456 protein-coding genes, 5 tRNA genes, 4 rRNA genes, 1 other RNA gene, 5 pseudogenes and 1 riboswitch (1 of these 472 cut by a window edge) are annotated in these 453,160 nt (G+C 54.9%); of the genes and pseudogenes, 291 read left to right on the forward strand and 180 right to left on the reverse strand.

The genetic code is table 11. The features are described 5' to 3' along the window. Positions 1-36: 36 nt before the first annotated feature. The 11 genes from EGY08_RS16890 to glgP all read left to right on the forward strand — a co-directional run bounded on the left by EGY08_RS16890 (position 37) and on the right by glgP (position 16,291). Positions 37-1,074: an oxidoreductase gene (locus EGY08_RS16890; protein WP_004126116.1), complete on the forward strand. Its 1,038-nt coding sequence runs from the start codon at positions 37-39 to the stop codon at positions 1,072-1,074. Positions 1,075-1,195: 121 nt separating this feature from the next. Continuing rightward, entirely contained in the window at positions 1,196-1,891 is a 696-nt protein-coding gene (locus EGY08_RS16895) for a pirin family protein (RefSeq protein WP_123828700.1), read from the forward strand. Between the two features lie 114 nt (positions 1,892-2,005). Further along, positions 2,006-3,001 carry a gluconate operon transcriptional repressor GntR gene (gene gntR / locus EGY08_RS16900; RefSeq protein ID WP_004106498.1) on the forward strand — a complete coding sequence of 332 codons (996 nt, stop codon included), beginning with the start codon at positions 2,006-2,008 and terminating at the stop codon, positions 2,999-3,001. Positions 3,002-3,182: 181 nt separating this feature from the next. Then, positions 3,183-3,713, forward strand: a complete 531-nt coding sequence (gntK, locus tag EGY08_RS16905) for a gluconokinase (RefSeq protein WP_004126110.1) — start codon at positions 3,183-3,185, stop codon at positions 3,711-3,713. Beyond that, the gene (gntU, locus tag EGY08_RS16910) at positions 3,713-5,053 is read left to right on the forward strand and encodes a gluconate transporter (protein WP_004126107.1); all 1,341 of its coding nucleotides are present in this window, start codon (positions 3,713-3,715) and stop codon (positions 5,051-5,053) included. The genes gntK and gntU overlap by 1 nt, the downstream gene beginning before the upstream one ends. 452 nt (positions 5,054-5,505) lie before the next feature. Continuing rightward, positions 5,506-6,612 (forward strand): aspartate-semialdehyde dehydrogenase, encoded by a 1,107-nt coding sequence (gene asd / locus EGY08_RS16920; protein ID WP_049115486.1) that lies wholly within the window; start codon positions 5,506-5,508, stop codon positions 6,610-6,612. A gap of 247 nt (positions 6,613-6,859) precedes the next feature. Next, positions 6,860-9,046, forward strand: coding sequence for a 1,4-alpha-glucan branching enzyme (gene glgB, locus EGY08_RS16925; protein WP_004126099.1), 2,187 nt, complete (start codon positions 6,860-6,862; stop codon positions 9,044-9,046). Continuing rightward, complete coding sequence (gene glgX, locus EGY08_RS16930) at positions 9,043-11,019, forward strand: glycogen debranching protein GlgX (protein WP_123828701.1); 1,977 nt, start codon at positions 9,043-9,045, stop codon at positions 11,017-11,019. The genes glgB and glgX overlap by 4 nt, the downstream gene beginning before the upstream one ends. A gap of 80 nt (positions 11,020-11,099) precedes the next feature. Beyond that, on the forward strand, positions 11,100-12,395 hold the full coding sequence (gene glgC / locus EGY08_RS16935) for a glucose-1-phosphate adenylyltransferase (RefSeq protein ID WP_004126094.1): 1,296 nt from the start codon (positions 11,100-11,102) through the stop codon (positions 12,393-12,395). Then, complete coding sequence (glgA, locus tag EGY08_RS16940; protein ID WP_004126091.1) at positions 12,395-13,828, forward strand: glycogen synthase GlgA; 1,434 nt, start codon at positions 12,395-12,397, stop codon at positions 13,826-13,828. The genes glgC and glgA overlap by 1 nt, the downstream gene beginning before the upstream one ends. A 15-nt stretch (positions 13,829-13,843) precedes the next feature. Beyond that, positions 13,844-16,291: a glycogen phosphorylase gene (glgP, locus tag EGY08_RS16945; RefSeq protein WP_004126089.1), complete on the forward strand. Its 2,448-nt coding sequence runs from the start codon at positions 13,844-13,846 to the stop codon at positions 16,289-16,291. A gap of 52 nt (positions 16,292-16,343) precedes the next feature. Here the strand turns inward: glgP and glpD are convergent, their stop codons facing one another. Then, the gene (gene glpD, locus EGY08_RS16950; RefSeq protein WP_004126088.1) at positions 16,344-17,852 is read right to left on the reverse strand and encodes a glycerol-3-phosphate dehydrogenase; all 1,509 of its coding nucleotides are present in this window, start codon (positions 17,850-17,852) and stop codon (positions 16,344-16,346) included. 211 nt (positions 17,853-18,063) lie between these two features. On the opposite strand from glpD, the gene glpE reads away from it, so the two are divergent. The 3 genes from glpE to EGY08_RS16965 are packed head-to-tail and all read left to right on the forward strand — an operon-like array spanning position 18,064 to position 20,061. Further along, complete coding sequence (gene glpE / locus EGY08_RS16955; protein WP_004126086.1) at positions 18,064-18,393, forward strand: thiosulfate sulfurtransferase GlpE; 330 nt, start codon at positions 18,064-18,066, stop codon at positions 18,391-18,393. Positions 18,394-18,452: 59 nt separating this feature from the next. Further along, positions 18,453-19,283: a rhomboid family intramembrane serine protease GlpG gene (gene glpG, locus EGY08_RS16960; protein ID WP_032741973.1), complete on the forward strand. Its 831-nt coding sequence runs from the start codon at positions 18,453-18,455 to the stop codon at positions 19,281-19,283. A 19-nt stretch (positions 19,284-19,302) separates the two neighbouring features. Then, positions 19,303-20,061: a DeoR/GlpR family transcriptional regulator gene (locus EGY08_RS16965; RefSeq protein ID WP_004126080.1), complete on the forward strand. Its 759-nt coding sequence runs from the start codon at positions 19,303-19,305 to the stop codon at positions 20,059-20,061. Between the two features lie 167 nt (positions 20,062-20,228). Here EGY08_RS16965 and malT read toward each other — a convergent pair whose 3' ends face one another. After that, the gene (malT, locus tag EGY08_RS16970; RefSeq protein ID WP_004126077.1) at positions 20,229-22,934 is read right to left on the reverse strand and encodes an HTH-type transcriptional regulator MalT; all 2,706 of its coding nucleotides are present in this window, start codon (positions 22,932-22,934) and stop codon (positions 20,229-20,231) included. 619 nt (positions 22,935-23,553) lie between these two features. Here malT and malP point away from each other — a divergent pair. Together malP and malQ are read left to right on the forward strand one after the other, a co-directional pair. Continuing rightward, entirely contained in the window at positions 23,554-25,944 is a 2,391-nt protein-coding gene (malP, locus tag EGY08_RS16980; RefSeq protein ID WP_123828702.1) for a maltodextrin phosphorylase, read from the forward strand. Between the two features lie 10 nt (positions 25,945-25,954). Further along, positions 25,955-28,048 carry a 4-alpha-glucanotransferase gene (malQ, locus tag EGY08_RS16985; RefSeq protein ID WP_004126069.1) on the forward strand — a complete coding sequence of 698 codons (2,094 nt, stop codon included), beginning with the start codon at positions 25,955-25,957 and terminating at the stop codon, positions 28,046-28,048. Positions 28,049-28,095: 47 nt separating this feature from the next. Here the strand turns inward: malQ and pckA are convergent, their stop codons facing one another. The 5 genes from pckA to EGY08_RS17010 all read right to left on the reverse strand — a co-directional run bounded on the left by pckA (position 28,096) and on the right by EGY08_RS17010 (position 34,243). After that, complete coding sequence (gene pckA, locus EGY08_RS16990; RefSeq protein WP_004126067.1) at positions 28,096-29,718, reverse strand: phosphoenolpyruvate carboxykinase (ATP); 1,623 nt, start codon at positions 29,716-29,718, stop codon at positions 28,096-28,098. Positions 29,719-30,066: 348 nt separating this feature from the next. Further along, positions 30,067-30,951 carry an Hsp33 family molecular chaperone HslO gene (gene hslO, locus EGY08_RS16995; protein ID WP_162626051.1) on the reverse strand — a complete coding sequence of 295 codons (885 nt, stop codon included), beginning with the start codon at positions 30,949-30,951 and terminating at the stop codon, positions 30,067-30,069. An 18-nt stretch (positions 30,952-30,969) separates the two neighbouring features. Continuing rightward, positions 30,970-31,371 (reverse strand): ribosome-associated heat shock protein Hsp15, encoded by a 402-nt coding sequence (gene hslR / locus EGY08_RS17000; RefSeq protein WP_004126060.1) that lies wholly within the window; start codon positions 31,369-31,371, stop codon positions 30,970-30,972. After that, positions 31,368-32,051 (reverse strand): GMP/IMP nucleotidase, encoded by a 684-nt coding sequence (gene yrfG / locus EGY08_RS17005; protein ID WP_004126058.1) that lies wholly within the window; start codon positions 32,049-32,051, stop codon positions 31,368-31,370. Before yrfG ends, hslR begins: the two co-directional genes overlap by 4 nt. Positions 32,052-32,113: 62 nt before the next feature. After that, positions 32,114-34,243, reverse strand: coding sequence for an intracellular growth attenuator family protein (locus EGY08_RS17010; protein WP_049115495.1), 2,130 nt, complete (start codon positions 34,241-34,243; stop codon positions 32,114-32,116). 332 nt (positions 34,244-34,575) lie between these two features. On the opposite strand from EGY08_RS17010, the gene nudE reads away from it, so the two are divergent. Further along, positions 34,576-35,136 (forward strand): ADP compounds hydrolase NudE, encoded by a 561-nt coding sequence (gene nudE, locus EGY08_RS17015; RefSeq protein WP_004126053.1) that lies wholly within the window; start codon positions 34,576-34,578, stop codon positions 35,134-35,136. 43 nt (positions 35,137-35,179) lie between these two features. On the opposite strand, the gene mrcA is transcribed toward nudE, so the two are convergent. Beyond that, on the reverse strand, positions 35,180-37,738 hold the full coding sequence (gene mrcA / locus EGY08_RS17020; protein ID WP_004126050.1) for a peptidoglycan glycosyltransferase/peptidoglycan DD-transpeptidase MrcA: 2,559 nt from the start codon (positions 37,736-37,738) through the stop codon (positions 35,180-35,182). Positions 37,739-37,855: 117 nt separating this feature from the next. Between mrcA and EGY08_RS17025 the strand changes: the two genes are divergently transcribed. The 20 genes from EGY08_RS17025 to EGY08_RS17125 all read left to right on the forward strand — a co-directional run bounded on the left by EGY08_RS17025 (position 37,856) and on the right by EGY08_RS17125 (position 55,393). Beyond that, positions 37,856-38,647 (forward strand): hypothetical protein, encoded by a 792-nt coding sequence (locus EGY08_RS17025; protein ID WP_049115499.1) that lies wholly within the window; start codon positions 37,856-37,858, stop codon positions 38,645-38,647. Continuing rightward, a complete protein-coding gene (locus EGY08_RS17030) occupies positions 38,644-39,177 on the forward strand; it encodes a PilN domain-containing protein (RefSeq protein WP_112165939.1) in 534 nt (177 codons plus the stop codon). Before EGY08_RS17025 ends, EGY08_RS17030 begins: the two co-directional genes overlap by 4 nt. Next, positions 39,167-39,607: a hypothetical protein gene (locus EGY08_RS17035; protein ID WP_112165937.1), complete on the forward strand. Its 441-nt coding sequence runs from the start codon at positions 39,167-39,169 to the stop codon at positions 39,605-39,607. Before EGY08_RS17030 ends, EGY08_RS17035 begins: the two co-directional genes overlap by 11 nt. After that, positions 39,597-40,004 (forward strand): HofP DNA utilization family protein, encoded by a 408-nt coding sequence (locus EGY08_RS17040; RefSeq protein ID WP_112165935.1) that lies wholly within the window; start codon positions 39,597-39,599, stop codon positions 40,002-40,004. The genes EGY08_RS17035 and EGY08_RS17040 overlap by 11 nt, the downstream gene beginning before the upstream one ends. Further along, complete coding sequence (gene hofQ, locus EGY08_RS17045) at positions 39,913-41,154, forward strand: DNA uptake porin HofQ (RefSeq protein WP_049123093.1); 1,242 nt, start codon at positions 39,913-39,915, stop codon at positions 41,152-41,154. The genes EGY08_RS17040 and hofQ overlap by 92 nt, the downstream gene beginning before the upstream one ends. A gap of 269 nt (positions 41,155-41,423) precedes the next feature. Continuing rightward, positions 41,424-41,945 (forward strand): shikimate kinase AroK, encoded by a 522-nt coding sequence (gene aroK / locus EGY08_RS17055; RefSeq protein WP_004106441.1) that lies wholly within the window; start codon positions 41,424-41,426, stop codon positions 41,943-41,945. Positions 41,946-41,999: 54 nt separating this feature from the next. Continuing rightward, the gene (gene aroB, locus EGY08_RS17060) at positions 42,000-43,094 is read left to right on the forward strand and encodes a 3-dehydroquinate synthase (protein ID WP_004126042.1); all 1,095 of its coding nucleotides are present in this window, start codon (positions 42,000-42,002) and stop codon (positions 43,092-43,094) included. 84 nt (positions 43,095-43,178) lie between these two features. After that, positions 43,179-44,474, forward strand: coding sequence for a cell division protein DamX (gene damX / locus EGY08_RS17065; RefSeq protein WP_123828703.1), 1,296 nt, complete (start codon positions 43,179-43,181; stop codon positions 44,472-44,474). A 78-nt stretch (positions 44,475-44,552) separates the two neighbouring features. After that, a complete protein-coding gene (dam, locus tag EGY08_RS17070) occupies positions 44,553-45,380 on the forward strand; it encodes an adenine-specific DNA-methyltransferase (RefSeq protein WP_004126040.1) in 828 nt (275 codons plus the stop codon). A 17-nt stretch (positions 45,381-45,397) separates the two neighbouring features. Continuing rightward, positions 45,398-46,075: a ribulose-phosphate 3-epimerase gene (gene rpe / locus EGY08_RS17075; protein ID WP_004126039.1), complete on the forward strand. Its 678-nt coding sequence runs from the start codon at positions 45,398-45,400 to the stop codon at positions 46,073-46,075. Further along, entirely contained in the window at positions 46,068-46,817 is a 750-nt protein-coding gene (gph, locus tag EGY08_RS17080; protein ID WP_123828704.1) for a phosphoglycolate phosphatase, read from the forward strand. The genes rpe and gph overlap by 8 nt, the downstream gene beginning before the upstream one ends. 3 nt (positions 46,818-46,820) lie before the next feature. Beyond that, positions 46,821-47,825, forward strand: a complete 1,005-nt coding sequence (gene trpS / locus EGY08_RS17085; protein ID WP_004126032.1) for a tryptophan--tRNA ligase — start codon at positions 46,821-46,823, stop codon at positions 47,823-47,825. A 150-nt stretch (positions 47,826-47,975) separates the two neighbouring features. Further along, positions 47,976-48,881, forward strand: coding sequence for a GntR family transcriptional regulator YhfZ (gene yhfZ / locus EGY08_RS17090; RefSeq protein ID WP_004126029.1), 906 nt, complete (start codon positions 47,976-47,978; stop codon positions 48,879-48,881). A 16-nt stretch (positions 48,882-48,897) separates the two neighbouring features. Continuing rightward, the gene (locus EGY08_RS17095) at positions 48,898-49,260 is read left to right on the forward strand and encodes a PRD domain-containing protein (RefSeq protein ID WP_004126026.1); all 363 of its coding nucleotides are present in this window, start codon (positions 48,898-48,900) and stop codon (positions 49,258-49,260) included. A gap of 83 nt (positions 49,261-49,343) precedes the next feature. Continuing rightward, positions 49,344-50,507, forward strand: coding sequence for a YhfX family PLP-dependent enzyme (locus EGY08_RS17100; RefSeq protein WP_049114525.1), 1,164 nt, complete (start codon positions 49,344-49,346; stop codon positions 50,505-50,507). Next, entirely contained in the window at positions 50,507-51,730 is a 1,224-nt protein-coding gene (locus EGY08_RS17105; protein WP_123828705.1) for a phosphopentomutase, read from the forward strand. Before EGY08_RS17100 ends, EGY08_RS17105 begins: the two co-directional genes overlap by 1 nt. Then, positions 51,730-52,608 (forward strand): phosphotriesterase-related protein, encoded by an 879-nt coding sequence (locus EGY08_RS17110; RefSeq protein ID WP_123828706.1) that lies wholly within the window; start codon positions 51,730-51,732, stop codon positions 52,606-52,608. Before EGY08_RS17105 ends, EGY08_RS17110 begins: the two co-directional genes overlap by 1 nt. 10 nt (positions 52,609-52,618) lie before the next feature. Beyond that, a complete protein-coding gene (locus EGY08_RS17115) occupies positions 52,619-52,972 on the forward strand; it encodes a DUF2620 domain-containing protein (RefSeq protein WP_123828707.1) in 354 nt (117 codons plus the stop codon). A 12-nt stretch (positions 52,973-52,984) separates the two neighbouring features. After that, the gene (locus EGY08_RS17120; RefSeq protein WP_123828708.1) at positions 52,985-54,289 is read left to right on the forward strand and encodes a YhfT family protein; all 1,305 of its coding nucleotides are present in this window, start codon (positions 52,985-52,987) and stop codon (positions 54,287-54,289) included. A gap of 15 nt (positions 54,290-54,304) precedes the next feature. Further along, the gene (locus tag EGY08_RS17125; protein ID WP_123828709.1) at positions 54,305-55,393 is read left to right on the forward strand and encodes an aminotransferase class I/II-fold pyridoxal phosphate-dependent enzyme; all 1,089 of its coding nucleotides are present in this window, start codon (positions 54,305-54,307) and stop codon (positions 55,391-55,393) included. Positions 55,394-55,437: 44 nt separating this feature from the next. Here the strand turns inward: EGY08_RS17125 and cysG are convergent, their stop codons facing one another. From cysG to nirB, 4 genes are all read right to left on the reverse strand, one after another. Next, positions 55,438-56,811 carry a siroheme synthase CysG gene (cysG, locus tag EGY08_RS17130; RefSeq protein ID WP_004126006.1) on the reverse strand — a complete coding sequence of 458 codons (1,374 nt, stop codon included), beginning with the start codon at positions 56,809-56,811 and terminating at the stop codon, positions 55,438-55,440. 220 nt (positions 56,812-57,031) lie between these two features. Continuing rightward, on the reverse strand, positions 57,032-57,838 hold the full coding sequence (nirC, locus tag EGY08_RS17135; protein ID WP_004126003.1) for a nitrite transporter NirC: 807 nt from the start codon (positions 57,836-57,838) through the stop codon (positions 57,032-57,034). A 136-nt stretch (positions 57,839-57,974) separates the two neighbouring features. After that, on the reverse strand, positions 57,975-58,301 hold the full coding sequence (nirD, locus tag EGY08_RS17140; protein WP_004126000.1) for a nitrite reductase small subunit NirD: 327 nt from the start codon (positions 58,299-58,301) through the stop codon (positions 57,975-57,977). Next, positions 58,298-60,841, reverse strand: a complete 2,544-nt coding sequence (nirB, locus tag EGY08_RS17145; protein ID WP_004125996.1) for an NADPH-nitrite reductase large subunit — start codon at positions 60,839-60,841, stop codon at positions 58,298-58,300. Before nirB ends, nirD begins: the two co-directional genes overlap by 4 nt. Positions 60,842-61,081: 240 nt before the next feature. Between nirB and EGY08_RS17155 the strand changes: the two genes are divergently transcribed. Continuing rightward, entirely contained in the window at positions 61,082-62,404 is a 1,323-nt protein-coding gene (locus EGY08_RS17155) for a cytosine deaminase (protein ID WP_004125993.1), read from the forward strand. Here the strand turns inward: EGY08_RS17155 and tsgA are convergent. After that, a complete protein-coding gene (gene tsgA / locus EGY08_RS17160) occupies positions 62,401-63,585 on the reverse strand; it encodes an MFS transporter TsgA (RefSeq protein ID WP_049114521.1) in 1,185 nt (394 codons plus the stop codon). The two genes, EGY08_RS17155 and tsgA, sit on opposite strands and share 4 nt — an antisense overlap. 277 nt (positions 63,586-63,862) lie before the next feature. On the opposite strand from tsgA, the gene ppiA reads away from it, so the two are divergent. The 5 genes from ppiA to argD all read left to right on the forward strand — a co-directional run bounded on the left by ppiA (position 63,863) and on the right by argD (position 67,204). Beyond that, entirely contained in the window at positions 63,863-64,432 is a 570-nt protein-coding gene (gene ppiA, locus EGY08_RS17165) for a peptidylprolyl isomerase A (protein ID WP_004125987.1), read from the forward strand. A 107-nt stretch (positions 64,433-64,539) separates the two neighbouring features. After that, the gene (locus EGY08_RS17170) at positions 64,540-64,707 is read left to right on the forward strand and encodes a YhfG family protein (protein ID WP_065366150.1); all 168 of its coding nucleotides are present in this window, start codon (positions 64,540-64,542) and stop codon (positions 64,705-64,707) included. Continuing rightward, positions 64,697-65,299, forward strand: coding sequence for a putative adenosine monophosphate-protein transferase Fic (locus EGY08_RS17175; RefSeq protein ID WP_049114520.1), 603 nt, complete (start codon positions 64,697-64,699; stop codon positions 65,297-65,299). The genes EGY08_RS17170 and EGY08_RS17175 overlap by 11 nt, the downstream gene beginning before the upstream one ends. Before the next feature lie 31 nt (positions 65,300-65,330). Next, the gene (gene pabA, locus EGY08_RS17180; RefSeq protein ID WP_004125978.1) at positions 65,331-65,894 is read left to right on the forward strand and encodes an aminodeoxychorismate synthase component 2; all 564 of its coding nucleotides are present in this window, start codon (positions 65,331-65,333) and stop codon (positions 65,892-65,894) included. A gap of 89 nt (positions 65,895-65,983) precedes the next feature. Continuing rightward, positions 65,984-67,204 carry a bifunctional acetylornithine/succinyldiaminopimelate transaminase gene (gene argD / locus EGY08_RS17185; protein ID WP_004138387.1) on the forward strand — a complete coding sequence of 407 codons (1,221 nt, stop codon included), beginning with the start codon at positions 65,984-65,986 and terminating at the stop codon, positions 67,202-67,204. Here argD and EGY08_RS17190 read toward each other — a convergent pair. Together EGY08_RS17190 and crp are read right to left on the reverse strand one after the other, a co-directional pair. After that, positions 67,194-69,272 carry a YccS/YhfK family putative transporter gene (locus EGY08_RS17190; RefSeq protein ID WP_087828651.1) on the reverse strand — a complete coding sequence of 693 codons (2,079 nt, stop codon included), beginning with the start codon at positions 69,270-69,272 and terminating at the stop codon, positions 67,194-67,196. The genes argD and EGY08_RS17190 overlap by 11 nt on opposite strands. Positions 69,273-69,323: 51 nt before the next feature. Next, complete coding sequence (gene crp / locus EGY08_RS17195) at positions 69,324-69,956, reverse strand: cAMP-activated global transcriptional regulator CRP (RefSeq protein ID WP_000242758.1); 633 nt, start codon at positions 69,954-69,956, stop codon at positions 69,324-69,326. 304 nt (positions 69,957-70,260) lie between these two features. Between crp and EGY08_RS17200 the strand changes: the two genes are divergently transcribed. Then, on the forward strand, positions 70,261-70,665 hold the full coding sequence (locus EGY08_RS17200; RefSeq protein ID WP_004106401.1) for an OsmC family protein: 405 nt from the start codon (positions 70,261-70,263) through the stop codon (positions 70,663-70,665). Positions 70,666-70,711: 46 nt separating this feature from the next. Here the strand turns inward: EGY08_RS17200 and EGY08_RS17205 are convergent, their stop codons facing one another. From EGY08_RS17205 to EGY08_RS17220, 4 genes are all read right to left on the reverse strand, one after another. Continuing rightward, complete coding sequence (locus EGY08_RS17205; protein ID WP_004138395.1) at positions 70,712-71,581, reverse strand: phosphoribulokinase; 870 nt, start codon at positions 71,579-71,581, stop codon at positions 70,712-70,714. A 35-nt stretch (positions 71,582-71,616) separates the two neighbouring features. Further along, positions 71,617-71,835, reverse strand: a complete 219-nt coding sequence (locus tag EGY08_RS17210) for a YheU family protein (protein WP_004125965.1) — start codon at positions 71,833-71,835, stop codon at positions 71,617-71,619. Beyond that, positions 71,832-72,791, reverse strand: a complete 960-nt coding sequence (locus tag EGY08_RS17215) for a hydrolase (RefSeq protein ID WP_229295910.1) — start codon at positions 72,789-72,791, stop codon at positions 71,832-71,834. Before EGY08_RS17215 ends, EGY08_RS17210 begins: the two co-directional genes overlap by 4 nt. A gap of 144 nt (positions 72,792-72,935) precedes the next feature. Continuing rightward, the gene (locus EGY08_RS17220) at positions 72,936-73,655 is read right to left on the reverse strand and encodes an NUDIX hydrolase (RefSeq protein ID WP_004125960.1); all 720 of its coding nucleotides are present in this window, start codon (positions 73,653-73,655) and stop codon (positions 72,936-72,938) included. 196 nt (positions 73,656-73,851) lie between these two features. Here EGY08_RS17220 and prs point away from each other — a divergent pair, with 196 nt between their 5' ends. Continuing rightward, positions 73,852-74,721: a ribose-phosphate diphosphokinase gene (gene prs, locus EGY08_RS17225; protein WP_123828710.1), complete on the forward strand. Its 870-nt coding sequence runs from the start codon at positions 73,852-73,854 to the stop codon at positions 74,719-74,721. Positions 74,722-74,725: 4 nt separating this feature from the next. Then, positions 74,726-76,216, forward strand: a complete 1,491-nt coding sequence (locus EGY08_RS17230; RefSeq protein WP_032742211.1) for a nicotinate phosphoribosyltransferase — start codon at positions 74,726-74,728, stop codon at positions 76,214-76,216. 61 nt (positions 76,217-76,277) lie between these two features. Here the strand turns inward: EGY08_RS17230 and EGY08_RS17235 are convergent, their stop codons facing one another. Further along, a complete protein-coding gene (locus EGY08_RS17235; protein ID WP_004125957.1) occupies positions 76,278-78,182 on the reverse strand; it encodes an ABC transporter ATP-binding protein in 1,905 nt (634 codons plus the stop codon). Between the two features lie 175 nt (positions 78,183-78,357). Between EGY08_RS17235 and kefG the strand changes: the two genes are divergently transcribed. The 4 genes from kefG (at position 78,358) to slyD (ending at position 81,598) form a co-directional block, all read left to right on the forward strand. After that, positions 78,358-78,918 carry a glutathione-regulated potassium-efflux system ancillary protein KefG gene (kefG, locus tag EGY08_RS17240; protein ID WP_004125956.1) on the forward strand — a complete coding sequence of 187 codons (561 nt, stop codon included), beginning with the start codon at positions 78,358-78,360 and terminating at the stop codon, positions 78,916-78,918. Beyond that, positions 78,905-80,710, forward strand: a complete 1,806-nt coding sequence (kefB, locus tag EGY08_RS17245) for a glutathione-regulated potassium-efflux system protein KefB (RefSeq protein WP_004125954.1) — start codon at positions 78,905-78,907, stop codon at positions 80,708-80,710. The genes kefG and kefB overlap by 14 nt, the downstream gene beginning before the upstream one ends. Positions 80,711-80,721: 11 nt before the next feature. Next, complete coding sequence (locus EGY08_RS17250; RefSeq protein WP_004106389.1) at positions 80,722-80,922, forward strand: YheV family putative zinc ribbon protein; 201 nt, start codon at positions 80,722-80,724, stop codon at positions 80,920-80,922. Positions 80,923-81,016: 94 nt separating this feature from the next. Next, on the forward strand, positions 81,017-81,598 hold the full coding sequence (slyD, locus tag EGY08_RS17255; RefSeq protein ID WP_049077757.1) for a peptidylprolyl isomerase: 582 nt from the start codon (positions 81,017-81,019) through the stop codon (positions 81,596-81,598). A gap of 59 nt (positions 81,599-81,657) precedes the next feature. Here the strand turns inward: slyD and EGY08_RS17260 are convergent, their stop codons facing one another. After that, a complete protein-coding gene (locus EGY08_RS17260; protein WP_004106384.1) occupies positions 81,658-81,876 on the reverse strand; it encodes a protein SlyX in 219 nt (72 codons plus the stop codon). Positions 81,877-82,098: 222 nt separating this feature from the next. Between EGY08_RS17260 and fkpA the strand changes: the two genes are divergently transcribed. The 11 genes from fkpA (at position 82,099) to bfr (ending at position 90,295) form a co-directional block, all read left to right on the forward strand. Further along, complete coding sequence (fkpA, locus tag EGY08_RS17265; RefSeq protein WP_004125943.1) at positions 82,099-82,917, forward strand: FKBP-type peptidyl-prolyl cis-trans isomerase; 819 nt, start codon at positions 82,099-82,101, stop codon at positions 82,915-82,917. A 166-nt stretch (positions 82,918-83,083) separates the two neighbouring features. Then, positions 83,084-83,806: a helix-turn-helix transcriptional regulator gene (locus EGY08_RS17270; RefSeq protein ID WP_004125940.1), complete on the forward strand. Its 723-nt coding sequence runs from the start codon at positions 83,084-83,086 to the stop codon at positions 83,804-83,806. Further along, a complete protein-coding gene (gene tusD / locus EGY08_RS17275) occupies positions 83,806-84,192 on the forward strand; it encodes a sulfurtransferase complex subunit TusD (RefSeq protein ID WP_087828653.1) in 387 nt (128 codons plus the stop codon). Before EGY08_RS17270 ends, tusD begins: the two co-directional genes overlap by 1 nt. Beyond that, positions 84,192-84,551 (forward strand): sulfurtransferase complex subunit TusC, encoded by a 360-nt coding sequence (gene tusC / locus EGY08_RS17280; protein ID WP_004125933.1) that lies wholly within the window; start codon positions 84,192-84,194, stop codon positions 84,549-84,551. Before tusD ends, tusC begins: the two co-directional genes overlap by 1 nt. A gap of 7 nt (positions 84,552-84,558) precedes the next feature. Further along, entirely contained in the window at positions 84,559-84,846 is a 288-nt protein-coding gene (tusB, locus tag EGY08_RS17285; RefSeq protein WP_004125931.1) for a sulfurtransferase complex subunit TusB, read from the forward strand. Positions 84,847-84,970: 124 nt separating this feature from the next. After that, entirely contained in the window at positions 84,971-85,345 is a 375-nt protein-coding gene (gene rpsL, locus EGY08_RS17290) for a 30S ribosomal protein S12 (protein WP_002920115.1), read from the forward strand. Positions 85,346-85,440: 95 nt separating this feature from the next. Continuing rightward, complete coding sequence (rpsG, locus tag EGY08_RS17295) at positions 85,441-85,911, forward strand: 30S ribosomal protein S7 (protein ID WP_004106370.1); 471 nt, start codon at positions 85,441-85,443, stop codon at positions 85,909-85,911. A gap of 95 nt (positions 85,912-86,006) precedes the next feature. Further along, a complete protein-coding gene (gene fusA / locus EGY08_RS17300) occupies positions 86,007-88,121 on the forward strand; it encodes an elongation factor G (protein ID WP_004115957.1) in 2,115 nt (704 codons plus the stop codon). 70 nt (positions 88,122-88,191) lie between these two features. After that, positions 88,192-89,376, forward strand: a complete 1,185-nt coding sequence (gene tuf, locus EGY08_RS17305; RefSeq protein WP_004097636.1) for an elongation factor Tu — start codon at positions 88,192-88,194, stop codon at positions 89,374-89,376. A gap of 173 nt (positions 89,377-89,549) precedes the next feature. After that, a complete protein-coding gene (bfd, locus tag EGY08_RS17310) occupies positions 89,550-89,744 on the forward strand; it encodes a bacterioferritin-associated ferredoxin (protein WP_004125913.1) in 195 nt (64 codons plus the stop codon). Between the two features lie 74 nt (positions 89,745-89,818). Continuing rightward, positions 89,819-90,295 carry a bacterioferritin gene (bfr, locus tag EGY08_RS17315; RefSeq protein WP_004125910.1) on the forward strand — a complete coding sequence of 159 codons (477 nt, stop codon included), beginning with the start codon at positions 89,819-89,821 and terminating at the stop codon, positions 90,293-90,295. Here the strand turns inward: bfr and EGY08_RS17320 are convergent. Beyond that, positions 90,279-90,755, reverse strand: coding sequence for a prepilin peptidase (locus EGY08_RS17320; protein ID WP_004125908.1), 477 nt, complete (start codon positions 90,753-90,755; stop codon positions 90,279-90,281). The genes bfr and EGY08_RS17320 overlap by 17 nt on opposite strands. A gap of 380 nt (positions 90,756-91,135) precedes the next feature. Here EGY08_RS17320 and rpsJ point away from each other — a divergent pair, with 380 nt between their 5' ends. The 31 genes from rpsJ (at position 91,136) to EGY08_RS17475 (ending at position 106,014) form a co-directional block, all read left to right on the forward strand. Then, complete coding sequence (rpsJ, locus tag EGY08_RS17325) at positions 91,136-91,447, forward strand: 30S ribosomal protein S10 (RefSeq protein WP_001181005.1); 312 nt, start codon at positions 91,136-91,138, stop codon at positions 91,445-91,447. Between the two features lie 32 nt (positions 91,448-91,479). After that, positions 91,480-92,109, forward strand: a complete 630-nt coding sequence (gene rplC / locus EGY08_RS17330) for a 50S ribosomal protein L3 (protein WP_004106354.1) — start codon at positions 91,480-91,482, stop codon at positions 92,107-92,109. A 10-nt stretch (positions 92,110-92,119) separates the two neighbouring features. Next, positions 92,120-92,725 (forward strand): 50S ribosomal protein L4, encoded by a 606-nt coding sequence (gene rplD, locus EGY08_RS17335; protein WP_003031119.1) that lies wholly within the window; start codon positions 92,120-92,122, stop codon positions 92,723-92,725. Then, positions 92,722-93,024 carry a 50S ribosomal protein L23 gene (rplW, locus tag EGY08_RS17340; protein WP_000617546.1) on the forward strand — a complete coding sequence of 101 codons (303 nt, stop codon included), beginning with the start codon at positions 92,722-92,724 and terminating at the stop codon, positions 93,022-93,024. Before rplD ends, rplW begins: the two co-directional genes overlap by 4 nt. A 17-nt stretch (positions 93,025-93,041) precedes the next feature. Beyond that, on the forward strand, positions 93,042-93,863 hold the full coding sequence (gene rplB / locus EGY08_RS17345; protein WP_000301869.1) for a 50S ribosomal protein L2: 822 nt from the start codon (positions 93,042-93,044) through the stop codon (positions 93,861-93,863). A 16-nt stretch (positions 93,864-93,879) separates the two neighbouring features. Next, the gene (rpsS, locus tag EGY08_RS17350; protein WP_001138115.1) at positions 93,880-94,158 is read left to right on the forward strand and encodes a 30S ribosomal protein S19; all 279 of its coding nucleotides are present in this window, start codon (positions 93,880-93,882) and stop codon (positions 94,156-94,158) included. A gap of 14 nt (positions 94,159-94,172) precedes the next feature. Then, positions 94,173-94,505, forward strand: coding sequence for a 50S ribosomal protein L22 (gene rplV / locus EGY08_RS17355; RefSeq protein ID WP_002919773.1), 333 nt, complete (start codon positions 94,173-94,175; stop codon positions 94,503-94,505). Positions 94,506-94,522: 17 nt separating this feature from the next. Further along, positions 94,523-95,221, forward strand: a complete 699-nt coding sequence (rpsC, locus tag EGY08_RS17360) for a 30S ribosomal protein S3 (RefSeq protein ID WP_004106350.1) — start codon at positions 94,523-94,525, stop codon at positions 95,219-95,221. Between the two features lie 12 nt (positions 95,222-95,233). After that, the gene (gene rplP / locus EGY08_RS17365; protein WP_002919759.1) at positions 95,234-95,644 is read left to right on the forward strand and encodes a 50S ribosomal protein L16; all 411 of its coding nucleotides are present in this window, start codon (positions 95,234-95,236) and stop codon (positions 95,642-95,644) included. Next, on the forward strand, positions 95,644-95,835 hold the full coding sequence (rpmC, locus tag EGY08_RS17370) for a 50S ribosomal protein L29 (protein ID WP_002919754.1): 192 nt from the start codon (positions 95,644-95,646) through the stop codon (positions 95,833-95,835). The genes rplP and rpmC overlap by 1 nt, the downstream gene beginning before the upstream one ends. Then, a complete protein-coding gene (gene rpsQ, locus EGY08_RS17375; protein ID WP_004106347.1) occupies positions 95,835-96,089 on the forward strand; it encodes a 30S ribosomal protein S17 in 255 nt (84 codons plus the stop codon). The genes rpmC and rpsQ overlap by 1 nt, the downstream gene beginning before the upstream one ends. Positions 96,090-96,254: 165 nt before the next feature. Next, positions 96,255-96,626 carry a 50S ribosomal protein L14 gene (gene rplN, locus EGY08_RS17380; protein WP_000613954.1) on the forward strand — a complete coding sequence of 124 codons (372 nt, stop codon included), beginning with the start codon at positions 96,255-96,257 and terminating at the stop codon, positions 96,624-96,626. Positions 96,627-96,636: 10 nt separating this feature from the next. Then, positions 96,637-96,951: a 50S ribosomal protein L24 gene (gene rplX, locus EGY08_RS17385; protein WP_004106345.1), complete on the forward strand. Its 315-nt coding sequence runs from the start codon at positions 96,637-96,639 to the stop codon at positions 96,949-96,951. Positions 96,952-96,965: 14 nt separating this feature from the next. Beyond that, entirely contained in the window at positions 96,966-97,505 is a 540-nt protein-coding gene (rplE, locus tag EGY08_RS17390) for a 50S ribosomal protein L5 (protein WP_001096202.1), read from the forward strand. 14 nt (positions 97,506-97,519) lie between these two features. Continuing rightward, positions 97,520-97,825 carry a 30S ribosomal protein S14 gene (gene rpsN, locus EGY08_RS17395; RefSeq protein ID WP_002919667.1) on the forward strand — a complete coding sequence of 102 codons (306 nt, stop codon included), beginning with the start codon at positions 97,520-97,522 and terminating at the stop codon, positions 97,823-97,825. A gap of 33 nt (positions 97,826-97,858) precedes the next feature. Continuing rightward, entirely contained in the window at positions 97,859-98,251 is a 393-nt protein-coding gene (rpsH, locus tag EGY08_RS17400) for a 30S ribosomal protein S8 (RefSeq protein WP_004106343.1), read from the forward strand. Positions 98,252-98,263: 12 nt separating this feature from the next. Next, a complete protein-coding gene (gene rplF / locus EGY08_RS17405) occupies positions 98,264-98,797 on the forward strand; it encodes a 50S ribosomal protein L6 (RefSeq protein ID WP_004106341.1) in 534 nt (177 codons plus the stop codon). A gap of 9 nt (positions 98,798-98,806) precedes the next feature. Next, positions 98,807-99,160 (forward strand): 50S ribosomal protein L18, encoded by a 354-nt coding sequence (gene rplR, locus EGY08_RS17410; RefSeq protein WP_000358960.1) that lies wholly within the window; start codon positions 98,807-98,809, stop codon positions 99,158-99,160. Between the two features lie 14 nt (positions 99,161-99,174). Further along, positions 99,175-99,678 carry a 30S ribosomal protein S5 gene (gene rpsE / locus EGY08_RS17415; RefSeq protein WP_004106339.1) on the forward strand — a complete coding sequence of 168 codons (504 nt, stop codon included), beginning with the start codon at positions 99,175-99,177 and terminating at the stop codon, positions 99,676-99,678. Between the two features lie 3 nt (positions 99,679-99,681). Further along, positions 99,682-99,861: a 50S ribosomal protein L30 gene (gene rpmD, locus EGY08_RS17420; RefSeq protein ID WP_001140434.1), complete on the forward strand. Its 180-nt coding sequence runs from the start codon at positions 99,682-99,684 to the stop codon at positions 99,859-99,861. Positions 99,862-99,864: 3 nt separating this feature from the next. Continuing rightward, a complete protein-coding gene (rplO, locus tag EGY08_RS17425; RefSeq protein WP_004106336.1) occupies positions 99,865-100,299 on the forward strand; it encodes a 50S ribosomal protein L15 in 435 nt (144 codons plus the stop codon). 7 nt (positions 100,300-100,306) lie between these two features. Continuing rightward, entirely contained in the window at positions 100,307-101,638 is a 1,332-nt protein-coding gene (secY, locus tag EGY08_RS17430; RefSeq protein WP_004106334.1) for a preprotein translocase subunit SecY, read from the forward strand. A gap of 31 nt (positions 101,639-101,669) precedes the next feature. Beyond that, complete coding sequence (gene rpmJ, locus EGY08_RS17435; RefSeq protein WP_000868187.1) at positions 101,670-101,786, forward strand: 50S ribosomal protein L36; 117 nt, start codon at positions 101,670-101,672, stop codon at positions 101,784-101,786. Positions 101,787-101,932: 146 nt separating this feature from the next. Then, positions 101,933-102,289 (forward strand): 30S ribosomal protein S13, encoded by a 357-nt coding sequence (rpsM, locus tag EGY08_RS17440; protein WP_004106333.1) that lies wholly within the window; start codon positions 101,933-101,935, stop codon positions 102,287-102,289. Positions 102,290-102,305: 16 nt separating this feature from the next. Beyond that, entirely contained in the window at positions 102,306-102,695 is a 390-nt protein-coding gene (gene rpsK, locus EGY08_RS17445; protein WP_004138423.1) for a 30S ribosomal protein S11, read from the forward strand. A gap of 33 nt (positions 102,696-102,728) precedes the next feature. Further along, positions 102,729-103,349, forward strand: a complete 621-nt coding sequence (gene rpsD / locus EGY08_RS17450; RefSeq protein ID WP_004125897.1) for a 30S ribosomal protein S4 — start codon at positions 102,729-102,731, stop codon at positions 103,347-103,349. A gap of 25 nt (positions 103,350-103,374) precedes the next feature. Next, positions 103,375-104,364: a DNA-directed RNA polymerase subunit alpha gene (locus tag EGY08_RS17455; RefSeq protein ID WP_002919219.1), complete on the forward strand. Its 990-nt coding sequence runs from the start codon at positions 103,375-103,377 to the stop codon at positions 104,362-104,364. A 40-nt stretch (positions 104,365-104,404) separates the two neighbouring features. Then, complete coding sequence (rplQ, locus tag EGY08_RS17460; protein WP_001216372.1) at positions 104,405-104,791, forward strand: 50S ribosomal protein L17; 387 nt, start codon at positions 104,405-104,407, stop codon at positions 104,789-104,791. Positions 104,792-104,898: 107 nt separating this feature from the next. After that, the gene (locus EGY08_RS17465) at positions 104,899-105,267 is read left to right on the forward strand and encodes a DUF1992 domain-containing protein (RefSeq protein ID WP_004125895.1); all 369 of its coding nucleotides are present in this window, start codon (positions 104,899-104,901) and stop codon (positions 105,265-105,267) included. A gap of 2 nt (positions 105,268-105,269) precedes the next feature. Further along, entirely contained in the window at positions 105,270-105,695 is a 426-nt protein-coding gene (zntR, locus tag EGY08_RS17470; protein ID WP_004125893.1) for a Zn(2+)-responsive transcriptional regulator, read from the forward strand. 58 nt (positions 105,696-105,753) lie between these two features. Then, positions 105,754-106,014, forward strand: coding sequence for an alternative ribosome-rescue factor A (locus tag EGY08_RS17475; protein WP_004125891.1), 261 nt, complete (start codon positions 105,754-105,756; stop codon positions 106,012-106,014). Here EGY08_RS17475 and mscL read toward each other — a convergent pair. From mscL to def, 5 genes are all read right to left on the reverse strand, one after another. Then, a complete protein-coding gene (gene mscL / locus EGY08_RS17480; RefSeq protein ID WP_004125889.1) occupies positions 105,968-106,381 on the reverse strand; it encodes a large-conductance mechanosensitive channel protein MscL in 414 nt (137 codons plus the stop codon). The genes EGY08_RS17475 and mscL overlap by 47 nt on opposite strands. A gap of 140 nt (positions 106,382-106,521) precedes the next feature. Then, positions 106,522-107,898 (reverse strand): Trk system potassium transporter TrkA, encoded by a 1,377-nt coding sequence (gene trkA / locus EGY08_RS17485; protein ID WP_004125888.1) that lies wholly within the window; start codon positions 107,896-107,898, stop codon positions 106,522-106,524. A 21-nt stretch (positions 107,899-107,919) separates the two neighbouring features. Then, the gene (rsmB, locus tag EGY08_RS17490) at positions 107,920-109,209 is read right to left on the reverse strand and encodes a 16S rRNA (cytosine(967)-C(5))-methyltransferase RsmB (RefSeq protein ID WP_123828711.1); all 1,290 of its coding nucleotides are present in this window, start codon (positions 109,207-109,209) and stop codon (positions 107,920-107,922) included. A 52-nt stretch (positions 109,210-109,261) separates the two neighbouring features. Beyond that, on the reverse strand, positions 109,262-110,209 hold the full coding sequence (gene fmt / locus EGY08_RS17495) for a methionyl-tRNA formyltransferase (RefSeq protein WP_004125877.1): 948 nt from the start codon (positions 110,207-110,209) through the stop codon (positions 109,262-109,264). Positions 110,210-110,223: 14 nt separating this feature from the next. Then, on the reverse strand, positions 110,224-110,733 hold the full coding sequence (gene def / locus EGY08_RS17500) for a peptide deformylase (protein WP_049113989.1): 510 nt from the start codon (positions 110,731-110,733) through the stop codon (positions 110,224-110,226). Positions 110,734-110,862: 129 nt separating this feature from the next. Here def and dprA point away from each other — a divergent pair, with 129 nt between their 5' ends. From dprA to EGY08_RS17530, 6 genes are read left to right on the forward strand one after another with little or no spacing between them, the layout of a single operon-like run. Next, complete coding sequence (gene dprA, locus EGY08_RS17505) at positions 110,863-111,987, forward strand: DNA-protecting protein DprA (protein WP_004125875.1); 1,125 nt, start codon at positions 110,863-110,865, stop codon at positions 111,985-111,987. Further along, positions 111,959-112,432: a DUF494 family protein Smg gene (smg, locus tag EGY08_RS17510; RefSeq protein ID WP_004125874.1), complete on the forward strand. Its 474-nt coding sequence runs from the start codon at positions 111,959-111,961 to the stop codon at positions 112,430-112,432. Before dprA ends, smg begins: the two co-directional genes overlap by 29 nt. 27 nt (positions 112,433-112,459) lie before the next feature. Beyond that, complete coding sequence (locus tag EGY08_RS17515; RefSeq protein WP_004125871.1) at positions 112,460-113,002, forward strand: type I DNA topoisomerase; 543 nt, start codon at positions 112,460-112,462, stop codon at positions 113,000-113,002. Between the two features lie 4 nt (positions 113,003-113,006). Then, entirely contained in the window at positions 113,007-113,579 is a 573-nt protein-coding gene (gene tsaC / locus EGY08_RS17520) for an L-threonylcarbamoyladenylate synthase type 1 TsaC (RefSeq protein ID WP_004125868.1), read from the forward strand. A gap of 3 nt (positions 113,580-113,582) precedes the next feature. Then, positions 113,583-114,401, forward strand: coding sequence for a shikimate dehydrogenase (gene aroE, locus EGY08_RS17525; RefSeq protein WP_123828712.1), 819 nt, complete (start codon positions 113,583-113,585; stop codon positions 114,399-114,401). After that, positions 114,398-114,655, forward strand: coding sequence for a DUF1488 domain-containing protein (locus tag EGY08_RS17530; RefSeq protein WP_004125863.1), 258 nt, complete (start codon positions 114,398-114,400; stop codon positions 114,653-114,655). Before aroE ends, EGY08_RS17530 begins: the two co-directional genes overlap by 4 nt. Here EGY08_RS17530 and EGY08_RS17535 read toward each other — a convergent pair. After that, positions 114,631-115,185, reverse strand: a complete 555-nt coding sequence (locus EGY08_RS17535) for a gamma carbonic anhydrase family protein (protein WP_004125862.1) — start codon at positions 115,183-115,185, stop codon at positions 114,631-114,633. The genes EGY08_RS17530 and EGY08_RS17535 overlap by 25 nt on opposite strands. A 472-nt stretch (positions 115,186-115,657) precedes the next feature. On the opposite strand from EGY08_RS17535, the gene EGY08_RS17540 reads away from it, so the two are divergent. The 6 genes from EGY08_RS17540 to rrf (EGY08_RS17565) all read left to right on the forward strand — a co-directional run bounded on the left by EGY08_RS17540 (position 115,658) and on the right by rrf (EGY08_RS17565) (position 121,015). Further along, positions 115,658-117,197, forward strand: a 16S ribosomal RNA gene (locus EGY08_RS17540). An 85-nt stretch (positions 117,198-117,282) separates the two neighbouring features. Continuing rightward, positions 117,283-117,358 (forward strand) — tRNA-Glu (locus EGY08_RS17545). 190 nt (positions 117,359-117,548) lie between these two features. Next, positions 117,549-120,455: ribosomal RNA gene (locus EGY08_RS17550) — 23S ribosomal RNA — on the forward strand. A 200-nt stretch (positions 120,456-120,655) separates the two neighbouring features. Next, a 5S ribosomal RNA gene (gene rrf / locus EGY08_RS17555) occupies positions 120,656-120,771 on the forward strand. A 14-nt stretch (positions 120,772-120,785) separates the two neighbouring features. Beyond that, a tRNA-Thr gene (locus tag EGY08_RS17560) sits at positions 120,786-120,861 on the forward strand. Between the two features lie 38 nt (positions 120,862-120,899). After that, positions 120,900-121,015: ribosomal RNA gene (rrf, locus tag EGY08_RS17565) — 5S ribosomal RNA — on the forward strand. The 16S, 23S and 5S rRNA genes sit together here with 2 tRNA genes alongside, the layout of an rRNA operon. A gap of 226 nt (positions 121,016-121,241) precedes the next feature. Here the strand turns inward: rrf (EGY08_RS17565) and EGY08_RS17570 are convergent. From EGY08_RS17570 to EGY08_RS17580, 3 genes are all read right to left on the reverse strand, one after another. Next, positions 121,242-121,463, reverse strand: a complete 222-nt coding sequence (locus tag EGY08_RS17570) for a membrane protein (RefSeq protein WP_004125860.1) — start codon at positions 121,461-121,463, stop codon at positions 121,242-121,244. Positions 121,464-121,745: 282 nt separating this feature from the next. Then, the gene (locus tag EGY08_RS17575) at positions 121,746-124,856 is read right to left on the reverse strand and encodes an efflux RND transporter permease subunit (RefSeq protein WP_123828713.1); all 3,111 of its coding nucleotides are present in this window, start codon (positions 124,854-124,856) and stop codon (positions 121,746-121,748) included. Between the two features lie 13 nt (positions 124,857-124,869). Beyond that, positions 124,870-126,009 (reverse strand): efflux RND transporter periplasmic adaptor subunit, encoded by a 1,140-nt coding sequence (locus EGY08_RS17580; RefSeq protein WP_087829066.1) that lies wholly within the window; start codon positions 126,007-126,009, stop codon positions 124,870-124,872. A 378-nt stretch (positions 126,010-126,387) separates the two neighbouring features. Between EGY08_RS17580 and envR the strand changes: the two genes are divergently transcribed. Next, the gene (envR, locus tag EGY08_RS17585; protein WP_004125855.1) at positions 126,388-127,038 is read left to right on the forward strand and encodes an acrEF/envCD operon transcriptional regulator; all 651 of its coding nucleotides are present in this window, start codon (positions 126,388-126,390) and stop codon (positions 127,036-127,038) included. Positions 127,039-127,102: 64 nt separating this feature from the next. On the opposite strand, the gene fis is transcribed toward envR, so the two are convergent. The 11 genes and pseudogenes from fis to EGY08_RS17645 all read right to left on the reverse strand — a co-directional run bounded on the left by fis (position 127,103) and on the right by EGY08_RS17645 (position 137,163). Continuing rightward, entirely contained in the window at positions 127,103-127,399 is a 297-nt protein-coding gene (fis, locus tag EGY08_RS17590) for a DNA-binding transcriptional regulator Fis (RefSeq protein WP_123828714.1), read from the reverse strand. Between the two features lie 24 nt (positions 127,400-127,423). Then, positions 127,424-128,389 carry a tRNA dihydrouridine synthase DusB gene (gene dusB / locus EGY08_RS17595; protein ID WP_024360647.1) on the reverse strand — a complete coding sequence of 322 codons (966 nt, stop codon included), beginning with the start codon at positions 128,387-128,389 and terminating at the stop codon, positions 127,424-127,426. A 328-nt stretch (positions 128,390-128,717) separates the two neighbouring features. Next, positions 128,718-129,458, reverse strand: a pseudogene (locus tag EGY08_RS17600) (carbonic anhydrase). Between the two features lie 138 nt (positions 129,459-129,596). Further along, complete coding sequence (gene prmA, locus EGY08_RS17605; RefSeq protein ID WP_123828715.1) at positions 129,597-130,478, reverse strand: 50S ribosomal protein L11 methyltransferase; 882 nt, start codon at positions 130,476-130,478, stop codon at positions 129,597-129,599. An 11-nt stretch (positions 130,479-130,489) separates the two neighbouring features. Next, on the reverse strand, positions 130,490-131,941 hold the full coding sequence (panF, locus tag EGY08_RS17610; protein WP_123828716.1) for a sodium/pantothenate symporter: 1,452 nt from the start codon (positions 131,939-131,941) through the stop codon (positions 130,490-130,492). Then, the gene (locus EGY08_RS17615; RefSeq protein WP_004125848.1) at positions 131,931-132,173 is read right to left on the reverse strand and encodes a YhdT family protein; all 243 of its coding nucleotides are present in this window, start codon (positions 132,171-132,173) and stop codon (positions 131,931-131,933) included. The genes panF and EGY08_RS17615 overlap by 11 nt, the downstream gene beginning before the upstream one ends. A 110-nt stretch (positions 132,174-132,283) precedes the next feature. Continuing rightward, positions 132,284-133,633 carry an acetyl-CoA carboxylase biotin carboxylase subunit gene (gene accC / locus EGY08_RS17620; protein ID WP_004125846.1) on the reverse strand — a complete coding sequence of 450 codons (1,350 nt, stop codon included), beginning with the start codon at positions 133,631-133,633 and terminating at the stop codon, positions 132,284-132,286. 10 nt (positions 133,634-133,643) lie between these two features. Beyond that, positions 133,644-134,117 carry an acetyl-CoA carboxylase biotin carboxyl carrier protein gene (gene accB / locus EGY08_RS17625; protein WP_004125844.1) on the reverse strand — a complete coding sequence of 158 codons (474 nt, stop codon included), beginning with the start codon at positions 134,115-134,117 and terminating at the stop codon, positions 133,644-133,646. 393 nt (positions 134,118-134,510) lie between these two features. Continuing rightward, positions 134,511-135,110 carry a protein-methionine-sulfoxide reductase heme-binding subunit MsrQ gene (gene msrQ, locus EGY08_RS17635; RefSeq protein WP_123828717.1) on the reverse strand — a complete coding sequence of 200 codons (600 nt, stop codon included), beginning with the start codon at positions 135,108-135,110 and terminating at the stop codon, positions 134,511-134,513. Next, a complete protein-coding gene (msrP, locus tag EGY08_RS17640) occupies positions 135,110-136,111 on the reverse strand; it encodes a protein-methionine-sulfoxide reductase catalytic subunit MsrP (protein WP_004125841.1) in 1,002 nt (333 codons plus the stop codon). Before msrP ends, msrQ begins: the two co-directional genes overlap by 1 nt. A gap of 77 nt (positions 136,112-136,188) precedes the next feature. Next, positions 136,189-137,163 (reverse strand): MDR family oxidoreductase, encoded by a 975-nt coding sequence (locus EGY08_RS17645; RefSeq protein ID WP_004125839.1) that lies wholly within the window; start codon positions 137,161-137,163, stop codon positions 136,189-136,191. Between the two features lie 219 nt (positions 137,164-137,382). Here EGY08_RS17645 and csrD point away from each other — a divergent pair, with 219 nt between their 5' ends. The 9 genes from csrD to fucR all read left to right on the forward strand — a co-directional run bounded on the left by csrD (position 137,383) and on the right by fucR (position 150,493). Then, on the forward strand, positions 137,383-139,323 hold the full coding sequence (gene csrD, locus EGY08_RS17650) for an RNase E specificity factor CsrD (protein WP_123828718.1): 1,941 nt from the start codon (positions 137,383-137,385) through the stop codon (positions 139,321-139,323). A 305-nt stretch (positions 139,324-139,628) separates the two neighbouring features. Continuing rightward, positions 139,629-140,672: a rod shape-determining protein MreB gene (gene mreB / locus EGY08_RS17655; RefSeq protein WP_002918653.1), complete on the forward strand. Its 1,044-nt coding sequence runs from the start codon at positions 139,629-139,631 to the stop codon at positions 140,670-140,672. A 70-nt stretch (positions 140,673-140,742) separates the two neighbouring features. Then, entirely contained in the window at positions 140,743-141,729 is a 987-nt protein-coding gene (gene mreC / locus EGY08_RS17660; protein WP_004125831.1) for a rod shape-determining protein MreC, read from the forward strand. Then, positions 141,729-142,217 carry a rod shape-determining protein MreD gene (mreD, locus tag EGY08_RS17665; RefSeq protein ID WP_004125830.1) on the forward strand — a complete coding sequence of 163 codons (489 nt, stop codon included), beginning with the start codon at positions 141,729-141,731 and terminating at the stop codon, positions 142,215-142,217. The genes mreC and mreD overlap by 1 nt, the downstream gene beginning before the upstream one ends. 7 nt (positions 142,218-142,224) lie before the next feature. Beyond that, a complete protein-coding gene (locus EGY08_RS17670) occupies positions 142,225-142,806 on the forward strand; it encodes a Maf family protein (RefSeq protein WP_004125828.1) in 582 nt (193 codons plus the stop codon). 2 nt (positions 142,807-142,808) lie between these two features. Then, positions 142,809-144,278, forward strand: coding sequence for a ribonuclease G (gene rng, locus EGY08_RS17675; RefSeq protein ID WP_004125826.1), 1,470 nt, complete (start codon positions 142,809-142,811; stop codon positions 144,276-144,278). 78 nt (positions 144,279-144,356) lie between these two features. Beyond that, a complete protein-coding gene (yhdP, locus tag EGY08_RS17680; protein ID WP_123828719.1) occupies positions 144,357-148,154 on the forward strand; it encodes an AsmA2 domain-containing protein YhdP in 3,798 nt (1,265 codons plus the stop codon). An 88-nt stretch (positions 148,155-148,242) separates the two neighbouring features. Further along, the gene (gene tldD / locus EGY08_RS17685) at positions 148,243-149,688 is read left to right on the forward strand and encodes a metalloprotease TldD (protein ID WP_004125820.1); all 1,446 of its coding nucleotides are present in this window, start codon (positions 148,243-148,245) and stop codon (positions 149,686-149,688) included. 58 nt (positions 149,689-149,746) lie between these two features. Beyond that, a complete protein-coding gene (gene fucR, locus EGY08_RS17690; RefSeq protein ID WP_004125812.1) occupies positions 149,747-150,493 on the forward strand; it encodes an L-fucose operon activator in 747 nt (248 codons plus the stop codon). Here the strand turns inward: fucR and aaeR are convergent. Beyond that, positions 150,490-151,419 carry an HTH-type transcriptional activator AaeR gene (gene aaeR / locus EGY08_RS17695; protein WP_004125810.1) on the reverse strand — a complete coding sequence of 310 codons (930 nt, stop codon included), beginning with the start codon at positions 151,417-151,419 and terminating at the stop codon, positions 150,490-150,492. The two genes, fucR and aaeR, sit on opposite strands and share 4 nt — an antisense overlap. Positions 151,420-151,550: 131 nt before the next feature. On the opposite strand from aaeR, the gene aaeX reads away from it, so the two are divergent. The 4 genes from aaeX to EGY08_RS17715 all read left to right on the forward strand — a co-directional run bounded on the left by aaeX (position 151,551) and on the right by EGY08_RS17715 (position 155,083). Further along, positions 151,551-151,754, forward strand: coding sequence for a p-hydroxybenzoic acid efflux pump operon protein AaeX (aaeX, locus tag EGY08_RS17700; protein ID WP_002918640.1), 204 nt, complete (start codon positions 151,551-151,553; stop codon positions 151,752-151,754). Between the two features lie 7 nt (positions 151,755-151,761). Next, on the forward strand, positions 151,762-152,694 hold the full coding sequence (gene aaeA / locus EGY08_RS17705) for a p-hydroxybenzoic acid efflux pump subunit AaeA (RefSeq protein ID WP_087829071.1): 933 nt from the start codon (positions 151,762-151,764) through the stop codon (positions 152,692-152,694). A gap of 5 nt (positions 152,695-152,699) precedes the next feature. Continuing rightward, positions 152,700-154,667 (forward strand): p-hydroxybenzoic acid efflux pump subunit AaeB, encoded by a 1,968-nt coding sequence (gene aaeB / locus EGY08_RS17710; RefSeq protein ID WP_049114907.1) that lies wholly within the window; start codon positions 152,700-152,702, stop codon positions 154,665-154,667. Positions 154,668-154,807: 140 nt separating this feature from the next. After that, positions 154,808-155,083 (forward strand): barstar family protein, encoded by a 276-nt coding sequence (locus EGY08_RS17715; protein ID WP_004125798.1) that lies wholly within the window; start codon positions 154,808-154,810, stop codon positions 155,081-155,083. A 50-nt stretch (positions 155,084-155,133) separates the two neighbouring features. Here EGY08_RS17715 and yhcN-B read toward each other — a convergent pair whose 3' ends face one another. From yhcN-B to argR, 3 genes are all read right to left on the reverse strand, one after another. Continuing rightward, positions 155,134-155,400: a DUF1471 family stress response protein YhcN-B gene (gene yhcN-B, locus EGY08_RS17720; RefSeq protein WP_004125795.1), complete on the reverse strand. Its 267-nt coding sequence runs from the start codon at positions 155,398-155,400 to the stop codon at positions 155,134-155,136. 102 nt (positions 155,401-155,502) lie between these two features. Further along, complete coding sequence (gene yhcN / locus EGY08_RS17725) at positions 155,503-155,766, reverse strand: peroxide/acid stress response protein YhcN (RefSeq protein ID WP_004106226.1); 264 nt, start codon at positions 155,764-155,766, stop codon at positions 155,503-155,505. Positions 155,767-156,120: 354 nt separating this feature from the next. After that, complete coding sequence (gene argR / locus EGY08_RS17730) at positions 156,121-156,591, reverse strand: transcriptional regulator ArgR (RefSeq protein ID WP_004106225.1); 471 nt, start codon at positions 156,589-156,591, stop codon at positions 156,121-156,123. A 413-nt stretch (positions 156,592-157,004) separates the two neighbouring features. On the opposite strand from argR, the gene mdh reads away from it, so the two are divergent. From mdh to EGY08_RS17780, 10 genes and pseudogenes are all read left to right on the forward strand, one after another. Then, positions 157,005-157,943, forward strand: a complete 939-nt coding sequence (gene mdh / locus EGY08_RS17735; protein ID WP_004125793.1) for a malate dehydrogenase — start codon at positions 157,005-157,007, stop codon at positions 157,941-157,943. 131 nt (positions 157,944-158,074) lie between these two features. Next, a complete protein-coding gene (locus EGY08_RS17740; RefSeq protein ID WP_004125791.1) occupies positions 158,075-158,719 on the forward strand; it encodes a GntR family transcriptional regulator in 645 nt (214 codons plus the stop codon). Beyond that, positions 158,691-159,356 carry a GntR family transcriptional regulator gene (locus EGY08_RS17745; protein WP_004125788.1) on the forward strand — a complete coding sequence of 222 codons (666 nt, stop codon included), beginning with the start codon at positions 158,691-158,693 and terminating at the stop codon, positions 159,354-159,356. Before EGY08_RS17740 ends, EGY08_RS17745 begins: the two co-directional genes overlap by 29 nt. 210 nt (positions 159,357-159,566) lie before the next feature. After that, positions 159,567-160,835, forward strand: a complete 1,269-nt coding sequence (locus EGY08_RS17750; RefSeq protein WP_004125778.1) for an SLC13 family permease — start codon at positions 159,567-159,569, stop codon at positions 160,833-160,835. 32 nt (positions 160,836-160,867) lie between these two features. Continuing rightward, a complete protein-coding gene (gene ttdA, locus EGY08_RS17755) occupies positions 160,868-161,767 on the forward strand; it encodes a L(+)-tartrate dehydratase subunit alpha (RefSeq protein ID WP_004125775.1) in 900 nt (299 codons plus the stop codon). Then, a complete protein-coding gene (ttdB, locus tag EGY08_RS17760) occupies positions 161,767-162,384 on the forward strand; it encodes a L(+)-tartrate dehydratase subunit beta (protein WP_049114911.1) in 618 nt (205 codons plus the stop codon). Before ttdA ends, ttdB begins: the two co-directional genes overlap by 1 nt. A 276-nt stretch (positions 162,385-162,660) precedes the next feature. Beyond that, the gene (locus tag EGY08_RS17765; protein WP_123828720.1) at positions 162,661-162,909 is read left to right on the forward strand and encodes an oxaloacetate decarboxylase subunit gamma; all 249 of its coding nucleotides are present in this window, start codon (positions 162,661-162,663) and stop codon (positions 162,907-162,909) included. 15 nt (positions 162,910-162,924) lie between these two features. Next, positions 162,925-164,700, forward strand: coding sequence for a sodium-extruding oxaloacetate decarboxylase subunit alpha (oadA, locus tag EGY08_RS17770; protein ID WP_004125768.1), 1,776 nt, complete (start codon positions 162,925-162,927; stop codon positions 164,698-164,700). A gap of 15 nt (positions 164,701-164,715) precedes the next feature. Further along, positions 164,716-166,016, forward strand: a pseudogene (locus EGY08_RS17775) (oxalacetate decarboxylase subunit beta). 125 nt (positions 166,017-166,141) lie between these two features. Beyond that, complete coding sequence (locus tag EGY08_RS17780; RefSeq protein ID WP_123828721.1) at positions 166,142-166,846, forward strand: triphosphoribosyl-dephospho-CoA synthase; 705 nt, start codon at positions 166,142-166,144, stop codon at positions 166,844-166,846. A 26-nt stretch (positions 166,847-166,872) separates the two neighbouring features. On the opposite strand, the gene degS is transcribed toward EGY08_RS17780, so the two are convergent. The 3 genes from degS to zapG all read right to left on the reverse strand — a co-directional run bounded on the left by degS (position 166,873) and on the right by zapG (position 169,959). Further along, on the reverse strand, positions 166,873-167,934 hold the full coding sequence (gene degS, locus EGY08_RS17785) for an outer membrane-stress sensor serine endopeptidase DegS (RefSeq protein ID WP_004125755.1): 1,062 nt from the start codon (positions 167,932-167,934) through the stop codon (positions 166,873-166,875). A gap of 86 nt (positions 167,935-168,020) precedes the next feature. Further along, entirely contained in the window at positions 168,021-169,388 is a 1,368-nt protein-coding gene (gene degQ / locus EGY08_RS17790) for a serine endoprotease DegQ (protein ID WP_004125752.1), read from the reverse strand. Between the two features lie 172 nt (positions 169,389-169,560). Next, positions 169,561-169,959, reverse strand: a complete 399-nt coding sequence (gene zapG / locus EGY08_RS17795) for a Z-ring associated protein ZapG (RefSeq protein WP_004125749.1) — start codon at positions 169,957-169,959, stop codon at positions 169,561-169,563. A gap of 190 nt (positions 169,960-170,149) precedes the next feature. Between zapG and zapE the strand changes: the two genes are divergently transcribed. The 9 genes from zapE (at position 170,150) to EGY08_RS17845 (ending at position 179,028) form a co-directional block, all read left to right on the forward strand. Further along, a complete protein-coding gene (zapE, locus tag EGY08_RS17800) occupies positions 170,150-171,283 on the forward strand; it encodes a cell division protein ZapE (protein WP_004125745.1) in 1,134 nt (377 codons plus the stop codon). Between the two features lie 219 nt (positions 171,284-171,502). Continuing rightward, a complete protein-coding gene (gene rplM, locus EGY08_RS17805) occupies positions 171,503-171,931 on the forward strand; it encodes a 50S ribosomal protein L13 (protein WP_004106200.1) in 429 nt (142 codons plus the stop codon). Between the two features lie 15 nt (positions 171,932-171,946). Beyond that, entirely contained in the window at positions 171,947-172,339 is a 393-nt protein-coding gene (gene rpsI / locus EGY08_RS17810) for a 30S ribosomal protein S9 (protein ID WP_000829815.1), read from the forward strand. A gap of 311 nt (positions 172,340-172,650) precedes the next feature. Continuing rightward, a complete protein-coding gene (gene sspA / locus EGY08_RS17820; RefSeq protein ID WP_004106197.1) occupies positions 172,651-173,289 on the forward strand; it encodes a stringent starvation protein SspA in 639 nt (212 codons plus the stop codon). Positions 173,290-173,292: 3 nt separating this feature from the next. After that, the gene (gene sspB, locus EGY08_RS17825; protein WP_014226996.1) at positions 173,293-173,781 is read left to right on the forward strand and encodes a ClpXP protease specificity-enhancing factor; all 489 of its coding nucleotides are present in this window, start codon (positions 173,293-173,295) and stop codon (positions 173,779-173,781) included. Positions 173,782-174,555: 774 nt separating this feature from the next. Further along, entirely contained in the window at positions 174,556-175,236 is a 681-nt protein-coding gene (locus EGY08_RS17830; protein WP_049115732.1) for a DUF1120 domain-containing protein, read from the forward strand. Between the two features lie 136 nt (positions 175,237-175,372). After that, a complete protein-coding gene (locus tag EGY08_RS17835; RefSeq protein WP_032742208.1) occupies positions 175,373-176,053 on the forward strand; it encodes a fimbria/pilus chaperone family protein in 681 nt (226 codons plus the stop codon). Between the two features lie 9 nt (positions 176,054-176,062). Then, positions 176,063-178,477 (forward strand): fimbrial biogenesis usher protein, encoded by a 2,415-nt coding sequence (locus EGY08_RS17840; RefSeq protein ID WP_123828722.1) that lies wholly within the window; start codon positions 176,063-176,065, stop codon positions 178,475-178,477. After that, positions 178,468-179,028, forward strand: a complete 561-nt coding sequence (locus EGY08_RS17845; RefSeq protein ID WP_004125733.1) for a membrane protein — start codon at positions 178,468-178,470, stop codon at positions 179,026-179,028. The genes EGY08_RS17840 and EGY08_RS17845 overlap by 10 nt, the downstream gene beginning before the upstream one ends. Positions 179,029-179,082: 54 nt before the next feature. Here the strand turns inward: EGY08_RS17845 and gltD are convergent, their stop codons facing one another. Next, the gene (gltD, locus tag EGY08_RS17850) at positions 179,083-180,501 is read right to left on the reverse strand and encodes a glutamate synthase subunit GltD (RefSeq protein WP_004125731.1); all 1,419 of its coding nucleotides are present in this window, start codon (positions 180,499-180,501) and stop codon (positions 179,083-179,085) included. Positions 180,502-180,510: 9 nt separating this feature from the next. Further along, positions 180,511-184,971, reverse strand: coding sequence for a glutamate synthase large subunit (gene gltB, locus EGY08_RS17855; RefSeq protein ID WP_004125728.1), 4,461 nt, complete (start codon positions 184,969-184,971; stop codon positions 180,511-180,513). 673 nt (positions 184,972-185,644) lie between these two features. Between gltB and EGY08_RS17860 the strand changes: the two genes are divergently transcribed. The 4 genes from EGY08_RS17860 (at position 185,645) to mtgA (ending at position 190,672) form a co-directional block, all read left to right on the forward strand. After that, a complete protein-coding gene (locus tag EGY08_RS17860; RefSeq protein WP_032741965.1) occupies positions 185,645-186,580 on the forward strand; it encodes a TIGR01212 family radical SAM protein in 936 nt (311 codons plus the stop codon). Between the two features lie 142 nt (positions 186,581-186,722). Further along, positions 186,723-189,062: an aerobic respiration two-component sensor histidine kinase ArcB gene (arcB, locus tag EGY08_RS17865; RefSeq protein WP_123828723.1), complete on the forward strand. Its 2,340-nt coding sequence runs from the start codon at positions 186,723-186,725 to the stop codon at positions 189,060-189,062. Between the two features lie 234 nt (positions 189,063-189,296). After that, entirely contained in the window at positions 189,297-189,950 is a 654-nt protein-coding gene (elbB, locus tag EGY08_RS17870; protein ID WP_004125720.1) for an isoprenoid biosynthesis glyoxalase ElbB, read from the forward strand. Beyond that, a complete protein-coding gene (gene mtgA / locus EGY08_RS17875) occupies positions 189,947-190,672 on the forward strand; it encodes a monofunctional biosynthetic peptidoglycan transglycosylase (RefSeq protein WP_123828724.1) in 726 nt (241 codons plus the stop codon). The genes elbB and mtgA overlap by 4 nt, the downstream gene beginning before the upstream one ends. Before the next feature lie 53 nt (positions 190,673-190,725). On the opposite strand, the gene npr is transcribed toward mtgA, so the two are convergent. The 11 genes from npr to EGY08_RS17930 form a co-directional block, all read right to left on the reverse strand. After that, the gene (gene npr, locus EGY08_RS17880; RefSeq protein ID WP_004106170.1) at positions 190,726-190,998 is read right to left on the reverse strand and encodes a PTS phosphocarrier protein NPr; all 273 of its coding nucleotides are present in this window, start codon (positions 190,996-190,998) and stop codon (positions 190,726-190,728) included. After that, positions 190,995-191,849 (reverse strand): RNase adapter RapZ, encoded by an 855-nt coding sequence (gene rapZ, locus EGY08_RS17885; protein ID WP_004106169.1) that lies wholly within the window; start codon positions 191,847-191,849, stop codon positions 190,995-190,997. The genes npr and rapZ overlap by 4 nt, the downstream gene beginning before the upstream one ends. Positions 191,850-191,894: 45 nt before the next feature. After that, a complete protein-coding gene (gene ptsN, locus EGY08_RS17890; protein WP_004125714.1) occupies positions 191,895-192,383 on the reverse strand; it encodes a PTS IIA-like nitrogen regulatory protein PtsN in 489 nt (162 codons plus the stop codon). Between the two features lie 65 nt (positions 192,384-192,448). Further along, positions 192,449-192,736: a ribosome hibernation promoting factor gene (gene hpf, locus EGY08_RS17895; RefSeq protein ID WP_004125711.1), complete on the reverse strand. Its 288-nt coding sequence runs from the start codon at positions 192,734-192,736 to the stop codon at positions 192,449-192,451. Positions 192,737-192,758: 22 nt separating this feature from the next. Then, complete coding sequence (rpoN, locus tag EGY08_RS17900) at positions 192,759-194,192, reverse strand: RNA polymerase factor sigma-54 (protein WP_004125708.1); 1,434 nt, start codon at positions 194,190-194,192, stop codon at positions 192,759-192,761. 47 nt (positions 194,193-194,239) lie between these two features. Continuing rightward, positions 194,240-194,965: an LPS export ABC transporter ATP-binding protein gene (lptB, locus tag EGY08_RS17905; protein ID WP_004125705.1), complete on the reverse strand. Its 726-nt coding sequence runs from the start codon at positions 194,963-194,965 to the stop codon at positions 194,240-194,242. Positions 194,966-194,971: 6 nt separating this feature from the next. Next, entirely contained in the window at positions 194,972-195,517 is a 546-nt protein-coding gene (lptA, locus tag EGY08_RS17910) for a lipopolysaccharide ABC transporter substrate-binding protein LptA (protein WP_004125703.1), read from the reverse strand. Further along, entirely contained in the window at positions 195,486-196,061 is a 576-nt protein-coding gene (gene lptC, locus EGY08_RS17915) for an LPS export ABC transporter periplasmic protein LptC (RefSeq protein WP_004125700.1), read from the reverse strand. Before lptC ends, lptA begins: the two co-directional genes overlap by 32 nt. Then, on the reverse strand, positions 196,058-196,624 hold the full coding sequence (gene kdsC / locus EGY08_RS17920) for a 3-deoxy-manno-octulosonate-8-phosphatase KdsC (protein ID WP_004125698.1): 567 nt from the start codon (positions 196,622-196,624) through the stop codon (positions 196,058-196,060). The genes lptC and kdsC overlap by 4 nt, the downstream gene beginning before the upstream one ends. A gap of 14 nt (positions 196,625-196,638) precedes the next feature. After that, positions 196,639-197,643 carry an arabinose-5-phosphate isomerase KdsD gene (gene kdsD, locus EGY08_RS17925; protein ID WP_004125696.1) on the reverse strand — a complete coding sequence of 335 codons (1,005 nt, stop codon included), beginning with the start codon at positions 197,641-197,643 and terminating at the stop codon, positions 196,639-196,641. Further along, a complete protein-coding gene (locus EGY08_RS17930; RefSeq protein WP_049115716.1) occupies positions 197,640-198,617 on the reverse strand; it encodes a calcium/sodium antiporter in 978 nt (325 codons plus the stop codon). Before EGY08_RS17930 ends, kdsD begins: the two co-directional genes overlap by 4 nt. Before the next feature lie 209 nt (positions 198,618-198,826). Between EGY08_RS17930 and mlaF the strand changes: the two genes are divergently transcribed. The 7 genes from mlaF to murA all read left to right on the forward strand — a co-directional run bounded on the left by mlaF (position 198,827) and on the right by murA (position 203,633). Continuing rightward, the gene (gene mlaF / locus EGY08_RS17935) at positions 198,827-199,639 is read left to right on the forward strand and encodes a phospholipid ABC transporter ATP-binding protein MlaF (RefSeq protein WP_004125691.1); all 813 of its coding nucleotides are present in this window, start codon (positions 198,827-198,829) and stop codon (positions 199,637-199,639) included. A gap of 7 nt (positions 199,640-199,646) precedes the next feature. Further along, a complete protein-coding gene (gene mlaE, locus EGY08_RS17940) occupies positions 199,647-200,429 on the forward strand; it encodes a lipid asymmetry maintenance ABC transporter permease subunit MlaE (protein ID WP_004125690.1) in 783 nt (260 codons plus the stop codon). Between the two features lie 4 nt (positions 200,430-200,433). Beyond that, positions 200,434-200,985: an outer membrane lipid asymmetry maintenance protein MlaD gene (mlaD, locus tag EGY08_RS17945; RefSeq protein WP_004125689.1), complete on the forward strand. Its 552-nt coding sequence runs from the start codon at positions 200,434-200,436 to the stop codon at positions 200,983-200,985. 18 nt (positions 200,986-201,003) lie between these two features. Continuing rightward, positions 201,004-201,639: a phospholipid-binding protein MlaC gene (mlaC, locus tag EGY08_RS17950; protein ID WP_004125682.1), complete on the forward strand. Its 636-nt coding sequence runs from the start codon at positions 201,004-201,006 to the stop codon at positions 201,637-201,639. Continuing rightward, a complete protein-coding gene (gene mlaB, locus EGY08_RS17955) occupies positions 201,639-201,929 on the forward strand; it encodes a lipid asymmetry maintenance protein MlaB (RefSeq protein ID WP_004125681.1) in 291 nt (96 codons plus the stop codon). The genes mlaC and mlaB overlap by 1 nt, the downstream gene beginning before the upstream one ends. A 135-nt stretch (positions 201,930-202,064) precedes the next feature. Beyond that, a complete protein-coding gene (gene ibaG / locus EGY08_RS17960; protein ID WP_087828333.1) occupies positions 202,065-202,319 on the forward strand; it encodes a BolA family iron metabolism protein IbaG in 255 nt (84 codons plus the stop codon). Between the two features lie 54 nt (positions 202,320-202,373). Then, entirely contained in the window at positions 202,374-203,633 is a 1,260-nt protein-coding gene (murA, locus tag EGY08_RS17965) for a UDP-N-acetylglucosamine 1-carboxyvinyltransferase (RefSeq protein WP_004125680.1), read from the forward strand. Between the two features lie 56 nt (positions 203,634-203,689). On the opposite strand, the gene sfsB is transcribed toward murA, so the two are convergent. Then, the gene (sfsB, locus tag EGY08_RS17970) at positions 203,690-203,962 is read right to left on the reverse strand and encodes a DNA-binding transcriptional regulator SfsB (protein ID WP_004125679.1); all 273 of its coding nucleotides are present in this window, start codon (positions 203,960-203,962) and stop codon (positions 203,690-203,692) included. Positions 203,963-204,161: 199 nt separating this feature from the next. Continuing rightward, positions 204,162-205,133, reverse strand: coding sequence for an octaprenyl diphosphate synthase (gene ispB, locus EGY08_RS17975; RefSeq protein ID WP_004125678.1), 972 nt, complete (start codon positions 205,131-205,133; stop codon positions 204,162-204,164). Positions 205,134-205,392: 259 nt separating this feature from the next. Here ispB and rplU point away from each other — a divergent pair, with 259 nt between their 5' ends. From rplU to cgtA, 4 genes are all read left to right on the forward strand, one after another. Further along, positions 205,393-205,704 carry a 50S ribosomal protein L21 gene (gene rplU / locus EGY08_RS17980; RefSeq protein WP_004106123.1) on the forward strand — a complete coding sequence of 104 codons (312 nt, stop codon included), beginning with the start codon at positions 205,393-205,395 and terminating at the stop codon, positions 205,702-205,704. A 19-nt stretch (positions 205,705-205,723) separates the two neighbouring features. Then, positions 205,724-205,981 carry a 50S ribosomal protein L27 gene (gene rpmA, locus EGY08_RS17985; RefSeq protein ID WP_003861831.1) on the forward strand — a complete coding sequence of 86 codons (258 nt, stop codon included), beginning with the start codon at positions 205,724-205,726 and terminating at the stop codon, positions 205,979-205,981. A 95-nt stretch (positions 205,982-206,076) separates the two neighbouring features. Next, a complete protein-coding gene (locus tag EGY08_RS17990) occupies positions 206,077-207,042 on the forward strand; it encodes a DMT family transporter (RefSeq protein ID WP_004125677.1) in 966 nt (321 codons plus the stop codon). 15 nt (positions 207,043-207,057) lie between these two features. Further along, positions 207,058-208,230 carry an Obg family GTPase CgtA gene (cgtA, locus tag EGY08_RS17995; protein WP_004125676.1) on the forward strand — a complete coding sequence of 391 codons (1,173 nt, stop codon included), beginning with the start codon at positions 207,058-207,060 and terminating at the stop codon, positions 208,228-208,230. Between the two features lie 44 nt (positions 208,231-208,274). Here cgtA and dacB read toward each other — a convergent pair whose 3' ends face one another. After that, a complete protein-coding gene (gene dacB, locus EGY08_RS18000; RefSeq protein ID WP_049114420.1) occupies positions 208,275-209,708 on the reverse strand; it encodes a serine-type D-Ala-D-Ala carboxypeptidase in 1,434 nt (477 codons plus the stop codon). 234 nt (positions 209,709-209,942) lie between these two features. Between dacB and greA the strand changes: the two genes are divergently transcribed. Continuing rightward, positions 209,943-210,419 carry a transcription elongation factor GreA gene (gene greA, locus EGY08_RS18005; RefSeq protein ID WP_004125674.1) on the forward strand — a complete coding sequence of 159 codons (477 nt, stop codon included), beginning with the start codon at positions 209,943-209,945 and terminating at the stop codon, positions 210,417-210,419. 152 nt (positions 210,420-210,571) lie between these two features. Here the strand turns inward: greA and yhbY are convergent, their stop codons facing one another. Further along, on the reverse strand, positions 210,572-210,865 hold the full coding sequence (yhbY, locus tag EGY08_RS18010) for a ribosome assembly RNA-binding protein YhbY (RefSeq protein ID WP_004139797.1): 294 nt from the start codon (positions 210,863-210,865) through the stop codon (positions 210,572-210,574). 124 nt (positions 210,866-210,989) lie between these two features. Here yhbY and rlmE point away from each other — a divergent pair, with 124 nt between their 5' ends. The 7 genes from rlmE to EGY08_RS18045 all read left to right on the forward strand — a co-directional run bounded on the left by rlmE (position 210,990) and on the right by EGY08_RS18045 (position 217,130). Further along, the gene (rlmE, locus tag EGY08_RS18015; protein WP_004106110.1) at positions 210,990-211,619 is read left to right on the forward strand and encodes a 23S rRNA (uridine(2552)-2'-O)-methyltransferase RlmE; all 630 of its coding nucleotides are present in this window, start codon (positions 210,990-210,992) and stop codon (positions 211,617-211,619) included. A 99-nt stretch (positions 211,620-211,718) separates the two neighbouring features. Further along, positions 211,719-213,653, forward strand: a complete 1,935-nt coding sequence (ftsH, locus tag EGY08_RS18020; RefSeq protein ID WP_004854549.1) for an ATP-dependent zinc metalloprotease FtsH — start codon at positions 211,719-211,721, stop codon at positions 213,651-213,653. 97 nt (positions 213,654-213,750) lie between these two features. Then, positions 213,751-214,599: a dihydropteroate synthase gene (gene folP, locus EGY08_RS18025; protein WP_004125673.1), complete on the forward strand. Its 849-nt coding sequence runs from the start codon at positions 213,751-213,753 to the stop codon at positions 214,597-214,599. Then, positions 214,592-215,929: a phosphoglucosamine mutase gene (gene glmM, locus EGY08_RS18030; RefSeq protein WP_004125671.1), complete on the forward strand. Its 1,338-nt coding sequence runs from the start codon at positions 214,592-214,594 to the stop codon at positions 215,927-215,929. The genes folP and glmM overlap by 8 nt, the downstream gene beginning before the upstream one ends. Positions 215,930-216,156: 227 nt before the next feature. Then, positions 216,157-216,486: a preprotein translocase subunit SecG gene (gene secG, locus EGY08_RS18035; RefSeq protein WP_004125669.1), complete on the forward strand. Its 330-nt coding sequence runs from the start codon at positions 216,157-216,159 to the stop codon at positions 216,484-216,486. Between the two features lie 14 nt (positions 216,487-216,500). After that, positions 216,501-216,587, forward strand: a tRNA-Leu gene (locus EGY08_RS18040). Between the two features lie 147 nt (positions 216,588-216,734). After that, complete coding sequence (locus EGY08_RS18045) at positions 216,735-217,130, forward strand: hypothetical protein (RefSeq protein ID WP_004125667.1); 396 nt, start codon at positions 216,735-216,737, stop codon at positions 217,128-217,130. A gap of 37 nt (positions 217,131-217,167) precedes the next feature. Here EGY08_RS18045 and EGY08_RS18050 read toward each other — a convergent pair whose 3' ends face one another. The 3 genes from EGY08_RS18050 to argG all read right to left on the reverse strand — a co-directional run bounded on the left by EGY08_RS18050 (position 217,168) and on the right by argG (position 220,142). Then, complete coding sequence (locus EGY08_RS18050) at positions 217,168-217,719, reverse strand: YfaZ family outer membrane protein (protein WP_004125665.1); 552 nt, start codon at positions 217,717-217,719, stop codon at positions 217,168-217,170. A 284-nt stretch (positions 217,720-218,003) separates the two neighbouring features. Next, a complete protein-coding gene (locus EGY08_RS18055) occupies positions 218,004-218,633 on the reverse strand; it encodes a winged helix-turn-helix transcriptional regulator (protein WP_123829436.1) in 630 nt (209 codons plus the stop codon). Between the two features lie 165 nt (positions 218,634-218,798). Continuing rightward, positions 218,799-220,142: an argininosuccinate synthase gene (argG, locus tag EGY08_RS18060; protein ID WP_004125661.1), complete on the reverse strand. Its 1,344-nt coding sequence runs from the start codon at positions 220,140-220,142 to the stop codon at positions 218,799-218,801. 307 nt (positions 220,143-220,449) lie between these two features. Between argG and EGY08_RS18065 the strand changes: the two genes are divergently transcribed. The 13 genes from EGY08_RS18065 (at position 220,450) to EGY08_RS18130 (ending at position 235,204) form a co-directional block, all read left to right on the forward strand. After that, positions 220,450-220,526, forward strand: a tRNA-Met gene (locus tag EGY08_RS18065). 206 nt (positions 220,527-220,732) lie between these two features. Further along, positions 220,733-221,185, forward strand: a complete 453-nt coding sequence (rimP, locus tag EGY08_RS18070; protein WP_004125659.1) for a ribosome maturation factor RimP — start codon at positions 220,733-220,735, stop codon at positions 221,183-221,185. Between the two features lie 27 nt (positions 221,186-221,212). After that, the gene (nusA, locus tag EGY08_RS18075) at positions 221,213-222,700 is read left to right on the forward strand and encodes a transcription termination factor NusA (RefSeq protein ID WP_004125657.1); all 1,488 of its coding nucleotides are present in this window, start codon (positions 221,213-221,215) and stop codon (positions 222,698-222,700) included. A 24-nt stretch (positions 222,701-222,724) separates the two neighbouring features. Continuing rightward, positions 222,725-225,415 carry a translation initiation factor IF-2 gene (gene infB / locus EGY08_RS18080; RefSeq protein WP_004125655.1) on the forward strand — a complete coding sequence of 897 codons (2,691 nt, stop codon included), beginning with the start codon at positions 222,725-222,727 and terminating at the stop codon, positions 225,413-225,415. Between the two features lie 91 nt (positions 225,416-225,506). Continuing rightward, positions 225,507-225,908, forward strand: coding sequence for a 30S ribosome-binding factor RbfA (gene rbfA, locus EGY08_RS18085; RefSeq protein WP_004106092.1), 402 nt, complete (start codon positions 225,507-225,509; stop codon positions 225,906-225,908). Then, positions 225,908-226,852, forward strand: coding sequence for a tRNA pseudouridine(55) synthase TruB (truB, locus tag EGY08_RS18090; RefSeq protein ID WP_123828725.1), 945 nt, complete (start codon positions 225,908-225,910; stop codon positions 226,850-226,852). The genes rbfA and truB overlap by 1 nt, the downstream gene beginning before the upstream one ends. A gap of 147 nt (positions 226,853-226,999) precedes the next feature. Beyond that, positions 227,000-227,269, forward strand: a complete 270-nt coding sequence (rpsO, locus tag EGY08_RS18095; protein WP_002918244.1) for a 30S ribosomal protein S15 — start codon at positions 227,000-227,002, stop codon at positions 227,267-227,269. A gap of 241 nt (positions 227,270-227,510) precedes the next feature. Further along, positions 227,511-229,649, forward strand: coding sequence for a polyribonucleotide nucleotidyltransferase (gene pnp / locus EGY08_RS18105; protein WP_004125649.1), 2,139 nt, complete (start codon positions 227,511-227,513; stop codon positions 229,647-229,649). Between the two features lie 107 nt (positions 229,650-229,756). Continuing rightward, entirely contained in the window at positions 229,757-230,641 is an 885-nt protein-coding gene (gene nlpI / locus EGY08_RS18110; protein WP_004125647.1) for a lipoprotein NlpI, read from the forward strand. Between the two features lie 100 nt (positions 230,642-230,741). Next, positions 230,742-230,822 (forward strand): protein YrbN, encoded by an 81-nt coding sequence (gene yrbN / locus EGY08_RS18115; protein WP_085903200.1) that lies wholly within the window; start codon positions 230,742-230,744, stop codon positions 230,820-230,822. Further along, positions 230,815-232,776 (forward strand): DEAD/DEAH family ATP-dependent RNA helicase, encoded by a 1,962-nt coding sequence (locus tag EGY08_RS18120; RefSeq protein WP_004125646.1) that lies wholly within the window; start codon positions 230,815-230,817, stop codon positions 232,774-232,776. Before yrbN ends, EGY08_RS18120 begins: the two co-directional genes overlap by 8 nt. Before the next feature lie 143 nt (positions 232,777-232,919). Continuing rightward, positions 232,920-234,164, forward strand: a complete 1,245-nt coding sequence (gene mtr / locus EGY08_RS18125) for a tryptophan permease (protein WP_004125645.1) — start codon at positions 232,920-232,922, stop codon at positions 234,162-234,164. 98 nt (positions 234,165-234,262) lie between these two features. After that, positions 234,263-235,204: a LysR family transcriptional regulator gene (locus EGY08_RS18130; RefSeq protein ID WP_004125642.1), complete on the forward strand. Its 942-nt coding sequence runs from the start codon at positions 234,263-234,265 to the stop codon at positions 235,202-235,204. On the opposite strand, the gene EGY08_RS18135 is transcribed toward EGY08_RS18130, so the two are convergent. From EGY08_RS18135 to ubiU, 15 genes are all read right to left on the reverse strand, one after another. Next, on the reverse strand, positions 235,167-235,598 hold the full coding sequence (locus tag EGY08_RS18135; RefSeq protein WP_004125640.1) for a HutP family protein: 432 nt from the start codon (positions 235,596-235,598) through the stop codon (positions 235,167-235,169). The two genes, EGY08_RS18130 and EGY08_RS18135, sit on opposite strands and share 38 nt — an antisense overlap. 43 nt (positions 235,599-235,641) lie before the next feature. Beyond that, the gene (gene madM / locus EGY08_RS18140; RefSeq protein WP_112167209.1) at positions 235,642-236,412 is read right to left on the reverse strand and encodes a malonate transporter subunit MadM; all 771 of its coding nucleotides are present in this window, start codon (positions 236,410-236,412) and stop codon (positions 235,642-235,644) included. Beyond that, positions 236,412-236,807: a malonate transporter subunit MadL gene (madL, locus tag EGY08_RS18145; RefSeq protein WP_004125636.1), complete on the reverse strand. Its 396-nt coding sequence runs from the start codon at positions 236,805-236,807 to the stop codon at positions 236,412-236,414. Before madL ends, madM begins: the two co-directional genes overlap by 1 nt. 267 nt (positions 236,808-237,074) lie before the next feature. Then, entirely contained in the window at positions 237,075-237,293 is a 219-nt protein-coding gene (locus EGY08_RS18150) for an acetyl-CoA carboxylase biotin carboxyl carrier protein subunit (protein WP_004125634.1), read from the reverse strand. A 31-nt stretch (positions 237,294-237,324) separates the two neighbouring features. Then, a complete protein-coding gene (gene mdcG / locus EGY08_RS18155; protein ID WP_087828338.1) occupies positions 237,325-238,002 on the reverse strand; it encodes a malonate decarboxylase holo-[acyl-carrier-protein] synthase in 678 nt (225 codons plus the stop codon). Continuing rightward, positions 237,999-239,102, reverse strand: a complete 1,104-nt coding sequence (locus EGY08_RS18160; protein ID WP_049112246.1) for a hypothetical protein — start codon at positions 239,100-239,102, stop codon at positions 237,999-238,001. Before EGY08_RS18160 ends, mdcG begins: the two co-directional genes overlap by 4 nt. 18 nt (positions 239,103-239,120) lie before the next feature. Beyond that, on the reverse strand, positions 239,121-240,002 hold the full coding sequence (gene mdcE / locus EGY08_RS18165; protein WP_004125628.1) for a biotin-independent malonate decarboxylase subunit gamma: 882 nt from the start codon (positions 240,000-240,002) through the stop codon (positions 239,121-239,123). Continuing rightward, positions 240,002-240,931: a biotin-independent malonate decarboxylase subunit beta gene (locus tag EGY08_RS18170; RefSeq protein ID WP_049112248.1), complete on the reverse strand. Its 930-nt coding sequence runs from the start codon at positions 240,929-240,931 to the stop codon at positions 240,002-240,004. The genes mdcE and EGY08_RS18170 overlap by 1 nt, the downstream gene beginning before the upstream one ends. Continuing rightward, positions 240,924-241,256 (reverse strand): malonate decarboxylase acyl carrier protein, encoded by a 333-nt coding sequence (mdcC, locus tag EGY08_RS18175; RefSeq protein WP_004125618.1) that lies wholly within the window; start codon positions 241,254-241,256, stop codon positions 240,924-240,926. The genes EGY08_RS18170 and mdcC overlap by 8 nt, the downstream gene beginning before the upstream one ends. An 11-nt stretch (positions 241,257-241,267) precedes the next feature. Next, entirely contained in the window at positions 241,268-242,935 is a 1,668-nt protein-coding gene (gene mdcA, locus EGY08_RS18180) for a malonate decarboxylase subunit alpha (RefSeq protein WP_049112250.1), read from the reverse strand. A gap of 12 nt (positions 242,936-242,947) precedes the next feature. Continuing rightward, on the reverse strand, positions 242,948-244,156 hold the full coding sequence (madB, locus tag EGY08_RS18185; RefSeq protein WP_004125613.1) for a Na+-transporting malonate decarboxylase, carboxybiotin decarboxylase subunit: 1,209 nt from the start codon (positions 244,154-244,156) through the stop codon (positions 242,948-242,950). A 155-nt stretch (positions 244,157-244,311) separates the two neighbouring features. Next, a complete protein-coding gene (locus EGY08_RS18190; protein ID WP_004125607.1) occupies positions 244,312-245,202 on the reverse strand; it encodes a triphosphoribosyl-dephospho-CoA synthase in 891 nt (296 codons plus the stop codon). A 202-nt stretch (positions 245,203-245,404) separates the two neighbouring features. Continuing rightward, a complete protein-coding gene (locus EGY08_RS18195) occupies positions 245,405-246,412 on the reverse strand; it encodes a luciferase-like monooxygenase (protein ID WP_004125603.1) in 1,008 nt (335 codons plus the stop codon). Between the two features lie 143 nt (positions 246,413-246,555). Next, entirely contained in the window at positions 246,556-247,434 is an 879-nt protein-coding gene (locus EGY08_RS18200; protein ID WP_004125600.1) for a U32 family peptidase, read from the reverse strand. A gap of 8 nt (positions 247,435-247,442) precedes the next feature. Next, positions 247,443-248,438 carry a ubiquinone anaerobic biosynthesis protein UbiU gene (gene ubiU / locus EGY08_RS18205; RefSeq protein ID WP_004125598.1) on the reverse strand — a complete coding sequence of 332 codons (996 nt, stop codon included), beginning with the start codon at positions 248,436-248,438 and terminating at the stop codon, positions 247,443-247,445. Positions 248,439-248,659: 221 nt separating this feature from the next. Here ubiU and ubiT point away from each other — a divergent pair, with 221 nt between their 5' ends. Further along, positions 248,660-249,184 carry a ubiquinone anaerobic biosynthesis accessory factor UbiT gene (gene ubiT, locus EGY08_RS18210; RefSeq protein ID WP_004125595.1) on the forward strand — a complete coding sequence of 175 codons (525 nt, stop codon included), beginning with the start codon at positions 248,660-248,662 and terminating at the stop codon, positions 249,182-249,184. Continuing rightward, on the forward strand, positions 249,178-249,681 hold the full coding sequence (locus EGY08_RS18215) for a GNAT family N-acetyltransferase (RefSeq protein ID WP_004125592.1): 504 nt from the start codon (positions 249,178-249,180) through the stop codon (positions 249,679-249,681). Before ubiT ends, EGY08_RS18215 begins: the two co-directional genes overlap by 7 nt. Here EGY08_RS18215 and EGY08_RS18220 read toward each other — a convergent pair. Further along, positions 249,668-249,952, reverse strand: coding sequence for a GIY-YIG nuclease family protein (locus EGY08_RS18220; RefSeq protein ID WP_004125589.1), 285 nt, complete (start codon positions 249,950-249,952; stop codon positions 249,668-249,670). The genes EGY08_RS18215 and EGY08_RS18220 overlap by 14 nt on opposite strands. Positions 249,953-250,007: 55 nt before the next feature. On the opposite strand from EGY08_RS18220, the gene EGY08_RS18225 reads away from it, so the two are divergent. Continuing rightward, a complete protein-coding gene (locus EGY08_RS18225; RefSeq protein ID WP_049114897.1) occupies positions 250,008-250,451 on the forward strand; it encodes a YhbP family protein in 444 nt (147 codons plus the stop codon). Here EGY08_RS18225 and EGY08_RS18230 read toward each other — a convergent pair. Next, positions 250,431-250,949: a type 1 glutamine amidotransferase domain-containing protein gene (locus EGY08_RS18230; RefSeq protein ID WP_004125585.1), complete on the reverse strand. Its 519-nt coding sequence runs from the start codon at positions 250,947-250,949 to the stop codon at positions 250,431-250,433. The two genes, EGY08_RS18225 and EGY08_RS18230, sit on opposite strands and share 21 nt — an antisense overlap. A gap of 128 nt (positions 250,950-251,077) precedes the next feature. Between EGY08_RS18230 and EGY08_RS18235 the strand changes: the two genes are divergently transcribed. Continuing rightward, on the forward strand, positions 251,078-251,725 hold the full coding sequence (locus tag EGY08_RS18235; RefSeq protein WP_004125583.1) for an NAD(P)H-binding protein: 648 nt from the start codon (positions 251,078-251,080) through the stop codon (positions 251,723-251,725). A gap of 72 nt (positions 251,726-251,797) precedes the next feature. Then, positions 251,798-252,838 carry a permease gene (locus tag EGY08_RS18240; RefSeq protein WP_004125581.1) on the forward strand — a complete coding sequence of 347 codons (1,041 nt, stop codon included), beginning with the start codon at positions 251,798-251,800 and terminating at the stop codon, positions 252,836-252,838. 106 nt (positions 252,839-252,944) lie between these two features. On the opposite strand, the gene dolP is transcribed toward EGY08_RS18240, so the two are convergent. From dolP to EGY08_RS18260, 4 genes are read right to left on the reverse strand one after another with little or no spacing between them, the layout of a single operon-like run. Beyond that, on the reverse strand, positions 252,945-253,520 hold the full coding sequence (gene dolP / locus EGY08_RS18245; protein WP_004125578.1) for a division/outer membrane stress-associated lipid-binding lipoprotein: 576 nt from the start codon (positions 253,518-253,520) through the stop codon (positions 252,945-252,947). Between the two features lie 9 nt (positions 253,521-253,529). After that, entirely contained in the window at positions 253,530-254,120 is a 591-nt protein-coding gene (gene diaA, locus EGY08_RS18250; protein ID WP_002918211.1) for a DnaA initiator-associating protein DiaA, read from the reverse strand. 22 nt (positions 254,121-254,142) lie between these two features. Next, complete coding sequence (locus EGY08_RS18255) at positions 254,143-254,529, reverse strand: YraN family protein (RefSeq protein WP_123828726.1); 387 nt, start codon at positions 254,527-254,529, stop codon at positions 254,143-254,145. Continuing rightward, a complete protein-coding gene (locus EGY08_RS18260) occupies positions 254,487-256,568 on the reverse strand; it encodes a penicillin-binding protein activator (protein WP_004125572.1) in 2,082 nt (693 codons plus the stop codon). Before EGY08_RS18260 ends, EGY08_RS18255 begins: the two co-directional genes overlap by 43 nt. A gap of 63 nt (positions 256,569-256,631) precedes the next feature. On the opposite strand from EGY08_RS18260, the gene rsmI reads away from it, so the two are divergent. Further along, on the forward strand, positions 256,632-257,492 hold the full coding sequence (rsmI, locus tag EGY08_RS18265) for a 16S rRNA (cytidine(1402)-2'-O)-methyltransferase (RefSeq protein WP_123828727.1): 861 nt from the start codon (positions 256,632-256,634) through the stop codon (positions 257,490-257,492). A gap of 34 nt (positions 257,493-257,526) precedes the next feature. Here rsmI and EGY08_RS18270 read toward each other — a convergent pair whose 3' ends face one another. The 9 genes from EGY08_RS18270 to kbaZ all read right to left on the reverse strand — a co-directional run bounded on the left by EGY08_RS18270 (position 257,527) and on the right by kbaZ (position 266,868). Continuing rightward, positions 257,527-259,416 carry an enterotoxin gene (locus EGY08_RS18270; RefSeq protein ID WP_123828728.1) on the reverse strand — a complete coding sequence of 630 codons (1,890 nt, stop codon included), beginning with the start codon at positions 259,414-259,416 and terminating at the stop codon, positions 257,527-257,529. Between the two features lie 99 nt (positions 259,417-259,515). Beyond that, positions 259,516-260,388, reverse strand: a complete 873-nt coding sequence (gene kbaY / locus EGY08_RS18275) for a tagatose-bisphosphate aldolase subunit KbaY (protein ID WP_004125566.1) — start codon at positions 260,386-260,388, stop codon at positions 259,516-259,518. 12 nt (positions 260,389-260,400) lie between these two features. Next, entirely contained in the window at positions 260,401-261,555 is a 1,155-nt protein-coding gene (locus tag EGY08_RS18280; protein ID WP_004125564.1) for an AgaS family sugar isomerase, read from the reverse strand. A 304-nt stretch (positions 261,556-261,859) separates the two neighbouring features. After that, positions 261,860-262,993: an N-acetylglucosamine-6-phosphate deacetylase gene (gene nagA / locus EGY08_RS18285; RefSeq protein WP_004125560.1), complete on the reverse strand. Its 1,134-nt coding sequence runs from the start codon at positions 262,991-262,993 to the stop codon at positions 261,860-261,862. Further along, complete coding sequence (agaF, locus tag EGY08_RS18290; protein ID WP_004125557.1) at positions 262,990-263,424, reverse strand: PTS galactosamine/N-acetylgalactosamine transporter subunit IIA; 435 nt, start codon at positions 263,422-263,424, stop codon at positions 262,990-262,992. Before agaF ends, nagA begins: the two co-directional genes overlap by 4 nt. A 17-nt stretch (positions 263,425-263,441) precedes the next feature. After that, positions 263,442-264,320, reverse strand: coding sequence for a PTS N-acetylgalactosamine transporter subunit IID (gene agaE / locus EGY08_RS18295; protein ID WP_004125554.1), 879 nt, complete (start codon positions 264,318-264,320; stop codon positions 263,442-263,444). Continuing rightward, positions 264,310-265,089: a PTS N-acetylgalactosamine transporter subunit IIC gene (gene agaW / locus EGY08_RS18300; RefSeq protein WP_123828729.1), complete on the reverse strand. Its 780-nt coding sequence runs from the start codon at positions 265,087-265,089 to the stop codon at positions 264,310-264,312. The genes agaE and agaW overlap by 11 nt, the downstream gene beginning before the upstream one ends. Positions 265,090-265,099: 10 nt before the next feature. Further along, positions 265,100-265,573 (reverse strand): PTS N-acetylgalactosamine transporter subunit IIB, encoded by a 474-nt coding sequence (gene agaV, locus EGY08_RS18305; RefSeq protein ID WP_004125548.1) that lies wholly within the window; start codon positions 265,571-265,573, stop codon positions 265,100-265,102. Between the two features lie 26 nt (positions 265,574-265,599). Then, positions 265,600-266,868: a tagatose-bisphosphate aldolase subunit KbaZ gene (gene kbaZ / locus EGY08_RS18310; RefSeq protein WP_235891271.1), complete on the reverse strand. Its 1,269-nt coding sequence runs from the start codon at positions 266,866-266,868 to the stop codon at positions 265,600-265,602. Between the two features lie 268 nt (positions 266,869-267,136). On the opposite strand from kbaZ, the gene EGY08_RS18315 reads away from it, so the two are divergent. Continuing rightward, positions 267,137-267,946, forward strand: coding sequence for a DeoR family transcriptional regulator (locus EGY08_RS18315; RefSeq protein ID WP_004125543.1), 810 nt, complete (start codon positions 267,137-267,139; stop codon positions 267,944-267,946). Between the two features lie 59 nt (positions 267,947-268,005). Here the strand turns inward: EGY08_RS18315 and garD are convergent, their stop codons facing one another. Next, positions 268,006-269,577 (reverse strand): galactarate dehydratase, encoded by a 1,572-nt coding sequence (garD, locus tag EGY08_RS18320; protein ID WP_049113443.1) that lies wholly within the window; start codon positions 269,575-269,577, stop codon positions 268,006-268,008. Between the two features lie 518 nt (positions 269,578-270,095). Between garD and garP the strand changes: the two genes are divergently transcribed. The 6 genes from garP (at position 270,096) to EGY08_RS18350 (ending at position 276,592) form a co-directional block, all read left to right on the forward strand. After that, entirely contained in the window at positions 270,096-271,430 is a 1,335-nt protein-coding gene (gene garP / locus EGY08_RS18325) for a galactarate/glucarate/glycerate transporter GarP (RefSeq protein WP_123828730.1), read from the forward strand. Positions 271,431-271,458: 28 nt separating this feature from the next. Further along, positions 271,459-272,229, forward strand: coding sequence for a 2-dehydro-3-deoxyglucarate aldolase (gene garL, locus EGY08_RS18330; protein ID WP_004125534.1), 771 nt, complete (start codon positions 271,459-271,461; stop codon positions 272,227-272,229). A gap of 28 nt (positions 272,230-272,257) precedes the next feature. After that, the gene (gene garR / locus EGY08_RS18335) at positions 272,258-273,148 is read left to right on the forward strand and encodes a 2-hydroxy-3-oxopropionate reductase (protein ID WP_004105999.1); all 891 of its coding nucleotides are present in this window, start codon (positions 272,258-272,260) and stop codon (positions 273,146-273,148) included. 65 nt (positions 273,149-273,213) lie between these two features. Next, positions 273,214-274,359, forward strand: coding sequence for a glycerate 2-kinase (gene garK, locus EGY08_RS18340; protein WP_112167199.1), 1,146 nt, complete (start codon positions 273,214-273,216; stop codon positions 274,357-274,359). 32 nt (positions 274,360-274,391) lie between these two features. Beyond that, positions 274,392-274,770: RNase P RNA component class A (gene rnpB, locus EGY08_RS18345), an RNA gene on the forward strand. Positions 274,771-276,181: 1,411 nt separating this feature from the next. Further along, positions 276,182-276,592 (forward strand): Spy/CpxP family protein refolding chaperone, encoded by a 411-nt coding sequence (locus EGY08_RS18350; RefSeq protein ID WP_123828731.1) that lies wholly within the window; start codon positions 276,182-276,184, stop codon positions 276,590-276,592. 33 nt (positions 276,593-276,625) lie between these two features. Here EGY08_RS18350 and EGY08_RS30780 read toward each other — a convergent pair whose 3' ends face one another. Both EGY08_RS30780 and EGY08_RS18355 read right to left on the reverse strand, forming a co-directional pair. Further along, positions 276,626-276,787, reverse strand: coding sequence for a hypothetical protein (locus tag EGY08_RS30780; protein ID WP_004125524.1), 162 nt, complete (start codon positions 276,785-276,787; stop codon positions 276,626-276,628). 24 nt (positions 276,788-276,811) lie between these two features. Then, entirely contained in the window at positions 276,812-277,513 is a 702-nt protein-coding gene (locus EGY08_RS18355) for a pirin family protein (protein ID WP_004125522.1), read from the reverse strand. Between the two features lie 104 nt (positions 277,514-277,617). On the opposite strand from EGY08_RS18355, the gene EGY08_RS18360 reads away from it, so the two are divergent. Beyond that, entirely contained in the window at positions 277,618-278,514 is an 897-nt protein-coding gene (locus EGY08_RS18360; RefSeq protein ID WP_049113438.1) for a LysR family transcriptional regulator, read from the forward strand. A 37-nt stretch (positions 278,515-278,551) separates the two neighbouring features. On the opposite strand, the gene EGY08_RS18365 is transcribed toward EGY08_RS18360, so the two are convergent. From EGY08_RS18365 to EGY08_RS18415, 11 genes are all read right to left on the reverse strand, one after another. Continuing rightward, positions 278,552-278,920 carry a DUF805 domain-containing protein gene (locus EGY08_RS18365; protein ID WP_004105984.1) on the reverse strand — a complete coding sequence of 123 codons (369 nt, stop codon included), beginning with the start codon at positions 278,918-278,920 and terminating at the stop codon, positions 278,552-278,554. 126 nt (positions 278,921-279,046) lie between these two features. Continuing rightward, positions 279,047-280,033, reverse strand: coding sequence for a glutathione S-transferase family protein (locus EGY08_RS18370; protein WP_049113435.1), 987 nt, complete (start codon positions 280,031-280,033; stop codon positions 279,047-279,049). Between the two features lie 262 nt (positions 280,034-280,295). After that, positions 280,296-280,688 carry a DoxX family protein gene (locus EGY08_RS18375; RefSeq protein ID WP_004125512.1) on the reverse strand — a complete coding sequence of 131 codons (393 nt, stop codon included), beginning with the start codon at positions 280,686-280,688 and terminating at the stop codon, positions 280,296-280,298. Positions 280,689-281,012: 324 nt separating this feature from the next. Continuing rightward, entirely contained in the window at positions 281,013-281,312 is a 300-nt protein-coding gene (locus tag EGY08_RS18380) for a YqjK-like family protein (protein WP_004125510.1), read from the reverse strand. Beyond that, positions 281,309-281,707 (reverse strand): phage holin family protein, encoded by a 399-nt coding sequence (locus tag EGY08_RS18385; RefSeq protein ID WP_004125508.1) that lies wholly within the window; start codon positions 281,705-281,707, stop codon positions 281,309-281,311. The genes EGY08_RS18380 and EGY08_RS18385 overlap by 4 nt, the downstream gene beginning before the upstream one ends. Before the next feature lie 2 nt (positions 281,708-281,709). Beyond that, complete coding sequence (locus EGY08_RS18390) at positions 281,710-282,015, reverse strand: DUF883 family protein (RefSeq protein WP_004125506.1); 306 nt, start codon at positions 282,013-282,015, stop codon at positions 281,710-281,712. A gap of 46 nt (positions 282,016-282,061) precedes the next feature. Next, positions 282,062-282,430: a DUF1090 domain-containing protein gene (locus EGY08_RS18395; protein WP_004125504.1), complete on the reverse strand. Its 369-nt coding sequence runs from the start codon at positions 282,428-282,430 to the stop codon at positions 282,062-282,064. Between the two features lie 150 nt (positions 282,431-282,580). After that, positions 282,581-282,958 (reverse strand): EnvZ/OmpR regulon moderator MzrA, encoded by a 378-nt coding sequence (gene mzrA, locus EGY08_RS18400; protein ID WP_162626098.1) that lies wholly within the window; start codon positions 282,956-282,958, stop codon positions 282,581-282,583. An 8-nt stretch (positions 282,959-282,966) separates the two neighbouring features. Next, positions 282,967-283,629 (reverse strand): DedA family general envelope maintenance protein YqjA, encoded by a 663-nt coding sequence (gene yqjA / locus EGY08_RS18405; protein ID WP_004125499.1) that lies wholly within the window; start codon positions 283,627-283,629, stop codon positions 282,967-282,969. Between the two features lie 338 nt (positions 283,630-283,967). Then, positions 283,968-284,744 (reverse strand): transcriptional regulator ExuR, encoded by a 777-nt coding sequence (gene exuR, locus EGY08_RS18410; protein ID WP_123828732.1) that lies wholly within the window; start codon positions 284,742-284,744, stop codon positions 283,968-283,970. A gap of 127 nt (positions 284,745-284,871) precedes the next feature. Then, positions 284,872-286,173, reverse strand: coding sequence for an MFS transporter (locus EGY08_RS18415; RefSeq protein ID WP_004125495.1), 1,302 nt, complete (start codon positions 286,171-286,173; stop codon positions 284,872-284,874). A 482-nt stretch (positions 286,174-286,655) separates the two neighbouring features. Here EGY08_RS18415 and uxaC point away from each other — a divergent pair, with 482 nt between their 5' ends. The 3 genes from uxaC (at position 286,656) to EGY08_RS18430 (ending at position 290,323) form a co-directional block, all read left to right on the forward strand. Then, positions 286,656-288,068, forward strand: coding sequence for a glucuronate isomerase (uxaC, locus tag EGY08_RS18420; protein WP_123828733.1), 1,413 nt, complete (start codon positions 286,656-286,658; stop codon positions 288,066-288,068). Between the two features lie 18 nt (positions 288,069-288,086). Next, positions 288,087-289,574, forward strand: coding sequence for a UxaA family hydrolase (locus EGY08_RS18425; RefSeq protein ID WP_004125490.1), 1,488 nt, complete (start codon positions 288,087-288,089; stop codon positions 289,572-289,574). A gap of 194 nt (positions 289,575-289,768) precedes the next feature. After that, the gene (locus tag EGY08_RS18430; protein ID WP_123828734.1) at positions 289,769-290,323 is read left to right on the forward strand and encodes a YgjV family protein; all 555 of its coding nucleotides are present in this window, start codon (positions 289,769-289,771) and stop codon (positions 290,321-290,323) included. Between the two features lie 13 nt (positions 290,324-290,336). On the opposite strand, the gene sstT is transcribed toward EGY08_RS18430, so the two are convergent. The 6 genes from sstT to EGY08_RS18460 form a co-directional block, all read right to left on the reverse strand. Further along, positions 290,337-291,584, reverse strand: coding sequence for a serine/threonine transporter SstT (gene sstT, locus EGY08_RS18435; protein WP_004125486.1), 1,248 nt, complete (start codon positions 291,582-291,584; stop codon positions 290,337-290,339). A 254-nt stretch (positions 291,585-291,838) separates the two neighbouring features. Further along, positions 291,839-292,807 (reverse strand): TerC family protein, encoded by a 969-nt coding sequence (locus EGY08_RS18440; RefSeq protein WP_123828735.1) that lies wholly within the window; start codon positions 292,805-292,807, stop codon positions 291,839-291,841. 250 nt (positions 292,808-293,057) lie between these two features. Beyond that, positions 293,058-294,047, reverse strand: coding sequence for a Gfo/Idh/MocA family protein (locus EGY08_RS18445; protein ID WP_123828736.1), 990 nt, complete (start codon positions 294,045-294,047; stop codon positions 293,058-293,060). Between the two features lie 69 nt (positions 294,048-294,116). Next, on the reverse strand, positions 294,117-294,620 hold the full coding sequence (locus tag EGY08_RS18450; RefSeq protein WP_009651851.1) for a M48 family metallopeptidase: 504 nt from the start codon (positions 294,618-294,620) through the stop codon (positions 294,117-294,119). Between the two features lie 78 nt (positions 294,621-294,698). Then, on the reverse strand, positions 294,699-296,342 hold the full coding sequence (locus tag EGY08_RS18455; RefSeq protein WP_123828737.1) for a glycoside hydrolase family 43 protein: 1,644 nt from the start codon (positions 296,340-296,342) through the stop codon (positions 294,699-294,701). A 128-nt stretch (positions 296,343-296,470) separates the two neighbouring features. Next, positions 296,471-297,337 carry an AraC family transcriptional regulator gene (locus EGY08_RS18460; RefSeq protein ID WP_087828347.1) on the reverse strand — a complete coding sequence of 289 codons (867 nt, stop codon included), beginning with the start codon at positions 297,335-297,337 and terminating at the stop codon, positions 296,471-296,473. Positions 297,338-297,444: 107 nt separating this feature from the next. On the opposite strand from EGY08_RS18460, the gene EGY08_RS18465 reads away from it, so the two are divergent. Together EGY08_RS18465 and rlmG are read left to right on the forward strand one after the other, a co-directional pair. Beyond that, a complete protein-coding gene (locus tag EGY08_RS18465; RefSeq protein WP_004125469.1) occupies positions 297,445-298,788 on the forward strand; it encodes a glycoside-pentoside-hexuronide (GPH):cation symporter in 1,344 nt (447 codons plus the stop codon). 104 nt (positions 298,789-298,892) lie between these two features. Further along, on the forward strand, positions 298,893-300,023 hold the full coding sequence (gene rlmG, locus EGY08_RS18470) for a 23S rRNA (guanine(1835)-N(2))-methyltransferase RlmG (RefSeq protein WP_112166996.1): 1,131 nt from the start codon (positions 298,893-298,895) through the stop codon (positions 300,021-300,023). Positions 300,024-300,097: 74 nt separating this feature from the next. Here the strand turns inward: rlmG and EGY08_RS18475 are convergent, their stop codons facing one another. The 3 genes from EGY08_RS18475 to lsrR all read right to left on the reverse strand — a co-directional run bounded on the left by EGY08_RS18475 (position 300,098) and on the right by lsrR (position 304,872). Then, on the reverse strand, positions 300,098-302,119 hold the full coding sequence (locus tag EGY08_RS18475; RefSeq protein ID WP_004125462.1) for an NADPH-dependent 2,4-dienoyl-CoA reductase: 2,022 nt from the start codon (positions 302,117-302,119) through the stop codon (positions 300,098-300,100). A 157-nt stretch (positions 302,120-302,276) separates the two neighbouring features. Next, positions 302,277-303,863: an autoinducer-2 kinase gene (gene lsrK, locus EGY08_RS18480; protein WP_049123015.1), complete on the reverse strand. Its 1,587-nt coding sequence runs from the start codon at positions 303,861-303,863 to the stop codon at positions 302,277-302,279. A gap of 37 nt (positions 303,864-303,900) precedes the next feature. Beyond that, complete coding sequence (gene lsrR, locus EGY08_RS18485) at positions 303,901-304,872, reverse strand: transcriptional regulator LsrR (RefSeq protein WP_004125457.1); 972 nt, start codon at positions 304,870-304,872, stop codon at positions 303,901-303,903. A 219-nt stretch (positions 304,873-305,091) separates the two neighbouring features. Here lsrR and lsrA point away from each other — a divergent pair, with 219 nt between their 5' ends. Genes lsrA through lsrG form a run of 6 tightly spaced genes read left to right on the forward strand, consistent with a single transcriptional unit; the run spans position 305,092 to position 310,799 of the window. Further along, positions 305,092-306,579 carry an autoinducer 2 ABC transporter ATP-binding protein LsrA gene (gene lsrA, locus EGY08_RS18490; RefSeq protein WP_049113939.1) on the forward strand — a complete coding sequence of 496 codons (1,488 nt, stop codon included), beginning with the start codon at positions 305,092-305,094 and terminating at the stop codon, positions 306,577-306,579. Beyond that, positions 306,576-307,610: an autoinducer 2 ABC transporter permease LsrC gene (gene lsrC, locus EGY08_RS18495; protein WP_049113937.1), complete on the forward strand. Its 1,035-nt coding sequence runs from the start codon at positions 306,576-306,578 to the stop codon at positions 307,608-307,610. The genes lsrA and lsrC overlap by 4 nt, the downstream gene beginning before the upstream one ends. Further along, a complete protein-coding gene (gene lsrD, locus EGY08_RS18500; RefSeq protein ID WP_049113935.1) occupies positions 307,611-308,603 on the forward strand; it encodes an autoinducer 2 ABC transporter permease LsrD in 993 nt (330 codons plus the stop codon). It abuts the gene before it with no gap. A gap of 2 nt (positions 308,604-308,605) precedes the next feature. Beyond that, on the forward strand, positions 308,606-309,607 hold the full coding sequence (gene lsrB, locus EGY08_RS18505) for an autoinducer 2 ABC transporter substrate-binding protein LsrB (RefSeq protein WP_004125447.1): 1,002 nt from the start codon (positions 308,606-308,608) through the stop codon (positions 309,605-309,607). Between the two features lie 11 nt (positions 309,608-309,618). Beyond that, positions 309,619-310,506: a 3-hydroxy-5-phosphonooxypentane-2,4-dione thiolase gene (gene lsrF, locus EGY08_RS18510; RefSeq protein ID WP_004125444.1), complete on the forward strand. Its 888-nt coding sequence runs from the start codon at positions 309,619-309,621 to the stop codon at positions 310,504-310,506. Further along, on the forward strand, positions 310,503-310,799 hold the full coding sequence (lsrG, locus tag EGY08_RS18515) for a (4S)-4-hydroxy-5-phosphonooxypentane-2,3-dione isomerase (RefSeq protein WP_049113930.1): 297 nt from the start codon (positions 310,503-310,505) through the stop codon (positions 310,797-310,799). Before lsrF ends, lsrG begins: the two co-directional genes overlap by 4 nt. Before the next feature lie 108 nt (positions 310,800-310,907). Here lsrG and ygjK read toward each other — a convergent pair whose 3' ends face one another. The 7 genes from ygjK to ebgR all read right to left on the reverse strand — a co-directional run bounded on the left by ygjK (position 310,908) and on the right by ebgR (position 322,395). Further along, entirely contained in the window at positions 310,908-313,259 is a 2,352-nt protein-coding gene (ygjK, locus tag EGY08_RS18520) for an alpha-glucosidase (RefSeq protein WP_123828738.1), read from the reverse strand. Between the two features lie 17 nt (positions 313,260-313,276). Next, positions 313,277-314,335, reverse strand: a complete 1,059-nt coding sequence (gene ygjJ / locus EGY08_RS18525) for a protein YgjJ (protein ID WP_049114633.1) — start codon at positions 314,333-314,335, stop codon at positions 313,277-313,279. Between the two features lie 46 nt (positions 314,336-314,381). Then, positions 314,382-315,815, reverse strand: a complete 1,434-nt coding sequence (locus EGY08_RS18530) for an amino acid permease (protein WP_087828354.1) — start codon at positions 315,813-315,815, stop codon at positions 314,382-314,384. 227 nt (positions 315,816-316,042) lie between these two features. Further along, entirely contained in the window at positions 316,043-317,476 is a 1,434-nt protein-coding gene (locus tag EGY08_RS18535) for an amino acid permease (protein WP_123828739.1), read from the reverse strand. Between the two features lie 93 nt (positions 317,477-317,569). After that, positions 317,570-318,019, reverse strand: a complete 450-nt coding sequence (locus EGY08_RS18540; RefSeq protein ID WP_004125430.1) for a beta-galactosidase subunit beta — start codon at positions 318,017-318,019, stop codon at positions 317,570-317,572. Next, entirely contained in the window at positions 318,016-321,108 is a 3,093-nt protein-coding gene (gene ebgA / locus EGY08_RS18545) for a beta-galactosidase subunit alpha (RefSeq protein ID WP_123828740.1), read from the reverse strand. Before ebgA ends, EGY08_RS18540 begins: the two co-directional genes overlap by 4 nt. Positions 321,109-321,411: 303 nt before the next feature. Further along, positions 321,412-322,395 carry a transcriptional regulator EbgR gene (gene ebgR, locus EGY08_RS18550; protein ID WP_004125422.1) on the reverse strand — a complete coding sequence of 328 codons (984 nt, stop codon included), beginning with the start codon at positions 322,393-322,395 and terminating at the stop codon, positions 321,412-321,414. A gap of 219 nt (positions 322,396-322,614) precedes the next feature. On the opposite strand from ebgR, the gene EGY08_RS18555 reads away from it, so the two are divergent. After that, on the forward strand, positions 322,615-322,947 hold the full coding sequence (locus EGY08_RS18555; protein WP_004125420.1) for a tRNA-binding protein: 333 nt from the start codon (positions 322,615-322,617) through the stop codon (positions 322,945-322,947). Positions 322,948-322,984: 37 nt separating this feature from the next. On the opposite strand, the gene ygjG is transcribed toward EGY08_RS18555, so the two are convergent. Beyond that, positions 322,985-324,364: a putrescine aminotransferase gene (gene ygjG / locus EGY08_RS18560; RefSeq protein WP_004125417.1), complete on the reverse strand. Its 1,380-nt coding sequence runs from the start codon at positions 324,362-324,364 to the stop codon at positions 322,985-322,987. Between the two features lie 240 nt (positions 324,365-324,604). Further along, positions 324,605-325,159: a PadR family transcriptional regulator gene (locus EGY08_RS18565; RefSeq protein WP_049114550.1), complete on the reverse strand. Its 555-nt coding sequence runs from the start codon at positions 325,157-325,159 to the stop codon at positions 324,605-324,607. A 237-nt stretch (positions 325,160-325,396) separates the two neighbouring features. Between EGY08_RS18565 and EGY08_RS18570 the strand changes: the two genes are divergently transcribed. Beyond that, entirely contained in the window at positions 325,397-326,170 is a 774-nt protein-coding gene (locus tag EGY08_RS18570) for a siderophore-interacting protein (protein ID WP_112166983.1), read from the forward strand. Between the two features lie 332 nt (positions 326,171-326,502). Here EGY08_RS18570 and EGY08_RS18580 read toward each other — a convergent pair whose 3' ends face one another. From EGY08_RS18580 to dhaK, 4 genes are all read right to left on the reverse strand, one after another. Beyond that, positions 326,503-328,152, reverse strand: coding sequence for a glycerone kinase (locus tag EGY08_RS18580; protein WP_049114274.1), 1,650 nt, complete (start codon positions 328,150-328,152; stop codon positions 326,503-326,505). Positions 328,153-328,219: 67 nt separating this feature from the next. Next, a complete protein-coding gene (gene dhaM / locus EGY08_RS18585) occupies positions 328,220-329,641 on the reverse strand; it encodes a dihydroxyacetone kinase phosphoryl donor subunit DhaM (RefSeq protein ID WP_123828741.1) in 1,422 nt (473 codons plus the stop codon). 10 nt (positions 329,642-329,651) lie between these two features. Further along, complete coding sequence (gene dhaL, locus EGY08_RS18590) at positions 329,652-330,284, reverse strand: dihydroxyacetone kinase subunit DhaL (RefSeq protein WP_004125405.1); 633 nt, start codon at positions 330,282-330,284, stop codon at positions 329,652-329,654. 10 nt (positions 330,285-330,294) lie between these two features. Next, on the reverse strand, positions 330,295-331,365 hold the full coding sequence (gene dhaK, locus EGY08_RS18595; protein ID WP_087828359.1) for a dihydroxyacetone kinase subunit DhaK: 1,071 nt from the start codon (positions 331,363-331,365) through the stop codon (positions 330,295-330,297). 596 nt (positions 331,366-331,961) lie between these two features. On the opposite strand from dhaK, the gene EGY08_RS18605 reads away from it, so the two are divergent. The 3 genes from EGY08_RS18605 (at position 331,962) to EGY08_RS18615 (ending at position 335,539) form a co-directional block, all read left to right on the forward strand. Then, a complete protein-coding gene (locus EGY08_RS18605; protein WP_123828742.1) occupies positions 331,962-333,059 on the forward strand; it encodes a glycerol dehydrogenase in 1,098 nt (365 codons plus the stop codon). Positions 333,060-333,162: 103 nt separating this feature from the next. Continuing rightward, positions 333,163-335,076, forward strand: coding sequence for a dihydroxyacetone kinase operon transcriptional regulator DhaR (dhaR, locus tag EGY08_RS18610; protein WP_049114288.1), 1,914 nt, complete (start codon positions 333,163-333,165; stop codon positions 335,074-335,076). Positions 335,077-335,215: 139 nt separating this feature from the next. Further along, positions 335,216-335,539 carry a DUF1889 family protein gene (locus EGY08_RS18615; protein WP_071988240.1) on the forward strand — a complete coding sequence of 108 codons (324 nt, stop codon included), beginning with the start codon at positions 335,216-335,218 and terminating at the stop codon, positions 335,537-335,539. A gap of 172 nt (positions 335,540-335,711) precedes the next feature. Here EGY08_RS18615 and EGY08_RS18620 read toward each other — a convergent pair whose 3' ends face one another. The 3 genes from EGY08_RS18620 to EGY08_RS18630 are packed head-to-tail and all read right to left on the reverse strand — an operon-like array spanning position 335,712 to position 337,665. After that, entirely contained in the window at positions 335,712-336,797 is a 1,086-nt protein-coding gene (locus EGY08_RS18620) for a tyrosine-type recombinase/integrase (protein WP_004174266.1), read from the reverse strand. Beyond that, positions 336,797-337,048 carry a hypothetical protein gene (locus tag EGY08_RS18625; RefSeq protein ID WP_004174268.1) on the reverse strand — a complete coding sequence of 84 codons (252 nt, stop codon included), beginning with the start codon at positions 337,046-337,048 and terminating at the stop codon, positions 336,797-336,799. The genes EGY08_RS18620 and EGY08_RS18625 overlap by 1 nt, the downstream gene beginning before the upstream one ends. Before the next feature lie 2 nt (positions 337,049-337,050). Beyond that, positions 337,051-337,665 carry a phage repressor protein CI gene (locus tag EGY08_RS18630; RefSeq protein ID WP_004174270.1) on the reverse strand — a complete coding sequence of 205 codons (615 nt, stop codon included), beginning with the start codon at positions 337,663-337,665 and terminating at the stop codon, positions 337,051-337,053. A gap of 100 nt (positions 337,666-337,765) precedes the next feature. Here EGY08_RS18630 and EGY08_RS18635 point away from each other — a divergent pair, with 100 nt between their 5' ends. The 13 genes from EGY08_RS18635 (at position 337,766) to EGY08_RS18695 (ending at position 345,791) form a co-directional block, all read left to right on the forward strand. After that, positions 337,766-338,002: a hypothetical protein gene (locus tag EGY08_RS18635; protein ID WP_004174272.1), complete on the forward strand. Its 237-nt coding sequence runs from the start codon at positions 337,766-337,768 to the stop codon at positions 338,000-338,002. A 34-nt stretch (positions 338,003-338,036) separates the two neighbouring features. Beyond that, positions 338,037-338,546, forward strand: coding sequence for a phage regulatory CII family protein (locus EGY08_RS18640; protein ID WP_123828743.1), 510 nt, complete (start codon positions 338,037-338,039; stop codon positions 338,544-338,546). 7 nt (positions 338,547-338,553) lie between these two features. Then, entirely contained in the window at positions 338,554-338,754 is a 201-nt protein-coding gene (locus EGY08_RS18645) for a phage filamentation protein Fil family protein (RefSeq protein WP_004174277.1), read from the forward strand. Then, entirely contained in the window at positions 338,718-339,059 is a 342-nt protein-coding gene (locus EGY08_RS18650; RefSeq protein WP_004174279.1) for a DUF5347 domain-containing protein, read from the forward strand. Before EGY08_RS18645 ends, EGY08_RS18650 begins: the two co-directional genes overlap by 37 nt. A gap of 67 nt (positions 339,060-339,126) precedes the next feature. Further along, a complete protein-coding gene (locus EGY08_RS18655; RefSeq protein WP_004174281.1) occupies positions 339,127-339,360 on the forward strand; it encodes a DUF2732 family protein in 234 nt (77 codons plus the stop codon). After that, positions 339,360-339,587 carry a TraR/DksA family transcriptional regulator gene (locus EGY08_RS18660; RefSeq protein ID WP_004174285.1) on the forward strand — a complete coding sequence of 76 codons (228 nt, stop codon included), beginning with the start codon at positions 339,360-339,362 and terminating at the stop codon, positions 339,585-339,587. The genes EGY08_RS18655 and EGY08_RS18660 overlap by 1 nt, the downstream gene beginning before the upstream one ends. Further along, positions 339,584-340,471 (forward strand): DNA adenine methylase, encoded by an 888-nt coding sequence (locus tag EGY08_RS18665; RefSeq protein WP_004174287.1) that lies wholly within the window; start codon positions 339,584-339,586, stop codon positions 340,469-340,471. Before EGY08_RS18660 ends, EGY08_RS18665 begins: the two co-directional genes overlap by 4 nt. Next, positions 340,452-342,857 (forward strand): replication endonuclease, encoded by a 2,406-nt coding sequence (locus EGY08_RS18670; RefSeq protein ID WP_123828744.1) that lies wholly within the window; start codon positions 340,452-340,454, stop codon positions 342,855-342,857. The genes EGY08_RS18665 and EGY08_RS18670 overlap by 20 nt, the downstream gene beginning before the upstream one ends. Positions 342,858-343,043: 186 nt before the next feature. Continuing rightward, complete coding sequence (locus tag EGY08_RS18675; protein WP_004144689.1) at positions 343,044-343,232, forward strand: hypothetical protein; 189 nt, start codon at positions 343,044-343,046, stop codon at positions 343,230-343,232. 13 nt (positions 343,233-343,245) lie between these two features. Continuing rightward, on the forward strand, positions 343,246-343,479 hold the full coding sequence (locus EGY08_RS18680; protein ID WP_123828745.1) for a DinI-like family protein: 234 nt from the start codon (positions 343,246-343,248) through the stop codon (positions 343,477-343,479). 65 nt (positions 343,480-343,544) lie between these two features. Further along, positions 343,545-343,748 carry a ribbon-helix-helix protein, CopG family gene (locus EGY08_RS18685; protein WP_117096109.1) on the forward strand — a complete coding sequence of 68 codons (204 nt, stop codon included), beginning with the start codon at positions 343,545-343,547 and terminating at the stop codon, positions 343,746-343,748. Continuing rightward, entirely contained in the window at positions 343,748-344,914 is a 1,167-nt protein-coding gene (locus EGY08_RS18690; RefSeq protein WP_123828746.1) for a DNA cytosine methyltransferase, read from the forward strand. The genes EGY08_RS18685 and EGY08_RS18690 overlap by 1 nt, the downstream gene beginning before the upstream one ends. A gap of 19 nt (positions 344,915-344,933) precedes the next feature. Then, the gene (locus tag EGY08_RS18695; RefSeq protein WP_123828747.1) at positions 344,934-345,791 is read left to right on the forward strand and encodes a hypothetical protein; all 858 of its coding nucleotides are present in this window, start codon (positions 344,934-344,936) and stop codon (positions 345,789-345,791) included. 291 nt (positions 345,792-346,082) lie between these two features. On the opposite strand, the pseudogene EGY08_RS18700 reads toward EGY08_RS18695, so the two are convergent. Further along, positions 346,083-346,247 (reverse strand): annotated as a pseudogene (locus tag EGY08_RS18700) (capsid portal protein); the annotation flags it as partial. 97 nt (positions 346,248-346,344) lie between these two features. Here EGY08_RS18700 and EGY08_RS18705 point away from each other — a divergent pair. Further along, positions 346,345-347,016 carry a hypothetical protein gene (locus EGY08_RS18705; protein ID WP_065808458.1) on the forward strand — a complete coding sequence of 224 codons (672 nt, stop codon included), beginning with the start codon at positions 346,345-346,347 and terminating at the stop codon, positions 347,014-347,016. Positions 347,017-347,084: 68 nt separating this feature from the next. Here the strand turns inward: EGY08_RS18705 and EGY08_RS18710 are convergent, their stop codons facing one another. Further along, the gene (locus EGY08_RS18710; RefSeq protein ID WP_223272905.1) at positions 347,085-348,095 is read right to left on the reverse strand and encodes a phage portal protein; all 1,011 of its coding nucleotides are present in this window, start codon (positions 348,093-348,095) and stop codon (positions 347,085-347,087) included. Between the two features lie 26 nt (positions 348,096-348,121). After that, positions 348,122-349,885, reverse strand: a complete 1,764-nt coding sequence (locus tag EGY08_RS18715) for a terminase ATPase subunit family protein (RefSeq protein ID WP_123828748.1) — start codon at positions 349,883-349,885, stop codon at positions 348,122-348,124. 140 nt (positions 349,886-350,025) lie between these two features. Between EGY08_RS18715 and EGY08_RS18720 the strand changes: the two genes are divergently transcribed. The 27 genes from EGY08_RS18720 to EGY08_RS18845 all read left to right on the forward strand — a co-directional run bounded on the left by EGY08_RS18720 (position 350,026) and on the right by EGY08_RS18845 (position 369,143). Further along, positions 350,026-350,859, forward strand: coding sequence for a GPO family capsid scaffolding protein (locus EGY08_RS18720; protein WP_123828749.1), 834 nt, complete (start codon positions 350,026-350,028; stop codon positions 350,857-350,859). Positions 350,860-350,875: 16 nt separating this feature from the next. Beyond that, entirely contained in the window at positions 350,876-351,928 is a 1,053-nt protein-coding gene (locus EGY08_RS18725; protein ID WP_038421820.1) for a phage major capsid protein, P2 family, read from the forward strand. A gap of 3 nt (positions 351,929-351,931) precedes the next feature. After that, positions 351,932-352,582, forward strand: a complete 651-nt coding sequence (locus tag EGY08_RS18730) for a terminase endonuclease subunit (RefSeq protein ID WP_123828750.1) — start codon at positions 351,932-351,934, stop codon at positions 352,580-352,582. Positions 352,583-352,678: 96 nt separating this feature from the next. After that, positions 352,679-353,143: a head completion/stabilization protein gene (locus tag EGY08_RS18735; protein WP_019704961.1), complete on the forward strand. Its 465-nt coding sequence runs from the start codon at positions 352,679-352,681 to the stop codon at positions 353,141-353,143. After that, positions 353,143-353,346 carry a tail protein X gene (locus tag EGY08_RS18740; RefSeq protein WP_002896155.1) on the forward strand — a complete coding sequence of 68 codons (204 nt, stop codon included), beginning with the start codon at positions 353,143-353,145 and terminating at the stop codon, positions 353,344-353,346. The genes EGY08_RS18735 and EGY08_RS18740 overlap by 1 nt, the downstream gene beginning before the upstream one ends. A 3-nt stretch (positions 353,347-353,349) precedes the next feature. Continuing rightward, positions 353,350-353,565 (forward strand): HP1 family phage holin, encoded by a 216-nt coding sequence (locus tag EGY08_RS18745; RefSeq protein ID WP_004144702.1) that lies wholly within the window; start codon positions 353,350-353,352, stop codon positions 353,563-353,565. Further along, the gene (locus EGY08_RS18750) at positions 353,546-354,055 is read left to right on the forward strand and encodes a lysozyme (protein WP_123828751.1); all 510 of its coding nucleotides are present in this window, start codon (positions 353,546-353,548) and stop codon (positions 354,053-354,055) included. Before EGY08_RS18745 ends, EGY08_RS18750 begins: the two co-directional genes overlap by 20 nt. A 4-nt stretch (positions 354,056-354,059) precedes the next feature. Next, a complete protein-coding gene (locus tag EGY08_RS18755) occupies positions 354,060-354,443 on the forward strand; it encodes a DNZ54_00345 family protein (RefSeq protein ID WP_123828752.1) in 384 nt (127 codons plus the stop codon). Next, the gene (gene lysB, locus EGY08_RS18760) at positions 354,440-354,868 is read left to right on the forward strand and encodes an Rz-like lysis system protein LysB (RefSeq protein WP_064146896.1); all 429 of its coding nucleotides are present in this window, start codon (positions 354,440-354,442) and stop codon (positions 354,866-354,868) included. Before EGY08_RS18755 ends, lysB begins: the two co-directional genes overlap by 4 nt. After that, on the forward strand, positions 354,756-355,001 hold the full coding sequence (lysC, locus tag EGY08_RS31090) for an Rz1-like lysis system protein LysC (RefSeq protein WP_225986739.1): 246 nt from the start codon (positions 354,756-354,758) through the stop codon (positions 354,999-355,001). The genes lysB and lysC overlap by 113 nt, the downstream gene beginning before the upstream one ends. Beyond that, complete coding sequence (locus tag EGY08_RS18765) at positions 354,964-355,395, forward strand: phage tail protein (RefSeq protein ID WP_123828753.1); 432 nt, start codon at positions 354,964-354,966, stop codon at positions 355,393-355,395. The genes lysC and EGY08_RS18765 overlap by 38 nt, the downstream gene beginning before the upstream one ends. Then, positions 355,388-355,834 carry a phage virion morphogenesis protein gene (locus tag EGY08_RS18770; protein ID WP_123828754.1) on the forward strand — a complete coding sequence of 149 codons (447 nt, stop codon included), beginning with the start codon at positions 355,388-355,390 and terminating at the stop codon, positions 355,832-355,834. The genes EGY08_RS18765 and EGY08_RS18770 overlap by 8 nt, the downstream gene beginning before the upstream one ends. 68 nt (positions 355,835-355,902) lie before the next feature. Beyond that, complete coding sequence (locus EGY08_RS18775; protein WP_004174323.1) at positions 355,903-356,475, forward strand: phage baseplate assembly protein V; 573 nt, start codon at positions 355,903-355,905, stop codon at positions 356,473-356,475. Beyond that, positions 356,472-356,834, forward strand: a complete 363-nt coding sequence (locus EGY08_RS18780) for a GPW/gp25 family protein (RefSeq protein ID WP_004174325.1) — start codon at positions 356,472-356,474, stop codon at positions 356,832-356,834. Before EGY08_RS18775 ends, EGY08_RS18780 begins: the two co-directional genes overlap by 4 nt. After that, the gene (locus EGY08_RS18785; protein WP_123828755.1) at positions 356,821-357,729 is read left to right on the forward strand and encodes a baseplate assembly protein; all 909 of its coding nucleotides are present in this window, start codon (positions 356,821-356,823) and stop codon (positions 357,727-357,729) included. Before EGY08_RS18780 ends, EGY08_RS18785 begins: the two co-directional genes overlap by 14 nt. Then, on the forward strand, positions 357,722-358,324 hold the full coding sequence (locus EGY08_RS18790; protein WP_004174329.1) for a phage tail protein I: 603 nt from the start codon (positions 357,722-357,724) through the stop codon (positions 358,322-358,324). The genes EGY08_RS18785 and EGY08_RS18790 overlap by 8 nt, the downstream gene beginning before the upstream one ends. A gap of 1 nt (position 358,325) precedes the next feature. Beyond that, positions 358,326-360,440 carry an SGNH/GDSL hydrolase family protein gene (locus tag EGY08_RS18795; RefSeq protein ID WP_123828756.1) on the forward strand — a complete coding sequence of 705 codons (2,115 nt, stop codon included), beginning with the start codon at positions 358,326-358,328 and terminating at the stop codon, positions 360,438-360,440. Positions 360,441-360,443: 3 nt separating this feature from the next. Beyond that, a complete protein-coding gene (locus EGY08_RS18800) occupies positions 360,444-361,247 on the forward strand; it encodes a hypothetical protein (protein ID WP_117075592.1) in 804 nt (267 codons plus the stop codon). Positions 361,248-361,256: 9 nt separating this feature from the next. Further along, the gene (locus EGY08_RS18805) at positions 361,257-362,336 is read left to right on the forward strand and encodes a phage tail protein (RefSeq protein ID WP_004174333.1); all 1,080 of its coding nucleotides are present in this window, start codon (positions 361,257-361,259) and stop codon (positions 362,334-362,336) included. Between the two features lie 138 nt (positions 362,337-362,474). Continuing rightward, the gene (locus EGY08_RS18810) at positions 362,475-363,647 is read left to right on the forward strand and encodes a phage tail sheath protein (RefSeq protein WP_004185685.1); all 1,173 of its coding nucleotides are present in this window, start codon (positions 362,475-362,477) and stop codon (positions 363,645-363,647) included. Between the two features lie 9 nt (positions 363,648-363,656). Further along, positions 363,657-364,172 carry a phage major tail tube protein gene (locus EGY08_RS18815; RefSeq protein ID WP_002896201.1) on the forward strand — a complete coding sequence of 172 codons (516 nt, stop codon included), beginning with the start codon at positions 363,657-363,659 and terminating at the stop codon, positions 364,170-364,172. A gap of 52 nt (positions 364,173-364,224) precedes the next feature. Further along, entirely contained in the window at positions 364,225-364,524 is a 300-nt protein-coding gene (locus EGY08_RS18820; protein WP_004144716.1) for a phage tail assembly protein, read from the forward strand. 14 nt (positions 364,525-364,538) lie between these two features. Continuing rightward, positions 364,539-364,658: a GpE family phage tail protein gene (locus EGY08_RS18825; RefSeq protein ID WP_002896220.1), complete on the forward strand. Its 120-nt coding sequence runs from the start codon at positions 364,539-364,541 to the stop codon at positions 364,656-364,658. Beyond that, positions 364,651-367,278: a phage tail tape measure protein gene (locus tag EGY08_RS18830; protein WP_004174335.1), complete on the forward strand. Its 2,628-nt coding sequence runs from the start codon at positions 364,651-364,653 to the stop codon at positions 367,276-367,278. The genes EGY08_RS18825 and EGY08_RS18830 overlap by 8 nt, the downstream gene beginning before the upstream one ends. Beyond that, positions 367,275-367,760 carry a phage tail protein gene (locus EGY08_RS18835; RefSeq protein WP_004185683.1) on the forward strand — a complete coding sequence of 162 codons (486 nt, stop codon included), beginning with the start codon at positions 367,275-367,277 and terminating at the stop codon, positions 367,758-367,760. Before EGY08_RS18830 ends, EGY08_RS18835 begins: the two co-directional genes overlap by 4 nt. A gap of 5 nt (positions 367,761-367,765) precedes the next feature. Next, the gene (locus EGY08_RS18840; protein ID WP_228293614.1) at positions 367,766-368,854 is read left to right on the forward strand and encodes a phage late control D family protein; all 1,089 of its coding nucleotides are present in this window, start codon (positions 367,766-367,768) and stop codon (positions 368,852-368,854) included. Between the two features lie 70 nt (positions 368,855-368,924). Further along, on the forward strand, positions 368,925-369,143 hold the full coding sequence (locus EGY08_RS18845; RefSeq protein WP_004174338.1) for an ogr/Delta-like zinc finger family protein: 219 nt from the start codon (positions 368,925-368,927) through the stop codon (positions 369,141-369,143). A 136-nt stretch (positions 369,144-369,279) separates the two neighbouring features. On the opposite strand, the gene EGY08_RS18850 is transcribed toward EGY08_RS18845, so the two are convergent. Beyond that, a tRNA-Ile gene (locus EGY08_RS18850) sits at positions 369,280-369,355 on the reverse strand. Between the two features lie 124 nt (positions 369,356-369,479). On the opposite strand from EGY08_RS18850, the gene mug reads away from it, so the two are divergent. Beyond that, positions 369,480-369,986 (forward strand): G/U mismatch-specific DNA glycosylase, encoded by a 507-nt coding sequence (gene mug / locus EGY08_RS18855; protein WP_004125394.1) that lies wholly within the window; start codon positions 369,480-369,482, stop codon positions 369,984-369,986. A 63-nt stretch (positions 369,987-370,049) separates the two neighbouring features. Here the strand turns inward: mug and EGY08_RS18860 are convergent, their stop codons facing one another. The 4 genes from EGY08_RS18860 to rpsU form a co-directional block, all read right to left on the reverse strand. After that, positions 370,050-370,712 carry a TetR/AcrR family transcriptional regulator gene (locus EGY08_RS18860; RefSeq protein ID WP_123828757.1) on the reverse strand — a complete coding sequence of 221 codons (663 nt, stop codon included), beginning with the start codon at positions 370,710-370,712 and terminating at the stop codon, positions 370,050-370,052. 241 nt (positions 370,713-370,953) lie between these two features. Beyond that, entirely contained in the window at positions 370,954-372,798 is a 1,845-nt protein-coding gene (gene rpoD / locus EGY08_RS18865) for an RNA polymerase sigma factor RpoD (RefSeq protein ID WP_004125383.1), read from the reverse strand. Positions 372,799-373,071: 273 nt separating this feature from the next. Next, entirely contained in the window at positions 373,072-374,817 is a 1,746-nt protein-coding gene (dnaG, locus tag EGY08_RS18870; RefSeq protein ID WP_049114290.1) for a DNA primase, read from the reverse strand. A gap of 233 nt (positions 374,818-375,050) precedes the next feature. Beyond that, entirely contained in the window at positions 375,051-375,266 is a 216-nt protein-coding gene (rpsU, locus tag EGY08_RS18875) for a 30S ribosomal protein S21 (RefSeq protein ID WP_001144069.1), read from the reverse strand. Between the two features lie 441 nt (positions 375,267-375,707). On the opposite strand from rpsU, the gene tsaD reads away from it, so the two are divergent. Continuing rightward, a complete protein-coding gene (tsaD, locus tag EGY08_RS18885; protein ID WP_004125376.1) occupies positions 375,708-376,721 on the forward strand; it encodes a tRNA (adenosine(37)-N6)-threonylcarbamoyltransferase complex transferase subunit TsaD in 1,014 nt (337 codons plus the stop codon). Positions 376,722-376,767: 46 nt separating this feature from the next. Here tsaD and EGY08_RS18890 read toward each other — a convergent pair whose 3' ends face one another. The 8 genes from EGY08_RS18890 to EGY08_RS18925 form a co-directional block, all read right to left on the reverse strand. After that, the gene (locus EGY08_RS18890) at positions 376,768-378,375 is read right to left on the reverse strand and encodes a purine-cytosine permease family protein (RefSeq protein ID WP_123828758.1); all 1,608 of its coding nucleotides are present in this window, start codon (positions 378,373-378,375) and stop codon (positions 376,768-376,770) included. Positions 378,376-378,526: 151 nt separating this feature from the next. Next, the gene (ureG, locus tag EGY08_RS18895; RefSeq protein WP_004105899.1) at positions 378,527-379,144 is read right to left on the reverse strand and encodes an urease accessory protein UreG; all 618 of its coding nucleotides are present in this window, start codon (positions 379,142-379,144) and stop codon (positions 378,527-378,529) included. Between the two features lie 8 nt (positions 379,145-379,152). Beyond that, positions 379,153-379,827, reverse strand: a complete 675-nt coding sequence (locus tag EGY08_RS18900; protein WP_004125365.1) for an urease accessory protein UreF — start codon at positions 379,825-379,827, stop codon at positions 379,153-379,155. Continuing rightward, a complete protein-coding gene (gene ureE, locus EGY08_RS18905) occupies positions 379,828-380,298 on the reverse strand; it encodes an urease accessory protein UreE (RefSeq protein WP_123828759.1) in 471 nt (156 codons plus the stop codon). Positions 380,299-380,307: 9 nt separating this feature from the next. Beyond that, on the reverse strand, positions 380,308-382,011 hold the full coding sequence (gene ureC / locus EGY08_RS18910) for an urease subunit alpha (protein WP_004125360.1): 1,704 nt from the start codon (positions 382,009-382,011) through the stop codon (positions 380,308-380,310). After that, complete coding sequence (locus tag EGY08_RS18915; RefSeq protein WP_049112561.1) at positions 382,004-382,324, reverse strand: urease subunit beta; 321 nt, start codon at positions 382,322-382,324, stop codon at positions 382,004-382,006. Before EGY08_RS18915 ends, ureC begins: the two co-directional genes overlap by 8 nt. Positions 382,325-382,333: 9 nt before the next feature. Continuing rightward, on the reverse strand, positions 382,334-382,636 hold the full coding sequence (locus EGY08_RS18920; protein ID WP_004125356.1) for an urease subunit gamma: 303 nt from the start codon (positions 382,634-382,636) through the stop codon (positions 382,334-382,336). A gap of 9 nt (positions 382,637-382,645) precedes the next feature. Next, positions 382,646-383,470 carry an urease accessory protein UreD gene (locus EGY08_RS18925; protein ID WP_123828760.1) on the reverse strand — a complete coding sequence of 275 codons (825 nt, stop codon included), beginning with the start codon at positions 383,468-383,470 and terminating at the stop codon, positions 382,646-382,648. On the opposite strand from EGY08_RS18925, the pseudogene EGY08_RS31100 reads away from it, so the two are divergent. Next, positions 383,460-383,543, forward strand: a pseudogene (locus tag EGY08_RS31100) (short-chain dehydrogenase); the annotation flags it as partial. The gene EGY08_RS18925 and the pseudogene EGY08_RS31100 sit on opposite strands and share 11 nt — an antisense overlap. A 210-nt stretch (positions 383,544-383,753) precedes the next feature. Here EGY08_RS31100 and plsY read toward each other — a convergent pair. After that, positions 383,754-384,374: a glycerol-3-phosphate 1-O-acyltransferase PlsY gene (gene plsY, locus EGY08_RS18930; protein WP_004125351.1), complete on the reverse strand. Its 621-nt coding sequence runs from the start codon at positions 384,372-384,374 to the stop codon at positions 383,754-383,756. A gap of 212 nt (positions 384,375-384,586) precedes the next feature. On the opposite strand from plsY, the gene folB reads away from it, so the two are divergent. Further along, positions 384,587-384,970 carry a bifunctional dihydroneopterin aldolase/7,8-dihydroneopterin epimerase gene (folB, locus tag EGY08_RS18935; RefSeq protein ID WP_004125349.1) on the forward strand — a complete coding sequence of 128 codons (384 nt, stop codon included), beginning with the start codon at positions 384,587-384,589 and terminating at the stop codon, positions 384,968-384,970. Positions 384,971-385,173: 203 nt separating this feature from the next. After that, entirely contained in the window at positions 385,174-385,995 is an 822-nt protein-coding gene (gene bacA, locus EGY08_RS18940; RefSeq protein WP_004125333.1) for an undecaprenyl-diphosphate phosphatase, read from the forward strand. Positions 385,996-386,005: 10 nt separating this feature from the next. Here bacA and EGY08_RS18945 read toward each other — a convergent pair whose 3' ends face one another. Next, positions 386,006-387,247, reverse strand: a complete 1,242-nt coding sequence (locus EGY08_RS18945) for a multifunctional CCA addition/repair protein (RefSeq protein ID WP_004125331.1) — start codon at positions 387,245-387,247, stop codon at positions 386,006-386,008. Positions 387,248-387,307: 60 nt separating this feature from the next. Further along, a complete protein-coding gene (locus EGY08_RS18950) occupies positions 387,308-387,928 on the reverse strand; it encodes a TIGR04211 family SH3 domain-containing protein (protein WP_004125329.1) in 621 nt (206 codons plus the stop codon). 214 nt (positions 387,929-388,142) lie between these two features. On the opposite strand from EGY08_RS18950, the gene EGY08_RS18955 reads away from it, so the two are divergent. The 3 genes from EGY08_RS18955 to hldE are packed head-to-tail and all read left to right on the forward strand — an operon-like array spanning position 388,143 to position 393,791. After that, positions 388,143-389,441, forward strand: coding sequence for an inorganic triphosphatase (locus EGY08_RS18955; RefSeq protein ID WP_032741958.1), 1,299 nt, complete (start codon positions 388,143-388,145; stop codon positions 389,439-389,441). A 23-nt stretch (positions 389,442-389,464) separates the two neighbouring features. Next, entirely contained in the window at positions 389,465-392,299 is a 2,835-nt protein-coding gene (glnE, locus tag EGY08_RS18960) for a bifunctional [glutamate--ammonia ligase]-adenylyl-L-tyrosine phosphorylase/[glutamate--ammonia-ligase] adenylyltransferase (RefSeq protein WP_004125325.1), read from the forward strand. 58 nt (positions 392,300-392,357) lie between these two features. Further along, complete coding sequence (gene hldE, locus EGY08_RS18965) at positions 392,358-393,791, forward strand: bifunctional D-glycero-beta-D-manno-heptose-7-phosphate kinase/D-glycero-beta-D-manno-heptose 1-phosphate adenylyltransferase HldE (RefSeq protein ID WP_004125323.1); 1,434 nt, start codon at positions 392,358-392,360, stop codon at positions 393,789-393,791. 153 nt (positions 393,792-393,944) lie between these two features. On the opposite strand, the gene EGY08_RS31330 is transcribed toward hldE, so the two are convergent. Then, positions 393,945-394,073 (reverse strand): hypothetical protein, encoded by a 129-nt coding sequence (locus EGY08_RS31330; protein WP_305955102.1) that lies wholly within the window; start codon positions 394,071-394,073, stop codon positions 393,945-393,947. On the opposite strand from EGY08_RS31330, the gene glgS reads away from it, so the two are divergent. Then, positions 394,065-394,274: a cell surface composition regulator GlgS gene (gene glgS / locus EGY08_RS18970; protein WP_004125321.1), complete on the forward strand. Its 210-nt coding sequence runs from the start codon at positions 394,065-394,067 to the stop codon at positions 394,272-394,274. The genes EGY08_RS31330 and glgS overlap by 9 nt on opposite strands. Positions 394,275-394,328: 54 nt before the next feature. Here the strand turns inward: glgS and ubiK are convergent, their stop codons facing one another. Continuing rightward, entirely contained in the window at positions 394,329-394,610 is a 282-nt protein-coding gene (gene ubiK, locus EGY08_RS18975) for a ubiquinone biosynthesis accessory factor UbiK (protein ID WP_049089054.1), read from the reverse strand. Between the two features lie 120 nt (positions 394,611-394,730). Continuing rightward, positions 394,731-394,882, forward strand: a riboswitch (FMN riboswitch). Positions 394,883-394,988: 106 nt separating this feature from the next. On the opposite strand from ubiK, the gene ribB reads away from it, so the two are divergent. After that, on the forward strand, positions 394,989-395,642 hold the full coding sequence (gene ribB / locus EGY08_RS18980) for a 3,4-dihydroxy-2-butanone-4-phosphate synthase (protein ID WP_004125315.1): 654 nt from the start codon (positions 394,989-394,991) through the stop codon (positions 395,640-395,642). A 57-nt stretch (positions 395,643-395,699) separates the two neighbouring features. Here ribB and zupT read toward each other — a convergent pair whose 3' ends face one another. Then, complete coding sequence (gene zupT, locus EGY08_RS18985; protein WP_049112688.1) at positions 395,700-396,470, reverse strand: zinc transporter ZupT; 771 nt, start codon at positions 396,468-396,470, stop codon at positions 395,700-395,702. A gap of 193 nt (positions 396,471-396,663) precedes the next feature. Between zupT and ygiD the strand changes: the two genes are divergently transcribed. After that, entirely contained in the window at positions 396,664-397,455 is a 792-nt protein-coding gene (gene ygiD, locus EGY08_RS18990) for a 4,5-DOPA dioxygenase extradiol (RefSeq protein ID WP_123828761.1), read from the forward strand. Between the two features lie 46 nt (positions 397,456-397,501). On the opposite strand, the gene EGY08_RS18995 is transcribed toward ygiD, so the two are convergent. From EGY08_RS18995 to tolC, 3 genes are all read right to left on the reverse strand, one after another. Beyond that, positions 397,502-398,662 carry a glutathionylspermidine synthase family protein gene (locus tag EGY08_RS18995; RefSeq protein ID WP_004125306.1) on the reverse strand — a complete coding sequence of 387 codons (1,161 nt, stop codon included), beginning with the start codon at positions 398,660-398,662 and terminating at the stop codon, positions 397,502-397,504. 5 nt (positions 398,663-398,667) lie between these two features. Next, the gene (locus EGY08_RS19000; RefSeq protein ID WP_004125303.1) at positions 398,668-399,336 is read right to left on the reverse strand and encodes a DUF1190 family protein; all 669 of its coding nucleotides are present in this window, start codon (positions 399,334-399,336) and stop codon (positions 398,668-398,670) included. Between the two features lie 169 nt (positions 399,337-399,505). Further along, positions 399,506-400,954: an outer membrane channel protein TolC gene (tolC, locus tag EGY08_RS19005; RefSeq protein WP_004125302.1), complete on the reverse strand. Its 1,449-nt coding sequence runs from the start codon at positions 400,952-400,954 to the stop codon at positions 399,506-399,508. Positions 400,955-401,149: 195 nt separating this feature from the next. On the opposite strand from tolC, the gene nudF reads away from it, so the two are divergent. Genes nudF through parE form a run of 5 tightly spaced genes read left to right on the forward strand, consistent with a single transcriptional unit; the run spans position 401,150 to position 405,554 of the window. Continuing rightward, positions 401,150-401,782: an ADP-ribose diphosphatase gene (gene nudF, locus EGY08_RS19010; RefSeq protein WP_004125299.1), complete on the forward strand. Its 633-nt coding sequence runs from the start codon at positions 401,150-401,152 to the stop codon at positions 401,780-401,782. Further along, positions 401,779-402,201 carry a DUF1249 family protein gene (locus EGY08_RS19015; RefSeq protein ID WP_004125296.1) on the forward strand — a complete coding sequence of 141 codons (423 nt, stop codon included), beginning with the start codon at positions 401,779-401,781 and terminating at the stop codon, positions 402,199-402,201. The genes nudF and EGY08_RS19015 overlap by 4 nt, the downstream gene beginning before the upstream one ends. A gap of 24 nt (positions 402,202-402,225) precedes the next feature. After that, positions 402,226-403,053 (forward strand): 3',5'-cyclic-AMP phosphodiesterase, encoded by an 828-nt coding sequence (cpdA, locus tag EGY08_RS19020; RefSeq protein ID WP_004125292.1) that lies wholly within the window; start codon positions 402,226-402,228, stop codon positions 403,051-403,053. Continuing rightward, on the forward strand, positions 403,053-403,628 hold the full coding sequence (yqiA, locus tag EGY08_RS19025) for an esterase YqiA (protein WP_004125289.1): 576 nt from the start codon (positions 403,053-403,055) through the stop codon (positions 403,626-403,628). Before cpdA ends, yqiA begins: the two co-directional genes overlap by 1 nt. A 30-nt stretch (positions 403,629-403,658) precedes the next feature. Next, on the forward strand, positions 403,659-405,554 hold the full coding sequence (gene parE / locus EGY08_RS19030) for a DNA topoisomerase IV subunit B (RefSeq protein WP_004125286.1): 1,896 nt from the start codon (positions 403,659-403,661) through the stop codon (positions 405,552-405,554). A 40-nt stretch (positions 405,555-405,594) separates the two neighbouring features. Here parE and EGY08_RS19035 read toward each other — a convergent pair whose 3' ends face one another. From EGY08_RS19035 to qseB, 4 genes are all read right to left on the reverse strand, one after another. Beyond that, on the reverse strand, positions 405,595-405,909 hold the full coding sequence (locus EGY08_RS19035; RefSeq protein WP_004125281.1) for a putative quinol monooxygenase: 315 nt from the start codon (positions 405,907-405,909) through the stop codon (positions 405,595-405,597). Positions 405,910-406,000: 91 nt separating this feature from the next. Continuing rightward, entirely contained in the window at positions 406,001-406,582 is a 582-nt protein-coding gene (locus EGY08_RS19040) for an NAD(P)H-dependent oxidoreductase (RefSeq protein ID WP_049113401.1), read from the reverse strand. A gap of 106 nt (positions 406,583-406,688) precedes the next feature. Next, positions 406,689-408,038 (reverse strand): quorum sensing histidine kinase QseC, encoded by a 1,350-nt coding sequence (qseC, locus tag EGY08_RS19045; protein WP_004125275.1) that lies wholly within the window; start codon positions 408,036-408,038, stop codon positions 406,689-406,691. Further along, a complete protein-coding gene (gene qseB, locus EGY08_RS19050) occupies positions 408,035-408,694 on the reverse strand; it encodes a quorum sensing response regulator transcription factor QseB (protein ID WP_004125272.1) in 660 nt (219 codons plus the stop codon). Before qseB ends, qseC begins: the two co-directional genes overlap by 4 nt. Before the next feature lie 150 nt (positions 408,695-408,844). Here qseB and EGY08_RS19055 point away from each other — a divergent pair, with 150 nt between their 5' ends. The 6 genes and pseudogenes from EGY08_RS19055 to EGY08_RS19080 all read left to right on the forward strand — a co-directional run. Then, complete coding sequence (locus tag EGY08_RS19055; RefSeq protein WP_004125269.1) at positions 408,845-409,252, forward strand: YgiW/YdeI family stress tolerance OB fold protein; 408 nt, start codon at positions 408,845-408,847, stop codon at positions 409,250-409,252. 77 nt (positions 409,253-409,329) lie between these two features. Continuing rightward, entirely contained in the window at positions 409,330-410,199 is an 870-nt protein-coding gene (locus EGY08_RS19060) for an AraC family transcriptional regulator (protein WP_112166964.1), read from the forward strand. Between the two features lie 122 nt (positions 410,200-410,321). Beyond that, positions 410,322-412,580 carry a DNA topoisomerase IV subunit A gene (gene parC, locus EGY08_RS19065; protein ID WP_004125256.1) on the forward strand — a complete coding sequence of 753 codons (2,259 nt, stop codon included), beginning with the start codon at positions 410,322-410,324 and terminating at the stop codon, positions 412,578-412,580. A gap of 192 nt (positions 412,581-412,772) precedes the next feature. Further along, a complete protein-coding gene (gene plsC / locus EGY08_RS19070) occupies positions 412,773-413,510 on the forward strand; it encodes a 1-acylglycerol-3-phosphate O-acyltransferase (RefSeq protein ID WP_004125254.1) in 738 nt (245 codons plus the stop codon). 84 nt (positions 413,511-413,594) lie between these two features. Beyond that, complete coding sequence (gene ftsP, locus EGY08_RS19075; RefSeq protein WP_004125252.1) at positions 413,595-415,007, forward strand: cell division protein FtsP; 1,413 nt, start codon at positions 413,595-413,597, stop codon at positions 415,005-415,007. Positions 415,008-415,037: 30 nt separating this feature from the next. Further along, positions 415,038-417,263: pseudogene (locus EGY08_RS19080) on the forward strand (YgiQ family radical SAM protein); the annotation flags it as partial. A gap of 95 nt (positions 417,264-417,358) precedes the next feature. Here the strand turns inward: EGY08_RS19080 and EGY08_RS19085 are convergent. From EGY08_RS19085 to yqhD, 3 genes are all read right to left on the reverse strand, one after another. After that, on the reverse strand, positions 417,359-417,814 hold the full coding sequence (locus tag EGY08_RS19085; protein WP_004125248.1) for an HIT family protein: 456 nt from the start codon (positions 417,812-417,814) through the stop codon (positions 417,359-417,361). 98 nt (positions 417,815-417,912) lie between these two features. Beyond that, complete coding sequence (dkgA, locus tag EGY08_RS19090; RefSeq protein WP_049113394.1) at positions 417,913-418,740, reverse strand: 2,5-didehydrogluconate reductase DkgA; 828 nt, start codon at positions 418,738-418,740, stop codon at positions 417,913-417,915. A 132-nt stretch (positions 418,741-418,872) separates the two neighbouring features. Beyond that, positions 418,873-420,036 (reverse strand): alcohol dehydrogenase, encoded by a 1,164-nt coding sequence (gene yqhD, locus EGY08_RS19095; protein WP_123828762.1) that lies wholly within the window; start codon positions 420,034-420,036, stop codon positions 418,873-418,875. A gap of 196 nt (positions 420,037-420,232) precedes the next feature. Between yqhD and EGY08_RS19100 the strand changes: the two genes are divergently transcribed. Next, positions 420,233-421,132: an AraC family transcriptional regulator gene (locus EGY08_RS19100; protein WP_004125243.1), complete on the forward strand. Its 900-nt coding sequence runs from the start codon at positions 420,233-420,235 to the stop codon at positions 421,130-421,132. Positions 421,133-421,176: 44 nt separating this feature from the next. Here the strand turns inward: EGY08_RS19100 and yghB are convergent, their stop codons facing one another. Beyond that, on the reverse strand, positions 421,177-421,836 hold the full coding sequence (gene yghB / locus EGY08_RS19105; protein ID WP_004125241.1) for a DedA family general envelope maintenance protein YghB: 660 nt from the start codon (positions 421,834-421,836) through the stop codon (positions 421,177-421,179). A gap of 132 nt (positions 421,837-421,968) precedes the next feature. After that, on the reverse strand, positions 421,969-423,156 hold the full coding sequence (gene metC / locus EGY08_RS19110) for a cystathionine beta-lyase (RefSeq protein ID WP_004125240.1): 1,188 nt from the start codon (positions 423,154-423,156) through the stop codon (positions 421,969-421,971). Between the two features lie 251 nt (positions 423,157-423,407). On the opposite strand from metC, the gene exbB reads away from it, so the two are divergent. The 4 genes from exbB (at position 423,408) to yghX (ending at position 426,257) form a co-directional block, all read left to right on the forward strand. Next, complete coding sequence (gene exbB, locus EGY08_RS19115) at positions 423,408-424,139, forward strand: tol-pal system-associated acyl-CoA thioesterase (protein ID WP_004125237.1); 732 nt, start codon at positions 423,408-423,410, stop codon at positions 424,137-424,139. A 6-nt stretch (positions 424,140-424,145) separates the two neighbouring features. Next, complete coding sequence (gene exbD, locus EGY08_RS19120) at positions 424,146-424,571, forward strand: TonB system transport protein ExbD (RefSeq protein WP_004125236.1); 426 nt, start codon at positions 424,146-424,148, stop codon at positions 424,569-424,571. A gap of 142 nt (positions 424,572-424,713) precedes the next feature. Further along, the gene (locus EGY08_RS19125) at positions 424,714-425,208 is read left to right on the forward strand and encodes a TIGR00645 family protein (RefSeq protein WP_004105804.1); all 495 of its coding nucleotides are present in this window, start codon (positions 424,714-424,716) and stop codon (positions 425,206-425,208) included. Between the two features lie 161 nt (positions 425,209-425,369). Then, a complete protein-coding gene (yghX, locus tag EGY08_RS19130) occupies positions 425,370-426,257 on the forward strand; it encodes a YghX family hydrolase (protein WP_049113392.1) in 888 nt (295 codons plus the stop codon). A gap of 35 nt (positions 426,258-426,292) precedes the next feature. On the opposite strand, the gene yghU is transcribed toward yghX, so the two are convergent. Further along, the gene (gene yghU, locus EGY08_RS19135) at positions 426,293-427,159 is read right to left on the reverse strand and encodes a glutathione-dependent disulfide-bond oxidoreductase (protein ID WP_123828763.1); all 867 of its coding nucleotides are present in this window, start codon (positions 427,157-427,159) and stop codon (positions 426,293-426,295) included. Positions 427,160-427,219: 60 nt separating this feature from the next. Next, positions 427,220-427,780: a DsbA family protein gene (locus tag EGY08_RS19140; protein ID WP_049113389.1), complete on the reverse strand. Its 561-nt coding sequence runs from the start codon at positions 427,778-427,780 to the stop codon at positions 427,220-427,222. Between EGY08_RS19140 and EGY08_RS31335 the strand changes: the two genes are divergently transcribed. The 3 genes from EGY08_RS31335 to EGY08_RS19150 all read left to right on the forward strand — a co-directional run bounded on the left by EGY08_RS31335 (position 427,780) and on the right by EGY08_RS19150 (position 431,301). Beyond that, entirely contained in the window at positions 427,780-427,908 is a 129-nt protein-coding gene (locus EGY08_RS31335) for a hypothetical protein (protein WP_305955025.1), read from the forward strand. The genes EGY08_RS19140 and EGY08_RS31335 overlap by 1 nt on opposite strands. Before the next feature lie 76 nt (positions 427,909-427,984). Further along, positions 427,985-429,856 (forward strand): bifunctional glutathionylspermidine amidase/synthase, encoded by a 1,872-nt coding sequence (gene gss / locus EGY08_RS19145; RefSeq protein ID WP_004125230.1) that lies wholly within the window; start codon positions 427,985-427,987, stop codon positions 429,854-429,856. 263 nt (positions 429,857-430,119) lie between these two features. After that, a complete protein-coding gene (locus EGY08_RS19150) occupies positions 430,120-431,301 on the forward strand; it encodes a PLP-dependent aminotransferase family protein (RefSeq protein WP_004125228.1) in 1,182 nt (393 codons plus the stop codon). Between the two features lie 333 nt (positions 431,302-431,634). On the opposite strand, the gene EGY08_RS19155 is transcribed toward EGY08_RS19150, so the two are convergent. The 4 genes from EGY08_RS19155 to EGY08_RS19170 form a co-directional block, all read right to left on the reverse strand. Further along, positions 431,635-431,823 (reverse strand): hypothetical protein, encoded by a 189-nt coding sequence (locus tag EGY08_RS19155; protein ID WP_071988238.1) that lies wholly within the window; start codon positions 431,821-431,823, stop codon positions 431,635-431,637. A 273-nt stretch (positions 431,824-432,096) separates the two neighbouring features. Then, on the reverse strand, positions 432,097-434,019 hold the full coding sequence (locus tag EGY08_RS19160) for a tyrosine-protein phosphatase (protein ID WP_227635287.1): 1,923 nt from the start codon (positions 434,017-434,019) through the stop codon (positions 432,097-432,099). A gap of 272 nt (positions 434,020-434,291) precedes the next feature. Further along, the gene (locus tag EGY08_RS19165; RefSeq protein ID WP_004125215.1) at positions 434,292-434,618 is read right to left on the reverse strand and encodes a hypothetical protein; all 327 of its coding nucleotides are present in this window, start codon (positions 434,616-434,618) and stop codon (positions 434,292-434,294) included. Between the two features lie 106 nt (positions 434,619-434,724). Continuing rightward, positions 434,725-435,327 (reverse strand): short chain dehydrogenase, encoded by a 603-nt coding sequence (locus tag EGY08_RS19170; protein ID WP_123828764.1) that lies wholly within the window; start codon positions 435,325-435,327, stop codon positions 434,725-434,727. Between the two features lie 98 nt (positions 435,328-435,425). Here EGY08_RS19170 and EGY08_RS19175 point away from each other — a divergent pair, with 98 nt between their 5' ends. Beyond that, complete coding sequence (locus EGY08_RS19175) at positions 435,426-436,325, forward strand: LysR family transcriptional regulator (protein WP_004125213.1); 900 nt, start codon at positions 435,426-435,428, stop codon at positions 436,323-436,325. A gap of 79 nt (positions 436,326-436,404) precedes the next feature. Here EGY08_RS19175 and EGY08_RS19180 read toward each other — a convergent pair whose 3' ends face one another. Together EGY08_RS19180 and EGY08_RS19185 are read right to left on the reverse strand one after the other, a co-directional pair. Beyond that, complete coding sequence (locus EGY08_RS19180; protein WP_004125212.1) at positions 436,405-437,550, reverse strand: trans-sulfuration enzyme family protein; 1,146 nt, start codon at positions 437,548-437,550, stop codon at positions 436,405-436,407. Between the two features lie 10 nt (positions 437,551-437,560). Next, the gene (locus EGY08_RS19185; RefSeq protein ID WP_064397229.1) at positions 437,561-438,931 is read right to left on the reverse strand and encodes a pyridoxal-phosphate dependent enzyme; all 1,371 of its coding nucleotides are present in this window, start codon (positions 438,929-438,931) and stop codon (positions 437,561-437,563) included. A 33-nt stretch (positions 438,932-438,964) separates the two neighbouring features. Between EGY08_RS19185 and EGY08_RS19190 the strand changes: the two genes are divergently transcribed. The 16 genes from EGY08_RS19190 to EGY08_RS19265 all read left to right on the forward strand — a co-directional run. Continuing rightward, on the forward strand, positions 438,965-439,207 hold the full coding sequence (locus EGY08_RS19190) for a hypothetical protein (protein WP_123828765.1): 243 nt from the start codon (positions 438,965-438,967) through the stop codon (positions 439,205-439,207). A gap of 269 nt (positions 439,208-439,476) precedes the next feature. After that, a complete protein-coding gene (locus EGY08_RS19195) occupies positions 439,477-440,865 on the forward strand; it encodes an SLC13 family permease (RefSeq protein ID WP_123828766.1) in 1,389 nt (462 codons plus the stop codon). A 574-nt stretch (positions 440,866-441,439) separates the two neighbouring features. Beyond that, positions 441,440-442,312 carry a ParA family protein gene (locus tag EGY08_RS19200; protein WP_123828767.1) on the forward strand — a complete coding sequence of 291 codons (873 nt, stop codon included), beginning with the start codon at positions 441,440-441,442 and terminating at the stop codon, positions 442,310-442,312. Continuing rightward, positions 442,309-442,665, forward strand: coding sequence for a hypothetical protein (locus EGY08_RS19205; protein ID WP_123828768.1), 357 nt, complete (start codon positions 442,309-442,311; stop codon positions 442,663-442,665). Before EGY08_RS19200 ends, EGY08_RS19205 begins: the two co-directional genes overlap by 4 nt. Further along, complete coding sequence (locus EGY08_RS19210) at positions 442,662-442,904, forward strand: hypothetical protein (RefSeq protein ID WP_218571464.1); 243 nt, start codon at positions 442,662-442,664, stop codon at positions 442,902-442,904. The genes EGY08_RS19205 and EGY08_RS19210 overlap by 4 nt, the downstream gene beginning before the upstream one ends. 9 nt (positions 442,905-442,913) lie before the next feature. Next, the gene (dnaB-PI, locus tag EGY08_RS19215; protein WP_123828769.1) at positions 442,914-444,284 is read left to right on the forward strand and encodes an SPI-7-type island replicative DNA helicase; all 1,371 of its coding nucleotides are present in this window, start codon (positions 442,914-442,916) and stop codon (positions 444,282-444,284) included. After that, complete coding sequence (locus tag EGY08_RS19220) at positions 444,281-445,960, forward strand: ParB family protein (protein ID WP_123828770.1); 1,680 nt, start codon at positions 444,281-444,283, stop codon at positions 445,958-445,960. The genes dnaB-PI and EGY08_RS19220 overlap by 4 nt, the downstream gene beginning before the upstream one ends. Then, positions 445,953-446,675 (forward strand): DUF2786 domain-containing protein, encoded by a 723-nt coding sequence (locus EGY08_RS19225; RefSeq protein WP_123829438.1) that lies wholly within the window; start codon positions 445,953-445,955, stop codon positions 446,673-446,675. The genes EGY08_RS19220 and EGY08_RS19225 overlap by 8 nt, the downstream gene beginning before the upstream one ends. Then, positions 446,672-447,097, forward strand: coding sequence for a hypothetical protein (locus EGY08_RS19230; protein WP_123828771.1), 426 nt, complete (start codon positions 446,672-446,674; stop codon positions 447,095-447,097). The genes EGY08_RS19225 and EGY08_RS19230 overlap by 4 nt, the downstream gene beginning before the upstream one ends. Before the next feature lie 41 nt (positions 447,098-447,138). Further along, positions 447,139-447,702: a DUF2857 domain-containing protein gene (locus EGY08_RS19235; protein WP_222841561.1), complete on the forward strand. Its 564-nt coding sequence runs from the start codon at positions 447,139-447,141 to the stop codon at positions 447,700-447,702. Next, on the forward strand, positions 447,699-447,947 hold the full coding sequence (locus EGY08_RS31105) for a hypothetical protein (RefSeq protein ID WP_033567089.1): 249 nt from the start codon (positions 447,699-447,701) through the stop codon (positions 447,945-447,947). The genes EGY08_RS19235 and EGY08_RS31105 overlap by 4 nt, the downstream gene beginning before the upstream one ends. A 90-nt stretch (positions 447,948-448,037) precedes the next feature. After that, positions 448,038-449,276, forward strand: coding sequence for an STY4528 family pathogenicity island replication protein (locus tag EGY08_RS19245; protein WP_123828772.1), 1,239 nt, complete (start codon positions 448,038-448,040; stop codon positions 449,274-449,276). Beyond that, entirely contained in the window at positions 449,273-449,491 is a 219-nt protein-coding gene (locus EGY08_RS19250; protein ID WP_123828773.1) for a hypothetical protein, read from the forward strand. The genes EGY08_RS19245 and EGY08_RS19250 overlap by 4 nt, the downstream gene beginning before the upstream one ends. Before the next feature lie 105 nt (positions 449,492-449,596). Then, positions 449,597-450,352, forward strand: coding sequence for a PFL_4669 family integrating conjugative element protein (locus EGY08_RS19255; protein ID WP_123828774.1), 756 nt, complete (start codon positions 449,597-449,599; stop codon positions 450,350-450,352). Positions 450,353-450,365: 13 nt separating this feature from the next. Continuing rightward, positions 450,366-452,411: a DNA topoisomerase III gene (locus EGY08_RS19260; RefSeq protein WP_123828775.1), complete on the forward strand. Its 2,046-nt coding sequence runs from the start codon at positions 450,366-450,368 to the stop codon at positions 452,409-452,411. Between the two features lie 649 nt (positions 452,412-453,060). Continuing rightward, positions 453,061-453,160, forward strand: partial view of an STY4534 family ICE replication protein gene (locus EGY08_RS19265; protein ID WP_123828776.1) — the 5' portion only. The gene runs 365 nt beyond the window's last position; the window shows 100 of its 465 coding nt (coding positions 1-100); the start codon lies at positions 453,061-453,063; its stop codon lies beyond the right edge, outside the window.

Genomic DNA, 453,160 nt, shown 5'->3' on the forward strand with positions numbered 1-453,160 from the left:
TGGTTAACAGCAGAGACCTTAAATAAGGATAGCGTTATGACTTTGCACTGCGCATTTATTGGATTCGGCAAAAGCACCACCCGCTACCATCTTCCCTATGTCCTGCACCGAAAAGAACGCTGGCATGTGGCGCATATCTACCGCCGCAGCGCAAAGCCGGAGGAACAGGCTCCGCAGTATTCGCACATCCACTTCACCAGCGACCTCGAGGAAGTGCTTAACGACCCGCAGGTCAAACTGGTGATTGTCTGCACCCACGCGGACAGCCATTTTTCCTATGCGAAACGGGCGCTGGAGGCGGGCAAAAATGTACTGGTCGAAAAGCCCTTTACCCCGACGCTTGAGGAGGCAAAAACGCTATTCGCCCTGGCGAAAAGCAAGGGACTGACGGTTACGCCGTACCAGAATCGTCGCTTCGACTCCTGCTTCCTGACCACGAAGAAGGTGATTGAGAGCGGAAAACTTGGTGAGATCGTCGAGATTGAAAACCATTTCGACAACTATCGTCCGGTAGATGGAGGAAAACCCGGGCTGCCTCAGGACGGCACATTCTACGGCCTGGGCGTCCATACCCTGGACCAAATTATCTCCCTGTTCGGTCGCCCGGACCATGTCTCTTATGACATCCGTAGCCTGCGCAATAAGGCCAACCCGGACGATACCTTTGAGGCCCAGCTGTTCTACGGCAACCTGAAGGCGATCGTCAAAACCAGCCATCTGGTGAAGCTGCCCTACCCAAAATTCATCGTCCATGGTCATAAAGGTTCGTTTATTAAATACGGTATCGACCAGCAGGAGACCAGCCTGAAGGCCAATGTTATGCCGGGCGAGCCGGGATTCGGCGCGGATGAGACGGTTGGTCTGCTGGAGTACGTCAATGAGGCGGGGGAAACCGTACGGGAAGAGATCCCGCTTGAAACCGGCGACTATGGGCGGGTCTATGATTCGCTGTATGAAACCCTCATTAACGGTCAGCCAAATTTCGTCAAGGAATCTGAAGTTCTCACAAACCTGGAGATCCTCGAACGCGGCTTTGAACAGCCATCACCTGCCACGATTACCCTTACCCGATAAGCCATCATGGCTCCTCTGTACTCGTTCATATTTTTTGAACAGAGGAGTCAATTTTCACCCTCTATGATCGTTTGGCGATTGGGTCCACACTGAGTCCATCGAAAACATACGGGGGTGCAACATGATCTACTTACGTAAAGCTAACGATCGCGGCCACGCTAACCACGGCTGGCTGGATTCCTGGCATACTTTCTCTTTCGCTAACTATTACGACCCTAACTTTATGGGCTTCTCGGCGCTGCGGGTGATCAATGACGACGTGATTGATGCCGGCCAGGGCTTCGGTACCCATCCGCACAAGGACATGGAAATCCTGACCTACGTGCTGGAAGGGGCCGTTGAGCACCAGGACAGCATGGGGAATAAAGAGCAGGTTCCGGCGGGCGAGTTCCAGATCATGAGCGCGGGTACCGGAGTTCGTCACTCTGAGTACAACCCAAGCGCCACGGAAAAACTGCATCTGTACCAGATCTGGATTATGCCGGAAAAAAATGGCATCACGCCGCGCTACGAACAGCGCCGCTTTGACGCCGCGCAGGGCAAACAGCTGGTACTGTCGCCGGATGCTCGTGAAGGTTCGCTGAAGGTGTACCAGGATATGGAGCTGTACCGCTGGGCGCTGTTGAAAGATGAGCAGTCGGTGCACCAGATTGCCGCTGAACGTCGGGTGTGGATCCAGGTGGTGAAAGGTGAAGTCACCATCAACGGAACGAAAGCTACCACCAGCGATGGCCTGGCGATTTGGGACGAGCAGGCGATTTCCGTACACGCCGACAGCGATAGCGAAATTCTGCTGTTCGATCTGCCGCCCGTCTGATCGTTCTCCGATCGGGTCTAAATAAATTGCGCAACCTTCCCGGATGTTAGGGAAGGTTGCGCTTTGTCCGTGATAAACTGGGGAAATGTTTCCCCGTTGATCGCAGTCAGGACGATGAAAAAGAAAAGACCCGTACTTCAGGATGTAGCCGATCTTGTCGGCGTGACCAAAATGACGGTCAGTCGCTATTTACGTAACCCGGAACAGGTTTCCGAAGCGCTGCGTGGCAAGATAGCCGTTGCTCTCGATGAACTGGGTTATATTCCTAATCGCGCCCCTGACATCCTCTCTAATGCCACCAGCCGCGCCATTGGCGTGCTGTTGCCCTCGTTAACCAACCAGGTTTTCTCAGAAGTGCTGCGCGGTATTGAAAGCGTGACCGACTCTTTCGGTTACCAGACGATGCTGGCGCACTACGGCTATAAGCCGGAAATGGAAGAAAAACGTCTGGAATCCATGCTTTCCTGGAACATTGACGGTCTAATCCTCACCGAACGAACCCACACGCCGCGCACCCTGAAGATGATCGAAGTCGCGGGGATCCCGGTCGTGGAGCTGATGGACAGCCAGTCGCCGTGTCTCGATATCGCCGTCGGCTTTGATAACTTTGAAGCGGCCCGGCAGATGACCGCGGCGATTATCAATCATGGCCACCGTCACGTTGCCTATCTTGGCGCACGTCTTGATGAACGTACTATCATCAAACAGAAGGGGTACGAGCAGGCGATGCTTGATGCCGGGATGACGCCCTACAGCGTGATGGTTGAGCAGTCTTCCTCTTATTCTTCGGGGATTGAGCTGATGCGCCAGGCGCGTCGTGAATATCCGCAGCTTGACGGCATATTCTGTACCAACGATGACCTTGCGGTCGGCGCGGCGTTTGAGTGCCAGCGTCTGGGGCTGAAAATCCCTGACGATATGGCGATTGCCGGTTTCCACGGCCACGATATCGGCCAGGTGATGGAGCCGCGTCTGGCCAGCGTGCTGACGCCGCGTGAGCGGATGGGGCGGATTGGCGCAGAGCGTTTGCTGGCGCGTATTCGCGGTGAAGCGGTGACGCCTAAGATGTTAGATTTAGGTTTCACATTGTCACCGGGCGGATCTATTTAAACTGACAAATTTGAAGTAGATCACACATATTCACATCTGGCACGAATGGTTATTGCTTCTCCACAACTCCGGCATGACAATGTTACCGATAACAGTTACCCGTAACAATTAACCTGTACGCCAGTGTTCCACGCCGTTAAACGCTGCCAGGCTGCGCGTATGTGTCCAGTGGGAGGAAGCTTTGAGCACGACTAACCATGATCACCACATCTATGTCCTGATGGGCGTTTCCGGCAGCGGCAAATCCGCTGTCGCCAGCGAAGTGGCGCATCAACTGCACGCCGCGTTTCTCGACGGTGACTTTCTGCATCCGCGCAGCAACATCAACAAGATGGCTTCCGGCGAACCGTTAAATGACGATGACCGCACCCCATGGCTGCAGGCGCTGAACGATGCCGCGTTTGCCATGCAGCGTACCAATAAAGTGTCGCTGATTGTCTGCTCCGCGCTGAAAAAGAGCTATCGCGACATCCTGCGTAAAGGCAACCCGAACCTCTCTTTTATCTATCTTAAAGGCGATTTCGAAGTTATCGAACAACGTTTGAAGGCGCGTAAAGGCCATTTCTTTAAAACCCAGATGTTGGTTACGCAGTTTGAAACGCTGCAAGAGCCGGGCACGGATGAAAACGATGTTTTAATCGTCGATATCGACCAGTCATTGGAAGGCGTGGTCGCCAGCACCATTGAGGTGATCAACAAAGGCAGTAAATAGTGAGTACATTAACGCTTGTTTTAACAGCAGTCGGCTCCGTTTTGCTGCTGCTGTTTTTAGTGATGAAGGCGCGTATGCATGCCTTTGTGGCTTTGATGGTGGTTTCTATTGGAGCAGGGCTTTTTTCCGGCATGCCGTTGGACAAGATCGCGGCGACAATGGAAAAAGGCATGGGCGGCACGCTGGGCTTTCTGGCTATCGTCGTCGCGCTAGGGGCAATGTTCGGGAAGATCCTGCATGAAACCGGCGCGGTCGACCAGATTGCCGTCAAAATGTTGAAATCTTTCGGCCATAGTCGCGCCCACTATGCGATAGGCCTGGCCGGCCTTATCTGCGCGCTGCCGCTGTTTTTCGAAGTGGCGATCGTGCTGCTGATCAGCGTGGCGTTCTCGATGGCGCGTCATACCGGTACCAACCTTGTGAAGCTGGTGATCCCGCTGTTTGCCGGGGTGGCCGCCGCCGCGGCGTTCCTGCTGCCGGGGCCTGCGCCGATGCTGCTGGCATCACAGATGCACGCCGACTTTGGCTGGATGATCCTGATTGGCCTGTGCGCCGCGATCCCGGGGATGATTATTGCCGGGCCGCTGTGGGGTAACTTTATCAGCCGCTACGTTGAGCTGCATACGCCTGACGATATCAGCGAGCCGCACCTCGGCGAAGGCAAAATGCCGTCCTTCGGCTTCAGTCTGGCCTTAATTCTGCTGCCGCTGGTGCTGGTTGGCCTGAAAACCATCGCTGCGCGTTTTGTGCCGGAAGGCTCTACCGCCTACGAATGGTTTGAGTTTATCGGCCATCCGTTTACCGCAATTCTGGTTGCCTGCCTGGTGGCGATCTATGGCCTGGCGGTACGTCAGGGGATGGCCAAAGATCGGGTGATGGAGATTTGCGGTCATGCGCTTCAGCCAGCGGGCATTATTCTGCTGGTGATCGGTGCGGGCGGCGTGTTCAAACAGGTGCTGGTCGACTCCGGCGTGGGGCCGGCGCTCGGCGAAGCGCTGACCGGGATGGGCCTGCCAATTGCGATCACTTGCTTTGTGCTGGCGGCGGCGGTACGTATTATTCAGGGCTCCGCGACCGTGGCCTGCCTGACGGCCGTCGGTCTGGTCATGCCGGTTATTGAACAGCTGCACTACAGCGGCGCGCAGATGGCGGCGCTCTCCATCTGCATCGCCGGCGGCTCTATCGTCGTCAGCCACGTTAACGACGCGGGCTTCTGGCTGTTCGGTAAGTTTACCGGCGCGACCGAAGCGCAAACGCTGAAGACCTGGACGATGATGGAAACTATCCTCGGCACCGTCGGGGCGATAGTCGGTATGATTGCGTTTACGCTGTTGAGTTAACCGACAAAGTGAAACACCCGGCGGAGCGAGGCGATGCCGGGTTAATTTCCCCGCTCTACTTATATCGAAAACCCTTAGCTTTACCCCTCTTCCGATCTGCCACTACCAGAAATACGACAAACATCATATGGCTCATAAACCCATGCCACGCCTGGATTTAACCAGTTTGGTCAGCGAGAATAAAACAACCGAATTTCTGCTGTAATCCATAACCCGGATCAATAAAATAGCGGCGGAAAATATTCCCTTCACAATGTAAATTCCCTGATAATTATTCGGGTATTCCGGGGTGCCAGTGACGGCGGCCATCAGGCAAAATTAGCTGCGTTACTGATTGCCTCGCAATCATTGATTAATTTCACTTGCGACTTTAGCTGCATTTTGTAATGTGAAGGACTCACCAGTAGGAAACTGGCCTGGAACAAACAGCACACACCTCGCAGGAATACGTTATGAAAAATGTTGGTTTTATCGGCTGGCGCGGAATGGTCGGCTCTGTCCTCATGCAACGCATGGTTGAAGAGCGCGATTTTGACGCCATTCGCCCTGTTTTTTTCTCCACCTCTCAGCTGGGGCAGCCTGCTCCATCTTTTGGTGGCAGTACCGGTGGCACGCTTCAGGATGCGTTTGATCTGGAAGCGCTGAAGGCGCTGGACATTATTGTCACGTGTCAGGGCGGCGATTACACCAACGATATTTACCCGAAGCTGCGTGAAAGCGGCTGGCAGGGCTACTGGATTGACGCGGCCTCTTCGCTGCGCATGAAGGACGACGCCATTATCATTCTTGACCCGGTGAACCAGGACGTCATTACCGCAGGTCTGAACAACGGCGTGAAAACCTTTGTTGGCGGCAACTGTACCGTTAGCTTGATGCTGATGTCTCTCGGCGGCCTGTTTGCTCAGGATCTGGTCGAGTGGGTGAGCGTGGCGACTTATCAGGCGGCTTCCGGCGGCGGCGCGCGTCATATGCGCGAGCTGCTGACCCAGATGGGCCAACTGCACAGCCACGTTGCGGCTGAGCTGGCGGATCCGGCCTCCGCGATCCTTGAGATTGAACGCAAGGTCACCTCTTTGACCCGCAGCGGCGAACTGGCGGTGGACAACTTTGGCGTTCCTCTGGCGGGCAGCCTGATCCCATGGATCGACAAGCAGCTGGATAACGGCCAGAGCCGTGAAGAGTGGAAAGGCCAGGCGGAGACCAACAAAATTCTCGCGACCGCCTCACCGATTCCGGTAGACGGCTTGTGCGTTCGCGTTGGCGCGCTGCGCTGCCATAGCCAGGCGTTCACTATCAAGCTGAAAAAAGATGTTTCTATTCCGACCGTTGAGGAACTGCTGGCCGCGCACAACCCGTGGGCCAAAGTGGTGCCGAACGATCGTGATATTACTATGCGTGAGCTGACCCCGGCTGCCGTCACCGGCACCCTGACCACCCCGGTGGGCCGCCTGCGTAAACTGAACATGGGGCCGGAGTATCTGTCGGCTTTCACCGTGGGCGACCAGCTGCTGTGGGGGGCCGCCGAGCCGCTCCGCCGCATGCTAAAACAGCTGGCGTAGTCGTCACAAGATGGGAAAAGGGGTGTTGAAACACCCCTTTTTTTTGCGTAATACAAGGAGTAAACGCGAATGTTAGATTTTTCCCAACGGAGGTAACTCAGCCTTGGCTATGCTTTAAGTAAGGAGTCACGCTGTCTCCTTACCTGAAGGTGGGACGGAGCAGGGGGACGCATAACGTGCTGCGCCGTTCAGGTCAAAAAAAGTCGCCGGATACAGGAAAGGGCGACACCTACAACAGGATGAAACCATGTCTAATCGTATTGATAAGGACGTGATTAATGCGCTTATCGCCGGCCATTTTGCGGATCCTTTTTCCGTGCTTGGCATGCATTACGCCGACGCCGGGCTGGAAGTTCGTGCATTATTACCCGATGCCACCGATGTGTGGGTCATTGAACCAAAAACCGGACGCAAAGTCGGCAAGCTAGAATGCCTCGACTCGCGCGGTTTCTTCTGCGGCGTTCTGCCGCGCCGCAAAAATCCTTTTCGCTATCAGCTGGCCGTCACCTGGCACGGGCAGCAGAACCTGATTGATGACCCGTATCGTTTTGGTCCGCTGTTGCAGGATCTCGATGTCTGGCTACTGTCGGAAGGCACGCATCTGCGTCCTTATGAAACGCTGGGCGCGCATGCCGACACCATGGACGGGGTGGTCGGCACGCGCTTCTCGGTCTGGGCGCCTAACGCCCGCCGGGTATCGGTTGTCGGCCAGTTTAACTACTGGGACGGCCGCCGTCATCCGATGCGCCTGCGCAAAGAGTCCGGCATCTGGGAGCTATTTGTTCCCGGCGCGCTGAACGGTCAGCTGTATAAATTCGAGCTTATCGATGCCCATGGCAATCTGCGGGTGAAATCTGACCCTTACGCTTTTGAAGCGCAAATGCGCCCGGAGAGCGCCTCGCTTATCTGCGGGCTGCCGGAAAAGGTCGAGCAGCCGCCGGAGCGCAAACAGGCGAATCAGTTTGATGCGCCGATATCGATTTATGAAGTACACCTCGGCTCCTGGCGCCGCCACACCGATAATAACTTCTGGTTAAGCTACCGCGAGCTTGCCGACCAGCTGGTCCCGTATGCCAAATGGATGGGCTTTACCCACCTCGAACTGTTGCCGGTTAACGAGCATCCGTTTGACGGCAGCTGGGGCTATCAGCCGACCGGGCTGTACGCGCCCACCCGTCGCTTCGGCACCCGGGAGGATTTCCGCTACTTTATCAACGCCGCGCACGCCGCGGGGCTTAACGTTATTCTGGACTGGGTGCCCGGTCATTTCCCGGCGGATGATTTTGCTCTCGCTTCGTTTGACGGCACCTCGCTGTATGAACACAGCGACCCGCGCGAAGGCTATCACCAGGACTGGAATACCCTGATCTACAACTATGGCCGCCGCGAGGTCAGCAACTACCTGGTTGGTAATGCGCTGTACTGGATCGAGCGCTTTGGCATTGACGCGCTGCGGGTCGATGCGGTGGCGTCGATGATTTATCGCGACTACAGCCGCAAACAGGGCGAGTGGGTACCGAACGAGTTCGGCGGTCGGGAAAACCTGGAGGCGATTGAGTTTCTGCGTAATACCAACCGCGTGCTGGGCGAACAGACGCCGGGCGCGGTGACGATGGCGGAAGAGTCGACTGATTTTCCCGGCGTTTCTCGTCCTTCCTCAACCGGCGGGCTGGGTTTCTGGTTTAAATGGAACCTCGGCTGGATGCACGACACCCTCGACTATATGAAGCTGGACCCGGTGCATCGTCGACATCATCACGACAAGATGACCTTCGGCATGCTCTACAACTACACCGAAAACTTTGTCCTGCCGCTCTCTCATGATGAAGTGGTACACGGCAAAAAATCGATTCTCGACCGCATGCCGGGCGACGCATGGCAGAAGTTCGCCAACCTGCGCGCCTACTACGGCTGGCTGTTTGCCTTCCCGGGTAAAAAGCTGCTGTTTATGGGCAATGAGTTTGCTCAGGGGCGTGAGTGGAACCACGATGCGAGCCTCGACTGGCATCTGCTGGAGGGCGGCGACAACTGGCACCACGGCGTCCAGCGGCTAGTCCGCGACCTCAATCATACCTATCGTCACCACAAAGCGCTGCATGAGCTGGATTTCGACCCTTATGGCTTTGAATGGCTGGTGGTGGACGATCATGAGCGCTCAGTGTTTATCTTTGTTCGTCGCGACAAGGCGGGCAATGAAATCATCGTCGCCAGCAACTTCACTCCGGTGCCGCGTCATGAGTACCGATTTGGCATCAACCAGCCCGGCCGCTGGCGTGAAGAGCTGAACACCGACTCCATGCACTACCACGGCAGCAATACCGGCAACGGCGGGGTCGTTGAAAGCGAAGCGATCGCCAGCCACGGTCGTGAACACTCCCTCTCCATTACCCTGCCGCCGCTGGCGACGGTGTGGCTGGTGCGGGAGGCGCAATGATCGCACTCACTGCAGGAAAGCCCGCGCCTTTAGGGGCCAGCTACGACGGTAAAGGCGTGAATTTCGCACTCTTTTCCGCCCATGCGGAGCGGGTGGAACTCTGCGTGTTTGACGACCAGGGCAATGAGCGGCGCGTCGACATGCCCGCGCGCAGCGGCGATATCTTGCACGGCTGGCTCGCCGATGCCGGGCCTGGCTTACGCTACGGCTATCGCGTCCACGGGCCCTGGGACCCGGCGCAGGGACACCGCTTCAATCCGGCCAAACTGCTGCTCGACCCCTGCTGTCATCACGTGGAGGGCGGGCTGCCTGACGATGAGCGTCTGCACGGCGGCGACTTCGCTCCCGACAACCGCGACAGCGCAGCGATAGCGCCGAAGTCGCGTGTGATCGACCTGCATTACGACTGGCGCGGCGATAAGCCGCCGCGCACGCCGTGGGGCCAGACGGTGATTTATGAAGCCCACGTCAAGGGGCTGACGTATCTGCACCCCGATCTGCCGGAGAGTATCCGCGGCACCTATAAAGCGCTCGGTCACCCGGTGATGATCGATTACTTCCGCACGCTTGGCATTACTGCACTAGAGTTAATGCCGGTGGCGCAGTTCGCCAGCGAACCGCGCCTTCAGCGGATGGGGTTAAGCAACTACTGGGGCTACAACCCGCTGGCGATTTTCGCCCTCGATACCCGCTACGCCAGCGTGACGGAACAGGCGTTAAATGAGTTTCGCGATGCGGTTAAAGCGCTGCATGCAGCGGGCATTGAAGTGATCCTTGACGTGGTGCTCAACCATAGCGCGGAGATAGACCTGGAAGGGCCGACCTTCTCGCTGCGCGGAATCGATAACCGTAGCTATTATTGGATCAGGGAAGACGGTGATTACCACAACTGGACCGGCTGCGGGAACACCATCAACCTCAGCCACCCCGGCGTGGTGGAGTATGCCCGCCAGTGCCTGCGCTTTTGGGTCGATGAGTGTCACGTCGACGGCTTTCGTTTCGACCTGGCTTCGGTGATGGGGCGGACGCCGGCGTTTCGTCAGGATGCGCCGCTGTTTGAGGCCATCCGTAACGATCCGCATCTTGCGGAGGTGAAGCTGATCGCGGAACCCTGGGATATCGGTCCCGGCGGCTACCAGGTGGGGAACTTTCCGCCGCTGTTCGCCGAGTGGAACGACCATTTTCGCGATACCGCGCGTCGTTTTTGGCTGCAGCAGAACGTCTCGCTGGGCGACTTCGCTCAGCGCTTTGCCGCTTCCAGCGACGTCTTTCAGCGTCATGGACGAGCGCCTGCGGCGGCGGTGAATCTGGTCACCGCCCATGACGGTTTTACCCTGCGCGACTGCGTTTGTTTCAATCAGAAACATAATGAAGCGAACGGGGAGGAGAATCGCGATGGGACTAACAATAACTACAGCAACAATCATGGTATAGAAGGATTAGAAGGGAGTCTTGCCGTGATTGAACGGCGTCGTGCCAGCGTTCACGCTCTCCTTGCGACGCTGCTGCTGGCGCAGGGAACGCCGATGCTGCTGGCGGGTGACGAACACGGTCACAGCCAGCATGGCAACAATAATGCTTACTGTCAGGACAATGCGTTTACCTGGCTGGACTGGAACCATACTAACCGCGGGCTGACCGCGTTCACCGCCGCGCTAATTCATCTGCGCCAGCGTATTCCGGCTTTAACCGAGAATCGCTGGTGGCAGGAGGGAGACGGCCGCGTTCGCTGGTTAAACCAACATGCGCAGCCGCTGTCCGCCGATGAATGGCAGCACGGTGCGCCGCGTATGCAGATCATATTGTCCGATCGCTGGCTGATGGCGCTCAACGCCACCGCCGAGGTGGCGGAGATGGTTTTACCTGCGGGGGAATGGCGCGCCATTCCACCTTTCGCCGGAGAGGATAATCCGGTCACTATGGCTGTCTGGCATGGGCCCGCGCACGGAGTGTGCGTATTTCAAAGGTCGTAACCTCGGGGCTTCCGGTTGGTCTCGAAGCGGCGGCGCGGCGAGAAGGGCAGGCAAGCTGGGGAGTAAAAAAGGAGTTAATTATGGTTGGGGTAGAAAAGAACGATCCGTTGATGCTGGCGCGTCAGTTGCCGATCAAATCCGTTGCGCTGATCCTTGCTGGGGGACGTGGTACCCGTCTGAAGGATCTGACCAATAAACGCGCGAAACCTGCTGTCCATTTCGGCGGCAAGTTCCGCATTATCGATTTTGCGTTATCTAACTGTATTAACTCAGGCATTCGCCGTATCGGCGTCATCACCCAGTATCAATCGCATACTCTGGTGCAGCATATCCAGCGCGGCTGGTCGTTCTTCAATGAAGAGATGAACGAGTTTGTTGACCTGCTGCCCGCTCAGCAAAGGATGCAGGGGGAAAACTGGTATCGCGGCACGGCGGACGCGGTGACGCAGAACCTCGACATCATTCGTCGCTACAAGGCGGAGTACGTCGTTATCCTCGCGGGCGACCATATTTACAAACAAGACTACTCGCGGATGCTTATCGATCACGTCGAAAAAGGCGCGCGTTGCACCGTCGCCTGTATGCCGGTGCCTATTGAAGAAGCACGGGCGTTCGGGGTGATGGCGGTGGACGAGAGCGATAAGATTATCGATTTCGTCGAAAAGCCGGCTAACCCTCCGGCGATGCCGGGCGATGCCAGCAAATCGTTGGCGAGTATGGGTATCTATGTCTTTGATGCGGATTACCTTTATGAGCTGCTGGAAGACGACGATAACGACGAAAGCTCCAGCCACGATTTTGGTAAAGACATCATCCCGAAAATCACCAAAGCTGGCATGGCTTATGCACATCCTTTCCCACTCTCCTGCGTGCAGTCCGATCCGCAGTCTGAACCCTACTGGCGCGATGTGGGGACCCTGGAAGCTTACTGGAAAGCCAACCTCGATCTGGCTTCGGTGACTCCAGAGCTGGATATGTACGATCAGAACTGGCCGATTCGCACCCATATGGAGCCTTTGCCACCGGCAAAATTCGTTCAGGACCGCTCGGGTAGCCACGGGATGACCCTGAACTCGCTTGTCTCCGGGGGCTGTATTATCTCTGGTTCGGTGGTCGTGCAGTCGGTGCTGTTCCCGCGCGTGCGGGTGAATTCATTCTGTAACATTGATTCGGCAGTTTTGTTGCCAGAGGTTTGGGTTGGCCGTTCGTGCCGCCTGCGTCGCTGCATTATTGACCGCGCTTGCGTGATCCCGGAAGGTATGGTTGTTGGGGAGAACGCGGAAGAAGATGCACGCCGTTTCTACCGCTCGGAGGAAGGTATCGTGCTGGTCACCCGCGACATGCTGCGGAAATTGGGGTACCCACAGGAGCGCTAATGCAGGTATTACATGTATGTTCAGAGATGTTCCCGCTGTTAAAAACCGGTGGACTGGCGGATGTGATCGGCGCGCTGCCTGCAGCGCAAATCGCAGGAGGCGTCGACACTCGCGTGCTGCTGCCGGCGTTTCCCGATCTCCGTCGCGGCGTAACGGATGCGCAGGTGGTGACGCGCCGGGAGACCTTTGCCGGGCGCATCACCCTGCTGTTCGGGCACTTTAACGGCGTGGGCATCTATTTGATTGATGCCCCGCATCTCTACGATCGGCCAGGGAGCCCTTACCACGATACCAATCAGCACGCTTACACCGACAACGTGCTGCGCTTTGCGCTACTGGGATGGGTAGGCAGCGAGATGGCCTGCGGCCTGGATCCTTTCTGGCGCCCTGATGTTGTTCACGCCCACGACTGGCATGCGGGCCTGACGCCGGCCTATCTGGCGGCGCGCGGTCACCCAGCTAAGTCGGTCTTTACGGTGCATAACCTGGCCTACCAGGGGATGTTCTACTCGTGGCATATGAACGACATTGAACTGCCGTGGTCGTTTTACAACGTTCATGGACTGGAATTTAACGGCCAGATCTCCTTTCTGAAGGCCGGCCTCTATTACGCCGACCACATTACGGCGGTCAGTCCAACCTATGCCCGTGAAATCACCGAGCCGCAGTTCGCTTATGGGATGGAAGGGCTGCTGCGTCAGCGTCAGCACGAGGGCCGCCTCTCCGGGATCCTCAACGGGGTGGATGACCATATCTGGAATCCGGAAAGCGACCTGCTGCTGGCCGCGCGCTATGACCGCGATAGGCTGGAAGAAAAAGCGGAGAATAAACGCCAGTTGCAAATCGCCATGGGTCTGAAGGTGGATGACAAAGCGCCGCTGTTTGCCGTTGTCAGCCGTCTGACCAGCCAGAAAGGGCTGGACCTGGTGCTTGAAGCGCTGCCGGGCCTGCTTGAACAGGGCGGCCAGCTGGCGCTGCTGGGGGCGGGCGATCCGGTGCTGCAGGAGGGATTCCTTGCCGCCGCGGCCGAACATCCGGGTAAAGTCGGCGTACAGATTGGTTACCATGAAGCCTTCTCGCACCGCATTATGGGCGGCGCCGATGTGATTCTGGTGCCGAGCCGTTTTGAACCGTGCGGCTTAACCCAGCTGTACGGACTGAAGTATGGCACGCTACCGCTGGTGCGGCGTACCGGCGGCCTGGCGGATACCGTTTCCGACTGCTCGCTGGAGAACCTCGCCGATGGTCTGGCTACCGGCTTTGTTTTTGAAGACAGCAACGCCTTGTCGCTGCTGCGGGCGATTCGACGCACGTTTGTTCTGTGGTCGCGCCCATCGCTCTGGCGCTACGTCCAGCGTCAGGCGATGAATATGGATTTTAGCTGGCAGGTTGCCGCGAATTCTTACCGCGAACTTTATCAACGCTTGCTGTAACCAGGAGCCAAAGCTATGAATGTACCTTTTAGCTACTCATCACCCACCCTGAGCGTTGAGGCGTTAAAGCACTCTATTGCTTATAAGCTGATGTTTATCATCGGCAAAGATCCGGCTATCGCTAACAAGCATGAATGGCTCAACGCCACGCTGTTCGCCGTTCGCGATCGCATGGTTGAGCGCTGGCTGCGCTCAAACCGTGCGCAGCTTTCTCAGGAAGTTCGCCAGGTTTACTACCTGTCGATGGAATTTTTGATTGGCCGTACGTTGTCCAACGCGCTGTTATCGCTCGGCATTTATGAAGATGTGAACAGCGCGCTGGAAGAGATGGGGCTGAACCTTGAAGAATTAATTGATGAAGAAAACGACCCGGGCTTAGGTAACGGCGGTCTTGGTCGTCTGGCGGCCTGCTTCCTCGATTCGCTTGCGGCGCTGGGGTTACCGGGCCGCGGCTACGGTATCCGCTACGACTACGGGATGTTTAAGCAGAATATCGTCGATGGGCGGCAGAAAGAATCCCCGGATTACTGGCTGGAGTACGGCAACCCGTGGGAGTTCGAGCGCCATAATACGCGTTACAAAGTGCGCTTCGGCGGCCGTATTCAGCAGGAAGGTAAATACTCCCGCTGGGTGGAGACCGAAGAGATTATTGCAGAAGCCTATGACCAGATTATCCCTGGCTTCGACACCGACGCTACCAACACGCTGCGCCTGTGGAGCGCCCAGGCCAGCAGCGAGATCAACCTCGGTAAATTCAACCAGGGCGACTACTTCGCGGCGGTGGAAGATAAAAACCATTCCGAGAACGTGTCGCGGGTGCTCTATCCGGATGACTCGACCTATTCAGGACGCGAGCTGCGCCTGCGGCAGGAGTACTTCCTCGTATCGGCGACGGTGCAGGACATCCTCAGCCGCCACTACCAGCTGCATAAAACCTACGCCAACCTGGCAGACAAAATCGCGATTCATCTCAACGACACGCATCCAGTGCTGTCGATTCCGGAGCTGATGCGCCTGCTGATTGACGAGCATAAGTTCAGCTGGGATGAGGCGTTCGAGGTGACCTGCCAGGTCTTCTCCTATACCAACCATACCCTGATGAGCGAAGCGCTGGAGACCTGGCCTGTCGAGATGCTGGGTAAAATCCTGCCGCGTCATTTGCAGATTATCTTCGAGATCAACGACTATTTCCTGAAGACCCTGCAGGAGCAGTACCCCAACGATACGGCGATGCTGGGCCGGACGTCGATTATCGACGAGTCCAACGGTCGTCGCGTACGTATGGCGTGGCTGGCGGTGGTGGTGAGCCATAAGGTCAACGGCGTGTCGGAGCTGCACTCCCGGCTGATGGTCGAGTCGCTGTTTGCCGAATTTGCCAAAATCTTCCCGATGCGCTTTACCAACGTCACGAACGGCGTGACGCCGCGCCGCTGGCTGGCGCTGGCGAATCCGCCGCTATCAAAAGTACTGGATGAAAATATCGGCCATAACTGGCGCACGGATTTGAGCCAGTTGAAGGAGCTGGAGCAGCATATTGACTATCCGAAAGTCAACCAGGCGGTGCGCCAGGCTAAGCTGGAAAACAAGCAGCGGCTGGCGAACTACATTGGTCAGCAGCTTAATGTGGTAGTGAATCCGAAGGCGCTGTTTGATGTGCAGATCAAGCGTATTCACGAGTACAAACGTCAGCTGATGAACGTGCTGCACGTGATTACTCGCTACAATCGCATTAAGGCCAACCCCGACGCCGAGTGGGTGCCGCGGGTGAATATCTTCGCCGGAAAGGCGGCTTCGGCTTACTACATGGCCAAACATATTATTCATTTAATTAACGACGTCGCGGCGGTGGTGAATAACGATCCGCAGATTGGCGATAAGCTGAAAGTGGTGTTTATCCCTAACTACAGCGTCAGCCTCGCGCAACTGATCATTCCGGCGGCGGATCTCTCCGAGCAGATTTCGCTGGCGGGAACGGAGGCCTCCGGGACCAGTAATATGAAGTTCGCGCTTAACGGCGCGTTAACCATCGGTACTCTGGACGGCGCTAACGTTGAGATGCAGGAGCACGTAGGGGCGGATAATTTCTTTATCTTCGGTAATACGGCGGAAGAGGTGGAGGCCCTGCGTGCCGACGGCTACAAACCGCGTGATTACTATGAGCAGGATGAAGAGCTGCACCAGGCGCTGACGCAGATCGGCACCGGCCTGTTCAGCCCATCGGAGCCGGGCCGCTATCGCGATCTGCTGGATTCGCTGATTAACTTTGGCGACCACTACCAGGTGCTGGCGGATTTTCGTAGCTACGTGGATTGTCAGGATAAGGTGGATGAGCTGTATCTTCACCCGGAAGAGTGGGCCAACAAAGCGATGCTCAATATCGCCAATATGGGCTACTTCTCTTCTGACCGCACGATCAAGGAGTATGCCGACCATATCTGGCATATCGATCCAGTACGTCTGTAGCGGGTTAGCCATAACAAAACGGGGCCACCAGGCCCCGTTGCTATTTACAGTTTTACGACGCTAACGACAGTTCAGACTTTCCCGCGTGCTGCGCCAGCCACTCGCTGATGCGCGCCTGCTGCTCGGCATTCAGCCACATACCTTGTTTGGTCCGGCGCCAGATAGCGTCATCCAGACGGCGTACCCACTCGTGTTCTACCAGATAGCGCAGCTCGGCTTCATAAAACTCGTGGCCGAAATCTTCGCCCAGATCGGCAAGCGAAGTCGCTTCGCCGAGGATCCATTCGCTATTGCTGCCGTAAGTCCGCGCATAGTGGCGGGCCATCGATTCGCTGATAAACGAAAAGCGGCGGCGCAGCTTTGCCGCGTAGTCGTCACGGTCGCCGCCGATATCGCCGCCGGGCAGTACCGCGGTTTTGGTCCATGCCGGGCCGATGCCTTTATAGTAAGGCGTCAGTTTCTCCAGCGCATGCTCGGCAAGCTTACGATAGGTCGTGAGCTTGCCGCCAAAGACCGACAGCAGCGGAGCCTGTCCGTTTTCATCGTGAATATCGAGGGTGTAATCGCGGGTGATCGCCTGCGGTGAGTCGGATTCATCGTCGCACAGCGGGCGTACGCCGGAGTAGGTCCAGACAATATCGTCCCGCGTGAGCGTCTTTTTAAAGTGGGCGTTATAGACGTTCAGCAGGTAATTAATCTCTTTACCGTCGATCGCCACGGCTTTTGGGTCGCCTTTATATTCAACGTCGGTGGTGCCAATGATGGAGAATTCATCCATCCACGGGATCACAAAAACAATACGTTTATCTTCATTTTGCAGGATGTAGGCCTGCTTCTGCGCATGCACGCGCGGCACGACGATATGGCTGCCCTTAATCAAACGGATGCCGTACGGTGAGCGCAGGTGCATCCCTTCATCGAAGAACTGTTTAACCCACGGGCCAGTGGCGTTAACCAGACCGCGCGCCTGCCAGGTAAACTTCTCGCCGCTATCAATATCTTCTGCCTCAACAATCCACAAACCGTTTTCACGTTTTGCCGAGATGGCGCGGGTACGGGTGCGCACTTCCCCGCCTTTACGCACAACCATCTGGGCGTTGGCCAGCACCATGCGCGCATCGTCGACCCAGCAGTCGGAATATTCGAAACCGCGCACGATTTCAGGTTTAAGTACCGATTCTGTGCCAAAACGCAACCCGGTTGAGCTGGGTAAACTGGTGCGCTTGCCCAGATGATCGTACATAAACAGCCCAATGCGGATCATCCACGCCGGGCGCAGGTGCGGACGATGCGGTAAACGAAAGCGCATCGGGAAGGCGATGTGCGGGGCCATTTTTAATAACACTTCACGCTCGGCCAGCGCTTCGCTCACCAGGCGGAACTCATAGTGTTCAAGGTAGCGCAGCCCGCCGTGAATCAGCTTTGAGCTGGCGCTGGATGTGGCGCAGGCCAGATCGTTCGCCTCCAGCATCAGCACGGATAAACCACGCCCTGCGGCGTCTGCCGCGATACCGGCACCGTTGATGCCTCCCCCTATCACAATCAGATCTTTGGTTTCCACGCTCGCCACCTCTTACACTTTCGTTTAAGCTCATAAATGTTCGATATCGCTCAATATAGCAAACAATCGAGCTATTGGTAACATCAAAAAAACATTTCAGAGTGATGCGTGTAACATATTGGCGTTTATTTAGCGCCAGGCTGTACACTAGACGCTAAAATCCAGGGCGTTCGCCGCCTGCCTGTATATCCGTATATAAAGAAGAGAGCTTATGGATCGCTTTGAATGTATTAACGTAGAAGAAGCCCACCAGAAAATGCACCAGCAGACGGCGGTGCTGGTCGATATTCGCGACCCGCAAAGCTATGCAATGGGCCACACGCCGGGCGCTTTTCATCTGACTAACGATACGCTGGGCGCGTTTATGCGCGACAACGATTTTGATACGGCGGTCATGGTGATGTGTTATCACGGCAACAGCAGCAAAGGCGCCGCACAGTATCTGCTACAGCAGGGTTACGACAAGGTTTATAGCGTGGACGGCGGGTTTGATGCCTGGCATCGGCATTTCCCGGCGGAAGTTGCGCATGGCGCACTTTAGGCGTTAGCGTCGGTTGTGGCTATAATATCTCCCTTTGTGTGGAATAAGCGATCCGCTGCATGTTAATGATTACCTCTTTTGCCAACCCGCGCGTGGCCCAGGCGTTTGTCGACTATATGGCGACGCAGGGGATTATTCTGACTATTCAGCAGCATACGCAGAGCGATATCTGGCTGGCCGATGAGTCCCAGGCTGGACGCGTGCAGGCCGAGCTGGCCCGTTTTCTGGAAAATCCCGCCGATCCGCGTTACCTTGCCGCCAGCTGGCAGTCGGGGCACACCAACAGCGGGCTGCACTACCAGCGCTTCCCCTTTTTAGCGACGCTTCGCCATAACGCCGGGCCGGTGACCTGGGGCGTGCTCTTCGCCTGCATCGTCGTCTTTGTCCTGCAAACGGTCATTGGCGATCAACCGGTCATGCTGCTGTTGGCCTGGCCCTACGATCCTTCGCTGAAATTTGAAGTCTGGCGCTACTTTAGCCATGCGCTCATGCACTTCTCGCTGATGCATATTTTGTTCAACCTGCTATGGTGGTGGTACCTCGGCGGAGCGGTAGAAAAGCGCATTGGCAGCGGCAAACTGGTGGTGATTACCGTAATCAGCGCCTTGCTGAGCGGCTTTGTTCAGCATCAGTTTAGCGGCCCGTGGTTTGGCGGACTGTCCGGCGTGGTCTATGCGCTAATGGGCTATGTCTGGCTGCGAGGCGAGCGCGATCCGCAAAGTGGCGTTTATTTACAGCGCGGCTTGATACTCTTTTCTTTAGTGTGGTTAATTGCTGGCTGGTTTGATGTTTTCGGCATGTCGATTGCGAACGGCGCGCACGTGGCCGGTCTGGTGACCGGGCTGGCGATGGCGTTTGTTGATACGCAGAATGTGCGAAAACGAACGTAGAGATTCCCAGGGATATTTCATGAAACAAACACAACGTCATGACGCGATTATCGAGCTGGTAAAAAAACAGGGATACGTCAGTACCGAAGAGCTTGTCGAGCAGTTTGCCGTCAGCCCGCAGACCATTCGCCGCGATCTGAATGATTTAGCCGATCAGAAAATGATCCTCCGTCATCACGGCGGCGCCGCGCTACCTTCCAGCTCGGTGAATACTTCATGGCACGACAGGAAATCGACCCAGACTCAGGAAAAAGAGCGCATTGCCCGCAAGGTGGCGAGCGAAATCCCCGACGGTGCGACGCTGTTTATCGATATCGGTACCACGCCGGAAGCGGTAGCCCATGCGCTGCTTAACCATAACGATCTGCGTATCGTCACCAATAACCTCAACGTCGCCAATACGCTGATGGTGAAAGAGGATTTCCGCATTATTCTGGCCGGCGGCGAGCTGCGTAGCAGGGACGGCGGTATCATCGGTGAAGCCACCCTGGATTTTATCTCCCAGTTTCGTCTTGATTTCGGCATTCTCGGCATCAGCGGTATCGACACCGATGGCTCACTGCTGGAGTTCGACTACCATGAAGTGCGCACCAAGCGGGCGATTATTGAAAACTCTCGTCACGTGATGCTGGTCGTTGACCATTCTAAGTTTGGCCGTAACGCGATGGTTAATATGGGCAGCATCAGTATGGTTGATGCGGTCTACACCGATGTTATGCCGCCGGCCGGCGTGCTGAAGGTGATTACCGACAATAATCTTCAGCTGGAGCTGTGCTGATTCATTAACTTTTCCGGGGCAGGCCAACGCGCGCCGCATGGCGTGATGCCGCGGGTGATATGTCACGCGCTTATCTCCGGTGATGGAGAGGGAGAACGCCAGGCGGAGGGAAATTTTTCCGCCGGCAATTATCAGGGTGGCGATGTATAAGGCCAGCCGATAGCGGCTTATACGCCGTATCCCATCATTTTCAACAGCTGCTGGGCATGCTGAACGGCATCCTGGCGGTGCGCCACGCCCAACTTCTGATACAAATTACGGATATGTGTTTTAATCGTCGTGGCGGCCACGTCCAGCTCACCGGCGATCTGCTCGTTGCTGTAACCGGAATAGATGAGCCCCAGCACCTGCCATTCGCGCTGGGTCAGCGGGCTGGTACGGATAAGTTCCGGCACTTCCGGATGGTTCAGCAGCCGCTCGACGAAGCTCTCGTCAAAGTGGGCGAACTTATGGCGATGATGCTGGTTGATATCGCGCAGAATACGCTGGGCGCGGTGCTGCTCCAGCTCCGGTAGCGTATTGAGCTGAATCAGCTGGCGCAGCTGCTGCGCCATCGCTTCGCCTTCAATGACAAAATGATTAATAAACCCGGTGCGGTTCGCGAGGGTGAGCGCTTCCAGCAGCGCTTTTTGCGCCTCGCTCTTACGCCCTGCCTGCCAGTAGAGCTGGTTGAGCAGCAGCAGGTTGCGGTTCAGATCGCTCATCAAACGCAGCGAGCGGGCGTTATCGTTTAACTCATCCAGTACCATTTCGGCGGAATCAAAATCGCCGAGCAGAATTTGCGCGCGGGCGATATTGCGCCACTGGCTCTGCAGGAAGTGGTTATTGGCGAACTCCGGTTTTGGCGTCTGGCGCAGCCAGTTTGCCGCGGCGGCTTTGTCGCCGATCATCTGCCAGTAGATAACCCGGACTTTATCGGCATTGGATACCCAGTCGCTATGGTAATGACCGTTGCCCAGCAGGTTTTCCAGGCGATTCAAATGGCTGCGGGCGTTATCCAGATCGCCGCGCGCCAGCGAGCACTGCACCATCAGCGTCAGGCACTGCAGCTGCTGCTGCGGTTGATAGGACGAGAGCACGTTCATGCCGCTGCGCGCGGAGGTTTCCGCTTCATCCAGCCGTGCCCAGGCCCACAGGAGCTGGGAACGAATACGCAGCAGGAACTCATGCATCGGCAGCTGTTCCAGATGCTGTTCACGAATGAGCTGGAAAGCTTTTTCCTGAATTTCCCAGGCGGCCTGCAGGAAGCCCTGTGCGAAGAGAATTTCGCTTTGCTGGATCATGCTCCATAACGCGTAGTGCCAGACGTCATGACGGCGGGCCATCTGTTCCGTCTGCTGCATGACCGCCAGCGATTTGCTCAACTGGCCTTTGCAGTGCAGAACTTCGCCGTGTACGGATGTGGCAACGATGCGGCTGTAGTAGCTGGCCAGCGGTAGTTCATCAAGGGCCACCATCGCCAGGCGCTCGGCTTCGTCCTGATCGCCGGCGTTGATCGCCACCTGGGCACGCAGGGCGTTGAAATCGCCGTGCATGGCGGTGTCCATTTCCGAATCCATTTCCTGCTCGGCGCGCGCCAGCAGGGTATTGACTTCACTATAGCGGTGCTGGCTCTGCATCAGCCAGGCCTGCAAAAGAATCAAACGCGGGTTTTCCAGCAGGTTTGACCAAGGCAGCGCGGCGAGGGACTGTTCCAGCAAACTCAGCTCGCTGTGGTTAAACATGCCCCACGCGTGGTTGAGCAGAATATCGCGCAGCATTTTGGCGTCACCCGCGGCCAGGGCGTGATGAATAGCTTCGCTCGGGAAGCCTTGCGCCATCCAGCTCTCAGCGGCCGCACGGTGAATTTCCGGCAGTTCGACCGCCAGCTCCCACTGGCAGCGCTGGCGCAGGAAGTTGCCGAACAGCGGATGGTAGCGAAACCATTCGCCGGAGTCGTCCATCCGCTGCAGGAATAATCCCTGACGCTCAATTTCTTCCAGCTGCATCTGGCCATTCTCTTCGCCGGTGACGCGGACGATGAGCGCATCGTTCATCGAGCGCAGCAGCGAGCTTTTTAGCAGGAAGTTACGCGTCCGCGGGTCCACGTTATCCAGCACCTCATCGACCAGATAGTCAGAAAGATGGCTGGCGTTAATACCGGCAAGACGACGGGCGGAGTGATGGGCGGAAGTATTGTTCTGGCGCGCCGAGAGGGCAATCAGCTGCAGCGCGGTGGCCCAGCCGGCAACATCGTCGCACAGCCTTTTGCTATCGTCGGCCTCAATAGGCGAACTGAGACGACAGTCGAAAAACTGCTTCGCTTCCTGATGGGTAAAAGCGAGCTGCTGGCTGCCGATTTCCAGCAGCTGATCGCGCACGCGCAGGTTGGCGATACCCAGCTGCGGCAGATTACGCGACAGCACCACCAGCGTCATATTTTCCGGCTGATGGCGGAGGAAGAAACGCATCGCATCATGAATAACCGGATTGGTGATCAGATGATAATCATCAATCACCAGGAATAACGGGCGCTGCCAGTCGGCCAGCTCAATAAACAGTTGCGCGAAGAGAGAGGGCAGGCTGGCGTACTGGCGCTTTTGCACCATCGCTTCGCTGGCCGCACAGTGGCCGCCTGTCGCCTGCTGAACGGCGGCGATAAGATAGCTGGCAAAACGCTCCTGTTGGTTATCGCCTTCATCCAGCGAGAACCAGCCGAGATCGTTTTTCCCCGCCGCCCATTGAGAAACGAGCGTGGTTTTACCGTATCCAGCCGGACTGGTCACCAACGCGAGACGATAATTGTTCGCGCCGGAAAGTTTCGCCAGCAATCGCTCACGAACCACAGTGTGTTCAAGGCGGACCGGGCGACTTAATTTAGACGGAATCAACATAGTTCTTCATTTCGCTGTGCAAGTGAGGAATTGCGAATTTTTTTGCGCTTCGTAATTAATATCCAATAAGGTCGGCCATAATGAATTTTATTGCAAGTTATGTCCGAGTTTTATGCTCTTGAATTTGCTCTATGTCACAAATTTGCATAGTGAGAGAAATTCATATAAATGCGCGGCAGCGCGCGCGGTTATTGGGATTGCGGAAGTTTTAGGCACGATAAGCTAATCTTTTATTACAAAATTAGTAGCTGTTTGTTTTTAATGAAATATTATCAGTGAAATCTTATAAGTCATCTTTTTGAGCTATTTCTGCATTACAGTCCGTTTATTCTGCAGATATTTACTTTTATTTGGCAATATTTACAAATCGATGTTTTGCCCGCTTTTATCGTCCTGGCTTGTAACAAAATTTAGCGCGGTAAGCAGGCCGATTTGTGATTCCGGCGTGGCGAATTTTGCAGCATAATTTTTGCCGGTAAGCTAACGTAATAGTGGCCACGATCACACTTTTCGCTCATCCCTGCTACTCCTCCCCGGCTAATCCCTGGCGGGATGAGGACGTGACTCCGGGAGGTCGGCACACTAACGCTAACGTTTTAGTAAAGGACCCGGATTACTTATGTCACAGACTTCTTTTAACAAAGCTCAGTTTCAGGCTGCACTGACGCGTCAGTGGCAGCATTTTGGTTTACAGTCCGCTTCCGAGATGACCCAGCGTCAATGGTGGCGCGCCGTAAGCGGCGCGCTGTCCGAGCTGTTGTCGGCTCAGCCGGTAGTGAAAGCGACCGAAGGACAGCGCCACGTAAACTATATCTCCATGGAGTTTTTGATTGGTCGCCTGACCGGCAACAACCTGCTCAACCTCGGCTGGTATCAGCAGGTCAGCGATGAGCTTCAGGCGCATGACGTTAACCTGACCGACTTGCTGGAAGAGGAAATCGACCCGGGCCTGGGCAACGGCGGCCTCGGTCGTCTGGCGGCATGTTTCCTTGATTCTATGGCCACCGTGGGACAATCGGCGACCGGCTACGGCCTGAACTACCAGTACGGCCTGTTCCGCCAATCTTTCGCTGATGGCCAGCAGATGGAAGCGCCGGATGACTGGGGGCGTAATAGCTACCCGTGGTTCCGCCACAACGAAGCGCTGGACGTGCAGGTTGGCCTCGGCGGTAAAGTGACCAAAAGTGGTGAGTGGGTACCGGCATTCGTGATTACCGGCGAAGCCTGGGATCTGCCGGTGCTGGGCTACCGTAACAACGTGGCTCAGCCGCTGCGCCTGTGGCAGGCTAAGCACGCGCATCCGTTTAACCTGACCAAATTCAACGATGGCGATTTCCTGCGTGCCGAACAGCAGGGCATTGACGCCGAAAAACTGACGAAAGTTCTCTACCCGAACGATAACCATCAGGCGGGTAAAAAACTGCGTCTGATGCAGCAGTACTTCCAGTGCGCCTGTTCGGTTGCCGATATTCTGCGTCGCCATCATCTGGCGGGCCGCAAGCTGGCGGAGCTGGCGGATTATGAAGTCATCCAGCTTAACGATACTCACCCGACGATTGCGATTCCGGAACTGCTGCGCGTGCTGATTGATGAGCATCAGCTGAGCTGGGACGACGCCTGGGCAATTACCAGCAAAACCTTCGCGTATACCAACCACACCCTGATGCCGGAAGCGCTGGAGTGCTGGGATGAGAAGCTGGTGAAAGCGCTTCTGCCGCGCCACATGCAGATCATCAAACAGATTAATGACCGCTTTAAAACGCTGGTGGATAAAACCTGGCCGGGCGATAAGCAGGTGTGGGCGAAACTGGCGGTGGTGCACGATAAACAGGTTCGCATGGCGAACATGTGCGTGGTGAGCGGCTTTGCGGTTAATGGCGTTGCCGCGCTGCACTCCGACCTGGTGGTGAAAGATCTGTTCCCGGAATATCACCAGCTGTGGCCGAATAAATTCCATAACGTCACCAACGGTATTACCCCGCGCCGCTGGATCAAACAGTGCAACCCGGCTCTGGCCGCGCTGCTGGATAAAACCCTGAAGAAAGAGTGGGCCAACGATCTCGACCAGCTGATCAACCTCGAAAAATATGCCGATGACGCTAAGTTCCGTCAGATGTATCGCGACATTAAGCTGGCTAACAAAGTTCGTCTGGCGGAGTTTGTGAAGCGGCGTACCGGTATCGAGATTAATCCGCAGGCGATTTTCGATATCCAGATCAAGCGCCTGCACGAGTACAAACGCCAGCACCTGAACCTGCTGAATATTCTTGCGCAGTACAAAGAAATTCACGAGAACCCGCAGGCGGACCGCGTACCGCGCGTGTTCCTGTTCGGCGCGAAAGCGGCGCCGGGCTACTATCTGGCGAAGAATATTATCTGGGCGATCAATAAGGTTGCCGCCGCGATCAACAACGATCCGCTGGTCGGCGATAAGCTGAAAGTGGTATTCCTGCCGGATTACTGCGTCTCGGCGGCGGAAATGCTGATCCCGGCGGCGGATGTCTCCGAGCAGATCTCAACGGCGGGTAAAGAGGCCTCCGGTACCGGCAACATGAAGCTGGCGCTGAACGGCGCGCTGACCGTGGGAACCCTGGATGGAGCGAACGTGGAAATCGCTGAGCAGGTAGGCGAAGAAAACATTTTTATCTTCGGTCATACCGTGGAAGAAGTGAAAGCGCTGAAGGCCAAAGGCTACGATCCGCTGAAATGGCGTAAGAAAGACAAGCTGCTGGACGCGGTGCTAAAAGAGCTGGAGAGCGGTAAATACAGCGATGGCGATAAGCATGCTTTCGACCAGATGCTGCACAGCCTGCTGAAAGGCGGCGACCCGTACCTGGTGCTGGCAGATTTTGAAGCCTACGTGGCGGCGCAGAAGCAGGTTGATGAGCTGTATCGCGACCAGGAAGCCTGGACGCGCGCGACGATTCTGAATACCGCGCGCTGCGGCATGTTCAGCTCCGACCGCTCGATTCGCGATTATCAGCAACGTATCTGGCAGGCAAAACGCTAAGGACAGGCCTATGGAGACTAAACGCCTTGATAACGCAGCCCTGGCGGCGGGAATAAGCCCAAGCTATATCAACGCGCACGGTAAGCCGCAGTCCATTGCTGCGGCCACCAAGCAGCGGCTGCTTGATGCGATGCATCGTACCACCATCACCCCGAAGGCGGTGGTTAACCCACTGCCAGCGGTGCAGGTGTTCACCCACGGCAAAAAGATGTCTCTGCCGGTAGCGGGCCAGGGGGAGTTTCACTGGATCCTCACTACCGAAGAAGGGAAACAGTATCAGGGCCAGGCGCGCGGCGGTGAAACGCTGCCGCTGCCGGCAAGATTACCGGAAGGGTATCATACGCTCACGCTGACTCAGGACGGCGATCGCTGGCACTGCCGGGCGATCGTCGCGCCCGCGCGCTGCTACGAACCGCAGGCGCTGAAGGATGGCCAGAAACTGTGGGGAACCTGCGTGCAGCTGTATACGCTGCGCTCGGAGAAGAACTGGGGGATTGGCGACTTCGGCGATTTACGCGCGATGCTGCCGGAAATCGCCCGCCGGGGTGGCTCGTTTATCGGACTTAACCCGATTCACGCGCTCTATCCGGCTAACCCGGAGAGCGCCAGTCCGTACAGCCCCTCTTCGCGCCGCTGGCTCAACGTTATCTATATTGACGTCAATGCGGTAGAGGATTTCCGTCATAGCAAAGAGGCGCAGAAATGGTGGCAATCACCGGCTACGCAGCAGACTTTACAGGCCGCGCGCCAGACCGATGACGTTGACTATACCGCCGTGACCGCCCTTAAGCTCACCGCGCTGCGCATGGCCTGGAAAGGTTTTTCTGCGCGCAACGATGAGGCGATGGCGGAGTTTCGCCAGTTTGTCACCCGCGAGGGCGACAGCCTGTACTGGCAGGCGGCGTTTGACGCGCTGCATGCCTGGCAGGTGCAACAGGACCCGATGCGCTGGGGCTGGCCCGCGTGGCCGAAGGCTTATCAGGATACCGATAGCCCGGAGGTTAAAACGTTCTGCACCGAACATGCCGATGAGGTGAATTTTTACCTGTGGCTGCAGTGGCTCGCTTATACCCAGTTTGCCGAGTGCTGGCATACCAGCCAAAACGACGCCATGCCGATCGGCCTGTATCGCGACCTGGCGGTGGGCGTTGCGGAAGGCGGGGCGGAAACCTGGTGCGATCGCGAGCTGTACTGCCTGAAAGCCTCCGTCGGCGCGCCCCCAGATATCCTGGGCCCGCTGGGGCAAAACTGGGGTCTGCCGCCGATGGATCCGCATATCATGGTGGCGCGCGCCTATGAGCCTTTCGTCGAGCTGTTGCGCGCGAATATGCAAAACTGCGGGGCGCTACGCATCGATCATGTCATGTCGGTGCTGCGTTTGTGGTGGATCCCTTACGGCGAGACGGCCGATCACGGCGCCTATGTGCAGTATCCGGTAGACGATCTTTTGTCGATTCTGGCGCTGGAGAGTAAGCGTCATCGCTGTATGGTGATCGGCGAGGATCTGGGAACCGTACCGGTTGAGATCGTCGGCAAGCTGCGTAAAAGCGGCGTTTACTCCTACAAAGTGCTCTATTTCGAAAATGACCACGAAAAGACTTTCCGTGCGCCGAAGGCGTATCCGGAGCAATCAATGGCTGTGGCAACGACGCATGACCTGCCAACGTTGCGCGGCTACTGGGAAAGCGGCGACCTGACGCTGGGTAAATCACTCGGCCTGTATCCGGATGAGGTGGTATTACGCGGACTGTATCAGGATCGCGAGCTGGCGAAGCAGGGGCTGCTGGATGCTCTGCACCGCTATGGCTGTCTGCCAAAGCGTACCGGACATAAAGCGTCGCTGATGGCGATGACGCCAACCCTGAATCGCGGAATGCAGCGCTATATCGCCGACAGCAACAGCGCGCTGCTGGGCCTGCAGCCGGAAGATTGGCTGGTGATGGCTGAGCCGGTCAATATTCCCGGGACCAGCACCGAGTATCCAAACTGGCGTCGTAAGCTTTCCACTACGCTTGAGGCGATGTTTGCCGATGAGCAGGTAAATAAGCTGATTAAGGATCTGGATAAGCGGCGCAAGGCAGCGAGTAAGAAGAAGCCAGCCTGATGTAAGCCAAAAAAAGCCGGGAAGCGATTCCCGGCTTTTTATTCTCTTTAGCGTTTCGGCCCAGCGGCTACTAGCGCAGCGCCTGCTGGTGTATCGGTGTATTTCTCAAAGTTCTCGATGAATAGCTTCGCCAGCTGCTCCGCTTTTTCCTGCCACTGCTCTGGCGAGCCGTAGGTGTTGCGCGGGTCGAGGATATGGGTATCCACCCCCGGCAGCTCGGTCGGGATCTGCAGCTCAAACATCGGCAGAGTGAAGGTTTCGGCATTGTCCAGTGAACCATCAAGAATCGCATCGATAATGGCGCGAGTATCTTTGATCGAGATACGTTTGCCGGTACCGTTCCAGCCGGTGTTGACCAGATAGGCCTGGGCGCCGGAAGCCTGCATGCGTTTCACTAGCACTTCTGCGTACTGCGTTGGGTGCAGCGACAGGAAGGCCGCGCCAAAGCAGGCGGAGAAGGTTGGCGTCGGCTCCGTGACGCCGCGCTCGGTACCGGCCAGCTTGGCGGTGAAGCCAGACAGGAAGTGGTACTGGGTCTGGTCGGCGGTCAGACGAGAAACCGGCGGCAGAACGCCAAAGGCGTCAGCGGTGAGGAAGATAACCTTGGTGGCATGACCGGCTTTGGAGATGGGCTTAACGATGTTCTCGATATGATTGATCGGATAAGAGACGCGGGTGTTTTCGGTCTTTGAACCGTCGTTAAAATCGATGGTGCCGTCAGCCAGCACGACCACATTCTCCAGCAGCGCATCGCGGCGAATCGCATGGTAGATATCCGGCTCTGCGGCTTCGGATAGCTTAATGGTCTTGGCGTAGCAGCCGCCTTCGAAGTTGAATACCCCGTCGTCATCCCAGCCGTGTTCGTCATCGCCAATCAGGCGGCGTTTCGGATCGGTAGAGAGGGTGGTCTTGCCGGTACCGGAAAGGCCGAAGAAGATAGCGACATCCTCTTTTTCCCCGACGTTGGCGGAGCAGTGCATGGAAGCGATGCCCTTCAGCGGCAGCAGGTAGTTCATGATCGAGAACATCCCTTTTTTCATTTCGCCGCCGTACCAGGTTCCGCCGATAAGCTGGATGCGCTCGGTCAGGTTGAACGCGACGAAGTTTTCGGAGTTCAGGCCCTGTTCTTTCCACTGCGGGTTGGTGCACTTAGCGCCGTTCATCACGATGAAATCCGGCTTGAAGTTTGCCAGCTCTTCCTCGCTTGGGCGAATAAACATGTTTTTCACGAAATGCGCCTGCCAGGCGACTTCGGTAATAAAGCGGACGCTCAGGCGGGTGTCGGCATTGGCGCCGCAGAAGGCGTCAACGATAAACAGGCGCTTGCCGGAGAGCTGGCGGGTCACCAGCCCCTTCAGGTGCTGCCACGTTTCCTCAGAAAGCGGCTTGTTGTCGTTCTTACCTTTGCCTTTATCGGCCCACCACACGGTATCGCGGGTGGTGTCGTCACGAACGATATACTTATCTTTTGGAGAACGGCCGGTAAAAATACCGGTATCTACGGCGATTGCACCAAGATTTGTTAATACGCCACGTTCATAACCTTCCAGATTGGGGGCGAGCTCTTCCTGATACAATGTATCGTAACTGGGGTTATGGACGATATCCTGGACGTCATTGATACCATAAGCCTTGAGATCCTGCGGGGTTAAACCATTATTAACGCGCATGTCACTGCTCCTTAGCCAATATGTACTGCTTTAAATTGTAGGGTTTATTACGGGGTATAGACCGCGACCAGGCTCATAGATTTACGTATCTCGACAAACGGCGGACTTACGAAAAACGTTGTGACTCCTGTCACGAGGCGTAGGGGATTATCTCAGGAATTAGGGCTACAGTGGGGGTAGATGTTTCTTAATGGTTAAAAAGTAATTAAAAAAACTGTTGAAATGTGAATGTAATCGCTTACCTGAAAGAAAATTACGTAACTCTTTCATGGGGAATCGATTCACCACGCGAAGAAAAATCGTTGACGTCAGGCGCGAGGAGGAAAACCGCGCCTGACAGAGTGGGGATTAGTGGATTTGCGGATCGGCCGGGGAGGCGTTGTTACGAATTTCGGCAATATCCATCGCATTAAAGATGTAATGATTACCGCAATAGTCGCAGTGCATATCGATTTCTCCTTCGTCGGCCAGGATGCTATCGATCTCCTCATCCGGCAGCGTTTTCAGCGCGCCGGCGCAGCGCTCGCGAGAGCAGGTGCATTTAAACTCAACGCCCTGCGGCTCGTAAACGGTGACTTCTTCTTCGTGATACAGGCGCCAGAGCACATCGTTCGCGGGCAGGGTAAACAGCTCTTCAGCTTTGATGGTTTCGGTCAGGGTGCTCAGATGTTCGAAATCAGCCGCCTGCGCGTCCTGCGCCGGCAGAACCTGCAGCAGCATGCCGCCGGCCATTGGTTTACCTTCGTGTTCACCGCTACGGATGATCAGTCGGGTTGGCAGCTGTTCAGAGCGCTGGAAGTAATCTTCGAGGCAGGCCGCCAGCGTATCGCCTTCAAGACCAACCACGCCCTGATAGCGCTCGCCCTCTTCCGGAGAGATGGTAATGACCAGATAACCATTACCGACCATGGTTTTCAGGTCCGCCCCTTCCGGGATCTCGCCCTGGGTGCGGGCGACACCGCGCATCTGCTGCTGGTTGTTGCCGTTGATCACCGCCAGCGACAGCGGGCCATCGCCCTGCAGCTGAACGGTAATATCGCCCGCGAACTTCAGCGTGGCGGTCAGCAGGCTGGTAGCGACCAGCAGTTCCGCCAGCAAGGTTTTCACCGGCTGCGGGTAGCTATGGTTGGTCAGAATCTGTTCTAAAGTTTCTGAAACTGTTACCAGCTCACCGCGTACGGCATAGTTTTCAAACAGATAGCGGTGTAATTGATCGTGTTGAGTCATAATCATCTCTCTTGCGGGCCACAGTTATTCACTATCGCCGTGTTTAAATCTCATCAGGTCGCGGCGCTCTTTCTTATCCGGTCGCCTGTCGGGATGCGGCATGGTTAGGGCGTTCATTTTCCGCGCCAGCGCCACTTTCTCGCGTTTCTCGATGCTCTCAGCCGTCTCTTCATAAAGCGCGACGGCTTCACTGGCGGGCCTGCGCTGTTCGGTAATGCCTTTTACCACAATGGTGCGTTCGTCATTGCCCTGGCGGAGCATCAGGGTCGCGTTCAGCTCGACCACTTTGCCAGGCTTACTGCGCTGCCCGTTATAGTGCACTTTGCCGCCTTCAATCATCTCGCGCGCCAGCGCTCGGGTTTTATAAATGCGGGCTGCCCACAGCCATTTGTCCAGCCTGACGGCTTCGACGGGTTTTTCTTTCATGGCCTCTCCTGTAGGGTCAGCGAGGGGATCAGATGCCGGTAGTCGTTCAACCCAGGATGGCGAGCGTAGCTTTTTTCCGCCAGCCCGGAGTCGGGGTTGGTGATACCCAGGCAATAGCGGATGCCGTACTCCGCCGCCGCGTCCAGAATCGCCTCGTTATCGTCGACGAACAGCGTATTGCGCGCGTCGAAGCCGGTTTCTTCAGCCACTGCGTGCCACAGCCGCTGATCCTCTTTCGGATAACCAAATGTGTGGGTGGAAAGCAATAAATCAAGGTGCGCGTCCAGACCGGTATGCTTTAGCTTCACCGCCAGATTATGCGGGTGGGCATTGGTCAGCAAAATCCGCCGTTTGCCGCTGGTTTTAAGCGCCTCAAGGAACGGCACGGTATCTTCACGCAGCGCGGCCCTTGGCCCCTGCTCGCTGGTCATCGCACAAATATCCAAACCCAGACGCTCGCTCCAGTAGTCCAGGCAGTACCAGTTTAGCGTATGTTGTACCGCATGATACTCCTGGCGCATCGCGTCTCTGGCTTCCTGCAGGTTGAGCCCCCGCGCGGCGCCCCAGGTTTCCGGAACCAGTTTTTGCCAGAAGTAGTTGTCGAAGGCGAGGTCGAGCAGCGTACCGTCCATATCCAGCAGAACGGTATCAACCTCTTGCCAGGCGATATCAAAATGCATGGTCAGTCTCCAGCGAGGGGGGAAATTGCGCGACAGGGTATCACACCCCGTCGCGTAGAGAATTATTCTTGCGGGTCGGGTGAGGAAAGCAGAACCGGATTCAGGCAGCTTTCGTAGTATTTCTGGATCTCTTCCTGACGCTGGCGATGGCGCTGATAGCGACGAAAAGCCTGGATACCGTGATACGCCGAACAGCCCAGCATGGTCAGCAGCAGCAGCGTTGTGCCAAGGTAGCGCCACAGCCCGGAGCGGTCAGGAATACGATGCAGGTTGATATGCTGCGTGCCGTTGGCATCGGTGTAAAGATTGGTGACGATGCCTTCTGCCTGGAACGGCGTGTGCATTAGCATGCCTGCCAGACGCTGCAGTTCGCTCCACTGCTGGTGAGCAGGGAAATCATATAAACCGGTGCCTGGCCACGGCTGATTTACCAGATCACTGCCTTCATCGCTGGCAATCAGGAAACCGCCGGGTGCCGGGCTATTCAGCGCCTGAGCCGCGCGCGAGGTTTCACGGCTGATGAACGGCGCGGTGGAGGTGGTGACCAGGTTCTCCAGCGATTCCGCGCTTACCGGGCGTAACAGGACGTTGACGCCGTCCAGTTTGCCCGCGCTGGCGCGTTTGGTCAGGGCTTCCCAGTTGCGGGTATTACCGAGGTTAACCAGCGCATTCTTCAAACGAACGCAATCGTCTTTCGCAGAGCACAGGTCGTTGGTTTTTGTGACGATATCGCCAAAATCATCCAGCAGCACCATGCCTGACTTCTGAATGGCGGAACGTAGCGCCGGGCTGACGCGCGAATCGTCATCGGATTCGGGATGGAGCTGGCGCTGGACGGTCTGCATCAGGGCGGTGGCCTTACTGACGATATCTGACTCCGGCAGCGGCAGGGGAGGGGCATCATTCCAGACGATTTGTGAACAATCGAACGGCATAAACGGCGAGTTCTCTTTTGCCGTCCAGGCGCCCGGCGAGTGGATGTTGCACATTCCTGTGCCTTTCAGGCGCAGCGTGTCGCCGATGCGAATCTTTGACTTCTCCAGCTGGGCAACCGTCGTGGCTTCGATAGTTTGCGCGCCCTTGAGCCATGAAAGGGTGAATTTAAAGGGCATATTCAGCGGTACGCTGGCCCACAGCATCACGACGATCAGCAGCGCGCCGAGGGCGATAATCGCGCTGCGGAGCCAGTACTGAAGCGGGAAGTTTTTGACCTCATCATGCAGCGACAGGAAGCGGCCCTGGCGGACAACGTGGCGGCTGAGGTAGATGTCGATATCCGTTTGCTGGCCGAGGTCCTGCGCAATCCATGGTTGCCAGTGGCGCGGGTAGATAAGGTCGATAATGCCGAGGGAAATATTATTGATATGTTCCTGGTTATTTTCGCCAAACAACCCCCAGCGTTTCGGCATGCCGCGCAGACAGTGAATTTCCCGCAGCGATGTTTTACGCGGGGGAGCGTAGATCCCCCATACGCCTGCCAGCAGCAGGAGTAACCCGCCGCCCAGCAGCCAGGGCGAAAAAACGTTCGGGGTTATCAGGCTGCAATAAAACAGCAGGAAGGCGGCAACCACCAGAATGGCTTCGCGAAGGCCGTCAGGGCGGCTAAGCGCATGCTCTTCTGGCGTTTCCGGGCGGATGTTTAGCAGCTCAATTTGCTCGCTCTCTTCCCCGCGGATGGATGCCTGAGGCACCGCGGCTTTTTCAAGCGCAAACCCCCGGGATTCCTGAGGATAGTCGCTGAGCGTTTGCCCATTCAGAGCAATCACCAGCGGCAGGCTATCGGTGGAGATTAACTCGACGCTGTTTTCATCGTTGATATGTTGCTCCCAGAAGGGGGGCAGATGAATTTCCACTGAATCAAGGAAGTAGCGCCATTTGTTGAGGTCATCGGTGGTGATGCCGTAGCGCGTAATGGCGCGGGTGACGCTATACACGGTACCGCTCTGTTCGTTCAGCGTCAGGTTGACCGGCGCGGTGCTGGCGCCAGACGCTGGCAACTGCTGGTTACGGCTGAGGCTTTCGAGGTATTTTTCTACGGCGCTGCGCTCTTCATCGGAAAGCTTGCGCGTCGCGGCATCGCTAAAGGCGTGCAGCAGCGGCAGGCGACGACGTCTTGCATGCGTGCGATACCACCACCCGATAAGCAATGCGCAGATCAGCAGAGCTAACAAAAATATCAGAAAGGTGCCCATGCCCATCCCATCATAGTTATTCTTTTCTTACTGGTATCGTCGGTTGCCATTCATCAATAGAGGTAAAACAGCCGTCGAAATCGGCACTTAATTACGTCAACGCGGGAAAATCTATTATGTAATGCAGCAGCATACAACCTTATCAAAAGCGTTAAAATCCAGGAATCAGTATATTCTCAAATACTATTCAACCTATTGACTTTTTAGTCTTTGTGATACCCGGGCGCAAGGCGAAAAAGTTGCAACTATGTAAATTAGTGGTGATTAGGATTGCCGAAACCGTGCTGCGTATCGCACAATGACCGCTGTAATCACAGCATAGACCGATGACAATGAGCAAATCATTACAAAAACCCACCATTCTCAATGTTGAAACAGTCGCGCGCTCGCGCCTTTTTAATGTTGAAAGCGTGGACCTTGAGTTCAGCAACGGCGTGCGCCGCGTGTATGAACGGATGCGGCCTTCTACCCGTGAAGCCGTGATGATTGTGCCGATTGTCGATGACCATATAATCCTGATTCGCGAATATGCCGTTGGTACGGAGTCCTATGAGCTGGGCTTTTCAAAAGGCCTGATCGATCCAGGCGAAAGCGTACTGGAAGCCGCCAACCGCGAGCTGAAAGAAGAGGTTGGGTTTGGCGCGCAAAAGCTGACGTTTTTGAAAAAACTAAGCATGGCTCCGTCCTACTTCTCCAGCAAGATGAATATCCTGGTGGCGGAAGACCTTTATCCGGAGTCGTTGCCCGGCGATGAGCCCGAGCCGCTGCCGCAGGTGCGCTGGCCGCTGTCGCAGCTGATGACGCTGCTCGAGGAAGAAGATTTCAACGAAGCGCGTAACGTTAGCGCGCTTTTCCTGCTGCGCGAGTGGCTGCAGGCGCAGGGGCGGCTGTAGCGCCTCTCCCAGATAAAAAAAGCGCCCACAGGCGCTTTTTTTGTCAGAACAGTTCGTGGGTCTCGCCCCCGCCATCGGTAATGGTGGTGCCGACTTCATGAACCGCCTGTTGGGTAGGCTGCGTGCCGTCAATAAAGTACTCGGCGCGGCTGTTACCGCCGCTGGCCAACTGGCCGGTGCTGCGGTCGATGTTCACCGTAATAATACCCGGCGGCGGCGTTAGCGGCTCTTCCGGTACGCCTTCCAGCACCCTTTTCATAAAGTCATCCCAGGCCGGTTGGGCGCTTTTAGCGCCGCCTTCATAGCCGGATATCTGATCTTTTATTGCTCCGGAGGCGGTGGTGCGGCCCAGATCGCGGCGGTGGTCATCAAAGCCAATCCATACCGACGTTACGACGCCAGGACCATAGCCTGAGAACCACGCATCTTTTGAACTGTTGGTGGTCCCGGTTTTGCCACCGATATCGTGACGCTGCAGGTCGCGGCCTGCCCGCCAGCCGGTACCCATCCAGCCCGGTTCGCCGAAGATGTTGGTGTTCAGGGCGCTTTTAATCAGGAACGCCAGCGGCGTGTTGATCACGTGCGGCGCGTACTCCGGAGCGCCGCTTTGCGCCACCAGGGACTGGTTCGCCTGCGCAAGTTGCGGTTGTGGAGGAACGCCGGGGTTTTGCGGGTCCTGTGAGGTGGCGACGTCCTCAACGTCTTTATTCTCCAGCACATCAGACTTCGGCGTATCGCCGTAAATCACCGGAATATCGCACTGTGGGCAGGCAACTTTTGGCCGTTCTTCAAAAATGACGCCGCCCTGATCGTTCTCGATTTTGCTGATGAAATAGGGGCTCACAAGGAAACCGCCGTTAGCCATCACCGAATAACCGCGAGCAACCTGAAGCGGGGTGAAAGACGCTGAACCCAGCGCCAGCGATTCGGTCCGCACGATGTTCTGAGCCGGGAAGCCAAAACGCTGGAGATACTCAGCCGCGTAGTCCACGCCCATGGCCCGCATCGCGCGAACCATCACCACGTTCTTTGATTGACCCAGCCCCTGACGCAGGCGGATAGGGCCCGCATACTGCGGCGGTGAGTTTTTGGGGCGCCAGTCGGAGCCGGAGCCGGCATCCCAGCGGGAAATCGGCACATCGTTGAGCATACTCGCCAGCGTTAAGCCTTTATCCATCGCAGCAGTGTAGAGGAACGGCTTAATGTTAGAACCGACCTGGCGCAGCGCCTGTGTCGCACGGTTGAACTTGCTCTGGTTGAAATCGAAGCCGCCGACCAGCGCAATGATCGCTCCGTTTTGCGGGTTGATCGAGACCAGCGCCGAGTTGACATCCGGCACCTGCGACAGCCACCAGCTACTACCCACCTGACGTACCCAGACCTGTTGCCCGGTCTGCACCACATCGTTCACTTTACGCGGCGTGGCACCCTGCTGGGTATCAGAGATAAACCGACGCGCCCAGCGGACGCCTTCCATATTCAGCGACACTGAGGTTCCGTTGCTCATTAGCGCGACGGCTTCCTGCGGATTTGCCGACGTGATGACCGCCGGCGAGAGCGGTCCGGTATTCGGGGTTTTTTTCAGCGTATCGAGGATTTTCTGGTTATCCCACGGCGTTTCACCCACTTTCCATAGCACCTTTTCCGGGCCGCGATAGCCGTGGCGCATGTCGTAATCCAGCACGTTTTTACGCACGGCCTCCTGGGCCGACTGCTGATTTTTACGGGTAATGGTGGTGTAGACGCGATAACCGTCTTCATAAGCCTGCTCACCGTAGCGGACGACCATTTCCTGGCGCACCATTTCGCTGAGGTACGGGGAGGAGAAGGCGATTTCCGGCGTATGGTAGCTGGCGTCAATCGTCTGGCTACGCGCCTGATCGTACTGCGCCTGCGTGATGTAGCCTTCGCTCAGCATCCGTGAGAGAACAACGTTGCGGCGGGCGGTTGCGCGATCCATGGAGTAGAGCGGGTTAAACGTCGACGGCGCTTTAGGCAGGCCCGCAATGACCGCCATTTCACTCAGCGTTAGCTGGTCGACGGATTTCCCGAAATAGACCTGCGCGGCCGCGCCGACGCCGTAGGCGCGGTAGCCAAGATAGATTTTGTTCAGATACAGCTCAAGGATTTCATCTTTATTGAGCAACTGCTCGATGCGGATCGCGAGGAAGGCCTCTTTTACCTTACGCATCAACGTCTTTTCTGGGCTCAGGAAGAAGTTGCGCGCCAGCTGTTGAGTAATCGTACTGGCGCCCTGCGAGGCGTGGCCTGAGAACATCGCGACGCTGGCGGCGCGGAAAATCCCGACCGGGTCAACGCCATGATGCTCATAAAAACGGCTGTCTTCGGTGGCGATAAACGCTTTTATCAGCTCTGGCGGCATTTGCTGTAGCGTGACGGGAATACGGCGTTTCTCGCCATATTGCGCAATCAGCTCGCCATCCGCGCTATAGACCTGCATAGGGATCTGCAGGCGCACATCCTTCAGAGTTGCGACGTCGGGGAGCTGCGGCTCTATATATTTATAGAGACCAAAAATCGAGCCTGCTCCCAGCAGTACGCAACATACTGCAAGGATAAAAAGATACTTTACGAACTTCACCGGAGATTTCTCATTTAGTTTTCATTGGGCAGTTTATAAACAAACGCGCAGTAGTATAAAGGCAAGCCTGGAGCATTGATATAGCGAAGCATATCGGCGGATAAGGAGATCGTAAGCATGGCGTTTAGAAACTGGCGCGTAGGAATGCATATCCAGCAGGACCACATTGCTATTGTCGCGTTATTACATGAGCGCTCACGCTGGGCGCTACGCCGCTGGTGGAGCATCCCGCTCATGCCCGGTACCGTGCGGCAGGGAATGGTGGTGGATGTTGAATCGCTGGCCCGCCAGCTGCAAAGCTGGCGGCGGGAGCTGCCTTTGCACCATCAGGTCTGTATCGCCTTTCCGGCGGCGCGAACCCTGCAAAAGCAGCTCCCGCGCCCGCAGATTTCATTAAGAGAAAGCGAACAGGCGACCTGGATTGCCAGCGCGATGGCGCAGCAGCTGGAAATGCCCGCATCGTCGCTATGCGTCGATTATGCGGAAACCGGAGCGGTCGATGGCTGGCGAGTTACCGCCGCGCAGCGGTTGGACGTTAACCTTCTGTGCCGCCTGGCAAGTCGACTCAAGCTGAGGGTGGTGGGGATTGTTCCGGATGCCAGCGCGCTTAGCGCCTTTCTCCCCTGGCAACCGGATGACGTTCAGGGGCTGGCCTGGCGTGACGAAGCGAGCTGGCTTTGGGCCACCTCTGACAGCTGGGGATGCTGTCCGTGCAGCGACGCTCCTTCTTTTCCAAACCTGGTATCCCGGGTGAACGGCGGTACGTTTCGCCTCTGCGCCTCCGCATCGCCCGACGGACGGAATTTTGACGCCTGGAGCGCCATCCACCGCCTGCAGCCGCCGCTCCCGGCATGTGGCGATAGCTTTACCGTTGCCCTCGGCCTGGCGCTGGGAGCGCGTCAGTCATGAGCCATATTGTCAACTTCCTTCCCTGGCGCGAAACGCGTCGACGGCAACGTCTGCAGATGGCGGGGCTGCTGATTGTTGGTCTGCTGCTTATGCTGCTGGCGGCGTTCCTCACTTCACAGCTCAACCAACGGGTCGGCCATTTGCTTGAAACCGCGAGGATTAGCGCTGAAGACCAGCTTTATACCGCCTTGCAGCAGCGTGAGCGAGCCATGCGCCAGCGGCTACAGCAGCAGGAACAACAACGTCTGCGCGTTCTTCGGCGGGAGAAAACCGCCGCGTGGCAGTCAAGGTTGCAGGCGATAGCGGCGCTTATGCCGGAATACGCCTGGTTAACTCAGCTGGAATACCGCCAGAATACTCTGTGGCTGAGCGGGTTAACGTTAAATCTTAAGGGGTTATCCGCGCTGGAAAAGGCGCTGGGGCGCCTGCCCGGCTTGCGCCCCCCCAGGGCGGGTGAAACGCACCGCGACGGTGAAGGACGCTGGTTATTTCACTTTTCCATGGCCGGAGAGGAAGACAATGCGGGTTGAGATTGAACGCTGGCTGACGGGGCGCAAAAGCCTGGTAACAATACCTGTCGTTCTGGTTCTCATTGCCGGATCCTGGGGATGGCTACTGCGGCTCCCTCACCCAGACACTAACGGGGCCGGCACGCTGCGCATACAAGCGCAGTGGCGCAAACTGTTGCCGCTGCGGGCTGCGCTACAAAACGTTGATATTGAGGAGCAACAAACCCAGGCTTTCTCTCCCATTGACCTCCCGGTGACGGGCGCTGCGCTTATGGACTGGCGGCCGATAGGGCGCGGTGGCGAGATGCAGCTGGCGGTTGACTGGCAAGCAGTACCGGCGCTTTTTTCCTGGCTAGCCCGCTGCGGGATGCGGGCCACGGCTTTCTCAATTCAGCCGGGAAATCAGGCTCTACGGCTTACCCTGCAACTGGAGGCGGAAGATGCGCCGTAAAGGGTGGTGTTTACTGCTGTTTCCTCTGCCGCTGCTGGCTGTGGAACGCGATCCCTTCCAGCCTCCGGTCGATAGCTGCCGAACGGTACAGCTTAGCCAATGGCGCTACGGTGGGGCGATAGGCGATCCGCGAGAGTTGATTGGCATCCTGCAGGATAGTGCCGGGAAATGGCGCCGCGTGAGGGATGCGGAGACGCTGCCTACAGGCTGGCGGGTCACGCTTCTGACATCTGACAAAATGGCTATATCAACCGGCGCGGGGTGTGAACCCGCACAGTGGGTCTGGCTGCGAAAGGGAATAAAGAATGATGCGATGGATAAGCCTGCTGTTTCTGCTCCTGCCGTTGGTGGCGGTCGCGGCAAAAAAAGATCTTCCCGTATCGCTGGTCGTCGATGATGCGCCGGTGACCCAGGTACTGCAAACGCTGGCGGAGCTAAAGCAAAAAAATCTCGTGGTGGCGCCGGACGTCAGCGGAACGGTATCTTTGCAGCTTAAGGAGGTGCCGTGGCAGCAGGCGTTGCGATCGGTTATCGATAGCGCCGGTCTGACCGTGACCCAACAAGGCTCGGTACTGTACGTGCATACTCAGGCCTGGCAAAAGGCGCAGCAGGCACAGCTTGAGGCGGAGAGAGCAAAGCGTCTACAGAATCTCCCTCTACAGGGGCATAGCATGAGCCTGCGATATGCTGATGCAGAGGATCTGGCCAAAGTAGGCGAAAAACTGCTGAGTGCTCGCGGGTATCTGATGGTCGATAAGCGAACCAATCGCCTGTTGATTCGCGATGACGCCAGGCACCTCCCGGCGTTAAGGGCATGGGTTCAGGAGATGGATGTGCCCGTCGGTCAGGTTGAGCTGGCGGCGCATATTGTCTCAATGAGCGAAACCAGCCTGCGTGAACTGGGCGTTAAGTGGAATCTGGCGGACGCCAGCAGCCCACCGGGATCCGGTAAACTGACGACCTTGAGCAGTAACCTGGCGGTAGGGGATGCCAGTACGAGGGCCGGGTTTAACATCGGCCGCATCAGCGGGCGGCTCCTGGAGCTGGAGCTTTCCGCACTTGAGCAGAAGCAGCAGGTGGACATCATCGCCAGTCCCCGGCTGCTGGCTTCACATATGCAGCCCGCCAGCATTAAGCAGGGCAGCGAGATACCCTATCAGGTCTCCAGCGGCGAAAGCGGCGCGACCTCCGTTGAATTTAAAGAGGCGGTGCTGGGGATGGAGGTGACGCCGACGGTGCTATATCACGATCGCGTGCGTTTAAAACTCAGGATTAGTGAAAATACGCCGGGCCAGGTGCTCAAACAGGAAAATGGCGAAGCGCTGGCTATCGATAAACAAGAAATAGAAACGCAGGTTGAGGTGAAAAGCGGAGAGACTCTGGCGTTAGGCGGTATCTTTGCGCAAAAAAATAAAACGTCTCGTGATGGTATTCCTCTTCTTGGCGATATCCCCTGGCTTGGCCAGTTGTTTCGCCGTGACGGTAAGGATAACGAACGACGTGAACTGGTTGTCTTCATTACTCCACGTATTCTGGCAGTGCATTAAGCGGGTTTTTCTTGCTAAACACGTTTCAGGTGTTTGACGTGAGGACGGATTTAGCATACAAGGGGTACCGATTTGAGAGTCGGGTACGACATCAATCCTCCCTTTCTTGTCCGGTGATTTATTCTGTTGCCAAACCAGCCGGAGTATTGAGATAATTTTTAGTCTGACTCTCGCTCTATTGCATATGAGGTTTCAGTTCATGTCCTGCTGCGCTGGGTGTCTGCGAAGCGGGTTTACCATTAACGAATAGTCTTAGTAGTACCGAAAAAATGGCAGAGAAACGCAATATCTTTCTGGTTGGGCCTATGGGTGCCGGCAAAAGCACTATTGGGCGCCAGTTAGCCCAACAGCTCAACATGGAATTTTACGATTCCGATCAAGAAATTGAGAAACGCACTGGCGCAGATGTGGGTTGGGTCTTTGATGTAGAAGGCGAAGACGGCTTCCGCGACCGTGAAGAAAAAATTATCAATGAGTTGACGGAAAAACAGGGAATCGTGCTGGCAACCGGCGGTGGCTCTGTAAAATCCCGTGAAACGCGTAACCGTCTCTCCGCCCGCGGCGTGGTGGTCTACCTGGAAACAACTATCGAAAAGCAGCTTGCCCGTACGCAGCGCGATAAAAAGCGTCCTTTGCTACAAGTTGATGCGCCGCCTCGCGAAGTACTGGAAGCGTTGGCGGATGAGCGTAATCCGCTGTACGAAGAGATTGCTGATGTCACTATCCGTACTGACGATCAAAGCGCGAAAGTGGTAGCAAACCAGATTATTCATATGCTGGAAAGCAACTGATTCTGGCTTAATAAAGTGCGTCAGAGTAAAAGCAACTGAGGTGGACGTCGCGTTATGGAGAGGCTTACTGTAACCCTCGGGGAACGTAGTTACCCGATTACCATCGCGGCTGGTTTGTTTAACGATCCAGCTTCCTTCCTGCCACTGAAATCAGGCGACCAGGTTATGCTGGTCACCAATGAGACGCTGGCGCCGCTTTATCTGGATACCGTACGCTCCGCACTTGAGCAAGCGGGAGTAAAAGTCGATAGCGTGATTCTTCCCGACGGCGAGCAGTATAAAAGCCTGGCGGTGATGGATACCGTTTTTACCGCGCTATTGCAAAAACCACACGGCCGCGACACCACGTTAGTGGCGCTCGGCGGTGGGGTAATTGGTGATTTAACGGGATTTGCAGCGGCCAGCTACCAGCGTGGCGTGCGCTTTATTCAGGTTCCGACCACTCTGCTGTCGCAGGTGGATTCTTCGGTCGGCGGCAAAACGGCCGTCAACCATCCTCTCGGTAAAAACATGATTGGCGCCTTCTGGCAGCCCGTATCTGTTGTTGTCGATCTCAACTGTCTCAAAACGCTGCCGAAGCGTGAGCTCTCTTCCGGCCTGGCTGAAGTGATCAAGTACGGCGTTATTCTTGACGGCGAATTCTTCGACTGGCTGGAAAATAACATTGATGCATTGATGGCGCTGGATGAAACCGCAATGGCGTACTGTATCCGTCGCTGTTGTGAGCTGAAAGCGGAAGTTGTCGCCGCCGACGAGCGCGAAACCGGGTTACGTGCTTTACTCAATCTTGGCCATACTTTTGGTCATGCTATCGAAGCTGAAATGGGCTACGGTAACTGGTTGCATGGTGAAGCTGTCGCGGCCGGTATGGTGATGGCGGCGCATGCGTCCGAGCGTTTGGGGCGCTTTGATCCGCAGGGTACGCAGCGAATTATTCATCTGTTGCAGCGTGCTGGTTTGCCGGTATGCGGGCCGCAGGCGATGGCAGCAGAGGCGTATTTGCCCCACATGATGCGTGATAAAAAGGTGCTGGCAGGCGAGATGCGGCTGGTGCTACCCCTCGCGATAGGGAAGAGCGAGATACGCGGCGGAGTACCGCATGATGTTGTTCTTGGCGCGATTGCTGATACTCAGCAGGCGCAACAATAAGAAGGTCTGGCCGCGTTCGCGCGGCGTTATCATTTCGGGTGATGTGCAATAGTCGTGAGCATAAGCCTTTTAGTGGGGTGTTAAATGGATGAATTAAAACCAGAAGACGATATGAAAGCCGATCGCAGCGATCGTCGTACTGGTCGTTCTCGTCAGTCTTCAGAGCGTGATGCCGATCCGCAAATCAATTTTGATGATGTCGATCTTGATGATGCTGACGATGGTCGCCCGACGCGCGGCAGCAAAGCACGCCGTGAGCGCGACGAAGAACAGTATGAAGAGTACGAAGAAGAGGTAGAGTCTGACGAAGGCGATGACGAAGAGCGTCAGGTTGAGCGTCGTCCTCGTAAGCGTAAGAAGGCGCCTGCGAAACCAGCCTCTCGTCAATACATCATGATGGGCGTGGGGATCCTCGTTCTGCTGCTGCTGATTGTTGGCGTGGGTTCCGCGCTGAAATCACCATCCTCATCCAACGAGCAAACGGCTTCCGGTGAGAAGAGCATCAACCTCTCCGGTGAGCAGGACAATAATAATACTCAGCCTGCTGCTCAGGATTCATCAGCGGCTAACAGCGCGCAGCCGCAGGATGTTTCTCTGCCGCCTATCGCCTCTAACCCGACTCAAGGTCAGGCTACGGCTGAACCACAAGGGCAGCAGCGCGTTGAGGTTCAGGGCGATCTGAATAATGCGCTGACCCAGCAGCAGGGTCAGATTGATAGCGCGGTAGCGAATTCTACTTTGCCAACTGAGCCTGCTACCGTTGCGCCGGTGCGCAATGGCGCCACTGCCCCACGTCAGGCGACGACAGAGCGTCAGACGGCAACAGCACCGCGCCCGGCTGAGCGTAAGCATACGGTTATCGAACCGAAACCGCAGGCCACGGCGAAAGCGTCGACCCAGCCGAAATCGGCTCCGGTCCAGCCTAAGCGTGTAGAGAACGTCGCGACCACGACGCCGGCAGCAGCGCAGCCGACTAAGCCTGCTGCAACGGCCCAGACCAAACCAGCCGCGACTACCGCGCCTGCTGCGACCACCGCGCCAGCAGCAACTGCCGCTGCCGCTCCGGCAGTAACGGCTGCTGCGGGTAAAAGCTCTGGTGACGTCAGTTCGATGAAGTCTGCGCCGTCCGGTCACTACACGCTGCAGCTCAGCAGCTCTTCTAACTACAACAACCTCAACAGTTGGGCGAAGAAAGAGAAGCTGGAAAAATATGTTGTCTATGAGACTACGCGTAATGGTCAGCCCTGGTATGTCCTGGTGAGCGGCATTTACGCTTCGAAAGATGAAGCGAAACGTGCTGTTGCTACGCTGCCAGCAGATGTACAGGCGAAAAACCCGTGGGCAAAACCGCTGCATCAGGTTCAGTCTGACCTGAAATAATGCCGCAGAGTAGTCTGAAGCGCAGGATGCTGTCGGAGCTTTCTCCGCAGCCGGAGAATGTGTAATTAGTTAGGCAGCATGAAAAAGAATCGCGCTTTTCTGAAATGGGCAGGGGGTAAATACCCCCTGCTTGACGATATTAAAAAGCATTTGCCGCAGGGCGACTGCTTGATTGAGCCTTTTGTAGGCGCCGGGTCGGTATTTCTGAATACCGACTTTTCTCGTTATATCCTCGCTGATATCAATAGTGATTTGATTAGTCTGTATAACATCGTCAAGCTGCGTACCGATGACTATGTTACGGCGGCGCGTAAGATGTTTACGCCAGAGAACAACGTCGCAGAGCAGTATTATCGGTTCCGTGATGAGTTCAACCAGAGTCAGGAGCCGTTGCGTCGCGCGGTACTGTTCCTTTATTTGAACCGTCATGGCTACAATGGCCTGTGTCGCTACAATCTGCGCGGTGAGTTTAACGTGCCGTTTGGTCGCTATAAAAAGCCCTATTTTCCCGAAGCTGAGCTGTATCATTTCGCGGAGAAGGCGCAGCATGCAGAGTTTCATTGTGAATCTTATGAAGAGTGCATGAAGCGGGCGGATAACCGCTCCGTTGTTTACTGCGATCCGCCCTATGCGCCGCTGTCGTCTACGGCGAATTTTACGGCTTATCATACGAATAGCTTTAGCCAGGAGCAGCAGGAGCTGCTGGCTAAAAAAGCGGAATTGCTGATGAAAAAGCGTATTCCTGTGCTTATTTCAAACCATCGCACGCCGCTCACTCAGGAGTGGTACAAGAACGCCGCTGAGACGCATATTGTGAAGGTTCGACGCAGCATCAGCAGCAACGGTGGTACACGTAAGAAGGTGGACGAGCTTCTGGCTCTGTACCGTCCGCCCAAGACCAAATAAATTTCAAGGAGATGCGGATGAAGCAGTATTTGATTGCCCCTTCGATTCTGTCGGCTGATTTTGCCCGTCTGGGCGAGGACACCGCCAATGCGTTGGCTGCGGGTGCGGATGTTGTGCACTTTGACGTGATGGACAACCACTACGTGCCGAATCTGACCATTGGCCCGATGGTGCTGAAATCACTGCGAAATTACGGTATCACTGCGCCGATTGACGTGCATTTGATGGTCAAGCCGGTTGACCGCATCGTCCCTGATTTTGCCGCCGCGGGCGCCAGCATCATTACTTTCCATCCGGAAGCTTCCGAACACGTTGACCGCACGCTGCAGCTTATCAAAGAGCACGGCTGCAAAGCCGGTTTGGTGTTTAACCCGGCGACCTCCCTGAGCTACCTTGATTACGTAATGGATAAGCTGGATGTTATTCTGCTGATGTCCGTCAACCCTGGCTTTGGCGGTCAGTCTTTTATTCCGCACACCCTGGAAAAACTGCGTGAAGTTCGTCGTCGCATTGATGAATCCGGCTACGACATCCGTCTGGAAGTCGACGGCGGCGTAAAAGTCAGCAATATCGCTGAGATTGCCGCCGCCGGTGCGGATATGTTTGTTGCTGGGTCGGCCATTTTCGATCAGCCTGACTACAAAAAAGTGGTCGATCAAATGCGTAGCGAATTAGCAAAGGTTAGCCATGGATAAGTTACAAAATATTCGCGGCGTGGCGTTCGATCTCGATGGGACGCTGGTCGATAGCGCGCCGGGCTTGACCGCTGCCGTTGATAACGCGCTGTATGCGCTGGAACTGCCGATGGCGGGCGAAGAACGTGTCGTGACCTGGATTGGCAACGGCGCGGACGTTCTGATCCAGCGGGCTCTGACCTGGGCCCGTCAGGAGCGCGCGGCGCTGAGAACTGCGCAGGGTAAACCTTCCGTCGATCATGACGATATCCCGCAGGCTGAACAGCAGGCCATTTTGCGCAAGCTGTTCGACCGCTACTATGGCGAAGTGGCGGAAGAGGGGAGCTTTTTGTTTCCAGCCGTTGCCGATACGCTGGGCGCGCTGCACGCAAAGGGCCTGCCGCTGGCGCTGGTGACCAATAAACCGACGCCTTTTGTCGCGCCGATTCTGGCGTCGCTGGATATCGCCAAATATTTTACCGTTGTTATCGGCGGCGATGATGTAAAAAACAAAAAACCGCATCCGGAACCGCTGCTTCTGGTCGCGGAGAAACTGGGGCTGGCACCCGGAGAGCTGCTGTTCGTTGGCGACTCGCGCAATGATATTCAGGCCGCGAAGGCCGCGGGCTGCAGCTCGATCGGCCTGACCTACGGCTACAACTACGGCGAGCCGATTTCGCTGAGCGAGCCGGATTATATCTTTGACCAATTTAATGAACTCTTGCCCGCTTTCGGGCTACCGTATAGTGAAACTCAGGAATAAAAAATGACTAAGCCCATCGTTTTTAGTGGCGCACAGCCCTCAGGTGAATTGACCATTGGCAACTACATGGGTGCGCTGCGTCAGTGGGTAAACATGCAGGACGATTACCACTGCATTTACTGCATCGTTGATCAGCACGCGATTACCGTTCGTCAGGACCCGCAGCAGCTGCGTAAGGCCACGCTGGACACGCTGGCGCTGTATCTGGCGTGCGGTATCGACCCGCAAAAAAGCACCATCTTCGTTCAGTCCCACGTGCCGGAGCACGCGCAGCTCGGCTGGGCGCTGAACTGCTACACCTATTTCGGCGAACTGAGCCGTATGACCCAGTTTAAAGACAAGTCATCGCGCTATGCGGAAAATATTAACGCCGGTCTGTTTGACTATCCGGTGCTGATGGCTGCCGACATTCTGCTGTATCAGACTAACCAGGTCCCGGTTGGCGAAGACCAGAAACAGCACCTGGAGCTGAGCCGCGATGTCGCCCAGCGTTTCAACGCTATTTACGGCGACGTGTTTAAAGTCCCTGAGCCGTTTATTCCAAAATCCGGCGCGCGCGTGATGTCGCTGCTGGAGCCGACCAAAAAGATGTCCAAGTCAGATGATAACCGCAACAACGTTATCGGCCTGCTGGAAGACCCGAAATCGGTGGTGAAGAAGATTAAACGCGCGGTCACCGACTCCGACGAGCCGCCGGTTGTTCGTTACGACATCCAGAACAAAGCGGGCGTCTCCAACCTGCTGGATATCCTCTCTGCCGTTACCGGCCAGAGCATTCCAGATCTGGAGCAGCATTTTGAAGGCAAAATGTACGGCCACCTGAAAGGCGAAGTGGCTGAAGCCGTTTCCGGTATGCTGACCGAACTGCAGGAGCGCTATAACCGTTTCCGCGGCGATGAAGCTTTCCTGAATCAGGTGATGAAAGAGGGAGCGGAGAAAGCCAGCGCTCGCGCTTCTGTTACCCTGAAGGCGGTCTACGAAGCGATTGGTTTCGTCGCTAAGCCTTAATCTATCTGATGGTTGTCGTCATATCCAAAGCCGGGTGCAATGCATCCGGCTTTTTAATTTGTGATAACTGTCGTGATTTGATTATTTGCTCCTTGTTAATTATCTTCATTTTAGTGAAGATATAAATATTCAATTTAGTGAAGATTATAGATGCGTCGGACATTCATTAAAAAAGAGGGCATGGCACTAACGACCCTGGCTCGTTATTTGTTGGGCGAGCAGTGCGGTAATCGTCTAAAAACGATTGATGAGTTAGCGGGTGAATGCGGCTCTTCCGTTGGGCTGACTCAGGCGGCGCTAAAAACGCTGGAGTCTTCCGGGGCCATTCGTATTGAACGCCGAGGGCGCAACGGCAGTTACCTGGTTGAGATGGATAACAAGGCCCTATTGGCGCATATCGATATCACCAACGTCGTTTGCGCAATGCCTCTGCCCTATACGCGATTGTATGAAGGGCTGGCGAGCGGACTGAAAGCGCAGTTTGAAGGTATTCCTTTTTACTATGCGCATATGCGCGGCGCCGACATTCGCGTGGAGTGCTTACTTAACGGTGTTTACGACATGGCGGTGGTTTCGCGCCTGGCGGCAGAAAGTTATTTAGCGCAGAGCGGGCTGCGGATGGTAATGACCCTTGGGCCGCACACCTATGTCGGTGAGCACCAGCTGATTTGCCGGAAAGGCGAAATCGATTCGGTGCGGCGAGTGGGGCTTGATAACCGCTCGGCGGACCAGAAAATTATGACCGAAATTTATTTTGCCAATAGCGACGTAGAGCGCGTCGACCTCTCTTATCACGAGAGTCTAAGTCGCATCGTCAAAGGCGAAATTGACGCCGTTATCTGGAACGTCACCGCTGGCGCGGAGCTGGCCATGTTAGGGCTGGAAGCCCTGCCGCTAAGTGACGATCCGCGTTTTTTGCAGGCGACTGAGGCGGTAGTGTTGGCCAGGGCAGATGATTACCCGATTCAACATCTGCTACGTGCATTCGTTGATAAACAGGCGCTATTAGCTCATCAACAACGGGTGGTGAGCGGAGAGCAAGAGCCAAGCTATTAACATTAAGGCAGTGATTATGGAAAACAGGCTCAACTTGCTGTGTGAGGCAGGGATTATCGACCAGGATATTTGTCGCGGAATGATGCAGGTCGTCCGCCAGTTGGACGAGCAGTGGCATCTTCCCGTCTTTAGCGAGCAAGGGGAAATCGCGATAACTCATATGGCAAATGCGCTGATGCGCAGCCGCCGCGGTGAGGTTATTGAGCCGCTGGATGAGGAGTTCATGGCAGAGATAACCAGTTCGGCGCATTGGGATGAGATTCATCAATTGCATCAGGCGCTGATGCAAGAATTTGACGTCACTCTACATGCTAATGAAAAAGGTTATTTGCTCGCTAACTGGTATGGGTTGTGGGGAGCGGCGCAGCAGGCCGTGTGAAGAATATTGGGAATGGGCGCTATGCGACTTAAATATTCAAAAAAATGAATATTTAAAAAAGGAATAAAAGCAGAGGCAAGTAAATGTTTATTAAAGCATTACAACGGCAGAACCCGGCGCTGATTGCGACAGCGCTCCGCTTCTGGCAGCAAGGGCTTATCGCCCCGGATAGCTGGGTTATTGATGTCGATCAGGTGCTGGAAAATGGCAAGCTGCTGCTGAAGACCGCGCAGCAATATGGAATTAGCCTGTACGTGATGACCAAGCAGATTGGTCGAAATCCGTGGCTGGCAGAAAAGCTGTTGGCGCTGGGGTATCAGGGCATTGTTGTTGTGGATTACAAAGAGAGTCGGGTGATGCGCCGTGCCGGTTTGCCCGTTTCCCATCAGGGTCATCTGGTGCAAATACCTTCCGCGCAGGTGGCGGGCGCGGTAGAGCAGGGTACCGAAGTCATTACCCTGTTCTCTCTGGAGAAAGCTCAGGAAGTTTCGGCGGCGGCGGTAGCAAGCGGTCGGGCGCAGGCGGTCATGCTTAAGGTCTATGGAGAGAGCGATTTCCTCTATCCGGGACAGGAGAGTGGATTCGCGTTGGCTGAGCTGGACAACGTGGTGGCTCATCTTCAAAGCCTGCCGGGCATTGAACTGACCGGGCTCACCCACTTCCCTTGCCTGCTGTGGGATGACGAACAGGAAAAAATTCTGCCAACGCCGAATTTACGCTCTTTGCTCGCCGCGAGAGACAAGCTCGAAAGTCTCGGCGTGACGGTTCAGCAACTGAATGCGCCTTCGGCAACCAGCTGCAGCTCTCTGCCGCTACTGGCGGAGTTTGGCGTCACCCACGCTGAGCCGGGGCATGCGCTGACCGGTACCATCCCCGCCAACCAGCAGGGAGATCAACCGGAGCGTGTTGCCATGCTGTGGCTGAGTGAAATTTCCCATCATTTTGCCGGGCAAAGCTATTGCTACGGCGGCGGCTATTATCGGCGTGGTCATGCTAAGCATGCGCTGATATTCGCTCCGGCCAGCGAAAAAGCCCAACTGGCGCAGCTTAATGCGGTAGATGACAGCAGCATTGATTACTACCTGCCGCTGGAAGGTGAGTTTCCTGTCGGCAGTGCGGCAATCTTCTGTTTCCGCACGCAGATTTTCGTTACCCGTAGCGATGTGGTGCTGATTGCCGGTATTCAAAGCGGCAGCCCTGAAATCGTTGCCCGTTATGACAGTCTTGGCAACGTTCTGGAGGACTAATGGCGAGATTTGTGGTGTTGGTGATAGACAGCTTTGGCGTCGGCGCGATGGCTGATGTTCCCGAAGTGAGGCCGCAGGATATCGGTGCGAATACCTGCGGGCATATTCTGCAACGCTTTCCTGCGCTGCGGCTGCCAACGCTGGAAAAGCTGGGTCTGATAAACGCCCTCGGTTTTGCCCCAGGTGTGATGCAGCTTTCTGAAGATGCCGTATGGGGAACCGCAGAGCTTGAACATGAGGGCGGTGATACCTTTATGGGGCATCAGGAGATTTTTGGGACCAAACCCCGAACCCCGCTGCGAATGCCATTTAATGCTGTTATCGATAAGGTTGAAGATGCGCTGCTTGCCGCCGGACATCAAACAGAGCGTCATGGCAAAGGCCCGTTTTGGCTGTTGGTGGACGGCGCGGTGGCGGTTGGCGATAACCTGGAAGCCGATCTGGGGCAGGTTTACAACATCACCGGCAACCTGAGTGAAAAGACTTTTGCTGAGGTGAAAACGATTGGCAGGACGGTGCGTGAACAGGCTTCCGTGGGACGCGTTATCACTTTTGGCGGTCAGCTGTCCAGTACACAGAATATCTTCGACGCGGTGGAAGAGAAAGAGGGCGGCTATATCGGTATCAACGCACCGCGCTCAGGCGCCTATAAACAGGGATTCCAGGTTGTGCATATGGGCTACGGCGTTGATGAACAGGTGCAGGTTCCTGCCCAGCTCTTTGCGGTGGACGTTCCGACGGTTCTCGTCGGCAAGGTCGCTGATATCGTTAGCAATCCCCATGGCATCAGCTGGGAAAATCTGGTCGATAGCCAGCAGATTATGGAGATCACCCGGGCGGAGTTTAACCGCCGGGAGACGGCATTTATCTGCACCAATATCCAGGAAACCGATCTGGCGGGTCATGCTGAAGATGTGGAGCGCTATGTCGACAGGCTGGAGCTGGTCGATGAGCAGCTGGCTCTGCTGATGGCGGATATGCGCCCGGATGATTGCCTGGTGGTGATGGCCGACCACGGTAACGATCCAACGATAGGCCACAGTAAACACATGCGGGAGAAGGTGCCGCTGCTGGTGTGGTCTCCCGGGCAATCGCCTGCACGGCTCGGGACCCGTCGCACGTTGTCTGATGTCGGCGCGACCGTATGCGACTTTTTTGGTGCGCATGCGCCGGAAAATGGGTGCTCTTTCCTTTCGCTTATAACGCTCGCAAGGAATACATAATGATGATTGATAGCTCCGGTTATACCTACGCGCACGAGCACTTACATATCGATTTGTCCGGTTTTAAAGGCAACATCGATTGTCGCCTGGATCAATACGAACTGATTAGTAAAGAGATGCGCGATTTAATGCACCTCGGCGTGCGCAATATTGTTGAGATGACTAACCGTTATATGGGGCGCAACCCGTCCTTTATGTTGGATCTGATGCGCGATACCGGCATCAACGTGATTGCCTGCACCGGCTATTATCAGCACGCTTTCTTTCCTGAGCATGTTGCTACCCGTTCTGTGCAGGAACTGGCGCAGGAGATGATCGATGAGATCGAAATCGGTATTGATGGCACACCGCTCAAAGCCGGAATTATCGCCGAAATCGGTTCCAGTGAAGGGGTGATTACCGATCTGGAAGCCAAAGTGTTTAGCGCCGCGGCGCTGGCGCATAACGCGACCGGACGACCTATCTCAACGCATACTTCGTTTAGCACCATGGGGCTGGAGCAGCTTGCCCTGCTGAAACAACACGGCGTCAATCTCTTCCGCGTGGTTATTGGCCATTGCGACCTGAAAGATAATATCGATGATATTTTGCGCATGATCGATCTCGGCGCTTATGTCCAGTTCGACACAATTGGTAAAAACAATTATTACCCCGACGCAAAACGCATCGCTATGCTGCTCGCCCTGCGTGAAAGGGGCTGCCTGGACCACGTCATGCTGTCGATGGATATCACCCGCCGTTCTCACTTAAAGGCTAATGGCGGCAACGGTTACGACTATCTGTTGACTACCTTTGTCCCTCTGCTTTACCAGGCCGGTTTCAGCCAGGCCGATGTGGATCTGATGTTACGAACTAACCCTACTCAATTTTTCCTGTAAGGACATAGAGATGAAAAAGATTGGTGTTGCTGGCTTACAGCGCGAGCTGATTAAAAAAACGATTGAAAATACGGCGCCAGGGTGTTTCGAGGTGTTCATCTACAACGACATGGAAGCGGCTATGAAGGTGAAAAACGGCCAGTTGGATTACTACATTGGTGCGTGTAACACCGGTGCTGGCGCGGCGCTTTCCATTGCGATCGCCATTATCGGGATCAACAAAAGTTGCACTGTTGCTAAGCCGGGTATTAAGGCGAAAGAGGATCAGATTGCAAAAATGGTGGCGGAAGGAAGAGTCGCGTTTGGCCTTTCGGTTGAACATATTGAACATGCGATCCCATTACTGATCAACTATTTAAAATAAAAAGGCACTGTTATGGCGCTTTATATTCAACTCATTGTGGTGGCTTGTCTGACGGGGATGACGTCGTTACTGGCGCACCGGTCAGCCGCGGTTTTTCATGATGGTATTCGCCCGATCCTCCCGCAGTTGATTGAAGGTAACATGCATCGTCGGGAAGCGGGCAGTATCGCATTTGGTTTAAGTATTGGCTTTGTCGCCTCAGTCGGGATTTCGTTCACGTTGAAAACCGGGCTGCTGAATGCCTGGCTGCTGTTTTTGCCTACCGATATCCTTGGTGTACTGGCAGCGAATAGTCTTTTGGCTTTCGGCCTGGGGGCGGTCTGGGGGATTCTGATCCTTACCTGCCTGCTGCCGGTTAACCATCTGCTGACGGCGCTACCGGTCGATGTATTGGGATCGTTGGGCGAATTGAGTTCGCCGGTAGTATCCGCTTTTGCACTGTTCCCATTGGTGGCCATTTTCTACCAGTTCGGTTGGAAAAGCAGCCTGCTGGCAGCGGTTGTTGTACTGATTACGCGCGTACTGGTCGTCCGCTATTTCCCGCATCTCAATCCTGAGTCGATTGAGATTTTCATTGGCATGGTAATGCTGTTGGGGATTGCGATTACCCAGGATCTGCGCAATCGCGGTAGCGAGGATCATGACGCCAGCGGGATGTCGGTGTTTGAAGAGCGCACGTCGCGGATTATCAAAAACCTGCCGTATATCGCTATTGTGGGCGCGCTGATTGCGGCGGTAGCCAGCATGAAAATTTTTGCCGGTAGCGAGGTGTCCATCTTTACTCTGGAAAAAGCGTATTCGGCAGGCGTGACGCCGGAGCAGTCGCAAACGATGATTCATCAAGCGGCGCTGGCGGAGTTTATGCGTGGTCTGGGTTTCGTGCCGATGATCGCCACTACCGCCCTGGCTACCGGGGTGTATGCGGTTGCCGGTTTTACCTTCGTGTATGCAGTGGGCTACCTGGCGCCGAATCCGTGGATTGCCGCGCTGCTGGGCGCTCTGGTGATTTCAGCGGAAGTGCTGCTGCTGCGTTCAATCGGTAAGTGGTTGGGGCGCTATCCTTCAGTGCGCAATGCGTCAGATAACATTCGTAATGCGATGAACATGCTGATGGAGATGGCGCTGCTGGTTGGCTCTATTTTTGCCTCCATCAAAATGGCTGGGTATACCGGTTTCTCAATCACCGCTGCGATCTACTTCCTCAATGAGTCGTTGGGACGTCCGGTTCAAAAAATGGCCGCGCCGGTTGTGGCAGTCATGATTACCGGTATTGTGCTGAATATTCTGTTCTGGCTCGGATTATTTATTCCGGCATAAGAAGGAGCGTGGGTTATGAGAACCTTTCCGCTGGAAGGTCTGTCGCTGGTTGAAGCCCAACATAAGCAGTTCGCGCTAGTGGATGCTATCTGTCGCCATTTTCCTGGGGCCGATTTCCTGCGCGGTGGTGACTTTGGTCTGGCGTCGGGGCTGAATCAGCCCCGCGTCACGCAGCGCGTCGAAGCAGTGCTGGCTGATGCATTCCAGGCCGAGGCCGCCGTGCTGCTGCAGGGAGCCGGGACCGGGGCAATTCGCGCGGCGATAGCGGCATTGGTGAAGCCCGGCGGCACGCTATTAATCCACGATGCGCCGGTCTATCCGACGACCTCGGTGATTATTGAGCAGATGGGACTAAAGCCAATTCGCGTGGACTTTAACGATCTGGCGGCGCTATCAGAGACGGTGGCGCAGCATCGACCCGATGCTGCGCTGGTGCAGCATACGCGTCAGTGCCCTGAAGATAGCTATCGGTTGGCAGAGGTGCTCTCTGTGCTTAATGAGCAGCATGTTCCGACACTGACCGACGATAACTACGCGGTGATGAAGGTGGCGAATATCGGCTGCGAATGCGGTGCGACGCTGGCGACATTTTCCTGCTTTAAGCTGTTTGGTCCGGAAGGCGTGGGTGCGGTGGTGGGACGTGCTGATGCCGTTGCCCGCATCCGCGCCAGCATGTATTCCGGCGGCAGCCAGATTCAGGGGGTGCAGGCGCTGGAAGTACTGCGAGGGATGGTGTTCGCCCCAGTGATGCACGCAGTGCAGGCGGGGGTGACGGAGCGGCTTCTGCTGCAGTTGAATCACGGCGTGGTGCCGCAGGTTAAACAGGCAATTATCGCTAACGCGCAGTCCCGGGTCCTGCTGGTTGAGTTTCATCAGCCGATTGCGGAGCAGGTACTGGCTAATGCGCAGCGGCTTGGGGCATTGCCATATCCGGTTGGCGCCGAGTCAAAATATGAAATACCGCCGTTGTTCTATCGCTTATCCGGAACCTTCCGTGAGGCAAATCCGAGTATTGAACGCTATGCGATTCGTATTAACCCTAATCGTAGCGGTGAGGAAACGGTGTTGAGAATATTGCAGGAAAGCTGTGAGGAAGTGCATTAATGCAATTTGTAGCCCGGTGCATCATGCTCCGGGCTACAGAGCGATTAGTGATTTGAGAACCAGTTCAGCTTATCGCGCAGACCGACCACGCGACCGACAATAATCAGTGCCGGGCTGGCCATTTGCTGGGCCAGAATATCCAATTGTTCTAACGTGCCGGTGACAACTTTCTGCGTTATCGCCGTTCCGTTTTCAACGATGGCTGCGGGCATATCCGCCGCCATGCCGTGGGCAATCAGCTTTTCCCGGATCGCCGGGGCCTGGTTCAGGCCCATATAAAACACCAGGGTTTGCTTTTCAACCGCCAGGTTTTCCCAGTCCAGCTCGCCGCCGGTCTTAAGGTGGCCGGTGACCAGGCGCACGCCCTGGGCAAAATCCCGGTGGGTCAGGGGAATGCCCGAGTAGGCGGAACAGCCTGAGGCCGCGGTAATTCCTGGTACAACGGAGAACGGAATACCGGCATGGCACAAGGTTTCCAGCTCTTCACCGCCGCGGCCAAAGATAAACGGATCGCCGCCTTTCAGCCGTACAACGCGTTTCCCCCCCTGGGCTTCGCGCAGCAGAATCTGGTTAATCTCTTCCTGCGGTACGCAGTGGTAGCCCGAGCGTTTACCCACGAAGACCCGATCGGCATCGCGGCGCACCAGATTCATAATATCGTCGGAGACCAGGCGGTCATAAACCACGACATCGGCCTGCTGTATTTGCTGCAGGCCTTTGAGCGTCAGCAGTCCGGCATCGCCGGGGCCGGCGCCCACCAGTACCACTTCACCGCGATGATCCAGCGGCTCGGTCAGCAGCTGCTCCGTGGCATCAGCGACGGCCTGACGGTCCTCATTGGCCAGCGACTGCGCCAGTCTGTCATTAACAAACAGCTTCTCCCAGAAGCGTCGGCGCTCGCCGACGGTGGCAAACTGCTTCTTCACCCTTGAGCGCAGCTGACCTGCGTAGTGGGCCAACTGGCCCAAATGTAATGGCAGAACCGACTCCAGCTTTTCGCGCAGCAGGCGCGCCAGCACCGGCGAGGTGCCGCCGGATGAGACGGCAACCATCAGCGGTGAACGGTCGATAATCGACGGCATGATAAAGCTGGCCTGCTGAGGGGCGTCGACCACATTGCAAAATATTCGCCTTTCTTCCGCTGATTCGCTGACCTGTTGATTAACCGCTTCGTTGTCGGTTGCGGCAATGGCCAGCCAGCTGTTATCCAGCAGAGCAGGATTAAACTCGCCCTGAACCAGGGTCAACATGTTTGCATCGGCCCATACCTGGAATTGCGGCACAAAATCCAGGGCATTAACCGTCAATCTGGCGCCAGCGTCCAGTAACAGGCGAGCTTTACGTTCAGCCACATCGCCGCCGCCGACTAACAAGCAGTCACGATCGCGTAATTGGCAAAATATAGGCAAATGGTCCACGACATTCCCTCTTAATTATTGGCAGCAGCCTTAGAATCTGGCTATCCGGCTATTTTATTTGTCAGGTTGAGCCTGGGGAGTGCTCACACAAAATTCATCGAGTTTTGAACGCCCTTTAGGGCGGCCCGAAGGGTGAGCGTAGCGAATCATCCTCATGTACTACGTGTACGTTCCGGTTGTTCCGCGCTTTCTGTGTTCAACCTGTCTGCACCGATTACACCTACTGAGCCAGACTCTCAGTCTCGTTAGTTTTTTCCGGGGCGGGGCGCTCCGATTGCGGCGTAGCATACCAATAACCCAACCCCATAAATACGACACCGGACAAAGTATTGCCGAGTGTTACCCATAACAGATTGTGACCGATTCCCGCAAGCGTGTAGGCATCGCTGTGATGGCCAAACCAGGAGAGGGCAAACAGCGTCATGTTGGCGACGGAGTGCTCATAGCCGGACGCGATAAACGCCAGCAGACACCACCAGATAGCAATAAATTTTGCCGCGCCCTCGGTACGAATCGCCATCCAGATCGCCAGACACACCAGCCAGTTACACAGCGCGCCTTTGAAAAAGAGCGCCATCGCGGATTGGCTGGTTTTTGCCAGCGCGACGGTATGGACGAGGCTGGTATCGACCGGCAGCAGGCCGCCGCCGCCCCAGCTATACAGCAGCGCCACGAATACGGAACCCAGAAGGTTACCGACCCAGGTTTGCGGCAGAATCGCCCACATCTGACCCTGACGGATGGTTCCCGCCTTCACCCCCAGGGTAAGGAACATGGTGTGGCCGGTGAACAATTCAGAGCCGGCGATAATCACCAACGTTAACGCAATGCCAAAGGTGGCGCCCATCACCAGTGGGCGAACGGCAGGGTCGAGCAGGTTGCCGAGGGTGAATATAAGGATGATGCCGAGGCCGACGTAGGCGCCTGCCATCATGGAGCTGACCCAGAAGCTGAGTGGATGATTGGCCGAGAGGCGCGCAATACGTCCGGCGTTGGCCGCGCACTTGTTGATTGTGTCCGTAAACATAGGAGCTCCTTTCGCACCTCATCCTTTGCGCTGCCTCTTGGTTGGCTGCCTTCGCGATGCAGTACAAATGATGTTGTGCCATCAATTGAAGAAAAAAATGCAAAAAAAGGGAGGCGTTGCGCCTCCCGTAAAATGATTAACCGCGTAGCTGCACGACGCCGTCTTTCACTCGGACTTCATAGTGCGCCACCGAATGACTTTCATCTTCCATACACAGGCCATCGCGCAGTCGGAAGCGCTGCTTTTTCAGCGGGCTGGCCACCCACAGCTCGCCCTGATGCTCGGCGATCAGGCCGCGAGAGAGGACGCTGGACTCGAAGAACGGGTCGATATTGCTAATCGCAAACACCTGGTCACCGTGATAGGGGCGGAAAATCGCCACTTGTTTATCGCCTAACAGCGCGCAGACGCCGGTTTCCGGCAGGATGTCATCGAGTTTGCAGATATTTTTCCACTGGCTCATGCGTTTTCCTCCACCAGAGTTACCGGGATACGTTCGTAGGGCGTGGCCGGGCGATGCTGTTCACGCTCAGGCACTACCTGGACGTTAGGGTCGCGCTTGTCGCTGTTGATAAAGTGTTTGAAGCGTACCTGGGCCGCTGGCGAGTTAACGGTTTCCGTCCACTCGCAGACTACCGCTGCACGCAGGCGGGCCATCTCTTCTTCCAGATGCTCGTTCAGGCCCAGCTTGTCATCAATGATGACCGACTTCAGATAATCGATGCCGCCTTCCAGGTTATCCAGCCACGGCGCGGTACGGGTCAGTTTGTCGGCGGTACGGATATAGAACATCATGAAGCGGTCGAGGTATTTCATTAGCGTTTCGCGGTCAAGATCCGCCGCCAGCAAATCCGCGTGGCGCGGCTTCATGCCGCCGTTGCCGCAGACGTAAAGGTTCCAGCCTTTCTCCGTGGCGATGATGCCGACGTCTTTACCCTGGGCTTCCGCGCACTCGCGGGTACAGCCGGAGACGCCAAACTTCATTTTATGCGGCGTACGAATGCCTTTGTAGCGGTTTTCCAGCTCGACGCCGAAGCCGACGCTGTCGCCTACCCCGTAGCGGCACCAGGTACTGCCGACGCAGGTTTTCGCCATCCGCAGCGCCTTGGCATACGCATGGCCGGTTTCGAAGCCCGCTTCGATCAACTGACGCCAGATTTCTGGCAGATCGTCTTTTTGCGCGCCGAACAGGCCGATACGCTGAGAGCCGGTGATCTTGGTGTACAGATTAAATTCGCGGGCGATACGGCCGACGGCCACCAGGCCTTCCGGCGTGATTTCGCCGCCCGCAGAGCGCGGGATAACGGAGTAGGTACCGTCTTTCTGGATGTTGGCCAGGAAGTTGTCGTTGGTATCCTGCAGCGGGGTATGCTGCGGCTTGAGGATATATTCGTTCCAGCAGGAAGCCAGCAGCGAGCCCACGGTCGGTTTACACACTTCGCAGCCGTAGCCTTTTCCGTGTTTCGCCAGCAGCTCTTCAAAGGTTTTGATGCCTTCCACCCGGATGAGGTGGAACAGTTCCTGACGGGAGTACGCAAAGTGCTCGCACAGGTTATTGTTGACTTCGATACCCTGTTTCGCCAGTTCGGCGTTGAGCACCTGAGTCACCAGCGGGATACAGCCGCCGCAGCCGGTACCGGCTTTGGTTTCCGCCTTCAGCGCCGCCACCGTGTGGCAGCCTTTATTAATAGCGGCAATCAATGCGCCCTTAGTGACATCGAAGCAGGAACAAATTTGCGCGCTGTCCGGCAGCTTATCGACACCGATGGACGGCTTACCGCTGCCCGCGTGCGCCGGCAGGATTAGCGAGTCGGGGTTTTCCGGCAGTTCGATGGCGTTCAGCACCAGCTGCAGCAGATTGCCGTAATCGCTGGTATCGCCCACCAGCACCGCGCCGAGCAGGGTCTTGTTGTCAGGGCTGACGATAAGGCGTTTGTAGACCTCTTTGCTTTCATCGAGATAAACATAGCTGCGCGCGCCCGGCGTACGACCGTGAGCGTCGCCAATGCCGCCGACGTCAACGCCCAGCAGCTTCAGCTTGGCGCTGAGATCCGCGCCTTCAAAGGCGTTTTCGGTCTGGAGAATATGGTCAACGGTCACCTGGGCCATTTTGTAGCCAGGTGCGACCAGGCCAAAAACGCGGTTGTTCCAGCTGGCGCATTCACCGATGGCGTAGATATCCGGGTCAGAGGTCTGACAGGCATCGTTGATCACGATACCGCCGCGGGGAGCGACTTCCAGACCGCACTGGGTGGCCAGCTTATCGCGTGGACGGATACCGGTAGAGAAGACAATAAAGTCGACTTCCAGCTCGCTGCCGTCGGCAAAACGCATGGTTTTACGCGCTTCGGTACCTTCCTGAACGATCTCTTTGGTGTTTTTGCTGGTGTGAACGCGTACGCCCATGCTTTCGATTTTACGGCGCAGCTGTTCGCCGCCCATCTGATCCAGCTGTTCAGCCATCAGCATGGGCGCGAATTCAATCACGTGGGTCTCAACGCCGAGGTTCTTCAGCGCGCCCGCGGCTTCCAGACCTAGCAGACCGCCGCCGACGACCGCGCCGCGTTTGCTGCGGCGGGCGCAGGCTTCAATAGCGTTAAGGTCTTCAATGGTGCGATAAACAAAGCAGTCCTGAGTTTCCGAGCCTTTAATCGGCGGGATCCACGGATAGGAGCCGGTCGCCATAATCAGCTTGTCATAGAAAACGGTACGGCCCGCGCTGGAGTGGATAACCTTCTCCTGACGGTTGATGGTGATGGCGCGTTCGCCGACCAGCACCTTAACGCCGTGCTTCTCGTAGAAACCTTCCCGTACCAAAGAGAGTTCTTCGGCGGTATGGTGAGAGAAGTAGGAGGAGAGGTGCACGCGGTCGTAGGCGATACGGGGTTCTTCACAGAAGACGGTAATATCGAACAGGCTGGCGTCGGATTTATCAAGAAGGTCCTCAATAAAGCGGTGGCCGACCATACCATTACCAATGATAGCGAGTCTGACTTTGCTCATTTTTGCCTCGATTTCTTTTATATTACCGCCTACCTTAACGATTCAGCCGCGACACTTATTGATGCAAATCAATTACACCTTTACCTACTACTTAAGTGGTATGTTTATGATTTGTCAGTATTTTTGTAAGTGTTGGAAAACGCTGGCTTTTCCTTTTTGCTTTTTTTATGTACAAAATTGGCAACGGAGACCCACGGCGGGTTGAGTAAAACTTCAGCAACAATTACGGGAGTCATCGATATGACAGCAGCGCCGCTTTGGTTAATTGAGAACGTTCGTCTGCCCGATCGCGAAGGGTTATGGCAGATAGCGATAGACAAGGGGCGCTTCGGGAATATCACCCCCATGGGCGAGGCGCGCAATGAGAGTTATGAAGTGCTGAACGCGCGCGGCGGGCTGGCCATTCCTCCGTTTATTGAGCCGCATATACACCTCGATACCACCCAAACCGCCGGAGAGCCGAACTGGAATCAGTCCGGAACCCTGTTTGAAGGGATTGAGCGTTGGGCGGAGCGGAAGGCGTTATTGAGCCATGAGGATGTTAAAGCCCGCGCGTGGAAGACGCTGAAGTGGCAGATCGCCAACGGCATCCAGTTTGTACGTACCCACGTTGATGTTTCCGACCCTACGCTGACCGCGCTCAAAGCCATGCTGGAGGTCAAACAGGAGGTTGCGCCGTGGGTAGAGCTGCAGATTGTCGCCTTCCCACAAGAGGGTATTTTATCCTATCCCAATGGTGAGGCTCTGCTGGAAGAGGCGCTGCGTCTGGGTGCCGACGTGGTGGGCGCGATTCCGCATTTTGAATTTACGCGCGAATATGGCGTGGAATCCCTGCACATCGCTTTCCGTCTGGCGAAAAAGTATCAGCGGCCTCTGGATATCCACTGTGATGAAATCGATGATGAACAGTCGCGGTTCGTTGAAACCGTGGCGGCCCTGGCGTTAAAAGAGGGCATCGGCCCGCGAGTGACCGCCAGCCATACCACCGCGATGCACTCCTACAATGGCGCGTATACGTCGCGTCTTTTTCGTTTGCTGAAGCTGTCGGGCATTAACTTCGTCGCTAACCCACTGGTCAATATTCACCTCCAGGGACGCTTTGACGACTATCCGAAGCGCCGCGGCATCACGCGCGTGAAGGAGCTGATGGCGGCGGGTATTAACGTCTGCTTTGGCCATGACGATGTATTTGACCCCTGGTATCCGCTGGGGACAGGCAATATGCTGCAGGTGCTGCATATGGGGCTGCATGTTTGCCAGATGATGGGCTATCAGCAGATTAATGATGGACTGAAGCTGGTGACGGAAAACAGCGCGCGAACGTTTGGTCTGAGCGATTATGGTATTGCGAAGGGGAACCCGGCGAATCTGGTGATTCTGCCCGCGGAAAACGGGTTTGAGGCCGTGCGCTGTCAGGTACCGGTGCGCTGGTCAATTCGTCAGGGGAGAGTGATTGCAACGACGCAGCTGGCGCAGACCTGGGTACAGACGGACAGGGGCGGGGAAGAGTTGTTCTTTACTCGAAATAGCCCCTTTGCCGGAACAAAGGGGCCTGAGGCTTAGTGGGATTCCGCTGCCGCGTTGTTCTGACGGTGGCGGGAGACAAAGCCGAGGATCAGACACATCACAAATACCACCGCGTAGAGAACGTTAGCGGTATGCAGCGCCGCCAGCGGGCCGCTGGCGGCAACAATAGGACCAGTAACCACGAAGGTCAGCATGGTGCCTACCGTGCCGCAGGTGAGAATGAAGTTCACCAGCTTCGGCGATGACACTTTGGTCTGCAGCGAGCCCAGGGTGATGATCGACGTATAAATAGCGCTGGAGAAGAAGCCGAGGGTCAGGATAAACCACGGCATATGCTCCGGCGAACCGTTGATAAACAGATACATCAGTACCGTCGCTACGCCTGCCAGCACGGTCAGAATACGCTGCAGGTCGAAGAAGCGCAGAATAAAGCTGAATGACCACATGCCGATCATGTACGACATCCAGAAATCACTCACCAGTTTACCTGCATCACCAAGACTCATGCCCAGGCCTTTGGCGTATTCCGGTACCCAGGAGATGAAGCCCAGCTGGCCGAGGATATAGCACAGCGCGGCGATGGAGAGGAACAGCACGCCGATACCCCATTTCTCTTTCACTACCGGCTGGCTATCCTGCAGGGCTTTTTTGCCTAATACCGGGAATTCACAGCCGAAAGTCAGCACGAAAATCGCGACGTAGACCAGGCCGATGCAGGCATATACCCAGTACCACTCGATGCTGCGCGCCAGCAGATAAGCGGCCAGCATTGGAAAAATCATCCCCGCCATGCTGAAGAAGGAGTCGGTGAACAGCAGACGCGCCCCGCGCTGACGACCTTCATACATATGGGTGATCAGGAAGGTACCAATCGACATGGTAATCCCGCTGACCAGGCCAAGCACGAACATCGAAGCGGAAAACAGCGCCAGGCTGTGGCTGAACATTAAACCCGCGACGGCCAGAACCATCAGGATAAAGCCAAAACGCAGCTGGGTTTTCAGCGGAACAATTTCCATCAGCCAGGCGTTCAGGAAGATAGAGATCAGGATACCGGCATTAAGGAAGGTAAAGGTGTTGCTCATACTGGAAACAGGCAGATGAAAATAATCTGCGATGTTTCCCATCACCATCCCGGTGACAATCACCAACGCGCCGGTCAGGGCGTAGGAGAAAAAGCTGATCCATGTGAGCTTGATACGGTTGCTGTTAGTCATGACTGGCCTGTGAATAGAAATGTAAAGCGCGTTGACTCTGCGCCGGGCGGACAGATTTTATGCGTTAGTGTGATTCAAGCAAACTTTTATTATGAGAATTAGATGTTTTTGCAATTATTAATGTGACTGAATTCACATTTATTTATTTGGCGGATCAATAGACGCATCGTTACAAGTGTTTCAGCTAAGTAAAATTAGGTAAAAGGCTGGCCCAGGATGCAAAGGCTCTTTAGAATCAAAGCACTCGGTTTTTATTCTGCTCCGTTAAGGAATTTCCATGCTCAAATCAACTCTCGCGGCGGTGGCTGCCGTTTTCGCCATTTCAGCATTCTCCCCGGCCATGGCGGCAAAAGGGGATCCCCATGTGTTGCTGACCACGTCTGCGGGCAATATTGAGCTTGAGCTGAATAGCCAGAAAGCACCGATCTCGGTGGATAACTTCCTCAAGTATGTGAACAGCGGCTTTTATAACAACACCACTTTTCACCGCGTGATCCCGGGCTTTATGGTGCAGGGCGGCGGCTTTAACGAGCAGATGCAGCAGAAGCAGCCTAATCCGCCGATTAAAAACGAAGCCGACAACGGCCTGCGCAACACGCGTGGCACTATCGCCATGGCGCGTACTGCCGATCAGGACAGCGCCACCAGCCAGTTCTTTATCAATATTGCGGATAACGCCTTCCTCGATCATGGCCAGCGCGATTTCGGCTATGCGGTGTTTGGTAAAGTCGTCAAAGGCATGGACGTGGCGGATAAGATTTCTCAGGTGCCGACCCATAACGTTGGGCCGTATCAGAATGTACCGTCGAAACCTGTCGTGATCCTTTCCGCTAAAGTGCTGCCGTAACCCTATTTGCGCGGGTAACCCTTCCCCGCGCATTCCCCGCTTCCCTGCGAAATCGTTTTTTGCCGCTTATACTTGTGGCAACCGCGGACGCGTCAGGGAGGTGTTAAATGAAAAAGCTCACCGAAAAACAGAAATCCCGTCTCTGGGAGGCTCGACGTAACATGAATTTTCAGGCCAGCCGACGGCTGGAAGGCGTCGATATTCCGCTGATAACCCTTACCCCCGAAGAAGCCCTGGCGCGTATTGCGGCGTTAAGGAGTCACTATGAGCGATAAATTCGGCGAGGGGCGGGACCCCTATCTCTACCCCGGTCTTAAGGTGATGCGCAACCGCCTGGGTATTCGCCAGGCTCAGCGACTTGAACAGGCGGCGTGGGAGCTGACCGCATTACGCGCGGCAACCATTGAACTCGGGCCGTTGGTGCGGGGATTGCCTCATCTCTGCGCTATTCATCGCCAGCTTTATCAGGATGTTTTTGACTGGGCGGGGCAACTGCGTGAAGTGGATATCTATCAGGGCGACACCCGTTTCTGCCATTTCGCCTATATCGAAAAAGAGGGAAACGCGCTGCTTCAGGATCTTGAAGAGGAAAGTTATCTGGTGGGGCTCGCGCTGGATAAATTCATTGAACGTCTTGCTCATTACTACTGCGAAATAAATGTCCTGCATCCTTTCCGTCTCGGTAACGGCATGGCGCAACGCATTTTCTTTGAGCAGCTGGCTATTCATGCGGGCTATACGCTGGATTGGCGCGATATTGCGGTCGATGCGTGGAACCAGGCCAACCAGAGCGGAGCGATGGGCGACCTTTCTCCACTGCGGACGATATTTCGCAAAGTGGTAAGCGAAGCCGTGGAAACTGAGTAGAATAGCGCGGTTCTTTGTTCCCGGAGCCGCTATGATCCTGCTTATCGATAACTACGATTCTTTCACCTGGAATTTGTATCAGTATTTCTGCGAGCTTGGCGCGGAAGTTCTGGTCAGGCGTAATGACGAGCTGACGTTAGCGGATATCATTGCCCTGGCGCCAGCGAAAATCGTTATCTCGCCGGGCCCCTGCACGCCCGATGAGTCAGGGATTTCGCTGGCGGTGATTCGCCACTTTTCCGGTAAGACGCCGATCTTAGGCGTTTGCCTCGGCCATCAGGCGATTGCCCAGGTTTTCGGCGCCGCTATCGTACGAGCCGCCAAAGTGATGCACGGGAAAACGTCCCCCATCAGCCATACCGGTCAAGGGGTGTTCCTTGGACTGAATAATCCGCTTACCGTAACCCGCTACCACTCCCTGCTGATTGACCCGCTAACGCTGCCTGAATGCTTTGAGGTGACAGCCCGCAGCGAAGAGGGGGAGATCATGGGCATTCGCCACCGCGTGTACGATCTCGAGGGTGTGCAGTTTCATCCGGAGAGTATTCTCAGCGAGCAGGGACACCAGCTGCTGGCAAACTTCCTCAATCGTTGATTTGTAGTTGCCATGAGTTGATTTTTTATGCATATTTTGTGATTAGATTATCATAATCATTGCTGCATAACGTAAAGGATGGGCACCACATGGCAACTGAACAACCGGCAATCACCCGCGCTACATTCGATGAAGTCATTTTGCCGATTTATGCACCGGCAGAATTTATTCCGGTGAAGGGCAAGGGGAGCCGAGTATGGGATCAGCAGGGTAAAGAGTACGTTGATTTCGCCGGCGGTATTGCCGTGACCGCGCTCGGTCATTGCCATCCGGCGCTGGTGGCGGCACTGCATGAGCAGGGTGAAAAACTGTGGCATACCAGCAACGTTTTTACCAACGAACCGGCCCTGCGACTCGGGCGAAAGCTGGTGGATGCGACTTTTGCCGATCGCGTCGTGTTTATGAACTCCGGAACGGAAGCCAACGAAACGGCTTTCAAGCTGGCGCGCCACTACACCGTGACTCGCCATAGCCCGTACAAAACCAAAATCATCGCTTTCCATAATGCGTTTCACGGTCGCTCGCTTTTCACCGTTTCCGTCGGCGGTCAGCCGAAATATTCCGACGGGTTTGGGCCGAAACCGGCCGATATCGTTCACGTGCCGTTTAACGATTTACACGCGGTGAAAGCCGTGATGGACGATCATACCTGCGCGGTGGTGGTCGAGCCGATTCAGGGTGAAGGCGGAGTGACGGCGGCGACGCCGGAATTCCTGCAAGGATTGCGCGATCTCTGCGACCAGCACCAGGCATTGCTGGTGTTTGATGAAGTGCAGTGCGGTATGGGGCGCACAGGCTCGCTGTTTGCCTATATGCACTACGGCGTGACGCCGGATATTCTGACCAGCGCCAAGGCGCTTGGTGGCGGCTTCCCTATCAGCGCGATGCTGACCACCCATGATATCGCCAGCGCTTTCCACGCGGGTTCCCATGGTTCGACCTACGGCGGAAACCCGCTAGCCTGCGCGGTCGGTGGGGCGGCCTTCGATCTGATTAACACGCCGGAAGTGCTGGACGGCGTCACTGCGAAGCGTGAGCTGTTTGTTCAGCACCTTCAGCAAATTGACGCGCGGTTCGATCTGTTCAGTGATATTCGCGGCATGGGTCTGCTGATCGGCGCCGAGCTGAAGCCGCAGTATCACGGGAAGGCGCGCGATTTCTTGTATGCAGCCGCAGAGGCGGGCGTCATGGTGCTCAATGCCGGACCGGACGTGATGCGCTTCGTACCGTCGCTGGTGATTGATGATAGCGATATTGCTGAAGGCATGGCGCGCTTTGCCCAGGCGGTTGAGCGGGTGCTTAGCGCTTAGTGGCGCGCAGCCAGATGCCATGATGCGGACGCTGACGCCATGCCACCGATGAAATGGTGTGCATGGTGTTCAGATGCCCGAGGATGCGCTGCAAATGCTGCTCCATCGTACTGAGCGGGCCGCGAGGGACCTCCGCATCCTGCGCCTCCATAATATTCACATCCCCCGCACTGCCCGGCCCGTCGGAATCCAGCCGCTGCTGGCAGCGCTGGAGCGCAATCTCGCAGGATTCCAGATAACGCTGCGCCAGATCCGGTGTCAGCATATTGTGCTCGCGCGCCAGAGTGGTCATCGCGTTAATATGCTCGACAATAAACTGGCTGTGGGTCACCCACAGCTTCATGTCTTCCAGATAGTGAGAGTTAAAGCCGGGCTCCTGCATCGCCTGATTTAGCGAGTTAAACAGCGCGTTATGCGCCTGATTGACGCGCATTCTCTGATAGGCCAGCGCCGGGGCCTGATGGTCGGCGCTGAGGATCAGCCTGATGGCCTCCTGATCGGCTTCCAGCGCGTCGTGGGCATTTTTGCGCAGCAGCCCGCTTTGCCACTGCGGCCATAGCCAGACCATCCCGCCGAAAGCAATCAGGCAGCCAATCAGGGTATCAATTAGCCTGGCGACGATAAACTGCTCGCCGTTCAGGGTAAGTAGCTGCAGGGTATACACCGCCGTCACGGTAAATCCGACCATCGCCCAGCCGTAGTGCTTGCGGATAATCAGATAGCTTAACAGCGTGATAAATAGCATCGCGGTCAGCGTATAGCCTTCAGGAACGTGAAAGTGCAGCGTGAGCCCGGCAATGACCAGTCCCGCAATGGTTCCGGCAGCCCGATGGACGATACGTACCCGCGTCGCGCCGTAGCCGTTTTGTGTCACGAACAGCACGGTCATCAGGATCCAGTAGGGCTTAGGCAGATGCAGCGCGCTGCCCATCAGGCTAGCGGCGCTCAGCATCACGCTGATACGCGCGGCATTACGTAACGCTGGCGACTTAAGCGACAGATAGTTTTTCAACGCGGGTAGCAGCGGCAGGCGGCGGGTTTTATCCGCCATCAGGTTACGCGCGTATAGCGGGCGCTGGGTGCGCAGAACTCTGGCAATGCGGCTGAAGTGCCAGGCGCAGAACTGGCCGACAGGATTATCCGGATGCTGCCAGGCGATTTTTTCCAGCGCGCCGATCTGTTTGTCCATCTGAAAGCGCCGGGGATAACGGTGGTAGAGCAGATCGTCCGCCAGCTCTCGCAGGCGGGCGGCAACGGTTTGCGCGTTCCAGCGAATCACCGCTTCCGCGTGGCTGCGCTCCACCAGCTTCTGCACCTCTTCCGGCTGATGAAGGCTGACGGAAATATGCTCCTGAAGGTCCAGTCCAACCTGGAAAGCGCGCAGCAGGCGTTTATGATCGCTGCGCTGGTTAGCCGCCAGCATATGCATTTGCTGATAGCACTGGGTAATCAGATCCACCACCTTTTGCTGGCGGTTAAGCAGCGGCGGCAGCGATGTGGCGGGATCCGTATGCTGGGTAAGCAGACTGTATTTGGCCTCGCAGTAGTTGGCGAGCTCCCGGTAGAGCAGGCTTAATGATTCACGCAGCGGCTGTTCGCGCCAGAGCCAAAACCAGAACCAGTTAAACACGCCATACCATAAGGTGCCGAGGGCGTAGATTAACAGCGGCTCCCAGATCGGCATGTTGCCAGCGAGACTGAGGGTAAAAATAGCCGCGATAAGCGAGGCGGGCAGCAGCCGCGCGTGCAGGGAGCTGATTTCAGCGGTGACGCCGAGGATCAGCGCCAGACCGGTGAGGATCAGCGGCAAAGGGATATCTCGCTGCAGAAGGAGCTGAACGATCAGGCTACTGCCGGCGAAAAGGCTGCCGCCGATAATTAGCCGTTTAAAGAAACGTTTATGCGGCGTATCCAGCCCGGCAACGTTGCAGCAGGCGGGAACAAGAGAAAACAGCAACCCCTGCTGGAGATGACCGAACAGAAGCCCAATCGCAACCGGCAGGCACAACACCAGCGTTTGCCGCAGTGCATAGTTGACTTCCGGGTGGTAAATCAGCCTGCGCCACATGAGGGGAAAACAAAAACGGCGTATCGTCAGGCAATACGCCGTTTTACCGACTTAACGGGTACCGTAGACGACGATAGTTTTACCGTGCGCGGAGATCAGGTTTTGATCTTCCAGCATTTTCAGGATACGGCCAACGGTCTCGCGGGAGCATCCGACGATCTGACCGATTTCCTGGCGGGTAATTTTAATTTGCATACCGTCCGGGTGGGTCATCGCATCCGGCTGTTTAGCCAGGTTCAGCAGCGTCTGAGCGATACGACCGGTAACGTCGAGGAAGGCGAGGTTACCCACTTTCTCAGACGTGACCTGCAGACGACGAGCCATCTGCGAAGAGAGACGCATCAGGATGTCCGGGTTAACCTGGATCAGCTGACGGAATTTTTTGTAGGAGATTTCGGCCACTTCACATGCGGTTTTCGCACGTACCCAAGCGCTACGCTCCTGGCCTTCTTCAAACAAGCCTAATTCACCGATGAAATCGCCCTGATTGAGGTAAGAGAGGATCATCTCTTTACCTTCTTCATCCTTGATGAGTACAGCCACGGAGCCTTTAACGATGTAGTACAACGTTTCTGCTTTCTCACCCTGGTGGATCAGCGTGCTCTTTGATGGGTACTTATGAATGTGGCAATGAGACAAGAACCATTCAAGGGTAGGGTCTGTTTGCGGTTTGCCAAGCACCATGCGCGGTTATCCTCTGTTATAAGCTATCTCCGGGTGCCGACACTACACGGCATCCGGGCATGCAATCGTATTGAATCCCTATACCTGGGAATCCGGCTGAAAGTTTTCTGCAGCCTGTAATGTGAACTCCTCTGCATACATGCAGTACATCAATGTATTACTGTAGCATCCAGATTGTTTTAGCATAGCTTTCGCTGCATGTCTCCTGGTGTCTCGCTTCAGCATGACCCAGGTCGCCTTCCGTTGCGAGAATTGTTATGTACGCGTAATCTGTCGGGAAAATTACAGCCCTGGAGTTAAAATTATGCAAGCGCGAGTGAAATGGGTTGAAGGGTTAACCTTCATCGGTGAGTCGGCTTCTGGTCACCAGATTCTGATGGACGGAAATTCCGGGGATAAAGCGCCCAGCCCAATGGAAATGGTCCTGATGGCGGCAGGCGGATGCAGCGCGATCGATGTGGTTTCCATATTGCAGAAGGGCCGTCATAACGTCACCAACTGCGAAGTCAAGCTGACCTCGGAGCGCCGCGAAGAGGCGCCACGTCTGTTTACCCATATCAATCTGCATTTTATCGTGACCGGTAAAGAACTGAAGGACGCTGCGGTGTCTCGCGCGGTCGATCTGTCGGCGGAAAAGTATTGTTCTGTCGCGCTGATGCTTGAGAAAGCGGTAAACATTACCCACTCTTATGAAGTAATCGAAGGGTAAGCCGAACGGGCCCCGGCCGGCAATTGCGTCTCCGGGGTTTTGACCGTTAGCTTATTTTCCTGCCTTCCATCAGGCGCTCAACCAGCGGCGCCATGATCAGCTCCATCGCCAGCCCCATTTTCCCGCCCGGCACCACCAACGTATTCATATGCGAGATAAACGAGCCCTGCAGCATCGCCAAAAGCCAGGGGAAATCGATATTTTTTAGATTGCGGAAATGGATAACGACAAAGCTTTCATCCAGCGAAGGGATGGCTTTCGCCGCAAAAGGGTTGGACGTATCCACCGTTGGTACGCGCTGGAAGTTGAGGTGGGTGCGCGAAAACTGCGGCGTGATAAAGTTGATGTAGTCTTCCATCGAACGGACCACTGAATCCATCACCGCCTCACGAGAGTGCCCGCGTTCGCTGGTGTCGCGGATAAGCTTCTGGATCCACTCAAGATTGACGATGGGCACCACGCCGACCAGCAGATCGACATGGTTTGCTACGTTATGCTGCGGCGTCACCACGCCGCCGTGCAGGCCTTCATAAAACAGGACATCAGTCGGCTCGGGCAGCGGCTGCCAGGGCGTGAAGGTCCCCGGAACCTGATTCCACGGCACGGCCTCGTCATAGGTATGTAAATACTTACGCGACTGGCCTTTACCGCTTTGCCCATATTCGGCGAACGTATGTTCCAGCAGGCCGAAGTCGTTAGCCTCGGGGCCAAAGTAGCTGATATGTTTGCCCTGATCGCGTGCTTTACGGATCGCCATGTCCATTTCCGGACGGGTATAGCGGTGAAAGCTATCGCCTTCAACTTCGGCGGCGTGCAGATTAAGCTGGGCGAAGATTTTGCGAAAGGCGAGGCTGGTGGTCGTGGTTCCCGCGCCGCTGGAGCCCGTGACGGCAATCACCGGATGTTTGGCAGACATAACAACTCCCAGAGTAAACGATAGTGTGTGCCGCCTTAGCCGTGAAACTGCTTGCGGGGCATAATGTTCACCGTCTCGTGCAGTTCTGACCACACCAGCACGGCTTCTCCGCTTTTCAACTGCTGTTTAACATCCGCGACTTTATCAGTCAGCGAACGTTCATGTTCACCATAATCGGTGCCTTCACGTAATACAAAACTTTCGATCAGGTTATCCAGCGTTTCGGGATCAAGATCTTGCCAGGGAATGATCATATTTGCGCTCCTAACCAACGGGTTAGCCAATCCGGAATTCGTTTTTCAAGCCACATTTCTGGCTTACGCAGCGTGCCGCCGACGAAACCAACGTGCCCGCCGTGCTCCGTGAGCTGATATTCGACATTCGCCGGCAGCTGCTCCTGCGGGGGAATCGAATGGTGATCCATAAAGGGATCGTCCTTCGCGTGAATAATCAGCGTTGGCTTAGTGATATCGCTTAAGCGCGGCATGGCGCTACACTGGCGATAATAGTCCAGCGCATCGGCAAAGCCGTGGATCCTGGCCGTGATGCTATCGTCAAATTCGCGAATACGGCGCATGCTTTTTAGCTGGCGTAAATCGACGGGCAGAGAGCCGGGATAGGCTTTTAGCTTACGCGCGGCGTTGGCTTTCAGCAGGTTGAGCAGGTAGCGCTGATAAACGCGGGAGAAACCTTTGTCCATATGATAGCTACAGGCCTCCAGCATAAACGGAGCCGAGACGATAACCGCGGCATCAACGGGAATAGCGTCGCCCTCTTTTGCCAGCAGGCAGCCCAGCATATTGCCCCCGAGCGAATATCCCACCGCGGCGGTGGGGGCGGTGCCGTACTCGCGCTGGAGCCAGCGCAGAAACCAGGAGCCATCCTCCGTTTCGCCCGAGTGGTAGATGCGGTTATTCCTATTGGGTTCGCCGCTGCAGCCGCGAAAATGCATCACCACGCCCAGCCAGCCGCGCTGCATTGCCGCATGGATAAGTCCGTGGGCGTAAGGGCTGTGTAGGCTCCCCTCCAGGCCGTGAAATACCACCAGACGAGGTTTATGGCGCGCCTGAGAAGGGTCTTCACTCCAGGCCAGATCGATAAAGTCGCCGTCCGGCAATTCAAGGCGCTGCCAGTGGGGAGTAAAACGGAGTTTGCGACGGATTAGCCGCGGCAACATGGTTTGCAAATGACGATTGCCTACGCCGCGCATCGGATGAAACTGCTGCGAGTCGTCTTCAGGGGGCGTCATTTCTGTAGGAGTGATATCAACCATAGCACCAGAGCAATAAATAATCTTTATAACATACTATACCGCGCATGAAGTGCGCAGGTTAGCCCATATGTGGCCTTGCGGCTAATCGGTCAGCAGGTTACGTGAAAAGAGATGAAAATCGACGCCGGGTTTACGCCGCCATAGCCGCGCTTTCCGCGCACCGGTTGCCGCTGTTTCACCGGTCTCTTCAAACATTCCGGAAGCTTCGAAGCGGCGAATCAGGCTTTTGCGTTGAATCGGCTGACCAAGGATGATTTCCGTGGCTTCCAGCAGCTGACCATGGGTAAAGGTCTCCGGCAGACAGTAAACCGGCAGTAAAGAGTACATCGTTTTTTGGCGTAAGCGATGCAGACCGGCGTCGATGATCTTTTGATGATCGAAAGCCAGCGAATAGCTATCCAGCTGCGCTACCGGCACCCAGCGGGCATCGCTGACGCTGGCGATATGCGGCTGACAATCTACCCACGAGATTAACGCAAACCAGGCGATAGTCAGGCTCCAGCCGCGCGGATCGCGATCCGGCCCGGAAAAGGTGTCGAGTTGCTCCAGCCATGGCGGTGAAATCCCGGTTTTTTCCGTGAGCTTACGTAGCGCCGTGGCGCGGGTTGAATCATCGTGCGCCTGGTCGATAAACCCGCCGGGTAGCCCCCAGGCCCCCTGCTGCGGCGGATTAGCGCGCTCAACCAGCAGAACGCACAGCGCCCCTTCATGCAGGGTAAACAGGACGCTATCGACGGTCACCAGCGGCGAGGGAAAGCGGCTGGCATCGTATTGGCTGAGGTATTCGGCATCGGTGGTCATAGAGCGCTCGTAGCGTAAAAGAACGCTGACAAGTGTACCAGCCCCTACCTGAGCAGCAAGTATCTATTTTTATTATTATTTTTCAATTGGTTAATCCATTTTTCCGCTTAAGTGACATTTAACGCTTGCACTATATGTGTCTTAGAGACATCATTGATTGTGTCTTAGGGACACAATTTAATGAGTAGAGGTCATCATGAGCGAAAAATTTACCCTGGAATTGGATGATGAGGCGTTTACGCTTGCCAGCGGCGCCTTTCCCGATGGCGCTGTGTGGCTGAAGGTAACCGCTCAATTACCGCCTTCCGCCCGTTTGATGCGCATCCGGGCGGTTGCTCTGCGCGACATGAACGATTTTATGCTGCTGGCGCAGCTGGTGGAGGCCGTGCGTCATGTTACCGACGTGGCGTTTAGCCATCTGGAACTGCCGTGGCTGCCGTGGGCGCGTCAGGATCGTCATATGGTGCCGGGAGACAGCTTTGCGCTGAAGGTCTTCGCCCGGCAGCTTAATACCCTTGGCTTTGACAAAGTCGTGGTGCTTGACCCACACAGCGATGCCGCCGAGGCGGCAGTCAATAATATGGTCGCGGTGGCACAACAGCACTGTCTTCTGCAGAGCGCCGGTCTGCGTCAGGCTATTGCTGCCGGGGAGCTGATGCTGGTGGCGCCGGACGCCGGCGCGCTCAAGAAGATTCACCCTGTGGCTAAAGCCTGCGGTGCCGGAGAGTTCGCGATCCTCGGTAAAGAGCGTGACCTTGCCAGCGGCGCGTTAACCGGATTTTCCCTGTTGGCCGGAAATGTAGCGGGGAAAGCAGCGCTTATTGTTGACGACCTGTGCGACGCTGGCGGCACCTTTATCGGCTCGGCGAAGGTGCTGCGCGAGGCGGGCGCCCGCAGCGTGAGTCTGTATGTCACCCACGGTATTTTTTCCAAAGGCGTAGAGCATCTATTGAATAACGGCATCGATGCCGTTTACACCACCACCTCTTTGACTTCTCCTGCCCTGACTCATCCGCAGCTGGAGATTATCGATATTGACGCCATCTACCGCGCACATTGGGGATAACATGATGAAAATAAATCCGATTCTGGCTATTGATGGTTATAAAGTTTCCCATCGCGTGCAGTATCCGCAGGGGACTACGAAGGTCTACTCAAACTTTACTCCGCGCAGCGATCGTTTTTTCCAGTCGCCGCAGGCCGACGGCAAGCTGGTATTTTTCGGCCTGCAGGGCTTTCTGCAGTGGTTCCTGGTCGATCTGTTTAACGAGGCGTTTTTCGCCCGCCCGGAAGAGGAGGTCGTCAACGAGTATAAGCAGGTGATGGACGGCTATCTGGGGCGCGATACAGTTGGGGTGGAGCCTATTCGTGCTCTGCATCGGCTTGGCTATTTACCATTGCATATCAAAGCGCTGGATGAAGGCACCAAGGTGCCGATGAAAGTACCGGTGCTGACCATCACCAATACGCAACCTGAGTTCTTCTGGCTGGTAAACTATCTGGAAACGGTGCTTTCGGCGGAGCTGTGGAAAGCGTCAACCAACGCAACCATCGCCCACCACTATCGCCTGATTTGCGAACGCTGGGCGGAGAAAACCTGTAGCGATCTGACGCACCTTGATTTCCAATGTCACGACTTTTCGTTTCGGGGAATGTCCGGGCTGCACGACACTGCGCAGTCGGGCTGCGGACATCTGGCCAGTTTCAAAGGTACCGATAGCCTGCCTTCGCTGCTGTATGCCCGTGATTATTACACTCGCGGTGACGATGAGCTCATCGGCGCCAGCATTCCGGCCACGGAACACAGCGTAATGTGTATGGGCGAGCGCGAGCGGGAAATTGAAACCTTTCGCCGGCTGATTACCGAAGTCCACCCGCAGGGTTTCGTCTCTATCGTCTCGGATACCTGGGACTACTGGCAGGTGCTGACCGAATACACCCGCGAGCTGAAGGCGATAATTATGCAGCGTCAGGGGCGAGTCGTATTCCGTCCGGACAGCGGCGATCCGGTGGCGATTCTGTGCGGCACCGCAGCTGACAATGACACCAGCAGCGAGCGCAGCGCCGAGGAGAAAGGCTCCGTAGAGGTTCTGTGGGAAATCTTCGGCGGTACGATTAACGAAAAAGGGTATAAGGTGCTGGATCCGCATGTCGGCCTGATTTACGGCGATTCCATTACCCTTGCCAGAGCGGATGAGATCCTGCGCCGTCTGGAAGCGAAAGGTTTTGCCAGCGCTAATGTGGTATTTGGCGTGGGTTCCTTTACCTACCAGTACAACACCCGCGATACCTTCGGCTTCGCGATGAAAGCGACCTGGGGGGAGGTGAACGGCGAGGGAAGAGCCCTCTTTAAGGAGCCGAAAACCGATAATGGCCTCAAACGCTCAGCGCGCGGTCTGCTGCGCGTGGAACGCGACGCCTTGGGGGAACTGCAGCTGTACGATGGGCAAACGCTGGAACAGGAGCAGCAGGGCGAGTTAAAAACGCGCTTTCTGGATGGCAAGCTGTACGGCTATGCCTCGCTGTCGCAGATCCGCGCCCGGCTGGCGGCACAGCGTTAAGCGGCTGTGAGAGGGATTAAAAAAGGCGGGCGTTCCCGCCTTTTGGTACTGCATCATGCCGTTAGCCTTCCTGGAGCATCTGTTCCAGCTGTTCCTGGGCATCCAGCCAGGCCATCTCACACTCTTCCAGCCCGGACTTCGCGCTAGCCTGCTGCTGTAAACACGCGGTGAGTTCCGCTTTGCGGCTTTGATCGTACAATTCGCTATCGCCCAGCTTCTCTTCCGCCTGCGCCAGCTGCGCGTTGAACTTCTCCATCTCTTTTTCCAGGCGGGCAATCTCTTTGCGCAGCGGTTGGGTTTGCGTACGCAGCTCGGCTTCCCGGCGTTTCTGATCTTTACGCGCCTGGGCGCTGTTGCCGTTTTCCTTCGGCTCTTCTGAGGCTTGGTTTTCCTGCTTTTGCGTGTCGCTCAGCCACTGCTGGTAGTCTTCAAGATCGCCGTCGAAAGGTTCGACTTTGCTATCGTGCACCAGATAAAGGTCGTCGGTGGTGGAGCGAATCAGATGGCGGTCGTGCGAAACCACCACCAGCGCGCCTTCAAAATCGATTAACGCTTCGGTTAGCGCCTGACGCATATCGAGATCGAGGTGGTTGGTGGGTTCATCAAGCAGCAGCAGATTTGGCCGTTGCCAGACGATTAACGCCAGCACCAGGCGCGCTTTCTCGCCGCCGGAGAAACGCTGCGTCTGTTCGTTGACCTTATCGCTTTGGAAGCCGAAACCGCCCAGGTAGTCGCGCAGTTTCTGCTCTAACTCCTGCGGCGCGAGGCGGGCAAGATGCTGCAGCGGGGATTCATCCGCGCGCAGGAATTCCAGCTGATGCTGAGCGAAGTAGCCAAGCTTGATGCCTTTCGCCAGACCAATTTCACCCTGCAGCGGCTGTAGCTCACCGGCCAGCAGTTTAATCAGCGTTGATTTACCGGCGCCGTTGCGCCCCAGCAGACCGATGCGCGAACCGGGCACCAGATTCAGCTTGATTGAGTCTAGAATCACGCGCTCGCCATAACCGGCGCTAACCTTTTCCATCTTCAGCAGCGGATTGGGCAGGCTTTCCGGCGCGCGGAAGCTAAAGTGGAACGGGTTATCCACGTGGGCAGGCGCGATGAGCTCCATGCGCTCGAGCATTTTGATACGGCTTTGCGCCTGTTTAGCTTTGGTGGCTTTAGCGCGAAAACGGTCGATGTAGCTCTGCAAATGCGCGACGCGCAGCTGCTGGCTTTCGTACATCGACTGTTGCTGCGAAAGACGTGTCGCGCGCTGCACTTCAAATGAGCTGTAGTTGCCGGTGTACTCGAACATCGTTTGCTGTTCGATATGGATAATTTTGTCGACGATCGGATCGAGAAAGTCGCGATCGTGGGAGATCAGAATCAGGGTTCCCGGGTAGCCTTTGAGCCACTTCTCCAGCCAGATAACCGCGTCGAGATCGAGGTGGTTAGTCGGTTCATCAAGCAGCAGCAGATCGGAACGGCAAATCAGCGCCTGAGCGAGGTTAAGGCGCATACGCCAGCCGCCGGAAAAGTCGCTCACTGGTCTTTCAAGCTGTTCGTTGCTGAAACCGAGTCCGTGGAGCAGGCTGGCCGCGCGTGAGCGGATGGTCCAGGCGTCGATAGCGTCCAGCTTACCGTGTACCGTCGCGATGGCGTGACCGTCATTGCGTTCGTTGGCCGCGTGCAGATCCGCCTCCAGCTTGCGGAATTCGCGATCGCCATCAATAACATAGTCAATAGCCGGCTGCGCAAGCGCAGGTGTTTCCTGGTTAACCCAGGCCAGCTGCCAGCTGCCGGGGAAGGTCATCGAGCCGCCATCGGCGCTAATCTCGTTTTTCAAAAGCGAAAGCAGCGTGGATTTACCGCAGCCGTTTTTACCCACCAGGCCGACTTTTTGCCCTGGGTTGATGGTAGCGGTGGCGTTGTCCAGCAGGACGCGTACGCCGCGACGAATTTGTAAGGAGGAGAAAACAATCATAAGGCGCCGTATGTTCTGACTATGTTAATTTGTCATTATGATAATGTAGTGTGGAGCGAATCGCTCAACCGGGCCGCAATGGTAGCCCAAAATGAAGATGATACACAAAGTCATTCTGGTTGCGTCGGGACGCAGCCGCTGCACAGGCCGCCAGAAGACGTTCGGGAGGGGAAAGATGTCTCAGACAGCGAAAGTTTTGCTGCTGTATGCCCACCCAGAATCTCAGGATTCCGTGGCCAACCGGGTTTTGCTTGAACCGGCCTTACAGTTGTCGAATGTGACCGTGCACGATCTCTACGCGCACTATCCGGATTTTTTTATCGATATCGCCTGTGAGCAGGATCTCCTGCGCCAGCATGAGGTGATTGTTTTCCAGCATCCGCTCTATACCTGGAGCTGCCCGGCGCTGATGAAAGAGTGGCTGGACAGGGTGCTCAGCCGCGGCTTTGCCAGCGGGGCGGGAGGGAATCAGCTGGCGGGAAAGTACTGGCGTAGCGTCATTACCACCGGTGAGCCGGAGAGCGCCTACCGGCGCGATGCCCATCGTTATCCGATGAATGACATTCTCCGTCCTTTTGAATTGACTGCCGGCATGTGCCGTATGCACTGGATGAGCCCGATTATCGTCTACTGGGCGCGTCGGCAATCTCCCGAAGACCTGAAAAGCCGCGCTCGCGCCTACCGCGATTGGCTGGCTAATCCTGTAATGGCTGGAGGTCCAAATGGCGGGAGCTGATTTACTGCTGGCCGGGGTGTTATTTCTGTTTGCCGCGGTGGTGGCGGTACCGCTGGCGGCGAGGCTGGGTATTGGCGCCGTGCTGGGGTATCTGCTGGCCGGTATCGCCATCGGCCCCTGGGGATTAGGGTTCATCAGCGATGTTGATGAAATTCTTCACTTCTCAGAATTAGGCGTCGTCTTTCTGATGTTTATCATCGGACTGGAGTTGAATCCGTCCAAACTGTGGCGGCTGAGAAGCTCAATTTTCGGCGTCGGGGCCGCTCAGGTCGCCTTTAGCGCGCTCATTCTTGGCGGTTTGCTTATGCTGAGCGACTTCTCATGGCGCGCTGCGGTGGTCGGCGGGATTGGGCTGGCGATGTCTTCCACTGCGATGGCGCTGCAGCTGATGCGTGAGAAGGGCATGAGCCGCAGCGAGTCTGGACAGCTGGGTTTCTCGGTATTGCTGTTTCAGGATCTGGCCGTGATTCCGGCTCTGGCGCTGGTTCCATTGCTTGCGGGTTCTGGTGACGACCATTTTAACTGGCTCACCATAGGGATGAAGGTACTGGCCTTCGGCGGAATGCTGGTTGGCGGTCGTTATCTGCTAAGGCCGGTATTTCGTTTTATCGCCGGATCCGGCGTGCGGGAAGTCTTCACCGCTGCAACGCTACTGCTGGTGCTCGGATCGGCTTTGTTTATGGATGCGCTCGGTTTGTCAATGGCGCTCGGGACCTTTATCGCCGGCGTTCTGCTGGCCGAGAGTGAGTATCGCCACGAGCTGGAAATCGCCATTGATCCATTTAAAGGACTTCTCCTTGGGTTGTTCTTTATTTCCGTTGGCATGGCGCTGAATCTTGGGGTGCTTTATACCCATTTGCTGTGGGTTGTGGTCAGCGTCGCAGTGCTGGTGACGGTAAAAGGTCTTGTCCTGTATCTTCTGGCGCGGGTATACGGTTTGCGCAGTTCAGAGCGGGTGCAGTTTGCCGGCGTGCTGAGCCAGGGAGGGGAGTTCGCCTTTGTGCTTTTTTCACTACCCGCTTCGCTTCGTCTGTTTCAAAACGATCAGATGGCCCTGCTGCTGGTGACGGTGACGTTGTCGATGATGACCACGCCGCTGTTGATGACGCTAATCGATAAAGTGCTTTCGCGGCGATTGAATCAACCCGAAGAAGAGGGTGAGGCGCCGTGGGTTGAAGATGACAAACCGCAGGTCATTATCGTAGGGTTTGGGCGTTTCGGCCAGGTGATTGGCCGTCTGCTGATGGCGAACAAAATGCGCATCACGGTACTGGAGCGCGATATCAGCGCGGTCAATCTGATGCGTAAATATGGCTATAAAGTCTATTTTGGCGATGCGACGCAGCTGGAGCTCCTGCGCTCGGCGGGCGCTGAAGACGCGCAGTCGATCGTTATCACCTGTAACGAGCCGGAAGATACCATGAAGCTGGTGGAGATGTGTCAACAACACTTTCCACATCTGCACATTCTGGCGCGAGCGCGGGGACGCGTTGAGGCCCATGAGCTGTTGCAGGCGGGAGTGGCGCAATTTTCTCGCGAAACCTTCTCCAGCGCGCTGGAGCTGGGACGAAAAGCGCTGATCTCACTCGGTATGCATCCCCATCAGGCGCAGCGCGCTCAGCTCCACTTTCGGCGTCTTGATATGCGGATGCTGCGCGAGTTAATGCCGGTGCATAGTGATACCCTGCAGATATCCCGCGTGCGGGAAGCCAGACGCGAGCTGGAGGAGATCTTTCAGCGTGAGATGCAAAAAGAGAGCAGGCAGTTAGACGGCTGGGATGAATTTGAATAAAGGTAAATGATATGGCTGTGCGTAAACGTTTTATTGCCGGTGCGAAATGTCCGGCGTGCCAGGCTCAGGATTCACTGGCGATGTGGCGTGAGAATAATGTCGATATTGTTGAGTGCGTTAAGTGCGGGCATCAGATGCGTGAGGCGGATAAAGAGGTCCGCGAGCATGTTCGCAAAGAAGAGCAAGTGATAGGCATTTTTCATCCGGACTAGCGTTATCTATCGGCTTTTTTTAAGCTAGAGGGTACACGGCTGCAGAATTCCGCTACAATCTGCGCCACTATTCTTCCCATGCTCAGGAGATATCATGAAAGTAGCAAAAGACCTGGTGGTCAGCCTGGCCTATCAGGTACGTACAGAAGACGGTGTGTTGGTTGATGAGTCTCCGGTAAGCGCGCCGCTTGACTACCTGCATGGTCACGGTTCCCTGATTTCCGGCCTGGAAAACGCGCTGGACGGCCACGATGTAGGCGACAAATTTGACGTCGAAGTCGGCGCTAATGACGCGTACGGTCAGTACGACGAAAACCTGGTTCAGCGCGTGCCTAAAGACGTATTTATGGGCGTTGATGAGCTGCAGGTTGGCATGCGCTTCCTGGCGGAAACCGATCAGGGTCCGGTACCGGTAGAAATTACCGAAGTGGGTGACGAACACGTTGTTGTTGACGGTAACCACATGCTGGCTGGTCAGAATCTGAAGTTCAACGTTGAAGTTGTCGCAATTCGCGAAGCAACGGCGGAAGAGCTGGAGCATGGTCATGTACACGGTGCTCACGGCCACGATCATGGCCACGACCACGATCATGACGGTTGCTGCGGCGGTCACGGCCATGACCACGAACACGGCAAAGGCGGTTGCGGCGGTAACGGCGGCTGTGGTTGTCATTAATTCCGCTACGCTCGCGTTGCGGAATAGAAAAAAGCGGGGAGACCCGCTTTTTTTACGTCTTAATAATGCGGAGGAGGCGTTTCTTCCGCCTGTGAAGCCATGTGTGATGGCTGAGTCGCTTTCAATTTTTCCACCATCAGGCGCATATGTTCGCGCATCCTTGCCATTTCTATCTCGTGGGCGGTGACGGTTTTGTTGAGGTCTTCAATAGTGATTTCCTGAAACGCTAGCCTGCTCTCCAGCTCCGCAAGGCGAGTCTCTAAAGTGCTATCGTGCATGAGTAACCTCTTCTGTCTTATCCTGCGGGCGGATTCTACTGAAGTTTCAGCATCCGTGCAGCATCGTTACGTCTGACGGGAAACTAATTTATACAAAAATAGTCTTAAATGAGGCGATATTCAGGTACGTCTGTATGTTGATTTGTTCTGCAACGTTCTATAGTACGTTTTTTGTTTTTTACGATAACCCTGGGGTGAGATGCCCCGGCCCTGGAGAAATGGATGAAATCACTGTTTAAAGTAACGCTGCTGGCGACCACAATGGCCGTCGCCCTGAATGCACCGCTGAGCTTCGCTGCTGAGACGACAGCGAAAGCGGCACCCGCAACGGACAGCAAATCGGCATTCAAAAATGACGATCAGAAATCTGCTTATGCGCTGGGTGCATCGCTGGGACGTTACATGGAAAACTCCCTGAAAGAACAAGAAAAACTGGGCATCAAATTAGATAAAGATCAGCTGATCGCCGGTGTTCAGGATGCTTTTGCTGATAAGAGCAAACTGTCCGATCAGGAGATCGAACAGACTCTGCAGACGTTTGAAACCCGTGTAAAAACGGCTGCTCAGCAGAAAATGGAAAAAGACGCCTCTGAGAATGAAGCGAAAGGCAAAGCTTACCGTGACGCCTTCGCGAAAGAGAAAGGCGTGAAAACCTCTAAATCTGGCCTGCTGTACAAAGTTGAGAAAGCCGGTACCGGTGAAGCGCCGAAAGACAGCGATACCGTTGTGGTTAACTACAAAGGTACGCTTATCGACGGTAAAGAGTTTGATAACTCCTACACCCGCGGCGAGCCGCTTTCCTTCCGCCTGGACGGCGTGATCCCGGGCTGGACCGAAGGCCTGAAGAACATCAAGAAAGGCGGTAAAATCCAGCTGGTCATTCCACCGGATCTGGCTTACGGCAAAACCGGCGTACCGGGTATCCCGGCGAACTCTACTCTGGTATTTGATGTAGAGCTGCTGGATATTAAACCGGCCCCGAAAGCGGATGCCAAGCCTGAAGCAGCCGCTGAAGCCCCTGCCGCTGACGCTAAGAAGTAATCGGTTTTAAGCCGCCGCCTCCAGAGGCGGCGGCTTTTTTATTGCGGGCAGATATAATTAAAACTGGAAAGAACCTCAGGCGCTGTATTACTTTAGATAGATTAATAATGATGATGAGCCTGCCCTGACGATAACGACAGGCTCCTGAAAAGGAGTGCTTTTTTCCATGTCCAGGTCGCTTTTAACCAACGAGACCAGTGAGCTTGATTTACTGGATCAACGTCCTTTTGACCAGACCGACTTCGATATCCTCAAATCCTATGAAGCGGTAGTGGACGGGTTAGCGATGCTCATCGGTTCCCACTGTGAAATCGTATTGCACTCATTGCAGGACTTAAAATGTTCCGCTATTCGTATCGCCAACGGTGAACACACCGGCCGACAAATCGGCTCGCCAATTACCGACCTTGCGCTGCGCATGCTGCACGATATGACTGGAGCCGATAGCAGCGTTTCCAAATGCTATTTTACCCGCGCCAAAAGCGGTGTGCTGATGAAATCGGTCACAATCGCCATCCGCAACCGTGACCATCGGGTTATCGGCCTGCTGTGCATCAACATGAATCTTGATGTGCCGTTCTCACAAATAATGAGCACCTTTATTCCGCCGGAAACGACGGAGGTAAACTCGCAGGTCAACTTTGCTTCATCGGTTGACGATCTGGTTGCCCAGACGCTTGAGTTCACGATTGAAGAGGTAAACGCTGACCGTAACGTTTCTAACAACGCCAAAAATCGGCAGATCGTCCTGAACCTCTATGAGAAAGGGATCTTTGATATCAAGGATGCCATTAACCAGGTGGCCGATCGGCTGAACATCTCTAAGCACACGGTCTATCTCTACATTCGTCAGTTCAAAAGCGGAGATTTCCAGGGGCTGGAAAAATAATGCGCTTTGCCATTACGGTGACGGGCCCCGCTTACGGTACCCAGCAGGCCAGCAGCGCATTACAGTTTGCCCGAGCCGTTTTGCAGGAAGGGCACGAGCTGCTAAGCATCTTTTTCTATCGTGAAGGCGTCTACAACGCGAATCAGCTTACGGCTCCCGCTAGCGACGAGTTTGATCTGGTTCGGGCCTGGCAGGCGCTGCATGACGAACACGCTGTTTCCTTGCATATCTGTGTAGCCGCAGCTTTACGCCGTGGAATCACTGATGAACAGGAGGCCCGGCAGCTGAGTTTGCCTGCGCATAATTTGCAGCTGGGCTTTACCCTGAGTGGATTGGGCGCGCTGGCGGAAGCCGCGTTAACCTGCGATCGCATGGTGCAGTTCTGATGAAACGCGTAGCCTTTATTTTTTCCTCTGCGCCCCATGGTTCAGCGTCGGGCAGAGAAGGGCTGGACGCCTTGCTGGCAACCTCAGCCCTGACCGAAGAGATCGGCGTTTTCTTCGTGGGCGATGGCGTATTTCAGCTGCTTCCAGAGCAGCGGCCTGCTGCAGTGCTGGCGCGCGACTATATCTCCACCTTCAAACTCTTATCGCTATACGATATCGAACAGTGCTGGATTTGCGCTGCTTCAGCACGGGAGCGCGGTCTGAATTCTGCTACGCCATGGGTCGTTGATGGTGAATGGCTGGAGCCAGAGGCTCTACGCGCCCGGCTTGATGATTTTAACGTGATACTGCGTTTCTGAGGCCTGAATGCTCCACACACTAAGCACATCCCCCTGGCACGCCGATATAGCGACGATGCGCCGTTTGATAAAAGAGGGTGACGATCTTCTCCTGCTGTCGGACGGCGTTATCGCCGCCATCGCGGAAGGGCGTTTCCTTGAAATCCTGCAATCTGCCCCCATCTCCATCTACGCTCTGCAAGAAGATATCGAAGCCCGCGGGCTGACTGGTCAAATTGCGGACAGCGTCATCAGGGTTAGCTATACTGAGTTCGTCAGACTGACCGTCAAACATGCGGGTCAGTTGGCCTGGTAATGGCGGGATTGTTGTATATTTCTTGACACCTTTTCGGCACCGCCCTAAAATTCTGCGTCCTCATATTATATGAGGCGATTTATTACGTGTTTACGAAGCAAAAGCTAAAACCAGGAGCTATTTAATGGCAACAATTAACCAGCTGGTACGCAAACCACGCGCGCGCAAAGTTGCAAAGAGCAACGTGCCGGCGCTGGAAGCCTGCCCGCAGAAACGTGGCGTATGTACTCGTGTATATACCACCACTCCTAAGAAACCGAACTCCGCACTGCGTAAAGTTTGCCGTGTGCGTCTGACTAACGGTTTCGAAGTCACCTCCTACATCGGTGGTGAAGGTCACAACCTGCAGGAGCACTCCGTGATCCTGATCCGTGGCGGTCGTGTTAAAGACCTTCCGGGTGTTCGTTACCACACCGTTCGTGGTGCGCTTGACTGCTCCGGCGTTAAAGACCGTAAGCAAGCTCGCTCCAAGTATGGCGTGAAGCGTCCTAAGGCTTAATGGTTCTCCGTTAAGTAAGGCCAAACGTTTTATATTAATGTCAAACTAAACTCTTAGAGTTTTGGACAATCCTGAATTAACAACGGAGTATTTCCATGCCACGTCGTCGCGTCATTGGTCAGCGTAAAATCCTGCCGGATCCTAAGTTCGGATCAGAACTGCTGGCTAAATTTGTAAATATCCTGATGGTAGATGGTAAAAAATCTACTGCAGAAGCAATCGTATACAGCGCGCTGGAGACCCTGGCTCAGCGCTCTGGTAAAAATGAACTGGAAGCTTTCGAAGTCGCTCTCGACAACGTGCGCCCGACTGTAGAAGTTAAGTCTCGCCGCGTTGGTGGTTCTACTTATCAGGTTCCAGTTGAAGTCCGTCCGGTTCGTCGTAATGCTCTGGCAATGCGTTGGATCGTTGAAGCTGCTCGTAAACGTGGTGATAAATCCATGGCTCTGCGTCTGGCGAACGAACTCTCTGATGCTGCAGACAACAAAGGTACTGCAGTTAAGAAACGTGAAGACGTTCACCGTATGGCAGAAGCCAACAAGGCGTTCGCACACTACCGTTGGTAATCCCTTCGGAGTCATAGTCACCAGACGGGCGCTTCAGATAAGTCGCCCGTTTTGGATAACTTAACTGAACGCCTAAAGAAATAACGAGGAATCAAATGGCTCGTACAACACCCATCGCACGCTACCGTAACATCGGTATCAGTGCGCACATCGACGCCGGTAAAACTACTACTACCGAACGTATTCTGTTCTACACCGGTGTAAACCACAAAATCGGTGAAGTTCATGACGGCGCTGCCACCATGGACTGGATGGAACAGGAGCAGGAGCGTGGTATTACTATCACCTCCGCAGCGACTACTGCATTCTGGTCAGGTATGGCTAAGCAGTATGAACCGCATCGCGTAAACATCATCGACACCCCGGGGCACGTTGACTTCACTATCGAAGTTGAACGTTCCATGCGTGTGCTTGATGGTGCAGTAATGGTTTACTGCGCAGTTGGTGGTGTTCAGCCTCAGTCTGAAACCGTATGGCGTCAGGCAAACAAATATAAAGTTCCGCGCATTGCGTTCGTTAACAAAATGGACCGTATGGGTGCGAACTTCCTGAAAGTTGTTGGTCAGATCAAAACCCGTCTGGGCGCGAACCCTGTTCCGCTGCAGCTGGCGATTGGCGCTGAAGAAGCGTTCACCGGTGTTGTTGACCTGGTGAAAATGAAAGCCATCAACTGGAACGAAGAAGATGCAGGTGTAACCTTCACTTATGAAGATATCCCGGCAGACATGCAGGAACTGGCCGAAGAATGGCACCAGAACCTGATCGAGTCCGCTGCTGAAGCTTCTGAAGAGCTGATGGAGAAATACCTGGGTGGTGAAGAACTGACTGAAGAAGAGATTAAAACTGCTCTGCGTCAGCGCGTTCTGAACAACGAAATCATCCTGGTAACCTGTGGTTCTGCGTTCAAGAACAAAGGTGTTCAGGCGATGCTGGATGCGGTAGTTGACTACCTGCCATCCCCGGTTGACGTACCTGCGATCAACGGTATCCTGGACGACGGTAAAGATACTCCGGCTGAGCGTCACGCTAGCGATGATGAGCCGTTTGCTGCTCTGGCATTCAAAATCGCTACCGACCCGTTCGTGGGTAACCTGACCTTCTTCCGCGTGTACTCCGGTGTGGTTAACTCTGGTGATACCATCCTGAACTCCGTGAAAGCTGCACGTGAGCGTTTCGGTCGTATCGTACAGATGCACGCTAACAAACGTGAAGAGATCAAAGAAGTTCGCGCGGGCGATATCGCTGCTGCTATCGGTCTGAAAGACGTAACTACGGGTGACACTCTGTGCGATCCTAATGCGCCGATCATTCTGGAGCGTATGGAATTCCCTGAGCCGGTAATCTCTATCGCTGTTGAACCGAAAACCAAAGCTGACCAGGAAAAAATGGGTCTGGCTCTGGGCCGTCTGGCTAAAGAAGACCCGTCTTTCCGCGTATGGACTGACGAAGAATCTAACCAGACCATCATCGCCGGTATGGGTGAGCTGCACCTCGACATCATCGTTGACCGTATGAAGCGTGAATTCAACGTTGAAGCGAACGTCGGTAAACCTCAGGTTGCTTACCGCGAAGCGATTCGCGCGAAAGTTACCGATATCGAAGGTAAACACGCTAAACAGTCTGGTGGTCGCGGTCAGTACGGTCACGTCGTTATCGACATGTACCCACTGGAGCCGGGCTCTAACCCGAAAGGTTATGAGTTCATCAACGACATCAAAGGTGGTGTAATTCCTGGCGAATACATCCCGGCCGTTGATAAAGGCATCCAGGAGCAGCTGAAAGCAGGTCCTCTGGCTGGTTATCCGGTAGTTGATCTGGGCGTGCGTCTGCACTTCGGTTCTTACCACGACGTTGACTCCTCTGAACTGGCGTTTAAACTGGCCGCTTCTATTGCCTTTAAAGATGGCTTTAAGAAAGCGAAACCAGTTCTGCTTGAGCCGATCATGAAGGTTGAAGTAGAAACTCCGGAAGAGAACACTGGTGACGTTATCGGTGACCTTAGCCGTCGTCGCGGTATGCTGCGCGGTCAGGAATCCAACGTGACTGGCGTTGTGATCCACGCTGAAGTTCCGCTGTCTGAAATGTTCGGATATGCAACTCAGCTGCGTTCTCTGACCAAAGGTCGTGCTTCTTACTCCATGGAGTTCCTGAAGTATGATGATGCGCCGAACAACGTTGCTCAGGCCGTAATCGAAGCCCGTGGTAAATAAGCCGCAGGGTTAAAACCAAAGTCCCGTGCTCTCTCCAGAAGGGGAGAGCACTATAGTAAGGAATATAGCCGTGTCTAAAGAAAAATTTGAACGTACAAAACCGCACGTCAACGTCGGTACTATCGGCCACGTTGACCATGGTAAAACTACTCTGACCGCTGCAATCACTACCGTTCTGGCTAAAACCTACGGTGGTTCTGCTCGTGCATTCGACCAGATCGATAACGCGCCGGAAGAAAAAGCTCGTGGTATCACCATCAACACTTCTCACGTTGAATATGACACCCCGACTCGCCACTACGCGCACGTAGACTGCCCGGGCCACGCCGACTATGTTAAAAACATGATCACCGGTGCTGCGCAGATGGACGGCGCGATCCTGGTTGTTGCTGCGACTGACGGCCCGATGCCGCAGACTCGTGAGCACATCCTGCTGGGTCGTCAGGTAGGCGTTCCGTACATCATCGTGTTCCTGAACAAATGCGACATGGTTGATGACGAAGAGCTGCTGGAACTGGTTGAAATGGAAGTTCGTGAACTTCTGTCTCAGTACGATTTCCCGGGCGACGACACTCCGATCGTTCGCGGTTCCGCTCTGAAAGCGCTGGAAGGCGACGCAGACTGGGAAGCGAAAATCATCGAACTGGCTGGCTACCTGGATTCTTACATCCCGGAACCAGAGCGTGCGATTGACAAGCCGTTCCTGCTGCCGATCGAAGACGTATTCTCCATCTCCGGTCGTGGTACCGTTGTTACCGGTCGTGTAGAGCGCGGTATCATCAAAGTTGGCGAAGAAGTTGAAATCGTTGGTATCAAAGAGACTGCGAAGTCTACCTGTACTGGCGTTGAAATGTTCCGCAAACTGCTGGACGAAGGCCGTGCTGGTGAGAACGTTGGTGTTCTGCTGCGTGGTATCAAACGTGAAGAAATCGAACGTGGTCAGGTACTGGCTAAGCCGGGTTCCATCAAGCCGCACACCAAGTTCGAATCTGAAGTGTACATTCTGTCCAAAGACGAAGGCGGCCGTCATACTCCGTTCTTCAAAGGCTACCGTCCGCAGTTCTACTTCCGTACAACTGACGTGACTGGCACCATCGAACTGCCGGAAGGCGTAGAGATGGTAATGCCGGGCGACAACATCAAAATGGTTGTTACCCTGATCCACCCGATCGCGATGGACGACGGTCTGCGTTTCGCAATCCGTGAAGGTGGCCGTACCGTTGGCGCGGGCGTTGTTGCTAAAGTTCTGGGCTAATAATTAGTTCTGAATTAAAAAGGGCGCTAAGGCGCCCTTTTTGCTGCCTGCTATTTGTGAGTTGCAGCACGATGACCAGCAGCAAATAGATTAAATGTTTATTTAATAGACACGCTATTGTAATCATAACTATTCTCATTTACACTTTGTTTGTAAGTTGAACGGGAGTATATATGTACGTTTGTCTGTGTAATGGTGTGAACGATAAAAAAATTCGCCAGGCTGTGCGCCAATTCAATCCTCAGTCTTTTCAGCAACTGAGAAAATTTATTCCCGTTGGAAATCAATGCGGTAAGTGCGTTCGCGCGGCGCGCGAAATTATGGAAGATGAATTAACCCGCATGCCGGAATATCAAGAGATCGCCTGAAGCCCCTCAGCTTTACTTTGACATCCCTATAGCTCGAACTACGCTTCAATAAGTGGAAGCGGAGGGACTATATAATGAAAGGTGATGTCAAAATCATAAGTTATCTCAATAAATTATTGGGAAATGAGCTTGTCGCAATTAATCAATACTTTCTCCATGCGAGAATGTTCAAGAACTGGGGCCTGATGCGCCTCAATGATGTCGAATACCACGAATCTATCGATGAAATGAAGCACGCCGATAAGTATATTGAGCGCATTTTGTTTCTCGAAGGGATCCCGAATCTGCAGGATCTCGGCAAACTCCGCATCGGGGAAGACGTCGAGGAGATGCTGCAATCCGACCTGAGGCTGGAGCTTGAAGGGGCGAAGGATCTACGCGAGGCCATTGCCTATGCCGATAGCGTCCATGACTACGTCAGCCGTGATATGTTAATCACCATCCTTGCAGATGAAGAGGGCCATATCGATTGGCTGGAAACCGAATTGGACCTGATAGGCAAAATTGGTCTGCAGAATTATCTTCAGTCGCAGATTAAAGTGGCTGACTGATAAACGCCTGCCATCCACAGAACACACCCGCTGCGGCCAGGAAAGGGCCAAAAGGCAGCGGGTAGTGTAGCGTCTGCCTTGTTCTTGTGCACAAAGTCAGCGCTGTTACGGCAGCGCAGGCCAGAATAGCTGCTATGAGAACAAGCTGCGGTAAAACTTTCCACCCATGCCATGCCCCAAGCGCGGCGAGAAATTTTATATCGCCGTAGCCAATGCCTTCTCGCCCGCGTATTCCCCTGTAGAGCCAATAGATCAACCCGAAGGCCAGATAGCCGCCTATCGCACCCCAGACGGCATGTACCAGATTAGCCGGCGACAGACAGAGATAATAAAGCAATCCACTCCACAGCAGAGGGCAGGTAAATTTATCGGGTAGCAAGCCATAGCGCAGGTCGTGCCAACAAAGCGTGAGTAATAACCCGCCATGGATAATAAAGAATGCAAAGGTCGCTACTGTCATCGATTGTTCCCGCGTTGTGGCCTCAGTGACCGAGTGTGATGCTGATACGGGGTTTCTGGCAAAAGGCAATAAACAGGAGTGGATACCCTAATCCAGAGTTTTTACTGGTCTTTCATGGTATTGCAGTAAACGCGGATGCGTGCTCCCGGAAACAGGTGATGATTTTGTACGCAGCCCTTGCGTTGTATCTGAATTTGCGTATAATGCGCGGGCCTGTCAAAGTTGACGGCCGGTTCGATATGAACCCCGGTAGCAGCAACACGCTACCAAACAATGTTCCCAATTGGGGAACTATGTAAGAACGGTTACACTCTCCCATCAATCGTAATGGGTATGAGGAGTAACCATTTCGTCTATAAAATAATTGGAGCTCTGGTCTCATGCAGAACCAAAGAATCCGTATCCGCCTTAAAGCGTTTGATCATCGTCTGATCGATCAATCAACCGCGGAAATCGTCGAGACTGCTAAGCGCACTGGTGCGCAAGTCCGTGGTCCGATCCCGCTGCCGACCCGCAAAGAGCGCTTTACCGTTCTGATTTCTCCGCACGTCAACAAAGATGCGCGCGATCAGTACGAAATCCGCACTCATAAGCGTCTGGTTGACATCGTTGAGCCAACTGAAAAAACCGTTGATGCTCTGATGCGTCTGGATCTGGCTGCCGGTGTAGACGTGCAGATCAGCCTGGGTTAATCAGGTCATCGAGCGATTGAGAGGTTGAAACAATGATTGGTTTAGTCGGTAAAAAAGTGGGCATGACCCGCATCTTCACTGAAGATGGCGTATCTATCCCAGTAACCGTAATCGAAGTTGAAGCAAACCGCGTTACTCAGGTTAAAGATCTGGCTAACGATGGCTACCGTGCCGTTCAGGTTACCACTGGTGCTAAAAAAGCTAACCGTGTAACTAAACCGGAAGCGGGTCACTTCGCTAAAGCTGGCGTTGAAGCTGGCCGTGGTCTGTGGGAATTCCGTCTGGCTGACGGCGAAGAGTTCACCGTAGGTCAGGACATTAGCGTTGAGCTGTTTGCTGACGTTAAAAAAGTTGACGTAACCGGTACCTCTAAAGGTAAAGGTTTTGCTGGTACCGTTAAGCGCTGGAACTTCCGTACCCAGGACGCAACTCACGGTAACTCCTTGTCTCACCGCGTTCCGGGTTCTATCGGTCAGAACCAGACTCCGGGCAAAGTGTTCAAAGGCAAGAAAATGGCAGGTCAGCTGGGTAACGAACGTGTCACCGTTCAGAGCCTGGACGTAGTACGTGTTGACGCTGAGCGCAACCTGCTGCTGGTTAAAGGCGCGGTCCCGGGTGCAACCGGTAGCGACCTGATCGTTAAACCAGCTGTGAAGGCGTAAGGGGATAGCAATGGAATTAGTATTGAAAGACGCGCAGAGCGCGCTGACTGTTTCCGAAACTACCTTCGGTCGTGATTTCAACGAAGCGCTGGTTCACCAGGTTGTAGTTGCTTATGCAGCTGGTGCTCGTCAGGGTACTCGTGCTCAGAAGACTCGTGCTGAAGTAACTGGTTCAGGCAAAAAGCCGTGGCGCCAGAAAGGTACCGGCCGTGCGCGTTCAGGTTCTATCAAGAGCCCGATCTGGCGTTCAGGTGGCGTGACCTTCGCTGCGCGTCCGCAGGACCACAGTCAAAAAGTTAACAAAAAGATGTACCGCGGCGCGCTGAAAAGCATTCTGTCCGAACTGGTACGTCAGGATCGTCTGATCGTTGTCGAATCTTTCTCTGTAGAAGCGCCTAAAACTAAGCTGCTGGCACAGAAACTGAAAGACATGGCTCTGGAAGATGTGCTGATCATCACCGGTGAGCTGGACGAGAACCTGTTCCTTGCTGCGCGCAACCTGCACAAGGTTGACGTACGTGATGCAACTGGTATCGACCCGGTTAGCCTGATCGCCTTCGACAAAGTCGTAATGACTGCTGATGCTGTTAAGCAAGTTGAGGAGATGCTGGCATGATTCGTGAAGAACGTCTGCTGAAGGTGCTGCGCGCACCGCACGTTTCTGAAAAAGCGTCTACTGCGATGGAAAAAACCAATACCATCGTTCTCAAAGTTGCTAAAGACGCGACCAAAGCAGAGATCAAAGCTGCTGTGCAGAAACTGTTTGAAGTCGAAGTCGAAGTCGTTAACACCCTGGTAGTTAAAGGGAAAGTTAAACGTCACGGACAGCGTATCGGTCGTCGTAGCGACTGGAAAAAAGCTTACGTCACCCTGAAGGAAGGCCAGAATCTGGACTTCGTCGGCGGCGCTGAGTAAGTCGGAGGAGTAATACAATGGCAGTTGTTAAATGTAAACCGACATCTCCGGGTCGTCGCCACGTTGTTAAAGTGGTCAACCCAGAGCTGCACAAGGGCAAACCTTTTGCTCCGCTGGTTGAAAAAAACAGCAAATCCGGTGGTCGTAACAACAATGGCCGTATCACCACCCGTCATATCGGTGGTGGTCACAAACAGGCCTACCGTATTGTTGACTTCAAACGCAACAAAGATGGTATCCCGGCAGTTGTTGAACGTCTTGAGTACGATCCGAACCGCTCCGCGAACATCGCGCTGGTTCTGTACAAAGATGGTGAGCGCCGTTACATTCTGGCCCCTAAAGGCCTGAAAGCTGGCGACCAGATTCAATCTGGCGTTGATGCTGCAATCAAAGCAGGCAACACCCTGCCGATGCGCAATATCCCGGTTGGTTCTACCGTTCATAACGTAGAAATGAAACCAGGTAAAGGCGGTCAGCTGGCGCGTTCCGCTGGTACTTACGTTCAGATCGTTGCTCGCGATGGTGCTTATGTCACCCTGCGTCTGCGCTCTGGTGAAATGCGTAAAGTCGAAGCAGACTGCCGCGCTACTCTGGGTGAAGTTGGCAATGCTGAGCATATGCTGCGCGTTCTGGGTAAAGCAGGTGCTGCACGCTGGCGTGGTGTTCGTCCTACCGTTCGCGGTACTGCGATGAACCCAGTCGACCACCCACATGGTGGTGGTGAAGGTCGTAACTTTGGTAAGCACCCGGTAACTCCGTGGGGCGTTCAGACCAAAGGTAAGAAGACCCGCAGCAACAAGCGTACTGATAAATTCATCGTACGTCGCCGTAGCAAATAATTTTAGAGGATAAGCCATGCCACGTTCTCTCAAGAAAGGTCCTTTTATTGACCTGCACTTGCTGAAGAAGGTAGAGAAAGCGGTGGAAAGCGGAGACAAGAAGCCCCTGCGCACTTGGTCCCGTCGTTCAACGATCTTTCCTAACATGATCGGTTTGACCATCGCTGTCCATAATGGTCGTCAGCACGTTCCAGTTTTTGTTTCCGACGAAATGGTTGGTCACAAACTGGGTGAATTCGCACCGACTCGTACTTATCGCGGCCACGCTGCTGATAAAAAAGCGAAGAAGAAATAAGGTAGGAGGAAGAGATGGAAACTTTAGCTCAACATCGCCATGCTCGTTCTTCTGCTCAGAAGGTTCGCCTTGTTGCTGACCTGATTCGCGGTAAGAAAGTGTCGCAGGCCCTGGATATTCTGACCTACACCAATAAGAAAGCTGCTGTACTGGTCAAGAAGGTACTGGAATCTGCCATTGCTAACGCTGAACACAACGATGGCGCTGACATTGATGATCTGAAAGTTGCGAAAATTTTCGTAGACGAAGGCCCGAGCATGAAGCGCATTATGCCGCGTGCTAAAGGTCGTGCAGATCGCATCCTGAAGCGCACCAGCCACATTACTGTGGTTGTGTCCGATCGCTGAGACTCTGGAGACTAGCAATGGGTCAGAAAGTACATCCTAATGGTATTCGCCTGGGTATTGTAAAACCATGGAACTCAACCTGGTTTGCGAACACCAAAGAATTCGCTGACAACCTGGACAGCGATTTTAAAGTACGTCAGTACCTGACTAAGGAACTGGCGAAAGCGTCTGTATCTCGTATCGTTATCGAGCGTCCGGCTAAAAGCATTCGTGTGACCATTCACACTGCTCGCCCGGGTATCGTTATCGGTAAGAAAGGCGAAGACGTAGAAAAACTGCGCAAGGTCGTCGCGGATCTCGCTGGCGTGCCTGCACAGATCAATATTGCCGAAGTTCGTAAGCCTGAACTGGACGCTAAATTAGTTGCTGACAGCATCACTTCTCAGCTGGAACGTCGCGTTATGTTCCGTCGTGCTATGAAGCGTGCTGTACAGAACGCAATGCGTCTGGGCGCTAAAGGTATCAAAGTTGAAGTTAGCGGCCGTCTGGGCGGCGCGGAAATCGCACGTACCGAATGGTACCGTGAAGGTCGCGTTCCGCTGCACACTCTGCGTGCTGACATCGACTACAACACCTCTGAAGCGCACACCACTTACGGTGTAATCGGCGTTAAGGTATGGATCTTCAAAGGTGAGATCCTGGGTGGTATGGCTGCTGTTGAACAACCGGAACCGGCTGCTCAACCTAAAAAGCAGCAGCGTAAAGGCCGTAAATAAGGAGCGTCGCTGATGTTACAACCAAAGCGTACAAAATTCCGTAAAGTGCACAAAGGCCGCAACCGTGGTCTGGCGCAGGGTACGGATGTTAGCTTCGGCACTTTCGGTCTGAAAGCTGTTGGCCGTGGTCGTCTGACTGCACGTCAGATCGAAGCAGCACGTCGTGCTATGACCCGTGCAGTTAAGCGTCAAGGTAAGATCTGGATCCGTGTATTCCCGGACAAACCGATCACCGAGAAGCCGCTGGAAGTTCGTATGGGTAAAGGTAAAGGTAACGTGGAGTACTGGGTTGCCTTGATTCAGCCGGGTAAAGTCCTTTATGAAATGGACGGCGTACCGGAAGAGCTGGCCCGTGAAGCATTCGGCCTGGCAGCAGCGAAACTGCCGATCAAAACCACCTTTGTAACTAAGACGGTGATGTAATGAAAGCAAAAGAGCTGCGTGAAAAAAGCGTTGAAGAGCTGAACGCTGAGCTGCTGAACCTGCTGCGTGAGCAGTTCAACCTGCGTATGCAGGCTGCAAGTGGCCAGCTGCAACAGACTCATCTGCTGAAGCAAGTGCGTCGTGATGTTGCACGCGTTAAGACTTTACTGACTCAGAAGGCGGGTGCGTAATGACCGATAAAATCCGTACTCTGCAAGGTCGCGTGGTTAGCGACAAAATGGAGAAATCCATTGTTGTTGCTATCGAACGTATGGTGAAACACCCGGTATACGGCAAATTCATCAAGCGTACGACCAAACTGCACGTACATGACGAGAACAACGAATGCGGTATCGGCGACGTGGTTGAAATCCGCGAATGCCGTCCGCTGTCCAAGACTAAGTCCTGGACGCTGGTTCGCGTTGTAGAGAAAGCGGTTCTGTAATACAGTACGCATTCTCGATACGGATAAACGGCTCAGCGATGAGCCGTTTATTTTTTCTACCCATATCTGATTTGCGGTGTTATAATGCCGCGCCCTCGATATGGGGCTTTTTTAACGACCCTATTTTTGGGTCTCAGTAGTAGTTGACATTAGCGGAGCACTAAAATGATCCAAGAACAGACTATGCTGAACGTCGCCGACAACTCCGGTGCACGTCGCGTAATGTGTATCAAGGTTCTGGGTGGCTCGCACCGTCGCTACGCAGGCGTAGGCGACATCATCAAGATCACCATCAAGGAAGCAATTCCGCGTGGTAAGGTCAAAAAAGGTGATGTGCTGAAGGCGGTAGTGGTGCGCACCAAGAAGGGTGTTCGTCGCCCGGACGGTTCTGTCATTCGCTTCGATGGTAATGCATGCGTTATTTTAAACAATAACAGCGAGCAGCCCATCGGTACGCGTATTTTTGGGCCGGTAACTCGTGAACTTCGTAACGAGAAGTTCATGAAAATTATCTCTCTGGCCCCAGAAGTACTCTAAGGAGCGAATCATGGCAGCGAAAATCCGTCGTGATGACGAAGTTATCGTGTTAACCGGTAAAGATAAAGGTAAACGCGGTAAAGTTAAGAATGTCTTGTCTTCCGGCAAGCTCATTGTTGAAGGTATCAACCTGGTTAAGAAACACCAGAAGCCGGTTCCGGCTCTGAACCAACCAGGCGGCATCGTTGAAAAAGAAGCTGCTATTCAGGTTTCTAACGTTGCGATCTTCAATGCGGCAACCGGCAAGGCTGACCGTGTAGGCTTTAGATTCGAAGACGGCAAAAAAGTCCGTTTCTTCAAGTCTAACAGCGAAACTATCAAGTAATTTGGAGTAGTACGATGGCGAAACTGCATGATTACTACAAAGACGAAGTAGTTAAAAAACTCATGACTGAGTTTAACTACAATTCTGTCATGCAAGTCCCTCGGGTCGAGAAGATCACCCTGAACATGGGTGTTGGTGAAGCGATCGCTGACAAGAAACTGCTGGATAACGCAGCAGCAGATCTGACAGCAATCTCCGGTCAAAAACCGCTGATCACCAAAGCACGCAAATCAGTTGCAGGCTTCAAAATCCGTCAGGGCTATCCGATCGGCTGTAAAGTAACTCTGCGTGGCGAACGCATGTGGGAGTTCTTTGAGCGCCTGATCACTATTGCTGTACCGCGTATCCGTGACTTCCGTGGCTTGTCCGCTAAGTCTTTCGACGGTCGTGGCAACTACAGCATGGGTGTCCGTGAGCAGATCATCTTCCCAGAAATCGACTACGATAAAGTCGACCGCGTTCGTGGTTTGGATATTACCATTACCACTACTGCGAAATCTGATGAAGAAGGCCGCGCTCTGCTGGCTGCCTTTGACTTCCCGTTCCGCAAGTAAGGTAGGGTTACTTAATGGCTAAGCAATCAATGAAAGCACGCGAAGTAAAGCGCGTGGCTTTAGCTGATAAATTCTTCGCTAAACGCGCTGAACTGAAAGCTATCATCTCTGATGTGAACGCAACCGACGAAGATCGTTGGAACGCTGTTCTCAAGCTGCAGACTCTGCCGCGTGATTCCAGCCCGTCTCGTCAGCGTAATCGCTGCCGTCAAACAGGTCGTCCGCATGGTTTCCTGCGGAAGTTCGGGTTGAGCCGTATCAAGGTCCGTGAAGCCGCAATGCGCGGTGAAATCCCGGGTCTGAAAAAGGCTAGCTGGTAATTGTCACCAATTGAATCACGGGAGTAAAGACAGATGAGCATGCAAGATCCGATCGCGGATATGCTGACCCGTATCCGTAACGGTCAGGCCGCGAATAAAGCTGCGGTCACCATGCCTTCCTCCAAGCTGAAAGTGGCAATTGCCAACGTGCTGAAGGAAGAAGGCTTTATTGAAGATTTTAAAGTTGAAGGCGACATCAAGCCGGAACTGGAACTGACTCTTAAGTATTTCCAGGGTAAAGCTGTTGTAGAAAGCATTCAGCGTGTCAGCCGCCCAGGTCTGCGCATCTACAAACGTAAAGATGAGCTGCCGAAAGTTATGGCGGGTCTGGGTATCGCGGTTATTTCTACCTCTAAAGGTGTTATGACCGATCGTGCAGCGCGCCAGGCTGGTCTTGGTGGCGAAATTATCTGCTACGTAGCCTAATCGGAGGAAAAAATGTCTCGTGTTGCTAAAGCACCGGTCGTTGTTCCTGCCGGCGTTGATGTAAAAATCAACGGTCAGGTTATTACGATCAAAGGTAAAAACGGCGAGCTGACTCGTACCCTCAACAATGCTGTTGAAGTTAAACATGCAGATAATGCTCTGACCTTCGGTCCGCGTGATGGTTTCGTGGATGGATGGGCTCAGGCTGGTACCGCGCGTGCCCTGCTGAACTCAATGGTTGTTGGTGTTACCGAAGGCTTCACTAAAAAGCTTCAGCTGGTTGGTGTAGGCTATCGTGCAGCGGTCAAAGGGGATGTAGTAAACCTGGCTTTAGGTTTCTCTCATCCTGTTGAGCATAAACTGCCGGCCGGTATCACTGCAGAATGTCCGACTCAAACTGAAATCGTGCTGAAAGGCGCTGATAAGCAGGTGATCGGTCAGGTTGCAGCAGATCTGCGCGCCTACCGTCGTCCTGAGCCTTATAAAGGCAAGGGTGTTCGTTACGCCGACGAAGTCGTGCGTACCAAAGAGGCTAAGAAGAAGTAAGGTAACACTATGGATAAGAAATCTGCTCGTATCCGTCGTGCGACCCGCGCACGCCGCAAGCTCCAGGAGCTGGGTGCAACTCGCCTGGTGGTACATCGTACCCCGCGTCATATTTACGCACAGGTAATTGCACCGAACGGTTCTGAAGTTCTGGTAGCTGCTTCTACTGTAGAAAAAGCTATCGCTGAACAACTGAAGTACACCGGTAACAAAGACGCGGCAGCAGCTGTGGGTAAAGCTGTTGCTGAACGCGCTCTGGAAAAAGGCATCAAAGATGTTTCCTTTGACCGTTCCGGGTTCCAATATCATGGTCGTGTCCAGGCACTGGCAGATGCTGCCCGTGAAGCTGGCCTTCAGTTCTAAGGTAGAGGTGTAAGATGGCTCACATCGAAAAACAAGCTGGCGAACTGCAGGAAAAGCTGATCGCGGTTAACCGCGTATCTAAAACCGTTAAAGGTGGTCGTATTTTCTCCTTCACAGCTCTGACTGTAGTTGGTGACGGTAACGGTCGCGTTGGTTTTGGTTACGGTAAAGCGCGTGAAGTTCCAGCAGCGATCCAGAAAGCGATGGAAAAAGCCCGTCGCAATATGATTAATGTCGCGCTGAACCACGGCACCCTGCAGCACCCGGTTAAAGGTGTTCACACGGGTTCTCGTGTATTCATGCAGCCAGCTTCCGAAGGTACCGGTATCATTGCCGGTGGTGCAATGCGCGCCGTTCTGGAAGTTGCTGGAGTTCATAACGTTCTGGCCAAAGCATATGGTTCCACCAACCCGATCAACGTGGTTCGTGCAACTATTGATGGCCTGGAAAATATGAATTCTCCAGAAATGGTCGCTGCCAAGCGTGGTAAATCCGTTGAAGAAATTCTGGGGAAATAAACCATGGCAAAGACTATTAAAATTACTCAAACCCGCAGTGCAATCGGTCGTTTGCCGAAACACAAGGCAACGCTGCTTGGCCTGGGTCTGCGTCGTATTGGTCACACCGTAGAGCGCGAGGATACTCCTGCTGTTCGTGGTATGGTCAACGCGGTTTCCTTCATGGTTAAAGTTGAGGAGTAAGAGATGCGTTTAAATACTCTGTCTCCGGCCGAAGGCTCCAAAAAGGCGGGTAAACGCCTGGGTCGTGGTATCGGTTCTGGCCTCGGTAAAACCGGTGGTCGTGGTCACAAAGGTCAGAACTCTCGTTCTGGCGGTGGCGTACGTCGCGGTTTCGAAGGTGGTCAGATGCCTCTGTACCGTCGTCTGCCGAAATTCGGCTTCACTTCTCGTAAAGCGATGATCACTGCAGAAGTTCGTCTGTCTGATCTGGCTCACGTAGAAGGCGATGTTATCGACCTGAACACGCTGAAAGCGGCTAACATTATCGGTATCCAGATCGAATTCGCGAAAGTGATCCTGTCTGGTGAGGTATCTCGTCCGGTAACTGTTCGTGGCCTGCGCGTGACTAAAGGTGCTCGTGCTGCTATCGAAGCTGCTGGCGGTAAAATTGAGGAATAAGTAGCAGATGGCTAAGCAACCGGGATTAGATTTTCAAAGTGCCAAAGGTGGGATTGGCGAACTGAAGCGCAGACTGTTGTTTGTAATCGGTGCGTTGATTGTGTTCCGTATTGGCTCTTTTATTCCGATCCCTGGTATTGATGCCGCTGTACTTGCCAAACTGCTTGAGCAACAGCGAGGCACCATCATTGAAATGTTCAACATGTTCTCTGGTGGTGCTCTCAGCCGTGCTTCTATCTTTGCGTTGGGTATCATGCCGTATATTTCGGCATCGATCATTGTCCAGCTGTTAACGGTTGTTTATCAGCCGTTAGCAGAGCTGAAGAAAGAAGGGGAGTCTGGTCGTCGTAAGATCAGCCAGTACACCCGCTACGGTACTCTGGTGCTGGCGATATTCCAGTCGATTGGTATTGCTACCGGTCTGCCGAATATGCCTGGTATGCAGGGCCTGGTGATTAATCCAGGCTTTGCATTCTATTTCACCGCTGTTGTTAGTCTGGTCTCAGGAACGATGTTCCTGATGTGGCTCGGTGAACAGATTACTGAACGCGGTATCGGAAACGGTATCTCGATCATTATCTTCGCCGGTATCGTTGCGGGTCTCCCGCCGGCCATCGCCCATACTATCGAGCAAGCGCGTCAAGGCGACCTGCACTTCCTCCTGTTGCTGTTGGTTGCAGTATTAGTATTTGCAGTGACTTTCTTTGTTGTCTTTGTTGAGCGTGGCCAACGCCGCATTGTGGTAAACTACGCTAAGCGTCAACAGGGTCGTCGTGTCTATGCTGCACAGAGCACACATTTACCGCTGAAAGTGAATATGGCAGGGGTAATCCCGGCAATCTTCGCTTCCAGTATTATTCTGTTCCCGGCAACCATTACATCATGGTTCGGGGGCGGTACTGGTTGGAACTGGCTGACAACAATTTCGCTGTATTTGCAGCCTGGGCAACCGCTTTATGTGTTACTCTATGCGTCTGCAATCATCTTCTTCTGTTTCTTCTATACGGCGTTGGTTTTCAACCCGCGTGAAACAGCAGATAACCTGAAGAAGTCCGGTGCATTTGTACCAGGAATTCGTCCGGGAGAGCAAACGGCGAAGTATATCGATAAAGTAATGACCCGCCTGACTTTAGTCGGTGCGTTATACATCACTTTTATCTGCCTGATCCCGGAGTTCATGCGTGATGCAATGAAAGTACCGTTCTACTTTGGTGGGACCTCACTGCTTATCGTTGTTGTCGTGATTATGGACTTTATGGCTCAAGTGCAAACTCTGATGATGTCGAGTCAGTACGAGTCTGCATTGAAGAAGGCGAACCTGAAAGGCTACGGCCGCTAACAGGTCGCTCGAGAAGTTACGGAGAGTAAAAATGAAAGTTCGTGCTTCCGTCAAGAAATTATGCCGTAACTGCAAAATCGTTAAGCGTGATGGCGTCATCCGCGTGATTTGCAGTGCCGAGCCGAAGCATAAACAGCGCCAAGGCTGATTTATTCGCATATTTTTCTTGCAAAGTTGGGTTGAGCTGGCTAGATTAGCCAGCCAATCTTTTGTATGTCTGTACGTTTCCATTTGAGTATCCTGAAAACGGGCTTTTCAGCATGGTGCGTACATATTAAATAGTAGGAGTGCATAGTGGCCCGTATAGCAGGCATTAACATTCCTGATCACAAACATACCGTAATCGCATTAACTGCCATTTTCGGTATCGGCAAGACCCGCTCTAAAGCCATCTGTGCTGACACGGGTATCGCTGAAAATGTTAAGATCAGTGAGCTGTCTGAAGAACAAATTGAATCCCTGCGTGAAGCGGTTGGTAAATTTGTCGTTGAAGGTGATCTGCGCCGTGAAATCACCCTGAGCATCAAGCGTCTGATGGACCTTGGTTGCTATCGTGGTTTACGCCATCGTCGTGGTCTTCCGGTTCGCGGTCAGCGTACTAAGACCAACGCACGTACCCGTAAGGGTCCGCGTAAACCGATCAAGAAATAGTCGGGGTGATTGAATAATGGCAAAGGCACCAGTTCGTGCACGTAAGCGTGTAAGAAAACAAGTCTCTGATGGCGTGGCTCATGTCCATGCTTCTTTTAACAACACCATCGTTACCATTACCGATCGTCAGGGTAACGCGCTGGGTTGGGCAACAGCCGGTGGTTCCGGTTTCCGTGGTTCTCGCAAATCCACTCCGTTCGCAGCTCAGGTTGCAGCAGAGCGTTGCGCTGAAGCCGTAAAAGAATACGGCATCAAGAATCTGGAAGTTATGGTCAAAGGTCCGGGTCCAGGTCGCGAATCTACTATTCGTGCACTGAACGCCGCTGGTTTCCGCATCACGAATATTACTGATGTGACTCCGATCCCTCATAACGGTTGTCGTCCGCCGAAAAAACGTCGCGTATAACGCGTTCGTTTCTAGGATTGTTGGAGAAAGAAAATGGCAAGATATTTGGGTCCTAAGCTCAAGCTGAGCCGTCGTGAGGGCACAGACCTGTTCCTTAAGTCTGGCGTTCGCGCGATCGATACCAAGTGTAAAATTGAACAAGCTCCTGGCCAGCACGGTGCGCGTAAACCGCGTCTGTCTGACTATGGTGTGCAGTTGCGTGAAAAGCAAAAAGTTCGCCGTATGTACGGTGTGCTGGAGCGTCAGTTCCGTAACTACTATAAAGAAGCAGCGCGTCTGAAAGGCAACACCGGTGAAAACCTGTTGACTCTGCTGGAAGGTCGTCTGGACAACGTTGTATACCGTATGGGCTTCGGCGCGACTCGTGCTGAATCACGTCAGCTGGTTAGCCACAAAGCTATCATGGTAAACGGTCGTGTTGTTAACATCGCTTCTTATCAGGTTAAAGCGAATGACGTTGTCAGCATTCGTGAGAAAGCGAAAAAGCAATCTCGCGTGAAAGCCGCTCTGGAGCTGGCTGAGCAGCGTGAAAAGCCAACCTGGCTGGAAGTTGATGCTGGCAAGATGGAAGGTACGTTCAAGCGTCAGCCGGAACGTTCTGATCTGTCTGCGGACATTAACGAACACCTGATCGTCGAGCTTTACTCCAAGTAAAGCTTAGTACCAAAGAGAGGACACAATGCAGGGTTCTGTGACAGAGTTTCTAAAACCGCGCCTGGTCGATATCGAGCAAGTGAGTTCGACGCACGCCAAGGTGACCCTTGAACCTTTAGAGCGTGGCTTTGGCCATACTCTGGGTAACGCACTGCGCCGTATTCTGCTCTCATCGATGCCGGGTTGCGCGGTGACCGAGGTTGAGATTGATGGTGTACTTCATGAGTACAGCACCAAAGAAGGCGTTCAGGAAGATATCCTTGAAATCCTGCTCAACCTGAAAGGGCTGGCGGTGAGAGTTCAGGGTAAAGATGAAGTTATCCTTACTTTGAACAAATCTGGCATTGGCCCTGTGACCGCAGCCGACATTACCCATGACGGTGATGTCGAAATCGTCAAGCCGCAACATGTGATCTGCCACCTGACCGATGAGAACGCTGCTATTAGCATGCGTATCAAAGTTCAGCGCGGTCGCGGTTATGTGCCGGCTTCTGCCCGAATTCATTCGGAAGAAGATGAGCGCCCAATCGGCCGTCTGCTGGTCGACGCATGCTACAGCCCGGTAGAGCGTATTGCCTACAATGTTGAAGCAGCGCGTGTAGAACAGCGTACCGACCTGGACAAGCTGGTCATCGAAATGGAAACCAACGGCACAATCGATCCTGAAGAGGCGATTCGTCGTGCGGCAACCATCCTGGCAGAACAACTGGAAGCTTTCGTTGATTTACGTGATGTACGTCAGCCGGAAGTGAAAGAAGAGAAACCAGAATTCGATCCGATCCTGCTGCGCCCTGTTGACGATCTCGAATTGACTGTCCGCTCTGCTAACTGCCTTAAGGCAGAAGCTATCCACTATATCGGTGATCTGGTACAGCGTACCGAGGTTGAGTTGCTGAAAACGCCGAACCTGGGTAAAAAATCTCTTACCGAGATTAAAGACGTGCTGGCTTCACGTGGTTTGTCTCTGGGCATGCGCCTGGAAAACTGGCCACCGGCAAGCATTGCTGACGAGTAACCGGATCACAGGTTAAGGTTTTACTGAGAAGGATAAGGTCATGCGCCATCGTAAGAGTGGTCGTCAACTGAACCGCAACAGCAGCCATCGCCAGGCTATGTTCCGTAACATGGCTGGTTCGCTGGTTCGTCATGAAATCATCAAGACGACCCTGCCGAAAGCGAAAGAACTGCGTCGCGTAGTTGAGCCGCTGATTACTCTTGCCAAGACTGATAGCGTTGCTAATCGTCGTCTGGCATTCGCCCGCACTCGTGATAACGAGATCGTGGCAAAACTGTTTAACGAGCTGGGCCCGCGTTTCGCGAGCCGCGCCGGTGGTTACACTCGTATTCTGAAGTGTGGCTTCCGTGCAGGCGACAACGCGCCGATGGCATACATCGAGCTGGTTGATCGCTCTGAATCGAAAGCAGAAGCTGCTGCGGAGTAATCTGTAGTAACGTAAAAAAACCCGCTCCGGCGGGTTTTTTTATATCCTCCCTATTCCTGCTTGTTTACAATATCTGCATTATTTATGTTCATCGCCGGAGCCTTATGATGTGGTTACTGGATCAGTGGGCAGAACGTCATATTCTTGATGCGCAGCGCAAAGGTGAGTTAGATAATCTTCCGGGAAGCGGGGAACCCCTGTCTCTGGATGACGACTCGCATGTGCCAGCTGAGCTACGCGCAGGTTATCGATTACTCAAAAATGCGGGTTGTTTACCTCCAGAACTTGAACATCGTAAAGAAGCGGTAATGCTCACTGACTTACTAAAAGGTGTACAGGAGAGCGATCCGCGCTATGCGGAGCTGAGCCGTCGTTTGGCGCTACTCGAATTAAAGCTGCGACAGGCGGGCCTGAACACTGACTTCCTGCGCGGAGATTACGCTGATAAGTTGCTACATAAAATTAAAGAGGAGTAATCATGTACCGTATTGGTGAACTGGCAAAATTGGCTGATGTTACTCCCGACACCATCCGCTACTACGAAAAGCAGCAGATGATGGATCACAATGTGCGTACGGAAGGTGGATTTCGCCTCTATACGGACAACGACTTACAGAGGCTGCGTTTTATCCGCTATGCCAGGCAGCTCGGTTTCACGCTGGAATCGATCCGCGAACTTCTTTCGATCCGCATCGATCCTGAACATCACACCTGCCAGGAATCTAAAGGTATTGTGCAGGCTCGTTTAAGCGAAGTGGAATCCCGGATTAAAGAGCTACAAACCATGCGTCGTTCTTTGCAGCGCCTCAATGATGCTTGCTGCGGAACAGCGCACAGCAGCGTCTATTGTTCAATTCTTGAAGCGCTTGAGCAGGGTGCCAGCAACCAAAATACAGCACGTTGATTTTTGCATCAGTCGCGTCTACACTCAGGCCGATTTCTTTTACTAATCTGGAGAGTTTATGAGCCGCTATCAGCATACTAAAGGGCAAATTAAAGATAACGCCATTGAGGCATTACTTCATGACCCATTATTCAGGCAGCGAGTTGAGAAGAACAAGAAAGGGAAAGGGAGCTACCAAAGAAAAGAAAAACATGCAGGACGGAATGGTCGGGAGGCCAGTGGCAAGAAAGTAAATAACTTTTTTACCACTGGCCTTCTGCTTTTGACGCTTCTTAAGAACGATTGTTTTGTTCTTTCAACAGGTCACGAATTTCGCTAAGCAGGACTTCTTCTTTGGTCGGGGCCGGTGGTGCTGCCGGTATCTCTTCTTTTTTTCTATTCAATTTATTCATCAGTTTGATTGCCATAAAAATGGCAAACGCCACGATAATAAAATCGAAGACGTTCTGGATGAATACGCCATAATGCATTACGACCGCTGGGATGTCTCCCTGGGCGTCTCGTAGCGTGACAGCAAACTGTTTAAAGTCGATTCCGCCAATGAGTAAACCTAGTGGCGGCATAATAATATCGGCAACTAACGACGATACGATTTTACCAAATGCTGCACCAATGATGACACCGACTGCCAAATCAACCACGTTCCCGCGCATCGCAAATTCGCGAAATTCTTTTAAAAAACTCATTTTATTCTCCTTGAGCCAGCTAACACAGATAAGTTTAACAAATGTATTCTTATTTTCCATTACTGGGGAATAATTGCAGAAAAATATTATCCTTTGATATATAAGGGATAAAAGAAAGGCGTCTTGTCGACGCCTAAGAGCTACAGGAAGAAAGGACTTGGCTGGAATAGTCTCTCGACATCAGAGATGAATTTTTTGTCCGTCAGGAACATAACGACATGATCCCCTTGCTCAATACGCAGATTATTATTCGCGATCATGACATCATTACCGCGTACTACTGCGCCAATAATTGTTCCGGGGGGGAGTTTAATCTCATCGATAGCGCGACCAACGACCCGCGAAGTGCTTTCATCTCCGTGCGCTACAGCTTCAATGGCCTCCGCGACACCGCGGCGCAGAGAGGAAACGCCAACAATATCGGCTTTACGCACATGGCTGAGCAGAGCAGAAATTGTTGCCTGCTGCGGTGATATTGCAATGTCGATCACGCTCCCCTGAACAAGATCAACATAGGCCCGGCGCTGGATCAGTACCATTACTTTTTTGGCGCCCATGCGTTTTGCGAGCATGGCAGACATAATGTTAGCTTCATCATCGTTGGTGACGGCAATAAAAAGATCGACTTGATCGATGTGTTCTTCCGCCAGCAATTCTTGATCTGATGCATCACCGTAAAAGACAATTGTATTTTGCAACTTTTCTGCGAGCTCTGCGGCGCGCTGTTGATTACGTTCAATAAGCTTGACGCTGTAATCTTTCTCCAGCTTATGGGCGAGCCCGGCCCCAATGTTTCCCCCGCCAACTAACATGATGCGCTTGTACGGTTTTTCAAGACGCTGAAGTTCGCTCATCACTGCACGAATATGCTGTGATGCTGCGATGAAAAACACCTCATCACCGGCTTCTACGATTGTTGATCCTTGTGGCCTGATAGGACGATCGTGGCGAAAAATAGCTGCTACGCGTGTATCAATATGCGGCATATGCTCGCGCATAGTTGAAAGCGCGTTTCCCACCAAAGGACCGCCATAATAAGCTTTAACGACAGCAAGGCTGACTTTGCCTTCAGCAAAATTGACAACCTGCAGCGCGCCTGGGTACTCGATCAGACGGTGAATACTGTCAATTACCAGCTGCTCTGGAGCGATGAGGTGGTCAATAGGAACCGCTTCTGAATGGAAAAGTTTATCAGCATCGCGTACATAATCCGGGGAACGGATGCGGGCAATACGATTTGGCGTATTAAACAGCGAATAGGCGACCTGACAGGCCACCATGTTCGTTTCATCTGAGCTGGTCACTGCAACCAGCATGTCGGCATCATCCGCACCGGCCTCACGCAGCACGCGAGGATGCGAGCCGTGGCCCTGAACCACTCTGAGATCAAATTTGTCCTGAAGACTGCGAAGGCGGTCGCCATTCGTGTCTACCAGCGTAATATCGTTGTTCTCTCCGACAAGGTTTTCTGCCAGAGTTCCGCCGACCTGCCCTGCGCCCAATATGATAATTTTCATCAGTCGCGACTCGTTATCTCATTACTTTTTGATTAGCTTAGCGTAAAAGAAGCCGTCACCTTGCTCGGCGCCAGGCAAATTTTGCTGGCCCGGTAAATCAGCGTCGCCGGTTTCGCTGAGAACCGCATCAGCTGTACGTTGCAGGAAGGCTTTTATTTGCTGGCTGTTCTCTTCTGGCAATACTGAACATGTCGCGTAAACCAGAGTGCCGCCGGATTTCAGGTGCGGCCATACGGCATCCAAAATTTCAGCCTGGAGCTGGGCCAGTTCCGCGATATCGCGATCCCGGCGCAGCCATTTAATATCTGGGTGACGGCGAATAACACCGGTGGCGGAGCAAGGGGCATCCAGCAGAATACGATCGAACTGTTGCTCGCCACACCATTGGGCTGGATAACGGCCATCGCCTTGCTTGACGGTTGCCTTCATGCCCAGACGCTTCAGGTTGTCGTAGACGCGGGAGAGTCGCTGCTCATCAACGTCGACAGCCAGAACTTGTGCTTCGGGCGCCGCTTCGAGAATATAGGTGGTTTTACCACCCGGGGCAGCGCACAGATCCAGAATTTGCTCGTCGTTTTGCGGATCAAGGAATGTCATGCAGCCCTGAGCAGAGGCATCCTGCACGGTCACCCAACCTGCCTCAAACCCGGGTAATGCGTGGACCGGTACCGGTGTTTCCAGGCGCACGGCGTCAGGGTAAGCGGGATGAGTAAAGCCTTTCATTCCCGCCGCCTCCAGTAATTCCAGCCAGCTGTCGCGCGAATGGTGGGCGCGGTTTACGCGCAACCACATCGGCGGGCGCTGGTTGTTCGCTTCTACAATGGATTCCCACTGTGCTGGATAGGCTTTCTGCAGACGTTTCAATAACCAGGAAGGATGTAAAAAGCGGATCTCGCTACGAGAAAATTCAGCTAACAGCTCTTCCTGCTGACGCTGAAACTGGCGCAAGACACCATTTATCAACCCTTTGAGCTGTGGACGCTTAATAGCAACGGCGCCTTCAACGGTTTCCGCCAAGGCTGCATGAGGCGGGATGCGTGTGTATAACAGTTGATAAAAGCCCACCATAATCAGATAGTGCACAACGCGCTGCTTACCCGTCATCGGTCGGGACATGAGCTTGCCGATCAGCCAATCTAACTGTGAAAGTGTACGTAGCACGCCAAAGCATAGCTCCTGAAGCAGCGCTTTATCTTTATCCGAGACTTTTTGTTGCAGCGGGGGCAGAACGTTGCTTAAGGATTGCCCTCGTTCGAGAACCTGTTCAACGGCCTGTGCTGCCAGACTGCGTAAATTGAGTTGTTTTTTCATAAGTACAAAAATAAAAATGCCCGGTAACACCGGGCGTATTAAGAAGGGAGCGTCAGACCAGACGGCTGCCAGGTACAAACCATTCCCGGCGCGAGTTTAATAGATCCTGAGCACTCATGGCTTTTTTCCCGGCCGGCTGTAGCGACAGTAAATTCAGGACCCCGTCCCCGGTCGCGACCTGAATTCCCCGTTTGGTCGCTTCAAGAATGGTTCCCGGCTCGGCGGTTGTAGCCATATTGATAACCGACGCCTGCCAGACTTTTACCGGTTGGCCATCAATTTCTATCCAGCTCATTGGCCACGGGTTAAAGGCGCGAATGCAGCGTTCTAACTGAGCAGCGGAAAGAGACCAGTTGATATGCGCTTCTTCTTTGCTGAGTTTTTGCGCATGGGTAACCAGCGCTTCATCCTGTACAACCGGTTTTGCGGTACCTGTGGCAAGCTGCTTAAGGGTTTCGATAAGCCCCTGAGGGCCAAGGTTAGCCAGCTTGTCGTACAGCGTCCCGCTGGTGTCTTCTGCGGTGATCGGGCACGCAAGCTTATACAGCATATCACCCGTATCGAGACCAACATCCATCTGCATGATGGTTACACCCGTCTCGGCATCGCCAGCCCACAGCGAACGTTGAATCGGGGCCGCACCGCGCCAGCGCGGAAGCAGCGAGCCGTGAACGTTAATGCAGCCCAGGCGTGGAATATCAAGTACGGCTTTTGGCAGAAGGAGGCCATAGGCCACGACGACCATAATATCTGCGCGCAGGTCAGAGACGAGTTGCTGGTTTTCCTGCGGACGTAACGAAACTGGCTGGAATACCGGTATGCCTTTCTCTTCCGCCAGAACCTTTACCGGGCTGGGCATGAGTTTTTTACCGCGGCCAGCCGGACGGTCCGGTTGGGTGAACACGCCAACAACGTTATGTCCAGAGGAGAGCAGCGCGTCGAGATGACGCGCTGCAAAGTCAGGTGTGCCCGCAAAAATAATACGTAGTGAATCTGACACGTTAATTCTCGTCCTTAAGCTCGGGCATTCAGGCGATCAAGTTTCTCAACTTTCTGACGAATGCGTTGTTGCTTGAGCGGCGACAGGTAGTCGATGAACAGCTTACCGACGAGGTGATCCATCTCATGCTGAATACAGATTGCCAGCAGACCGTCAGCTTCAAGCTCATAAGGTTTACCGTCGCGATCGAGCGCGCGGATTTTCACCTTTTCTGCACGCGGTACTAAAGCACGCTGTTCAGGAATAGAGAGGCAACCCTCTTCAATGCCTGTTTCTCCGCTCTTTTCCAGCAGCTCAGGGTTAATTAATACCAGCTGCTCTTCACGATTTTCTGATACGTCAATAACGATAATGCGCTGATGAATATCTACCTGCGTTGCGGCCAGACCGATACCTTCTTCAGCGTACATCGTCTCAAACATATCATCGACGATACGCTGAATTTCTGCATTTACTTCTTCTACCGGTTTTGCGACTTTGCGAAGGCGCTCGTCCGGAATATGTAACACTTGCAAAACTGACATAGTTATCCAGAGTTGTGTTCAGGAGTTGGAAAGATTATTACCTCTATTCTAGACAAAACCCCCTGCAATTGACAGTCTCACTGACCAATCGCAAAGATTGTTAAAGTCGCTTGTGGCAGGGGAACAGGGATGACGCCGAGGGAAATTTGGTTACGTTTGATGAGAGTGAGCAGCCTGTATGGCGAAGGTGCTATCAGTGCTGCACGCCAGCTATGTTCATCTCCGACGCTAGAGCGAGAAGAGTTGCGTGCCCGTGGTTTGAATCTGGCGCAATCGAAGCATTTCCTCGGCGTTAACCAATGCGAAATCGATGCCACGCTACAATGGCTGGAGCAACCCAATTGCTATTTACTGACTGCCGAAGATCCGCTTTTCCCACCTCAATTGCGGGCGATTGTCGACTTTCCATGCGCCCTTTTAGTATGTGGAGATCCTGCGCTACTCAGTAGCCGGCAGCTGTCCGTCATTGGGAGTCGGTCACACTCTTGGTATGGCGCTCGTTGGGGAAAACTATTTAGCGAAGCTTTAGCGCGGTATGACATTACGATCACGAGCGGTCTGGCCCTTGGCATTGATGGTATTGCTCATCGTGGTGCGCTGGAAGGGAAAGGTAAAACGGTGGCTGTTTTAGGGAATGGCTTAGGAGAGATCTATCCTCGTCGCCATCAGGCGTTAGCGGAGCAGATAATTAACGGTGGCGGAGCCGTCATTTCTGAGTTTCCGCTGTTCACTCCGCCCCTTCCGGGCAATTTTCCCCGCCGTAACCGGATTATCAGTGGCCTAAGCGCCGGTGTGTTGGTTATTGAAGCTGCGCTGAAAAGTGGCTCATTAGTGACGGTTCGTTATGCGCTGGAGCAGGGAAGGGATGTCTTTGCTCTGCCAGGGCCGATTGGCAGCCCGGGTTCAGAAGGCCCTCATTGGCTTATCAAGCAGGGCGCGATTCCCGTAACAGCCCCTGAAGATATCGTCGAATACTGGCGAGATGAGCTACCGAATATTCTTCCCGAGCCAAATGACGTAAATAATTGCGGTGATCGGCCTTCTGTAGCATTGCCATTTCCAGAGCTCCTGGCTAACGTAGGAGATGAGGTAACACCTGTTGACGTTGTCGCTGAACGTGCCGGCCAATCTGTGCCAGTAACCGTAGCCCAGCTACTAGAACTGGAGTTAGCAGGCTGGATCGCAGCTGTACCCGGCGGCTATGTCCGATTAAGGAGGGCAAGCCATGTTCGACGTACTGATGTATCTGTTTGAAACTTACATCCATAACGAAGCAGAAATGCGCGTGGATCAGGACAAGCTAACTCGGGATCTGACCGATGCCGGTTTTGAACGAGAAGATATCTATAACGCCCTAATGTGGCTCGAAAAACTGGCTGATTACCAGGAGGGGCTTGTTGCACCTATGCAGCTAGCTTCTGACCCACTCTCGTTACGAGTATATACTGACGAGGAGTGTCAGCGTCTTGACGCGAGTTGCCGGGGATTCTTACTGTTCCTTGAGCAAATTCAGGTGTTGAACCTCGAAACACGGGAAATGGTGATAGAGCGCGTGCTGGCGCTGGATACGGCAGAATTCGATCTGGAGGATCTCAAATGGGTGATTCTGATGGTGCTGTTCAATATTCCCGGTTGCGAAAATGCCTACCAGCAAATGGAAGAATTACTCTTTGAAGTAAATGAAGGTATGCTGCACTAACTTTTTTGCTGCGACATTAGAATTGTTATGACCAAAACAGCGCTGTTTTCGGTGCGTAAAAACGAACCTTGCCCGCAGTGTGGGGCTGAACTGGTAATACGCTCCGGGAAGCACGGGCCTTTTCTCGGCTGCTCGCATTATCCTGACTGTGACTATGTCCGGCCCCTGAAAAATCAGGCGGACGGGCATATTGTTAAAGTTCTGGAGGGGCAAACGTGTCCGTCTTGCGGCGCAGTGCTGGTGCTACGCCAGGGGCGTTTTGGTATGTTTATCGGTTGTAGCAGCTATCCTGATTGCGAACATACTGAACTTATCGATAAGCCGGATGAAACTGCAATAGCCTGCCCGCAATGCGGGCAAGGGCATCTGGTTCAGCGCCGTTCACGTTATGGAAAAAACTTCCATTCCTGCGATCGTTACCCCGATTGCCAGTTCGTCATTAACTTCAGGCCAGTGGCGGGCGAGTGTCCTGAGTGTCATTACCCGTTGCTAATCGAAAAGAAAACGGCGCAGGGCGTTAAGCGCTTTTGTGCCAGCAAACAATGTGGAAAGCCGATATCGGCGGAATAAATCTGTGAATAATAACCTGCCCTCAGAAGCCATCGTACGCGCTGTGGCGCTTCTGAATAATGAACATGTCATTGCCTATCCAACAGAAGCCGTTTTTGGCGTCGGTTGCGATCCCGATAGCGAAAAAGCCGTCATGAGTCTGCTCGCACTTAAGCGGCGTCCCGTTGAAAAGGGGCTGATTCTGATTGCTGCGAACTTTGAGCAACTCAAGCCGTATATTGACGATACGCAATTGAGCGATGAGCAGCTAGCGGCTATTTTTTCGTGTTGGCCTGGGCCGGTAACATTTGTCTTCCCGGCCTGCGCTTCAACGCCGCGTTGGTTGACCGGGCGCTTTAATTCATTGGCAGTACGAGTCACGGATCATCCGCTGGTGGTCGAACTGTGTAAGGCTTACGGGAAACCGCTTGTTTCTACCAGCGCAAATTTATCTGGTCTGCCACCTTGTCGCACGACGGCTGAGGTTTATACGCAGTTTGGCGCGGATTTCCCGGTAGTCGATGGGGCAACGGGAGGGCGTCAAAACCCATCTGAAATACGTGATGCCTTGACGGGCGAACTCTTCCGCCAGGGGTAACTCATGGAAACTTATGCCGTCTTCGGACACCCGATTGCCCATAGCAAGTCGCCATCAATTCATCGGCTTTTTGCGCAGCAGCTGCACATTACGCATCCCTATGGCCTTATCCTGGCTCCGCTCGATGATTTTGTTACCACGCTCGATACCTTCTTTAATGAAGGCGGTAAGGGAGCGAACGTCACCGTGCCTTTTAAAGAAGAGGCCTTCGCGCGAGCGGATGAGTTAACCGAACGTGCAGCGCTGGCTGGTGCGGTCAATACGCTTAAACGGTTGGAGGATGGCCGCCTGCTTGGGGACAATACCGATGGTATTGGACTACTGAGCGATCTGCAACGGCTTGGTTTTATTAAACCTGGATTCCGGGTGTTGCTCATTGGCGCAGGTGGGGCTTCACGCGGCGTATTGCTTCCTCTCTTGTCGCTGGATTGCGCCGTGACTATTGTTAATCGTACCTATTCTCGCGCCCATGAACTGGCTACGCTTTTTGCTCATACCGGCAGCGTCCACGCTTTGGATATAGAAGCATTAGGCGGCCAGGAATTTGATCTCATTATTAATGCGACGTCCAGCGGTATTGACGGCGATGTTCCCGCGATCCCTGTTACATTAATAAATCCCCGTGTCTGTTGTTATGACATGTTTTACCAGAAAGGCTGTACGCCATTTTTAACACTATGCCGGCAACATGGTGCCACCAAATGCGCTGATGGGCTGGGAATGCTGGTGGCGCAGGCTGCCCATGCGGTGCTGTTATGGCATGGCGTACTGCCAGAAATTACGCCAGTCATTGCGGCTTTGCAGAAGGAACTGAATGCATGAACCAGGCTATTCAGTTTCCAGACAGAGAGGTATGGGATGAAGCGCATCAATGTATCGCTTTTCCGGCATTAGTTAACGGCATGCAGCTAACCTGCGCCTTAACGCTAACCGGTCTCAAGAAGCGTTTTGGCGGTGAAGACCCTGCGCAATGGCTGGCCGCTTTTCGTGAACATCGCTGGGATCTGGAAGATGAAGCCCAGGTTCTCATTCTCGACCAGCAGGAAGATGCTCAGGGTTGGATCTGGCTTTCCTGATCGAGATAATCACCTTTCCACTTTACATAGTTATTCGCTGAATATATGAGCCCCGCGATTTCCGCCTCCGTCAGGGGGCGTATCTGTTTTACCGGGTTGCCAAAGTAAAGATAGCCACTCTTGAGACGTTTGTTCTGAGGAACCAGACTACCTGCGCCAATCATTATGTCGTCTTCAACAATCACGCCATCCAACAAAATCGAACCCATCCCCACCAGTACCCGATTACCAATAGTGCAGCCGTGTAGCATCACCTTATGGCCGACGGTAACATCATCGCCAATGATTAATGGATTGCCTTGCGGTTTGGAAGGAGACTTATGTGTGACATGTAAGACGCTACCGTCCTGAATATTGGTGCGAGCGCCTATTTCGACGTAATTCACATCACCGCGAATCGCGACCAGAGGCCAGATACTGACGTCATCAGCCATTCTGACATCACCGATCACCACGCTGCTGCTGTCGATCATCACGCGCAGGCCCGTTTTAGGGAATAAATCTTTATAACGACGCAAACTGGTGGTCATGGTTACCTCAATAAATGAAGGGAGTGCAGAGACTTTGGTTGCTTTTTTGGCCGTCTGCAACCCTTTATTGTGGTAAAAAGTGAGCGGATTGAGCAAGAACACCGCGAAGCGGCTGAAAAACCATCATTTGGAAAAAAAGATCGAAAAAAGGCTTGTGCAAAAAAATGGGATCCCTATAATGCGCTCCCACTGACACGGCAGATGTGAATCACTTCACAAACAGCCCGGTCGGTTGAAGAGAAAAAATCCTGCAATAACGGGTTGACTCTGAAAGAGGAAAGCGTAATATACGCCACCTCGCAACGGTGAGCGAAAGCCGCGTTGCACTGCTCTTTAACAATTTATCAGACAATCTGTGTGGGCACTCAAAGTGACATGGATTCTTAACGTCCTCGGACGAAAAATGAATACCAAGTCTCAAAGAGTGAACACGTAATTCATTACGAAGTTTAATTCTACGAGCATCAAACTTAAATTGAAGAGTTTGATCATGGCTCAGATTGAACGCTGGCGGCAGGCCTAACACATGCAAGTCGAACGGTAGCACAGAGAGCTTGCTCTCGGGTGACGAGTGGCGGACGGGTGAGTAATGTCTGGGAAACTGCCTGATGGAGGGGGATAACTACTGGAAACGGTAGCTAATACCGCATAACGTCGCAAGACCAAAGAGGGGGACCTTCGGGCCTCTTGCCATCAGATGTGCCCAGATGGGATTAGCTAGTAGGTGGGGTAACGGCTCACCTAGGCGACGATCCCTAGCTGGTCTGAGAGGATGACCAGCCACACTGGAACTGAGACACGGTCCAGACTCCTACGGGAGGCAGCAGTGGGGAATATTGCACAATGGGCGCAAGCCTGATGCAGCCATGCCGCGTGTATGAAGAAGGCCTTCGGGTTGTAAAGTACTTTCAGCGGGGAGGAAGGGAGTAAGGTTAATAACCTTATTCATTGACGTTACCCGCAGAAGAAGCACCGGCTAACTCCGTGCCAGCAGCCGCGGTAATACGGAGGGTGCAAGCGTTAATCGGAATTACTGGGCGTAAAGCGCACGCAGGCGGTCTGTCAAGTCGGATGTGAAATCCCCGGGCTCAACCTGGGAACTGCATTCGAAACTGGCAGGCTGGAGTCTTGTAGAGGGGGGTAGAATTCCAGGTGTAGCGGTGAAATGCGTAGAGATCTGGAGGAATACCGGTGGCGAAGGCGGCCCCCTGGACAAAGACTGACGCTCAGGTGCGAAAGCGTGGGGAGCAAACAGGATTAGATACCCTGGTAGTCCACGCTGTAAACGATGTCGACTTGGAGGTTGTTCCCTTGAGGAGTGGCTTCCGGAGCTAACGCGTTAAGTCGACCGCCTGGGGAGTACGGCCGCAAGGTTAAAACTCAAATGAATTGACGGGGGCCCGCACAAGCGGTGGAGCATGTGGTTTAATTCGATGCAACGCGAAGAACCTTACCTACTCTTGACATCCAGAGAACTTAGCAGAGATGCTTTGGTGCCTTCGGGAACTCTGAGACAGGTGCTGCATGGCTGTCGTCAGCTCGTGTTGTGAAATGTTGGGTTAAGTCCCGCAACGAGCGCAACCCTTATCCTTTGTTGCCAGCGGTCCGGCCGGGAACTCAAAGGAGACTGCCAGTGATAAACTGGAGGAAGGTGGGGATGACGTCAAGTCATCATGGCCCTTACGAGTAGGGCTACACACGTGCTACAATGGCATATACAAAGAGAAGCGACCTCGCGAGAGCAAGCGGACCTCATAAAGTATGTCGTAGTCCGGATTGGAGTCTGCAACTCGACTCCATGAAGTCGGAATCGCTAGTAATCGTGGATCAGAATGCCACGGTGAATACGTTCCCGGGCCTTGTACACACCGCCCGTCACACCATGGGAGTGGGTTGCAAAAGAAGTAGGTAGCTTAACCTTCGGGAGGGCGCTTACCACTTTGTGATTCATGACTGGGGTGAAGTCGTAACAAGGTAACCGTAGGGGAACCTGCGGTTGGATCACCTCCTTACCTTAAAGAACCTGCCTTTGTAGTGTCCACACAGATTGTCTGATGAAAAGTAAATAGCAAGGCGTCTTGCGATTGAGACTTCAGTGTCCCCTTCGTCTAGAGGCCCAGGACACCGCCCTTTCACGGCGGTAACAGGGGTTCGAATCCCCTAGGGGACGCCACTTGCTGGTTCGTGAGTGAAAGTCACCTGCCTTAATATCTCAAAACTCATCTTCGGGTGACGTTTGAGATATTTGCTCTTTAAAAATCTGGATCAAGCTGAAAATTGAAACGACACACATGTTATGTGTGTTCGAGTCTCTCAAATTTTCGCGACACGATGATGTTTTACGAAACATCTTCGGGTTGTGAGGTTAAGCGACTAAGCGTACACGGTGGATGCCCTGGCAGTCAGAGGCGATGAAGGACGTGCTAATCTGCGAAAAGCGTCGGTAAGGTGATATGAACCGTTACAGCCGGCGATGTCCGAATGGGGAAACCCAGTGCAATTCGTTGCACTATCGTTTGATGAATACATAGTCAAACGAGGCGAACCGGGGGAACTGAAACATCTAAGTACCCCGAGGAAAAGAAATCAACCGAGATTCCCCCAGTAGCGGCGAGCGAACGGGGAGCAGCCCGGAGTCTGAATCAGCTTGTGTGTTAGTGGAAGCGTCTGGAAAGTCGCAGGGTACAGGGTGATACTCCCGTACACTAAAACACACAGGTTGTGAACTCGAAGAGTAGGGCGGGACACGTGGTATCCTGTCTGAATATGGGGGGACCATCCTCCAAGGCTAAATACTCCTGACTGACCGATAGTGAACCAGTACCGTGAGGGAAAGGCGAAAAGAACCCCGGCGAGGGGAGTGAAAAAGAACCTGAAACCGTGTACGTACAAGCAGTAGGAGCCCACTTGTTGGGTGACTGCGTACCTTTTGTATAATGGGTCAGCGACTTATATTCTGTAGCAAGGTTAACCGTATAGGGGAGCCGCAGGGAAACCGAGTCTTAACTGGGCGTTAAGTTGCAGGGTATAGACCCGAAACCCGGTGATCTAGCCATGGGCAGGTTGAAGGTTGGGTAACACTAACTGGAGGACCGAACCGACTAATGTTGAAAAATTAGCGGATGACTTGTGGCTGGGGGTGAAAGGCCAATCAAACCGGGAGATAGCTGGTTCTCCCCGAAAGCTATTTAGGTAGCGCCTCGTGAATTCATCTTCGGGGGTAGAGCACTGTTTCGGCTAGGGGGTCATCCCGACTTACCAACCCGATGCAAACTACGAATACCGAAGAATGTTATCACGGGAGACACACGGCGGGTGCTAACGTCCGTCGTGAAGAGGGAAACAACCCAGACCGCCAGCTAAGGTCCCAAAGTCATGGTTAAGTGGGAAACGATGTGGGAAGGCCCAGACAGCCAGGATGTTGGCTTAGAAGCAGCCATCATTTAAAGAAAGCGTAATAGCTCACTGGTCGAGTCGGCCTGCGCGGAAGATGTAACGGGGCTAAACCATGCACCGAAGCTGCGGCAGCGACGCTTAGGCGTTGTTGGGTAGGGGAGCGTTCTGTAAGCCGTTGAAGGTGGCCTGTGAGGGTTGCTGGAGGTATCAGAAGTGCGAATGCTGACATAAGTAACGATAATGCGGGTGAAAAACCCGCACGCCGGAAGACCAAGGGTTCCTGTCCAACGTTAATCGGGGCAGGGTGAGTCGACCCCTAAGGCGAGGCCGAAAGGCGTAGTCGATGGGAAACAGGTTAATATTCCTGTACTTGGTGTTACTGCGAAGGGGGGACGGAGAAGGCTATGTTGGCCGGGCGACGGTTGTCCCGGTTTAAGCGTGTAGGTGTGTGTTCCAGGTAAATCCGGTTCACTTTAACACTGAGGCGTGATGACGAGGCACTACGGTGCTGAAGTGACAAATGCCCTGCTTCCAGGAAAAGCCTCTAAGCATCAGGTAACATCAAATCGTACCCCAAACCGACACAGGTGGTCAGGTAGAGAATACCAAGGCGCTTGAGAGAACTCGGGTGAAGGAACTAGGCAAAATGGTGCCGTAACTTCGGGAGAAGGCACGCTGATATGTAGGTGAAGTGATTTACTCATGGAGCTGAAATCAGTCGAAGATACCAGCTGGCTGCAACTGTTTATTAAAAACACAGCACTGTGCAAACACGAAAGTGGACGTATACGGTGTGACGCCTGCCCGGTGCCGGAAGGTTAATTGATGGGGTTATCCGTAAGGAGAAGCTCTTGATCGAAGCCCCGGTAAACGGCGGCCGTAACTATAACGGTCCTAAGGTAGCGAAATTCCTTGTCGGGTAAGTTCCGACCTGCACGAATGGCGTAATGATGGCCAGGCTGTCTCCACCCGAGACTCAGTGAAATTGAACTCGCTGTGAAGATGCAGTGTACCCGCGGCAAGACGGAAAGACCCCGTGAACCTTTACTATAGCTTGACACTGAACACTGGTCCTTGATGTGTAGGATAGGTGGGAGGCTTTGAAGTGTGGACGCCAGTCTGCATGGAGCCATCCTTGAAATACCACCCTTTAATGGCTGGTGTTCTAACGTGGGCCCGTAATCCGGGTTGCGGACAGTGTCTGGTGGGTAGTTTGACTGGGGCGGTCTCCTCCTAAAGAGTAACGGAGGAGCACGAAGGTCAGCTAATCCTGGTCGGACATCAGGAGGTTAGTGCAATGGCATAAGCTGGCTTGACTGCGAGCGTGACGGCGCGAGCAGGTGCGAAAGCAGGTCATAGTGATCCGGTGGTTCTGAATGGAAGGGCCATCGCTCAACGGATAAAAGGTACTCCGGGGATAACAGGCTGATACCGCCCAAGAGTTCATATCGACGGCGGTGTTTGGCACCTCGATGTCGGCTCATCACATCCTGGGGCTGAAGTAGGTCCCAAGGGTATGGCTGTTCGCCATTTAAAGTGGTACGCGAGCTGGGTTTAGAACGTCGTGAGACAGTTCGGTCCCTATCTGCCGTGGGCGCTGGAGAATTGAGGGGGGCTGCTCCTAGTACGAGAGGACCGGAGTGGACGCATCACTGGTGTTCGGGTTGTCATGCCAATGGCATTGCCCGGTAGCTAAATGCGGAAGAGATAAGTGCTGAAAGCATCTAAGTACGAAACTTGCCCCGAGATGAGTTCTCCCTGACTCCTTGAGAGTCCTGAAGGAACGTTGAAGACGACGACGTTGATAGGCCGGGTGTGTAAGCGCAGCGATGCGTTGAGCTAACCGGTACTAATGAACCGTGAGGCTTAACCTTACAACGCCGAAGATGTTTTGGCGGATTGAGAAGACAACAATTTCAGCATTGATTCAGAGTTGAGTACGCAATAATTTACGCAGCAGCAAGGCGACAAGCGAAGGAAAGGAAGGAGCATACTGAGGTATGTGACTGACTTTGCGAGCGCGGGCAACGCGGCAGATGCGATAAAGAATTGCGTACTGAGCACAAAGAATTTGCCTGGCGGCGATAGCGCGGTGGTCCCACCTGACCCCATGCCGAACTCAGAAGTGAAACGCCGTAGCGCCGATGGTAGTGTGGGGTCTCCCCATGTGAGAGTAGGGAACTGCCAGGCATCAAATTAAGTGTGCTGATATGGCTCAGTTGGTAGAGCGCACCCTTGGTAAGGGTGAGGTCCCCAGTTCGACTCTGGGTATCAGCACCAGTTTTTAGGTTAAAGTTCGGCGATTTAAAAAGAATTTGCCTGGCAACGATAGCGCGGTGGTCCCACCTGACCCCATGCCGAACTCAGAAGTGAAACGCCGTAGCGCCGATGGTAGTGTGGGGTCTCCCCATGTGAGAGTAGGGCATTGCCAGGCATCAAATAAGTGAAAAGCCCATCCGTCAGGATGGGCTTTTTGCGTTTTTGCGTCTACGAAAAAATTATATCCGGCAATGACGTTTCATCCGCTCGATGTTATTCGAGGGAGCTTTGCCCGAGCTTCAGCAGCGGGCAATGTAGTTTAAGCATGGTGGGGCTTACCTTCGGGGAAAGCGGTACCGGATATTACTCCGGTACCTGCCATGGTAGAGAAGAGAAAAGAATTAACGCGTCAATGCCACAATACCGAGCGTCAGGCCAGCTATCGCGGCTGCGCCACCGGCAATCGCGCCAGCAGTTTCCCAGTTATCCTGGGTCGTTCCTTTCATACAGGTATTAGTGTGGACTAATCTACCTTCAGAATCATAGACCGGCACGCACGGAGAGTCGTGCGCACAGCCAGCGAGCAGAGTCGCCAGCAATGCCACTATAATAAATTTATTCATGATGTTACCTCTAAATAATCCGCTTCGCTGTATTGGAGAACCCATACACCTACGGAACGGTTTATTTTATCATCAGCAATACAGGGCGCCGCTAGAGTAAATAATCTCAATTTATGAGTAACGTAAATATCGTGAAGAAAGTCAGAAGACTATAGGTAAATAATGTGTATGGGAAACTGCGGTAATTATTAAATAGTAATAAATACATTTAATATCATTAGGATAGGTTACCGATACGCAGACGAAAAAAGGCACCAGAAAGGTGCCTTTAGAAAAGAATATTTACTCTGCGTGTTTCGTAAAACGGCGTCTTACCACCACGAAGAAGACCGGGACGAAGAAGATAGCCAGCAATGTTGCCATCAGCATTCCGCCCATAACACCGGTACCAACCGCGTTTTGGGCGCCGCTGCCAGCTCCATGGCTAATTACCAGAGGCAGAACCCCCAGGATAAAGGCCAGCGAAGTCATCAGGATAGGGCGTAAACGCATACGCGATGCTTCAAGTGTGGCTTCAATAATTCCTTTGCCTTCTTTATCCATCAGGTCTTTCGCAAACTCAACGATAAGAATAGCGTTTTTCGCAGACAGGCCGATAGTTGTTAATAAACCCACCTGGAAATAAACGTCATTATTTAGCCCGCGTAACGACGCTGCCAGTAGTGCTCCAACCACCCCTAATGGAACGACGAGCATGACGGAGAAGGGAATAGACCAGCTTTCATAAAGCGCCGCGAGACACAAAAAGACAACAATAAGAGAAATGGCATATAAGGCTGGCGCCTGATTACCGGATAAACGTTCTTGATAAGACATTCCCGTCCAGTCGTAGCCGATCCCAGCAGGAAGCTTGCTGGCCAACTGTTCCATTAAAATCATCGCATCACCGGTACTTTTTCCGGGCGCCGCTTCGCCAAGCATTTCCATAGAGGGCAGACCGTTGTAGCGCTCAAGGCGCGGGGAGCCATAAACCCAGCGCGAAGTCACAAAAGCGGAGAATGGGACCATTTCGCCATTCGCGCTGCGGACGTACATATTATTGATATCGCTCGGCAGCATACGGAATTTAGCATCGGCCTGAACGTAGACTTTTTTCACTCGTCCATGGTCAATAAAGTCGTTGACGTAATATCCCCCCAGCGCCGCGGAAATAGTCTCATTGATATCGGATAGCGAAATCCCCAGAGCCTGAGCTTTCTCCTGATCGACATCCAGCTTGAATTGTGGTGTATCTTCAAGCCCGTTTGGACGAACGCGTACCAGCTGATCCGGATGCTCTCTCACCATACCAAGGAGCTGATTACGAGCCTGGGTTAGCGCGCTATGGCCGAGGTTACCCTGATCGATAAGCTCAAAGTCAAAACCCGTGGCCGTACCCAGCTCGATAATGGCCGGTAGGTTGAAAGGGAAGACCATGGCATCTTTAATCTGGCTGAAGGCGGCGGTTGCTCGTTTGATGATGGCCTCAACGCCATTTTCGGAACCACTACGTGCTTCCCATGGCTTCAGGCTGACAAACGCCATACCGGAGTTTTGACCCTGACCGCTAAAGCTAAAGCCGTTAACGGTAAAGACGCTTTCAACGTTCGCCTTCTCTTTATGCAGGTAGTAATCGGTAACCGTATCGAGCACTTTTTGCGTGCGCTCCTGCGTTGCGCCTGAAGGCAGTTGGATCATGGTCATAAATACCCCTTGATCCTCATCCGGCAAGAAGGAGGTGGGCAGACGCACAAAGAGCGCGGCCATACCCACAACGATCAGCAAGTAGATGATGAGATAGCGTCCGGTACAGCGCAGGATCCCGCTAACGCTGTTAGTGTAGTGGTTTACGCTACGATCGAATTTCGCGTTAAACCAACCAAAAACCCCTTTTTTCTCATGATGATCGGCTGATGTTGGTTTCAATAATGTAGCGCAAAGCGCGGGGGTCAGGATCAGCGCAACCAGTACGGACAGCGCCATGGCGGAGACGATGGTGATAGAGAATTGCCGATAAATCGCTCCCGTAGAACCACCAAAGAAGGCCATCGGGACAAACACCGCCGAAAGCACCATGGCAATGCCAACCAGCGCCCCCTGTATTTGCGCCATCGATTTTTCCGTCGCCTCTTTTGGCGGAAGCTTCTCTTCAACCATGACGCGTTCGACGTTTTCCACCACCACGATAGCATCGTCAACCAGGAGGCCTATTGCCAGCACCATGCCAAACATCGTTAGCGTATTGATGGAGTAACCAAACGTTGCCAGGACGGCAAAGGTGCCGAGCAGGACGACCGGAACCGCAATGGTGGGGATCAGCGTGGCCCGGATATTCTGTAAGAACAGATACATCACCAGGAAGACGAGGATAATCGCTTCAAAAAGCGTCTTCACAACCTCATGAATAGAGATTTTCACAAACGGCGTAGTGTCGTAGGGATAGACGACCTTCATCCCCTGTGGGAAGTACGGCTGCAGCTCGGCAAGCTTCGCTTTAATCGCGGCGGCGGTATCGAGGGCATTGGCGCCGGTAGCGAGCTTAATTCCCAGGCCTGAAGCCGGTTTTCCATTGATTTTTGCGACAACGTTGTAGTTTTCACCTCCCAGCTCAATACGTGCCACATCTTTCAGATGTACCACTGAGCCATCCGCGTTCACGCGCAAAGTCACTTTGCCAAACTCTGCCGGATCCTTCAGCCGCGTCTGAGCAATAATGGATGCATTTAGCTGCTGGCCTTTAAGAGCCGGCGTACCACCAAGCTGGCCTGCTGCGATCTGAGCGTTCTGTATCTGTAGCTGGTTAATGACGTCGACAGGCGTGAGGTTGTACTTATTCAGGAGATTACCGTCCAGCCAGACGCGCATGGCATACTGCGCGCCGAAGAGCTGTACATCGCCTACGCCGTTAAGGCGGCTAATGGTATCTTTGACGTTCGATGCTACATAGTCAGAGATATCATCCTGAGTGGTACTGGGGTTATCCGAGATGAATCCAGCAACCATCAAGAAACTACTGCTTGATTTCTCGACGCTAATCCCTTGCTGCTGCACTTCCTGAGGCAGAAGCGGCGTCGCCAGTTGGAGTTTATTCTGCACCTGAACTTGCGCAATATCCGGATCCGTACCCGACGTAAAGGTCAGGGTGATGGTCACGCCGCCTGCAGAATCGCTGGTTGAGGACATGTACATCAGATTATCGATACCGTTCATGTTCTGTTCGATAACCTGAGTCACCGTATCCTGAACGGTTTGTGCGTCCGCACCTGGATAGGTTGCGGAGATGGCCACCGCTGGCGGCGCGATAGTCGGGTATTGTGCAATCGGTAGCTGCATAATTGCGAGGCCACCGGCAATCATCATGATGATCGCCAGCACCCAGGCGAAGACCGGTCGATGAATAAAAAACTTAGACATAGGGGTTCGTACCTTATTGCGCGACGGACGTCGCGGTATCCTCTTCGGCCTTCACGGTGACGCCGGGACGTACTTTCTGCAGACCGCTGACGATAACCTTTTCACCGGCTTTCAGACCGCTCGTGATTAACCACTTATCGCCAATCGCCTGTGAAGCGGTGACGGCTCGCGTTTCCACCTGGTTTTTGTCATTAACGATCATCACGCTGGCATCGCCGCGCGGCGTCCGGGTGACTCCCTGCTGGGGCACGAGAATGGCATTCGGCGAAACTCCCTCATCAATGCGGGCGCGAACAAACATACCTGGCAGCAGAGCGTGCTGTGGGTTAGGGAAGATGGCACGAAGCGTAATGGAGCCGGTACTCTCATCCACGGTGACATCAGAGAACTGCAAAGTGCCCTGAAGCGTATACGGCTCACCATTTTCCATAATCAGCTGCACGTTTTTGGTGTCATTGCCGTGCTGCAGACTTTCCTGTTTCAGGCGCATGAAATCATTACTGGATTCGGTAACGTCCACATAAATAGGATCGAGCTGCTGTACCGTCGCCATCGCGTCGGCCTGACCGTTTGTCACCAGGGCGCCTTCGGTCACGCTGGATTTGCCGATACGGCCGCTGATGGGAGAGGTCACTTTGGTGTAGGCCAGATTAATACGCGCGCTTTCAACGGCCGCTTTTGCAGCGATAACATCGGCATCAGCCTGGCGTGCTGTCGCCACCGCCTGATCGTATTCTTGCTGGCTGATATATTTTGTGCCGAGAAGAGGCGCGTAGCGTTTTACCGTTAAATGGGCGATGGCGGCTGCCGCCTCTGCTTTCGCTTCATCACCCTTTGTACTGTTGTAAGCCGCCTGATAGGTCGCCGGATCGATTTGATAAAGCGACTGTCCTGCGCTGACATCGCTACCCTCGACAAAGTTACGCTGCAGGATAATTCCGTTCACCTGCGGGCGGACTTCCGCGACGCGGTAGGCTGATGTGCGGCCGGGTAGCTCCGTGGTGACGGACAGCGGCGCGCTGTGTACTACATAGACGGAGACCTGAGGTGTCTGCGCATGCGGTTGCTCATCGCCTGAATTATCGCAACCGCTGAGCAAGATAGCCGAGATGATAAGGCTGGATAAAAGTGTAACCCTGACATGAGGTGTCATTGCTGTTCCTTATAGATTATGAGCCTGACCTGGCCACGAATCTGTGCAAGAAATAATGAATTAAAATGCGGTTTGTTATCCTACAAATAAAAAACGATGGATGTAAGAAATAGTTATTTTTTAGCCATCAGCAAGGCACGTAAAAACAAAATATCAGGGCTAATGTTTTTATAATGATCTGAAATTAAAATTTGCTTACATTGATATTTAATTCATGAATGAATTAGAATTAATTATTTGTTGTGTGTATTTATTTTATTTTGGTTTGAGATTTAACTTATCTGTGTTTTTGCTAAACAATATTGATTGTCAGATGCTAGGTTTATACCTATTCAGCTATTTCCCACACTCTCAATCTGGCGTTGAGTGGAGCACCGTATGCCTAGAAGAACGAAAGAAGATGCGCTAAAGACCCGGCAGCTTCTGATTGAGTCTGCCATTCAGCAGTTTGCCCTACGCGGCGTGACCAGCACCACCTTGGCCGATATTGCTGATGCTGCTGGTGTCACGCGCGGAGCGGTGTACTGGCACTTTGCGAGCAAAGCGGAGCTATTTAATGAAATGTGGCAACAGCAGCTGCCGCTACGTGACCTGCTTCAGCATGAATTTCCCCAAAAAGAGAGCCAGGATCCGCTCAGTACGCTCCGAGAGAAATTTATTATTGGCTTACAATATATCGCCAATAACCCCCGTCAACGTGCGTTGATGCAAATTCTGTATCAGAAATGCGAGTTTTCCAGCGACATGATGCCGGAAGCTGAGATTCGTAAGAGAATTGGATTTAGTTACCCGATTATTCGCGGGGTTTTGCAGCTCTGTATTCGTAACGGTTTATTACCAGCGGAAACTAATGTTGAAATTTCATTAATTGTCTTACACAGCGCGTTTACGGGTATTATTAAAAACTGGCTGGTGGAACCCGGGCAATTTGATCTGTATCGCCAGGCGCCCGCTTTGGTTGATAATATTATGTCGATCCTTTGTGGGGCTACCCGACAGCTGGCGACAGTTAGCCATTATAATCAATGAAATAAAAAAGGCGCTTCCCCATGCCGAAGAGCGCCTTTTATATCAAACACTTAACTGATTAGTATCAGTTCATGCCGTATTTTTTCAATTTTTTACGCAGAGTACCACGGTTGATGCCCATCATCAGGGCAGCACGGGTCTGGTTACCGCGGGTGTATGGCATCACCATGTCCAACAGGGGCTGTTCTACTTCAGCCAGTACCAGCTCATACAGGTCATTAACATCCTGACCATTCAGTTGAGCAAAATAGTTCTTCAGTGCCTGTTTAACCGAGTCACGCAGGGGCTTTTGAGTTACCTGATCCTGAGAGTTAACGGTAGAAACGGTCAGTACGTCAGAATTTACGCGTTGTTCGAACATAGTTCTGTCAGCTCTTTATTTCTATTACGCAAAATTTTCGAAGTATGCCTCCAACGCCTCCAGCTGTTCGCTGGAATCTTCTATGGCGTTGAATGTGCGCCGAAACTGGTCATCTGGAGCGTGTTCCTGCAGATACCAGGATACGTGTTTGCGTGCGATTCGGTACCCTTTTGCCTGGCCATAAAAGCCATGCAGTTCCCGAACGTGTGCACAAAGCAAGCGCTTAACCTCTGCCAACGGCAGCGGGGGCAGCAGCTCTCCAGTGTCCAGATAGTGCTGGATTTCCCGAAAGATCCAGGGTCTTCCCTGAGCGGCACGGCCTATCATAAGGGCATCTGCCCCCGTATAGTCGAGCACAGCTCTGGCTTTAAGCGGGTCAGTAATGTCGCCATTCGCGATAACCGGAATGGAAACTTTCTGCTTAACTGCCCGAATACTGTCGTACTCAGCATCTCCGTTAAACAAGCAGGCGCGCGTGCGTCCGTGAATAGTCAGAGCCTGAATGCCACATTCTTCAGCCAGTTGGGCAATTTCTACACAGTTACGGTGTTCCGGTTCCCAACCGGTGCGAATCTTGAGAGTTACGGGAACGTCCACTGCTTTGACGACCGCCGTCAGGATGGACTTCACCTGGTCGGGGTACTGCAAGAGGGCTGAACCTGCAAGCTTACGATTCACTTTTTTAGCCGGACACCCCATATTGATATCAATAATCTGGGCGCCGCTTTCCACGTTAATACGGGCGGCTGCAGCCATCTCTTCCGGTACGCTGCCGGCGATTTGCACGGTACGAATACCGGGCTCATCAACGTGCACCATCCGTAAGCGGGACTTGTCGCTCTCCCAAACCTGCGGGTTGGAGGACATCATCTCGGATACGGTCAACCCTGCTCCCATCTCGTAACACAACGTCCGGAATGGTCTGTCAGTAATGCCAGCCATAGGCGCTGCGATGAGTCGATTTCTGAGCTGGTAGTGTCCGATGCGCATGAGTTAAGAAATGACCATACTGTGACTGCAAGGCGGCGTATATTACGCATTTTTTGCACGAGATGAAAGGCCAAACTTTGAGCAATCCTCTGCGGTGGATCAAAGAATCGCCGTGAAGATTAGCGCCAATGAATAATTAGCTTTATAAATCATTGCATTAAAAATATGTGATGAATTTATCTACACATATAATTTTGTCTAACTTCTCATTTTTTCTTCCCGGAGCCGGGCGCGGGCAAGATAATCTGCTGAAGAAATCAGCAAATTACCTTAGCTTTATGTGAGTTAACTCTCATTTCAGAACATGATCGTGAAGCATCTCTGATGTTTACTCTATGACCACGCGACCGTTCAGCGGCTGTACCGGACGATTGTTATCGTGATGCATAGCGTGGCTGAATTTTGCCAGCTGCGCTGAAGAAAGGGTCAGGGGATGCTTAAGCACAATCCAGGTCACCCCTTCTGAACAAGGCGGAGTGGTCAGAGAGCCGCTAAAGCGCCAGTAGGTGTTATCTACGGGAAGCAGGGCGTTGAGATCCATTTGCGTGACAATTTTAGCCGTCTGCTCAGCCTGCTCGGGCATAGTGGCCTATAGCTTGTTCAGCTCGCTATTTTCCGCGCCCTGGTCGAACATCACCGCCACTACGGCAACGGCGCCTTTAGCGCTTTTATGAACCAGATGCATCTCCATCGCATAGTGCTTGCCGTGGACCGTGTTTTCGCTCGGGGCATGGAAATGGAACTGCTGGAGGATAAATGGCGTACCGTCAATCGTAATGGTATCCGCTGTCGTGGTCTTTAGCCCCGCCTGTATGGTGTGGCCATTATTAATAAGCGTGATTGGCCCATCGATGTAGTGTGTGTCCAGCGGTGAAAGGTGGGTTTTGAACGTGGCATCGATGTTGATAGGGGATTGGTTCATGCCGTTCTGGCAGATTTTGTACTCCTCATTGAGCGCCCCCCAGTGTTCCGGCGAACCTTCGCCTTCATAGCTCCAGTGGGAAGCGAAAACCGTAACGGGCATCATGCTTAACGCCAACAATGCCGCCTTGCCCAAAGATAATTTCATATAATTCGTCCGATGAATAGAATGATGATTTTATTGGTAACTACAATACGTTACCTCATCATCTTATTCTTATTGAGCGAAAGATTATGTACAGAAAACGCGAAAAGTTGTGGCCTGCGATGAGGCCACAAGGAGAGATTACTTTTTATAACCGGTAATCCGGCACCACTCCTCTTTCTCCACGACGGGATCGAGCTCAAAGAGCTCGGCGTAGGCTTCACAAACGCTTTCCGCCTGGCTGGCAAGGATACCGGAAAGCCCCAGCAGACCGCCTGTAATCGGCAGCACGCTGATAAGAGGGGCCAGCTCGCGTAATGGGCCAGCCAGAATGTTGGCGACCACCACATCGGCTGTCATCGCCTCTGGCTGATCCTTGGGCAGATAGAGTTCCAGGCGTTCAGAGACCCCGTTACGTTCGGCATTATCGCGGCTGGCCTGAATGGCCTGCGGATCGATATCAATACCGATAGCTTTCGCCGCGCCCAGCTTCAATGCCGCGATGGCCAGAATGCCGGAGCCGCAGCCAAAATCGATAATCGTTTTACCCGCGAGATCGAGTCCATCCAGCCACTGCAGGCACATCGCGGTAGTGGGGTGCGTTCCGGTACCAAACGCCAGGCCCGGGTCGAGCATCACGTTCACGGCGTTTTCATCCGGAACATCGCGCCAACTCGGGCAAATCCACAGCCGTTGACCAAAGCACATAGGGTGGAAGTTATCCATCCACTCGCGCTCCCAGTCTTTATCTTCCAGTTGTTCGATTTTATGCACGAAATCGGCGCCCAGCAGCGGATGCTGCTGCAGAATGGCGACCACCTCTTCCATATCGGTTTCGGCGTCAAACAGACCGATAACGTCCGTATCGCCCCACAGACGGGTTTCACCCGGTAGAGGCTCGAATACCGGCGTATCGTGAGTATCCTGGAAAGTAATGGAAACGGAACCCGCTTCCATCAGCGCATCACTCAGCTCTTCCGCGTTCGCGCCGGTAGTATTCAGTTTCAGTTGGATCCATGGCATAGCAAAACTCTTTATTTATCAGTAGTCAATACGGCGGCTTGCGGTGCGGAGGTACCGAACCGGTTTCCGACCAGGAAAGCCAATAAGCTTAACAGCAACGAGGGCACTATCGGATGGAAACCCAGGTACTGAAGATTAAAAGTGGCGAGTATGGCATAGAGTAAGCCGCCGACGATCATCGCGCTCAACGCCCCTTTCGCGTTCGCTCGTTCCCAGTACAGGCCCAGCACCAGCGGCCATAAGAACACAGCCTCCAGGCCGCCGAATGCCAGCAGGTTGAGCCAGATAATCATCTCAGGGGGACGCCAGGCTGCCAGCAGCAGTAAAGCGCCCAGCAGCAAGGTGATCGTTGCCGACATCCGCTTCAACCGGGCTTCATTTGTTATCTGCTCGGGGCGCAGATTCAGATAGAGATCTTTAATGATCGTAGCGGAACTTTGCAGCAGTTGGGCGTTGATCGTCGACATAATGGCGGCCATCGGCGCAGCGAGGAAGATCCCTGCGGCAAAGGGCGGCAATACTTTCACCATGAGCGTCGGGATGACCAGATCCGGCACCGTCAGATTCGGGATCACCGCCCGGCCTAATGCACCCGCAAGATGCATCCCAAACATCAGGATCGCCACCACGACGGTGCCAATGATAATTCCCCGGTGCACCGCTTTGCTGTCTTTATAGGAGATGCAGCGAACGGCGGTGTGCGGGAGGCCAATCACCCCGAAGCAGACCAGCACCCAGAAGGAGGTCATAAAGGTGGGGGAAAGAATGTCATCAGCCCCCTGCGGTGAAACCAGTTTAGGATCGATGGTTTGCAGGGTTTCTACCGCATTATGTAGCCCGCCAGCCGCATGAACGACGCCAACCAGCAGGACAATAGTGCCGACCAGCATCACCATTCCCTGGAGCGTGTCGTTGAGGACGCTGGCACGAAAACCGCCGAACGCGGTATAGAGCGCGATACTAACGCCAAAAATCAGCAGACCGGTTTCGTAGGGAATACCCGCCGCGGTTTCCAGCAATCGCGCTCCGCCGATGAACTGCACCGTCATTGCCCCGACAAACGCCACCAGAAGGCTCAGGCTCGCGAGCCAGACCAGTAGGCGGCTTTGGTAGCGGGCAAAGAGCATATCGTTAAGGGTTACTGCATTATAGCGGCGCGCCAGAATGGCGAATTTCTTACCCAAAATCCCCAGAGAAAGCCAAATCGCCGGAAGTTGGATCATCGCCAGTAGCACCCAGCCGAGGCCATATTTATAGGCTGCGCCGGGGCCGCCTATAAACGAACTTGCGCTGATATAGGTAACGGTAAGCGTCATGGCTAATACAATGCCGCCCATCGAGCGGCTGCCGAGGAAATATTCGTTCAGGAAGGAACCCGTTGTGCGCTTACGCATTGCATAGATGGAGAGAGCAAACACCACCAGCAGGTAGGCGATAAGCGGCAGTATGACTTCAAGCTGCATCGTCATCCTCCAGAGGAATATCGCGATAGATAACTTTTACCATCGCCCAGCACAGCAGAATAAACACCAGCGGTACCAGCAGGCAGGCCATTTCGAACCAGTGCGGCAGGCCGGTTAGGCCAATACCGACGCCTGGCAGATAGGCGGCAGCCAGCCAGGCCGCAAGGTAGAGAAGGGTTAGCCACAGCGCCCAGCGCGCCTCTTTATGGGCCTGAACAAAGCGTTTGTCCATTTTTTGTCCCCTGAGGATGAAGAAAGCGGGGATTGTACCGCATGGAAAAGAGGAGAGGAGAGAAAAAGAAAAAAGGCCGGATTATCCGGCCTTTTGCAGCGATGGGAGAACTACTTCTCCTGCAATCCGAGTTTTTTCTCCAGATAGTGGATATTGGTGCCACCATTCTGGAAATGCTCGTCGTTCATGATGCGGATCTGCAGATCAACGTTGGTTTTGATGCCGTCGATAATCAGCTCCTGCAGCGCATTTTTCATGCGGGCAATCGCGACATCACGGTTTTCGCCATAGCAGATCAGCTTACCGATCATTGAGTCATAGTACGGAGGCACGGTGTAGCCAGCGTAGATATGAGACTCCCAGCGCACGCCAAAACCGCCCGGCGCGTGGAAGCGGGTAATTTTACCCGGGCTCGGCAGGAAGGTATTCGGGTCTTCGGCGTTGATACGGCATTCCACCGCATGGCCTTTAACCACAACTTCTTCCTGCTTGATGGACAGCGGCTGCCCTGCTGCGATACGCAGCTGTTCTTTAATCAGGTCGACGCCGGTGATCATTTCGGTTACCGGATGTTCAACCTGAATACGGGTGTTCATTTCGATGAAATAGAACTCGCCGTTTTCGAACAGAAACTCAAAAGTACCCGCGCCGCGATAGCCGATATCGACGCACGCTTTGGAGCAACGTTCGCCGATATAGCGACGCAGTTCCGGCGTAATGCCCGGCGCTGGCGCCTCTTCGACAACTTTCTGGTGACGACGCTGCATGGAGCAGTCACGCTCAGCCAGATAGATAGCGTTACCCTGGCCGTCAGCCAGTACCTGGATCTCGATATGACGAGGATTCTCCAGGTATTTCTCCATATACACCATGTCGTTGTTGAAAGCGGCTTTCGCTTCCGCTTTGGTCATGGAGATGGATTGAGCCAGCTCAGCATCGCTGCGCACGACGCGCATACCGCGACCGCCGCCGCCGCCGGAGGCTTTGATAATCACCGGGTAGCCAATACGTTTTGCATGAGCGCGGTTAACGTCCATATCTTCGCCCAGCGGACCATCAGAACCCGGTACGGTCGGAACGCCCGCTTTCTTCATCGCGGTGATAGCCGACACTTTGTCGCCCATCAGGCGGATGGTGTCAGCTTTCGGACCGATAAAGATAAAGCCGGAACGCTCAACCTGCTCAGCGAAGTTTGCGTTTTCGGACAAAAATCCGTAACCCGGGTGAATTGCCACCGCGCCGGTGATTTCAGCAGCGCTGATAATCGCCGGGATATTAAGGTAGCTTTTTACGGACGGTGCCGGCCCGATACAGACCGTCTCATCCGCTAACAATACGTGTTTTAAATCGCGATCCGCCGTTGAGTGCACAGCAACGGTCTTGATGCCCAGTTCTTTACAGGCACGCAGGATACGCAATGCAATCTCGCCGCGGTTGGCGATAACAATTTTATCCAGCATGTTCGCCTCGTTATTCGATGACGACCAGTGGCTCGTCAAATTCTACCGGTTGACCACTTTCGACCAGAATGGCTTTCACCACGCCAGATTTATCGGCTTCGATCTGGTTCATCATTTTCATGGCTTCAACGATGCACAGGGTATCGCCCGCGTTAACTTTCTGACCGATTTCGATGAAGGCTTTCGCGTCCGGGCTCGGGGTGCGGTAGAAAGTACCAACCATTGGGGAACGTACGATGTGGCCACTGATTTCCGCTGCCGCAGGGGCTTCCATTGCTGGCGTTGCCGCAGAGGCGACTGCGTTAGACAGAGCTGGCTGTTGCTGCATCATCGGTGCGGCATAAGCCTGTTGCATCACCGGGAAACCTGCGTTTGGCGCGGCACGGCTGATGCGTACAGACTCTTCGCCTTCAGAAATTTCCAGTTCGGAGATGCCTGATTCTTCAACCAGCTCGATCAGTTTTTTAATCTTACGAATATCCATGAGTGGGTTCCGTACTCTTTGTTTAGTGTGATTGTGACAGGCGTGTTAGCACCGTCTGTAAAGCATATGAATTACTGCTGTTGCAAGACGCCGCGCTTCTTCAGAAGCCGACAGGTTAAGCCTCCGATGCTCGAAAGCAAAAAGCGAAACTTATCGGCCAATATGCGGCTATCTTCTGCCATTCTCGGGTAAAAAACAAAATATACCTTCGATGCGCGATTGTCACCTTTTCGGGACTCAAAAAGCCCGTCAGGAAAACCAAAGTCGCACATTATAACGATTTCGTAGCAATTGGCAGCTAAATACTGGTCTTATCAGGGAAGATTATCAACCGCTATCGTGAAAAGAGTGGCGGTTGATAAAAGAACTGCGGGAAACTGCACATATCCGGAATTAGCGCCACCACTGGCGGAACTTCTTGTATCGCCATGCTAAAAGTAGGACCGCCAACAGCGCATAAATTACCGGTTGCGGGGATAAAATCTTCACCGACCACAGGTAGTGGATGGGGGCGAGGATCGCGACAACATAGACGAAGTTATGCAATGTTTGCCAGCGACGACCCCATTTTCGCTGCATCGCTTGCGTTGACGTCGCCGCCAGCGCCAGCAGAATCAGCCAACAGATTAACCCCAGCGTCAGATAGGGTCGGGTGAGCACTTCTGTACCCAATAGCGCCAGATTGTTAATCCCAAGTTCGAGCAGCGTATAGCTGGTCAAATGCAGCGTTGCCCAGGCAAAGCACCATAAACCGAGTAAGCGCCGGGTGCGTATCAATAATGGCTGTTTAGCGTAGCGCGCCAGCGGCGAAACAAGCAAGGTAGCCAGCAGGAATTTAAGAGCCATCCTACCGGTAAAGTGCTGGATATCCTTTGCCGGATCGGCGCTGAAATACCCCTGATGCCCAGCCCAGAACAGCCAGACAAAAGGCAAAAAGCCGGCAAGATGGAGAAGCGCTTTCAGCCAGGTTATCTGTTTTACAGTCAGGCGCACTAGTAATTCTCCCGCAGGTTCAGGCCCCGGTATAGCGAGGCCACTTCCTCGGCATAACCGTTGAATAGCAACGTTGGCTGGCGCTTGACGTCGAGTACGCCGCCTGCACCGATAAAACGCTCGGTTGCCTGCGACCAGCGGGGATGATCGACATGCGGGTTGACGTTGGCGTAGAAACCATACTCTTCAGGCCCGGCGAGGTTCCAGGTGGTGGGAGGACGTTCACGGGTCAGTTCAATACTGACGATCGACTTTATCCCTTTGAAACCGTACTTCCAGGGAACGGTGAGTCGAACCGGCGCGCCGTTTTGCGGAGGCAGCGCTTTACCATACACGCCGACGCTGAGCAGCGTCAGAGGATGCATGGCTTCATCGAGCCGCAGCCCTTCGACATAGGGATACGCCAGCCCGCCGCCGATAAAACGATCCTTCTGGCCCGGCATCTGCTCAGGCGCATAAAGCGTTTTAAACGCGACATAGCGTGCATTGCTGGTGGGTTCGACCAGCGACAGCAGTTTATGTAGCGGGAAGCCGACCCACGGAATCACCATCGACCAGGCTTCGACGCAGCGCATGCGGTAAATTCTCTCCTCCAGCGGGAAGCGGCTGGTCAGGTCGTCATGATCGAGCGTGAGGGGTTTTGCCACTTCACCGCCGATCGTTAGCGTCCAGGGGTCGGTGCGCAGGCTTCCGGCATTTGCCGCCGGATCGGCTTTGTCCAGGCCGAACTCATAAAAATTGTTGTAGCCTGATACCTTATCTTCCGGCGTTAACGTGAGATTGTTTTGCCATTGCGCCGGTTTATCGAACGTCAGCGCTTTACCCGCCGGCGCTGGCGGGCGGTCGTTGCCTTTAAACCAGTCCAGCAGGTCAGCTTGCGCGGAGGGCGAGAGGGAAAGGGCGGTCGCGCTAATTCCCAGCATTTTCAGGATCTGGCGACGTTGCAGCATAAAAACGGATTCTGCCGTCACGTCGGCTTCCGTCAGTTTTTTGGGTTTCATGGCATCCTCCGTCATGCGTTTTTCTTAGCATGGCGGAGGCGCAGCGTTATTGCGAATATGTCACGAAAAATTGCAGATTAGGCGATTTTGACCAGCGTGCGGCCCTGAATTTTATTGCTCATGATCTTATCGGCAAACGCAGGGGCCTCCGCGAGGGCGATTTCCGTTGCGCTTTGCGCGTAGAAAGATTCCGGGAGATCGCGAACCAGCCGCTGCCAGGCCTCGGCCCGGCGCGCGGGAGGGGTCATTACCGAGTCAACGCCCTGCAGGCGCACGTTACGCAGAATAAAGGGCATCACGGTAGTGGGCAGAGCAAAGCCACCTGCCAGACCGCAGGCGGCGACGCAGCCGCCGTAGTTCATCTGCGCCAGCACTTTTGCCAGTACTTTATCGCCAACGGTGTCAACGGCACCTGCCCACAGCTGTTTTTCCAGCGGCCGGGTTTCGGCGAACTCATCGCGGCTAAGAATGCGCTGCGCGCCGAGGTTTTTAAGGTATTCATGCGTGCTTTCGCGCCCGGAAACTGCCGCCACCGTGTACCCGAGATGATGCAGCAAAGCTACCGCGGTGCTGCCGACGCCGCCGCTGGCCCCGGTGACCACCACTTCGCCGTCTTCAGGTCGGATCCCGGCGTCTTCCAGCGCCATCACGCACAGCATCGCGGTGAAACCCGCAGTACCAATGACCATGGCTTTACGTCCATCCAGGCCTTGCGGCATCGCCACCAGCCAGTCGCCTTTAACGCGAGCGCGCTCCGCCAGGCCGCCCCAGTGGTTTTCACCCACGCCCCATCCTGTCAGCAGCACCTGCTGGCCGGCGTGGAAGCGAGGATCTTCGCTGCTATGGACAAAACCGGCAAAATCGATGCCAGGAATCATCGGAAAGTTGCGGATAATTTTTCCTTTACCGGTGATAGCCAGCGCATCTTTATAGTTCAGGCTGGACCATTGGATATCCACTGTCACATCGCCCTGTGGCAGCTGGCTGGCGTCAATGGTTTGCACCGAAGAGAGAGTTTTGCCATCCTGCTGTTCTAAGATTAAAGCCTGCATACGCCGGTCCTCATAGGTTGGATGATTGGAAAATTTTTTCTGCAGACTATACTCGCTAACGGCATTATTACACCGACGTAACGCAATAAATTGCCAGATGCGCCAGCTTTGATAGTATGCGTCGCTCTTTAGAAAGTTAGTGCTTACTTTAGCTTAGGCGCCAGCACAGGAGCCCGGATGTTTATCGGGTAGTCATTCACACGCGGAGTTAACACAGGGATGCGATTAACGACGAAATTCTCAGCTTTTGTCACGTTGCTCACCGGTCTGACGATCTTTGTCACGCTGATTGGCGCGTCGCTGAGTTTTTATAACGGCATTCAGCTAAAAATGACTAACCGCGTTCAGGCGGTGGCGACGATGCTGGATAAACGTCTGGTCTCTATGTCCTTTGACCAGATTGAACCGCAGATGGATGAGCTGATGACGCCGGTCGAAGCGGTGCGCGTTGATTTTCAGCTCAATGGCAAGCCGGTCTATAGCCATTCTCGTACCGATAATTATCGCCCTTTAGGCAGCAGCAATCAGTTTCGCGACATCACGGTCCCGTCGCTCAAGCACCCAGGTATGGCTATCCATCTGGTGTACCTGGATCCCATGGCCGATTACTTCCGTTCACTGCACGTCACCGCGCCGCTTTCCATCGCCATTGGTTTTATGGTGCTGATTATCTTTTTCTCCGTGCGCTGGATCCGTCGCCAGCTGGCGGGCCAGGAACTTCTGGAGCTTCGCACTGCGCGTATTCTTAATGGCGAACGTGGACCGCAGGTGCGAGGGTCGGTGCACGAGTGGCCAGCAAACACCAGTAGCGCACTGGATATGCTGCTATCCGAACTTCAGTTCGCCAGCGATCAGCGAAGCCGCATGGATACCCTGATTCGTTCCTATGTCGCACAGGATTCAAAAACCGGTCTGAGTAACCGATTATTTTTTGATAATCAGCTGTCGACGCTGCTTGAAGATCAGGAGAAGGTGGGGTCATACGGTATCGTTATGATGATCCGCCTGCCGGATTTCGACCTGCTGCGTGATAACTGGGGGCGCGCGGCGACCGAAGAGCATTACTTTACGCTGATCAACATGCTTTCCACTTTCATTATGCGCTACCCTGGCGCTTTGCTGGCTCGCTACCATCGCAGCGATTTTGCCGTCCTGCTTCCGCATCGCACGTTAAAAGAGGCGGACAGCATTGCCGGCTTGCTATTGAAAGCCATGGACGCCCTGCCGCCGACGCGCATTCTCGATCGTGACGATATGATGCATATCGGGATCTGCGCTTTCCGTAGCGGGCAAACGGCGGCTCAGGTGATGGAACATGCGGAAGCGGCTACGCGCAATGCGGTGCTGCAGGGCAGCAATAGCTGGGCTGTTTATGATGACTCTCTGCCGGAGAAAGGGCGTGGCAACGTGCGCTGGCGTACGCTTATCGAGCAGATGCTCAGCCGCGGCGGGCCGCGACTTTACCAGAAACCTGCGGTGACTCGTGATGGTCGCGTACATCATCGCGAACTTATGTGCCGTCTTTATGATGGTAAGGAAGAGGTAATCGCGGCGGAATATATGCCGATGGTGCTGCAGTTTGGCCTGGCGGAAGAGTATGACCGCCTGCAAATTACTCGACTGCTGCCGTTTTTAGGCTTCTGGCCGGAAGAAAACCTCGCCCTGCAGGTGACGGTTGAGTCCTTAATCCGCCCTCGATTCCAGCGCTGGCTGCGCGATACTTTGATGCAATGCGAAAAATCACACCGTCGACGTATTATTTTTGAACTTGCAGAGGCGGATGTTTGTCAATATATCGGCCGCCTGCAGCCGGTTATGCGGTTGGTTAACGCTTTAGGTATTCGGATTGCCGTGGTTCAGGCTGGTCTGACGCTGGTTGGAACCAGCTGGATCAAGCAGCTCGACGTTGAAGTGATTAAGCTGCATTCGGGGTTATCGCGCAATATAGAAAAACGCAGTGAAAATCAGCTGCTGGTCCAGAGCCTGGTTGAGGCCTGTAAAGGAATGCCGGTTCAGGTTTTCGCTACCGGCGTGCTCAGCCGAAGCGAGTGGCAGGTGCTGTCTCAATGCGGTGTTACCGGTGGACAGGGGGAATTTTTTGCCGCCTCACAGCCACTTGACACAAATGTGAAAAAATATTCGCAAAGATACTCTGTTTGATCTGCCGTTTAGCGTGATTTCACGTAGAATAATGCGCGCCATAGTGATGGGGGTGTGCTTGTCTACCTGCCGGATTGTCGCAATGTAAATGCCAGTGAATGACCTTTGACAGGTTGCAGATTCAAGCGCGGAGCGCTGCTGAAGATTTCTGCGTCGGACGGACTCAGTCAAATTTGTAACAAAGGTAACGAACTGCACTAATTTTCACCGCAGCAGATGATTTTTGCGCCTTGTCGCTGCTGCGCGTGGTTGGTAAAGTAAGCGGATTTTGTTTTCCGCCCCAGCTTTCAGGATTATCCCTTAGTATGTTAAAAAAATTTCGTGGCATGTTTTCCAATGACCTGTCCATTGACCTGGGTACCGCGAATACCCTGATTTATGTAAAAGGACAAGGCATCGTATTGAATGAGCCTTCCGTTGTGGCCATTCGTCAGGATCGTGCCGGATCGCCGAAAAGCGTCGCCGCTGTGGGTCATGAAGCGAAGCAGATGCTTGGGCGTACACCGGGCAACATTGCAGCTATTCGCCCAATGAAAGACGGCGTTATCGCCGACTTCTTCGTTACCGAAAAAATGCTCCAGCACTTTATTAAACAGGTGCACAGCAATAGCTTTATGCGTCCGAGCCCGCGCGTGCTGGTCTGCGTACCGGTCGGCGCGACCCAGGTTGAACGTCGCGCGATTCGCGAATCCGCACAGGGCGCTGGCGCCCGTGAAGTCTTCCTGATTGAAGAGCCGATGGCGGCTGCGATCGGCGCAGGTCTGCCGGTCTCCGAAGCAACGGGTTCGATGGTTGTGGATATCGGCGGCGGTACCACTGAAGTGGCGGTCATCTCGCTGAACGGTGTGGTTTACTCCTCCTCCGTACGTATCGGCGGCGACCGTTTTGACGAAGCCGTCATTAATTATGTCCGTCGTAACTATGGCTCCCTAATCGGCGAAGCGACCGCAGAACGTATTAAACACGAGATCGGTTCCGCTTATCCGGGTGATGAAGTTCGCGAAATCGAAGTTCGCGGGCGTAACCTTGCTGAAGGCGTGCCGCGCGGCTTTACGCTGAACTCTAACGAAATCCTCGAAGCGCTGCAGGAGCCGTTGACCGGCATCGTCAGCGCGGTGATGGTCGCGCTGGAGCAGTGCCCGCCGGAACTGGCTTCCGATATCTCCGAACGCGGAATGGTTCTGACTGGCGGTGGCGCACTGTTGCGCAACCTTGACCGTCTGTTAATGGAAGAGACAGGAATACCTGTCGTAGTTGCAGAAGATCCACTGACCTGCGTCGCTCGTGGCGGCGGTAAGGCACTGGAAATGATCGATATGCACGGCGGCGACTTGTTCAGCGAAGAGTAGTCAGCCTGAGATCCGGGTAGCTGGCTTACGGCTACCCCGATCTTAACTGACACGAGAATACGCATAGCCTATGAAGCCAATTTTTAGCCGTGGCCCGTCGCTACAGATTCGCCTTATTCTGGCGGTTTTGGTGGCGCTTGGCGTGATAATCGCCGACAGCCGCCTGGGTACGTTCAGCCAAATTCGAACGTACATGGATACAGCCGTCAGCCCTTTCTACTTTGTCTCAAATGGTCCAAGGGAATTGCTGGATAGCGTTTCGCAAACGCTGGCCACCCGCGACCAGCTCGAACTGGAAAACCGCGCGCTGCGCCAGGAACTGTTGTTGAAGAACAGCGACCTACTGATGCTGGGCCAGTACAAGCAGGAGAACGCGCGTCTGCGTGAACTGCTGGGCTCTCCGCTGCGTCAGGACGAGCAAAAAATGGTGACTCAGGTCATCTCAACGGTTAATGACCCCTATAGCGATCAGGTCGTTATCGATAAAGGCAGCGTTAACGGCGTTTATGAAGGCCAGCCGGTGATCAGCGATAAAGGCGTTGTTGGTCAGGTGGTCGCGGTGGCGAAACTGACCAGCCGCGTGCTGCTGATTTGCGATGCCACGCATGCGTTACCGATTCAGGTACTGCGTAACGATATTCGCGTGATTGCCGCAGGCAATGGCTGTACCGATGATTTGCAGCTGGAACATCTGCCGGCCAATACCGATATTCGCGTTGGCGATGTCCTGGTGACTTCGGGCCTCGGTGGCCGCTTCCCTGAAGGGTATCCGGTGGGGGTGGTTTCGTCCGTTAAGCTGGATACGCAGCGTGCGTATACGGTGATTCAGGCGCGTCCGACAGCCGGTCTGCAGCGCCTGCGTTACCTGCTGCTGCTATGGGGAGCCGATCGCAACGGCGCGAATCCGATGACGCCGGAAGAGGTTCATCGCGTAGCGAATGAACGCCTGATGCAGATGATGCCGCAGGTTCTGCCTGCTCCGGATGCTATGGGGCCGCAGATGCCGGCTCCGGCAACCGGTATGCCACAGCAGTCTCAGCCAGCGGGGGGGCAATAGTGGCAAGTTATCGTAGCCAGGGACGCTGGGTTATCTGGCTCTCGTTTCTTATCGCACTATTGCTGCAAATAATGCCCTGGCCGGCGGACATTAGCGTTTACCGGCCAAACTGGGTATTGCTTATCCTGTTGTACTGGATCCTCGCGCTACCCCACAGGGTTAACGTCGGTACAGGCTTTGTGATGGGGGCGATCCTCGATCTCATCAGCGGCTCGACGCTTGGCGTTCGCGCACTATCATTAAGTATTGTGGCTTATCTGGTCGCGCTGAAATATCAGCTGTTCCGCAATCTGGCGCTCTGGCAACAGGCGTTGGTAGTAGTCATGTTATCCCTCTCCGTGGATATCATTGTTTTCTGGGCAGAGTTTTTAGTGATCAACGTCTCTTTCCGTCCGGAAGTGTTCTGGAGTAGTGTAGTAAACGGTGTGCTCTGGCCATGGATTTTCCTGCTGATGCGTAAAGTGCGCCAGCAGTTTGCGGTGCAATAAGGTTGATATGACGACTCTGTATCTTGCTTCAGGTTCTCCGCGTCGGCAGGAACTGCTGACTCAGCTTGGCTTCGCTTTTGAGCGCGTGGTTCCCGGTATTGAGGAACTGCGCCGCCCACAGGAGAGCGCACAGCAGTATGTGGTCCGTCTGGCGCGCGAAAAGGCGCAGGCTGGCGTCGTGCTGGCACCGCGCGATCTGCCCGTTTTGGGCGCGGATACCATTGTCATCCTTAACGGTGAAGTGCTGGAAAAACCGCGCGATGCCGGGCACGCCGCCGAGATGCTGCGCATGCTTTCCGGGAAAACTCATCAGGTGATGACCGCCGTGGCGCTGGCCGATAAGCAGCAGATGCTGGATTGCCTGGTGGTCACGGAGGTCACTTTCCGCGTGCTCTCAGTACAGGATATCGCCGATTATGTCGCCAGCGGCGAACCGTTAGATAAAGCAGGTGCATACGGTATTCAGGGGTTGGGTGGCTGTTTCGTCAGGAAGATAAATGGCAGCTATCACGCCGTCGTTGGCTTACCGCTGGTGGAAACGTATGAGTTGCTAAGTAACTTTAACTCACTGCGTGAAGAAAAGGGATAAAGATGACTGCTGAATTATTAGTTAACGTAACGCCATCAGAAACGCGCGTCGCTTACATTGATGGCGGTATTCTCCAGGAAATTCATATTGAGCGTGAAGCGCGACGCGGAATAGTAGGCAATATCTACAAGGGTCGTGTCAGTCGGGTGCTGCCGGGAATGCAGGCGGCTTTTGTAGATATTGGCCTGGATAAGGCCGCGTTTCTGCACGCTTCTGATATTATGCCGCATACCGAGTGCGTGGCGGGCGAAGAGCAAAAGCAGTTCGCCGTCCGCGATATCTCCGAGCTGGTGCGTCAGGGGCAAGATTTAATGGTGCAGGTGGTTAAAGATCCTCTCGGCACCAAAGGTGCCCGCCTGACCACCGATATCACCATTCCTTCTCGCTATCTGGTCTTTATGCCCGGGGCTTCGCATGTCGGCGTCTCTCAGCGTATTGAAAGCGAAGCGGAACGCGAACGCCTGAAAAAAGTGGTGTCTGAATACTGCGATGAACAGGGCGGATTCATTATCCGTACCGCGGCGGAAGGCGTTCATGAGCAGGAGATGGCCGCAGATGCCGCCTATTTAAAGCGCGTCTGGACAAAAGTGATGGAGCGCAAAAAGCGCCAGCAGACGCGTTATCAAATGTACGGTGAACTGGCGCTGGCGCAGCGCGTGCTGCGTGATTTCGCCGATGCGCATCTTGACCGTATTCGCGTTGACTCCCGTCTGACCTACGAATCGCTGCTGGAGTTTACCGCCGAATATATTCCGGAGATGACCAGCAAGCTGGAGCATTACAGCGGCCGCCAGCCGATTTTCGATCTTTTCGACGTGGAAAACGAAATTCAGCGCGCGCTGGAACGTAAAGTTGAGCTGAAATCAGGCGGTTATCTAATCATTGATCAAACGGAAGCGATGACCACCGTTGATATCAACACCGGCGCATTCGTCGGTCACCGTAATCTTGACGATACTATCTTTAATACCAATATTGAGGCGACCCAGGCGATTGCTCGTCAGCTACGGCTGCGCAATCTTGGTGGGATTATCATCATTGATTTCATTGATATGAACAATGAAGATCACCGTCGCCGGGTGCTGCACTCTCTTGAGCAGGCGCTGAGCAAAGACCGGGTTAAAACCAGCATTAATGGCTTCTCCCAGCTTGGACTAGTAGAGATGACCCGCAAGCGCACTCGTGAAAGCGTGGAGCATGTGCTATGTAATGAGTGTCCTACCTGCCACGGGCGCGGTACGGTGAAAACGGTGGAAACGGTGTGCTATGAAATCATGCGCGAAATCGTGCGCGTGCACCACGCCTACGATTCCGACCGGTTCCTGGTCTATGCTTCTCCTGCGGTAGCGGAAACGCTGAAAGGGGAAGAGTCGCACGCGCTGGCAGAAGTCGAGATCTTTGTCGGTAAGCAGGTCAAAGTACAAATTGAACCGCTCTATAATCAAGAGCAGTTTGATGTCGTAATGATGTAATCATCCGTTTGCTTGCTGATGTCGGGATAAAGAGGCGGGCGAAAGGATGACGCGTAACAGGCTGACAAGGAGAGATGCGTGAGGCGACTGCCCGGGATATTACTGCTCACCGCGGCAACATTGATTGTTGTCGTCGCACTGCTGGTGAGCGGTCTGCGTCTCGTTCTGCCGCAGTTGAACAGCTGGCGTCCGCAGGTGCTGGAAAAAGTCTCCGCGATGGCCGGCGTGCCGGTCGATGCCTCAAACATTGTCGCCAGCTGGCAGACTTTTGGCCCAACGTTGGATGTCCGCGATGTTAAGGCCGGCCTGAATGACGGCGGTGAGCTTTCCGTCAAGCGCGTCACTCTGGCGCTCGACGTCTGGCAAAGCCTGCTGCATATGCGCTGGCAGTTTCGCGATCTGACCTTCTGGCAGCTGCAGATTCATACCAATACTCCTATTCAAACCAATAACGGCGGTGAAGGGCTGAAAACCGACCGTATCAGCGATCTTTTTCTCCGCCAGTTCGACCACTTTATTCTTCGCGATAGCCATCTGAGCTTCCTGACGATCTCGGGCCAGCGGGCAGAGCTCTCCATCCCGCAGCTTACCTGGCTGAACGGTAAAAATCGCCATCGCGCTGAGGGGCAGCTTAGCCTTAGCAGCCTGACCGGCCAGCATGGCGTGATGCAGGTGCGCATGGACCTGCGCGATGAAGACGGCTTGCTCAATAAGGGGCGCGTCTGGCTTCAGGCCGATGATATCGACGTTAAGCCATGGCTTGGTCGCTGGATGCAGGACAACATCGCCCTGCAGAGCGCGCGGTTTAGCCTTGAAGGCTGGATGACCATCGACAAAGGCGACGTCGCCAGCGGGGATGTATGGCTGAAAAAAGGCGGTGCCAGCTGGCAGGGTGATAAAGATAAGCATCATCTCTCGGTTGATAATCTGACGGCGCACATCTATCGCGATAATCAAAGCTGGGGCTTTGACATCCCGGATACGCGCATTTCGATGGATGATAAACCCTGGCCGCGCGGCGCGCTGTCGATGGCGTGGATCCCGGCTCAGGATGTGGGGGGAAAAAATGGTCAACGCAGCGATGAGCTGCGCATTCGCGCCAGCAATCTTAACCTTAGCGGCCTGACCGGGCTGCAGCCGATGGCGGATAAACTGGCACCGTCGCTGGGCGAAATCTGGCGTACGACGCAGCCGGACGGCAAAATCAACCTTCTGGCGCTGGATATTCCGCTACAGATGGCGGAAAAAACGCGTTTCCAGGCGGACTGGAGCGACATGTCCTGGAAGCAGTGGAAGCTGCTGCCCGGCGCGGAGCATTTCTCCGGCAACATTGCCGGCAGCGTGGAAAACGGTACCCTGCATGCCCGCATGGCGCAGGCGAAAATGCCCTATGAAACGGTCTTTCGCGCGCCGCTGGAAATCGCCCAGGGCGATGCGACCCTCAGTTGGGTGAAGAATGACAAAGGTTTTATGCTCGATGGTCGCGACATCGACGTACAGGCTACCGGTGTTCGTGCCCGCGGCGGGTTCCGCTATCTGCAGCCGCAGGGCGATGAACCCTGGCTCGGTATTCTGGCCGGTATCAGTACCAACGACGGCGGTCAGGCATGGCGCTACTTCCCGGAAAATCTGATGGGCAAAGCGCTGGTGGATTATCTCAGCGGAGCGATTAAAGGCGGCCAGGCCACTGATGCCACGCTGGCTTATGGCGGCAACCCGCACCTTTTCCCGTATAAGCATAATGAGGGGCAATTCCAGGTCACTGTGCCGCTAAAGAACGCCACCTTTGCCTTTCAGCCTGACTGGCCTGCGCTAACCGGCCTGAATATCGACCTTAACTTTATCAATGACGGACTATGGATGAAGGCCGATAAGGCAATGCTCGGCAAAGTGACCGCCAGCAATCTCGATGCGGTGATCCCCGACTATTCGCGTGAAAAGTTATTAATCGATGCCGATGTTAACGGTCCGGGTAAAGAGGTTGGTCCTTATTTTAACGAGACGCCGCTGAAAGAGACGCTGGGCGCGGCGCTGGATGAGCTTCAGTTGGACGGTAATGTGAGCGCTCGCTTACATCTTGATATTCCCCTGGATGGCGAGATGACCACCGCTAAGGGTGATGTCCGGCTGGACAATAACAGTTTATTTATCAAGCCTATTGATACCACATTGCAGAACCTGAACGGTAAATTCAGCTTTGTAAACGGCGACCTGAAAAGCGAACCGATGAGCGCGACCTGGTTTAATCAGCCGCTGAATATCGATTTCTCGACCACCGAAGGCGCAAAAGCATTCCTGGTAGACGTCGGGATGAACGCCAACTGGCAGCCCGCGCGTACCGGTTTACTGCCGAAAGCCCTGGATGGCACCCTGAGCGGTAGCGTGCCCTGGGACGGTAAAGTCGCGATTGAGCTTCCGTATCGCGGTAACGCTAGCTATAAGGTGGATGTTAACGCTGACCTGAAGAATGTAAGTAGTCACTTACCTGCACCGGTCGATAAACGGGCCGGTGAGCCTCTACCGGTAAACATTAAGGTTGATGGCGGCCTAAGCAGCTTTACTCTGGCCGGCTCCGTGGGGGCGAAAAATCATATCAATAGCCGCTGGCTGCTGGGTCATAAGCTGACTCTGGACCGCGCTATTTTAACCACTGACAGTAAAGCCGTGTCTCCACTCCCCGGGCAGCCTGGCGTGGAGCTGAATATGCCGCCGATGGATGGTGCGCAGTGGCTGGCGCTGTTCCAGGGCGGCGCGGCCAATGACGTCAGCAGCAATATGATTTTCCCCGAGCAGGTCACGCTGCGTACGCCGGTGTTAACGATGGCGGGCCAGAGCTGGAATAACGTCAGCCTTGTTTCCCAACCCGGCGCCGGAGGGACGAAGATTGAAGCCCAGGGACGTGAAGTTAACGCCACCCTGACAATGCGGAAAAACGCACCGTGGCTGGCAGCCATTCGCTATCTCTACTACAACCCCACTGCAGCGAAAAGCGGCGGGACGGAAAAAAGCAGCGGCCCTCTGGCAGACGCAAAAATGGATTTCCACGGCTGGCCGGACCTTCAGCTTCGCTGCGCCGAGTGCTGGCTGTGGGGGCAAAAATATGGTCGCATCGAAGGCGATTTCACTATTCGCGGAGATACCCTGACGCTGGCGAATGGCCTGGTGGATACCGGTTTTGGCCGCCTGACGACCGATGGCGTGTGGGTGAGCGCGCCGGCGAGCGTACGAACCTCTTTAAAAGGTAAACTGCACGGTAATAAAACCGATGATTTCGTGAACTTCTTCGGCGTATCCACGCCGGTAAAAGGTTCTTCGTTTGATATTGATTATGACCTCCACTGGCGTGCGCCGCCGTGGCAGCCCGACGTTGCCTCGCTTAACGGGATCCTTAAAAGCCGTCTTGGGAAAGGCGAGTTTACCGATCTCAGCACCGGTCATGCCGGCCAGCTACTGCGTTTATTGAGCGTTGACGCGCTGCTGCGCAAGCTGCGTTTCGACTTTAGCGATACCTTCAGCGAAGGTTTCTACTTCGATTCCATTCGCAGTACGGCGTGGATTAAAGACGGCGTTCTCCATACCGACGATACGCTAGTTGATGGCCTGGAAGCGGATATTGCCATGAAAGGGTCGGTGGATCTTGTCCGCCGTCAGCTGAATATGCAGGCCGTGGTCGCGCCGGAAATTTCCGCGACCGTGGGCGTCGCTGCAGCCTTTGCCGTTAACCCGATAATCGGCGCCGCGGTCTTTGCCGCCAGCAAGGTATTGGGGCCGCTGTGGAATAAAGTTTCTATTCTGCGCTATCGCATCACCGGTCCTATCGATCAGCCGCAAATTAACGAAGTTCTGCGCCAGGCGCGAAGTGACAAAAAGCAATGATTTGACGATTGTGCGTAATTACCGCACTCTCAATAGAGAACCTATTTTATTTCCGCCCGAGAGGCGGCAACAAACGAGTAGCAAAACGATGAGTCTGAACCTGGTAAGTGAACAATTACTGTTGGCAAACGGCCTGAACCATCAGGATCTGTTTACCATTCTTGGCCAACTGGCCGAGCGCCGTCTGGATTACGGCGATCTCTATTTTCAGTCGAGCTATCACGAGTCCTGGGTTCTTGAAGACAGCATCATTAAAGATGGTTCGTACAATATCGACCAGGGCGTCGGCGTCCGTGCGGTGAGCGGGGAAAAAACCGGCTTTGCCTATGCGGACCAGATTAGCCGACTGGCGCTGGAACAGAGCGCGCAGGCGGCGCGTACCATTGTACGCGACCACGGCGATGGTAAAGTTCATACCCTCGGCGGAGTGGAGCACAGCTCGCTCTATACCAGTATCGACCCGCTGCAAAGCATGAGTCGGGAAGAGAAGCTGGATATTCTGCGCCGGGTAGATAAAACCGCCCGCGCGGCCGATAAACGGGTGCAGGAAGTTTCCGCCAGCCTGACCGGCGTCTATGAGTTAATTCTTGTTGCCGCCACTGACGGCACGCTGGCGGCGGACGTGCGCCCGCTGGTTCGTCTTTCCGTCAGCGTGCTGGTGGAAGAGGATGGCAAACGCGAGCGCGGCGCTAGCGGCGGCGGTGGTCGCTTTGGCTATGACTATTTCCTGGCCTCGCAGGATGGCGATGTGCGCGCAGATGTATGGGCGAGAGAAGCCGTGCGTATGGCGCTGGTCAATCTGACCGCCGTCGCAGCGCCTGCCGGAATGCTGCCGGTTGTGCTGGGGGCGGGCTGGCCTGGCGTGCTGCTTCATGAAGCCGTCGGTCACGGACTGGAAGGCGATTTTAACCGTCGCGGGACCTCGGTATTCAGCGGCCATATGGGCGAATTGGTGGCCTCTGAGCTGTGCACCGTGGTGGATGATGGCACCATTGCCAACCGTCGTGGCTCCGTCGCCATTGATGACGAAGGTACTCCGGGCCAGTATAACGTTTTGATTGAAAACGGCATTCTCAAAGGCTATATGCAGGACAAGCTCAACGCCAGGCTGATGGGTGTGGCGCCAACCGGCAACGGTCGTCGCGAATCCTACGCGCACCTGCCTATGCCGCGTATGACCAACACCTACATGCTGGCGGGGAAATCCACGCCGCAGGAGATTATCGAATCGGTCGATTACGGCATCTACGCGCCGAACTTTGGCGGCGGTCAGGTGGATATCACCTCCGGGAAATTTGTCTTCTCCACGTCTGAAGCCTACCTGATTGAAAAAGGCAAAGTGACCAAAGCGGTGAAGGGGGCGACGCTCATCGGCTCAGGTATCGAAGCGATGCAGCAGATTTCGATGGTGGGGAACGATCTGAAGCTGGACAGCGGCGTCGGCGTTTGCGGCAAAGAGGGCCAGAGCGTACCGGTTGGCGTTGGTCAGCCAACGCTCAAAGTGGATAAACTCACCGTCGGCGGCACCGCCTGATATCTCTCAATGCGCTTTCGCTCGCGGCGAAAGCGCACATCACCTCCGCGGGGTCGCGATGAAAGCCGCGCGTCAGCAGCAGATAGTCGAGTTACTCAGTCAGCACCGCACCCTAACCACTGAAGCGTTATCCCAGCTTCTGCAGGTCAGCATCGAGACCGTTCGTCGCGATTTGAGCGAGCTGCAGAAACAGGGGAGTATTCAGCGTAGCCACGGGCAGGCGCGCGTTCTCCTGCGCGATAATCACAGTGGCGAGAAGCCGTTTCATAGCCGCGTGAAAAGCCATTATGCCCATAAATCTGATATTGCCCGTACCGCGCTGGCGTGGATTGATGAAGGCATGACGATCGCGCTGGATGCGAGCTCAACCTGCTGGTTTCTGGCGCGTCAGCTACCGAATATTAACCTGACGGTGTTTACCAATAGCCACCCGGTTTGCGTAGAGCTGGGCCGCCGTGAACGGATCCAGCTGATCAGCGCCGGTGGTCAGCTTCAGCGTCAATATGGCTATTACGTTAACCCTGCGCTGCTATCGCAGGTCAAATCGCTGGAGATCGATCTGTTCATTTTTTCCTGCGAGGGGATCGATAACGACGGCGTTCTCTGGGATTCCAGCGCCAATAATGCCGCTTACAAATCGCTGCTCCTGAAACGGGCGGCACAGTCGCTATTGTTAATCGACAAAAGCAAATTTCATCGCTCCGGCGAGGTGAACATCGGCAATCTCCGCGACGTGACGCAGATTATTTCCGATGCCGGGCCTGATAATGCGTTATTACCCTTTTTCGCAGGCTCTGGACGCTAGCGGGCTATTCCCCGACCGTGCATACCCTGGTAAATATTTGCCACCCCGACGAAATACTCGGTCAGGTAATTAATGCATACCTGTACCTTCAGCGGCAGCTTATCTTTCTCGGTATACAGCGCGTATACCGGTCGCGGATCGGACTGGTAGCTCGGCAGCAGGATCTCCAGTTCGCCGCGGTTGATCTCTTCGATCGCCCACATCAGCGGAACGTAAGCTACGCCGACGCCTGCCGTCAGCCAGCGCACCAGCGTCATTGGATCGTTAGTGACGAATCTGCCCTGAGGGATCAGCTTGGTTGAAATGCCTTCCGGAGCGATGATTTCAAATTCGTTATCCGGCCGGACGCTGTATTCCAGCCAGGAGTGGCTGGCGAGATCCGCCGGCTTTTCCGGACATCCGGCGTGCTGGAGATAGCTTTTCGCCGCACAGAGCACCATTGGCATAGAGCCCAGACGGCGGGAAAAGAGGCTGGAGTCCTGCAGCGCTCCCACGCGAATCACCACGTCCAGACCGTCCGCGATCAGGTCCGGCGCCGGGATGCCGGTGACCAGGTTTATGGAGAGCCCCGGGTGCTCTTTGAGCATATCGGCGGTTATGCGAGCCAGGACATTCTGTGCCATAGTTGAAGAACAGCCGATGCGCAGCGTACCGATGGGCGTATTGTTAAACGCGTATAGCTGTTCATGGACATCCTGGACTTCGAACAGCATCCGCCGACAGCCTTGATAATATATTTTTCCCGCTTCTGTTAAGCCCAGGCTGCGCGTACTGCGGTTGAGTAGCTTAACCTGTAGCTCATCTTCCAGTTTGGCTACCGTCTGGCTGATGGAAGAAACGCTCATCTGGAGCTGGCGGGCCGCGGCGGTAAATGAACCTAATTCCACCACTCTGGCAAAAACGGACATGCGTTTTAATCGTTCCATTATTCACTCTGGCTTAAAAGTGATTTAGATCACACATTATAGATAAGACCGCAATTGTTACGTTACTATATAGTTAGCTTAATAATAAACGCATCGCGCATATCACCTGTACGCTTCTTATCAAGGTCATCATGAGTCTGTTTCCTGTCATTGTGATTTTCGGCTTGTCGTTTCCGCCGATCTTCTTTGAGTTGCTGTTGTCGCTCGCCATCTTCTGGCTGGTGCATCGCCTGCTGGTTCCGACCGGCATCTATGATTTTGTCTGGCATCCGGCACTGTTTAATACCGCGCTCTATTGCTGCCTGTTTTATCTGATATCGCGTTTGTTCGTTTGAGGTAGATGTGAAAACACTAACAAGAAATATCCTCCGTACCGCAATCACTGTGATACTGGTTATCCTGGCATTTTTGGCGATTTTTCGCGCATGGGTGTATTACACCGCCTCGCCGTGGACGCGCGATGCGCGCTTTAGTGCGGATATTGTGGCCATCGCTCCCGATGTTTCCGGCCTGATTTCGCAGGTGAATATCAAGGATAACCAACTGGTTAAGAAAGACCAGGTTTTGTTCGTCATTGATCAGCCGCGTTACCAGAAAGCCTTAGCTGAGGCTGAAGCCGATGTCTCCTATTACCAGACTCTGGCGCAGGAGAAGCGCGTTGAAGCCGGCCGTCGTAACCGCCTTGGCGTCCAGGCCATGTCCCGGGAGGAGATTGACCAGGCGAATAACGTTCTGCAAACCGTTGAGCATCAGTTGGCAAAAGCGATCGCGAGTCGCGATCTGGCGAAGCTTGATCTTGAACGCACGGTCATTCGCGCTCCGGCTGATGGCTGGGTGACGAACCTGAACGTCTACAGCGGCGAGTTTATCACCCGCGGTTCTACCGCGGTTGCGCTGGTCAAGCAGAATACCTTCTATGTGATGGCCTACCTGGAAGAGACCAAGCTTGAGGGCGTGCGTCCTGGCTTCCGCGCCGAAATTACCCCGCTGGGAAGCGTGCAAACCCTTAAAGGCACCGTCGACAGCATTGCTGCTGGGGTGACCAATGCCAGCAGCAGTAGCGATACGAAAGGGCTGGCCTCTATTGACTCTAATCTTGAATGGGTACGCCTGGCACAGCGGGTGCCGGTACGTATTCACCTTGACCAGCAGCAAGGTAATCTCTGGCCGGCCGGGACGACGGCGACGGTGGTGATTACTGGTAAAGACGACCGCGATTCCAGCCGGACAAGTTTCTTCCAGAAACTGGCGATGCGCCTGCGTGAGTTCGGTTAATCGCCATGGGGATTTTCACCATCGAACCCCGGCATCTCCGCTTTGCCATTAAATTAGCCTGTGCGGTGGTGCTGGCGTTATTCGTCGGTTTTCACTTTCAGCTGGAAACACCGCGCTGGGCGGTGCTTACCGCGGCCATCGTGGCCGCCGGCCCGGCGTTTGCCGCCGGCGGAGAGCCTTACTCCGGGGCTATCCGCTATCGCGGGATGCTGCGTATTGTCGGTACCTTTATCGGCTGTATCGCCGCGCTGGCGATTATCATCCTGATGATCCGCGCCCCGCTGCTGATGGTGCTGGTCTGCTGCCTGTGGGCAGGGTTCTGTACCTGGATCTCCTCTCTGGTGCGGGTTGAGAACTCCTATGCCTGGGGCCTGGCGGGCTATACCGCGCTTATCATTATTATCACTATCCACGAAGAGCCGATGCTGGCGCCGCAGTTCGCCGTCGAACGGTGCAGTGAAATTGTTGTTGGTATCGTCAGCGCTATCGTGGCCGACCTGCTATTTTCGCCGCGGTCGATTAAAAAAGAGATCGACCTTGAGCTGGATAACCTGCTGATCGATCAATACCGCCTGATGCAGCTTTGCGTGGCGTATGCCGATAAAGACGAAGTCGATAAGGCCTGGAGCGCGCTGGTTCGCCGCACCAACGGGCTGGAAGGGATGCGCGGAAACTTAATTATGGAGTCCTCGCGCTGGGCAAAAGTGAACCAGCGGCTGAAGGCGATCAATACCCTCTCTTTGACCTTAATTACCCAGGCCTGTGAAACCTATTTGATTCAGAATACCCGGCCTGAGATGGTCACCGATGACTACCGCGAGCTGTTCGCTGAACCGGTTGAGACCGTGCAGGACGTGCACCGCCAGTTAAAGCGGATGCGCCGCTTTTTAACCTGGAAGGGAGAGCACAATACGCCGGTGACGATCTACAGCTGGGTCGGGGCCGCGACGCGCTATCTACTTTTGAAGCGGGGCGTGGTTGGCAATACCAAAATCAGCCGTATTGAAGCGGAAGTGCTGCAAGGTGAAGTGGTGGTGAAGGCGGAATCCGCCGAGCGACATCATGCGATGGTCAACTTCTGGCGTACGTCGATCTCCTGCATCCTCGGTACGCTGTTCTGGCTGTGGACCGGCTGGACTTCAGGTAGCGGGGCGATGGTGATGATCGCAGTTGTCACTGCCTTAGCGATGCGTTTGCCTAATCCGCGAATGGTGGCTATCGATTTCCTCTACGGCACGTTGGCGGCATTACCGTTGGGGGCGCTGTTTTTCCTCGTGATTATGCCCGCGACTCAGCAAAGTATGCTGCTGCTGTGTATCAGCCTGGCGGTGATGGCATTTTTTATCGGTATCGAGGTGCAAAAGCGGCGGTTGGGTTCGCTGGGGGCGCTGGCCAGCACCATTAATATTCTGGTGCTGGATAATCCGATGAAGTTTCAATTCAACCAATTTCTGGATAGCGCCTTAGGCCAGATCGTGGGGTGTTTCCTCGCGCTGATGGTGATTTTACTGGTTCGCGATAACTCTCAGGCTCGCACCGGTCGCGTGTTGCTCAACCAGTTTGTCTCGGCGGCGGTATCATCGCTGACCACCAATACGGCGCGACGAAAGGAAAACCATTTGCCGGCCCTGTATCGCCAGCTCTTTTTGTTGCTGAATAAATTTCCCGGCGATATCGCCCGCTTTCGTCTGGCGCTGACCCTGATTATTGCGCATCAGCGCCTGCGCGACGCGCCAGTACCGATAAATGACGACCTGTCGGTATTCCACCGGCAGTTGCGTCGTACGGCGGATCGCGTCATTTCCGCCAGTAGCGATGATAAGCGCCGCTACTATTTTGCCCGCCTGCTTAATGAGCTGGATATTTACCAGCAAAAATTACAGCTCTGGGAAGCCTCTCCGCAGGTGACCGAGCCGGTGCGAAGGCTGGTGGAGATGCTGCATAAGTACCAGCATGTATTAACCAATAGCTAGCCGCCAGAACCGACGCCTGAAGCGTCGGTTTTTTTATCGCTATACTTAATTGTCTGAGTATGAATTCTACCGTCAGAGTGGAACTACACGCCGGGATGACCGGGCTATGAAAAGTTGCAGGTGTGGACAGGATGCGGGCAATGACTACCTATACCTTTGATTTTGATGAAATAGCTGAACAGCAGGATTTTTATCGTGAGTTTTCACGTACCTTTGGCTTAACGCGTGAGAAAGTGAACAACCTGGATTCGCTGTGGGAAGCGGTGACCGCAGGGCTGCTGCCCCTGCCGCTAGAGATTGAGTTTATTCATTTAAGCGATAATCAGCGACGGCGCTTTGGCGCGATAATATTGCTATTTGATGAAGCGGAAGAAGAGCTGGAAGGGGAGCTTCGTTTTAATGTGCGGCAGTCGTAAAAAAGCCCCCGACAGAGCGGGGGCAAGTCGTCGGATAAGACGACGAGGGTTTATTTGTACAGCTCAGCCGTAGCGTGCCAGCTATCGCCGGTACGGGCTTCAATAATTCGGTAGCTGCTGGCGCCTTCTTTTTCAGCTTTAGCCGCCAGTTCCTGGCGCATATCCATCGGCGCGCTGCCTACCTGAGAAACGGAAACGGTGCCCATGGACTGCAGATTTTGCGCCTGTTCAGCATTCACTTGATTGATGGCAGCGTTTGCGCCGAAAGAGAGAACGGAAGCCAGACCCAGGGATGCGATGATAATTGCGCTTTTCATAATCTTTTCTCCAACCTTAATATTTGCAGCGGCGGGAAGCTTAATAAACCTGGGGCCGCTGGAGAGATTCTGTTTCAGTTAATGACCGACAATCGTTAAATCTTATTTATAAAGCTCAGCCGTTGCGTGCCAGTGGTCACCGGTACGTGCTTCAATAATGCGGTATGAAGAAGCACCTTCTTCTTGTGCTTTCTTGTTCAGCATTTCGTGCATATCCATCGGGGAAGAACTTACCGCGCCGACGGAAACGGTGCCGATTGCCTGACGGCCTTGAGCCTGTTCGCTGTTGATAGAGTCAGCGGCGAAGGCGCCGAAAGACAGAACGGAAAGGATGCTTAATGCTGCTACAGTGGTTTTGATTTTCATGATGTTCACCTCGTCGAATCTTTTTGTTGGGGGTCTTTGTTTCGTGACCCTCATCACAAAATCAAGTATACACTAATCACTGAAAATATTAATACCTTGCTAATTGTTTTTCATGTAAATAATTACAAAGAAATGTCTTTTTTATAACGTATAAGAATTAGAAATGTCACAATCTTGCCAGGTTAGGCGATTATGATTAATAAAATCATGAAGTTATATGAATTTGATCTTTTGTGCGCTTAAGTGGGTTTCATCACGTAAATGAATGTATAGAAACGGAAAAACACACAAAATGTTAAAGAAATGATAATTTTTTGAAGGGATACCCTCTGGCGTTAACCAGAGGGGAGGGGATCAGAGTTCCTGCTCAAACAGAACGAGAATGGCGTCATGCAGCTCTTTAACGGTAAAACCCCTGGCCGGGGTGGTAAAGATAGTGTCATCACCGGCAATGCTGCCGAGAATACCTTCAGCTTTGCCCAGGGAGTCCAGAAGCCGGGCGATCAGCTGCGCTGCGCCTGGGCTGGTATGAATAACCACGACCGAATCGTTATAGTCGATATCCAGCACCAGGTTTTTTAGCGGGCTGGAGGTCGTCGGGACGCCAAGCTCGGCGGGCAGGCAGTAAACCATTTCCATTTTGGCGTTACGCGTGCGTACGGCGCCAAACTTAGTGAGCATACGTGAGACTTTCGATTGGTTGATATTATCGAAGCCTTCCTCTTGCAGAGCCTGTACGATTTCACCTTGAGAGCTGAATTTTTCTTCTTTAAGCAGCGCTTTAAACGCCTTAACCAGTTCTTCTTGTTTTGCCGAACTACGCATAAGTCACCCAATTATGGTGGTAAAAACAACATCATTATGCATAAACATGCATTTTTATGCAAATAATCCGCAGGGGAGAAGCGTAAATAATGTTATGAAGGGCGCATATTTTAGCAAAAAACCCTAATAAGGAACATGCTTTCGTCACGGCGCGCAAATTGCTACAAAAGTAAATGAAATGTTATTAAATGATGTTGTTCTGCTCAATGCGCTGGGTGTATTGTAACCAATAGTCGATCCGGTACTACGCTTTGCTGGATGGTCAGTCTCAGGGAGGAAAATGCGAAGCTGCTGCATCGCTGCGCACGACCACGCATTCTTCAGCCATAATTATTGTAATTGTTCATCTTGTGAATTAAGGTCCAGGCGACGGAGTAACGAAAGACTATTTTAACCATAATAAGGAGTTTAGGATGAAAGTTGCAGTCCTCGGCGCCGCTGGTGGAATCGGCCAGGCGCTTGCCCTACTACTTAAGACCCAACTGCCTTCAGGTTCAGAACTCTCGTTGTACGACATCGCTCCGGTAACTCCGGGCGTGGCGGTTGATCTTAGCCATATCCCTACCGATGTAAAAATCAAAGGTTTTTCCGGCGAAGACGCCACCCCTGCGCTGGAAGGTGCTGATGTGGTGCTGATATCCGCGGGCGTAGCGCGTAAGCCCGGAATGGATCGCTCCGATTTATTCAACGTTAATGCCGGTATTGTGAAAAATCTGGTACAGCAAATCGCCAAAACCTGCCCGCAGGCCTGCGTCGGGGTTATCACCAACCCGGTGAACACCACCGTGGCGATTGCCGCAGAAGTGCTGAAAAAAGCCGGTGTTTACGATAAGAACAAGCTGTTTGGCGTCACGACGCTGGATATTATCCGCTCGAATACCTTTGTCGCTGAACTAAAAGGCAAATCTTCGTCAGACGTTGAGGTTCCGGTTATTGGCGGCCACTCCGGTGTGACTATTCTTCCTTTATTGTCACAAATTCCGGGCGTCAGCTTCAGCGATCAGGAAGTGGCGGATTTGACTAAACGCATTCAAAATGCTGGTACTGAAGTTGTTGAAGCAAAAGCCGGTGGTGGCTCAGCAACGCTATCAATGGGGCAGGCCGCCGCGCGATTCGGTCTCTCTTTAGTTCGTGCCATGCAGGGAGAGAAAGGCGTGGTGGAATGCGCCTATGTTGAAGGTGATGGCCAATATGCCCGCTTCTTCTCTCAGCCGTTGCTGTTAGGTAAAAATGGCGTAGAGCAGCGTCAGTCTATCGGTAAACTGAGCGCGTTTGAGCAGCAGGCGCTGGAGGGGATGCTGGATACGTTGAAGAAAGATATCGCCCTTGGCGAAGACTTTGTGAATAAATAACGCTTCATTAAAAGAGAAGCCGGAGCCTGGGTTCCGGCTTTTTTATGCCTTTCTCCCGCCCCTGAATGACTCAACCTGCTGGTAAATCTGCTAAACTCCCCGCGTCTTGAGCGGCAACAAACGAGGACGTCGTGAAAAAAATTGAAAGAAAGCAGACCAGGGACCAAATTACTCAAATGATCCGTTACGAGATCCTTTCCGGCAGTATGAAGTCGGGGGATGAGCTCGCGCAGGAGAGTATTGCGGAACAGCTGGGGCTTTCTCGTATGCCGGTTCGTGAAGCGTTACAGGCCCTGGAGCAGGAAGGGTTTCTGGTGCGCTTGCCAAACCGCCATATGCAGGTCTCTCGGCTGGAGCCTGACCACGTCAGCCATATTTTCCAGGCCATTGCGGCGATGGCAACGGCGCTTTTTTCACTGGTGCCCGCGTCGGCAGGCGAGTCGCTGGCTACGAGAGCGCGAGAGTTGGGGCTTCCTGGTGAAAGGATTCGGGAGCTGGCGTTTCATCAGGCGCTTATTTCTTATATTGATAACCGCTATCTGGAAAAAATTTATCAGCAGTTTTTAGATGGTTATATCGGCTATGTCATTCTGTATCTGAAAGAGGATAATCAGGAGTCGGCGCAAATACTCAGTTCTTTGATGGATGCTATCCATCAAGGCGATCGCGCCGAGATCGCGCAGGAAACGCAGCGTTATTTCCTCTCTCTGGCAGAAATAATGCGTCAACACATGAAGGATTGGGAAAGTGCAGAAGCCTCGATTAGGGAAAATTAAGCTTCTTTCAGCGAAAGAGCAGGTCGCGGCAGTCTTACGTAAAGCGATACTGTCGCGAGATTTAGTTGAAGGGCAAGAAATAACCCTTGAAGGGATCGCCAGTATGGTTGGCGTATCCAGTATGCCCGTGCGTGAAGCATTTCAGATACTGGCTGCGGATGGGCTGATTAAAGTCCGCCCCAATAAAGGGGCGGTTGTGCTGGGGATTAACGAACAAACGATTCGCGAGCATTACGAGATTCGCGCGCTGCTGGAGAGTGAAGCGGTCGCTAAAGCTTCTCGCCCTGGGACGGACATTTCGCGCATTGCCGAAGTTCATTACGCTGCGGAAAAAGCGTTGGCGGAAAATAACTCAGCTGAATATTCTGACCTCAATCAGGCTTTTCATATGGAGATATGGAACGCGGCCGGAAACGGCAAAATGAAGCTGCTGCTCAGCAATATGTGGAACGGGCTCTCGATGGGGCATAAGGTCACCGAGGAAGAGTACGCGATCATTTCCATACGCGAGCATAAAGGGATTTTACTGGCCCTGGAGCAGCATAATGAAGCGTTGGCCCGTCAGCTAATGCGCGAGCATATCATCCGTTCGATGGAAAATATGCTGACGCGCTATGTCGACGAGCCCTCGGCCTGACCTAATCGCCTGTACGATCGTTGCAGGCGTCTTATCTATTCATTCCATAAATTAATTTCGCTAAGGTACTGCTTTTGCGGGGTTTTGATAAAGATCGCAATCCTGACTCTTTCGTGAAAAACGCATTGACTTAGTCTTTGTATGGGAATAGTTTCCCTCTCGTCAATATTGGATACAATATCATATATCATTGATGGGATAATTATAAATATGGAACCGATTACCATTACTCTATGTTTGCTGGTGTTTGCTATCGCCATGTTTGTGTGGGAAAAAATACCGCTCGCGGTCACGTCTATGGTGGTTTGCGTCGCGCTGGTTCTCACCGGCGTGCTCAATCTCAAGCAGGCTTTCGCCGGCTTTATCGACACCAACGTTATTCTCTTCGTCGCCATGTTTATCGTCGGCGGGGCGCTATTTGAAACCGGGATGGCGAATAAGGTGGGGGGCGTGATTACTCGCTTCGCGAAAACGGAAAAGCAGCTGATTTTTACCATTATGGTCGTGGTTGGCGTGATGTCCGGTTTCCTCTCCAATACCGGTACCGCAGCCGTCCTGATCCCGGTCGTTATCGGTGTGGCGGCAAAATCAGGCTTTGCTCGTTCCCGACTGCTGATGCCGCTGGTTTTCGCTGCCGCGCTCGGCGGTAACCTGTCGTTGATTGGCGCGCCGGGCAACCTGATTGCGCAGTCAGCTTTGCAGAATATTGGCAGCGGTTTTGGCTTTTTTGAATATGCCAAACTCGGTTTACCGATGCTGGTTTGCGGCGTTATTTACTTCTTGACCATCGGCTATAAATTCCTGCCCAACCACCCGAACCGTGGGGAAGTTGGCAGCGTCGGCGAACAGCGCGATTACAGTCACGTTCCGCGTTGGAAGCAAATCCTCTCTTTCGTTGTTCTGATCGCCACGATCCTCGGCATGATTTTCGAAAAGCAGACCGGTGTGAGTCTTGCGGTAGCGGGCTGTATCGGCGCGCTGGTGCTGGTGGTTACCGGCGTGCTTACAGAAAAGCAGGCCTATAAAGCCATTGATTCTCAGACTATTTTTATCTTCGGCGGCACGCTGGCGCTGGCGAAAGCGCTGGAAATGACCGGGGCGGGAAAACTGGTGGCGGATCACGTGATTGGCCTGCTGGGTCAAAACTCTTCGCCGTTTATGCTGCTGGTGGTGGTCTTTGCGCTGTCCATCATTATGACTAACTTCATGTCCAACACCGCGACCGTCGCGTTGTTAGTACCGGTGAGCCTGTCGATTGCGGCGGGCATGGGCGCCGATCCTCGTGCGGTGCTAATGGCGACGGTTATTGGCAGTTCTTGCGCCTACGCCACGCCAATCGGCATGCCTGCCAACATGATGGTGCTGTCGGCAGGCGGCTATAAGTTTGTTGACTACGCCAAATCCGGCATCCCACTGATTATCGTTTCCACCATTGTCAGCCTGATTCTGCTGCCAATCCTTTTCCCTTTTCATCCGTAATGAACGGAAGCTGTCCTGACTAAGGAGCCTGTATGAGCAAAAGTGAACAGATATCCCATATGACCAATATTATGGCCAAATTTGTGGGGTACACCGGCAAAGTCTTGCCTGATGATGTCACCGTAAAACTGGAAGAGTTGCATAAGAAAGAGACCAGTAAACTGGCCGACGTCATCTTTACGACCATGATTGAGAACCAGCGTCTGGCAAAAGAGCTGGATCGCCCTTCATGCCAGGATACCGGCGTGATTCAGTTTCTGGTGGAGTGCGGGGCTAACTTCCCGCTGATCGGTGAACTGGAAGCGCTGCTGCGTGAAGCGGTGATCAAAGCGACCGTGGATTCCCCGCTGCGCCACAACAGCGTTGAGACTTTTGATGAATACAACACCGGTAAAAACGTGGGTAAAGGTACGCCGACGGTATTCTGGGAGATCGTTCCCAATTCCGATCGGTGCAGCATTTATACCTATATGGCGGGCGGCGGCTGTTCCCTGCCGGGGAAAGCGATGGTGCTGATGCCGGGCGCGGGTTATGAAGGTGTTACCCGCTTTGTTCTCGACGTGATGACCAGCTACGGTTTAAACGCGTGCCCACCGCTGCTGGTAGGCGTGGGCGTGGCGACTTCCGTTGAAACGGCGGCGCTGCTGTCGAAAAAAGCGCTGATGCGCCCTATAGGCTCGCACAATGAGAATGAACGTGCGGCGTCGTTGGAAAAAATGCTGGAAGACGGCATTAACAAAATTGGCCTTGGGCCTCAGGGGATGTCCGGTAATACCTCCGTCATGGGTGTGAATATTGAAAACACCGCGCGCCATCCCTCCACCATCGGGGTGGCGGTGAACGTCGGCTGCTGGTCGCACCGAAAAGGACATATCGTTTTTGATAAAGACTTGAACTACACCATTACGTCTCACAGCGGAGTGAATTTCTGATGACTAAAAAAATCCTTACGACGCCGATTAAAAATGAAGATTTAGCCGATATTAAAGCGGGCGATATTATTTATCTCAACGGTCATATTGTGACCTGTCGCGATGTGGCGCACCGTCGTTTAATTGAAGGTGGGCGCGAATTACCCGTTGATGTTAGCGGTGGCGCTATTTTACACGCCGGACCGATTGTCCGTCCGATTAAAGGTGAGGACGATAAGTTTGAAATGGTTTCCGTTGGGCCGACCACCAGCATGCGCATGGAAAAATTCGAAAAAGAATTTATTGCAAAGACCGGCGTGAAATTAATTGTTGGGAAAGGCGGCATGGGGAAAGGTACCGAGGAGGGATGCGCGGAGCATAAAGCGCTGCACTGCGTATTCCCGGCCGGTTGCGCGGTAGTGGCTGCGGTGTGCGTGGAAGAGATCGAAGATGCGCAGTGGCGCGATCTGGGAATGCCGGAAACGCTATGGGTATGTCGGGTAAAAGAGTTTGGTCCGCTAATTGTCTCTATTGATACCCATGGAAATAACCTGTTCGAACAGAACAAAATTATTTTTAACCAGCGTAAAGAGCTCGTCGCTGATGAAATATGCCAGAACGTAAGCTTTATCAAATAATCTGGGTTATATGAATTGCACGATAATGATGGCGATACGTTTATTGCGATAATAAACAAGGACTCTGGCCGGGGCGGTTCAGGGAACTCCATCCTTATTATTTTCGTTATATACCCAGTGGATTTCGAGTTGCTTTGAGGCGGCAAGAGAGAGAATCCCCAGGAGCTTACTCAAGTAAGTGGCTGGGGTGAACGAACGTAGCCAACAAAGAAGCAACTTGAAAGACGATGGATATAAATAACATCATTATCGTGCCTCCTGCCTGAAGGCTATTTTATGACTAATGCAGCACTGTTACTGGGTGAAGGCTTCACCCTGATGTGCCTCGGCATGGGCTTTGTGCTGGCGTTTCTGTTCCTGCTGATTTTCGCCATCCGCAGCATGTCCGCCGCCGTCAACCGCTTCTTCCCGGAACCGGCTCCCGCGCCGAAGGCCACACCTGCCGCCGCGCCCGCTGACGACTTCGCCCGCTTAAAGCCGGTAATTGTCGCCGCTATTCACCACCATCGCCGCCTTAACCCTTAATTCACGGAGGAATCCATGACCGTTGCCATTACCGATGTCGTCCTGCGCGACGCCCACCAGTCCCTGTTTGCCACCCGCCTGCGCCTCGACGATATGCTCCCCGTCGCCGCGCGGCTCGACGACGTGGGCTACGGCTCCCTCGAATGCTGGGGCGGCGCCACCTTTGACGCCTGCATCCGCTTCCTCGGCGAAGACCCCTGGGTCCGCCTGCGCGAACTGAAAAAGGCCATGCCGAAGACCCCGCTGCAGATGCTGCTCCGCGGCCAGAATCTGCTCGGCTACCGCCACTACGCCGATGACGTGGTGCAGCGCTTCGTTGAGCGCGCCGTTAAAAACGGCATGGACGTGTTCCGCGTCTTCGACGCCATGAACGACCCGCGCAATATGCAGGCCGCCCTGCAGGCGGTGCGCAGCCACGGCGCGCACGCCCAGGGCACGCTCTCCTACACCACCAGTCCGGCTCACACCCTGCAGACCTGGCTCGACCTGACCGAACAGCTGCTGGAAACCGGCGTCGATTCCATTGCGATTAAAGACATGTCGGGCATTCTCACCCCGATGGCCGCCTTTGAGCTGGTGAGTGAAATCAAAAAACGTTATGACGTGAAGCTGCACCTGCACTGTCACGCCACCACCGGGATGGCGGAGATGGCCCTGCTGAAGGCCATCGAGGCCGGCGTCGACGGCGTCGATACCGCCATCTCGTCCATGAGCGCCACCTACGGCCACCCGGCCACCGAGGCGCTGGTGGCGACGCTGGCCGGAACGGAACATGACACCGGGCTGGATATCCTGAAGCTGGAGAGCATCGCCGCGTACTTCCGCGAAGTGCGCAGAAAATACCACGCCTTCGAAGGCCAGCTGAAGGGCACCGACAGCCGTATCCTCGTGGCCCAGGTGCCGGGCGGCATGCTCACCAACCTCGAAGGCCAGCTGAAGCAGCAGAACGCCGCCCACCGTCTGGATGAGGTGCTGGCGGAAATCCCCCGCGTGCGCGAGGACCTCGGCTTTATCCCGCTGGTCACCCCCACCTCGCAGATTGTCGGCACCCAGGCGGTGCTTAACGTCCTCACCGGGGAGCGCTACAAAACCATTGCGAAGGAGACCGCCGGCATTCTGAAGGGCGAGTACGGCCACACCCCGGTGCCGGTCAACGCGGCATTACAGGCCCGCGTGCTGGACGGCGCCGAAGCCATCACCTGCCGCCCGGCGGACCTGCTGAAGCCGGAGCTGGCGGAGCTGGAAGCCGACGTGAAGCGCCAGGCGCAGGAGAAGGGCATCACGCTTGCGGAGAACGCCATCGACGACGTGCTCACCGTGGCGCTGTTCCCGCAGGTCGGCCTGAAGTTCCTTGAGAACCGCCATAACCCGGCGGCCTTTGAGCCGCTGCCGCAGGCGGAAGAGGCAAAACCTGCCGCCGCTCCGGTGAAAGCCGCCGCTTCCGGCGTCTACACCGTGGAAGTGGAAGGGAAAGCCTTTGTGGTGAAGGTCAGCGACGGCGGCGATATCAGCCCGCTGACAGCGGCCGCTCCGGCGGCGCCTTCCGCCCCGGCTCAGGCTGCCGCCCCGGCAGGCGCCGGTACGCCGGTGACCGCGCCGCTGGCGGGCACTATCTGGAAGGTGCTGGCCACCGAGGGCCAGAGCGTGGCCGAGGGCGACGTACTGCTGATTCTGGAGGCCATGAAGATGGAAACCGAAATCCGCGCCGCGCAGGCCGGGACCGTGCGCGGTATCGCGGTGAAATCCGGGGACGCGGTCGCGGTGGGCGACACCCTGCTGGCCCTGGCGTAAGGAAGAGGAACGGAAATGGAAAGTCTGAACGCCCTGATTCAGGGCATGGGGCTGATGCACCTCGGCGGCGGCCAGGCCGTCATGCTGCTGGTGAGCCTGCTGCTGCTGTGGCTGGCCATCGCGAAGAAGTTCGAGCCGCTGCTGCTGCTGCCGATTGGCTTCGGCGGGCTGCTGTCGAATATTCCCGAGGCCGGGCTGGCGCTGACCGCCCTGGAGAGCCTGCTGGCCCATCACGACGCCGGGCAGCTGGCGGTGATTGCGGCGAAGCTTAACTGTACGCCGGACGTTCATGCCATCAAGGAGGCACTGGCCCTGGCGCTGCCGTCGGTGCAGGGGCAGATGGAAGACCTCGCCGTGGATATGGGCTACTCCGCCGGGGTGCTGGCGATTTTTATAAGGTCGCCATCGGCTCGGGCATCGCCCCGCTGGTGATATTTATGGGCGTCGGGGCGATGACCGACTTCGGCCCGCTGCTGGCCAACCCGAGGACCCTGCTGCTGGGGGCGGCGGCGCAGTTCGGCATCTTCGCCACGGTGCTCGGGGCGCTGACGCTGAACTACTTCGGGATTATCAGCTTCACCCTGCCGCAGGCGGCGGCCATCGGCATCATCGGCGGCGCGGACGGGCCGACGGCGATTTACCTCTCCGGGAAACTGGCGCCGGAGCTGCTGGGCGCCATCGCGGTGGCGGCGTACTCGTATATGGCGCTGGTGCCGTTAATCCAGCCGCCGATTATGAAGGCGCTGACCAGCGAGAAGGAGCGGAAAATCCGCATGGTGCAGCTGCGCACGGTGAGTAAGCGGGAGAAGATTCTGTTCCCGGCGGTACTGCTGCTGCTGGTGGCGCTGCTGCTGCCGGACGCGGCGCCGCTGCTGGGGATGTTCTGCTTCGGCAACCTGATGCGCGAGAGCGGGGTGGTGGAGCGCCTGAGCGACACGGTGCAGAACGGGCTGATAAATATCGTGACGATATTCCTCGGGTTATCGGTAGGGGCGAAGCTGGTGGCGGACAAGTTCCTGCAGCCGCAGACGCTGGGGATACTGGTGCTGGGGGTGATTGCGTTCTGCGTGGGGACGGCGGCGGGCGTGCTGATGGCGAAGCTGCTGAACCTGTGCAGTAAGCACAAAATCAACCCGCTGATTGGCTCGGCGGGCGTGTCGGCGGTACCGATGGCGGCGCGGGTGTCGAACAAAGTGGGGCTGGAGTCGGATGCGCAGAACTTCCTGCTGATGCACGCGATGGGCCCGAACGTGGCGGGAGTGATTGGCTCGGCGATTGCCGCCGGGGTGATGCTCAAGTACGTGCTGGCGATGTAGTTCTGTGCTCTTCCCGGAGGCGGCGCGTTGCGCCTGCCCGGGCTACGGGATCGCAGATGACTGTAAACCCGTAGCCCGGGTAAGGCGTTAGCCGCGACCCGGGGATTTTCTGTAAGGAGACTTTGATGAATGAAACCATAGCATTACGTCCTGGCTGCAGGGCGTCGACATCAACAAAGGACGTGGTCGTGGATGACATGCTGGCGTCGCTCAATGAGCTCGAACAGCTGCAACCGGCGCTGAATTTGCTGGCACCCCCCTCAATCGCTCAGGGTAGCCATGATTTCTTTGTCCAGTGTTATGATGCTGGCGTACGGCATGCGCAGGCCCGGGCTTTTGAAACGGTGCCGACGCTGCCTGGTTCGCTGTCACATGAGCGGCAAAGATACGCGCTGCTGTGTGCGGCGGCCGGTCGCCTGGATGCTCTGGGGCAGGCGCTGACGCACAATCGTCTGTGCGATTTGGCCGGTCAGTTTTGTGCTGGCATGGCGGATGTTGATAGCGAAATCCGCAGCGGTTTCTATACCGTGCGTAGCATACCGCTACCGGTTTACCGGCGGCTGCAGCGGGATAATCATTCACATGGCATCTGCCTGCAGCAGGCGCTGCTGCATCTGCTGGCCTGGAAAAGTGATTCCCCCTGGGCGCGGCAGCAGGCCCAGCGGTTGCTCTGGCAGGGCGGCGTTCTGGGAGATAAAGGCGAGTTTGCGCTGATAACGCTGGATGACGAGCTGCGGGAGCGCCAGTTTGCGTGGCCCGGGCTGCGGTCGCTGCTGGCCGTGACCGGGTTTCTGGCGAAATTCCCGGCCGGGCCATTGTTTGCTGATTGAAAGGCGCTCCCCTGGCGGGGAGCCTGTTAATTGGTCGCCGGATATTCCTGGACGGCGATATGCAGCGTAATTTTTTTATCATCGCGCATAATCACCACCGGAATTTCCGAGCCCGGGCGAATCTCTGCGACCTGATCCATGGTTTCCAGGGCGGAAACGGCGGGTTTGTCGTTAACCGAAATAATGACGTCGTTGGCGCGGATCCCTGCCTGGGCCGCCGGGCCTTCCGGCGCAACATCATTCACCACAATCCCCTGCAGCTGATCGATGCCGCCGCCGCCCTGCGCATGCAGCGGCGCAATTTCGCGGCCGCTGATCCCAATATAACCGCGAATAACGCGGCCATCGCGGATCAGCTTATCCATAATCTTGGTTGCCAGTTGGAAAGGGATTGCAAAGCCGATCCCTTCCGGCGTTTCGCCATCGTTGCTTTTATCAAATGACAGGGTGTTGATACCCATCAGCTCACCCAGCGAGTTCACCAGCGCGCCGCCTGAGTTACCGTGGTTGATTGACGCGTCGGTCTGCAGGAAGTTCTGGCGTCCGGTGGGGTTCAGGCCGATACGGCCAGTGGCGCTGATAATGCCCTGGGTAATGGTTTGCCCAAGGTTGTACGGGTTGCCGATCGCCAACACGACGTCACCGATATGTGGCACGCGTTTCGGGTTAATCGGAATGACCGGCAGGCCGCCGCTGGCGTTGATTTTTAACACCGCGAGATCGGTGAGAGTATCCGAGCCGACCAGCAGCGCTTCAAAAACCCGACCATCCTGTAGGGCCACGATAATCTGATCGGCATCGTTGATAACGTGCTTATTGGTCAGGATATAGCCGCGCTGGTCCATGATCACACCGGAACCGAGCGTTAGCTGGTTATGGCTGGTGCTGTTGAGGGCGCGGTTATAGACGTTCACGACCGCCGGGGCGGCGCGGCGAACGGCGGAATTATAGCTGGCAGGGGATTCATCCGCGCTATCGTATTGCGTGGTTGGCGAAAGCTGCCACTGGCGCAACGAAGGCATAACGGCCAGCAGCAGACCGCCGACAATCAAACCAATAAGTATCGAACGTAAAAGCTTTCCAGGCATGATGCAGATATCGTTGATGGATGGACAGGCGCAGCATAACACGTCTTGTCCGGACATCGCACTGCACGCGATGCCCGGAAGGCGAGTTAACGTAGCAGCAGATAGATGCTTTCGCTGCCGCGAATGACGTTCAGCGCAATCACCGTCGGCTTGCTTTCAAGCACTTTTCGCAGTTCGGCAATGGACCGTACGCGCTCGCGGTTGAGGCCAATAATGATGTCGTCTTTATGCAGCCCCGCCTGGGCGGCAGGGCTAGCTTTATCGACATTATCAATGACGACGCCTTTGGTCCCGTCTTTCATCTGACCGTCGCTTAACGATGCGCCCTGCAGTGCTGGCGCGATAAGTTCGGCGCTGGCGGAAGAAGAGGTGCTCTTGTCGAGAGTGACTTCAACTTCTACGGGCTTTCCTTCGCGCAGGAGCCCCAGTTTCACCTTGGTCCCCGGCTCGGTCGTGGCGATGCGGGAGCGCAGTTCGGCGAAGCTGTTGAGCGGCTTGCCGTTCAGGCTGATGATAACGTCGCCAGATTTGATGCCCGCTTTGGCCGACCCGGAATTTGGCAGCACTTCGCTGACGAAGGCGCCGCGCTGGACGTCGAGATTCATCGCTTTGGCGATATCCGCGCTCATTTCCATGCCTTTGATGCCCAGCAGGCCGCGTTTGATTTCACCAAATTGAATTAGCTGCTGGGAGAGGATTTTCGCCATATTGCTGGGGATCGCGAAGCCAATGCCGACGCTGCCGCCGCCGGGGGCCAGAATTGCAGTATTGATACCAATCAGCTCGCCGTTGAGGTTCAGCAGCGCGCCGCCGGAGTTGCCGCGGTTAATCGAGGCATCGGTCTGGATAAAGTTCTCCAGCCCTTCAAGGTTCAGGCCGCTGCGGCCAAGGGCTGAAATAATCCCGGAAGTGGCGGTCTGACCCAGACCAAACGGGTTACCGACGGCGACGGCGAAATCGCCTACCCGCAGCTTATCGGAGTCGGCGATAGCGATTTGCGTCAGATTACTGGGTTTTAACAGCTGCAGCAGGGCGATATCGCTCTGCTCGTCGCTGCCGACCAGTTTGGCATCGAACTCGCGGCCATCGTTAAGCTGGACGCTGATTTTCTGCGCCTGATTAATCACGTGATTATTGGTCAGCACGTAGCCTTTTGCCGCGTCAATGATGACCCCAGAACCCAGGCCTTCAAACGGCTGCGCCTGCTCTTGCGGCGCATTGTCGCCAAAGTACTTCTTCAGCTCTTCCGGCATATTCTGCGCGGGTGACGCGGTGCCCTCAACCTGTACGCTCACCACCGCCGGTAACACTTTTTCCAGCATCGGCGCGAGGCTTGGCAACGCGCCCTGGCCGGGAACCTGTGTCGGTAAAGACGCTGCTGCCGGAGGTAAGGCGGACAACGACAACCCAACGCTTAACGCTAACGCACTTAACAGCAAAGTCTGTTTATTCATTAGATGCTGGCTCTCGTAACCTGAGGTGTATGGGAAACGTCCCGAATGGTCCGATGTTATTGAATTTTCGGCCCGGTAACAATGTGGGCAATAGCTAAATTGTAGCTGGGATGAGAGGTTGAAACGGGCGCAGAGGGTGCGCCCGGAAAATATTTTTACTGGTGTTGGCGGATTAATCGCGCTTTACGCCGCCGCGCAGCAGGCCGGATGCGCCTTCAGAGTAATCGCGCGGCATCTGGACCGGGGCCTGATCGTTGCCCGCTTCAGACTCTTCCAGACGATTACGGAACGGATTGGCGTCCGCCATGCTGTCCGGCAGTAGGTTGCTGGAGCTTTTCGCCATATGCTGATACAGCTGGCGGTAATCATGCGCCATGTTATCCAGCAGCTCTGCGCTCCGGGCAAAGTGGCTTACCAGCTCTTCGCGGTACTCTTCCAGCTCTGCTTTATTCTTTTCCAGTTCAAACTGCAGCGCCTGCTGTTGGCGTAATTTGCGATTGCCAAAACGCATCGCGACGGCGCCGATAATGATGCCGACAACTAGCCCAATTAGCGCGTATTCCCAGGTCATGAACATCTCCCGTTGTTTTGTGGTTCCGTAGGGTGGCTGTGAGGCTCTCCGCCTGCGCCCGATAATGCCACTATAACCGCTAATTCCACAGAAGTGGAATCCTGGCGTATCATCACGTAGTGTAGAGCGGCCTTTTTTTCGTCAATCGTGAGCTATGGCATTACGGTTTTCAAGGAATAACAATTAGATCATGCAAAGCCTGTCCCCAACATCGCGTTACCTTTCCTCTCTCAAGGAGGGGAGCCATCAACCTGACGACGTCCAGCGAGAAGCGGTCAGCCGCCTCGATACGATTTATCAAGAACTGCAGAATAAACCTTCGGTCGCACCGCAAACCGGCGGCGGTCTGCGGGCCAAATTCGGCAAACTGCTGGGCAAGCGCGAACCCGTTGCCGAAACGGTCGCGGTTCGCGGTCTCTATATGTGGGGCGGGGTCGGCAGGGGAAAAACCTGGCTGATGGACCTGTTCTATCAAAGCCTGCCGGGAGAACGCAAACAACGTCTGCATTTTCATCGGTTTATGCTGCGGGTACATGAAGAGTTAACGACGCTGCAGGGGCATAGCGATCCGCTGGAAATTGTTGCGGACCGTTTCAAAGCTGAAACCGACGTGCTCTGCTTCGATGAGTTTTTCGTCTCTGATATCACCGATGCGATGCTGTTGGGCGGTCTGATGAAAGCGCTGTTCGCTCGTGGCATAACCCTGGTGGCGACGTCGAATATTCCTCCTGACGAACTGTACCGGAACGGCCTTCAGCGCGCCCGTTTCCTGCCCGCCATCGACGCCATTAAGCAACATTGCGATATCATGAATGTCGATGCCGGTATTGATTACCGCCTGCGCACGCTAACCCAGGCGCATTTGTGGCTGTCGCCGCTGAACGCTGAGACCCAGCAGCAGATGGATAAACTGTGGCTGGCGCTGGCAGGCGCGAAGCGCGAACAGGCACCGACGCTGGAGATCAACCATCGCCCGCTGCCGACGCTGGGCGTTGAGAACCAGACGCTGGCGGCATCGTTCGCCACGCTGTGCGTGGATGCGCGCAGCCAGCATGACTATATTGCGCTCTCGCGTTTGTTTCATACCGTGATGCTCTTTGACGTTCCGGTGATGACCGGGCTGATGGAGAGCGAAGCGCGGCGCTTTATCGCCCTGGTCGATGAGTTCTATGAGCGCCACGTTAAACTGGTGGTCAGCGCGGCGGTACCGCTTTATGAGATCTATCAGGGCGAGAGGTTAAAATTCGAGTTCCAGCGCTGTTTGTCGCGCCTGCAGGAGATGCAGAGCGAGGAGTATCTGAAGCGAGAACACTTACCGGGGTAAAACCGGGTACAAATCACATAAAGGGGTCGATCTTTGACCCCGACTTCTCTATAATCTTGCGACCCCACGTTACGAGAAGGTTTTTTTCCCAAAACTTTCTATGTGCCGGCATAGGCTATTCGAAGGGGTAGGTTTGCTGGACAATGTCGTGTGAACCTCAACTGACTAAACGTTTGGGTGTTCACCAACGTGTAACTTATTTATTTGGGTAAGCTTTTAATGAAAACTTTTACAGCTAAACCAGAAACCGTAAAACGCGACTGGTATGTTGTTGACGCGACCGGTAAAACTCTGGGCCGTCTGGCTTCCGAACTGGCTCTGCGCCTGCGCGGCAAGCATAAAGCGGAATACACTCCGCACGTTGATACTGGTGATTACATCATCGTTCTGAACGCAGAAAAAGTTGCTGTAACCGGCAACAAGCGCGAAGACAAAATGTACTACCACCACACCGGCCACATCGGTGGTATCAAAGAAGCGACCTTTGAAGAGATGATTGCCCGCCGTCCTGAGCGTGTGATTGAAATCGCGGTTAAAGGCATGCTGCCAAAAGGCCCGCTGGGTCGTGCTATGTACCGTAAGCTGAAAGTTTACGCGGGTAACGAGCACAACCACGCGGCACAGCAACCGCAAGTTCTTGACATCTAATCGGGATTATAGGCAATGGCTGAAAATCAATACTACGGCACCGGTCGCCGCAAAAGTTCCGCAGCTCGCGTTTTCATCAAACCGGGCAACGGTAAAATCGTTATCAACCAGCGTTCTCTGGAACAGTACTTCGGTCGTGAAACTGCCCGCATGGTAGTTCGTCAGCCGCTGGAACTGGTCGACATGGTTGAGAAATTAGATCTGTACATCACCGTTAAAGGTGGTGGTATCTCTGGTCAGGCTGGTGCGATCCGTCACGGTATCACCCGCGCTCTGATGGAGTACGACGAGTCCCTGCGTGGCGAACTGCGTAAAGCTGGTTTCGTTACTCGTGATGCTCGTCAGGTTGAACGTAAGAAAGTCGGCCTGCGTAAAGCACGTCGTCGTCCTCAGTTCTCCAAACGTTAATTGTTTTCTGCTCACGCAGAACAATTTGCGAAAAAACCCGCTTCGGCGGGTTTTTTTATGGATAAATTTGCCATTTTCCCTCTACAAACGCCCCATTATTACCACTTTTTCAGCATTTCCAGAATCCCCTCACCACAACGTCTTCAAAATCTGGTAAACTATCATCCAATTTTCTGCCCAAATGCAGGTGATTGTTCATTTTTTGTTTGGATGACGAACGAAATGAAGTCACGCAAATGGGGTTTTTACATCTGGCTGGCCATGCGTGGTCGGCAGCAGTACAAAAATTCTGAATATACCTGGAGGTTTTCATGGCTGTCGCTGCCAACAAACGTTCGGTAATGACGCTGTTTTCTGGTCCTACTGACATCTATAGCCATCAGGTCCGCATCGTGCTGGCCGAAAAAGGTGTTAGTTTTGAGATAGAGCACGTGGAGAAGGACAACCCGCCTCAGGATCTGATTGACCTCAACCCGAATCAAAGCGTACCGACGCTTGTGGATCGTGAGCTCACTCTGTGGGAATCTCGCATCATTATGGAATATCTGGATGAGCGTTTCCCGCATCCGCCGCTAATGCCGGTTTACCCGGTGGCGCGTGGGGAAAGCCGTCTGTACATGCAGCGTATCGAAAAGGACTGGTATTCGTTGATGAATACCATTCAAACCGGTACCGCTTCTCAGGCTGATACTGCGCGTAAGCAGCTGCGTGAAGAACTACAGGCGATTGCGCCAGTTTTCACCCAGAAGCCCTACTTCCTCAGCGATGAGTTCAGCCTGGTGGACTGCTACCTGGCGCCGCTGCTGTGGCGTCTGCCGGTTCTCGGCGTAGAGCTGGTCGGTGCTGGTGCGAAAGAGCTTAAAGGCTATATGACTCGCGTATTTGAGCGCGACTCTTTCCTCGCTTCTTTAACTGAAGCCGAACGTGAAATGCGTCTCGGTCGGGGCTAAATGATGGATGTATCACAGCTGACGCCGCGTCGCCCGTACCTGTTACGAGCGTTCTATGAGTGGCTGCTGGATAACCAGCTGACTCCGCATCTGGTCGTTGACGTGACTCTGCCGGGCGTAATGGTCCCGATGGAGTACGCTCGCGATGGGCAAATTGTTCTCAATATTGCCCCACGCGCTGTCGGTAACCTCGAGCTGGCCAACGACGAAGTGCGTTTTAACGCGCGCTTCGGCGGCGTGCCGCGCAATGTTTCTGTGCCGATGGCTGCCGTACTGGCGGTTTACGCGCGTGAGAATGGCGCGGGGACCATGTTCGAACCGGAAGCGGCCTATGATGAAGATGTCACTAGCCTGAACGATGACGAAGAGCTGCCTGACAGCGAAACGGTCATGTCGGTGATCGATGGCGATAAGCCGGATAATCATGACGACGATCCTGACGATACGCCGCCACCTCGCGGCGGGCGTCCGGCGCTACGCGTCGTGAAATGATTTTTTCCAGGCCCTTCGGGGCCTGTTTTACTTTCTGCCATTCACAGTGATTACCGTAAAGCAAAGCATCCCCGCTTTAATTCTCTATTTCATACTCTCCGATGCGGGTACGCGGCGCTGATTTCAAACTCCGCTAATAAACTTCATAATTCTACTACACTCCGTGTAGGGCTTCTGGGTTTATTTTATTCCCCTTCCCCCCTCTTTTCATTGTGTATCTGCTACCTGGTATGTCTTTGCTTAAATTATTAAACTGAGTTGTCGATGAGTGAAAGAGCTTGCTGGATCTGTAATAAATGAGGGTGCATCTGAAATTAAAATATTGCGCGAGAAATTTATTTGAATTTATTGAATTTATTGAATTTATTGAATTCATATAATTAATATTCGAGAGTTTGATATGAACTTATTTCTCTTGTAAATGAGTGTTCGGAATGATGGTATTTCATTGCCGCCCAGATAATAAAATATATTAATATTATTTTTATCATGCATGGTGGTTTTATAATTAAAGTCAATGAATATCCATGTTAAGGCCCAAAATCTTCAGGTTCTTGCCATGATTCATTCTTGTTGTTTTTGTTTTCGTGAATGGCAGAAGGATAATTATATTGATTAATTATTGATTAAGCTTCCCTACATTTAAAGTTAATTTTTCTAAGTGTATTTTATTGTACCCTTTAATGTATTGTTCGTTTCGTATTCAAGACGCGCCTTTTCTTTTAAAATGCGTTTATTAGATATATAAATATATTGTACGTTAAGGATTGACTAATGAAAAAAACACTTCTGGCTGCCATTCTGGCAATGAGCGCGACTTCGGCTATTGCTGCTAATCCTACTGCTGTATTAAAAGTAAAGGGTACTTTAACAAACGCAGCATGCACACCCACTCTCGATAATGGTGGTGTGGTGGACTATGGTACGATTAACCTGGGTGAATTATCCGCCACAGCAGTTAATCAACTGGGGCAGAAAAATATCAACCTGACCATTAACTGTACTGCTGCAACCAAATTATCCTGGAATTTGATTGATGAGCGTAGCAGCTCTAATGCTAAATTAACCGTTGAAAATGCCAGCGCTCTTGGTAACTCCCTTGATGACGATCGCATGACTTACGGCGTGGGCAAAGCGGGTAACGTCAATATTGGTTCTTATGGCATGTTCGTAAAAGTTGATGGCGTAACCGCTGACGGCCAAGGTGTGACCGCTATTAGCACTGATTATTATGATTCAGGTGTTAAGTGGGCCAAGAGCGCCGATGGTATCACAGCAGGCTCTTTCCGCGACTTTTCTGTTGCGGCCTTTGGTTCTTCTAGCACACCGGTTGCATTCAAAACCGCGACGTTCCCACTGGTAACGTCTCTGGCTATTCAAAATACCAGCACGCTGGCTATTACTGATGACACTGCGATGGATGGTGAGCTAACTATCAGCCTGCGTTATCTGTAATTCTTGATATCATAGACTATTAATAAAATGGGAGCGACTATTTTGGGCTGCTCCCATTTTTATTGTCCTGGTTAACACGGGGCGTGAATTATCCAAGGGGTTTGTTTTGCGCTTTTTTAATTATTCATCAGCCAAAATTATTATTTTTTCTATTTTCTATTTTGCCTCACTCTCTGTTTTTGCTGAGGGGATGGTGCCGGAAACAAGTTTATTAGTGATTGATGAGGCGACTCACAGTGGCACAATGAACGTGAAAAATACGGATGCGCACCCCGCATTATTGTATACAACGGTTATTGATTTGCCTGATGAAAGTAAGGATTTGAAGCTGATACCTACGCAACCCGTCGTTCGCGTAGAACCCGGGCAAACGCAACAAGTCCGTTTTATTCTGCAGAATAATAACCCATTGGCCGTCGAACATTTTAAACGCGTGACGTTTGAAGGCATTCCGCCAAAAAGTGAAAATAAAAGAATTAAAATTGGCTTCAATATTCGTCAGGATTTACCCGTGCTGATTCGTCCTGCGAGCCTTGCCGTTGTGACGGATGCGTGGAAGTATCTGCAGTGGTCAGGCTCAGGAAATACTGCAAAAGTCATCAATCCTGATAAATATGTTGTTCGTCTGGCTCCTGAGATAGTTTTTCTACCATCTGGTACGAAGGGGCATATTAGTAAAAGTTACATCTTGCCAGGAGAAACTTTGAATATCACCGTTTCAAAAAATATTAATGGTGATAATAAAGTTCAATTCTATCCGGCTAGCCGCTATGGTATTGAAGTGCCTAGTTTTATTTCGGACCTGAATGCAAAATAAGAAGCGTCTATGTTTAAAAAACGCCGTCTTACTTCTCGCTCCTGTGCGTCATTGTATGGAATCTTGCCGCTGGCTGCACTCTGTTCCGTTGATGTACTAGCCAAAGAGATAACGTTTGATACTGAGATGATTCAGTCACGCGGATTGAATGTCAATCTCAACCGTTATTTTGCGCGTGCTCCACGCTTTCTCCCCGGTCCGCATTCCGTGCGGGTGAAGATTAACGGTAAGGATAAAGGAACCGTCGCGGCACGTTTTGGTGAGGATGGTACGCTGTGCGTTGATGGTGATTTTATTGAGTTTTCCGGATTAATGCCGGTCCCCCTGAAAAAAAATGAAGAGTGCCATGACATCGTCAATGACTACGCGCAGGCGGTAGTGAAAGCCTTGCCTGGTCAGGAAATGATCGAACTGTATCTCCCGCCGGAGGCGCTGAATGGGATGAATGGTGATATCAAAAGCTTTCAGCACGGCGGAATAGCTGGATTGCTCAACTATGACCTGTTCAGTACCCGCAGCGAATATGGTGGCAGCGATACCAGCCTCTATTCTCAGGCCAGTCTGGAAGGTGGCATAAACATTAGCGACTGGTCGTTGCGTAGCCGCTATATCCTTACCGACGATAATGGCGATAAGAATGTTGAAAGTGTTTATACCTTTGCCGAGCACGTTTTTGACGCCTTGAAGATGACTGCGCAGGTCGGGGAGATCAATGTCAGCTCATATGTCCTGAGTGGAGCCCCGATTGTTGGCGTGCAACTGATGCCTACCCGAGCTTTGCAGGGCAGCGGAAGCGGCGTCAGCGTTTCAGGAATGGCGCATAATGCTCAGGCGCGCGTGGAGGTTCGTCAGAGCGGACGACTTCTCTACAGCATGCTGGTTCCGGCAGGACCGTTCACGCTCGATGATGTACCAATAGCGAGCACTAATGTGGAACTGGAGGTGACGGTTATTGAATCCGATGGTTCAAGCAATCGCTTTATTGTTCCAGCCGCATCCGTCACGGCGCGGAAGCTTTCCCGACCGCAGGGTCTGGCCGTCTCTTTTGGTCAGATACGCGATATTAAAGGGGATTATGAAAATCCCTGGGTGTTTAATCTCTCTGACGGTTGGCGCATATTGCCTCGGCTGAATCTGCTGGCTTCTGGTGCGGCGACGAAAAATTACCTTGGCGGCGGCGCCCATACAGAATACCTGCTTACCGATAACTGGAGTGCCTCCACCAGCGTGGCTGCAAGCCAGGGAAAATTCGGCGAGAAAAATAGCGGAGTGAAAACTGAGCTACAGAGTTCACTTAAGCTGGCAGAATCTTTAAGTATGTCAGCGAGCGCGGCGCATTTTAGCCCCGGCTATCGCGAGCTGACTGACGCGCTGAACGATGATTTTCAGCCTTATAGTAATACGTATTCCACCAGTTTGGCCTGGTTTACGCCGCTTGGGGGGGCATTTAGCGCCGGTTTTAGTTACAACCAAAGCAGAGGTGAGGGTAATGATTCCCGCTACCTGTTGCTTTCATGGGGCAGGAGCTTCGAACGAGCCACCGTTTCTGCGAACTGGCAGAGAGCAATGGGGAACAAAGACGGGAGACAGGATGATGACCTGATCTACGTTAACCTGAGCATTCCGTTTGGCGGTTCGCAGCACGTCAGTAGCTATATGCGTAAACAGGGCAACCGTAACAGCTACGGCGTGCAGAACTCTGGCGCACTGTCACCGGATTCTTACTACTATATCTCCGTCGATCGGGACAGGGGAGAGAGTGAGAATAGCGTTAACGGCAACCTGAGCACTAACTTACATTACACTCGATTAGGCATTGGCGGCGGGAGCGTGGGTTCGCGCCAGCGTAATTATAATGCCACGCTCTCAGGTGGGGTTGCGGCGCATAAAAGCGGCGTCACCTTCACGCCTTATACCATTCGGAATACGTTTGCCATTGCAAAACTGAATGAATCGAAAGCTGGCGTTGAAATCAGTACTCCGCAGGGGACGGTCTGGACCGATTATTGGGGGCAGGCTGTTATCCCTGGGTTGAATGAGTGGCGTAATTCGCGCATTGAAATTAACGCGAACAAGCTGCCTGCGAGTATGACGCTGGCAAATGGAACAAAGTATGTGGCAGCTGCGCATGCTTCGGTGAGCGAAGTCGGTTTTAAAGTCCTGAATAATCGTCGGGTGATGATCCGCGTTAAGCGTGCGGATAACAGGGCGCTGGATAAGGGATTATCCATCGTTGATGAGAAGGGCAATTATATTGTCACCAGCGTGGATGACGGGCATGTTTTCCTTAATGAGGCTGGCCAGCTTTCGGCACTGTATGCCATGGACGACAATAATAACCGACTGTGCAAGATTGATTACATCTTAAGCAATAAGAGGGATGAAGACGCATTTTACGAAGAGGTGGACGGCGTATGTCGATGAATCAGTGGGTAGGGATGCTGTTATCTGCGGGAATGTTGCTGTCAGGTGCTGTTCGTGCCGAAGAGTGCCAGATTACGCTTTCCCGGACAAAAATTGATTATAACCAGATACGCCGTGATGACATTGTTTCCACTACCCAGAATTGGCACAAACTGTCTGAGTGGGAAGTGAATGTGAATGTTTCCTGTTCTGAAATGCATCAGATGGCGGTGCTGGTTCAGGGGGCTGCTGGCGAGAAAGGTCGCTTGTTGTTTGGCACTCGCGGTGGGGTTGGGCTTAAGGTTGAAAATATTACCGTTGATGGCAAGTCCTACAGCGCTGGAAAAACAGCGGACCAGCTGAACTTTACGCCGGAAAGCGGGACACCATCTCCGCTATATGTGCGAAACAATGAGGCGGTAATCGCCGTAGAAAATAATGTCGTGCCGAAAGGGAAGCAAATGAGTTTTCGCGTGATGCTGTTCCCGGTGCTCAACGAGAGTATGTTCAGTGGAAACACCGATAACACAACAATTGAAGCGGATATCGCCTGGCGACTGCTAATCAAATAGCACTTAGCTAAATGCTAAACGCCGGACGATTTTCTCATCCGGCGTTTTGTTTTTTTACACTTCCAGGTAGTTCAGGATCCCGTCAGCCGCTTTACGGCCTTCGGCAATCGCCGTCACCACCAGATCGGAACCGCGAACGATGTCGCCACCGGCGAAGATTTTCGGGTTGCTGGTCTGGAAGGCGTTGTCGCTGCCTTCCGGCGCAATCACGCGGCCCTGAGAATCCAGCTCGACGCTGTGCTTCGCCAGCCATTCCATGCTGTGTGGGCGGAAACCAAACGCCATGACCACGGCATCGGCGGGTACCACATGCTCAGAACCGGCCACGATTTCCGCGCGGCGGCGGCCTTTCGCATCCGGCTGGCCCATCTCCGTACGCGCCATCTTCACGCCGCAGACTTTACCGTTGGCATTCACTTCAATGCCCAGCGGTTGAACGTTGAACTGGAACTCCACGCCTTCTTCACGCGCGTTTTTCACTTCGCGCTTCGATCCCGGCATGTTCTCCTCATCACGGCGATAGGCGCAGATGACGTGGGTGGCGTTCTGGCGAATCGAGGTACGCACGCAGTCCATTGCGGTGTCGCCACCGCCAAGAACCACGACGCGCTTACCTTCCATGCTGACGTACGGTTCGTCCGCCGTTTCGCCAAAGCCCATGATCTGCTTGGTATTGGCGATCAGGAACGGCAGCGCATCAAAGACCCCGCTGGCGTCTTCGTTTTCCAGCCCGCCGCGCATAGACTGATAGGTCCCGACGCCGAGGAACACCGCATCGTAATCTTTCAGCAGATCGTCGAGCTGCACATCACGGCCCACTTCGACATTGAGTTTGAACTCGATGCCCATACCGGTGAAGATCTCGCGACGGCGGGTCATCACCTCTTTTTCCAGCTTAAACGCCGGAATACCAAAGGTCAGCAGACCGCCGATTTCCGGATGGCGATCGAAAACCACCGCCTTCACACCGTTGCGGGTCAACACGTCGGCGCATGCCAGGCCCGCCGGACCCGCGCCGATAATGGCGACGGTTTTACCGGTTTGCTTTACGCCGGTAAGGTCGGGGCGCCAGCCCATTTCGAACGCTTTATCGTTGATATAGCGTTCGATGTTGCCGATGGTGACCGCGCCGAACTCATCGTTCAGCGTACAGGAACCCTCGCACAGGCGGTCCTGCGGGCAAACGCGCCCGCAGACTTCCGGTAGGGTATTGGTCTGATGCGACAGCTCCGCCGCTTCAAAAATACGCCCTTCATTAGCCAGCTTCAGCCAGTTCGGGATGTAGTTATGCACCGGGCACTTCCATTCGCAGTACGGGTTGCCGCAGGACAGGCAGCGGTCCGCCTGTGCTTTGGCCTGGCCTTCTGAAAACGGCTCGTAAATTTCCACAAATTCAATTTTACGGATCTTCAGCGCTTTCTTTGGCGGATCAACTCGCTGTAAGTCGATAAATTGATAGACATTCTGACTCATCTTAACCCCTTACTGCGCCTGCACCCGCAGCTCAGCTGCGGAACGACTACGGTGACCCAACAGTGCTTTAACATCGCTGGACTTCGGTTTAACCAGCGCAAACTTCGCTGAGAAGGCCGGCCAGTTCGCCAGGATCTCTTCGCCGCGCTGCGAGCCGGTAAGCTGCACGTGCTCGGTAATCAAACCGCGCAGGTGCTCTTCATGGATGGCCAGAGAGTCAACGTCCAGCACTTCTACCAGTTCAGGGTTCACGCGTTTGCGGAAGTCGCCATCTTCATCCAGAACGTAACCAAAGCCGCCGGTCATGCCTGCGCCAAAGTTGACGCCGGTTTTGCCCAGCACGCAGACGATGCCGCCGGTCATGTATTCACAGCCGTTGTCGCCGATACCTTCGACGACGGTGATAGCCCCGGAGTTACGCACTGCGAAACGCTCGCCCGCACGGCCCGCAGCATACAAGCGACCGCCGGTCGCGCCGTACAGGCAGGTGTTGCCGATGATGCTGGCTTCGTGGCTGCGGAAGGCCGAGCCTACCGGAGGACGAATGGCGAGCAGGCCGCCGGCCATCCCTTTGCCCACGTAGTCGTTCGCGTCGCCGGTCAGATGCAGCTCGACGCCGCCTGCATTCCACACGCCGAAGCTCTGGCCCGCAGTACCGCTAAAGTGGGCGATAATTGGGTCGGCAGCGAGCCCCTGGTCGCCGTGGGTCTGGGCGATATAACCGGACAGCGATGCGCCAACGGAGCGGTCGGTGTTGCGGATATCGAACCAGAACGTTTTGCTCTGCTTGCTGTCAACAAACGGTTTCGCCTGCTGCAGCAGCTGCGCGTTGAGTACGCCATTGTCGAACGGCGGGTTGTTCTCCGTGCAGTACAGCGCTTTGCCTGGATGCGGCTCTGCGGTTTCCAGCAGTTTGCTCAGATCCAGTTTCTGCTGCTTGGCGGTAAATCCGTCCAGCTCTTTCAGCAGGTCGGTGCGGCCAATCAGATCCACCAGACGCTTCACGCCCAGCTGCGCCATCAGCTCGCGCGTTTCGCGGGCGATGAATTCAAAGTAGTTGGTCACTTTAAACGGCAGACCGTGATAATGGTTCTTACGCAGTTTGTCATCCTGGGTTGCTACGCCGGTTGCGCAGTTGTTCAGGTGGCAAATACGCAGATACTTACAGCCCAGCGCGACCATTGGGCCGGTACCGAAGCCGAAGCTCTCAGCCCCGAGGATGGCCGCTTTGATGATATCAAGGCCGGTTTTCAGGCCGCCGTCCACCTGCAGACGAATTTTGTGGCGCAGCCCGTTGGCAACCAGCGCCTGCTGTGTTTCCACCAGTCCCAGTTCCCACGGACAGCCCGCGTACTTCACTGAAGAGAGCGGGCTGGCGCCGGTGCCGCCGTCATAGCCGGCGATAGTGATTAAATCCGCGTAAGCTTTTGCAACGCCGGTGGCGATAGTCCCGACGCCCGGTTCAGAAACCAGCTTCACGGAGATCATCGCTTTCGGGTTGACCTGCTTCAGGTCGAAAATCAGCTGCGCCAGATCCTCGATAGAGTAAATATCGTGGTGCGGCGGCGGGGAGATCAGCGTCACGCCCGGCACTGAATAGCGTAGTTTAGCGATGTACGGCGTCACTTTATCACCCGGCAACTGGCCGCCTTCGCCAGGCTTCGCGCCCTGAGCGACTTTAATCTGGATAACGTCGGCGTTGACCAGATAAGCCGGGGTTACGCCGAAGCGGCCGGAAGCAACCTGCTTAATGCGCGACACTTTATTGGTGCCATAGCGCGCTGGGTCTTCGCCGCCTTCGCCGGAGTTGGAGTTACCGCCGATGCTGTTCATCGCTTCCGCCAGCGCTTCGTGCGCTTCGGGGCTCAGCGCGCCGATAGACATCGCCGCGGTATCGAAGCGTTTAAACAGTTCGCTGGCCGGTTCAACGTCGTCCAGGCTCACCGTGGTTCCGTCCGGCGTCACGGCCAGCAGATCGCGCAGCGTTGCCGCCGGGCGCTCGTTAACCAGCTTCGCGTACTGCTGGTAATCGCTGTATTCGCCGCTTTGTACCGCTTGTTGCAGGGTACGCACCACGTCCGGGTTGTAGGCGTGATATTCGCCGCCGTGGACGTACTTCAGCAGGCCGCCCTGGTCCAGCGGTTTACGCGCCAGCCAGGCACGTTTCGACAGGTTCAGCAGATCCTGCTGGAAGTCATCGAAGCTCGCGCCGCCGATGCGGCTGACAACGCCCTGGAAGCACAGGTCTGAGACGTCGCGATGCAGGCCGACTGCTTCAAACAGCTTCGAGCAGCGATAGGACGCAATAGTCGAAATCCCCATCTTCGACATGATTTTATACAGGCCTTTGTTGATGCCGTTACGATAGTTCAGCATCACCGCGCGGTACGCTTTGTCGATGGCTTTGTTATCCACCAGCTTCGCCAGGGTTTCATAGGCGAGGTACGGATAGATAGCCGTCGCACCGAAGCCGAGCAGCACGGCAAAATGGTGCGGATCGCGGGCGCTGGCGGTTTCGACAATAATGTTGGCATCGCAGCGCAGGCTCTTGTCGACCAGCCGGGTCTGAATCGCGCCTACCGCCATCGGAGCCGGTACCGGCAGACGGTTTTTCGCGATGTTGCGGTCAGAGAGCACCAGCAGAACGGTACCGTTACGCACCATCTGTTCGGCTTTATCGCACAGCGCCTTCACGGTTTCAGCCAGCGTGGTTGCGGTGGCATCAAAAGTGATATCCAGGACGTCGGCGCGATAGTGCTCCTCTTCCATGGTGGTCAGCTGTTTAAAATCGGAGTACAGCAGAATCGGCGATTTGAAGCTCAGGCGGTGCGCCTGGCCTTCCGCTTCGCAGAAGACGTTCATTTCACGGCCGATGCTGGTGGCCAGCGACATGACGTGCGCTTCGCGCAGCGGGTCGATCGGCGGGTTGGTCACCTGCGCGAATTGCTGGCGGAAGTAATCGTAAATGATACGCGGCTGGCTGGAGAGCACGGCAAATGGGGTATCGTCGCCCATTGAGCCGACCGCCTCCTGGCCGTTTTCACCCAGTACGCGCAGGACGGAGTCCAGCTCTTCAGCGCTGTAGTTAAACTGTTTCTGGTAACTGGCGAGGGTATCATCGTCCAGTTGGCGGCTACCGACCTCTTCATCCGGCAGATCTTCGAATGGCACCAGGCGACGGACGTTTTTCGCCATCCACTCTTTATACGGGTGGCGGCTTTTCAGATCGTTGTCGGTTTCCGCGGAGTGCAGAATACGCCCCTCGCGGGTATCAATAACCATTAGCTCGCCCGGGCCGACGCGGCCTTTTTCGACCACTTCATCCGGCTGGTAATCCCAGATACCGACTTCGGAAGCGCAGGTGATGAGCTTATCTTTAGTGATGACGTAGCGTGCCGGGCGCAGACCGTTACGGTCGAGATTACAGGCGGCATAGCGACCGTCGGACATGACGATGCCCGCCGGGCCGTCCCACGGCTCCATATGCATGGAGTTAAAGTCGAAGAACGACCGCAGGTCTGGGTCCATATCCGGGTTGTTTTGCCAGGCTGGCGGCACCAGCAGGCGCATGGCGCGGATGATATCCATCCCGCCCGCCAGCAGCAGCTCCAGCATGTTATCCATGGAGCTGGAGTCAGAGCCGGTTTCATTGACGAACGGTGCAGCGTCGTGGAGGTCCGGGATCAGTGGCGTCTGGAACTTATAGGTTCGGGCGCGGGCCCATTGGCGGTTGCCGGTGATGGTGTTGATCTCGCCGTTGTGCGCCAGATAGCGGAACGGCTGCGCCAGCGGCCAGCGCGGCACGGTGTTGGTGGAAAAGCGCTGGTGGAACAGGCAGATTGCCGACTCCAGGCGCAGGTCCGCGAGGTCCAGGTAGAAGCGCGGCAGATCCGCCGGCATACACAGACCTTTATAAATGTTGACCAGGTTCGACAGGCTGCAGACGTAGAAATCTTTATCTTCCTGCAGACGCTTTTCGATACGGCGACGCGCGATGAATAAACGGCGCTCCATGTCGCGCGGACGCCAGCCAGCCGGGGCGTTCACAAAGATTTGTTCAATACGGGGCAGCGAGGAGAGGGCGATTTCACCGAGAACGCCTTCATTGGTTGGCACATCGCGCCAGCCGACGATAGACAGCGTTTCGCGTTGAAGTTCTTCTTCGACGATGCGGCGCGCCGCTTTGGCCAGATCAGGATCCTTATTAAGGAACAGCATCCCAACGGCGTAATTTTTGGCTAAACGCCAGCCGCGCTCTTCCGCAACAATTCGGAAGAAACGATCGGGTTTTTGTAGCAGCAAGCCACAACCGTCGCCGGTTTTTCCATCGGCAAGAATTGCGCCGCGGTGCTGCATTCGGGCCAGTGCGTGTATAGCGGTTCGCACTACCTTGTGGCTAGGTTCGCCTTCTATGTGGGCGATCAGGCCGAAACCACAGTTATCCCTCTCAAGGGATTTATCGTACAACATATCAGTGAACCTCCCCAGGCTCTACGGGATACCCTCCGATACCGATTGCGCACGGGCACAGAAAGAGTATGGCGACGGGGTTTACACCTCGCATTCGCCCTCTTTAAATCCTTTTCGCGTCGGTACACAAGTTTGAGGACTTGCTGTTAAGAGGGAATCTCAATTACTGCATAAATATGATGAGCAGAGCGCTCATCCAGAAAGCTTCCAGCGGATTCCCAACTTATCGGGAATCCACACATACGTCAAATGGCAATCTTATTTATACAAAAATGTGCTATACAACATCTAATATAATGATTTTTAAGAAAATAATGGCCTTTTGAATGCTGGTGAGGCGTAGGGAACGACTTGATCGAGTGTGATCTGTCTCACTATATCGACGGCACGGTATTATCGTTCTGTGCTGAACTGTTTATTTATTGCAGTTTTTTAAACTGGTTTTTGTTTAATTAAAAGTGACTAATACTGTTTTATGCCCTGGTAAAGATAATGGCAAATCAGAGGTTATATATAAGGAAAAGTCATTACCATGAAGGTGAATTAAATTGCAGTTATCTTGATTGTTTATGCAATGAGATAAGCGGCCGCGTTGACGATTGATCCAGGTCATCGCCGTCGGTAGCTAAAAATGGCAGGCTTGGCCCCTTTCTTAAGGCCGGTCTATCAGATTATGCAGTTACAAAAATTAGTCAATATGTTTGGTGGGGATCTTATGCGCCGATACGGTGAAAAGGTTCATAAACTGACGCTGCATGGTGGATTTAGCTGCCCAAATCGCGATGGCACCATTGGCCGCGGCGGCTGTACGTTCTGTAATGTCGCCTCTTTTGCTGATGAAGAACAGCAGCACAGCTCGATCGCTGAACAGCTGGCCCATCAGGCGCAGCGGGTTAATCGCGCCAAACGCTACCTGGCCTATTTCCAGGCTTATACCAGCACCTTTGCCGAGGTACAGGTGCTGCGCTCCATGTATCAGCAGGCGGTCAGCCAGGCTAATATCGTCGGGCTCTGCGTGGGCACTCGCCCGGACTGCGTCCCTGGAGCGGTATTGGATCTGCTGTCTGAATATCGGCAGCAGGGTTATGAAGTCTGGCTCGAGTTGGGTTTACAAACCGCGCACGATAAAACGCTGCGCCGAATTAATCGCGGCCACGATTTTGCCTGCTACCAGCGTACAGCCCGCCTGGCGCGCGAGCGGGGTCTCAAAGTGTGCAGCCACCTTATTGTTGGCCTGCCGGGCGAAGGGCAGAGCGAATGCCTTGAGACACTAAAACAGGTGGTAGAGACCGGCGTAGACGGCATTAAGCTACATCCACTTCATATTGTGAAGGGCAGTATTATGGCCAGGGCGTGGCAGGCCGGAAGGTTGAACGGTATTGATCTGGCGGACTATACGGTCACCGCAGGCGAGATGATCCGTCATACCCCGGCAGAGGTGATTTATCACCGTATTTCCGCCAGCGCCCGACGTCCTACGCTGCTGGCGCCGCTGTGGTGTGAGAACCGGTGGACCGGGATGGTTGAGCTGGATAAATATCTCAATGAATATGGCGTCCAGGGGTCAGCTATTGGTCGTTGCTGGAGATCTCCGGCCGCTGCCGAATAACGTCATCGCCAGCTGCATTCCGGCTAACTGCTACCCGCAGGCAGGCGCGTAACTACAATCCTTCCCGCATTTTTCGCACAACTTACAGCGTCTTGCTCAGAATTGAGTATTATTGTGCGAAGTTGTCGCGAAGGAATCCCTTATGAAGCAAATCCGTATGCTGGCGCAGTATTATGTTGATCTGATGATGAAGCTGGGTCTGGTGCGCTTTTCCATGCTGCTGGCCTTTGCGCTGGTGGTGCTGGCGATCGTCGTGCAGATGGCCGTAACTATGGTGCTGCACGGCCAGGTGGAAAGTATTGATGTGATCCGCTCTATCTTCTTTGGCTTGCTGATTACCCCGTGGGCGGTCTATTTCCTGTCGGTGGTGGTTGAGCAACTGGAAGAGTCCCGGCAGCGTCTTTCGCGGCTGGTGGAGAAACTGGAGGAGATGCGCGAGCGCGATCTCAAGCTGAATGTGCAGCTTAAGGATAATATCGCCCAGCTTAACCAGGAAATCGGCGAACGTGAAAAAGCTGAAGCGGAACGTGAAACGACGCTTGAGCAGCTGAAAGTTGAGATGAAGGAACGTGAAGAAACGCAAATTCAGCTTGAACAGCAATCTTCCTTTCTGCGCTCCTTCCTTGACGCTTCACCGGACCTGGTTTTCTATCGTAATGAAGATAAAGAGTTTTCAGGCTGTAACCGCGCCATGGAACTGCTGACCGGTAAAAGCGAAAAACAGCTTATTCATCTGAAGCCACAGGATGTCTACAGCGAAGAGGTGGCGGAGAAGGTGCTGGAGACGGATGAGAAAGTCTTCCGCCATAACGTCTCGCTCACCTACGAGCAGTGGCTGGATTATCCGGACGGGCGCAAGGCCTGCTTTGAAATTCGCAAAGTGCCCTATTATGACCGCGTCGGTAAGCGGCGCGGCCTGATGGGGTTCGGTCGTGATATTACGGAACGTAAGCGCTATCAGGACGCGTTGGAGCGGGCCAGCCGCGATAAGACCACCTTTATCTCAACGATTAGCCACGAGCTGCGTACGCCGCTTAACGGCATTGTTGGGCTGAGCCGAATCCTTCTCGATACCGACCTGACCGACGAACAGGAAAGATACCTGAAAACCATCCACGTCTCAGCGGTAACGCTGGGCAATATCTTCAATGATATTATTGAGATGGATAAGATGGAGCGGCGTAAAATTCAGTTGGATAACCAGCCGGTGGACTTTACCGGCTTCCTGGCCGACCTCGAAAACCTCTCCGGTCTGCAGGCGCAGCAGAAAGGGCTGCGCTTTGTGCTGGATCCTTCGCTTCCGCTGCCGCATAAAGTGATCACCGACGGAACGCGTTTACGCCAGATCTTGTGGAATCTTATCAGTAACGCCGTGAAGTTTACCCCGCAGGGTGGAAACGTGAATGTCCGCGTGCGCTATGACGAAGGAGACATCCTGCACTTTGAAGTGGAGGATTCAGGCATTGGCATCCCTGAAGCGGAACAGGATAAAATTTTCGCCATGTATTACCAGGTGAAAGATAGCCAGGGCGGCAAGCCAGCGACAGGTACCGGCATCGGCCTCGCCGTGTCGCGGCGTCTGGCGCGGAATATGGGCGGCGACATTAGCGTTGCCAGCCTCCCGGGTAAAGGCGCGACTTTTACGCTTACCGTACACGCTCCGGCCGTGGCTGAAGAGGTTGAAGACACGCTGGCGGAAGATGAAATGCCATTACCTGCGCTGAACGTGCTGCTGGTGGAAGATATTGAGCTCAACGTGATCGTGGCGCGCTCGGTACTGGAGAAGCTGGGCAATAGCGTGGATGTGGCGATGACCGGTAAGGCTGCGCTGGAGATGTTTGTACCCGGCGAGTACGATCTGGTTCTGCTTGATATTCAACTGCCGGATATGACTGGACTCGATATTTCTCGTCAGCTGAAACAACGCTTTGCCGCCGATGAGCTCCCGCCGCTGGTGGCGCTTACCGCTAACGTCCTGAAGAACAAGAATGAGTATCTGGAAGCGGGAATGGATGATGTTCTGAGCAAGCCGTTATCGGTTCCGGCATTAACCGCGATTATCAAAAAATTCTGGGATGCGCCGGAAGAGGAGGAGAATGAGATGCCATCTGTAGATATCAGTAAATCGGCTTCCGTACTGGATATTCCGATGCTTGAGCAGTATATCGAACTGGTAGGGCCGAAGCTGATTAATGACGGTCTGGCCGTTTTTGAAAGAATGATGCCGGGCTACCTGGCGGTCCTGGAATCCAATTTAACCGCTCGCGACCAGAAAGGCATTGTCGATGAGGGTCATAAGATTAAAGGGGCTGCGGGCTCAATCGGTTTGCGCCATATCCAGCAGTTAGGGCAGCAGATTCAAACGCCGGATTTACCTGCGTGGTCGGATAACGTGGGTGAATGGGTTGAAGAGATGAAATCAGAGTGGCAAAACGATGTCGCGGTGCTGAAAGCGTGGGTCGCGGCGGCAGATAAAAAATGACCCCGGATAAACCGGGGTGCGCGAATACTGCGCCAACACCAGGGAACTGGTCGTTACGCCAGAATCATTTGAGTGATTTTTTTACACGGCGCAACCTGAGGATTTGGCTTACTCGCTCATTAAGATAGCAAACCTTAAATAGTTTGTTACATGAAACAGTAAAATATGTGAAGCATAGCGAGTAATTCAAAATTTTTGACTGCTTTCATAAACTTGTACTAAGGGGCTGATGTGATGAAGAAAATTGGTGTGGTGCTGAGCGGCTGCGGCGTTTATGACGGAAGCGAAATTCATGAAGCCGTTATTACTCTGCTGGCTATTGCCCGCAGCGGCGCTCAGGCTATCTGCTATGCGCCTGATAAAGCGCAAACCGATGTTATCAATCACCTGACCGGCGAAGCGCAGGCGGAAAGCCGTAATGTGCTCGTGGAAGCGGCGCGTATCGCGCGCGGAGAGATTCAGCCTTTAGCAAACGCACGGGCGGATGCGCTGGACGCGCTGATTGTGCCCGGAGGTTTTGGCGCGGCAAAGAACCTCAGCAGCTTTGCTGCGCAGGGAAGTGAATGTGAAGTGGATAGCGATCTTAAGACACTGGCGCTGGCGATGCATCAGGCGGGTAAACCGTTGGGCTTTATCTGTATCGCTCCGGCGCTGTTGCCGAAAATATTTTCTATTCCGCTACGCGTAACTATTGGTACCGATCTTGATACCGCCGATGCGGTAGAGGAGATGGGGGCCGAACATGTGCCTTGCCCGGTCGACGACATTGTGGTTGATGAAGACAACAAAGTGGTGACGACTCCCGCGTATATGCTGGCGCAGAACATCGCCGAAGCGGCGAGCGGCATTGAAAAACTCGTTTCTCGCGTATTGGTTCTGACGGCATGACATTTCGCTTTTCGCCGTTGCGCTTGATTAAACGTTTTTTCCTGAGGCTACTGCTGGCTTGCGCGGTGCTATGGGGCGGCGGGGTTGCTCTGTTTAGCATCGTCCCCGTCCCGTTTTCAGCGGTGATGCTGGAGCGGCAGCTCGGCGCATGGCTCTCAGGGAATTTTCATTACATCGCCCATTCCGATTGGGTGGGCATGGATGAAATTTCTCCGTGGATGGGGCTGGCGGTTATTGCCGCGGAAGACCAGAAATTCCCGGAGCACTGGGGGTTTGACGTCCCAGCGATTGAGAAGGCGCTGGCGCACAATGAACGCAATGAGAACCGCATCCGCGGTGCATCAACCCTGTCGCAGCAGACGGCAAAAAACCTGTTCCTGTGGGATGGTCGCAGCTGGCTAAGGAAAGGGCTGGAGGCGGGGCTGACCGTTGGCATTGAGACGGTCTGGAGCAAAAAGCGGATCCTCACCGTTTATCTGAATATTGCTGAGTTTGGTGAAGGGACGTTTGGCGTTGAAGCTGCATCGCAGCGCTATTTTCACAAACCGGCCAGTAGATTAACGGCTGCTGAAGCCGCGCTTTTAGCGGCGGTCTTGCCTAATCCCATTCGCTTTCGCGCTGACGCGCCGTCAGGTTATATTCGCAGCCGCCAGGCGTGGATCCTGCGCCAGATGAGGCAATTAGGTGGGGAAGGGTTTATGCGGGCGAATCAGCTACATTGATGATTTCACGGCTCAGTACCCCGGAAGGCGCGCTGCGACCGGGGGAGTGAAATCTAATCCTCATCAAACCCGGCGTTGAACAGCGCGATAACCGCTGCCAGCGCCTCCACTTCTTGCGGGCCGTTAGCTTCAATCTCAATCTGACGCCCTTTAGCTGAGTCAAGCATCAGCAGGGCAATTACGCTATTCGCTTCAGCTTCAGTTCCTTCATCATTGCGCAGCAGCACTTCAGCATCATAGTTCTGCATTAATTCAAACAGCTTCATCGCCGGGCGAGCGTGCATGCCCAGCTTATTGGTGATTTCAACGGTTTGCTTAACGGTCATGATTTGCGTTTTTCCAGCGTCCGATGACGAGACTGCACGTTCTTGCCGCGCGAGCGGAAGTAGTCAGCCAGCTGTTCGGCGATGTAAACCGAACGGTGTTTACCACCGGTACAACCAATGGCCACCGTCAGATAGCTGCGGTTATTGGTCTCCAGCATAGGTAACCATAGCTCAAGATAGCTGCGGGTCTGGTAGATAAAATTGTGAACTTCCGTGTGCCGGTCGAGGAAGGCGGCAACGGGTTTATCAAGGCCGGTCATGGGACGCAGTTTTGGATCCCAGTGCGGGTTCGGCAGGAAGCGCACGTCAAAAACGTAGTCGGCATCAATAGGAATACCATGCTTAAATCCAAAGGATTCAAACACCATCGTCAGCTCGCGTTCGCGCTTGCCTAACAAACGCGTGCGCAGCATTTCTGCCAGCTCATGTACCGACATTTCTGAGGTATCGACGATCAGGTCAGCGCGGGAACGCAGAGGTTCCAGCAGGTCGCTCTCTTCATCAATGGCGCTCTCCAGCGACAGGTTTTTGCTGGAGAGGGGATGCAAACGACGCGTGTCGCTGTAGCGGCGAATCAAGGTGTTACGATCGGCATCCAGGAACAGCAGTTGAGGTGAAAATTCTGCGGGCAGATTTTTCATCGCCTGCTCGAAGATTTCCGGCGACTCAGGCATGTTGCGCACGTCAATACTGACCGCGGCCGAGATGTTTCTGTCAGCGAGCGAGCGCGCCAGCTCAGGTAAGAGCACAACCGGCAGGTTATCCACGCAGTAAAAACCCATATCTTCCAGCGCTCGCAGGGCGACGGATTTCCCCGACCCTGAACGGCCGCTGACGATCATCAGTACCATGTACCGTTTCTCCTCAGTACGAAAAAGCGTAAGGTGCGGCTTTCGTTACGCCTCATTATTGCTTCCCGCTTCAGTGATGATTTCATACAGCTCTTCATCGCTTTGCGCAGCGCGCAGACGGCGGCAAATTGTTTTATCGGCCAGACGTTTCGCCACCAGCGAGAGCGTATGCAGATGCGTTTTAGTTTGATCGGCCGGGACGAGAAGGGCAAATAACAGATCGACGGGTTGGTTGTCGATAGCATCGAAAGCAATGGGAGTTTCCAGCTGGACAAACACGCCCACGGCCCGCAGCGTATCCTCTTCGAGTTTGCCGTGGGGAATTGCAATGCCGTTGCCAATCCCGGTACTGCCCATTTTCTCACGGGTAAGGATCGCCTCGAACACTATCTGGGACGATAAGCCTAACTGCTTTGCCGCCAGCTCGCTGATGATTTCCAGCGCGCGTTTCTTGCTCTGGCAGTGAACCTGGCTACGGGTACATTCCTGGTTAAGGACATTGCTCAGTTGTAGAGCCGAATCGTTATTTATCATAATTTCACCTGAGCTCTCCTTGCCAACCGCCGGCAGGCGGTTGGCGTAGGCGATTGCCCGGACAATTAGTGTTGTTTCAGTTTATCTTTATGTTTTGTTAACTGTCTTGCCAGCTTATCGATAAGTCCATCGATAGCAGCATACATATCCTGCCCTTCCGCACTGGCATGGATTTCGCCACCGTTGACATGCAGATTGGCGTCCGCAATTTGCGTCACCTTCTCCACTTTTAACACAATATAGACCTGGTTGATCCTGTCGAAAAACTGCTCCAGTTTGCTGAACTTCGTGGTAACGAAATCGCGCATGGCGGGGGTTATCTCGACGTTGTGTCCTGTAATGTTGAGCTGCATAGTGTCTTCCTTATCGGTTGGGTCAAACCAATTGCTTGCGCTGATTTGACGGCGGAATGGATAAAGACTCTCGGTACTTAGCAACGGTTCGCCGTGCCACCATAATACCCTGATCGGATAGCATGGTGGTGAGCTTACTGTCACTCAATGGTTTCGCGGGGTTTTCCGCGGCAATTAATTTCTTCACCAGCGCGCGAATAGCCGTCGACGATGCTTCGCCGCCGCCTTCAGTGTTCACATGGCTGGAGAAGAAATACTTCAGCTCAAAAATACCGCGTGGACTGTGCAGGTATTTTTGCGTAGTAACGCGTGAAATAGTGGATTCATGCATTTCGACGGCCTGAGCGATATCCGCCAGCACCATCGGTTTCATAAACTCTTCGCCTTGTTCAAAAAAAGCCTGCTGCTGTTCGACGATACAGCGGCTGACGCGCAGAAGGGTGTCGTTGCGGCTCTCCAGGCTCTTGATCAGCCAGCGCGCTTCCTGCAGGTTGCTACGGATAAACTGGCCGTCAGCGTCATTGCGCGTGCTGTTACCCATAGCGGCATAGTGCTGATTGATCTTCAGGCGCGGAAGGCTATCTGAATTGAGTTCAACCACCCAACGATCGTTCACTTTACGTACCAGAACGTCAGGAATGACATATTCTGGCTCGCCAGTTTGGATCGACTGCCCCGGGCGCGGATCCAGCGATTGGATCAAATTTACCGCTTCCTTTAACACTTCTTCTTTGAGGCGGGTTACACGCATCAGGCTGCGGAAGTCGTGGTTGGCCAGCAGATCGAGATGATCGCTGATGATCAGACGGGCTTCTTCAATCCACGGCGTCTCTTTGGCAAACTGTGAAAGCTGGACCAGCAGGCAATCGCGCAAATCTTTCGCCGCCACGCCGACGGGGTCGAAACGCTGAATGCGCTTGAGAACCGCCTCAACTTCTTCAAGTCCGATTTCATCGTCGCCAATACTTTCCACGATGTCTTCGATAGAAATCGTCAGGTAGCCGGTATCATCAACGGCATCGACGATAGAGGTCGCGATGGCGCGATCGGTATCAGTGAATGGCGTAAGTTCAACCTGCCACATCAGGTAATCCTGCAGACTTTGCGTGGTCTCACCCTGATAGACGGGCAGTTCGTCATCCTGGTAATCGACGCCGTTGCCTGATGGCGTTCCGGCGGTGTAAATCTCATCCCAGCTGGCATCAAGCGGCAGCTCTTCGGGCATCTCTTTTTGCTCAAGGGCGTCGACGGTATCCAGAGATTCGCGATCCTCAGCCTCTTTGGTTTCTACCTCATCGTGAAGATCGGTTTGCTCCAGCAACGGGTTGCTGTCCAGCGCCTGCTGGAGTTCTTGCTGGAGTTCTAACGTGGACAGCTGCAGTAGACGAATCGCCTGCTGCAGTTGTGGCGTCATGGCAAGCTGTTGGCTTAGCCTTAATTGCAAACCTTGCTTCATATTCAGGGCCAATATCTCCGGCTAAAACGTCTGTAACCTCTACCCTATCAGAGTCTGAAGTCTTCCCCAAGATACACGCGCTTAACCTGCTCGTCTTCAAGGATTTGCTGCGGCGTACCGTGGGCTATCAGGTGGCCCTGGCTGACGATATAGGCACGCTCGCAAACGGCCAGCGTTTCCCTGACGTTATGGTCGGTTATCAGGACGCCAAGGCCGCTGTCGCGCAGGTGTTCAATAATGCGTTTGATATCGATAACGGAGATGGGGTCAACGCCGGCAAAGGGTTCATCCAGCAGGATGAATTTCGGGTTAGCCGCCAACGCGCGGGCGATCTCGACGCGGCGGCGTTCACCACCGGAGAGCGCCTGGCCGAGACTATCGCGCAGGTGCTCAATGTGAAACTCCTCCATCAGCTCTTTCGCGCGATCTTCACGCTGCTCGTTGCTCAGATCGTCGCGAATCTGCAATACCGCCATCAGGTTATCGTAAACGCTGAGACGGCGGAAAATGGAGGCCTCCTGCGGCAAATAGCCGATTCCGCGACGCGCGCGCGCGTGTAGCGGCAGCAGGCTGATGTCTTCATCATCGATGATAATGTTGCCCGCGTCGCGCGGTACGATACCAACAACCATATAGAAGGTAGTGGTTTTACCGGCGCCGTTTGGGCCTAGCAGGCCAACAATCTCACCCGAATTCACGGTCAGGCTGACGTCTTCTACAACGCGGCGGCCTTTATAGGCTTTAGCAAGATTCTTTGCGGTTAATGTTGCCATAACGAATTACTTACCCTTCTTTGACTGATCGCTACCCTTGTCCTGCAGCTGCGAAGGAACCAGAACCGTGGTCACGCGCCCGCCTTTATTGCTGAAGGCCTGCATTTTTTGCTCTTTCACCAGGTAAGTGATTTTGTCGCCCTGGATATTGCTATCGATCTGTTCCAGATGCGCATTGCCGGTCAGCACGACAAAGTCGTTTTGCAGTTCATAATGCATTTTTGACGCGCGGCCTTTTACCGGTTTGCCGTTATCCTGCATCTGGTAGAAGGTAGCCGGGTTACCATAGCCATCGATAACCTCTTTGCCTTTTTCGCCGCCCGGGCGGGTCACGACGACTTTGTCGGCGTTGATTTTGATCGTTCCCTGAGTGACGACGACATTACCCGTAAAGGTGACGACGTTGCCCTGCATATCCAGCGACTGCTGATCGGATTCAATATGAATCGGCTGATCGGTATCACCCGTCTTGGCCTGTGCCGACAGGCTGGCGGCCAGTAAGGCGCTGGCGAGCGCAATCTTAAGGCTGAGTTTGTTTGTTCTGAATTTCATATGAGGTTCTAACCTTTTCAATCAGCTCGGCATTTTTGCTGCGCAGGTTCCCGCGCATTTTCAGGCCGCTGGAATTAAATGTTGTTCCGTACAACGTCACCATGTCATCGGAGGTAACATCCTGCGTCACCAGGTTTATCTGGGCGTTATCCGTCGTAATTTTGCGCAGTTGAGAATCCGCCGTCAGCGCATTAACCTCAACGTGCCCGTAAAGATACAGCATGCGGTCATTCGTCAACTTAGCTTTATCCGCTTTGATAGACCAGGTTGGTACTTTATTCGTATCGAAGGTGGTCATCACCGGTTTTGCGAACCACGAGAGTTGCTGTTCGGAAAAATACTCTACGTGTTCCGCTATTAGCCTGTAGTTAAGCGCCCCTTCGGGACTATAAACGACGGTATCGGTATGCTCGCTGGTATACGTCGGATCGTCAGGATTGATCGCTTGCTGGGTGGCATCGTCCGTACTCGCCAGGTTCAGGCCGATCAGGATCAGCGCGACCAGCGATAGTAAAATAATAACCCAACGTCTGGTTTTACTCATATAGATTGCCCTTTGGCCTCATCCAGCTTGCCCTGCGCCAATAGTAGCAAATCGCACACTTCGCGTACCGCTCCGCGACCGCCGTTGATACGAGTAACGTAATCCGCGCGCGGGAGGAGCAACGGATGCGCATCGGCTACCGCTATGCTTAAACCCACTTCCGCCATCACCGGCCAGTCGATCAGATCGTCGCCAATATAGGCCACTTCATCCGCGCTAACGGCCAGTTTATTGAGTAGCTCATGAAACGCCAGCAGCTTATCAGACTGCCCCTGGTAGAGATGAGTGATGCCGAGCGTCTGGCAGCGATCTTCCACCAGTTTAGCGTTTCGCCCGGTAATTATCGCCACTTCAATCTCTGAAGTCAGGGCGCAGCGGATACCGTAGCCGTCGCGCACGTTAAACGCTTTCAGCTCTTCGCCGTTGTTGCCCATATAGATAAGACCGTCGGACAGAACGCCGTCCACATCAAGTATCAGTAAACGGATCTTCGCTGCCCGGTCAATAAAACCCTGGCTTACCGGACCATAGCAGGTCGCTATCAGGGCATCAGCATTATTCATTATTTTTTCCTTACTTACACTACGCCCGCGCGCAGGAGATCGTGCATATGTATCACACCTACCAGACGGTCGCCATCTGCAACCAGCACGCAGGTGATATGACGGGACTGCATCAGGTTCAGCGCATCAACGGCCAGCGTACCGGGACGGATACGGATACCGCCTCGCGTCATCACTTCGGCGATGCTGGCGTTACGCATATCAATGCCGGTATCAAAGACGCGGCGCAGATCGCCATCGGTGAAAATGCCGATGATATTCATTTCGTCGTCGCAAATAGCGGTCATGCCTAAATTTTTGCGCGTGATTTCCAGCAGCGCATCGCGCAGCGTGGCCCCCAGGCCAACATGCGGAATTTCATCGCCGGTGTGCATAATATCATTGACCCGCAGCAGTAGCTTACGGCCCAGCGCGCCGCCAGGATGCGATAGCGCAAAATCTTCAGCAGTAAAACCGCGGGCTTCCAGCAGCGCTACGGCAAGGGCATCGCCCATGACCAGCGCGGCGGTGGTGCTTGAGGTGGGGGCCAGCCCTAACGGGCAAGCCTCTTTGGGCACTTTCACACACAGATGAATATCCGCCGCGCGCGCCATGCTGCTTTCTGGTCGGCTGGTGATACAGATAAGCGACACCTGCAGGCGCTTGAGGACTGGAATCAGGGCGAGAATTTCATTTGATTCCCCGGAGTTAGATAGCGCGATCACTACGTCGCATGGGGTGACCATGCCCAAATCGCCGTGCGCGGCCTCGCCGGGATGGACGAAGAATGATGATGTCCCGGTGCTGGCGAAAGTTGCGGCCATCTTTCGCCCGATATGGCCGGATTTACCCATTCCCATCACCACAACTTTACCGGTACAGCGAAAAATGGTCTCACAGGCACGGGTAAAGTCTTCATTAATATATTGATCGAGCTGGGCCAGACCTTCACGTTCAATGTCCAGCACCTCACGGCCTGCCCGTTGAAAGTCAAAATCCGCTGGCAAATCTATTTGCGACATAATGTTATCCCGAATCATTCAACGAAGAGCGGCGCTGTCCAGTACAGCATCGCTAACCAAAGCACAAAACCACCCAGCAGCAGGGCACCGGCAAGGCGACCGGGCTGTTGTTTACGACGCCAGCACAGCACCGCGAAGATCAGGCTGACCAGCAGCATGACACCATAGTCGCGGCTAAAGGCCTCGGCGGCAAAGGCGCCTGGCGCAATCAGCGCGGGGAGCCCGAGAACCAGTACGATATTAAGAATATTAGCGCCAATGATATTGCCGATGGCGATGTCATTTTCGCCTTTTCGCGCTCCGGCAATGGCGGTGGCCAGCTCGGGCAGGCTGGTGCCGATGGCAACGACCGTTAAGCCGACGGTCAGTTCGCTGATGGCAAAAAAGTTTGCCAGCACCGTGGCGTTATCCACCACCATCCGCGTGGCCATCGGCATCACTATCATCGCGACGCCCAACCAGAGCAGCGCGACGGGAAGCGAGCCTTCCCGCGGCAGCTCCGCCAGCTGTTCACGGGTCAGGCTGTCGTTCCCCTGGCGTTCCGCAAGGCGGGCAATCTTAAGGGTAAACAGCAGCCACAGTACGGCCAGCGCCAGCAAAAAAAGGCCGTCTATCCGCGTGAGCTGCCCGTCATACAGAACGAATCCTGCCAGTAAACTGACCAGCAACATTAGCGGTAATTCGCGGCGCAGGATATCAGAATGCACGGTAAAAGGTTGAAACAGAGCGGTGAGGCCGAGGATCAGCAGAATATTGGTGATATTCGATCCGAGAGCGGTTCCGATCGCCAGATCGGTTTGTCCATGCAGGGAGGCGGCAGCAGAAACAATGACTTCCGGTAAACTGGTACCGATGCTGACCACCGTCATCCCTATAATAAGGGGGGGGATTCCCAGCATACGGCAGAGTATTGAAGCGGCGTAGACCAGACGATCGGCGCTGTAGACAACCAGCAATAAACCAATAATTAACAGAGCCGTCGCTAAGAGCATCTAAAGTCCTTTCTTCAGGTATAATCGTCGCCTCGCTGGCCGTCCGTAGGCAGCGTAACGAATTCTTAATTTTGACTTTATGTGTGCCAAAAGTAAAACAAATGCCAGCTTTCGCTAACCCGGGCGGGTAAGATTCTGTAAAAATGTTGGGTTTGTGGTGAAAGAAAGCGCCATGCTTAGCCCGACGGGTGTCTAGTAAGGATGATTTTATGAGCCAGAGTTCGGCGAATCTAGTCGAAGTGCGCGGTATTCGCTTCTCGAGGGGCGATCGGGTGATCTTCGATGATATCTCGCTATCGGTACCCCGCGGCAAGATCACCGCGATAATGGGGCCATCAGGGATCGGCAAAACCACCCTGTTACGTCTGATCGGCGGTCAGATCCCGCCCGACAAAGGCGAGATCCTGTTTGATGGTGAAAACGTACCGCAGATGTCGCGCTCGCGCCTGTATACCGTCCGCAAGCGTATGAGCATGCTGTTTCAGTCCGGCGCGCTGTTCACCGACCTGAACGTTTTCGATAACGTCGCTTATCCGCTGCGCGAGCATACGCGTCTGCCGGAAGCGCTGCTGCACACTACGGTGATGATGAAGCTGGAGGCCGTCGGACTACGCGGAGCCGCGAAGCTGATGCCATCTGAGCTTTCCGGCGGCATGGCCCGCCGTGCCGCGCTGGCGAGGGCGATTGCGCTGGAACCTGATTTAATCATGTTCGATGAGCCCTTTGTCGGGCAGGACCCCATTACGATGGGGGTGCTGGTGAAGCTGATTTCTGAACTCAATAGCACCCTGGGTGTCACCTGTATCGTGGTTTCGCATGATGTGCCAGAGGTGCTCAGCATCGCGGACTTCGCATATATCGTGGCGGACAAAAAGGTGGTAGCGCACGGGAGTGCGCAGTCGCTGCGGGAAAATGCCGATCCTCGGGTTCGTCAGTTCATTGATGGTATCGCCGACGGCCCGGTGCCGTTCCGCTATCCGGCGGGTGATTATCATCATGATTTATTGGGCAAAGGGAGTTAAGCGACTCATGTTGTTAAATGCGCTAGCCGCGCTTGGGCATCGCGGTATTAAAACTATCGCGACGTTTGGGCGTGCTGGATTAATGCTCTTCAACGCGGTTGTGGGCAAGCCTGAGTTTCGCAAGCATGCGCCGCTGCTGGTGCGTCAGCTGTACAACGTTGGCGTGCTATCAATGCTGATCATCATTGTATCGGGGCTGTTTATCGGTATGGTGCTGGGTCTGCAGGGCTATCTGGTGTTGACCACCTATAGCGCCGAAACCAGTCTGGGCATGCTGGTGGCGCTATCGCTGCTGCGTGAGCTGGGGCCGGTGGTCGCTGCGCTGTTGTTTGCCGGGCGTGCCGGCTCGGCGCTGACTGCCGAAATTGGCCTGATGCGCGCAACCGAGCAGCTCTCCAGCATGGAGATGATGGCGGTCGACCCGCTTCGCCGCGTGATCTCTCCGCGCTTCTGGGCGGGGGTGATTTCACTGCCGTTGTTAACGATTATTTTTGTGGCGGTCGGCGTTTGGGGCGGCTCGCTGGTCGGTGTCAGCTGGAAGGGCATCGATGGCGGATTCTTCTGGAGCGCGATGCAAAACGCCGTTGACTGGCGGATGGATCTGGTTAACTGCCTGATTAAGAGTCTGGTTTTTGCCATTACGGTAACATGGATCGCGTTATTTAACGGTTATGACGCTATCCCCACTTCCGCCGGGATTAGCCGGGCGACGACGCGTACCGTGGTGCATGCGTCGCTGGCGGTTCTGGGGCTGGATTTTGTGCTGACTGCGCTGATGTTTGGGAATTGAGTTCATGCAAACGAGAAAAAATGAAATCTGGGTAGGGGTGTTTTTACTGGTTGCGCTGCTGGCCGCGCTGTTTGTCTGCCTGAAGGCGGCAAATGTCACCTCTTTACGTACCGAACCGACTTATCGGCTCTATGCCACTTTTGACAATATCGGCGGTCTGAAAGCGCGCTCTCCGGTGCGAATTGGCGGCGTTGTCGTTGGACGCGTGGCGGATATTACGCTTGACCCTAAAACCTACCTGCCTCGCGTCGCTCTCGATATTGATGAGCGCTATAACCATATCCCGGATACCAGCTCGCTGGCGATCCGAACTTCCGGTCTGCTGGGCGAACAGTACCTGGCGATGAACATCGGGTTTGAAGATCCTGAGCTGGGAACCACTATCCTTAAAGATGGCGGTACCATTCAGGACACCAAATCCGCAATGGTGCTGGAAGATTTGATAGGCCAGTTCCTTTATAACAGTAAAGGTAGCGACAATAAGAATTCTGGCGATGAACAGTCTGCCGGGGAGAGTCATACTGACGCTACGCCGCCAGCCGGCACGACGCACTAATTTCAGGAGAGATAAGACATGTTTAAACGCTTACTAATGGTCGCCATGCTGGTGATTGCCCCTTTGACTGCGGCAACCGCCGCGGACCAATCCAATCCTTATAAGCTGATGGACGAAGCGGCGCAGAAAACCTTCGATCGCCTGAAGAACGAGCAGCCTAAGATTCAGGCTAACCCGAACTACCTGCGCGACATCGTCGATCAGGAACTGCTGCCCTATGTTCAGGTGAAATACGCCGGCGCGTTGGTGTTAGGGCGTTATTACAAAGAAGCGACCCCGGCGCAGCGTGAAGCCTATTTCGCCGCTTTCCGCGAATATCTGAAACAGGCCTATGGCCAGGCGCTGGCGATGTATCACGGTCAGACCTATCAGATTGCCCCTGAGCAGCCTCTGGGCAGCGCGACCATTGTTCCTATTCGCGTCACCATCCTCGATCCTAATGGCCGTCCGCCGGTGCGCCTGGATTTCCAGTGGCGTAAAAATACCCAGACCGGTAACTGGCAGGCGTACGACATGATTGCTGAAGGGGTGAGCATGATCACCACTAAACAAAACGAGTGGAGCGACCTGCTGCGTACTAAAGGCGTTGATGGTCTGACGGCGCAGCTGAAGGCAAGCTCAGCGCAGCCGATTACTCTGGAACAGAAAAAATAATGACCGGGCAGCTGAGCTGGACTCGCGATGGTGAGACGCTGGCGCTGCGCGGAGAGCTGGACCAGGATCTTTTGGTCCCGCTGTGGGAAGCGCGCGCTCAGGCGACGGATGGCGTGTCCGCAATCGACCTGAGCGCCGTGACCCGCGTGGACACCGCCGGGCTGGCGCTATTAGTGCATTTTATCGCACTGGTTCGTCGGCAGGGCGGGGAAGCGAAGTTGACCGGTAAGAGTGAAAATCTGCAAACCCTGGTCAGGTTGTATAACCTTCCTGCCGATATGATCCCATAACTTTTTCAGTGCCTTAGTGCTGAAGCTATTCTGAAAGCCCCATCAAACTTTTCGATGGGGCTTTTTGCTTGTTTAAGACAGCGCCACTTTCCTCTAAGATGTTGGGCTGTTTTCACTATCAGATAAATGTAGCCCATGGAAAATCATGAAATTCAGACCGTGCTGATGAGCGCACTCTCCCTTCAGGAAATCCACGTCTCTGGCGATGGCAGCCACTTTCAGGTTATTGCTGTGGGTGAGATGTTCGACGGCATGAGTCGGGTCAAGAAGCAACAGGCTATCTATGCCCCGCTGATGGAATATATTGCCGATAACCGCATCCATGCTCTGTCGATAAAAGCGTTTACCCCGCAGGAGTGGGCGCGAGACCGCAAACTAAATGGCTTATAAGCTGTGGGGGTGTTCCCCGCAGCATATGTGAATTCTTAACAGAGAACAGAATCAATGGATAAATTCCGTGTTCAGGGGCCTACTCGCCTGCAGGGCGAGGTCACTATTTCCGGCGCGAAAAACGCCGCCCTGCCAATCCTCTTTTCCGCGCTATTAGCCGAAGAGCCGATTGAGATCCAGAACGTACCGAAGCTGAAAGACATCGATACCACCATGAAACTGCTGAGCCAGCTGGGCGCGAACGTTAAGCGCAACGGCTCCGTATGGATCGATGCCGGCCCGGTCGACGTTTTCTGTGCGCCGTATGATCTCGTCAAAACCATGCGTGCTTCGATTTGGGCGCTGGGTCCGCTGGTGGCGCGTTTTGGTCAGGGACAGGTATCACTCCCCGGCGGCTGCGCCATCGGCGCGCGCCCGGTTGATTTACACATTACCGGTCTTGAGCAACTGGGTGCGGAAATCAAACTGGAAGAAGGTTATGTCAAGGCGTCAGTTAATGGACGCCTGAAAGGCGCGCATATTGTGATGGATAAGGTCAGCGTTGGCGCTACCGTCACCATCATGAGCGCTGCGACGCTGGCGGAAGGCACCACCGTTATCGAAAACGCCGCGCGCGAGCCGGAAATTGTCGATACCGCGAACTTTCTCAACACGCTGGGTGCGAAGATCAAAGGTCAGGGCACCGATCGTATCACCATCGAAGGCGTAGCGCGCCTTGGCGGCGGCGTCTACCGCGTTCTGCCGGATCGTATTGAAACCGGGACGTTCCTGGTGGCGGCGGCGATTTCTGGCGGTAAGATTCTGTGCCGCAATGCCCAGCCGGATACCCTTGATGCGGTTCTGGCCAAGCTACGCGACGCCGGCGCGGACATTGAAACGGGCGAGGACTGGATTAGCCTCGATATGCACGGCAATCGTCCGAAGGCCGTCAACGTTCGTACTGCCCCGCACCCGGGTTTCCCGACCGATATGCAGGCTCAGTTCACTTTGCTGAATCTGGTTGCAGAAGGAACCGGCGTGATCACCGAAACGATTTTCGAAAACCGTTTCATGCATATCCCGGAGCTGATCCGTATGGGCGCGCATGCGGAAATCGAGAGCAATACGGCGATTTGCCACGGCGTGAAGCAGCTTTCTGGCGCCCAGGTAATGGCGACCGATCTGCGTGCGTCAGCCAGCCTGGTGCTGGCGGGCTGCATTGCGGAAGGTACGACGATTGTCGATCGTATTTACCACATTGACCGCGGCTACGAACGTATCGAAGACAAACTTCAGGCGCTTGGCGCGAATATCGAACGCGTGAAAGCCGAATAACCCTATTGCAGCAGCCCTCTGACGTATGTCCGGGGGCTGTTGTCTGCAACCTCGCTTTATTTGTTATTCTTCCTCTGACGCATCATCTGCGTTCTGTCGATAAACTGGTGGGTATGGGGATCGTGATAGCGCGATGGCCATATTACCCACGGATCGGTTTCCAGCGCGTGAGCGATAATCAGCTCGCCCTTGGGCCAGGGCCGACTCAGCGCATTGGCGAGCGTTGAAGAACTTAAACCATTACGCCGCGATTCAGCTGCCAGCGACGTCCCTTTTTTGCGTAATCCGGCAATAATATCCGCCGGATGCCAGTCGATGAACTTATCCATAAATTCTCCTGGTAATAAACATTCCGTTCGTCCCTTAATGGGCGACAAAATGACTATACCTTGAGTTCCAGTAATGTTCTAACAAGTTCTTTTAATGGCTTTGATATTAAGAATAAATCAAGAAGTGAGGTTGAAAATGACTTTAATGGCGCTTACTGGAACTTTCCCGCGATTCTACGCGGGAAAGTGAGAGGAGGGGTTAATGGTCGCGCTGCACGGCGATGTGGGCAAGACCAATTAGCGCTTCACGCCACGGAGAATCGGGAAGGACCTGGAGGGCGGCAATTGCTTTATCAGCCTCTTCCTCCGCGCGTTTTTGGGTCCATTCCAGCGAGCCACAGGCTGCCATGGTTTCCAGCACGGCTTCGAGTAGATGGCGGCCGTTACCCTGCTCGATCGCTCCGCGGATCATGGCGGACTGTTCTGCGCTGCCGTGTTGCATAGCGTGCAGGAGCGGAAGGGTGGGTTTGCCTTCATTCAGATCATCACCGACGTTTTTACCCAGCCGCTTACCATCCGAACTGTAGTCAAGCAGATCGTCAATCAGCTGGAAAGCGGTACCCAAATAGCGCCCATAGTCCTGTAACGCTTTCTCTTGCTCCATGGTGCAGTCGGCCAGGATCCCGGAGCACTGGGCCGCGGCTTCAAACAAACGGGCGGTCTTGCTGTAAATGACCCGCATATAGTTTTCTTCGGTGATATCCGGGTCGTTCACGTTCATCAGCTGCAGGACTTCGCCTTCAGCAATGACGTTAACGGCTTCCGACATCACTTCCAGCACTCTCAATGAGCCGAGGCTGGTCATCATCTGAAAGGCGCGGGTGTAGATGAAATCGCCAACCAGCACGCTAGCGGCATTGCCAAAAGCGGCGTTTGCGGTGGCTTTGCCCCGGCGCATATCAGACTCATCGACGACGTCATCATGTAGTAGGGTGGCGGTATGGATAAATTCGATCAGCGCAGCAATGGCGACGTGAGCGTTTCCCTGATATCCAACGGCACGCGCGGCCAGCACGGCGATCATCGGGCGAATGCGTTTACCGCCTCCGCTAACGATGTAATAGCCTAACTGGTTGATAAGCTGAACATCCGAGTCGAGTTGCTCAAGAATTGTCGCATTGACGCCCGCCATATCCTGCGCGGTTAACTCATTGATTTTTTCTAAATTCATCGCAAAAGCCGGGCCAAATGTCCTGTTCCCGCGTATCCAATAGGATCACAGAAGGATTAAGATAGAATTAAAAGAAGATGTGATTGTACTGAAAAATTGCCGCAGATAAACGCTGGAGTGAAAGTTGTGTTTTTTTTCTGCGTTGATCGCTGATCGCTCTTGTCAAAGGCTCGCGTTTTGCGTAATATTCGCGCCCTATTGTGAATATTTATAGCGCACTCTGAATCATACGAAGAGGTGCGCGGAAGCGGAGTTCTATATGTACGCGGTTTTCCAAAGTGGTGGTAAACAACACCGAGTAAGCGAAGGTCAAACCATTCGCCTGGAAAAGCTGGACATCGCAACTGGCGAAGCTGTTGAGTTCGCAGAAGTGCTGATGATCGCAAACGGTGAAGAAATTAAAATCGGCGTTCCTTTCGTTGAGGGCGGCGTAATCAAAGCTGAAGTTGTTGCACACGGTCGTGGCGAGAAAGTTAAAATCGTTAAGTTTCGTCGTCGTAAACACTACCGTAAGCAGCAGGGCCATCGTCAGTGGTTCACTGATGTGAAAATTACTGGCATCAGCGCCTAAGACCTGAGGAGAGATTTAAATGGCACATAAAAAGGCTGGCGGCTCAACTCGTAACGGTCGCGATTCAGAAGCTAAACGCCTGGGCGTTAAGCGTTTCGGTGGCGAATCCGTTCTGGCGGGTAGCATCATCGTTCGTCAACGTGGCACCAAATTCCACGCTGGCACTAACGTAGGTTGCGGTCGTGACCACACTCTGTTTGCTAAAGCAGACGGTAAAGTGAAATTCGAAGTTAAAGGCCCGAACAACCGTAAATACATCAGCATCGTTGCTGAGTAAGTTTTTCGTGGTCCGGTAACGGATTAAAGCCCCGCAACGTGTTGCGGGGCTTTTTACATTGAAAACCCGGAAAATTTTCTGCAGGGAAAACGGGCATGAAGCAGCAGGCCGGCATCGGCATTCTTTTAGCGCTCACCACGGCGATGTGTTGGGGGGCCCTGCCGATCGCAATGAAGCAGGTTCTTGAAGTGATGGAGCCGCCGACGGTGGTTTTTTATCGCTTTTTGATGGCAAGTTTTGGTCTTGGCGCCATCCTGGCCATGAAAAGAAAGCTGCCTCCGCTGCGTATTTTTCGTAAGCCGCGGTGGTTGATACTGCTGGTCATTGCGACGGGTGGTTTGTTCGGTAACTTCATTCTGTTTAGTTCTTCCTTGCAATATCTCAGCCCCACCGCTTCTCAGGTGATTGGCCAGCTGTCCCCGGTCGGCATGATGGTGGCCAGCGTTTTTGTCCTTAAAGAAAAAATGCGCGGCACTCAGGTTGTGGGAGCGCTGATGCTGGTGAGCGGTCTGGTGATGTTTTTTAACACCAGCCTGATCGAGATTTTTACTCGCCTGACGGACTACACGTGGGGGGTAATTTTCGGCGTCGGGGCGGCGACGGTATGGGTATGCTACGGCGTCGCGCAAAAGGTGTTATTGCGGCGTCTGGCGTCACAGCAAATCCTTTTTTTGCTGTACACTTTATGTACGATATCGCTATTGCCATTAGCGAAGCCTTCGCAGGTACTGGCATTAAGCGACTGGCAGCTGGCCTGCCTGGTTTTTTGCGGCCTAAACACCCTGGTAGGCTACGGTGCGCTGGCGGAAGCGATGGCGCGCTGGCAGGCAGCGCAGGTGAGCGCGTTGATTACCTTAACACCGTTGTTTACGCTGCTATTTTCAGATTTATTATCACTGGCCTGGCCCGACGTTTTCGCCAGACCGCTGTTGAACCTGATGGGTTATCTCGGTGCGTTTGTCGTGGTTGCGGGCGCGATGTATTCCGCCGTCGGTCATCGTCTTTGGGGACGATGGCGTAAGCGAGAAGCGGTTGTGCCGCTCCCCCGCTCAGGCGAATGATTTACGGAGAGTAAAATGAAGTTTGTTGATGAAGCAACGATCCTGGTCGTAGCAGGTGATGGCGGCAATGGTTGCGTTAGCTTCCGCCGCGAAAAATATATCCCCAGAGGCGGCCCGGACGGCGGTGACGGTGGTGATGGCGGTGACGTCTGGCTTGAAGCGGACGAAAACCTGAACACCCTCATCGACTATCGTTTTGAGAAGTCTTTCCGCGCCGAGCGCGGGCAAAACGGCCAGAGCCGCGACTGTACCGGTAAACGCGGTAAAGACGTGACGGTGAAAGTGCCGGTAGGGACCCGTGTAATCGACCAGGGGACCGGCGAGACGATGGGCGATATGACCAAGCATGGTCAGCGCCTGATGGTCGCCAAAGGCGGCTGGCACGGGCTGGGCAACACCCGTTTCAAATCATCCGTCAACCGTACTCCGCGTCAAAAGACGATGGGGACGCCGGGCGATAAGCGCGATCTGCAGCTGGAGTTAATGCTGCTGGCGGACGTCGGGATGCTGGGGATGCCGAATGCGGGTAAATCGACCTTTATTCGTGCCGTTTCCGCTGCCAAGCCTAAAGTCGCTGACTATCCGTTTACGACGCTGGTGCCAAGCCTCGGCGTGGTGCGTATGGATAACGAGAAGAGCTTTGTGGTGGCGGATATCCCTGGGCTGATTGAAGGCGCAGCGGAAGGCGCAGGCCTCGGTATTCGCTTCCTGAAGCACCTGGAGCGCTGTCGCGTGCTGCTGCATCTCATCGATATCGAGCCGATTGACGGATCCGATCCCGTTGAGAACGCGCGGATTATTATCGGCGAGCTGGAAAAATACAGTGAGAAACTGGCTTCTAAGCCGCGCTGGCTGGTCTTTAACAAGATTGACCTGATGGACAAAGCTGAGGCGGAAGCGAAAGCAAAAGCTATCGCGCAGGCGCTGGGCTGGGAAGATAAGTTCTACCTGATTTCGGCGGCCAGCCAGCAGGGCGTAAAAGACCTGTGCTGGGACGTGATGACCTTTATCATCGAAAACCCGATTGTCCATGCGGAAGAAGCGAAGCCGGCAGAAAAAGTCGAGTTTATGTGGGACGACTATCATCGTCAGCAGCTTGAAGAAGCTGAAGTAGAAGATGATGAAGACTGGGATGATGATTGGGACGAAGACGACGAAGAAGGCGTCGAATTCATCTACAAACGTTAATCCTGAACAAACGAAAGGGCCGCCAATGATGCGGCCCTTTTGCTTTAGTTGTTCTGATAGAGGTCTTTGTATAATCGGCTTTCGAAGCGCACTAGCGGAATGCGGCGATTACGCTGGTCGGCCGGAGGCACGGCGTAGCCAGACAGGTATTGCACGAACGCAATCTTCTGCCCGCTGGCGGTGGTGATGAAACCGGCCAGGTTATACACCCCTTGCAGTGAACCCGTTTTCGCCGAAACTTTGCCATCAACGCCGGCCTGATGCAGACCCGCTCGATATTGCAGAGAACCATCGTGGCCGGCCAGAGGCAGCATCGAAATAAAGTTGAGCTCGTTATCGTGCTGGGCGATGTACTGCAGCACCTGCATCATCGTGGCTGGCGCGATGAGGTTATGGCGCGACAGACCTGAGCCATCGGCAATAATGGTATTCCCGAGATCGACGCCGGCCTGCTGGCGCAGGATCTGCCGTACGGCATCGGATCCGGCTCGCCAGGTACCCGGTACGCTGAAGCGGGCATGTCCAATGGTGCGGAATACCGTATCGGCGATCATGTTGTCCGATTTTTTCAGCATAATACGCAGCAGATCGTGCAGCGGCGCAGATTGGGTGCTCGCCAGGACGGTACCCGGATCGTTCGCCAGCGTCTGACGCAGCAGCGTACCGCTCCAGGTGATGTCAGCATCGGTCAGCTCCGCTTTCAGAATTGCGCCGGCGTAGCTGGCGCCATCCTGGATAGCGAAAGCCAGCGGCAGCGGCTCGCTGCGCTGCGGCAGACAGCCGGTCAGGGTGTATCGGTTCAGATCGCCGGGAACCACGTCAAGCTCACAGTACTGTGCTTCAGAAGAGCCACGCGCCAGCGTTCGTACCTGGCTGAACATGGTCACCGGGTAGTAAGACGCCACGCGAATAAATGCCAGATCGCCCGGTTTTTGCGCGCTATAGAGCGAGATGGAGAAACAGTTTCGATCGACAATAGCCGCCGCCGGCGGGGCGCTAAAGCACTGCGTCATATCGTTCCATGGCCAGCCCGGCGCTTTGTCATGGCTGGCGAAGATGGAGGTATCGATCAGGACATTACCTTCAATTCGTTGGACGCCGGCTTTCTTCAGCGTGGCCACCATATTACGAATATCCTGACGCCGAAGGGTAGGATCGCCGCCAAAGCGCGCAATAAGGTCGCCTTTCAGGACACCGCCATCAAGACTGCCTTTCGTTTCCAGCGTGGTGGTGAAGCGGAAGTCCGGACCCAGCTGCAGCAGCGCAGCAAGCGCGGTTATCACCTTTTGGGTGCTGGCCGGGAGCGCCATCTGCTGGCTATGATAGTCTATCTCCGGCGTTGGGGATCCCACCTTCTGCGCCATAAAGGCAAGGTTTGCGCCCGCAGGAAGCTGGTTGATGTACTCGTCAATATTCGCTGCCTGAGCGCTAAGCGCTATACCGGCAGTCAATCCGATGATAAATCTGGAAAATCGCATAATCTCGCGCTAACAGCCTGAAACCAGTCCGTCATACTACGGTGCATCGCCCTGTAAAGTAAACGATGACCCATAGTGAACTTCAGGGTAAAATACGTATCAAATTGAAAATTGCTGCTGACCTGGGGATGACTTTCCGGGTCGGTTTTCTTTTGCTCCGGCCCTGCTCAAGTCTTGACCGGCTGCGGAGCGGTATTGTCTGCTCCATGAAGGAATGAAAAAGAGGTATAACAAATGCAAGCTATTCCGATGACCTTACGTGGCGCTGAAAAACTGCGCGAAGAACTGGATTTCCTGAAGTCCGTACGCCGCCCTGAAATCATCGCTGCCATCGCTGATGCGCGCGAGCACGGCGATCTGAAAGAAAATGCAGAGTATCATGCTGCCCGCGAACAGCAGGGCTTCTGTGAAGGCCGCATTAAGGATATTGAAGCAAAGCTGTCGAACGCGCAGGTTATCGACATCACTAAAATGCCTAACAATGGCCGGGTGATTTTTGGTTCGACGGTCAGCGTTCTGAATCTCGATACGGATGAAGAGCAAACTTACCGTATCGTCGGCGATGATGAGGCCGATTTTAAGCAAAATCTAATCTCTGTTAACTCACCGATTGCACGTGGTTTAATCGGTAAAGAGCAGGATGATGTTGTGGTAATCCGTACACCGGGCGGTGAAGTCGAATTCGAAATTCTGAAGGTTGAGTACCTTTAATCCGAATTTAACGCTACGATGTTGATGGATTGTAAAGAAAGGAAAAAGGCCGCGTAGCGGCCTTTTATCAGCGTCCAGAGCATGGCATTTTGCTCGCCTACCCGCAGAAAACCCTCGATTTACACAAAGTTGTGTCGATAACCAGGATATTCTTAGCGTGGCAGCGAGATTTTACGCTCTTTAGTTGGGCGGTACAGAACCAGCGTTTTACCGATGACCTGTACATTACAGGCGCCGGTTTCGCGCACGATAGCTTCCACGATCAAGGTTTTAGTTTCGCGATCTTCCGAGGCGATCTTCACCTTGATAAGTTCATGGTGCTCTAACGCTTGTTCAATCTCGGCCAGTACCCCTTCGGTCAAACCATTGTTGCCAAGCATAACTACCGGCTTGAGCGGATGTGCCAGACCTTTCAGGTGCTGTTTTTGTTTAGTACTCAGATTCATCGTATTTTTTTGCTTACGTTGGGATTGAAAACGGTTCATTCTACCGCCATCTCCCATATATCGCCAAACTACCGCGTCGATTTTTACGTCGCGAAGTACGATGAACCCGAAATGGGAATGTTAAATGACAGGTAAAAAGCGTTCTGCCAGCTCAAGTCGTTGGCTTCAGGAACACTTTAGCGATAAATATGTTCAGCAGGCACAGAAAAAGGGGTTACGTTCCCGTGCCTGGTTTAAACTTGATGAAATACAGCAAAGTGACAAGATTTTTAAACCGGGGATGACGATAGTTGACCTCGGCGCTGCACCCGGTGGCTGGTCGCAATACGCGGTTACGCAGATCGGTAACAGCGGCCGCATCATTGCTTGCGATCTTTTACCTATGGATCCAATCGTTGGTGTGGACTTCCTTCAGGGCGACTTTCGTGATGAATTAGTCCTGAAAGCGTTACTTGAGCGTGTAGGTGACAGTAAAGTACAAGTTGTCATGTCCGATATGGCGCCAAATATGTGTGGAACACCGGCGGTGGATATTCCCCGGGCCATGTATCTGGTGGAACTGGCGCTTGGAATGGCTCGTGATGTATTAGCGCCAGGTGGTAGTTTTGTAGTGAAGGTGTTCCAGGGCGAAGGTTTCGATGAGTATCTAAGAGAGATTCGCTCCCTGTTTACGAAGGTCAAAGTTCGTAAGCCGGACTCTTCTCGCGCCCGTTCGCGTGAAGTGTATATTGTAGCGACCGGGCGTAAACCATAACCGGCAGATTTCAAACGAAAGTTTGAAAGACGCTGGATATAGAGTATCCTGACGCTGTTTTTAACACAGTTGTAATATGAGGTTAATCCCTTGAGTGACATGGCGAAAAACCTAATACTCTGGCTGGTCATTGCCGTTGTGCTGATGTCAGTATTCCAGAGCTTTGGGCCCAGCGAGTCGAATGGCCGCAAGGTGGATTATTCTACCTTCCTGCAGGAGGTCAATCAGGACCAGGTTCGCGAAGCGCGTATCAACGGACGTGAGATAAACGTTACCAAGAAAGATAGTAACCGTTACACGACCTACATCCCGGTGAACGATCCTAAGCTGCTTGATAACCTTCTGACTAAAAACGTCAAGGTGGTAGGTGAGCCGCCAGAAGAACCGAGCCTGCTGGCTTCTATCTTCATCTCCTGGTTCCCGATGCTGCTTCTTATCGGCGTCTGGATCTTCTTTATGCGCCAGATGCAGGGCGGCGGTGGCAAAGGCGCCATGTCGTTCGGTAAGAGTAAGGCGCGTATGCTGACGGAAGACCAGATCAAAACCACTTTTGCCGATGTCGCCGGTTGTGACGAAGCGAAAGAAGAAGTGGGTGAACTGGTTGAATATCTGCGTGAACCGAGCCGTTTCCAGAAGCTGGGCGGTAAAATCCCGAAAGGCGTCCTGATGGTCGGCCCTCCGGGTACCGGTAAAACCTTGCTGGCAAAAGCCATCGCGGGTGAAGCCAAGGTTCCATTCTTCACGATTTCCGGCTCTGACTTCGTTGAAATGTTCGTTGGTGTCGGTGCATCCCGCGTGCGCGACATGTTCGAACAGGCCAAGAAAGCGGCACCGTGCATCATCTTTATCGATGAAATCGACGCCGTGGGCCGTCAGCGTGGCGCTGGCCTGGGTGGTGGTCACGATGAACGTGAGCAGACGCTGAACCAGATGCTGGTAGAGATGGACGGCTTCGAAGGTAACGAAGGTATTATCGTTATCGCGGCAACCAACCGTCCGGACGTTCTTGACCCTGCGCTGCTGCGTCCAGGCCGCTTTGACCGTCAGGTTGTGGTCGGTCTGCCGGATGTCCGCGGTCGTGAACAGATTCTGAAAGTACATATGCGTCGCGTACCGCTGGCGCCGGATATCGACGCGGCAATTATCGCCCGCGGTACGCCTGGCTTCTCCGGTGCTGACCTGGCAAACCTGGTGAACGAAGCTGCGCTGTTTGCCGCTCGTGGCAACAAGCGCGTTGTATCGATGGTTGAATTCGAGAAAGCGAAAGACAAAATCATGATGGGTGCGGAACGTCGCTCCATGGTGATGACGGAAGCGCAGAAAGAGTCCACCGCGTATCACGAAGCCGGTCACGCAATTATTGGTCGCCTGGTGCCGGAACACGATCCGGTACACAAAGTGACGATTATTCCGCGCGGTCGCGCGCTGGGCGTTACCTTCTTCCTGCCTGAAGGCGACGCGATCAGCGCCAGCCGTCAGAAGCTGGAAAGCCAGATTTCTACCCTTTACGGCGGTCGTCTGGCGGAAGAGATTATCTACGGCGTAGAGCATGTTTCTACCGGTGCGTCGAACGACATCAAAGTCGCGACCAACCTGGCGCGTAACATGGTGACTCAGTGGGGCTTCTCTGACAAACTCGGCCCGCTGCTGTATGCCGAAGAAGAAGGTGAAGTTTTCCTTGGCCGCAGCGTCGCGAAAGCGAAGCATATGTCCGATGAAACGGCGCGCATTATCGACCAGGAAGTGAAGTCACTGATTGAGCGTAACTACAATCGTGCACGCCAGTTGCTGAACGATAACATGGACATCCTGCACGCGATGAAAGATGCGCTCATGAAATATGAAACCATCGACGCCCCGCAGATAGATGACCTGATGGCTCGCCGCGATGTTCGCCCGCCAGCTGGCTGGGAAGAACCGGGCTCGTCCAACAATTCTGACAACAATGGCACGCCGCGTGCGCCGCGTCCGGTTGATGAACCGCGTACGCCAAACCCGGGCAATACCATGTCAGAACAGCTGGGCGACAAATAAGTTAGCCGTTATTGACGCTGTTGTACTTTTTAAAACCCCTGAGCATATGCTCCGGGGTTTTTCTTTTTCAACCTTTCTCTGACTCAGGGATTTAGCGATGAAACTTGTAGCCCAGGGCTCAACCCTCGATCTCTCTCACCCACATGTGATGGGTATTCTTAACGTTACTCCGGATTCTTTCTCTGACGGCGGGACTCACAACACGCTGGTCGAAGCCGTTAAACACGCCAATCTGATGATCAATGCCGGGGCGACTATCATTGATATCGGTGGGGAGTCGACGCGTCCGGGGGCTGCGGATGTCAGCGTCGAGGAAGAGCTGGCGCGAGTCATTCCGACGGTGGAGGCGATTGCCCAGCGCTTTGAAGTCTGGATCTCTGTTGATACCTCAAAACCGGAAGTGATTCGCGAGTCGGCGCGTGTTGGCGCGCATATCATCAATGATATCCGTTCGCTGACCGAACCGGGAGCGCTGGAGGCTGCGGCTGAAACGGGCTTGCCGGTGTGTCTGATGCATATGCAGGGCCAGCCGAAGACAATGCAGGACGCGCCGAAGTACGCGGACGTGTTTGCTGACGTTGAGCGCTTTTTTGTCGAACATATTGTGCGCTGCGAACGTGCCGGTATCGCAAAAGATAAATTGTTGCTCGACCCGGGATTCGGTTTCGGTAAAAATCTTTCTCATAATTATGAACTGCTTGCCCGACTGGGAGAGTTCCATCATTTTGGTCTTCCGCTGCTGGTAGGTATGTCGCGTAAGTCGATGGTAGGTCAGTTGCTCAATGTCGGGCCGACGGAGCGCCTGAGTGGCAGCCTGGCCTGCGCTGTCATTGCTGCAATGCAGGGCGCGCAGATTATTCGCGTCCATGATGTCAAAGAAACGGTAGAAGCGCTGCGCGTGGTGGAAGCTACCCTGGCCGCTAAGGAAAATAAACGTTATGAGTAACCGCAAATATTTTGGTACAGATGGTATTCGTGGCCGCGTAGGCGATGCGCCAATAACGCCAGAATTTGTATTAAAGCTGGGCTGGGCAGCTGGTAAGGTGCTGGCACGTCACGGCTCACGGAAGATTATTATTGGTAAAGATACCCGTATCTCAGGCTATATGCTGGAGTCCGCGCTGGAGGCTGGCCTGGCTGCTGCGGGATTATCCGCTTCTTTTACCGGGCCGATGCCAACGCCGGCAATTGCTTATCTGACGCGCGCCTTCCGCGCGGAAGCCGGGATTGTCATTTCCGCTTCACATAATCCGTTCTATGACAACGGCATCAAATTCTTCTCTATCGAAGGCACCAAGCTGCCGGATGAGGTAGAGGAAGCCATTGAAGCCGAAATGGAAAAAGAGCTGACCTGCGTCGATTCCGCCGAGCTGGGTAAAGCCAGTCGTATCGTCGACGCCGCTGGTCGCTATATCGAGTTTTGCAAAGGCACCTTTCCGAACGAGCTTAGCCTCAATGCTTTGAAGGTGGTGGTCGACTGCGCTCACGGGGCGACTTATCACATTGCGCCGAATGTTTTCCGCGAGCTGGGCGCTCAGGTTATTGCGATGGGCTGTGAGCCTGATGGCCTCAACATCAATGAAGAGGTCGGGGCGACGGATGTTCGTGCCCTGCAGGCGCGTGTACTGGCGGAAAAAGCCGACCTGGGTATTTCTTACGATGGTGATGGCGATCGGGTCATTATGGTGGACCACGAAGGCAACAAAGTTGATGGTGACCAGATCCTCTATATCATTGCCCGTGAGGGCCTGCGTCAGGGGGGGCTGCGGGGCGGCGCTGTTGGGACGCTCATGAGCAACATGGGACTTGAACTGGCGCTTAAACAGCTGGGCATTCCATTCGTTCGCGCGAAGGTAGGCGACCGCTATGTGCTGGAGAAACTGCAGGAGAAAGGTTGGCGCATTGGCGCAGAAAACTCCGGCCATGTGATCTTATTGGATAAAACCACGACGGGGGATGGGATAGTCGCCAGCCTGCAGGTGGTGGCGGCGATGGTGCGTAACCATATGAGTCTGCACGACCTGTGCAGCGGAATGAAAATGTTCCCGCAGCTTCTGGTTAATGTTCGCTTTACTGAAGGTAGCGGCAACCCGCTGGAACATGAGCATGTAAAAGCAGTAACCGCGGAAGTAGAAGCGGCGCTGGGAAATCGGGGTCGCGTACTGCTGCGTAAATCAGGCACAGAGCCGCTGATTCGCGTTATGGTGGAAGGCGAGCATGAAGAGCAGGTGCACGAATTTGCCCATCGTATCGCCGATGCCGTCAAAAGCGTTTAATCTCTTTGTTAAGTGACTAAAAAGGCGACGGCTGCCGCCTTTTTAGTCGATAGAAATCGCTTTTTGCTGTTTTTTTCCGCACTTGATACAATGCACTGAAATTGCCCTTGCGAAGGTCATTCGCTTTGGTTAGTATTCACACCCGCTTCAGTGGGAAACGTTAAAACGTCCCGCTTTATTGGTCGAAGCACTTGGTATGCGGCAAATCCGCAAGGAACAGGTTGATTATGTACGAAGCTCTTTTAGTTGTTTTCCTTATTGTGGCAATTGGCCTTGTGGGTCTGATTATGCTGCAGCAAGGTAAAGGCGCTGATATGGGAGCCTCCTTCGGAGCAGGCGCTTCCGGCACTCTGTTTGGATCCAGCGGTTCTGGTAACTTCATGACCCGTATGACTGGTATCCTGGCTGCGCTGTTCTTCATCATCAGTCTGGCGCTGGGCAATATCAACAGCAACAAGACCAATAAAGGAAGTGAGTGGGATAATCTGAGCGCTCCGAAAACTGAGCAAACTCAGCAGACAGCGCCGGCGCAGCCGAGCAGCGACATCCCGCACTGATAAGTAGTATCCGTACCGAGGTGGTGGAATTGGTAGACACGCTACCTTGAGGTGGTAGTGCCCTAACGGGCTTGTGGGTTCGAGTCCCATCCTCGGTACCAATTTTTGAAAAAAGACGCTGAAAGCGTCTTTTTTCGTTTTTATTTCCCTATCCGTTGTTTATTTATAAACAACACTGCGCTGGTTTTGACCCCTGCTAAATCGCTAAAGTCATCCTCATCAATTTTTAGACGAGGTACAGTGACGCCATGCGTACTTTTCAAATAGTTATCATTGCCAGCATATTAGGCCTGGCTGGATGTAGTCGTCATTCATCTCCAGAAACGGTTGATACCCTGAATACTATCCTTGTACCGGTGATCGCGAATTCGGAACCCGCGCAGGCGTCGGCAAAGGTAGTCAGCTGTTTTCAGGATAACAGTATGCTAATCGGCAAGCTCAGCCAGTCGCTTAAAGACAACTATTTACAGGATGCGGATAATCGAGATGTCTTTAATAAAGACGGTGAAGCGTACCAGGTCTACGGTGCGTTAACCAAACTGGAGCAAATATCTTCAATGAATGATGTCTACCGTAAAGAGAACAATATCGCGGGCTTGCAGGAGATTAACAAATTGCTGAAGTCTGTCCCTTCGGTTGCATGAACCAGGGATTGCCGATTGGCAACCCCTGGTTAAACGATTAGAAGCGGAAATTGAAACCTGCATAGGCGCCATCCGCAAGTTTATTATCGCGATGGTCATGCTTGCCTGTCATATTGATGTAGCGATAACCCGCTTCAATGTTCATAGACTTAATGATATTTATCCTGACACCGGCATTCGCTTCGAGGTAATCATTTACGCCGCTGGACATGGAATCAGGTGAATAATAAGACTCGCCGAACAGAGTAACGAAGTCGCCAAGCGGTAACTGCGCGCCTCCTCCGAGCGCGATAGCGTAGCCCTCATCCCCATCTTTCGGATTCAGGTATAGCGCTTTTCCGCCAGCGGTTAACAGAAACGGGCCGAGATTAAAATTGTAACCCAGCCCTAATCCTGCCGTATCACCATCATTATCGCTGTGCGCCCAGTTACCGCTAACGGCCATGCCGGGGTGCTCCGCGCCAAAGCTTGCCGACAGATTGGTAAACTCTGAACCGGCTTCGCCGTGGAGGTTGAGGGAGGCGAAGGCGGTACTGCTGGTACAGAGAGTAGCGATTAGCAGGATAGGCTTTGCGGTAAACATGCGCATTTTTCATATTCCTTCGGGTAAAAAAATGCCCGATACGATTGTTCGGGCAAAATTAACGGGATTCTGGATTAAGCTTTTTTCGCTGTTACCCAGCGCCGATGCTATACATACGGTGCAGGTATCCGCATTCAGGCCAACCGATGAATGATGCTATTGAATAATTAATTTATCCAGCTGTCGATTGACACGGACTCCCAGCATAAAAGTATTTATCGTTCGCCGTTATCGTTTATACGTTTAAATTTAAACGATAGCGGGAGACGACAAAGGAACGGGGGAAGGCGTTAAAATTTCTCAGGCAGGGAGGCGATACTTTGTAAATAACCGCCGCGGGCATACTCGATATAGGCCCCTTTTTTCAAGGCTGATAGCACATTGAGAATGCTGCTACGGGAGAGGTGTGTTCGGTCCTGAATGTATTCCAGAATAGATACCCGCAGCCGGGTTTCCTCTGATAACAGGATCATTTCCATTAAGTGATTGCGAATCACGGAATAAGTACGCTGCTGTAAGACTAGATCGTCACGATACACTAAATAAGAAGTATGATAGGCCAGCAGTCTGGTGACTTCTTCCCACATGCTGTGCTGACTGAATAGCTGCATCGCGATGTCGCTGTCAATCCGCAATATCTCTGAGTCAATTTCCGCGCGTAGACCATGGCTACGGCTCGGTTGTAGCATCTCAGCCACGCCAAACAAGTGCGGTTCATACACCGTGACCATCAGTAACCTATCCGATGAACGAAAAATGGATAGCCCGCCTTTCTTGAAAAGATAGAGCTGGATTTTTCCTTTATATTCCCAGCTTAGCCTTTTGCGAGCGACAACATTCAGCGGTGTGGCATGCGGTTCCAGCATGGCCATTAGACGATCGATATGGGCTTGTGGCCTGACGGGATGCTTAATATTCATCATGATCCTCTCGGAATAACTATAAAGGCGTTCACCAATTATAGGCTGTGATTATTGAAAGTTTCTATATCATCAGTTATAGCAATTAATTGGTTATGTTATTTAGGATTTATTGCGAGAGTAAAAAAGCCGGCGGGTTAAGGCCGGCTGGAACGTTTTTGCGGATTATTTATCGCGATTCTCCAGATTTTCCACCTGCGGTAAACCGGTGGCGGAAGAGGCGGTCAGCAGTCCGGACTGCGCGTAGCCAAACAGCTTATCGCGAGTATCGGTGATATCCAGATTGCGCATCGTCAGCTGGCCGATACGGTCCTCAGCGGAGAACATCGAGTCACCTTTTTCCATCGTCAGACGCTCTGCTTTATAGGTCAGATTATCAGAGACAGTATTCAGAATGGAGTAATCGTTGCCGCGACGCAGTTCTAACGTGACTTCGCCAGTGATTTGACTTGCTACCCAGCGCTGCAGGCCGTCGCGAAGCATCAGCGCCTGGGAGTCGAACCAGCGCCCTTGATACAGCAGACGACCCAGTTGACGACCGTGCGCATGGTACTGCTCAATGGTATCTTCGTTATGAATACCGGTCAGCAGACGCTCATAGGCAATATGCAGCAGCGCCATGCCCGGGGCTTCATAAATGCCGCGGCTCTTCGCTTCGATGATACGGTTTTCGATCTGATCGCTCATACCCAGACCATGGCGGCCGCCGATGCGGTTAGCTTCCAGCATCATCTCAACGTCATCGCTAAAGATTTGTCCGTTTAACGCAACCGGGTGGCCTTGTTCAAAGCGAACGGTGACTTCTTCCGCCGGGATTTTGACGCTTTCGTCCCAGAACTTGACGCCCATAATCGGGTTCACAATCTTGACGCTGGAGTTCAGGAACTCAAGATCTTTAGCTTCGTGCGTGGCGCCCAGCATATTGGAGTCGGTTGAGTAGGCTTTTTCAACGGACATTTTATAGTCAAACCCGCAGGAGATCATAAACTCTGACATCTCCTGGCGGCCGCCTAACTCATCGATAAAGTCGCTATCCAGCCAAGGTTTGTAAATTTTCAGCTCAGCGTTGGTCAGCAGGCCGTAACGATAGAAACGTTCGATATCGTTGCCTTTATAGGTACTCCCGTCGCCCCAAATGTTAACACCGTCTTCCTTCATGGCCGCGACCAGCATGGTACCGGTCACTGCGCGGCCCAGCGGAGTGGTATTAAAGTAGGTCAATCCGCCGGTGGTGTTATGAAATGCGCCGCACTGGATCGCGGCGATGCCTTCCGCAACCAGTTGCTTACGGCAGTCGATCAGACGAGCCCCTTCAGCACCATACTCTTTGGCACGACGAGGAATGGCCTCGTAATCGTCTTCGTCTGGCTGTCCCAGATTGGCGGTATATGCATAAGGGACTGCTCCCTTTTTACGCATCCACAGCAGCGCGGCGCTGGTATCCAGCCCACCAGAAAAAGCAATACCAATACGTTGGCCAACCGGGAGATGCTTGAGAATCGTCGTCATAAATAAAACCCTGCTAGATAGACTGTGGTGAGTTTGACTCAACAATCTTTATTGCATGTTTATGCATTAATTGTGAGTTTTCATTTAATCATTTTTTGCTGGCGACAGGAAGAGGCTGAGCCGCTTTTTGCCAAAAAACCCAGAAATACCAGCATGAACCGAAACCTGGCAATGTGAAATTCATGTTGACAAAATATATGAAGTATCAATACAATTCACTACGATTTTATGTCCCGTCTCTCGGTACCAAATCCCAGCAGTATTTGCGTCTTTTGCTCAAAACGAGTAAAATATGCCACGTTTCAGGCGCGGGGTGGAGCAGCCTGGTAGCTCGTCGGGCTCATAACCCGAAGGTCGTCGGTTCAAATCCGGCCCCCGCAACCACTTTCCCATTAAGTACTTTTTCAAATATACTGTGAGGACCGGGTCCTTCGTAGACGAATTTGAAAGAATTCTTCTGGAAAGTGTTCCAGATCGCAGTTGCGATCTCAGGGTTCAGTTATCTAAAGCCCCGATTTATCGGGGTTTTTTGTTATCTGACTTCAGAATAACTGGGCTATACGCCCTTTTTTTATGTCTTGGGGGTGGGTTTGTCCACATTAGAGCAAAAATTAACAGAGATGCTCACTGCGCCAGTTGAAGCGCTTGGCTTTGAGCTGGTCGGCATCGAATTTATTCGCGGTCGCACGTCCACACTGCGCATCTATATTGATAGTGAAGATGGCATCAATGTTGATGATTGTGCTGATGTGAGCCACCAGGTCAGTGCTGTTATGGACGTAGAAGACCCAATTACAGTCGCTTATAACCTGGAAGTTTCTTCCCCTGGTCTCGATCGTCCTATGTTTACCGCCGAGCACTATGAGCGTTTCATTGGCGAAGAAGTTTCGCTGGTTTTGCGTATGGCGGTGCAGAACCGACGCAAATGGCAGGGCCTTATCAAAGCGGTAGACGGTGAGATGATCACGGTAACCGTCGAAGGCAAAGATGAAGTGTTCGCGCTGAGTAACATCCAGAAGGCGAACCTGGTTCCCCACTTTTAACAGTCTGGATTGAGGTGAAAGGCCCCGATGAACAAAGAAATTTTGGCTGTTGTTGAAGCCGTTTCCAACGAAAAGGCGCTGCCGCGTGAGAAAATTTTCGAAGCGTTGGAAAGTGCGCTAGCAACGGCTACCAAGAAAAAATATGAGCAAGAGATCGACGTTCGCGTAGAAATCGATCGTAAAAGCGGTGATTTCGACACATTCCGTCGCTGGCTGGTTGTGGAAGAAGTGACCCAGCCGACGCGCGAAATCACGCTGGAAGCTGCGCGCTACGAAGATGAAAGCATGAATCCCGGCGATTACGTCGAAGACCAGATTGAATCTGTTACCTTTGACCGTATCACTACGCAGACCGCCAAGCAGGTTATCGTACAAAAAGTACGTGAAGCCGAACGCGCGATGGTGGTCGATCAGTTCCGTGAGCACGAAGGTGAAATCATCACGGGCGTAGTGAAGAAAGTGAACCGCGACAACATTACGCTGGATCTGGGCAACAATGCTGAAGCCGTGATCCTGCGCGAAGACATGTTGCCTCGTGAGAACTTCCGTCCGGGTGACCGTATCCGCGGCGTACTGTACGCAGTTCGTCCGGAAGCGCGCGGCGCGCAGCTGTTCGTGACTCGCTCCAAGCCGGAAATGCTGGTTGAACTGTTCCGCATTGAAGTACCGGAAATTGGTGAAGAAGTTCTCGAAATTAAAGCGGCTGCACGCGATCCTGGCTCTCGTGCCAAAATCGCTGTTAAAACTAACGACAAGCGTATCGATCCGGTTGGCGCCTGCGTCGGTATGCGCGGCGCGCGCGTTCAGGCTGTCTCGACTGAACTGGGCGGCGAGCGTATTGATATCGTGCTTTGGGACGATAACCCGGCTCAGTTCGTGATTAATGCCATGGCTCCGGCTGACGTCGCATCTATCGTGGTAGATGAAGACAAGCACACCATGGATATCGCAGTAGAAGCGGGCAACCTGGCGCAGGCCATTGGCCGTAACGGTCAGAACGTACGTCTGGCATCTCAGCTCAGCGGCTGGGAGCTCAACGTCATGACCGTTGACGACCTCCAGGCTAAGCATCAGGCCGAAGCCCATGCAGCGATTGATACCTTCACTAAATATCTTGATATTGATGAAGATTTCGCCACGCTGCTGGTTGAAGAAGGTTTCGCCACTCTGGAAGAACTGGCCTATGTGCCAATGAAGGAACTGCTGGAAATCGACGGTCTGGATGAAGCGACCGTTGAAGCACTTCGTGAGCGGGCGAAAAACGCGCTGACCACGCTGGCGCTGGCCAAAGAAGAGAGCCTGGGAGATAGCAAACCTGCCGACGATCTGTTGAATCTCGAAGGTATGGATCGCGCTCTGGCATTCACCCTGGCCGCCCGTGGTGTTTGTACGCTGGAAGATCTCGCCGAGCAGGGCATTGATGATCTGGCTGATATCGAAGGCTTGACCGACGAGAAAGCCGGAGAACTTATCATGGCCGCTCGTAATATTTGTTGGTTCGGCGACGAAGCGTAATAAACTGTAGCAGGAAGGAACAGCATGACAGATGTGACCATTAAAGCGCTGGCCTCAGAGATTCAGACCTCTGTGGATCGCCTGATACAGCAGTTTGCTGATGCAGGGATCCGCAAATCGGCTGATGATTCTGTGACCGCGCAAGAGAAGCAAACCTTGTTGACGCACCTGAACCGTGAACACGGCTCGGCGCCCGACAAGCTGACGCTGCAGCGCAAAACGCGCAGCACGTTAAATATTCCGGGTACCGGTGGAAAGAGCAAATCGGTACAAATCGAAGTCCGCAAGAAACGCACCTTTGTGAAACGCGATCCGCAAGAGGCCGAACGCCTTGCCGCGGAAGAGCAGGCGCAGCGTGAAGCGGAAGAGCAAGCCCGTCGTGAAGCTGAAGAATCAGCCAAACGCGAGGCGCAATTAAAAGCTGAACGTGAGGCCGCAGAACAAGCGAAACGTGAACTCGCCGATAAAGCGAAACGTGAAGCCGCGGAAAAAGACAAAGTGAGCAATCAACAAACCGACGATATGACCAAAACCGCCCAGGCTGAAAAGCAACGCCGCGAAAACGAAGCTGCGGAGCTCAAGCGCAAATCGGAAGAAGAAGCACGCCGCAAACTTGAAGAAGAAGCGCGCCGTGTAGCGGAAGAAGCACGCCGTATGGCTCAAGAAAATGAAAAGAACTGGACTGAAGCGCCAGAAACTCCTGAAGAGACCACTGACTATCACGTAACGACTTCTCAGCATGCGCGTCAGGCTGAAGACGACAACGATCGTGAAGTTGAAGGCGGTCGTGGCCGTGGACGTAATGCGAAAGCAGCGCGCCCGGCTAAGAAAGGCAACAAACACGCTGAATCGAAAGCCGATCGTGAAGAAGCCCGTGCGGCCGTTCGCGGTGGTAAAGGCGGTAAGCATCGTAAAGGTTCTGCTCTGCAGCAAGGCTTCCAGAAGCCGGCTCAGGCGGTTAACCGTGATGTTATCATCGGCGAAACCATCACCGTTGGCGATCTGGCCAACAAGATGGCCGTCAAAGGTTCTCAGGTCATCAAAGCGATGATGAAGCTGGGCGCCATGGCGACGATTAACCAGGTCATCGACCAGGAAACCGCGCAGTTGGTTGCCGAAGAGATGGGCCACAAAGTTATCCTGCGTCGTGAAAACGAGCTGGAAGAAGCGGTAATGAGTGACCGTGACACCGGCGCTGCGGCTGAACCGCGCGCACCGGTTGTGACCATCATGGGTCACGTTGACCACGGTAAAACCTCTCTGCTGGACTACATTCGTTCAACGAAAGTGGCCTCTGGCGAAGCGGGCGGTATTACCCAGCACATCGGTGCGTACCACGTTGAAACCGACAACGGTATGATCACCTTCCTGGATACCCCGGGTCACGCCGCGTTTACTTCTATGCGTGCTCGTGGTGCGCAGGCGACGGATATCGTGGTTCTGGTCGTGGCGGCAGACGACGGCGTGATGCCGCAGACTATCGAAGCTATCCAGCACGCGAAAGCGGCGCAGGTACCTCTGGTCGTTGCGGTGAACAAAATCGATAAGCCGGAAGCGGACCTTGATCGCGTTAAAAACGAGCTCTCTCAGTACGGCGTTATGCCGGAAGAGTGGGGCGGCGAAGCGCAGTTCATCCCTGTATCCGCTAAAGCCGGTACCGGTATTGACGATCTGCTGAATGCTATCCTGCTGCAGGCTGAAGTTCTGGAGCTGAAAGCGGTTCGCAACGGTATGGCGAGCGGCGCGGTGATCGAATCCTTCCTCGATAAAGGTCGTGGTCCGGTTGCAACCGTTCTGGTACGCGAAGGTACGCTGCATAAAGGCGACATCGTCCTGTGCGGTTTCGAATACGGTCGCGTTCGTGCGATGCGTAACGAACTGGGTCTGGAAGTGCTGGAAGCGGGTCCATCCATTCCGGTGGAAATCCTCGGCCTGTCTGGCGTACCGGCTGCTGGCGACGAAGTGACCGTCGTGCGTGACGAGAAGAAAGCGCGTGAAGTTGCGCTGTATCGTCAGGGCAAATTCCGTGAAGTTAAACTGGCTCGTCAGCAGAAATCTAAGCTGGAGAACATGTTCGCCAACATGACCGAAGGCGAAGTTCACGAAGTGAACATCGTCCTCAAGGCGGACGTTCAGGGTTCTGTGGAAGCGATCTCCGACTCCTTGCTGAAACTGTCTACCGACGAAGTGAAAGTGAAGATCATCGGTTCCGGCGTAGGTGGTATTACCGAAACCGACGCAACCCTGGCGGCCGCATCCAACGCGATTCTGGTTGGCTTTAACGTTCGTGCTGATGCATCTGCGCGTAAAGTTATCGACGCGGAAAGCCTGGATCTGCGCTACTACTCCGTCATTTACCATCTGATCGACGAAGTGAAAGCTGCGATGAGCGGCATGCTGTCTCCGGAACTGAAACAGCAGATCATCGGTCTGGCTGAAGTGCGTGATGTGTTCAAATCGCCGAAATTCGGCGCCATCGCGGGCTGTATGGTCACCGAAGGTACGATTAAGCGTCACAACCCAATCCGCGTTCTGCGCGACAACGTGGTTATCTATGAAGGCGAGCTGGAATCCCTGCGCCGCTTCAAAGATGACGTAAACGAAGTCCGTAACGGCATGGAATGTGGTATCGGCGTTAAGAACTACAACGACGTTCGCGTCGGCGATATGATCGAAGTGTTCGAAATCATCGAGATTCAACGTACCATCGATTAATCGTTTAGTAGGCCGGGGAAGCGCAGCGCCACCCGGTTATACAAAATTAAAGGGGGCCGCGTGGCCCCCTTATTTGTCTGGAGAATTTATTATGGCGAAAGAATTTGGTCGCCCGCAGCGCGTGGCCCAGGAGATGCAAAAAGAGATCGCAATCATCCTGCAGCGCGAAATTAAAGACCCGCGTCTGGGCATGATGACGACCGTTTCAGGCGTTGAAATGTCCCGCGACCTGGCCTATGCCAAAGTGTTTGTGACCTTCCTGAACGATAAAGACGAAGCCGCCGTGAAAGCGGGCATCAAGGCTTTGCAGGAAGCGTCTGGTTTTATTCGCTCGCTGCTGGGCAAAGCGATGCGCCTGCGTATCGTGCCGGAACTGACGTTTTTCTACGATAATTCGTTAGTCGAAGGGATGCGCATGTCGAATCTGGTGACCAGCGTGGTGAAACATGACGATGAGCGTCGTGTGAACCCGGACGACAGCAAGGAGGACTAATGAGTCGTCCTCGTCGTCGCGGCCGCGATGTGCACGGCGTTCTGTTGCTGGATAAACCGCAAGGCGCATCCAGCAATGACGTGTTGCAGAAAGTCAAACGGCTTTATAATGCCAACCGGGCAGGGCACACGGGGGCGCTGGATCCGCTGGCGACCGGTATGCTGCCGATTTGCCTCGGGGAAGCGACAAAGTTTTCCCAGTATCTGCTCGATTCTGACAAGCGCTACCGCGTGATTGGAAAGCTCGGACAGCGCACCGATACCTCTGATGCCGATGGTCAGGTGGTGGAAGAGCGTCCGCTGACTTTTAGCCCAGAGCAGCTGGCAGCCGCGCTTGACGGCTTCCGCGGCGAAACTCAGCAGATACCCTCGATGTATTCGGCGCTGAAATACCAGGGGAAAAAGCTGTACGAATATGCCCGACAGGGGATTGAAGTACCGCGTGAATCCCGGCCGATTACGGTATACGAACTGCTATTTATTCGTCATGAGGGTAGCGAGCTTGAGCTGGAAATCCACTGCTCGAAAGGCACCTACATTCGCACGATTATTGATGATTTAGGCGAGAAACTAGGATGCGGCGCGCACGTCACTTTCCTCCGTCGCCTGGCGGTCAGTAAATATCCTGTCGAACGAATGGTGACGCTGGAGCAGCTGCAGGCGCTGGTCGAACAGGCCAATGCGCAGGATATTCCCGCCGCCCAGCTGCTGGACCCGCTGCTGATGCCGATGGACAGTCCGGCTTCGGATTACCCGTTGATTAATATTCCGGAAACCTCAGCCGTCTACTTTAAAAACGGTAACCCGATTCGTACATCGGGCGCGCCGCTGCAGGGACTGGTTCGCGTCACGGAAGGTGCGGAAGAGAAGTTTCTTGGTATGGGGGAAATTGATGATGAAGGCCGCGTTGCGCCTCGTCGTCTGGTGGTTGAATACCCTGCCTGAGCGCTTTCCTTGCGATAAAAGGCTGCTGCGAGTAGAATATCGCCGCTTAACGCTCGCCAAAGTGATTTAACATTTGCGGGCGTTATATCAGGGGTTGCTGAATTAGAGATCGGCACCCTTTCTTTCTTTTAATTTTGGAGTTCGAAAATGTCTCTAAGCGTTGAAGCTAAAGCAAAAATCGTTTCTGAGTTCGGTCGTGGCGAAAACGACAGCGGTTCTACTGAAGTTCAGGTTGCACTGCTGACTGCACAGATCAACCACCTGCAGGGTCACTTTGCAGAGCACAAAAAAGATCACCACAGCCGTCGTGGTCTGCTGCGCATGGTTTCTCAGCGTCGTAAACTGCTCGACTACCTGAAACGTAAAGATGTTGCACGTTACTCTGCGCTGATCGAGCGTCTGGGTCTGCGTCGCTAATTCTGCGAGTTTCAGAAGAAGGGGCCTCACGGCCCCTTTTTTCGACCGGGCGGCAGCAATTCATTAAAAACTCATGTATTGTTGCTATTAATGATCTTCATGCAGAGGTTCGCGCGGCTAATGAGAGGCTTGACTCGCAGGGGCGGGTAAAGGTTGTCATTAGTCGCGAGGATGCAGAAGATCGGGTCATACGATGTCTTATCGTGGATTTGACATCATCTATAGATATAAGGATAGAATTTTGCTTAATCCGATCGTTCGTAAATTCCAGTACGGCCAACATACCGTAACCCTGGAGACCGGCATGATGGCGCGCCAGGCAACTGCTGCCGTTATGGTTAGCATGGATGACACCGCGGTATTCGTTACCGTTGTGGGCCAGAAAAAAGCGAAACCAGGCCAGGATTTCTTCCCGCTGACCGTTAACTATCAAGAGCGTACCTACGCTGCAGGTAAAATCCCGGGTGGTTTCTTCCGTCGTGAAGGCCGTCCGAGCGAAGGCGAAACCCTGATCGCGCGTCTGATTGACCGTCCGGTTCGCCCGCTGTTCCCGGAAGGTTTTGTCAACGAAGTTCAGGTTATTGCGACCGTGGTTTCCGTTAACCCGCAGGTTAACCCGGATATCGTCGCGATGATTGGTGCTTCCGCAGCCCTGTCCCTGTCTGGTATTCCGTTCAACGGCCCAATTGGCGCCGCTCGCGTTGGTTATATTAATGACCAGTACGTGCTGAACCCGACCCAGGAAGAGCTGAAGTCCAGCAAACTGGATCTGGTTGTTGCAGGCACCGAAGCCGCAGTACTGATGGTTGAATCCGAAGCTGAACTGCTGAGCGAAGACCAGATGCTGGGCGCGGTTGTGTTTGGTCACGACCAGCAGCAGGTTGTTATTCAGAACATCAACGACCTGGTGAAAGAAGCCGGTAAACCGCGTTGGGACTGGCAGCCGGAAGTGGTTGATGCGGCGCTGAACGCGCGCGTTGCCGCGCTGGCTGAATCTCGCCTGAGCGATGCTTACCGTATCACCGACAAACAAGAGCGTTATGCTCAGGTTGACGTGATCAAATCTGAAACTATCGCAACCCTGGTTGCGGAAGATGAATCCCTGGACGCTAACGAACTGGGTGAAATCCTGCACGCAATCGAGAAAAACGTGGTTCGTAGCCGCGTACTGGCCGGTGAGCCGCGTATCGATGGTCGTGAAAAAGATATGATTCGTGGTCTGGACGTCCGTACCGGTGTTCTGCCGCGTACCCACGGTTCCGCACTGTTTACCCGTGGCGAAACTCAGGCGCTGGTTACCGCGACGCTGGGTACCGCACGTGATGCGCAGAACATCGATGAGCTGATGGGCGAGCGCACGGATTCCTTCCTGTTCCACTATAACTTCCCTCCGTACTCCGTAGGCGAAACGGGAATGGTTGGTTCTCCGAAGCGTCGTGAAATCGGTCACGGTCGTCTGGCTAAACGCGGCGTCCTGGCCGTTATGCCGACTATCGAAGAGTTCCCGTACACCGTTCGCGTGGTTTCTGAAATCACCGAGTCTAACGGTTCCTCCTCCATGGCTTCCGTCTGTGGCGCTTCTCTGGCGCTGATGGACGCAGGCGTGCCGGTGAAAGCCGCCGTTGCGGGTATCGCAATGGGTCTGGTGAAGGAAGGCGACAACTTCGTCGTACTGTCTGACATTCTGGGCGATGAAGATCACCTGGGCGATATGGACTTCAAAGTAGCGGGTTCCCGCGAAGGTATCTCTGCTCTGCAGATGGATATCAAAATTGAAGGTATCACCAAAGAGATCATGCAGGTTGCTCTGAACCAGGCTAAAGGTGCGCGTCTGCACATCCTGGGCGTGATGGAACAGGCGATTAACGCGCCGCGCGGCGATATCTCTGAATTCGCACCGCGTATCCACACGATCAAAATCAGCCCGGACAAAATTAAAGACGTCATCGGTAAGGGCGGTTCCGTTATTCGTGCGCTGACCGAAGAAACCGGCACCACTATCGAAATCGAAGACGACGGTACAGTGAAGATCGCGGCAACCGACGGCGACAAAGCGCAGCACGCGATTCGTCGTATCGAAGAGATCACCGCTGAGATCGAAGTTGGCCGTATCTATAACGGTAAAGTGACCCGCATCGTTGACTTTGGCGCGTTTGTTGCCATTGGCGGCGGTAAAGAAGGTCTGGTCCACATCTCTCAAATCGCCGACAAGCGCGTTGAGAAAGTGACCGACTATCTGCAGATGGGTCAGGAAGTGCCGGTTAAGGTACTGGAAGTTGACCGTCAGGGCCGTGTCCGTCTGAGCATCAAAGAAGCAACTGAACAAACTCAGCCTGCGGCTGCGCCGGAAGCTCCGGCTGCCGAACAGCAGGGCGAGTAAGGTTGCCGTTTGCCCTCCGCATAGCGGAGGGCGCATTACGGGCAGGACGCCCTGTTTGCAGCCGGGGAACTGGACGTTCATCCAATCGTTGTCTTCGGGAGTGGGAAATGAAGCCTTTTTTGCGCTGGTGTTTCGTGGCGACAGCTCTCACGCTGGCAGGATGCAGCAACTCTGCCTGGCGTAAGGACGCAGTCCTCGCGGTGCCATTGCAACCGACTTTGCAGCAAGAAGTGATTCTGGCGCGCATGGAACAAATTCTTGCCAGTCGGGCTTTAACCGATGACGAACGCGCACAGCTTTTATATGAGCGCGGAGTGTTGTATGATAGTCTCGGTCTGAGGGCATTAGCGCGAAATGATTTTTCACAAGCGCTGGCAATCCGACCGGATATGCCTGAAGTATTCAACTACTTAGGCATTTATTTAACGCAGGCAGGCAATTTTGATGCTGCCTATGAAGCGTTTGATTCTGTACTTGAGCTTGATCCAACTTACAACTACGCGCACTTAAATCGCGGCATCGCCCTGTATTACGGCGGTCGTGCTAAGTTAGCGCAAGATGATCTGCTGGCGTTTTATCAAGACGATCCCAATGATCCTTTCCGAAGCCTGTGGCTTTATCTCGCTGAGCGTCAGCTCAATGAGAAGCAGGCGCTTGAAGCACTGAGACAGCGCTTAGACAAGTCGGATAAAGAACAATGGGGATGGAACATTGTCGGGTTCTACCTTGGCGACATTAGCGAAAAAGAGCTAATGACCCGCCTGAAGGCAGACGCAACGGATAACACCTCGCTCGCTGAGCATCTCAGTGAAACCAACTTCTATTTAGGTAAGTACTACCTAAGTCTGGGGGACAAGGACAGCGCTACGGCACTGTTCAAACTGGCGGTCGCAAACAACGTTCATAACTACGTTGAGCACCGATACGCATTGTTGGAATTATCGCTCTTGGGCCAGGAGCAAGATGACCTGGCAGAATCGGACCAGCAATAGCTGACGAACACATCAGCCCTTTTTTGATTGCCATCACCTTTGCGGGTGAGGGCGTTGTTGTTCGTTAATACACCTACTTTGAGCCGGTTCACACTTTTCAATGAAAATTACCGTAAATTTTCACGATGAGTTATGTAGACTGGCCGCCATTAATTTTGAGGCACACGTACTACATGGCTGAATTCGAAACCACTTTTGCAGATCTGGGCCTGAAGGCTCCCATCCTTGAAGCGCTTAACGATCTGGGTTACGAAAAACCATCTCCGATCCAGGCTGAGTGCATTCCGCATCTGCTGGGCGGCCGCGACGTTCTGGGTATGGCCCAGACGGGTAGCGGTAAAACCGCAGCGTTCTCTTTACCGCTGCTGAACAACATTGATCCTGAGCTGAGAGCACCGCAGATTCTGGTGCTGGCGCCGACCCGCGAACTGGCGGTACAGGTTGCTGAAGCAATGACGGAATTTTCTAAACATATGCGCGGCGTAAACGTGGTTGCCCTCTACGGCGGCCAGCGTTATGACGTGCAGCTGCGCGCGCTGCGTCAGGGACCGCAAATTGTTGTCGGTACCCCGGGTCGTCTGCTGGACCACCTGAAACGCGGTACGCTGGATCTCTCTAAGCTGAGCGGTCTGGTTCTGGATGAAGCTGACGAAATGCTGCGCATGGGCTTCATCGAAGACGTAGAAACGATTATGGCGCAGATCCCGGAAGGTCATCAGACCGCTCTGTTCTCCGCTACCATGCCGGAAGCGATTCGTCGTATTACCCGCCGCTTTATGAAAGAGCCGCAGGAAGTGCGCATCCAGTCGAGCGTAACGACTCGCCCGGACATCAGCCAGAGCTACTGGACTGCTTACGGTATGCGTAAAAACGAAGCGCTGGTGCGTTTCCTGGAAGCGGAAGATTTTGATGCGGCGATTATCTTCGTTCGTACCAAAAACGCGACCCTGGAAGTTGCCGAAGCGCTGGAGCGTAGCGGCTATAGCAGCGCTGCGCTGAATGGCGACATGAACCAGTCCCTGCGTGAGCAGACCCTGGAGCGTCTGAAAGACGGTCGTCTGGATATCCTGATTGCGACCGACGTTGCGGCCCGTGGCCTGGACGTTGAGCGTATCAGCCTGGTGGTTAACTACGATATCCCGATGGATTCTGAGTCTTACGTTCACCGTATCGGCCGTACCGGTCGTGCGGGTCGTGCTGGCCGCGCGCTGCTGTTCGTTGAGAACCGCGAGCGTCGTCTGCTGCGCAACATCGAACGCACGATGAAGCTGACCATTCCGGAAGTTGAACTGCCGAACGCAGAACTGCTGGGCAAACGTCGCCTGGAAAAATTTGCCGCGAAAGTTCAGCAGCAGCTGGAAAGCAGCGATCTGGATCAGTACCGCGCGCTGCTGGCGAAAATCCAGCCGTCTGCCGAAGGTGAAGAGCTGGACGTGGAAACGCTGGCCGCAGCGCTGCTGAAAATGGCTCAGGGCGAACGTCCGCTGATCCTGCCGCCGGATGCGCCTATGCGTCCTAAGCGCGAGTTCCGCGACCGTGACGATCGTTTTGAGCGTCGTGGCGACCGTAACGACCGTGGCCCGCGCGGCGATCGTCCTGAACGCAGCGGCGAAGATCGTCCTAAGCGTGAACGTCGTGACGTTGGCGATATGGAACTGTACCGGATTGAAGTGGGCCGTGATGACGGTGTTGAAGTTCGTCATATCGTTGGCGCAATCGCCAACGAAGGCGACATCAGCAGCCGTTACATCGGTAACATCAAACTGTTTGGTTCTCACTCCACCATCGAACTGCCGAAAGGTATGCCGGGCGAAGTGCTGCAGCACTTTACTCGTACCCGCATCCTGAACAAGCCGATGAACATGCAGCTGCTGGGTGATGCTCAGCCGCGTCCTGAGCGCAGCGGCGAACGTCGTGGCGGCGGAGAGCGTCGTGAAGGCGGTCGTAGCTTCGGCGGCGGTGAACGTCGTGAAGGCCGTGGTTTCGGCGGCGAGCGTCGCGAAGGCGGTCGTAGTGAAGGTCGTCGTTTCAGCGGCGAACGTCGTGAAGGCGGCCGCGCGCCGCGCCGCGATGATGCTTCAGCTCCGCGTCGCGATGACTCCGCAGGTCGTCGTCGTTTCGGTGGCGATGCATAATTAGCGTTTCCGCTAACGTAAAGTAAACGATACAGCCCCGATCTCAACGATTGGGGCTTTTTTTATTTTCTTTGTACTCGTGTACTGGTACAGTGCGTCACGTTGATAACAACAAAAGTATTTTCGACTGGAGATTTCGGCAAATGGCGACACTTACCACTACGGCAACCCGACCGTCCTTGTTTGGCGGCGTAGTGATTATTGGCGGGACGATTATTGGGGCGGGCATGTTCTCACTGCCGGTTGTGATGTCCGGCGCGTGGTTCTTCTGGTCTCTGGCGGCGCTGGTTTTTACCTGGTTTTGTATGCTTCACTCCGGGTTAATGATCCTCGAAGCGAACCTGAATTACCGGATTGGCTCGAGCTTCGATACTATTACGAAAGATCTGCTCGGCAAAGGCTGGAATCTGCTTAACGGCGTGTCGATCGCCTTTGTACTTTATATTCTGACTTACGCCTATATTTCTGCCAGCGGCTCGATCCTGCACCATACGTTTAGCGAAATGTCGCTGAACATACCGGCAAGGGCGGCAGGTTTTGGTTTTGCCCTGCTGGTGGCGTTTATTGTCTGGCTGAGTACCAAAGCGGTGAGCCGCATGACGGCCATTGTGCTGGGAGCTAAGGTCATTACCTTCTTTCTGACCTTTGGCAGCCTGTTGGGACACGTCCAGCCGAGCACCCTGTTTAACGTGGCTGAACAAAATGCCTCGTATATGCCCTATCTGCTGATGACGCTGCCGTTCTGCCTCGCGTCCTTCGGTTATCACGGCAACGTGCCGAGTCTGATGAAGTACTACGGTAAGGATCCGCGCACTATCGTTAAATGCCTGGTTTACGGCACGCTGCTGGCGCTGGGTCTGTACGTGGTGTGGCTGCTGGTGACGATGGGCAATATCCCTCGTCCGGAGTTTATCGGTATCGCGCAGAAGGGGGGCAATATTGATGTCCTGGTCCAGGCGCTCAGCGGGGTACTGAATAGCCGGAGTCTGGATCTGCTGTTAGTGATCTTCTCAAACTTTGCCGTAGCCAGCTCATTCCTTGGCGTGACGCTCGGCCTGTTTGATTATCTGGCGGATCTGTTCGGGTTCGACGACTCCGCGCTGGGACGCTTTAAAACTGCGATTCTCACCTTTTTCCCGCCAATGGTGGGCGGCCTGCTGTGGCCGAACGGGTTCCTCTACGCGATCGGTTATGCGGGTCTGGCAGCGACCATCTGGGCGGCAATCGTACCAGCGCTGCTGGCTCGCGCATCGCGTAAACGTTTTGGTAGCCCATTGTTTCGCGTTTGGGGCGGAAAGCCGATGATTGCTTTGGTCCTGCTGTTTGGTCTGGGTAACGTGATTGTGCATTTCCTGTCGAGCTTTAATGTATTACCCACCTATCAATAATTGAATTTTCCGCTGAGCCAGATTTAACGATCTGGCTCAAAAAATATTTTCTTTATTTCTCTTACTATAAATATTGTCTTGAATAAGGGAATATTTATATGCTGAATAACGATATTACTCTGCGGAAGCTCGAGATTTTCCTTAGCTATATGGAGTCGATGAACATATCAAAAACTGCAGAGCTAATGAACATTTCATCCGTTAGCGTTCATCGCGCGCTTCATTCGCTGGAAGATAATTTACGCTGTCCTTTGTTTACCCATAATGGCCGCAATCTTTATCCTTTACCTGGCGCATGGGTTATGCAAAAGGAAGCGCGGGAAGTCATTAATGCATTGGAACGCTGTATTTATCTTACTCGCAAGGCTTCGGGGTACCATTCTCAGGTTTTACGGTTAGGGCTACTTTATTCGTTAGTGTTAAAAACTGCACCGCAAATTGTTCAGGGTTTGAAAAAACGCTGCCCGGAACTGACCATTGAATTTATCATGAATTCTAATAAAAAATTATTAGAAGCGCTTAATGAAGAGAAGATTGATGCGGTTCTGATATCGACTCCCGATGATTACAACATCCAGTTATTTGAGACATGGACCATATTCTCTGATTCCATCTACCTTGCGGTTCCGGTAACCGAAGCGGATAGCTTATCGACCCCCGTAGATTTACGGCATCTGCAAAATAAAAAGTTTATTGCCTTGAGCGAAGGCTTCGCGACCTGGAGAGGATTTCAGGAGGCCTTTCAGATTGCTGGATTTACGCCCGACATCACCGTCCGGGTACATGATGTTTTTTCACTGATGAGTATGGTGAACGCCGGCATGGGCTATACCTTAATCCCGGGGCGGATGAGCGGCCTGTTTAGTAACGGCATTCGTCTGCTGCCGCTGCAGGAGCCCTATAGAATGGAACAGGAAATTTCGCTGGTTTTCCCACGTAGTCAGGAAAATCATCCGGGTCTGCTGTCTTTGCTAGCCGAGTGCCGTATGTACGCCAGACAGCTTATGATGGAGAAAAGCGAGACAGAGAAAACCCCATAAGCTCATGACTCAATCGCTGATAGACCACGCTTTCGCCGTAGATAGCGACGGCAAGCCACTTTGGATTACTGACTAAGGCTATCTTGATTCTCATCCGGTCGCCGTTGATGCTGTTTGCTAAAGCATGGGTCAGTGCCTGGTGGCTGACCTGGCATAACGTAAAAATGGCCGACTCCTGGCGCGTAATTATCTGATGCTTAAACGCGCAGCCGATGATACAGCGCTGTAGCTTATTTTTTAATTCATCCGACGTCCCGGTCATAAAAACAAAACCCACCTTATGTTCGGGCTTATCCGCTAACAGCTTCTGGCGAAAATTATCTTCGTCTTCTTGCGTACAAAGTGAGGCCAGAAGCGCGATTTGCCCTGGTTTCATGCGCTGAAATGAATACATTGAACATCCCTTGCGCCTGCTGCATAACAGCAGGCGATCGTCATTAAAAGAAGGGGGTTAAAGAGAGATAGAGGGCCGAAGGGGCCAGCAGACAGCCAAGGCCGGTATAAAAGGTTGCCGTCATTGCGCCATAGGGAACGAGTTTCGGGTCCGTGGCCGCCAGACCCGCGGCGACCCCGCTGGTGGAACCCATTAGCCCGCCGTAGACTATAGCGGCGGCAGGCGAGTTCAGGCCTGCGGCTTTCGCTACCAGCGGCGTTAAGATCATGACGGCAATAGACTTAATCACGCCAGCGGCGATGCTCAGCGCGATAACATCCGAGCTTGCGCCAAGCGCTGCGCCGGTTACCGGGCCGACGATAAAGGTTACGGCCCCCGCGCCAATGGTCGCCATGCTGATGGCGTCGGTATAGCCAAAAGACCAGGCGACAATTGCTCCGAGATAAAAAGAGAGCACCGTCGAGATAACCAGCGCCAGCGCGCCGGCCATACCGGCTTTTTTCAGCTCTTCAAGCTTGACGCCGAAGGCGGTGGAAATGATGGCGAAATCTCGGAACATACCGCCGCCCATCAGCGCAATACCGCTGAACAGGCTGATATCGGCCAGACCTTTTTTACCGCCGGTCAATTCCCCGCCAAGCCAGGCCAGCAGCAATCCGGCGACGATGGCAATAGCTGAGCTGTGTATCTTGCCGCGAAGCAGATGTGTTGAGATCCAGCTTGCGGCCCAGCATACGATACCCACCACGACAAAAGCGGTAATCAAACCGTTGCTGGTGAAGCTACCGGTTAAAATCTTTGTCAGCTGTTCCATTACTTACACTCCTCGCTAACGGTGGAGCTTTCCTGATGGCCGTGACCGCCAATTTTGCTCAAAGGTTTAATCAGCAGAAAACCAATAAAAACGGCGCCAACGCCGGCAATCAATGCGACCGGACCACCTTTAAGGGCGGCGATAACGTTCTGGTTTGCCGACATGGCGACGACAATCGGGATATACATTGCATTCCAGAAACCTACTCCCTGTTCTGCAGGCTTTGAGAGCAATCCTCTATCCACTAATTTTTGTGACACGATAACTAAAAACAGCATCGCGAAGCCGATGCCGCCGATATTGGCGGAAATACCCAACGCCATGCCAAGAAGATCGCCAACGATTAGCCCGGCGAACATGCACATTCCCATTAACATCAATCCGTAAATAATCATGATGTTTCTCTTTGTCTATCCATACTAAAAGCGAATTACACAAAGCGGGTTGATAATGCCCGCGTTGGAGAAATGACAAAAAATAAATCAGCGGCTTTTAGCATAGCGCGTTTTTATTTGCGGACATTCGTAAGAACACAGGTTTGCTCAGTCACTATGATTTATCATATCAGCAAGCAAAATGCTTACTGATATGACATTAACATAGAAATAATCTCACAATAGAATGTCGCATTGCTTTTTTAATTAAATGCGTGTTGACTCACTTTACTCTGCAATAATTTCAAATAACACCATGCCTGGGTTGACGCGGTCTCCGGTATTGAGCGCCAGAGTTTTTATTATACCCGCCTCCGGCGAGGCGACCGGCATTTTCATTTTCATGGCTTCGAGCACAATCACCACCTGGCCTTTTTCAATTTTATCTCCGGCAGAGGCTTTTACTTCATCGACCACACCCGGAACTTTTGATTTAACTTCAGACATATTAGATTCCTTTTTGATATATTAAACAGAGTTATGTTCTTATTGCTGCCGTGACCTGCTGTCGCGATCTTAATTGAACATCATTCTCACCTTTAGCCAGCAGAGTTGCGCTTCCGCTGAACCACTCTTTGATATTGATTGCGTATCCATCAGCTAAACCAATCTCGCCATCAATACGTAACTGAAATTGCTCTTCGGTATGACGTAAACAGGCCCAGCATGCTTTGAGTTCGCCTGGCGCGGTGGGAATAACGCGAATATCCAGATCTGAGTGGGTATCGCTCCACTGCCACGGCGTGACCATTTCCAGCGCCACCGAACCCCAGACCCCGAGCCGGAGCCCGTGCCAGCGCCATGCCTGTCGCAAGGCATGGAATGCGCGTATCGCATTAGTACGCTCTGCAATGGAGAGCGATGCCGTTTGCTCTGGCGTTGAGTAACGGGTTATCGCTGATAACGCCGCTTCAGTGGCCAGACGCACTCGCTGACCTTGCCAGCGCAGTGGGAAACAGAACCCAAGGGGAACACGATTCTCACTCCGCAAGCCGCGACGTACGATGCCCGGTAGCGATCCGCTGAGCAGATATTCCCACGTTTGCTGCCGCAGTACGGCAGGAAGGTGGCTGAATTCACACTCCAGCTGCGCCGCGATTTCATTCAGCGCCGAAGGCTCCAGCCAGCATAGGGTATGTCGTTGCAGGGCGGTCATCGCGCTTTACACCAGGCAGGATCGTTTTTCGCCTGCTGCTGTAAATCCCGTTGGGACTGCAGCAGAGCGTCAAACTGGGCCGTTGCCTGCGGACCGATAATATCGATGGGCGCAACGCCTGCGGTACATTCGCCGGGAACCGACTTTGGCCAGAGGCGGATATGGGTGGCCGTGGCCTCGGTTATCAGCTGCGTTGACACGTGGCAAACGCGTCCCTTAATACGCAAAATCGTCCGGGCGGTGCGCTCCACGATCTCCCGATGCCGTGCGGTGGTCGCCATGACCACCATGTCGTATTCCGGCGTGGTGCGCTGGCGCTTCCAGGTCTGGATTTTGCCCTGCGGATTGCAGAGATGTCCGCTGGCGGCGACGGGAAAGCTGTCGCCGGTTGGTAAACCGCCGACGATCGCTTCCCGCCAGTCTCCGCCCTGTGGAGCGGGAACCAGCGAAATATCTTCGCGTAGCGGGATGCCATCAAGCGTCAGCCAGCCGAATTCCTGACAGCCATACATATCGTGCAGTGCATAACCCAGCGAAGCTGCCAGCGGAACCAGCGCTTCATCCAGCGGCGTACCCGCCACGATCAGCGTCAGCTTTTTCGCTAGCCTGTGCTCCAGGCCCATCTTCAGCGCCTGCTCCAGGGTGGCGCGTAAAAAAGAGGACTCACCCACCACCGCGTCCGGCGGCTGCCGGCACAGGGCGATCAGCAGCGCATCCCGGCAGGAGCGGGATAAAAACGACCAGCGAAGGCCGCTCTCATCCAGCGCCTGGCGGGTAAACACGTTGACCAGCGGCGCGTAGGTCACCAGCACCAGCTGCCCTGCGGTTACGCCACATGCTGCCAGCGCTCGCTTTCCGGCGGCGGTGCGCAGCGCCAGTTCGTTGTGCGTGACGCCGACGATATTCTGAAACGCGCTACTGCCGGTGGTAAAGGTCACCAGCGCCAGGTTGAGCGGCGTATGGATCTCTTCAATCACGTGCGCAGCCGTGGGGCCGGCAATGCCTTTATCATCCAGCGTCCGGCACGGCATCTCCTCCAGAGAGGGAATGCCGGGCTGGGCCTCAAGCAGCCATTCAAGCGTGGCGATGGGATCGTTCATTTTGCTCTTCTCCCTGGCTCAGCCGGGCTGATAACGCGCCGCGACGTGCTGGTACTCTTCGCGCATTTGCGCCAGAATGACGCCACGCGCTTTTCTGCCGCCTCGCTCTTCGCCGGAGACTCCACGACCTTGTGGGCCAGTCGATGGGATACCCGCGGCCGCTTTTTGCCGGCGCACTTCAGCTATGTGTCGGGCGATGGTCTCTTTCATTGCCGGGATGGTTTTCACCAGCTCTTCAACACCGCCTAGCTGCCAGAAGAACTCTGGTCCCGCCGCAAACACCGGGTTGCTGCGGGCAAGTTCGCTCAGGCGCTCGACGTCCTGACGCGTAATGCGCGCGATGCTGCTGAGCGGCATCACGTGGATCATGGTGCCGAATTCCGAGGTCAGGCTGAGAATATGGTCGGCCTGCAGGCCGTGGCAGAGAAACGCGCCGCTTATTGCGCGACCAATGACCATGGCGACGATCGGGTGCCCTGCATGGCGTGCTTCGGCCAGCGCCAGCTGATACGCGCCGGTGGCCTTATTCATGCCGATAATCTCTTCCAGCTTGCCCGGCCCATTCCCTGGCGTATCGACAATCAGCACCAGCGGACGCTTTTCGGCAGCCGGTTTGTCTTTATCCATCGCCAGCGTACGGTAGACCGCCAGCGCCATTTTATACCCCTCCTCCAGGCCGATAACGCCCGCGTAGACGACGGGGAAGCGGGGGTTGAAGGTCATGGCGTCGTTGGCGATCGTCGTGCAGATTTCGCCGTTAATCCGTGCGCTGCCAACCACCGCGCCGGGGCCGTAGTCGTCGCAGGGGAGATTGAGTCCCGCCAGCGCGTTTTCGGCAAAGCTGCCCTCATCGACAATCAGGTCGATAGCGGCGCGCCCCTGGCCAAGTAAATTTTCCATTATGCTTCCTCCACGGACAGGCGTTGGACATTGCTCAGGAAGGTTTCCAGATCCATATCAACCAGCGATTGCGGCGCTGAATTTCCTGCCGCAGCCCAGACATCGCGCGCATCGACGGGAGCAAGCTCGTTGATTTTTTGCGTCAGCGCCATTTGGGTGCGGACTTTCGCCTCGCTGCCGATCCGGCGCATCGCTTCAATCTCAGACCACGGCAGGTCGGCAATCAGTGAAGCCTGCTGGTGGAAGGCGGCCAGCGAATCGGCAACCAGGTAGTTGCAGTCGCCGACGATATATTTGTGCTTGCCGCCGGTGGTGCGGAACACCAGTGCGCGATCGGAGGCGTCGAATTCGCTTCGGCCCATCTCCTGCTCAATGACTTCCGGGCCGGTAAGTCCGAGACGGCCTGATTCGCTCATGACGATCAGGTCGGTCGCGGCGGCGACAAAGCCCATACCGCCGAAGCAGCCGATCTTGCTGCCGATCAGGGCGACGACCGGTACGCGGCCGCGCAGGGTTTGCAGCATATCCATGCACTCGGCGTGCGCCAGCAGCCCGGCGTTGGCCTCGTGCAGGCGTACGCCGCCGGTTTCAAACGAGATAAGCACGATTGGGCGGCGTGCCGGGTCGTGAGTCTGTGCTGCCAGCTTATCCGCCAGCATCAGCGCGCCAACCATCTTTGCGCCGCCAACCTCACCAACGGAGCCGCCGATAAAACGGCCTTCCTGAGAGATGACGATGGTCGGATGCTGGCCGAGCAGGCCAACTCCGGTGACCATGCCATCATCGAACTCCACGGCTTCGCCCAGTACCGGCAGGTGGGGGCTGATCCATTTTGCCGCCGGGCCGATCAACTCGGTAAATGTGCCTTTATCCACCAGACCTTTGGCGCGCTCGCGGGCGCTGGCTTCCAGAAAACGCAGATCATTCATAATGGTTTTCTCCCGGCATGGCCTGTTGTAATGCTTGCTGAAGTCGCAGCGCCACGACGGCGGGCGTCGCGCTATTATCGTTAATGCTGACCTGCATATCGCCCAGCGGGCCATTATCGAGAAAACGGGTGAGGACGATTTCCCAGATAGCGTCGAAGCCGGTGACCGGCGTACAAATGCTGATGTCGATTCCGCCTGCCAGGGTTTTCGGTTCCAGTAACACTTCCAGATCGCCGGAACCGACGATGCCGCAGTGCACGGTGCGCGGCAGAGACGGACGGTCGCTTTTGCCGCTGAAATGATGTGATATTTGATGTAGAGCCATTTGCTATTCCCTTACCAGTTACGGAATCGAGCAGGAGGGTTGTACAGGCCGCCGGACCACTCGACCAAATCGCGAATACTCTTCGCCGCCAGCATCTGGCGGTTGGCGCGGCGTCTGTCGATGCCTAAATCTTCCGGCGTTTGCACAATGCCTGCATCGCGTAGCGCTTGTGTTTGCGCTGGGTCGGCGGCGAGGCCGATATCGGTGTAGCCCGCGACGGCGCGAATGGCCGCCATCCGCTGCTCCAGCCCTTCGCAGCGGTGCAGGTGGGCGAGCCCCTCTTCGGTGAGCACGTGGGTAACGTCATCGGCATAAACCATCACCGGTGGCAGGGCGAGACCGGCTTTTTCCGCCAGTTTCCAGGCATCCAGTTTGTCAACGAAGGCCGGCTGGCGCTTCTCGCGAAAGGTCTCCTGCATCTGGACGACCAGGCGTTTGCCGCGCGGCATCTCGCCAATAAGCTGCTGCTGAGTGGCGTTGAACTCTTCTCCGCACTTAAGCCAGGAGCGGGTTACGTGGCGACGGCCTTTGGCATCGCAGCCCATATTCGGCGCGCCGCCAAAACCGGAAACGCGGCTGGCTGTGGCGGTGCTGCTGTTGCCGTACTTATCGATTTGCAACGTGCCGCCGATAAACATATCCAGCGCGTAGTGCCCGGCGGCCTGGGCGAAGGCGCGGTTCGATCGCAGGCTGCCGTCCTGGCCGATGTAAAACACGTCCGGGCGTTCAGCGACGTATTTTTCCATACCCAGTTCGCCGCCGAAGCAGTGAACGGACTGGATCCATCCGCTCTCGATCGCCGGGATCAGCGTCGGGTGCGGGTTCAGCACCATGTGGGTACAGGCTTTGCCTTTTAACCCCAGCTCTTCGCCGTAGGTGGGCAGCAGCAACTCAATGGCGGCGGTGAAGAAGCCGATGCCATGGTTAATGCGCTCGACGCCGTATTCGGCATAAATGCCTTTGAGCGCCATCATCGCCATCAGCACGTGGGTATCGGTGATCAACGCCGGATCGCGAGTGAACAGGGGTTCAACGTAGAACGGGCGCGGCGCTTCAATAACCGCATTTACCCAGTCGCCGGGAATATCGACGCGCGGTACTTTATCGACAATCTTGTTCACCTGGGCGATGACGATCCCCTGGCGAAAATGGGTGGCTTCGGCGATCACCGGCGTATCTTCGGTGTTAAAACCGGTGTAGAGATTGCCGTCTTTGTCCGCCTCAAAAGCAGTGATTAACGACACTCGCGGCGTGAGATCGACAAAATAGCGGCTGAACAGCTCAAGGTAGGTATGGATGGCGCCGAGTTTGATCTTACCCTGCTGAATAAGCTGCGCGAGGCGGCCATCCTGCGGGCCGGCGTAGGCGAAGTCGAGCTTTTCGGCAATGCCCTTCTCGAACAGATCGAGGTGCGAACTGAGCGGCACGGACGACTGCACCATATGCAGGCCAGAGATTTTTTGCGGGTCGACTTTGCACAGGCATTCGGCGAGAAAGTCGGCCTGCTTCTGATTGTTACCTTCAATATTGACGCGATCAAAGCTGCGGATCGCCGCCTCCAGCACCGCGACGGTATCGTTAGCATCGACGATCTTTCCAGTGCGGAAATACGGAGCCAGCAGCTTCAGGCGCTGCGCCGTGTCATCCTTAAGTTGATGCCAGTTGTGCTCTTTAAGCATGTTTTTACTCCCTTATTTCAGCAGGAATAGCGTGGAGATAAAGACCCCGGTGGCGATGGCCGAAACGATCAGGCCGCTGACGCCTGCGCCCATCGCCAGCGGCAGAATGACGGCATAGGGGTTTTCATGGCTGACTTCTTTCTGCGCGATTTTGGCGGTGGTCGGCAGGCACGAAACCCCTGCGATGCCGATGGCCGGGTTGTAGCGTCCTTTCGAGATAAGCCAGATAAACCAGCCGCCGAGCAGGGCGCCGATTGCCGATATAGCCAGCGCGCCAATACCGAGAACCAGAATGATGCCGACTTTCGGGTCGAGAATGGTTTGCGCTTCGCACAGCGTGCCGAGCAGGAGGCCGAGAAACAGCGTCGCGGTATAAGTCAGGGTGGTCTCAAGCAGCTTCTGGAACGGTTCGATCTCCGCTTCTTTAATCGCGATCCCGAGAAAGAAAGAGAGGATCAGCGGCGCGGCGACCGGCAGCAGCAGACACAGTAGCAGGCAGGCGCAGATGGTGAAGATAAACTTCGCTTTTTTGGATACGGTGGGATATTCGATATCCACTTCCATCCCGCGGTACTTTTTCGGTACCAGCAGACGCACCAGATACGGATAGCCGGCGTAGGTCAGGCTCAGATACAGGTAGGCGATAATGGCGATGGGGACAAACAGATTCGGCGCCAGAATCAAGGAGGCGAAGAGCACCATCGGACCATCCGCGCCGCCGATGGTCGCAATAGAAGCCGCTTCGTTAGCCGGGAGGCCAAATACTTCTATTCCCAGCAGCAGCGCGGCGAAGGTACCCGCTTCGGCGAACAGCGCAACGATGATGCTGGCCCAGGGGCGGAGCAGAATAAAGCTGATATCGCTCATCGCGCCGATGCCGAAGAAAACGATACAGGCGATCAGACCGTTACTGAAGGTCAGGTTATAAACCGGCTGCAGGAAGTTAATCTGCATGATGTTGACCAGCTCAACGGGGTCGCTGACCATCGGGTCGAGAATTAAGGTGCCGGTTTGCCCGCCGGCGAGAAACAGTACCCCGGCGTTAACGGCAATCATGCCTAAGCCCATCGGCACCATAATCAGCGGTTCGAGGGTGCGGCGAAAACCCATCCACGCCAGGATAAAACCCAGAATGATTAATAATATTCGCGCAATGGCTATTTTGGGATCTTCAATAAAAAAGGTACCAATACCCGAAAAGAGCTTAATAAAGATATCCATAAAATATATTCCTGATAACGCATAAACCAAGGCGTATTAGTCGTCGGTAATATTCAGCTTGTTCATTACTCTATTAACGCCAACAATTACTCCAACCACGGCAAACGAAATAAAAATCGTCATGGCATAAGTTAATAATGTATATAAATAGATACTCATATATCTTCCTCGTTAGGGACCTCTTGCAATTGATAGCAAAGAAAATACATCGCCAGGGTCAGCGCTAATAAATCTGCCGACCCGCCCGGACTGACCCATTTGTCCACGCACCATGCATTAAATTCGTTGAGCTCATGTTCTATGCCGGGGTGGCTCATTCCTCCCAGGTTGACCAGGCGCTGCGCGCGATGTTTCATTTCGTGCAGCGCAGGGGGGCCTGCGCGCGAAAGTACCGTCGTATCATCGCAGTGCGCCATTAGCGCGAGCAGCGTATGTACCAGTGCTTCACGCCAGCTAAATCTCAGCGAGAGCGCCTGGCGCAGGGTTGGGAGACCAATACGGCAGACCAGCGGAAAGCCCCGTTCTGCCTCGCCGCGAACGCCTGTGACGCCAAACGCCAGATACAGTTTTTCACCGTGGGTTCTCGGTGAACGATGAGCGAGCGCCGCAAAATCGTTGCGGCAGAGATCGAGGCAGAGCCCGGCGACGCACTGACTTAATGACTCGCTGGAAAGCGGCTGTCTCTGACCTTTCAGCCAGCCTGCGGCGGCTGCCAGAACGGCTCCGGCAAAGAGTATGCCGCGCTGAGTATTTATCTGGCGGGTGGATTGCAGCAGCCTGGATTCGTATTCAATACCGATAAGACGTATTTGGGGAAATAAATCTGCCAGCGCACCCTGATGATATTCACCGGCCTGCGCGCAAGCATAAAAACAGGGTGCTATGGCAGAACTACTGGTAATAAAAAGCCATATATCCATATCGTCATGCGCGCCCTGCGAGTGCGGCGTCACCAGGCCGGGTTTGGGCCAAGCGCAAACTTCCATTAATAGCGCTTTTAATAAGCACTCACCGATCCTTATCGCACTGGCGGTTGGTTGGCTCATGGCGGTTCTCTTTGAGGCGTGCATTTATGAAAAGTAAAACAAGAGAGAAAGTAACATCGCTCTTTTTAGAGAACAATTACGCTCGGGGTAACGTAATTACGCTTAACGTAACCAGATGAGGGAAATGGCGCGAGAAGAATGAGGTGGGTCACAGATTGTCATTCAGGCGGAAAAAAATGCGGCAAAAATGCCGCATTGCTCACTATCCGAGAAGCGCTTCTTTCACCTGCATCGCCAAATCAAATGAATGCAGGCGCGCCTGATGATCGAAGATTTGGCCGTTGACCATGATTTCATCGGCCTGGGTTTCCCGCAGGATCGATTCCAGCCCGTGGCGGATTTTGGTTTTATCGCCGACCAGCGACATGCTCAGCGCCTTTTGGACGCCATACTGCTCTGAAGCGGACCACAGTTGATGCATATTTTGCACCGGCGGCGGCAGCTGCCCGGTTTCGCCGCGGCGCAGTTTGACGAACGCCTGCTGCATAGAGGTAAACAGAAACTCCGCATCTCTGTCGCTGTCGGCGGCAATAATATTAATGCACACCATCGCGTACGGCTTCTCTAACCGTTCTGACGGCTGGAAGTGGGTGCGGTAGAGGTGCAGGGCCTGGAAAAGCATATCCGGGGCGAAGTGCGAGGCAAAGGCGAACGGCAGCCCAAGCTGCGCCGCCAGCTGGGCGCTGTACAAGCTTGAGCCGAGCAGCCAGACCGGGATCTTCTCGCCATAGCCGGGAACCGGGCGCACGTGCGGATTAGGATCGCGGGCGTCGAACCAGTCCACCAGCTCCGCGACGTCGCGCGGGAAGTTATCGACATCGCCGCTCATATGGCGACGCAGCGCGCGCATGGTTGGCTGATCGCTGCCCGGCGCGCGGCCAAGGCCGAGATCGATACGTCCTGGGTACAGCGTATTGAGCGTGCCGAACTGCTCGGCAATTACCAGCGGCGAATGATTCGGCAGCATCACGCCGCCGGAGCCAAGATGAAGAGTGGTGGTATTCGCGGCAAGGTAGCCAATCAGCACCGAAGTCGCGGCGCTGGCGATACCGACCATATTATGGTGCTCGGCCAGCCAGTAGCGGTGATAACCGCGCTTTTCCGCCAGCTGCGCCAGGTCTAAAGAGTGGGAGAAGGCTTCCTTTGCGGAAGAACCTTGCGGGATCGGCGCCAGATCGAGCACCGAGAACGAAACAGGTTTGTCAGTCATAAAGGCTCACTTTGCTACAGCATCGTCATCAGATTGAAGGTCTTCTTCCAGCCAGGCGTATCCGTGATACGCCTGCCAGAAAAGCTGCATCTTTAATAGTGCATTAAAAAGCAGCGATAGCCATTAACAAAGTGAGCGGTTAATCAGCTCTGCAATTCCAGTCCGGCCAGCCGTCGCCAGTAGCCGTTGCAGTCGCTGTTCGCCGTCAGCGGCAGCGGCGCAGCGCCGTTTTCATTGGCGCGGAAGGCCTCCAGCATCGCGAAGGTCTCGCTGCCAAGCGGCGACAGGCGAACCATATCCACCAGCCCGTTCATGGTGCTGAGCTCATTCCCGAGGTTGTAGACGTAGCCGCTCATGGTCTGAATGCCGTTGAGGACGAATACCTGCTGCTGCTCCTGGGAGAGCACGTCGCGCCCATTAGGGTATTTGATGCAGCAGGTTTCACATTCATCTTTAGGCCGGTCTTCCGAGCGCGCGGTAAAGCAGCGGGCGGAGTAGGCCAGCGGCAGGTGGCCATAGCTGAGCACCTCCACTTCAAACTGATGGCGGATGCCCAGGTCGTCACACTGGGTCAGCAAGTTCGCCAGCCAGTCACGGGAAAGCTCAACCGGCATACACCAGCGCACCATGCCTTGCTTGAGCAGCAGGCGCAGGGTGACGGCGTTGTAGCAGTTGAGCGCATGGCCGGCGACGAACGGCAGCTTACGTTCCGCGCACAGGTTGACGACCCCGAGATCGCTGGCTTCAATCAGAAACTCGCCGTTATCGACATAGCGTTTAAGTTCGCCCAGCTCAGAGGAGGCCTGCACTAGCGCGAGGGTAGAAAGCACCACCTGTTTACCGCTTCCCGCCAGCGCTTTTGCCATGTCGATCCAGTCGCCGACTTTGGTGGCGCGACGTTTGCTGCATACCGCTTCGCCGAGGTAAATCGTATCCGCGCTGCAGCTTGCCGCCTGCTGATAAAAATTTTCCAGCGTCTCTTTTGGCCAGTAATAAAGCACCGGCCCTAATGAATATTTCATTGCTGTTCTCACTGCCATTTACGGTGATAGGCGCCAAGGGTGGTTTGCGTCCCCTCGGACATGGAACCGAGGGTTTCCATCCACGCGGACTGCGGCACGAAGTTTTGCGGATCGGCTTTGCAGCGATCGATCGCCTGACGCCAGACTTTCGCCACTTGGGTAACGTAGGCCGGGCTGCGCTGGCGGCCCTCGATTTTCACCGAGGCAATATTTGCCGCCATCAACTCCGGCAGCAGCTCCAGGGTATTCAGGCTGGTGGGTTCTTCCAGCGCGTGATAGCGCTCGCCGTCGACCAGATAACGCCCTTTACAAAGAGTGGGATAACCGGCGTTTTCACCATCCCGGTAGCGGTCGATCAACACTTCGTTAAGGCGTGATTCCAGGCCCTGCGGCGTTTGTTGCCAGCGCACGAAGCGCGCCGGCGAACAGGCGCCGACGGTATTCGGCGATTCGCCGGTGAGGTAGGAGGAAAGGTAACAGCGTCCTTCCGCCATAATGCACAGGCTACCGAAGGCGAAAACCTCCAGCGGCACCGGCGTGACGCGCGCCAGCTGTTTGACCTGGTGAATCGACAGCACGCGCGGCAGCACCACGCGGGCGACGTCGAAATTGCGATGATAAAACTTCACCGCCTCTTCGTTGGTGGCCGAAGCCTGAACGGAAACGTGACGCTCAATATGCGGGTAACGCTCGGCGGCGTATTCCAGCATCGCGATATCGGCGAGGATCAGCGCATCGGCGCCCAGCTGCGCCGCCATGTCGACCGCGCGCTGCCAGCGGGCATAACCATCAGGATGAGCGAAGGTGTTAATGGCAATATGCAGTTTGCGACGATGCTGGTGCACAAAGCTGACGGCTTCCTGCAGTTTCTTTTCGGTGAAATTAAGGCCGGCAAAGTGGCGGGCGTTGGTGTCATCTTTCAGCCCGATATAGACGGCATCGGCGCCGTTTTCGATGGCCGCCTTAAGCGCCGGAAGGTTACCGGCTGGGCAGAGCAGCTCCATAATTTTTCCTGAAAAACGCGGCCCGTCAGGGACGCTGGATGGTTAATGAGCTGGGATTTTAGTTAACCTTCTGGTGACAATTTTTGATTTGAGGCAGTTAAAAGCGTATTGGCGGGATCAATACCAGCGGCCCGGCATCGTGATTTTGTTGATTTACGCCGCTATGTCGTTTATTTGATATGGCACAATAGATGAACTATTGCATTCATGGAGTAAAGCTTGTGTTGGATAAACTGCGTTCCAAACTGGTTCACTTTGGCCCGTCGATGATGAGCGTGCCGGTTAAGCTGGCGCCATTTGCCCTCAAGCGCCAGGTGCTGGAACAAGTATTAAGCTGGCAATTTCGCCAGGCGCTGGCGGATGGGGAACTGGATTTTCTCGAGGGGCGCTGGTTAAGTATTCATGTGCGTGACATCGGTCTGCTGTGGTATACCTCGGTGGTTGATGGGCGTCTGGTGGTCAGCCCTGCGGCCGAAGCGGACGTCAGCTTCAGCGCTGACGCCAGCGACCTGCTGATGATTGCGGCGCGTAAGCAGGATCCGGATACGCTGTTCTTCCAGCGTCGCCTGGTTATCGAAGGCGATACCGAGCTGGGACTGTATGTAAAAAACCTGATGGATGCCATTGAGCTGGAGCAGATGCCAAAGGCGCTGCGCATCATGCTGCTGCAGCTGGCGGACTTTGTTGAAGCTGGTCTGAAAGGCCCGCAGAAACCTGAACAGACATCGGTAGGTGAGGCATGCTGATTCGAGTAGAGATTGGGATTGATGCGCCGGGAATCGATGCTTTATTGCGTCGTACCTTCGGCGGCGACGCGGAAGCGCAGCTGGTGCACAGTCTACGTGAAGATGGTCTGATCACGCTGGGCGTGGTGGCGACGGATGACGAAGGCCAGGTCGTAGGCTACGTGGCTTTTAGCCCGGTCGCCGTCGAAGGCGAAGAGCTGCAGTGGGTCGGACTGGCTCCGCTGGCGGTCGATGAAAGCTACCGCGGCCAGGGCATCGGGCGTCAGCTGGTCTATGAAGGGCTCGATTCCCTGAACGAGTTTGGCTATGCCGCCGTCGTGACGCTTGGCGATCCGGCACTCTATGGCCGTCTGGGCTTTGAACCCGCGGCGCGTTTCGACCTGCGCTGCCGCTGGCCCGATAGCGCCGAGGCTTTCCAGGTTCATCGTCTGGCCGATGACGCGCTGAACGGCGTGAGCGGGCTGGTCGAATATAGCGACCACTTTAACCGCTTCTGAGGCTTTCCAGCAGAGCCTCAAATGATCCGTCCCCGGCAACGAGGCGCTCTTTCTGGCGCTTCGTTAGCTGCTTGATACGATATTCAAGACGCAACGCTAGTGAGCGTTCACCAACTTCTTTGCTAAAGGCCAGCTGAAGCTCTCCTTTGCCACGCAGCGCTTTCGCGCCCTTGCCGTCCTGGTGCTGGCAAAAGCGGCGTGCAACATCGGTGGTAATCCCGGTATAGAGGCGATTATCGGCGGTACGAATCAGATAGAGAAACCAGCACACGGTACAGAGATCGCTATGTTAAGGTGTGAGCACCATAACATACTGGAGAGTAAAGATGGATACGCTCGCTGCTATCAGCCGCTGGCTGGGCAAACAGCACGTCGTGACCTGGTGCGTCGCCCGCGATGACGAGCTGTGGTGTGCCAACGCCTTTTACGTCTATGACCCGCAGCAGGTCGCATTTTATCTGCTCAGCGATGAAAAAACGCGCCATGGCCAAATGACCGGGGAAGGCGCCAACGTAGCCGGGACGGTCAACGGCCAGCCGAAGACCGTCGCGCTGATCCGCGGCGTGCAGTTTAAAGGCAAAATTCGCCGCCTGGCCGGGGAAGAAGAGGCGGCGGTGCGTAAGCGCTACGTCAGCCGTTTTCCGGTGGCCCGCATGCTATCGGCGCCCGTCTGGGAGATTCGTCCCGATGAGATCAAGTTCACCGATAACACGCTGGGCTTTGGTAAAAAGCTGCACTGGCTGCGTGAATCAGGCGCCGAGCAGGCGTAAGGCCTCACGATTAAACGCCGGCAGGTCGTCCGGGGTTCGGCTGGTCACCAGCTGCTCGTTGTCGATAACCACTTCCTGGTCATAGAATTCGCCGCCGGCGTTTTTCACGTCGACAACGATAGGCTTCACGGCCGTCAGCTTACGCCCGCGAATCACATCGGCGCTAATCAACAGCTGCGGACCATGGCAGATGGCGAAGACCGGTTTGCCGCTGTTGACAAAGTCGCGGGTGAAGGTGACAAAGCGTTGGTCGCCGCGCAGCGAGTCCGGTGAATATCCGCCCGGCAGCAGCAGGGCGTCGAAGTCGGCAGGGCTGACGTCATCAATAGCTTTATCGATAACAACTTCGGCTTCCCCTTTTTTCCCTTTTACCTTCTTCCCCGCCTGTTTTTCAATCGTGACCACCTCGTGGCCGGCCAGACGGTAGGCGTCAGCCGGTGAGGTAAATTCTGAATCTTCAAAGTCGTCGGTAATTAATACGGCTATCTTCTTACTCATTCTTCCTCCAGTGTTTCGGTGTGGAATGAGGCATTTCCTTGATGATGATGGATAATTACCTCGTAGAGTATTAAGTCTGGAACATGAGGCTGGGATCGCAACATAGAAAAGTCTGCAAAGGAGTTTCGATGAGTCAGGTACTGTTAACGGGGGCGACCGGGTTAGTTGGTGGTCACTTACTACGAATGCTGCTTAACGCGCCGGCGATTAAATCCATTGCCGCGCCCACGCGTCGACCGCTGGCCGATATCGCCGGCGTGTTTAACCCGCACGATCCGCAGCTCACGGATGCTCTGGCGCAGGTGATCGATCCGATCGATATCGTTTTCTGCTGCCTGGGAACTACCCGCCGGGAGGCGGGGAGCAAAGAGGCGTTTGTGCATGCCGATTATACGCTGGTTATTGATACCGCGCTGGTGGGGAAAAGGCTGGGCGCGCAGCATATGCTGGTGGTCAGCGCGATGGGGGCGAACGCGCATTCGCCCTTTTTCTACAATCGGGTAAAAGGCGAGATGGAAGAGGCGCTGATTGCGCAGCAGTGGCCGCGGTTGACCATTGCTCGCCCGTCCATGCTGATAGGCGAACGCGAAAAGCAGCGGACCAGCGAGACCCTGTTTGCGCCGCTCTTCCGCCTCCTGCCGGGGAACCTGAAATCGATAGACGCGCGGGACGTGGCGAGCGCATTGCTCGCGGAGGCGCTATCGCCAACGCATGAAGGCGTACAGATTCTCTCGTCATCGCAGCTTCGTGAGAGAGCGGCGCGGTCAGGGGATTAATAATTTCCAAAATTTCCCTGAAAGCGTAGTATTCATGGCCTCAATTTAACATGACACTCCCTGGGGAATGCTATGGCTGGTCAGTCTTCATCTCAGGCGGCAGCACCGTTTCAATGGTGGAAGCCCGCGCTCTTTTTTCTCGTCGTTATCGTCGGCCTGTGGTTCGTCAAATGGCAGCCCTACTACGGCAAAGCTTTTACCGCCGCCGAGACGCACAGTATCGGTAAATCTATCCTCGCTAACGGTGACGCAAATCCTTTCGCTGCGGCCTGGGATTACGCGCTGGTCTATTTTCTGGCGGTATGGAAAGCAGCGGTATTAGGCGTGCTGCTGGGATCGCTTATTCAGGTGCTGATCCCACGTGACTGGCTGCTGCGCACGTTGGGCCAGTCGCGCTTTCGCGGCACGCTACTAGGGGCCGCGTTCTCTCTGCCGGGGATGATGTGTACCTGCTGCGCCGCGCCGGTGGCGGCGGGCATGCGTAAACAGCAGGTATCCATGGGCGGCGCGCTGGCATTCTGGCTGGGCAATCCGTTGCTCAACCCGGCGACGCTGGTGTTTATGGGCTTCGTGCTGGGCTGGCAGTTCGCGCTAATTCGCCTGCTGGCCGGACTGGCGACCGTACTGGTGGTCGCCACGCTGGTGCAGAAATGGGTGAAAGAAGCGGCGACGCAGCCCGCAGATGTGCCGGAATTGTCTGCGGAAACCGCGCAGGGCGCCTTCTTCAGCCGCTGGCTGCGCGCGCTGTGGACGCTGTTCTGGAATACCATCCCGGTTTATATTCTGGCGGTTCTGGTGCTGGGCGCCGCGCGCGTGTGGCTATTCCCTCACGCTGATGGCGTGGTGGATAATACGCTGTTCTGGGTGATTGCCATGGCGATTGCCGGCTGCCTGTTTGTCATACCGACGGCGGCGGAGATCCCAATTGTGCAGACCATGATGCTGGCTGGAATGGGCGTGGCGCCCGCGCTGGCGCTGCTGATTACGCTGCCTGCTGTTAGCGTACCGTCACTGATTATGCTGCGTAAAGCGTTCCCGGCGAAGGCGCTGTGGCTGACCGGCGGGCTGGTGGCGCTGTGCGGTGCGGTGGTTGGGGGCGTCGCTTTACTCTGATGATCTTACCGGAGGCGGCGTTGCGCGCCTGTCCGGGCTACCGGCCCACAGCCAACGGTGAACCCGTAGCCCGGCTTAGCGTAGCGCAGGCCGGGAGGCAGAACGCTTACTTGATATAGGTAAAGGCGGTGGTGACGCGAGACACGCCGCTCACCCGGCTGGCGATATCCGCCGCCGCGCGACCTTCACGGTCGGTAACCAGCCCCATCAGGAACACTTCACCGTTTTCGGTTGTCACCTTCACGTTAGAGGATTTCACCTGGTCGGTACCCAGCAGTTGGGAGCGGACTTTGGTGGTGATCCAGGTATCCGAAGACGCGGTGCCTAAGCCGATCGGCTGGCCCTGACGCACTTCGTTAAACACCTCCGTTGTCCCTTCTACGCCCATAGCGATTTGCTTCGCGCGCGCGGAGAGATCGGACGTTGGGGACTGCCCGGTCAGCAGGACTTTGCCCTGATAGGCGGTCACGTTGATGCGAGCCTGTTTCTTGATTTGTTCATCTTTCGACAGCGCGCTGTTGACGCGCAGCTCCAGCGTGCTGTCGTCCACCTGAGTACCTACCGTACGCGGGTCCGTCGCGGCTTTAGTGCCGACAGCTGCCGTTCCGACTACCGCGGCAGCAACGCATCCCTGAAGCAGTAGCGCAGACAGCAGAATGGCGAGGGGCGAGAGAGCCTTCATGTGTTCTCCTTAATCGTCCTGGTGTGGAAAAAGCGTGTTATCGATCAAATCGCACAGACAGTTGACGGTGAGCATGTGCATTTCCTGAATTCGCGCGCTGCGATGCGAGGGAATGCGGATTTCGACGTCCTGCTGCCCTAACAGGCCAGCCAGTTCACCGCCGTCATAACCGGTTAACGCCACGATAGTCATATCGCGGGTGACCGCCGCTTCCACGGCTTTCACGATGTCCCGGCTGTTGCCGCGCGTAGAAATAGCCAGCAGCACGTCGCCGGCGTGTCCCAACGCACGCACCTGCTTAGCATAGATTTCGTCATGCAGGCGATCGTTGGCAATTGCGGTTAAGACCACATTATCGGTATTTAGTGCAATGGCGGGTAAACCAGGACGCTCTGTTTCAAAACGGTTAATCATACTGGCAGCAAAATGCTGTGCGTTGGCGGCGGAAGTGCCATTACCACAACAGAGGATTTTGTTGCCGTTCAGCAGCGACTGAACGAGCGTCATCGCCGCACGGGAGATGGCGTCCGGGAGTGCTTCCGCTGCTGCAATTTGGGTTTGAATGCTTTCGGTGAAGCAGGCTTTGATTCTGTCGAGCACGGGATCCCTTAATTCGTTTACGCTATTCGCCAAAGGCGTTTTTTAGCCACTGGATGTCGTTTCCGGTGAAGGCTACCACATCGAAACGGCAATCCACAGTCTCAAAGCTCCCATTCTGTCGGCAGAGCCACAGACGCGCGGCTTTGAGCAGTCGTTGTTGCTTTTGCGGCGTGACGCTGGAGGCGGCATCGCCGTAGTTTGCGCTGCGACGATAGCGTACTTCGATAAAGACGGTGATGCTGCCGTCGCGCATGATGAGGTCTATCTCGCCGCCGCGCTCGCGGACGTTGGCGGCGATAAAACGCAGATCCTGGCTCTCCAGCCAGCGGCGCGCCTGGATTTCCCAGGCGTCGCCGGTCTGTTTACTTAGTTGGCCGCGACGATTTGCCCACCCTGGTATTTGAGCCATGACAGTTTCCTGTTGATCACGCAATCCTGCGTGGCCGTGAGATCGCCAGTATTGCCGTTCAGTTCAAAGCCGGGAACCTGGCGCATCTGCGAGAAATGGTTGGCCAGCGACCAAGCGTCGGCGCCCATGGCGTACAGACGCGCCAGCGAGTAATCGTTACGAACGGCGGCCAGCGCCTGCTGCTGCAGGGCCGGGTTACTTCCTGCCAGCATCGGGATCTCGCTATATTGCAGGCCTTCCATTTCCAGGCGGAAGTCCGGGCCGGAAGTCCCCTGGGCGCTGCGAGAGCTGGCGTACAGCGTCACGCCGCTCTGGCTGCCGTTACGCAGGGCGATCATCGGCTTGATGTAGGCGATTTGTTCCGGCGTGGCCAGAATATACGCGGCGTCGACGCCGCCAGTGCTGCTGACCGGCATATCGCTCGGGCTGCCCAGGGCGCTGTCCTGCCCTGACGGTAGGGTTGAGACCGGCGTACCGCTTAGCGAAATACCGCTGTTGACGCTGCCGCGCAGCTCGGCGGTGGAGCCCAGACGCTGTTGCAGCACCGTACCGCCCCCCAGCTTCAGCCACTCGTTGGCGAAGGCGGTAACGACCCGATCGCCCAGGGCGCCGCGCGGCACCAGCAGCAGCGGAGTCTGTTTGCCTTGATCGTGAATGTGATGCGCCGCGTCACGGGCTTCATCTTCCGGCGAGAGGGCGAAATAGCAGATATTGGCTCGGCTTTCGACTTTCTCCGGCTGATTGAGCGCCAGCACGTTCAGCGAGGTATTACTCTTGATGACATCTTCGACGTTATCTTTCAGCAGCGGACCGACAACGATGGTCGCGCCGTCCTGCTGCACCTGGGCCAGCAGCTGGCTCATTGGCTGAGTGGTCGTATCGTAGATTTTCAGTTCTGCCGAAGGGTTGGCTGGCGTTGCGGCGACGGCCTGAGCCTGCGGCGCTTCCGTCGGTTGGCTGGTAGCCTCCGGCGTCGGGGCTTGTACTGCAGCTGGCGCGGTGACCGGCGCCGCGGGTTGCGCCTGGTCGGCCGCTGGCGCCTGTACCGGGGTCTGGGCGTTATTGGTCGTCGTCAGATCGGTAACCTCCGCCTGCGATGGGCTGATCACCGTGCTTTCGGCAACATTCGCCGCCTGGGCGACCTGGGCGGGAACCGCGCTTCCTGCAACGGCAGGCGCGCCGTTCTTCGCCGCTTCAAAGCCCTGCTGGATGGTGCGGCCAAAAATCGCCGCCTGGCCGTTTAGCGGCAGCAGCAGGGCGATTTTATTGGTCGATGCGGCCTGGTAGTTCTGCATATTCACTAACTGCGTCGGGAGCATCTTCGCCCCCGGGTTTTGCGGATAGCGGGTCTGCCAGTCTTTCACACCCGCCTTGAGCATCGTCGGGTCGTTGCGGTTATCAAACCACATGCGCTGCAGGTCCAGCCAGCCCTGCAGGACGTTCTCGTCGGCGTTAATGACCAGCGCGTTGGCCTGATCTTTGGTCATGGCGGTGAGCGCTTTCCAGGTCGCGTCGATGTTTTTCTGCTTTTGCGCAGGCAGGCTTAACAGCGACTGCTGGGCAATCAGGGCCCGCAGCAGGTTCAGCGAGGGTTGACCCTGGCTGGCGTCAATTTGCGCCTGCCAGTAGCGGGGCTGCTGATTCTGCTCAAGGCTTGCCGGGTCGAGCTTGCTGAGCAGCGTCTGCGCGCCCTGGAAATCGTTCTGCGCCAGCTTCACTTCAACCGCCAGCAGCGATCTTTCGCGGCTTTGCGCGGCGTTGAGATTAGATGGCAGCTGATTGAATAGATCAATCGCCTGCGGTTTCTTACCTTCCTTCAGCAGTGCACGAATGGCAAGTAATTGCCAGTTGGTCTTGCTATCATTCGCGCTTTGCTGCATCTGTTGCAGATAGTAACTGGAGTCAGCCTGGGCCGTACCCTGCAAATATGCCGTGCTTTGGTCCGGGGTATGGGTGCCGCAGCCAGCAAAGATCAGAGCGGCCAGCAGTACGGGCAGACAACGCACGGGTTTAGAACGAAGAAATGTTGACGGTACCATATGTATCCAGTGATATTTTTTTGGCTCAATGCTCAATATTAATTCGGCAATACGGACGAGACAATGAAACAACACGAATCAGCAGATAATTCTCAGGGACAGCTCTTTATTGTACCCACTCCGATAGGGAATCTGTCTGATATCACGCAGCGCGCGCTGGAAGTGCTGCAAGCCGTTGATTTAGTTGCGGCGGAAGATACCCGTCATACCGGTTTGCTGCTGCAGCATTTTGCGATCAACGCCCGATTATTCGCGCTTCATGACCACAATGAGCAGCAAAAGGCGGAAACGCTGGTCGCGAAGCTTAAAGCGGGGCAAAACATCGCGCTGGTTTCCGACGCCGGAACGCCGCTGATTAATGATCCCGGCTATCATCTGGTGCGCACCTGCCGCGAGGCCAATATCCGCGTGGTGCCGCTGCCCGGACCCTGTGCGGCGATTGCGGCGCTAAGCGCAGCCGGCCTGCCTTCGGATCGTTTCTGCTATGAAGGCTTTTTGCCCGCCAAATCCAAAGGGCGTCGCGATACGCTGAAGGCGCTGGAAGAAGAACCGCGGACGATTATTTTTTATGAATCCACCCACCGCCTGCTGGAAAGCCTGGAAGATATTTGTATCGTGCTGGGCGAGTCCCGCTACGTGGTGCTGGCGCGCGAGCTGACCAAAACCTGGGAATCGATTCACGGGGCGCCAATTGGCGAGCTGCTGGCATGGGTGAAAGAGGACGAAAATCGCCGTAAAGGCGAGATGGTGCTGATCGTAGAAGGTTTTAAAGCGCAGGAAGAGGCGCTGCCGGCGGTAGCGCTGCGTACCCTGGCCCTGCTGCAGGCCGAGCTGCCGCTAAAAAAAGCGGCCGCTCTGGCCGCGGAAATCCACGGCGTGAAGAAAAACGCCCTGTATAAGTATGCCCTGGAGCAGCAGGGGTAAGCAGAATGCCCGGGCGATTGCCCGGGCCAATACCTTATTTAGCGGGGGTTGCTTCGAATACAAGCATCTGTAATGGCTGCAACGTGACGACAATTGGGGCCTGGTATTTATCAGGGAATGTCGAATTGCTCCCGTAGATGCTTTTTAACGTGAAGTTTGAGGTTGCCCCATGCGGAAGCTCAAATGCTTTCGTCAGATCGAGATAGTATTGCTGCGGTTTATCCGATGGGTTACGTATCCCCAGGATAGCTTTTTCTTTGCTCCAGGATGCCCAACCATACACTTCCAGCGCAGTCGGATCGCCGCCCACCCAGTGGGTATCGACTAATATATTGGCGTTAGCGCGGGACCATTTTGCCGCCTGCGCCAGGATATCCCATTTCGCTTTATTGAGCATGGACGGTGTGATGTAAAGCTCTTGTAGCTGGGTGCCGGTAGCGAAATAGCTCCATACTTGATCGGCAAAGTCGCTATCCGTTTGTACCTTCTCAAGGCCGTAATAGGCGTTTTCAGCGCTAACTATGCCGTGGTACATCAGTGAGTTAAGTGGAAATAGTGGACCTTTTCGTACGATAGAGCGCCAGGTTTCTGCATCCCGATAAGTCATCCATTGCTGTACTGGCGTGCCGGGACCGTAGAGATTAATGTCATCACCCTGACGCCAGATAGCGTCAGCATAGAACAGCCATGAGGGGCTGGCGTTGGTCCCGGTGGTTAAATTAATAAACTGATTTGGGTTGGCGCTACGCATATTATGAAGTAGGGCAATTGACGCATCGAAGTCAGATGCGAACTCACTACCTTTAATATGTGAATTTGCGTTCCCCATACCATCCAGTTTAAATGAAGTGATATGCTCTTTTTTAATTAGATTAATAACCTGTGCATTAAAGTTTTTAAAATAGTTAGGGCCGGAGAGCGCAAATTTTCCATCGACGGTTTCGAAGCCATATTCTTTAGCATGGGATACGCGAATATCCCGCGGCTTGTTATATCCGCCCCAGGGAGAAAGCCAGAGTCCGATTGAACTATGCAAACTATCGGCTTTTTCTCTTACCTTACTGAATCCGTTGCTAAAAGCCGGGCCAAATAACCATCTTCCGGTCCGATCATCCCAGCCATCATCTAACAGGAAGGCATCCAGCATTACACCGCGTCCGGTAATGAATTCCTTATTCCATTCATCCATACGCTGTAGCACTTCGGGTTCGGTATAGGTGGTAAAGAATCCAATATCCATCCAGCTGTTGTAGTGCAGATAGGGCTTATAGGGCCGCGGGCGAACCGCATCGATAAACTGGTTGACGCTTCGGCGTAGCTGATTGATTTCCGGGAATGTACCGAACCAGGTGGTATAGCTAACGGCGGTGCCTGGCTGTAAAGGTGTTTTTAGTTCAACATTAAGATTGGTGGTTGCTTCATAAGCCCAGGTGTTCACTACAGGTTTATTCGGCAATATAAAAAATGAATCAGCAATAATCGGCGAGCTATTTATTGAACCTTCTACCCACGGGGCTTGTGACTGTTTTCTGGTGGGGAAAAACGTGATTTTCGAGACCTCTTGCGCCTTCCCGAGGGCGGTAATCGTATAATCAATGCTGGCGTATTTATCTTTAACCAGATTCAGTTTTACCTCGACGTTAAAATCCGGATGAGCATAATCAATGATAATGGTGTTATCTTTCTTATCCACATGCTTTATTTTAAAGTCAGCGGCGTGAATGACCGTTTCATCCGGAAGAGTAAGAAAGAAAAGCTCTTCGGGTGAAAGCTGATGCTGTGATTTAACGTCTTTAAGCGCCATCACAGAATTCGCATCGTTAAATGAAACGGCAAGGTATTCGCTATCCAGTGCATATTGGGCGGCGAAAGCCCCGTTGGAAATAAGCAGAGCCAGTAACGAAACATTGAGCATTTTTTTCATGAGAAAAGTCCTTGTTTTCGTTTTTTTCAGAGGTAAGCAGCGTTAGCCTCCATTGGGTTAACGCTTTGGTAAGGGGGAGGTGCTGGGGGCTGGCTACACTCAGGCTTCGGCGATTTGTAAAAGGCGGTTGGCCGACCCGCATACGGCGATCTTACTGCGTACCACCTCTTTCATCGCGTTCATGCCAACGCGCATGTAATAACGCGGATCGTTACCTTGCGGGTTTTCGGCAAACCATTTTTTCACCGCAGCAGCAAAGGCGATTTTCAGTTCAGTAGCGACATTGACTTTGCACACACCCAGTTCGATGGTGCGGCGAACATACTCATCAGGCACATCGCTTGCGCCATGGAGTACCAGCGGAATATCCACCACTTCACGGATTTCCGCCAGACGCTGGAAGTCGATTTTGGGTTTTTTGGTGTAAAGGCCATGAGCAGTACCAATCGCTACGGCCAGGCTATCTACGCCCGTTAGCTCAATAAAACGTTTGGCTTCTTGCGGATCGGTCAAAAACGCGCTTTCCGCATCCACACTCATGTCGTCTTCTACTCCACCCAGGCGTCCGAGTTCTGCTTCTACGCTACAGTCGCGGGCATGGCAAAAATCCACCACCGATTTTACTAGTTTCACATTCTCTTCAAACGGGAAGTGGCTGCCGTCGATCATGGCGCTGCGTACGCCTGCGTCCACTTTCCGGCGAATATCTTCCAGCGATTCATGGTGATCGAGATGCAGAGCCAGCGGAATGCCGAAACTGGTGGAGTAGGCGCGGCATAGCGCGTAGATCTCCTCCAGCGCAATATGCTTAAAAGTACCCGGGGTTCCGGCGAGGATCACGGGTGATTGCATTTCGCTGCACACTTCCAGAATCGCCTGGATCGTTTCGGCGTTATGGATGTTGAACGCGGGTACCGCGTAGCCTTTTGCCTGGGCATCCTGCAGGAGATACTTGGTAGAAATAATGCTCATGATCGGATCCTCTTAAGCCAGCCATGGATGAATAACGACGCCCTGCACTACGCGGTTAACCGTGCCGCTGGCGGAGGGGGTATCCGGCGTATTTCCTACGGCGATCGACTGCGTAAGGGCGAATACCTGGGCGTACATCAGGAAGCAGAAGGCCAGTTCTACATCAACGAAGTGACGCGCTGGCGGCAGAAGGATATGTGGGCCAGCTTCAATAACGGCATCGCTCTCCGCGGCGATGGCCACCACACGTAAGGCCTGCCGATCGCGCCGTAGTTCTGCCAGCAGGTCGAGATCGTATTGGCGGGTGTAAGGGTGGCTAGATATATACACCACAACCAGCGTTTCGTTATCGACCAGTGATTTTGGTCCATGGCGGAAACCGGTCGGTGAGTCATAGAACGCTGCCAGCTTACCCGCCGTTAGCTCCAGGACCTTTAACGCCGATTCACGCGCAGCGCCCTGTAACCCACCGCTGCCGAGATAAACGATCCGCTTCCAGGGCTCGCTGCCAAATACGCCGTGGCTGAAATCGCCGAGTGAGGTCAGTATTGCGTGGCAGCGATCGGCCACATCGCGGAATGTCTGGCTGTTAATAACTTCTGGCGCAAAGGCCGCCAGGCAGCTGGCCATCATTGTGGTAATACTGCTGGTCATCGCAAAGCCGCGATCGTGCGTTTCTGCTGGCATCAATAGCGCAAAGGCATTCCCGTTCTCAAGAGCGTTTTGATAAAGGCTACCCGCTTCGTTGCAGGTAATTGAAAGGTGATAGCACTCCGGGACGAACTGGTTTGCCAGCTCAACGGCGGCTACGCTCTCCGGGCTGTTGCCGGAACGGGCGAAGGAGACCAGCAGTAGCGGATGCGCCGGGTTCAGGTAATCCATCGGATTGGTAACCAGATCGGTAGTTGGTACCGCGCTAATGTTTTTGGCGCTGTGATTAGCAAGCCATGGAGCGATGATTTCGCCGATAAATGCCGAAGTGCCAGCTCCGGTCAGGATGATCCGCAGATCGTTTTTACGCAGCAGTGGCGTGAGAAAGTTGTCGATCGCCGGACGAATACTGTCGATGTTTTTCAGTGAGTGCATCCAACAGACAGGCTGCTGACGGATCTCTTCTTCTGTCCAGGTTCCGGTCGCCGCGGCAGCAGGGGTATAAATTTCTGACATAACGTAAGTCCTTATCTTGTGAACTCCACATCAGACGCTGGCAAATTGTCGCTATCTTTCGTTTTGTTTCACTTGTTCATGTGATCGATTGATTAAAATTTATAGGAAAGAAATCGAAAGTTCAATGATGCAAAATGAAATAAAACGAAATTTGTGATCGAGGGAGCGACGGTTTTATATATGTAATTGATAAATGGATAATAAATCCCATGAAAGCAACGTGAGAGTTTTGTTTTACGAAAGGAAAAGAAAGTAAAGGCCTTGCGATCGTAAGTCGAAGGCCACTATGACGTTTAATGAAGGGCTATAGAGGGAAAACCTGGCCCTGAATCCATATCCCTTGTAAATGCAGTCCACCGTTGAGGGCGATGGCGCTGGCGCGTTTACCGGCCTTTAGCGAACCTAACTGATGGTCGATTCCCAGCAGACGGGCTGGGTGTAGTGAAGCCATATGGATAGCATTCTCAGGGGAAATACCGGTGAGTTCGACCATATTACGAACCGCCGTATCTACCGAAAGCGTACTGCCCGCCAGACTACCGGAAGCGGTCCGCACAATACCACCACGCATCTCTACCTTTTGGCCGCATAAGGTATAGCTCCCGTCAGGCATTCCCGCGGCCTGCATAGCATCGGTAATTAGTACTATCCGCTCTTGCGCGCAGCAGCAGCATAGCTTCATGGCAGTGGGGTGAACGTGGTGTCCGTCGGCGATAAGTTCCAGCCATGCACGTGCGTCGGTTAACCCTGCGCCAACCATGCCCGGTTCCCTATGGTGTAATCCCGTCATACCGTTATAGCAATGCACCAGCCCGTCCGCACCGGCATCAAAAGCGCTCCGGGTTTGCTCGCTGGTCGCCGCGCTATGCCCCAACATTACCCGCAGACCTCGATGCTTCAGATGGTTAATCGCCTGAAGTGCTCCGGTTTTTTCCGGTGCCAGCGCAACCACGCGCAGGGTATCGCGAGAAATGGCTATCATTTCATCCAGTTCTACGAGATCCAGTTCGCGGAACCATTCCGCAGGATGAGCGCCTTTGTTCTGCGGCGTAAAATAAGGACCTTCCAGATAGCTTCCCAGCACCTGCGCTCCGGGACCTCCGGAATAGCAGCGTTGCGCTATACGCGCCAGCACTCGGTGTATCGTCTCTAACGGAGCCGTAACGGTGGTGGGGAGCCAGCCGGCAACCCCTTCACGTGCTTTGTGCATGGCTAGTTTATCAAGTACATCCGGAGCATCGTCCATCACATCGACCCCGGCGCCACCGTGGACGTGAGTATCGATGTAAGCGGGAGCGAGTAGCTCAGCATCACGGAGCATGGTTCCCATGGAGATAGGCTCTATTGCCGTAATGACACCCTCTTCAATACGCAGTTGATGATCGTCCAGCCAGCCTTGTTCCGTCAGCAGACGTCTGGCGCGCAGAATTTGTGTCATATCCCTTCCTCGGCGGTGCTCTCTTCGCGACAGCGTCCTAGCTCGTCCACCAGACTGGTCAAGCCACGGTGCCCACACTCCAGGGCCTGTATGCGAAACGCTTCGCCGCTGAGTTCATCGCGATCCAGCACCATTTCCAGCAGTAGCTGCAGGTTGGTGCCGGTAATCACTTCACGACCGGTTTTTTGCATCGCCAGTGTTGATGCAACGCGGAATGGCGTCCCGCCGAGCAGGTCGGTCAGGAATATGAGGCCTTCTTCGCCGTCCAGTTCTCCAACAGCCTGCTCAAGCTGCGAGGTAAGCAGAGCGGTGGTGGAAGTCTCAGGAAAATCGATAGCGATAAAGTGAGACTGCTCGCCGAGGATCTGCTTCATCGCTTTTTCCATGCCGCTGGCAAATCCGCCATGCCCCGTCAAAATGATACCTAACATCTCTGACCTCTTTTGCTTTACAGGAAGTGACAGAATTTACCGACGACGCCCAGAACCACGGTGATGCCAATAAGGCGCAGCGGACTCCAGCCTCTGCGTACCAGCCAGTACATGGTCAGGGTATAGACCAGCGGCAAAAATGCGGGCATCAATTTATCAATAACGTCGGCCTGCAGTTTAACCACCGCATCGCCGGCTTTGATTTCGAGCGTCGTATTCAGGCGAACATAGGTTGCTACCAGCGCCCCAATGACCGTCATCCCTACGATTGACGCCGCATGACCCACTTTCTTTGTGTTCGCTTTGATAAGCGGAATTGCTGCGACGCCCATTCGATATGCATAGTGAGCAAGACCAAAGCGTAGACCGAGATGGACGACGTTAAACAACACGATAAAGACTATTGCGCCAAGGATAGAGCCTTGCAGCGCCAGGCTGGCTCCTATCCCGCCGCAGATCGGCAACAGCGTCAGCCAGAACATGGCATCGCCAATCCCACCGAGCGGTGCGCCAACGGCGATTTTGGTGCTTTGGATGCTGTTGACATCCTGCTTGGAGCGTTCCATTGCCAGAATGATGCCAATAACAAACGTCACCAGGAAAGGATGGGTATTAAAAAATCCCATATGGCCTTTCATGGCTCGGGCCAAATCGCGTTTGTTGGTATGGATCTTTTTCAACGCGGGTAGCAGACCGTATAGCCAACCAGATGCCTGCATACGCTCATAGTTAAAAGAAGCCTGCAGCAGCATGGAACGCCAGGCCACGCGGTTAATGTCTTTTTTAGTGAGATCGGCGCCAATATTCTGATCTTCATAGACGTTTTCATTCACCCCGGTGAGCAGCGTTTCTTCATTTTCAGTCGTATTCGACAAGGTATGTTGGTTAGATGCCATCTTCGAATTCCTCTTTCTGTGCCGCTGGTTTAGTCGGTTCGGGAGATTTATGCAGCAGATCGATCAGCGCCATTGCCAGCGCGGCCGCGGCGATAGCCAGAACCGGAAGCTTGAGCCAGGCCGCGGCAACGAAACCGATGATGAAGTAAGGGATGTAGACGTTTTTCATCATGATCTTCAGCAGTACGGCAAAACCGATGGCTGGCATGATGCCGCCTGCAACGCCCAGACCGTCAATCAGGCGCTCAGGCAGAACATCAATGGCGGTTTTCGCGTGTTCCGCTCCGAAGTAAATCGGCAGGAAAGCGCAGAGGAAATAGAAAATACCTAACGCCAGCAACGCCAGATAGTTAACTCGTTCAATACCCGCGGTATCCGCATTTGCAGCCATGCGATCGCAGCGGGACATCACGCCGGACATGACGGAGAACAGGAAGGTAATGCCCATTTGTACGGCGACGGCAAACGGTACGGCGACACCTACGGCGACATCGGGCTTAACGCCGGTGGTTATGGCGAAAGTTGTGCCTACGATGGTGCCAATAATGACGTTTGGCGGCTGAGCGCCAGCTAGTGGCGCCAGACCCATCCACACCAGTTCCAGCGTGCCACCGGTTAAAATACCGGTATGCAGATCGCCCAGAATCAGACCAACCAGCGGCCCAAGCACTACTGGACGGTGCATGTGCGTTAACCCGTTGAACATATCGAGGCCAGCAATAAAGGCGAGAATACCTAATGCAAAAGCCTGCAACAGACTAATTTCCATTGTGAATCCCTCAAAGTAGTTTAAAGAGATCCAAAGCAGGTTCTGTTGGAACGCCCTGAACGAAGCATTCCACTCCTGCTGCTTTCAGACCGTTAAACGCAGAGATATCGTTCGCGTCGACAGAAACCGTTTTGGCAATTTGTTTTTTACCTTCGGCGTAATGCATGTTTCCCACGTTGATGCGTGTGACGGGTACGCCGCCTTCAACCAGCTTGAGAAAATCAGTCGGTGTCCTGCATACCAGCAAAATTTTCTGCCGATCGGCAGCGCGATGAATGTTATCGATCGCTTTCTGCAGCGACCAGAAACGTACGGCAATCCCTTCAGCCAGAACCATTTCCATCAAGTTCTGCTGCACGGTGTCTTCCGCTACTTCGTCATTGGCAACCAGTACCAGGTTTGCCCCCGCAAATCCGACCCACTGTACGCCGACCTGACCATGAATGAGTCTTTCGTCGATACGGCTAAGTACGATATTTGGCATAGCGTTTTCCTCTTAGTTGTTATCCGTTATGGAGTAACGCCCTGACAGGCGGCATGGTACTGCTGCAGTATGTCCTGAATGTGGCTCATGATGAGTTCCCGCGGCGTGGCACTGAGATCTCCCTCGCGTACTTTTACGTACTGCAAAGGTAAATACTGGCTGATAAGCGGTAGCGGGATTGGCTCACCCGCCAGATTGCGAACCAATCTTTCGAATGCGTCATCAATCTGGCTGTCAGGCCAGTAATAACGAACGCGATCGGAATAGCTGTAGCCGCGGGCCAGACGACGTGCGTTGCCATCGCCGTGATAGTGGCTTTGCCAGTATTCCGGGCGATCGAGCATTACGCTCTCAAGTACGTGACGCAGGCCAGAGCAGGCTTTGGCCGGCAACAGCTCCTCCTCAATGGCTGCTAGCGAGAACAGCGCTTCGCGCAGGGCGAAAGTCAACGCCGGACCAACTTTCAGAATGGCGAAGTGATCTTTCACTAGCTGGCGCAAAGATTGCGGCGTCTGGTAATCCGTGGAGTGTGCTTCGAATACCAACGTGTCGTAAGCTTCAACCATTTTGCTCAGAGCGACGGCTTTTTGCGGTTGATAATCTATGATGTGCGTATGATCGAACTCGACGCCGGGTTGCACAACCAGGGCAATGATGCGGGACCAGATGGCATCCAGACCCAGTTTTTCAAACGCATGGCGATGGGCTTTCAGCGTGGCGCGTGCCGCATCGGGTGTAGTGACCTCTAGCTCGGCTAATGTTTCGTGGGCACCGCCTGGCACAGGCACTTCGGTGCCAATGACGTAGACGAGATCCGATTCGCCGAACTGCTCCACGCAGGTTTCCTCGGCAATCTTTGCCAGACGTGCAGCACGTTCCGCGACGATAGCATCGGTTAGCGGAACCGGATCGCCCAGACAGGACATGCTGCAATCAAGATGGATTTTTTTAAATCCAGAAGCCACGTAGCTTTTGATCAAACCGTCAGCATTGGCCATCGCCTGCTCCGCTGGCAGATGCTGCCAACGATTTGGGCCGAGATGGTCGCCGCCCAGAATTAACTGCTCTTCGGGGAAATCAAGCGAGTTGGCCAGTTGGCAGACAAAGTGGCGAAAATCAGCTGGGGTCATTCCCGTATAACCGCCAAACTGATCAACCTGATTGGAGGTTGCCTCGATTAGCAGAGGAGTTCGGTTAGCATGTGCGTAGCGTATTGCAGACTCCAGAACCAGTGGATGCGCCGAACAAACGGCATATATACCGTTTGCTTTCCCCCGTTTATGCTGTTCCACCATAGTCGTCAGATGTTTCACTTTCCTCTCCAGGTTGGATGGTTATGATGATTATCTTTCGTTTTGTTTCATTTTATACTGCATTATGGTGTTATAAAAATAAAACGAAAGATAATGGTTTTCCGATCTGTTTCACAAAAGAAATATAATGAAAGTGTTTTGCGGCGAGTTTGTGGGCTGAGATACCTATCGCGGGGCTTGCATTCGGGTAAAAGAAAGGCCTTAATAAGGAAAACGAAATAAAACGAAAGAATTAGTTAAAGGATTTCTTATGAGCAACACAGACCATTCTGCAGATAAGCGGGTACCCGGTACCAGCGAAAGACGTGAGCAGATCATCCAGCGGTTGCGGCAGCATGGAAGCGTGCAGGTGAACGATCTTTCTGAATTGTTCGGCGTTTCTACGGTGACGATCCGAAACGATCTTGCGTTTCTAGAAAAGCAGGGGATCGCCGTTCGGGCTTATGGTGGTGCACTGATTTGCGACAGTAATATCCCCGGCGGAGAGCCTTCTGTTGAGGATAAAAGCTCGCTGAATACGGCGATAAAACGGCGTATCGCCGGAGCTGCTGTTGCGCTGATCGGGCCGGGGCATCGCGTTATTCTCGATTCCGGTACCACGACATATGAGATCGCCCGTCTGCTGCGCGAGCATACTGATGTTATTGCTATGACCAACGGTATGAATGTTGCTAATGCATTACTTGAAGCGGATGGTGTTGAGCTGTTGATGACCGGTGGGCACTTGCGCCGTCAATCGCTTTCGTTCTATGGCGACCAGGCAGAACAGTCGTTGCAAAATTACCACTTCGATATGCTGTTTCTCGGTGTTGATGCGATCGATCTGGAGCGGGGCGTCAGCACCCATAATGAAGACGAGGCCAGACTAAATCGTCGGATGTGTGAGGTTGCGGAGCGCATTATCGTGGTCACCGACTCGACAAAATTCAACCGTTCCAGCTTGCATAAGATCGTCGACACTCAGCGGATCGATACCATCATCGTTGATGATGGTATCCCGCCAGAAAGCCTGGAGGGGCTGCGTAAGAGCGGCGTTGAAGTCATTCTGGTGAATGCGTAAATATTGATACGCCGGGGCGATGCTCATTCACCGCCGACCGGCTTTTCTGCTAAGGATTATCACGTCACTGGCGCCGGGTTAAACACCGCCAGCTGATTGTGCAATCCCCACTGATCCGAGAAGGTCTTCTTGCGGCCGCTGGCGACATCAAGAATAAACTCAAACAGCTTCAGACCCACCTCTTCGATGGTCTCTTCCCCGGTGGCGATGGTTCCCGCGTTGATATCCATTAAGTCGTACCAGCGGTTTGCCAGCTCGGTTCGTGTCGCCATTTTAATGACCGGCACGGCGACCAGGCCATACGGCGTACCGCGACCGGTAGTAAACACCTGCACGGTGATCCCGGATGCCACCTGCTGAGTACCGCAGACAAAGTCGCTAGCCGGCGTCGCGGCGTAAATCAGACCGCGTTTGGTCGGGCGCTGCCCCGGAGAGAGCACTTCGGCAATCGCGCTTTTCCCGGACTTGGCGATAGAACCCAGCGCTTTCTCTACGACGTTCGCCAGGCCGCCTTTCTTATTGCCCGGGGAGGGGTTGGCGCTGCGGTCGGTTTTGCCCATATCGAGATAGTTGTCATACCAGGCCATCTCTTCCAGCAGACGTTTGCCCACTTCTTCGTTGACGGCGCGTGGCGTCAGCAGATGGATTGCATCGCGTACTTCGGTGACTTCCGAGAACATAACGGTCGCCCCGCAGCGCACCAGCAGATCGGATGCGTAGCCCACTGCCGGATTGGCGGTTACGCCAGAAAACGCATCGCTGCCGCCGCACTGCATACCGACCACCAGCTCGGAGGCCGGGCAGGTTTCACGTTGGCGCTGGTTTAGCTTCTCCAGATGACGCTCGGCAACTCGCAGAATATCGTCGACCATCGATTTAAAACCGACGTGCTTTTCGTCTTGCAGGCTGACGATGCTGGCGCTATCCACGGGGATGCTTTTCACATCATCGGTACCTTCCAGCAGACGCTCCGGCTGCAGTTTTTCGCAGCCGAGGCCAATTACCATCACTTCGCCGCCGAAGTTTGGATTGAGCGCCAGGTTATGAATGGTACGGATCGGGACAACCGCCGCCGGGGCGTTAATCGCCACGCCGCAGCCATACAGGTGGTTCAGACCCACAACACCATCGACGTTGGGATACTTCGGCAGCAGATCGCGTTCGATGACTTTCACCACATAATCGACGACGCCCGCCACGCAGTGCACGCTGGTGCTAATGCCGAGCAGGTTTTTGGTGCCCACGCTACCGTCGGCGTTGCGATAGCCTTCGAAGGTATAGCCTTCCAGCGGCGGCAGCGGCGCCGGGACTTTGGTCGCCAGCGGTAAGGTATGCAGCGGCGGCGCTTTCGGTAGTTCGACCAGTGATTCGTCAATCCAGCTGCCCTGCGGGATATCGCGTACCGCATAGCCAATCACTTCGCCATAGCGGATGATTTCACCGTGGACGGGAATATCGACCAGCGCGACTTTATGGCCTTGCGGGATATGTTCAACCAGCGTGAGCCCGTCAGGGAAACGCGTTCCGGCCGTTAAACCTCGATCGTTAACAATAATCGCCACGTTATCCGTTTCGTGTACTTTTATATAAAACGCCGTTGGCGATTCTTGTCTAATTTCAATGTCAGCCATTGTCCAGTATTCTCCAGCAAGGTGCGAATAATAAAATAAAACGTTTATACCCGTCATATTTCAAGCTGCATGTGCGTTGGCTTTCCTCGCTCACCCCGGTTAATTACTTTAGTAAGCTCCTGGGGACTCCCTGCGTTGCCGTCTTCATGCAACTCGAAATATTTAGGGTATATTCAATTTCTGATGCTCAGATTTATGGAATTAAGAATGTCAGGTGTTTAGATTTAAAAATGTGATCTAAATCACTCGTTTTTGCGAGAGGGCGTCAGGCATAGAAGGAAATCACTGGAATTGTGCATCAGCGCCCACTGATTATTGCATTTGCACAATTATAATGGTTTTTGTTATCTCTTTGTGGGGGTTATGCACAGTGATTAAATACCATGAGCTGATTATACTGAGTCATGCTTGCAATGCGCCGGATAGGTAAATCGATACTTCCTGATATTGATTTATGAATAATGAAGAATCACGCCAAAATAAATAATGGAAGGTGTGTTGTACCTGAGGAATATTAGATGAGTCTGGATGCAATGATAGAACAGAAAAAGGAAGTGCCAACTCGATATTTAATTCTGTTGATCATTTTCATTGTTACCGCTGTTAATTATGCCGACCGGGCGACGCTCTCGATCGCCGGTACAGAGGTGGCGAAAGAACTGCAGCTGAGCGCGGTCTCAATGGGGTATATTTTCTCCGCATTCGGCTGGGCCTACCTGCTGATGCAGATCCCCGGCGGCTGGCTGCTCGATAAATTTGGCTCGAAGAAAGTCTACTCTTACAGCCTGTTCTTCTGGTCGCTGTTTACCTTCCTGCAAGGCTTTGTGGATATGTTTCCGCTGGCGTGGGTGGGTATCTCCATGTTTTTTATGCGCTTTATGCTGGGTTTCTCTGAAGCGCCATCTTTCCCGGCAAACGCCCGTATCGTCGCTGCGTGGTTTCCAACGAAAGAGCGCGGCACCGCATCGGCGATTTTTAACTCTGCGCAGTATTTCTCTCTGGCGCTGTTCTCGCCGCTGCTGGGCTGGCTGACCTTTGCCTGGGGTTGGGAGCACGTCTTCACCGTCATGGGCGTGATTGGTTTTGTGCTGACCGGCCTGTGGGTAAAACTGATCCATAACCCCACCGAGCACCCGCGCATGACGCAAGAGGAGCTGAAGTTTATCTCCGAGAACGGCGCAGTGGTTGATATGGACCATAAAAAGCCCGGCAGCGCGGCGGCCAACGGACCTAAACTGCACTATATCAAGCAGCTGTTGACCAACCGCATGATGCTGGGGGTGTTCTTCGGCCAATATTTTATCAATACCATCACCTGGTTCTTCCTCACCTGGTTCCCGATTTATCTGGTGCAGGAAAAGGGCATGTCGATTCTGAAAGTGGGTCTGGTCGCATCGATTCCGGCGCTGTGCGGTTTTGCCGGCGGCGTGCTGGGCGGGGTGATCTCCGACTATCTGATTAAACGCGGTTGTTCCATCACCGTGGCGCGTAAGCTGCCGATCGTCCTCGGAATGCTGCTGGCTTCCACCATCATTCTGTGTAACTACACCGATAACACCGCGCTGGTGGTGACCCTGATGGCGCTGGCTTTCTTCGGTAAAGGGTTCGGCGCGCTGGGCTGGCCGGTGATTTCCGATACCGCGCCGAAAGAGATTGTCGGCCTGTGCGGCGGCGTCTTTAACGTCTTTGGTAACGTCGCTTCCATCGTAACCCCGCTGGTTATCGGTTACCTGGTGAGCGAGCTGCACTCATTCAACGCAGCGCTGGTCTTCGTCGGATGCTCGGCCCTGATGGCGATGGTTTGCTATCTGTTTGTGGTCGGCGACATCAAACGCATGGAACTGCAGAAATAATTAACGGTTAAGTGACAAGGTATAAGTGATGAATAACGATATCTTCCCGAATAAATTTAAGGCGGCCCTGGCGGCGCATCAGGTTCAGATTGGCTGCTGGTCCGCGCTGGCGAGCCCAATTAGCACCGAAGTTTTAGGCCTTGCAGGTTTCGACTGGCTGGTACTGGACGGCGAACATGCGCCGAACGACATCTCCACCTTTATCCCGCAGCTGATGGCACTGAAAGGCAGCGCCAGCGCGCCGGTCGTCCGCGTACCAACCAACGAACCGGTGATCATTAAGCGCCTGCTGGATATCGGTTTTTATAACTTCCTGATTCCGTTTGTCGAAACGGAAGAGCAGGCAGTTAACGCCGTTGCCTCAACCCGCTATCCGCCTGAAGGCATTCGCGGCGTATCCGTTTCGCACCGCGCCAATATGTTTGGCACCGTACCGGATTACTTCGTGCAGTCGAACAAAAATATCACCATTCTCGTGCAAATCGAGAGCCAGCAGGGCGTGGATAACGTTGATGCGATAGCCGCCACGCCGGGCGTGGACGGTATTTTTGTCGGCCCAAGCGATCTGGCCGCTGCGCTGGGTCATCTGGGTAATGCTTCCCATCCGGAAGTGCAGAAAGCGATTCAGCACATTTTTGCCAGCGCGAAAAAGCACGGTAAGCCGAGCGGTATTCTGGCGCCGGTTGAAGCCGACGCGCGGCGCTATCTGGAATGGGGCGCGACCTTTGTCGCCGTCGGCAGCGACCTGGGCGTATTCCGCTCTGCCACGCAAAAACTGGCTGATTCCTTTAAGAAATAACCACCACCGAAACTAGAGAGATAAAGACATGACAATGAAAGTTGGTTTTATTGGCCTCGGTATCATGGGTAAACCAATGAGTAAAAACCTCCTCAAGGCAGGTTACTCGTTGGTGGTTGCTGACCGTAACCCGGAAGCGATTGCCGAGGTGATTGCCGCAGGCGCAGAAACCGCGGCATCAGCGAAAGCGATTGCCGAGCAGTGCGATGTGATCATCACCATGCTGCCGAACTCGCCGCACGTGAAAGAAGTGGCGCTGGGCGAAGGCGGCATTATCGAAGGCGCGAAGCCGGGCACCGTGCTGATCGATATGAGCTCCATCGCGCCGCTGGCGAGCCGCGAAATCAGCGAAGCGCTGAAAGCGAAAGGCGTCGATATGCTGGATGCGCCGGTCAGCGGCGGCGAACCGAAGGCCATCGACGGTACGCTATCGGTGATGGTGGGCGGTGATAAAGCGATTTTCGACAAATATTACGATCTGCTGAAAGCGATGGCGGGTTCCGTGGTGCATACCGGCGAGATCGGCGCGGGCAACGTGACCAAGCTGGCTAACCAGGTGATCGTGGCGCTGAACATTGCGGCGATGTCCGAAGCGCTGACGCTGGCGACCAAAGCGGGCGTGAACCCGGATCTGGTATATCAGGCCATCCGCGGCGGGCTGGCCGGAAGTACCGTGCTGGATGCCAAAGCGCCAATGGTAATGGACCGCAACTTCAAGCCGGGCTTCCGTATCGATCTGCATATTAAGGATCTGGCGAACGCGCTGGACACCTCCCACGGCGTGGGCGCCCAGCTGCCGCTTACCGCCGCGGTGATGGAGATGATGCAGGCGCTGCGCGCCGACGGTTTGGGTACCGCCGACCATAGCGCGCTTGCATGCTACTACGAAAAACTGGCGAAAGTGGAAGTCACTCGCTAACAAGAAGGGCGCGGATGCGCGCCCTGTAATTCTTGCCTTGCGCGGCACTGTCAGGCTACATAACTATGAAAATCGTAATCGCCCCAGACTCTTATAAAGAAAGCCTCTCGGCTACCGAGGTTGCCCAGGCTATAGAAAAAGGTTTTCGGGAAATTTTCCCCGATGCGCTCTACGTGAAGGTTCCTCTCGCCGATGGCGGCGAAGGGACCGTTGAGGCGATGATTGCCGCGACGCAGGGAACCGAGATGAGCGCCTGCGTGACGGGGCCGCTGGGCGTCCCGGTGGATGCCTGCTGGGGGCTTTCCGGCGATGGCAAAACCGCGTTTATCGAAATGGCTGCGGCCAGCGGGCTGGGGCTGGTGCCGCCCGCTCAGCGTAACCCGCTATTGACGACGTCGCGCGGTACCGGCGAGCTGATTTTGCAGGCGCTGGATCATGGGGCGAAAAATATCATCATTGGCATTGGCGGCAGCGCCACCAACGACGGCGGCGCGGGGATGGTGCAGGCGCTGGGCGCGCGTCTTTGCGATGCCAATGGCGCGGAGATCGGCCACGGCGGCGGTAGCCTGTGTAGTCTGAATTCGATAGATATTACCGGTCTCGATGCGCGGCTGCATGATTGCGCCATTCGGGTGGCCTGCGATGTCACCAATCCGCTGATCGGCGATACCGGCGCATCAAGGATATTTGGCCCGCAGAAAGGGGCTACCGAAGCGATGATCCGCGAGCTGGACAGCAACCTGGCGCACTATGCGGACGTTATTAAGGCCGATCTGCATGTCGATGTGAAGCAGGTTGCCGGTGCGGGCGCGGCGGGCGGTATGGGCGCCGCGCTGATGGCGTTCCTGAACGCTGAATTACGCAGCGGGATTGAAATCGTGACCCAGGCGCTGAATCTGGAAGAGCATATCCTCGATTGTTCGCTGGTGGTGACCGGCGAAGGTCGGCTGGATAGCCAGAGCATTAACGGTAAAGTGCCGGTTGGCGTGGCGAGCGTGGCGAAAAAGTATCATAAACCGGTAATTGGCATTGCCGGTAGTCTGACCCGCGACGTGGGCGTGGTTCACCAGTATGGGATTGATGCGGTGTTTAGCGTGCTGAACAGCGTAACGACGCTGGAAGAGGCGTTTCGCGGCGCGGCGGACAATATTTATCGTGCGTCGCGTAATATTGCGGCGACATTGCAGGTCGGAATGGCGACGGAAGGATGACAACCGCTGGCAAACCCTCTATACTGCGCGCCGAAGCTGACCAGACAGTCGCCGCTTCGTCGTCGTCCTCTTCGGGGGAGACGGGCGGAGGGGAGGAAAGTCCGGGCTCCATAGGGCAGGGTGCCAGGTAACGCCTGGGAGGCGCAAGCCTACGACCAGTGCAACAGAGAGCAAACCGCCGATGGCCCACGCAAGTGGGATCAGGTAAGGGTGAAAGGGTGCGGTAAGAGCGCACCGCGCGTCTGGTAACAGTTCGCGGCACGGTAAACTCCACCCGGAGCAAGGCCAAATAGGGGTTCACAAGGTACGGCCCGTACTGAACCCGGGTAGGCTGCTTGAGCCAGTGAGCGATTGCTGGCCTAGATGAATGACTGTCCACGACAGAACCCGGCTTAACGGTCAGCTTCAACTTTTCAGAAAACCCTCGTCAGAAATGGCGGGGGTTTTTGCTTCCTATGGCAGGTTGAAACACAGGACAGATGAATGCCTGTCCACGACGCTATACCCAAAAGAAAGCGGCTTAACGGTCAGCTTCAACTTTTCAGAAACCCTCGTCAGAAATGGCGGGGGTTTTGCTTCCTATGGCAGGTTGAAACACAGGACAGATGAATGCCTGTCCACGACGCTATACCCAAAAGAAAGCGGCTTAACGGTCAGCTTCAACTTTTCAGAAAACCCTCGTCAGAAATGGCGGGGGTTTTTGCTTCCTATGGCAGGTTGAAACACAGGACAGATGAATGCCTGTCCACGACGCTATACCCAAAAGAAAGCGGCTTAACGGTCAGCTTCAACTTTTCAGAAAACCCTCGTCAGAAATGGCGGGGGTTTTTGCTTCCTATGGCAGGTTGAAACACAGGACAGATGAATGCCTGTCCACGACGCTATACCCAAAAGAAAGCGGCTTAACGGTCAGCTTCAACTTTTCAGAAAACCCTCGACAGAAATGGCGGGGGTTTTTGCTTCCTATGGCAGGTTGAAACACAGGACAGATGAATGCCTGTCCACGACGCTGTACCCAAAAGAAAGCGGCTTAACGGTCAGCTTCAACTTTTCAGAAAACCCTCGTCAGAAATGGCGGGGGTTTTTGCTTCCTATGGCAGGTTGAAGCACAGGACAGATGAATGCCTGTCCACGACGCTATACCCAAAAGAAAGCGGCTTAACGGTCAGCTTCAACTTTTTACACAACCCCTGCCAGTGATGGCGGGGGTTTTTGCTTCCTATGGCAGGTTGAAACACAGGGGCAGTGAATGCCTGTCCACGACGCTATACCCAAAAGAAAGCGGCTTAACGGTCAGCTTCAACTTTTTACACAACCCCTGCCAGTGATGGCGGGGGTTTTTGCTTCCTATGGCAGGTTGAAACACAGGACAGATGAATGCCTGTCCACGACGCTATACCCAAAAGAAAGCGGCTTAACGGTCAGCTTCAACTTTTTACACAACCCCTGCCAGTGATGGCGGGGCGTTTTGCTTCCTATGGCAGGTTGAAACACAGGACAGATGAATACCTGTCCATGACGCTAGCGGGCATAGGAGGCGGGGGGAGTAGGTCAGGTAAGGCGTTAGCCGCCACCTGACAAGAAAGCGGGCACAAGGTGGGGAAGCAGGCCTGCCATCAACCGCATTATGACTCATGCGGTTATGCGTTATCCTCGCTTATTTTATATATTTTAAATAAATGAATTTAATTATAGCATTCGTGCCTTTTATATATTTCCTGATTTACATACATTTATGCGAACTATTTTTTACATTTCTTCATCTGCTTCTGAAAAATAATGGCCGGCCACATCGGTGATAATTAATCAGGATAAAACTAAAATGAAATTAATGACTCGCATTGCAATGACAACCCTCCTCGCCACGGGCTTCTCAATGGCGGCACAGGCTGCGGATGTTAACGCTGCGCCAGCCCCGGCGCAGGATCCGATCGTCCAGCACTTAAAACTGACCAACGATCAGGTAACGAAAATTAAAAACCTGCATCAACAGCTGGAGAAAAGCGTTCAGCAGATCTCCCAGAAAGATATTAAAGACGGCGTATTATTTGATGTGATCGATTCCGGAAAATGGAATGAAAAAGCGGTCAAAGATCAGCTGGCGGCGTTTAGTAAAGTCGAACAGCAGGTTCGCTATTATCGCGTGAAGTACTATTTTGATGTCAATCAGGTCCTGACGCCAGAACAGCGTAAGCAGGTACAAAAAGATTTAGCTCAGGCGCTGAGTGAGTAAATCTATCGGCCCCGGCTGGGGCCGATATTGACGTCAGGCGACGCTTTCTTCTTCCTGGAGCCGTATCTCCGCTTCTGCGACGATCGCCTCCAGTTCGCTCAACATCTCTTCATAACCAAAGCTAACCGTTGTCATGGTTTCTGGCTGCGGCTGCGACGCTGCTAGCGCCGCTTTTTTTGTTTTCTTCTTGCCCACTGACACACTCCCTTACCGCCGTTGTTACACAGGTAAATCTATCAGCAAAGCGCGCAGCGGCGTATCGGCAACGAGGGTAATGTTAGCTTCGTCACGAATAAACGCGCCATCGCCGCAGGTCAGTGCCTGTTTCTCTTCTTCCTGTACCCGCGCATGCACCGTGCCGTGAATCGACTGCAGGTAGGCCCGTGGGCCGTGGAGCTGCACGCTAAGCTGCTCGCCTTTCGCCAGATTGATATGGTGGATCCATACCTGCTGGCGCAGCTGGAGACTCTTCTGGCTGCCGTCCGGCGAAGCCAGCAGCTGCTGCGCTCCCTCGGCGATAGCGATTTTTTGCACAAGCGGATTTTCATGCTGCGGACAGGCATCCAGCCACAGCTGGATTCGCGTCAGCGAGCGCTCTTTGCTCAGGTTGTACTCGCTGTAGCTCACGCCGGGCTGGGTAGAGATCAGCAGCGCTTCGCCAGCTTTAGCCTGGATATGGTTGCCATCGCTGTCGCGGTATTCCGCTTCACCTTCCAGTATCAGGTTCAGAATGTCGACTTTCGGATAGGTACGCGGCTGGAACGACGCGCCGGGCGCCAGAACTTCCTGGTTGAGCACGCGTAGCGACGCGTAACCTAGCAATTTCGGGTCGAAGTAGTGGCCAAAGGAAAAGGTGTAGCGGGCCTGCAGCCAGCCGAAGTCGGCTTGACCGCACTGTTTGGCTGTTCGGGTTGTAATCATCTTCTTGACCTCTCTTTACACTAAATCAATGGTAAAGGTATGGACGCTGTATTGTTAGCCAGATATTCTGCCCGGTATGTTCAAATTTCCTGAATGAGAGAACGATGGCTAAAGAGAGAGCATTAACGTTGGAAGCGTTACGCGTTATGGATGCGATTGACCGGCGCGGAAGCTTTGCGGCGGCGGCTGATGAGCTTGGTCGAGTGCCTTCAGCGCTCAGCTATACCATGCAAAAGCTGGAAGAAGAGCTGGATGTCGTTCTGTTTGACCGTTCAGGTCATCGAACAAAATTCACCAACGTTGGCCGAATGCTGCTCGAGCGCGGGCGCGTTCTGCTGGAAGCGGCGGATAAGCTGACAACCGATGCCGAAGCGCTATCGCGCGGCTGGGAAACGCACCTGACCATCGTCACCGAGGCGCTGGTACCCACCACCGACCTGTTTCCGTTAATTGAAAAGCTGGCGACCAAATCGAACACTCAGCTGTCGATTATTACCGAAGTGCTGGCCGGAGCATGGGAGCGCCTTGAGCAGGGGCGGGCGGATATTGTCGTTGCGCCGGATATGCATTTTCGCTCTTCCTCGGAAATTAACTCCCGTAAGCTCTACTCGGTCATGAGCGTCTACGTTGCCGCGCCTGACCATCCCATTCACCAGGAACCGGAGCCGCTCTCTGAAGTGACGCGCGTTAAGTACCGCGGCGTGGCGGTGGCGGACACCGCCCGCGAACGTCCGGTGCTGACGGTGCAGCTACTCGACAAACAGCCGCGATTAACAGTGAGCTCGATCGAAGATAAACGCCAGGCCCTGCTGGCAGGACTGGGCGTCGCCACGATGCCGTATCCGCTGGTTGAGCAGGATATTGCCGAAGGGCGCCTGCGGGTGGTCAGCCCGGAGTACAGTAACGAGATCGACATTATTATGGCCTGGCGCCGGGACAGCATGGGGGAGGCGAAATCATGGTGTCTGCGGGAAATTCCGAAGCTATTTATGGCTAGATAAAACAAAATGCGCCCCTTTTTAACGAGGGGCGCATTATTCAGTAGGAGGTCGGTTTGGGATCCGGCCCGAAGCGATTATTGCCGGGAGTGCCGTTCTGACAATTGAAGACCAGGATCACTAGCCAGCCGATCACGGGGATCAGCAGTAATAACAGCCACCATGCCGAGCGGTCGGTGTCGTGCAATCGACGAAACTGCACCGCCCACCACGGTAAGAATATCAGCACGCCATAGATGGTCGTCAGAATGCCTTCTCCTCCTGCGCGCTGCCATCCGAGCATTTTATCAATAATGCTGAGTACGCCGGTCAGGATGATGTTGACCAGAATAAACATCCAGTACTCTTTGCGCCGGGCGCGGCCGCCAAATCCAATGTAATTTTTTAATACTTTAAGATACCAGTCCATTTTTACGCCTCGATTAGCCGTCAATCACTTGTTTTTAAAGCGATCGAAATAAGAATAGACGTGAATGAAATGGTGGTAAATATTTGTTTTGTGAATTATTGGGCGCGGTAAATCGCGCCCAATCGCTTAGCGGAAGAGAAGATCGCGGCCGTGCGGTTCGTTAAGATCCTGCTGCGGGCCGACGGAGATGATCCCGGTCGGGTTGATCGTCTTATGGCTACGGTAGTAATGGTTGCGAATATGGGCGAAGTCCACCGTTTCCGCGATGCCCGGCATCTGGTAGATGTCGCGCAGGAAGCCATAAAGATTGAGATAATCGCTGATGCGGCGTTTGTCGCATTTAAAGTGGGTCACATACACCGGGTCGAAACGAACCAGGGTGGTCCACAAACGAATATCGGCCTCCGTCAGTTGATTGCCGGTCAGGAAGCGGTGTTGGCCAAGGATTTGTTCCAGACGCTCCAGAGACGTAAATACCCCATCGACCGCTTCGTCATACGCCTGCTGGCTGGTGGCGAATCCGGCTTTATAGACCCCGTTGTTGACGTTGTCATAGATCCAGCCGTTCAGCTCATCAATTTGCGCGCGCAGCTCAGGCGGGTAGTAATCCCCTGCGCGGGCACCCAGTCCGTCAAACGCGGTATTCAACATGCGGATGATTTCCGCCGACTCATTGCTGACGATGGTTTGCTGTTTTTTGTCCCACAATACCGGCACCGTAACGCGCCCGCTGTAGTGCGGATCGGCGTGCAGATAGAGCTGATAGAGAAATTCGTGCTGGTAGAGGGTATCGCCCGTGGCTGCCGGGAAGCTATCGTCGAAAGTCCAGCCGTTTTCAAACATCAGGGGGTTGACCACTGAGACGGAAATAAACGGCTCCAGCCCTTTCAGGCTGCGCAGAATTAAGGTGCGATGCGCCCATGGACAGGCAAGAGAAACGTACAGATGGTAACGGTCTTTTTCCGCAGCGAACCCGGCTTCGCCGCTTGGGCCCGGCGCGCCATCGGCGGTTAGCCAGTTGCGAAAGGCGGAAACAGAACGCTTGAATCGCCCCCCGGTGGATTTGGTGTCATACCAGGTATCGTGCCAGACGCCGTCAACTAATTGTCCCATTATTTCCTCCTTTATACCCGTCATACTTCAAGTTGCTTGTGCGTTGGCTTTCCTCGCTCACCCAGTCACTTACTAGAGTAAGCTCCCGGGGATTCACTGCGTCGCCGCGTGATTCGCCCCTACGGGACTCACCCTTTCAGGGCCAGCGCAAGCGCTGTTCAAAACGGTTAACCGTTTTGTCCTGTAACTCGAATTATTTAGGGTATAGATAATAAAAGCGAGGAGAAGTCCCCTCGCTTTTTTATTTACTAGTATAGTGCGCTTACCACTTTTTATTCAGTACGCGGTCGATACTAAACGCGCCCGGACCGGTGATAGCCAGCAGCAGGAAGCCGCCTGCGATGCTCAGGTTTTTCATGAACATCAGCGAGTTCACGCCCTCAGCAAAGTTGCTGTGGAACAGAAACGCGGTCAGCACGGTGAAGCCTGCGGTGAACAGCGCGGTGGTACGGGTCAGGAAACCGAACAGGATTGCCAGACCGCCGCCGAACTCAAGCAGGATAACCAGCGGCAGCATAAACCCAGGGACGCCCATGGCTTCCATATATTGTTGAGTACCCGCATAACCGGTGATTTTTCCCCAACCTGCGGTGATAAACAGAATGGGCATCAGAATGCGCGCTACCAGTACACCAACATCTTCTAATTTTTTCATTTCTTACTCCAGGAAACCCAAAGGGCGGCGATTTCGTTTTTTGGTGCAATCCTGCGTAGTTACGCGGGCTTGCTGTCGATGGAGAGGATATTAGCGAGGATGAGATGTGATTGTTAGCAAGGAAAACTGTAGATCTTTTTCAAAGTTTCTGAGCAATTATTGATAAACGAAATGAATATAAAGGATGTTATAGCGGCGTAGCGTAAGAGTGATGAGGGCGGCGAGCAGAAGGGAAAATCTGATGGGTACAACATGACGATATTGATGCCGGGCGGCGGCTGGCACCTGACCCGGCTGACATAACCCAGACGTGAGAAATCAGCCTTAGCGCGATGCGGTCTGCTGCAACAGCTTGCGAGCCATACGCCAGGTGCTCCAGATACCGAGGCCGCGTTTTGTCCAGCGGAGCAAAAAGCGCGGATGGCGAACGGACCATACGGCGACGAGGCCGCTGCCAACCATTGCCCATGAACGCAGGTTGAGCAGGGTGTTCCAGCCACGGTCGATAGGCGCGGTCGCCTCAAGCCAGCGGCGGCGACTGGCGTTGAGATCCAGCCGCTGCTGTTGGATTTGACGTAGCAAAAGCGCCTTTTGTCGTTCGCGTTCCTGCTGGTCGCGGCTCATGACTTGTCATCCTCCAGCAATGCCCGGTCATTAGCCAGCTCCTGGCGGGTCAGGCGCAGGAACGTTGAACGACGTGCTTTGCGTAACGTCCAGACCCCGCCAATGAGCGCCGCCAGCAGCAGAATCACGGTGGTAGCGATCATCACGTTTAACCGATATTGCGCATCGACGGCCCAGATGATGAGTACCAGCATGCTCATCAGGCCGAACGCGGCGAACAGCAGCGTCAGCCCAAGCATCAGGAATAGCTGGACGAGATTGGCCTTCTCCTCTTCCAGCTCCACGACGACGAGGCGCAGGCGCGTTTCGACCATTTCGACCAGCAGGGTGACTATCCGCTGGCCAATGCCGAAAACGCTTTGCCCCGGCCCTTGCGTGTTTTGAGAGTTCGCCATAATTAACGACGCGTCAGCAGGACACCCAGCACCAGCCCGACGGCAGCACCAATCCCTACGCCGGTCCACGGGTTTTCACGGACATATTCATCCGCACGCGCAGCGGTTTCGCGCGTTTGCTTCACAATGGCGTCGCTGGTTTCACCCAAGCGAACGCGGCTCTCTTTCAGCGCGCTTTCGGCTTTACTGCGCAGTTTACCAATCTCTTCTTTCGACTTATCCGTGGAGGAGTTCAGCACTTCTTCCAGGGTATCAGCCAGCGTTTTCAGTTCCGCACGCAGGTCTTCTGCAACGTTATCTTTAGCCATGTTTTATCTCCTGTGAAAGTGGTCCATATTGGTCTTGCTTAATCGATTAGTACTCGCGAGACTGTAGCGCTTTCAGTTCTTGCTGCGCTTCATCAAGTTTACGTTGACGCTTGCTGATTTTATCAGCATCGCCTTTCTGTTCGGCTTCGCGCAGGTCATTCTGGCGTTCGCTTATTTCTGCCTGCTGTTTGGCGATTTTTTTCTGGTGATCGGCTTTGAGCTGGCTGTCGCTACAATTTGCCTGCACTTCGCTAAGCGCCCGTTTCAGACCATCAATACGGTGCTGGTTATGATGTTTTTCGGCGTAGCTGATCTCCCGCTGAATATCTTGTTCTTTTTCCTGACAAGGGGAGATGGCAAAGGCACTGGCGCTCAGTGAAGACAGAACCAGGATCAAAGCAATGCGGTGTTTCATGGATAAAACCTTCCATTGTGTGAGGGAATATCTGGAGGATATACCCTATCCAGTTGATTAACGTGAGCCTGGTGACTCCCGCAGACTTAATGATAGTAAGTAAAACGGGAAATCACCAAACAGGGTGAAAATATTCGGAATTTTCGTGCATTAGCCGAATCTGTGCGGGGTATCGCGCAGGCGTGAAATCCAGGCGGTAGGCGAATCATCATCTTCCAGTAACGCGATAATATAGCCATGCGGCAGGGCGCGGCCCAAAACTTCTTTTGCCGCGGCTCCCTGAGCGCTGGAGTCAAACTTGATGATCAAGCCGTCATTTTGCGGCGTAATGCTTTTAAAGCGGATGCCGTTAGCGTCGAGATGATGCCAGACGGAAAAACCGTCCGGCATGCTGATACCCTGGCTGACGGGACGAATAGCCAGGGTCGACTCCTGCTGTTGCACGGTGAGCCAGAGCCAGAACAGGCCGCACAGGAGTAGCGAACCGCCCAGCACCCAACTTATCTGACGCAGAGAGGATCGTTGCATCGCCATTGTTAGCCCCGGCTTCTGTATTTTTTCTTCCACAGGACAATCAGCGAACCAATCAGGCCAAATACCAGCAGCGCGACGGGCAGCAGCATCAGGCAGGACATCAGCTGATCTTCATACTTCAGGAATACCGGCGTTTTCCCCAGCAGGTACCCCAGGGAGGTCAGAATCAGGACCCATAGCAGACCGCTCATCCAGTTAAAAAACTGGAAGCGTGCGCTGCTCAGGCCGGATAGTCCGGCGATGGTCGGCAGCAGCGTACGAACGAAGGCGATAAAACGGCCAATCAGCAGCGCGGAAAGCCCGTGCTTATGGAACAGATGATGCGCGCGCTGGTGGTAGTGCGAGGGGAGGTGCGATAGCCAGTTTTGTACGATTCGCGTATTACCCAGCCAGCGGCCCTGGATATAGCTTAGCCAGCAGCCGAGACTTGCCGCCGCGGTAAGCAGCAGCAGGGTTTCCGGAAAGCCCATCGCGCCTTTGGCAATAAGGACACCGACCAGCACCAGCAGACTATCGCCGGGCAAAAAGGCGGCAGGCAGTAAACCGTTCTCAAGGAACAAAATCATAAATAAGACAAAGTACAACATGCCAATCATGGATGGATTCGCGAGAGTTTCGTAATCCTGAGCCCACAAGGCATTCAATAATTGAGTTAATAGTTCCATTCACGATTCCTGGTACATCGGTTAACGGCACGTCTGAACGCGGTATATGCACGGCGACATAGCTTTTTATTAGATTAGGGTCGCTGCTGCGCTCTGAACGGTTCCCTGTTTAAAAGTGAAGTAAGCCAAAGCTAACTCTCAGAACGACAAAATGCATCTAATTGTAACAAACCCGCTGACTTTACGTCAGAGAAATTGCAGTTTGTTGCATTCTGATTTTGCTGATTGCGAAGGAGGGTGGCGAGTGTATTTACACAGGCTGACACTATATATGCTTTGCTTACCCTGAGGGCGTTGCGGGCAGTGAAGGAATCGCTGCCCGGTATGAGGATAAGCGTCTATTTTACGCCGTTGGCGGCCGTATCGAGGTGAACCACTGGATTATCGGCAAAGAGGTAGCGATCGGCATTGAATTCAAAGTCATCGCTGGTTTCGTTGAATAACATCAGCTTAGTATTTTCCAGATGCTGCCACATGGCCAGCTTCGCTGCATGCGGATCTTTGCGAATCAGCGCCTTAAGAATTTGGTCATGATCGTCGCACCAGTTATCGACGGTACGCGAGTCGGTATGGTCGTGCAGTTTTTTCCAGTACGGGTTATGCACGCGCTGGGTCCACATTTTTTCTACGATCGCGGCTAACGCGGTGTTTTGCGTCGCCAGCGCTACCTGGACATGGAACTGAAGATCCCATTCGGAATCGCGAAAGCACTTCTCTTTACGCGCTTTTTCCTGGATTTCCATCAGCTTCATGATGTCCTGCTTGGTCACCTGAGTCGCCGCGAATTCGGCTATATTGCTTTCTATCAGCTGGCGGGCCTGCAACAGCTCAAAAGGACCATAATTGGCGAATTCCAGCGATTCATCGGCAATTTGCTGATGTTTTGGATGATTGGAGATAACGTGGATGCCGGAGCCTTTGCGAACCTCAACGTAGCCTTCAACTTCCAGCATAATGATGGCTTCGCGAACCACGGTACGACTCACGCTTTTTTCATCAGCGATAAACCGCTCTGCGGGTAGCTTATCGCCCACAAGGTAGACGCCTTGTTCAATGCGCGACTTAAGCTCAGCGGCAAGCTGCTGATACAGACGACGCGATTCAGTGATTTCCATATTCGCTCCCGGGAGATGGCGACAATATTGGATTTGTTATACCACTTTTACGCGCTTCTCACCATAAAAACAGACGAAAAAGCCGCCTGTATCAAGGCGGCTTCGGGTGGAGGCAACTCGCCTGCGTCTAGCTTTGCGTGGCGGGTTTACTCGTCTCGAGCGGCGTACTGTCGTCATCCGCTGATTTATTTTTCAGCACGGTCCAGATAACCACGGCGCCCAGCACATCGAAAACCGCCAGCACGGCGAACAGCGGGCTAAAGCCGATAGTGTCCGCCAGCGCGCCGACCACCAGGGCGAACATGGTGCTCGCCAGCCAGGCGGCCATACCGGTCATGCCGTTCGCCGTCGCCACTTCGTTACGCCCAAATACGTCGGAAGAGAGGGTGATTAACGCGCCGGACAGCGCCTGGTGAGCAAAGCCGCCGACGCACAGCAGGGCGATGGCGACAAACGGGCTGGTGAACAGACCGATCATCCCCGGGCCAATCATCAGCAGCGCGCCCATGGTCACCACCATTTTACGCGAAACGATCAGGTTAACGCCAAACCAGCGCTGGAACAGCGGCGGCAGATAGCCCCCAACGATGCAGCCGAGGTCGGCAAACAGCATCGGCATCCACGCAAACATCGCAATCTCTTTCAGGTTAAAGCCGTAGACTTTAAACATGAACAGCGGGATCCAGGCGTTGAAGGTCCCCCACGCCGGCTCGGCAAGGAAACGCGGTAGGGCGATACCCCAGAACTGACGGTTGCGCAGAATCTGCCACGGCGACATTTTCTTGCCGTTGTTGGTCTGATGCTGAGATTCCTGGCCGCCGATAATGTAGTCGCGTTCTTCTTCCGTTAATTTTTTCTGATCGCGCGGGTGTTTGTAGAAAACCAGCCACGCCATCGCCCAGGCAAAGCTCAGAACGCCGGAGATGATAAACGCCATCTGCCAGCTGTGCATCACGATGGCCCAAACCACCAGCGGCGGGGCAATCATGGCGCCGATCGAGGAGCCGACGTTGAAGTAGCCAACGGCGATAGAACGCTCTTTTGCCGGGAACCATTCGGAGCTGGCTTTCAGGCCCGCAGGGATCATTGCCGCTTCGGCGGCACCCACCGCGCCGCGCGCCAGCGCCAGACCGCCCCAGCTTCCCGCCAGCGCCGTAGAGCCGCAGAACACCGCCCAGGCGATCGCAAAGAAGGCATAGCCGATTTTAGTACCTAACACGTCCAGCACGTAGCCGGCAACGGGCTGCATGACGGTATAGGCAGCGGAATAGGCCGCGATGATATAGGAATACTGTTGGGTGGAGATGTGTAATTCTTCCATCAGAGTCGGCGCAGCTGCCGCCACAGTGTTACGCGTCAGGTACCCCAGCACGGTACCTAACGTCACCAGTGCGATCATGTACCAACGTAACCCTTTAATTTTACGCATGTAAACCTCATCGTTTGTTATATATCCGCAGCGGGTGCGGCTATCTTCCAGCCCTGTCACTGAGGCGAAGAAGGTGAAACGGAGGGTTCAGGAGAGGAAACCTCGTATGGCCCGAACCTTGCCATCAACTGTTGTGTCTAAATTCGGTGTCCATACCGGTAAATCCGACGTGATTATTCGTCGGTAATGCATTCCGTCGGTTTATATGTTTTGACGGCAGCAAGATAACTTGTCATACAACTTCAAAAGTTGAGTGACGTCACAAAAGTGGGAAAGTTTGTGTGGGCATTCATTCTTGCGACAAAGGCCAGAGCTGGCGCGCTTTGGCGGGGAGTTTACTCCTTTGATGGTACTTTTTTTGTCGTCGTTTATTGATCTAACTCACGAAAAATACTTCGGTCTGTGGAAATTGGTGTGATAACTTTGTCAGCATTATAGTCAATCATCTGATGGGCTCCTTCGGGGGCGAAGAGGACACGAAAATGACACCGTTTATGACCGAAGATTTCCTGCTTGATACCGAGTTTGCCCGCCGCCTGTACCACGATTACGCGAAAGACCAGCCGATTTTCGACTATCACTGCCACCTGCCGCCGCAGCAGATTGCCGAGAATTATCGCTTCAAAAATCTGTATGACATCTGGCTGAAAGGCGATCACTACAAGTGGCGCGCGATGCGCACCAACGGCGTAGCAGAGCGTCTGTGCACCGGCGACGCCTCCGATCGCGAGAAATTTGACGCCTGGGCGGCCACCGTACCGCATACCATCGGTAACCCGTTATACCACTGGACCCATCTTGAGCTGCGCCGCCCTTTTGGTATTACAGGTAAGGTGCTCTCGCCGGCAACGGCGGATGAAATCTGGAATCAGTGCAACGATCTGCTGGCGCAGGAGAGCTTCTCCGCCCGCGGCATCATGCAGCAGATGAACGTGAAAATGGTCGGCACCACCGACGATCCAGTCGATTCGCTGGAGCATCACGCCTCCGTGGCGAAAGACAGCTCATTCTCCGTCAAAGTGCTGCCGAGCTGGCGCCCGGACAAAGCGTTCAATATTGAGCAGGCAACTTTCAACGACTACATGGCGAAGCTGGGCGAAGTGTCTGACACCGATATTCGCCGCTTTGCCGACCTGCAGTCCGCACTGACCAAACGTCTGGATCACTTTGCCGCTCACGGCTGTAAAGTTTCTGACCACGCGCTGGACGTGGTGCTGTTCGCGGAAGCCAACGAAAGCGAACTGGATAGTATCCTGGCGCGCCGTCTGGCCGATGAAACTCTCAGCGAACGTGAAGTCGCGCAGTTCAAAACCGCGGTTCTGGTGTTCCTCGGCGCAGAATATGCCCGCCGCGGCTGGGTACAGCAGTATCACATCGGCGCGCTGCGCAATAACAACCTGCGTCAGTTCAAGCTGTTAGGGCCGGATGTGGGTTTTGACTCCATCAACGACCGTCCGATGGCGGAAGAGCTGTCCAAACTGCTCAGCAAACAGAACGAAGAAAATCTGCTGCCAAAAACCATCCTCTACTGTCTGAACCCGCGCGACAACGAAGTGCTGGGCACCATGATCGGCAACTTCCAGGGCGAAGGCATGCCGGGCAAGATGCAGTTCGGTTCCGGCTGGTGGTTTAACGATCAGAAAGACGGTATGGAACGTCAGATGACCCAGCTGGCGCAGCTTGGCCTGCTGAGCCGCTTTGTCGGCATGCTGACCGATAGCCGCAGCTTCCTCTCCTACACCCGTCATGAATACTTCCGCCGCATCCTGTGCCAGATGATTGGCCGCTGGGTTGAAGCGGGAGAGGCCCCTGCGGACATTCAACTGCTGGGCGAGATGGTGAAAAACATTTGCTTTAACAATGCGCGTGACTACTTCGCCATTGAACTGAACTAAGACCAGAGGTCGGTTGATATGCAATACATTAAAATCCATTCGCACGATAACGTCGCGGTAGCGTTGGCGGATATGGCGGCAGGCTCGGTAGTCACCATTGACGGCGATACGGTCACGTTGGCTCAGGATATTGCGCGCGGGCATAAGTTTACGCTGCGCGGGATTGCGAAGGGAGACAACGTCATTAAGTATGGTCTGCCGATAGGACATGCGCTGGCGGATATTGCGCCGGGGGAACATATTCACTCCCACAATACGCGTACTAACCTGAGCGATCTCGACGCGTATAGCTATCAACCGGATCTTAGCGAGCCCGCCGCGCAGCCGGCGGATCGCGACATCCAGATTTATCGTCGCGCTAACGGCGAAGTCGGGGTGCGCAACGAACTGTGGATCCTACCGACCGTCGGCTGCGTCAACGCCATGGCGCGCCAGATGCAGAACCGTTTTCTGAAGGAAACCAACGACGCGGAAGGTATCGACGGCGTTCACCTTTTCAGCCACACCTACGGCTGCTCGCAGCTCGGGGACGATCACATTAACACCCGCACTATGCTGCAAAACATGGTGCGTCACCCGAACGCCGGGGCGGTATTGGTGGTCGGTCTGGGCTGCGAAAACAATCAGGTTGACGCCTTCCGCGAAACGCTGGGTGAGTTCGACCCTGAGCGCGTTCACTTTATGGTCTGCCAGCACCAGGATGATGAAGTGGAAGCCGGGCTGGAGCATCTGCGTCAGCTATATGACGTCATGCGTCACGACAGGCGCGAGCCGGGTAAACTGAGCGAACTGAAGTTTGGCCTTGAGTGCGGCGGCTCTGACGGTTTGTCCGGCATTACCGCTAACCCGATGCTGGGTCGGTTCTCGGATTATCTGATTGCCAACGGCGGCACCACCGTCCTGACCGAAGTGCCGGAAATGTTCGGCGCCGAGCAGCTGCTGATGAGCCACTGTCGTGATGAAGAGACGTTTGGCAAGCTGGTGACGATGGTTAATGATTTCAAACAGTACTTTATCGCTCATGACCAGCCGATTTACGAGAATCCATCGCCGGGCAACAAGGCGGGCGGTATCACGACGCTGGAGGATAAGTCGCTGGGCTGCACGCAGAAAGCGGGCTCCAGCCAGGTGGTCGATGTCCTGCGCTACGGCGAGCGGCTAAAAGTGCACGGCCTGAACCTGCTGAGCGCCCCGGGCAACGACGCGGTAGCGACCAGCGCCCTGGCCGGCGCGGGCTGCCATATGGTGCTCTTCAGTACCGGGCGCGGCACGCCGTACGGCGGTTTCGTGCCGACGGTAAAAATTGCCACTAACAGCGAACTGGCGGCGAAGAAAAAGCACTGGATCGACTTCGATGCCGGTCAGCTGATTCACGGTAAAGCGATGCCGCAGCTGCTGGAGGAGTTTGTCGATACCATTGTGGCCTTTGCGAACGGTAAGCAGACCTGCAATGAGCGTAATGATTTCCGCGAGCTGGCTATTTTCAAAAGCGGCGTCACCCTTTAATTACTCGTCATCTTTCGCACCACCGCTGTGTTGGCAGCATTTATCCACCCCGGTCACTTACTTCAGTAAGCTCCCGGGGATGTCTAAACTTGCCGCCTTGCTGTGGCGCGAAATCTTTAGAGTAATAAAAGGGCGGTATTCCGGAAGCGGCGTTTCAGATAATGATGCGCCGTTTTGTTTTATAAGGACTTTTCATGACCGCGTATTGGCTTGCCCAAGGCGTCGGCGTTATCGCCTTTCTGATCGGTATTACGACCTTTTTCAACCGCGATGAGCGCCGCTTTAAGCTGCAGCTGGCCGTCTACAGCGCCACCATTGGCGTACATTTCTTTTTGATGGGCGCGTATCCGGCGGGCATGAGTGCTGAGCTCAATACCGTCCGAACCCTTATCTCTATGCATACCCGTAAGCTGTGGGTAATGACCGTGTTTATTGTGCTCACCCTGGTATTGGGGCTGGCAAAGCTGCAGCATGCTATGGAGCTGCTGCCAATTATTGGCACGCTGGCCAGCACCTGGGCGCTCTTTTGCTGCTCGGGGTTAACCGTCCGCTGCGTCATGTGGTGTTCGACCGCCTGCTGGGTTATCCACAACGCCTGGCTGGGTTCGATCGGCGGCACCCTGATTGAAGGCAGCTTCCTGCTAATGAATGGTATGAACATCATCCGTTTCCGGCGGATGCAAAAGCGCGGTATCGATCCGTTTAAAGCGGAAAAGGCGGTGCAGGAAGAGAACCCCTCCGCGCGTTAGCGGAGGGGAAAGATTAACTGCGCAGGGCGTTTTTCGCCAGCTGATCGTCTTCAGCGATACAGGCGGCGGCGGTGAACAGCGCATCGGTCGAGGAGTTCAGCGCGGTTTCGCAGGAGTCCTGCAGAACGCCGATGATGAAGCCCACGGCGACCACCTGCATGGCGATATCGTTCGGGATACCAAACATATTACAGGCCAGCGGGATCAGCAGCAGCGACCCGCCCGCCACGCCGGAAGCGCCGCAGGCGCACAGCGAGGCGACCACGCTCAGCAGCAGCGCGGTCGGCAGATCGACCGGAACATTAAGCGTATGCACGGCGGCCAGGGTCAGAACCGTGATGGTAATCGCCGCGCCGGCCATGTTAATGGTCGCGCCCAGCGGAATAGAGACCGAATAGGTATCGCGATCCAGATTCAGCTTTTCGCACAGGGCCATATTCACCGGAATGTTGGCGGCGGAGCTGCGGGTAAAGAAGGCGTATACGCCGCTTTCGCGCAGGCAGGTCATCACCAGCGGATACGGGTTGCGGCGGATTTTCCAGAACACCAGAAGCGGGTTAATCACCAGCGCCACCAGCAGCATACAGCCAACCAGTACCAGCAGCAGCTGGGCGTAGCCCCACAGGGTTTCAAAACCGGTCGTCGCCAGCGTGGAAGCGACCAGGCCGAAGATACCCAGCGGCGCAAAGCGAATCACCACTTTAACGATAAAGGTTACCGCGTGGGACATGTCGTTAATCAGATTTTTGGTAGTTTCATTGCCGTGGCGCAGCGCGAACCCTAAACCGACGGCCCATACCAGAATCCCGATATAGTTGGCGTTCAGCAGCGCGTTAATGGGGTTAGAAACCATGCTCATCAGCAGCCCGCGCAGGACTTCGACGATACCCGACGGAGGGGTGATGCTCTCTGCCGCCGCGCTCAGGTGCAGCGTTGACGGAAAAAGGAAGCTAAACAGCACCGCGGTTAACGCGGCAGCAAAAGTCCCCAGTAGATAGAGGAACAGAATCGGGCGGATGCTGGTCTTTTGCCCCTGCTGATGGTTGGCGATGGAGGCCATGACCAGCATCAGCACCAGCACCGGCGCTACCGCTTTCAGCGCGCCGACGAACAGCGTACCCAGCAGTCCAACCGCCACGGCGGCCGGTTTTGAGACCGTCGCCAGCAGTACGCCGAGTACCAGACCAATTAAAATTTGTTTGACCAGACTGCCCTGAGCCAGTCGCCGTAGCAGGGTCGATCGGGGTGATGGGGTTGCCATAATTCATTCCTTCCAGTGATGTCGCTTTTCGTCCCGGCTACGTGTTATTTGTAACGTTTATGTCCGGATGTAAATAGATGTTTGCCTGGTTGAGTATACGGAAAGAACGCTGTTGTGGAAGGGTAAAATGCTGTTTATCGCGTTGGGATCTTATTTTTTAACTATGTATTAACTATTTTGTGACATGAGTAAGAATAATGCGCGGTGAACGTTGCCGACCGGGTGAAACGGGTCTTCACCCGGCCGTTTATTTCTTACTGCAGCTGTTTTTTCCGATCGTTCTGCTTATTGACCCAGGCGTTGATAAGCAGCGTCAATGTCAGAATACCACCGACCACGCCCAGCGAAATGCCGATGGGAATATGGTAAAAATCGACGATCAGCATTTTGATCCCGATAAACACCAGAATTACCGACAGGCCATACTTCAGCATGGAGAAGCGCTCCGCAACCCCAGCCAGCAGGAAATACATGGCGCGCAGGCCGAGAATCGCGAACAGGTTTGAGGTCAGCACGATAAACGGATCGGTGGTCACGGCGAAGATGGCGGGAATACTGTCGACGGCAAAGATAACGTCGCTCAGCTCAACCAGGATCAGCACCAGCAGCAGCGGCGTCGCGTAGAGCACACCGTTTTGGCGGGTAAAGAAGCGCTCACCCTCGATTTTATCCGTCATGCGCAGATGATTACGGATCCAGCGCACCAGCGGTTTATCGCCGATGCCGGAATCATCCTCTTTCGCCAGCGCCATCTTCACGCCGGTAAACAGCAGGAATGCGCCGAAGACGTAGAGCAGCCACTCGAACTGGGAAATCAGCCAGCTGCCGGCGAAGATCATGATTGTACGCAGTACGATCGCGCCCAGTACGCCATAGACCAGTATTCTGCGCTGTAGCGCAGGCGGAACGGCAAAGTAGCTGAACAGCATCAGCCAGACGAAGACGTTATCCACCGCCAGCGCTTTCTCGATCAGGTAGCCTGTGAGGAACGCCAGCGCTTGCGGGTCGGCCACGGCGCGACCTTCGGTCTGCACCAGATACCACCAGAAAGCGGCGTTAAACAGCAGCGAGAGGGTAACCCAGAGGATGGACCAGCCAGCGGCCTGCTTCATGGTCATGCTATGCGCACCACGCCGTCCCTGCAGCAGCAGATCGATAGCCAGCATGATGACCACGACCACTGCGAATCCGCCCCATAACAACGGTGTGCCGACAGTATTCATTACGATATTCCTTACATAAAAACAAAACGGCTGACGTCGGAAGACGGCAGCCGCTGCGCTTTTATGCATAGACCTCGCCTTCCGGCAAGGTCTCACTTACAACAAGAATCTGTTGCCCGGCGACCGGATGCGGTTTTTCACGCATCGTAATGACGATCGGCCGGCAAGGAAGTTACTCCCCTTTGCGCGTAACAAAGTATTACAGGTTATAAATGGCGTCAATGGAGGTCGACGGACCATTTACACAGCTTTACGCCACCGATTGACTATCCGCCGGGAAGACCACGCCGGTCTGGCGACGAATTTCGCTCAGCAGCTTCGCCGTGATGCGGCTTACTTCCAGACCCGGATGAGCCACCTCGTTGGCTTCAACCAGACGAGCGAACTCCTCCGCTTCATACAGCATAGTATTGATATGCTGCGGCTGGGTGAGTTCCTGAGACTTGCCGCCCCGCGGCACGAAGCAGACTTTCTGACATTCGGAGATTTTTTCGATCACCAGCGCGCCGGCTTCGCCCTGAATTTCGCTCGGGATGGCCGAATCGCTTACCTTCGAGTGGTGTAGGGTGACATCGAAATCTCCGTAGCTCAGAACAACCGTGCCCTGGCCGTCAACGCCGCTCTCCAGCAGGCTGGCGGTTGCGTGCACCGCGCGAGGCTCGCCCCACAGCGCCACCGCGGAGGCCAGGCAGTAAAAGCCGATGTCCATGATCGAGCCGTTAGAGAAGGCCGGATTGAAAGTATTGGGATTTTCGCCATCGAGATAGCGCTGATAGCGGGAAGAGTACTGGCAGTAATTAATAAAGGCTTTGCGCAGCTTGCCGATCTTGTCGAACGACTGTTTAAGCAGCAGGAAGTTTGGCAGGCAGGCGGTTTTGAACGCTTCGAAGAGGACCACGTTATTTTCCCGCGCCGTTTTAATCGCGGCTTCGACTTCCTGCAGGTTCGAGGCCAACGGTTTTTCGCAAATCACGTGCTTTTTATGGCGTAGAAACAGGCGGGTTTGCGGGAAGTGCAGCGAGTTTGGGCTGGCGATATAGACCGCGTCAACGTCAGGGCTTTGCGCTAAATCTTCCAGCGAAGTGAACAGATGTTCGACGGGATAGTCACTGGCGAAGGCCTGGGCTTGCTCAAGGCTGCGGGAGTAGATGGCGGTGAGTTTATATTTGCCGGTTTCATGGGCGGCATCGACAAACTGCTTGGTTATCCAGTTTGTGCCAACAACTGCGAAACGTATCATAAACGTTGACGAACTCCGTAAAAAGGACCTTTCGTCACTGTAGCACGCCATCATGACAAAACCAGTGCGCTATGGCGCAGAACGCTCTAACGAAAGCTGGGTCAGCCACAGGCGAGTATCAAACTCCAGCTGATGGTACTGCGGCTCCATATGGCAGCACAGCTGATAGAACGCTTTGTTGTGCTCTTTTTCCTTCAGGTGCGCCAGCTCGTGCACCACGATCATCCGCAAAAAATCCTCCGGTGCGTCGCGAAAGACGGTAGCGACGCGAATTTCGGCTTTGGCCTTCAGCTTGCCGCCCTGAACGCGGGAGATCGCGGTATGCAGGCCGAGCGCGTTGTTGAGGACGTGGATCTTGTTGTCGTACATCACCTTGTTAATGGGCGCCGCGCCGCGCAGATAGCGCGACTTTAGATCCTGGGTATACTGGTACAGCGCTTTATCGTTGTTGATATCGTGACCCTGCGGATAGCGCTTTTTCAGCACCTCGCCGAGACGGTTCTGTTCGATTAACGTGGTGACCTGCGCCAGCAGGGATTCAGGGTAGCCCTGGAGATAGGTTAAAGTGCTCATGCAGCCTGTTTGGGTCATTCAGCGACAACTGCCGGGGATTCTAGCACCCCGCGCGGGCAGGATGCCAGAAAGGCGGCGTTACTCGATCATCGCGTCTTCTACCGCCCGGTAGCTAAAGAAGTCAAACAGCGCCTCTTTACGATGCAGCATGCTATCCACGCAGGCCATACCGACAAACGCGCCGGTAAACTCGCCGTAGCCGCTGTATTCATCGGAAAAGCGCGAGGTGTCGTAGACCGCGCCGATATTTTGATATTTCTCGCCATTGACGGACCACGAGCACTGTATCTCCCGGCCGTTAATCGCCATCGCCAGATAGACTTCTCCCTCCGCAAGGCGGATTTTCTGCGGGTCGTCGTGACGCTCGCCGTTATCCATATAAATGATGGCCAGCTGCGCTGCACCGGCGGCCTCATCCCAGGTTTTATGCAAAAACAGATAGTTCATGTTGTCGTAGTAGAGCGTCAGGCCGGCGCTGTGCTGATAAATCTCCGGGCTGAAATCCATCTTCGTAACGATAGTGGCGTATACCGAGGTGAGCTTTTTCGCCAGCAGGCTGACTTTATTGAGCGAGCTCAGCGACTCCTGACCGCGTAAGGCCAGGTAGCCCGCCTTACGCTCAAGGCTGGTAAAGCGCTGAAAGCGGATCCGCGGCGCATAGAAGGCGTTATCCAGCGTCTGCCCATCAAAATCATCCCTGTCTGGTTTAGCCGGAAACGGCTGAGAAGGCAGATTCGACTCTTCCACCTGGTACTGAGCGAGGTTCCCCCCGGCCGCCAGCCGCAGCCAGCCATCGTCGCTCCATACCATCTTTTGTATCGCCGTCTCGCGGCCTAGCGGGCAGCGCAGCTCCTTGCGAAAGGGTCTGCTGCAAAGATGGGTTAACCAGACTTCGCCCGTTGGGGTCTCGACGTAGCTGCCGTGCCCGGCTTTTTGCAGATAGGTTTGCGGATTGAAGTAGTGTGGTTTGAGATGGCCTGCGTCGTGGCGAGCGTTAAAGTTCTCCGGCCAGGAGGTGACGATGGGGTTTTGCGGATCGCCCTCATAGGGGCCGGCGACCTGCGTTGCGCGCGCCATGGTGACCGCATGGCCGTAGCCGGTACCGCCTTCGGCGACCATCAGGTAGTAATAGTCGCCGCGGCGCGTCAAATGCGGTGCTTCAATACAGCCGCGATCGGTACCACCGCGCCAGATCCGCTGCGGATAGCCGACAACGCTTCGCGTTTGCGGAGAATACTCCACCAGGCAAATGGCGCCCGGTTTTTCGTAACCTTCGCGGGTTTCCCACTCCAGGGAAACGATCCATTTTTTACCGTCGCTGTCGTGCAGGATAGAAGCATCGAATCCGGCAGAGTGGAGATAAACCGGCTCACTCCACGGGCCGGTGATTTCACTGGCAGTAATAAGATAGTTATCTACATCGAAATAACGTGAATTCATGGAATTCATCACACCATAAATAACGTAGAACAGCTTTTCCTCTTCACACCAGGTCAGGCTCGGGGCCCAAATGCCTTTGGCGGAGGGCAGCTTTTTTAAATCCGGATTATTATCATCGGTAAGAACGTGGGTGAGTAATTGCCAATGTTTGAGATCTCTCGAATGGTAAATCGGCAGGCCGGGAAACCATTCAAAGGAAGATACAGCCACATAATAATCATCGCCGCGCCGACAGATACTGGGGTCAGGATTAAAACCTTTAAAAACAGGATTCTGAATCATCGTATTTACCCTTAATGCGCAAAATATAGCGATGATTGTAAATAGGCGAAGGCGACGGGGATATATAGACTCTGGCTATTTATATAATAAACGTCTACTTATCTGGTGATACGGCTCACAAAAACGCGTTATTTCTCCGCCCGACGCCCTACGGCATCGGTGCTTCTGACTTTGTGACGGAAGGCCAGCGGGGTGTCGTTCATCATCTCCTTAAACTTGAGGCAGAAGTAGGCGCTGTCGGTGAAGCCGGCGCTTTGCGAGATATCGCTAATCTTCAGATCGGTGTTGGTCAGTAGATTGATAGCGATATTCAGTTTGCGCAGCAGCATAAATTTTTTGAAGCTGATGCCGAAGGCGGATTTAAAGGTGCGGGAAAACCAGGATTTCGACCACCGGCAGCGGCGGGCGGCTTCTTCGGTTGTCATCTCAAAATTTTCATTCTCATCAATAGATTGCAGCAGTTCGATCAGCTCACTCAGATAGCGGTGGTTGGTGCGTTCAGTAATGGGGACGGAATCTTTCAGGCTATTAAAGGCGTGCAGCAGCACGGTCTGCATCAGGGAGCGAAACAGTGAATCGGTAAAGTCGCTGAACTCGCCGCACCAGCTCAGCAGCAGCTCAAGGCGCTCGGCTTCCTCGCCGGAAAGGTAAGCGACCGCGCCGCAGTGGGCGGCGGGGAGCGACAGGTCGTATCCCTCGAGCCACTCTTTTTCGAATTGCATAAGATAACGCTTGTGGCTGGCAGCGGCTGGGAGCGTCATTTCATGGATCAATAAGGCGGGGACGAAAATCAGGGTATTGTTTTTTATCGTAAATTTCTCATCGCCAATCGAATAGCTGCCCTCCGACTCTCTGAACCACATCAGTTCGTCCATCATATGAAAATGAGGGACTACGCTTATGCCGTTGAAATTATTAATGTTATCTACCCGCAGGGTAAATAGCTCGCCGGCGCCCACGGGGATCTTTTCGAAAACGGGAGATTCGTCACTCATCGGGTACACTCTTCTTATATTTAACAGGATGATTTATACATAATTGGTAAGCCCTAAGCAATAACGTACAGAGGACAAATATTAACGATCTTTCTGGCGGAGGCGCGATGAACACTGCCCGTATCAGTATTAAAGAAAAATTTAGCTATGGGTTAGGGGATACCGGTTGTAATTTAGTCTGGCAGACGGTCATGCTGTTTATGGCCTGGTTTTATACCGACGTATTTGGTTTAAATCCGGCGCATATGGGAACCATGTTTCTCGCGGTAAGGGTATTAGACGCGGTGACCGATGTATTAATGGGGGCGGTGGCGGATCGTACCCGGACTAAATATGGGCAATTCCGCCCTTATATTTTATGGTTCGCGATTCCTTTTGGCGTACTTTGCTGCTTAACATTTTATACGCCGGATTTCGGTTATACTGGCAAGCTGATTTACGCCTATGTTTCTTATACCTTATTATCACTGGTCTATACGGCGATTAACGTTCCGTATTGCGCGATGATCAATAATATCTCTAACGATTCCCGCGAGCGCGTTTCGCTTCAGTCCTGGCGCTTTGCGCTCAGTACGCTCGGTGGTCTGATTGTCTCGCTGACCGCGCTGCCGCTGGTGGCCTGGCTGGGTCAGGGTAACGTGCAAAACGGCTATTTTTACACCATGATTGTGATGGGGTGCCTGAGCATCATCCTGTTCTTTATCTGCTTCGGCTTGACGAAAGAGCGCTACACCACGGATATCGCGGTCAACAACCAAAGCAGCATTCTTGACGATCTGAAAACTCTGCTCGCCAATAAGGACTGGCGCATTCTCTTCGCGCTCAACGTTGTTAACCTGATTGCGGTGCTGTTTAAAGGCGGGACCACGCTCTATTACGTCAACAACATTATGGGGCGGGCGGATCTGGGCAGCCTGCTGCTGACCACCACCCTGGCCTCCGGCGTGCTGGGTGCGATGCTCTCCCCGTTTATCTTTAAAAATATTGATAAAGTGAAAGGGTTTAAAATCTCGATGGCCATCGAGGCGGTGCTGCTGATAGGCATGTACTTCGTCCCGGCGGGGAACGTGGCCGCTATCTTTGCGCTGGTGATTATCATCAATATTATTCAGCTGGCCGCCACGCCGCTGCAGTGGAGCATGCTGTCCGATATCATCGATGCGGAAGAGAAACGCAGCGGCAAAAAACTCAGCGGGATCGTTTTTTCAACAAACCTGTTTGCCATCAAGCTGGGGATCGCCATCGGCGGCGCGCTGGTGGGCTATATGCTGGCATGGGGCGACTACGTTGGCGGCGCAGCGCAGCAAACCGACTCCGCGCTGCAGATGATCAAGCTGCTGTTCACCGTCTTCCCCGGGGTACTGGTGGCGCTGCTGATTGTTATCATGAGCAAGTACAGTCTGGACGATAAACGCCTGTCGCGCCTGGCGCAGGACGACCTCCCGGCGTAACGAGCTATCGCCCGGCAGAAGGAGATAATCGGCGCATCTCTATTCTACTGGGCGAAGTTTGCGTATAAACTCGCGGGTTTTAGAGTTCCGGAGGCACAAAGGCGATGAGCCAGGTAGAGTTAAACGGTGAGTTATTCACATTAGAGCGGTTCCCGCCAAATGCTGAAGAGGAAGCGCTTCAGGCGTGGGAAGCGGCGGATGAATATCTGCTGCAACAGGTGAATGATGTCGACGGCCTGACGCTCATTTTCAATGACAGCTTCGGCGCGCTGGGCTGCGCGCTCGCGGAACGCAATCCGGTCAGCATCAACGATTCCTACGTATCTGAGCTGGCGACCCGCTACAACCTGCGGATGAACGGCATTGATGAAGAGAGCGTACGTTTTCAGGATCCCCTGAGCGAACTGCCCGCAGCTCCGAAACTGGTGCTAATTAAAGTACCAAAACAGCTGGCGCTGCTGGAGCAGCAGCTGCGCGCGCTGCGTGCGGTTGTCACGCCGGAAACCCGCATTGTTGCCGCCGCGAAAGCGCGGGATGTGCATAATTCCACCCTGGCGCTGTTTGAGAAGATCCTCGGCACCACCACCACATCGCTGGCATGGAAAAAGGCGCGGCTGATTTTCTGTACCTTTACCGCGCCTGAGGTGGCCGATGCGCCGCAGACCTATAGCTGGCAGCTGGACGGTACGCCGTGGACGATCCACAACCACGCCAACGTGTTCGCCCGCAGCGGCCTGGATATTGGCGCGCGCTTCTTCCTGGAACATCTGCCGGCAAATATCGAAGGCGAGATCGCCGATCTCGGCTGCGGCAACGGCGTGATTGGCCTGAAAGCGCTGGCCTTAAACCCGGACGCCCGGGTGATGTTCACCGATGAGTCCTATATGGCGGTGGCCTCCAGCCGGCTGAACGTTGAAACCAACCTGCCGGATGACATCGAGCGCTGCGAGTTTGTGGTGAATAACGCGTTGTCTGATATTGAGCCGGACCGTTTCGCCGCCATCCTCTGTAACCCGCCGTTCCATCAGCAGCATGCGATCACCGATCATATTGCCTGGCAGATGTTTAACGATGCCCGCCGCAGCCTGAAGTACGGTGGCGAGCTGTACGTTGTCGGCAACCGCCACCTTGATTATTTCCGCAAGCTGAAGCGCGCGTTCGGTAACTGCACGACGATCGCCACCAATAATAAATTTGTGGTGTTGAAAGCGACAAAGGTGCGCAAGCAGCGCTAAGCCTTATCGGCTTCCCCGGCTTCCCCGGCTTGCGGCTGACGCCTTAGCCGGGCAACTGGTCGGGTCTTCTTTCCCTAAATTGATAGCGCCAGCCTGGTGCCCTGAGCGATTGCCCGCCGGGCGTCCAGCTCCAGCGCCACGTCGCAGCCGCCAATCAAATGCGCCGGTTTACCCGCCGCCCGAAGCGGATCGGCCAGCTCGCGGCGGGGATCCTGACCGGCGCAGATAATCACATGATCGACGTTAAGCACCTGAGATTCGCCGCCGATCGTCACATGTAAGCCGGCATCATCGATCCGTTGATAGCTGACGCCGGGGATCATTTTGACGCCGCGGGCCAGCAGGGTAGCACGATGGATCCAGCCGGTGGTTTTCCCCAGCCCGTCGCCGGGCTTGCTGGTTTTGCGCTGCAGCATCACGATCTGGCGCGGGCTTTTAGCCAGCTGCATCCCTTCCGGGCGTAATCCGCCCGCGCTCTGCAGGCTGGTATCGATCCCCCATTCTGCACAGAACTCGCCGATATTCTGGCTGGTGGCGATGCCGGACTGGCTAAGGTACATGGCGGTATCGAAGCCGATCCCGCCGCAGCCGATAATCGCCACCTTCTCGCCGACCGGCGCTTTATCGCGCAGGACATTGAGATAGCTCAGCACCTTGGGATGATCGATCCCCACGATATCCGGCATCCGCGGGGCGATCCCGGTAGCGAGGATAACCTCATCAAATGCCAGCAGATCGTCCGCTGTCACCAGAGTTTCAAGCCGCAGCGCGACGCCGGTAAGATCCAGCATTCGACGGTAATAGCGCAGGGTTTCATAGAACTCCTCTTTGCCGGGGATCTGTTTGGCGATGTTAAACTGGCCGCCAATCTCGCGGTGACCATCAAACAGGGTAACCTGATGTCCGCGCGAGGCGGCGTTAACGGCAAAGGCCAGCCCGGCGGGGCCGGCGCCGACCACCGCCAGCCGCTTCGGCGTCGCCACGGGCACTATAGGCATCAGGGTTTCATGGCAGGCGCGCGGGTTGACCAGACACGAGGTGACTTTGCCGGCGAAGATCCGATCGAGGCAGGCCTGGTTGCAGCCAATACAGGTATTGATCTCCTCCGCTCGTCCGCTCTGCGCTTTAGAGAGAAATTCGCTATCGGCGAGAAAAGGGCGAGCCATCGAGACCATGTCAGCGTCTCCGCGGGTCAGGATCGCTTCCGCCACGTCGGGATCGTTAATCCGGTTGGTGGTGACCAGCGGGATCGACACCGCGCCCTTCAGCTTGCGGGTGACCCAGCTAAACGCGCCGCGCGGTACCGGGGTGGCGATGGTGGGAATGCGTGCCTCGTGCCAGCCAATACCGGTATTGATAATCGTGGCCCCCGCGGCCTCAATCGCTTTCGCCAGCGCGGTGACCTCCGCCAGGGTGCTGCCGCCGCTGACCAGGTCGAGCATCGACAGGCGGTAGACAATAATAAAATCGCTGCCCGCGCGCTCCCGCACGGCTCTGACCACCTCGACGGCAAAACGCATACGTCGGGCGTAGTCGCCACCCCACTGGTCGTCGCGCAGGTTGGTGCGCGCCGCAAGGAATTCGTTAATCAGGTAGCCTTCCGAACCCATCACTTCGACGCCGTCGTACCCGGCTTCCCGCGCCAGCTGGGCGCAGCGGGCAAAATCATCGATCAGCTGCAGGATCTCTTCGTGGCTCAGCGCGTGAGGCATAAAGGGGTTGATCGGCGCCTGCAGCGCGGAAGGGGCCACCAGCTTCGGCTGGTAGCTGTAGCGCCCGGTATGCAGGATCTGCAGGGCGATTTTGCCGCCCTCCTCGTGTACCGCATCGGTGATATGGCGATGATGAGAGAGATGGCTGGCGTCGTTAAGCACCGCGCCGCCCGTCATGGTGACGCCGGAAGGGGCGGGGGCAATTCCGCCAGTGACGATCAGCGCCACCCCGTGGCGGGCGCGCTCGGCGTAAAAAGCCGCCAGCCGCTGCGCGCCGTCCGGCAGCTCCTCCAGGCCAGTATGCATCGAGCCCATCAACACGCGGTTTTTGAGCGTTGTGAACCCCAGGTCAAGCGGGGCGAAAAGCGACGGGTAGCGGCTCATAATCTCTTCCAGTGTAAAATTATTGTTATGTGGTCGGATGAGTTACTAATTTAGCCGTCGCGGGCGAAAAGGGAAAAGGGGAGTGCGGCGATTGTGATGGGATTCAAAGAACGGTGAAGAGTTCCTCCTCCCTCGGTGGGGAGGAGAAGAAGAGGGGCTATGGCGTTACGCGTTGGCGATGCGCCAGACCCGGCGCCTGCCACATTGAGGTTGTCAACCCGCTATCCACCAGACCGAGCTGCTCGGCGTACACCGACTGCCATTTGGCCATCATCTCCTGATACAGCTCGCGGTGCGCCGGATTGGGCGTAAATTCCCGATGCCAGTTCACCAGCTTCTCGCCGGTCGCCGCCATATCGCTGTATAGCCCGGCGCCAGCCCCGGCGGCGATCGCACAGCCCAGCGCCGTCGCCTCGCGGACCTCCGGCACCCGTACCGGCAGGCCGGTAACATCGCTGAGGATCTGGCTCCACAGCGCGCCTTTTGAGCCTCCGCCCGCAAAGACCAGGCCGTCAAACTTCACGCCGGAAAACTGCGAAATTTGCGCCAGGTTACAGGCGGAAACAATCGCCGCGTTCTCTTCCAGCGCGCGGAAAAGGGTGGCTTTATTGCATTTTTCCGGGTCGATGGAGAGGTTAATAAACGACGGCGCGGCGTGGTACCACTGCTTAAAGTGCATGGCGTCAGAGAAGATCGGCATCACCCCGTGAGAACCCGCCGGCACGCGGCTGGCCATCTCTTCCAGCAGGCTGTAGGCGTCGACGCCGAGGCGTTCGGCAATCAGCTTCTCTTCCGCGCAGAAGGCATCGCGGAACCAGCGCATGGTCAGGCCGGTGAAGAAGCTGATGGACTCCGCCTGCGCCATACCGGGAATGACGTGCGGGTTAACGCGAATATTCATCTCCGGATCGGTGCGCACTTCCGGCAGGTTCACCACCTGCTGCCAGAAGGTGCCGCCGAGCACCGCGGTCTGCCCGGCGCGCACCACGCCTAGCCCGAGGCAGCCGAGCTGGACGTCACCGCCACCCATCACCACCGGCGTGCCGGCGCGCAGCCCGCTTTGCGCCGCCGCCGCGTCGGTTACTGCCCCCAGCACGCTGCCGGTCTCTTTTACCGGCGAAAGAATGTCGGCCCGCAGTCCGGCCATATCCAGCAGCGCCGGCCGCCAGTCGCGGCTGAACAGATCGAGCATGCCGGTGGTCCCGGCGTTAGAGGGGTCGACCGCCAGCTCGCCGGAAAGTTTCGCCGCCAGCCAGTCGCTGATCATGGTGATGGTCGCCGCGCTGCGGTAAATATCCGGGCGATGATGGGCCAGCCACAGCAGGCGCGGCATGGCGCTTAGCGCCAGGGTCTGCCCCGACACGCCGTACACTTCCGATTCAAAATGGTTGTCGTGGATCTCTTTGAGCTCCGCCACCTCCCGGCTGGCGCGGGCGTCAACGTTGGCGCAGGCCCAGATGGCCTCGCCGTTGCGGTCGTAAAGCACGATGCCTTCACGCATCGAGCAGCAGGCGACGGACTGAATATCCCCCGCAGAGAGATGGGCGGCGGCCAGCGCCTGGCGGATACACTGGCAGGCCAGCTGCCAGTTGGTGCCAAGGTCGAACTCCATCGAGCCGGGGACATTGTCCACGCTCAGGTGCTTCCATTCGGCCTGGCCGACCGCAATCTGGCGGCCGTTGAGATCGAAAATTACCGCCCTAATGCTGCCGGTCCCGGCATCTAACGCTAACAGGTAACTCATGACATGCGCCTCGCTCGTATTGCGCGGCGCAGAGCCGTTATGAGGCCAGCGTGAGCACCGCGCGTGCTGTTGTCTCTTCCGTTACCAGGCCATTAATCCGCTTGCCGATAAGGGCCGCGTAAATCGCCTGCGCTTTTTCTGTGCCCCCGGCGACGCCAACGATGGTCGGCAGCTGCGCCAGCTCATCAAGGGTAACGCCGAGCAATTCCCGATGGATCTCCAGCCCTTCAACCGGTTTACCGTCGGCCTGCAGGAAATAACCTAAAATGTCGCCCACCGCGCCTTTGCGGGCGTACATCAGCTGCTCGCCCTCGCTGATATAGCCGGAGCGCAGGATGGTGGCGTCGCGGCGCTGATCGATGGCGCCGATGCCCACCACCGCCGCATCCGCCGCCGTGGCGGCGAGGATCACGTCGCGGACGCTCGATTCCCGGCGCAGGATCTCCGCCACATCGGCCGATGATACCCTCAGCGGCGCGGGGATCATGCTGACGCTACAGGCGGCGTCAAGCTGGCCAATACCGGTCATATACGGGCCCACGCCGCCGGAAAGCGTCACCAGCCGAATCTGCTGGGAGCCGATAAACCCGCTCAGGTGCTGCAGGCAGCTCATGGTCGCTTCGCCAAAGCCCACCGCCAGCAGCTGTCCCGGCTCCAGCACGCCCATTAACGATTGCGCCGCGCCAATCCCCAGGCGGGTGTTCATCGGGGGCGTATTCAGCGCCGGCAGCACGCGGGCGATTTTCAGGCCGAAGCGCTGCTGAAGTTCGGTTTCCAGCGCCAGGCAGCCTTCATAGCGCGAATTAATCTGGACGCGGATCACCCCCGACTGGCGGCCCTTCTCCAGCAGGCGGGAGATCTTTAACCGCGGCAGTCCTAAACGCTCGCCGATGTCGTTCTGCGTCAGGCCGTCGTGGTAGTAACACCACGCCACCCGAGCCACCAGCTCCTCCTCGGCTAACGCCAGCCCGGCGTAGCGGCTCTCTTCCGTAATGCGTTTTTCGCTCATAAAGTGAACTCTTATAAAAATTTAGATCATATGTTCGTTATTGCGCGGTCGGAAAATGTGAGCCGACTGGCAAAACCGATCTTTCATTGTTCGCTGGTTTTATTCAAACGATCTAAAGCATAAAACTGTGATCGTTGCACGGTTGTAAATATAGTTCACCGTCTACGCTTTTGAACATTATTAATTTAAAAAATCTTTTGTTCAAAACGAGGCGCGATGATGAAGCCACTGCTTAAAGCTCGCCAAATCTGCAAACAGTTCTCCGGCGTCACCGTGCTGAAGCAGATTGATTTCACGCTGCTTTCCGGCCAGGTACACGCGCTGATGGGCGGCAACGGCGCCGGGAAATCGACGCTGATGAAGATTATCGCCGGCGTGGAAACGCCCGACAGCGGTGAGCTTATCCTCGGCGAACGCGCGTTTGCGCGCCTCACTCCCGCCCAGGCCCATCAGCAGGGTGTGTATCTGGTGCCGCAGGAACCGATGTTATTCCCCAATCTGACGGTGCGGGAAAATATTCTTTTTCGTCTGCCGAAGCGGGCCGATAACGAGACCCGCCTGCGGGAAAAGCTTCAGCAGCTTAACTGCCAGCTTAACCTTGAGGCGGCGGCCAGCACTCTGGAAGTCGCCGATCAACAAATGGTGGAGATCCTGCGCGGGTTGATGCGCGACGCGCAGATCTTGATCCTCGATGAGCCCACGGCTTCATTAACCCCGGGGGAAACCGAACGTCTGTTCCGTCAGATCCGCTCTTTACAGGCGCTCGGCGTCGGGATCGTGTTTATCTCGCACAAACTGCCGGAGATCCGCCAGGTCGCCAGCCACGTCTCGGTAATGCGCGATGGCGCGGTGGTGCTGAGCGGAGAGACCGCGCAGTACGGCGACAATCAGCTGATCGGCGCGATGACGCCCGTCAGTCGCGATCGAGCCCTGAGCGACACGCAAAAGCTGTGGCTGGCGTTGCCGGGTAATCGCCGCACTCAGGCGCAGGATTTCCCGGTGCTGCGGGTGGAGGATCTCACCGGGGAGGGATTTATCGATCTCAGCCTCGAGATCCGCGCCGGAGAGATCGTCGGCCTCGCCGGGCTGGTCGGCTCCGGGCGCACCGAATTCGCCGAAACGCTCTACGGTCTCAGGCCAGCGCGCGCCGGGCGGGTGTGGCTGGAGAACCGCGATATCAGCCTCGACAATACACGCGCCAGGCTGGCCAGCGGACTGGTCTATTTGCCGGAGGATCGGCAGGTTTCCGGGCTGTTTCTCGATGCGCCGGTGCGCTGGAACACGGTGATGTTTAACCAGCCATCGCTGTGGCAGCAGAACAGGCGCGAAGCGGCGGTGGTTGAGCGCTATCACCGGGCGTTGGGGATCAAAATGGCCGATGGCGATCGCCCGGTGCGTACGCTCTCCGGCGGCAATCAGCAGAAAGTGCTGCTGGCGCGCTGCCTGGAAGCTAACCCGCTGCTGCTGATCGTTGATGAGCCAACGCGCGGCGTCGACGTTTCCGCCCGCGCTGATATCTATCAGCTGCTGAAAAGCGTCGCCGCGCAAAACGTGGCGGTGCTGATGATCTCCAGCGATCTCGACGAGTTCGTCGGCCTGGCCGACCGGGTACTGGTGATGCATCAGGGCAGGCAGAGCGGCGAGCTGGCGCAGCAAGCGGTCAGCGTTGACCGGATGATGACCCTGGCCTTCGGAGGGCAGGCATGAAAACGTTACTGAAAAATCGCGAACTGAGCGCCTTTCTCGCCATCGTGGTGCTGTTTGCCGGGCTGGTGGCGCTCAACCCGGCCTATTTCAGCTTACAGACCCTGGGCATGATCTTCGCCAGTTCGCAGATCCTCTGCCTGCTGGCGCTGGGGGCAACCCTGGTGATGCTGACCCGCAATATTGACGTTTCGGTGGGGTCCACCGTCGGCCTGAGCGCTATCGCGGTGGGGGTGGCGCTGAATAGCGGCTATGGCCTGATGACCGCTATCGCCTTCGCGCTGGCGATCGGCGCGCTGGCCGGCGCCTTTAACGGTCTTCTGGTGGTGGGGCTGCGGATACCGGCGATTGTCGCCACCCTCGGCACTCTCGGGCTTTATCGCGGAGTGATGCTGCTGTGGACCGGCGGCAAGTGGATTGAAGGCTTGCCGAACAGCCTGAAGGCGCTGTCGGAACCGGCGTTCATCGGCATTTCGCCGCTGGGCTGGCTGGTGCTGGCGCTGCTGCTGGCGGGCGGCTGGATACTGTCGCGCACCGCCTTTGGTCGCGATTTTTACGCCGTTGGCGATAACCTCGCCGCGGCCCGCCAGCTCGGGGTGGCGGTGAACCGCACGCGGATGCTGGCATTCACCCTTAACGGTATGCTGGCGGCCTGTGCCGGGATTGTGTTCGCCGCGCAGATTGGCTTTGTGCCCAATCAGACCGGCAGCGGCCTGGAGATGAAGGCCATCGCCGCCTGCGTGCTCGGCGGGATCTCGCTGCTTGGCGGTACCGGCACGCTGCTCGGCGCTTTTCTCGGCGCCTTCTTCCTCACCCAAATCGATACCGTGCTGGTGCTGTTCCGTCTCCCGGCGTGGTGGAACGACTTCATCGCCGGCCTGGTCCTGCTCGGCGTACTGGTGCTCGACGGGCGTCTGCGTCAGGCGCTGGCCCGCCATCAGCGGGCGCTGAAGTACAGCCGCTTTCAGCCCGGCAACAAAGGGGGCAAGCGCGTGGCCTCGTTTCCCCAACGCAAAAACAAAGAGGTGGCGTAAATGAAGCTCAACTGGGAAAGCGCGCTGCTGGCGTTACTTGTGCTGGAGATCCTGCTGTTTGGCGCCCTGAATCCGCGCATGCTGGATCTCAATATGCTGCTGTTCAGCACCAGCGATTTTATCTGCATTGGCATCGTGGCGCTGCCGCTGACGCTGGTGATCATCAGCGGCGGGATTGATATTTCGCTCGGTTCCACTATCGGCCTGTGCGCCATCGCGCTGGGGGTGATGATGCAGGCGGGCTGGCCAATGAGCCTCGCGATCCCCCTGACGCTGCTGCTCGGCCTGTTGTGCGGGCTGCTGAACGCGGCGCTGATTCACTACACCGGCATTAGCCCGCTGGTGATTACCCTTGGCACCTTGTACCTCTACGGCGGCGGCGCGCTGCTGCTGTCGGGCATGGCCGGGGCGACCGGCTACGAAGGCATCGGCGGATTCCCGGATAGCTTTACCGCCTTCGCCAATCTGACCCTGTTCGGCCTGCCGATACCGCTGGTGCTGTTCGCCGTTATCACCTTTTTCTTCTGGCTGCTGGCCCATCGCGGGCGCTTTGGGCGGCACCTTTTTCTGCTTGGCCAGAACCCGCGCGCCGCGCGCTACGCCGCGCTTTCCGTTAACGGGATGCCCTACGCGCTGTATGGCCTGGTGGGCGTGGCGTCGGCAGTGGCGGCGCTGGTGATGGTCTCCTATTTCGGCTCGGCGCGCTCGGACTTAGGCCGCGACCTGCTGATGCCCGCGCTGACCGCCGCGGTACTCGGCGGGGCCAATATCTACGGTGGTTCCGGCTCGATCATCGGCACGGCGCTGGCCGCGCTGCTGGTGGGCTATTTACAACAAGGTTTGCAAATGGTCGGCATCCCCAACCAGGTGTCGAGCGCGCTGTCAGGGGCGCTGTTGGTTGTGGTGGTGATGGGGCGTTCGCTGAGTCTGCACCGTGAATGGGTGCGGATGAGCTGGCGGCGTCTTTTCTCGCGTAAAACAATCGGAGCATAAAAATGAAAACAAAACTGATCGTGCTGGCAATGGCGCTGGGTATGGCATCGGCCCAGGCGGCTGACCGCATCGCCTTTATTCCTAAGCTGGTCGGCGTCGGTTTCTTTACCAGCGGCGGCAACGGCGCGAAAGAGGCGGGCAAAGCGCTCGGCGTGGACGTCACCTACGACGGCCCGACCGAACCGAGCGTTTCCGGCCAGGTACAGCTGATCAACAACTTCGTCAACCAGGGCTACAACGCGATTATCGTCTCCGCCGTATCGCCGGACGGCCTGTGCCCGGCGCTGAAGCGGGCGATGCAGCGCGGGGTCAAGGTCCTGACCTGGGACTCCGATACCAAACCGGAGTGCCGCAGCATCTATATCAATCAGGGGACGCCGCAGCAACTCGGCGGTCTGCTGGTGGAGATGGCGGAAAAACAGGTGACGAAACCCACCGCCAAAGTGGCGTTTTTCTACTCCAGCCCGACGGTGACCGACCAGAACCAATGGGTAAAAGAGGCGAAGGCCAAAATCGAAAAAGCGCATCCGCAGTGGGAAGTGGTGACCACCCAGTTTGGCTATAACGACGCCACTAAATCGCTGCAAACCGCCGAGGGGATCTTAAAAGCGTACCCGGATCTCGACGCCATTATCGCTCCGGACGCCAACGCGCTACCGGCGGCCGCCCAGGCGGCAGAGAACCTCAAGCGCCAGGGCGTGGCGATTGTCGGCTTTAGTACCCCGAACGTGATGCGCCCCTACGTGGAGCGCGGCACGGTAAAAGCCTTCGGTCTGTGGGACGTGGTGCAGCAGGGTAAGATCGCGGTTAACGTCGCCGATCGTCTGCTGAAAAAGGGCGATCTGAACGTCGGCGACAGCGTCGATGTGAAAGATCTTGGCGCCCTGAAAGTCGAGCCCAACAGCGTGCAGGGCTACCAGTATGAAGCGAAAGGCAACGGCATCGTGCTGCTGCCGGAGCGGGTGGTGTTCACCAAAGAGAATATCAATAACTACGATTTCTGATGGAGGATGAGATGGCTGATTTAGACGATATCAAAGAGGGAAAAAACTTCGGCTTAGACCGTCCGCAGCAGAACACGCTCTACACGCTGAAGGGCTGCGGTTCGCTGGAGTGGGGGATGCAGTCGCGGCTGGCGCGTATCTTCAACCCGCAGAGCAACCGTACGGTGATGCTGGCGTTCGACCACGGCTATTTTCAGGGGCCGACTACCGGGCTGGAGCGGATCGATCTCTCTATCGCGCCGCTGTTTGAGGAGACCGACGTGCTGATGTGTACCCGCGGCGTGCTGCGTAGCCAGGTGCCGGCGGCGACCAACAAACCGGTGGTGCTGCGCGCTTCCGGCGGCAACTCGATCCTCAGCGAACTTTCCAACGAGTGTGTGGCGGTGGCGATGGAGGACGCGCTGCGCCTGAATGTCTGCGCGGTGGCGGCGCAGGTCTATATCGGCAGCGAACATGAGCATCAGTCGATCAACAACATCATCAAGCTGGTGGACGCCGGCAACCGCTACGGTATGCCGGTGCTGGCGGTAACCGGGGTGGGCAAAGAGATGACCCGCGACGCCCGCTACTTTTCGCTGGCCAGCCGCATTGCCGCTGAAATGGGGGCGCAGTTCGTGAAAACCTACTTTGTTGAGGAAGGCTTTGAGAAAGTCACCGCCAGCTGCCCGGTGCCGATCGTCATCGCCGGGGGCAAAAAGCTGCCGGAGCAGGAGGCGCTGGAGATGTGCTGGCGGGCGATCGACCAGGGGGCTTCCGGCGTGGATATGGGGCGGAATATCTTCCAGTCCAGCGCGCCGCGCGCGATGCTCAAGGCGGTGAAAAAAGTGGTGCATGAGAACTTAAGCGCCCGTGAGGCGTATCAGTTCTGGCAGGAGGAAAAACAGGGAGAGCTGCAATGAACGTAACGCTGGTGGAAATCAATATCAAACCGGAACGGGTCGACGAGTTTCTTGAGGTGTTCCGCGCCAACCACGAAGGGGCGCTGCAGGAGCCGGGCAATCTTCGCTTTGATGTCCTGCAGGACCCGGAGGTGAAGACGCGCTTTTTTATCTATGAAGCCTATAAAGATGATGAAGCGGTGCTGGCGCACAAGAAAACCCCGCACTATCTGGCCTGCGTGGCGAAGCTTGAGGAGCTAATGTCGCAGCCGCGGCAGAAGCGCAGCTTTATCGGCCTGCTGCCGGAGGCGTAAGACGAGTCCTCACCCACGGGAAGAGGGGAAAAAGAGGAGCCGTCTGTTAAATAGGGGGCTGGACAGTTCCCTCTCCCTGTGGGAGAGGGTGAGGGTGAGGGCAATATCCTATGGCTTACGGAAAAACTCGTTATACAGCATGTACAGATGCGCCGCGCTCCAGGAGAAGTTCGGCGCGCCCTGCTGAGCGCCGGTGAGCGGATTGTAGTTCTCCTGAATCGGGCCATCGGAGGTTAGACCCCGGGCGTGCCTGAAGAAGGCGTCCGCCAGCTGCAGCGCCTCTTCGCGGTGGCCGTAGCGCTCCATCCCTTTCAGACCGAACCAGAACTGGTCCACCCACACGCGGCCGCGCCAGTAAATATCCGCGCCAAACGCCGGATTCGTTAATGCGGCGGTACCCAGCGGTACGAAAGTGTTGAACTCTTTGGCGTCCAGCATCACCGAAATGACGTCATCGGCATGCGCCTGAGTGGCCGCGCCGTTGAACAGCGGCGACCAGCCCTCCGGCCCTTTGCCGCGCTCGACGATCGGCCTACCGGCACAGCCGTTTGCCAGCGGCTGCGCTTCAATGCGAATGTCATAATAGAATTTGCTCTGCGGGTCGAACATGCAGGTGTTGATATAGTCGGCGAGCTTTTGCGCCAGCGCCCGGTAGCGTTTTGCCTCCTCCGGCTTGCCGAGAAGGGTCGCCATTTCCGCCAGATAGTGGTTGTCGCTGTACATGTAGCTGGCCTGATCGACCGACTCCTGCAACAGCGAATAGCCGAGCAGGCTGCCGTTCTTACCCCGGTTTTCAGCAAATTTCACCGCCCAGTCGCTACGCTTACCGCCGCCGGCGATGTACTTAGCCAGCTGATCTTTATCGATAAAGCCGAAAACAGCCGCGTCATCGCGCCCCGACTCCCAGGAGGCGGCCACCTGCGCCGGGATCTCCAGACTGTCGTAATCGCCTTTCGCCGTCACCTGCTCGTAGGTTTTCAGGCCGGAAAGCGTCCATTCTTTATCGCCCTTTTTCACGGTAAACAGCATCGCGCCGTCGGCGGTGTTGTGCGCTTTATCGCGGGTCGCGCCGTACTCAGGCACGCCGTTGCCGTTGTGGTCGCGGTTGCGCAGCCACCAGCCATGGTAGGCCACCAGCTTCGGATACATCTCCGCCAGCCAGGCTTTATCTTTGGTGACGTTATAGACTTCCATCACCGACCAGGCCGCCAGGCTCGGTTTGGTATTTCGCTCGTTCCAGTTGCTGCCGTCGCCGCCGCGCTCCGGGCTCAGGTTCCAGGCGATCAGATCCGGAATGAACCCGGCATCCTGTGGACGCACTTTATCGTCGGCGGCAATTTGCCAGGAGAAGACGGCGCGGATGTTCTCTTTCGCGATCTCCGGGTTGAAGTGGGCCATAGCGTAGGCCTGCTTCCAGGTATCCCACGGCCAGGTCTGGTTGCCGGAGAACCAGCGCCCGGTTACCGATGGCGTGACGGTGTTGTGCTTAACGGCGCCGCCCGGCGCGCGCCAGTTGCCGTTAAGGGTTTCGATCGCTTTCACCGCCACCCGGGTTTGTTGCTCAGTGGCGTCAGGGTTAGTCAGCCCCTTTTGCAGATAGCCGTTCCAGCGCGCCTCGGAAGCGCGCAGATAGTGCGCCGGTCGCGCCAGAATATCGCGGATTTGCGCTTTCTCGAGACGAACCTGCTCGGCGTTCAGCAGGTGCGAGTAGGTGGTATAAAGCGTGGTCGAGCCGTTGATGTGCGCGCTGCTGGTAAATCGATGGCCGTCGATTTGGGTGACCGTCGGCAGGGAGCGATGGATCTGATACTGCGATTCGCCGGAGGTCATTAAATCCGATGCTGAGCGGACTTTGCCGAAGCTGACGGTCAGACCGTCGTGGGTCGCGCTCAGGCGGCGCTGATAGTCCGGGAAAGCCTGGTCGATGGTTTGCGTTGACTGCGGTTTCCCCTCTTTGGCGGAGAGCTTCTCCAGCAGCTTGCCGTCCCAGACCAGCTTAAGCGGACCGCTGCTGGTGATTTTAGTCTCCAGTAAAGAGGTGTGGGCGCTGGCAAAGCGCAGGGTCATCTCGACCCGTACGCCGGGCGCGGAGAGCGTTTGCGCCAGCGCCCCGGGCAGGCTCCAGGCCTGCAGGGTGAAGGCGACTTTTTTGCCGTTCTGGTACACCGTCAGGCGATCGAAATGGGTCGCCATAAAGTTGATGTACTCCTCGGTGAGCAGGGCGGGCCCCGGAAAGCTGCCCATGGTGGCCGGACCGTCCGGCAGCAGATGCCCATGCCATGCGCCCAAATCAAAAAACGGGTTGAAGCGCTGGTGATCATCGTAATCAAAATCCTGCATCGCCTGCGGCGCGCCGCTGCGGTTGATAACATTTTTAAAGTCATCCGCAGTGAGCGCGTGGGCGGAAAAGCTTAGCAGCAGGGCGCAGGCCAGCGGCGTCAGAGTGGTGATGATTTTCACGGTATTGATATCCCTTTTTACCAGTAGAAATATTGCATCAGGAAAACCTGATCGCTCGGGTCGCCGGAGGCGTTTTTCATGTAGAAGCGGCTGTCCGCAGCGGTGGCAAAACGTCCGCCTCCGTACTCGTACCAGACGCCGAACTGCATAAACGAGGTGGTTTCCTCGGCAGCGCGATCCGGGCGGTGTTTGGCGTAGCTATAGGCGGTGGAGAGATACACGCCCTTGAGCGCTTCATACATGGCGCTGGCCATAAAGCCGGTTTCCGTTCCCGGCACGTCTTTTCCCCTGGCGCGCCCGGTATGGTGCCAGGCGCGGGCGGCGAGGTTGGGAGTGAGAATACCGGTTAAAAACAGCTGTCCGGTACCATCGGTCACCTCCAGACCGTTCATCCAGGTGACCTCTTTGGCGATATCGTACTGGACGTAGCCGTTAACCATCGCTGGGTAGGTATATTTATCGTCGTAGCGGTCGTATTTGCCGAAGTGGAGCCACGCTTTGCTTTCATCGTGGTGCCCGGACGGCGTGGCGGTCACGCTATAGCGAAAATCTCCCGCCAGGTTCTGCACCTTGAGTGCGTACATAATGTCGCGGGTATTGGGGATCACGTAGCCGAGATCGGGCGTGAAATCGCCCCACCACTGCAGATCGTCGAGCGAGGAGTCCTGGCGCAGGCTGAGCATAATTTCGGTGCTGCTCTCGGTTTTATATCCCCCGTAGAGGCGGTTTATTCCGCCTTCAAATCCACCCCAGCCGTGGTCCGGTACCCAGGCATTACCCTGACGATCGGCCTGAACCGTCCAACCTTCGCCATAAATTAAGCCAAACCAGCTGCCGTGCTTTATTTCCAGCCCGCCTTCAATATAAGTGCCATCGCTATATTTATGTTTATCCTCGCCTTCTAAATCCATATATCCGCCGACCCCCAATTCACCGTAAAAACGGTATGAAGTGGCGCTCAATTCAGGCGTTTTCATGTCATCATGTTCCGCCGGGTGAGCAACATCGGCCGCTACGGCAGGTGTGCAGAAGGCCAGGGCGGCAAGCGCCCCGTAAATCGAATTATTATTTTTCATCGTGTTATTAAGAGGTATTGGGGTTTATTGTTTTCAGTAAAATGGCTTATGACGCATCAGAGGCTGGCGCCGCTTCAATTCTTTTTTCTTCCTGAGTTAATCCCTTCACGTATTGGCTGTATTTCCACCACGCAAATCCGAGAAAGATAACAATGCCGCCGACGTTATAAAAAATAATGGTCAAAATATTGCCGCCGGTCGGGAACGTTGAGGCGACGAAGCCGATGGCGAAAATAACAATCAGCATCGAGACCACCGTAATGCCGGTAGTGCGTGAACCCATTTTAAAATCGCGCGGCAGATGATCGAGCTTACGGCGCAGGTTGAGGTATGCCAGCATGATAAACAGCGGCGGCAGCATTGAGGCGGCGGCGGTCATGTTGATAATGGTGTTCATTAAATCCTGCACGGTACTGGAACCCATCATCGGGATAATCATCAGTGGAATCACAATCAGGAACTGAATCCACGCCGCGCGCGCCGGTACGCCGTTTTGATTGAGCTCGACGGTTTTTTTACCAAATATTCCGGCCGGGATTTCGGAGAAAAAGATTTTGACCGGCGTCGCGGTCCACATTAATAACGAACCAAACATGGCGGTAAAGGAGACCAGGCCGACAAAACGGTTGACCACGATTTCCGGCAGGCCAAACCAGACCGCCATACCGTGGAAGACCTGTACCGATCCGCCGGTATATTTCAGCTCTTTGCTGCTGATAAACACGTTAATCAGCACCGAGGAAATAGAGTACAGCACGCCAATTACGATCCCGGCGAGGATGATGACCTTAACGAAGGATTTCGATCCGCCTTTCACGTCATTGACGTACACCGCGACGGACTCAGCTCCGCCGGCAGCCATAAAGATCCAGGTGGTGATGCCGAGGAACGCCCAGTTGAAGTTCGGGATCATCGCATCCACGGTAATCGGATCCGCCGGCTGAATACCGCCCGCCAGCGCGCTGCCGGAAAGCAGAATGTAGGAAAGCGTCAGCAGCAGCATTAACGACGAGGTCACCGAGGTAATAGGACCCAGCATTTTTGCGCCGTTGGTGGACACCCAGGTCGACAGGGCGAACAGCGCCATGCTCAACATCGTGGTGGCGACGGGGGTCAGAATGTACTCGTAGCCGAGGAAGGCGTAGGAGGCATACGCGATGACCCTCGGCAGCAGTGAGGTAAAAAAGAACAGATTCACAAACCAGTAGGTATAGGCGGTAATAAAAGCCCAACGTCCGCCCAGCGAGCTTTTCACCCAGGCATAAACGCCCGCTTCAGAGTTTTTATTCAGCGAAACGAATTCCGCGATGATCAGACAGAAAGGAACGAAATAGAGCAGGGTGGCGAGGAAGAACATCGGAGCAGAGGCCAGTCCCAGCTCAATATTGTTATTGATCACGTTGTTAAAACTGAAGACGGCAGCGAAGGTCAGCGACAGCAGGCCGAACTTGCCGATGGTATTACGTTTGATATCAGACATAACACATCTCCACACATTGTCCTTCAGAGAATGGCCGAAGGGGATTGTGTTGTTTGTAGGGTAGAGGTAGTTAAGTATCGTGGTTAATTTTAGTAAAATATTTAGTAAATAAAAGCGGTAAAAATGAATTGCTTTAACTCGATCACGAAAATGGTCGGGTGACAGAGCTTGGCTTGTGGGTAAAAAAATCCCGCCAGGGATATCCCGCTGGCGGGAGCAACGGTGGCTTATTTCACCGTATTTGCCGCTGATTTCAGGGGTGTTTGTTGGTTCTTGCGCTGTTTTTTCTCAAAGCGGGTTATCCACCACCATGCGAGCCCGGAGAAGACTGCGGTCATAAAGACGTTAATGAAGAAGGCATTCACCAGGTCGACTCCTGGCGGGAAAGCGGAGGCGGTCATGCTGACCAGGAAAATAACGATAAGCATCGACACCACGGCCATCCCAACCTTTCTTGAACCCATGCGGAAGTCGCGCGGCGTATCGTCATGTTTCCAGCGGAAAACAAAGTAGGCGGCCATGATAAACAGCGGCGGTAGCATCGCGGTACCCGCGGTCAGGTTAATCGCGGTGTTCATCATTTGCTGAACGCTGGCGGAGCCGAAACCGTTCACGATGAGCATCAAGAAGACGAAGAGAAATTGCCACCAGGCAGCGCGCACCGGCACGCCGTGGACGTTCAGTTCGGTAGTTTTTTTGCCATAGATGCCCGCAGGAATTTCCGAGAAGTGAATTTTTACCGGTGCGGCGGTCCACATCATCATGCTGCCGAAAATGGCGATAAACAGAATAATGCCGACGAAGCGGCCCATCAGCGCTTCCGAAATATGGAAATAAGCGCCGAGACCGGTGAAAATTTCCACCATACCGGCCGCATAGGTTAGATCTTCACGTGCCACAAAGACGTTGACCAGCAAAGATCCCAGCGCGTACATGCCGCCAATCAGGATCCCGGCGGTGATGATGACTTTAATAAACGATTTCTGCCCGCCTTTAGTGTCGTTCAGGTACGCGGCGACGGTTTCAGCCCCGCCAGCCGCCTGGAAAATCCAGCACATGATCCCCAGCGTCGCCCAGTTGATGGTAGGCGCCATGGCGTGCAGCGTAATCGGCTGCGCGGGAACATGGCCTGCGCCCAGCGCGGTAAAAGCGCCGACCACGTAAATCGCAAATAGCGCGAAAACGCCATACGCTACGCATTCGGATATTTTTCCCAGCCAGGTCGCACCTTTGGTGGAAATATGGGTGGCCATGGCGAACAGGACGATAGAGATCAGCGAAGTGACCATCGGCGAGAAAGGAATGGCGTAACCCATAATGGCGTACGAAGCGTAGGCCACCACGTTCGGCAGCAGCGACAGGAAAAAGAACAGGTTCACAAACCAGTACAGGAACGAGCCGAGATAGGCCGCGCGGGTACCTAAAGGCTGCTTCAGCCAGGCGTACATACCTGATTCGGAATTTTTATTCGCTGAAACGAATTCGGCGATGATAAACACAAACGGAATAAAATAGACCACCGTGGCAAACAGAAAGATAGGGGCGGAACTGAGCCCTAACTCGATGTTGTTATTAACGATGTTTCGTACGTTAAATACGGCGGCAAACGCCATCGACAGTAAGGCGAATTTGCCTATTTTGGCACGAACTGATTCGGACATAGGTCCTCCGAAAAATGATCTGGCCCGCATTGAGGGCTGGGACCGGGAAGGCCAACGAATAAACCCGCTGGCCTCATCTTGCTTCACGCGGGCTTACTTATTCAGGAAGTAGCCGTCTTCGATAGTCACTCTGAGCACCACCTTTTTGACCGGCGAGTCGCAGATAAAGCGATAAGCTTCATGGGTATCGCAAATCACCATCTGACCTTCGTGAACCTGCACGGTTTCACCGATGCCTTTGAGATATTCACGGTCGGTTTCATCGCGATAGCAGGCCACGGTCTGCAGCTGCTCTTTGGCGGCAAACTCAATTTTTTGCTGACCCTGAAGGTAGTAATGCACCTCGAAATAGCGGCGGTTGCCAACGAACAGCGCATCCGTGGTGCTGTCGCTTGCCACGCGATAGGAGAGCGAATCGCCGATAGAGTGGGCAACTCCTGGTTGAATATTATCGATATTATTGATGGCCTCCACGCAGCGCTGCCATTTACGTCCGCTGTGATAGATTTGCTTAAACTGTTCTAAATTATCGAGAATTCTCATTTTTCAGCCTCGCTGTGTGAATCGGAGGAAAAGAAACCAGCGTCAAAGCTATGATTCGCCAGCGTCTGCGAGGAAGCGCTCCCGCCTTCCAGCGGCAGCAGCGTAAAGCCATAGTTGAACGGTTTGAGCCAGACGCGCCAGCTATCCAGCACCTCGCTCCCCCAGGAGTTAGACCCCAGACCGAGCACACGGGCGTCGATATTCAGGGTGATGTCATCGCTGCGGTGCAGTTCGTTACAGTGCTGCGCGGCGTGCAGATTCTCCGCCGTATAGTGCCAGGCGCTGATGTTAAGCGGATCGCGCGGGACCACCATCAGACCGCTGCCGTGACGGTCGGTAAACGCGGCCCAGCGTACGTGCTGCCGGTTGCCGTTGTTCTGCGGGAACGGATAGTTCACGAACATGTCGTCCACGGTGGTTCGCCAAAGGTCAATGATGTTGCTCTGCTGGCTGTCGGCGTAGTTTTCGCCGGGACCGCGACCGTAGTAATTCACCTGTTCAAACTGGCCGTTAATGCCCAGCATAAAACCGATGCACGGCACAATATGCGGATAGTCGCCGTAACGTTCACCCGCAAGCTCAACGTTAATATGGCCCTGCGGGGTAATCTGCCAGCGATAGGTGCAGCGCATGCCAAAATCGAAAACCGGCGGCGCGATGATGCTGCGGGCGGTGATAATCACCGTGTCACCGCGCTGCTCGGCGCTGAATTCGCGCAGATGCTCCTGCATAATTTGCAGATGATTGGGTTGCCACAGCCCCTCGTATTCCTGCTTGTGGTTATCAATCATCGGCTTGAAGAAGTTGATCTTCGGCTCGCGGGTCACCTGGTCGATGCCGTTCACCTGCCATTCGCTCAGTTTGCCGCTGACTTTCGAGAACACTACGCGGAAGTTGTGCCCGGTGATGCTGTAGCTCAGACGTTCATCGGCAATGCGCAGCGAGGTGGCGCTGGTGTTAATCAGCGGTGTTTTTGCTGCGGTCTGCTCTTTAAGCTGGAACTGGTAGACGGCGATTAGGTGGTTGGCTTCGCTGTACGGCGTACGGGAATCTTTGGTCACCATGATGTTGACGAAGGTTTCGCGGTCGTCGAGCGCCGGCAGGTCGATTTTGATATCGCGACTGCTGTTTGGCGCAAGATCGCGCACCTTAAGCTGCTGGCTGGCAAGCGTAGTCCCCTCGGCGCGTACTTCCACGCGCAGGGTGTAGTCATCAAGGGTCGAGAACCAGAGCTTATTATCGACGCGCAGTTCGCCTTCGCGGATGTTTATCGCCTGCACTTTTACCGGGGCGATAACCTGCTTGTACTCTCTGAGCCCGGGTCCAGGCGTCTGATCGGAGAAAATCAGCCCGTCGAGGCAGAAGTTGTAGTTATTGGGATAGTCGCCGTAGTCGCCGCCGAATTTGTACCACACCGCGCCGCTATCGTCGGTGGCCTGGATTCCGTGATCGCACCACTCCCACACATAGTGGCCCTGAATACTGTCATGTTGATAGAATACGTTCTGGTATTCGCTCAGCCCGCCGGGACCGTTGCCCATCGCATGGGCGTATTCGCAGATAATTCGCGGCTTGGCATGCGGATATTCCCCGAATTCGTTCATCAGCGGCACACGGGTATACATGGTGGAGATGATATCCACCACCTCCGCGTCGCGATCCTCTTCGTAATGCACCAGCCGCGTATCATCGAGCGCTTTCGCGGCGTGATACATCGCCCGAATGTTGCAGCCGTAGCCGGACTCGTTGCCCAGCGACCAGATGACGATCGACGGATGGTTTTTCTGCGCATGGACGTGGCGGACGATCCGCTCAACGTAAATATGCTCCCATTCTGGGTCATCGGTGATGGCGCTCAGGTTGCCGACGTTGGCGAAGCCGTGGGATTCGACATCGGTTTCCGCCATCACGAACAGGCCGTAAATGTCGCACATCTCATAGAAACGCGGGTCGTTGGGATAGTGGGCGGTACGTACCGAGTTGATATTGTGCTGCTTCATCAGCAGCAGATCTTTCTCAACGCGATCCATCCCCACGGCGCGGCCCTTCAGATGGTCGTTGTCGTGACGATTAACACCGTGCAGCATTACGTAGCGGTTATTGATGTAGAACAGGCCGTTGCGCACTTTGATATCGCGAAAGCCGACGCGCTGCGGAATGACTTCGATAATCTCTCCGACGTCGTTTTTCAGCGTCATCACCAGGTGATAGAGGTACGGGTTTTCCGCCGACCACTGCTGCGGCGCCCTCACGTCGATCGCAAAGTCGACGTTCAACTGCTCGCTGACGGTCAGGCGCTGCGTTGTGCCTTCATACAGCGCCTTTTCGCCGTCGAACAGCGCGTATTCCAGCGTCGCTGCGCCCGGCTGCGCATTTAGATTTTCCAGCACCAGCTGGCAGGAGAGCGTGGCGTCGATGTAGTCATCGTTAAAATCGGTGCGCAAAGTGAAGTCCTGGACGTGAAGCGGGTTTTTGCCCACCAGATACACGTCGCGGAAAATACCCGCCGACCACCACATATCCTGATCTTCAATATAGGTGGAGTCCGCCCACTGCATGACGCGAACGCAAAGCAGGTTGTCGCCGGTTTTTACCGCGCGGCTGATATCGAACTCTGTCGTCAGGCGGCTGCCTTTACTAAAACCGATGTACTGACCGTTAACGTAAACTTCAAAATAGGTCTCGACGCCATCAAATTTAATGATGGTCTGCTGGCCCTGCCAGCCGTCGCTGAGGGTAAAGATACGCTGATAGGCGCCGGTTGGGTTGTCGGTCGGAACGTAGGGCACGTCAATCGGGAAGGGGAAGCCTTCGTCGGTGTACTGTAGCTGGCCGTGGCCTTCCATCTGCCACATTCCCGGCACGGTGATCGGTCCCCAGTCGCTCATGTACTGCGAGGTGAACGCTTCCGGCACCCGCAGCGGGTTATTAAAGAAGCGGAAGTTCCACTGTCCGCTAAGGGACAAAAAGCGGCTGCTGATTTCACGGGCGAAGGTTCGCGCCTGGGCCTGCGAATCGTAAGAGAAGAAATAGGCGCGCGGAGGCAGCCGGTTTTCATGAGTGAGTTGAAGGTTTTCCCAGCGATTCATATCGCCTCCCTGAACGGACTAAACGGATAAGGTGTATTTTAGTAAAAGCTTTACTAAATAAAACCGGCGAGAGTGATTTACTTTAACTCGATCACAAAATGAGCGTTACCGGGCGCCTGCGTTTGGCGTTGGGAGAGGGATATTTCCGGAGGCGGCGCAGAGACGCTGAATTTCCCGGAGGCGATGCTGCGCATCTGTCCGGGCTACCGTTTTGCAGATGGCGGTGCGCCCGTAGCCCGGGTAAGGCGCGTCAAGCGCCGCCCCCGGGAGCCAGGCGCAGAGGATTCAGCGCCAGAAACGAGATTAGCGGGTGGTGCCGCGCAGCTTCAGCACGCTGGGGACAAAGACGTTTAGCGGCAGCGCGCGGCCATCGCGGGCTTTCTCAACCAGCAGGTTGACGCCCTGGCTGCCCATCATTTCAGAATGAATGCGCACCGTAGAGAGCGGCGGAAAGGTAAAACGCGCGGTTGGGATATCGTTAACGCTAATGAGCGAGATATCTTCCGGGATAGAGAGACCGCGTTCATGTATGGCGCGCAGTACGCCGATGGCGATAGAGTCTGACGCGACGAACAGCGCGGTGGGGAAATCCGCTTTTGCCAGCATCGTTTTTGCCAGCTCATAGCCGGAGGAGCTGGAAAACCCTCCGCGCCAGATATCTTCTTCCGAAACCACCCCCTTCAGGCGGCCATACTCGACGAAGGCCACTTCGCGGATGTCGGCTTTACCCGGCTCATCCTGGCCACCAATAAAGCCGATGCGCCGTGCGCCCTGGGCGATAAAAAAGTCGATAACTTCTTTGGCGATGCGCACCAGATCGATATCGACGGCGTCATAGCTGCTGCCGGGTTCATGGAAATCAATAAAGCAGACGTTGTCGGTTAACGCCGTGGCGGCTTCGCGAATCGCCCGCGAAGGCTGGCCGACAATCAGAACGCCGGTCACTTTTTTCAGCTCGGGTAGCGCATTGTTAAAGTAGCAGTTGGTCAGCTCGATACCGAGCTTCTCACATTGCGTTTCGATGCCGTGGCGGATCGCCAGATAGTAGGGATCGTTGATTTCCAGATCCTGCTGATAGCTATAGATGGCCAGAATATGATGGTGGCCTACGGTATGAACCTGAGCCTTACGCGAGCTGGTACTTTTATATTCCAGCTTTTCCGCCACCTCAAGAATGCGATGTTTTGTCTCTTCTTTGACGTTCAGCGTGGGGTCGTCGTTTAAAACGCGAGAAACCGTCGCCAGTGAAACGCCTGCTTCGGTCGCGATATCTTTTAGTGTGGCCATTGTTTTCCTTATCTGACGTTGCCCCATCGACGCAAACCATTGTAAAGCAAGCGCGGGCTGCTGCATCTCTTTTCAGTAAATTTCCGCCGTATTATTCATCACTGTCACCGCGATCCTGCCGCGAAAAAGAGTGATGAATCTAACATTACTCGCACTATTATGCGGAAACCTCGACGGCATTTGTTATATTTTACTAAAATTTTACTTGAGGAGTGCAAGATGGAAACGGTGCTTTATGATGATTTTGCCAGACTTGAAATGCGTACGGGAAAAATTGTGGCAGTGCAACGGCATGCGAATGCCGACAAGCTCTATATTGCCCGGATTGATGTTGGCGATCGCACGTTGCAGACGGTAACCAGCCTTGTGCCGTACTACAGCGAAGAAGAGCTGCTGGGAAAAACGGTCGTGGTCCTGTGTAATCTGGCAAAAGCCAAAATGCGCGGTGAAACGTCGGAGTGCATGCTGCTCTGCGCCGAAACCGACGATGGCAGCGAAAGCGTCCTGCTCACGCCGGAAAGGCTGATGCCTGCCGGCGTGCGGGTGGTATAGCGTAATACCCTCTCCCACGGCGGGAGAGGGCAGGTTACTATGCCTCTTCTACCGAAACCCGTAGCGCCGCCAGGGCCAGGCGGGCCGCTTTTAGTACCTGTTCACACTGCTCCAGCGTCAGCGTCAGCGGCGGTTCTACGCGGATCGTCCTGGCGTTGTTCAGCGTTCCGGCCACCAGTACCCGCTGGCGGAACATCTCGCTGGCAAAGTCATAGCCGATTTCGTTATCGACAAACTCAATCGCCATTAGCATGCCTTTGCCGCGCACGTCATTCACCAGATCTGGATATTCGCGGGCCAGCTGACGGAAGCCGTCCAGCAGCATGTCACCTTTCTGCTCCGCCTGCGCGGGCAGGTTTTGCGTCAGCAGCACGTTGATGGTCGCCAGCGCCGCCGCGCAGGCCAGCGGGTTGCCGCCGAACGTGGTGGTATGCAGGAACGGATTGTCGAACAGCACCGAGAATACCTCTTCGGTGGCGACCGTTGCGCCAATCGGCATCACCCCGCCGCCCAGTGCTTTAGCAAGGCACAGAATGTCCGGCTGGACGTTTTCATGTTCGCAGGCAAACATCTTGCCGGTGCGCCCCATACCGGTTTGCACCTCATCGAGGATCAGCAGCGCGCCAAATTCGTCGCACAGCTTGCGCACCGCGGGCAGGTAGCCCGGCGGCGGCAGAATCACCCCGCCTTCACCCTGAATAGGCTCAAGGATCACCGCCGCGACGTCATCACCGGTCTTTTTGCACTCGCTCAGCAACGTACGCATGGCGTTAATATCGCCGAACGGTACGTGCCGGAATCCCGGCAGCAGCGGCATAAAAGGCTTACGGAAAGTCGATTTCGCGGTGGCGGAAAGCGCACCGAGCGATTTGCCGTGAAACGCGCCGCTGGTGGCGACGAAGGTAAATTTGCCGCGCGGAGACTGGTAAGCTTTCGCCAGCTTTAGCGCCGCTTCGACCGATTCGGTGCCGCTATTGCTAAAGAAGCTGTATTTCAGTTTGCCCGGCGTTAAGGCCGCCAGGGTTTTAGCCAGCATGGCCCGCAGCGGGTCCAGCAGTTCCTGACTATGAAGAGGTTGTTTAGCGAGTTGATTTTCGACGGCGGAAACGACAACTGGATTACGGTGCCCTACATTAAAAATCCCGAACCCACCCAGGCAGTCAATAAACTCCTGTCCCTGAGTGTCGACAAGCGTATTTAACCCTCCCGCTTGCCACTCTACGGCTCCGTAATCCCCGCCAGCAGTGACCGATTTTCGATACGCTAAAAACCCTGGGTTCACATGCTCTTTAAAGTATTCTCTGACCTCCTGATTAAGTGATTTCATCTCCTCATGATCGAGCGTTCGCTTCTCAATGAGATTCAGTGCGTGCGCGCTGCAGGCCAGAGCCGATGCGCTGGAAGGTAACCTGTTCAAAATGTGCTCCTGGGAGGGGCGTATCACATGATACTGAATTAAGTATTGCAGGGATTACGCCACTTCGGCGCGGGCCAGGAAAATCGGGATAAACGCAACGTGAAATTGCGATTGAGCAAAATTTAATCTCACGACGCTATTATTGGCATGTTTTACTCCTGAAGGCGTAAAACCCGGTGAATAAGGGCTTCCGCCGCGCGCGCCGCGGCGGTGCAGGCTGCCCAGCGATGGGGCAGAGGGTTAGTCGAGCTGGGAAATCTCCATTGCCGCGCGATCAATCACGCCGACGATCTGCTTTAGCTGAGCTTCGGTAATGGCCTGCTGGTTAACCCTTAAATCCAGTACCGCCTTAAAATTCTCCAGCGCGCGCTTCATCTGCGGATTTTTACGCAGTTCACAACCCACCATACGCGCCTGCAGCCTGGCCTGAATCTGCTCCAGCTGTTGCTGGTTTTCCGCGTGCAGCTGGCTGCCGTCGGCGGTAATGGCGATTTTTTTACGACCGTTTTCGTCAGCCACGCTAATTAAGCCCTGATCCTGGAGCAAGTCTAGCGTCGGATAGATGACGCCGGGGCTCGGGCTGTAGTTGCCCTGGGTCATGGTTTCAATCTCTTTGATAAGCTCGTAGCCGTGGCTGGCGTTACGGGTGAGGATGTCCAGAATCACCAGGCGTAGCTCGCCGTGGCCAAAGAAGCGCTGCCGACGTCCGCCGCCCCTGCGGCCATGCTCGCCGTGTTCGCCATGTTCATCGTGGCGTCCGCGTGGCCCACGTCCTTCTTCGTGATGATGTCTCATGTTTTGCCTCTCTATTTATTGATATATCTAATTTATATCTAAAATTAATAAAGTAGCAACACAGTATTGGGTGTATTTTTTATTTAATTGATATTTAACGATTTAATTTTTGATTTTGGCTTTTTTGGCGTTTTTCTATGACTATATCAAAAAATGCTTGCATTCTTTTTTAATGGCAATCATTATCATTTGCAAGATTTTTAGATATATCTATTCCGTTCACGAAGGCGATGAAAGATGACAACGACCAGACACCCCAAATACCCGCAGCGCGTACGTAATGAACTGCGCTTCCGTGAGCTAACCGTATTGCGCGTCGAGCGTATCGGCAGCGCATTCCAGCGTGTCGTGCTGGGCGGAGAGGCGCTGGAAGGCTTTGTTTCCCAGGGGTTTGACGACCACACCAAGCTCTTTTTCCCGGCCGCGGGCGCTGCGTTCACGCCGCCGGAGGTGACGGATGAAGGTATTAACTGGGGCGATGGCGTGCGTCCGGCGACCCGCGACTATACGCCGCTGTACGACGCCGGGCGTCATGAGCTGGCGTACGACTTTTTTATTCACGATGGCGGCATTGCCAGCAGCTGGGCGCTGGCGGCGAAAACGGGCGATAAGCTGGTGATCGGCGGCCCGCGCGGTTCGCTGGTGGTGCCGGAAGATTACGCCTGGCAGCTGTACGTGACCGATGAGTCCGGAATGCCCGCGCTGCGCCGCCGTCTCCTCGGATTGCAGCAGCTTCCGACGCGCCCGCAGGTCACGGCGATCGTCACCATTAGCGATGAGTCTTATCAAGATTACCTGGCCGATCTTGATGGCTTTAATATCGAGTGGGTGGTGGGGCATAACCCAGCCGTCGTGGCCGAAAAATTGGCGCAGGTGGTGGTTCCGGCGGACGATTATTTTATCTGGCTGACCGGGGAAGGCGCGGCGGTGAAGTCGCTGCTGGCGCGCTTTGAAGGCGAAGAGATTGATCCGCAGCTGGTGCGTTCGCAGGCCTACTGGCACAACAAGTAAGAGCAGAGAAAACCCGGGTTGCGGCTGGCGCCTTACCCGGGCTACCGGCCCGCAGACGGGGGTGAACCCGTAGCCCGGGCAAGGCGCGTTAAGCGCCGCCCCCGGGAGCAGAGCGCAGAGTGGCCGATTTTCCCGGAGGCGATGCTGCGCATCTGTCCGGGTTACCGGCCCGCAGACGGAGGTGAACCAGTAGCCCGGGCAGGCGCTTTGCGCCGCCCGCGGGAGCAGAGCGGCTGATTTTCCCGGAGGCGATGCTGCGCATCTGTCCGGGCGACCAGCCCGCAGACGAGGGTGAACCTGTAGCCCTGCTAAGCGCAGCGCGAGCAGGGGGATTATCTCTGCGTCAGCGCTTTAAACACCATCGCCACCGCATGGGCGCCGGGGTCCATATTGCCGCGCAGGCTATCGCTGTTGAGATACGACGCGCGCCCGGCGTTGGCTTTGCTGGCGTGAAGCGTACGATCCGCCCCCGCCTGGGCCGCTGCGAAAGCCGCCCGCAGATTATCCGGCTCGGCCTGCAGCGCCGCCAGCGCCGGCTGTAGGGCGTCAATCATGGTCCGATCGCCTTCATCGGCGCCGCCGTAAAACTTCATCTGCGCCAGCCCGGCGTTTAGCGCTTCGGCGACGCTTGCTCCCTGTTCCAGTTTCTGCCCGGCGGCGGTAAAGAAAATCGACATCAGCACGCCGCTGGAGCCGCCCATCACCACGGTCAGACGCTCGCCAATCAGCGCGAATAGCGTAGCGAGGTTAGCCAACGGCAGCTGGCGACGCTGTAGCAAGTCGGCGATGTCGCGCGCGCCGGCGGCGAAGGTGGAGCCGGTATCGCCGTCGCCGACTTTGGCATCCAGCGCGTTGAGGTCCGCTTCAAGATCGGACAGCGTGCCGGTCACCCGCTCAACGTAGTCCGCAACCACGCTATTCTCCGAGGGAGCAAACTCCACCCGCGAGCTGCGCAGCGAGGACGGCATCACGCTGATTTTGCGCGGCTGCACCGGCGTCTGCCAGCCGGCAGTTTCTACCGCGGAAAGCAGCGCCTTCTCAATACTCTCTTCCAGCACGATGGCGGTGAGGGAGAAACCTTTCATATCCAGCGCGGTCACCAGCGAAGCCGGGCCTATCAGCCAGTCGATACGCTGATGCAGCGGCGTATGCGCCAGCTCGCGGGTCAAAATCGCCATTTCGGCAACCGATACGCCGCCGAGATTATTGATCATCACCGCCAGACGACCGGTTTCCGGCAGGGCGGCGCTGAGCTTCTCCGTCATCAGCGTAACGATTTCCGCGCTGTTCTGGGTAGCGATGACCGATGCGCCCGGTTCACCGTGGATCCCCATGCCCAACTCGGCCTGGTCCGCATGATGGCGCGGGGCCGCTTCCGCATCCTGCGGCAAATGGCAGCTGGCAAGGGCCAGCCCGAGGCTGAAGGTATGTCCGGCGGCATACTGCGCTTCGCGCAGCACGGTCGCAAGATTGTGCCCGCGTTCGGCGAAGTAGCCAGCCACTTTATGCACCAGAATTGTCCCGGCGATGCCGCGCGGATGTTTATTATCCGGCAGCGAAATATCATCGCCAACGATCAGCATTTCAACGTTATAGCCCATGCGGCGCGCCTTCTCCGCGGCGAGACCGAAGTTCAGACGATCGCCAGTGTAGTTCTTGACGATCAGCAGACAGCCTGCGTCGCCAGTCACCGCCTGGATAGCGGTCAGCACCGCATCGACGCTCGGCGAGGCAAACAGATCGCCGCAGACGGCGGCGGTCAGCATACCTTTACCGACAAAGCCCGCGTGGGCCGGCTCGTGGCCGGAACCGCCGCCGGAGATCACCGCCACGTTGTTTTTGTCGAGATCGCGACGCACCACCACGCGAATGGCGGGATCGCTCTCCAGCCACGCCAGGTTATTCCACGGGCTGGCGATAATGGTTCCTTCAATCACGTCGTTGACGAGGTTGGCGCGCTGATTAAAAAAGAATTGAGACATAACGGATCCTGAAAGTTAAGCGAGTTCCCGGAGGAGGCAGCCTCCGGGGCGGAAAGATGGGGGCAGGTTAGCCGCGAATCACGCGTTTGCCGGGAATATCAAGGGTGACGGTCTCGCCATTTTGCAGCGTCGTCAGCACATTGCTCTGCTGGCAAAGCATTGCGATACCCGCCTGGCGGGCGATAATGGCGCCGTGAGCGTGCTCGCTGCTCTCCTGCAGACAGATCCCCTTAACCTGACGGGCGTCGAGCTGCACGACGGTAGAGGGAAAGATATCGTCGGCAACGAGGATTGAAGGCGCGCTAAACTGCGGCAGCGCTTCGCTGCTCTCGTTAAGGTGACGCAGCGTGCGGTGCAAAATATCTTCAATATCAATATAGCGGGCGCGAAGGTAGGCATCGTCGAGATGGCGATATTGTTGGCTTAAATCGCTCAGCACCTGATGCCACGCCCACTCCGCGCTGCACTGCTCGTCGCGCACGATCTCGCACGCTGCTGTATATAAATCAGGATCATCGAGCAGAGTATGATGCCCGGAGAAGATCGCCGCGATGTCGGCGGAATATTTCTCCTCCGCCAGGGCCGTCAGCGCGCTAAGATCGTCCAGCGTCCGATCAATAGCCCCTTTCAGGCGCAGCTGCTGCTGACCGATGGCGGCGATCTTTTCCCGCGTAACGCTGTTCTGAGGCCGAGGGTAGAGTACGACCTGGCCCTGAACGCGAGCGGCACGGGTGGGCTGCAAAGCGGGCGTTGCCTCCGTTTGCTCGCCGAAGTTCTCCGCCGCCAGCGCCTGGAATGCCGCCAGCGCGGCGTCGGCGTCCGGGCCGCGGGCCAGCAACCTTAAGGTATCGTTCCGGCGCACCTGAAGCAGGGCGATTTGGTTGAGGCTATCCGGCGTGACGCACTTTCCCTCTTTCTCCAGCACCAGGTCGGCGTTGAATCCCGCCAGCGCGGCGACCAGCTTTGACGCCGGGCGAACGTGCAGGCCGTTAGGGTTTTGAATCACTACGGAAACCGAGCGCGCGTCGCGGTCATCGGCCAGCGCGGCGGTCAGCGAAGGGGGCTGCGGTTGCGATGGTAACCCGAGCTGTACGCGCTTTGCCTCCAGCGCATTCATGGCGTCCTCGATCACCTTGTCGATGTCGGCTCCGGCTGCGGCGCTCACCGTCGCCGCCAGCGTCCCTTCAACCAGCGGCGCCGCGCACAGCCTGACCTTCGCCGCAATCACCGGATCGAGCAGATCCAGCGCGGTTTCGGCGCTCAGCAGGGCGCTGCCGATATCCATCATCACCAGCACATGATCGGCGTCGGCGACGGATTCAATGGCTTCCATTACCTTAATCGGATCGGTGCCGATCGGGCTGGCGGGATCGTCAATGCCGGCGGCGATCGCCAGCTTGCAGCCATCGTTCATTAACATCTGCCGGGCCAGTTCTCCGACACCTTCGCCCAGACGGGCGCTATGAGAAACAATAACCAGGTTTACCATCGCGTTTTCCTTACTCTTTAGCTGCAGCAGCCAGCATCTGAACCATAAACATCACCGAGGTTGCGCCCGGATCCTGATGCCCGATGCTGCGTTCGCCCAGATAGCTGGCCCGCCCTTTACGGGCCTGCATGGCGATGGTGGCGTGGACGGCGGTTTGCGCCTGTTCGCAGGCAGCATCAAGGGCGCTTTGTATCGACAGGTGCTGTTCGCTGGAGTGGCGCAGCGATTCCACCACCGGCAGCCAGACGTCGCACATGGTTTTATCCCCCGGTTCGGCTTTGCCGCGATTCACCACCCCTTCCGCGCCTTCGCGGAAGGTCTGATAAAGCTCTTCCAGGGTCAGGCTCTGATGGGCCTGGGTCACCTGGGCGGCGCGAATAAAGAAGGTGCCGAACAGCGGGCCGCTGGCCCCGCCGACGTTGGAGAGCAGCGTCATACCGGTATTTTTAAGAATGAAACCAATGTCTTTATCGGCAATCGACGGCAGCTTTTCCACCACCTTGCTGAAACCACGATGCATATTCAGGCCGTGGTCGGCATCGCCGATTTCCCGGTCCAGACCGGTCAAAAAATCGCTCTCTTTTGTGAAGATATCGCCGCAGCGATAGAGCCAGTCTACGATTTGCGTTCTGCTTAATGACATGTCGTGCTCCTTATTTTCCCCAGTTCAGCGCCGGGGTGTGAACCGGGGCGTCCCATAATGCCAGCGTCTCGTCATCGGCTTTTAACAGAGTGATGGAAAAACCCACCATATCCAGAGAGGTACAGTAGCTGCCGATAAGATTGCGTTCGATAACGATGCCGGTTTCCTCGCAGCGCTGCGTCAGACGGTTATAGACACCGTAGAGTTCGGACAGCGGCGTGGCGCCGAGATTGTTGACCAGCGCGATAACCCGATCGCCTTTTTGCAGCGCCTGCTTGGTTTGCGATACCTCCTGCCACGCACCTTTCACGTTGTCCCAGTGGCGCAGCGTGCGGCTATAGGCGCCGTTTTCCAGCAGGGTATCGAACATTTCGTCAACGGTGCGATCGAGGGAGGTGAAGCGGCGGCGGTCGATGCCCGGTTCGCCGTGAATGCCGACGCCGAACTCCATCTCATCGTCCTGCAGTTCGAATGAGGGCTGCCCGGCGGCCGGCACGGTGCAGGCGCCGAGCGCGATGCCGATAGAGTGGCCGTGGTTGTTGAGCTTGCGCCCCAGTTCGGCGCAGGATTCCAGCGAGTCGCCGCGTTCGGCGGCCGCGCCCACCAGTTTTTCAATCAGCACGGTATTGGCCACTCCGCGCCGTCCGGCGGTGTAGAGGCTATCTTTCACCGCCACGTCGTCATCGACCACCACGGTGGTGACCTTAACGCCGCTTTCGTGCAGCAGCTCGGTGGCGGTTTCGAAGTTAAGAATATCGCCGGTGTAGTTTTTGATAATCAGCAGCACGCCTTCGCCGCCGTCGATAGTCATGGCGCACTCAAACATTTTATCCGGCGTCGGGGAGGTGAATATTTCCCCCGGGCAGGCCCCGGAGAGCATGCCATGGCCGATATAGCCGCAGTGCATCGGCTCATGACCGCTGCCGCCGCCGGAGAGCAGCGCCACTTTCCCGGCCACCGGCGCATCGGCGCGGGTAACGTAGAGCGGGTCCTGGTGCAGCCTCAGTTCAGGGTGCGCTTTTGCCAGACCAGCCAGTTGTTCGCTCAGGACATCTTCGACACGGTTAATCAGTTTCTTCATTGTTTATTCTCCGTCGGAGTTTCGATGCGGCCTCTCTGCTGATGGAGGCGGTCATCGTGTAGGGGTACCGCCTGACGATGTGCGATATCGGGCGATGTAATGATTCTGGCTGAGTTAGCGGGGAAAAAAACTGCGATAAAAGGAGTTTCATTACGAAACGTAATTATTCATTTTTGTTCCGAAATGAAACGCTTTTGCGCCGGGAAATGAAAAAATGCGAGCTAAAGCGGCTATTTCATCTCGCTTCACCTGCCTGCAAGACCTGCGTAAAGAAATAATTTTGCCCTTTCTTGCCGCCCATGACGGTGAAAAACGCCGACGCTCGCCCGCTTAGTGGCCTTCTTTTGCGTCGAAGGGGCGGATCGAGATCGCAATCCCACCGTTTCATGTGAATTCATGTTCCAATATGGAACAATAAAATTTATGTGCTGTTTCAAATCGGGACAAAAAGGGGAAAGATTTTTTTGCCCGCGGCTCGCCCTACAGTGATGGCATCGCTCAGGTAGCGCTTTCGTTCCCGCCTTTAATACATGGCCGGACGGGGAAATACCGGGGCCCATCATGGCAAAACATGCACTTATTTGAGGGTGAACGGAATGCTAAAAGTTATTCAATCTCCAGCCAAATATCTCCAGGGACCAGATGCATCCACGCTGTTTGGGCAATACGCCAAAAACCTGGCGGACAGCTTTTTCGTGATTGCCGATGACTTCGTAATGAAGCTGGCGGGAGAAAAAGTGCTGGAAGGTTTACACAGCCACAACATCAGCTGCCATGCGGAGCGCTTCAACGGCGAGTGTAGCCACGTTGAGATCAATCGCCTGATCGCCATTCTGAAGCAGCACGGCTGCCGCGGCGTGGTGGGTATCGGCGGCGGCAAGACGCTCGATACGGCGAAAGCCATTGGCTACTACCAGAAGCTACCGGTGGTGGTGATCCCGACGATCGCCTCCACCGATGCGCCAACCAGCGCGCTGTCGGTTATCTACACCGAAGCCGGTGAGTTTGAAGAGTATCTGATTTACCCGAAAAACCCGGATATGGTGGTGATGGATACGGCGATTATCGCCAAAGCCCCGGTGCGCCTGCTGGTGGCCGGGATGGGCGATGCGCTTTCAACCTGGTTTGAAGCCAGGGCCTGCTACGACGCCAGAGCCACCAGCATGGCGGGCGGCCAGTCGACGGCGGCGGCGTTGAGCCTGGCGCGCCTGTGCTATGATACGCTGCTGGCGGAAGGCGAAAAAGCCCGCCTCGCCGCCCAGGCCGGGGTGGTGACCGATGCGCTGGAACGCATCGTTGAAGCGAATACCTACCTCAGCGGTATCGGCTTTGAAAGTAGCGGTCTGGCCGCCGCGCACGCCATTCACAACGGTTTCACCATCCTCGAAGAGTGTCACCATCTGTACCATGGCGAGAAAGTGGCCTTTGGTACCCTGGCGCAGCTGGTGCTGCAAAATAGCCCGATGGAAGAGATCGAAACAGTGCTGAACTTCTGCCATACCGTCGGCCTGCCGGTCACGCTGGCGCAAATGGGCGTTAAAGAGGGCATCGATGAGAAAATTCAGGCAGTTGCTAAAGCGACCTGTGCGGAAGGGGAAACCATTCATAACATGCCGTTCCCGGTCAGCGTGCAGAGCGTACATGCGGCGATTCTGACCGCCGATCTGCTTGGACAGCAGTGGCTGGCGCGTTAATTTATCGTGGTCCTGTCCCGCTTCGTTGATGAGAAGGGGCGTTTATCCCCCTCTGGCGGTCGCCGCCGGAGGGGTTGTCGTTTATGTAACAGCGGAAATGGATATGACTGCGCAGACTCAGAGCTTTCCCCTGGTGATAACCCAGTCGTGGCATCGCTGCAGTAAGTTTATGCAGCGGGAAACCTGGCAGACGCCGCATCAGGCGCAGGGGCTGACCTTCGAATCGATTTGCCGGCGCAAGACCGCGCTATTGACGATTGGCCAGGCGGCGCTGGAAGATGCCTGGGAGTTTATGGATAACCGCCCCTGCGCGCTGTTTATCCTTGATGAGTCCGCCTGTATTCTCAGCCGCTGCGGCGATCCGCAGACCCTCGACCAACTGGCGGCGCTGGGATTTCGTGACGGCAGCTACTGCGCGGAAAGCATTATCGGCAGCTGCGCGCTCTCTCTGGCCTCCATGCTCGGGCAGCCGGTCAAAACGACGGGCGAGCAGCATTTTAAACATGCGCTGCACGGATGGTCGTTTAGCTCCACGCCGGTGTTTGATAACCACGGGCGCCTGTTCGGTTCCATTTCCCTGTGCTGCCTGGCCGAAGAGCAGGCTTCGCCGGATCTCTCCCTGACCCTGGCTATCGCGCGGGAAGTCGGTAACTCACTGCTCACCGACAGCCTGTTGTCAGAGTCGAATCGCCATCTTAACCAGATGTACGGTCTACTGGAGAGTATGGATGACGGGGTGATGGCGTGGAATGAGCAGGGAGTTTTGCAATTTCTTAACGTGCAGGCCGCGAGACTGCTGCATCTTGATGCCCAGGCCAGCCAGGGGAAAAACATCAATGAGCTGGTGACGCTGCCGGCCTTGCTGCGCCGGGCTATTAAGCACGCGCGTGGGCTGAATCATGTGGAAGTCACCTTTGAGAGCCAGCATCAGTTTGTCGACGCCGTAATTACGCTCAAGCCAATCGTCGAAGAGCAGGGCAACAGCTTTATTCTGCTGCTGCATCCGGTCGAGCAGATGCGCCAACTGATGACCAGCCAGCTTGGCAAAGTGAGCCATACCTTTGAACAGATGTCGGCGGACGACCCGGAAACCCGGCGGCTGATTCACTTTGGTCGCCAGGCGGCGCGTGGCGCTTTCCCGGTGCTGCTGTGCGGTGAAGAGGGGGTGGGCAAAGAGCTGCTCAGCCAGGCGATTCACAATGAGAGCGAGCGGGGCGGCGGGCCGTATATCGCGGTCAACTGCCAGCTGTATGCCGACAGTGTCCTGGGCCAGGATTTTATGGGCAGCGCGCCGACGGACGATGAAAACGGTCGCCTTAGCCGTCTTGAGCTGGCCAACGGCGGGACGCTGTTTCTTGAAAAAATCGAATATCTGGCGCCGGAGCTGCAGTCCGCGCTGCTGCAGGTAATCAAGCAGGGGGTATTAACCCGTCTGGACGCCCGTCGCTTGATCCCGGTGGACGTCAAAGTGATCGCCACCACTACCGTCGATCTTGCCAATCTGGTGGAGCAAAACCGCTTTAGCCGCCAGCTTTACTACGCGCTGCACTCTTTTGAAATCGTTATTCCCCCGCTGCGAGCGCGGCGCAACAGTATTCCCTCGCTGGTGCACAATCGCCTTAAGAGCCTGGAAAAGCGCTTCTCCTCGCGGCTGAAGGTAGATGATGATGCGCTGGCGCAACTGGTGGCCTACTCCTGGCCGGGCAATGATTTTGAGCTGAACAGTGTTATCGAGAATATCGCCATTAGCAGCGATAACGGCCATATCCGCCTGAGTAATTTGCCGGAATATCTGTTTGCCGAGCGGCCCGGGGTCGACACGGGTTCTTCGCTGCTGCCCACCAGCCTGACCTTCAGCGCCATTGAGAAAGAGGCGATTATCCATGCCGCCCGGGTGACCAGCGGTCGGGTGCAGGAGATGGCGCAGCTGTTGAATATCGGCCGCACCACGCTGTGGCGCAAAATGAAGCACTACGATATCGACGCCGGTCAGTTTAAGCGCGGACGTATGGAGTAGTTTCCTGTAGGGAGTGATACGGAATAGTCGAGCAGAAAAGCAGCACGCAAGCGTTTAGCTGCGGTCTGAATCAAAGAAAGGCAACGATCTCTTTGATATCCCGGCAAAGATAGGTCCATAGTGTAAGCATGTTCATTACGTGGTTAATTTTAAGGATAAGAGCATGCCAACAGCAATCGATAAAGCCCTGGATTTTATTGGTGGTATGAACACCTCGTTGTCGGTGCCAAATACTATGGATGAAAGTACCGCTAAGGGAATTTTGAAGTATTTGCATGAACTAGGCGTACCGGCGAACCCTGCCGAGGTCACGGCCCGGGGTGAAAAGGAGGGATGGGATGTCGGGTTCACGGAAAAAGTCGCCGGATGGGCGGACAAAATTGCCTCTGGTAAGCGGATCGTCATTAAAAACCCGGAATACTTCACCGTCTATATGCGCGAACAGCTGCAGGCGCTGGTGTAACCTGACCTCATTTTAAGCTGTGGCGCCCCGATGGGGCCGCATAATGCAAAAAGGGCTGACGATTTCTCGTCAGCCCTTGCTGTATCTGGTGGCCCCTGCTGGACTTGAACCAGCGACCAAGCGATTATGAGTCCGAACTATATTCTAATAAAAACAAAGATATACAGTTAAATCAAACGCATAGCATTTCGTATATTGTCGAAAAGTATTGCATAGTGCTGCGCTGTGCTGCCATTTTGCTGCCACTTATCAGGTTTAATGGGTTAAGTTGAACCGCTTCTGTCAGGTGGTCAGGGGCGAAGTGAGCATAACGCATCGTGACTTTAATATCTGTATGCCCGAGGATGCGTTGTAAGACTAAAATATTGCCGCCGCCCATCATGAAATGGCTGGCAAAAGTATGCCGTAAAACATGCGAAAGCTGACCGTCAGGAAGCTCAATTCCCGCCCGTTTTATTGCACTCCTGAATGCTGAGTAACATCCGGTAAAGAGCGGTTTAGAGGTTCGGCTTTTGGGTAGTAATTCATAAAGCTCTTCACTGATTGGAACAGCTCGGTTCTTCTTGCCTTTCGTTTTGATAAAAGTGATTTTTCCGGGGCTTATCTGCTTTCCAGTTAAACTTTCCGCCTCACCCCATCTTGCTCCGGTTGCAAGGCAGATTTTAACAATCATGGTTAAATCCTCCGCCTTGCTTTTTTCACATTCTTCCAGCAAGCGAGCCGCTTCCTCAACTGTAAGCCAGGCCAGCTCAATTTCTGCGATCTTAAACTCTCTGACGTTTTCAAGAGGGTTGGGTGCTGTCCAGTCATCAAGTCTTTTCAGCTCGTTGAACATAGCCCGAAAGTAAGCTAGTTCAAGATTAACCGTGCGAGGGGTGACAGCCTTAACGCGATCAGAGCGGGTTATTTTTCCGCTTAACCGCTGTTCTCTATAAGTTGAGAACAGTTTAGCGTTGAATTCCGTAGCGAGGGGATCACCCATTGCGAGACAGGCAAACTCCATTGCGCCTTTACGCTTTTCACCATCAGCAAGCGTAACGCCATGTGCGTTATACCAAGCTGTAACCAAATCCCGAACGCGGCGTTTATCAGTTTTCTCGCCCAGCCACGGCTTATCTTGAGCCTGATCTTTTATGTGACGCTCAAATGCTAAAGCCTCCCCTTTGGTCGCGAACTGGCGACGGATGCGCTTTCCATCCCTACCGTTTGGGAAAACCTGAGCCTGCCATTTTCCAGTGGGTAATTTGCTTACAGCCATTATTGATTGCTCGCATTATCTCGATAGTCTTTAATTTTCCCAGCGGCAAGTAAGCAGATAACCACTGTATAGATATGCTGTACCGTTGGTGAGAGATACATTGCAACAAACATAAGAGTGAGTAGGAACGCAGGCCCGATACATAGAGATATGAAGCTGGCAAAAGGTCCTTTTTGCTTCTCTTTGGATGTTAAGTGAGCCATTGTGAGGCCGGAAATAAGTACCAACGCTAACTCAATTAATGTAAGCATAATCACTCCGTGAAAGTTGTTTTTCCTATGATCTTTCCTAAAACTAAAATCCCGGACACTTCGCATTCGAAAGACGCAGGACCATTCTCAACCCGCAACCGCGAGCCTGGTAATCTGTAAATTCGTCTAACGCTGTAAAATCCATCAATCTCTATGAACCATACTCCATCGTTTACTTCACCCTTATATTCATCCACTAGATACACATCGCCTTCAAACTTCACTAAAGAGGGGCTTGTTGCATTATTAGGGATTAGATGCGAATCGTAATGAACAGCTATTGAGTCTGAAATAATCCCGTTTGTGATTTCTTTATATTGCAAACGCAACCCATTTTCAGAAGTGTTGTTCATTCCGGGGCTGCCTTGACCAGTTGCTAACCACAATAGTGAGGCGCCAGTATCAAGATGACACGCGATAACCCAGTCATGCGGGAAAGTGTCGCGCATCCATCGGTTCGCCATAGTGCTTTGCGATATCCCAAGACGGTCACATAGAGCTTGGCGAGTGCTGAATCCATAGGCTTGAAGGATGCGTGTTATTGCCTCTTTGCCTCCGCTCTGAGATGAGAAATTAAATTTTGACACCCCATGTGGGGTTTCATTTGTGTTTGACATATTTCAAATGTGATCCTATCATCGGTTTTGTGGTGTTCGGAATAGCTTGGAATGGTTCCGAATAGTGAGGTTTTAAACACAATCTGAGGGATAGTGCATCATGAATCGTAATTTTTCAATGCGCCCTAGCATCAATCTTGTGGTGTCTGAACCATTCATTACCCTGGATGAGTTCTGCCGCCGTACCGGTTACAAACTCAGCTACGCCCGCCAAATGATCCGTGAAGGCCGCCTTCCAATTCGTAAAAAGGAAGGGGTAAACAGCCTTATCGAAGTAAACATGTTCGCATTGACGATGGAAGCGGCTCAAGGCTGCGAAATCGCAATGCAAGCCTGATAGTTCCATTTTGGGATATAGAGAGGCCAAAAACATGTTTGATTTCAGGATTTCCAAACATCCACACTTTGAAGAGGCCTGCCGGGCTTTCGCGCTGCGTCATAACATGGCGAAACTGGCAGAACGCGCGGGAATGAATGTCCAGACACTGCGCAATAAGCTAAACCCGGACCAGCCGCACCAACTTACCGCACCGGAAATCTGGCTGCTTACTGATCTGACAGAGGATTCCGCATTGGTTGATGGTTTCCTGGCGCAGATCCACTGCCTGCCGTGCGTGCCGCTAAACGAAGTCGCTCGGGAGAAAATGCCGGACTACGTACTGAAAGCCACGGCAGAAATCGGCCGCGTAGCTGCTGGCGCTGTTTCCGGCGAAGCGCACACAACGGCAGGGCGCCGCCAGATTGTTGATAGCATCAATTCAGTTACTCGACTGATGGCATTAACCGCAGTGACGTTGCAGGCGCGCCTGCAGGCAAGCCAGGCGATGGCCAGCACCATTGATACAGTCACTGGCCTGGGTGCCTCGTTCGGTTTGATCTGAGGTGGCTATGTTGACTAAACAACCATCACTCGCATCGCTGCTCGTTAAGCAAAGCCCATCACCTCATTTCGGGCATGGCTGGATCATGGGGAAGGATGGCAAGCGCTGGCATCCGTGCCGCTCGCAGGATGCGCTGCTGGCTGAACTGCGTACTACTAAACAGGGGAAACCATGGCTATTGAAGGCGATTCTGCGACTGTTCCACTAAGTCCGGGGCATCGGCTGGATGGCCTGAATCATATTGCAGAGCTAAGGGCGAAAGTGTTCGGCTTGAATATAGAACCTGAACTGGAGCGTTTTATTAGCGATATGCGGGACCAGCGAGATATTAACCATAAACAGAATGAGCGTGCCTTAGCCGCCATATTCTTTATGGCTAAGATTCCGGCGGATCGTCATAACGTCAATATGAATGAGCTGACGACTGACGAAAAGCGGGAGCTGATAAAAGCAATGAACCATTTTCGTGCAGTGGTGAGCTTATTTCCAAAGCGGCTAACCATGCCGAATTAACCAGTAACAGAAATTAATGGCGTAAACCCGCCGGGCATTCTTTTGCCAAAATTCAGGAGAAACAACAATGCGAAATATAGAAACCTGTTCCAACAAAATCGGCCCGGATGATGCAGGTCTTAACCAGATACTGACAGAGGCCCGCATGGAAGAACGCCGTGCACGTGCTGCGGCAATGGCCGCCCGCCTTGATAGCCTGGCGTGTCACATCACATCGCGCCAGCTTAATCACGTTGAGGCGGCGGAGCTGCTGCGCGTTACAGCGGAAAACATCCAGAACGAAGCGCAGGAGATCCACTGATGTCTGATTCTATGGACCTCGTACAGCAGCGCGTTGAAGAAGAACGCCAGCGGCACATCCACACTGCCCGCAGTAAAGCGTCGGGCGTTTCCCGCGTTTTATGCATCGAATGTGATGCGCCAATCCCGCCCGCTCGCCGCCGTGCGCTTCCCGGCGTGCAGTGCTGCGTCACCTGTCAGGAAATCGCAGAGCTGAAAGGCAAACACTACAATGGGGGTGCTGTATGAGCACCATCCTGAAATGGGCGGGAAACAAAACCGCCATCATGCCCGAACTGAAAAAACACCTCCCAGCTGGCCCGCGATTGGTTGAACCTTTCGCGGGTTCCTGCGCTGTGATGATGGCGACAGAGTATCCTCATTATCTTGTCGCTGATATCAATTCTGACCTGATTAATCTTTATAAGCAGATTGCATTTAACTGCGAGAAATTTATAGCTAACGCTAAAGGGTTCTTTGCAAGTACAAATAGCGAAACCTCTTATTACAATATCCGCCAGGATTTTAATCATTCCTCTGAAACTACTGATTTCTGGAAAGCTGTATTTTTCCTTTATCTTAATCGCCACTGTTATCGTGGATTGTGCCGTTATAACAGGAAAGGTGAATTTAACGTTCCATACGGGAATTATAAAAAAACATATTTCCCGGAAGACGAAATCAGAGCATTTGCAGAGAAAGCAAAACGCGCCACCTTCATTTGTGCCAGCTACGAGGAAACTTTAGCGATGGTCAAAACAGGTGATGTGATTTATTGCGACCCACCTTATGACGGTACATTTACCGATTATCACACTGATGGTTTCAATGAGCTTGAACAGCGTCGCCTGGCGACGACTCTTGATGTACTGGCATCAGCAGGCCATCAGGTTGTTGTGTCGAACAGTGAAACCGAGCTGACGAACGCGATTTACCAGAATTTTACCCGCCACCGTATTAACGCAAAACGCAGTATGGGCGTTGCCGGTGGTGATGGTAAGTCTGCAACTGAAATTATCGCTGTTTCTCAACCCCTGATCTGGTCCGGGTTTGATCTGGCAGCGTATCCAGTCGTGAGTGCGTCTTACGAAACTTTCCAAAGAGAGTATTTGTGTGAGCCATCACGACGTTAAAAACTACGGCGGCGCAGATGATGCCGCCGCTGCTTTTGTCTGGAATACCCCGAAAAAAGCGGTTAACCCATACACGGACCCGGCGGAAGTTGCGCCGGTGTCTGCGCTTTCAAACCTGATCGCTCTCTACGCCAGCGACAACGAGCAGGAGCAGCTGCGCCGTGAGGCGATGAGCGATGAGGTCTGGGAACGCTATTTCTTCAATGAATCCCGCGATCCTGTCCAGCGTGAAATGGAGCAGGACCGGCTGATTAGCCATGCCAAAATGGCGCGCGAGCAGCAGCGTTTTAATCCCGATCTGGTCATTCTGGCTGACGTTAACGCCATGCCGTCCCATATCAGCAAGCCTCTGCTGGAGCGGATTAAATATTTCCATAGTCTGGGCAGAGCAAAAGCCTATTCCCGCTACCTGCGTGAAACCATCAGGCCGTGCCTTGAACGCCTGGAGCGCGTGCGTGCCAGCCAGGTTTCTGCGTCATTCCGGTTTATGGCGAGCCACGACGGGCTGGAGGGCCTGCTGGTTCTGCCGGAAATGAACCAGGATCAGGTTAAGCGGTTATCTACCCTGGTGGCGGCACACATGAGCATGTGTCTGGATACTGCCTGCGGTGAGCTGTTTACGGATGAAGACGTTACGCCGGAAGAGATCCGCCGGTCATGGGAAAGGGTGGCCGCTGAGGCCATGCGCCTTGATGTTATCCCGCCTGCTTTCGAGCAGTTGCGCCGTAAAAAGCACCGCCGTAACCCGGTCCCATACGAACTTATCCCGGGTTCGCTTGCCCGTATGCTCTGCGCTGACTGGTGGTATCGCAAGCTGTGGCAGATGCGGTGTGAATGGCGGGAAGAACAGTTGCGCGCCGTCTGCCTGGTTAACAAAAAGGCGTCCCCGTATGTCAGCTATGAGGCCGTGATCCATAAACGCGAACAGCGCCGCAAATCGCTGGAGTTCTTCCGCTCGCATGAGCTGACCAATGAGCAGGGCGATACGCTGGATATGGAAGACGTGGTAAACGCCAGCAGCAGCAATCCGGCGCACCGGCGCAACGAAATGATGGCCTGCGTTAAAGGGCTGGAGCTGATCGCAGAAATGCGTGGTGAATGCGCCGTGTTCTATACCATCACCTGCCCGTCACGCTTTCACGCAACGCTCAATAACGGCAGGCCAAACCCGAAATGGACCAGTGCCACGGTCCGGCAGAGCAGCGATTATCTGGTGAATATGTTCGCCGGCTTCCGTAAGGCGATGCACAAAGCCGGGCTGCGCTGGTATGGCGTCCGCGTTGCTGAGCCACACCATGACGGCACCGTGCACTGGCACCTGCTTTGCTTCATGCGCAAAAAAGACCGCAAATCCATCACCGCGCTGCTGCGTAAATTTGCCATCCGTGAGGACCGCGAGGAGCTGGGCAACAATACCGGCCCGCGTTTTAAGTCTGAGCTGATCAACCCGCGCAAGGGTACGCCTACCAGCTACATCGCCAAGTACATCAGTAAGAACATCGACGGGCGTGGCCTGGCTAACGAAATCAGCAAAGAAACCGGCAGATCACTGCGGGACAATGCCGAACATGTCAATGCCTGGGCTTCGCTGCATCGCGTCCAGCAATTCCGCTTTTTCGGTATTCCTGGGCGTCAGGCATACCGCGAGCTGCGTTTGCTGGCAGGCCAGGCCGCGCGACAGCAGGGCGATAAAAAAGCCGGTGCGCCGGTACTGGATAACCCGCGTCTGGATGCCGTGCTGGCGGCAGCCGATGCCGGGTGTTTTGCCACCTACATCATGAAACAGGGCGGCGTACTGGTTCCGCGTAAACATCACCTGGTCCGCACGGCTTACGAACTCAATGACGAGCCATCAGCCTATGGCGATCACGGCATCCGTATTTATGGCATCTGGTCCCCGATTATTGAGGGCCGGATTTGTACGCATGCGATGAAGTGGAAAATGGTTCGTAAGGCCGTTGACGTTCAGGAGGCGCCAGCCGACCAGGGCGCTTGCGCCCCTTGGACTCGTGGCAATAACTGTCCCCCTGTGGAAAAAATGAACGAAAACGGGGCCGTAAGCGGACAGGATTTACCGGATCTTGCGGGTATGGATGAGCGGGAGCTGCAGGAGTATCTCCATAGCATGAGCAAAAAGGAGCTGAGGGAGCTAAACGCACGGCTTCGCATGGTTAAGCCTAAGCGCCGGAAAGGGTACAGGCAGGATGTGGATAATCAGCAGCGCCTGCAGCTGGAGTATGAACTTAAATCGAGAGGCTTTGATGGTTCGGAGGCGGAGATCGATCTGCTTCTGCGCGGTGGCAGTATTCCATCCGGTGCCGGTCTGCGTGTCTTTTACCAGAACCAAAGGCTGCAGGAAGATGATAAATGGCGCCAGTGGTACTGATGGAGGAGCGCATTTTATAGCCTTATCTCACCACATAGGACACATCTGATTGAATGATAAAAACTATTTTACATAGAGAAAATCATATTATACTGTATTTATATCCAGTAGATGTATGTACAGTATGGTAATATCCCTTTGAGGGTATATGGCAACGGATATCCCGTAGTGAGGATAGGAGGGGAAATGCAGGACTATCTTTTGGAGTCGTTAAAACTCCAGCGTATTGATTTTTTTATCAAGCTTGTAGCGGCTAGTGAGTGCAGCGATGAAGAGAAGCGACTTGCTATCCAGTGGGTTTCTGAGCTAACTGATGAATTAATGGCGAAAATTCGTAGCCATGAATACAGCCGGTCAATGGATGTTTCCAGTTAGGGGGATGATCTCCATGCGTGTCGAAATAATGATTGATAAAGAACAGATGATAAGTCCTGCGACACTGGTAGCCCTAGAAAACGAGCTTTACCGTAACCTGTGTCCTCTGTATCCCAAGACCACCATCCGCATTCGAAAAGGTAGTGCCAATGGCATCGAGTTAAGCGGGTTAAAACTGGATGAAGATAAAAAGCGTGTGATGGAAATCATGCAACAGGTCTGGGAGGATGACTGCTGGATGCATTAATCTCTTGGATATGATGTTTATCATATGTATGATTACACCAAAGTGGCGCCATAATGGTGAGCATCATGACAAAGAAAAGCAAACAAATTGATGGTGGACGATTCAGCCTCCGTTTACCTAGCGAAGTGCTAGAGTCTATCGATAAAGAGTGTGCCAAAAGGATTGGTTGTGTATCGCGAAATACATGGATTGCTGAGGCTATTGCCGAAAAGCTTAGCAGATGCAATGGCGAACGTTCACCTACACCAGAAGATATTAAGGCTGCGTGATGAAAACCTTTTATGAATTTTTTGCAGGCTCAGGAATGGCTAGAGCTGGTTTAGGCGATAGCTGGACCTGTGTGTTTGCTAATGATTTTGATCATAAAAAAGGTGCTGTTTATCAACAGAACTGGGGGGGAGGAGATCTTTTTGTTGGCGATGTTAAAACCGTTACTCAAGAGCAGCTCTCAAAAAATGCCAACTTAGTCTGGGCGTCATTTCCTTGCCAGGACCTTTCCCTTGCTGGGGCTGGGGCTGGATTGAAAGGCGAGCGTTCAGGAACGTTTTGGCCTTTCTGGAGCATTGTGAAACAGAAAATTGCATCTGGTTCAGCTCCCGAAATTATTGCTTTAGAAAACGTTTGCGGAATGCTAACTTCTCATAAAGGTGATGATTTTGCTGCCATATGCTCGGCGTTTAACGATATTGGGTACCATTATGGAGCCTTTGTAGTTGATGCTGCGCTGTTCCTGCCGCAGTCGAGACCTAGACTCTTTATCATTGGTGTTAGAAACGATATTTCTGTTGATGATATGACTTCTGAATTGCCATCAAAAATATGGCATACCCGAACTTTATTGAATGCCTACAGTAATTTGGATAGTGAAGTCAAATCCAATTGGGTATGGTGGGATCTGCCAATGCCAGCACAGAGAAAATCTGTCTTTGCCGACCTGATTGAGGAAAATCCGAGCAGTGTAAAATGGCATACTAGAAAAGAAACACAGCAGCTCATGGATATGATGACTGATGTCAATCTAGCTAAGGTTGAGGCCGCCAAAAAACTATCAGTCACTTCTGGGAAAAAAGTTGTTGGGACGATTTATAAAAGAACTCGTACTGATAACTTTGGAATAAAAGCTCAGCGAGCGGAAGTGCGGTTTGATGATGTTGCTGGTTGTCTTCGAACACCTGGTGGTGGTTCAAGTAGGCAAGTCATAATGGTTGTTGATAAAGGGGCTGTAAAAACGAGGTTGATCTCAAGTAGAGAAACTGCAAGGCTTATGGGGTTACCCGACGAATACATATTGCCAAAAAATTATAATGAGGCGTATCACTTAACGGGTGATGGTGTTGTAGTTCCTGTTGTATCCCACATAGCCACTCATATTTTTGATCCTGTGATGGAATGTGTGTTTGAGGATTCAGCGGGGCTACTTAAGCAAATCGCATAGCATCGTTTGGCAGGAAGATATGAGCGTTATTCCGTGTAAAAAGGACCTTCAGTTAAAAAAATTGATTGAATCCTATGCTGAAGCCTTAAAAGTTGAGGCTCACAAGCTAGGAACTCATGGGCTAACTGAAGCTGAATTTTATGACAGTGGCCTCTTTCGCGGGGCAATTGAGCGAATCCGAGGACAGTTCTCCGCAACCATGCGGGAGAAAAGAAATTTTGTTAAGCATGTTTTAAATTACATGCAGGATAACGAGTACATTGCTGATTGGGAGTCTGCAGGGGAATCAAATCGTCATGATTATATGGTAACCCTCAATTCCGGACGTAAAGCTGCTATCGAGTTGAAAGGATGTCTTGACGGTAATAACACCAACATTTTTGACCGCCCTCCTCAAGCGGAGGAATTTGTTATCTGGAGTGTATGCACAAACCCTGGCGCTGATCCCCAGCACAATGTCTGGTCTGGGCTTCATACTAGGCTTAGCGCTGAAATTATTTCTCGAGAGCAAAGAATTGATGGCATGGTTATTTGGGATTGGTCTTGCGGAACAGTCGGAAGACCATGCCCTAAAATTGCAACTGAGCCTGAGCGGGCTGTAACGTTTGGCCCATTTAAATTGCCACCACCATGTTTGTACCTGTTACCTTCGACAATCCCAAGCCCAAGAAATAATCCGTCGCCAAAAGCTCAGCAGATCGAAGATGTACAGCTAATCAAAGCCTTTCACGATTGTTTTGGATGCCGGCCAGAAGAAGTTAACTTTGTTAACTTCGACGTTGGTTATCATGGTAAAGATACCGTTCGTAAAACGACCATCATTCGAAACGGCACAGTTGAACGTGAATCAGAAATGACGGCAATAAGGCGTTCTTAATTAATGCATTGCTATGCTGCATGAATCCGCATGATCGTTTGAGGATCGTTTTGGCTCAAGCCCGCCAGTTCTGGCGGGCTTTTTCATATCTCATGCAGATGCATGAAAACCACTACACAAAGCGGGCAGGCGTGGCGGGGATACGAGCGCGCGCAACGGGGTGAAATGGTGAAAATCCGGCGCATTTTCCGGGCCGCTGACGGGCGGACGGGGAAGGGGGTGTAACGGAGGGGCAAAAAATAGCGCCTCGCAGGGGGCTGCTGAGGCGCTTATAGAAGGTGTTACGCTGGGTCAGTCTTCCTGCAGGTCCAGCGTATAGGGGGCGAATCGGATCACCTCTTCGCCCAACCACTTATTCAATTCCTGCAATCGCTTCTGCAGTGGCATCAGTTCGTTGCGGACAAAGACGCGGCTGGCCTTTTCCACGTCACCGAATCAGCCGGTATTGTTGGGTAATGGTTGAGAATGCATAAAAATTATCAATGCACAATACTTGATGACTGCGCACAAGATTGGTATGTTGTGCGCGACACTTAATTATTGTGAGGTTGTTATGGCGTTCAGAGCAGAAGAGCTAGTCAAAGCTAATTTCGATAAAGCTTACAGATATTTGGTTCCTGAGGGAGCATCTCGCGAGATGAGAGTTGCGGTAAGGGATAAGCTTGAGGAGATTGTAGGTGAGTGTGGGCCGGTGGTTGATGGGTATCCAGCATGGCATCCGTTCATGTTCGATGCAAATAAGACGAACTGGGCTCCAATGACGCCAAAAAGTACGTCTGCTTTTAGTTACCTGGACCATACGATTTATTTTCAGAATGGGATACTTACCTGTCCTTATGGACATGGAGTAGAAGAGTTCATTAAAAAGGTTAGGAGCCTATCGCATAAGGATGCTGGGTTTACCATTGAGAAAATAGATGATGTTGTGCTCTATCACGAAGAAGCGGTACCGTTGCTCATAAAATGTAATTGGTATTTTACTTATGAGATGGAAGACGACGGCACTTTCCCGGCGAGAGTTGCAATGGGCTTGATGTTGGAAAACGAAGTGCCGAACTGGCGAACTGCAGTTTACAGCGAAAGTTGGGAAGAAATGCGGGGACAGATTATGGGATACCCACATGGTGCAAGATCTTCTCTGTTTGTTAATCAGCAGACCGGTCAAAAAATGAAAAACCTCTGGGGGCAGCTAATAAAAACCGGGCTCTTAGGTGAAGAGCGTTAATACTATTTCGCAGCGATTAGCGCCCAGCGGAAGACTGCTGAGGCGCTTATAGAGGGGATTATGCTGGGTCAGTCTTCCTGCAGGTCCAGCGTATAGGGGTCGAATCGGATCACCTCTTCGCCCAGCCACTTATTCAATTCCTGCAATCGCTTCTGCAGTGGCATCAGTTCATTGCGGACAAAGACGCGGCTGGCCTTTTCCACGTCACCGAACCCGCCGGTATTGTTGGGAATGATGCCCATCATCTGCGGGGGGACGCGGTGCGCAGCCATCATGTCATCACGGCTCACGTTTTTGATATTCAGAAACTCATCCTTTGCCGCTACTTCTGACAGTGGGATGATCTGGATGCCGTCCTTTTTACCGTTGGGCGAATACATAAACAGGTTGCGGAAGTTGCCCGGCCCTTTGGCGCTTTTCATGGCCTGGCGGATGTTGTTCACGTCCTCCTGATTCTGTGCTGCGTCTGTCATGTACATGATGAAACCGGCGTGACTGCCGTTGATGTAATACTTACGGCGAAACAGCGTAGCCGACTCGTTGAGCAGTGTTGAAGGGATCGCGGAGAGGTAGCCGGGAAGCCCGTAGATTTCCTGGTTAATGTCCGGCTCCATCAGGTGAAAGATGCTACCTTTGGTGAACTCATAAGGCTGGGTGGTCATGCCGTACTGCACGAACCAGTAAGTATCGAGGTCAATCCCGCGCCGGGTGTACTTCGCCAGTGATGGCTCCAGAGACAGGACGCCGCCCAGCCTGTTCGTCCGTTTTTCCAGATAGGCGTTACCGAACACAAGGTAGTCCTGGACGAAACGTGCAAAAGCCTGCTGGCTGAGCAGGCGGTGGGGGATGTAGGTGCTGCTGAGAATGTCACGCTTAACGGCAATCGGTGAGCTGTGATGTACAGCGGCGCGATAGGTCCGCGCCAGCCCGTCAAAACTCACCGGCGGCTCATACCAGCGGTCCATTTGCACACATTCTACGTAGTCCAGAAGTTCGCGGCGGTCCAGTACCGGAATGGGATCGCCAAAGCTGAACGCCTGGGTAGTTGCTGCATCATTGGGTTGTACGTCGGGTGGCATCACATCCTGTGCGGTATTCTCAGTCATTAAAAAATCTCCACAATGTTGCTGGTATTGGCGGCTTCGCCCTGCAGCGGTTCGTTAAACAGTGCGTGCATCGTTGCCCAGGCCAGATCGGCGTGGCTGGCTTCTTCGCTGCGGCTGGCTTCATAGGTCGGACGGTTGCCGCTGGCGGTGGTGGCGCGGCGGATAGCCATAAATGACTGCGCAATGTCGGTATGCCCGGCGTCAAACTCCAGACGGCGGTGGCTGATAATGTCGTATGCCTTGAGCACCAGGGCGTTTTTGACGTTGGGGTTATAGACAAACTCCCGCACGGCAGGGAAAAAGCCTTTTACGTTTTCATAAACACCGTGGCCGACGCCGGTGGAGTCAATGCCGATGTAGGTCACGTTATACTGCTGCGTCAGTTTGCGGATGGCATCTGCCTGGGCGCGGAAGTCCATTCCGCGCCACTGATGGCGCTCAAGGATGCGGAACTTACCGCCGGGCACCGTCGGCGGGGCAATGACTACGCAGCCAGCGCTGTCACCGTTCTGGGTACCTTTCGCCGGGTCATAGCCGATCCAGACTTCGCGCCAGCCGAACGGACGCAGGGCCAGCGCCTGAAAGTCTTCCCAGACTTCCCAGCTGTCCACCATGCAGGCCTGCAGGTCAGCCAGTGGGAAAACGGAGGCGAGATCGTCGATGAACTCACACATTAGCAGGTTCTGGTACTCGTCGGGGCTGTACTCCAGGCGCAGCTGGTCGAGGTCGAACAGGTTGCAGCCACCGCGCACGGCGTCCTCCACCGTCACGATCTGTCTGAACTGACCGTCAGCGCAAAGCAGACCGGCAGCAAGGGCTGAGTGGGTCAGGTCGATATCAACGCGATCAGCTTTTGCCCGCCCGCGATTGAACAGGGCGCCGGACCAGAACGGGTAAGCGCTGTGCGTCAGGCTGGAAGGCGTTGAGAAATAGGTCTGGCGCCATTTCTTATGCAGCGCCATGCCGGAGGCGACTTTACGTAGCTCCTGAAATTTCGGGATCCAGAAATACTCATCAAGATACAGGTTGCCGTGGTAGCTCTGCGCGGTGCGGGCGTTGGTTCCGAGAAAATACAGCGTGGCGCCGTTTGGCAGCACCATGGGATCGCCTTTTAATTCCACGTCGACTTCTTTGGCAAACTCGATGATGTACTGCTTAAATACATGCGCCTGGGCTTTACTGGCTGACAGGAAAATCTGGTTTCGCCCTGTCATCAGGGCGTCCATCAGCGCTTCACGCGCGAAATAATACGTAGCGCCGATCTGGCGCGATTTAAGCACGTTGCGGATGCGGTGCTTAATTCCTGCTTCCCACCAGTGGCGCTGATATTCAAACATTCCGTTGCGGAAAATCTCTTCCAGCTTTTCGATCTGTTCGTCGCTGAACTGGTTTTTTTCAGGTTGTTTGCGGGGGCCGCGGTTGCGGTTTTGCACGTTGGGGTTAAGGTCTGCCTCATTACCACCGTTGTTAAATTTACCGATGCGGGCGTGTCGTTCTGACTGGCGGGCCAGCAGGTCTATTTCTTTAAAGTCTTTCCCTTCCTTGTGCTCCTTCATGATGAGCTGGCAATAGCGGGCGGCAGTGGTGAGCTGCATCTGATCGAGTGGGCCATATTCGCCCCACTTGTCGCGCTTTTTCCAGCTGTGAACGGTTGCAACTTTTTCGCCCAGCATTTCAGCAATGCGGGCTACGCGGTATCCCTGAAAATACAGCAGTAATGCCTGCCTGCGGGGATCGAGGTCTGCGGGGGTCATCGTTTCCATGGCACAAACATACGGCCTTGCCTGGCGCCTTTCCCCGGCTGGCCTTTGTATGGTTTACCGCACAAGGTCCGCGCGTTGTTTCACCCCCTCCATCGCAGCAACCATAAGGCCTCACAGAGTTATTTGATGGAGTCGGTCATATGGCTGTAAAAGCAAAGCGCTTCCGCATCGGTGTGGAAGGGGCAACGACAGACGGGCGCAATATTGAGCGTGCCTGGCTGGAACAGATGGCGGCGAGCTATGACCCGCAGGTGTATACCGCGTTGATTAATCTGGAGCACATCAAGGGTTACACCCCTGATAGCCCATTCCGCCGTTTCGGGACCGTGGATAAGCTGGAGGCAGAGGAGATTGCAGACGGCCCGCTGAAAGGGAAAATGGCCCTGTACGCGTGGATCACCCCGTCAGAGGACCTGGTGGCATATACCAGTAATCTGCAAAAGCTGTTTACCTCGATGGAGGTCAATACCAGTTTTGCCGATACCGGCAAAGCCTACCTGGTTGGCCTGGCGGCGACGGATGATCCCGCAAGCCTCGGTACTGAAATGCTGCAGTTTAGCGCCAGCGCCAGAAGTAACCCCCTGGCAGGCCGCAAGCAAAACCCTGAAAACCTCTTTTCCGCCGCAGAAGAAACGCTGATCGAGTGGGAAGAAGTCCAGGACGAAAAACCCTCCCTGTTTTCCCGCGTTGCCGCGATGTTCACCAAAAAAGAACAGAACGATGAAGCGCGTTTTTCTGACGTGCATCGCGCGGTGGAGCTGATTGCTACTGAACAGCAAAACCTGAGCGAACGCACTGATAACTCCCTGTCTGCGCAGGATGCGCGCATTGCTGAGCTGGAAGCCTCCCTGCAGGAACAGCAGACCGCTTTTGCTGAACTGGAGCAGCGGCTGAGTCAGGAAGACAGCCGCAAAGATTATCGCCAGCGCGCGCCGGGCGGAAACGCACCGGCAGGCACACTGACCAATTGCTGATGGAGCATAAGAACCAATGAAAAAGCACACACGTTTTGCCTTTAACGCCTACCTGCAGCAGCTGGCACGCCTGAACAACGTGGAAGTGGAAGAACTTTCCAGCAAATTCACCGTTGAGCCGTCGGTGCAGCAGACGCTGGAAGACCAGATTCAGCAGTCCACGGCATTTCTGACCATGGTTAACGTGATTGGTGTGGCGGAGCAGTCAGGCCAGCTTCTGGGCCTGGGCGTCGGCAGCACCATTGCCGGGACCACTGACACGACCACGAAGGAGCGCGAGCCAACCGATCCCACTGAGATGGTTGATGTTGAGTACAAATGCGAACAGACCAACTTTGATACGGTGCTGACCTACGCAAAACTGGATATGTGGGCGAAATTCCAGGATTTTCAGGTACGCATCCGTAACGCCATCGTGAAACGTCAGGCGCTGGACCGCATCATGATTGGGTTTAATGGCGTGAAGCGTGCCAAAACCTCAGACCGTGCCGCCAATCCGTTGCTGCAGGACGTTAACAAAGGCTGGCTGCAGAAGGTCCGCGAAGATGCCCCGGATTGCGTGATGGGCAGCACCACGGCAGAAGATGGCACTACCACCGCAGACCCGGTGAAGGTAGGCAAGGGCGGTAAATATGCCAACCTGGATGCGCTGGTGATGGATGCTGTCAATGAGCTGATTGACCCTATTTTCCAGGATGACGCCGAACTGGTCGTGATCTGTGGTCGTGAGCTGTTGTCCGACAAGTATTTCCCGCTGGTCAATAAGGACCAGGCAAACACGGAGGCGCTGGCTGCTGATCTGATTATCAGCCAGAAACGCATGGGCGGTCTGCAGGCCGTTCGCGCCCCGTCATTCCCGGCTAATGCCGTACTGATCACCCGCCTGGATAACCTGTCCATCTACTGGCAGGAAGATACCCGCCGCCGTTCGGTCATTGATAACCCGAAACGCGATCGTATTGAAAACTTCGAATCCGTCAATGAGGCGTATGTGGTGGAGGATTACCGCTGCGTGGCACTGGTGGAAAACATCACCATCGGCGACTTCAGCGCCGGTGCCGGAGAGTAACGCATGAGCCTGAGTCCCGCACGGCAGCACCGCCTGCGCATCCAGGCTGAACAGGCCGCCCGGCAGGGCGGTAATGTTCGCCACGCGACGGGGTATGACCTGATGCTGATGCAGCTGGCGGAGGACCGCCGCCGCCTGAAAGGTATCCAGTCCACCGTGAAGAAAGCCCAAATCAAGGTGGAACTGCTGCCCCGTTATTCCGCCTGGGTGGAGGGGGTGCTGGCTGCTGATGGTGCCCGGCAGGATGACGTGGTGATGTTTGTGATGCTCTGGCGTATCGATGCCGGTGATTATGACGGTGCGCTGGATGCAGGGCGTCATGCGCTGCGGCACGGATGGGTGATGCCCATCGGAAACCGTAACGTCCAGACGGTGCTGGCAGAGGAAATGGCAGACGCTGCGCAGGCCGCTCTGCTGGCAGGTGAATCTTTCGATGCCGGGTTGTTACTGCAGACACTGGAGCTGACAGACGGCCAGGATATGCCAGACCAGTCACGGGCACGCCTGCATAAAGCGATTGGCGCTGTACTGACCGAAACCAGCCCGGCCTCCGCCCTGAATCACATCAATCATGCGCTGCAGCTTGATCCACGCTGTGGCGTCAAAAAAGAAAAACAGCAGCTGGAGCGCAGATTGCGCAATGACAGCCGTTAACGGAACGTGCCCCGCGCACGGGCGGCACGGGGTGGCGAAAGGCTTTTGCCACATCAAAACCCCGTCCACCGCCCACTATTTCAGGAGAAAGCCCGCATGAAGTTTGTTGCGCCTGAGCAGGCGCCGGAACAGGCGGAAATTATCAAGAATACGCCGTTCTGGCCCGATGTTGATTTATCAGAGTTTCGCAGCGTGATGCGGACGGATGGCACGGTGACGTCACCCCGTCTCGGACAACTCATCCGGTCTGCGATGTCAGAGGTCAATGCGGAGCTGTACGACTTCCGCAAGCGCCAGCAGGCGCTGGGATTTATGACGCTGGCCGATGTACCGGCGGACTTGCTGGACGGTAAAAGCGAACGTATTCACCACTACCACAACGCCGTTTATTGCTGGGCACGTGCGCAGGTGAATGAGCGTTACCAGGACTACGACGCCACGGCCTCCGGTGTGAAAAGGGGGGATGAGCTGGCGGAGGCCAGCGGCGACCTGTGGCGTGATGCTCGCTGGGCAATCAGCCGGGTCCAGGATGCGCCTCACTGTACGGTGGAGCTGATCTGATGAAAGTGCGTGCGTACCAGGGTGACACGGTGGACGCGCTTTGCTGGCGTCATTACGGACGCACGCAGGGCGTCACGGAGCAGGTACTGCAGGCAAATCCGGGGCTGGCTGAGCACGGCCCGTTCTTACCACACGGGCTGCAGGTGGATCTGCCGGATATTGCCACCACTTCCACGGTGCAGACCGTCCAGTTATGGGACTGAAATATGACGCTTGAACGGATCAGCGCCTTCATCACGTACTGCATCGCTGTACTGCTGGCATGGATGGGAGATTTATCGCTTAAGGATGTGTCGACAGTGGGCGGTGTGTTGATTGGCGTGCTGATGCTGGCCATCAACTGGTACTACAAACACAAAACCTACCAGCTGCTGCGCGGCGGAAAAATTACGCAGGGGGAATATGAATCCTTCAACCGTTAAACGCTGCCTGGTAGGGGCGGTGCTGGCGATTGCCGCCACCCTGCCGGGCTTTCAGCAACTTCATACCTCAGTGGAAGGGTTGAAGCTGATAGCCGATTACGAGGGCTGCCTCCTGCAGCCGTATCAGTGTGATGCGGGGGTGTGGACCGATGGCATTGGCAATACGTCCGGCGTGGTGCCGGGGAAGAGCATCACGGAACGGCAGGCCGCCGGGAGTTTTATCACCAACGTTTTAAGGGTGGAGAAGGCGCTGGATCGCTGTGTCCTGGTGAGCGTACCGCAGAACGTCTATGACGCGCTGGTATCGCTGGCCTTCAACGTGGGAACCGGCAATGCCTGTGGTTCAACCATGGTGAAGTTTATCAATCAGAAGCGCTGGCGCGATGCCTGCTATCAGTTGCCGCGCTGGGTATACGTCAAAGGCGTATTTAATCCGGGGCTGGACAACCGCCGCGCGCGGGAGCTGTCCTGGTGCTTAAAAGGAGCGTAACGAAATGAAAAAGAAACTGATCGGTGGGTTATTTTCGGTGCTGTACACGGCGCTGATGATTTTTAGTCTCTTTGTTCCAAACAGTATTGTTCCGGCACTGGTTACAGCCTTGACCTGGGTAGCCTGCCTGCTGAGCTGGGGAGCGGTGCTGCTTTGCATGGCTGGGTGGTATGCGGGCGGCACTCATCGGGGAGAGGCAAAGCAGGCGCTGACGCGCTTTTTCAGTACGCCAGGAAACCAGGTGATCAGATGGGCCAGGTGTTCACTGCTTGTGATTTTTCTCACCTTTACGGGCCACGTTGTCACCCTCGCATTTTATCTGCTGACGCTGGTCGCGCTTAAGGTTCTGCGTGCGCAGATTATTGATGCGGAGCCGGTGACGGTATGACGAAGGCGCTGGCGGTAATTCTGGCGCTGGTAGTGCTGGCGCTTGGCTGGCAGTCATGGCGGATGAAGGAGGCCAGCCAGACCATCGAGCGGCAAGGGCGGGATCTGAAAACGACAGGCGAAAAACTGGCAAAAACGAACAGCCAGCTGATCGCCCTGTCCATCCTGTCCGAAACCAATAACCGGGAACAGGCAAGGCTTTACGCGGCGGCAGAAAGTACAAACGCGCTGCTGCGAAGCCGTCAGCGCAGAATTGAGGAGTTAAAACGTGAAAATGAGGATTTACGCCGCTGGGCTGACACTCTTCTGCCTGCTGACATTATCAGGATGCGCGAACGTCCAGCCCTCGCCGGAGGTGCTGCTTACCGTGAATGGTTGTCCCAGGGTGACGCAGTGCCGCCTGGAAAAGTCGGCGGCACGCACTAACGGCGATCTGCTAACCGCGCTGGATGAAGCGGAGGCGGCCTGGGCGGTCTGCGCCGATAAAGTGGACACGATAATTTCCTGTCAGGAGCGAAACAGTGAACAAGCCTCAATCCTTACGCCGCGCCCTGAATAGCGCGGTGCCATATGTCCGCGATAACCCGGATAAGCTGCATTTGTTCGTTGATAACGGATCGGTGGTGGCAACCGGAGCAGCGTCACTTTCATGGGAGTATCGTTACACCCTGAATGTGGTGATTGTGGATTTCAGCGGCGATCAGGGGTTATTGATGGCGCCGGTGGTGGCCTGGTTAAGGGAAAATCAGCCGGATGCTATTCATAACCCGGAACTGCGGGAAAAGTTGCTTTCCTTTGAAGTCGATATTTTGCGCAATGATATCTGTGATATCAGCCTGAATCTGCAACTGACAGAGCGTGTGATAGTCAGCGCTGACGGTGACGTGTCCAGCGTCGAAGCGATGCCGGAACCGGACGAGCCGGACGAAAGGTGGGCAGTGAGCCGTGGCTGAGCTGCAGGAAGTTGACGCCTGGTTAGATGCGTTGCTGGCGGGACTGGATCCTGCCGCACGTAAGCGCATGATGCGGGATCTGGCACAGCAGCTGCGCCGCAGCCAGCAGAAAAATATCAGGATGCAGCGCAACCCGGACGGGACGGCTTACGAGCCGCGTCGCGTGACGGCCAGAACGAAACAGGGCCGCATCCGTCGGCAGATGTTTGCAAAACTCCGCACAACAAAATACCTGAAAGCCGTCGCCAGCCAGGACTCGGCAAGCGTCGAGTTTGAGAGCCGTGTGCAGCGCATAGCCCGCGTGCATCACTATGGCTTGCGTGATCGGGTCAGCCGTAAAGGGCCGGAAGTCAAATATGCAGAGCGCCGGTTGCTCGGCATCAATGATGAATCAGAAGACATTACGCGAGACGTCTTACTGCGTTGGTTGTCACAGTGATTTTGTGTCAGGGATGACACAACCCGCCACGCTGCCGCACTCCCTCCGCGCGTGGCAATCTTGCCTTCATGAATACGCAATTAACCGAAATCATGCGCCTTATCACCAATCTGATCCGCACCGGCATTGTGACCGAAGTGGACCGGGACGGCTGGCTGTGCCGGGTGAAAACGGGCGACCTCGAAACCAACTGGATTAACTGGCTGACCTACCGTGCAGGTAAATCACGCACCTGGTGGTGCCCGTCTCCAGGGGAGCAGGTGGTGCTGTTCAGCCTGGGCGGCAATCTGGAAACAGCCTTTGCGCTTCCGGCCATCTACTCCAACGCCTGCCCGCCGCCGTCAGACTCTGAAAGTGCGGACGTGACCGCATACGAGGATGGTGGCTGGTTCGAATACGACCCCGCCACCGGGCGCTGGATTATTCGCGGCGTGAAAAGCGTGCTGATTGAGTCTTCGCAGGTTGTCTCCTGCAAAACCGGTGAGTTTGTGATCGAGGCTGACACCACCCTAATTAACAGCAACGTGATCCTGAACGGCGATGTGACCCACGGCGGCGGCGCGATGACGTCAAACGGCGTCGTTGCTGATAAGCATAAACATCCTGGCGACAGTGGCGGAACGACGGGAGATCCATTTTGACGCTCTATATCGGGATGAGCCGCGATACCGGCAGAGCCATAACGGAAACTGACCACCTGCGCCAGTCGGTGCGCGACATTTTGCTGACCCCGCAAGGGAGCCGGCTTGCGCGCCGGGAGTATGGTTCCCTGCTTTCAGCGCTCATTGACCAGCCGCAAAACCCGGCGCTGCGCCTGCAGATCATGGCTGCGGTGTATGTGGCGCTGCGGCGCTGGGAGCCGCGGCTGCAGCTGGACACCATCACGGTTAACAGCAGCAGCATGGATGGCGCAATGGTTATTGAGCTGGCAGGCCAGCGTAATGACGGCGTGCCCGTGTCCCTTTCCGTATCGACAGGAGCAGACAATGGCCGTTATTGACCTTTCCCAGCTGCCGCCGCCGCAAATTGTGGATGTGCCGGATTTTGAAACCCTGCTGTCTGAACGCAAGGCTGAATTTGTCGCGTTATTTCCGGCAGAAGAACAGGAGGCCGTGGCCCGCACCTTAACGCTTGAATCTGAGCCGGTGGTGAAAATGCTGCAGGAAAATGTGTACCGGGAGCTGCTGCTGCGTCAGCGGATTAACGAGGCGGCGAAAGCCGTGATGGTGGCCTATTCCGGCGGGGATGACCTGGACAATTTAGGCGCGAATAACAACGTACAGCGCCGGGTGATTACAGCTGCAGATGACACCACAACGCCGCCCACGGAGGCAGTTATGGAATCTGACGCGGATTATCGCCAGCGCATCCCGGCGGCCTTTGAGGGGATGAGCGTTGCCGGGCCAGTCGGAGCCTATGAATATCACGCGCTTAGCTCGGATGGTCGGGTGGCGGACGCGTCGGCGTTCAGCCCGTCACCGGCGGAAGTCGTGGTGACTATTCTGGCCCGCGACGGCGATGGTACTGCGCCGGAAGATTTACTGCAGGTCGTCGATGAGGCCCTGAATGATGAGGCTGTGCGGCCGGTGGCGGATCGGGTGAGTGTCCGATCTGCTGAGATTGTCCCCTACGAAATTGATGCGGTTCTTTATGTCTATCCCGGCCCGGCAAAGGAACCCATCCTGGCGGCCGCGAAAGCGCAGGGTACGGCATATATCAACGAGCAGCGTCGCCTGGGGCGTGACGTGCGGCTGTCTGCTATCTATGCCGCTCTGCATGTTCAGGGCGTCCAGCGTGTTGAGCTGATGAAGCCCCTGGCGGACATGGTGTTAGATAAAACGCAGGCGTCATATTGCACCGATTTTAAAGCAGAAATTGGTGGCTCTGATGACTAGCAGCCTGTTACCGCCGGGGGCGTCTGCGCTGGAGCGCAGGCTGGCGCAAGCCTGTTCAGGTATCAGTGATTTAAACGTGCCGCTGCGTGACCTGTGGAACCCGTGGAAATGCCCGGCAAAGTTTCTGCCGTATCTGGCCTGGGCTTTCTCCGTTGACCGATGGGAGGAAACCTGGACAGAAACCGCTAAGCGGCAGGCGGTCAGCGATGCTTTCTGGATCCATCAGCGCAAAGGAACTGTGGCTGCAGTTAAGCGGGTGATTGAGGGGCTGGGTTACTCAATGACTCTTGAGGAGTGGTGGAAAGTAGCCGACCCCGCCGGGACGTTTCGGCTTGAGATCGATCTGAATGAAATCGGCATCACGGAGCCGATGATTTACGAGCTTGAGCGGATTATTGGCGATGCGAAGCCAGTCAGTAGGCATCTGGCACAAATGACACTAACCGCAGGAACCAGAGGGCCGGTATGGCTGGGGGCTGCAATATTTGACGGTGAGGATATTAGCGTTTATCCGCCGGGATACGAACCAGAAGACAGCATTCACTACGACGGCCAGCAGTTCTATTTCGGCAGCGTTAATTTCTCAGGAAAATAGCATGAATATTACAGAAAAAACCGTGTGGGAAAGTTCGGTTTACCAGCTTTCCCGCGCAGACAAAGTGGAAGGCGGGACGAAAGGCGCTGCAAATATCCAGGCCCGGCAACTTGCAAACCGTACGCAGTTCCTGAAGGTGCTGATTGAGGGTATTTCCGATTACAGGGAGTACACGTTCTTTGAAACCGAAGAGGATCCAGACGGCACCATTGCGGGATTAGCTGGCACACCACAAGGTAAGCTGTTTCGCGTCGCCCTGGGCGAGGGTGAGGCGCTGGCATTTCGTTATTTCCTGAATGATGGTGGCGTTGCCAGGGCTGTTACGGGTTTGCTCGGTCAGGGATCGATTATCAACAGCGTCCGCTTCTTCCCGTCACTCCCTCTGGCTGAGAACGATTTATCTGCGGGAAATATTCCAGAGGGTGGCAATTGCTGGGTGATAAACCATAGCGACTCATCCCTTGCAGATGAGTACGCGAATGTTTCTGGCGCACTACAGCAGACTGGCCGAAAAATGCTGTCTCAGGAAGCTGTTGAAGCCGCTCTTCAATTAATTGCTAAGCTAACCTCAAGCGGCTTTGTGGATGACAACTTTTTCCCTTTATTCGTCGATGGCGCCGGTAGTGTTCCGGCCTGGTGGGATGACGGTTTCGCCGTTTCAAGAGTCGCTATGTCTCTGTACCAGATGATTTATACGGACGTCCGCGCGCGTCTGGGGGATTCAGTGAATACCGGGGTTAGTGGTGTGAATAACACCTTCTTCCCACTGGTTGTAGATGGCGACAATAATATCCCCTTGTTCTGGGATAACGGTTTTAACGTGTCCATGATTTCTGAGGGGTTTCAGCAGAAAGTATGGGCTTACATCAACGCCATAATTGAAAAGGCCCTGAATCAGCGTATCCCGCTGGTTGATCCCTCCTTCGTTCCGGGAATAACTGACGCTGCCGATTCTGTCCCGTTCTGGTTCCAGGACGGCGAGTTTGACGCGACGGGTATCGGGCCAAACATCAGGGGCATTTTTGCACGGTGGTATCAACGGCGGATGTACACCGCCGCTTATAACATTCCGCTGCATACCGACGGGCGCACTCTATGGCGCTGGAAAGCGAAGAAAGCGCAGCTTAAAGCGGGTCTGGCTGTCCGCCCCCACTTTATGTTGACAGGCGACAGCTGGACGCAGAATAACGAACTGGCGGCCGCTATCGCTGGACTGCTGCACGCGGATTATGGCGATGCTGGTTTGGGCTGGCGCACCGTTAACTACGGTGCTGCACGAGACGGTTCGAATATTTTCCGCTCTGCCGGATGGGATTTGTACGACTCCTCACCGACCAGCGGAGCGCCGCTTTATGGCTGCGGTATTGATGGCCAGTCAATTAATACGACGACAAACACCGCTTATTTCAACGTGACGAATGTACGCTGCACTGACTGCCGAATTTACTATCAGGATCTTAACGGGAAATTTCAGTACGGCTACGACGTTGGCGGGGTCACGCAGTGGACTGAGGTTGTCTGCGGGAATACCGGCGCGACAAAATCGGTGTTGCTGACGGGTATGACTGATGAGGTCAGGACGATTTACGTCAAAACCGACGGCAACGCCGGGCGCGTAGCTATTCATGGTTTCTATCTGTGGCGCAGCGGCGTGGCAGGATGCGTGATGAGCAAAGCGGGGAACGCGGGGATTCTGGCCGATCAGTTCCTGCTGTTCTCAGACAAAATCGCGGAGTACCTGAGCACAATGCAGCCAGACGTCATTTGCATCGTGATCGGGAACAACGATTACCGAATTTCAGAATCGACAGCCACATTCCGTACCGCACTGCAAAAGTATATGGCCGCCTGCCGCGCTGTGCTCCCTGACGTGGGATTTATCCTCATGGCACCACCGCGCACGAACGGAACGGCGGCAACGCCACTCGTTGATTTCCGCGATGTGATGTACGACCTCTCGCAGACGTTAAATGTCGAGTTTTTCAGTATCTATGACCTTTTCGACACCTGGGCGGAAATGAACGGTCTGGGCTGTTTTCTCGACAACCTGCACCCCAATGCAGTGGGCGGCAACCTGATTGCCTCGGCGTTGAATAATGCACTGATTAAAGGCTGAATTATGACAACTAATGAAATCTATGTACCTAAGCTCGGTGACGTCATTATCCCGGGAACGCATCCGAAAAAAGGGCACTTCATGCAGCCAAACCTGCCTGTCATTGCAGGGTTGAAGGCGATGTATATCCACGGCGGAACCTCAGAACTGAGCATGAGGAACCGCGCTGACAATTCCGCCCCGCTGACAAAGGTCGGAGCGCCTACAATCTTGGCTGAATTTGGGGCTATCTGTAGCTTTGGCAACTGCTTTGATACCGGAAAGGTCTCAACAAAAAACCAGACCCATATCGTGATCTGCAAACCGGTAAAGCCGACGGAAGCCACCGAAAAGCAGCAGGCGTTTATGATGGGGAACTACAGCTATTCAGGCGCACCGGCAGTCTATCGCGGTGACGGTCTGGCTTTTCTTTTCTCCGGGCAAAGCCTTTACGGTGCGTTCGTGGAGGATGGCGGAGCTACCCCTACCAATATGATCAACTACTTCAGCGCAGCCTATGACGCCTCAAAATGGGCAGCATTTGTTTCGCTGGTCGACGGTGATAACGGTATCGCACGCATTGGCGGACGCCAGGGCGGCGCGCTTGCATGGCAGAACTCGCGCGCGTTGACCAACAGGACTGCATATGCAGATCGCACAATCCGCATCGGTTCTCATCATGCGCCCGCAGCCTATCCGGCGGGAGCGGCTATTACAATGGGACTGGAGCTGATTTTCGAGGCTGCACTGACGCAGGCACAGGTTGCATCGGTTATCGATAGCGTTAGTGAGTATCTCAATGCAGCCTGGGGGATCTCTGATCTCTGAGGGGAAAACATGGTCACGAAATATCACGCAATAATGACAAGTCGGGGGGCGGAAAAGCTCGCCGCCGCGGCTCTGACAGGGGAAACCGTAGGCTTTTCGCATATGGCTGTTGGCGATGGCGGCGGAGCGGCGACAGTACCCGATGAGAGCCAGACGGGTCTGGTTAATGAAGTTTATCGCGCCCCCCTGAATCGCCTGGTCATTGCCGACACTGGCGCGAACATCATTCGCGCCCAAATGATCATCATGCCTCAGATTGGCGGTTTCTGGCTGCGCGAGGCGGCACTTTATGACGAAGACGGGGACTGTCTGGCGGTTGCCAGCCTGCCTGAGTCATACAAACCCCAGCTTGCCCAGGGTTCGGGACGACTACAGTCAGTAAATCTCTATATCGGAGTCAGTAACACCTCGGATGTAGAACTGAAGGCTGACCCGTCCGTCATTCTGGCAACCGTAGAGGAGGTTAATCGCGCTAAGGAGGAGGCAAAAGACTATGCCGATCAGGTTGCAGGACAGCTTGATACGGATATTCAGCAGGCTATTACCGCCGCTCTTACAGCGGCAAAGCGTGAATTCTGGGAGGACGATAACCCTGTGGGTACGACGCGATTTTTTAATCAGAACGTCAACCCGAATGAAAAATGGCCCTGGTCAGAATGGGTATACACCGGTGAAAATAAAACGATCCGGGTGGCAAAAGCAGACGGCTCAAACGTAGGGAATACCGGCGGAAGCGATACTGTCACAATCCAGCAGGCTAACCTGCCAGCTGTGCAGGTTAATGTCAGTGGCGAAACCAGCGAACTCCCCGGGCAGGAACTGATCACCAGGGAGGCAGGACGGCATAAACACAAAGGCGGAATGCTCGCCCCGGGTGAGGTCTGGGATGATAATTACATAGTTGGTTCGGATAACGACAGCCGCCGCACACGAAATTATACGGATGAGGTGGCCGATCATAGCCATATTGTGGACTTGCCAGCCCATAAACACACGACCACTGGCAAAACCGATAACCTCGGTGAGGGCAAATCGTTCAGCGTGGTGGAATCTCACACGCTGCTGATGTGCTGGAGCCGCGTTGCCTGATAAATCCCGGTATCAGTCTGCCCCGATAAGGGGCTTTTTTCTGTCTGCGGTTGTGCCATTGACGGTACAACGGCCATCAACGGCTTGCGGTGAATGATTTCCCTACCATGGGTGAACCCCTAAACAGGAGATTCATTCATGGCGCAAGACTATCACCACGGCGTGCGTGTTGTTGAAGTTAACGACGGCACCCGCTCTATCACGACGGTGAGCACGGCGATTGTGGGCATGGTATGCACCGGCGATGATGCCGATGCCTCTGTGTTCCCGCTCAATAAGCCGGTTCTGCTTACCGATGTACTGACCGCCAGCGGCAAAGCGGGCGAGTCCGGCACGCTGGCCCGCTCACTGGACGCCATCGCCGACCAGGCAAAACCCGTCACCGTTGTGGTGCGTGTTGCCCAGGGCGAAACCGAAGCGGAAACCACCTCCAATATCATCGGCGGCGTAACCGCTGACGGTAAGAAAACGGGCATCAAAGCGCTGCTTTCGGCACAGTCGCAGCTGGGCGTGAAGCCGCGCATTCTTGGCGTGCCGGGCCATGACACGCAGGCTGTTTCCACTGAACTGTTAAGCGTGGCGCAGAGCCTACGCGGCTTTGCGTACCTGTCTGCCTACGGTTGTAAAACCGTGGAAGAAGCGATTGCCTACCGCGAAAATTTCAGTCAGCGAGAAGGGATGCTGATCTGGCCTGATTTCATCAACTTTGACACGGTGCTGCAGGCGGACGCGACTGCTTACGCCACTGCCCGCGCGCTGGGTCTGCGTGCCAAAATCGACGAGCAGACCGGCTGGCACAAAACCCTGTCTAACGTGGGCGTCAACGGCGTAACCGGCTTGTCTGCGGATGTGTTCTGGGATCTGCAGGACCCGGCAACCGATGCCGGACTGCTGAACCAGAACGACGTCACCACCTTGATCCGCAAGGATGGTTTCCGCTTCTGGGGTTCCCGCTGCCTGAGCGATGACCCGTTATTCCAGTTTGAAAACTACACCCGTACCGCGCAGGTGCTGGCAGACACCATGGCGGAGGCGCATATGTGGGCGGTGGACATGCCGCTTAACCCTTCGCTGGCTCGCGACATTATCGAAGGTATCCGCGCCAAAATGCGCAGCCTGGTAAATCAGGGCTACCTCATCGGCGGTGATTGCTGGATTGATGACAGTGTGAATGACAAAGACACGCTGAAAGCCGGGAAACTCTGGATCGACTACGACTATACGCCAGTGCCGCCACTGGAAAACCTGATGCTGCGCCAGCGCATCACTGACCGTTACCTGGTGGATTTCACCACCCGCGTAAGCGCATAAGGGGGACCCATGGCCTTACCACGCAAGTTAAAACACCTGAATATTTTTAACGCCGGTAACAACTGGATGGGCATTGCTGAATCCGTCACCCTGCCGAAATTCACCCGCAAGCTGGAAAACTACCGCGGCGGCGGCATGCCCGGTTCAGTCGGTATTGATCTGGGGCTGGATGATGGCGCGCTGGATACGGAAATGACCATCGGCGGTACGGAGGCGCTTCTGTTTAAACAGATGGGCAAAGCCACGGTGGACGGCGTGCAGCTGCGCTTTACCGGGTCTATTCAGCGCGACGACACCGGCGAAGTTCAGGCCGTTGAGCTGGTCGTCCGTGGGCGCCACAAAGAGGTGGACTCCGGCGAGTGGAAAACCGGCGAAAGCAATTCCACCAAAGTCAGCAGCGTTAACTGTTACGCGAAGCTGACCATTAACGGTGAAGTGCTCTATGAGGTCGATGCGATCAACATGATTGAAGTTGTTGATGGTGTTGACCTGATGGAAGAACACCGTAACGCCATCGGTCTGTAATTTTTTCCTGGCGCGCGAGGTCGCGCCAGCCAACCCATAACAGGAAAAGAGCATGAGTGAGAAAACAGAAGCAACGGTGAAACTGGATAGCCCGATTAAGCGCGGTGATACCACGATTACGGAAATTGTGCTGCGTAAGCCGCAATCCGGCGCGCTGCGCGGTACGCGACTGCAGGCGGTGATGGAGATGGACGTGGCCTCTATGATGACCGTGATCCCCCGCATCTCCACACCAACGCTGACCCCGCAGGAAATGGCGGACCTCGACCCGGCAGACCTGGCCGCGATGTCTGTCGAGGTGGTCCTTTTTTTGTTGCCGAAGTCGGCACTTGCCGATTTGCCGACAGCCTGACGGTAGATGACCTAGTGGCGGATATCGCCACGATCTTTCACTGGCCGCCGTCCGTCACTGACGTTATGCCGCTGACGGAAGTGCTGGAGTGGCGGCACAGAGCGATAATGCGTAGCGGGGCCAGCGATGAGTGATAAAAACCTGCGCCTGCAGGTGGTTCTGAATGCGGTTGATAAACTCACCCGCCCTTTAAAAAATGCGCTGGCTGGCTCGAAGGAGCTGGCCTCCGGCATCCGGCAGACCCGTGATCAGCTTAAACGGCTTAACGACGCGGGGAGCCAGTTAAAATCTTTTGATCAACTCTCACAGAGCCTGAACCGGACCAGCAACGAGCTGGACCAGGCGCGGCTGCGTGCGCAGATGATGACGCGCGAGCTGGCAGCGCTCGAATCCCCCACGAAAAAACAGACGCAGGCGCTTGAGGCGCAATGGCGCGCCGTATCACGCCTGGAACAAAAGCAGGGGCAGGAAACGCGGCAGATGGCGGCAGCCAGGGCGGAGCTGTACCGCCTCGGCATCTCTGCGGGCGGTGGCGCCCGTGAAACGGCCAGAATTACCCGCGAAACGGATCGCTATAACCAGCAGCTGGCAGAGCAGGAGCGGCGCTTGCGAGACGTGGGCGAGCGCCAGCGTAAGCTGAATGCGATCAGGGCCAAAGCTGACAAGATGCGCGACGTGCGTAACAGCCTGGCGGGGAACGGGGCCGGGATGATGGCGGCCGGGGTGACAACGGGCGCGACGCTAACGGCGCCCATTCGCGCTTACTCGGAATCAGAGAACGCGGCTAACCAGCTGGCAGGCTCCATGATGGGGCCGGGCGGAAAGGTAGCGCCGGAGTTTGCGAAGCTAAACAAGCTGGCAATCGCCCTGGGTGACCGGCTGCCCGGCACCACGGCAGACTTTCAGAACATGATGACCATGTTACGCCGTCAGGGCATGTCTGCGCAGGTCATCCTGGGCGGGCTGGGTGAGTCGGCGGCGTACCTCGGCGTACAACTGCAGATGGCACCAACGGATGCCGCAGAGTTCGCTGCGAAACTGCAGGACGCCACGCAGACCACCGAAAAAGACATGATGAGCCTGATGGATGTGATCCAGCGGGGTTATTACGCGGGCGTTGACCCCGGCAATATGCTGCAGGGTTTTTCGAACATTGGTAGTGCAATGGATATTATCCGTCAGAAGGGATTGGGGGCAACGAAGGTATTTGCACCATTGCTGGTGATGGCGGATCAGATGGGGATGGCTGGCGAGTCAGCAGGGAATGCCTACCGTAAAATATTCCAGGCTGTCATGGATACCAAAAAAGTTAATAAAGCCAATGCCTCAATTAAAGGATCAGGGGTCAAATTAGACTTTACTGATGGAAAAGGGGAATTTGGTGGACTGGATAAACTATTTTCCCAGCTTGATAAGTTAAACAAACTAAATACAGAGCAAAGGCTTGCGACGCTTAAAGCGGTATTTGGTGACGATGCCGAAACGCTAAAGGTATTGAATAACATGATTACCAAAGGGATGTCTGGTTATCGTGAAACAGTAGCGAAGCTGGAGAATCAGGCAACCCTGCGCGAGCGCGTCGAAGCGTCTCTTAATACCCTGGGCAACAAATGGGAAGCCGCTGGCGGCTCCTTTACCAACGCCATGGCAAGCATCGGCGAAACCGTCGCACCGGTACTTAAAGAAATTGCTGACTGGCTGGGTAATCTGGCGTCAGCACTGGATGGTTTTGTTAAGCGGCATCCGCAACTAACGGCAGCGCTGTTTAAGATTGTGGCGGTGTTTGCGGTTGTCGCTACTGCTGCAGGCGTGTTGTCGCTGGCTCTGGCGTCCATTCTGGGACCGATGGCGGTGCTGCGGGTGAGTGCTGGGGTTCTGGGAATTAAGTTTGCCTCCGCTTTTGGTCTGATAAAGCAGGTGATTGGTGGTGCGGGCCAGGCGGTCCTCTGGTTAGGTCGGTTGATGATGGCTAATCCCATTCTGGCGATAGTTGGCCTGATTGCGATGGGAGCCATCTATATCTGGCAGAACTGGGAAACGCTGGGGCCGAAGTTTAAAGCACTGTGGGATGCCATCACGTCAGGGGTGTCAGTAGCCTGGGCTGTGATCAAGCAGACCATAAGCAGCAAATGGGATGAAATTCTGAGTGATGTAGCCGCGATGCCCGCAAAATTTAAAGCGGTGGGCGGGGCGATCATTGACGGCATCCTGAGCGGTATCAATGAGAAATGGGAAACGCTTAAGAGCAAGCTGGCATCGGTCAAAAGCTACCTGCCGGACTGGATGACCGGCGGCGATAATTCGCAGGGCGCCTCACCGCAGAAAAAGACCCCAGGATTTTTCGCGGGGATGTATGACAGCGGTGGTTATATTCCACGTGGGCAGGTGGGTATTGCTGGCGAGAATGGCCCGGAGCTGATTAACGGTCCGGCCTATGTGACCAGCCGCAGGAGGACGGCCGCGCTGGCGTCCGTTGTCGCCGGAATGATGGGGGGAGCAATGCCAGCAGAGGCCGCCCCGCTTCATCCGATGAGCCTGCCGGCGGCCTCATATCGCCCTGCAGCTGAGAAACCAGCAGGTACGCGGCCGGTGTTCCACTTTGAAACCCAGGCTCAAATTATCATCCAGGCGCTGCCGGGGCAGAGTGCGCAGGATATTGCGCAGGAGGTAGCGCGACAGATTGATGAGCGCGAGCGTCGTATGAGGGCTAAGGCCCGCAGCAATTTCAGTGATCAAGGGGGATACGATTCATGATGATGGTCCTGGGCTTGTTTGTGTTTCAGCTGCGCACGGTTCCCTATCAGCAACTGCAGTATCAGCGGAACTGGCGCCATGTGACCAACAACCGCGTTAATCGCCGTCCGACAACGCAATTTTTGGGGCCAGATAACGATCAGCTGACGCTCTCCGGCGTCCTCATGCCGGAAGTGACCGGCGGCCGGTTGTCGTTGCTGGCGCTGGAGCTGATGGCAGAGCAGGGGAAGGCGTGGCCGCTGATCGAGGGCGGTGGGACTATCTACGGCATGTATGTGATTGAGAGCCTTAACCAGACGAAAACGGAATTTTTCGCCAGTGGAGAAGCCAGGAAAATAGAGTTTTCGTTGGGGCTTAAACGGGTGGATGAGTCCCTGTCTGAAATGTTCGGCAGTCTGAGTGATCAGCTTAGCAGTCTGCAGGATTCTGCCGCCGCCGCAGTAGGGAACATCAGATCCACGGTAGGAGGGTTGCTGCAGTGAGCGAGATGGCTGATTTACTCAACCTCGGAAGCAAGACCCCGGCCTTTCGGATCGTGATTGAAGGGAAAGATGCCACGCAGACGCTGGATAAACGTCTGCTGGGTATGACACTGACCGACAACCGCGGATTTGAAGCTGACCAGCTTGATCTGGAGCTGGACGACGCCGACGGCCTGGTAATTATGCCGCGTCGTGGCGCAGTGATTTCTCTGGCGCTGGGATGGAAAGGCGAGCCGCTGTACTCAAAAGGAAAGTTTACCGTTGATGAAATAGAGCATAGCGGCAGCCCGGACAGGCTGACAATCCGTGCCCGTAGTGCTGATTTCAGGGAAACGCTGAATGTCCGGCGTGAGAAGTCCTGGCACAAAACGACGGTGGGCGATGTGGTGAAAGATATTGCCGCACGGCACAGCCTTAAAGTTGCTATAGGAAATGATGTTGCTGCGATGGCGCTGGATCACCTGGACCAGACCAACGAAAGCGACGCCAGCTTTTTAATGAAGCTGGCGCGGCAGTATGGCGCGATTGCCTCAGTCAAGGACGGTAATCTGCTGTTTATCCGGCAGGGGCAGGGGAAAACAGCAAGTGGTAAACCGTTGCCGGTCATCACTATTACCCGTAAGGACGGAGACAGTCACCGGTTTAGCCTGGCTGACAGGGGAGCATATACGGGTGTTATCGCTCACTGGCTGCATACCAGGGAACCGGAAAAAAAAGAAACTGCAAAGGTGAAGCGCCGCCGGAGGACGACAAAACCCAAAGAGCCGGAAGCAAAGCAGGGGGATTACCTGGTCGGAACGGATGAGAACGTGCTGGTTCTGAACCGTACCTATGCGAACCGCAGTAATGCAGAACGGGCAGCAAAAATGAACTGGGAGCGGCTGCAGCGTGGTGTGGCGTCATTCTCTCTCCAGCTGGCAGAAGGCCGCGCGGATCTCTATACGGAAATGCCCGTTAAGGTTAGCGGCTTTAAACAGCCCATTGATGATGCGGAATGGACCATCACAACATTGATGCACACGGTGAACCCGGATAGCGGGTTTACAACCAGTATCGAACTGGAAGTGAAGATTGATGATTTAGAAATGAGCTGATGAGGTTCACAAAATGGAAGTTATGTGTATCATTATGTGATTGAAATGTGCGGGGTGGGAGATAAATGTAATGATGAATTGTCCAAAGTGCGGCCACGCGGCGCATACACGGAGTAGCTTTCGGGTAACGGATCAGACAAAAGAGCGTTACTGTCAGTGCCAGAACATTAATTGCGGAACCACCTTCATCACTCATGAAACCGTAGTGCGTTACATCATGACACCTGGAGTTATTGATAATGCCCCGCCGCACCCCACTGCCGCCGGGCAGGGGCATATGAATTTCTGACAAACTAACCCGCTTAGGCGGGTTTTTTTTTGAGGATTGCAAAAATGCTGCTGCCATTTTGCTGCCATTAGTGTTTATGATATGAAAAAGCCACCTCTCGCGAGGTGGCTTAGTATATGATTTTAAAGCTAAAATTTGGTGGCCCCTGTTGGGTTTGAACCAACGACCAAGCGATTATGAGTCGCCTGCTCTAACCACTGAGCTAAGGGGCCGTGGCGAAGGATTATAAAGTAACTGTTCCCCGCAATCCAGCCTAAAACGCACGCCTGCTGTTTTTATAAACAACGCATTTTCAATCCTTTATAATGACCTTTTAGGTATTGAGCTGGGGAAAACATGATTAACGATATTTTGGCGCCGGACCTGAGGGTCGTTTTTTGCGGTATCAATCCGGGGAAGTCTTCCGCCCATACCGGTTTTCATTTTGCCCATCCGGGAAATCGCTTCTGGAAGGTGATTCACCAGGCCGGCTTTACCGACCGTCTGCTGAAGCCCGAGGAGGAACTTCAGCTGCTGGATACTCGCTGCGGGATCACCATGCTCGTCGAGCGCCCAACGGTGCAGGCCAGCGAGGTCGAGCTGCTGGAGCTCCGAGACGGTGGCCGGGAGCTGGTCAGGAAAATGGAAGAGTATCAGCCGCGTGCGCTGGCGATCCTCGGTAAACAGGCCTTTGAGAAAGCGTTTCAGGCGCGTGGCGTAAAATGGGGCAAGCAGCAGGTGACCATTGGCGCGACGGAAGTGTGGGTGCTGCCGAATCCCAGCGGCCTCAACCGGGCGACGCTGGATAAGCTGGTGGAGGCCTACCGGGAACTCGACGAGGCGCTGGCCACGCGAGGGCTATAATGAGCTGCGGACGACTCCGGGGGGTTGGTCGTCGCGTAGCCGCGCTGGCTAAAGTCCGTGGCTTTAGCCAGCTTTTACATTATCGCTAACATTCCCTTTTTCTATCATTAATAATATTGAGTCAAAAGCGAAGTCGAGAAAGGATTTTCGGTCTTTCTCAAGGTGACGTAAAAAATAGGATTCTCTATGCGAGGATTTTTCCACGAGTCCGGTCAGGCAGAGCCAGAACAGCATTGTGACGTCCGCGGCGGAAGCATTCAGCCCGATCTCTTTTTTTTCGGCGGCGCCGGTGATTTGCGCGGCGATAATATGGTTTATCTGTTCACCAATCATAGAGATACTCTTCAACGCTTTATTGTTTTTAGTGATTTTTTCATAATTCGCGATTTGCCCTGTGATAGCGGGAAAATAGGCAATGCTCGTTTCGTGGAGAGCGATCAGCGCATGGCATAGCTCGCGATAAAACTCGCGGAATGAATTTTGCCGACTGGCTATTTTTATCACCTCCTGATAGAAACGCTCCATTCCCTCCAGGATAAGATGATCCAGAATGTCTTTTTTATTTTCAAAATAGGTATAAAGCGTTGTTTTGCTAAAACCCGCTTCATGGGCGATCTCATCCATGGTGGTACTTTCTATTCCGCGGTTGAGAAATAAGGTATTAGACGTGGTTAAAATAACCTTTCTATTAAAATCAACCAACTGAATTTTACGCTTGCTATTCATTTAATTTCCCTATGATTTATCTTCCGTTTTATGCTCTCCGGGCCATCCATAAACCCATGGTACAAACGTAAAACGATGAGTCCAGTTGTTTATATGCCGATAAAGAAGTAATTAAGAATATAGCCTGAATGTATTTTTAGGGGTTTTCGAATGGGGTTTTAATATTTCTTAAATAAATATGTTTTGTTCAGACATAAAAAAAGCCAGTCATATGACTGGCTTTTTGCGGCACGCGGCGAAATTAATCGTCGAGGAAGCTACGCAGCACTTCAGAGCGGCTTGGATGGCGCAGTTTACGCAGCGCCTTCGCTTCGATCTGACGAATACGTTCGCGGGTAACGTCGAACTGTTTACCCACTTCTTCCAGCGTGTGATCGGTATTCATGTCGATACCGAAGCGCATACGCAGGACTTTCGCTTCACGGGCGGTCAGGCCAGCCAGAACGTCATGGGTGGCGGCGCGCAGGCTCTCGGTGGTGGCAGAGTCCAGCGGCAGCTCGAGGGTGTTATCCTCGATGAAATCTCCCAGATGCGAATCTTCATCGTCGCCAATTGGCGTTTCCATGGAGATCGGCTCTTTGGCGATTTTCAGCACCTTACGAATTTTATCTTCCGGCATCAGCATACGCTCGGCCAGCTCTTCCGGCGTCGGCTCGCGGCCCATCTCCTGCAGCATCTGGCGGGAAATACGGTTGAGTTTGTTGATCGTCTCAATCATATGCACCGGAATACGGATGGTGCGCGCCTGGTCTGCGATAGAACGGGTGATCGCCTGACGGATCCACCAGGTTGCGTAGGTGGAGAACTTGTAGCCGCGGCGGTATTCAAACTTATCAACCGCTTTCATCAGACCGATGTTGCCTTCCTGGATCAGGTCGAGGAACTGCAGACCGCGGTTGGTGTATTTCTTGGCGATCGAGATAACCAAACGCAGGTTCGCTTCAACCATCTCTTTCTTCGCACGGCGCGCTTTCGCTTCACCGATAGACATACGACGGTTGATATCTTTTACCTGCTCAATGGTCAGGCCGGTCTCTTGCTCAATCTGCTGCAGTTTCATCAGGCCGCGCTGAACGTCTTCTTTCACGTCAAGCAGCTTCTCTGACCACGGCTTGTTCATGGCGATGGCCGCATTGAACCAGGTTTCGCTGGTTTCGTTGCCGGTGAACAGAGTGATGAAGTTTTTCTTCGGCATTTTGCACTGTTCAACGCACAGCTTCATGATGATACGTTCTTGAGTACGAACGCGATCCATCATGACACGCATGCTGTTAACCAGATAATCGAACTGCTTTGGCACCAGACGGAACTGTTTGAACACTTCAGACAGCTTGAGGATCTCTTCCTGCGCTGCGGCGTGGCTACGACCTTTCGCTTTGATGGTGTCGCGGGTCAGTTCGTACTGCGTACGCAGCTCGGCGAATTTCTCGCGCGCCAGCTCAGGGTCGATGCTGTTGTCGTCATCGCTGCTGTCGTCGTCTTCTTCTTCATCTTCGTCTTCGTCGTCATCCATCTCTTCCTGAGAGAGTTCAGAACCGACGTGAGTGGCGGTTGGCGCCAGATCTTCTTCAGCGTTCGGGTCGACAAAGCCGGTGATCAGATCGGACAGGCGTGCTTCTTCCGCTTCAACGCGATCGTACTGCTCCAGCAGATAGGTGATCGCTTCCGGGTATTCCGCAACTGAGCACTGGACCTGGTTAATCCCGTCTTCGATGCGTTTAGCGATGTCAATTTCGCCTTCGCGCGTCAGCAGTTCGACGGTACCCATTTCACGCATGTACATGCGCACCGGGTCGGTTGTGCGTCCGATTTCAGACTCAACGCTGGAGAGAACCTGCGCGGCAGCTTCTTCCGCATCTTCGTCGGTATTGTTGTTCGTTTCAGCAAGCAAGAGATCATCGGCATCCGGCGCTTCTTCCATCACCTGAATGCCCATGTCGTTGATCATTTGGATGATGTCTTCGATCTGGTCGGAGTCGACGATATCTTCCGGCAGATGGTCATTGACCTCGGCATAGGTCAGATAGCCTTGCTCCTTACCACGTTGGACAAGAAGCTTCAGCTGTGACTGCGGGTTTTGCTCCATAAGACGGTATCCACACTTAATTCGTTTGATTGGTGTAAGCAGGCGAACTGCCAACATTTAAAGCGAGGGCGTACTTATATTATTGCCGCTGCGCCTCGAGCGGCTGTCGGGGTCTTCCCGAACGATATTCGGCACTTAAGCCGTTAAATACTTCATCCTTCAAGTTGTCTCTGCGTTAGCTACGTTCCCTCATCCTGCCCATGGGCTTATGTTGCCTTCCAGGGGGACGTTCTCTTGCTGCCTTGATACAACTTGAATGATTTAATCTTTCGTTTATTTTTTGGCCAGTTCCTGGCTGATAGTCCAGAGTTCCCGGCGTTCTTCACTGCTTAAACCGTGAGTGCGGTCGCGAGCTATCAACTCTTCTTGCCGCAGTTCCAGCAGTGAATCAAACATATGGTTGAGCGAGTCGGTGAAGGTTTTTTCAGCAATATCCTTATCTGCTATATCGTCCCACATCGACAGTTTTTCAAGGGTTGCGGCTTCATTTGTGCCGCGATATTGCTCTAAAAGCAGTCCGGTAGTCAGGCCCGGCTGTGCCAGGCAGGTGTTAACCAGTTCGCTGAACAAACCAAGTCCAGGCATTTTACGCGGGTCCAGCCCTTCGAGAGGCGGTACCAGCGGGGCCAGGTCCGGGTTTTGTACCAGTAACCCTATCAGTATACGCATGGTCGTGCGTTTTAGCTGCGGAGCGGGGCGCTGGATGCCATTTTCAGACTGTTTTGGCATTAAACGTTCAAGCTGCGCATCATCTAAAATCCCCAGCTTATTGCCTAACTCCTGGCGCAGGTAAATGCGCAGCGTTTCACCCGGCACCTGCGTTATCAGCGGCAAGGCTAACGTACTCAGCTGCGCGCGGCCGTCCGGGGTGCTCAAATCCACCTGCGGTAACAGGCTGTTGAACAAAAACGTGGAGAGCGGCTGAGCCTGCTCCATCCGCGCTTCAAATGCGTCTTTCCCCTCTTTGCGCACCAGCGTATCCGGATCTTCGCCATCCGGCAGAAACATAAAGCGTAGCTGACGCCCGTCGGTCATATACGGCAGCGCCGTTTCCAGCGCGCGCCAGGCGGCATCGCGGCCAGCCCGGTCGCCGTCGTAGCAGCAAACCACCTGATTGGTGACCCGGAACAACAGCTGAATATGGTCAGCTGTCGTCGACGTTCCTAACGACGCAACGGCATAGTTGATGCCGAATTGCGCCAGCGCCACCACGTCCATATAACCTTCGACCACCAGCAGGCGGGACGGTTCAGCATTGTCCTGCTGCGCTTCATAAAGACCGTACAACTGGCGGCCTTTATGGAAAATATCGGTCTCCGGGGAGTTCAGGTACTTCGGCAGGGCGTCACCCAGCACGCGACCACCAAAACCAATCACCCGGCCTCGCTTATCGCGGATGGGAAACATCACCCGTTCGCGGAAGCGGTCGTAACTGCGCCCCTGATCGTTCGTGACCAGCATGCCTGCATCAATCAGCGACTGGCGATTTTCTTGATTACCGCCAAAACGTTTTAAGACGTTATCCCAGCCGGGAGGGGCGTATCCAATCGCAAAGCGCGTAATGATCTCACTGCTTAAGCCGCGTTTTTCCAGATACTGGCGCGCGGGGTCGGCGGCGGGTTGCATCAGAGACTGTTGATAAAACGTGTTCAGACCATCCATCAGCTGATAGAGATTTTGCCGCTGATGGCGCTCGATCTGGCTGGGTCCGCTACCTGCTTCATACGGCACGTCAAGATTATGCATGGCGGCCAGCTCTTCGACGGTTTCCACGAACTCGAGCTTGTCGTAGTTCATCAGGAAGTCGATAGCGTTGCCGTGCGCACCGCAGCCGAAGCAGTGGTAAAACTGTTTTTCACCGTTGACGGTGAAAGAGGGGGTTTTTTCGTTATGGAACGGACAGCACGCGTGATAATTCTTGCCCTGCTTTTTCAGCTTTACCCGGGCATCGATCAGATCGACGATGTCGGTGCGCGCCAGCAGGTCATTGATAAATACTCGTGGGATTCGTCCAGCCATATGCCCCGTTTTATACACTTGAGCCTTCAGCTTGCCTCTGCGTCGGCTGAGTTCGTTCACCCCTGCCACTTACTTGAGTAAGCGCCGGGACTCACTCCCTTGCTGCCTGAGAGCATCCTGAATGGTGTAGTGTATATGCTAATGCATAAACGAAAATAAGCCGCGCATTCCTTTCGGAAGCACGGCCTTACAACTACAACTCGGTCTGAATTGAGAGCCTGGCTCCCAACAGATTAGTACAGACGAGTGCGGCGTGCGTTTTCGCGAGCCAGTTTCTTCGCGTGACGTTTCACTGCAGAAGCTTTAGCGCGTTTACGTTCGGTAGTCGGTTTTTCATAGAACTCACGACGACGAACTTCCGCCAGAACACCTGCTTTTTCGCATGAACGTTTGAAGCGACGCAGCGCTACGTCGAACGGCTCGTTTTCACGTACTTTAATTACCGGCATGTAACTCTCACCTTTGATAAATTCGGTTTGCCGCTGGCATCAGCGCCAGCTTATTTCAAAATGGTGCGGAATTTTACTGCAATTGCTGCTGCTTTGTAAAGCACCGACGCGATTTTTGAAAGGGACTTTTATAAGGACAGGGAGTATACACGAAGTGAACGCCAGGGGTGAGGAAAGTTTTATACCCGTCGTCTTTCAGCCCGCAGGGGCGTTGGCTTTTGAGTTACGAGTCTCATCCATGAGACTCGCCCTTACGGGCCGTCGTTCCACGACGTTCAAATCTGTTCCTGACAGATTTGTCGCTTACCCCAGTCACGTACTTTCCGTACGCTCCGGGGGATGTGCTGCGTCGCTGCCTTCCCGCGACCTGAAATTCTTAGGGTATACATCAATCCGCATTGGTCCTACACTGCGCGGTATTGAAACGAGGTAAAACTAGCCATGCGTGTACTGGGAATTGAAACATCCTGCGATGAAACCGGCATCGCCATTTATGACGACGAAAAAGGTCTGTTAGCCAACCAGCTGTATAGTCAGGTGAAATTGCACGCTGATTACGGCGGCGTGGTGCCTGAGCTGGCCTCGCGCGACCACGTGCGTAAAACTGTCCCCCTGATTCAGGCGGCGCTCAAAGAAGCGGGGCTGACGGCAAAAGAGATTGATGCCGTTGCGTATACGGCGGGCCCGGGCCTGGTTGGCGCGCTGCTGGTCGGCGCAACGGTTGGCCGATCGCTGGCGTTCGCCTGGAACGTGCCGGCGATCCCGGTACACCATATGGAAGGGCACCTGCTGGCGCCGATGCTGGAAGATAATCCGCCGCAGTATCCTTTTGTCGCGCTGCTGGTTTCCGGCGGCCATACCCAGCTGATCAGCGTCACCGGCATTGGCCAGTATGAACTGCTAGGCGAATCGATTGACGACGCGGCGGGCGAAGCCTTCGATAAGACAGCGAAACTGCTGGGGTTAGATTATCCCGGCGGCCCGATGCTGTCGAAGATGGCCTCCCAGGGCACCGAAGGGCGCTTTGTCTTCCCGCGCCCGATGACCGACCGCCCCGGGCTGGATTTCAGCTTTTCTGGCCTCAAGACTTTTGCCGCGAACACCATCCGCAGCAACGGCGATGACGACCAGACCCGCGCCGATATTGCCCGCGCGTTTGAAGACGCGGTCGTGGATACGCTGATGATTAAGTGTCGCCGCGCGCTGGAACAAACCGGCTTTAAACGGCTGGTGATGGCGGGGGGCGTCAGCGCTAATCGTACGCTGCGCGCGAAGCTGGCGGAAATGATGCAAAAGCGCGGTGGGGAAGTCTTCTATGCCCGTCCTGAATTTTGCACCGATAACGGCGCGATGATTGCCTATGCCGGGATGGTTCGTCTGCACTCCGGGGCGAAAGCGGAGCTCGGCGTCACCGTTCGTCCGCGCTGGCCGCTGGCTGAGCTCCCGGCGGCATAACGTCTGATGTTTCACAGGCCGACGTCCTGTCGGCCTGCCTTCCTGCTTATTCCATACTCTTACATAGCGAACAAATCGCCCCCTGGTGCTTGTGCGAATGCATCACGTCAGGACGTTCGTACTCTTCCCGGCAGCTCAGGCAGCGGTAAACGGTGATCGACGCGTTACCCTGCGCATCGTAGCGCGGCTCGGCAATACCATCATCGTACTGTTTAATGTAATAGCGCCCGCGGGTAGCGATCCCCATGACCGGCGTCATCACGAAAGCCACCACCAGCGCAATCAGCGGCGAGAACGGTGCCAGCGTTTCGCCCAACAGGCCGAAGAAGGCGCTAATCGACAGGCCTGCCGCGAGGGCAAAAGAGACCACGCCTACCGGGTTGACGTTGTAGATCATCCCGCGGCGATACTCCGGCTGCGCCGGCGCCAGCTTCAGCACCCCTTTGTTGAGGGTGATGTCGGTGGCGACCACCACCACCCAGGCGATGGCAAAGTTAGAATAGAAGCCGAGGATCCACGCCAGAGCGCTAAACATGTCGCCTTCCATCAGGGCAAGGGCAATCGTCAGGTTGACGATGACGAAAATAATCCGCCCCGGGTAGCGCTTGGTGGTGCGTGTCCAGGCGCTGGTCCACGCCAGCGAGCCGGAATAGGCGTTGGTGACGTTAATTTTAATCTGCGAGATAACCACCAGCACCACCGCGAGGGTGAGCGCCAGCCAACCGGGGACCAGGTTATCGAAGACGCTGACGAACTGTTGCACCGGTTCGGTGTTGTGCACCGCAGGGAAGCGGGTCAGTAGATAGAAGCCGAGGAAAGCGCCGATAATTTGTTTAATCGCGCCTAACACGACCCAGCCCGGACCGGCGGAGAACACCGCCAGCCACCAACTTTTGCTGTTTTCCGCGGTTTTTGGCGGCATAAAGCGCAGATAGTCGATCTGCTCGCCAATCTGCATGATCAGCGACAGGCACACCCCCGCGCCGAGCATAATGGCGGTTAAATCTACCGTTGCAGCGTTGTTTTTACCGGCGAAGTTCATAAATCCATCCACCAGATCCGGGTCTTTGGCGATAAGCCAGGCCACCGGAACCACCATCAGGACCAGCCACAGCGGCGTCGTCCAGACCTGAAGGCGAGTCAGCGCCTTCATGCCGTAGACCACCAGTGGCAATACCATCAGCGTAGCGATGAGGTAGCCCATCCACAGCGGGATCCCCAGGCCTACCAGCAGCCCCTGCGCCATGATCGAGCCTTCAAGTGCGAAGAAGATAAAGGTAAATCCGGCGAAGATAATGCTGGTGATCACCGAGCCAAAGTAGCCGAAACCGGCGCTGCGGGTGATCAGGTCAAGGTCGATGTTATAGCGCGCGGCGGTAATCGCCAGCGGGATACCGGTAAGAAAAATAACCAGCGCCGCCAGCAGGATCGCGTAAATTGCATTGGTGGTGCCCCACGCCATGCCGATGCTGGCGCCAATAGAAAAGTCAGCCAGATAGGCGATGCCGCCTAAGGCGGTCACCGCCACAACCCCCGGTCCCCAGCGGCGAAAGCTCAGCGGAGCATAGCGAAGGGTATAATCTTCCAGCGTTTCTTTGGAGCCGGAGGCACTGGTTTGCGCAGGTAAATCAGTTTTTATATCCAGTGATGACATAGTCATTCCTTAATGGTTAGGCATGACTGGAATTAGCAAACCTTATGCCACATCGCAGGGCAGGCGCTATCAGGGCTTCATGAAGGGTATGGCTAAAGAGAGGGCAGGGCGTGCACCATCCCGACACCTCTGCGCCGGGATGGTGCAGGGGTTACTTGCCGAGCATGCCTTTGTCTTCGATAAAGGCGATGATATTTTGCAGGCCGTCACCGCTTTTCAGGTTGGTGAAGCTCCACGGGCGTTCGCCGCGCATGCGCAGGGTATCGCGCTCCATCACTTCCAGAGACGCGCCCACGTACGGTGCAAGATCGGTTTTGTTGATCACCAGGAAGTCGGATTTGGTGATCCCTGGTCCGCCTTTGCGCGGGATCTTTTCCCCTTCCGCCACGTCGATCACGTAGATGGTAAGATCCGCCAGCTCCGGGCTGAAGGTGGCGCTCAGGTTATCGCCGCCGCTTTCCACAAAGATGAGATCGAGATTGCCGAATTTCTCGCTCAGCGCTTCCACCGCGGCAAGGTTCATCGACGCATCTTCCCGAATAGCGGTATGCGGGCAGCCGCCGGTTTCGACGCCGACAATTCGTTCAGGCTCCAGGGCACCGGCTTCGGTGAGAATGCGCTGATCTTCTTTGGTATAGATGTCGTTGGTGACCACCGCCAGCTGCCAGGTGTCGCGCATGGCTTTACAGAGGGCTTCCAGCAGCGCGGTTTTTCCGGAGCCGACCGGGCCGCCGACGCCGACGCGCAACGGTTGCTTAATCATGTTCATACCTTCTCCTAAGAACGGAATAATCGGGAATACTGGGTTTCGTGCCGGGCGGAAGCGATAGCCGCAAGCGGCGTCGCCGAACCGAGGGCGTCGTCCGGGGCGGCAAGGGCGCTGTCCATGTCCGCCGCGTAGCGGTCGCACAGGCGCAGAATCAACTGCTGGGCCGCCTGCTGGCCAAATGGCACCAGCTTGACGCCCGCCATCACCGCGCTTTCAATCCAGCTATAGCCAAGGCTCAGGGCCAGGTCAGGAATAGCGATTTGCCAGCGTACGCCGAGCCACGCCATGCCGGTTAGCTGACTTTGCTGGCACAGCTTGCGCCACTCGGGCGGGCAGTCCGGCTGCCAGTCGGCCAGCAGCCGGGTGAAGGCCGCGCCGCGGTTGCGCTCTTCATCGCGCAGCTCGCGAGTTTCCCGGCAGGCGAGAAGATAAGCGGTCCAGCGCCGGGCGCAGGCCAGATCGCCCGCTTCGCAGGCCCGGTAGAGGCGGGCAAACAGCGGCAGGTCGACGGTAAAAAAGCTCTGCTCCATCTGCCGCAGCTGCCAGTGCTCAAAGGCGGCGGTATCTGCTACCCAGCCCGCTTCCACTGCCCACTCCAGCCCCTGGGACCAGCTGTAGCCGCCAACCGGGAGGCTGCTGCTGGCAAGCTGCATCAAGCGCAGACGTTTTTCCGGCGTCGGCATTTAGTGGCTGTGCTCATGATGGTGATGATGGTGATGGCCATGCGACTCGCTGGCGTAGGCACCGGCTTCCGGTTCAAACGGCAGATGCGCGAAATCCACGGCCAGACCAAACTGGCGCAGCATCTCGTCCAGGACGTGATCGTGATGATAGCGCAGCTCGCCGGGCATAATTTGCAACGGTACGTGGCGATTGCCAAGGTGATAGCAGGCCTTCGCCAGCACAAAGGGGTCATCGCAACGTACGACCGAAACGGCTTCATCGGCGGCGATCACTTCAATGAACTCGCTGCCGTTTTCGTTGCTGAGAATATCGCCGCCGCGCAGCAGCAGGCCGCGCGGTAGCAGCAGGCCCGCCTGACGACCATCGTTAAGCGTGACTTTTATGCGGCTTTTTACCCGCACGTCAATCGGCAGAGTAACGCTGGCGGTGGCCTGCGCCGGTGTCTCCACCCGCTGGGTTAAATAAAGCATGTGCGCTCCTTAAAACAGGAAATAACGTTGCGCCATTGGTAGCACGTCCGCCGGTTCGCTGGTAATCAGTTCGCCGTCGATGCGCACCTCGTAGGTTTGCGAATCCACGGTAATATTGGGCAGCAGACCGTTGTGGTGCATATCGGCTTTTTGTACCGCGCGGCAGCCTTTCACCACCGCCGTCGCGCTGTGCAGGTTCAGCCGTTCAGCGATGCCGTTTTCCGCCGCCGCCTGCGACAGGAAGGTCAAACGGCAGCTGTGACGGGCGCTGCCCAGCGCGCCGAACATCGGGCGATAGTGTACCGGCTGCGGCGTTGGGATAGAGGCGTTGATGTCGCCCATCGGCGCCATGGCGATCATGCCGCCTTTAACGATCGTTGCAGGTTTCACGCCGAAGAAGGCCGGGGACCACAGCACCAGATCCGCCAGTTTACCGGCTTCAATCGAGCCGACTTCGTGGGCGATACCGTGGGTCAACGCCGGATTAATGGTGTATTTAGCGATATAGCGCTTCACGCGGAAGTTGTCGTTATCGCCGCTCTCTTCCGCCAGCGGTCCGCGTTGAACTTTCATGCGGTGCGCTACTTGCCAGGTGCGCAACACCACTTCGCCGACGCGCCCCATCGCCTGCGAATCAGACGAGGTGAGGGAGAAGGCGCCGAGGTCGTGCAGGACGTCCTCCGCGGCGATGGTTTCACGCCGAATGCGCGATTCGGCAAACGCTACGTCCTCGGCGATATCCGGGTCGAGGTGATGGCAAACCATCAGCATATCCAGATGTTCGTCAATGGTGTTGACGGTATAGGGCAGCGTCGGGTTGGTCGATGACGGCAAAATATTGGGGTGCGCGCAGGCGGTAATAATATCCGGCGCATGGCCCCCGCCCGCGCCTTCGGTATGGAAAGTATGGATAGTGCGTCCGCCGATGGCCGCCAGGGTATCCTCAACGAATCCGGACTCATTGAGGGTATCGCTGTGCAGCGCGACCTGCACGTCCATTTCGTCGGCCACGGTCAGCGCGCAGTCGATTGCCGCCGGGGTCGCGCCCCAGTCTTCATGAATTTTCAGGCCGATAACCCCGGCCGCGACCTGCTCACGCAGCGCGTCGGGATTCGAGCCGTTGCCTTTACCCAGCAGGCCAATATTGACCGGCAGGCTGTCCGCTGCCTGCAGCATCCGCGAGATGTACCACGGCCCGGGCGTGCAGGTCGTGGCGTTGGTGCCTGCCGCCGGGCCGGTCCCGCCGCCGATCATGGTGGTAACGCCGGAGACCAGCGCTTCTTCCGCCTGCTGCGGACAGATCCAGTGAATATGCGTATCGACGCCGCCGGCGGTGACGATCTTGCCTTCCGCCGCAATAATTTCCGTGGCCGCGCCGATAGGGATCGTGACGTTGGGCTGAATATCCGGGTTGCCGGCTTTGCCGATCGCGAAGATCCGTCCGTCTTTGACGCCGATATCGGCTTTGACGATCCCCCAGTAATCGACGATCAGGGCGTTGGTCAGCACCAGATCCACGCACTCGGCGGAAAGCATCTGTCCTTGTCCCATTCCGTCGCGGATCACTTTACCGCCGCCAAATTTGACCTCTTCGCCGTAGGTGGTCAAATCATCTTCGACTTCGATCCACAGCTCGGTGTCAGCCAGGCGAACTTTATCGCCGGTGGTAGGGCCGAACATGTCAGCATAGGCCTGACGTGATATTTCACTCATCATTTGCCTCCAGCGCGCCCATCACCTCACCGCGAAAACCGTACACCGCGCGGGTTCCGGCCAGCGCCACCAGCTCCACCTCGCGTTTTTGGCCCGGCTCGAAGCGTACTGCGGTGCCGGCGGCGATATTCAGGCGATAGCCGGTCGCCTGCTGGCGATCGAACTTCAGCGCCGGGTTGACCTCGGCGAAGTGGTAATGCGAGCCGACCTGAATCGGTCGGTCGCCGTGATTTTCAACGATAATGCAGCAGGTGGCGCGGCCGACGTTAATCGCTATCTGGCCGGGTTTTACCTGATATTCTCCTGGGATCATCGCGCTACCTCAGATTATCGGGTTATGGACGGTAACCAGCTTCGAGCCGTCCGGGAAGGTGGCTTCGACCTGGATATCGGGGATCATTTCCGGCACGCCTTCCATGACCTGATCGCGGCTCAGGACGTGGCGCCCCTCTTCCATCAGCTCGGCGACGCTTTTGCCGTCGCGCGCACCTTCCATAATAAAGGCGCTAATCAGGGCCACGGATTCGGGATAGTTGAGCTTCAGGCCGCGGGCCAGGCGACGCTCCGCCACCAGCGCGGCGGTGAACAGCAACAGCTTGTCTTTTTCTCGGGGTGTCAGTTCCATAGCGTTCTCTTAAGTCAGCCAGATTCGGGGAAGTACCGGAGATTTGCCGGTCAGGTGCGGGCGCATAAATTGCCAGATATCGCGCATCGCCCGCTGGCAACGCAGATTATCGTCACTTAGAAAGCGTACCGTCAGCAGGCCGTCGGTGAGCGTCGCGCCGGCGTATTTTGCCAGCGGCGTAAGTTTTTCGCGTACGCCTTCCAGCAGCGTTTCGTTCGCCGGGTAGAACAGCATCGTTCCCACCCACGGCTGCTGCGCGACGCAGGCCAGCTGTCCATCGGCCAGGCTCAGGCGCTCAATCAGCAGCGGAGAGCCGTCGACCCACACCTCCAGGCGATTGGCAAGCGCGCCGTGGCTAAAGGCTTCGCCGATGACCGGCCGGCCAAGACACAGCAGGTCCCAGGCCAGCAGCGTGCTGGAGGCGGCGAGATGAAATGCGGTATGCAACGAGGCGTTGGCGCCGGGAAAGAAGATCGCGTCCTGCGGCAGCCACTCGAGCGTCGAGTTTTCGGCCAGCGTCAGGGTTTGCTGAAGCCGCGCCTGCGCGCCGCTGCTGCGATAAAACTTGCTGGCGCCGGGCATAGTTATCAGCGTATGGCAATCGGGATCAATGGTCGCGCTAATGGTGAGCTCATCGCCGCCGACGATGCCGCCGGGCGGATGAAGCAGATAGAGATGGCAGGTCTCTTCTTCGGGGTAAAACGGGCGCTGAACGGTGAGGGGACCGACATGACGACGGGAGGCGAGCGTGGTTTTCCCGCCGAGAAATTGAAACTGGAGGTCCAGCGAGGCCTGCCAGCCTTTTTTATTCTGTGGTAACACGGTGCCGTGCAATGTCGCGCCCCTGCAAAATCAAGATAAAACAGCAGCGAAGAGTATTGATCGGGGGCTAACCATCCCGGTCATATGAAAAGCTTATGCCCGTCATACTTCGGGCCATGGCCGCGTTGGCAACGGGCTACTCGGCCCATCCATGGGCCTCGCCCTGGCGGGCCGTCGCAAGCGACGTTCAAATCTGCTCCCGGCAGATTTGTCGCTCGCCCGAATCACTGACTGGAGTAAGTTCATCGGTACTCACTCACTTGCCGCCTTGCCGCGAGTTGTGGCGAAGCAAAGGCTATTTCTGCTCCGGCGCTTTTTTCTTCTTTTTGAAACGAGACCAGATGCGGGTTTCCTGACGACGCCACAGACGCTGTATGTTGTCGTGATGGCGCAGCAGAATCAGGCAAGACAGCATCGAAACGGGGAAAGTGTACTGCGGTTTGAACCACCAGACATAGAAGGGCGCAATCAGCGCGCTCACGATGGCCCCAAGAGAGGAGTAGCCGCTAAGTAGAATCGTCAGCAGCCAGGTTCCGGCCATCACGCCGGTAAGATCCCAGCCGATAGGAGCAATGGCGCCGAAGGCGGTCGCCACGCCTTTGCCGCCGCGAAAGTTAAAAAATACCGGCCAGATATGGCCCACGCAGGCGGCGATCGCCACCAGGCCGAGCCAGAACGGCGTCAGGCCTAACGCCCACGCGCCCCAGACCGGCAGCATGCCTTTCAGTACGTCAAAAATAAGCACCGCTACGGCTGCGCCTTTGCCACCAATTCGCAGGACGTTTGTCGCCCCTGGATTGCCGGAGCCGCTGTCGCGGGGGTCGGGAAGGCCAGCGAGGCGGCAAACGAGAATGGCGCTGGAGATTGAGCCGCAGAGGTAGGCGAGGATAACCAGTCCAGGCGCGATTGCACTCATCAGCTGTTCCATTTAGAAAGAGTTGGTTTATCCCCAGCGCCGTCGGCGCGCTGGCCCGCCCGGACGCATCGCAATGCCATGCGCCTGGAGCCTTGCCGCGTCGCGGTCTTACTGCAACGCAAATTATTTAGGGGATGTCTTTGCATCTGTGGATAATACGCATAATTGGCCAGAAGTGGTATCCGGTTTAGTCAAAAAGCAGGCGGGTCGTGATGGATATTGTATTTATAGAGCAACTTTCGGTAATCACCACGATTGGTGTTTACGACTGGGAACAAACCATCGAACAGAAGCTGGTGTTCGATATCGAAATGGCGTGGGATAACCGTAAAGCGGCGGCCAGTGATGATGTCAACGATTGCCTCAGCTATGCTGATATCAGTGAGCTGGTGATCAACCACGTTGAGGGAGCGCGCTTTGCGCTGGTGGAGCGCGTGGCGGAAGAGATAGCCGACCTGCTGCTGGAAAAGTTTCAATCACCATGGGTACGTATTAAAGTCAGCAAGCCCGGCGCGGTAGCGCGAGCGGCCAACGTTGGCGTCATTATTGAACGTGGCCTTAATCTGAAACAAAACTTTTCAGGTCATACTCGTTAAACAAAGTGTGTTTATACCGGTCATAGAATCCGACCATCAGGCTATGCTATTTGCCGTTTTGTTCCAGAACAGCGCTCGAAATCCTTGCGTACAACCTGTACGCTCATTTTTCTGCGCGCTGTCTGCGGCCAAATAAGCACGCCTGATAGCTCGGTTCTTCGTTCCTGGTTTTTTTCATTTTACTTTTTAAAGGGTTTAATTGGATGAGCGATATACACTCGCTGCTGATAGCGGCAATATTGGGTGTGGTTGAGGGTTTGACAGAATTTTTACCTGTCTCCAGTACTGGTCATATGATTATTGTCGGTCATCTGCTGGGTTTTGAAGGCGATACCGCAAATACTTTTGAAGTAGTGATTCAGCTTGGCTCCATTCTGGCCGTTGTGGTGATGTTCTGGCGCCGTCTGTTTGGCTTAATCGGCATTCATTTTGGCAAAAAGCCTGAACATGAAGGCCAGGGCAGCGGTCGCCTGTCGCTTATCCATATTCTTTTGGGGATGATCCCGGCGGTGGTGCTGGGGCTGATTTTCCACGATACCATCAAGTCGCTGTTTAACCCGATTAACGTGATGTATGCGCTGATTGTGGGCGGCGTGCTGCTGATCGCGGCGGAAGTGCTGAAGCCAAAACAGCCGCGCGCGGTGGGCATTGATGATATGACCTATCGTCAGGCGTTCGTCATCGGCTGCTTCCAGTGTCTGGCGCTATGGCCGGGCTTCTCGCGTTCCGGAGCGACGATTTCCGGCGGGATGCTGATGGGCGTAAGCCGCTATGCGGCCTCTGAGTTCTCGTTCCTGCTGGCGGTGCCGATGATGATGGGGGCAACCGTACTGGATATGTACAAGAGCATCGGGTTCCTGAACGCCAGCGATATTCCGATGTTTGCCGTCGGTTTTGTCACGGCGTTTATCGTTGCGCTGATTGCGATTAAAACCTTCCTGCAGCTGATTAAACGTATTTCGTTTATCCCGTTCGCCATCTACCGCTTTATTGTCGCGGCAGCGGTCTACGTGGTCTTCTTCTAAGCGCCCGCCCTCAGTCCCGCGGCTGAGGGCAACGCTTTTCTTTCCAGCGGGCGACGGCCTGAATTCGCCGACGCGTCAGCTCTTCACGAATCTCAACGCCCTGAAAACCTTCGGCAACCACCTCTTTTGTTGAGACCGACCGGGCAACATCCCAGGCTTCCAGCAGCAGGCGTCCCTGCGGATAATCGCAGGCTTCAAAGCCGGTGCGCCCGCGCACGTCGGCCTCGCTGGTTAACGCGATTTGTCTGACACGATGCGGCTTGCGCCAGGCGTCAATATTATCGAACAGCTTGACCAGCGTCTTCGGCTGCAGGATAGGCAGCGTATGAATCAGATCGTGAAATTCGGCGACCAGCTTCGCCAGGTCGCGAATGTCGTTTGGTACTCGCAGGCGGGTGCAGAGCTGCTCGACCAGCTTAACCCCCGCCGGGCCGTGACCATGATGGCGCGGCCAGAGCGCTTTCGGCGTCAGCCCTTTCCCCAGGTCGTGGCATAGGGTGGCAAAACGGACATCCACTTCGGGCGAGAGCATTGCCGCCATGGTGACGGTCATCAGCGTGTGCAGGCCAGTGTCGATTTCCGGGTGCCATTTAGCCGGGGCCGGTACGCCATAAAGCGCGTCGACTTCCGGGAACAGCACCTTGAGCGCGCGGCAGTCGCGTAATGTCTGGAAGAAGACCTGCGGATTGCGGGTGGAAAGGGCGCTTTCCGTCTCTTTCCACACCCGCTCAGGCGTGAGGTGCGCCAGCTCGCCGGCATCGGCCATGGCGCGCATCAGCGCCATGGTTTCATCGGCGATGCGGAACCCCAGATGCGCGTAGCGGGCGGCAAAACGCGCCACGCGCAGGACGCGTAGCGGATCCTCGCTAAAGGCGGGCGAGACGTGGCGCAACAGGCGCTGGCGTAAGTCAGCCTGGCCGCCGTAGGGATCGATAATCTGGCCGTCGGCGTCCTGGGCCAGCGCATTGATCGTCAGATCGCGGCGCAACAGGTCTTGTTCAAGGGTAACGTCGGCTGCGGCATAGCAGGTAAAGCCGGTGTAACCAGAACCTGACTTGCGCTCGGTACGCGCCAGGGCATACTCTTCGCGGCTTTGCGGATGAAGGAACACGGGAAAATCACGGCCTACCTGCTGGTAGCCCGCGTCGAGAAGTTGCTGAGGCGTGGCGCCAACTACGACCCAATCTTTGTCTTTAACCGGTAGCCTTAATAACGCATCTCGTACTGCACCACCGACCAGATAAACCTTCACGCCTTACTCTCCCGTCTTCATTTTCTTACGATGATACGTAAGTCTGGCAGAGAAGACGAATTAGTTCATCCAACGGTCTTTGCGTTTGCGGCTCGGTACCAGGTGCGGCAACACCAGTCCGAGGATCAGGCCGACGCCCAGCACGCCGCCGCCGTACATAAACCACTGCATGATAATGGTGCGCTGTTTGTCATCAAGCTGTAGATTCGCGGCGTTTACCTTTTTCTGCGCGACAACCAGCTCATTTTTCAGCTTTTGGTTCTCTTCTTTCAGGCCGTTAATCACGGCGTCGCTACCGGCGACTTTCTTCTGCATGTCCGCCGTGCGCTGGTTCCAGGTGGTGTCGATGTTGTTGAGTTTGTCGGTCAGGGTTTTGACCTGGTTTTCCAGATCCGGCACGCGGGTGCGCAGGCTGGGCTCGTTGCTCAGCTCTTTCAGGGGGATCCAGGCTGTACGGCCGCTGCCGTCGCGTACCTGAGCATAGTTAGTGCTGTCGTTGGTTTGCAGCACCGCGACTTCTTCCCCAGCGTTGATGGTGCCCACGAGACGATAGTTATCGCCTGGACCGCTGCGCACCCAGGTATTCAGTTCATCTGAAACGTAACGTTTTTCTTCCGCGTGAACCGCCGTGGCGGCGCTCAGCGCCAGCAAAGTCAATGTAATAAGGCGTAATTTAGGCATCAGGTCATCGTTTGGTCATAAAAAGTTGAACGATAGTAGTGGCATCGCCGAAGCGACGCAAAGTTTTCCGCCACAATCGGAATCATCCAGGAGGTGGCCCGGCAAAATGCGCATTGCATGGCGATTCGCCGCAAAATACTATTTACTGACAAGAAATATCGTTGTTAGTTCGCCGCAATTTCCCGGCACAGCATATAAGCGGAAGAATTCAGTCATGGCTCAAGAAATCGAATTAAAGTTTATCGTCGCTCAGGATGGCGTTGACGCGCTGCGTCAGCACCTCAGTACGCTGGAGGCAAAGCATACGCCTGCGGGTCAATTGCTGAATATTTACTATGAAACGGCGGATAACTGGCTGCGCCGCCACGACATGGGGCTACGCATTCGCGGTGACCAGGGGCGCTATGAAATGACGCTGAAAATCGCCGGGCGCGTCGTCGGCGGCCTGCATCAGCGTCCGGAATACAACATTCCGCTGGACACGCCGGAGCTGGCGCTGGAGAAACTGCCGGCTGAGGTCTGGCCGCAGGGGGAACTGCCGGCGGAGCTCGCACAGAACGTACAGCCGCTTTTCAACACCGATTTTGCGCGTGAAAGATGGGTGGTCAAGGAAGGCGACAGCGAAATTGAAATCGCGCTCGACCGCGGCGAAGTGACAGCCGGCGAGCATCAGGAACCGATTTGTGAACTGGAGCTGGAACTGCTGTCCGGTAAAACGCAGGACATTCTGACCCTTGCCCGTCGCCTGCTGGATACCGGCGTACTGCGCCAGGGTAGCCTGAGCAAGGCGGCGCGCGGTTATCATCTGGCGCAGGGCAATGAAGAACGTCCGCTGACCGCGTTAACGATCCTTCGCGTCGCGCCGAAGGCCAGCGTCGAACAGGCGCTGGAAGCGGCGCTGGAAAGCGCGCTCGCGCACTGGCTGTATCATGATGAACTCCTCAATCGCGGCAATGCGAAAGCGAAAGCGGAGATTTTGCACGCTATTGCCCGCGTGCGGCACGCGCTGGTGCTATTTGGCGGTATTGTCCCGCGCAAGGCCACCACGCTGCTGCGTGAGCGTCTGAATGAAGCCGAAACGGCGCTGGCCGAGGCCGAAACGGCCCAGGCGGCGCTTTTCAGCGTGGCGACCGTCAGAGCCAAGCTGACGCTCACCGATCTGCTAGTAAACCGCGGCTGGCGTCCTTTCCTGAACGCTGCCGGGGAGCAGAAAATTGCCGGATCGTTTAAACGCTTCGCGGATATTCAGCTCTCCAGAGCTGCGGCGGAGCTGAAAAACACCTTTCGCCAGCCGTCCGCTGACGGTTATGTCGATCAGCTTCCGCGCCTGACCCGCGAAATTGACACCGTTCAGCTGTTATCCGGAGCCTATCTCGACGTCGCCGGGCCGTGGCTGGAAAACTGGCAAGAGACCCGCCGGGCGATTGCGCATAACGACAGTAGCGTTATCGAATATTTTCGTCGCCAGGCGCTGGCAGCGGAGCCGTTCTGGCTGCATAGTGGAAAACGATAATTTCAGGCCAGGGAGCCCCTAAGATGCCGCTTTCTTCGCAGTTACAGCAGCACTGGCAGACGGTTGTAGACCGACTGCCAGCGGATTTTCCCGTATCGACGTTGAGCGAACGGGCGCAATCGGTTATGGCCTTCAGCGATTTTGTCGAGCAGAGTCTGATCGCGCAGCCGCAGTGGCTGGCGGAACTTGAAAGTTCGCCTCCCGAGGCGCTGGAGTGGCACCACTACGCCGAGTGGCTGCAGGTTCGCCTGGCCGAGGTCAATGATGAGGCCGCGCTGATGCGCGAGCTGCGCCAGTTTCGCCGCTGGATTATGGTGCGCATCGCCTGGGCCCAGGCGCTATCGCTGGTCAGCGAAGAGAGCAGTTTGCAGCAGCTAAGCGCGCTGGCGGAGACCTTAATCGTCGCCGCGCGCGACTGGCTTTACGCCGCCTGCTGTCGCGAATGGGGGACGCCGTGTAATGCTGAAGGTTCAGCGCAGCCGCTGCTGATCCTCGGCATGGGCAAGCTCGGCGGCGGCGAGCTGAACTTCTCCTCCGACATCGATCTGATTTTCGCCTGGCCGGAGCACGGCTCCACCCGCGGCGGCCGTCGTGAGCTGGATAACGCGCAGTTTTTTACCCGTCTCGGACAGCGCCTGATTAAGGTGCTGGATCAGCCCACCCAGGATGGCTTTGTCTACCGCGTGGATATGCGATTGCGCCCGTTTGGCGACAGCGGCCCACTGGTGCTGAGCTTTGCCGCGCTGGAAGATTATTACCAGGAGCAGGGGCGCGACTGGGAGCGCTACGCGATGGTAAAAGCGCGAATCATGGGCGATAACGATGGCGTTTACGCCAGCGAGCTGCGCGCCATGCTGCGGCCGTTTGTCTTCCGCCGCTATATTGATTTCAGCGTGATTCAGTCACTGCGCAACATGAAGGGAATGATCGCCCGTGAAGTGCGCCGCCGGGGTCTGAAGGATAATATCAAGCTTGGCGCGGGCGGTATCCGCGAAGTGGAGTTTATCGTCCAGGTCTTCCAACTGATTCGCGGCGGTCGCGAGCCGATGCTGCAACAGCGGGCCCTGCTGCCGACGCTGGCCGCTATCGAAGAGCTGCACCTGCTGCCGGAAGGCGATGCGCGGAGCCTGCGCGAAGCCTATCTGTTTTTGCGACGCCTGGAAAACCTGCTGCAAAGCATCAACGACGAGCAGACGCAAACCCTACCCCAGGATGAACTTAATCGCGCCCGGCTGGCCTGGGGGATGGGGGCTGCCGACTGGGATACGCTCAGCGCGCGGCTGGCGGAGCAGATGGCCAACGTGCGGCGCGTGTTTAATGAATTGATTGGCGATGATGAAACCCAGTCGCCGGATGAACAGCTTGAAGAGTACTGGCGCGAACTGTGGCAGGACGCGCTGCAGGAGGATGATACCAGCCCGGCGCTGGCGCATCTTGCCGACAGCGATCGCCGCAGCGTGCTGGCGCTGATCGCCGATTTTCGTAAAGAGCTGGACCGGCGCACGATTGGTCCGCGCGGCCGCCAGGTGCTCGACCAGCTCATGCCGCACCTGCTCAGCGAAATTTGTTCGCGCGCCGATGCCCCGGTGCCGTTGGCGCGCATTACGCCGCTGCTCACCGGGATTGTCACCCGCACAACCTATCTGGAACTACTGAGCGAATTCCCCGGCGCGTTAAAGCACCTGATTAGCCTGTGCGCGGCGTCGCCGATGGTCGCCAGCCAGCTGGCTCGCCATCCGCTGCTGCTGGACGAGCTACTGGACCCGAATACGCTTTATCAACCGACGGCCACCGATGCCTATCGCGACGAGCTTCGGCAGTATCTGCTGCGCGTACCGGAAGAGGATGAAGAGCAGCAGCTGGAGGCGCTGCGCCAGTTTAAGCAGGCGCAGCTGCTGCATATCGCTGCGGCCGATATCGCCGGAACCCTGCCGGTGATGAAAGTGAGCGATCACTTGACCTGGCTGGCGGAGGCGATGATTGACGCGGTGGTTCAGCAAGCCTGGCTGCAGATGGTGGCCCGCTATGGGCAGCCGACGCACCTGCACGATCGCCAGGGGCGCGGTTTTGCGGTGATCGGCTACGGTAAACTCGGAGGCTGGGAGCTGGGCTACAGTTCCGATCTCGACCTGGTGTTCCTCCACGATTGTCCGATGGAGGTGATGACCGACGGCGAGCGCGAAATCGACGGTCGTCAGTTTTATCTGCGCCTGGCCCAGCGCATCATGCATCTTTTCAGCACTCGCACTTCGTCGGGCATTTTGTACGAAGTGGACGCTCGCTTACGTCCTTCTGGCGCGGCGGGCATGCTGGTGACTACCGCCGATTCCTTTGCCGATTATCAGCAAAACGAGGCATGGACCTGGGAGCACCAGGCGCTGGTTCGCGCCCGCGTAGTGTACGGCGATCCTGAGCTACAGACGCGCTTTGACGCCATTCGTCGGGATATTCTCACCGCTCCGCGAGAAGGCGAAAAACTGCAAACAGAAGTGCGGGAAATGCGTGAAAAAATGCGCGCTCATCTGGGGAATAAGCATCACGATCGCTTTGATATTAAAGCCGATGCCGGGGGAATCACCGATATTGAATTTATTACCCAGTATCTGGTCCTACGCTATGCCAGTGATAAACCGAAGCTCACGCGCTGGTCCGATAACGTCCGTATTCTGGAACTGCTGGCGCAGAATGACATTATGGACGAGGCAGAGGCGAGGGCGTTAACTCACGCTTACACCACGCTGCGCGATGCGCTACATCACCTGGCGCTGCAGGAGCAGCCGGGGAACGTGGCGCCAGAGGCGTTTAGCCAGGAGCGCGAACAGGTCAGCGCCAGCTGGCAGAAGTGGTTGATGGCTTAACTAAAAAAACGGGTGTGCTATTATCGCGCGCAAAGTTTGCGTCTCGCAGGAGAGAGGAATGAAAGTAACGCTGCCAGAGTTTGAACGTGCAGGAGTGTTGGTGGTTGGCGATGTGATGCTGGACCGCTACTGGTATGGTCCCACCAGCCGCATTTCGCCGGAAGCGCCGGTGCCGGTGGTGAAGGTGGAAAATATCGAAGAACGTCCTGGCGGCGCGGCAAACGTGGCGATGAACATTGCGTCCCTCGGCGCGACCTCTCGCCTCGTTGGCCTGACCGGGATTGACGATGCCGCCCGCGCGTTGAGTAAGGCGCTGGCCGACGTTAACGTGAAGTGCGATTTTGTTTCTGTCCCGACGCACCCGACGATTACCAAACTGCGCGTACTGTCGCGTAACCAGCAGCTGATTCGTCTTGATTTTGAAGAGGGTTTCTCCGGCGTCGACCCGCAGCCGATGCACGAGCGGATTCAGCAGGCGCTGGGTTCCATTGGCGCGCTGGTGCTGTCTGATTACGCCAAAGGCGCGCTGACCAGCGTTCAGACCATGATTAAGCTGGCTCGCGACGCGGGTGTCCCGGTGCTCATTGATCCGAAAGGCACTGATTTTGAACGCTATCGCGGCGCCACCCTGCTGACGCCTAACCTCTCAGAGTTTGAGGCGGTAGCGGGTAAATGTAAGGATGAAGAAGAGATCGTTGAACGCGGGATGAAAATCATCGCCGATTTTGACCTCTCCGCGCTGCTGGTGACCCGTTCCGAGCAAGGGATGACGCTACTGCAGCCTGGGCGGCCGCCGCTGCATATGCCTACTCAGGCGCAGGAAGTTTATGATGTTACCGGCGCGGGCGACACGGTCATCGGCGTGCTGGCGGCAACGCTGGCTTCCGGCAACACGCTGGAAGAGGCCTGCTATTTTGCCAACGCGGCGGCGGGCGTCGTGGTGGGTAAACTTGGTACCTCAACCGTTTCACCTATCGAACTGGAGAACGCGGTACGCGGGCGCTCAGAGACCGGTTTTGGCGTGATGGGTGAAGAAGAGCTGAAGCTGGCGGTCGCCGCGGCGCGCAAGCGTGGCGAGAAAGTGGTGATGACCAACGGCGTGTTCGACATTTTACACGCGGGCCACGTTTCCTACCTGGCGAACGCTCGCAAGCTGGGCGATCGGCTGATTGTGGCGGTGAACAGCGACGCATCAACGAAGCGTCTGAAAGGCGAGTCTCGTCCGGTCAATCCGCTGGATCAGCGAATGATCGTGCTGGGCGCGCTGGAAGCCGTCGACTGGGTGGTCTCTTTTGAAGAGGACACTCCGCAGCGGCTGATTGCAGGCATTCTGCCGGATCTGCTGGTGAAAGGCGGCGACTATAAGCCGGAACAGATTGCCGGTAGTGAAGAGGTGTGGGCAAACGGCGGCGAGGTGCTGGTGCTCAACTTCGAAGACGGTTGCTCGACGACCAATATCATTAAGAAGATCCAGAAAGATAACAAACAGTAATGTGTTCTCTCCGCACTGTAGCGGCGGTATATCCGGGATTATCGCGCTAACCGAGGCGTAACCGGCGATAACGCTGCAACACAGAACAAAAGAGGCCCGCGATCGCCTAATTGCGGGCCTCTTTATATTTAATGACGGCATAAATGATTTGGCTCAATAAATCACCATGTTGGGCGCATTTTTCGTACAAAAAACGTTAAGGTAAGGATAAATACTGAAGTAAGTAAAAAGCATATGACCAATCAGAACACCAACGGCTGAAGGAGTATGCGTATGAAGAATAACGATATGTATTTAATGAAGAATTTTGATTTCCTGGCTCAGAGTTTCGCCAGAATGAACGCACAAGGTCAGCCCGTCGATCTTCAGGCCATTGTTGGCAATATGGATGAAGCGCATCGTGAATGGTTTTGTCAACGCTATGAGCTTTACTGCCGGCAGGCGAACAACGCTATGACGCCAGAAGCGGAGCTGGAGCACTAATCAACTTTCCACCTTACCGATATAACAACGGGCCTTGCGGCCCGTTGCTTGTTTTTACTGCTTCTCTTCAGCGTCTGGTGTCGCCGGCGCGCTCAACGAACGACTTTCCAGATCGTTAAGACGCTGCTCCAGCAGCGCCAGCTTTTCACGCGTGCGCAGCAGCACCTGCGTCTGCACGTCGAACTCTTCGCGGCTTACCAGGTCCAGGCGAGTTAACTGCGACTGGAGCACCTGACGAATTTTTTTCTCCACGTCTTCCCCCAGATCGCGGAGCCCTTTTGGCATCGATTCATGAACCTGACGGGCGATTTGTTCAATTTTTTTCGGGTCAATCATGGTGGTATCCTGCTCTGGTCGGTTATGCGCTCATTGTAGTGCGATCGTCGGTGCCTATAAACCATAAATGTTTGAAGCTTATGCATTGCCGACGATAGTCAATAGCGTTATAGTGACTTTGCTTATTCTCAGGGCGGGGCGAAATTCCCCACCGGCGGTAAATCAACCATAGCGTTGAAAGCCCGCGAGCGCTTTCTGTGAATGCAGAAAGGTCAGCAGATCCGGTGTAATTCCGGGGCCGACGGTTAGAGTCCGGATGGGAGAGAGTAACGGCTCAGTCGGGTTTCTGCCCGCTTGCGTTGACTTTTGCCGCTAAACCGGCGCTCCTAAGACTGCCCTGATTCTGGTAACCATACAATTAATGAGGTTTTTTTTACCATGAATCAGACGCTACTTTCCTCTTTTGGTACCGCTTTTGAACGTGTGGAACACGCTTTAGATGCATTGCGCGAAGGCCGCGGTGTGATGGTACTTGACGATGAAGATCGTGAAAATGAAGGCGATATGATTTTCGCCGCTGAAACCATGACCGTTGAGCAAATGGCCCTGACTATTCGTCACGGCAGCGGTATTGTTTGCCTGTGCCTGACGGAAGATCGCCGTAAACAGCTCGACCTGCCAATGATGGTTGAGAACAATACCAGCGCCTACGGTACTGGTTTTACCGTGACCATCGAAGCCGCTGAAGGCGTGACCACTGGCGTTTCCGCCGCTGACCGTGTGACCACCGTGCGCGCGGCAATTGCCGATGGCGCCAAGCCGTCCGACCTGAACCGTCCTGGCCACGTTTTCCCGCTGCGCGCGCAGCCGGGCGGCGTCCTGACCCGCGGCGGCCATACCGAAGCGACTATCGATCTGGTGACCCTGGCGGGTTTCAAACCGGCTGGCGTACTGTGCGAACTGACCAACGACGACGGTTCTATGGCTCGGGCGCCTCAGTGCATCGAGTTTGCTCAGCAACACAATATGGCTGTGGTCACTATCGAAGATCTCGCGGCTTACCGTCGCGAACACGAGCGTAAAGCCAGCTGATTTCGGCTTATTCGCTTAACAAAGCCCACCTCAAGTGGGCTTTGTTGTTTTTGTCTTTTAGCCGATTCCCACCGTTTGCAAAACCACCAGGCTTAATCCCATCACCGACATCCCGCACAGCACGCCATAGCTCGGGTTGCTTTGCGGATCGAGTTCTTTCGCCAGCGGCATAAGCTCATCGACTGACAGCGCAATCATGATACCGGCCACCGCGGCCATGACCGCGCCTATCATTACCGGGGATATCACGCTGCCCAGAACCAGCCAGGCCAGCACGCCGCCAAGGATTTCCGCCATGCCGGAAAGACCCGCCCAGAATACCGCTTTACTTCTGGAACCCGTGGCGGCATAAACCGGTCCGGCTACCGCCAACCCTTCCGGGATGTTATGTAGCGCAACGGCTAACGCGACCCCCATCCCCAGTTCGAGGTTATTGCTGGCCGTCACGAAGGTCGCTATGCCCTCGGGGAAGTTATGCAGGCTGATGCCTAACGTCAGCAATATCGCCGTACGGCGCAGATTGCGCGGGCGGGAAATACCGGGAGACATCAGATCCTGGGGGTGGGCGTGAGGCAGTATGCGATCAAGCGCAAAATAGCCCAGAAGACCGATAATAAACATGCCGTAGCCGAGCAGCGGCGACATACCTTCGGTAGCCAGCGCGGCAGGCAGCATTTCCATCAACGAAATCAACAGCATGATCCCGGCGGCGAAACCCAGAGAGAACCCCAATAAGCGGTTCGAGGGTTTCTGCCCAATAACGCCGAAAATTGCCCCAATAAAGGTGGCGCTCCCTGCCAGCAGGGTCAAAATTATGGGGGATGACATCCTGCATCTCCTTATGAAAATGATTCTTATGAAGAGTATTTCTCTTCATTAACGATCGCAAACGCGCTGATGCACGCTTTACCGACTCTTACATTCAAATTTTCTGACGATCATCATCATGCTTATCTGAGTTTATCCTCCATAGAAAGAGCGTAATGTAAATACATCAACTTTCTTAATAAAGGATATCACTATGTCCCGTACCCGCATGCCCGCGCTCTTTTTAGGCCACGGTAGTCCGATGAACGTGCTGGAAGATAACATCTATACCCGCGCCTGGCGGCATCTGGGCGAGACGCTGCCGCGGCCTAAAGCCATTGTGGTGATTTCCGCGCACTGGTTTACACGCGGTACGGGAGTGACCGCGATGGAGGCGCCGAAAACGATCCATGATTTTGGCGGTTTTCCACAGGCGCTTTACGATACGCTTTATCCGGCGCCGGGTTCACCTGAGCTGGCCCAACGCCTGGTTGAGCTGCTGGCGCCGGTGCCGGTGACGCTGGATAAAGAAGCCTGGGGCTTTGACCACGGTTCATGGGGCGTGTTGATTAAAATGTATCCCGATGCCGATATTCCGATGGTGCAACTGAGTATTGATAGCACGAAACCCGCCGCATGGCATTTCGAAATGGGGCGTAAGCTGGCTCAGCTGCGCGATGAAGGGATTATGCTGGTCGCAAGCGGCAACGTGGTGCATAACCTGCGTACCGCGCGCTGGCACGGCGAGAATACGCCATATCCCTGGGCTGAGTCGTTTAATGACTACGTGAAAGCGAATCTGAACTGGAAAGGCCCCGTGGCTGAGCATCCGCTGGTGAATTACCTGGCGCATGAAGGTGGATCGCTATCTAACCCGACGGCCGATCACTTCCTACCGCTATTGTACGTACTAGGGGCGTGGGACGGCGAGGAGCCGATAACTATTCCGGTTGAAGGAATAGAGATGGGGTCGTTGAGTATGCTGTCATTAGTGATTGGCGCTTGAGAAAAAACAAAACCCCGGCAGTAAGCGGTGCAGCCGGGGTTCAGTGTTACTCGACGAAAATGTGCGGATAAAAGCGCGACAGGTCCTGAGTGATCAGCGCCCGGTCTTCGCGAATGCCAATTCCCGCAGGCTGATCGTTAATTAGCCAGCTGCCAATCAACGTGTAGCTGTCGCCAAACTTCGGCAAGGGATAGAACTCCTGGACGATGGTGCCTTCTTCGCCGTACGGCCCTTCTACCGACTCCAGCACTTTACCGTTCTCCACGATAGAGACGTTAGCGCCTTCGCGTGAGAAGATGGGCTTGATAACGTACTTGTCCATCTCCGGATGCGCATCTTCGCTGAAATAAGCGGCCAGTAGGTTTGGATGGTTGGGGAACATATCCCACAGCAGCGGCAGCAGCGCTTTGTTGGAGATAATGCTCTTCCACGCTGGCTCCAGCCAGCGCACGCCAGCGTCTTCCAGCTTGGTAGAGAAGACCTCACGCAGCATGAACTCCCACGGATAGAGCTTGAACAGATTACCAATCACCTGGTCCTGCAGGTCGGTAAACTGACCTTTTTCGCCAAGACCGATATCTTCGATGTAAAGGAATTCGGTTGCCACACCCGCTTCTGCGGCGCAGTCCTGCAAATATTGCACGGTACCGCGGTCTTCAACGGTATCGCGGCAGCAGGCCATATGCAGCAGCTGAAAGCCGAACTGCTCGCGCAGCTCGCTGAAGCGTTCGATCAGCTTCTCCTGCAGGCTGTTGAACTGATCGCTGCCCGCCGGAAGTTGACCGGCGTTAAGCTGATCTTCCATCCAGATCCACTGGAAGAATGCCGCTTCATACAGAGACGTTGGCGTATCGGCGTTGTTCTCCAGCAGCTTCGGCTCACCTACGCCGTCCCACGCGAGATCGAGACGCGAATACAGCGAAGGCTGATGGGTTTTCCACGACTGACGTACAAAGCCCCATGTGTGTTTGGGGATGCGAAATTTGACCATTAACTCATCGCTGGCGATGACTTTCTCTACCGCCTGCAGACACATCTGATGCAGTTCAGCGGTAACATCCTCAAGCTTCTCAACCTGCGCCAGCGTCAGTTTGTAATAGGCCTCTTCGCTCCAGTACGGCTCGCCGTACATAGTGTGAAAGTTAAAGCCATATTCTGTCGCCTTTTCGCGCCAGTCCGGGCGCTCGGTAATGCTGATTCTTTCCATGTCGCTTAGCCGCCCATTGAGCGTGAAGAAGAGGAGCTTGCTGAGCTACGCTGCATTGTTGATTGCTTAGCGACCGAGTCGCCAAACCCGCCGCGCGTCACGGTGCTGGTGGTGGCCGGCTTCGGCGCCATCGCGGTTTTCGGCACGGTCATAGTACGGCCAGGCTGCGCTGCGCCGTAGCTCTTACCACCCGCGTCGGTGTATTTACCATAGGCCGGGCTGGCCGGATTTTTTGAGCTGAACAGCGGTTGCTGAGCGCCCATTCCGCCGCCCATCATCCGGCCCATCATGTAGCCAGCCATCAGCGGCATCCAGAAGCTGCCGCTGCTTTGCGCCTGGGCCTGGTTTTCCGGAGCCATGCCAGCCTGAGCCGGCGCCTGCTGGCACTGACCTTCACCGAATTCGGCGACGCAATCTTCACGGGAGGCGTATTTCGGCGCGGTACGTTCCGCTTCTTTAAGCGCGTTATTGTAAGCGGTGGTGCACTCTGCGGATTTGCTCGGGTTAGCGGCAGAGCAGTCATCGGCGTTTTGATACAGAGAAACCGTTTCATCGCTTTGTTCACAACCGGCGAGCATAAATACCGCCGTCACGGCAAGCGCGACGGGAGTTAAATGACGAGCGCTCCAGCTTTTGCGGAAGGAGGCGTGTTTAATATTTTTTGTCCGTTTCATGTTTGTCTTCCTGGACCCAGTGGTATGCGTTTTGTTAACGCTCAGGATAGAGGATGAGTGGTGGAAAATGAAGCGAATAGGGGCGGAAAGCGGGGGATCTTTACGTTGCCTTACGTTTAACGCTTCGCTTACCCGCGGGGTAAGCGAAGCGTGGAGTGCGCAAGCGTGATTACTGGCGGAACGGGTTGCTGCCGTTGGTGCTGCGTGCGGACGCCGGTTTTGCCGCGGCGGTGTTGCTGTAGCCGTCAGCGCTGGCATCCTGCTGCGGATTTTCCGGCGCGACGCTGTCCGGCGAGGTCGGAATCGCTTTACCCAGCGTGTTGTTCAGCGCAACCAGGTCCTGCTCGTTCAGCGTACCGAGCGCGGACTTGATGTTCAGCTCGTTAATCAGGTAGTTATAACGCGCGTTGGACAGCTGCTGTTTTGCGTTATACAGCGTGGTGGTCGCGTCCAGGACATCGACGATGGTACGCGTTCCCACTGAATAACCGGCTTCCATGGCATCCAGTGAACTTTGGGCAGAGACCACGGCCTGTTTGTAGGCATTGATGCTGCTGATGGACGCGTTCACGTTGTTAAAAGAGGAACGAACGGTCTGCACCACGCTACGATGCGCGCTTTCCAACTGCTCGCTGGCGCCGACAAAGTTGTACTGCGCCTGTTTAACCTGGGAGTTCACCATCCCGCCCTGATACAGCGGCAGGGAGAAGTTCAGGCCGATTTGGTTCTGCCCGATATCTCTGTCCTGCGTGGTGTTTTTAGAACCATTGTAGCTGTTATTAGATACGCTACTGGTCGCGTTTAAATTCAGGGTCGGCAGATGCCCATCCTGCGCCTGGCGAATTTGCTCGCGCGCCAGGTCCTGGCTGAGTCGGGCCTGCAGCAGCGACAGGTTGCGGTTTTCCGCTTCTTTCAGCAGCGCGTTCACCGCCGATGGTTTCGTGGTTTTAAACCCATCAACATTCAGCGAGGCCAGCTCCGGATAGTAGTTGCCGGTCACCTGGCGCAGCTCTTCAACCGCGTTATCGAGGTCGTTGCGCGCGGTGACTTCGTTTGCCAGTACGGCATCGTACTGTGAACGGGCGTTCTGTACGTCAGTAATCGCCACCAGGCCAACGTTAAAGCGCTGGGTGGTCTGATCTAACTGGCGGTAAATAGCCTGTTTCTGCGCTTCGGTATAGGAGAGCGTATCGATAGCGGCCAGCACTTTAAAATAGGCCGTCGCGGTGTTTAGAATCAGCGTTTGCTGGTCCGTCTGATAGGTGACGTCCTGAATGCCGGCGTTCTTTTCCTGCAGCGTCAGCGCACGCCATTTCGACATATCAAACAGAACCTGCGTGAGCTGCAGCGATCCGCTGGTGACGTCGGAATTCTGGTCTTTAGCATCACGGAAGCCGCTAGTATAGGTATAATCGGCACCCAGACCGAGCTGCGGCAGTAACGGGCTACGCGCTTCGTTGATCTTCTCGAATGCGGCATCACGATCGGCTGCTGATTTACGCAGATCAGGGTTGCTGATACGCGCCTGCTGATAAACCTGCAGCAGGTTTTCTGCCTGGCTCATGGCGCTGAAGCCAGTCAGGCCCAGGCCGATAAGGATGGGAAAGAGTTTCTTCATTTGCATTCCTTGTTGTGAAGCATTTAGCGCTACTCAAATTCTAAAAATAATCACTGATTGTATAGAGTCTGTTACCGTAAAAAGTTGGCGTTATGTGCCATGGGGCGGTAATTTGCACCAATCTAACATACGAGCCGTAAAACGGTAGCCACACCGCCTATAAATTCATAACTTCATGTTCTACAGGATATCGAAATGAGCGACGTCAATCAGCAGGGGATTACCTTCTCTAAAAACGATGTAGAAATTATTGCACGCGAAACGCTTTATCGCGGTTTTTTTTCGCTCGATTTATATCGTTTTCGCCATCGCCTGTTTAACGGCGGCATGAGTGATGAAGTGACGCGTGAAATTTTTGAGCGCGGGCACGCCGCAGTCTTGCTACCCTTTGACCCGGTGCGCGATGAAGTTGTGCTCGTCGAGCAGATCCGTATTGCGGCGTACGATACTAGCGCGAGCCCGTGGCTGCTTGAAATGGTCGCCGGTATGATAGAAGAAGGCGAATCTCCTGAAGATGTCGCACGTCGTGAAGCGGTGGAAGAGGCCGGGCTTAATGTTGGCCGGATTAAACCGGTCCTGAGCTACCTGGCCAGCCCCGGCGGCACCAGCGAAAGACTGTCTATTATGGTGGGAGAAGTCGATGCCACGACGGCGAAAGGGATTCATGGATTGGCCGACGAAAATGAGGATATTCGCGTCCATGTGGTGAGCCGGGAACAGGCTTACAAATGGGTGGAAGAGGGGAAAATCGACAACGCAGCCTCTGTCATCGCGCTGCAATGGCTGCAACTGCATTATCACAATTTACGCAACGAGTGGACAAAATGAAGCGTTATACGCCTGACTTTCCTGAAATGATGCGCCTGTGTGAAACCAACTTTGCCCAGCTGCGCCGCCTGTTGCCGCGAACGGATGCAGCGGGAGAAAAGGTGAGTTACCAGGTGGGCAACGCGCAATACCGATTAACCATCGTCGAATCGACCCGCTACACTACGTTAGTAGCGATTGAGCAGACGGCTCCCTCGGTGAGCTACTGGAGTCTGCCGTCAATGACGGTACGGCTCTATCACGATGCAATGGTCGCTGAAGTGTGTTCAAGCCAGCAGATCTTTCGCTTCAAAGCGCGGTATGATTATCCTAATAAAAAGTTGCATCAACGCGACGAAAAGCATCAAATTAATCAGTTTTTGGCCGATTGGCTGCGATACTGTTTAGCACATGGAGCGATGGCGATTCCGGTTTGTTAGCGTCGTGAAACCTAAGGACACCATTTGGAAAGCCTGTTAAACCTACCTTTGGCTGGTGAGGCCAGAGTCAGGATATTACAAATTACCGATACTCACCTGTTTGCTGAAAAACACGAAACGCTGTTAGGCATCAATACCTGGGAAAGCTATCAGGCCGTACTGGATGCTATCCGCGCCTCACAGCGAGAATGCGACCTGATTGTTGCTACAGGCGATCTGGCGCAAGATCACTCTGCCGCGGCCTATCAGCATTTTGCTGAGGGCATCGCGAGTTTTGCTGCACCTTGCGTCTGGCTGCCGGGTAATCATGATTTTCAACCGGCGATGTACAGCACGCTGCAGGAATCAGGCATCTCCCCCGCTAAACGCGTATTGCTGGGCGACCATTGGCAAATACTGCTCATGGATAGCCAGGTGTTCGGCGTGCCGCATGGCGAACTGAGCGATTTCCAGCTGGAATGGCTGGAGCAGAAGCTGGCGGAAGTCCCGGAGCGGTATACGCTGCTGCTGTTGCACCACCATCCTATGCCGTCAGGCTGCAGCTGGCTGGATCAGCATAGCCTGCGCAATGCCGGGGCGCTTGATTGCGCGCTGGCCGCGTTTCCTCGCGTTAAGCATCTGCTGTGCGGCCATATTCATCAGGAACTGGATCTTGACTGGAACGGTCGGCGCATGATGGCCACGCCATCCACCTGCGTGCAGTTTAAGCCGCACTGCGCTAACTTCACGCTGGATACCGTCTCTCCGGGCTGGCGCTGGCTGGATCTGCATCCTGACGGCACATTGACCACTGAAGTTTGCCGCCTTGAAGGCGTGAAATTTCACCCGGATATCGCTTCAGAAGGATACTGATGTCTACGCTTCTCTATCTGCATGGTTTTAACAGCTCGCCGCGCTCGGCAAAAGCGACTGCGTTGAAAGAGTGGCTGGCGCGGACCTATCCTGACATCTCAATGGTGATACCGGAGCTCCCGGTTTACCCTGCGCAAGCGGCTGAGCATCTGGAGTCTCTGGTGCTGGAGCATGGCGGTGAACCGCTGGGCGTTGTCGGGTCGTCGCTGGGGGGATATTACGCGACCTGGCTATCGCAGTGCTTTATGCTACCGGCGGTGGTCGTGAACCCTGCGGTGCGCCCGTTTGAGCTATTGAACAATTTCCTTGGCCCTAATGAGAATCCATACACGGGGCAGCAATATGTGCTAGAGTCTCGCCATATTTACGATCTCAAAGTCATGCAAATTGACCCGCTGGAAGCGCCGGATTTAATCTGGTTATTGCAGCAAACGGGCGATGAAGTGCTTGATTACCGCCAGGCCGTTGATTATTTCGCCTCCTGCCGACAGACGGTAGAGGAGGGCGGTAATCACGCATTTGTTGGCTTTGAAGATCATTTCACTCAGATTATCGATTTTCTGGGCCTGCGCTGAGCGGTTCGGAACGACCTACGAATACACACCATGACGCAATCTTCATATAACGCTGATGCCATTGAGGTACTCACCGGGCTTGAGCCGGTTCGCCGCCGTCCGGGAATGTACACTGATACCACACGTCCAAATCATCTTGGTCAGGAAGTTATTGATAACAGCGTGGATGAGGCCCTGGCCGGTCACGCGAAACGCGTGGAGGTCATTCTCCATGCCGATCAGTCGCTGGAAGTTATCGATGATGGCCGCGGAATGCCGGTGGATATCCACCCTGAAGAGGGGGTTCCGGCAGTTGAACTGATTCTTTGCCGCCTGCACGCGGGGGGGAAATTCTCCAATAAGAACTACCAGTTCTCCGGCGGCCTGCATGGCGTAGGGATATCGGTGGTCAACGCCTTATCGAAACGCGTTGAGGTGAACGTGCGCCGCGATGGCCAGATCTACAGCATCGCCTTTGAAAACGGCGATAAAGTAGAAGATCTCCACGTGACCGGTACCTGCGGTAAGCGTAATACCGGTACCAGCGTGCACTTTTGGCCGGATGAAAGCTTTTTTGACAGCCCGCGTTTTTCCGTCTCACGCCTCTCGCATTTATTAAAAGCCAAGGCCGTTCTTTGCCCTGGCGTAGAGATTGTTTTCCGCGATCTGGTCAACGATAGCGAACAGCGCTGGTGCTATGCCGATGGTCTGACCGACTATCTTAGCGAAGCGGTTAACGGCCTGCCTCTGCTGCCGGAAAAACCGTTCGTCGGCACCTTCTCCGGTGATACTGAAGCGGTCGACTGGGCGCTGCTGTGGCTGCCGGAAGGCGGCGAGCTGCTGACCGAAAGCTACGTCAACCTGATTCCTACGATGCAGGGCGGAACCCACGTTAATGGTCTGCGCCAGGGGCTACTGGACGCCATGCGCGAGTTCTGTGAATATCGGAACATCCTGCCGCGCGGCGTGAAGCTGTCGGCGGAAGATATCTGGGAACGCTGCGCCTACGTGCTCTCCGTGAAGATGCAGGATCCTCAGTTTGCCGGGCAAACCAAAGAGCGCCTCTCTTCACGTCAGTGCGCCGCGTTTGTTTCCGGCGTGGTCAAAGACGCCTTCAGCCTGTGGCTAAACCAGAACGTCCAGTCGGCAGAGCTGCTGGCGGAGATGGCGATTTCCAGCGCCCAGCGTCGTCTGCGCGCGGCGAAGAAAGTGGTGCGTAAAAAGCTGACCAGCGGTCCGGCGCTCCCCGGTAAGCTGGCGGACTGCACCGCCCAGGATTTGAACCGCACCGAACTGTTCCTTGTGGAAGGGGATTCCGCGGGCGGCTCGGCCAAGCAGGCGCGCGATCGCGAATATCAGGCGATCATGCCGCTGAAAGGTAAAATCCTGAACACCTGGGAAGTTTCTTCCGATGAAGTGCTGGCTTCCCAGGAAGTGCATGATATTTCCGTCGCCATTGGTATCGACCCGGATAGCGACGACCTGAGCCAGCTGCGCTACGGCAAGATTTGTATTCTGGCGGATGCCGACTCCGATGGTCTGCACATCGCGACGCTGCTGTGCGCGCTGTTCGTCAGGCATTTCCGCACTCTGGTCAAACACGGCCATGTCTACGTGGCGCTGCCGCCCCTGTACCGTATCGACCTCGGCAAAGAGGTGTATTACGCGCTCACAGAAGAAGAGAAAACCGGCGTGCTGGAGCAGCTTAAGCGCAAGAAAGGCAAACCGAACGTACAGCGCTTCAAAGGGCTGGGCGAGATGAACCCCATGCAGCTGCGCGAGACCACGTTGGATCCGAATACCCGCCGTTTGGTACAGCTGATTATCAACGATGAAGACGAGCAGCAGACAACCGCCATGATGGATATGCTGTTAGCGAAGAAGCGCTCTGAAGATCGGCGTAACTGGCTTCAGGAGAAGGGCGATCTGGCGGAGCTGGACGGATAATAAAAAATCGGCCGGGAAACCGGCCGATTTATTTGCTTGCTTAAATGCCCGCTTCGAGAATACGAATGTTCATTTCCAGCACGTCGCCTTTAACGGCTTCGCCGTAGGCTTTCATGTGCGGAGTCTGCAGGTGCGCCTCAAGATGGGCGACGCTTTCCCACTGCTCGACCATCACGATGGAATCCGGTGAAGTGGTCTGAAAACTGACGCCAGCGGCGTGATCGACCAGCGGCGCATAGCCATGGCAGCCTTCTTCCTGAAGAACGGTCGGGGTTATTTTTGCGAACTGATCAAGCACCGCCTGGCGATGGTGTTGGCCCGGACGAGTACGAATTTCAGCGATCACTGTCAACATGGTTAACTCAACTCCTTCTGTATATTCTCATCATACTTCAAGCCGCCGCTAAAATGAGCCGCGCTTGTCGTCTTTTCATAACTCACTACAGTTAACCAAAAATTTCCGTCAGATGCTTGCGATATTCTGCCGTATAACGCGGAACATCGGGCATTTTGATCACATCGTTGGCGATGAAGGTAGGTAGGGCGCTCATCCCAAGGAACTGGTTGGCCTTATGGAATGGCAAGTAAACACCGTCGACGCCAACGCCGTGGAAGAACTGATCTTTTTCGGTGAAGGCTTCCATCGGCGCGTTCCAGGTCAGAGACAGCATATATTTTTTCCCCTGAATCAGGCCGCCGGAACCATATTTCTTACTGGCGTCAGATCGAGTGCGGCCATCGCTGGCATACAGCGCGCCGTGACCTTCGGTAAAGACGTCATCAATGTACTTTTTCACCGTCCACGGCGCGCCCATCCACCAGCCCGGCATTTGCCAGATAACGGAATCGGCCCACAGGAAGTTTTGCACTTCGGTTTTCACGTCGTAGTCGCTATCGGCGCGGACCACTTTAACATCATGCCCGAGGTCGCGCAGATAGGTTTCCGCGACTTCAGTCAGGGTGTCGTTCAGCTGGCCGTTAGAGTGGCCGAACTTTTTTGCGCCATTAATAATCAGGATGTTACTCATTTTTTATCCTCAACTTTTCAATTTTGTGGTTAATTTTACCCCGCCGGGCAGAGCGGTAAAATGAGCAAAATGTGCAAAGTCTTTTGCTTTTATAGCAATAATGCCGCTACCAGCGAATGCGCGCCTCGAATCCGCCGTCGCGGGCGTTGCCGAAACTTGCCGTCATCCCGTGCAGCGCGGCGATGCGTTTGACTATGGAGAGCCCGAGGCCGCTACCGGGCTGCTCCTGGCCTGGAGGACGATAAAAGCGCTCGCCGACGCGCGCCAGGGCCTCGGCGCTGATGCCCGGGCCGTTGTCGCGTACGCGGAATTCACCGGCATCCAGGGTGATGTCGACCTGGCTTCCGGCGGGGCTATAGCGCACCGCGTTATCTAAAAGATTGCGCACCAGTAGGCTTAGCAGCAGCGGCTGCCCGGTGCGCAAGATGTTCTTCGCGTTCAGGTGCAGGCGTAGCTCAAGTCCGGCCAGTTGCGCCGGGTGGTACATCTCCATGACCGCAGACTGTAGCAGTTCATCAATGGCGATCGTCTGAACATCATCCAGCTGCGCCAGCGAATCCAGGCGCGATAGGGTAAGTAGCTGGTCGACCAGGCGGGTTGCGCGATCGATACCCTGGTGGAGCTGCTCCAGGGCTTTATCCAGCCCTTGCGGATCGTCCAGCGAGAGCTGGGCCACTTCGGTTTGCACCTTCAGCGCCGCCAGTGGGCTGCGCAGTTCGTGGGCGGCATCGGAGGTGAACCGACGCTCGCGGATCATGGTGTCATGCGTCCGGGTAAAGAGCTGATTTAGCGCGTCGACCAGCGGGCGAACTTCGCTGGGCACGTTCTCGCTATTTAGCGTTTCGGCGGAATCCGGCGCTCGGGTGCGCAGCGTGTTGGCCAGCTTTTTCAGTGGCGCCAGTTCCCGGCTTAACAGCACGATGAGCAGCAAAAACATCAGCGGCAGTGCAACCAGCCAGGGTGTAAGCTGGGAGGTGACGATATCCAGCGCCATCTCGCGGCGGTAATCCCATTCCTGGCCGACGACGATACGATGGCGCCCGTCGCGGGTGGTGAGCCACAGAAAGCGCCATTCGTCATCATCGCCGCGCAGGTAGCCGTCGCTGAACCCCTCCCGGTTGTTACCCCACAGGATATCCTGGCCATTTTCGCCATCGTTAAGCACCATTTTGCCGTCGGTGGTAAAGATAGCGAAAGCCAGCGCATCGTCGTCGAGATGGCCGTGTTTGACCTTTTTCTTTGTCCGCACCTGTGGCGCGAGGGTATGGAGCTCGTCGAAATTCATCGCGCTCAGGCGGCGGGCGAACAACAACTGCTGGGTATCGAACAGCTTATCCAGCTTGTCGGTGGTCTGTTGCCAGGCCACAAAGCTGGCAATGCCCCAGGCGGCGCTGGTCAGCAGCAAAAAAAGCAGCGTCAGGCGGACGCGCAGGCTCAGTTTCCCCAGCCGCTTCATGCGTCCCCCAGGGTATAGCCGATACCGTGTACGGTACGAATGAAAGCGCTGCCGAGCTTACGGCGCAGATGATGGACGTGTACTTCTATCGCGTTGCTGGAGACGTCGTCATCCCAGCTATAGAGCTTTTCTTCAATAAGCTTACGCGGCAGCACGCGTCCGGCATTGCGCATCAGCAGCTCCAGCAGAGCAAACTCCTTTGGCTTGAGCGGCAGGCTCTCGTCGTTCAGGGTGGCCGTGAGTCGGCCAGGATCGAGGACCACATTGCCGTGCCGCAGTTCGCTGCTGCTCTGGCCGTGGGCGCGGCGCATCAGTGCTTCCAGGCGCGCGGCGACTTCAACCAGCGCGAAAGGTTTGCAGAGATAGTCATCGGCGCCGAGGCGTAATCCTTCGACGCGCTGGTTAAGCGCGTCGCGGGCGGTCAGGATCAGTACCGGTTCGTGGCGGCCTTTGTCGCGCCATTCGCGCAGAATATCCAGCCCATCGATGCCGGGCAGGGTCAGGTCAAGAATAATGGCGTCGTAAGCGGCGTGATACAGCGCGGCTTTCCCCTCTTCGCCGCGGGTAAACCAGTCGACGCTGAAGCCCAGCTTGGTCAGTCCGGTTTTGAGGCCGTCACCGATCAGTTTGTCGTCTTCCACCAGTAAAATGCGCATTTTCTGCTCCTGTGTCCCTTGGATATTCCCGCAGTAAAGCGCGTTGCGGCGCGCGCTGTACAGGAATAAAATTTATTTTTTCCGCTTAAGAAGTTGTTAAGTTTTGCCCGGTGTAATAGTGACGATATAAACACAAAGGGAGAACACATCATGAAGAAAATCGCCGCAATGACCGCTATCATCGCCTTAGTTTCCATGCCGGTACTGGCCGCTGAGCAGGGCGGGTTTTCCGGACCCGGCTCGACGCAAACCAGCCAGACGACCACGCAAAACGGCGGGTTCATTGGCCCGAACGGGAGCGTAACGACGGTCGCGAATGCGAAAACCCTGCGTGACGATACCTGGGTGACCCTGCGCGGTAAAATCGTGGAGCGTATTTCCGACGACCTGTATAAATTCCAGGACAGCTCCGGCACCGTGAACGTCGATATCGATCACAAGCGCTGGAACGGCGTGACCGTGACCCCGCAGGATACGGTAGAGATTCAGGGTGAAGTGGATAAAGACTGGAACTCAGTGGAAATCGACGTAAAGCAGATTCGTAAAATCACGCCATAGTTTTCTCATCATCTTAAGCAAGATCGGTCAGGAACCGCACTCCTAGCTCTGTCAGAGTATGTTTCCGGGAGGATGCGATGAACGATACTCAGGTAAGCCCGGCCTTTGCCGGGCGTTTTCAGCAAGTGTGCTTGTACATTGAACGTCATCTGGACACGCCGCTGTCGCTGGAGACGCTCAGTGCGATAGCCCATAGCTCGCCGTATCATTTTCACCGGCAATTCAGCGCCTATAGCGGGGTACCGCTCTATCGCTATATCCAATGGTTACGTTTGCGTCGCGCCTGTTGGCGACTGGCGTTTAATCCACAGGAAAAGATTATCGATATTGCCCTTGATGCGGGGTTCCAGAACCCGGAGTCGTTCAGCCGCGCCTTCCGCAGCGCCTTCGCGCAAAGCCCCAGCCAATTCCGCCAACAGCCGGACTGGCTGGAATGGCATCGACGTGTACCGAAACATACGCTACAGGAGCAACACCCAATGGATGTTAAAATAATCCAGCTTCCTACCACTCAGATCGCGATGCTGCAGCATCGCGGTAACCCTGGTTTAGTCAATGAGACCGCCGCGAAGTTTATCGCCTGGCGCAAGAAGAGCGGTCTGTCCCCGGTCGCCAGCTGCGCAACCTGGGGGATCTCCTGGGACGACCCCGCTGCCACGCCGGCTGACGATTTTCGTTTCGATATTGGCGGTACGGTCAGCCAGCCGGTGCCGGAAAACAGCTTTGGCGTGGTGAATGGCGAGATCCCCGGCGGGCGCTGCGCAGTAGGGCGTCATTACGGTTCTCTGGACACGCTCGCGCAGAGTATCTGGTTTCTTTATCGCGACTGGCTGCCCGCATCGGGAGAGGCGCTGCGCGATTTCCCGGTTTTCTTTCGCTACCTCAATTTTGTGCATGAAGTCGGTGAGCATGAGCTGCAGACGGACGTTTATCTTCCGCTGAAATGAAGGATGTCCACGGAATTCCTCAACCAGCCTAACGCCCTGTGACTCAGGGCGTCAGATAGGGTATTATCGCCGGTAGTTTTGCCGTCCGAACGGCCGGTACGCAGATTGAGGATTCACGATTAATGAGCGATATGGCAGAGCGCCTCGCGCTGCATGAATTTACGGAAAACGCCTACCTGAACTACTCCATGTACGTCATCATGGACAGGGCGCTGCCGTTTATTGGCGATGGCCTGAAGCCGGTCCAGCGTCGCATCGTCTATGCGATGTCTGAGCTGGGTCTCAACGCCAGCGCCAAGTTCAAAAAGTCCGCCCGCACCGTCGGCGACGTGCTGGGTAAATACCATCCGCACGGCGATAGCGCCTGCTATGAAGCCATGGTGCTGATGGCGCAACCCTTCTCTTACCGCTATCCGCTGGTTGACGGTCAGGGGAACTGGGGGGCGCCGGACGATCCTAAATCCTTCGCCGCGATGCGTTATACCGAATCCCGTTTGTCGAAGTATGCTGAACTGCTGCTGAGCGAACTGGGGCAGGGCACCGTTGACTGGGTACCAAACTTTGACGGCACTCTGCAGGAGCCGAAAATGCTGCCTGCGCGCCTGCCCAATATTCTGCTCAACGGCACTACCGGCATCGCCGTCGGCATGGCGACGGATATTCCGCCGCACAACCTGCGTGAAGTGGCTCAGGCGGCCATTACCCTGATTGAAAAACCGCAGACCTCGCTGGACGATCTGCTGGATATCGTACAGGGGCCGGATTACCCGACCGAAGCGGAAATCATTACTCCGCGTGCCGAGATCCGCAAAATCTACCAGAATGGCCGCGGTTCGGTGCGTATGCGCGCGGTGTGGACGAAAGAAGACGGCGCGGTGGTGATCAGTGCGCTGCCGCATCAGGTTTCCGGCGCCCGCGTGCTTGAACAGATTGCCGCTCAGATGCGCAACAAAAAGCTGCCGATGGTGGATGACCTGCGCGACGAATCGGATCACGAAAACCCGACTCGTCTGGTGATCGTCCCGCGCTCTAACCGCGTGGATATGGAGCAGGTGATGAACCACCTGTTCGCGACGACCGATCTGGAAAAGAGCTATCGTATCAACCTGAATATGATCGGGCTTGATAACCGTCCTGCGGTAAAAAACCTGCTGGAAATCCTCTCGGAATGGCTGACTTTCCGCCGCGATACCGTGCGCCGTCGTCTCAGCTACCGTCTGGAAAAAGTCCTCAAGCGCCTGCATATCCTGGAAGGTTTGCTGGTGGCGTTTCTGAATATCGATGAAGTTATCGAAATTATCCGTCACGAAGATGAGCCGAAGCCGGCCCTGATGTCGCGCTTTGGCATCAGCGAAACCCAGGCGGAAGCGATTCTGGAGTTAAAACTGCGCCATCTCGCCCGACTGGAAGAGATGAAGATCCGCGGTGAACAAAGCGAGCTGGAAAAAGAACGCGACCATCTGCAGGCCATTCTGGCGTCTGAACGCAAAATGAATAACCTGCTGAAGAAAGAGCTGCAGGCCGATGCCGACGCCTTTGGTGACGATCGTCGTTCGCCGCTGCGCGAGCGTGAAGAAGCGAAAGCGATGAGCGAGCACGATATGCTGCCGTCCGAGCCGGTGACCATCGTTCTGTCGCAGAGCGGCTGGGTACGCAGCGCCAAAGGCCATGATATCGACGCGCCGGGACTGAACTATAAAGCGGGAGACAGTTTTAAAGCCGCAGTGAAAGGGAAGAGCAATCAGCCGGTGGTCTTTATTGACACCACCGGGCGTAGCTACGCGATTGACCCGATCACCCTGCCGTCCGCACGCGGACAGGGCGAGCCGCTCACCGGTAAGCTGACGCTGCCGCCGGGGGCGACGGTGGAGCATATGCTGATGGAGGCCGATGATCAAAAACTGCTGCTGGCGTCCGACGCAGGCTACGGGTTTATTTGTACTTTCAACGATCTGGTCGCGCGCAACCGCGCCGGTAAGACGTTGATTAGCCTTCCGGATAACGCCCACGTGATGCCGCCGCTGGTGATTGAGGACGAGTCCGATATGCTGCTGGCCATTACCGCCGCCGGCCGCATGCTGATGTTCCCGGTCAGCGACCTGCCGCAGCTGTCGAAAGGCAAGGGCAACAAGATTATCAACATCCCGTCGGCGGAAGCGGCTGCGGGTCAGGATGGCCTGGCGCATCTGTTTGTCCTACCGCCGCAAAGTACGCTGACGATTCACGTCGGCAAACGGAAAATCAAACTCCGTCCGGAAGAGCTGCAAAAAGTCACCGGCGAGCGCGGCCGCCGCGGCTCTCTGATGCGTGGACTGCAGAAAATCGACCGGGTGGAGATTGATTCACCGCGTCGCGCCTCGGCGGGCGATAGCGAAGAGTAGGATGATCCTCCCCCGCAGTAAGGCGGGGGAGGTTAATATTTACCGCAAAATCGTTGTTTATTCAGGCATTGCGATTAACAATATCCGTCAGGATCGTTCGGGGTGCTTAACGCGCTTTGCAATGATGCCCGATGCCTGCAATCTGCGAAACAGCGAGTATAATTCTAAGCGGTTTGGGTTTTAGAGGTAGCTATGCTATTTATTTTTCGACTAATTATCGTTGTCATCTATTGTATTCTGGTCTGCATCTTCGGCTGTATTTATTGTCTGTTCAGTCCTCGTAATCCTAAGCACGTCGCCACCTTCGGTCACCTGTTTGGCAAACTGTCGCCGGTCTTCGGCCTGAAAGTCGAGCTGCGCAAGCCGGCCGATGCGGAAAGCTACGGCAACGCTATCTATATCGCTAACCACCAGAATAACTATGATATGGTGACGGCATCAAATATTGTGCAGCCGCCGACCGTTACCGTGGGTAAAAAGAGCCTGGCGTGGATCCCTTTTTTCGGCCAGCTCTACTGGCTAACGGGGAACCTGCTGATTGACCGCAATAACCGGGCAAAAGCGCACGGCACTATTGCCGAAGTCGTGAATGCGTTTAAAAAGCGCAATATCTCTTTTTGGATGTTTCCAGAAGGGACCCGCAGTCGAGGCCGCGGTCTGCTGCCTTTTAAAACCGGCGCTTTTCATGCGGCTGTCGCGGCTGGCGTGCCAATTATTCCGGTGTGCGTATCTAATACATCGAATAAAATTAATCTCAATCGCCTGAATAACGGTCTGGTGATTGTAGAAATGCTGCCGCCGGTAGACACCAGTCAGTATGGAAAAGAGGGCGTTCGCGCGCTGGCGACGCACTGTCGCGAGCTGATGTCCGCTAAAATCGCTGAGCTGGATAAAGAAGTTGCCGAACGCGAAGCGGCCGCAAAGAAATAACACAGGAAACGCCGCGAAGCGCGCGCGTATTGCTGGCGGGAAACGAATTCCCTTGTTAATTAGTCAGTATTTCATGGAGTAAATATGTCACTCAGTCGGCGTCAGTTCATTAAGGCTTCAGGCGTAGCGCTGTGCGCAGGCGCCGCGCCGCTGAAAGCACAGGCCGCTGGTCAGCAGCCTGCGCTGCCGATCCCTCCTCTGCTGGAGTCCCGCCGCGGGCAGCCGCTATTTTTAACGCTACAGCGAGCGCACTGGTCGTTTACGCCCGGAACCCGCGCATCGGTGTGGGGGATTAACGGCCGCTATATGGGGCCAACCATTCGCGTCTGGAATGGCGACGATGTGAAGCTGATTTACAGCAACCGCCTGACGGAAAACGTGGCGATGACGATCCGCGGCCTGCAGGTCCCCGGTCCGCTGATTGGCGGCGCCGCGCGCATGATGTCCGCCAACGCCGACTGGGCTCCGGTACTGCCAATCCGCCAAAGCGCGGCGACGCTGTGGTATCAGGCCAACACGCCAAACCATATGGCAAAACAGGTCTATAACGGTCTGGCCGGGATGTGGCTGGTGGAAGATGATGTCAGTAAAAATCTGCCGATCCCCAATCACTACGGCGTGGATGATTTCCCGGTGATTATTCAGGATAAGCGTCTGGATAATTTCGGTACGCCTGAGTATAGCGAGCCCGGTAGCGGAGGGTTCGTTGGCGATACGCTGCTGGTGAACGGCGTTCAGGGGCCTTTCGTGGAAGTGTCGCGCGGCTGGGTGCGCCTGCGCCTGCTGAATGCGTCCAACTCCCGTCGCTATCAGCTGCAGATGAGCGACGGTCGATTGCTGCACGTGATTTCCGGCGATCAGGGGTTGCTGCCGGCGCCGGTTTCGCTGAAGCAGCTGTCGCTGGCGCCGGGTGAGCGTCGTGAAATTCTGGTCGATATGACTAACGGCGATGAAGTATCGATCACCTGCGGGGAAGCGGCCAGCATCGTCGATCGTATTCGCGGCTTCTTCGAACCGTCGAGCATCCTGATTTCCACCCTGATTCTGACGCTGCGCCCGACGGGCCTGCTGCCGCTGGTGACCGATAGCCTGCCCGTGCGTTTGCTGCCGACGGAGATTCTGGCTGGCGCGGCGATTCGCAGCCGCGATATCACGCTTGGTGACGATCCGGGTATTAACGGTCAGCTATGGGATCCGCAACGTATCGATATTACGGCGCAGCAGGGAACCTGGGAGCGCTGGACGGTGCGCGCCGACCGGCCGCAGTCCTTCCATATTGAAGGCGTGATGTTTCAGGTGCGTAACGTCAACGGCTCCGCGCCGTTCCCGGAAGATCGCGGCTGGAAGGATACCGTCTGGATCGATGGTCAGGTTGAGCTGCTGGTCTATTACAATCAGCCCTCCTGGCCGCACTTCCCGTTCCAGTACTTAAGTCAGACGCTGGAGCTTGCCGACCGTGGCTCTATTGGCCAGATTCTGGTGAATCCGGCGCCGTAATGTATTCTGTCCCGGCCCATACCGGCCGGGATCGGAAAAACCTCCTTCATTTCTTCCATCGTTCCGGCTTATAATCGCCGCCCTTTTTGATTATTTTTTTATCATTTCCCCGGAAGCAATATGAGCGCAATATCCCTGATCCAACCGGATCGTGACCTTTTCTCCTGGCCGCAGTACTGGGCCGCCTGCTTTGGCCCCGCGCCGTTCTTGCCGATGTCGCGAGAAGAGATGGATCAACTTGGCTGGGATAGCTGCGACATTATTCTGGTTACCGGCGATGCCTATGTCGATCACCCGAGCTTTGGCATGGCGATCTGCGGACGCATGCTGGAAGCGCAGGGGTTCCGCGTGGGGATTATTTCCCAGCCGGACTGGAATAATAAAAACGACTTTATGCGCCTGGGTAAACCGAATCTGTTCTTCGGCGTCACCGCCGGGAATATGGATTCGATGATCAACCGCTACACTGCTGACCGTAAGCTGCGCCATGACGATGCCTACACGGCGGGGAACGTGGCCGGCAAGCGCCCGGATCGCGCCACGCTGGTTTATACGCAGCGTTGCAAAGAAGCGTGGAAAGATGTGCCGGTGATCCTCGGTGGTATCGAAGCCAGCCTGCGCCGAACCGCGCACTACGACTACTGGTCTGATACCGTGCGTCGCTCGGTTCTGGTGGACTCTAAAGCCGATATGCTGATGTTCGGCAACGGCGAGCGTCCGCTGGTGGAAGTGGCGCACCGTCTGGCCGCCGGCGAGCCTATCGGGCAAATTCGCGACGTTCGCAACACCGCGATCATGGTGAAGGAAGCGCTGCCGGGCTGGAGCGGGGTGGACTCCACGCGTCTGGACACGCCGGGGAAAATCGATCCGATCCCGCATCCGTACGGTGAAGATCTGCCGTGCGCGGATAACAAAACCGTCGCACCGCCAAAACAGGAAGCGAAGCGCGTTACCGTACAGCCGCCGCGTCCGAAGCCGTGGGAGAAGACCTATGTCCTGCTGCCTTCCTTTGAAAAGGTGAAAGGCGACAAGGTTCTCTACGCGCACGCGTCGCGTATTCTGCACCATGAAACTAACCCCGGCTGCGCCCGCGCGCTGATGCAGAAACACGGCGAACGCTATATCTGGGTTAACCCGCCCGCTATTCCGCTTTCCACTGAAGAGATGGATAGCGTGTTTGCCCTGCCGTATAAGCGCGTTCCGCATCCTTCATACGGCGATGCCCGCATTCCGGCCTACGAGATGATTCGCTTCTCGATTAACATCATGCGCGGCTGTTTTGGCGGCTGTTCGTTTTGCTCGATTACCGAGCATGAGGGCCGCATCATTCAGAGCCGCTCCGAAGATTCGATCATCAATGAAATCGAAGCGATTCGCGACACGGTTCCCGGCTTTACCGGCATTATTTCCGATCTTGGCGGTCCGACGGCCAACATGTATATGCTGCGCTGCAAGTCGCCGCGCGCCGAGCAAACCTGCCGCCGCCTGTCATGCGTTTATCCGGATATCTGTCCGCATATGGACACTAACCATGAGCCGACGATTAATCTTTACCGCCGCGCCCGTGACCTGAAAGGCATCAAAAAGATCCTTATCGCGTCCGGCGTGCGTTACGACATCGCCGTTGAAGACCCGCGCTATATTAAAGAGCTGGCCACCCACCACGTTGGCGGTTATCTGAAGATTGCCCCTGAGCATACGGAAGAGGGGCCTCTGTCGAAGATGATGAAGCCAGGAATGGGCAGCTACGATCGCTTTAAGCAGCTGTTTGATACCTATTCGAAGCAGGCGGGCAAAGAGCAGTATCTGATCCCGTACTTTATTTCCGCCCATCCGGGGACGCGGGATGAAGATATGGTGAATCTGGCGCTGTGGCTTAAGCAGCATCGTTTCCGCCTGGATCAGGTGCAAAACTTCTATCCGTCGCCGCTGGCGAACTCGACCACCATGTATTACACCGGTAAGAACCCGCTGGGTAAGATTGGCTATAAGAGTGAGGATGTAGTGGTGCCGAAGGGCGACAAACAGCGCCGCCTGCACAAGGCGCTGCTGCGCTATCACGACCCGGCCAACTGGCCGCTGATTCGCCAGGCGCTGGAGACCATGGGTAAAAAGCACCTGATCGGCAGCCGTCGCGATTGCCTGGTACCGGCGCCGACGATCGACGAGATGCGCGAAGCGCGTCGCCAGAACCGCCATACTCGTCCGGCGCTAACCAAGCATACGCCGGTGGCGCATCAGCGCCAGACGCCGGCAGGCCAGAAAAAGCGGGTAAAAGCAGGGCGTTAATCTCTTGCCCGGTGGTTATAGGCTACCGGGCCCAAGCCTCAACGGCAAAAGCCGTTATGTGGCTATGCTTCTCTGATTCTGGCGGCCAGCGCCGCCAGCTTTTCATCATCCGCCCGCTCGTGATCGTGGGAAGAGAGATAGCCTTCGTATTGCGCAAAAAACTGAGTCTGACGCGACTCGATAGGCCGCCATTGGGTCATATCGCCGGTGCCGTGCATCGGGCTGAGCTTGCTGTGGACATGGTCAACGCCATAGCCTTCAAAAAACATCCCCGTACGGCCCACGTCATCAAAGGCTTTATCCAGAAGCTTCGCCACTTTCTGCGTCGCCAGCACCAAATCGGCCAGCGCCTGCGGCGGCATATCAAACGCATAGCTGGGGTAGTGCTTCTTTGGGATCACGACTGTAAAACCGTCGGTATTAGGGAAAATAGAGAGAAAGGCGAGGTGGTGTTCATCTTCCCACACCTTATGGCAGGGGGCTTTCCCCGCAACAATTTGACAGAAAATACAGCTCATCAGCACACATCCATTTGATTGCAACAAACTCTCAATGTACGTGGTTTTAACCGGTCCGCAAAGCGATGCTCCGCCGAAATCCGACGGAGCGGGGAAGATTAACCGCCGAACTGATCCGGGTCTGGCCCCAGGCGTTTGTTCTGGTCCAGTTTAGTGATTTCACTTAATTCATCTTTATCAAGACGGAAGTCCCAGACGTTAAAATTCTCGGCAATGCGCGATGGCGTCACCGATTTCGGGATCACCACCAGGCCGCTGTCCAGATGCCAGCGGATTACGATCTGCGCCGGGGTTTTAGCGTATTTATCCGCCAGTTGACGAATAATTTTGTGATCGAATACCCCTTCGCCACCCTGCGCCAGCGGGCTCCAGGACTCGGTCTGGATCTTATGCGTCGCATTCCAGGCGTGAAGCTGACGCTGCTGCATCAGCGGGTGAAGTTCAATCTGGTTTATCACCGGAGCGACACCGGTTTCATCGATGATTTTTTGCAGATGATGAACCTGGAAATTACACACGCCGATGCTTTTTGCCAGACCCTGCTGCTGCAGCTCAATTAAGCTTTTCCAGGCGTCGACGAAGTGGTTCGTTGCCGGAACCGGCCAGTGAATTAAATATAAATCGACGTAGTCGAGCTTCAGTTTTTTCAGACTTTCCTGCAGCGCTTCTTTGGGCTGCTTTTGATCGTCATTCCACAGTTTCGTGGTGACGAACAGCTCATCGCGGGGAACGCCTGCGCTGCTTAACGCGTTGCCGACGCCGGTTTCATTCTGGTACACGGCGGCGGTGTCAAACGAGCGATAACCGACTTCCAGCGCCTTATGAATGGCGGAGACGACTTCCTCGTTGCCTGCTTTCCACACGCCGAGCCCCAGCTGCGGCATCAGGTTGCCGTCGTGTAGTTTTATAACGGTTGGATGTGTCATGCCTTCCTCCTGTTAATGAACTCAGCGGAATAAAATCCGCCGAGGGGTAGCATTAAGTCTGGACGAAATAGCTAAAAACGGTAGTTAAACTCCTCTCCTTTGCGCGAGTTTACGCGTCGGAGAGGAGGTTGATTAGCGTGCAGCCTCGTAAATACGGCGGCTGACGTCCAGCGTAATATCCTGGTTTTCGCCCAGTTGGGTCATGCCGTGCTCTTCCAGTTTCGCCAGCAGCGCCGGGATAGAGCTACCATCCAGACCGTAGGCAGAAAGGCGCGTCGGGACACCCATCTGTTCGAAGAAATCACGCGTTGCGGCGATGGCGGAATCGATACGCTGCTCTTCAGAACCTTCGGTGATGTTCCAGACGCGAGCGGCGTACTGCAGCAGCTTGGCGCGTTTAACGTCGCGTTTTTCATTCCACAGCGCAGGCAGGACGATAGCCAGGGTCTGGGCGTGATCGAGACCGTGCATGGCGGTCAGCTCGTGGCCGAGCATATGGGTCGCCCAGTCCTGCGGCACGCCTGCGCCAATCAGGCCATTCAGTGCCTGGGTGGCCGCCCACATAATATTGGCGCGTACGTCGTAGTTTTCCGGCTCTTTCAGCGCTTTCGGGCCGTCTTCCACCAGGGTCAGCAGAATGCCTTCGGCAAAGCGGTCCTGAATTTTGCCATCGACCGGATAGGTGACGTACTGTTCAACGGTATGGACAAATGCGTCGACGACGCCGTTAGCCACCTGGCGCGGCGGCAGGGTATAGGTGTAAACCGGATCCAGGATGGCGAATACCGGCTGGACGTGGCTGGACATAAACGCGCGTTTGTCACCGGTGGTTTTGCGCGAGATGACCGCGCCTTTATTGGATTCGGAACCGGTCGCCGGCAGCGTCAACACGGAGCCCATCGGGATGGCGCTGGCCACTTTGCTGCCGTAGGTTTCGAGGATTTCCCACGGATCGCTATCGGCATTGTAGTGGGCCGCCGCGGCGATGAATTTGGTGCCGTCGAGAACGGAACCGCCGCCCACCGCCAGCAGGAAAGTGATTTTTTCATCACGCGCAATTTTTACCGCGTTCATCAGCGTTTCGTAGGATGGGTTGGGCTCGATGCCGCCAAATTCCCGGACGTCAATGCCGTTCAGCGCGCTGAGAACCTGATCAAGCACGCCGGTTTTCTTCACGCTACCGCCGCCGTAGGTGACAAGCACGCGAGCATCCGCCGGGATTTGATCGCGCAGATTTTCAATCGCGCCTTTACCGAACAGAATGCGGGTTGGGGTATGTAGGTCGAAATTATTCATGGCTGATGCCCTCAAATAGATAAAACCGCCAACAGAGACGATACCTCTGCCAGATGACGGACATTGTGTTCCCGTCGCCCGTTCCCCTCAATGCACATTCCTGCCGTTGTCTTGCCCATTTCTCCTTGGGGCTGGAGAAATACGCCGGAAGTGCGCACAATACGGAGGTAAAAAAACGTTCGCAGAGGCCCGCCAAATGAACCGCGCTGAGATATGTCAGTTACTAACGAGTAAGGTTAATCAGCTGAAAGATAAAGAGGAAGTGCTTAATGGTCTGCTGCCGGATATTCGCCTGCTGTACGGTACCCAGCCGGGGACACGGACGCCGGTCATGTATCAGCCGGGGATCGTTTTTCTCTTTTCCGGGCATAAAATTGGTTACATTAACGAGCGTACCTTTCGCTATGACACCAATGAGTATTTGCTGCTGACGGTACCGCTACCGTTTGAATGCGAAACCTTCGCCACCCCGGAAGTGCCGCTGGCGGGGATTCGGCTGAATGTCGATATTCTGCAACTGCAAGAGCTGCTGATGGATATCGGCGAAGATGAGCAGTTTCAGCCGTCCATGGCGTCGAGCGGGATTAACTCCGCGGTGCTGTCCGAAGAGATTCTGTGCGCGGCGGAGCGCTTGCTGGACGTAATGGAGCGCCCGCTGGACGCGCGCATTCTTGGCAAACAGATTATCCGCGAAATCCTTTATCACGTGCTGACCGGGCCGTGCGGGGGGGCGCTGCTGGCGCTGGTCAGCCGGCAGACCCACTTCAGCCTGATCAGCCGCGTATTGAAGCGTATTGAAAGCCAGTACACGGAAAACCTCAGCGTCGATCAGCTGGCGGCGGAAGCAAATATGAGCGTCTCGGCGTTCCACCATAACTTTAAATCAGTCACCAGCACCTCCCCGCTGCAGTACCTGAAAACCTATCGCCTGCATAAAGCGCGCATGCTGATGATCCACGATGGTATGAAGGCCAGCGCGGCGGCGATGCGGGTGGGGTATGAAAGCGCGTCGCAGTTCAGCCGCGAGTTTAAGCGTTATTTCGGCATGACGCCGGGGGAAGATGCGGCGCGAATCAGAACGATTCAGGGGATGTGACGAACGATGTAAGGGCGGCGAATCCGCGCCGCCCCGGCAAACGATCAGGCGTTACAGTATTTCTTTTTAATCACCACGATAACCGTACCGAGCAGCCCGGCGATCAGCAGCGCGATAGGCAGAATCATCAGACAGGTCATAACCTGATCTTCATGACGCTTAACGAAGGGAATCATGCTCAGCGCATAGCCCAGGCCGGTAACCACGCCAACCCACAGCAGCGCGCTCAGCCAGTTGAAGAACTGGAAGCGGCGGTTTGGCAGCCCGGAAATGCCCGCCATGGTGGGCAGCAGGGTGCGAACAAACGCCAGGAAACGCCCGGCCAGCAGCGCCAGCAGGCCGTGTTTGTCAAACATGCAGGTTGCCCGCTGATGGTACTTATGCGGCAGATGCCCAAGCCAGCGCTTAACCGTGACGGTGTTACCCAGCCAGCGCCCCTGGATATAGCTCAGCCAGCAGCCGAGGCTGGCCGCTGCGGTTAAAATGGCGACCGTAGGTACAAAGTCCATTACGCCTTTGGCGATCAGCGCCCCGGCGAGCAGCAGCAGGCTATCGCCCGGTAAAAATGAGGCGGGCAGCAGACCGTTTTCCAGAAACAGGGTTGCGAACATGACCAGATATACAACGCCCACAACGTGGGGGTTTGCCAACGCGGCAAAATCATGCTGCCACAGCGCGGCGACAATTTCTTGAATGACAACCATGGACTTTCCTAAGTGGTACCGTGTTTTTTGTCTAGTGTACTCCTGAAGAGGCTCGGGCACCTTGATCCCGGGCGCAACTAAAGCGGCCGTTTTTCTAAAAAACGTCCGCTATTGTTGCCACTGACTGTCACTTTACACGATACGCGCGAAGCCCGCCGCTAAATCATCCTGCAGATCGGTAACATTTTCTAACCCGATATGCAGGCGGATCAGCGTGCCGCTGAAATCAACTTCAGCATCAGGGCGGATTGCGGCAATGTGTTCCGGCTGGTTGGCTAAAATCAGCGATTCAAAGCCGCCCCAGGAGTAGGCCATGCTGAACAAGCTGAAGTGGTCCAGATAAGCAGAGAGTTCGGCGTCGGTCAGGCGTTTATTGAGCACGAAAGAGAACAGGCCGCTGCTGCCGGTGAAGTCGCGCTGCCAGAACTCATGGCCTTTGCTGCCGGGCAGAGCGGGGTGATTCACGCGGGCCACTTGTGGATGCTGGGCCAGCCATTCGGCAATCTGCAGGCTGCTTTCATGGTGCTGACGCAGGCGCACCGCCAGAGTGCGCAGACCGCGGCTGGTCATATAGGCGGTATCGGCATCCACCATTTGCCCCATCAGATAGGCGTTTTCGCGCAGCTGCGCCCAACAGCGCTCATTGGACACGGCGGTACCGACCATCGCGTCGGAATGGCCGATCAGGTATTTGGTGCCGGCCTGAATGGAGATATCGATACCAAACTCCAGCGCTTTGAACAGCACGCCCGCCGCCCAGGTGTTGTCGATCATAATGATGGCTTCGGGAGCGACGCGGCGCACCGCCGCGACGATCGCCGGAACATCATGAACTTCCATGGTGATGGATCCGGGGGATTCGAGGAACACCACGCGGGTGTTCGGCTGTACCAGACGGGCGATATCGCCGCCGATGAGCGGGTCGAACCAGCCGGTGGTGACGCCGAGTTTGGCGAGGATTTTAGTGCAGAAATCCTGGGTAGGTTCATAGGCGGTGTTGGTTACCAGAATATGGTCGCCCTGCTCGACAAATGCCAGAATGGTATTGGCCACCGCCGCCGCGCCGCAGGGAAAAAGGGCACAGCCGGCGCCGCCTTCCAGCTCGCACATCGCTTCCTGCAGGGAAAAGTGGGTCAGCGTCCCGCGACGCCCGTAGAACAGTTCGCCTTTGGCGCGGTTGCGGGTGGCGTGTTTTTTCGCTTCGACGGTGTCGAAAACCAGCGATGAGGCGCGCTGAATGACGCTGTTTACCGAGCCCTGAGTGTATTTTTTGCTGCGTCCGGCGTGAACCAGCGCAGTATCAAGATGTTTATCAGCCATGTTCAGATAACCTGTTTTTATACGTCTGGACGTCTAAACTAACATGAATACCCGTTAATGTACCGGGTCGCGGCGGATACAGGTAAAAATTTTACCAACGGTGGGGTCAGCAACTTTTTTACTGCGTAAGCGCAAGGAAAATAATCGTGATTTGCTGCACAGTGTAAATACTAATGAGAACCACTATCAATTCGATGTCGTTTTGATATTATTGTGCGCAGATTTTGTGATTTACGTCCTGGAGATACAGTGTGGGTAATAATTTGATGCAGGCGGATCTCTCCGTTTGGGGTATGTATCATCATGCCGATATTGTCGTTAAGGTAGTGATGATCGGCCTGATTCTGGCGTCGGTAGTCACATGGGCTATCTTTTTCGGCAAAGGCGCAGAGATCCTGGCCAGCAAGCGTCGCCTCAAGCGCGAACAGCAGCTGGTTGCAGAAGCACGCTCTCTCGACCAGGCCAGCGATATCGCTAACGCGTTCGAGGCGAAAAGCCTGACCTCCCAACTGATCAACGAAGCGCAGAACGAGCTGGAGCTGTCCGCAGGTTCTGAAGATAACGAAGGCATTAAAGAGCGTACCGGTTTTCGACTGGAGCGTCGCGTGGCGGCGGTGGGTCGTTACATGGGGCGCGGCAACGGTTATCTGGCTACCATCGGCGCGATTTCCCCGTTTGTTGGTCTGTTTGGTACCGTCTGGGGCATCATGAACAGCTTTATCGGTATTGCCCAGACCCAGACCACTAACCTGGCGGTCGTGGCGCCAGGCATCGCGGAAGCTCTGCTGGCTACGGCAATTGGCCTGTTCGCTGCGATTCCGGCGGTGGTCATCTACAACATCTTCGCCCGTATGATTGCCAGCTACAAAGCTTCACTTGGCGATGTCGCCGCCCAGGTTCTGCTGCTGCAAAGCCGCGATCTGGACCTGAGCGCCAGCGGCGTTAAGCCAGTGCGTACCGCCCAGAAACTTCGCGTAGGTTGATGCTTTATGGCCATGCATTTTAACGAAAACCTCGATGATAACGGTGAAATGCACGACATCAACGTGACGCCGTTTATCGACGTCATGCTGGTGCTGCTGATCATCTTTATGGTGGCGGCGCCGCTGGCCACCGTAGACGTGAAGGTGAATCTTCCGGCGTCTTCCAGCCAGCCGCAGCCGCGCCCGGAAAAGCCGATCTACCTGTCGGTGAAGGCGGACAAAACCATGTTCCTCGGTAATGACCCCATCACCGAAGAGAGCATGATTACGTCCCTGGATGCCCTGACCGAAGGCAAGAAAGATACCACTGTCTTCTTCCGCGCAGATAAAACCGTAGACTACGAGACGATGATGAAGGTCATGGATACCCTGCACCAGGCGGGCTATCTGAAGATTGGTCTGGTAGGCGAAGAAACCGTAAAAGCGAAGTAACCCCTTACCGACTCATCTCCCAGGCTGGCCTTGCGCCGGCCTTTTTTATCTCCTCGAATTGCTCTCCTGTTGGACGAGTGTTGCATAAACGTTGCCCTGTTGCGGTATAATGGCGGCCGTTTATGTTAACTGACAGGATCTTATGGAACGCTTTCTGGAAAATGCTATGTACGCCTCGCGCTGGCTGCTGGCGCCGGTTTATTTTGGCCTTTCGCTCGGTTTGATTGCGCTGACGATCAAATTTTTTCAGGAGATCTTCCACATACTGCCGCATATTTTCAGCGTCAGTGAGTCGGATATGATTCTGACCCTGCTGTCGCTGGTGGATATGACCCTGGTGGGCGGTCTGCTGGTGATGGTGATGTTCTCCGGGTATGAAAATTTTGTCTCGCAGCTGGATATTAACGAGGGTAAAGAAAAACTCAGCTGGCTGGGCAAAATGGACGCGACGTCGTTGAAAAATAAGGTTGCCGCCTCCATCGTGGCGATCTCCTCTATTCACCTGCTGCGGGTGTTTATGGATGCGAAAAACGTCCCGGACAATAAGCTGATGTGGTACGTCATTATCCACCTGACCTTTGTGCTGTCGGCCTTTGTGATGGGCTACCTCGATCGTCTGACCAAAGTGAAACACTGAGGCTGATGATCGAGCTGTTTTAGATATTGCGCTCGTCTTTCTGCCGGGTGGCGGCTTGCGCCTGACCCGGCCAACAAAATCCACCATTTCTGCCCCTCGCCGCTGGCGCATGTTCGCGCTTCTGCTTTGCTTAAAGAGCGCTTAACAACGGAGGAAGGGTGATGACGCGACTCACGGCCAAAGATTTTCCCCAGCAGCTGCTCGAGTACTATGACTACTACGCCCACGGCAAAATCAGCAAACGCGAGTTTCTCCAGCTGGCGGGGAAGTATACCGTCGGCGGGATGACCGCGCTGGCGCTGTTTAACCTGCTGAAGCCCGACTATGCTCTGGCGGAGCAGGTGGCGTTTACTGACCCGGATATCCGCCCGGAGTATATGCGCTATCCCTCTCCTGACGGCCATGGTGAAGTGCGGGCCTATCTGGTGACGCCGGCGAAAATAGCCGACAAAGCGCCCGCCGTGGTGGTGGTGCATGAGAACCGAGGCCTGAATCCCTATATTGAAGACGTTGCCCGGCGGGTGGCGAAAGCGGGCTATATCGCGCTGGCGCCGGATGGCCTGAGCTCCGTCGGCGGCTATCCCGGTAACGATGATGAAGGCCGCGCGCTACAGCAGAAGGTCGATCCCGTGAAGCTGATGAATGATTTCTTTGCGGCGGTCACGTTTATGCGCCAGCACCCGCAGGCGACGGGGAAGGTCGGCATCACCGGATTTTGCTACGGCGGCGGCGTCAGCAACGCGGCGGCGGTAGCGCTCCCCGAGTTGGCCTGCGCGGTACCGTTTTACGGTCGCCAGCCGCCGCTGAATGAGGTCGATAAAATTAACGCGCCGCTGCTGCTGCATTATGCAGGACTGGATAGCGGCATTAATGAAGGCTGGCCCGCCTATGAAAAAGCGCTGAAGGCACACCATAAAGTCTACGAGGCCTATATTTATCAGGGTGTTAACCACGGCTTTCATAATGATTCCACGCCGCGCTACGACCGGGCCGCGGCTGAGCTCGCCTGGCAACGCACGCTGGCATGGTTTGAGAAGTATCTGCGCTAAAAGCCGGAGGCTGAAGCCTCCGGCGGGCATGGGTGCTAAGCCTGGCGTTTATCTTCGGTTTGCGTGTCGAAGTCGCTGGCGTCATGGCACTCGTGAAGCTGCTCGTTGAGCGGGCCAGAGGTGCGGTTAACCATGCGTCCACGCTGTACGGCCGGGCGATTGCCAACATCCTGCGCCCAACGCAGCACGTTTTTATAGCTACCGGCATCAAGGAACTCGGCGGCGTTATAAACGTTCCCCAGCACCACGTTACCGTACCATGGCCAGATGGCCATATCGGCGATGGTGTACTCTTCTCCCGCCACAAAACGGCCGCGGGCAAGCTGCTTGTCGAGCACGTCAAGCTGGCGTTTGGCTTCCATCGTAAAGCGGTCGATCGCGTATTCGATTTTCACCGGCGCATAGCTGAAGAAATGGCCAAAGCCGCCGCCGAGGAACGGGGCCGAGCCCTGTAGCCAGAACAGCCAGTTGAGGGTTTCAGTGCGGCCTGCTGGATCTTTGGGCAGGAAGAAGCCAAACTTTTCCGCCAGATAGAGCAGGATGCTGCCGGATTCAAAAACGCGGGTCGGCGGCGTGGTAGAGTGGTCGCGGAGCGCGGGGATTTTCGAGTTCGGGTTAACCTCGACAAAGCCGCTGGAGAACTGATCGCCTTCGCCGATGCGAATCAGCCAGGCGTCGTATTCCGCGCCGCTGATGCCTAACGCCAGCAGCTCTTCCAGCATAATGGTCACCTTCTGCCCGTTGGGCGTCCCCAGCGAATAGAGCTGAAGCGGGTGCGCGCCCACCGGCAGCACCCGATCGTGCGTTGCGCCGGAGACGGGACGGTTGATATTGGCGAATGCGCCGCCGTTGTTTTGCTTCCATTCCCACACTTTCGGTGGCTGGTAGTTCTTCTCTGACATGCTGATCTGCCTTTTTAGTGAGGTGTTGAAGTCGTGGCGCTAACCTTTCGGTGCGCCGGTCTAAGCCAGAATCCGCGCGGCCCATACGCTGACGTCGTCGCCGCTGCCGAGATCCGGCTGCACCAGGCCGTTAACCATAAAGGTCGGCGACACGTGAATGCCGTTCTGGCGGGCGTACTTGCTGTGCCATTTGATCTCGTTTTGCAGCTCCGGGCGGGCAAACGCCGCAGCCAGCGAAACGTGGCTATAGCGTTCGATACGCTCGATAATCTGCTGCGGCGTGACGTCCATGTTTGGCCCGCTACAGTGGTCGGTAAACTCAAACTCTTCACGGTGGTCGGCGACGGCTTTAAGGACCTTATGCGCCTGCTCCCGGCCGTGCGGCAAGGTGGAAGCGGCAAGAATGCAGCGCACGATGACGCCGGAAAACAGATGCCAGGGCTGGGACTGGAGACGAATTTTGATCGTCACGTTATCCGCGCCAACTTCATCCAGCAGATCATCCAGCTTATTAAAGGCGCGCACGGAGAAAGGGCAGGTGGGTTCGAGGAACACCTCAAAGGTGCGTGGGCCATGCCCCCAGACCAGCGGTTGGGCAGTCAGATGCGAAGGTGTGCTCATTGTCGACTCCTGTTTTTTTTATCTCAAATAACGATATCACTTTTGCCCGGCGGCGCAGGCTTATTTTCCTTAAGGGCACGATTAGCGAATCGAATGAGTGGTATCATCACTCCACCTCTGTCTGGTAAGTGCCTGCGGCAGGATAAGAAGAGGGAGTTTTGTTTCGCCAACTGCCCGGGCTGCATTAATTTGAGGTCAGGCTAAATGAGCAAAGGTTCGACAAGCAGTGACGCCCCGTTTGGTACACTATTAGGCTACGCACCGGGCGGCGTGGCGATTTATTCTTCGAATTACAGTAGCTTAAATCCGCAAGATTATCCGGATGACGCCACGTTCCGCAGCTATATCGGTAATGAGTATATGGGGCACAAATGGCAGTGCGTGGAGTTCGCGCGCCGCTTTCTGTTCCTCACCTACGGCTTTGTTTTCACCGATGTCGGCATGGCCTATGAAATCTTCTCCCTGCGTTTTCTTCGCGAGGTGGTCAACGACAATATTCTGCCGCTGCAGGCGTTCGCCAACGGCTCCCGCCGTCCGCCGATCGCCGGCTCGCTGCTGATCTGGCAGAAAGGCGGCGAGTTTAAGCACACTGGCCACGTGGCGGTGATTACGCAACTGGTTGGGAATAAGGTCAGGATCGCCGAACAGAACGTGATTCACTCGCCGCTGCCGCAGGGCCAGCAGTGGACCCGCGAGCTGACGCTGGAAGTGAAAAACGGCCTCTACACGATTAAAGACACCTTTGCCGATACCGAAATCCTCGGCTGGATGATCCAAACCGCCGATACCGAGCACAGCCTGCCGCAGCCGGTGCTGCCGGGTGAGGCGATGGCCATTAAAGGCGCGCGGCTGCCGAATAAAGGCCAATACCGCGGCAACTGGCTCAACGAGAAAGATTCGCTGCAAAAAGCCTATGTGGAAGCCAACGGCCACGTCATCAATAAAGACCCTTACCAGTATTTCACCATCAGCGAAAGCGCCGAGCAGGAGCTTATCAAGGCCACCAACGAGCTGCACCTGATGTACCTGCACGCCACCGACAAGGTGATGAAGGATGACAGCCTGCTGGCCCTGTTCGATATTCCGAAAATTCTCTGGCCGCGTCTGCGCCTCTCGTGGCAGCGCCGTCGCCATCATATGATTACCGGCCGCATGGATTTTTGTATGGATGAGCGGGGGCTCAAGGTGTATGAGTACAACGCCGACTCCGCGTCCTGCCATACCGAAGGCGGGCTAATCCTCGAACAGTGGCTGAAACAGGGCTACTACGGCACCGGCCACAACCCGGCGGAAAATCTGCTGGATGAGCTGGCCGGGGCGTGGAAGCACAGCCGGGCGCGTCCTTTTGTACACATCATGCAGGATAAGGATCTGGAGGAGAACTACCACGCGCAGTTTATCCAGCGTTCGCTGACCCAGGCCGGTTTCGAGAGCAAAATTCTGTTTGGCCTGGATGAGCTGCGCTGGGATGCCGCCGGGCAGCTGATCGATGCTGACGGTCGTCTGGTCAACTGCGTCTGGAAAACCTGGGCATGGGAAACCGCTATTGAGCAGGTGCGGGAAGTCAGCGCCGATGAGTACGCGGCGGTGCCGATCCGTACCGGACACCCGAATAATGAAGTTCGCCTGATAGACGTTCTGCTGCGCCCGGAAGTATTAGTCTTCGAGCCGCTGTGGACCGTCATCCCAGGCAACAAGGCGATTTTGCCGGTGCTGTGGTCGCTGTTCCCTAATCATCGCTATCTTCTGGATACCGATTTTGTGGTTAACGAGCAGCTGGCGGAAAGCGGCTATGCGGTTAAGCCTATCTCGGGCCGCTGCGGCAACAATATCGACCTGATTGGCCCGCAGGACGAAGTGCTGGATAAAACCAGCGGCCAGTTTTTCGACCGCAAAAATATCTATCAGCAGCTGTGGTGCCTGCCAAAAGTGGATGGCAAATACATCCAGGTTTGCACCTTCACCGTCGGCGGTAACTATGGCGGGACCTGCCTGCGCGGAGATGATTCTCTGGTGGTTAAAAAAGAGAGCGATATTGAACCGTTAATCGTGCTAAAAGACACAGATAGCCGTTAAGTTTGGCCCCGGATTGCGGCAGTGAGCGCTTTATCCGGGCTGCGGTTCTCGTCACCTGCGGCATTTGTAGCCCGGGCAAGGCGCATCGCGCCGCACCCGGGCAAGGCCGCTGGATGCTGAAGAATATCCCGGAGGCGATGCTGCGCATCTGTCCGGGCTACCGAACATACGAACCCGTAGCCCCGGTCAGCGTCGCGCGACCGGTGAATGACCGTTAAAAATAGATAAAACATCACAACAACAAGACAGAAAAGGAAAATAGTATGCACGATCGGCGACTCGCCGCCCGCGCGGGTGAACTTAAGCCCTCCGCCGTCCGCGAACTCCTCAAGCACAGTAAACTGCCCGGCGTTATCTCTCTGGGCGGCGGTATTCCGGCCCCGGAGCTTTTTGATACCGAAGGCCTGAACCTGGCAGTGCAGCAGGTGATGAACGGGCGCTTTAACGATGCGTTCCAGTACGGGTTGACCGAAGGTTATCCGCCGCTGCGTCAGGCCGTTAGCGAACTTTGTCAGGCGCGCGGCGTGGCCTGTTCGGCAAGCCATGTCTATATCACCTCCGGTTCGCAGCAGTCGCTGGATATCGTCGCCCGCACGCTGCTCGATCCGGGCGATGCGATCGTCGTTGAGCGTCCGACCTATCTGGCGGCGCTGCAGGTCTTCCAGCTGGCGCAGGCGAACATTCTCAGCGTCGATACCGATGATGACGGCATGCTGGTGGAGCAACTGGCCGACCTGCTGGAAACCACGCGTGTGAAAGCCGTTTACCTGGTGCCGACGTTTGGCAACCCCGGCGGGAAAACCCTGAGCGAAGCACGCCGTCGCCGCCTGGTAGAGCTGGCGAAAAAGCACGACTTCGTCATCATTGAAGACGATCCGTATGGCGAAATTAGCTTCACTGACGAAGTGCGCCGTCCGCTGTATCAGTACGCGGTTGAGCTGGGCTGTGAAGATCAGGTGGTTTATACCTCCACCTTCTCCAAGATCCTCGCGCCGGGGATGCGTATTGGCTGGATCGTCATGCCGGACTGGCTGGCGCAGCAGACGGTGATCGTCAAACAGGCGGCGGATCTGCACACTAACATGCTTTCGCAGGTCATCACCGCGGAATACCTGAGCATGAACCGTCTGGAAAGCCAGATTGCCCTGATCCGCGAGGATTACCGCAAGAAGTGCGTGGCGCTGGCCGACGCGCTGGAATCGCAGCTTGGCGAGCATCTGGAGTTCAGCCGTCCTAAAGGTGGTATGTTCCTGTGGGCCCGCTTCCGCTATCCGTTCGATACCATGGAATGGATGAAGAAAACGCTGGAAAACGGCGTGGTTTACGTTCCAGGGGAAGCGTTCTATAACGATAACCCGGATACCCGCACGCTGCGTCTTTCCTACTCTACGGTGTCGGCAGACGGTCTGATGACCGCCGTCGAGCGTCTGGCTAAGTCGCTGTAATCGTCTTGCTCCGCGCCGTCGGCGGCGCGGGGCTCCCTTCTCGTTTTCTTCTTTAAGCCCCTGTTTTTATGCGAATGCATGACCTGCCCGGCGGGCGAAAATCATCAATGCGTAGCGTGAAAATGGCATGGGCGGGGTTTTTGAATCGCCCGCAGCCGATGGCGACGGGCGAAAGAAACACAGAGGCGGGCGTTTTGCGACTTATCGCTGGCCCGGGTCGTTAATCCTGGTCGGCAATGCGATCGTCAAGCCAGATCAGCATCAGCGTGGAAAGAAAAGCAACAGCGACGGTACCAATAGCTAACAGCATAAGAAGAGCCTCAGGGGTTTTTATTATTTTTCTGCTTTGACCGATGAGCGATTATTTCTGTCTGTGATGGTGACTTTTGTTGCTGAATGGGATGTTGCGAGGGTGAAAAAATCGTCAGCATCAATATCGAAATTGAGGACGATTTCTTTGTACTTTCCACAATTCATTAACTCTTTTGCTTCTTTCATACTACTGGCTGTGATAGTAGGCATCAGTTTCATCTCGTTTAAAAACTGAGAAGCAAAATAAGAGCTTGTCGATACCAGATCAACTACTTTTTATGGTAAGGACAATCATGCATCAGATTGATGATTGCCGCTGCCAGTAGCCGATTGAAACATAATTTCTGTTTTACCTTTCCTGCCAGCGTTTCGTTTTGCCCATGACGGCGAAAAATGCGCCGATCCTCGGCAGTGGATTTTTAACCGTTTTACAATTACGTGGCTAAGAACGAGCCGCCAGCGGCGGCGGCCCGCTGTAGATGTTTAAAAGGCGTAGCCCACGCTAAGGTTGCCGCTGTAGCCGTGGCTGTCGCCGCCGCTGGCGACATCAGCCTGGCCGCCAAGGTTCAGGCTCAGCGCACCGCGCGTGATGCTCAAACTGGCGCCAGCGTTGACCATGTCACGGCTATCGAAGGCCGCGTTCTGTACGACTTCATAGTGATAAACCTGGCCCTGAGTACGTACCGAAGGGCCGCTGAAACTATGTTCATAGCCGATATTTATCGCCGGCGTAAAGCGCCAGCCGTCGCCGTTTTGCGAATGAAATGCGATACTCACATTGGCAATACCGCTGGCGTTATTTTCACTGACGCGGTCGACGTTGAGCGCCAGCTCGCTGCCGCTTTCGCGGAAAGCGTCCATCCGCAGGTGGGTCAGGCGGGTACCGATGGCGTACTCAACGCTGGCAAAATCGAGTGGACTCACGTAGCCGAGGCGCAGTGTGCCGCCAACCAGCTGGCCATGGGTATCGCCGGTGGCCGTACCCAGCCCGCTATTCAGCCGGCGCGTACTGCTATAATCGATCCAGCCTGCGTTAAGATCGGCGGCGGCAAATAAACCACGATTTAGATCCTCAAAAGCATAGCGACCGCCAAACCCCAGCAGAGTGGTGTTGGCATCCGCATCGGCGCTGGCGCTGCCCAGCGAGCCCCAGCTATATCCCAGAGTGCCGTAGCCGCTAAGCTGCGCGTTAAACCGCCAGGTATAGCCCAGCAGCGAGCCGGTGGTATGCTCATTACTGCTGGCGGCGCGGGCGGAACCATCGGTGCCAAGATAGCCGCTAAGCCCGGTCAACCACAGTTTTCCTTCCCCATCCCGCAGCTGACGACTATCAATATTCGGCGTTAACGCCCTGTCTAATCGCGATCCGCTGCGCAGCAGGTAGCTGGCGGCGTCCGCGTAGATCTGCCCGCCGACCTGAGTCTCCACGCCGCCGAGGGTTCCGGCATCAATGGCCGATTGCAGATAATAATTATAGTCGGTGTAGCGGCCCGCTAGCCCGCTATTTTGCAGGGCGTTAAGCAGCGCTGCGCCCTGCGCCGCATTCCCCCGCAGTTCGCTTTGCCCCGGCAGCTGGCCGTACTGCACCATTTTGCCGCGCAGGACGTAGAGCGTCTCCTGCGACAGCCCCAGGCCCTGCTTCAGATAGTTATCAACCGATCCGTACTCGCGGCTGATTTCATCCAGCCCGGCCTGAAGATAGCTGGCGTCAACGCCCAGCAGCGGCTCGTAAATCGCCGCCATGGCGGGGGGCATCATCGCCAGGGTCGCTTCAACGCGCTGGCGGGTATAATCGTTGGTGGCGAGGTAGTTTTCCATAATGGTCCCCTCATCGACGCCGGCAATGCTCAGCAGCATCGCGGCGGTCCAGCCGGTGCGGTCCTTGCCCGCGGTACAATGGAACAGCGCTGCGCCTTCGGCGCTGGCCAGATCGTTAAATAGCGTGGTGAACCGGGCGCGCATCCCGGCATCGCTGACGAAGGCGACGTTAGTCTGCTGCATCATTGCTTTGGCTTCCGCGGCGCTACTGAACGTTATTGAGGTGATGTTGCTGCCCGAAGCGGTGTTGCCGATGATATCAATATGGGTATACCTCGCCCCGTTGGGCATCACGTCCGGGCTGCTGGCGATTTCGCTGGCCGTGCGCAAATCATAAACATCGCTGATACCGAGCGTGCTCAGCGTCGACTGGTCCGCGGAGGATAATGCCAGGGCATTGGAACGATAAAAAACGCCTGTGCGCAGGGTGCCGTCGCGGCTGGTGGTATAAACAGTCGTCGTGCCAGCAATATCGCGGAAATTATCCATCGTAGCGAGCACGGGCGTATTTATCGGCGCAGCGTAGAGCACGCAGGAAACGGCAGCGGCGACCAGAGAGAGCGAAACGGGAATATAGCGAATCAACATAAGCCTCGATAATTATTGGTTATAATTCTTTGTTTATTAAGGCTTGAAAATATAAGAGGGGATTGTGACGAAATTATTTCTGAAACGAAATTTTTTAAATAAATAGGATGATAATAACGTCAGGCTATCGATTAAATATAACTTTTGCGCGCGCTAAATACTGTTATTCATTCGCCATGTTTATGTTTAACATTCCGCTCGTCGCAGCGGAATGTTATTTTCTATTATTGTCAGCGAGTCATTTTCCGCAGTAATCCCCCTTAATCCGGGCGCTACTTTTCACTCATCAGCTGGCGACAGCGCTGCTGGTCCTGGCTGATACTTTTCTGCTCTTCCGGCGTGAGCTGCTGCCAGGTGTCCAGCATCCGTTGGCCCAGAGCGGGCACGTAATGGGTCTTATGCAGCGCATAGTCCGAATTGCCGCCTTCAATCATATTTTCCATATCGCGGAGAAACGCGCGGCTGTCCTGATGGTCGATAACGCAGAAGACGGAGCGGTAGTACGCGACATCCTCTTCGGCGTAGCGGGGCGTGAACCACCAGATAAGCAGGGCGATAAGCGTCAAAAGCGGGGCGATAAAAGCAAGTTTCTTCAACATGAGTCATTCAAAAAGGCAAATTGAAGGAGCAGTGTAGCCGTTGATGAAACAGGATGTAAGCGCCGCTGCGGGCTGGAAGGGGGATTCCGGCCCGCAGCGGTACCGGTTAGTAGCCGACCTTATAGATCCGTCCGCTCTGGATGCCTTCCACGCTGCGGCGGTAGGCCTGAGCCACGCTGGCGGCGGGAACGCTGGCAAAACCGGGGAAGAAACCGTCGTAGGCTGCCGCCGATTCCGTTAATACGGTCGGGCTAATCAGGTTAATGCGTATTCCGCGCGGTAGTTCGCAAGCGGCGGCGCGAACGAATCCTTCCAGCCCAGCATTGACGGTGGTGGCATTGACGCCCTGAGCGATGGGCTCATGGGCGACGATCCCGCTAATCAGCGTAATAGATCCGCCGTCGTTCAGATAATGCTGGCCGGTCAACGCCAGGCGAATCTGCCCCAGTAGTTTATCCTGTAAGCCCTGGTTGAAATCGTCATCGGTCATGGTCGCCAGCGGACCAAAGAACAGATTACCAGTGGCGGAAACAATCGCGTCTATCCGACCGATTTTCTCAAACAGGTTCTCTACGCTTTGCTGTGAGGTGATATCCACCTGATAGTCGCCCTGAGTGCGGCCGACGTGAATAACCTCATGACGCTGACTTAACTCTTGCGCAACCGCGCGGCCAACGGTACCGCTGGCGCCAATAACGATAATTTTCATAGCAGATTCCTCTCTCGGATGAGAGGCTATTCTTTAATAAAACAAATATCGGATAAACTGGCTAAAAGTTAAATGATTTCTAACCAGGAGTTTGTAATATGGATAAGCTGCGGGCGATGGAGACCTTTATTGCGGTGGTGGAGTGCGGAAGCTTTACCGAAGCCGCATCGCGCCTCGATATGTCGGCGGTGATGGTCGGGAAATATATCGCGCTGATCGAACGGCAGCTTAATACCCGTCTTCTTGAGCGCAATACCCGCCGCCAGAGCCTCACCGACGCCGGGCGGGTCTATTTTGACGAGGCGAAACGCGTCCTTGAACAGGTTTCAATCGCCGAGAGCGCGGTGGAGAGGCTGCGGATCGCGCCCGCGGGGACGCTGCGGGTAAGCGCGCCAACGTCGTTTGGCGCCTGCGTCATTGCTCCGCTGGCCGCCACTTTTCTCCAGGCCTGGCCCGACGTGCGCGTGGAGCTGGATCTGACTAACCGGATGGTCGATCTGGTGGATGAAGGTATCGATTTGGCGATCCGCATCGGCGAGATCCGCAATAACGATCTGGTAGCAAAGTATCTCGCGCCCTACCGGATGACGATCTGCGCCGCGCCCGGGTATTTAGCCCGCTACGGTACCCCGATGACGCCTGCGGACCTGGCCGATCACCTCTGTTTGTCGCATACGGTGTGGACCGCGCGCAATGAGTGGAAGCTGCCGGGCGCCGAGGAGGGCGTCCGCTGGAAGCGCGATGCCGTCCTGCGCTGCAATGATGGCTATGCCCTGCGAACGGCGGCGATCGCCGGAGCTGGACTGCTGCTGCAGCCGGAAGTGCTGCTGGCGGATGCGCTCGAGTGCGGCAAACTGGTGCGCGTGCTGGAGGCGTATACCCCGCAGCCGAGGCCGGTTCATTTACTCTGGCGGCAGGATCTTCGGCCGCTGCCGAAGCTGACGCGGTTTGTTGAGCATCTTTTGCAGGGGCAGCGCCACAACGGGCAGAGTGCTTAAGTCTCTGCCGGGCGGCGGGCCTGATGTGATGGGGGGCTTGTCGGCCCGGCAAAGCGTTAGCCGCCGCCGGGCAATCTGCTTAGTCGCGCAGCGCGTGGCGCCAGTCGGCGATCAGATCCTGCGGATCTTCAATGCCTACCGACAGACGAATCAGCTGAGGGGTAATGCCGTTGGCTAACCGCTGCTCCAGCGGGATCGACGCGTGGGTCATGCTAAACGGCTGGCTCACCAGGCTTTCCACGCCGCCGAGGCTCTCCGCGAGGGTAAACAGCTTCAGCTTACGGATGATTCGTTCGGCGTAGCCATCATCGCCTTTGACCACCACGGAGATCATCCCGCCGGGAAGCGCCATTTGCCTGCGCGCCAGCTGATGATGCGGATGCGAAGCCAGCCACGGGAACCAGACTCTTTCGACCTGCGGCTGCTGCTCCAGCCACTCGGCAAGCAGCAGCGCATTGCTGCTGTGGCGCTCCATACGCAGCGCCAGGGTACGAATACCGCGCAGCGTCAGGAAACTGCTGAAGGGATCGAGCACGCCGCCAACCGCGTTTTGTAGATAGCCCAGCTTTTCCGCCAGCGCGGCGTTGTCGCCGACCACCGCCAGCCCGGCGACCACATCGGAGTGGCCGTTAAGATACTTGGTCGCCGAATGCACCACGATATCAAAGCCCAGTTCAATCGGACGATGGATAGCCGGCGAGGCGAAGGTGTTGTCGGTGACGCTGATAATATTGTGCCGCCGCGCAATGGCGGCGATGGCGCTGAGGTCGGCCAGCTTAAGCAGCGGGTTGGTCGGCGTTTCAACCCAGATCATGCGCGTATCGGGCCGAATAGCTGCTTCGATGGCCGCCAGATCGTCGGGCTTCACCCAGCTTACCCGCAGGCCGGCGCTGCGGCGGCGAACGTTTTCAATCAGCCGATATGTGCCGCCGTAGACATCGTCGACGGCGACCAGGTGACTGTCTTTATCCAGCAGTTCCAGCACGGTTGAGATGGCCGCCAGACCGGAAGCAAAGGCGTAACCGCGCGTGCCGCTTTCCAGGTCGGCAATCGACGTCTCCAGCGCGTGACGGGTCGGGTTGCCGCTGCGCGAATATTCGTACCCGGTATGCTGGCCCGGCGCGGGCTGAGCAAAGGTGGAGGTGGCATAAATAGGCGGCATCACCGCGCCGTGTTCATCGGTAAATGCGCCGCTATGTACGCTCAGGGTATGCAAATTTGTCATTGAGAAGTCCTTACTGTTCGAGTCGGTTACGCCAGGTGGTCAGCACATCGCTGCGGGTAATGAGGCCAAGAAAACGATCGTTGTCGGCGATAACGGCCACCAGGCCGCGATCGAAAATGGCCTTCAGCGCGCTTTCCGGCGCGTGCTTATCCAGAGTCTCCACGTTACGCGTCATTGCTTCCCTGACCGGCAGAGAAAAGCGCTGACTGTCGCCCTGGACGTGGCTAATCAGATCCCATTCGTCGACAATGCCGACGACCCGGCCGTTTTCCAGCACCGGCAGCTGCGAGATGTCGTAGAGGCGCATACGCGCGAGGATGGCCGCCAGGGTATCGTCCGGCGCGGCGGTGACGGTTGCCCCTTCGTCGTGGCGCAGGGCGATAAAATCGCTGAGATCGCCGCGCGATGGACGGCTTAAAAAGCCCTGCTGGCGCATCCAGTCATCGTTAAACATCTTTGATAAATATTTATTGCCGCTGTCGCAGGCGAAGGTCACCACGCGTTTCGGGGTTGTCTGCGCCCGGCAGTAGCGCAGGGCAGCGGTGAGCAGCGTTCCGGTAGAGGAGCCCGCGAGAATGCCCTCAACCTGCAGCAGCTGGCGGGCGGTGGCGAAAGCTTCGCTATCGGTGACGCGGTATGCGCTGCGGACGCCTTCAAGATGGGCCAGCGGCGGAATAAAGTCTTCGCCGATCCCTTCCACCAGCCACGAGCCGGTTTCGCCGTAGCGTCCGGTTTCGACCTGGTCCGCCAGAATGGAGCCCGCCGGGTCGGCGAGGATAAATTCCGTTTTGGGGGAGTGCTCAGCAAACCAGGCCTGTAGCCCTCCGAGCGTTCCGCCGGAGCCGACGCCGACGACAATCGCGTCGATATCGCCTTCCAGCTGCTGGAAGATCTCCGGGGCGGTGGTGGTGGCATGCGCCAGCGGGTTAGCTTCGTTATTAAACTGGTCGATATAAAAGGCGCCAGGCGTTTCGTCGGCAAGACGCCGGGCGTAGTCCTGATAGTAGGCGGGATGGCCTTTGTTAACGTCCGAGCGGGTAAGCTGCACCTGCGCTCCCAGCGCGCGCAGGTGGAAAATCTTCTCACGGCTCATTTTGTCCGGCACCACCAGGATCAGGCGATAATTTTTCTGCGCGGCGATCAGCGCCAGCCCGAGGCCTGTATTGCCGGCGGTGGCTTCGATAATCGTGCCGCCGGGTTTTAATTTTCCTTCGCGCTCTGCCTGGGCAATCATGGATAGCGCGACGCGGTCTTTTATCGAACCGCCGGGATTTTGATTTTCCAGTTTTAGAAACAGGCCGCAGGGGCCGGTATCCAGCTTATGAAGCTGCAGCAGGGGAGTATGACCAATCAGGTCGCTAACGGAATGAAAAACTGACATAACATTTTGCCCATTCGTATCGAGATGATTTGAATGGTAGGGCTGCAAAATTGGCATTTTAAAGAACTTTTGTCTGCCGCTAAGAGCAAAAAGGAATATAAGATGCTTTTTAGCCGTCCGGAGGGAAAGGTTGTTAGCCGCCTGGGCGTGTTGATTTCCAGAATAGCGCGCTTTTGCCCGGTTTTTCACGGAATTATCCGTTTTTACGCGCTGCTTTATCTCTATTTCAGAAATAGATTGCCGAAAATATTCGATGGATCTCTGGGGTTAGTTTAGGTGTTGGTGAAACTATCAATGCCGCGTATACCGGCAAAGTAGCCAACGATCTAAATTCAGGTGCAGGAAATTAAAGCTAATAAAGTCGGCCTGCTCGCTTCAATAAATCGTCTATATCAGGAACCTCTTTCCGGAAATATCCTGACCTGGGTGTCATTCAGCCGGGAAATTGTCTGGTACGATCCAGTTAACAGAACAGGAACATAATTTATACCTGATAGACATATACATGTAATGATTCAGTCGTAACCAGTTACAAGGAAGCTACTATGAATAAAAACGACATGAGTCCTTTACCCACCAATACCCACGAGTGGTTTTTTAATCGTAACAGCATCATCATTTTGCTCGATATTGTTCTGTTTATCGTTCTCTACAACACGCTACCCTATGAGCCGAAGGTGGTCATGGGACTGAGTATGCTCGCTTTTATCGCCGTATTATGGTTAACAGAAGCGCTGCACGTGACCGTTACGGCCATAATGGTTCCCGTTATGGCCGTGCTGTTGGGGGTATTTAATACCCAGGCGGCGCTAAACAGTTTCGCTAACTCTACGATATTCCTTTTCCTCGGCGGCTTTGCTCTGGCGGCGGCGATGCATGTGCAGGGGCTGGATAAAGTCATTGCCGATAAAGTATTAGCGATGGCGAGGGGCAAAATGCGCCTCGCGGTCTTTATGCTATTTGGCGTGACGGCGCTGCTGTCAATGTGGATCAGTAATACGGCGACGGCCGCAATGATGATGCCGCTGGTATTGGGGATCCTGAGTAAAGTCGATGGCAAAAACCGCCATTCGACCTATGTGTTTGTGCTCCTCGGTATTGCCTATAGCGCCAGCATTGGCGGAATGGCGACCATCGTCGGCAGTCCACCGAATGCGATTGCCGCCGCTGAGGTGGGGCTCTCCTTCTTTGACTGGATGAAGTTCGGTTTCCCGGCAATGATCGTCTTACTGCCAGTCGCTATTGCGATTCTTTACCTCGTGTTCAGGCCGGAACTTAAGGGGACCTTCGAAACGAATAGTGAACAGGTCGATTGGGATAAAGGCAAAATAGTCACCCTAGCTATTTTTGGCCTTACCGTATTCTTCTGGATTTTCAGCGGACCCATTAACGATCTGCTGGGCGGTTTTAAATCCTTCGATACCATTGTGGCTTTAGGCGCCATTATATTAGTCAATTTCGCTCGGGTAGTTCACTGGAAGGATATAGAGAAAACGGCTGACTGGGGCGTGCTGTTATTATTCGGCGGCGGTATCTGCTTAAGTAATGTGTTGAAAGAGACGGGTACCAGTCTGTTCCTGGCAAACCAGATTAGCGGGATGGTGGCTCATATGGGGATATTTATTATTATCCTGGTGATTGCAGCATTCGTGGTGTTTCTGACCGAGTTTGCCAGTAATACGGCCAGCGCCGCTTTGCTTATTCCCGTATTTGCCTCAGTGGCCGAAGCGTTCGGCATGTCGCCTGTGATTCTGTCGGTATTGATTGCCATTGCGGCTTCATGCGCTTTTATGCTGCCCGTGGCGACGCCGCCAAACGCTATCGTTTTCGCCACTGGCCATATCAAGCAGCAGGAGATGATGCGCGCCGGCCTGTTTTTGAATATCGCCTGTATCGTCGTTTTGACCGGATTTAGCATGTTGTTTTGGGTCTAGCTTTTGATAAGCGAGTTTCCACCCAATATCTTGCAAATGAAGACTGCCGAGCGGCGAATAATCGAACGCAGTTCGATGGAGAGTCCGGTCGCAGAAAAGCAAAAACCCAGCCATAGGCTGGGCTCTCTGAATAAGTGGTGCCCGGACTCGGACTAACGCCGCAGGCGTTGAACAGCGCGCTTGTCGCGCTGGCCCCGAAGGGGTGAGCCGCTGTGCGGCGAATAATCGAACGTAGTTCGATGGAGAGTCCGGTCGTAGAAAAGCAAAAACCCAGCCATAGGCTGGGTTCTCTGAATAAGTGGTGCCCGGACTCGGACTAACGCCGCAGGCGTTGAACAGCGCGCTTGTCGCGCTGGCCCCGAAGGGGTGAGCCGCTGTGCGGCGAATAATCGAACGTAGTTCGATGGAGAGGCCGGTCGCAGAAAAGCAAAAACCCAGCCATAGGCTGGGTTCTCTGAATAAGTGGTGCCCGGACTCGGAATCGAACCAAGGACACGGGGATTTTCAATCCCTTCGCAGGTGTTAATCGGATGTAAAAGAGCGTTTGTACGTTACATAAGTGAACGTACAAACTATGAAAATTTTACCCGTTATTTCCCCAAAAGGCGGTGAAGGTAAATCGACTTTCGCTGCTTACCTCGCTGGTTTTCTTGCCGATGCTGGTGTGAAGACACTTCTTATTGATGCCGACTGGACCCAGCCGACGGCCAGCAGTATTTTTGCTCTTAATAAAGAAGCGCTGTTCGGACTGTATGAGCTTCTCATGCAGACGATCCCCGACCCAATTCAGGCTATTTCTCAGACCTCAATAGATAATCTGGACCTTATTTACTCAAACGATCCAGACGAACTTCTGCCGACAGCTATGCTGCACGCGGCAGATGGTCGTATCCGCTTAAGGAATATTCTTCAGCATCCAGCCTTTTGCCGCTACGGGGCTATTATTATCGACTCCAAAGGTGCCACCGGGGTGATGACGGAGCTTTCCATACTTGCGTCAACTGGCCGCGTCATGGGGGTTGTGAAACCCATACTTCCCGACGTTCGTGAGTTTATTCGCGGTTCCCTGCATATGTTTTCCCGCCTCAAAACCTACGAAAATTACGGTATACACCTGCCCGAAATCTCTATCCTCGTGAACTGTTTCGAAAATACGCTTCTTGACCGGGAGGCGATGGACAGTCTCTCAAAAATTATCAGCGAGAAGCAGTATGACAGCAGTGTATTGGGAGAGCGAAATATGTTCAGTCTGCTCGATACCTGTATCGAGCAACTGGATATCTTCAAACTGGGCCATGTTAAGTCACAGCCAGTTCACCGGCTTGAATATAAAACCCGGCGTAAGGGACTTGCGGCGGCAGATACCATGCACAGCCTTGCCTGCGAGTTGTTTCCTGAGTGGAAAGCGTTCTTTGATGACGTCCTTTCCCGGGAGATTCGCGTATGAGCCGTAATCAAATTTGGCGTGTCGTTGCTTATTCCACTGATACATACAAGGGGCATGAAGAGGTTTATGTGTTTGTTGATGCTCCTGATTACGAAACAGCAAATGATCGTATTTACGAGCGTCTGGCTGAGGAATGGGGTCTTCCGAGGGGTTTTATTGATATATACAACCTGTGGAATAAATCAGAACTTCGCGATATGTCCACAGGAGCACAAATGCCAGCCGGGCTGCCGTTGCTGGAGTCTGGAGGCGGGAATGGAGAGGTGTATTACGATCGGGAGCCCTTGATTCTGGTTGCGTCTGCCCGCCTGCGTAAAGTTCTGGAGTGTGCGCTGCAGGAGGTGCCGGCATGAGCAACATGACTATCAATGCCATTCTGACGCAGCATCTGGAGCGACAGCCTTATGACGATAATCCCGTTGGAACTGAACCAGCAACCTGTGTTGGATGCGGTTGTACAGACAATAACGCCTGCGTGAACGAATACCGTGAAATCTGCTACTGGCTTAAGGTGAATCGCGAAACAGGGATGGGGGTTTGTTCCTGTTGTCCTGAGTTCCTGAGCCACCCTTGCACACCAGATTTCGACTGAGGAGGGGTTATGGACAAAACAAATATTCCCCACTCGGCAGAAGCAGAGCAGGCCGTTCTGGGCGGATTAATGCTGGATAACGACCGCTGGGATGAAGTGGTTTTATTGCTGGCGCCGGATGATTTCTTTGTGGGCTGGCACCGTGCCATTTACCGGGCAATGGCTGAGCTGGTCGGTGAAAGCCTGCCGCTGGATCTGATTACGCTTTCTGACCGGATGGAGAATGCTGGTTTGCTGGAGCGGGTTGGCGGCTTTGCTTATCTGGCTGAGTTGAGTAAGAACACGCCATCGGCCGCCAATATACTGGCATATGCAGGGGTAGTGGCGGAAAAAAGCCGGCTACGCAAACTGCAGAGCGTCGGCAATATGCTGGTTGCTGACGTGCAGGCGTTGAATGCGCGCTCTTCTGACGTTCTGGAGGTGGCTGAGAACCAGCTGTTCTGCATTGCTGAGCAGGGCATGCTGCAGGCAGGAACTGAAACCACAGTAAACGATGCCATGGACAAGCTGGTCAGCCGACTTGAAGCCATGATGGCGCTGGACGGCCTGACCGGTACACCAACCGGTTTCAGCCAACTGGACGAGATGACCTGCGGCCTTCAGCCGGGCGATCTGGTTTTGCTGGCCGCACGTCCATCGATGGGAAAAACCGCTCTGGCGCTGGCTACATGTGCCGCCGCTGTTCGGGGAAAACCGGATGATTACGTTTTTGTCTACAGCATGGAAATGCCGGAAGAGCAGCTCTCCATGCGCCTGATGTCCATGGAAGGGCGGGTTGAACTCAGCAGGCTTCGCAGCGCATCACTGGATGATGAAGAATGGGCCCGTCTTTCACTGGCCATGAAAGAGATAATTGAGTGGAATAATCGTCTGATTATTGATGACACAAGCTATCAGACACCGGCAACCTTACGCGCCCGTACCCGCCGTTATGTCCGTAAGTACGGCAATCCCGCCCTCATTATGGTCGACTACCTGCAACTGATCCGCTCCCCCGAACAGGAAAACCGGACGCAGGAAATTGCCGAAATATCGCGCTCCCTGAAGGCGATGGGCAAGGAGTTCGGGTGTCCCGTGCTGGCGCTTTCTCAGCTCAATCGCCAGGTGGAGCAGCGGGCGGATAAACGTCCCAATAACGGCGATCTGCGTGATTCGGGGGCGCTCGAACAGGATGCTGACCTCATTATGTTTATCTACCGGGATGAAGTGTATAACCCGGGCACCATGACGCCGGGTGTGGCAGAAATCATTATCGGTAAGCAGCGGCAGGGACCAACCGGAACGGTGAAAGTGCAGTTTGATGGCCGCTATACGCTTTTTTCCGAGTATCAGGAAGGGGGATATGACTTCGGGTACCACAGGACAGGAGGTCGGGTATGAGCCGTAACCGCACGAATATTGGGGCCTCCATGCTCCAGCCGGGCCGCAGGACCTCGGGTAGCGTTGAGAGCACAATGGTGGTTGAAATGCCAATGGTTCTGACGATTGAGCAACTGGCACCAAACCCGGATAACCCCCGAACATCGCGTAATCCACGCTATGACGAGATAAAGGCGTCAATTAAGGCCCGCGGGCTGGATACGGTGCCGAAAGTCACCCGCGATCCGGATGGTGACCCGATTAAATATATTTTCAGTGATGGCGGTAACACCCGTTATCAGATACTGACGGAACTGTGGCATGAAACGGGGGAAGAGCGGTTTTTCCGCATCCATGTGCTCGTGAAGCCCTGGCCCGGGCGGCTCCAGTGTGTGATTGGTCATCTCGCGGAGAATGAGGTTCGTGGCGATCTGTCCTTTATTGAAAAGGCCAGGGGAGTCCATAAAGCGCGAATTATCTATGAAGAACAACAGGATAAACCGGTTTCGATGCGGGAGTTGTCAAAGTTACTGACTGAGCAGGGATTACCGATTGATGCCTCAAGTATCAGCCGTATGGAAAGTGCACTCACCCACTTATATCCCTGGATGCCGGATCTTCTTGAATCCGGGCTTGGTGCTCCACAAATCAGGCTATTGCTTGCCTTGCGCCAGGATGCGGAGAAAGTCTGGGATCAATTTTGCCTTCTGTCTGAACGAAGCGATAAATGCTTTACCGATGTATTTGGTGAATGTTGCCGCAAGTTCAATTCCCCTGAATTGTGGTCGCCGGAAATGTTCCGCGATGAATTTATTGGTGATCTGCTGTTGGCACTGCCGCATCCGGAACTGAATTATGACCGCTGGGTGATGGAACTGGATCCCGGCGAGCGTAACCGGCGCTATCACTTTGGCGAACCGGAAGCGGCTACCCGCCCTCAGGGAGTGGCGCTATCACCATCCACTGATGACGTTCAGGAGGCTGCACCCGAGCCTGATTTTACCCTGCCGAAAGCACTATCTGAATCGCCGCCTGCCACGTCAACTGTTACGGAGGAACAACCTCTTCGGGGTGCAAATTCACGGGTAACGCCAGAGATCAATAAGGAAGCGCATACGTCGTTCCCTCGTACAGAAATACAGCCCGATATGTACGGCGGTTCTCCGGTAATTTCGGGGGACGGCATGGGCCCTGGGCTTTCTCCGGAGCATGATGAAACCGACAGCGATGAGACGCTTATCTCCATGCTGGCGCCGGGGCTGGAGGATGAGGGAGAGGCCCTGCATCCGGCCTGTAACATTGCCGGAGATGCGATCTGGTCTGTTCCGGCTTATCAGGATGATATCGAACATCTGCAGAATATGGCCTTCATCATGGCGTGGGAACTGGGGGAAAAGCTGGGGTGTGAAGATGAAATCCTGCCAGACCGCGCCAGTAGTCTGTCGCCAGGCTACTGCGCTGCAGGTGACCACTGCAGCGCACCCGCCGCCTTCCTTTTGTCCCTTGCGGGGTGTTGTCCGGCACAGTGTCCGACAACCGGGATGGATGTTGTGCTGATCGGCGGTTCTGCACAGCAGGATGTGCCAGTTCTTGATGATGAAAATGCCATAAAACTGCTGAGGCTGATGCGTGTCATGCGCCGCCTGCGGGAGCTGCAGCGTGGCGTAACGGCGGTAGAGGAGGAGCATGATGAATAATTACAAACGGCAGGAGCGGCTGGTCAGTCTGGTCAGGAAACTGCTGGAACTGAGCCGAAGCAACAGCAATGCGCATGAAGCCGGACTGGCGCTTTCAAGAGCGCAGCGCCTGATGGAAAAATATGGTATCAGCGAGCTGGACGCCACGCTTTCGTCAGTTCGTGACGTTGCCTCTCAGAGCGCGCCATCAGAGGCCGAAAAGGTGCCTGAGTGGATGACCCGTCTGGCATGGGCGGTTGGTCATGCCTTTGGCTGTCGGCCTTACTTCTCATGGCGCAATACATCATCGGGCGACTGTCGACGAACCGTATCATTTTATGGTTTCAGTGAACGGCCTACCGTGGCGGCTTATGCTTTTGATGTGCTGACCCGCCAGTTGAAAGATGCCACTGCGGTATACCTGAAAACCCAGAGTAAAAAGCTGAAGCTGTCGACCCGCCGAAACCGGGCAGAGCTTTTTCGTGCCGGGTGGGTTGACGGCATGCGTCGCGTCATCACGGTTTTCCGGGTTACAGAACGGGAAACGCAACTGATGACCCGCTGGATGGATAACCAGAATATGAAGGCGGCGACCATCCGGGAACTGAAAAGCTGCCGCGGAGGCGATATTGCCCGCCACCGGGGTTATGAGGCGGGTAAGAACGCCAGGTTGCATCATGGTGTTGAAGGTGAAAATACGGCCGCCATTGGTCACCGGGAGGAACGTACGTCATGACGAAGCATCAACGGGTGTTGCTGTCGGGTACCTCCCATTGTCTGTGGTGCGGTGTGGTATTTGGGCTGCTGGCCGCAGATATGTATCCCGGTGTCGTTCCGGCATTTTCCGGGACCATTTTACGGGGGCTGGCTGTTGCCAGCTTCATTTCTGTCCTGCTGTGGATGATGGTGAGTTACCTGGAGGACATTTCCTGGACGTATATCTGGGGGGCGATGTTCCTGCCTCCGCTGGCCGCATTACTCCTCTGTTATGTGGGCTGGCTGGGTTACAGCTTTATTTTCTGGAAATGGGACTATGATTTTGCTCTCTTCATCCGGGAGGCGGTTCTGCCAGTTGTTTTCCTTGTGTGGGGAGCATGTAACTTCTTAATAGTCCCCTTTATCTTTTTGTTTATCTTGTCTCCCGGAGGTGTTGAGTGACTAATTCCGGTGGTTTATCTCAGGCTGCCAACGGGCTGCTGATGCAGCTGGTGATGGATCTGAAAAGTGGCTATCTCCGTCGCTGTGAGTCGCTGGGGATCAAGCGAGAAGAGATGCAGATGTTGCAGGGACTCTCCCTTGAGGAGCTGCATTATCTCGCGAACAGCGAAGTTTCTGTGGTCAGCGTCAGCATCGATCACAGCAATCTGGTCAGCATGCTGCAACGGGCCAGAATGGAGCAAAAGCGCATGCAACGCATCGACCGGGCGCTGGCGCTGGGCAGTTCGATAGAGCTGATGCAGACATTTTTCGGGCTTTCCAGTACAGATGTGGCGGCCCGTCGCAGGATCGCCGGTATCGAAGCCCGATCCGGACGGGGCAATACGCTCGGGGATGAAGACAATGCAGAAATCTGGCGGCTGTGGCAGAAATCAGGCGTTGAAGAAGTGGAAAGCCCGGACGGGCTTGACGTCATGATGCTGGCAGCAGAGCAACTGAATATCCCTCTTACCTCTGTCTGGCATGCTGTGAAAGGGTGGCACAGAACCACACCCCGCAGGTCTGTGGGTCAGTCCCCGAAACCCTCAGTGAGGAAGCGTGCATGAGGATGAAAATCGTTGGCCCCGACCTGTGGGCTTCTCCCGGTGTGCCATCGCAGTGCTGTCGTAAAGCCTTACGGCTGGTCAGTCAGTATCATCGTGGCGATCGTAATTATACCCGGCTTGAGGACCGGGGCTGTGGATACGTCAAGATTAATATTGGTCCGTTCTGGCGTCTGCTCAGTCGTAACGGGGGCAGAACCTGGTTACTACTGAGTCACGGGCGGTACAACTCAGCGATCCGCAAATAGTATGTTTACCCTGCATCTGTACGCGGATGCAGGCATAAGCATACTGACAGAACAGAATGGCCTGATGGGAGCCATCATAAGGAAGAGGATATGACGCTGCCTGCGGACAACCTGATAGCGTTTACGCTGGAAAAAATGAATGCCCGTCTGGTGGCTAATCCGCTGCTCGATGACGGACGGGTACGCAGCGGCCTGCTGTTTACGGGGAACATGCATGATGCCATCCCCCGAAGGCTGTTGCTGGATCCACGGCTTTCCCCCCTTGATAAGATGGGCTGGATGATGATCCGCCTGTATGCGCAGAATAATGAAGGCGCGATATTCCCCAGTTATGATGAGCTGCAGGTGCAACTGGCTTCCCCGGGTAAAGGTAAAGCCTCCCGTGAAACCGTTAGCCGGGTGTTGCTGATGTTACGAATAACCGGCTGGCTCAGCCTGTGTAAGCGGGTTCGCGACGATAAAGGGCGGGTTCGCGGCAATATCTACGCGCAACATGATGAGCCCCTGACTTTCCGGGATGCAGAATCACTGGACCCGCGTTTTCTTGATGTGGTTGCCGATGCCTGCCTGAGTAAAAACCGGACGGTCAGTCAGATCGCCCGGGATGTGCTGGGCGAGATTAAAAACGATCCCACCATGCGGCACTATCACAGCCATTTGTCTCTGCTTGAAACCCGTCTGGGTCGCCCACAAAATGCCGGTCAGTTAGCAGTGCGGCAGCATACCTCATTATTAACCCCGAAGCCGGGTTCGGGATCCGAACTCAGTATAAATCGAATAAAAAACAACCATCAAGAACTGAGTACGGAAACCGAACTCAGTCAGAATCCGATGCGAATAAAACAGAGTTCGGATTCCGAACTGCCAGTAAAATCAGGGGATTATGACAGAGTTCGGAAACCGAACCATTACGTACGTAGTTTCACACACAGTGTGAATAAAAAAACGTATGTGGACAATCCAGTTGTGTTGCCTGATGCGCTGAAAGCCGTAGTGTCGCAGGAAGACCAGGCGATGTTGATTCGCCAGCTTCAGGCTCTTCCTGAAGAACAGGCACAACAGGTCCTGTTTGCCCTGCAGAATCTGATGGCCAGGCAGCGAGTAGACAATCCGCTCGGCTGGATGCTGGCGGTGATGAAAAAAGCCCGGGAAGGGAATTTCAGGCCCGTTAAGCAACCGCAATCGGTTCAGCCGGAGACTCAGACGCGACCATGCCGACCTGAACAGCAGCCTTTTTCCGCGCCTCCGCGACCTGTGGTAGCTTCTGAAGAGCAGGTCAGGAATTACGTCACCAGTCTGCGGGAACAACTGAGACATAATACCCGATGATTAAAAAGTATACGGTGCTGATACTGCCGACAGTGGTCAAAAAGCATACGGTGTTGGCACTGCCAACAGTGGTTAAAAAATGTACGCTGTTGGCACTGCCAACAGCGGTCAAAAAGTGTACGGTGCTGGCACTGCCAACAGTGGTCAAAAAGTGTACGCTGTTGGCACTGCCAACAGTGGTCAAAAAGCGTGCGGTACTTACTGGCAATGGATAAATCAAAATTTCATCATCTGGCGATCTGGTTTTCAATTGTCCTGCTTCCTCTTGCTGGGGACTATCTCAATCCTGATTGAGATATCGCAACAGCAAGGGGCTATATATGGAAAAGGGTAAAAAGAACGCGGATGCGAAGGTCGGTAATGAAGCATCTTCACCGCGGGCAGGCGCACTACAGTCCGCACTCTCGGTAGAGCTTCATACTCACTATGCCATCAGATTATGGGAAGGGCGTAAGCAAAGTGACAGTAATTCCCGTAGTCTCCATGAGAAAAAGCGGCCTGAAATCATTAGTATGCCAAAGGCCATTCAGCGTGCCGGGGTGGCTTCCCGGGATTCAGCAGCAGATAACCCTTATGCTGATATGGTACTGGTGAAGCTGGAAACCACGCTTCACATGGCGTCCAATAAGATCAGTACGATAGTGAATGAACTGGATGTGATTCTGTCAGCTGTTCCCAAAGGGATAACGCTTTCTGACATTGCGTCTGCGTATCCTCTGAATATCAGCGTTTACAGTCGTTCCCCCCTTGGGTACCGGTGCGTATGGCTGCTGGTCGGTTACGACCAACTGGCAATGAAAGCGTTTCAGGCTTTCCATTATGGGCTGATTTCACGCGCTCAGCGCGATCAGTATCTCAACAGAGGCGGGCATGCGGTCAGACAGGTTTATGGGGCTATTCAGCCTTATTACACCGTGGCGGTTAACCGGAGTGACATTATTAATCTGACCGCCCGCGGGAAAGAGGCCCTGGCGCGGTTGGGTGAACCCGATCCCGATATTTTCTCCGGTAAAAAGCGATCTTCTTTTTCATCGCCTCTGCGGGAACACACTGTTCGCCAGGGCGAAAAGCGCTGAGAGGAGGTGAGACATGCAGCTTTATCTGTGTGAGAAACCGTCTCAGGCGAAAGATATTGCGCGGGTTCTCGGCATCAGTAAACGAGGACATGGATTTATCAGCGGTGGCAATATCACCGTCACCTGGGCCATTGGCCATCTGCTGGAACAGGCCAACCCGGATGCTTATGGCGAACAGTTTGGTAAACCCTGGCGGGCCGATGTGCTCCCGGTTTTACCTGATAACTGGAAAATGGTGGTCAAACCCCAGACCCGGGATCAGTTCACGGTTATCAGTAAGTTGCTGAAGCAGGCCGGAGAGGTGATTATTGCCACCGATGCTGACCGGGAAGGTGAGGTTATCGCCCGTGAGCTGCTGGCGTATTGTGGATATCGTGGCACAGTACGTCGGTTGTGGTTATCCGCGCTTGACGAAGCCAGTGTCCGCGAGGCTCTGGCCGGTATTCTGCCCGGGGAAAAAACGGCAAAACTGTATGAAGCCGGGCTGGGGCGCAGCAGGGCGGACTGGCTTATCGGGATGAATCTGACCCGCTTGTATACCCTTATAGCTCGTGAATCCGGTGTTTCCGACGTGTTGTCCGTTGGTCGGGTTCAGACGCCGACGCTGGCGATAGTGGTTAACCGTGATAAAGAAATCGCTGATTTTGTCCCGGTCCCCTGGTGGCTGGTGCAGGCTCTGCTTGAGAAAGATGGCGTGCGCTTCAGGGCGACCTGGCAGGCGGCAGCGCAGTACTGCGATGACGAAAAGCGCTGCGTGAATAAGCAGGCTGCGAACGCTGTCGGACAACTCTGCCAGCAGCAGAAGGGCGCAACGGTACTGGACGTGAGCCAGAAGCGCGATAAAACACCGGCTCCGCTTTGCTTCGATCTGGGAACGCTGCAGCAGGTCTGCTCCCGTAAATTCGGGATGGGGGCTAAAGAGACGCTGGCTGTCGCCCAGTCATTATATGAAACGCATAAAGCGACGACCTATCCGCGAACCGACTGTGGTTATCTTCCGACATCGATGCAGCAGGAAATTCCTGATGTACTGACCGCCGTCACCAAATCCGATCCGTCAGTTGCACCGGTGCTGACCCAACTGGACCGCGGGTTTGTCTCCCGGGTCTGGAATGATAAAAAAATCACGGCACACCATGCCATTATTCCCACACGCCAGGCATTTGATCTCTCGCGCCTCAGCGCGGATGAGCTGAAGGTTTATCAGCTTATTCGACAGCATTATTTTGCGCAGTTTTTGCCGTTGCAGGAGTCTGATGTGACCGACGTCTCTTTTAACATAGGCGGGCAGTTGTTCCGGGCCAGAGGGAAAGTCAATGTTGTCACGGGCTGGAAACTGTTATTTCAGAAGGACCATCAGAATGAGCAATCTGAAGATACCAGTGATAATGATGCCGACATGGCGCTGCCACCGTTAAACAAAGGTGACACCTGTATTGTCAATGGCGCAGCGGTGGAAGACAAAAAAACCAGTCCACCTCCCCCGTTTACCGAGGGAACGCTGATTGCCGCGATGAAAAATGCTGCCAGTTTCGTCAGCGATCCGAAGCTGAAAAAAGTGCTGCGCGATAATGCGGGACTGGGAACCGAAGCGACCCGGGCCGGTGTGCTGGAGACACTTTTCTCCCGTCATTACCTGGAGAAAAAAGGCAAACATATCCACGCCACGTTGCTGGCCAGGGAACTGATAGCGGCGTTGCCTGAAACGCTGACCAGCCCCGGTATGACCGCGCTGTGGGAACAGGCGCTGGATGATATCGCTCAGGGGAAAATGCCGCTGGATACCTTTATGCAGAAACAGCTGCAGTGGACTCGCCATCTGGTTGACAAAGGGAGGAGTGATACAGTGAAGATTACCGCGCCTGTGACACCACCCTGCCCGGTTTGTAAGGGGCCGACCCGCAGGCGTAAGGGAAAGAATAGTGATTTCTGGGGATGTATTCGTTATCCGGAGTGTAGCGGTATTGTTGCAGGGAAAAGTGGCGGGAAGGGCCGGAAAACCGCGCGGGGCAAAAAAACGGCAGCAAAGACGAAAGCGGAATTCTCTGCACCGCAATAATGGTTTTGGGTACACCAGGGCAGTAAGTTCTGCTATTGTAAACCCGCTTTGATGCAAAGGTACCCCGCAGGCTACGGGGCTGTTACGGACTTTAACGGGGTCTGATGATAGCCTGGCCCGGCAGGCAGTGAATTGTACGTTCCGACTGGCCTGCAAGACGCATGCACTCCGTGAAAACCGCGTCGGGATAATGTCCTTAATCCCCGGAGAATGATGAGACACCGCAGGTTCTGGTACTGGCCATAAGGGCGTCGGCAACGGCGCCTTTTTTTATTCTGCAACTCGCAGCAGCACCTCCTCTGGTTTCAGGTTGACATTCTCGCCGGGCAGTTTAATGATGGTCGTGCTTAATTGTCGTTTTTACGACCACCAATGTTTCAGCAGTCTGTGAGAAACGCCTTCGGGTGGCTGCAAAAGAATTCTCCCGTAGCCTGAAAGGGAGAGCATATTGAATGTGGTACATCTGCGCACCTTTGAAAGCAGATATCGCAAGTCACATGCGCACTATGACGCGGCGATGAAGGTTTCTTAATGACTCACCAGACAGTCGGAATTTAGCTGATTCTGACTCCCCGACGGGAAAAACACTCCCGTCGGGGCAGATGTTTTCTCCGTCGTATCTTATTTTTACCTCCATGGAGAAAACATCATGTCTGCAAATAATACGACTTCCGGCAAAACGGAATATTTCAACCTGACCATTAAAGGTCTGGGATATCTCAGCAATATTCGCCAGGTCAATCTTCAGA

The sequence above is a fragment of the Klebsiella sp. FDAARGOS_511 genome, from assembly GCF_003812845.1.
GTDB lineage: Bacteria > Pseudomonadota > Gammaproteobacteria > Enterobacterales > Enterobacteriaceae > Klebsiella > Klebsiella grimontii.

Excerpts from the sequence above, each read along its gene's own strand:
- EGY08_RS16890 (WP_004126116.1), top strand. The coding sequence starts at position 37 with ATGACTTTGCACTGCGCATTTATTGGATTCGGCAAAAGCACCACCCGC.
- EGY08_RS16895 (WP_123828700.1), top strand. The coding sequence starts at position 1,196 with ATGATCTACTTACGTAAAGCTAACGATCGCGGCCACGCTAACCACGGC.
- gntR (WP_004106498.1), top strand. The coding sequence starts at position 2,006 with ATGAAAAAGAAAAGACCCGTACTTCAGGATGTAGCCGATCTTGTCGGC.
- asd (WP_049115486.1), top strand. The coding sequence starts at position 5,506 with ATGAAAAATGTTGGTTTTATCGGCTGGCGCGGAATGGTCGGCTCTGTC.
- glgB (WP_004126099.1), top strand. The coding sequence starts at position 6,860 with ATGTCTAATCGTATTGATAAGGACGTGATTAATGCGCTTATCGCCGGC.
- glgX (WP_123828701.1), top strand. The coding sequence starts at position 9,043 with ATGATCGCACTCACTGCAGGAAAGCCCGCGCCTTTAGGGGCCAGCTAC.
- glgC (WP_004126094.1), top strand. The coding sequence starts at position 11,100 with ATGGTTGGGGTAGAAAAGAACGATCCGTTGATGCTGGCGCGTCAGTTG.
- glgA (WP_004126091.1), top strand. The coding sequence starts at position 12,395 with ATGCAGGTATTACATGTATGTTCAGAGATGTTCCCGCTGTTAAAAACC.
- glgP (WP_004126089.1), top strand. The coding sequence starts at position 13,844 with ATGAATGTACCTTTTAGCTACTCATCACCCACCCTGAGCGTTGAGGCG.
- glpE (WP_004126086.1), top strand. The coding sequence starts at position 18,064 with ATGGATCGCTTTGAATGTATTAACGTAGAAGAAGCCCACCAGAAAATG.
- glpG (WP_032741973.1), top strand. The coding sequence starts at position 18,453 with ATGTTAATGATTACCTCTTTTGCCAACCCGCGCGTGGCCCAGGCGTTT.
- EGY08_RS16965 (WP_004126080.1), top strand. The coding sequence starts at position 19,303 with ATGAAACAAACACAACGTCATGACGCGATTATCGAGCTGGTAAAAAAA.
- malT (WP_004126077.1), bottom strand. The coding sequence starts at position 22,934 with ATGTTGATTCCGTCTAAATTAAGTCGCCCGGTCCGCCTTGAACACACT.
- malP (WP_123828702.1), top strand. The coding sequence starts at position 23,554 with ATGTCACAGACTTCTTTTAACAAAGCTCAGTTTCAGGCTGCACTGACG.
- malQ (WP_004126069.1), top strand. The coding sequence starts at position 25,955 with ATGGAGACTAAACGCCTTGATAACGCAGCCCTGGCGGCGGGAATAAGC.
- pckA (WP_004126067.1), bottom strand. The coding sequence starts at position 29,718 with ATGCGCGTTAATAATGGTTTAACCCCGCAGGATCTCAAGGCTTATGGT.
- hslO (WP_162626051.1), bottom strand. The coding sequence starts at position 30,951 with ATGATTATGACTCAACACGATCAATTACACCGCTATCTGTTTGAAAAC.
- hslR (WP_004126060.1), bottom strand. The coding sequence starts at position 31,371 with ATGAAAGAAAAACCCGTCGAAGCCGTCAGGCTGGACAAATGGCTGTGG.
- yrfG (WP_004126058.1), bottom strand. The coding sequence starts at position 32,051 with ATGCATTTTGATATCGCCTGGCAAGAGGTTGATACCGTTCTGCTGGAT.
- EGY08_RS17010 (WP_049115495.1), bottom strand. The coding sequence starts at position 34,243 with ATGGGCACCTTTCTGATATTTTTGTTAGCTCTGCTGATCTGCGCATTG.
- nudE (WP_004126053.1), top strand. The coding sequence starts at position 34,576 with ATGAGCAAATCATTACAAAAACCCACCATTCTCAATGTTGAAACAGTC.
- EGY08_RS17025 (WP_049115499.1), top strand. The coding sequence starts at position 37,856 with ATGGCGTTTAGAAACTGGCGCGTAGGAATGCATATCCAGCAGGACCAC.
- EGY08_RS17030 (WP_112165939.1), top strand. The coding sequence starts at position 38,644 with ATGAGCCATATTGTCAACTTCCTTCCCTGGCGCGAAACGCGTCGACGG.
- EGY08_RS17035 (WP_112165937.1), top strand. The coding sequence starts at position 39,167 with ATGCGGGTTGAGATTGAACGCTGGCTGACGGGGCGCAAAAGCCTGGTA.
- EGY08_RS17040 (WP_112165935.1), top strand. The coding sequence starts at position 39,597 with ATGCGCCGTAAAGGGTGGTGTTTACTGCTGTTTCCTCTGCCGCTGCTG.
- hofQ (WP_049123093.1), top strand. The coding sequence starts at position 39,913 with ATGATGCGATGGATAAGCCTGCTGTTTCTGCTCCTGCCGTTGGTGGCG.
- aroK (WP_004106441.1), top strand. The coding sequence starts at position 41,424 with ATGGCAGAGAAACGCAATATCTTTCTGGTTGGGCCTATGGGTGCCGGC.
- aroB (WP_004126042.1), top strand. The coding sequence starts at position 42,000 with ATGGAGAGGCTTACTGTAACCCTCGGGGAACGTAGTTACCCGATTACC.
- damX (WP_123828703.1), top strand. The coding sequence starts at position 43,179 with ATGGATGAATTAAAACCAGAAGACGATATGAAAGCCGATCGCAGCGAT.
- dam (WP_004126040.1), top strand. The coding sequence starts at position 44,553 with ATGAAAAAGAATCGCGCTTTTCTGAAATGGGCAGGGGGTAAATACCCC.
- rpe (WP_004126039.1), top strand. The coding sequence starts at position 45,398 with ATGAAGCAGTATTTGATTGCCCCTTCGATTCTGTCGGCTGATTTTGCC.
- gph (WP_123828704.1), top strand. The coding sequence starts at position 46,068 with ATGGATAAGTTACAAAATATTCGCGGCGTGGCGTTCGATCTCGATGGG.
- trpS (WP_004126032.1), top strand. The coding sequence starts at position 46,821 with ATGACTAAGCCCATCGTTTTTAGTGGCGCACAGCCCTCAGGTGAATTG.
- yhfZ (WP_004126029.1), top strand. The coding sequence starts at position 47,976 with ATGCGTCGGACATTCATTAAAAAAGAGGGCATGGCACTAACGACCCTG.
- EGY08_RS17095 (WP_004126026.1), top strand. The coding sequence starts at position 48,898 with ATGGAAAACAGGCTCAACTTGCTGTGTGAGGCAGGGATTATCGACCAG.
- EGY08_RS17100 (WP_049114525.1), top strand. The coding sequence starts at position 49,344 with ATGTTTATTAAAGCATTACAACGGCAGAACCCGGCGCTGATTGCGACA.
- EGY08_RS17105 (WP_123828705.1), top strand. The coding sequence starts at position 50,507 with ATGGCGAGATTTGTGGTGTTGGTGATAGACAGCTTTGGCGTCGGCGCG.
- EGY08_RS17110 (WP_123828706.1), top strand. The coding sequence starts at position 51,730 with ATGATGATTGATAGCTCCGGTTATACCTACGCGCACGAGCACTTACAT.
- EGY08_RS17115 (WP_123828707.1), top strand. The coding sequence starts at position 52,619 with ATGAAAAAGATTGGTGTTGCTGGCTTACAGCGCGAGCTGATTAAAAAA.
- EGY08_RS17120 (WP_123828708.1), top strand. The coding sequence starts at position 52,985 with ATGGCGCTTTATATTCAACTCATTGTGGTGGCTTGTCTGACGGGGATG.
- EGY08_RS17125 (WP_123828709.1), top strand. The coding sequence starts at position 54,305 with ATGAGAACCTTTCCGCTGGAAGGTCTGTCGCTGGTTGAAGCCCAACAT.
- nirC (WP_004126003.1), bottom strand. The coding sequence starts at position 57,838 with ATGTTTACGGACACAATCAACAAGTGCGCGGCCAACGCCGGACGTATT.
- nirD (WP_004126000.1), bottom strand. The coding sequence starts at position 58,301 with ATGAGCCAGTGGAAAAATATCTGCAAACTCGATGACATCCTGCCGGAA.
- nirB (WP_004125996.1), bottom strand. The coding sequence starts at position 60,841 with ATGAGCAAAGTCAGACTCGCTATCATTGGTAATGGTATGGTCGGCCAC.
- EGY08_RS17155 (WP_004125993.1), top strand. The coding sequence starts at position 61,082 with ATGACAGCAGCGCCGCTTTGGTTAATTGAGAACGTTCGTCTGCCCGAT.
- tsgA (WP_049114521.1), bottom strand. The coding sequence starts at position 63,585 with ATGACTAACAGCAACCGTATCAAGCTCACATGGATCAGCTTTTTCTCC.
- ppiA (WP_004125987.1), top strand. The coding sequence starts at position 63,863 with ATGCTCAAATCAACTCTCGCGGCGGTGGCTGCCGTTTTCGCCATTTCA.
- EGY08_RS17170 (WP_065366150.1), top strand. The coding sequence starts at position 64,540 with ATGAAAAAGCTCACCGAAAAACAGAAATCCCGTCTCTGGGAGGCTCGA.
- EGY08_RS17175 (WP_049114520.1), top strand. The coding sequence starts at position 64,697 with ATGAGCGATAAATTCGGCGAGGGGCGGGACCCCTATCTCTACCCCGGT.
- pabA (WP_004125978.1), top strand. The coding sequence starts at position 65,331 with ATGATCCTGCTTATCGATAACTACGATTCTTTCACCTGGAATTTGTAT.
- argD (WP_004138387.1), top strand. The coding sequence starts at position 65,984 with ATGGCAACTGAACAACCGGCAATCACCCGCGCTACATTCGATGAAGTC.
- EGY08_RS17190 (WP_087828651.1), bottom strand. The coding sequence starts at position 69,272 with ATGTGGCGCAGGCTGATTTACCACCCGGAAGTCAACTATGCACTGCGG.
- crp (WP_000242758.1), bottom strand. The coding sequence starts at position 69,956 with ATGGTGCTTGGCAAACCGCAAACAGACCCTACCCTTGAATGGTTCTTG.
- EGY08_RS17200 (WP_004106401.1), top strand. The coding sequence starts at position 70,261 with ATGCAAGCGCGAGTGAAATGGGTTGAAGGGTTAACCTTCATCGGTGAG.
- EGY08_RS17205 (WP_004138395.1), bottom strand. The coding sequence starts at position 71,581 with ATGTCTGCCAAACATCCGGTGATTGCCGTCACGGGCTCCAGCGGCGCG.
- EGY08_RS17210 (WP_004125965.1), bottom strand. The coding sequence starts at position 71,835 with ATGATCATTCCCTGGCAAGATCTTGATCCCGAAACGCTGGATAACCTG.
- EGY08_RS17215 (WP_229295910.1), bottom strand. The coding sequence starts at position 72,791 with ATGCGCGGCGTAGGCAATCGTCATTTGCAAACCATGTTGCCGCGGCTA.
- EGY08_RS17220 (WP_004125960.1), bottom strand. The coding sequence starts at position 73,655 with ATGACCACCGATGCCGAATACCTCAGCCAATACGATGCCAGCCGCTTT.
- prs (WP_123828710.1), top strand. The coding sequence starts at position 73,852 with ATGAGCGAAAAATTTACCCTGGAATTGGATGATGAGGCGTTTACGCTT.
- EGY08_RS17230 (WP_032742211.1), top strand. The coding sequence starts at position 74,726 with ATGAAAATAAATCCGATTCTGGCTATTGATGGTTATAAAGTTTCCCAT.
- EGY08_RS17235 (WP_004125957.1), bottom strand. The coding sequence starts at position 78,182 with ATGATTGTTTTCTCCTCCTTACAAATTCGTCGCGGCGTACGCGTCCTG.
- kefG (WP_004125956.1), top strand. The coding sequence starts at position 78,358 with ATGTCTCAGACAGCGAAAGTTTTGCTGCTGTATGCCCACCCAGAATCT.
- kefB (WP_004125954.1), top strand. The coding sequence starts at position 78,905 with ATGGCGGGAGCTGATTTACTGCTGGCCGGGGTGTTATTTCTGTTTGCC.
- EGY08_RS17250 (WP_004106389.1), top strand. The coding sequence starts at position 80,722 with ATGGCTGTGCGTAAACGTTTTATTGCCGGTGCGAAATGTCCGGCGTGC.
- slyD (WP_049077757.1), top strand. The coding sequence starts at position 81,017 with ATGAAAGTAGCAAAAGACCTGGTGGTCAGCCTGGCCTATCAGGTACGT.
- EGY08_RS17260 (WP_004106384.1), bottom strand. The coding sequence starts at position 81,876 with ATGCACGATAGCACTTTAGAGACTCGCCTTGCGGAGCTGGAGAGCAGG.
- fkpA (WP_004125943.1), top strand. The coding sequence starts at position 82,099 with ATGAAATCACTGTTTAAAGTAACGCTGCTGGCGACCACAATGGCCGTC.
- EGY08_RS17270 (WP_004125940.1), top strand. The coding sequence starts at position 83,084 with ATGTCCAGGTCGCTTTTAACCAACGAGACCAGTGAGCTTGATTTACTG.
- tusD (WP_087828653.1), top strand. The coding sequence starts at position 83,806 with ATGCGCTTTGCCATTACGGTGACGGGCCCCGCTTACGGTACCCAGCAG.
- tusC (WP_004125933.1), top strand. The coding sequence starts at position 84,192 with ATGAAACGCGTAGCCTTTATTTTTTCCTCTGCGCCCCATGGTTCAGCG.
- tusB (WP_004125931.1), top strand. The coding sequence starts at position 84,559 with ATGCTCCACACACTAAGCACATCCCCCTGGCACGCCGATATAGCGACG.
- rpsL (WP_002920115.1), top strand. The coding sequence starts at position 84,971 with ATGGCAACAATTAACCAGCTGGTACGCAAACCACGCGCGCGCAAAGTT.
- rpsG (WP_004106370.1), top strand. The coding sequence starts at position 85,441 with ATGCCACGTCGTCGCGTCATTGGTCAGCGTAAAATCCTGCCGGATCCT.
- fusA (WP_004115957.1), top strand. The coding sequence starts at position 86,007 with ATGGCTCGTACAACACCCATCGCACGCTACCGTAACATCGGTATCAGT.
- bfd (WP_004125913.1), top strand. The coding sequence starts at position 89,550 with ATGTACGTTTGTCTGTGTAATGGTGTGAACGATAAAAAAATTCGCCAG.
- bfr (WP_004125910.1), top strand. The coding sequence starts at position 89,819 with ATGAAAGGTGATGTCAAAATCATAAGTTATCTCAATAAATTATTGGGA.
- EGY08_RS17320 (WP_004125908.1), bottom strand. The coding sequence starts at position 90,755 with ATGACAGTAGCGACCTTTGCATTCTTTATTATCCATGGCGGGTTATTA.
- rpsJ (WP_001181005.1), top strand. The coding sequence starts at position 91,136 with ATGCAGAACCAAAGAATCCGTATCCGCCTTAAAGCGTTTGATCATCGT.
- rplC (WP_004106354.1), top strand. The coding sequence starts at position 91,480 with ATGATTGGTTTAGTCGGTAAAAAAGTGGGCATGACCCGCATCTTCACT.
- rplD (WP_003031119.1), top strand. The coding sequence starts at position 92,120 with ATGGAATTAGTATTGAAAGACGCGCAGAGCGCGCTGACTGTTTCCGAA.
- rplW (WP_000617546.1), top strand. The coding sequence starts at position 92,722 with ATGATTCGTGAAGAACGTCTGCTGAAGGTGCTGCGCGCACCGCACGTT.
- rplB (WP_000301869.1), top strand. The coding sequence starts at position 93,042 with ATGGCAGTTGTTAAATGTAAACCGACATCTCCGGGTCGTCGCCACGTT.
- rpsS (WP_001138115.1), top strand. The coding sequence starts at position 93,880 with ATGCCACGTTCTCTCAAGAAAGGTCCTTTTATTGACCTGCACTTGCTG.
- rplV (WP_002919773.1), top strand. The coding sequence starts at position 94,173 with ATGGAAACTTTAGCTCAACATCGCCATGCTCGTTCTTCTGCTCAGAAG.
- rpsC (WP_004106350.1), top strand. The coding sequence starts at position 94,523 with ATGGGTCAGAAAGTACATCCTAATGGTATTCGCCTGGGTATTGTAAAA.
- rplP (WP_002919759.1), top strand. The coding sequence starts at position 95,234 with ATGTTACAACCAAAGCGTACAAAATTCCGTAAAGTGCACAAAGGCCGC.
- rpmC (WP_002919754.1), top strand. The coding sequence starts at position 95,644 with ATGAAAGCAAAAGAGCTGCGTGAAAAAAGCGTTGAAGAGCTGAACGCT.
- rpsQ (WP_004106347.1), top strand. The coding sequence starts at position 95,835 with ATGACCGATAAAATCCGTACTCTGCAAGGTCGCGTGGTTAGCGACAAA.
- rplN (WP_000613954.1), top strand. The coding sequence starts at position 96,255 with ATGATCCAAGAACAGACTATGCTGAACGTCGCCGACAACTCCGGTGCA.
- rplX (WP_004106345.1), top strand. The coding sequence starts at position 96,637 with ATGGCAGCGAAAATCCGTCGTGATGACGAAGTTATCGTGTTAACCGGT.
- rplE (WP_001096202.1), top strand. The coding sequence starts at position 96,966 with ATGGCGAAACTGCATGATTACTACAAAGACGAAGTAGTTAAAAAACTC.
- rpsN (WP_002919667.1), top strand. The coding sequence starts at position 97,520 with ATGGCTAAGCAATCAATGAAAGCACGCGAAGTAAAGCGCGTGGCTTTA.
- rpsH (WP_004106343.1), top strand. The coding sequence starts at position 97,859 with ATGAGCATGCAAGATCCGATCGCGGATATGCTGACCCGTATCCGTAAC.
- rplF (WP_004106341.1), top strand. The coding sequence starts at position 98,264 with ATGTCTCGTGTTGCTAAAGCACCGGTCGTTGTTCCTGCCGGCGTTGAT.
- rplR (WP_000358960.1), top strand. The coding sequence starts at position 98,807 with ATGGATAAGAAATCTGCTCGTATCCGTCGTGCGACCCGCGCACGCCGC.
- rpsE (WP_004106339.1), top strand. The coding sequence starts at position 99,175 with ATGGCTCACATCGAAAAACAAGCTGGCGAACTGCAGGAAAAGCTGATC.
- rpmD (WP_001140434.1), top strand. The coding sequence starts at position 99,682 with ATGGCAAAGACTATTAAAATTACTCAAACCCGCAGTGCAATCGGTCGT.
- rplO (WP_004106336.1), top strand. The coding sequence starts at position 99,865 with ATGCGTTTAAATACTCTGTCTCCGGCCGAAGGCTCCAAAAAGGCGGGT.
- secY (WP_004106334.1), top strand. The coding sequence starts at position 100,307 with ATGGCTAAGCAACCGGGATTAGATTTTCAAAGTGCCAAAGGTGGGATT.
- rpmJ (WP_000868187.1), top strand. The coding sequence starts at position 101,670 with ATGAAAGTTCGTGCTTCCGTCAAGAAATTATGCCGTAACTGCAAAATC.
- rpsK (WP_004138423.1), top strand. The coding sequence starts at position 102,306 with ATGGCAAAGGCACCAGTTCGTGCACGTAAGCGTGTAAGAAAACAAGTC.
- rpsD (WP_004125897.1), top strand. The coding sequence starts at position 102,729 with ATGGCAAGATATTTGGGTCCTAAGCTCAAGCTGAGCCGTCGTGAGGGC.
- EGY08_RS17455 (WP_002919219.1), top strand. The coding sequence starts at position 103,375 with ATGCAGGGTTCTGTGACAGAGTTTCTAAAACCGCGCCTGGTCGATATC.
- rplQ (WP_001216372.1), top strand. The coding sequence starts at position 104,405 with ATGCGCCATCGTAAGAGTGGTCGTCAACTGAACCGCAACAGCAGCCAT.
- EGY08_RS17465 (WP_004125895.1), top strand. The coding sequence starts at position 104,899 with ATGTGGTTACTGGATCAGTGGGCAGAACGTCATATTCTTGATGCGCAG.
- zntR (WP_004125893.1), top strand. The coding sequence starts at position 105,270 with ATGTACCGTATTGGTGAACTGGCAAAATTGGCTGATGTTACTCCCGAC.
- EGY08_RS17475 (WP_004125891.1), top strand. The coding sequence starts at position 105,754 with ATGAGCCGCTATCAGCATACTAAAGGGCAAATTAAAGATAACGCCATT.
- mscL (WP_004125889.1), bottom strand. The coding sequence starts at position 106,381 with ATGAGTTTTTTAAAAGAATTTCGCGAATTTGCGATGCGCGGGAACGTG.
- trkA (WP_004125888.1), bottom strand. The coding sequence starts at position 107,898 with ATGAAAATTATCATATTGGGCGCAGGGCAGGTCGGCGGAACTCTGGCA.
- rsmB (WP_123828711.1), bottom strand. The coding sequence starts at position 109,209 with ATGAAAAAACAACTCAATTTACGCAGTCTGGCAGCACAGGCCGTTGAA.
- def (WP_049113989.1), bottom strand. The coding sequence starts at position 110,733 with ATGTCAGTTTTGCAAGTGTTACATATTCCGGACGAGCGCCTTCGCAAA.
- dprA (WP_004125875.1), top strand. The coding sequence starts at position 110,863 with ATGACGCCGAGGGAAATTTGGTTACGTTTGATGAGAGTGAGCAGCCTG.
- smg (WP_004125874.1), top strand. The coding sequence starts at position 111,959 with ATGTTCGACGTACTGATGTATCTGTTTGAAACTTACATCCATAACGAA.
- EGY08_RS17515 (WP_004125871.1), top strand. The coding sequence starts at position 112,460 with ATGACCAAAACAGCGCTGTTTTCGGTGCGTAAAAACGAACCTTGCCCG.
- aroE (WP_123828712.1), top strand. The coding sequence starts at position 113,583 with ATGGAAACTTATGCCGTCTTCGGACACCCGATTGCCCATAGCAAGTCG.
- EGY08_RS17530 (WP_004125863.1), top strand. The coding sequence starts at position 114,398 with ATGAACCAGGCTATTCAGTTTCCAGACAGAGAGGTATGGGATGAAGCG.
- EGY08_RS17535 (WP_004125862.1), bottom strand. The coding sequence starts at position 115,185 with ATGACCACCAGTTTGCGTCGTTATAAAGATTTATTCCCTAAAACGGGC.
- EGY08_RS17570 (WP_004125860.1), bottom strand. The coding sequence starts at position 121,463 with ATGAATAAATTTATTATAGTGGCATTGCTGGCGACTCTGCTCGCTGGC.
- EGY08_RS17575 (WP_123828713.1), bottom strand. The coding sequence starts at position 124,856 with ATGTCTAAGTTTTTTATTCATCGACCGGTCTTCGCCTGGGTGCTGGCG.
- EGY08_RS17580 (WP_087829066.1), bottom strand. The coding sequence starts at position 126,009 with ATGACACCTCATGTCAGGGTTACACTTTTATCCAGCCTTATCATCTCG.
- envR (WP_004125855.1), top strand. The coding sequence starts at position 126,388 with ATGCCTAGAAGAACGAAAGAAGATGCGCTAAAGACCCGGCAGCTTCTG.
- fis (WP_123828714.1), bottom strand. The coding sequence starts at position 127,399 with ATGTTCGAACAACGCGTAAATTCTGACGTACTGACCGTTTCTACCGTT.
- dusB (WP_024360647.1), bottom strand. The coding sequence starts at position 128,389 with ATGCGCATCGGACACTACCAGCTCAGAAATCGACTCATCGCAGCGCCT.
- prmA (WP_123828715.1), bottom strand. The coding sequence starts at position 130,478 with ATGCCATGGATCCAACTGAAACTGAATACTACCGGCGCGAACGCGGAA.
- panF (WP_123828716.1), bottom strand. The coding sequence starts at position 131,941 with ATGCAGCTTGAAGTCATACTGCCGCTTATCGCCTACCTGCTGGTGGTG.
- EGY08_RS17615 (WP_004125848.1), bottom strand. The coding sequence starts at position 132,173 with ATGGACAAACGCTTTGTTCAGGCCCATAAAGAGGCGCGCTGGGCGCTG.
- accC (WP_004125846.1), bottom strand. The coding sequence starts at position 133,633 with ATGCTGGATAAAATTGTTATCGCCAACCGCGGCGAGATTGCATTGCGT.
- accB (WP_004125844.1), bottom strand. The coding sequence starts at position 134,117 with ATGGATATTCGTAAGATTAAAAAACTGATCGAGCTGGTTGAAGAATCA.
- msrP (WP_004125841.1), bottom strand. The coding sequence starts at position 136,111 with ATGAAACCCAAAAAACTGACGGAAGCCGACGTGACGGCAGAATCCGTT.
- EGY08_RS17645 (WP_004125839.1), bottom strand. The coding sequence starts at position 137,163 with ATGCAGGCTTTAATCTTAGAACAGCAGGATGGCAAAACTCTCTCTTCG.
- csrD (WP_123828718.1), top strand. The coding sequence starts at position 137,383 with ATGCGATTAACGACGAAATTCTCAGCTTTTGTCACGTTGCTCACCGGT.
- mreB (WP_002918653.1), top strand. The coding sequence starts at position 139,629 with ATGTTAAAAAAATTTCGTGGCATGTTTTCCAATGACCTGTCCATTGAC.
- mreC (WP_004125831.1), top strand. The coding sequence starts at position 140,743 with ATGAAGCCAATTTTTAGCCGTGGCCCGTCGCTACAGATTCGCCTTATT.
- EGY08_RS17670 (WP_004125828.1), top strand. The coding sequence starts at position 142,225 with ATGACGACTCTGTATCTTGCTTCAGGTTCTCCGCGTCGGCAGGAACTG.
- rng (WP_004125826.1), top strand. The coding sequence starts at position 142,809 with ATGACTGCTGAATTATTAGTTAACGTAACGCCATCAGAAACGCGCGTC.
- tldD (WP_004125820.1), top strand. The coding sequence starts at position 148,243 with ATGAGTCTGAACCTGGTAAGTGAACAATTACTGTTGGCAAACGGCCTG.
- fucR (WP_004125812.1), top strand. The coding sequence starts at position 149,747 with ATGAAAGCCGCGCGTCAGCAGCAGATAGTCGAGTTACTCAGTCAGCAC.
- aaeR (WP_004125810.1), bottom strand. The coding sequence starts at position 151,419 with ATGGAACGATTAAAACGCATGTCCGTTTTTGCCAGAGTGGTGGAATTA.
- aaeX (WP_002918640.1), top strand. The coding sequence starts at position 151,551 with ATGAGTCTGTTTCCTGTCATTGTGATTTTCGGCTTGTCGTTTCCGCCG.
- aaeB (WP_049114907.1), top strand. The coding sequence starts at position 152,700 with ATGGGGATTTTCACCATCGAACCCCGGCATCTCCGCTTTGCCATTAAA.
- EGY08_RS17715 (WP_004125798.1), top strand. The coding sequence starts at position 154,808 with ATGACTACCTATACCTTTGATTTTGATGAAATAGCTGAACAGCAGGAT.
- yhcN-B (WP_004125795.1), bottom strand. The coding sequence starts at position 155,400 with ATGAAAAGCGCAATTATCATCGCATCCCTGGGTCTGGCTTCCGTTCTC.
- yhcN (WP_004106226.1), bottom strand. The coding sequence starts at position 155,766 with ATGAAAATCAAAACCACTGTAGCAGCATTAAGCATCCTTTCCGTTCTG.
- argR (WP_004106225.1), bottom strand. The coding sequence starts at position 156,591 with ATGCGTAGTTCGGCAAAACAAGAAGAACTGGTTAAGGCGTTTAAAGCG.
- mdh (WP_004125793.1), top strand. The coding sequence starts at position 157,005 with ATGAAAGTTGCAGTCCTCGGCGCCGCTGGTGGAATCGGCCAGGCGCTT.
- EGY08_RS17750 (WP_004125778.1), top strand. The coding sequence starts at position 159,567 with ATGGAACCGATTACCATTACTCTATGTTTGCTGGTGTTTGCTATCGCC.
- ttdA (WP_004125775.1), top strand. The coding sequence starts at position 160,868 with ATGAGCAAAAGTGAACAGATATCCCATATGACCAATATTATGGCCAAA.
- ttdB (WP_049114911.1), top strand. The coding sequence starts at position 161,767 with ATGACTAAAAAAATCCTTACGACGCCGATTAAAAATGAAGATTTAGCC.
- EGY08_RS17765 (WP_123828720.1), top strand. The coding sequence starts at position 162,661 with ATGACTAATGCAGCACTGTTACTGGGTGAAGGCTTCACCCTGATGTGC.
- oadA (WP_004125768.1), top strand. The coding sequence starts at position 162,925 with ATGACCGTTGCCATTACCGATGTCGTCCTGCGCGACGCCCACCAGTCC.
- EGY08_RS17780 (WP_123828721.1), top strand. The coding sequence starts at position 166,142 with ATGAATGAAACCATAGCATTACGTCCTGGCTGCAGGGCGTCGACATCA.
- degS (WP_004125755.1), bottom strand. The coding sequence starts at position 167,934 with ATGCCTGGAAAGCTTTTACGTTCGATACTTATTGGTTTGATTGTCGGC.
- degQ (WP_004125752.1), bottom strand. The coding sequence starts at position 169,388 with ATGAATAAACAGACTTTGCTGTTAAGTGCGTTAGCGTTAAGCGTTGGG.
- zapG (WP_004125749.1), bottom strand. The coding sequence starts at position 169,959 with ATGACCTGGGAATACGCGCTAATTGGGCTAGTTGTCGGCATCATTATC.
- zapE (WP_004125745.1), top strand. The coding sequence starts at position 170,150 with ATGCAAAGCCTGTCCCCAACATCGCGTTACCTTTCCTCTCTCAAGGAG.
- rplM (WP_004106200.1), top strand. The coding sequence starts at position 171,503 with ATGAAAACTTTTACAGCTAAACCAGAAACCGTAAAACGCGACTGGTAT.
- rpsI (WP_000829815.1), top strand. The coding sequence starts at position 171,947 with ATGGCTGAAAATCAATACTACGGCACCGGTCGCCGCAAAAGTTCCGCA.
- sspA (WP_004106197.1), top strand. The coding sequence starts at position 172,651 with ATGGCTGTCGCTGCCAACAAACGTTCGGTAATGACGCTGTTTTCTGGT.
- sspB (WP_014226996.1), top strand. The coding sequence starts at position 173,293 with ATGGATGTATCACAGCTGACGCCGCGTCGCCCGTACCTGTTACGAGCG.
- EGY08_RS17830 (WP_049115732.1), top strand. The coding sequence starts at position 174,556 with ATGAAAAAAACACTTCTGGCTGCCATTCTGGCAATGAGCGCGACTTCG.
- EGY08_RS17840 (WP_123828722.1), top strand. The coding sequence starts at position 176,063 with ATGTTTAAAAAACGCCGTCTTACTTCTCGCTCCTGTGCGTCATTGTAT.
- EGY08_RS17845 (WP_004125733.1), top strand. The coding sequence starts at position 178,468 with ATGTCGATGAATCAGTGGGTAGGGATGCTGTTATCTGCGGGAATGTTG.
- gltD (WP_004125731.1), bottom strand. The coding sequence starts at position 180,501 with ATGAGTCAGAATGTCTATCAATTTATCGACTTACAGCGAGTTGATCCG.
- gltB (WP_004125728.1), bottom strand. The coding sequence starts at position 184,971 with ATGTTGTACGATAAATCCCTTGAGAGGGATAACTGTGGTTTCGGCCTG.
- EGY08_RS17860 (WP_032741965.1), top strand. The coding sequence starts at position 185,645 with ATGCAGTTACAAAAATTAGTCAATATGTTTGGTGGGGATCTTATGCGC.
- arcB (WP_123828723.1), top strand. The coding sequence starts at position 186,723 with ATGAAGCAAATCCGTATGCTGGCGCAGTATTATGTTGATCTGATGATG.
- elbB (WP_004125720.1), top strand. The coding sequence starts at position 189,297 with ATGAAGAAAATTGGTGTGGTGCTGAGCGGCTGCGGCGTTTATGACGGA.
- mtgA (WP_123828724.1), top strand. The coding sequence starts at position 189,947 with ATGACATTTCGCTTTTCGCCGTTGCGCTTGATTAAACGTTTTTTCCTG.
- npr (WP_004106170.1), bottom strand. The coding sequence starts at position 190,998 with ATGACCGTTAAGCAAACCGTTGAAATCACCAATAAGCTGGGCATGCAC.
- rapZ (WP_004106169.1), bottom strand. The coding sequence starts at position 191,849 with ATGGTACTGATGATCGTCAGCGGCCGTTCAGGGTCGGGGAAATCCGTC.
- ptsN (WP_004125714.1), bottom strand. The coding sequence starts at position 192,383 with ATGATAAATAACGATTCGGCTCTACAACTGAGCAATGTCCTTAACCAG.
- hpf (WP_004125711.1), bottom strand. The coding sequence starts at position 192,736 with ATGCAGCTCAACATTACAGGACACAACGTCGAGATAACCCCCGCCATG.
- rpoN (WP_004125708.1), bottom strand. The coding sequence starts at position 194,192 with ATGAAGCAAGGTTTGCAATTAAGGCTAAGCCAACAGCTTGCCATGACG.
- lptB (WP_004125705.1), bottom strand. The coding sequence starts at position 194,965 with ATGGCAACATTAACCGCAAAGAATCTTGCTAAAGCCTATAAAGGCCGC.
- lptA (WP_004125703.1), bottom strand. The coding sequence starts at position 195,517 with ATGAAATTCAGAACAAACAAACTCAGCCTTAAGATTGCGCTCGCCAGC.
- lptC (WP_004125700.1), bottom strand. The coding sequence starts at position 196,061 with ATGAGTAAAACCAGACGTTGGGTTATTATTTTACTATCGCTGGTCGCG.
- kdsC (WP_004125698.1), bottom strand. The coding sequence starts at position 196,624 with ATGAATAATGCTGATGCCCTGATAGCGACCTGCTATGGTCCGGTAAGC.
- kdsD (WP_004125696.1), bottom strand. The coding sequence starts at position 197,643 with ATGATTCGGGATAACATTATGTCGCAAATAGATTTGCCAGCGGATTTT.
- EGY08_RS17930 (WP_049115716.1), bottom strand. The coding sequence starts at position 198,617 with ATGCTCTTAGCGACGGCTCTGTTAATTATTGGTTTATTGCTGGTTGTC.
- mlaF (WP_004125691.1), top strand. The coding sequence starts at position 198,827 with ATGAGCCAGAGTTCGGCGAATCTAGTCGAAGTGCGCGGTATTCGCTTC.
- mlaE (WP_004125690.1), top strand. The coding sequence starts at position 199,647 with ATGTTGTTAAATGCGCTAGCCGCGCTTGGGCATCGCGGTATTAAAACT.
- mlaD (WP_004125689.1), top strand. The coding sequence starts at position 200,434 with ATGCAAACGAGAAAAAATGAAATCTGGGTAGGGGTGTTTTTACTGGTT.
- mlaC (WP_004125682.1), top strand. The coding sequence starts at position 201,004 with ATGTTTAAACGCTTACTAATGGTCGCCATGCTGGTGATTGCCCCTTTG.
- mlaB (WP_004125681.1), top strand. The coding sequence starts at position 201,639 with ATGACCGGGCAGCTGAGCTGGACTCGCGATGGTGAGACGCTGGCGCTG.
- ibaG (WP_087828333.1), top strand. The coding sequence starts at position 202,065 with ATGGAAAATCATGAAATTCAGACCGTGCTGATGAGCGCACTCTCCCTT.
- murA (WP_004125680.1), top strand. The coding sequence starts at position 202,374 with ATGGATAAATTCCGTGTTCAGGGGCCTACTCGCCTGCAGGGCGAGGTC.
- sfsB (WP_004125679.1), bottom strand. The coding sequence starts at position 203,962 with ATGGATAAGTTCATCGACTGGCATCCGGCGGATATTATTGCCGGATTA.
- ispB (WP_004125678.1), bottom strand. The coding sequence starts at position 205,133 with ATGAATTTAGAAAAAATCAATGAGTTAACCGCGCAGGATATGGCGGGC.
- rplU (WP_004106123.1), top strand. The coding sequence starts at position 205,393 with ATGTACGCGGTTTTCCAAAGTGGTGGTAAACAACACCGAGTAAGCGAA.
- rpmA (WP_003861831.1), top strand. The coding sequence starts at position 205,724 with ATGGCACATAAAAAGGCTGGCGGCTCAACTCGTAACGGTCGCGATTCA.
- EGY08_RS17990 (WP_004125677.1), top strand. The coding sequence starts at position 206,077 with ATGAAGCAGCAGGCCGGCATCGGCATTCTTTTAGCGCTCACCACGGCG.
- cgtA (WP_004125676.1), top strand. The coding sequence starts at position 207,058 with ATGAAGTTTGTTGATGAAGCAACGATCCTGGTCGTAGCAGGTGATGGC.
- dacB (WP_049114420.1), bottom strand. The coding sequence starts at position 209,708 with ATGCGATTTTCCAGATTTATCATCGGATTGACTGCCGGTATAGCGCTT.
- greA (WP_004125674.1), top strand. The coding sequence starts at position 209,943 with ATGCAAGCTATTCCGATGACCTTACGTGGCGCTGAAAAACTGCGCGAA.
- yhbY (WP_004139797.1), bottom strand. The coding sequence starts at position 210,865 with ATGAATCTGAGTACTAAACAAAAACAGCACCTGAAAGGTCTGGCACAT.
- rlmE (WP_004106110.1), top strand. The coding sequence starts at position 210,990 with ATGACAGGTAAAAAGCGTTCTGCCAGCTCAAGTCGTTGGCTTCAGGAA.
- ftsH (WP_004854549.1), top strand. The coding sequence starts at position 211,719 with ATGGCGAAAAACCTAATACTCTGGCTGGTCATTGCCGTTGTGCTGATG.
- folP (WP_004125673.1), top strand. The coding sequence starts at position 213,751 with ATGAAACTTGTAGCCCAGGGCTCAACCCTCGATCTCTCTCACCCACAT.
- glmM (WP_004125671.1), top strand. The coding sequence starts at position 214,592 with ATGAGTAACCGCAAATATTTTGGTACAGATGGTATTCGTGGCCGCGTA.
- secG (WP_004125669.1), top strand. The coding sequence starts at position 216,157 with ATGTACGAAGCTCTTTTAGTTGTTTTCCTTATTGTGGCAATTGGCCTT.
- EGY08_RS18045 (WP_004125667.1), top strand. The coding sequence starts at position 216,735 with ATGCGTACTTTTCAAATAGTTATCATTGCCAGCATATTAGGCCTGGCT.
- EGY08_RS18050 (WP_004125665.1), bottom strand. The coding sequence starts at position 217,719 with ATGCGCATGTTTACCGCAAAGCCTATCCTGCTAATCGCTACTCTCTGT.
- EGY08_RS18055 (WP_123829436.1), bottom strand. The coding sequence starts at position 218,633 with ATGAATATTAAGCATCCCGTCAGGCCACAAGCCCATATCGATCGTCTA.
- argG (WP_004125661.1), bottom strand. The coding sequence starts at position 220,142 with ATGACGACGATTCTCAAGCATCTCCCGGTTGGCCAACGTATTGGTATT.
- nusA (WP_004125657.1), top strand. The coding sequence starts at position 221,213 with ATGAACAAAGAAATTTTGGCTGTTGTTGAAGCCGTTTCCAACGAAAAG.
- infB (WP_004125655.1), top strand. The coding sequence starts at position 222,725 with ATGACAGATGTGACCATTAAAGCGCTGGCCTCAGAGATTCAGACCTCT.
- rbfA (WP_004106092.1), top strand. The coding sequence starts at position 225,507 with ATGGCGAAAGAATTTGGTCGCCCGCAGCGCGTGGCCCAGGAGATGCAA.
- truB (WP_123828725.1), top strand. The coding sequence starts at position 225,908 with ATGAGTCGTCCTCGTCGTCGCGGCCGCGATGTGCACGGCGTTCTGTTG.
- rpsO (WP_002918244.1), top strand. The coding sequence starts at position 227,000 with ATGTCTCTAAGCGTTGAAGCTAAAGCAAAAATCGTTTCTGAGTTCGGT.
- nlpI (WP_004125647.1), top strand. The coding sequence starts at position 229,757 with ATGAAGCCTTTTTTGCGCTGGTGTTTCGTGGCGACAGCTCTCACGCTG.
- yrbN (WP_085903200.1), top strand. The coding sequence starts at position 230,742 with ATGAAAATTACCGTAAATTTTCACGATGAGTTATGTAGACTGGCCGCC.
- EGY08_RS18120 (WP_004125646.1), top strand. The coding sequence starts at position 230,815 with ATGGCTGAATTCGAAACCACTTTTGCAGATCTGGGCCTGAAGGCTCCC.
- mtr (WP_004125645.1), top strand. The coding sequence starts at position 232,920 with ATGGCGACACTTACCACTACGGCAACCCGACCGTCCTTGTTTGGCGGC.
- EGY08_RS18130 (WP_004125642.1), top strand. The coding sequence starts at position 234,263 with ATGCTGAATAACGATATTACTCTGCGGAAGCTCGAGATTTTCCTTAGC.
- EGY08_RS18135 (WP_004125640.1), bottom strand. The coding sequence starts at position 235,598 with ATGTATTCATTTCAGCGCATGAAACCAGGGCAAATCGCGCTTCTGGCC.
- madM (WP_112167209.1), bottom strand. The coding sequence starts at position 236,412 with ATGGAACAGCTGACAAAGATTTTAACCGGTAGCTTCACCAGCAACGGT.
- madL (WP_004125636.1), bottom strand. The coding sequence starts at position 236,807 with ATGATTATTTACGGATTGATGTTAATGGGAATGTGCATGTTCGCCGGG.
- EGY08_RS18150 (WP_004125634.1), bottom strand. The coding sequence starts at position 237,293 with ATGTCTGAAGTTAAATCAAAAGTTCCGGGTGTGGTCGATGAAGTAAAA.
- mdcG (WP_087828338.1), bottom strand. The coding sequence starts at position 238,002 with ATGACCGCCCTGCAACGACATACCCTATGCTGGCTGGAGCCTTCGGCG.
- EGY08_RS18160 (WP_049112246.1), bottom strand. The coding sequence starts at position 239,102 with ATGAACGATCCCATCGCCACGCTTGAATGGCTGCTTGAGGCCCAGCCC.
- mdcE (WP_004125628.1), bottom strand. The coding sequence starts at position 240,002 with ATGGAAAATTTACTTGGCCAGGGGCGCGCCGCTATCGACCTGATTGTC.
- EGY08_RS18170 (WP_049112248.1), bottom strand. The coding sequence starts at position 240,931 with ATGAATGATCTGCGTTTTCTGGAAGCCAGCGCCCGCGAGCGCGCCAAA.
- mdcC (WP_004125618.1), bottom strand. The coding sequence starts at position 241,256 with ATGGCTCTACATCAAATATCACATCATTTCAGCGGCAAAAGCGACCGT.
- mdcA (WP_049112250.1), bottom strand. The coding sequence starts at position 242,935 with ATGCTTAAAGAGCACAACTGGCATCAACTTAAGGATGACACGGCGCAG.
- madB (WP_004125613.1), bottom strand. The coding sequence starts at position 244,156 with ATGGATATCTTTATTAAGCTCTTTTCGGGTATTGGTACCTTTTTTATT.
- EGY08_RS18190 (WP_004125607.1), bottom strand. The coding sequence starts at position 245,202 with ATGAGCCAACCAACCGCCAGTGCGATAAGGATCGGTGAGTGCTTATTA.
- EGY08_RS18195 (WP_004125603.1), bottom strand. The coding sequence starts at position 246,412 with ATGACTGACAAACCTGTTTCGTTCTCGGTGCTCGATCTGGCGCCGATC.
- EGY08_RS18200 (WP_004125600.1), bottom strand. The coding sequence starts at position 247,434 with ATGAAATATTCATTAGGGCCGGTGCTTTATTACTGGCCAAAAGAGACG.
- ubiU (WP_004125598.1), bottom strand. The coding sequence starts at position 248,438 with ATGGAGCTGCTCTGCCCAGCCGGTAACCTTCCGGCGCTTAAGGCGGCC.
- EGY08_RS18215 (WP_004125592.1), top strand. The coding sequence starts at position 249,178 with ATGCTGATTCGAGTAGAGATTGGGATTGATGCGCCGGGAATCGATGCT.
- EGY08_RS18225 (WP_049114897.1), top strand. The coding sequence starts at position 250,008 with ATGGATACGCTCGCTGCTATCAGCCGCTGGCTGGGCAAACAGCACGTC.
- EGY08_RS18230 (WP_004125585.1), bottom strand. The coding sequence starts at position 250,949 with ATGAGTAAGAAGATAGCCGTATTAATTACCGACGACTTTGAAGATTCA.
- EGY08_RS18235 (WP_004125583.1), top strand. The coding sequence starts at position 251,078 with ATGAGTCAGGTACTGTTAACGGGGGCGACCGGGTTAGTTGGTGGTCAC.
- EGY08_RS18240 (WP_004125581.1), top strand. The coding sequence starts at position 251,798 with ATGGCTGGTCAGTCTTCATCTCAGGCGGCAGCACCGTTTCAATGGTGG.
- dolP (WP_004125578.1), bottom strand. The coding sequence starts at position 253,520 with ATGAAGGCTCTCTCGCCCCTCGCCATTCTGCTGTCTGCGCTACTGCTT.
- EGY08_RS18255 (WP_123828726.1), bottom strand. The coding sequence starts at position 254,529 with ATGGCTCAAATACCAGGGTGGGCAAATCGTCGCGGCCAACTAAGTAAA.
- EGY08_RS18260 (WP_004125572.1), bottom strand. The coding sequence starts at position 256,568 with ATGGTACCGTCAACATTTCTTCGTTCTAAACCCGTGCGTTGTCTGCCC.
- rsmI (WP_123828727.1), top strand. The coding sequence starts at position 256,632 with ATGAAACAACACGAATCAGCAGATAATTCTCAGGGACAGCTCTTTATT.
- EGY08_RS18270 (WP_123828728.1), bottom strand. The coding sequence starts at position 259,416 with ATGAAAAAAATGCTCAATGTTTCGTTACTGGCTCTGCTTATTTCCAAC.
- kbaY (WP_004125566.1), bottom strand. The coding sequence starts at position 260,388 with ATGAGCATTATTTCTACCAAGTATCTCCTGCAGGATGCCCAGGCAAAA.
- EGY08_RS18280 (WP_004125564.1), bottom strand. The coding sequence starts at position 261,555 with ATGTCAGAAATTTATACCCCTGCTGCCGCGGCGACCGGAACCTGGACA.
- nagA (WP_004125560.1), bottom strand. The coding sequence starts at position 262,993 with ATGACACAAATTCTGCGCGCCAGACGTCTGCTGACGGAACAAGGCTGG.
- agaF (WP_004125557.1), bottom strand. The coding sequence starts at position 263,424 with ATGTTAGGTATCATTTTGACGGGGCATGGCGGATTTGCCAGCGGCATG.
- agaE (WP_004125554.1), bottom strand. The coding sequence starts at position 264,320 with ATGGCATCTAACCAACATACCTTGTCGAATACGACTGAAAATGAAGAA.
- agaW (WP_123828729.1), bottom strand. The coding sequence starts at position 265,089 with ATGGAAATTAGTCTGTTGCAGGCTTTTGCATTAGGTATTCTCGCCTTT.
- agaV (WP_004125548.1), bottom strand. The coding sequence starts at position 265,573 with ATGCCAAATATCGTACTTAGCCGTATCGACGAAAGACTCATTCATGGT.
- kbaZ (WP_235891271.1), bottom strand. The coding sequence starts at position 266,868 with ATGGTGGAACAGCATAAACGGGGGAAAGCAAACGGTATATATGCCGTT.
- EGY08_RS18315 (WP_004125543.1), top strand. The coding sequence starts at position 267,137 with ATGAGCAACACAGACCATTCTGCAGATAAGCGGGTACCCGGTACCAGC.
- garD (WP_049113443.1), bottom strand. The coding sequence starts at position 269,577 with ATGGCTGACATTGAAATTAGACAAGAATCGCCAACGGCGTTTTATATA.
- garP (WP_123828730.1), top strand. The coding sequence starts at position 270,096 with ATGAGTCTGGATGCAATGATAGAACAGAAAAAGGAAGTGCCAACTCGA.
- garL (WP_004125534.1), top strand. The coding sequence starts at position 271,459 with ATGAATAACGATATCTTCCCGAATAAATTTAAGGCGGCCCTGGCGGCG.
- garR (WP_004105999.1), top strand. The coding sequence starts at position 272,258 with ATGACAATGAAAGTTGGTTTTATTGGCCTCGGTATCATGGGTAAACCA.
- garK (WP_112167199.1), top strand. The coding sequence starts at position 273,214 with ATGAAAATCGTAATCGCCCCAGACTCTTATAAAGAAAGCCTCTCGGCT.
- EGY08_RS18350 (WP_123828731.1), top strand. The coding sequence starts at position 276,182 with ATGAAATTAATGACTCGCATTGCAATGACAACCCTCCTCGCCACGGGC.
- EGY08_RS18355 (WP_004125522.1), bottom strand. The coding sequence starts at position 277,513 with ATGATTACAACCCGAACAGCCAAACAGTGCGGTCAAGCCGACTTCGGC.
- EGY08_RS18360 (WP_049113438.1), top strand. The coding sequence starts at position 277,618 with ATGGCTAAAGAGAGAGCATTAACGTTGGAAGCGTTACGCGTTATGGAT.
- EGY08_RS18365 (WP_004105984.1), bottom strand. The coding sequence starts at position 278,920 with ATGGACTGGTATCTTAAAGTATTAAAAAATTACATTGGATTTGGCGGC.
- EGY08_RS18370 (WP_049113435.1), bottom strand. The coding sequence starts at position 280,033 with ATGGGACAATTAGTTGACGGCGTCTGGCACGATACCTGGTATGACACC.
- EGY08_RS18375 (WP_004125512.1), bottom strand. The coding sequence starts at position 280,688 with ATGAAAAAATTAGAAGATGTTGGTGTACTGGTAGCGCGCATTCTGATG.
- EGY08_RS18380 (WP_004125510.1), bottom strand. The coding sequence starts at position 281,312 with ATGAGCCGCGACCAGCAGGAACGCGAACGACAAAAGGCGCTTTTGCTA.
- EGY08_RS18385 (WP_004125508.1), bottom strand. The coding sequence starts at position 281,707 with ATGGCGAACTCTCAAAACACGCAAGGGCCGGGGCAAAGCGTTTTCGGC.
- EGY08_RS18390 (WP_004125506.1), bottom strand. The coding sequence starts at position 282,015 with ATGGCTAAAGATAACGTTGCAGAAGACCTGCGTGCGGAACTGAAAACG.
- EGY08_RS18395 (WP_004125504.1), bottom strand. The coding sequence starts at position 282,430 with ATGAAACACCGCATTGCTTTGATCCTGGTTCTGTCTTCACTGAGCGCC.
- mzrA (WP_162626098.1), bottom strand. The coding sequence starts at position 282,958 with ATGCAACGATCCTCTCTGCGTCAGATAAGTTGGGTGCTGGGCGGTTCG.
- yqjA (WP_004125499.1), bottom strand. The coding sequence starts at position 283,629 with ATGGAACTATTAACTCAATTATTGAATGCCTTGTGGGCTCAGGATTAC.
- exuR (WP_123828732.1), bottom strand. The coding sequence starts at position 284,744 with ATGGAAATCACTGAATCGCGTCGTCTGTATCAGCAGCTTGCCGCTGAG.
- EGY08_RS18415 (WP_004125495.1), bottom strand. The coding sequence starts at position 286,173 with ATGCGTAAAATTAAAGGGTTACGTTGGTACATGATCGCACTGGTGACG.
- uxaC (WP_123828733.1), top strand. The coding sequence starts at position 286,656 with ATGACACCGTTTATGACCGAAGATTTCCTGCTTGATACCGAGTTTGCC.
- EGY08_RS18425 (WP_004125490.1), top strand. The coding sequence starts at position 288,087 with ATGCAATACATTAAAATCCATTCGCACGATAACGTCGCGGTAGCGTTG.
- EGY08_RS18430 (WP_123828734.1), top strand. The coding sequence starts at position 289,769 with ATGACCGCGTATTGGCTTGCCCAAGGCGTCGGCGTTATCGCCTTTCTG.
- sstT (WP_004125486.1), bottom strand. The coding sequence starts at position 291,584 with ATGGCAACCCCATCACCCCGATCGACCCTGCTACGGCGACTGGCTCAG.
- EGY08_RS18440 (WP_123828735.1), bottom strand. The coding sequence starts at position 292,807 with ATGAATACTGTCGGCACACCGTTGTTATGGGGCGGATTCGCAGTGGTC.
- EGY08_RS18445 (WP_123828736.1), bottom strand. The coding sequence starts at position 294,047 with ATGATACGTTTCGCAGTTGTTGGCACAAACTGGATAACCAAGCAGTTT.
- EGY08_RS18450 (WP_009651851.1), bottom strand. The coding sequence starts at position 294,620 with ATGAGCACTTTAACCTATCTCCAGGGCTACCCTGAATCCCTGCTGGCG.
- EGY08_RS18455 (WP_123828737.1), bottom strand. The coding sequence starts at position 296,342 with ATGATTCAGAATCCTGTTTTTAAAGGTTTTAATCCTGACCCCAGTATC.
- EGY08_RS18460 (WP_087828347.1), bottom strand. The coding sequence starts at position 297,337 with ATGAGTGACGAATCTCCCGTTTTCGAAAAGATCCCCGTGGGCGCCGGC.
- EGY08_RS18465 (WP_004125469.1), top strand. The coding sequence starts at position 297,445 with ATGAACACTGCCCGTATCAGTATTAAAGAAAAATTTAGCTATGGGTTA.
- rlmG (WP_112166996.1), top strand. The coding sequence starts at position 298,893 with ATGAGCCAGGTAGAGTTAAACGGTGAGTTATTCACATTAGAGCGGTTC.
- EGY08_RS18475 (WP_004125462.1), bottom strand. The coding sequence starts at position 302,119 with ATGAGCCGCTACCCGTCGCTTTTCGCCCCGCTTGACCTGGGGTTCACA.
- lsrK (WP_049123015.1), bottom strand. The coding sequence starts at position 303,863 with ATGAGTTACCTGTTAGCGTTAGATGCCGGGACCGGCAGCATTAGGGCG.
- lsrR (WP_004125457.1), bottom strand. The coding sequence starts at position 304,872 with ATGAGCGAAAAACGCATTACGGAAGAGAGCCGCTACGCCGGGCTGGCG.
- lsrA (WP_049113939.1), top strand. The coding sequence starts at position 305,092 with ATGAAGCCACTGCTTAAAGCTCGCCAAATCTGCAAACAGTTCTCCGGC.
- lsrC (WP_049113937.1), top strand. The coding sequence starts at position 306,576 with ATGAAAACGTTACTGAAAAATCGCGAACTGAGCGCCTTTCTCGCCATC.
- lsrD (WP_049113935.1), top strand. The coding sequence starts at position 307,611 with ATGAAGCTCAACTGGGAAAGCGCGCTGCTGGCGTTACTTGTGCTGGAG.
- lsrB (WP_004125447.1), top strand. The coding sequence starts at position 308,606 with ATGAAAACAAAACTGATCGTGCTGGCAATGGCGCTGGGTATGGCATCG.
- lsrF (WP_004125444.1), top strand. The coding sequence starts at position 309,619 with ATGGCTGATTTAGACGATATCAAAGAGGGAAAAAACTTCGGCTTAGAC.
- lsrG (WP_049113930.1), top strand. The coding sequence starts at position 310,503 with ATGAACGTAACGCTGGTGGAAATCAATATCAAACCGGAACGGGTCGAC.
- ygjJ (WP_049114633.1), bottom strand. The coding sequence starts at position 314,335 with ATGAAAAATAATAATTCGATTTACGGGGCGCTTGCCGCCCTGGCCTTC.
- EGY08_RS18530 (WP_087828354.1), bottom strand. The coding sequence starts at position 315,815 with ATGTCTGATATCAAACGTAATACCATCGGCAAGTTCGGCCTGCTGTCG.
- EGY08_RS18535 (WP_123828739.1), bottom strand. The coding sequence starts at position 317,476 with ATGTCCGAATCAGTTCGTGCCAAAATAGGCAAATTCGCCTTACTGTCG.
- EGY08_RS18540 (WP_004125430.1), bottom strand. The coding sequence starts at position 318,019 with ATGAGAATTCTCGATAATTTAGAACAGTTTAAGCAAATCTATCACAGC.
- ebgA (WP_123828740.1), bottom strand. The coding sequence starts at position 321,108 with ATGAATCGCTGGGAAAACCTTCAACTCACTCATGAAAACCGGCTGCCT.
- ebgR (WP_004125422.1), bottom strand. The coding sequence starts at position 322,395 with ATGGCCACACTAAAAGATATCGCGACCGAAGCAGGCGTTTCACTGGCG.
- EGY08_RS18555 (WP_004125420.1), top strand. The coding sequence starts at position 322,615 with ATGGAAACGGTGCTTTATGATGATTTTGCCAGACTTGAAATGCGTACG.
- EGY08_RS18565 (WP_049114550.1), bottom strand. The coding sequence starts at position 325,159 with ATGAGACATCATCACGAAGAAGGACGTGGGCCACGCGGACGCCACGAT.
- EGY08_RS18570 (WP_112166983.1), top strand. The coding sequence starts at position 325,397 with ATGACAACGACCAGACACCCCAAATACCCGCAGCGCGTACGTAATGAA.
- EGY08_RS18580 (WP_049114274.1), bottom strand. The coding sequence starts at position 328,152 with ATGTCTCAATTCTTTTTTAATCAGCGCGCCAACCTCGTCAACGACGTG.
- dhaM (WP_123828741.1), bottom strand. The coding sequence starts at position 329,641 with ATGGTAAACCTGGTTATTGTTTCTCATAGCGCCCGTCTGGGCGAAGGT.
- dhaL (WP_004125405.1), bottom strand. The coding sequence starts at position 330,284 with ATGTCATTAAGCAGAACGCAAATCGTAGACTGGCTCTATCGCTGCGGC.
- dhaK (WP_087828359.1), bottom strand. The coding sequence starts at position 331,365 with ATGAAGAAACTGATTAACCGTGTCGAAGATGTCCTGAGCGAACAACTG.
- EGY08_RS18605 (WP_123828742.1), top strand. The coding sequence starts at position 331,962 with ATGCTAAAAGTTATTCAATCTCCAGCCAAATATCTCCAGGGACCAGAT.
- dhaR (WP_049114288.1), top strand. The coding sequence starts at position 333,163 with ATGACTGCGCAGACTCAGAGCTTTCCCCTGGTGATAACCCAGTCGTGG.
- EGY08_RS18620 (WP_004174266.1), bottom strand. The coding sequence starts at position 336,797 with ATGGCTGTAAGCAAATTACCCACTGGAAAATGGCAGGCTCAGGTTTTC.
- EGY08_RS18625 (WP_004174268.1), bottom strand. The coding sequence starts at position 337,048 with ATGCTTACATTAATTGAGTTAGCGTTGGTACTTATTTCCGGCCTCACA.
- EGY08_RS18630 (WP_004174270.1), bottom strand. The coding sequence starts at position 337,665 with ATGTCAAACACAAATGAAACCCCACATGGGGTGTCAAAATTTAATTTC.
- EGY08_RS18635 (WP_004174272.1), top strand. The coding sequence starts at position 337,766 with ATGAATCGTAATTTTTCAATGCGCCCTAGCATCAATCTTGTGGTGTCT.
- EGY08_RS18640 (WP_123828743.1), top strand. The coding sequence starts at position 338,037 with ATGTTTGATTTCAGGATTTCCAAACATCCACACTTTGAAGAGGCCTGC.
- EGY08_RS18645 (WP_004174277.1), top strand. The coding sequence starts at position 338,554 with ATGTTGACTAAACAACCATCACTCGCATCGCTGCTCGTTAAGCAAAGC.
- EGY08_RS18650 (WP_004174279.1), top strand. The coding sequence starts at position 338,718 with ATGGCTATTGAAGGCGATTCTGCGACTGTTCCACTAAGTCCGGGGCAT.
- EGY08_RS18655 (WP_004174281.1), top strand. The coding sequence starts at position 339,127 with ATGCGAAATATAGAAACCTGTTCCAACAAAATCGGCCCGGATGATGCA.
- EGY08_RS18660 (WP_004174285.1), top strand. The coding sequence starts at position 339,360 with ATGTCTGATTCTATGGACCTCGTACAGCAGCGCGTTGAAGAAGAACGC.
- EGY08_RS18665 (WP_004174287.1), top strand. The coding sequence starts at position 339,584 with ATGAGCACCATCCTGAAATGGGCGGGAAACAAAACCGCCATCATGCCC.
- EGY08_RS18675 (WP_004144689.1), top strand. The coding sequence starts at position 343,044 with ATGCAGGACTATCTTTTGGAGTCGTTAAAACTCCAGCGTATTGATTTT.
- EGY08_RS18680 (WP_123828745.1), top strand. The coding sequence starts at position 343,246 with ATGCGTGTCGAAATAATGATTGATAAAGAACAGATGATAAGTCCTGCG.
- EGY08_RS18685 (WP_117096109.1), top strand. The coding sequence starts at position 343,545 with ATGACAAAGAAAAGCAAACAAATTGATGGTGGACGATTCAGCCTCCGT.
- EGY08_RS18690 (WP_123828746.1), top strand. The coding sequence starts at position 343,748 with ATGAAAACCTTTTATGAATTTTTTGCAGGCTCAGGAATGGCTAGAGCT.
- EGY08_RS18695 (WP_123828747.1), top strand. The coding sequence starts at position 344,934 with ATGAGCGTTATTCCGTGTAAAAAGGACCTTCAGTTAAAAAAATTGATT.
- EGY08_RS18705 (WP_065808458.1), top strand. The coding sequence starts at position 346,345 with ATGGCGTTCAGAGCAGAAGAGCTAGTCAAAGCTAATTTCGATAAAGCT.
- EGY08_RS18710 (WP_223272905.1), bottom strand. The coding sequence starts at position 348,095 with ATGCCACCCGACGTACAACCCAATGATGCAGCAACTACCCAGGCGTTC.
- EGY08_RS18715 (WP_123828748.1), bottom strand. The coding sequence starts at position 349,885 with ATGGAAACGATGACCCCCGCAGACCTCGATCCCCGCAGGCAGGCATTA.
- EGY08_RS18720 (WP_123828749.1), top strand. The coding sequence starts at position 350,026 with ATGGCTGTAAAAGCAAAGCGCTTCCGCATCGGTGTGGAAGGGGCAACG.
- EGY08_RS18725 (WP_038421820.1), top strand. The coding sequence starts at position 350,876 with ATGAAAAAGCACACACGTTTTGCCTTTAACGCCTACCTGCAGCAGCTG.
- EGY08_RS18730 (WP_123828750.1), top strand. The coding sequence starts at position 351,932 with ATGAGCCTGAGTCCCGCACGGCAGCACCGCCTGCGCATCCAGGCTGAA.
- EGY08_RS18735 (WP_019704961.1), top strand. The coding sequence starts at position 352,679 with ATGAAGTTTGTTGCGCCTGAGCAGGCGCCGGAACAGGCGGAAATTATC.
- EGY08_RS18740 (WP_002896155.1), top strand. The coding sequence starts at position 353,143 with ATGAAAGTGCGTGCGTACCAGGGTGACACGGTGGACGCGCTTTGCTGG.
- EGY08_RS18745 (WP_004144702.1), top strand. The coding sequence starts at position 353,350 with ATGACGCTTGAACGGATCAGCGCCTTCATCACGTACTGCATCGCTGTA.
- EGY08_RS18750 (WP_123828751.1), top strand. The coding sequence starts at position 353,546 with ATGAATCCTTCAACCGTTAAACGCTGCCTGGTAGGGGCGGTGCTGGCG.
- EGY08_RS18755 (WP_123828752.1), top strand. The coding sequence starts at position 354,060 with ATGAAAAAGAAACTGATCGGTGGGTTATTTTCGGTGCTGTACACGGCG.
- lysB (WP_064146896.1), top strand. The coding sequence starts at position 354,440 with ATGACGAAGGCGCTGGCGGTAATTCTGGCGCTGGTAGTGCTGGCGCTT.
- EGY08_RS18775 (WP_004174323.1), top strand. The coding sequence starts at position 355,903 with ATGAATACGCAATTAACCGAAATCATGCGCCTTATCACCAATCTGATC.
- EGY08_RS18785 (WP_123828755.1), top strand. The coding sequence starts at position 356,821 with ATGGCCGTTATTGACCTTTCCCAGCTGCCGCCGCCGCAAATTGTGGAT.
- EGY08_RS18790 (WP_004174329.1), top strand. The coding sequence starts at position 357,722 with ATGACTAGCAGCCTGTTACCGCCGGGGGCGTCTGCGCTGGAGCGCAGG.
- EGY08_RS18795 (WP_123828756.1), top strand. The coding sequence starts at position 358,326 with ATGAATATTACAGAAAAAACCGTGTGGGAAAGTTCGGTTTACCAGCTT.
- EGY08_RS18800 (WP_117075592.1), top strand. The coding sequence starts at position 360,444 with ATGACAACTAATGAAATCTATGTACCTAAGCTCGGTGACGTCATTATC.
- EGY08_RS18805 (WP_004174333.1), top strand. The coding sequence starts at position 361,257 with ATGGTCACGAAATATCACGCAATAATGACAAGTCGGGGGGCGGAAAAG.
- EGY08_RS18810 (WP_004185685.1), top strand. The coding sequence starts at position 362,475 with ATGGCGCAAGACTATCACCACGGCGTGCGTGTTGTTGAAGTTAACGAC.
- EGY08_RS18815 (WP_002896201.1), top strand. The coding sequence starts at position 363,657 with ATGGCCTTACCACGCAAGTTAAAACACCTGAATATTTTTAACGCCGGT.
- EGY08_RS18820 (WP_004144716.1), top strand. The coding sequence starts at position 364,225 with ATGAGTGAGAAAACAGAAGCAACGGTGAAACTGGATAGCCCGATTAAG.
- EGY08_RS18830 (WP_004174335.1), top strand. The coding sequence starts at position 364,651 with ATGAGTGATAAAAACCTGCGCCTGCAGGTGGTTCTGAATGCGGTTGAT.
- EGY08_RS18835 (WP_004185683.1), top strand. The coding sequence starts at position 367,275 with ATGATGATGGTCCTGGGCTTGTTTGTGTTTCAGCTGCGCACGGTTCCC.
- EGY08_RS18840 (WP_228293614.1), top strand. The coding sequence starts at position 367,766 with ATGGCTGATTTACTCAACCTCGGAAGCAAGACCCCGGCCTTTCGGATC.
- EGY08_RS18845 (WP_004174338.1), top strand. The coding sequence starts at position 368,925 with ATGATGAATTGTCCAAAGTGCGGCCACGCGGCGCATACACGGAGTAGC.
- mug (WP_004125394.1), top strand. The coding sequence starts at position 369,480 with ATGATTAACGATATTTTGGCGCCGGACCTGAGGGTCGTTTTTTGCGGT.
- EGY08_RS18860 (WP_123828757.1), bottom strand. The coding sequence starts at position 370,712 with ATGAATAGCAAGCGTAAAATTCAGTTGGTTGATTTTAATAGAAAGGTT.
- rpoD (WP_004125383.1), bottom strand. The coding sequence starts at position 372,798 with ATGGAGCAAAACCCGCAGTCACAGCTGAAGCTTCTTGTCCAACGTGGT.
- dnaG (WP_049114290.1), bottom strand. The coding sequence starts at position 374,817 with ATGGCTGGACGAATCCCACGAGTATTTATCAATGACCTGCTGGCGCGC.
- rpsU (WP_001144069.1), bottom strand. The coding sequence starts at position 375,266 with ATGCCGGTAATTAAAGTACGTGAAAACGAGCCGTTCGACGTAGCGCTG.
- tsaD (WP_004125376.1), top strand. The coding sequence starts at position 375,708 with ATGCGTGTACTGGGAATTGAAACATCCTGCGATGAAACCGGCATCGCC.
- EGY08_RS18890 (WP_123828758.1), bottom strand. The coding sequence starts at position 378,375 with ATGTCATCACTGGATATAAAAACTGATTTACCTGCGCAAACCAGTGCC.
- ureG (WP_004105899.1), bottom strand. The coding sequence starts at position 379,144 with ATGAACATGATTAAGCAACCGTTGCGCGTCGGCGTCGGCGGCCCGGTC.
- EGY08_RS18900 (WP_004125365.1), bottom strand. The coding sequence starts at position 379,827 with ATGCCGACGCCGGAAAAACGTCTGCGCTTGATGCAGCTTGCCAGCAGC.
- ureE (WP_123828759.1), bottom strand. The coding sequence starts at position 380,298 with ATGCTTTATTTAACCCAGCGGGTGGAGACACCGGCGCAGGCCACCGCC.
- ureC (WP_004125360.1), bottom strand. The coding sequence starts at position 382,011 with ATGAGTGAAATATCACGTCAGGCCTATGCTGACATGTTCGGCCCTACC.
- EGY08_RS18915 (WP_049112561.1), bottom strand. The coding sequence starts at position 382,324 with ATGATCCCAGGAGAATATCAGGTAAAACCCGGCCAGATAGCGATTAAC.
- EGY08_RS18920 (WP_004125356.1), bottom strand. The coding sequence starts at position 382,636 with ATGGAACTGACACCCCGAGAAAAAGACAAGCTGTTGCTGTTCACCGCC.
- plsY (WP_004125351.1), bottom strand. The coding sequence starts at position 384,374 with ATGAGTGCAATCGCGCCTGGACTGGTTATCCTCGCCTACCTCTGCGGC.
- folB (WP_004125349.1), top strand. The coding sequence starts at position 384,587 with ATGGATATTGTATTTATAGAGCAACTTTCGGTAATCACCACGATTGGT.
- bacA (WP_004125333.1), top strand. The coding sequence starts at position 385,174 with ATGAGCGATATACACTCGCTGCTGATAGCGGCAATATTGGGTGTGGTT.
- EGY08_RS18950 (WP_004125329.1), bottom strand. The coding sequence starts at position 387,928 with ATGCCTAAATTACGCCTTATTACATTGACTTTGCTGGCGCTGAGCGCC.
- EGY08_RS18955 (WP_032741958.1), top strand. The coding sequence starts at position 388,143 with ATGGCTCAAGAAATCGAATTAAAGTTTATCGTCGCTCAGGATGGCGTT.
- glnE (WP_004125325.1), top strand. The coding sequence starts at position 389,465 with ATGCCGCTTTCTTCGCAGTTACAGCAGCACTGGCAGACGGTTGTAGAC.
- hldE (WP_004125323.1), top strand. The coding sequence starts at position 392,358 with ATGAAAGTAACGCTGCCAGAGTTTGAACGTGCAGGAGTGTTGGTGGTT.
- glgS (WP_004125321.1), top strand. The coding sequence starts at position 394,065 with ATGAAGAATAACGATATGTATTTAATGAAGAATTTTGATTTCCTGGCT.
- ubiK (WP_049089054.1), bottom strand. The coding sequence starts at position 394,610 with ATGATTGACCCGAAAAAAATTGAACAAATCGCCCGTCAGGTTCATGAA.
- ribB (WP_004125315.1), top strand. The coding sequence starts at position 394,989 with ATGAATCAGACGCTACTTTCCTCTTTTGGTACCGCTTTTGAACGTGTG.
- zupT (WP_049112688.1), bottom strand. The coding sequence starts at position 396,470 with ATGTCATCCCCCATAATTTTGACCCTGCTGGCAGGGAGCGCCACCTTT.
- ygiD (WP_123828761.1), top strand. The coding sequence starts at position 396,664 with ATGTCCCGTACCCGCATGCCCGCGCTCTTTTTAGGCCACGGTAGTCCG.
- EGY08_RS18995 (WP_004125306.1), bottom strand. The coding sequence starts at position 398,662 with ATGGAAAGAATCAGCATTACCGAGCGCCCGGACTGGCGCGAAAAGGCG.
- EGY08_RS19000 (WP_004125303.1), bottom strand. The coding sequence starts at position 399,336 with ATGAAACGGACAAAAAATATTAAACACGCCTCCTTCCGCAAAAGCTGG.
- tolC (WP_004125302.1), bottom strand. The coding sequence starts at position 400,954 with ATGAAGAAACTCTTTCCCATCCTTATCGGCCTGGGCCTGACTGGCTTC.
- nudF (WP_004125299.1), top strand. The coding sequence starts at position 401,150 with ATGAGCGACGTCAATCAGCAGGGGATTACCTTCTCTAAAAACGATGTA.
- EGY08_RS19015 (WP_004125296.1), top strand. The coding sequence starts at position 401,779 with ATGAAGCGTTATACGCCTGACTTTCCTGAAATGATGCGCCTGTGTGAA.
- yqiA (WP_004125289.1), top strand. The coding sequence starts at position 403,053 with ATGTCTACGCTTCTCTATCTGCATGGTTTTAACAGCTCGCCGCGCTCG.
- parE (WP_004125286.1), top strand. The coding sequence starts at position 403,659 with ATGACGCAATCTTCATATAACGCTGATGCCATTGAGGTACTCACCGGG.
- EGY08_RS19035 (WP_004125281.1), bottom strand. The coding sequence starts at position 405,909 with ATGTTGACAGTGATCGCTGAAATTCGTACTCGTCCGGGCCAACACCAT.
- EGY08_RS19040 (WP_049113401.1), bottom strand. The coding sequence starts at position 406,582 with ATGAGTAACATCCTGATTATTAATGGCGCAAAAAAGTTCGGCCACTCT.
- qseC (WP_004125275.1), bottom strand. The coding sequence starts at position 408,038 with ATGAAGCGGCTGGGGAAACTGAGCCTGCGCGTCCGCCTGACGCTGCTT.
- qseB (WP_004125272.1), bottom strand. The coding sequence starts at position 408,694 with ATGCGCATTTTACTGGTGGAAGACGACAAACTGATCGGTGACGGCCTC.
- EGY08_RS19055 (WP_004125269.1), top strand. The coding sequence starts at position 408,845 with ATGAAGAAAATCGCCGCAATGACCGCTATCATCGCCTTAGTTTCCATG.
- EGY08_RS19060 (WP_112166964.1), top strand. The coding sequence starts at position 409,330 with ATGAACGATACTCAGGTAAGCCCGGCCTTTGCCGGGCGTTTTCAGCAA.
- parC (WP_004125256.1), top strand. The coding sequence starts at position 410,322 with ATGAGCGATATGGCAGAGCGCCTCGCGCTGCATGAATTTACGGAAAAC.
- plsC (WP_004125254.1), top strand. The coding sequence starts at position 412,773 with ATGCTATTTATTTTTCGACTAATTATCGTTGTCATCTATTGTATTCTG.
- ftsP (WP_004125252.1), top strand. The coding sequence starts at position 413,595 with ATGTCACTCAGTCGGCGTCAGTTCATTAAGGCTTCAGGCGTAGCGCTG.
- EGY08_RS19085 (WP_004125248.1), bottom strand. The coding sequence starts at position 417,814 with ATGAGCTGTATTTTCTGTCAAATTGTTGCGGGGAAAGCCCCCTGCCAT.
- dkgA (WP_049113394.1), bottom strand. The coding sequence starts at position 418,740 with ATGACACATCCAACCGTTATAAAACTACACGACGGCAACCTGATGCCG.
- yqhD (WP_123828762.1), bottom strand. The coding sequence starts at position 420,036 with ATGAATAATTTCGACCTACATACCCCAACCCGCATTCTGTTCGGTAAA.
- EGY08_RS19100 (WP_004125243.1), top strand. The coding sequence starts at position 420,233 with ATGAACCGCGCTGAGATATGTCAGTTACTAACGAGTAAGGTTAATCAG.
- yghB (WP_004125241.1), bottom strand. The coding sequence starts at position 421,836 with ATGGTTGTCATTCAAGAAATTGTCGCCGCGCTGTGGCAGCATGATTTT.
- metC (WP_004125240.1), bottom strand. The coding sequence starts at position 423,156 with ATGGCTGATAAACATCTTGATACTGCGCTGGTTCACGCCGGACGCAGC.
- exbD (WP_004125236.1), top strand. The coding sequence starts at position 424,146 with ATGGCCATGCATTTTAACGAAAACCTCGATGATAACGGTGAAATGCAC.
- EGY08_RS19125 (WP_004105804.1), top strand. The coding sequence starts at position 424,714 with ATGGAACGCTTTCTGGAAAATGCTATGTACGCCTCGCGCTGGCTGCTG.
- yghX (WP_049113392.1), top strand. The coding sequence starts at position 425,370 with ATGACGCGACTCACGGCCAAAGATTTTCCCCAGCAGCTGCTCGAGTAC.
- yghU (WP_123828763.1), bottom strand. The coding sequence starts at position 427,159 with ATGTCAGAGAAGAACTACCAGCCACCGAAAGTGTGGGAATGGAAGCAA.
- EGY08_RS19140 (WP_049113389.1), bottom strand. The coding sequence starts at position 427,780 with ATGAGCACACCTTCGCATCTGACTGCCCAACCGCTGGTCTGGGGGCAT.
- gss (WP_004125230.1), top strand. The coding sequence starts at position 427,985 with ATGAGCAAAGGTTCGACAAGCAGTGACGCCCCGTTTGGTACACTATTA.
- EGY08_RS19150 (WP_004125228.1), top strand. The coding sequence starts at position 430,120 with ATGCACGATCGGCGACTCGCCGCCCGCGCGGGTGAACTTAAGCCCTCC.
- EGY08_RS19155 (WP_071988238.1), bottom strand. The coding sequence starts at position 431,823 with ATGCCTACTATCACAGCCAGTAGTATGAAAGAAGCAAAAGAGTTAATG.
- EGY08_RS19160 (WP_227635287.1), bottom strand. The coding sequence starts at position 434,019 with ATGTTGATTCGCTATATTCCCGTTTCGCTCTCTCTGGTCGCCGCTGCC.
- EGY08_RS19165 (WP_004125215.1), bottom strand. The coding sequence starts at position 434,618 with ATGTTGAAGAAACTTGCTTTTATCGCCCCGCTTTTGACGCTTATCGCC.
- EGY08_RS19170 (WP_123828764.1), bottom strand. The coding sequence starts at position 435,327 with ATGAAAATTATCGTTATTGGCGCCAGCGGTACCGTTGGCCGCGCGGTT.
- EGY08_RS19175 (WP_004125213.1), top strand. The coding sequence starts at position 435,426 with ATGGATAAGCTGCGGGCGATGGAGACCTTTATTGCGGTGGTGGAGTGC.
- EGY08_RS19180 (WP_004125212.1), bottom strand. The coding sequence starts at position 437,550 with ATGACAAATTTGCATACCCTGAGCGTACATAGCGGCGCATTTACCGAT.
- EGY08_RS19185 (WP_064397229.1), bottom strand. The coding sequence starts at position 438,931 with ATGTCAGTTTTTCATTCCGTTAGCGACCTGATTGGTCATACTCCCCTG.
- EGY08_RS19190 (WP_123828765.1), top strand. The coding sequence starts at position 438,965 with ATGGTAGGGCTGCAAAATTGGCATTTTAAAGAACTTTTGTCTGCCGCT.
- EGY08_RS19195 (WP_123828766.1), top strand. The coding sequence starts at position 439,477 with ATGAATAAAAACGACATGAGTCCTTTACCCACCAATACCCACGAGTGG.
- EGY08_RS19200 (WP_123828767.1), top strand. The coding sequence starts at position 441,440 with ATGAAAATTTTACCCGTTATTTCCCCAAAAGGCGGTGAAGGTAAATCG.
- EGY08_RS19205 (WP_123828768.1), top strand. The coding sequence starts at position 442,309 with ATGAGCCGTAATCAAATTTGGCGTGTCGTTGCTTATTCCACTGATACA.
- EGY08_RS19210 (WP_218571464.1), top strand. The coding sequence starts at position 442,662 with ATGAGCAACATGACTATCAATGCCATTCTGACGCAGCATCTGGAGCGA.
- dnaB-PI (WP_123828769.1), top strand. The coding sequence starts at position 442,914 with ATGGACAAAACAAATATTCCCCACTCGGCAGAAGCAGAGCAGGCCGTT.
- EGY08_RS19220 (WP_123828770.1), top strand. The coding sequence starts at position 444,281 with ATGAGCCGTAACCGCACGAATATTGGGGCCTCCATGCTCCAGCCGGGC.
- EGY08_RS19225 (WP_123829438.1), top strand. The coding sequence starts at position 445,953 with ATGAATAATTACAAACGGCAGGAGCGGCTGGTCAGTCTGGTCAGGAAA.
- EGY08_RS19230 (WP_123828771.1), top strand. The coding sequence starts at position 446,672 with ATGACGAAGCATCAACGGGTGTTGCTGTCGGGTACCTCCCATTGTCTG.
- EGY08_RS19235 (WP_222841561.1), top strand. The coding sequence starts at position 447,139 with ATGCAGCTGGTGATGGATCTGAAAAGTGGCTATCTCCGTCGCTGTGAG.
- EGY08_RS31105 (WP_033567089.1), top strand. The coding sequence starts at position 447,699 with ATGAGGATGAAAATCGTTGGCCCCGACCTGTGGGCTTCTCCCGGTGTG.
- EGY08_RS19245 (WP_123828772.1), top strand. The coding sequence starts at position 448,038 with ATGACGCTGCCTGCGGACAACCTGATAGCGTTTACGCTGGAAAAAATG.
- EGY08_RS19250 (WP_123828773.1), top strand. The coding sequence starts at position 449,273 with ATGATTAAAAAGTATACGGTGCTGATACTGCCGACAGTGGTCAAAAAG.
- EGY08_RS19255 (WP_123828774.1), top strand. The coding sequence starts at position 449,597 with ATGGAAAAGGGTAAAAAGAACGCGGATGCGAAGGTCGGTAATGAAGCA.
- EGY08_RS19260 (WP_123828775.1), top strand. The coding sequence starts at position 450,366 with ATGCAGCTTTATCTGTGTGAGAAACCGTCTCAGGCGAAAGATATTGCG.